The following is a 461,373-nucleotide window of genomic DNA, read 5'->3' as shown; positions in this document are numbered from 1 at the left end:
GCTGGCTCGCTGAGCTGGCGCCGGTGGCGATCGCCAACGGCACCACGCCGAGGATAAACGCCAGGGACGTCATGATGATCGGCCGCAGACGCAGGCGTGCAGCCTTGAGCGTGGCATCGACCAGGTCTTCGCCCTGGTCATACAAATCCTTGGCGAACTCGATGATCAGGATCGCGTTTTTCGCCGACAGGCCAATGATGGTAATCAGGCCGACCTTGAAGAACACATCGTTGGGCATCCCGCGCAAGCTCACGGCCAATACCGCGCCGAGCACGCCGAGGGGCACCACCAGCAGCACCGAGGTCGGAATCGACCAGCTCTCATACAACGCCGCCAGGCACAGGAACACGATCAGCAGCGACAAGCCGAGCAACAGCGGTGCCAGGGAGCCGGACAACCGTTCCTGCAACGACAGGCCGGTCCATTCCTGGCCGAGGCCCGCAGGCAACTGGCTGACCAGGCGCTGAATTTCTTCCATCGCCTCGCCCGTACTGTGGCCCGGCGCCGATTCACCGGAAATCGCGATGGCCGGGTAACCGTTGTAGCGGGTCAACTGAGCGGGGCCCTGGATCCAGCGCGCTTCGACAAAGGCCGACAGCGGCACCATCTTCCCGGCGTTGTTGCGCACATGGATCTTCATCAGGTCGGCCACCTGGCTGCGCTGATCACCTTCGGCCTGCACCACCACCCGCTGCATGCGGCCCTGGTTGGGGAAGTCGTTGATATAGGCCGAGCCGATGGCCGAGGACAGCACATTGCCGATGTCGGCAAAGGAAATGCCCAGGGCGTTGGCCTGCTTGCGATCCACCTCAAGCTGCACTTGCGGCGCTTCGGCCAGGGCGCTTTCACGCACGTTGGCCAGGATCGGGCTTTTCTCGGCAGCGGCCAGCAGTTCGGTACGGGCCTCCATCAATGCGGCATGGCCCACGCCACCACGGTCTTGCAGGCGGAACTCGAAACCACTGGAGGTGCCCAGGCCATCTACCGGCGGCGGCAGAATCGCATAGGCAATCGCATCCTTCAGTTCGGTAAAGGCCGCGTTGGCACGGTCTGCAATGGCGGCGGCGGAATCCTTGCTGCTGCGTTCCGACCAATCCTTGAGCGTGGTAAATGCCAGCGCCGCGTTCTGCCCCGAGCCGGAGAAGCTGAAGCCCATGATCATCGTGGTATCGCCCACACCCGGCTCGCCGGCGTTATGCGCCTCGATCTGCTCGGCCACCTGCACCGTGCGGTTCTTGCTCGCACCCGGCGGCAGCTGGATGTCGGTGATGGTGTAGCCCTGGTCTTCCACCGGCAGGAACGAGGAGGGCAGGCGGCTGAACAGCACCCCCAGGCCCACCACCAACACCAGATAGATCAGCAGGTAACGCCCGCTGCGCTTGAGGGCATAGGCCACCCAGCCTTCATAGCGGTCGGTGAACTGCTCGAAGCGCCGGTTGAACCAGCCGAAAAAGCCGCCTTTCTCATGGTGCTCGCCCTTGGCAATCGGCTTGAGCAAGGTCGCGCACAGGGCCGGGGTCAAGGTCAGGGCGAGGAATGCCGAGAACAGGATCGAGGTGGCCATCGACAACGAGAACTGCTGATAGATCACGCCCACCGAACCCGGCATGAACGCCATCGGCAGGAACACTGCCACCAGCACCAGCGTGATGCCGACAATCGCCCCGGTAATCTGGCCCATGGCCTTGCGCGTAGCCTCTTTGGGCGAAAGGCCCTCGGTGACCATGATCCGCTCGACGTTCTCTACCACCACAATCGCATCGTCCACCAGGATGCCGATGGCCAACACCATGCCGAACATGGTCAGCACGTTGATCGAGAAGCCCAGCAACAGCATGGTGGCGAAAGTACCCATCAAGGCGATCGGCACCACCAGCGTCGGGATCAGCGTGTAGCGGATGTTTTGCAGGAACAGGAACATCACCGCAAACACCAGCAGCATCGCCTCGCCCAGGGTGTACACCACCTTGGTGATCGAGACCTTCACGAACGGCGAAGTGTCGTACGGGATCTTGTACTCGACGTTGGCCGGGAAGTAGCGCGCCAGTTCGTCCATCTTCGCCCGCACCAGGGTCGCGGTGCTCAAGGCGTTGGCGCCCGGCGACAGCTGCACGCTGACCGCAGTGGACGGCTTGCCGTTCAGGCGGGTGGAGAACTGGTATTCCTGGCTGCCGATTTCCACCCGCGCCACGTCACCGACGCGCACGGTGGAACCGTCCGGGTTGGCCTTGAGCACGATGTCGGCAAATTCGGCCGGGGTCGACAGCTGGCCTTTCACCAGGATCGACGCAGTGATTTCCTGGGTCTTGGTACCCGGCAAATCACCGATGCTGCCCGCTGATACCTGGGCATTCTGCGCCGATATGGCCGCGTTGACGTCGGCCGGGGTCAGGTTGAAGCCGATCAGCTTCTGCGGGTCGATCCAGATCCGCATTGCGCGTTCGGCGCCATACAGCTGGGCCTTGCCCACACCGTCCAGGCGCTTGAGTTCGTTCATCACGTTGCGCGCCAGGTAATCGCTGAGCGCTACGTCATCGAGCTTGCCGTCGCTGGAGGTCAGGGTGACCAGCAGCAGGAAGCCGGCGGAAACTTTCTCCACCTGCAAGCCTTGCTGCGTCACCGCTTGGGGCAGGCGCGGCTCCACGGCCTTGAGGCGGTTTTGCACGTCAACCTGGGCCATCTCCGGGTCGGTGCCCGGCTGGAAGGTCGCGGTGATGGTGGCCGAACCGAGGCTGCTCTGGGATTCGAAATACAGCAGGTGATCGGCGCCGTTAAGCTCTTGCTCGATCAGGCTGACCACGCTTTCGTCCAGGGTCTGCGCGGAGGCACCTGGGTACACGGCGTAGATCTCGACTTTCGGCGGCGCGACGTTGGGGTACTGCGCGACTGGCAACTGCGGGATGGCGAGGGCGCCGGCCAGCAGGATAAACAAGGCGACCACCCAGGCGAAGATCGGGCGGTCAATAAAGAACTGCGGCATGTTTAACGATCCTTATTGGCCGGATGCCTGGGCGATGGGCGCAGGGCTGTCGTCAACCTGGACTTTCTCGCCAGGGCGGGCGTGTTGCAGGCCTTCGACGACGATACGGTCACCGGCCTTGAGGCCGCTGTTGACCACCCAGCGGTCATTGACCACCGAGCCCAGTTCCACCGGTTGCTGGCTCACGGTTTGCTCGGCGTCCAGCAGCAACACCATCGGAATCCCGGCGCTGTCGCGGGTGATCGCCCGTTGCGGCACGCTGATGCCTTGCTGGTCGACGGCTTGCTCCAGGCGCACGCGGATAAAACTGCCGGGCAGCAGGTCGAGGTCCGGGTTGGGGAATTCGCTGCGCAAGATGATCTGCCCGGTGCCCGGGTCGACGCTGATCTCGGCGAACAGCAACTTGCCCGGCAGCGGGTACAGGCTGCCGTCATCCTGGATCAGCGTGGCCTTGGCCTGGTCCTGGCCGACTTGCTTCAAGTGCCCGGCGCGGAAGGCCCGGCGCAGGTCATTCAGCTCGCGGGTGGATTGGGTCAGGTCGGCGTGGATCGGGTCCAGTTGCTGGATCAGCGCCATCGGCGTGGCTTCGTTCTGGCCCACCAGCGCGCCTTCGGTCACCAGCGCGCGGCCGATGCGTCCGGAAATCGGCGCAGTGACGGTGGCATAGCCCAGGTTCAACTTGGCACGCTGTACGGCGGCCTGGTTGGCGGCGACATCGGCCGCGGTTTGCCGGGCGGCGGCGCGGGCGTTGTCGTATTCCTGACCGCTGATGGCGTTGCCTTCCACCAGTTGGCTGTAGCGCTGCTCTTGCAGGCGGGCCTGGAACGCATTGGCCTCGGCCTTGCGCAGGCTGGCCTGGGCGCTGTCGAGGTCGGCCTTGAACGGCGCCGGGTCAATCCGGAACAGCACATCGCCCTGTTTTACGTCGTGACCTTCCTTGAACACCCGCTGCAACACCACGCCGGCCACCCGGGCGCGCACCTCGGCGATGCGTGGCGCGGCAATGCGCCCGCTCAGCTCGCTGGTGATGGACAGGGGCTTGGCTTCAAGGGTTTCGATCCGCACCTTGGCCATCGGTGCCTCGGCGGCTTCGTCCGCCGACTTGCCACATGCGCTCAGCGCCAGTGTCAGGGCCAACAGGCAAAACGGCGCAAACAGATTCTTCGACATGCTCATATCCCAATATTGACTGGCGCATCCTACGGTCGCCCCCGCCACAGTGCTGTGAAGCTCTGTAGGTGGTGTGTGAAGAAATGTAAGGTGCGGCCCACAGATGCACGCGGGCGTATATCCTTCATAACCGCCGAACCTTACACGATCTTCCTGACACCGAAGATCAAATGTGGGAGCGGGCTTGCTCGCGAAAGCGGTGTTTCAGTTAACGCATACGGCGACTGACACACCGCTTTCGCGAGCAAGCCCGCTCCCACATTGGATTTGCGTACTACTCAGAAATTGTATTATTTGGAAATACCATGCCCAACATTCTTCTGGTGGAAGACGACGCAGCGCTCTCCGAATTAATCGCCAGTTATCTGGAACGCAACGGCTATCACGTCAGCGTGCTCAGCCGTGGCGACCATGTGCGTGAGCGCGCGCGGCTCAATCCGCCGGACCTGGTGATCCTCGACCTGATGCTGCCGGGCCTCGACGGGCTGCAAGTCTGCCGGTTGCTGCGGGCCGACTCGGCCACGCTGCCGATCCTGATGCTCACCGCCCGGGACGACAGCCACGACCAGGTGCTGGGCCTGGAAATGGGCGCCGACGACTACGTCACCAAACCCTGCGAGCCGCGGGTATTGCTCGCCCGTGTACGGACCTTGTTGCGCCGCAGCAGCCTCACCGAACCCCAGGTGGCCAACGACCAGATCCTGATGGGCAACCTGTGCATCGACCTGTCGGAACGCACCGTGACCTGGCGCGACCAGCCGGTTGAGCTGTCCAGCGGTGAATACAACCTGCTGGTGGTGCTGGCCCGGCACGCCGGCGAAGTGCTCAGCCGCGACCAGATCCTGCAACGCCTGCGCGGTATCGAATTCAACGGCACCGACCGCTCGGTGGACGTGGCGATCTCCAAGCTGCGGCGCAAGTTCGACGACCACGCGGGCGAGGCGCGCAAGATCAAGACCGTGTGGGGCAAGGGTTACCTGTTCAGCCGTTCCGAGTGGGAATGCTGAGCCATGTTTCGCGTCCTGATTCGGCTGTACCTGATCACCATCGTTACCTTCGCTGCTGCGATCTACCTGGTGCCCCGAGCGGTGATCCAGCTGTTTGAACACCGATACATGAGCTACAACATCGAGCAGTCCCGGGGGATGCAAAGCCTGATCGTCAAGGAATACCAGCGGGTGCCCATGGAGCAGTGGGCCAATGTCACCGTGCGTCTGTCGGCGGATTTTGCCCCGCTCAAGGTGCAACTGCTGCGCATCCAGGACGCCAGCTACACCCCGGAAGAACAGCGCCTGCTGGAAAAGGACCAGATGGTTGTTCGCCTGGGCGAGTGGGGCTGGGCGGACGACGTCAGCTCGCCGCTGGACGATCAACTGGTGGTCAAGGTCTCGGTCCCGCCGGACCCGCTGGACATGAACCTGTTGTACTGGAGCATGAACGTGCTGATCGGCGCGGCGCTGCTGGCGTGCCTGCTGTTCTGGCTGCGGCCCCACTGGCGCGACCTGGAGCGCCTGAAAAACACCGCCGCGCAATTGGGGCAAGGCAACCTTGCGGCACGCACAAAAATCCCTCCCAGCTCCAACATCGGCAGCCTGGCAGCGGTGTTCGACACCATGGCTAACGACATCGAACAGCTGCTCAATCAACAACGCGATTTGCTCAATGCGGTCTCCCATGAACTGCGTACCCCACTGACGCGCCTGGACTTCGGCCTGGCGCTCGCGCTGTCCGACGACCTCCCTGCGGCCAGCCGCGAGCGGCTGCAAGGGCTGGTGGCGCACATTCGTGAGCTGGACGAACTGGTGCTGGAGCTGCTGTCTTACAGCCGCCTGCAAAACCCGGCACATACACCCGAGCGGGTGGAAGTGGTACTTGACGAGTTCATCGACAGCATCCTGGGCAGCGTCGACGATGAACTGGAAAACCCGGATATCGTGATCGACGTGGTGCTGGATTGCGCGGTGGAACGCTTCACCCTGGACCCGCGCCTGACCGCCCGGGCCCTGCAAAACCTGCTGCGCAACGCCATGCGCTATTGCGAGCGACGGATTCAGGTGGGAGTGAAGGTGTGCCCCAAGGGCTGTGAGATCTGGGTGGACGATGACGGGATTGGTATTCCGGTGGACGAGCGGGAGCGGATCTTCGAGCCGTTCTACCGGCTGGACCGCAGCCGTGACCGCGCCACCGGCGGTTTTGGACTGGGCTTGGCCATCAGCCGCCGGGCGCTGGAGGCCCAAGGCGGAACCCTTACGGCCGAAGCCTCGCCATTGGGCGGCGCCCGGTTCCGGCTCTGGCTACCGAGCTGAAGAACACCACAAAACCATTGTGGGAGCTGGCTTGCCTGCGATAACGGTGGGTCAGCTTGCATCTTTGTTGACTGACACTCCGCCATCGCAGGCAAGCCAGCTCCCACATGTGATCTTCATCGGTCTTCAGTCCCGCTTTTGGCGCATGCACAGCCTTACCCGCCGTCACACACCCTTGTTATAGTTCGGCCCTTATTCCAGCCGCCAGTCAAGGATCACTGCCATGTCCGAATACCAAGCCTTTGTCGTCGAACTCAGCGGCAACGTCGCCCATGTGCAGCTCAACCGCCCGGAAAAGATCAACGCGATGAACGCGGCGTTCTGGACCGAGATCATCGACATCTTCCAATGGGTCGAAGACACCGACGCGGTGCGAGCCGTGGTCATCAGCGGCGCCGGCAAGCATTTCTCCTCCGGCATCGACCTGATGATGCTGGCCTCGGTAGCCAACGAATTCGGCAAGGACGTAGGCCGTAACGCGCGCCTGCTGCGGCGCAAGATCCTCGAACTGCAAGCTTCCTTCAACGCCGTCGACACCTGCCGCAAGCCGGTACTCGCGGCGATCCACGGCTACTGCATCGGCGGCGCCATCGACCTGATCAGCGCCTGTGACATGCGCTACGCCGCCGAAGACGCGCAATTCTCCATCAAGGAAATCGACATCGGCATGGCCGCCGACGTCGGCACCCTGCAACGCCTGCCGCGCATCGTCGGCGACGGCATGCTCCGCGAACTGGCCTACACCGGCCGCCAGTTTGGTGCCGAAGAGGCGCGCAGCATCGGCCTGGTGAATCGCGTGTACAGCGATCACCAGAGCCTGCTGGCCGGCGTGATGGACATCGCCCGGGAAATTGCCGCTAAATCCCCGATCGCGGTCACCGGCACCAAGGCGATGATCAGCTACATGCGTGACCACACGATCAATGACGGCCTGGAATACGTTGCCACCTGGAACTCAGCTATGTTGCAATCCAACGACCTGCGCGTGGCCATCGCGGCCCATATGAGCAAGCAGAAACCCGACTTCGTGGATTGACTGAACATGACCCCAGGCTGGATTACCACAACGCTGCTGGACAACGACGCCCCGGGCGGCTGGGCCGTGGCCCACAGCCGTGAAGGCTTTTTACACGACCAGAACGGCCCGCTGTTTCCCCGGGAATGGCTCAAGCGCCAGGACCTCTCGGTGTTTGCCGAGCATGGCATCGGCCATCTGGACGGCGAGCCGGTGTACCTGCTGGAGCTCAATAGCCCCGCCGATGTACCGGGTTGCGGCTGGCAGGGCCTGCGGGCGTTCATGCTGCAAGGCGACCACACGCTGTACAAAGTCCTCGGCTACGCCGCGCAAATCGGCACCTGGGCCCGTGAACACCGCTTCTGCGGCAGCTGCGGCCAGGCGATGGTGCAGGTGCCACGGGAGCGGGCGATGTTCTGCCAGGCCTGTGACCTGCGCAGCTACCCGCGTATCTCGCCGAGCATGATCGTGCTGGTGACCCGTGGCGACGAGATCCTGCTGGCCCGTTCGCCGCGCTTTGTCACAGGCGTCTACAGCACCCTGGCGGGGTTTGCCGAGCCGGGTGAGTCGGCCGAGGACTGCCTGATTCGCGAAGTGCGTGAAGAAGTGCAGGTGGAGGTCAAGAACATCCAGTACATGGGCAGCCAGTGCTGGCCGTTCCCGCACTCGATGATGCTGGGCTTTCACGCCGAGTACGCCGGCGGCGACATCGTGCCCCAGGCCGACGAAATCGAAGACGCGCAGTGGTTCAACATCCATGAGCTGCCGCCGTTGCCGGCGTCGCGCTCGATTGCGCGCTACCTGATCGACCTCTACCTGGCCCGTCGCTTAGGCCACGCTGAACCAGTGCTGCCAGGCTAGGCGCACCGTCAGCCCGAGCACGACGGTGATGAACACCGGGCGAATGAACTTGGCGCCGCCGCTGATAGCGCTGCGTGCGCCAAAGAACGCGCCGCACATCACCGACACGCCCATGCACAGGCCGACAATCCAGTCTACCGAACCATTGAAAATGAACACTGTCAGCGCCGCCGCGTTGCTGACGAAGTTCATGCTGCGCGCCACGCCACTGGCCTTTACCAGGTCGATGGGGTGCAACAGCATGGTGCTCACGGTCCAGAACGCCCCGGTGCCGGGGCCGGCCACGCCGTCGTAGAAACCCAGGCCGAAGCCTTGGGTGGATTGCCATTTCTTCTTGATCGGCGCGTCGTTATCCAGCGCCGCCTTGGGCGTGCCGCCGAACAGCAAATACAAACCGCAGCCGAACACAATCACCGGGAGCATCTTGTTCAGGGTTTCGGCGGGCAGGTAATGGGCGACGACGGCGCCGGTGAGTGCGCCGATCAGCGTGCCGACGATGGCATGCACCCACTGGCGCGGATGAAACAGCTTGCGCCGGTAGAAGGTAAAGCTGGCGGTGGCTGAGCCGAAGGTGGAGCTGAGTTTGTTGGTGCCCAGCACCAGGTGCGGCGGCATACCGGCAGTCAGCAGGGCAGGCGTGGTGAGCAGGCCGCCACCGCCGGCGATGGCATCGATGAAACCGGCGATAAAGGCAACCACGGCGAGGATTGCCAGGGTGGTGAGGTCAACGCTGAGTTCGAAGGGCATGGGCAAGACTTAGTCGGCAGGGCGCAGCAAGGGCTGCGCGAAAGGCCGGTATCTTACCCATAACCCTGGGGCGAGGCGATCCAAATGTGGGAGCGGGCTTGCTCGCGAATGCGGTGGGTCAGCCACTCTATCCGGTGACTGACACTGCGCATTCGCGAGCAAGCCCGCTCCCACATTTCAAGCGTGCCCGCCTGGCTATTTATGTGTCTGATCGTTCCCACGCTCTGCGTGGGAATGCCGCCTTGGACGCTCCGCGTCCTGGGTGACGCAGAGCGTCACGGGATGCATTCCCACGCGGAGCGTGGGAACGATCCCCTCAGGCGCGACGTTTCTCCAGCCACTCCATGCCGGTGCGCCAGAAGCAAATCCCCAGGAAGTACGCCGACATCAGCAACCACAGGCCCAGCGTCAGGCGATTGGTGTACGGGAAATCGATCACCAGCAGCAGGCTGCACAACAGCCAGATGGTGGTCACTGCGATATTGAGCGGCATGAAGCGCTTGACCCGGAACGGGTGCAGGAACTTCATCGGCGTGACGGTCAACAGCGCCAGCACGATCACCGTCAGCAAGGTGATCCAGGCCGCTGGCTGGATGATGTAGACGCACAGCGCGACCACATTCCAGGCGGCAGGGAAGCCCTGGAAGTAATTGTCCTTGCTCTTCATGTTGACGTTGCAGAAGCAGAACAGCGACGACACGAGAATCACCGACACCGTAAACAACGGGGTGAAGTCCGGCAGGGCGATATAGCGATAGATAAACAGCGCCGGAATAAACACGTACGTCAGGTAATCAATCACCAGGTCCAATACCGAGCCATCGAAGCTTGGCAGTACCGTTTGAACATTCACCCGTCGTGCGAGGGAGCCGTCTACCCCGTCCACGATCAGGGCCAGGCCCAGCCACAAGAGGCAGGCCTTGGGCTGGTTGTCGAGCAATGCCAGGGTGGCCAGGAAAGCCAGTACTACGCCGGTCGCGGTAAAACCGTGGGCGCCCCAGGCCTTGAGACGGGCTACATGCAGGGTCGATATCACAGGGGCGTTCTCCAAAAGGTGAAACAGGGCAGCCGACGGGGTAACACCGTCGAATCTGGCCAGAGTGTGCAGGTATCGACCGGGAAGGGTGGGATAAGGTTCACCACCCGGCGTAATGGTAAGCGTAGCAAGCGTAGGACGTTTCGGCATCAGCCTTGGCGAAACACCAGCGCTTTTAAGCCGCTTTGCGGGTCGATATCGGGAAATTCCGGCGGGTTTTCCAGCCGCTGCTCAAAGCGCAGGCCAGGCGCTTCGCGGGTTACGCCGTCGATCAGGAAGTCTTCACCGAACGCCGGGTCGTTCATGCACGCCAGCACCGTGCCCTGGACCGTGAGCAAATCCGGCAGGCGACGCAGTACGCGTTGGTAGTCCTTGGTCAGCAGGAAACTGCCTTTCTGGAACGAGGGCGGATCGATGATCACCAGGTCGTACGGGCCACTGTTGGTGACCTTGGCCCAGGACTTGAACAGGTCGTGGCCGAGGAAGGTCACCTTGCTCAGGTCATGACCGTTCAGGCGGTGATTGTCGCGACCACGGCTCAGGGCGCCTCGGGCCATGTCCAGGTTCACCACATGCTCGGCGCCGCCTTCGATGGCGGCCACTGAGAAGCCGCAGGTGTAGGCAAACAGGTTCAACACCCGCAGGCCTTGGGCCTGTTCACGCACCCAGTTGCGGCCATAACGCATGTCGAGGAACAGCCCGCTGTTCTGTTTTTTGCCCAGGTCGATGAGGTAGCGCAGGCCGCCTTCGGTGATCGTCAGTTCGTCAACGACCTCGCCCAGCAGCCACTCGGTGGTGCTTTGCGGCAGGTAACGGTGTTGCAGCGCCACGGTGTGAGCGCCGTAGGACGACCAGTCGATCTGCACCAGCATTTGCTTCAACGCTTCAAGCTCCGCGGCGTCAGGCTCCTTGAACAGCGAGACCAGCACCACACCTTGCAGCCAATCCACCGTCAGTTGCTCCAGGCCCGGCCAGCAGCGGCCACGCCCGTGAAACAGGCGCCGGGTCTCGGCGGGGACGGTTTGCAGGGCGGTCAGCAAGTGGGTGTGCAGCGTGGCAAGTGCGTCTGGGTTCATCGGGCAGCGTCGGTCATTGAGCGGGCGGCATTTTAAACACAATTGCGGGGTTTTCGGGGCTTCAAGCACAACGTGCTTTGAATTGGTCGATTGGCAGTGATTTGTGCTCAAAAGGCTGTGAGAGGCTGCGTATAACAGTCAAAAAATCCCCTGGCACCGACATAAACTGGAAAAAAAGCCCGGAGGTGCCCATGAACGGTTTCGCGAACGCAGTGAGTCAGACAGCGATGGACCAGGAAGAACTGGCCGAATGGCGCGATGCCCTGGCCTCCCTGGTGGCCAACGCCGGGCCGGCGCGGGCGCGGGAGATCCTCGACATGCTGGCGGAGGCCGGCGGCGCGCCGCACATCGCCTGGAAACCCCGGCACGGCACGCCCTATATCAACAGCATCGCCGTGGAGCAGCAATCACCGTTCCCCGGCGACCTGGCCACAGAAGAGCGCCTGGCCTCCGTGGTGCGCTGGAACGCCCTGGCCATGGTGGTGCGCGCCAACCAGGCCTATGGCGAACTGGGCGGGCATATCGCCAGCTACGCCAGCGCGGCCGATTTGTTCGAAGTGGGCTTCAACCACTTCTTCCGTGCGCGCAACGACAGTTTCGGCGGCGACCTGGTGTTCTACCAGCCGCACTCCGCCCCGGGCATCTATGCCCGCGCCTTCCTTGAAGGCCGCCTGAGCGAGGCTGACCTGGCCCACTATCGCCAGGAAATCGGCGCCGGCAAGGCAGGCGCCCGTGGTCTGTCCAGCTATCCCCATCCGTGGTTGATGCCGGACTTCTGGCAATTTCCCACCGGGTCCATGGGCATTGGCCCCATCAGCTCGATTTTCCAGGCGCGGTTTATGCGCTACCTGCAGCATCGGGGCTTGCAGGACACCACCGACCGCCACGTATGGGGCGTGTTCGGCGACGGCGAGATGGACGAGCCGGAAAGCATGTCGGCCCTGACCCTGGCTGCCCGTGAAGGCCTGGATAACCTGACCTGGGTGGTCAACTGCAACCTGCAACGGCTCGACGGCCCGGTGCGTGGCAACGGGCGAATTATCGACGAGTTGGAAGCCTTGTTCGCCGGTGCCGGCTGGAACGTGATCAAGCTGGTCTGGGGCTCGGACTGGGATGCCTTGCTGGCCAAGGATGCTGACGGCTCGCTGGTGAGCACCTTGTCGCAGACCGTGGACGGACAGTTCCAGACCTTCGCCGCCAAGGACGGCGCCTACAACCGCGAACATTTCTTCGGCCAAAGCGAGGCGCTGTCCAAACTGGTTGAAGGCCTGAGCGACGAGCAGATCGACCGGCTCAAGCGTGGCGGCCATGACATGGTCAAGATCCACTCCGCCTATCACGCCGCACGCCGGGTCACCTGCAAGCCCACGGTAATCCTGGCCCAGACCAAAAAGGGCTTCGGCATGGGGGAAGCCGGGCAGGGCAAGATGACCACTCACCAGCAGAAGAAGCTCGACCGCGAGGCGTTGATCGCCTTCCGCAATCGCTTCCAGTTGCCGCTGTCGGATGAGCAGACCGAGTCCCTGAGCTTCTACAAACCGGCTGAAGACAGCCTCGAGATGCGCTACCTGCACCAGCGCCGTGCCACCCTCGGTGGGTATGTGCCGAGCCGTGGCCAGCAGGCGCCTGCGGTGAGCGTTCCGCCAGTGTCGGGTTACGCTGCGTTTGCCACCCAGGCGGACGGCAAGGAAATGTCCACCACCATGGCCTTTGTGCGCATGCTCACCAACCTGCTCAAGGACAAGGCCCTCGGCCCGCGTATCGTGCCCATCGTCGCGGACGAAGCGCGTACCTTCGGCATGGCCAACCTGTTCAAGCAGATCGGCATCTATTCCAGTGTCGGCCAGCGCTACGAGCCGGAAGACATCGGCTCGATCCTCAGCTACCGCGAGGCCACCGACGGGCAGATCCTCGAAGAAGGCATCAGCGAAGCCAGCGCCATCAGCTCCTGGGTCGCGGCGGCCACCAGTTATTCGGTGCATGGCCTGCGGATGCTGCCGTTTTACATCTACTACTCGATGTTCGGTTTCCAGCGCGTCGGCGACCTGATCTGGGCCGCGGCCGATCAGCGTGCCCGTGGCTTCCTGCTGGGGGCCACTGCCGGGCGCACCACCCTGGGCGGCGAAGGCTTGCAGCACCAGGACGGCAGCAGCCACCTCACCGCGGCCACCGTGCCCAATTGCCGCGCTTACGACCCGGCGTTCGCTGGCGAATTTGCGGTGATCCTCGACCACGGCATGCGCCAGATGCTGGAGCACGATGTGGACGAGTTCTACTACGTGACCCTGATGAACGAAAACTACCCGCAGCCGAGCCTGCCGGCAGGCGTCGAAGCGGCGATCATCAAAGGCATGTACCGGCTCAGCGGGCAGCCTGATGGCAAGGTTCGCTTGCTCGGCTCGGGCACGCTGGTGCGCGAAGCCCAGGCAGCGGCGCAGTTGCTGGCGGACGATTGGCAGATTGATGCTGAGGTCTTCAGTGTCACCAGCTTCAGCGAACTGGCCCGGGACGCCCGTGAAGTGGAGCGCTGGAACCGCCTGCACCCGCAACAGCCGGCGCGGCGCAGCCACCTGGCGGCCTGTTTGCCCAAGGGCGCACCGGTGGTGGCGGTGTCTGACTATGTAAGGGCGGTGCCGCAGATGATTGGGTCGTACGTGGACTCGGCGTACACCGTGCTGGGGACGGATGGTTTTGGTCGCAGCGATACCCGGGCCGCGTTGCGGGATTTCTTCGAGGTGGACCGCCATCACATGGTGTTGGCTGCGCTGACGGCGTTGGCGGAGCAGGGGAGCCTGGAGCGGGGCGTGTGTCAGCAGGCGATCGAGCGGTACGCATTGCAGACCGATCGCGAAGCCCCCTGGAAACTCTGATCCCCCCCCGTAGCAGCTGTCGAGCCTTAGCGAGGCTGCGTCAGCGGTGTATCAGACACACCGCAAACGCAGCCTCGCCTGAGCTCGACAGCTGCTACGAGCCGAAAGTGGCGATCAACGGCGGCCCAAACGATTCTCGCAGAAACCCCGGCGCGATATACCGTTCGTAATGCGCCTCGGACAACAGAAAAAACTCCCGATCAATCGCATCCCGCAAATCGGTCAAATTCCCCTCGCGAAACTCCGGCAACAGCGCCAACCCATACGCATCCAGCTTCGAAATCACCCGCGCACCCCGGGCAATCAATTGATATGCCCAGCAATACGGCGACTGGTGAGGCACAAAACGGATCTTGCGGTCTTCCAGTTGCTGGCGCAGGCGCTGCGGGTCCAGCACCTGCAGCTTGCTGGTCATCACCTGCACCAGCAGGTGTTCCAGGCGCAGCCACACCGCCTGTTTCTCCTCGGCGTTGTAGCCGTTCCACTGAATCACCTCATGGTGATAACGCTTGCAGCCCCGGCATACCAGGTCTCCGTAAACGGTGGAGCACAGGCCGACGCAGGGTGTCTTGATGGTTTGATTGGGCATAAATAACGACTGCTTTTCTAATCCATGACAAAAGGGGGGATGGTGCTGAACCGTTCGCTCAACCACTGGTGAAACTGGGTGACGGCACGCGAAACCTGCCCTCGGTGGGGGCAGGCGAAGCTCAGGGGGTAAATATCGCCGGGGTGGTCAGCCATCAGCACCATGAGCCGGCCGGCGTGCACATCGGCGCTGATATCCAGCCAGGATTTGTAGGCGATACCTTCACCCGACAGTGCCCAGCGCCGCACCACGTCGGCGTCGTCGCTGAACAGCGGTCCGGCGACTTGCACCGTCTGCGTGCCAAGTTGCCAGCGATCATGCAGGCGACCGTTTTGCAGGTAGGGCAGGCACGTGTGGCGCAGCAGATCGTCAGGCACCAACGGCGTGCCATGGCGCGCCACATAGTCCGGCGACGCAACCAGCACCCGGCGGTTCAATGGCACCAGGGGCAAGGCTATGTAATTGGCGTCCTCGTTAAAGCCGTAGCGGATGGCCACGTCCACCGGGTCGCGAAACAGGTTGCTGACTTGGTCGGAGAGCAAAAAACGCACGCACAACGCAGGGTGCAGGCGCCGAAACTCCGTGAGCCACGGCAGCAGGAGATTGCGCCCCAGGTCCGACGGTGCGGCGATCTGTAGCGTGCCGCGCAGCGGCGCATGCTCACCGCGCAGGTTTTCCCTGCCTTGCTCCAGGTGTTCGAGCACTGACCGAGCGGTGGGCAAGTACTGTTCGCCTTCAGCGCTCAGGCGCAGGCTGCGTGTGGTGCGAGTAAACAGGCGCACCTCCAGCTCCCGCTCCAGGCGCTTGATGGCGGCCGCGACCTGCCCCGGCAGCAAGTCGGCTTCGACCGCCGCAGCGGTAAAGCTGCCCAGGGCGGCGCTACGCAGAAATAGCCCGAGATCATCGATACGGATCATTTTCACTCCAGAAGTGAAAGTGTTGCTGCATTGTGTCGATTTTTCTTTGTAGTGGGAAAGGTAAAGATGCGCGCAACCCCATCACTAATGAGTTGCCATGAAAGCCATCACCTTTACTGAGCACGGTCTGCCCATCGAAGATCCGCGCTCCCTGCAAGACGTGAATATCCCCCAGCCTGTCCCCGGTCGCAGGGATCTGTTGGTGGAAGTCGAGGCGGTTTCGGTCAACCCGGTGGATACCAAAGTCCGCGCCGGCACCTTCGCCCGGGAGCCGAAAGTCCTTGGCTGGGACGCGGCCGGCACAGTGCGTGAGGTCGGCTGCGAGGTGAGCTTGTTCAAGCCCGGCGACAAGGTGTACTACGCCGGGTCGTTGACCCGTGCGGGTAGCTACAGCGAACTGCAGGTGGTTGACGAACGCATCGTTGGGCACAGGCCGCAGTCGTTGAGCGCTGCTCACGCGGCTGCGCTGCCGCTGACCTCGATCACTGCCTGGGAATTGTTGTTTGATCGCTTGGGCGTCAGTGAGCGCGGTGTCGCCGGTGATGCACTGTTGGTGGTCGGCGCTGCGGGCGGGGTGGGTTCGATGTTGGTGCAACTCGCGCGCACATTGACGGATATGACGGTGATCGGCACTGCCTCGCGTCCGGAGAGCGTCGACTGGGTCAAACGTATGGGCGCGCACCATGTGATCGACCACGGCCAGCCGCTGCTGAAGCAATTGCAGGCACTGGGTGTCGGGGAGGTCAGTCATGTGGCGAGCCTCACGCATACCGAGGAATACCTGACGCAATTGATCGAAGTACTGCGCCCGCAGGGTCGCCTGGGGGTGATCGATGATCCGCGCAGCCTTGATGTGATGCCGCTCAAGCTCAAGTCCTTATCCCTGCACTGGGAGCTGATGTTCACTCGCTCGCTGTTCGAAACCCCGGACATGGTCAAGCAACATCATCTGCTCAATCGAATTGCCCAACTGATCGACCAGGGCATCTTGCAAACCACCCTGGGTGCGCATTTCGGCGCTATCAATGCCGCGAATATGCGCAGGGCCCATGCCTTGGTCGAAAGCGGCAAGGCCCGGGGCAAGATCGTCCTCGAGAGTTTCCGATGAAAACACTGACCCTATGGCTGTGCGCGTTATTGATCACCGCATGTTCCAGCCAGCATCCGACACGTTTCCCAACCGGAGCCACCACCATGCAAAAGCCCTTGATCTCCATCGCCGTACTCAAGGCCAAACCCGGCAAGCAACAGGCGCTCAAGGAAGGCTTGTTATCGCTGGTGGAGCCTACGCGGACGGAACCCGGCAACCTTGACTATGTGTTGTTTGAACTGCGGGACGAACCCGGCACGTTCTACATGCGTGAAGCGTTCAAGGACCAGGCGGCACTCGATGCGCATTTTGCGACGCCGTACTTTCAGCGGTTTGCCGCAACGGCGGATGATTTGCTCAGCGAGCCGTTGAAGCTGATATTTCTTGAGCAAGTCTCGAACTGAACATTGCCCATGGGCCGCCGTTCAGCGGTCCATGGGCCATGGATGTCAGTCCCAGCTCAGCGCGCCGCCGGTCTGGTACTCGATCACACGGGTCTCAAAGAAATTCTTCTCTTTCTTCAAGTCCATGATCTCGCTCATCCAAGGGAACGGGTTGGTGGTGCCTGGGTATTCTTCTTTCAAACCGATCTGCGACAGACGACGGTTCGCGATGAACTTGAGGTAGTCCTCCATCATCGCCGCGTTCATGCCCAACACGCCGCGTGGCATGGTGTCACGCGCGTATTCGATCTCCAGCTGAGTCCCTTGCAGGATCATCTGGGTCGCTTCTTCCTTCATCTCGGCATCCCACAAATGCGGGTTTTCGATTTTGATCTGGTTGATCACATCGATGCCGAAGTTCAGGTGCATCGACTCATCCCGCAGGATGTACTGGAACTGCTCGGCCACGCCGGTCATTTTGTTGCGACGGCCCATGGACAGGATCTGGGTGAAGCCGCAGTAGAAGAAGATGCCTTCCAGGACGCAGTAGTACGCGACCAGGTTACGCAGCAGCTCTTTGTCGGTTTCGACGGTGCCGGTTTCGAACTTCGGATCGGAGATCGAACGGGTGTACTTCAAGCCCCAAGCCGCTTTCTTCGCGACCGATGGAATCTCGTGGTACATGTTGAAGATCTCGCCTTCATCCATGGCCAGCGATTCGATGCAGTACTGATAGGCGTGGGTGTGGATCGCTTCTTCGAAGGCCTGGCGCAGGATGTACTGGCGGCACTCCGGGTTGGTGATCAGGCGGTACACGGCCAGTACCAGGTTGTTCGCGACTAACGAATCCGCAGTGGAGAAGAAGCCGAGGTTGCGCATCACGATGCGGCGTTCGTCGTCGGTCAGGCCTTCGGGGTTTTTCCACAGGGCGATGTCGGCGGTCATGTTGACCTCTTGCGGCATCCAGTGGTTGGCGCAGCCGTCGAGGTATTTCTGCCAGGCCCAATCGTACTTGAAAGGCACGAGTTGGTTGAGGTCGGCGCGGCAGTTGATCATGCGCTTTTCGTCTACGGCGACGCGGGCAGCGGAACCTTCCAGCTCGGCTAGGCCTTCGGCGACGTCGAGTTTGTCGAGGGCGGCCTTGGCGCGCACGATGGCAGCGGAGTCGCTGGCGGTCACGTTGCGCGCTTCAAGGGCAGCGGCAGCGCCGGCGCCGTCGAGGCGATCCATGTTGGCTTCGGTGGCGTGGCCGGCGTTGGCGCCTCGGATGACTACGTCGCCAGTGTCTGGTTGATCTGCTTCATCCCAACTCAGCATTGAATTGCTCCTTCCTGGTCCGTTTGACGGCGTGGGCTTCGATTCACCCAGCGTGTTCAAAAATGTGCGTTTTGCAGGCTTCAAGGCATTGAAATACAGCTCACAGTGTGGTCGGTATTCAGCGTTCTTGCACACTATGTAGTGGTTGTCTGTGTTTGTGGGCACACTATATGGGGTGTGATAAGGATGGTCAACGCACAAGATGAAGGGTCTTGAGTGGCTGGCATGACGCGGGTCAGCTATAAAGGCCGGGATCATTGATCCGAATCAGGACCTCAAAGGAATGAACAATCTGCTGATCCGCGCCGCCCGTCTGGAAGACGCCGAGGGCATTTTCCAGGTGCATAAAAACTCCGTCGAAACCCTCTGCAACGCCGACTACGGCCCGGACCAGATCAGCATGTGGCTCGACGGCCGCTCGCCCGAAACCTACCGCGAAGCGATCGTCGCCGGAAACTTCTGGCTGGCTTGCACCGATACGCTTCAGGGCTTCGTGGAAATCGACGGACATGAAGTCAGCAAACTGTTTGTTCGGGGTGACGCCGCCGGGCAGGGGATGGGTGCCCGATTGCTGTTCGAAGCACTGCAACGGATCGAAGCTGCCGGCCATTCCAAGGCGTACCTGGAGGCGACCCTCACCGCCGAGAAATTCTATGCCGCGTTCGGCTTTCGCAAGATTGGCGAGGGTACCTTCAGCCGGGGTAACAGCCCGGTGTCCATCGAGATCATCAAGATGGAGCGATTGTTCCAGGGGGCATGACCAAAACGCACCTCAAGCAACCAAAAGGTCCATGCTTAACCACTCGGTACCTCGCCCGCTCGCGGCCATCGTTGTGAGCGTTAAAAGCAGAGGCAAGATCCAGAGCAAAAACAGATCTGCTTTTCTGTGGGAGCGGGCTTGCTCGCGAAAAGCCTGAGAGCGCCGCGTTCATCCAGAATGCCCGCGTCATCGTTAACGACCTTCGCGAGCAAGCCCGCTCCCACATTTGGACCGTGCCCGCTTTAGCTTTTGATTGTGCTCTTCAACACTCAAGCCGGCCGGTAGGCCGCTGTGCTCTTGCTTTTGATCTTGATCTTGATCTTAGGCGCCTCGTTAACTAAGCCGCCGTTACCTAAATAACGGATATACCCCCATCAACCCAGCCCCAACCGCTCATGCCACTGGGCAATCGATTCCTGCGGATACTCCTCAAACTCCAGATCCCCCAGCCGCACACTCACCTCAACCCAAGGCGCCTTCGACCCCAACATCAAATGCGTATGCTCCGGCGGCACCGGCAACGGCGTATCAATCGCCGAAGCAAACGGATGAATCAACTCCGGCCACTCCGGACTGAACAACCACAACCCCGACCCACACCGCGAACAGAAATGCCGCTCAGCCGTACTCGCATGCGCCCGGCTATCCCCCGGCCCTTTCATCCGCGCGTGATATATCGAAATCAACTTACGCCCCCGCACCTTGAGGCTCTTGGCATCCCCCCCAAGGTTGATCGCATACCCGCCACCCCCTTGGGTCTTGCGGCAAATCGAGCAATAACACCGCTGATAAGGGTAGGGATGAGCACTCTCAAGACTGAACGTAACCGCGCCGCAATGGCAGGAACCGTCGAGTTGCATGGCAAAACTCCTTCTCCCGATGATGTAACAATACTTTGCTAATACTTTAGCCTCAGGCAAGATTCCCCGCTTTGGTTTCAGGGAAGACACCCATGATCGCTTCATTGCAGAGCGCTGCCGCACAAATTCGCCATGCCGTCCGCGCGGCGACTGAAGGGTTGGTGGGGCGTGAACAATTGGCCGAGCTGATTGTGTTGGCCGCCGTCGCCCAGGAACACATCCTCGTCGTCGGTCCTCCCGGCACCGCCAAAAGTGCGGTCGTGCGGCGAGTGGCGCAGTCCATGGGCGGGCGCTATTTCGAGTACCTGCTCGGGCGCTTTACCGAACCCTCGGAACTGTTCGGCGCGGTAGACCTGAAAAAACTCCGGGAAGGCACCGTCGAAACCGACGTCAGCGGCATGCTGCCGGAAGCCGATATCGTGTTTCTCGATGAGGTATTTCTGGGCTCTACGGCGATCCTCAACACCTTGTTGGGCGTACTCAACGAACGCCGCTTCCGCCGTGGCCATACGCAAATTCATTGCCCGTTGCGCGTCTGTGTAGGCGCCGCCAACGGTCTGCCGGACGACGAAGCGCTGGCGGCCTTCGGTGACCGTTTCCTGCTGCACCTGTTTGTCGAGTCGGTGCCAGACAACCAACTGGAAGCCATGCTGGCCGGTGGTTGGCAGTCCGAGCAGCGGCCGGTCCAGCAGTTACTCGGGCTGACTCAACTGGACACCCTCGGCCAGGCGCTGAAAAACGTTGACCTTAGCCTCGTGCGCCCGGCACTCGCCCAGGCGATTCGCCGCCTTCGGGAAGCCGGCATTGCGTTGTCGGACCGGCGCATCGTCAAATCCCAGCGCCTGATCGCGGCGGCGGCCTTGCTCGGTGGCCGGCTTGAGGCCAGCGAAGCGGATGTGTGGCCGTTGCTGTATGTGTTGCCGACCAAAGAAACCCAGCAGCATGGCCGCGAGGTCTTGCGGGACCTGTTCGCCGCTTCCAGCAACAGCCATCTGTTCAGCGCGGTGGAGGAGGCGACCTTGCAGCCGATGTCGCGGCTCAATCGCCTGCTGGAAACGGCTGAAGACTACCTGAACCGCAGCGAACCACCGGCGAGCCCGATGCTGGAAAGCCTGCTGCGAGAGATCGACGCCAACTTCAATAGCCAGACCATGCCTGAGTCGCTGCAGCAGGCGCGGGAGAAACTGACCCATTTGCTGACGCCCGCAGCATGACGGTTGCGGCTCACACCTGGGGCTGGCGCTCACGCCGCTCGCCTGCTGAACCGCGTGCTGCCGTAGCCTGGGGCGAGGCTGCGCGGCGCTTGCATGCGCGGTTGTTGCTGATCCCCGCCGAACAGGCCGCGCGCCTGCAAGCCACCGCCAATGCGCAGGTGTTGGTGGTGTCTGGCGTGGCCGACGATTTGCCGTGGGTCGACGGCGTCGAATATGCCGCTCCCGAGGACGGAGCGCCGGGGTTGTGGTTGCCCACCAGTTGGGAACCGGACGTGCCGGCGGATGTGCTGGGCCAGGCACTCGCCGTGGGTTTCAAACGTGCTCCCTTGTTAGTGTGGCGCAGCCCCCAGGCGGTGATTCCGCTGGACCGCCAATTGCCGCTGACGCCTGAACATTTACAGCGGATTGCCGCTTATTGGGTGGGCCACTGATGCAACTGCCAGACTCGCTGCAACCCTGGAGCCAATGGCTGGAATGGTTTGCCCCGGAGCACTTGCCGCTGTTCGCCGATCTGCTGGGCCGGCTCAATCCACTGCTCGGCCCATTGCGTGGCCGGCAACAAGGCGGTGTGCCGGAACCCGATGGGCTGGGGGATTTGCAACGTCGTGGGCCCTATGAGCGCTTGCTGTCCAGCGAGTGGTTGTTGGCTGAGGAAGTACCCGATGAGTTCCTGCGTCGGGCGGCGGTTGGTGAGCATATGTTCCTGGCGCCGCAGTATCGGGCACGGGAAGCCAATCGGTTGATGGTCGTGCTGTTCGACGCGGGCCCCTTGCAGTTGGGCGCGGCCCGCCTGGTACATCTGGCTTTGCTGATCCTGCTGGCGCGGCGCGCGGCGGAGGCTGGGGCCGAATTGCGCTGGGGTATTCTGCAGCGTGAACCGGCGCTGTATGAGCTGGGCGCTGCGTCGAACCTCAAGCAACTGCTGAACGCCCGGACCTATGAAGTGGTCAGTGAACAGCACGGGCAGGCCTGGCGTGACTGGATGGCCGAACAGCCGCAGACCGTCGGCGAATGCTGGCTTGTCGGCCAGCGCCTGCCTGAGGCTGTACCGGTGTGCTGCACCCACCGGGCCCATGTGCAGCGCAGTCTTGACGGGCAAAGCCTGTTGTTTGAGTTACGGGCCGGGGGAACACGGCAGGTGAAATTACCGACGCCGGATGAGCGCCAAGCCTTGCAACTGCTCAAGGGCCGCTTCGAGGGTGAAGCGACAGAGGCGCCGGTGCTCAACGCGCAGGTGCCTCGGGTGGCCCTGACGTTGCCGCCGGTGATTTCCGGTGCCGGCAACTATGTGGCCTTGCGTCTGTTGGATCAGCCCGGGATGGCAGTGATCAAGCTGCCGTCGCCGAATCAGAAAAAGCCCTTGAGTGTACGCACTCAACTCTGGTCCTCTTATCAGCATGCGCTGGCGGTGACCTTCCTGAGTCGCGAACTCGGCGCGGTGTTGAGCAGCGAGGAGGCCTTGGCTTTCTGGAATATTCCCGGCCTGGCCCCGGTAAAAAAACCAAGTCGTGAGCAACTGCTGCTGCCGCCGGGTACCGCGACGTTTCTGCCAGTCGCCTGGCTGCGCAATCCTAACGCCGAGCGTGTTTACCTGCTCGATAGCCAGGGCCGGCTGGCTTACTGGGAATCGGACCGGGCGAAGGCGGTGGACCGTTCAAAGCCGCGCCAGACCCATGAGCTCGCCACCGGCGTGTTGGGCCTGGCCAAGGTCGATCAATTTACCCTGGCCTATGTCCGTAAAGCCGGCGGGCGATTGTTTGCCCAGTCGGCGGCGGCAGATGAGGCCAGGATTGAGAGTTACGCGTTGAGTGTGGCGGAAGGCGTGAGCCAGGTGCTGTTCGCCGGCAACTCGTTGTGGCGGCATCATTTCGGCGGCTGCGCGCTGCTCACGTCCAAGGGCGGGAATGAAAGCTGGCAGGTGATCACGCCGAAAACTGTGCCGGTCATCAAGGAATACATCGACCTGGCCTCTGGCTGGAAAGCCATCGGCTTGCTGCTGGACGTGGGCAAGGATCAACCGTCACTGCTGCTGGTCAACGCCGGCCAGCGCGCGATCGGCCTTTACAGCAACGGGCAGCAGAAACTGCTTTTCACCACCTCGGATGTTATTTCCCGGTACAGCTTTTGCCCCATGAGTGGTCTGCTTGCGGTCCTCACCAGCTCCCGCGAACTGCTGGTGTATCACGTGGCGTCGGGTGACTTGCGCCTGCAGGTCACATGCGACAAAGAGCCCGAACACACCAAGGAAGGCGGCCATGCTTGAGCGCAATGAGGCGTTGATTCGCCGCCCGGTACTGGCCGGCCACCAACAGATTGAAGGGCTGTGGTTCTCCAGTGAACGCTTCGATGAGTCAGCGCGCGAACGCTTGATTCTCGAACACTGGCAGGTAGGTGCCGGTGCCTACCGGTTTGCCGAGGGTGACTTGTTGCGCTTTTGCACTGCATTGTCAGTGCAATGCGAAACCCTCGCGGGTTGGCCGCTGATTCGCCAGGGTGCTGGTTTGTGTTCGGCGCTGCTGGCCCCGGAAGAATTGCACACCCTGCCGGCGGCGGATGTGTGGCTGGTGCGTGGCAGTCAGGTGCAGGCCTTGCTGTTGCGCGATGCCGAGGGGCTGTCGCCGGGGCAGTGGCTCGATATCAGCGGTTATACGCTGCTCGACACCTACGACTGCAATGCAACCTTGGCCGAGCCGGTGTTCGAGGCGCGGGTCACCGACGTGCGGACCATCATCGGCGGGCCGTTGGGTTCGGTCAGCCCGGAGCGGGAAGGGGTCATGCAGGCCTTGATCGACCGTCAGCGCGCCGCTCCCAAACAACCTGCCGCCAGCGCTTCTGCTCCCGGCAAAAATCCCTGGAAACCCGCGGAGCCTGTCTCGTTTCCCGCCTTGAAACTCGGCGCCACCTTCGCGTTGGTGGGGGCACTGATCTGGATGGCCAGTTATGGCAAGCAACAGGCTTTCTCTCCTTTGCCGCCCCCCGTTCGTGAGGACTTCAGCGGGGTGATCCTGGGCACGCTGGTGGGCGCGATTGTGTTTACCGCGCTGCTGATGGGCTTGAACAAGTTTTTGCGTCGTGGCTCGCCTGGCGTGGCGGCGCCGCCCCCAGCAAAAGCGGCCCAAGGTATCGCACCGCGTGCCACGCCGGTGGGGCACAAACCTGCCGCCTGGCGCCGCTGGTTGACCCGCCTGACCCAGCATTCAAAGCTTTCGGCGTTGTATGGCAAGCGTCAGGCCGCCTATATGCAACGCATGCTGGAGATGTTCGAAGACGGCGACTTTGCCGAGGCCCTGCGCCACGCCATCCCGCTGGGTGGCGAGCAGGGCAGTAGCGAGCAGATGTTCGGCACCCCCGAGCGCCGGCAGGACCTGCGCCTGAGCGAGCAAAGCGGGCCCCGGCGCGCGATGCTGTTCGAGGAGGGCCTGGAGGCCCACTTGCGGCAGATCTACCGCCAGACTTTCACACGACTGGACCGTGAAGGGCGCATCGAGGAAGCGGTGTTTGTGCTGGCGGAATTGCTGAAAGTGCGCCAGGAAGCGCTTGATTACCTGGAAAAACACGGTCGCTATCAGCAGGCCGCCGACCTTGCCCTTGCCTGGGACATGCCCGCTGCCGTGATCGTGCGCTTGCTGTGCCTGGCCGAGCAGTGGGAGCAGGCATTGTCGGTAGCGCGCCGGGATAACGCATTCGGTGAAGCGGTGTTGGCACTCCAGGCCAAGTCGCCTGAAAGCGCCAACCGCTTGCGTCTTGAATGGGCGCAATCGCTGACCGAAAAAGGCCTGTGGCTGCAAGCCGTGGACGTGATCTGGAGTTTGCCTGCCGAGCGTGGGCGAGCGGCGCAATGGCTGCTGAATGCCGAAGCAGCAGGTGGGCGGCTGGCGATTGATGCACTGGTCAAGCGCGCCATCCTGCTGCCTGAGACGCTGCATGCCTACGGGGCCTGGGTCGAGCAATTGCGCAATGACCCGCAGCGCGGCCGTGAACGTGCGGCCCTTGCCCAAGCGCTGTTGGCCCATAAGGCCGAGGCGGGTGCGCTGGCCTGGCTCACAGGGGCGACGGTGCATGCGATCGTGGCAGACCAGCTCAGTGGCGAGGGTGGCTTGACCCACCAGCAGTTGCAGGCGCTGGTGAAAATGAGCAAGGACAAACTGCTCTTGACGGACCTGCCCGGCCAGGCATTGAAGCGTTCTGCCGTCGTTCCCCTGAGCCAGGCGGGCAAGACCCAGGAGTGGTGGGTGCCAGCCCGAGGCAATCGAGGGATCCACGACGCGGTTGCGCTTGAAGATCACCGCTATCTGTTGGCCCTCGGGGAAGCCGGGGCGGTGGTAATTGATGAGTTTGGCAACACGCTGTTCCACTTCGCCGTGCCGGCGCAGGAGATTGTCCTGGCCCACGGCCGGCAGGTGGCGCTGGTGCTGATTCGGCGTAATGACGCCTGGCGGATCAGCAAGTTGGACCTGGTCAATCGTACCGCCACGGACCTTGGGGTGCTGGTGGTGGACGTGTTTGCCAAAGTCTTCGATGGCACCGCCTGGAGTATCGGCCGTGAGAAACAGATGCGGGTGGTGGATGTTGATCGAGGGTTTGCCACCCTATGGCACGTGAGTGATCTGCCTGGCCGGGTCTACCGACTGCAGAGCGATGAGTGCAACGAATACTTATGGCTTTTTTCGGTGCCGGGGGTGGGCATCGAGCGCTGGCATTACCGGTTGCCGGAGCGGCGCCTGATGGGGCGCGAGGTGGTGCCGGCAATCAATCCGGACCACAACCAGTTGCTTTGCGCGGTCAGCATGATCACCGAGTGCTGGATCAAGGACCTGTACGCCGAGGAACTGATTCTGGTGGTCAACGTTGCCGGTAATCACCGGGGCTATCGTTTGCCGGGCGCCTCGGCCGAACTGATCGAGGAATACCCGGTAAGCGCCCATCTGGAGCCCGAGTGGCTGCTGTTCCGTTATGCCCTCGCTGAGAACCAGAGCCGTTGGCATATGATTCACCGCGCCAGCGACCGTCTTTGCGCCACTTGGACGTGGCCGCTCGATGACGCCAATGTGCGTCAACAGGGCGATGACTGGCTGCTGTTCGATGAACAAGGCCGCCTGTCCCATATCAACGTTGCCAATGGCAGCCAGCGCAACATCACCCTTAACTGACCGTCTCCGGCATCAACGTGGCTATCAACGCGCGAATGGTGCCGGGCAACGCCTCCAGCTCCCGCACCAGAATACTGCGCTCGCGTACCGCCCAAACCTCATCCAGTTTCACCGTCACCAACTGCATGGTCCGGCTGTGCCGCACTGCGGCCGATTCAGGAATGATGCCGATCCCGACGCCAGCCTCGACCATCCGGCAGATCGCCTCGAAACTCGACATCTGGATCCGCAACGACAGATGCTTGCCCAACCGCTCCACATGCTCACGCAGGAAACTCAGCAACGTGCTGCCGTCATGCAAGCCGATATGTTGGTAGGCCAGGGTTTGCTCCAGTGTCACCGAAGGCTGGCCCGCCAGCGGATGCCCCACGGGTACCGTCAACACCAGGTGGTCGGTGCTGAAATGCAGCACCTGCAACCCCGATGCTTCCACGGGCCCGGCGATGATGCCCATGTCGCTGGTGCCGTCGAGCACGCCTCGCACGATGTCTCGTGACAGCCGCTCCTGAAGGTCCACGGTGACGCCAGGACGCGCGGAAAGAAAGCCTGCCAGCACTTCCGGGAGAAACTCGGTCACGGCGGTGGTGTTGGCAAAAATGCGGATATGCCCGGCCGAGTCGATGCCGTATTGGGTGAACTCACTCTTCAGGTAATCCACCTGACGCATGATCAACCGCGCATGGTGCAACAGGCGTTCGCCCGCCGGGGTGATCTCCACACCACGGCTGTCGCGGTACAGCAGGCGTGTGTCGAGCTGGCCTTCCAGGGCCTTGATCCGCGCACTGGCGGCGGCCGGCGAGAGGAACGCGCGCTTGGCGCCCTGGGTCAGGCTGGGGGATTCGGCGATATGGATAAACAGGCGTAAGTCAGCCAGATCGAAGTGCATGCAAGGCTCCGGGGCAGCGACGAAGGACCCATGTGGGAGCTGGCTTGCCTGCGATAGCGGTGGGCCAACCAAAGCAGTGTTGACTGACAGGGCGCTATCGCAGGCAAGCCAGCTCCCACATTGATCATCCGGGTTCTTGAGATCTTTTTATGGGCAATGGCGTTCAGCATAGCCGAACGCTGCTTTATTGAAATGCAAATTCTCAGAATGGCCAAGGCCCAGCATGATCCGGCTCAGATTCCCTGCCCGAGGACATGCACCTGATGAGCGCCACAGACTGGATCGGCCGTAGCGAAACAGCCCACGACCACTTGAGCCACAACCTGCTCAAACGCATCGCCGCCACCTTCGGCGAGGCGGTACCCGCAGATGGCGAGGCGGTTCCGCCGTTGTGGCAATGGTGCTTTTTCCAGGACCCGCTGCCCGAATCCGCCCTGGGCGGTGACGGCCACCCAGCCCGTGGTGGGTTCCTGCCACCGGCAGATAACCGCAACCGCATGTGGGCCGGCGGGCGTATCGAGTTTTTCCACGGGTTGCGTGCCGGTGAGTCCGCCACCCGCGTTTCGACCATCACCCAAGTGGAAGAAAAAACCGGCCGCACCGGCTCGCTGCTCTTCGTCACCGTGCGTCACGACTATTCCCAGGGCGGCCGCCTGGCCATCCGCGAGGAACAGGACATCGTCTATCGCGAACCCACGCCGCCCAAGCAGGGCAGTGGTGATGTATTACCCGAAGGCGACTGGCGCGAAGCGGTCGACCCGACGCCAACCTTGCTGTTCCGCTACAGCGCCGTGACCTTCAACGGCCACCGCATTCACTACGACTACCCCTATGTCACCGGCACCGAAGGTTATTCGGGGCTGGTGGTGCACGGTCCGCTGATCGCCACCTTGAGCCTGCGCGCGTTTTGCCGCGCAAATCCTGCGGCCACGTTGCGCCGTTTTTCCTATCGCGGCGTGCGGCCGTTGATTGCCCCGCAACCCTTTGAAGTCGGCGGGCATATCACTGCGCCGGGCGTCGCCGAATTGTGGGCGGGCAACGCTGACGGCGTGGCCCAGCGCGCCGAACTGCATTTCGAATAAACCTCCAAGAACAACAGGCGGAGAGCCGTTAATGAACCCGAATGACAACGAAGAACTGAATGCCATCCGCGAAGGCGTCCGCGCACTGTGCGCCGAATTCGACGCCGCCTACTGGCGCAAGGTCGATGAAGAAAAGGGCTTTCCGCAAGCCTTCGTCAAGGCCTTGACCGACGCCGGCTGGCTGTCGGCAATGATCCCCGAAGCATACGGCGGCTCCGGCCTCGGATTGGCGGAAGCCTCGGTGATCCTGGAAGAAGTGAACCGCTGCGGCGGCAACTCCGGCACCGTCCATGGCCAGATGTACAACATGTTCACCTTGCTGCGCCACGGCAGCGAAGCGCAGAAAAGCTTCTACCTGCCCAAGCTCGCCAGCGGCGAATTGCGCCTGCAATCGATGGCCGTGACCGAGCCCACCACCGGCACTGACACCACCAAGATCAAGACCACCGCCGTCAAACGCGGCGACAAGTACGTGATCAACGGCCAGAAAGTCTGGATCTCGCGGGTGCAGCATTCCGACCTGATGATCCTGCTGGCTCGCACCACGCCGCTGGCGGAGGTGAAGAAAAAATCCGAAGGCATGTCGATCTTCCTGGTGGACCTGCGGGAAGCCATCGGCAACGGCCTGACCGTGCAGCCCATCGCCAACATGGTCAACCACGAGACCAACGAACTGTTCTTCGACAACCTGGAGTTGCCGCTGGACAGCCTGATTGGCGAGGAGGGCAAGGGCTTCCGCTACATCCTCGACGGACTCAACGCCGAACGCACCCTGATTGCCGCCGAGTGTATTGGCGACGGCCGCTGGTTTATCGAGAAAGCCAGCGCCTATGCCCGTGACCGGGTGGTGTTTGGCCGGCCCATCGGGCAGAACCAGGGCGTGCAGTTCCCGATTGCCGAAGCGCATATCGAGATCGAAGCGGCCGACTTGATGCGCTGGCGTGCCTGTGAGGAATACGACAGCGGCGCCAACGCCGGGGCCAGCGCGAACATGGCCAAGTACCTGGCGGCCAAGGCGTCCTGGGAAGCCGCCAACGCCTGCCTGCAAACCCACGGCGGCTTCGGGTTTGCCTGTGAATACGACGTGGAGCGCAAGTTCCGCGAGACCCGTCTGTATCAGGTCGCGCCGATCTCTACCAACCTGATCCTGTCCTACGTGGCCGAGCATTTGCTCGAGCTGCCACGCAGCTTCTGAGGACCCGACCATGAGCCACACCCAAGCGCTGTGCCGCTTCCTCGCGGAGTTGAGTTACGAGCAATTGCCGGACGACGTACTCGCCCGCACCGAAGACCTGTTCCTCGACTGGCTCGCCTCGGCGCTGGCCAGCCAAGGCGCGCATCCGATCCCGCTGTTCGAGCGTTATGCCCGCAGGATGGGCCCGGCCAATGGCCCGGCGCAGATCATCGTTAACGGCGGCAGCAGCAGTGCCTATTTCGCCGCGCTGGTGAACGGCGCGTCGTCGCACCTGGTGGAGCAGGACGACCTGCACAACAGCTCAGTCTTGCACCCGGCGACCGTGGTGTTTCCTGCTGCATTTGCGGCGGCGCAAGACCTCGGAAAGTCCGGTCGCGAACTGCTGCTGGCTTCGGTGGCCGGTTACGAGGCCGGGATTCGCATCGGCGAATTCATGGGCCGTTCCCACTACCGGATCTTCCACACCACGGCCACCGTCGGCACCCTCGCGGCGGCTGTCGCGGTGGGTAAATTGCTCGACTTCAATCATGAGCAATTCATCAATCTGCTGGGCAGTGCCGGCACTCAGGCGGCCGGTCTTTGGGAGTTCCTGCGGGATGCCGCCGACTCCAAGCAACTGCACACCGCCAAGGCGGCCGCCGACGGTTTGTTGGCCGCGTATTTGACGGCGGATGGGCTGACCGGTGCGCGCAATATTCTGGAAGGTGATCAGGGGATGGCGGCGGGCATGTCCACCGATGCAGACCCCAGCAAACTCTCGGATCGCCTCGGCAGCCGCTGGGCGCTGCTGGAAACCTCGTTCAAGTTCCACGCTTCGTGCCGCCACACTCATCCAGCGGCCGATGCGCTGCTGGACCTGATGCAGCGCGAAAGCCTCGGGCATGAGCACATCACCCGCGTGGACACCCACGTTCACCAAGGCGCCATCGACGTATTGGGCCGGGTAACGCGGCCGCAGACCGTGCACCAGGCCAAGTTTTCCATGGGCACCGTGCTGGGGTTGATTGCCGTGCACGGCAAGGCCGGGCTGACCGAGTTTCACGAGCTGGCGCTCAACGACGCAGACGTATCGGCATTTCGCGACAAGGTCAGCATGACCCTCGACGCCGAGGTCGACGGGGCCTATCCGCAGCGCTGGCTGGGCCGGGTGATTGTCACCACGGTCGACGGTCGCGTGCTGCATGGCGCCATCGACGAGCCCAAGGGCGATCCCGGCAACACCCTGAACCGTGCCGAGCTGGCCGACAAATTCCAGCGCTTGACTCAATTCAGCGGCGCCCGCACGCCCGCGCAAACCACCGGGCTGATCGAAAAGGTCTGGGACCTGCGCAACGCCACGTCCCTGGCTCACTGGCTTTAAGGAATCGTCATGACTGCTAATCAACGACCGTTGGACGGCATCACCGTCGTCAGCCTGGAACACGCGATTGCCGCACCGTTCTGCACCCGCCAGTTGGCTGACCTGGGCGCCCGTGTGATCAAGATCGAACGCCCGGGCGCCGGTGACTTTGCCCGAGGCTACGACGAGCGCGTGCGCGGCCTGGCCTCGCATTTCGTATGGACCAACCGCTCCAAGGAAAGCCTGACCCTGGACCTCAAGCACGACGATGCCGGGGATATCCTGGAAACCCTGCTGGCCGACGCCGATGTGCTGGTGCAGAACCTGGCACCGGGCGCTGCGGCGCGCATGGGGCTGTCATTTGAGGCACTGCATGAGCGCTTCCCGCGCCTGATCGTCTGCGACATCTCTGGCTATGGCGAAGGCGGACCTTACGAGAAAAAGAAAGCCTACGACCTGCTGATCCAGAGTGAAGGCGGCTTCCTCTCGGTCACCGGCGGCCCGGGTGAGGACCAGATGGCCAAGGCCGGCTGTTCCATCGCCGATATTTCCGCCGGGATGTACGCCTACAGCGGCATCCTCTCGGCGCTGCTGCTGCGGGGCAAAACCGGGCAGGGCAGTCGCATCGACGTCAGCATGCTGGAAAGCCTGGTGGAGTGGATGGGCTACCCAATGTATTACGCCTTCGACGGCGCGCCCCAGCCACCGCGCGCGGGTGCGGCGCATTCGACGATTTACCCCTACGGTCCGTTTCCCACCGGCGACGGCGGCACGGTGATGCTCGGTTTGCAGAACGAACGGGAGTGGGCGGCGTTTTGCGACAAGGTGCTGCTCACGCCGGAGCTGGCCACCGACGAGCGTTTCTCGGCCAACTTCAAGCGCTCGGAAAACCGCGACGTGCTGCGCCAGATCATCGTCGACCGCTTCGCGCAGATGAGTGCCGAGGGCGTGATTCAGCGCCTGGAAGACGCGCAAATCGCCAGCGCCCGGGTCAACGATATGCAAGGCGTGTGGGACCACCCGCAGCTCAAGGCCCGGGACAGCTGGCGGGAAGTCGACAGCCCGGCGGGCAAGTTGCCGTCGTTGCTGCCACCGGCGCGCAATGCCGCGTTTACCCCGCGCATGGACGCAGTGCCGGGGCTGGGGCAGCACAGCCAGGGAATTCTGGACCAGCTGGGTTACTCCGCTGAAGCCATCGACAGCCTGCGTGCACGCGGCGTTATCTGATAAGGAATTGAGCGATGCCAACTTCTCTTGTGCGCTCTGCGCTGTTCGTACCGGGCAGCCGGCCGGAACGTTTTGCCAAGGCCTTGGCCAGTGGCGCCGATGCGGTGATTGTGGATTTTGAAGACGCGGTGGAAGAGCCGCTCAAGCGCCAGGCCCGGGACAACCTCGGGGTGTTTTTGCAGGCAACGCCGGATGCGCGGGTGTGGGTGCGGATCAATGCGCCGGAGCACCCCGAGCACTTTGCCGATGTGGCGTTCTGTCAGGCCCATGCCGGGGTGGCGGGGGTGTTGCTGCCCAAGGTTGAAAGCGCGGCCCAGGTGGCGGTGGTGGCGGCAACGGGCAAGGCCATCTGGCCGATTATCGAAAATGCGCGGGGCTTGCTGGCGGTGGCGGAAATCGCTCATGCACCGTTGGTGCAGCGCTTGTCATTCGGCGGCCTGGACCTGGCGCTGGACTTGAACCTGAGCAGCGGCTCCCCTGCCGCGCAATTTGCCCTGGACCAGGCCCGCCTTGCCTTGATCGTGCATTCCCGCGCTGCCGGGCTGGTGGCGCCACTGGACGGCGTGCACCCGGCCATCGACGACCCTGAAGGCCTGCGCCGCGCGATTCGGCATGCCTATGAAATGGGCTTTGCCGGCGCCCTGTGTATCCATCCCAGGCAAGTGGCGGTGATTCACCAGGCGTTGGCCCCCAGCGCCGAAGATTTGGCGTGGGCCAAACGGGTGGTGGAAGCCGGTGCCCATGGGGCCGGGGCCTATCAACTGGATGGGCAAATGGTGGATGCACCGGTGCTGCTGCGGGCCCAAAGATTGCTGGCTGCACAACTCTAAAGTGTGGGAGCTGGCTTGCCTGCGATAGCGGTGCTTCAGCCAAGGATGTGTTGCCTGACACGCCGCTATCGCAGGCAAGCCAGCTCCCACATTGGATCTCCGTTGTTTGCGATGTCGGCGTTCGTCCACGCCGAACGCAGGTATCTAAAATTCGAAATTCTCTATACGCGTGACATCAGGCACCTTGCCCTATAACACAACAATAAGAAGGTGATTTTCCATGCTCAAGCTTTCTCGGGCGCTGCTCTGCGCCGCCACCTTGTTTGCTGCGGGCCTGGCCCAGGCGGCCGACCCCATCGTGATCAAGTTTGCCCACGTCGTCGCGGAAAATACCCCTAAAGGCCAGGGCGCGTTGCTGTTCAAGAAGCTCGCTGAAGAACGCCTGCCCGGCCGGGTGAAGGTCGAGGTGTACCCCAACTCCTCGCTGTTCGGCGACGGCAAGGAAATGGAAGCGCTGCTGCTGGGGGACGTGCAGATGCTGGCGCCATCCCTGGCCAAGTTTGAGCAGTACACCAAACAAGTACAGATTTACGACCTGCCATTCCTGTTCAACGACCTGGCGGCGGTCGACCGCTTCCAGGCGGCCCAGGGCAAGGCGCTGCTGACTTCAATGCAAGACAAGAACATTCTCGGCCTGGCCTATTGGCACAACGGCCTCAAGCAGTTGTCGGCGAACAAGGCATTGCGTGAGCCCAAGGATGCCCGTGGCCTGAAGTTCCGCGTGCAGGCCTCCAGCGTGCTGGAAGAGCAGTTCAAGGCGATCCGCGCCAACCCGCGCAAGATGAGCTTCGCCGAGGTGTACCAGGGCTTGCAGACCGGCACCGTCAACGGCACCGAGAACACCTGGTCGAACTATGAAAGCCAGAAGGTCAACGAAGTGCAGAAGTACTTCACCGAGTCCAACCATGGCCTGATCGACTACATGGTGATCACCAACGCCAAGTTCTGGAACGGCCTGCCGCCGGATGTGCGCACCACCCTCGACCAGATCATGGTTGAAGTCACCGTCGAGGTGAACAAGCAGGCCGAAGCGCTGAACCAGTCGGCCAAGCAGAAGATCATCGACGCCAAGACCAGCGAAATCATCGAACTGACGCCCGAGCAACGCCAGCTGTGGCGCGAAGCCATGCGCCCGGTGTGGCAGAAGTTCGAAGGTGAAATCGGTGCCGACCTGATCAAGGCGGCCGACGCGTCGAACCCGTAATTTGGAGAGCACCGAGATCAAATGCGGGAGCGGGCTTGCTCGCGAATGCAGTCTTTCAGCTGATGCATTCGGTGACTGACACACCGCCTTCGCGAGCAAGCCCGCTCCCACAGTTTGATCCGGTTCCCGCCTCCAAGCCTTGCACATACCTATCTCCGCTTCGCGAGGTTTTGCCATGCAAACGCTAAGGCGCGTCTGGGAGCACCTGGAGGAAGGCTTTATCGCCATCCTGCTGGCCGCCATGACCCTGGTGACTTTTGTCTACGTCATGCTCAACAACATCTACACCCTGTTCTTTGCCCTCGCTGATAAGTGGGCGTGGAGCAGCGGTTTCTTCAACGCCCTGGGTGATCACACCATGGGCTGGGCCCAGGACATGACCTGGAGCGTGGCGCTGACCAAGGCCATGTTCGGCTGGCTGATTTTCTTCGGCATTTCCTACGGCGTACGCACCGCCGGCCACCTCGGCGTGGATGCCCTGGTCAAGCTGACCCCGCGCCGTGTGCAGCGCCTGCTGGGCATGCTTGCCTGCCTGTGCTGCCTGGCCTACGCCGGGTTGTTCATGATCGCCAGCTACAAGTGGCTGAGCGCGGTGACGACGGCGCACATCGGCGCCGAAGACCTCGACAAGTTCGGCATCGATGTCGACGACATCGTGGTGATCGTGCCCATCGGTTTTGCCCTGGTGTTCATCCGCTACCTGGAAATCTTCTACCGCATCTTCACCCACCGCCAAACCGGGCTGGGCCTGGCCGACGAAGCCGGTGAAGCCAGCAAGTTGGCTGGCAGCCATGAGGAGCGTCACTGATGGCCGTTCTGTGTCTGTTTTTGCTGCTGTTTGTGTTCATGTTCCTCGGTGTGCCCATCGCGATTTCCCTGGGGTTGTCGGGCGCGGTGTCGATCCTGATGTTCAGCCCGGACTCGGTGAGTTCCCTGGCGATCAAGCTGTTTGAAACCTCGGACGCCTACACCTTCCTGGCGATTCCGTTCTTCCTGTTGTCGGGTGCGTTCATGACCACCGGCGGCGTGGCGCAACGGTTGATCGACTTTGCCAACGCCTGCGTCGGGCATATCCGGGGCGGGCTGGCGATTGCGGCGGTGTTGGCGTGCATGCTGTTTGCCGCGCTGTCGGGCTCATCGCCTGCAACCGTGGCGGCGGTGGGTTCGATTGCTGTGGCAGGCATGGTGCGCTCGGGCTATCCGAAGGAATTCGGCGCCGGGATCATCTGCAACGCCGGTACCCTGGGCATCCTGATTCCGCCATCGATTGTGATGGTGGTGTACTCGGCGGCGACTGAAACCTCGGTGGGCAAGCTGTTTATGGCCGGGGTGATCCCGGGGCTGCTGCTGGGCTTGATGTTGATGGTCGCGATCTACATCGTCGCGCGCATCAAGAAGCTGCCGGCCCAGCCACGGGCGACCTTTCGCGAGTGGCTGACCTGCGCCCGCCGGGCATTCTGGGGCTTGTTGCTATTGGTGATCATCCTTGGCGGCATCTACAGCGGCATGTTCACCCCGACCGAAGCGGCGGCGGTGGCGGCGGTGTACTCGGCGTTTGTCGCGCTGTTTGTCTACAAGGACATGAAGATCAAGGATTGCCCCAAGGTGCTGCTGGAGTCCGGGCGCCTGGCGATCATGCTGATGTTTATCATCGCCAACGCCATGCTCTTCGCCCACGTGCTGACCACAGAGCAAATCCCCCAGGAAATCACCGCGTGGGTGATCTCTGAAGGCCTGACGCCGATTGGCTTTTTGATCATGGTCAACGTGGTGTTGTTGGTGGCGGGCAGCTTTATGGAGCCGTCGGCGATTGTGCTGATCCTGGCGCCGATCTTTTTCCCGATTGCGATGAAGCTGGGGATCGACCCGATTCACCTGGGGATTGTGATGGTGGTCAACATGGAGATTGGCCTGGTGCATCCACCGGTGGGGCTGAACCTGTTTGTGACCTCGGCGGTGACCGGGCTGACCCTGGGGCAGACCATTCGCGCGGCGTTGCCGTGGCTGATGATTTTGCTGGTGTTCCTGATCATGGTGACCTACCTGCCGTTCATCTCCCTGGCCTTGCCGCACTGGTTGGGGATGTAAGCACCTGTGGCTTGCTGTAGGAGCGAGCTTGCTCGCGATGGTCGTCAACGATGACGCGTGCATCCTGAATGAACGCGTCGCCTGACGGTTTTTCGCGAGCAAGCTCGCTCCTACAGGGGAGACGCTATTGGTCCATCGCGCTCAGGATCGCATGGGCCACTTTCACCCGTTCGGCATTCGGGTAGTTTTTGTTCGCCAGGATCACCACCCCCAAGTCTTTACTCGGCACATAAGCCACGTACGCCCCAAAGCCACCGGTCGAGCCGGTCTTGTTCACCAGCGTGTCGGCGTGGGGTGCCTGCGGTGGTGTCAGCCAATTGACCTTGTGGGGCTCCATGGCCATTTGTGTCGAGTTGCCTTCCACCAGGACATCCAGTTTGATCGGGTAGGGGTACATCTCCCAGCCGAGGCCCTGGGTCATGCCATCCACCGTGTAGTAGCCGGTGTGGGTCGCGGCAATCGCCTGTTGCAGCGGCTTTTCCAGCTTCGCCGGGTGCATGTTCACTTCAACGTAGTGAATCAGGTCCGAGGTGCTGGTCTTGATGCCGTAAGCCTCGGCGTCCAGGGCGCCAGGACTGACGCGCACCGGTTTGCCGGCCTTGTCGTAACCCTGGGCGTACAGGTTCATTTGCGCCTTGGGCACGCTGATAAAGGTGTGCTTGAGGCCGAGTTTCGGCAGCACGGTCTGCTCCATCACGCGGTTAAACGGCTGGCCCAGGCTTTGCGCCGCCAGGTGGCCGAACAGGCCGATACTCGGGTTGGAGTAGAGGCGCTGGGTGCCGGGTGCGAAAGCCGGTTTCCAGTGCTGGTAGTAGCTGATCATCTTGCCGGTGGTGTCGGACTCATCGGGGAATTGCAGTGGCAGGCCGCCTGCGGTGTAGGTACCGAGGTTGAGCAGGCTGATGTGGTCAAACGTGTCGCCGCGCAATGCCGGCAGGTATTGGCTGGCCGGGTCTGACAGTTTCAGCTTGCCGTTGGCCAGGGCATAGCCTGCGAGGGTCGCGGTGAAGGTTTTGCTCACCGAGCCGATTTCAAACAGGGTGTTTTCGGTGACGGGCTGCTTGCTCTCCTTGTTGGCAACGCCGTAGTTAAAGTATTGCGCCTTGCCGTTCCGTATCACCGCGACCGACAGCCCCGCGATGTCCTGTTGCTGCATCAGGGGTTCGACGGTACTGTCGACCACCTGGCGAATATCGGTGGCGGCCATGCAGTTGCCGGCGCCGAGCAATAGGGCGAATATCGTGGTGTTGCGCACGGTTGGGAAAATGGATGAATACATGATGACGTGACTTCCATGAAGTGATCGGGTGAATACCGTTGCCTGCGCAGGCGCCGCAAATTTAGGCAGTTTGTGATCCGACGGCAAACGATGATATCTCGCAACAGCCATTAGAAAAATTAGGGTCAAACCATGCTCCGTTCCCATTTGCCTCTCAACGCACTGCGGGCTTTCGAAGCGTCTGCGCGGCATTTGAGTTTTACCCGGGCGGCGATTGAATTGTGCGTCACCCAGGCGGCGGTCAGTCACCAGGTGAAAAGCCTGGAGGCGCAACTCAATGTCACGCTGTTCAAACGCCTGCCTCGAGGCCTGATGCTCACCAGCGAAGGCGAGACCTTGCTGCCGGTACTGCGCGAATCCTTCGACCGGATTGCTCAAACCTTAGGCCAGTTTGAAGCTGGGCATTACCGCGAAGTCTTGACGGTGGGCGCGGTGGGCACCTTTGCGGTGGGCTGGCTGTTGCCGCGGCTTGCGGACTTCCAGGCGCGCTACCCGTTTATCGACTTGCGCCTGTCCACCAACAACAACCGCGTCGATGTGGCTGCAGAAGGGCTGGATTACGCGATTCGGTTTGGTGCCGGCGCGTGGCACGGCACCGAGGCGTGCCAATTGCTGGAGGCGCCGCTGACGGTGTTGTGCGTGCCGCAACTCGCCCGGCAATTGCAGACGCCGGCGGACCTGTTGAAGCACACGTTGCTGCGCTCCTACCGCGCGGATGAGTGGACGCAATGGTTCCAGGCCGCCGGCTTGCCAGCCGATACGCTGGTGCCGCGCAGCATTGTGTTTGATTCATCCCTGGCGATGATGGAAGCCGCGCTGCAAGGGGCGGGCGTGGCCCTGGCACCGGCGATGATGTTCAGCCGGCAGTTGGCGACGGATGTGATTCGCCAGCCGTTCGAGGTGGGCATCACCACCGGCAGTTATTGGCTGACGCGCTTGCAGTCGCGAGCCGAGACACCGGCGATGCTGGCGTTCAAGGCCTGGTTGCGCGAAGTGGCGAGCAGCCGGCGTTAGTCAGGACAGGTCGTGCAGGGATTACCGTTGGGCGCACCCACCCACAGTTCGGAAAACTCCACCTGATAGAAACTGCTGAAACAAATTGAAACATTTGTCGCGGCCCGGCCTCTACCGTATCTCCACGACGAGTACCTCTATGAAAACGCCGCGTCCCTCTTCACGAATGCCCCACCTCACGCAACTGCGCAACCTGAAGATGGCGCGCTCCGCCCATGCATACGTGCGGGGCAGTACGGTTCAGTTTTATGAGTGGCTGCACAGCCAGCGCGGCCGGCGCTTGCCCCACGGGCCGGCGATCTGGATCTGCGGTGACTGCCACGCCGGCAACCTCGGGCCTACGGGCGATACCAAGGGCCGGATCGACATGCATATCCGCGACCTTGACCAGGCGGTGATCGGCAACCCGACCCATGACCTGGTGCGCCTGGCGCTATCCCTGGCCACCGCTGCCCGGGGTTCGGACCTGCCGGGGGTGACCACCGCCCGCATGCTTGAAGAGATGATGGTGGGCTACGCGCAGGCGTTTAAGGACAAGCCCGACGAGGCACCGCCGCGTCCATCCCAGGTCAAGGCCGGGATGCGCAGTGCGGTGGAACGCACCTGGAAGAACCTGGCCCGCGAACGTATCGAAAACACCCGGCCGACGATTCCGATGGGCAAGCATTTCTGGTCGTTGTCGCGGGCGGAAAAGTCGGCCCTTGAAACGTTGTGCGCCTCGGATGAGATCCACCGGCTGGTGACGTCGCTTAAAGGCCGGTCCAACGATGACCAGGTCGAGCTGCTGGATTCCGCTTACTGGGTCAAGGGTTGCAGCTCCCTTGGGTTGTTGCGGTATGCGGTGTTGTTGGGGGTAGGGAACCAGGACGATCAGGAATACTGCCTGCTCGATATCAAGCAAGCGGTGGGTGCTGCGGCACCGCGCGCGGCACGGGCGAAGATGCCCCGGGACAATGGTCGGCGAGTGGTGGAGGGCGCCAGGCACCTGTCACCGGCGTTGGGGGAGCGGATGCTGGCGACGCGGTTTCTGGATCACGGTTTTTTTATCCGCGAGTTGCTGCCCCAGGACATGAAGCTCGAACTGGACGAGTTTAGCGAGATTGATGCGATGCACGCGGCCGGGTACCTGGCGCGAGTGGTCGGCGTGGCGCATGCACGGCAGATGGGCCGGGATACGCGCAAGGACTGGATGGCGGTGTTGCAGGAGAACCGGTCGAAGCAGCTGGATGCGCCGTCGTGGTTGTGGACCAGTGTGGTGCAATTGGTGGGGAACCATGAGGAAGGGTACCTCAACCACTGCCGGCAGTATGCGTTGGAGCACTGATGACGATCCCACTGTAGGAGCGAGCTTGCTCGCGAAAAACCCGAGAGCGCTGCGATAAACCAGATGCGCTGCGTTATCGTTGACGTTCTTCGCGAGCAAGCTCGCTCCTACAATGAGGTTGGCATCAGGCCAGGTATTTTTTGAACCAACCTAAGGTCCGCTCCCACGCCAGATTCGCTGCCGCTTCGTCATACCTCGGCGTCGAATCGTTGTGAAAGCCATGATTGGCGCCCTTGTAGATAAACGCCTCATACGTCGTGCCCGCAGCCTTCAACGCCTTCTCATACGCCGGCCAGCCCTCATTGATCCGTGTATCCAGCTCACCGTAATGCAACATGATCGGCGCCTTGATCCGTGGCACGTCCTTGGCTTCCGGCTGGCGCCCATAAAACGACACTGCCGCACCCAACTCCGGATACGCTACCGCCGCCGCATTGGTCACGCCGCCGCCATAACAGAACCCGGTGATCCCCACCTTGCCGGTGCTTGCATCGTGGTGCATCAACCATTCGATGGCCGCGAAAAAGTCGTTCATCAGCTTCTCTGGATCGACTTTCTGTTGCAGCTCCACACCTTTCTCATCGTTGCCGGGATAGCCGCCCACGGAGGTCAAGCCATCCGGTGCCAGGGCAATAAAACCGGCCTTGGCCAACCGACGGGCGACGTCTTCGATATACGGGTTCAACCCACGGTTCTCATGCACCACCACCACCGCCGGCACCTTGCCGCTGGCCTTGGCCGGGCGCACCAGGTAGCCGCGCACCGTGCCGTTGCCCTTGGGCGACGGGTAGGTGATGTACTCGGCGACGATCTCCGGGTCGGTGAATTTCACCTGTTCAGCCAGGGCGTAGTTGGGGCTCAGGGCGGCGAGCAGGGCCGAGGCCGTCAGCCCGCCAAAGGTGAACAGCGCCGCGCGGTCGAGAAACTCCCGGCGGTTGATCTTGCCGTGGGCGTAGCCGTCGTAAAGCTCCAGCAGTTCAGGGGCGAAATCTTTGGCGGTCAGACGAGTCATCGGTAGCGTCCTCGATTAGCGGTGGGACTGAATGTAGACCAGTATCAGGCTTCCCGGCCATGGGCAGCGGCGGCCAACCGCCCGGTGTCGACCCGCACGAAGACCGAATCGCCAATCGCCGTCAGCACGCCATCGGCGTACACCTCGCACACCACGCGGGTTTTGCGCCCCACGTCACCTTCGACTTTTGCGCGCAAGGTCAGCGGTACGCCCATCGGTGTCGGTTTGATGAATTTGATTCCCAGGTTGCCGGTCACGCAGTCGATACGCGGCAGGCTGCCGGGTTCGCGTTGCTCGGCCCGGTAGTGGTAGGCCATGGCGGTCCAGTTCGAGTGACAGTCCACCAGCATCGCGATCAAGCCGCCATAGACCAGGTCTGGCCAGCCGCAGTATCGGGCGTCGGGCTGGTGCTCGGCGATCACGTGGATGCCGTCGGCGTCCCAGCGGCTTTTGATGTGCAGCCCGTGGGGGTTGCGGCTGCCGCAGCCATAACAGACGCCTTCGGGGGCGGTGGTGTCTTGCAGGGAAAGCGCGGGCATCGTGGCTCCTTGTTGTTTGAGTTCCGTCGAGGCACGAGCCTAATGCCAGGCACGTGAATAAATCCAGCACCTACGCTGTTAGCAGTGCACAGCGTGTTCATTCCCGGTTGAGAATCCCATGAAACCTCGATTGCTAGCGGCCCTCCTTACCCTCGGCACCTTGTCCAACGCGTATGCCGTGGAATACACCGACGTGAATCCGGCGGCCAGCACCCTCAGCTTCACCTATGACCAGATGGGCCAGCAGGTGTACGGCACGTTTGGCAGCTATTCGGCGACCCTGAATTTCGACACGCAAAACCCGGCCGCCGCCAGCACCGTACTGACCATCCAGCTGCCGAGCATCAATGCCGGCAGCGACGACGCCAACACCGAACTGCCCAAGCCCGGCTGGTTCGACATGACGACTTATCCAGTGGGCACCTTCACCTCGACCCACATCACTGACCTGGGCGGCAACCGCTACCTGTTCAGCGGCAACCTGACCCTCAAGGGCCAGACCCGGCCGGTGGAGGTCAAGGTGGCGCTCAAGGAGCAGAGCGGCATTGGCGTGTTCGACGGTGAATTCGTGCTCAAGCGCGACGACTTCAAGATCGGCGCGGGGGAGTGGGCGGACAGCGTGGTGTCCAATGGGATTGTCATCAAGTTCAAGATGGTTGCGCCCGAGCGCTGAGAGCTGAGATTCTGGAGGCTCTGAATAACGGTCGGTAACGTCATGGACGATATTGCTTACAGCGACAGGCAACGCTGGCTGGCCCTGACCCGCATCAACACCCTGTCGGTGCTGTCCCAGATCGTGCAAATCGGCACCATCACGCCGTTGCTGTCGTTGTCCCTGGAGCAGAAGGGCGTGGACCCGGCGAAAATCGGGGTGATTGTCAGTGCCTCGTGGGTCGCGATCCTGCTGCTGTACAAGGTCGTCCCGCGGTTGCTGGGGCACCTGGGGTTGGTCAAGGCCAATCTTCTCAGTGTCGTGCTGACCGTGTTGGGGTTGATCGGCATGACGCTGACCCATTCACTGGTGCTGCTGTTCGCCCTGAACTTTGTGCTGGGTATCGGGTTGATTCTGCGCTGGATCGCCTGTGATACCTGGATCGTCTCCGTGGCCACCGACAGCGAGCGCGGCCGCGCCATTGGCGTGCATGAAACCCTGATGGGCCTGGGGATTGCCGTCGGGCCATTGCTGCTGGTGGTGTTCGGCGTCGACAGTGGGATTCCCTATTACGCTTGCGCCGCCATCGTGCTGCTGTCTGGCGGGCTGGCACTGAGCTTGAAGGCGCATGACTCGCGGCCAAAAACGCCGGTGGAGAAACACCACGGGAAGCTGTTCAGCGTGATCCCGGTGGCGTTGTGCGGTGCGTTTATCGCCGGGTTCTCGGAGACTTCATCGGTGTCCTTCCTCGGCGCCTACAGTCTCTCGGCGGGCTATGTACTGACGGCGGCGACGTTGTTGATTTCGGTCTTCGGCATTGGCGGCACCGTGCTGCAACTGCCTATTGGCTGGATGGCCGACAAAAGCTCCTACAAGACCGGTCAGCTGATCTGTGGTCTGGTGGTGCTGCTGGGCACCCTGGCGATTCCATTCAGCCAAGGGCTACCGTGGCTGTCGACGTTGATCGTCTTTGTATGGGGCGGCGCGATTGGCGGGATGAACACCCTGGCGGTGATCGAGGCAGGGGACCGGGTGGCCGAGCATCAGGTGTCTACCGCCATGACTGCGATTGCGCTGTTCTACACCCTGGGCAGTGTGCTCGGGCCGATTGCCACGGGGGCGACGGTGTCCTATGTCAGCCCCCATGGCTTGATGATCAGTGTCGGGGTGGCTGGCGGGCTGTTTATCGCGCTCTCGATGCTCAGGAGAGCCCCTTAACGGGCGAATTTCCTGGCCCCCGCCACACACGCAATCACCGCAACCGTCACCACCAGCATGCCCAGGCTCACCTGTTCATGCAGCAGTGTGGCGGCCAGTGCCAGGCCGAAAAACGGTTGCAGCAACTGCAATTGCCCGACGGCGGCGATGCCGCCCTGGGCCAGCCCGCGGTACCAGAACACAAACCCGATCAGCATGCTGAACAGCGACACATAGGCCAGGCTCAGCCAGGCCGGCAGGCTGATGTTCGCGAACGAGGCAGGGGTGAGAATCGCCGTCAGAGGCGCCACAATCGGCAGCGAGATCACCAGCGCCCAGCAGATCACCTGCCAGCCACCCAGGGTGCGCGACAGCTTGGCGCCCTCGGCATAACCCAGGCCGCACACCAGTATCGCCAGCAGCATCAGCAAATCCCCGGCGGGCGCGGCGCTCAGGCCCTGGGCAACGGCGTAGCCCACCACCAGCAGGCTGCCCAGGATCGAAAACAGCCAGAACACCGGCTTGGGCCGCTCGCCGCCATGCAATACACCGAACACGGCGGTGGCCAGCGGCAGCAAGCCGACAAACACGATGGAGTGGGCGCTGGTGACGTACTGCAAGGCCAGGGCGGTGAGTAGCGGGAAGCCGATCACCACGCCCAGTGCGACAATCGCCAAGGACAACAACTGGCTACGGGCCGGGCGCTTTTCCTTGAACAACCACAGCAGGCACAGGCCAAGCAGGGCGGCGATGGTGGCGCGGGCGACGGTCAGGAACACCGGATCAAATTCCAGCACCGCCAGGCGTGTGGCGGGCAGCGAGCCGCTGAAGATCACCACGCCGATCAAGCCATTGATCCAGCCGCTGGGGTTGTGTTCCTGGGTGTTGAGGTGCGTGGTGCGTTCCATGGGCGTCGGGCTCGATAAGGATGAGTTGCGTCTCCCGCATCCTATGATTCACCATTGAGACAATCAAAAAATTGTCATGGATACATCGCTATGCCTCGCGCCCGCTACAAGACATTGGTGGACACCTTCGCCCGGGATATCCGCTCCGGCACCCTGGCGGCGGGCACCCGTTTGCCGACCCACCGCCAGTTGGCCGCCAGCCACGGCCTGGCATTGGTCACGGCCAGCCGGGTGTACACCGAGCTTGAAGCCATGGGCCTGGTCAGCGGCGAAACCGGGCGCGGCACCTTTGTGCGGGAAATCGCGTTGTCGCCGGGGCAGGGCATCGGCCAGATCGCGGTGGCGGCGGGCATGATCGACCTCAACTTCAACTACCCGTCGCTGCCGGGCCAGACCGACCTGCTGCGCACGGCGTTGCGTCAGTTGGCGTTGTCCGGCGACCTGTCGGCCCTGCTGCGCTACCAGCCCCACGCCGGCCGGTTGCACGAGCGGGCGGCGGTGGCGCGCCACTTGGCGAGCCGTGGGTTGACGGTGCAGGCCGAGCAGGTATTGATCGTCAGCGGCGCCCAGCATGGGCTGGCGGTGACCATGATGTCGCTGCTCAAGCCCGGCGATGTGGTGGCGGTGGATGCGTTGACCTATTCGGGGTTCAAGGTGCTGGCCGAGACGTTGCACCTGGAAATCGTCGCAATCCCGGTGACCGCGACGGGGCCCGACTTGGCCTTTCTTGAACAACTCTGCGCCCGGCGTCCGGTACGCGCGGTGTACAGCATGCCGACCCTGCATAACCCGTTGGGTTGGGTGATGAGCAGGGAGCAGCGCGAGCACCTGGTGGCGATTGCCCGCCAGCATGATTTGATCCTGATCGAGGACGCGGCCTACGCGTTTTTAGCCGAGGACCCGCCGCCGCCTTTGGCCGAGCTGGCACCGGAACGCACGGTGTATGTGTCGGGGCTTTCCAAGAGCGTTGCCACCGGCCTGCGGGTGGGTTTTGTCGCCGCTGCGCAGCAGTGGATGGCGGCGCTGGAACGTACGGTCATGGCCACCACCTGGAACACCCCGGGGGTGATGACTGCGGTGGCTGCCGCGTGGATCGACGACGGCACGGTGCTGCAGCTTGAAGCGCAAAAACGTAAGGACGCCCAGGCGCGCCAGGCGGTGGCCGATGAGGTGTTGGCGGGGTTGAATGTTATCCGCCATCCGTCTTCGTATTTCTTGTGGTTGCCGTTGCCGGAAGATGCCCGCGCCGATCAGATCACCATGGCGTTGGCACGGGAAAATATCTCGGTGTCCACCGCCGAGCCGTTTGCCGTCTCGGCCCATGTGCCCCATGCCTTGCGAGTGGCGCTGGGGTCGGTGGACCGGGAGGTGCTGCGCGAGGCGTTGGTCAAAGTGCGCTGGGCGGTGGAGGCGTACTAGATCGCGCTTGAGACTACTGTGGCGAGGGAGCTTGCTCCCGCTGGAGTGCGCAGCGCTCCCCAAGATGTTGGGGCCGCTACGCAGCCCAGCGGGAGCAAGCTCCCTCGCCACAGGGGACGCGTCGGTCTGCTGTCAGAATTTGTACGCCTGGCGCCCAATCAGCAGCCATTTGCCTTTCTGCTTCTGCCAGACCTGGAAGTTTTCAATTTCGGTGGGCACCTCGACGCCGCTGTTCACCGCCTGCGCGGAAAAGTGGTTGCGCACCAGGGCGGTGTCGCCATTGAGGGTGATGGTCTGTTTCTGCATTTCCAGGGTCTTGAAACCGCTTCTGCCGGTTTCAATGTCGGCGATAAATTCCTGCTTGTTCTGGACCTTGCCGCTGGAATGGCCGTAGGTGAGGTTGTTCGCGGTGAGGGCCTGCAGTTGCCGGATGTCCTTGTGCAGCATGGCCTGGGTCAGGTGATCGACCGCAACGGCGACATCCTTGTCGGCTGCGGCAGGCGCGGCGGCCGCGTAACCGCTGAACAGGCACAGAAAACCAATCAGAACCTTGACGTTTTGCATGGGTGTTTCCTTGTTGTTGTGGGTACTGGGACGACTCAGGAGCTGCGCTTAAGTCGTCGTACAACCATGCCGTATTTCGTGGTATCAAGGAAAGTGAAATTTATAATCGGCCAATATATATGCGCTATTTGCCGGTCTTAGTCGTCGTATCACTCGTAAAATAACGCTCGGCGCTTCCCGTCGAAATGGCACATGGCTATGCTGTGGCCGGCGACTTCATGGTGTGGATTCGCAACAGCCAGTGAGGACAACAAACATGACACCGGACCAAAAGTACGCGGCGGCCATGGTGCGCCTGGGTTACCAACTCAACGAGTTCAAGATCGGCGGCAACTACACGCCGCTGCTCAGGGATGGCAATCACGTTTACATCAGCGGCCAGATCCCGCGAGTAGGCGACACGATCGTGCTGCCCGGCAAGGTCGGCGAAAGCCTCAGCCTGGCCGATGCACAGATTGCCGCCGGCGTCAGCGCATTGCGTTGCCTGGGCTTGCTCAAGCAGGCACTGGGCTCCCTGGATCAGGTCAAGGCGATCCTCAAGATCAATGTGTACGTGCGCAGCGCGGATGACTTTGACCAGCAAAGCGAAGTGGCCAACGGTGCGTCGGACCTGTTGAACGAGATCCTGGGGGCTGCCGGTTCTCACACGCGCACCTCGGTGGGCGTGCTGCAACTGCCCAAGGGTGCCGCCGTGGAAGTCGACATGATCGCTGTGGCGCAGGGCTGACACCGAGTGATCGCCGACGCTTTTACAGTCCTGATTCACTATGGGATTTATCTGCTGCCAGGGCTGATCCTGTTTGGCCTGTGGTTCGGCCTCACCCCGAAAACAATGCCGGGCGTGCGCATCGTTATTCTGCTGTTGGCGTTCGTGCTGATGCGCGATGCGATGACGCCGCTGGGCATGTGGTCGCTGAGCACTGAGGTGCAGATCCAGTTTACGGCCAACCCCTTCGTGCTGGCTGCGCTCGGCGGCTTGTCCCTTGGGCTGATTGCACTGCTCGCGCGTCTGGCTCCGGAGTTATGGCAACTGACGGTGCTGTTCAAGGGTAATCGCGGTGCAGGCTTGGCAGTGGGGCTGGTGGCCGGCTGTTTGATTGGCTTGCCATTGCGACTGTATCAAGGCATCGAACCGGCGACGATCCCGGCTTACTGGACCTGGCTGATGGGCATGCTGATACTTGCCTACTGCGCCAATGCGCTGGAAGAGGTGTTGTTTCGCGGCTTCTTGCAGGGTTATCTCGAACAGCACGTTACGCCGCTGCGTGCGGCGTGGCTCAGCGGGTTGGCGTTCGCCGCGTGCCATTCATTTCTGGCGTTGAGCGTGACGCAACTGGGCTGGCCAGTGTTGGCCTTTACCCTGATTGAAGGCGTGGCCTGCGGGCTGGTGCGGATGCGCTACGGTGTGGTGGCGGCGACGGCCACCCATGGCACGGCGATCTTGCTGATTGCCGTGCCGATGGTGTGAACCGTCTCAGGCCTGTACATCAACGCCGATTCGGGCCTGGAGCCAGTCTTTGTAGACCGCGATGTTATCGGTCGACTGGTCGCCATTTTTCGCGGTGACAGTCTTGCCGTCCAGGCGCCCGATATCCAGCAGGTACTGAAGACCATTGGCCACATGGGTGGCGTCGCTTTTGCTGAGTGACTGGACATCAGGCAGTGCGACGGCATTGTTTTCATCATCGAAGGTCGCCCAGGAGGGATTGGCCCTGGCGGTGGCAACGGTTTGCGCGGTCGAGCGCACTTGCTCCTGATAGCTGGCTTCCAGCTTGGCCTTGATCTCGGGCGTGGCGTTGGTGACTTCAATCCTCCCGGCCCGCAGGGTGCCGTTTTCCATGGATTGTGTAAAAGCCTTCTGTCCCAGCGCTAACAGACTTGTCGTGCTTCCTATCATGGTGCCGCTCCTTATTGGTAGCAGCAACAGAGCAAAACCCGGGCCATGTGCTGCATGCCTTGTGCGGCGCGGGCTGGGTGGTATTGCCGGGGCAGGGCGCAGGCCAGGAGTTGCCGGGGCTGGCAAAGGGTTGCCACGTCGGCTCGCGCGAGCGCATTTCAGAACGTTGGAAACTAAGTTCAGAATCTCCAGTCTGTAATAGCGTATCGCCACCTCTACAAGGAATTAACATGAAGCTTAAGGTCGTTTTGCTGGGCACGGTTTTGTTGGCTGCGCCGCTTTACCAAGCGGTTGCCGAGACGTGCAGGGCGAACAGTTATGGTGGGTCCGATTGCGAATACGACAATGGCACCTCTTCCAAGAGTCGCGCCAATAGCTACGGTGGGCAAGACACCCAATACAGCGATGGTACTTCCTCCAAGAGCCGCTCCAATAGTTATGGCGGGCAGGATATCCAATACGGCGACGGCACCTCGGCCAAGACCCGTTCCAACAGCTATGGTGGGCAAGACACTCAATACAGCGACGGCACCTCAGCCAAGAGCCGCTCCAATAGCTACGGCGGGCAAGACACCCAATACAGCAACGGCTCCTCCTCCAAGAGCCGCGCCAATAGCTATGGCGGGCAAAATACGACAAATAACTAATGGCCCGCCGCGGCTTTCTACCTCACCAATGACCGCTCATACGCCGCGGTCATCACCTGCCACGTCTGCGCATCCGCCGGAATCAAATGCTCGATGCGCAACGACGTTACCGTGATGTCCTGAGGCATGCCGAAGGTGGTGAAGGTCGACATGAAGTTCAGCTCACCTTCACGGGAGTTGACGCGTGTCAGCACCAGTGGCGGCGGTTCATTGACCAAGGCTTCGGTACTTTGCGGGGCCGGCAGGCTGTCCAGAAGCCTGGCAAGTTCGGGGTTGCCCAACGCCTCGCGCGTCGCCCGTTGCCAGGCGATGGTGCGGATTTCTTCAGCGTTGATCAAATGATCACCCAGGCCGCCAGGCTGTAGCAGGGTGACCAGCAAATTCAGCCCATCAGCCGCCTCCGGTTTGATCCCCACCAGCTCGAACAGCACCTGGGTACTGGCGTTGGCGGCGAGCACTTCCCAGTGGCTGCCCAGCACGATCGCCGGTGCAGGATTGTTCGCGTGGAGCACATGGCTGATTGCCTCGCGAATAGCCTCCATGGAGGGCGAGGAGAGCGGGGTTGCCTCATAACGCGGGGCGAAGCCGGCGGCAAGGAATACGCTGTTGCATTGCTCCAGCGGAACCTCCAGCGCCATCAGCAAATTATGCAAGGTGCCCGGGCTTGGCTTGGCGCGCCCGGTCTCGATGCAGCTCAGGTGGCGTTGGGAAACCCCGGTGATCAGCGCCAGTTCCAGCTGGCTCAATCTGGCGTGCCGACGCAGCACGCGCAGTTGCGTGCCGGCGGTGGTGTCGGGGTTGGCGCGGGGGAAAGGTTGGCTGCTCATGGGTTGACTCTGGCCGTGCGGGTCGGTGGTGTCGATGACCTTTTAGGTCATTGAGAGGGGAACGACGTTATCACTAATGTGCAGCTTCCCGAACCGTTGTCTCCAAGGAGGAGAACATGCGCAGACCCTGGATTGCCCTGGCCGGGCTGTTGGCTTTTGCCCTGTACACATTGATCACGATGCTGATCGCCGATCAATCGCTCATGGCGTTCGGACGTGAATTGATATCGAGGCCGGACACTGCCCAGGTGGTGATTGACTTGTATCTGATGGCGGCCTTGGCGGGCGTATGGATGTACCGGGATGCGCGGGCCAGGGGCAAATCCCTGGCGTCGGTGTTGCCCTACTTACTGGTAACGGCGGTTTTCGTATCCATCGGTCCGCTGCTGTATATCGTGGTCAACGGGTTCCGCGAACCTTCAGGGGGCCGGTGATGGAGGTTTATGCGCTGTGCGTGCTGGTGCTGTTTTTGAAGATGCTGGCGGTCTCCTGTTATCAGGGTTTCTTTCGGCTCAGATTCCGTGCATTCACTAACCACGAGGATGCAGCTTTCTTCCATCGCGATGCGAATCCCCAGGAGTTACCGCAAGTCTCCCGGGCCGAAAAGGCTTGGGCCAATGATCTGGAAAATATTCCGTTGTTCTTCATTTTGGGTGGCCTGTGCCTGGCGATGGAAACGCCAGGCACCGCTACCGCGGGGTAGTTCTGTCTGTTCACCGCTGCCCGTGTGATGCATACGGTGATGTATCTGAGCGGCCGCCAGCCCTGGCGCACCCTCGCTTATGGAGTGGGAGTGCTCTGTTTGTCGGGGCTGGCCGGTCTGCTTGGCGCTGGGCTGATAACAATCAAGGGGTGAGAAAGGCCTGATAGTTGTCCTTGGTGATCTGTTGATAGGGAATGGTCAGCTCCGCCGTGTAGGGCTGCTTCCTGATCATCTTCAGCGCCAGGTCAATCGAGCCGACGGCCTGGCCCTTGTTGTCCTGATAGGCCGTGACTACCAATAGATCTTTTTTGATCGCATCCAGGCCGGCGGGTCCGCCGTCGCTGCCGCCCACCAGGATGTCCTTGCCAGGGTGCATACCGGCCTGGGTAATCGCCATCGCGGCACCGATAGCCATTTCATCGGCATTGGCCGCCACGGCGTCGATTTTCTTGCCCGAGACGATCCAGTTGTTCATCAGGTCCATGGCCTTGCTGCGCTGCCAGTCGGCGCTTTGTTCTTCGACGATATGGATGTTGGGGTAATCCTTCAGTACGTTTTTCACGCCCTGTGTGCGGTTGTGGGTGGCGTTGTTAGAGAGCAAGCCGAGCATGATTGCGAGGTTGCCCTTGCCGTTCATTTTTTCCGCGAGGTAGCGCATCTGAATCTCGCCCGCTTTGATCTCGTCCGAGCCGACATAACCCACCCCGGCCGGTAAGCCGGGGATGTCCGGGCGACGGTTGACGTACACCAGCGGGATACCCGCCTGCTGGGCATTCACAGTCATTTTCTGGGTAGCGGCGGTGTCGACCGCGTTGACGATAATCGCGTCCATGCCTTGGGCAGAAAAGCTCTGCACCTGGTTCAGTTGGCGCACCACATCGCCTTGGGCGTCTTCGAATTGCAGGGTCACGTCGGTGAGGTCCCTGGCGTGGGCCGCCATGTAGTCACGCATCTGGGCGAGGAACACATCGTCCACCTGGGCGATGCTGACGCCGATGCGTGTCTCGGCGAGGGCGAGCGGGGTAACGATGAGGGTCAGGAGCAAGGTCAGCAGCTGTTTTTTCATGGTTTCAGTCCGTTTTTTGTTGTTTTGGAAGATGTTGAAAACATTCCTCAGCCTTGGCGTTTGGCGCGTAGTTGCGCAACGTGTTCGGCAAAGGTCTCGTAGGGCCAGCGTTCGTTCAGTGCCTGCAACATCAGTTGCTGCCCGGTTTGCGGAGCCAGGCCCTGTAAGGGTGGGTCGGTATCCAGATTGGTGGGAAAGGAATAGCCATCGGCGGTGCAGGCGATCACCGCGTGCAGCGCCTCGTCATCCATGACGTTGTCCGCCAGGCGCTCCAACAGGCAAGGGTAGAGCGCCTGCATCATCCGGTCGCGGTCCACAGCCTCCATCGTTTTGCCGAACGCCGAGGAGATTTGCAGCAGGTTGGCCATGCGCTGGCGGTCCGGTGTGCGATTGGTGCCAGCGGCGTGAAACAGGGCCGGGTTGAAGAACAGCAGGTCACCTTTGTTCAGCGGCAATTGCACTGCATGCTGCTGGAAGTACTCGATGAATTCAGTGCGCCTCCAGGCCAGGTAGCCCAGCGGGTATTGCTGGGAAAACGGCAGCAGTTGGGTCGGGCCGGTTTCCAGGGGCATGTCGCTATGGGCCACGGCCCCTTGCAGCGTGAGGTATTGGGACAGCGTGTGCAGGGGCAACGGAAAGCGCTCCACCACGTCGATGGTCTGGAATCCCAGGTGATAATCACGGTGCGGTTGCTGGGCTTGGCCACCGGGGTGCACCACGTTGACCTGGGCCGTGACTTGGTAGCCTGGGCCGAGCCAGGCTTGTGCGATCAACCCCAGCAGTGGGTTGGCGTAATATTCGACAAAGGATGCCGGTGACTGTAGTGCCGCCTTCTGTAATGAGTTCCAGATACGTCCGTTACTGCCGGCCTTGGCGAAGTGGTCGGCGGCCACACCTTGTGCAGCCTCTTGGGCAAAGATCGCTTCGAATACCTGGCTGTGACGGTCCACCACGTCCAAGTCGGCATAGCCCTGACGCACCACCATCACTCCCGGCCCCTGGCTGAACAGGCGATGCAGTTCGTCCAGCACGGCGTGATGATCGCCGTTGCGCAGTGCCTGGGCTTGATAGATCGGGATGTTGCTGCACACTTCGGCGCAGTGCGGGTAGTCCTCGGCAGCCGCCTGCTGGGCACAGATCGAGTGAAAATCTTCCAGTTGCACTGCGTCGGCGCTGACAAAGGCAGGCATCACGCACCCTCCACCAGGCTCAGGGCCTGATCGGGGCGTGGGGTGCCGCCGTCGCCACAGCCGATGACGCCTTGCTCCAGGTCGATCACCGTGCCGGTCATCATTCCCGACTCGCGTGACAATAGAAATGCCACGCTCTGGGCCACCTCTTCAGGTTTGAGCAGGCGGCCGAAGGGCTGCGCGGCTTCGGCGGCCTCCAACCAGCCATCCCCGGCACCGTGGTAGTGCCGCTGGATTTCATCCTCGTGAGGTGTGTCCATCCAGCCGATGTTCAAGCCGTTGACCCGAATCCGGTTGCGCAGGGCGCTGAACGCCACGTTTTTGGTCAGAATCGCGAGAGCGCCCTTGGACGCCGCGTAGGCACTCAAGAACGATTGCCCGCCGTGGCCGGTGACACTCTGGATATTGACCACTGCACCTTCAACCCTCTGGCTGATCATCAGCTTCAAGGCTTCCTGCATCAGGAAAAACGGCGCCCTCACATTGACCGCAAACAGTCGGTCAAACAGTTCGGGGGAGGTGTCGAGAATGGTGCCGCGATCCGACATCCCGGCGCAGTTGATCAGCCCGTGGAGGGTGCCGAAGTGGGCACGGGCCGCCTCGATCACGTCGCGGCAGTCGCCGATCTGTTCCAGGTCCGCCTGGACAAACACCGCGCGGCAATCGAGCGCTGCCAACTGCCGTACTTGCTCCTGGCCCAGGTCCGGGCGGCGTCCGCAGATGATCAGGCCGGCAGCACCGCGCCGCGCGAGGGTATGGGCGACGGCAGCACCCAACCCCTGGGTGCTGCCGGTGACGACAAAGTATTGGCCTTTGAAGGTATGGCTGAGGTCGGTTGAAGGCATCGGGGTCTCCTGGGTTTTTGTTGTTTTGAAGGCCGGGCTCGACGCCGGGCAAAACTGAGACTAGCATTGCGGTCACCTCAATGAGTCTCAAAAAGACCTCAAAAAAACCTCAGGTTCAACGGCATGCTCGAACGCGCTAAACAGTTTTCCATCAAGCAACTGGCCACCCAGGCGGGCGTCAGCAAGGCGACGGTCGATCGCGCCTTGCATGAGCGCGGCAGCGTGCACGCCCAAACCCGACGGCGTATCGAACAGGCTCTGGATGAGCTGGAATCCCAGGAAAAAAATGGCTTGGCAGTAGGCCGGACCTTTCATGTCGATGTGATCATGCACACGCCCAAGCGCTTCAGTGCGGCGGTGCAGGCCGCCATCACCGCCCAACTGGGCAGCCTGGCACCGTTTCGTATCGCCCCGCGGTTTCATTTGTTCGAAGAAATCGAGCCTCAGGCGATGCACGACCAATTGCTGCGCTGCCTCGAGACCGGCAGCCAGGGTGTGGTGCTCAAGGCCGCGGACGAGCCGGCGGTGAATCTGGCGGTCAAGCACCTGGCGGCCGCAGGTATTCCGGTGGTGACCCTGGTCACCGATCTGCCCCACAGCGAGCGCATCGGCTACGTAGGCATGGATAACCGCACCGCCGGACAAACCGCCGCGTACCTTCTGTCCCGCTGGCTGTCACCCCAACCCCAGGAGGTGGCGGTGGTGATTGGCAGTGAATTGTTCCGGGGCGAGGAAGAACGCGAAATGGGTTTTCGCATGTGGCTGCGCGGCCGTGCGACGCACCTGCGGGTACTGGATATCAGCGGTGGGTACGGCGTGTATGACCGAACGTTTGCCCGGGTCACCGATGCGTTGAAGCAGCATCCCGAACTGAAGGCGGTGTACAGCGTCGGCGGTGGCAACCGCGCAATTGTCGACGCCTTCGCGGCTCTGGATCGCCCGTTGGACGTGTTTATTGCTCACGACCTCGACGAAGAGAATCGCCAGCTGTTGGCTGAAGAAAAAGTCGCCGCGATTATCGATCACAACCTGCAGATCGATGCGCGCCATGTGTTCCTGCACATCCTGCAATTTCATCGGCTGTGGAAGGCTGGGCCGATTGCGCCGTCACAGGTACAGATCGTCACACCGTTCAACCTGCCGGACTGAATCTCCAAACCCAATAACAATCCCAGGAGTTCGACCATGCTACGTATCGCTGTCCTTGGTGCAGGGCGCATCGCCAACATTCACGCGGCCAATGTCGCGGCCCATCCTGATGCCACTCTGGTGGTGGTCGCCGACCCCTGGCGGGAGGGCGTCGATGGCTTGGCTGCGCAGCTGGGTTGCGAGGCGGCCTATGACTGCGCAGCAGTGCTAAGTCGGGACGATATCGACGCGGTGGTGATTGGCACACCCACCGACACTCATATCGATTTGCTGCTGGCGGCCGTGTCCCAGGGCAAGGCCGTGCTGTGCGAGAAGCCCATTGACCTGAATTTCGCCAAGGCGCGGGCGGCGGCGCAAGCTGTGGAGCGCGAGGGCGGCAAAGTAATGCTGGGCTTCAACCGCCGCTTCGATCCCGACACGCTGCGCCTGCGCCAGGCCATCGACGCGGGGCAAATTGGTGCTGTGCGGCAGGTGATCATCACCAGCCGTGACCCGGGGTTGGCGCCACGGGATTACCTGGCACATTCCGGCGGCATCCTGCGGGACATGACCATTCATGACTTCGACATGGCGCGGCACCTGCTGGGTGAAGAGCCCATCGAAGTCAGCGCGATAGCCAGCCGGCTGGTAGACCCGAGCCTGGCGCAGATTGACGACTTCGACAGCGTGATGGTGCTACTGCGCACCGCATCCGGGAAACAGTGCCATATCAACTGCTGTCGGGAGGCGGTCTACGGGTATGACCAGCGACTTGAGGTGTCCGGGGCCAATGGGGTGTTGCTCACGGATAACCATCGCCCCAGCACCTTGCGCCATTGGAACCACGAGCACACCGAGGCGTTGGAGCCGTTGCAGCGTTTCTTCCTGGAACGTTATGCGGAGGCCTACCGCAATGAGTTGGGGCAGTTTATCCAGGCGCTGAGCGCGGGGCGCGCGCTGCCCACCAACATGCGCGATGGGCTGTATGCGTTGCACTTGGCTGACTGTGCGCTGGAGTCCATCAAGACTGGGCGAATGGTTGAGGTCAATTACGCTATTTAAAGTGTTGCCGGAGCGGGCATGCTCGCTCCGGCAGTTTGCGCGTTAGATTTTTGCCAATGCCTGCGCCAGATCCGCCCGCAAGTCTTCCACGTCCTCAACCCCCACCGACAACCGCACCAACCCGTCACCAATCCCCAACTGCGCCCGCGTCGCTGCCGGAATGCTCGCATGGGTCATGATCGCCGGGTGCTCGATCAAACTTTCAACGCCCCCCAGGCTTTCAGCCAACGCAAAGATCTTCACGTTTTCCAGGAAGCGTGTCGCACCCGCCAGGTCACTTTTCAGGTCCACCGAGATCATCCCGCCAAACCCGCGCATCTGCCGGCGTGCCAGCTCATGCTGCGGATGCGATGCCAGGCCGGGGTAGTAAACCCGTGCCACCTGCGGCTGTTGCTCCAGCCATGTCGCCAGTTCCAGCGCGTTGCTGCAATGACGCTCCATGCGCAGCGCCAATGTCTTCACGCCGCGCAGGGTCAGGAACGCGTCAAACGGCCCGGCAATCGCACCCACGGAGTTTTGCAGGAAGCCCACGCGTTCGGCCAGTTCAGGATTCTGGCCCACCACGGCAATGCCGCCGATTACATCGGAGTGGCCGTTGAGGTACTTGGTGGTGGAGTGCACCACGATGTCGAAACCCAACTCCAGCGGGCGCTGGATCCATGGACTGGCGAAGGTGTTGTCGGCCACGCAGATTATGCCCCGGGCCTTGCAGATGCGGGAGATGGCGCTGAGGTCGGTCAGGCTCAGCAGCGGGTTGCTCGGGGTTTCGACCCAGACCATCCGCGTGTCGTCCTGCAACGCGGCTTCGAAAGCCGACAGGTCGGTCAGGTCGACGAAGCTGAAACGATGCCCGGCGCTGCGTTGGCGCACTTTGTCGAACAGGCGGAAGGTGCCGCCGTACAAGTCATTGCCGGAGACCACGTGGGAACCGGCGTCGAGCAGTTCCAGCACGGTGGAAATCGCCGCCAGCCCGGAGGCGAACGCGAAGGCCTGGGTGCCGCCTTCCAGGTCGGCCACGCAGCGTTCCAGGGCGAAGCGCGTCGGGTTGTGGGAGCGCCCGTAGTCGAAGCCTTTGTGAACGCCGGGGCTTTCCTGCAGGTAGGTGGAGTTGGCGTAGATCGGCGGCATCAGCGCCCCGGTGGTCGGGTCGGGGGATTGCCCGGCATGGATCACGCGGGTGGCGAAGGCGCTTTTATCGTGCTGGGTCATGCAAGGGATCTCCGTAAGTGATTAAGCAGGTCGACGCGGGTGATCAGGCCGTAAAAGCCCGATGCGTCAGCAATGATTGCCACCAGTCCGCGATCCAGCTCGGCCTGCAATTGCGCAAGGCTGGCGCTGGGCGCAAGGGTGTGAAGGGCGTTGGTCATGGCGCTGGCCACGGTCATGGAAAAGTGCGCGGCGTTCTGATGCAGGCCGAGCAGTACGTCCGACTCGTCGAGCACCCCCACCAGTTTCTGGCCGTCCACCAGCACCGGTAATTGCGACACGTCCGCCAGGCGCATGCGCTGGAAGGCGGTGAGCAGGCTGTCGTCGGGGCCGACGCTGATCACTCGGCCGTCCTCGAAACGGCGGGCGATCAGGTCGCGCAGGTCGCCGTAGTGTTTGTATTGCAGCAGGCCGGCGTCGTTCATCCATTGGTCGTTGTAGACCTTCGACAGGTAGCGCGTACCGGTGTCGCAGACGAAGGTGACGACGCGCTTGGGCTCGGTCTGTTCGCGGCAATAGCGCAGGGCGGCGGCGAGCAGGGTGCCGGTTGAAGAACCGCCGAGAATGCCTTCGGCCCGCAGCAGTTGGCGGGCGTGGTCGAAGCTTTCTTCGTCGCTGATGGAATAGGCGTGGCGCACGCTGGAGAGGTCGGCGATCGAAGGGATGAAGTCTTCGCCGATACCTTCCACGGCCCACGAGCCGGGTTCGGTCATGGTGCCGCTGCGGCTGTACTCAGCCATTACCGAGCCGACCGGATCGGCCAGCACCATGGCCAGGTCGGGTTGCACGCGCTTGAAGAAACGGGTCAGGCCGGTGAGGGTGCCGGCCGAGCCGACGCCGACCACAATGGCATCGAGGTCATGTTGGGTCTGGGCCCAGATTTCCGGCGCAGTGCTGGTCTCGTGGGCCAGGGGATTGGCCGGGTTGTTGAACTGGTCGGCGAAGAACGAATCGGGAATGTCCTTGGCCAGCCGTGCCGCCACGTCCTGGTAATACTCGGGGTGGCCTTTGCCGACGTCGGAGCGGGTGATGTGCACCTCGGCGCCCATGGCTTTGAGGTGCAAGACTTTTTCGGTGGACATCTTGTCCGGCACCACCAACACCACCCGGTAACCTTTGGCGCGACCCACCAGGGCCAGGCCGAGGCCGGTATTGCCGGCGGTGGCTTCGATAATGGTGCCACCGGGGCGCAGGCGGCCGTCGCGTTCGGCGGCGTCGATCATGGCCAGGCCGATGCGGTCCTTGATCGAGCCGCCGGGGTTCTGGGATTCAAGCTTGAGGAACAGCGTGCACGGGCCGGTATCGAAGCGGCTGACCCGCACCAGCGGGGTGTTGCCGATCAGTTCGAGCACAGCGGGGCGGGAAGCGGTGGGCATGTCTTCACCTGACTACGGAAAGGGCGTATGGGATGGACAGCAGTTTTTAAAGCATGGTTTCGAACATAGGCCGGTATCGACCCGCTCGCAACCGCGCGGCCGCCTGAATGTCTTTTTTTGGCGCATTGCTGCTTCATCACGGAGCACGGTTGAGGGCGGCCAATCCGCCGGTTTTCTGCCAGCGCCACGTATTCATTGGCTTGCAGCGGATTGGCCCAGTGCTTGCTAAAAAAATCCAAACTTGGATACAAGATGGAATCCTCAATGCGCAACGAACAACTCGGCTGGACCCTTGGTGAATGGCAGACCGCTTACCGCAGCCAGGCGCTGACCCCCGACATCCTGTTGACCCTGGCGGGCACGTTTCCCGCCGAGGACAACGCCTGGATCAGCCGGGTGCAGCCGCAGCAACTGCGTGACCAGTTGACGCAACTGGCCGAGCGGCTTGCGGCGGTCGGCGGCGATATCGACAAGTTGCCGTTGTATGGCGTGCCGTTTGCCATCAAGGACAACATCGATGCGGCGGGTTGGGAGACCACGGCGGCGTGTCCGGAGTTTGCCTATACGGCCAAGGCGGATGCCTCCGTGGTCGCCCGGTTGCAGGCCGCCGGGGCGATCCTGATGGGTAAGACCAACCTGGATCAGTTCGCCACTGGCCTGGTGGGTACGCGTTCGCCCTACGGCGCGGTGGGTAACAGCTTCAACCCGGACTATGTCAGCGGCGGCTCCAGCTCAGGTTCGGCTTCGGTGGTTGCGCGAGGCCTGGTCGCGTTTTCCCTGGGCACCGACACCGCCGGTTCCGGGCGGGTACCGGCGGGCTTCAACAATATCGTCGGGTTGAAGCCGACCAAGGGGCGGCTATCCAACACCGGGTTGGTACCGGCCTGTCGCACCGTGGACTGTATTTCGGTGTTTGCGCTGACGGTTGAAGATGCCGAGACGGTTGCAGGCGTCGCTGCTGCTTACGACGCCAGCGACGCCTATTCACGTATCAATCCCAACACCGCGCCGGTAGCGGTCGGGGCTACGATCAAACTGGCGGTGCCGGCCAGCCTGGAGTTTTATGGCGACACGCAGAATCAGACGGTGTTTGAACAGGCGCTGCGCAGGTTCCAGTCCCTTGGGGCCGAGATCACAGCGGTGGATTTCAGCCCGTTCCAGCAACTGGCCGAGCAGCTTTATTACGGGTCCTGGGTCGCGGAGCGCACGGTGGCACTGGAAGGCATGCTCGCCAGCAACGCCGAAGCGATCAACCCGGTGGTGCGTGGCATCGTGGAAAACGGCCTCAAGTACAGCGCCTGCGATGCCTATAAAGCCGAATACCTGCGCGCCGAACTGAGCCGCCGCATCAACGACAGTCTGGCCGGTTTCGACGCCTTGCTGGTGCCGACCTCACCGACGATCCGTACCCTGGCAGAAATGGCCGTGGAGCCGGTGCTCTACAACTCGCAGTTTGGCTTCTACACCAACTTCACCAACCTGGCCGACCTCTCGGCGCTGGCCGTGCCTGCCGGGCTGCGCAGCGATGGCCTGCCGTGCGGCATCACCCTGATTGCGCCTGCCTGGCACGACGCCGCCTTGGTGCATCTGGGCAAGCGCTGGCAGGCCGGCCTCGGTTTGCCGCTGGGCGCCACCGAACGCCACCTGCCACAACCGGGACCCGCACGACAGGCTCCGGGCAGCGTGCTGGTAGCGGTGGTGGGCGCGCACCTCACCGGGATGCCATTGAACTTCCAGTTGACCAGCCGCAACGCCGTGCTGGTGGAGCAAACCCTGACGGCGAGCCACTACCGCTTGCATGCGCTGCCTGGCACGGTTCCGCCCAAGCCTGGGCTGGTCAAGGACGATTCGGGCAGTGCGATCATCGTCGAGCTGTGGGACATGCCCATCGCTCGCTTTGGCGAGTTCGTCGCGGAGATTCCCGCGCCGCTGGGCATCGGCAACCTGACCCTGGCGGATGGGCGCAGTGTAAAGGGGTTTATCTGCGAGCCCTGGGCCCTGGCAGGCGCTACCGACATCACCGAATTCGGCGGCTGGCGCGCCTACATGGCGAGCAGGAAATAGCCATGCAGCTCTCGACCATGAGAAAGCCCAACGAACGGCCGGACAGCCTGGCGGAACGGGTTTACCAGCAGTTGAAGGACGACATCTTCGACTTTCGTTTGTTACCGGGTGACCGCTTCAGTGAGGGTGACGTGGCCGAGCGCATGCAGGCCAGCCGCACGCCGGTGCGCCAGGCGCTGTATCGGTTGGAGCGGGAAGGGTACCTGGAGGTGTTTTTCAGGAGTGGCTGGCAGGTGCGGCCGTTCGACTTCAACTATTTCGAAGAGCTTTACGACGTTCGGATCGTGCTGGAGTTGGCCGCCGTCAGCCGCTTGTGTGGCATGGCTGAGCAGGGCCTTGAAGGGCTTGAGGCGATTTGGCGGGTGGACGAAAGTGCCCGGCTGGATGACGCCCAGGTCGTCTCGGCGCTGGATGAGGCGTTTCACTGCGGGCTGGTGCAGGCCACGGGCAACGCGGAAATGGCGCGCATGCATTACGAGGTTACCGAGAAAATTCGCATCATCCGGCGGCTGGATTTCACTCAGCATGCGCGTATTGCAGCGACCTATGAGGAGCACGGAAGCATCCTCGATGCGATCCTGCGACGGCAAAGCGATCAGGCGCAGCAACTGCTCAAGACTCACATTGAGGAGAGCAAGCGGGAGGTGCGCAAGATCACGTTGCATCGGTTGGCGGTGGCGAGAGGATAAGCAGCCCGTGCCCTGTGGTGAGGGAGCAAGCTCCCTCACCACAGGTTATTCCCGCGCGGCTAATACGTGTTGCAACCGGCTTTCCAGCGCCTCACTCGCCTTCAACATCGGCGGCCGCAACTCACTGTCGATCAACCCTTCCATCGCCAGCGCTGCCTTCACCGGCGCCGGATTGGGCTCCACGAACATCGTGTGGATCAACGGCAGCAACCCGAAAAACGTCTCACGAGCCGCCAGCAACTGGTGATCGCGAACCTGCCGATGCAGCGTCACAAAATCCTCGGTCCGCACATGCGCCGACGCGGCAATCGCCCCGGTCGCTCCCAGGCACAGCGCGTTGAATATCTGCACATCCTCGCCACACAACACATCAACCTTCCCGCTGGCCAACAACGCCAGTGTGTTGGCCAGGTTCCCGCCGCAATCCTTGATCGCGACGATTCGTTCATGGGCAACGATGTTCAGCAGCGTCGCCTGTTCGAAGGCAATGCCGGTGCGATAGGGGATGTCATACAGAATGATCGGCACACTGGACGCATCGGCCACGGTGCGGAAGAACGCCTCAAGGCCCGCCTGGGACGGGCGGATGTAGCTCGGCGGCGGCACCAGCAAGCCGGCCACAGGGCGCTTCAGGATTTCGGCCTGGAACTGCAACAGCTCAATCTGGTTATACCCTGCCAGGCCCATCACTACCTGCTGTGGCGGTACGAGTTCCAGGACGGCATCCAGCATCGTCAACTGCTCCTGGCGGCTCAGCGAGGCGGCTTCGCCGGTGGTGGTACAGACCATGATCCCGGCCACGCCTTTTTCCAGCAGATGGCAGACCAGGCGGCGCAAGCCAATGAAGTCGATGGCGCCGTTATGAAACGGTGTTACGACGGGAACCCAGATACCTTGAAACGATGACATGCGCTTTCTCCTGATGGTTGACCGATTTCGTCACCGTCAGAAGGGCAGAGGGAAGTAAGCAAGAGGAGGGGGGCCTTCGCGCTCAATGTCCTGTCAGCTCATCTGACGGGACAGCGCGCCCCGGTCACATGAGCGACTGTTTCTTCGATTTGAGGGCGTGCGCAACGCAACCTTGCGCCTTGGCATTCAAGCCAATGACGGAAAAGTTGAAGGTCGTTGCAGACATTGAGGACACACCCTGAAGAAGACGCTCATCTTTATGGATTATTACAGGGTGTGTCAACTCACAGCGATCAGTCGCGGTTCAACCCGTGGCGTACGAAACGCACCGTTGGGGTTAACGCGGGGAGCGTGCCAGGACGCGAGCGCATTCTTGTCGGTAGCGGTACTACACTGCAAGTCCGAACCTCCACGCTGGAGAACACTCATGCTCAGCAAGAACACGGTGTGCCTTTGGTACGACGGCAGTGCACTGGACGCTGCCAACTTCTACGCCAAGACCTTCCCGGACAGTGCGGTGACCGCAGTCCATCACGCGCCCGGGGATTATCCGGCGGGCAAGCAGGGCGATGTGTTGACCGTGGAATTCACGGTCATGGGCATTCCTTGCCTTGGCCTGAACGGCGGCTCTGGCGTGCAGCACAACGAGGCGTTCTCGTTCCAGGTGGCCACCGATGACCAGGCGGAAACCGATCGCCTGTGGCACGCAATTGTCAGCCATGGCGGCCAGGAAAATGTCTGCGGCTGGTGTCAGGATAAATGGGGCGTGCGGTGGCAGATTACCCCGAGGGTGCTGAGCGCGGCGATCACCCATCCCGACCCTGCAGCGGCCAAGCGGGCGTTTGACGCGATGATGGGAATGACCAAGATCGATGTCGCGGGGATTGAGGCGGCGCTTAAAGGTTGACGCGCCGATTGAGTCAATCAGCGCTCACCGCAGTCCGGTCCACCAGGCGAATACGGTTGCGTCCACCACGCTTGGATTCATAAAGCGCTGCGTCGCCTTGCTCGATCAAGGCGGCAAGGCTCGCGGGCGGTGTGTCGAACAGGCTGGCGCCGATGCTCAATGTCACCGCCTCGGGCGTGGCGAACGCCTGTGAGGCGGCCTGATGAAACTCTTCACGCAGGGCGCTGCCCAGCTCGACAATGCGCGCGTTCGAGGTGTTGTTGAGCAGGATCACGAACTCATCGCCGCCCAACCGCGCCGCCAGCGAATCATCGGGCAACTGCGCGCGGATCATCTCGCTCAGCGCCACCAGCAGCCGGTCGCCTGCGGTATGACCGTACAGGTCGTTGATCAGCTTGAAATTGTCGATGTCGATCAACAGCAGGGCACCTGGCCGGGCCTGCGAGACCTTGCTCAGCAGGCTTGGTGCTCGCACTTCAAGGGCGCGGCGGTTGTACAACGCCGTCAACGGATCGCGGGCGGCCAATCGTGCAATCTGTTCCTCACGGCGATAGCGCTCGGTGCCGGTCATCGACAATGCAATCAGCATGATCGCCATGGCGCCTTCCACCAGCGACACCTGAATAATCTCGCCACGAAACGCCGTCAGGTCGATCAGCGTACCCGGCACGATCGCCACCAGCGACTTGGCCAGATAAAACAGCCCGTGGGCCAGCAGCACATAACGCAGCTGCACCGCCCCCACGCTGAGTGACCGGCCATGGGGCCGCAGCAGGAAACTGGCCCGCAGGGTCGGCAGAGCAACCAGCAGCGAGTTGGCCAGCAGCATGGCCTTGGACCACGACTGTCCTTCCGGCAACAGCAGCATGGCAAACCAGGCCACGAAAATCAGGTACCAGGCGCGAGACAGGCGCACTTGGGTGAACCGCGCGACGCCCAGCAAAAACAGCCAATGAGCGGTGATCAGCAACCCGTTGGCGAACCAGATGCCGATCAACACCAGGCCGCTGGCCCGCAACAGTGCCAGGGTGCTGCCCACGCTGATGATGGCGAAACCTGCGGTCCAGTACAGCAGCGACGGTTCGCGAACATTGCGCCACTCGACCGCCAGGTACAGCGCGGCGGCGCCTGCCAGGGCGATGGTGAGGACCAGTATGGTGATGGGGTCGAGCGCCATGGGCGAGCTGGCCTGCCTGAGTTGCGGTGAGACGGCGATTGTAAGCGTTTTGGCAGGTTTTTCGCAGGACTCAGGCTCTGCGCGCCATCAGCAGCACTGTCGCCGCTGCAGACAACAATCCGGCGCAGCAGCGGTTGAAAATCCGCTTGCCCCGAGGCTGCGCGAACCAGCGGCGCATATGCAAACCCATGTAGGCGTAGGCGCTGATGGCGATCCATTCCAGGGCCAGGAACATCGCCCCCAGCAGGGCGAATTGCGGTGTGATCGGCTGTGCCGGGTCGACGAATTGCGGCAGGAAGGCGGTAAAAATCAGGATCGCCTTGGGATTGCCGGCGGCCACCAGGAACTCCTGTCTTGCCAATGCCCACAAACCGGCCTTGGGCGCTGTCGACTCAGCCTCCGCTTGCGGGTTGGCCCGCCACAGTTGATACGCCAGATAAAACAGATACGCCGCCCCCAGGATCTTGATCCCGTAGAACAGCAATTCGGAAGTTTGCAGCACCACCGCCAGCCCGGCTGACGCAAGGGCGATCATCCCGGCGAAGGCCAGCAAGCGCCCGACGCCCGCCAGGCACGAAGTACGGTAGCCGTAGCGGGTGGAGTTGCTTACGGACAGCAGGTTGTTCGGGCCGGGCGCCATGTTCAGGGCGAAGCAGGCCGGGAGGAAGAGGGTGAGGGTGGCGAGGTCCATGAGGGCTCCGGCGGGCGTTGGCAGGTGAGGCCACGAGGATAAGGGATGTGAGGCGGTTGAACAATTTGCGCTAATGGGTAGAACCGATGGCGCTCTGCCCATGTCTGTGAGTCGCGGATAAATAGATCGTTACCCGTGACGCTCATTCGTTAATATGCCCGGCATGCCAATCGGGTAAAGGAAGTTGGGGTGAAGCACGAAGCGCTTTTCCCGGAATTAAACATGGAGTAGGCAGGGAATGGAATATCCTTCATTTGAAAACAAATCAAAGAAAAGAACCTTGTTGTTGGTGGTGTGTCTGGTATTTGGAGCATGGATTGCTTATATGCTCTGGGCCGCTCGTATTGGAATGCGAACGGTTTTAATGTCATCGATTCCCGAGTGGACGACCTATATAGTCATTGCTTGTCTGATTGGACTCTTTTTTGCTGCAAGGGCTACCTACTATCGTCCGGCTGTAAGAAACCCGAACCGTGTTGGAGAATCTTTTTTTGGTGGTTTTTGCCTGGGTCTGATTTTGTCCTTACACAGTTATGACGTCGTTACGTACCTGTTGCCCGGCGACATTGTTCAGTATGCGTCACCTTACGAGCTGGATACTCCGGGGCCCTACGTTGGAAAGTTCAGTCGTTGTGAGGCGGGTCTGCGGATTAAGGATTTAAAGACTGAGCGCTGGGTTGAGCTTTGTACCACTCAGTCGGAATTTAACGATCAAAGAAAGAAAGGCATGAATGCAGTGTGGGTGACTGCTCATTCAAACAAGATAGGTTCTTATATCGAGGCGTATGAATTTATTTATAAATAAATCATGTTGCCTGGGTGTTTAGGTAGATCCGACCGTGGTGCCAGCGTCGCTGATGAGCTACTGGCACCGCGGAATTTGTGGATCAACGCTTCATGGCATCACACTCGGCACGCAAGTTACTGTCGCCGATATTGGCACAGCTTTGGCCATCGACTTTGGCTTTGCAGTAGGCACGTTGATCGTTGTCACTGATGTTGCTGCAACTTTGACCATCCATTTCCGCCTTGCAACTTGCCCGGAGGTCGTTGTCGCTGATATTGGCGCAGCTTTGGCCATCGACTTTGGCTTTGCAGTAGGCGCGTTGATCGTTGTCACTGATGTTGCTGCAACTTTGACCATCCATTTCCGCCTTGCAACTTGCCCGGAGGTCGTTGTCGCTGATATTGGCGCAGCTTTGGCCGTCGACTTTGGCTTTGCAGTAGGCGCGTTGATCGTTGTCACTGATGTTGTTGCAATCGGCATATGCATAGCCACTCAACATCAATAACATTGCAATGATGACTCTCATCACTCTCTCCCTGTTTTGTCAGGAAATGGCCTGACGCTGACTGATCCAAAATATCTCGCTCTTGTGAAGAGCTATCAAATTGACATCATTCTTTTGATAAGTTCCATGGTGGGAGTAGTACGCCGCAAAAAAAGATGCATTGCCCGAGGATCTTGGTCGTGTAGAACCACATAAAGTTCTAGGCACCCGCGCTCATTTGCCGGAAAGACCGCGCTCCGTAGTCGCGCCGCGTAATCGGCGTCGATCAGTTCGTTGAAAGCCTCGGATGAATAGATCCGCCCCTTTCCTATCAAAGCGCCGCATAGACAAGGGATGAAAGCCGGCCGGGACGGGGATCAATCATCGAATGGCTGCCCGAGGTGGTGGTGACAAAGCCAAAGCTCACTTGCCTTTCGGGATCGGCGAAACTGATCGGGCCGCCAAGCCCGATATGGCCAAAGGTGTTTGGGCCCATCGCATGGGAAGCCGTCGGGTCGCGTTGCTGCTCCAGCATGCAACCCAATCCATAACGCATGGGGCGCATCCATACCCGATCCATGCCATGACTGTGCTCTCGAGTGAACTCACTGAGCAGTTCGGGACCGATAAAGGTTCCCGCCATCAATGCACTGTAGAAACCGGCCAAGCCGTGAGCCGAACCGTGTCCACAGACGGCGGGTTGCCGGTAGGCCCACCAGCGCGGGTCACTGGTTCGTCGGGGCACCATTCCGGGGTTGGTGAAGGCGAGTGTCGCGATATGCGACGGCTCGTTTTTCACCACGGTTCGCAACGCCCGCGAGTAAGGATCACCGACCCGTCCCGTGGCACTGTCGAAACGCGCGATACGATGAAAGTGTTCTTCGTCCACGCCAAGGTGCACGTCCAACTCATGGGGATCCAGAATCTCTTCGTGGATAAACACACAAGGATCTCGCCCGTCCACCCGACGAATCAATTCACCGAGAATCCAGCCAAACGTGGTGGTGCCGTACCCCAGGTCTGTTCCCGCTTCCCACCAAAGCGGCTCGGCTTCCAGGACCCGCAGCATATGTTCCCAGTCATACATCATGGGGTTATGGTCGGGTGCTCGCAGCGCCGGCAGGCCTGCGGTGTGGTTCATCACCTGGCGCAAGGTGACCCGTGCTTTCCCGCTCTGGGCGAATTCAGGCCAGTAACGGGCCACGGGCGCATCCAGCTCCAATTTGCCGTCCTCGACCAACATCAGGACGGCCACCGCGACATAGGGTTTTATAACGCAAAAGGTATTGGCCAGCGTATCGCGGGTCCAAGGCTTCGTGCCTGCCAGATCCGCCATGCCCGCCCAAAGGTCCACAACGGTCTCTGCGCCTACCTGCACGCATAGGCCGGCCCCACGTTCCTGCGGATCATCAAACATGTCCTCGAAGGCCTGCCTGACCGCTTCAAACTGCTTCGCACACATCCCTTGCGCTTTCATACCTCAATGTCCTCGTATTTAAAGTGCGGCCCTTGATACTTGCCGAACACCGATAATGGGCGTGGGGAACTTCACCCACGAGATCGAGTTTGGGAGTGCTCCATGGAGAAGCGGTTCGCTCGCTTGTAGGTGCCGAAGTCATTGAACCTGACACCGGCCTGGGCCATGACTTTATGAGCATAAGGTGCCGTCATCTGGCGCAGATAAAACGGGTCTCTCACCACGAAGTGATGGATGCTGTGGGTGCTGCCAAAGTTAAAACAGAACAACTGGAACGGCCACAGCCACCAAGGGTTCATCACCTGGGTTTGTTGTAATGCGTTACGCGGGGCAACATCGCCGTAATAGTGCATATTTGAGCTTATAAAGAATAGGCAGAACTGCCGTATCATATTGGGCGCTATAAGAATAACTACTGCGCTATTGACGATGCCCATTAATTCCATTGTCGTGGCAGAGCTGTGAGCCTCCATCCCAATCATTGACCCAAACCAGACATACAGGTGGTAGCCGAGGAACACATACCAGCACCCCCAATACAGAAGCCCGAATGGTGTATTGAGTCGAATAATCTTGCCTAACAATTTTACCTTTTGCCGCCATCCCGGGGCAAAAACCGCATTTAGAAAACCAAATACAAATCCGTCCACCAGTTTCAATAATCGCAGTATTCCCCAAGGACTGCCGCTCGTGGTGATCCAGGCCTCGACATCCGAATCAGTTCCAGACTCCTTATGGTGATGAAAGTGCAGATTGCGCCTTAGCCACGGACTGGGCATTCCCGGCCGAGCCAGCCAGCAGAAGAGCATCATGGCATTATGGGCCAGCGGCTGCTTTCTGAAATAAAGGCGATGAATCAGGTCATGTTCGATTTCATGAATAAACGAAGTCAGCAGCGCATTCACCAAAATACACGTCCATGCGGGGATAAAACCCTTTATATAGAGCCCTCCCGTAATGACCATCCCTAGCACGGAAAACGCCATGACACTCGCGCCCAGCGCATCCTGGTGCTGCAGGAGCGGATAACGCTTTCGCAGGTAGTTACCATGATCCGTAATACTCCGGGTTACCTTGTCAATCTTTTGCTGATCGGTAGTTGGGTGATCAATTTCGATGGTGCTTTCCAAGACCTTCATCCATTCATCCTCTGATTGCATCGATAAATACCAGCGCGTCAAGTCGCTCAAGTCAATTGTTGAGGCTATAAAACAGTAGTTGCTCATATTGTTTGCTTGAATTGCACGGGTCATTCAAGAAATACGAAATCGACTTTTTTGCGAAAAGCTTGTTAGAATTCTATGCTTCAAAATGATAAGGCAAGTTCAACTCTTTGCAACTGTGTATTTTGGGTGAATTCAATGTTACAAGTGTCGGTGTAAGGAATTGATGATTTAGTTACAGTTTGTACAAGTATAAAATAACGCTGTACAAGTATTGCCAAGGAGGCACCATGAGATTGCATCGCATCAAATATTTCCGGCGCGCTCTACAAGAGCCCGAGATCGCCGTAGAGAAAATAACAAGCGATGATGTATTTGATGCCGTGTTTTGCGATGAGCCGGCAGACAATGCCGCGAATCCTGCAGGCCTGGAAAGGCTGCTCCGCCACCTGCAGTGCGGGGATACGGTGGTGGTGGACAGCATGGCAGCGCTCACCTCCAGCACGGACCAGTTGTGCACCATCATTCGCCGGCTGATTGAAAAGCAGGTCACGCTGGAGTGTTTGAACGAAAACCTGGTGTTCCGGCATGACTGTCTTGAAGTCGTGGAGTCCATCATTGCGGTAATGGAGCTGATTGCAGAGTTCGAGCGCGCTGCGATGAGGGAAAGACAGGCGGCGGGAATTGCCAGCGCAAAGAATCGTGGGACTTATAGAGGTCGCAAGAAAAAACTGTCTGACAATCAGGTTGTAAACTTAATTGACCGGGCCGGTGCTGGAGAAAGTAAATCCAAGTTGGCGCGTGATTTTGAAATCAGTCGGCAGACGCTCTATCGGTACTTGAGATCTGGATAGGGGGGTTCTTCAGGTCGCACGCGGGAGCGGCTGCCAACAAACCCCTACCGTTGAAAAAATCTTTCCGGACGGCATGGCCCGAAAGCGGAGGAGGTCTTGCCATCAGTGATTTCTTCACTGGCAAGACGTCCCACTATTGCGGCCAACGCAACCCCAGGGTGCATCACACAGATGTACACGCCCTCGACGTTGGGTAGATAACCGATGATGGGGATGTTGTCTGCGGGGATGGGCCTGAGGCCGATACACGCCAACTCCGGCTCAATCGAATCAACGCCATGGAACTCGTGCCGAATGGTGTTGGCCGTGCGTAGCGCGATTGCCATCGGCTGGTTTTCCACGGCATCGCCCAGGTAATCCTCTGCCGCCAGCAACGTACCGTCGGCCGCTTGCCTGACTTCCATTTCCGGGCTGGAGATAAGTGTCTGCACCAGGTTGGATTGCGCGGTATAGCGGATGAAAATGGACGGCGAGGCGTGTATGGGAAGGGGCGCTCCAAGCATGTCTGCCAGCGTCGAGATGCCCGTCCCGGCGGCCATTACCACAACGTCGGCATCGATGATGCCCTTGGCGGTTTCGACGCCCGTCACCCGGCCATTCGCGGTTTTGAAGCCGAGAACCCGGGTCTGTGTGAGTACCTTCGCCCCTAGCGTCTGGGCGCCAGCGACCAAGGTATTGGTGGCGTGCACCGCATCCAGGGCGCCTTCTTCGGCGACATACAGGGCATGTTCAGGAGGGTTTTTCAGGTTGGGCTCAAGGTCGAGAATCTGCGAGCGCGACAACCGGTGCGCCGAAGGCTGCTGCAACGCCCTTGAATTCGCGCCGTAAGACAGGGCGCCTGTCCAACGAATGTTCAGGCCCGGCAGTTGGGTTTCAAGACGGTGATAGTCGTTGATGGCCTCGCCACGCAAGGCGGCGATCGGGTCTGGCCCCCGGTGTGAAGTGGTGATCCAGGCAAATGAAGTGGCCGTCACGCCGGAGGCGACTTCTGCAGCCTCGACCAAGGTCACGCTCGCGCCTTTGACGGCCAGGTGATACGCCAGTGAAGCGCCGACGATGCCTGCGCCAATGACCACGACGCGCTTTTCTCCTTGCTCTTTCATATCCTGCTCCATCTATTCAAGGCAGCCTTCAGATACTGCGGGCAAACCGTCGAGGAATTCGGCGATCTGCTGGCCACCGCGCAAGAGAACCACGGGTACCAACGGACCGGCTGCCAGGCGCACCGCCTCGATACTGGCCCGGTAGCTGCGATCAAACGTCCACACGTACTTCAGGAGTGTCAGGAACGCCCGGTCGAGTTTCTCGATACAGCCTGCGGGAATGTCCGGGCGCGGCTGGATTTTCCGCTGCCGGCATTGCCGAGAATCACGGTGCGTTGCATGAGGGACGTCCTGTCGCGGAAAAGCCCGCAATTGTGCAGGTTTTGCATGACCGGTTAAAGCCATATGCGGTAGGTTGACCACCCAGAGAACGGACCCTGTCGACCAAGGAAGCGCCTTCATATGCCAACCGCCTTTTCCCGAATCAGCGAACGCCTGAACAATCGCCGCTTTGTCGTAGCGGGCAATACTCACGGGCTGTCCGGTACGGGCACCGTGTTTGAATATCACGTCGATGGAAATGCCATCTGGGGCACTTACCAGGGCGGCAGGATTCGCATGGGTAATCAGGTCGGGCGTGCCACAGGCCCCGATACCATCGAGTTGCTGTATCAGTGCCTGACCAGCGAGGGCGAGATTCTTGCCGGCTGGTCTCGGGGTACCGTAGGCGTTGATGACGCCGGGCATACCACTCTGGCCTTCGTGTGGGGTTGGCTGTCAGGCGCGGAGGGCGGCGGGGAGTCCAGCTACGTCGAGCTTGTTGCACAGTCGTGACGGATTACGCCAGCTGGACCCCGGAACAATCGGCGCCGGCTATTGTTTTGCCCTGATCATCAAATCCAGGTTTTGCACGGCAGCACCTGCGGCGCCCTTGCCGAGGTTGTCGAATATCGCCGCCAGCAGGACCTGGCCCGTCTCGTGGTTTTCACACACGATCAGGCGCACATCGTCCGTGCCGTTCAGCGCTTGAGGGTCAAGGTAGGTCAGCTCCTTGGCGGCCTGCATCGACAGCACCTGGACGTGATTCGTATCGCGGTAGTGCTGAGTCAAACAGTCATGCAACCGCGAGCCATCCACACCCGGCGCCAATAACCGAAGTTGCAGAGGGATGGTCAATACGATCCCTTGGCGAAAAGCCCCGTAGGCCGGCACAAAGGTCGGCCTTTCCGTCAGCCCGCTTTGCAGCTGAATCTCCGGCACATGCTTGTGTGCCAGCCCAAGCCCATACACCAGGAAGGCGGGCGCTTGTGAGGCGTCGGCGCCCTCATGTTCCTGCACCCCGGCGCGGCCCTTGCCGGAATAACCCGACACGGCATGAATGGTCGTCGGATAGTCCTTTGGCAGCAATCCGGCCTCAAGCAAGGGGCGCAACAGTCCAATCGCTCCGGTGGGGTAGCAACCGGGATTGCTGACCCGCTGCGCCGTGGCAATGCGTTGCGCCTGTTGCGGGCTCATTTCGGCGAAACCGTAGGTCCAGTCAGGATGAGTACGGTGGGCAGAACTCGCGTCGATCACCCGCACGGCCGGATTCTGGATGCTGGCGACGGCATCGCGTGCGGCGTCGTCGGGCAGGCAGAGAATCGCGATGTCGCAGGCGTTGATCATCTCGGCGCGTTGCTGCGGGTCCTTGCGGTGTTCCGGGCTCAGGGTGATCAGTTGCAGATCGGTGCGGTCGCGCAGGCGCTGATGGATCTGCAACCCGGTGGTGCCTTGGTCGCCGTCGATAAATACAAGAGGGTTTGCCATGGGATGCACTCGCAGTGGAAATCAGGTGTTCCAATCTTCGGCGAGCCGCTAGGATAGGAAAAGTTGAATTTCCAAACGATGAAATTCAGATTTTCTGAATGAGGAATAGCTCATGCGCGAAATCAGCCTGGACCGCCTGCGCACACTGGTGGCGATTGCCGACCTTGGTTCGTTCGCCGAGGCGGCCCGCATGCTGAACCTCGCGCCACCTACGGTCAGCCTGCACATTGCCGATCTTGAGTCGCGAGTGGGCGGCAAGCTGTTATCGCGTACCCGTGGACGGGTTCAGCCTTCGGCGATTGGCGAAACCCTGGTGGAGCGGGCGCGCCGGTTGTTGGCGGATGCGGAACAGGCGCTTGAAGACGTGGAGCGCCAGGTGCTGGGCCTGGCAGGGCGGGTGCGGCTGGGTGCCTCCACCGGGGCCATCGCACAGTTGCTGCCGCAAGCCCTCGAGACCTTGAGCCAACACCACCCAGCCATCGATGTGCAGGTCGCAGTGCTCACCTCGCAGGACACGCTGAAGAAACTTGCCGAAGGCGCACTCGAAATTGGCCTGGTGGCGCTGCCGCAGGCGCCAGTGAAGGGTTTGCGCATCGAGCCCTGGCGGCGGGATCCGGTCATGGCGTTTTTGCCGGCGCGCCGGGAATGCCCGGAGGTGGTGACACCTGCTTGGCTGGCCGCCCAGCCGTTGATTCTGAATGACACCACCACCCGGCTTTCACGTCTGACTTCGGAGTGGTTCGCCAGTGACGGGCATCAGCCCACGCCGCGTATTCAACTCAACTATAACGACGCAATCAAAAGCCTGGTGGCCGCCGGTTATGGCGCTACGTTGTTGCCCCATGAGGCGTCCACGCCTTTGCCTGACAGCCGGATCGTGATGCGCCCAATCCAGCCCTTGCTGTGGCGCCAACTGGGAATTGCCCACCGCGCCGGGGACATCGAGCGGCCAACGCAACACGTGCTGGATGTGTTGTGGGGGTTGAGTGCGGGGTAGCCGCCTATAAGTTGTGTGTTCCGGGCGGGACGGGTAGCCTTGCGCCCCGATGTAACTAGCCATTTCAAGGAAGGAAGCGCGCGTGAAGATTTTTCGAGGAGTGATCGGGTTGGCGGGATTCGGCCTGTTGCTCGGTTGCAGCGTTGCCCAGGCTAAAGACGGTGTCTCCTTTGGCGACGATCCGCTTGGGTGGTCATGCCTGAAGTTCTCCACCTTCACTTTGCTGACTTCGGAACTGACCACACGTCCCGGCAGCTTTCTTTCAGCCAAGAATGACGCATTGGCGTTTGTAGGGTCCGAGGGCCAGATCCGGGGTGCGTATTTCGAGCAGGCGTTGCGGGATTTTCGCGGTGCTGGCGGTAACGCTGATGTCAGCGATGCGCAGTTTGCCGAGGCGGTGGCGGTAATAGAGTAAACACGTTTCAACCCTGAACCTGACCTGCTCATGGAGAGCTTATGGCATTTCGTAACGTCCTCGTTTTTACCCATCTCGCCTTAGCGCTGTTGCTTTCAGGCTGCGCAAACCCTCAGGTTGCTGTCGCACCGGCGGCGCCCTTTGATCTTGAACCCCTGGGCCAGCCGTTGGCGCAGACCGGCGTTCGTACTGCGCTGATCGACCAGATCATCGTCAAGGACCCAGTGGTGATCTCATCGCAAAAGCCGGTTCTCGCGCCTTCTGATAACGATGCGCGCATCGCCAAACTACGCAAAGCAGACGGCGGCGTGCTGCCTGACGGTTACTGGGCACTCTACAAGCAAAACCTTGAAGCGATGCAGTACGACCTCAATCACCAGCATGACGCCGCCCGTATGCAGTACGAGCAGACGTATCGTGACGAATTGAGCCGGGTCGATGACAGCACGCTGCAAGTCATGGCCACGGCGCCCACGACGCTGGATGAGCCGACGCGGCGTCAGTGGAACGCCCGCATGGCCGATAGACAGTCGCAGTACATAAAGACCAGCGAGCAAGCGCTACGCGCCGCTACCGATGCGCATATCAATCGCATGGCCTTGATGGATCGACAATACAACGTGTGCGCACGTAACCCGGAGTGCTGGGATGCGCCGGTTAAGAAGTAATGCGTTGTCCTTGACCATGACGCGCTGAATCATACGATTGGGCTATGAGTGCCTTAGTGACTCTGGAATTTACACAGGTCTGAATCTCCTTGAGATTGGCGGCTTTGGGCCGCCAATCCGCTTAGCGCGGTCGTTTTTTTCAAGGAGTCAGCCATATGCCCCTACCCGAACCGTTCACCCACGCACAGCTCCCCATGACGGTCGACGGTGTGCCGTTGAACATCGCAACGATCCACCGCGCGGGCGGCCTGGCGCCAATCGTGTTCCTGCATGGCTTTGGTTCCACCAAGGAAGACTACGCCGACATCGTCCAGCAACCTGCATTCGACGGTCACCCGTTTGTGGCCTACGACGCCCCCGGTTGCGGTGAAAGCCAGTGCAGCGACCTGTCGAAGATCTCAATCCCGTTCCTGCTGCAAACCGCCAAGCAAGTGCTTGACCACTTCAATATCGAGCGCTTCCATCTGGTAGGCCACTCCATGGGCGGGCTCACCGCTCTGATGCTGGCGCACCAGTTCCCGGGCAGGGTGCTGAGCTTTGTCGATATCGAAGGCAATATCGCGCCGGAAGACTGCTTCCTCAGCCGGCAGATCGTCGACTACCCGGCAGATGATCCCGAGGCGTTCTTCAGCGCTTTTATCGAGCGCACTCGCCAGGCACCGGCCTACGCCAGCGCGCTGTATTCGGCGAGCCTGAGGCACAAGGTGCGCGCCGGTGCGGTGCGGGGGATTTTCCAGTCCATGGTCGAGCTGTCCGATAACGCCGACCTGATGGGCAAGTTTCTCGGCCTGGAGTGCCCGCGCCTGTTCATGTACGGCGAGCAGAATGCACACCTGTCGTACCTGGCGCATATCCAGGCGCAGGGCGTGCGGCTGGCACCGATTGCCCAGTGCGGGCACTTCCCGATGTACTCCAACCCGATCGCGATGTGGCAGCAGATTGCGGACTTTCAGCACAGCTGATCTCAACCACCAACGATCAGAGAAGCCCGAAAGCACAAGACTTACGCCTCGAAACCCGGATAATGGCGGCCATATTTTGCTCGCTATTCTGGTAATCCCGCATGGAAATCAAGGTCAATTTTCTCGACAACCTTCGACTTGAAGCCAAGTTCGACGACTTCACCGTGGTGGCCGACCAGCCTATTCGCTACAAGGGCGATGGCTCGGCCCCGGGTCCGTTCGATTACTTCCTGGCTTCGTCGGCGTTGTGTGCGGCTTACTTTGTGAAGTTGTACTGCGAAACCCGCAACATCCCCACTGACAACATTCGCCTGTCCCAGAACAACATTGTCGATCCGGAAAACCGCTACAACCAGATCTTCAAGATCCAGGTCGAGTTGCCGGCGGACATCTCCGACAAAGACCGCCAGGGCATCCTGCGTTCCATCGACCGCTGCACCGTGAAAAAAGTGGTGCAGGCCGGGCCGGAGTTTGTGATCGAAGAAGTGGAAAACCTGGATGCCGATGCCCAGGCATTGCTGATGCCGAGCGCGGCGTCCGATGCGGGCACCTACATTGCGGGCAAGGACCTGCCACTGGAAACAACCATCGCCAACATGTCGGCCATCCTGGCGGGCCTGGGCATGAAGATTGAAATCGCGTCGTGGCGCAATATCGTGCCCAACGTATGGTCGCTGCATATCCGCGATGCGCACTCGCCGATGTGCTTTACCAACGGCAAGGGCGCGACCAAGGAAGGCGCGCTGGCGTCGGCGTTGGGCGAGTTTATCGAACGGCTGAACTGCAACTTCTTCTACAACGACCAGTTCTGGGGCGAAGACATCGCCAACGCGGCGTTTGTGCATTACCCGGACGAGCGCTGGTTCAAGCCGGGCCGTAAAGACGAACTGCCGCCGGAAATCCTCGACGCGCACTGCCTGCATATCTACAACCGCGACGGTGAGCTGCGTGGCTCGCACCTGTACGACACCAACTCCGGCAACGAAGAGCGCGGCATTGTTTCGCTGCCGTTCGTGCGCCAGTCCGATGGCGAGGTGGTGTATTTCCCGTCCAACCTGATCGAGAACCTGTACCTCAGCAACGGCATGAGTGCCGGTAACACCCTGGCTGAAGCGCAGGTGCAGTGCCTGTCGGAAATCTTCGAGCGCGCGGTAAAACGCGAAATCATCGAAGGCGAATTCGCGCTGCCGGATGTGCCGCAGGAAGTGCTGGCGAAATTCCCGGGCATCCTCGCCGGTATTCAGGGCCTGGAAGCCCAAGGCTTTCCGGTACTGGTGAAGGATGCGTCCCTGGGCGGTGAATTCCCAGTGATGTGCGTAACCTTGATGAACCCGCGCACCGGCGGCGTATTCGCCTCGTTCGGCGCCCACCCAAGCCTGGAAGTGGCGCTGGAACGCAGCCTGACGGAACTGCTGCAAGGCCGCAGCTTCGAAGGCCTGAACGACTTGCCGCAGCCGGCGTTTGAAGGTCACGCAGTGACTGAGCCGAACAACTTTGTCGAGCACTTCATCGACTCCAGCGGCGTGGTGTCGTGGCGCTTCTTCAGCTCCAAGTCGGATTACGAGTTCGTCGAATGGGACTTTTCCGGCCAGGGTGAAAACTCCAACGCCGAAGAGGCTGCAACCTTGTTCGGCATCCTCGAAGGCATGGGCAAGGAAGTCTACATGGCGGTGTACGAGCACATCGGCGCGACCGCCTGCCGCATCCTGGTGCCGGACTATTCGGAGATCTATCCGATCGACGATCTGATCTGGGACAACACCAACAAGGCGCTGTTTTTCCGCGAAGACATCTTGAACCTGCATCGTCTCGATGAGGCTGAATTGAAGGGGCTGGTTGAGCGTCTGGTGGAAAGCGAGCTGGACGACTACACCGACATCACCACCTTGATCGGCATCGAATTCGATGACAATACCGCGTGGGGTCAGCTAACGATTCTGGAATTGAAGCTGCTGATTTACCTGGCCTTGCAGCAGTTTGAAGAGGCTAAGGAACTGGTGGAAATGTTCCAGCAATACAACGACAACACGGTCGAGCGTGGCTTGTTCTACCAGGCCGTGAATGCGGTGCTGGAGATGGAGCTGGACGAAGATCTGGAACTGGCGGATTACGAAGTGAACTTCCGCCGGATGTTTGGCAACGAGCGGATGGATGCGGCGATAGGGTCGGTGAACGGTACTGTGCGGTTCTATGGTTTGACGCCGACGAGCATGAAGCTGGAAGGTTTGGATCGGCACCTGCGGTTGATCGACAGCTACAAGAAGCTGCACGCGGCGCGGGCCAATACGGCCAATTAAAAGCTAACACCCTACCTGTGGTGAGAGGGCTTATTGTGGCGAGGGGGCTTGTCCCCCGTTGGACTGCGTAGCAGTCCCTTTTTTTGGGGGCCGCTGCGCAGCCCAACGGGGGACATGCCCCCTCGCCACACGTTGACCTCAGCGCTTGCTGAACGCCAGCCGGGCCGCGAACAGCACAAAGATCATGCCGGTGGTGCGGTCCATCCACTTGATCACCTGTTCACGCCGCAGCACACCGGCCAGTGGCTGCGTGGCGCCGATCAGTATCAGTGACCAGATCAGGCTGATCACCACATGGATGCTCACCAGCCCGAACGTCCACACCACCATGGAATGCCCCTGGGGAATGAACTGCGGCAGGAAAGACACGTAGAAAATCCCGATCTTGGGGTTGAGCACGTTGCCCATCATGCCCTTCAAAAACCAGTTGGCGCCGGGTTTTCCATCGGTTTCGACGGGTGCCAGCGAGCTGCGCGGACGCAACAGCATGTTCAGGCCCAGCCAGGCCAGGTAAGCCGCGCCGCAGTACTTCAAGACGTTGAAGGCCACCTCGGATACGGCGATCAGTGCACCCAGCCCAAAGGCCACCGCTGCACCCCATAACAAACAGCCGGCGTTGATGCCCAGGGTGGCGCGCAGCGCTTGTTGCTTGCCTTCGACCGTTGCGGTGCGCAGCACCAGGGCCGTGTCCAACCCTGGGGTCAGCGTCAGCAACGTGGCGGCGAAGGTAAAGGCCAGCAGGTTATCGGTGATGGACATGGATAGTTACCTGAAATCAGAAACTCTCAAGACTGGCGTTGATACCGGCCACACGCGCCAGCTCGATGGTTGCCTCGACCTGTTCAGCATCGATGATGAAGCCCTGGAAATCGTCATCTCCCGAGTCCAGATGAACGTAACGCTTGCCGAACCGAGCCAGCCATTGGTCGAAACGACCCAGCACCTCAGCCATTGATGACCTGCCGTCATGCACGTAGACGTAACGTTCTTGCACGCCGCTGGCGCTTGCCAGGTAGGGCGCGAGGTATTCAAAGCTGTCATACCCACGCCAGTCGACGGCCAGCAGCGTCAGGTAGTCGAGTTTCTGTCCGCGGGTGTCTTCAAGCAAACCCAGCGACAGCGCCGTGGCGGCGTCTTGCCCGACGGAGTACTGGCGCAGCACTCGCCGTACCAGCCTGGCGCTTTCCGCTTCCGGCGCACGGGCCAGCAGCGTTTGGGTCAGTGTCTTGAGCGCCTGCTTCTGCTGCGGGAATTCGGGAGGGCGCATCTCTCGCATGATGGCGGCATGGCTGGCGTTGGTTTCCTCGGGCGGTGGCATGGTAAAGCGCCCGCCAAACAGACGATCCCAAATGCCCATGCTGTCCTCCCTGGATACGTTGTGTTCACCGATTGTGGGGCAGGTTACGGTCATGGGCGCGCGGCTGTCGATAGTTAATCAAACGCGTTGTGGCTGTGTGGAAAGGCTCATGACGCACTAAGCCGTCATGCCACGCGATTACGCCCCGACGACTTGGCCCGATACAGCTGCTGATCCGCACGCTTGATCAGCACTGTCGTGTCGCTGTCCGACGCTTCAGCGAGTCCCACGCCAATGCTCACCGTGACTTGCCCAGCCGTTTCGAAATACGCCCCGGCGATGGCCGCGCGAATCTTCTCGGCCACTACGTCCGGGCTGTCCGGCACTTCGATTTCCGGCAACAGCACCGCAAACTCTTCACCGCCGTAACGGGCGACGAAGTCGGTGGCGCGGGTGGCTTGCTGAATCAGCTGCGAGATCTGGCGCAGCACATCATCCCCAACGGAATGCCCGTGGGTATCGTTGACTCGCTTGAAATGATCGACGTCAATCAGCAGCAACGCAAACGCGCGCCCGCTGCGCTGGAACAGGAGGCTGTGATCCGCCAGTTTTTCATCGAAACGCCGACGGTTGTAGACACCGGTCAGGGCGTCATGGCTGGCCAGGTTCAACAGCTCGGCATTGGCCTGGGTGAGGGCGGCAGTGCGTTGGGCGACGGTGGCTTCCAGGGACGCGTTGGTGTCCTGCAGTTCGCGCTCCTTGCCAAGCAGCGATTGGGTCATGCCCTTGATGGAGCGTCCGAGCTGGGCGATCTCCCGCACGAAATGGTCCTGGGGGAAGTAGGCGCCGGGCTGTTGGTCCTGGACCTGCTTGGCCGAGCGCGCCAGCTCCTCGATGGGCCGGCTCAGGTACGACGCCAGGTAATACGCCACGAAGCCGAAAGCCACGGCGGCGATCACGCCCAACAGCAGCAGTTTGTAGAGCAGCACGCGCGCTGGATGCAGGGCGATTTCCAGCGGCTGGCGCATCACGATGTACCACGTCAGGCTGGAATTCGACGGGCTGGGCACAGCCACGGCGCTGGTCACGTAGCCATTATCGACCGACCAGCCGGTGGCATTGGTCAGACGGTCCTGGGGCAGGTGCTGGCCGGCCAGTTGTTCCGGGTAGAGCACCTTGCCGTCGTTGTCGATGATCAGCGCCTCGATATCCGGCGCACTGCCTTTGGCGGCCTCGACAATTTGCGTCACCCAAGACCAATGGGCGTGGGCCCCCAGTACGCCGATCACCTGGCCCCCGGCGTTGCGAATCGGTGCGGCAAAATCGATGAAGCGCCAAGGCTCACCGTTGGACCCCGGCAGCAGCTTGGCAAGCAGGACCGCCTCGTGGGGATCGCCGGTGTAGTTACCCTGCAAACCGGTCTGGAACCAGGGGCGTGCGGTTACGGATTGATTGACCAGTAGCCCGTTCACCGCCTGGCGCACGCGCCCGTCGGTGTCGGCCACACCCATCCATGCGTACTCGGCGCGGGACTGGGTGCGTTGCTCCATGGAGGTCAGGATATCCGGATCGTCCAGGTTGCCCCGACTGAACAGCGGCGCGCGGCTGAGCAGTGACACCTCAAGCTGGCGTTCACGCAGTTGCACCGCCAATAGCGCGGCGGTAGAGCGGGCGGTGCTTAACAATGCATTACCACTGGCGAGTTTCAGTTGCTCAGTGGCGATGTGCCCAACGTAGAACCCTACGCTCACCAGGGTGAGCAGCGACAACCCGGCGAACCAGAGGGTCAGGTGAGTGCGCAGGCTGGCTTTGATCATTGGGGGCAATCTGAAAGGAGTGTGATGACATGGTAGTCATACCATTCGGATAGTTGCCATAGCCTGATGGTTTATAGGTGCCTTGATTTCACGCCTGCTTTCCCATCACGGCCATGCCAGAATATGGCGCTTAGCCACTTAGGGAACTCAAGGATGAAAACGCTGTGTGTTGCTCTGTTGTTGATGGTTGCGTCCGGGCTGGCTCAGGCCCGTGACGTGCAGATAGGCTTCCAGGAAATAGTGATTCCCGACGCGGAACACGGCAGGCCGTTGCAGGTGGCGGTGTGGTACCCGACCCATGCTGCCGGTACGCCGCAACTGATCGCTGACAATCCGGTGTTTGTCGGCGCGCCGGCCTTGAAGGACGCCGCGCCGGCTGCCGGCGAGCACCCGTTGGTGGTGATCTCCCACGGCATCTTCGGCAACTGGATCAACCAGTCGTGGCTCGCCAACGCGTTGGCCGGGCAGGGTTACATCGTCGCTTCGCCCAACCACCCCGGCACCACCAGCAAGGACCGCACCCAACCCGCGGCCTCCGAACTCTGGAAACGTCCACTTGATGTCCATCGGGTGATTGATGCCGTGATCGCACAGCCAAAACGCTTTGGCGCGGTGGCCGACCACAGGATCGCCGTAGTGGGGCACTCACTCGGCGGCTGGACCGCGATGGAAGTTGGCGGCGCCCGCTTTGATCCCCAGCGCTTTACCGAGGACTGCAAGGTGCATTCCGAGATCGCCCCTTGCAAGGCGTACGACCTGATCGAGGTGGGTCGCACGGACCAGGCCAAACAGCTCCTGGCCGAGGACCTGAGTGACCCGCGCGTGGCGGCCATCGTTTCCCTGGACCTAGGCTTCGCCCGCGGCTTCAGCGACGAAAGCCTCGCGGCGCTGAACCGCCCCACACTGGTGATTGCAGCAGGCACACCGTCCCCGGAATTGCCCGCCGCGCTGGAGTCGGCCGACATGGCCAAGCGCTTGCCGCAGGCCACGTCGCGCTACGTGGAAATCAGCGATGCCACGCACTTCAGCTTCCTGCCCCTGTGCAAGCCGGGCGCGGTGGAGCGAATTGAACAGAGCGACCCCGGCGAAGGCTTCATCTGCCTGGATGCCAAGGGCGCTCGTCCCAAGCCGCAGATCCAGCAGCAGATACTCAGCTTGATCAGCGAGTTCCTGCAGCAGTCCCTGCGTTAGCTGTCAGATATCTTCGGACAACACACAGCCTGTGGTGAGGGGGCTTGCCCCCCGTTGGGCTGCGCAGCAGCCCCGGCAATCCGCCAAACGCCACTGCTCTGTCAGAAAACCACCAACCCGTGGCGAGGGAGCTTGCTCCCGCTGGGGTGCGTAGCGCCCCCAAAAACAGGACTGCTACGCAGCCCAACGGGGGACAAGCCCCCTCGCCACCGTCTAGCTAGCCGAATCGTGGGATAGAAAACAAAAACTGATTTCCCACTACATCACTTCCCCACCCGCCCCGGAATCGCCACCCGACTCGTCGCCTTCACCTCCCTTAACGCCAAACTCGACTGAATCGACGCAATCCCCAACTGCCGCCGCAACACGCTCTCCACAAAATCGCTGTACGCATCCAGATCCTCCGCCAACACCTGCAACAGATAATCCGCATCCCCGGTGATCTTGTGGCACGCCTGCACCTGCGGCAGTTCCTTGATCACCGCCTCGAAATCTTCCGGCGTATGGTCGGAATGCACCGCAAACCGCACGTGCACAAACGCCATGATTTCCAGGCCCAGCATCTTGCGATCGAGGTTGGCCTGGTAGTCCTTGATCACACCTTCTTCTTCCAGCCGCTTACGCCGCCGCCAGCACGGCGTGAGGCTAAGGGACAGGCGCTCGCTGAGTTCGGCGTTGGAGATACTCGCGTCTTCCTGCAGCAACGCGAGGATGGCGAGATCGGTGTCGTCAAGTGCGACCTGCTTGGTTTTATTTTTCTTCATGGCGGCTCATCGGGGTAAAAATGCCCGATTACGCTAGCATCGGCGCACATAAAAGCAAAGAAAGCCCACCACAGCCAGAACAAAATAATCACCTGTCTTTCACGGGTGGATGCCTTTCATGTTGACTGTTTTTAGTGATTCTCATCGTTTGCACCATGGCACCGAACTCAAGGATGGCGTGCTCAAGCCGTCCTTCGAACAACCCAGCCGCGCCGACACGGTGCGTGACCGGGTCAAGCACGTGGGCCTGGGCGATATCATCGTCCCGCGCACCTTCGACCGGGCCTGTTACGTCAATGCCCACAGCGAACGCTACGTGGCTTTCCTGGAAACCGCCTGGGCTGAATGGACCGCCATCGGCCGTGCCCATGATGCGTTGCCGCTGGTGTGGCCGGTGCGTGATCTGGCCAACGAACAGGTACCGGAATTCATCGATGGCAAGCTCGGCTTCTTCGCGATGGATGCCGGTTCGCCCATCACCAGCACCACCTGGGAAGCGGTGAAGACCAGCGCCGATATCGCGCTCACCGGCCTGGCGTTGATCGATGAAGGCCACAACAGTGCCTTCGCCCTGTGCCGTCCACCGGGCCACCATGCAGCGCGGGAATACATGGGCGGTTATTGCTACCTGAATAACGCCGCCATCGCAGCGCAGCAGGCGATCACTCAAGGCGCCAAGCGTGTTGCGGTGCTGGACGTGGATTTCCACCACGGCAACGGCACGCAGAACATTTTCTACGACCGCAGCGACGTGATGTTCGTCTCGCTGCATGGCGAACCGTCCGTGTCGTATCCCTACTTTTCGGGCTTCAGTACCGAGCGCGGCGCAGGGGCGGGCGAGGGCTTTAACCTCAACTACCCGCTGGCGAAAAACACCGGTTGGAGCACCTATAGAGATGCGCTGCTCGACGCCTGCATTCAACTGCGAAAGTTCTCGCCGGAAGTGTTGGTGATCTCCCTCGGCGTCGACACGTTCAAGGACGATCCCATCAGCCATTTCCTCCTCGAAAGCCGCGACTTCCTGGGCATCGGCGAGATCATCGCCAGCGTCGGCGTGCCCACCCTGTTTGTGATGGAAGGCGGCTACATGGTCGATGAAATCGGCATCAATGCCGTCAACGTGCTGCATGGTTTCGAGAACAAACACGCCTGATCCCGATGCCATTTCAACAATAAAAAAACCCTGACTTTTTTCTGCCAAAACTCAAAAACATAACAAGAGGTTTTGTGATGAAAACAACCGCGCCCGGGCTTATTGAAAAGCCCGCTTTGCAACGCACCCTCAATAACCGACATATCCAACTGATGGCCATGGGCGGTGCAATTGGCACCGGCCTGTTCATGGGCTCGGGCAAGATCATCGCGCTGTCCGGCACCTCGATCATCCTGATCTACATGATCATCGGGCTGTTTGTGTATTTCGTGATGCGCGCCATGGGCGAGCTGCTGTTATCCAACCTGAACTTCAAGAGCTTCGCCGACTTTGCCGGTGCCTATCTGGGGCCGCGTGCCGCGTTTTTTCTCGGCTGGTCGTATTGGCTGAGCTGGAGCGTAGCGGTGGTGGGGGATGCGGTGGTGGTCGGGGGCTTTTTCCAGTACTGGTTTCCGGATGTGCCGGCCTGGATCCCGGCGATCGCCATGCTGCTGACCCTGTTTGCGCTGAATGTGCTGACGGTACGGCTGTTTGGTGAGGTGGAGTTCTGGTTCGCGATCATCAAGATCATCGCCGTGGTGACCTTGATCAGCGTGAGCGCGGTGCTGATTGCCAGCTCGTTTGTTTCGCCCACTGGCGTCACGGCTTCCCTCAACCATTTGCTGGATAAACAGGCGGCGTTTCCCAATGGCTTGTTCGGGTTCTTTGCCGGGTTTCAGATGGCGATCTTTTCGTTTGCCGGCACTGAGTTGATCGGCACGGCGGCGGCGGAAACCCGCTCGCCGGAGAAGACGTTGCCCAAGGCAATCAACTCGATTCCGCTGCGGATCATCCTGTTTTACGTGCTGGCCCTGGCGTGCATCATTGCCGTGACGTCCTGGCAGCAGGTGTCGCCCAGCAAGAGTCCGTTTGTCGAGTTGTTCCTGGTGGCCGGCTTTCCCGCCGCCGCCGGGATTGTGAATTTTGTGGTGCTGACGTCGGCGGCTTCGTCGGCCAACAGCGGGGTGTTTTCCGCCAGTCGGATGTTGTTTGGTTTGGCGGACCTGGGGGATGCACCGGGAATCTTCCGGCGCCTGTCGAAACACAGCGTGCCGTTTATCAGCCTGGCGTTTACCACCTTCCTGATGCTGCTGGGGTTGTTGCTGCTCTTTATTGTCCCGGAAGTGATGACGGCCTTTACCATCGTCTCCACCGTTTCGGCGATCCTGGTGATTTTTACCTGGTCGACCATCCTGGCGTCCTACATTGCCTATCGTAAAAAACGACCGGAGCTGCACGCAAAATCCCTCTACAAAATGCCCGGTGGCGTACCGATGGCCTGGGTTTCACTTGGGTTCATGGCGTTTGTACTTTGCCTGCTGGCGCTGCGCCCAGACACGCGGCTGGCATTGTGCGTGATGCCTGCCTGGTTTGTATGGCTGGCAGTTGCCTACCAGTTTTCCCATGTTCGCAGCCGACTTCAGCCTGATCAGCGCGCGGCGCTCTAACAGTCGTCATACAATTCACTGGCACTCAAGCCTAAAAAAAGGCCGTCTTCTACGGCCTTTTCATGACGGTTTTTTCATCGCTACATGACAAAGATTTCACATTCTGCGCGATCAGCCCCATGCCACAATCCGCAGCGTTTGCAGGGCCGCAACGGTATTCGCTCGAAGGACAGTAAAAAAATAATGTTCACAGGGGCGCAGTAAATGAAACTCTCTACATTAGCTTTGGCTATCACCGCGGCTGTCCTCGCACAACAGGCCTGTGCAGATGACTTTGGGCTTGGTTCACTCGGCACGGGTAACGGTCATAGCGGCTTCCTCGAAGACAGTCACTCGTCGATCAGTTCGCGCACCATGTACTACAACGCCGACGTTCACGCCGGCACCGCGAACGACCTGCGCGAGGCGGCTCAAGTACTGCGTTTCGACTACAAATCCGGCTACACCCAAGGCACCGTAGGCGTTGGGTTCGACGTGATGGCGTTCGGCGCCTTGCGTCTCGACGGTGGTGACGGCCACGCAGCCGGTAATGGCCTGTCGGGTAACGGCAACAGCTTCTTCCCGGTCAAGAACAACGGCACCGAGCCTGCTGACAGTTTCGGTCGCGCAGCCGGCAACGTTAAATTCCGTATTTCCCAGACTGAATTGCACGTAGGCGGTGGCTTGGCGCCGATCCTGCCGATCCTGGTGTCCAACGATAGCCGTGCCGCACCGCAAACATTCGACGGCGGTATCCTGACCTCCAAGGACATTCCTAACGTCACCTTCACCGGTGGCGAGCTGAACAAGGCTGAAGGCCGTGCATCAAGTAACTCCACTGGCCTGAGCGTCGCCGGTGCCACTCGCGACAGCGACAGCTTCCGTTTCGGCGGCGTTGACTACCAGCCGTTTGGTTCTTCTGACAACGTCATCGCTAAAAACCTGACGTTGCAGTACTACTACGCCGACCTGGAAGACTTCTACAAACAGAACTATTTCGGCCTGGTGCACGTACTGCCGCTGGGCAATGACCAATCGTTCAAAACCGACCTGCGCTATTTCGACAGCACCAGCGACGGCAAAAACGGTTCGGCTGGCTACGCGTTCAACAACAACGGTGGCTACGCCAAACACGCCGGCGAAGTCGACAACAAAACCTACAGTGCTGCCTTCACCTACCAGTTGGGTGGCAGCCAGTTGATGCTTGGCCACATTGGCGTGAGCGATGACGGCGGCTTCGTCTGGGTCAATCAGGGCAGCATCGCCGACCCAACCGCACAAGGCGCGGCGGGCTCCGACTTCTACCTGTTCACCGACGCCGTGGTTGGTCAGTTCTCCCGTGCGGGCGAGCAGGTCAATTTCGGTCAGTACCTGTATGACTTCAGAACCCTGGTGCCGGGCCTGAAAGCTTCCGTTGCTTACCTCAACGGCAGCGACATCAAGTCCAAGGTTGCCGGCGGCAGCGATCAGTCGGAACGCGAAACCGATTTCCGTCTGGATTACGTCGTGCAAGCAGGCCCGCTGAAAGGCTTCGGTACCACCTTCCGTACCGGTAGCTACCACGGTCACAACACCGGCACTGCCGACCAGGATCAAACCCGCCTGATCTTCAACTACACCTACGCGCTGTTTTGATCAGTTGCCGGTAAATGCTCTAAAGGAAGGCCGCCCATTGGGTTAATGCCAGTCAGTTAAGCTGACTGGCATTTTTATTTCTGATCGGATACTTCGGTGATTTCAGGCGAATCGCCCGAGGATATACGCGCTCCTCACGTCGATGCGGCAGCACGTAGTGCGGCGCTGAAGCATGAAGCTCTGCCAAATACTTGGGGATGTTCCCGGAACGGTCGGCGCAGACGCTGTTGATAAACCCCAGAATCGCCCAAGTGCAAGCGGTGAAGCTCATTTCGCACGGATAAATGCCAGGACAGTGGCGACTCATTTCCACCATCTGATAACGCAACAAGTTGTAGCCCAACAATACGCCCCACAACTCTTGTTCGATCATCTCTGGCGTCTTGCTGCGCAGCGTATAACTGCTGTTGAGCAGCGTCTGTTTCATCTCTCGAAACCCTAGTTCGATCTCCCATCGCTGGCTGTACAGATCGACGATTTCGTCGGGCGGGAAGCGCAGCGGATCGCTCATCGAGGTCAGGATCTGACACATCTTGCCCTTTACGGTTTTGCTCAGCAGCCGTGCAGTCAGGCGCTCCGGCAGTCCCGGCCATTGCTTGCGCGCCTGCGGCGAGGTGCTCAGCGAAACCACCGCATCTTGACGCCCCAGACGCTGAATGACTTCGTACTGCGCACCTTTGCGCAGCGGCATCAGCCAATGTCGCTCGGTGCCCGCCTGCTGCCACTGATGCAGTAAACCCAAAGAATAAAAACCGCGATCAAACAGCGTCAACGAGTGATCGGGCGTGGTTTCAATCAGCTTTTCCGTCAGTTTCATTTCGTTGCTGCGATAGCCATCAAAAGCACTGCCGATCAGCAAGTGGCTGGTCAATTCCATTTGGCAAACCATGCGCACCTGAGGAAAGCCCGTATCACCATGCTGATTGCTGGCGGAATCGTAACGCGCGCGGTTTTCGGCAGTATCGGGTGTTCGCCAGACGACGCCGTCGACGCCCAATAAACGCAAACCCGCCCACGTTGGGTGATCGGCCGCCTCATGCCAATTTTTCTGAGTCAGATCGAAGACCTGCCTTACCGCTTCGCTGCCCAATCTCTGACGGACCTGGACTACGGCGCTGGGCGCCACCAGCGGACGCTGGCCCGGCAGCATGATGTTCATGCGACTAACCACATCCCATGCCGACATACGCCGGAAGAACGCCATGGAAATCACGCACCACAGCATCATTTCCAGCGGCAAGCGCCGCTTGCGCAGGGTCGCCACACCGGCCTGTTCAAGCGCCTGTTCGACCAAGGAAGGATCGAGCAAGGCATCCAATCCCTCGATGGCGTTGGGGGTAGAGGCGATGTTGTGGGTCAGTTCCAGTGCTCGAGCGAGACGCATAAAAAAATCCGATGCCAGTACGGCATCGGATTTTGATTTCTTGCGGCCAAAGGTCAAGCGAGAAGGCTTAACTGACTGGCATTAGCCCATTGGGTGGCCTTTTTTTGCAACCCGCGATGCGCTGGCAGCGCCAGCGCCAGATAAAAACACCACCCAACGTAGCAGCTGTCGAGCCCAAGCGAGGCTGCGTTTGCGGTGTGTCAGATACACCGCTGACGCAGCCTCGCTTGGGCTCGACAGCTGCTACGGGGGGGGGCGGTTGCGGCGGCGTTTGTTGTGGGCGCTAAGGCGCCAGTCGGGTAAACACGTAATCGTGGTTCTTGACCAACGCCTGATGGCAGGCAAAGCACGTTTCATGCTGCGCCTGGTCCGCTGGCTTGCCGTTGATGAACCGCCCAAAACCCCAGCCTCCCGTCGCCGCATATTTTTTCGAATCCTTGACCATGAACTGCACGGTGGTGGCCGCGCCGGGAATCGACGCGGTCTTGAACTCGGGCGACTGCACATGTTTCCAGGCCAGCTTCGCCAGCACGGTGCCGTCGGGGAAGGGCAGCGTGCCGTCGCGGTAAGCCTTGAGCGCGATCTTGTTGCCCAGCACCACCCGCAGTTCATTCAGTGGGTCGGCTTCCTGGGCCGGTGCGATCAGCTCCCATTGGCGGTAGCCGTCGGGAATGGTCACGCCGTAGATCGGTGATGGCTCACTGGTGGTAGAGCCGCCAAAGGCGAACCCGGTAGCGGTGGCCACCACGGCGGCGGTTGCAGCGACGAGTGCAGCAAGATGCAGGCGCTTCATCACAAGTGATCCGCATCAATCACAGCCTTGGCAAAGGCTTGCGGGGCTTCCTGCGGCAGGTTGTGGCCGATGCCGCCGCTGATCAACCGGTATTCGTATTTGCCGGTGAAGCGCTTGGCGTAGTCTTCCGCGGCCGGATGCGGTGCGCCGTTGGCGTCGCCTTCCAGGGTGATGGTGGGTACGCCGATGGACGGGGCGGTGGCGAGTTTTTGCTCCAGCGCTGCGTATTTCTTTTCGCCCTGCACCAGCCCGAGGCGCCAGCGGTAGTTGAAGATCGACACGGCGACATGGTCGGGGTTGTCCAGGCCTTTGGCGCTGCGGTCGAAGGTGGCGTCGTCAAACGCCCATTTCGGCGAGGCGATCTGCCAGATCAGCTTGGCGAAGTCGTGGGTGTTTTTTGCATAGCCGGCGGCGCCGCGGTCGGTGGCGAAGTAGAACTGGTACCACCATTGCAGCTCGGCCTTGGGCGGCAGCGGGTTCTTGCCGGCAGCCTGGTTGCCGATCAGGTAGCCGCTGACTGACACCAGCGCTTTGACTCGCTCCGGCCATAGCGCGGCGACGATGTCGGCGGTGCGTGCGCCCCAGTCATAGCCACCGAGCACGGCGTGTTTGATTTTCAGTGCATCCATGAAGTCGATCAGGTCGACCGCGAGTGCGGCGGGCTGGCCGTTGCGCAGGGTCTTTGCCGACAGGAAATGTGTGTCGCCGTAGCCGCGGGCGTAGGGCACCAGTACCCGGTAACCTTGGGCGGCCAGCAGCGGCGCTACTTCGGAGTAGCTGTCAATGTCGTAGGGCCAGCCATGCAGCAGGATCACCACCGGGCCCTCCGCCGGGCCGACTTCGGCGTAGGCCACGTCCAGCAAGCCCGCCTTCACATGCTTCAACGGGCCAAGCGTGGTGTGGGCACTGGCACTGGCAACTGCAGGCGCTTGTGTGTCTTGTGCATTGGCTACGCCGAAGGCACCGAACTGCAACAGCGTAAGGGCCAGCAGCGACGCGCCCATCAGGCGGCGGGGCTTGAAACCGGGTGAGGTGTTCAACTGTGGGTGCATGGTGAGTCTCCAGCGGCGGGTTGTGTGCCTGGCTCACAGTTGAACGCAGTGGTGTATCCGGCCTGTTTCGAGAAAACCATCGGGTTAAACGTTTTGTATCGCAGGGTGGTCTGGACACACTGCGATACATTGTTCAGAGAGGCCGGGTCGCCCTGTACACCAGGCTCGGCGCTTGCCCGGGCACATCGTCCAACTCATCGATGCGTTGCATGCCGATTTTTTCCAGCACGTTGATCGACGCCTGATGCGCCGGGCGCACCACGCCGTAGACCTCTGGCTGATCCAGCTGCACAAAACCAAATTGCAACGCGGCCCTGGCAAGCTCTGTTGCATAACCCTGGCCCCAGGCGCTGACGGCGAAGCGGTAACCCAGGTTGATCCGCTCAACCTCGTTGTAGTGGTACAGCGTAATGCCCCCAAAGCCGATCACGTGTTGCGGCGCCTCTTGGGTCACGATTGCCCATTGGCCAAAGCCATGTTCTGCCCAGTGTTCCAGCCAGCGATCCAGCACGGCTTTTGCTTGATCCAGGTCCGTGAGGGGACCTGCCGGGTTGTAGCGGTTGGTCTCGGGATCGCCATAAATGGCGAATACACTGGCCGCGTCGTCGACCGTTGGGGGCCTTAGCATCAATCGTTGGGTGGTTATCGGTTGTTTAGGCATGGATGGGCTCTGATCCTGGGGGCGAGAGAGAAGGTGTTCACCTATATTTATCCTGCTTTCGGCGCTCTAGCACGCTTGATTCAGTTGTTAGGGGTACTGGCAGGATGCCACAATGGCACTTTGTCGCGGCAGTAAGATCAGGCGGACCCAATGAATGGCCTTGAACGTGGGCAGGACCAGGATTGCTTCATCGAGGAGCAGGTACGAACCGATCGCTTGCACCAGCTGTTTCGCCAATCATTTTCGGCAGTGTTCGGCAGTTATATGGCGGCCGCCATGCTCTGCTGGCTGTGCTGGGAACGTTTCGACCACTCGGTAATGCTGGTCTGGCTGGTGGTGCTGGCGGGCACGTCGCTGCTGCGAGTGTCGATGTTCATGGCCTGGTTTCGCTGCCCCAACAGTGATCGCACCCCCGCACGCTGGGAACGGCGTTACTGGGTGACGCTGATGTTGTCAGCCGGAGTCTGGGGGATCGGTGCATTCGCGCTGATGCCCACCGACGACCGACTCTCCCAGGCCCTGGTGATGTTGTTCACCGTGGGCATGTCGGTCAGCGCCGTCTCGTGTTACTCGGCCTATCGCTACATGACCCTGGTTTCCATGGGCCTGGTCTTGCTGCCATGCACCCTGTGGCTGCTGTTTCAACCCTCCTCGATGCAAGTCGGCATGGCGCTGGCGGTGCTGGTGTTCTCCTCGTTTGTTGGCGGCGCCACGCGCAAGCTGTCGGATGCCCTGGAGAAAGCCTTTCGCCTGACCCGGCAAATGGAACGTGCCCACAATATTTCCACCCGCGCCGCACAAACCGACGAACTCACCGGCCTGATGAACCGCCGGGCGTTCTTCGAGCACGCGCAGTTGCTCTACGAACAGTGTCGGCACAACCAGCAGCCGTTGTGCGCGCTGATGATGGACATGGACCACTTCAAAAACATCAACGACACCTACGGCCACCAGGCCGGGGACCAGGTGCTGCGGCAGATCGGCGGGGTGATCAGCGCGTCGTTTCGCCAGGCCGATGTCTACGGGCGGTTGGGCGGCGAGGAGTTTGCGGTGCTGCTGCCGGATACGTCGCTGGAGACCGGGCGGCACATTGCCGAGCAGTTGATCAAGGCCATCGCGGGGCTGGCCAGCGAGCCGGTCCATGGGTTGACCGCGAGCCTCGGCGTGGCCTGGGCCCGGGCGGTGGACCAGGACCTGCACGGCTTGATGAACACCGCAGACAAGGCGCTGTACCGCGCCAAGGCCCTCGGGCGCAACCAGGTGGCCGTGGCGGAATAGGCCTCAGCCCTTGAGCAATGCCTTGGCCAGTACCTGTGAGATTTGGTCGGCGGAGTAGGGCTTGGGCAGGAACGCCAGGCCTTCGTAGCCGCTTTCTGCCAGTTCCTCGCTGTAGCCCGAGGTCAGCACCACCGGCAAGTCAGGCCTGCGCCGGCGCAATTCCTTGGCCAGCGCCACGCCGGTAATGCCGGGCATCACCACATCGGAAAACACCGCATCGAATCCCTTCACCTCTGCACCGGCCAGCTCCAGGGCCTGTTCGGCATTGGTCGCCCAGGTGGTCTGGTAGCCCAGATCCTGGAGGATCTGATTGGCAAAACGGCCCACTTCCAGGTTGTCTTCCACCACCAGAATATGGCGTTGGGCGCAGTCCGCGATCAGGCCACACCGCTCGGGTGCGCAGCGCTCTAAGCCCTCTTCGGGCACCACTTGCGGCAGGTACAGGGTAAACACCGTGCCTTGGTCGACCTGGCTGGCCACGTCGACGTTACCGCCTGACTGCTTGGCGAAGCCGAACACCTGGGACAGCCCAAGGCCGGTGCCCTTGCCGACTTCCTTGGTGGTGAAAAAGGGTTCGAAGATGCGCTCGAACGTCTCACCGGGAATCCCGCTGCCGGTGTCGGTGAGGGAGATCGCAATAAACGCCTGCCGTGAGCCGGCGTCACCGCGGATGCTCGGCAGTGCCTGCTCGGCATCCAGGCGCAGGGTCAGGGTGCCTTGGCCGCTCATGGCGTCCCGGGCGTTGAGGGCGATATTGATCAGTGCGGTTTCAAACTGGCTGGAGTCGGCGCGGATATAACACGGCTGACCGGGCAGTTCGACTCGCACCTGAATCCGCGCGCCAGTGACCGTCTCGAGCATCTCGCCGATGTTCTTGACCCGCTGGGCCGCATCGAACACTTCCGGGTTGAGCGGCTGGCGGCGGGCGAACGCGAGCAGCTGGCTGGTCAATTTACCTGCTCGCTCCACGGTATCGGTAACGGCGCTCATGTAGCGCTGGCGACGTTCTTCGGACAGGCTCGGCAGGCGCAGGAAGTCCACGGATGAACGAATGATGGTCAGCAGGTTGTTGAAGTCATGGGCCACGCCACCGGTCAACTGGCCGATGGCTTCGAGCTTTTGCGATTGGCGCAATGCGGCTTCGGTCTGGATCAGCAGGGTGGTTCTTTCATTGACGCGCTGCTCCAGGCTCGCATTCAACTCGGTCAATCGCCGGGACAGGACAACGTTAGCGGTGGTTTCGGTGACGGTGTCGAGCATGCCGACAACCTTGCCATGCACGTCACGAATCGGGCTGTAGCAGAAGGTGAAGTACGCCTGCTCCGGCGCGCCGCCGCGTTCGACGATCAATGGGAAGTTTTCGATAAAGGTGGCTTCACCCGCGAAGGCTGCGTCGGCGATTGGGCTGATTTGGGGCCAGGCTTCCTGCCAGATCTGGCTGAAAGGCCGCCCGAGTGCATCAGGCTTGTTGCCAAGAATCGGGATAAACCCGTCGTTGTACAGTGTGATCAGCGAAGGCCCCCAGACGATCGCTTGAGGGAAACTGGAGGCAAGGCATAGCGCGACGGTGGTCTTCAATACGTCTGGCCATTGGTCCAGCGGCCCCAGCGGGGTATTGGCCCAATCGTGATGCCGGACCCGTTCGGCCATTTCGCCGCCGCCTTGCAGCCAGTTTGTCATTCGGTGAACGCCTTCTTTGCCACGGTTTGCTGAGTAGGGATGCCAAGCAACAGACACCCCTGGACCCAGCCAGTTCAGCGGGATTATCCACTAGATGGCACTTTAATGCCTGCGCTGGAGAATGACCCGCCAAACCGCCTTCAGACCACGCTGATCGCAACCTCGATATTGCCGCGAGTGGCCTTGGAATACGGGCACGTCTGATGGGCAAGGTCCACCAGTGCCTGAGCGGCCGAGTGTTCAATACCCGGCAGGCTGACCCGCAGGCGCGCTTGCAGGTAATAGCCGTTTTCCGGGCTGTTCACCAGGTCCACTTCGGCGCTCACCGCAGTGTCGGCCGGCAGGCGGATTTGCAGGGTTTGAGCGGCCTTGCCCATCGCGCCGATAAAGCAGGCAGACCAGCCGGCGCCAAACAGTTGCTCGGGGTTGGTGCCGGCCGCCTTGGAACCCGGGGGCGACAGCTTGATGTCCAGTTGCAGGTCATCGCTGTGGGACGCGCCTTCACGGCCGCCAGTGGTGTGGGTTCTGCCGGTGTAGAGCACGGTGCTGTTCTGGGACATGACGGTTTCCTTGTGAGTGGCCCGGGGTGGGCCGGTGTGCACAGGAAACCGTGTTGGCGTATCCGCAATGTGTCATCGCCAGTGGGGCCGCGTCTCGCAGTGTGTCGCCTCGGCGCAAAGATACGTTGGGATACAAAACGCTACTGCTGCACCCCAAACAACCCCGTCCAGTAGATGCCGGCATCACTTTTCGGGTCCATGGCATAGGCGGCGCCCATTTCGCGGAACTGCGGGTTCATCAGGTTGGCGCAATGCCCGGGACTGGCAAGCCAGCCGTCGACCACCTTGCGCGGGGTGTCCATGCCGGCGGCGATGTTCTCGCCGATCTGCTGGCCGATGTAGCCCGCCAGTTCAGCCCGGTCCCCCGGCGTGCGGCCGTCGTGGTCGAGGTGATCGAAGAAGTTGCCGTTGGCCATGTTGCGGGCGTGGCCGGCGGCGGCGTTGGCGAGTGCCTCGTTCCAGCTCAGCGGCGTGGTGGCGGCAAAGGCCTGGCCGCCACATTGGTGGGGTTGCTGGCGGGCGGCGTTGATGAGGTCGAGGACCTTTTTGCCTTCGGTCTGGCTCTCGCCCAGGCCGCTGGTCAACAGCGGACGGGCCAGCACAATGCGCCAGTCCTGGCCGCTGTTGCTCACCCCGATATCAATGAATTGCGGGTCGAGCACCACCCGGCAAAAACTTTCGCGCACGGCTTTCATCGCGGCTTCGGCGTTCTTGGGCCCCGACAGGCTGATGGCCTGGACGTTGACCATCGGGTACGCCGCCCGCGCCAATGCCTGCTGCAGGTCGCCGACGCTGTTGACCGGCAACACCAGCCGCGTGTCGCTGGCCAGCGGCGGCAACTCCTGGGAACCCTGAGTGCCGCAGCGCTGAACCTGGCTGCGGTATTGATTGATCGAGTCGATCAACAGGCTTTCTTCACCCGCCTGCGCCTGGGCGCTAAACACCAGACTGGCGGCCAGCGTCGTAAGACCCATCATCAATGACAGAACGCGCATGGACGTTTCCCTTGAGCTTGAAAGTGCCCATGATGCGCGATGAAGGGGCATCCATGCACCCGTTGGTCCGAACTTTTTGCCTCAGTTCTTGAATGCCGAGTGTTTACGGCCCTGATCGCACAGGGCGAACACCACCACCAGCAGCGATGAGATGGCGAGGATTATCACAACGCCATCAGTGGAGTGGGTGGCCGACGCCGCGACCATCGACAACGCCCCTAATGGCGCGAGGCCACCTGCGATCGCGGTGCCGATTTCGCGCCCGGTGCCAAAGCCTGAAGAGCGGGTCTGGGTCGGGAACTGCCGGCTCAGGAACGAACCCTGGGGCGCGAACATCATCGGGGCGAGGATGCCGGTGCCCACGCCGATGGCAATGTAGATCATCAGGCTTTCACCGGTGTTGAGCAGCGCGAGGAACGGGTAGGCAAACAGCAGCGACAGCAGGCCACCGAGCATCAGCACGGTCTTGCTGCTCCACTTGTCGCACAGCCAGCCGAAGCACGGCACGGCGACGATGGCGATCAGGCTGGCGATGGTCACCGACAGCGACGTCACGTGCACATCAACGCCCTTGAACTGGGTCAGGTACGCCAGGGAAAAAGTCTTGAAGATGTAGCTCAGGGCGTTGTAGCCAATCGCCACGAAGAACACCACGGCCAAACCCTTGAGGTCGTTCTTGAACAGCGCCTTGAGCGGCGAGGCCTTGGCCTTCGCGGTTTCCTTGCTCAGTTCTTTGAACTCCGGAGTTTCCGGGATGCTGTTGCGCACCCACAGGCCCACACCCACCAGCGCGATGCTGCAAATGAACGGGATCCGCCAGCCGCCGGCCAGCAGGAACTCGTTGCCGTTGATGGTCAGCAGGTACACGGTCAGCGACGACAGCAGCAAACCCAGGTTCAGCCCCAGCGCCGGCCATGCACCCTGGCTGCCGCGCTTGCCTTCCGAGGCGTGCTCGTAGGAAGTGACCGCCGCGCCGGACAATTCGGCCCCGGCGCCCAGGCCCTGGATGATGCGGATAAACACCAGCACGATCGGCGCCCAGATGCCGATGGAGGCGTAGCTGGGGATCAGGCCGATCAGCGTGGTGCACACGCCCATCATGCAGAAGGTCAGCACCAGCACTTGTTTACGCCCGAACTTGTCGCCCAGGTAGCCGAACAGAATGCCGCCGAACGGGCGGGCGATAAAACCGATGGCAAAGGTGGAAAACGCCATCAGCGTGGCGGCTTTCGGGTCGCTGTTATCGAAGAAAATCTTCGAGAACACAATCGCCGCCATGGTGGCGTACAGGTAAAAGTCATACCACTCCAGCATCGAGCCGAAGATCGTCGCGGCCGCGACTTTGCGCAGGCGTTTCTGGGTTTGCTCGGGGGTTTCAACGTCCGGGGTGCGGGCTGTTGCCGTCATTCTGTACTTCCTTATGAGTCATTATATTTATTGTCAAAGTGACGCGTGATGCAGGGTGTCAGTCGGGCTTGAACATGCGGTCGGCGATCATCGCGCCGATGGGAATTGCAGAGGTGGCAGCGGGTGAGGGCGCGTTGCACACGTGGAGCATTCGCGGGGTCTGGGCGAACAGGAAGTCGTGCACCAGGGTGCCGTCGCGCATCACGGCCTGGGCGCGGATGCCGGCTTCATAGGGCAGCAGGTCTTCGATGTTGAGCGAAGGGCAGTACTTGCGGCACTGCTCCAGGTAGCCGGACTTGAACAGCGAGTTCTTCATCTCGACGCTGCCGGAACCGAGGTTCTGCCAGAGGGTTTTCCAGAAGCCCGGGAAGCTCGCGTACTGCGCCACATCGCGCCAGTTCACCGAGAACTTGCGGTAGTTTTCGCGGCCCAGGCCGAGTACGGCATTCGGGCCGACGGTGACGCTGCCGTCGATCATGCGGGTCAGGTGCACGCCGAGGAACGGCAACTCCGGATCAGGAATCGGGTAGATCAGGTGGTTGACGATGTTGTTCTTCGATTCCGGCAGGCGGAAATATTCGCCGCGAAACGGGATGATCTGGTGGTCGATCTTGACCCCGGCCATTACCGCCAGACGGTCCGATTGCAAACCTGCACACACCACCAGGTGCTTGGCCTGCCAGCTTTCGCCACGGGTGTTGACGGTGACTTTGTCAGTGTCCTCGACGATCGAGGTCACGGTGCGCTCCAGGCAGATTTCCCCGCCGGCGCGGCGAATCACCCGGGCCATGGTTTCGCAGACTTCGCGGTAATCGACAATGCCGGTGGCGTCGAGAAACAACCCGCCCAGCCCGACGATATTCGGTTCGCGCTGGCGCAACTGGTCGGCGTCCAGGCGTTCGACCTTCATCCCGTTAAGCTGCGAGCGGGCGTAAAGCGCTTCCATCCGCTGCACCTCCAGCGGGGTCGAGGCCACCAGCAACTTGCCGCACACCTCGAACTTGATCCCGTGCTCAGCGCAGAACTGCTTGGTGGCTTCGGCGCCGCGTTTGCACAAGTCGGCCTTGAGACTGCCCGGCGCGTAGTAGATGCCGGCATGGATCACGCCGCTGTTATGGCCGGTCTGGTGCTTGGCCAGCAGGCTTTCCTTTTCCAGGATTACCAGGGAGGCGTTCGGCTGACGCTTGAGCAACTCCATTGCGGTGGCCAAACCGACGATGCCGCCGCCGATGATGCAAAAGTCATAAATCATTGTTTTAGGTACCTACGCATTTCAGTCTGCTTATCAGGTTGTCAGACTAATGATTTTGTTAAAAAAACAGCGCGCCCGACGGCACGCTTCCAAAGGGTCTGGATCGGTTAATTGATAGCGGGCAGTTCCAGATGCAGGCGCCGTGCTGCGGCGCGCAAGTGGGCTTCGGCACAGGCAGCGGCGCCTTGGGCGTCACCGTCAACGATGGCCTGGTACAGCGCGGTGTGTTCCTGGGTGGCGTCGGCTGAACCACTGACAAAACGGGTGGCAGAGTTTTCCCAGGCGGTCTTGCGCGCACTGGCCAGCTGGCTGCGGAGGAAGTCATGGAAGGCCACGAAATAGTCGTTCTTGCTGGCCTCGGCGATGGCGCGGTGGAATTCCACATCGGCCAGGGCGGCGGCTTCGAAGTCGGCGCGTTTGTCGTGCATTTCCTGCAGGGCGGTCTTCATGCGGTGCAGGTCAGCGGCATCACGGCGCTGGGCGGCAATCGAGGCGGCCTGGGTTTCGATCCACAGGCGTACTTCGAACATCTGCGCCAGGTCCGGACGGCGGCCGTTCTTTTCCGGGAAACGGAACACGGTGCCCGCCGGGGTCTGGGAAATAAATGAGCCCAGGCCACGCCGCGCAGTCAATACGCCGTCGGCCTTGAGCTGGGCAATCGCTTCACGCACCACTGAGCGGCTGACGTTGAGTCGTTCAGCCAGTTGCTGTTCGGTGGGCAGGCGCGCTTCGGGCGCCAGTTGGCCGGAATCGATTTCTGCACGAATGGCGCTGACAACGCGCATAACGAGCGAATCAGGGCGCTGGAGCTCAAGCATGGGAAAACCTTGGTAATCAGGTTGTCAGACAATAGTCGTTACGATTTTACCTTGTCAAGACAGCTGTTAAGCGGAACAGGGCGCGTAGGGCCAGGAAAAGACCTACACCAATCAGTGCCAATGCCACGCCGAACGTGGCTTGCATCCCACTTCCCACGTCGGCGGGAGTGGCCGTGGCGAGGTCACCTGAAACCCGCGCAAAGACCGCACCCAATGCCGAGGCGCCCGCGATCAGCCCCACATTGCGCGACAGGTTGAGCAAGCCGGCGACTACGCCACGGCGGTCTGGCAGTACGTCGCTCATCACCGCGGTGTTGTTGGCGGCCTGAAACTGGGCGTAGCCGAGGGTGAGGATGATCAGCGGGCCGATGTAGCCGGCAATCCCGAGGTTCGGTGGCGTCAGTGCGAGTAACAGGCAGCCGGCCAGCATCGCCAGCAGCCCGGCAATCGTCATCGGGCCGCTGCCGAAACGGTCGGTCAAACGCCCGGCAGGTATGCCCGTCAATGCTGAAACGCAGGGCCCGACTGCCATGGTCAGGCCCATCCAGGCGGGGTCGAGGCCCGCACCGTGGGTCAGGTAGAAGGGCCCGACGACGAGTGTCGCCATCATCACCGCCGACACCAGGGCGCTCATGGCCAGGCCGGCGCTCAGGGTCGACTCCCGTAGCGTCGACAAGAAACTGAACCCGGATTGCGCGGGCTGCTGCCCATCGCGGTCGACGCGCAGATAACGCCGGGCGAGGGCAAAGGTCAGCAACCCCAGCGGCACGGTGATGAAGAACAGCGCGCGCCAGCCAAACCCGGCGATCAACATCCCGCCAAGGCTTGGCCCCAGCGCGGTGCCCATGGCCGACATCGTGCCGAGCAAACCCATGGTGCGGCCGGTACGCTCCTTGGCGACGGTCTCGCCCACCAGCGCCATGGTCATGGCCATCATGATCGCCGCGCCCAGGCCTTGCACGGCACGCGCCGCAATCAACAGCCCAAGGGACGGGGCCACGCCGCACAGGGCCGAGGCCACGGTGAAGAGCAGTAACCCCGCCAGTAGCAAACGGCTGCGTCCCATCAGGTCGCCCAGTCGCCCGACGCTGACGATCACGGCGGTGATTGCCAGCAAGTACGCAAGCACCACCCACTGCGCCGCTTGAAAGGATGCGTCAAACGCCTGCACCAGGCTTGGCAGGCCGACGTTGGCGATGCTGGTGCCCAAAGACGCCAGCAACATGGACAGTGACAGGGCGGCGAGGGCGCCACGGGGTGCAGGTGATTTCATCAAGAGGCTCCAGGGTTTGACCGCTGTCGGAAATCTACGCCGTCACCTAACATGGCGGAAGGCGCAGCATTTGCACTTTATACGTGCGCCAAACGCCCTGTGAGGTTTGCCGTGTCGACACCTGATTTCAATCTGCTGGTCACCCTGGATGTATTGCTCGCCGAAGGCAGCGTCGCCCGTGCCGCTCAACGCTTGCGCCTGAGCCCGTCGGCGATGAGCCGGGCCTTGGCTCGACTGCGGGAAACCACGGGCGATCCGTTACTGGTGCGTGCCGGGCGTGGCCTGGTACCAACGCCGCGGGCGTTGGTGTTGCGCGAACAGGTCAGTCAGTTGGTGCAGGACGCCGAAGCGGTGTTGCGACCCGCTGCGACGCTGGACTTGAGCCAGCTGGTACGCACCTTCACCTTGCGCACCAGCGACGGGTTTGTTGAAAACTTCGGCCCGGCGCTGTTGGCGCGGGTCGCCCGGGAAGCGCCTGGCGTGCTGTTGCGCTTCGTGCACAAGCCGGACAAAGGCAGTACGCCGCTGCGCGACGGCAGCGTCGACCTGGAAACCGGCGTGGTCGACAGCAGCGCCAGCCCTGAAGTGCTGACCCAAGCGCTGTTCCGCGACCGGTTTATCGGCGTGGTGCGCAAAGGGCACCCCCTGAGTCAGGGCGAAGTCACACCGCAACGCTTCGCCGAAGGCCAGCACATCTACGTGTCCCGGCGCGGCCGTGATCAGGGCCAGATCCATCAGGCCCTTGAAGCGCTCGGGCTGACCCGGGACGTGGTGACCATCGTCGCCGGCTTCTCCACCGCCCTGGCACTGGCCCGCAGCACCGACCTGATCGCCAGCGTACCGGAGCGCCATACCGCCAACCTGCACAGCGACCTCTACCGCTTTGCGCTGCCGTTCGCCTTCCCGGACTTCACCGTATCGATGCTCTGGCACCCGCGCCTGGACGCCGACCTGGCCCATCGCTGGCTGCGCGGTTGCCTGCGGGAGGTGTGTGCGCAATGAGCCGAGCCCGGACAGGAAAGCACCGACCCATTGTGGTGAGGGAGCAAGCTCCCTCACCACAATGGGTGTTTCCGGGTCCACGACGGCCCTTCAGCAGGTACAATCCGCCAGGCCTTAAAATGAAACACCAGGAATTCGAATGTTCAGCCTTACCCATTATGAAACCCCATGCCCCGAGCCGATCAATGCGCAGATCCTGCAAATGGTGGTCGACAACCTGACCGACATCAGCATGGTCGCCATCCCGCCGAGCAATCTGCTGTACAACGTCTACCAGTACGCGATCGGCTACGAAGTGCACCTGTACCTCGAAGCGCTGGGCGGCTCCAAGGGCATTGCGGTTGAACTGATCGTCGCGCTGGGCGCGCAGGAGCAGGTGATCGGCTTCCTGCTGTACCTGCCGGTGAAGGACGATCCCGAGGCGTGCGGCGTGGCGTACATGGCGGTGCACGCCAGCCATCGGCGCAAGGGCGTGGCGCGGGCGATGATGCAAGACATGCTGGCCCGCTACCCCCATGCCGAACTGACCTGCGCGGTCGAGAAGGTCCCAGCGTTCGAGTCCATGGGCTTTCAACTGCGCGGCGTGCGCGGTACTCAGGTGCTGATGAACACCCGCGACTACAGCACTGACGGCTTGATGGGGCTGCTGGATGTGGCGTCGATCTACAGCTCGCTGGAGGTGCGGCAGATCCACACCTACCTCCTGCAAAAACACGGCAAGGGGCGATGATCGATGCAGAGAAACAGCGTGATCGACACTTCGACCAGATGACCCACAAGGCCCGAATGTTTGTGCACGCAAGGCTGGGTTAACGCGCTCCTCGACTCACCATCGACTTGATGCTCGCAAACAGTTCCTCCTGTGCCTCCACCGGGCTGATCTCTGCGCTGGCGGCGGCGTGGGACAGCGCTTGCGCTGCGCCCAGCATCCCCCTCAAACCGGCCTGACTTATCACACCGTCCGCGGCAAAGGGGGCGAGGGCATCCCGGCACTTGCCGAGGAAAATCACGTCGTACTCACGCTTGATGCTCTCCAGTTCCGGGCTGCCGGCCAAAGCAGCAATCACCCCCGGAATTTCACGTCCCTGCAGCAACACACAGTCGACATAGCACGAGGCGATGACCCACGCGCGGTCGTCCAGGGTGGGTTCGCTGGCCTCGATTGCGGCGGCAAATACCTGGTTCTGACGGGCGTCGAAATCTTCATACAGCGCGGCCAACAGCCCCGCGCGATCGCCAAAATGGTCATACACCACCGGCTTTGTAACGCCGGCCAACTCAGCCAGATGCCCCAGGGTCAGGGCGTCGGTGCCTTCTTCTCGCACCAGTTGCCAGGCCACGTCGAGCAGCTGGCGCAACCGGTCATCCCGGGACAGGCGGCGGCGAGGGGCAGGGGATTGATCGCTTGACATGCTTATATACCAAAAGTAACTTACCAACGGTAACTTAGCTCAAGCCTACTCAATTTGCCTTCTCATCGCTACCCCGACGGAGTCACTGCCATGCACGCGCTGATCGTTGTTGCTCACCACGACTCACACTCCCTGACCCACAGCCTCGCCAAACAGGCGGCTGCCGGCATAACCGCCGCCGGCCACACCTTTGAAATCGCCGACCTCGCCGCTGAAGGTTTCGACCCGCGTTACAACGCCGCCGACCATAAAGTGCATCGCACCCGCGCCACGCCGCCGGCCGACGTACTGGCCGAACAGGCCCGTCTGGACCGCGCCGACGCCTTGGTGCTGGTGTTCCCGATCTTCTGGTGGTCGATGCCGGCCTTGCTCAAGGGCTGGATCGACCGGGTATTCGTCAACGGTTGGGCGATCGACTACAGCCTTGAGACGAAGGTGGTGAAAAAACTCGGCCACTTGCAGGTGCACTTGCTGGGCGTCGGCGGGGCGGACGAGGGTGTGTTTGAACGCCACGGCTATGCCAACGCCATGCGTACGCAAATCGACCATGGGATCTTTGATTACTGCGGTGCGAAAGTGCTGACCTCCGAGCTGCTGTTGGACTCGGAAAGCGGCGCTGCGGAACAACATCTGGAAACGGCAGCGAAGTTGGGGCGACAACTGTTCGTCACCCTGGAACCCTGCGAAACCGCCTAAACCAGGCTGCTTTGTATGAGCGCTGCCAGCTGTGCTACCGCAGCGCCTGGCGCTGGATGGCTGCAATGCAATTCATAGCCAAGGGACGGCACCGGCGGCAGACCGTCGAGCACACATAGGTGCGCAGGCAAACCGATGCGGGTGCGTAAGGTCACACCCAACCCGGCATCGACCGCCGCCCAGATCCCGCCCACGCTGGGGCTGGTCAAGGCAATGCGCCAGGCAATGCCGGCGCGGTCCAGGGCTTCGGTGGCGGCGCTGCGCAATACGCAGGGTGCCTCGAACATCACCAGCGGCAGCGGCGCGCCCTCGGCGCGCGGTAGTTGAGGTTTGTCCCGGGGCCCGATCCAGTGCATGGGTGTTTGCCCCAGGCGGGTGCGGCAGGACGATGTCTGACCGGTTTCCCAGGTCAGCGCCAGGTCCAGGCTCGCGCTGTCGATCAGGGTCAACAGCTCGGCATTGCGGCCTATCCGCACTTCAAGACTGATCATCGGATAAAGCCTGGCGAAGCGCCGCAGGATGTCGCTGAGCACATGCTCGCCGAAATCCTCCTGCAAACCGAGGCGCAAAGTGCCTGCGGTTTGGGTTTCGTTAAGGCTGCTGAAGACAGTGTCATTGAGGTCCAGCAACCGCCTGGCGTGGCCGAGCAGCGCTTCACCCACCGGCGTCAGCACCAGCCCGCGCCCGGATTTGCTCAGCACCGGCGTGCCGACCTGTTCTTCGAGTTTCTTTAATTGCGCGCTGACGGCTGAGGTCGAACGGCCCAGGCGATCCGCCGCCTTGGCAAAGCTGTTCAGCTCGACGCCGGTGACGAAGGTGCGCAGTACATCAAGGTCGAAGGTGGGGCGGCGCATTGAATGGTCCATTAAAACGGGATGGTGGATGCCATTAAATCTGATATTCGGAATGATCCTGGCTTGCTAGTTTTTGCCCGTCAACTGAATTGTCGGAGCGAGCGTCCATGAGCAACAAATTTACCGAGCTGACCCGCGACGTGCTGTTCGCCGATATCTGGGAGCGCGAGGGCCTGTCGCCCAGGGAGCGCAGCCTGATCACCGTGGCGGCACTGGTGGCGATGTACCGTCTGGAGCAACTACCGTTTCACTTGCAGCGGGCGGTTGGCAATGGCTTGAGCGTCGAGGAACTGGGTGAAGTCATCACTCACCTGGCGTTTTACTCCGGCTGGCCGACAGCGGCGTCGGCGCTGAACCTGTTGGCAGCCATCCATCCTGCGGAGTAACCCCATGCCTTACGCTCGAATCTCCCTGCACCGCGGGAAATCCCCTGAGTATCTGCAAGCGCTTTCACAGGGATTGCATGACGCCCTGGTTGAAAGCTTCAAGATTCCTGACGCGGATCGCTTCCACGTGATCCACCAGCACGAAATTGGCGAGATGATCATCGACCCCAACTATTTGGGCGGCCCGCGCAGCCACGACTATGTACTCATCGCGATCACGGGCGGGAAACCTCGTGATACCGAGACTAAACGGCGGTTTTACCAGGTGTTGGTGGAACGGCTGGAGGCTGCGATTGGGCTGAGCCCTGAGGATGTGATGGTGGTGATTACGACGACGGCGGCGGATGAGTGGTCGTTTGCAGGTGGCAGAGGGAACTGATCAACCCTCGCGAAACAAGTCATGGGCATCCAGCAACCGATACGCAATCTCCGGCCGTTTCTCCATGCCCTTGCGAATCGCTGCCGGAATCGACTGCCGGGTCTTGCGACACAACCCCGGCAAGTCATCGATAACGATCTGAATCCCGCGCATCGTCTTCACTTCCGTATGGCCCGGCGCGACATGCACGCGAATCCCCAGTTGCTGGTGCATCAGCTGTTGCATGCGCTCCAGGTCGGGCAGGCTTTGCAGGTTTTCGAGGCGTTCGAGCAGGCGTTTTTCTTCCTGGCGCGTCAGGTGCAGGATGCGTGCATCGGCGCCGGGAAGGTCGAGCAGTTGCTCACGATTGCAGTCGCAGACGCCGGGTGGGCAGGGTTGGCGAATTGTCATGCAGTCTCCCTCCCGTTACCGGCGCCGGCGGCTTACCAGGTCAGATGGACCCCAAGGCTTTCCAGCTCTTTCCAGTACTCAGGATAGGTCTTGCCGACGCAGTCCGGGTCCTGAATCCTGATCCCCGAGACCTTCAAGCCCGCCAAGGCAAAGCACATCGCGATGCGGTGGTCGGCGTGGGTGTCGATCAGCGCGTTGCAGGTGGTACCCGCCAGGGCCGGATCGCTGGCTACCAGCAAGTCATCACCTTCAATGGTCGCCAGGCCTGGGCGGATTTCATTCAGACCGTCATGCAGTGCCTGCACCCGATCACATTCCTTGACCCGCAGGTTGGCCAGTTCCGTGAAACGTACCGGCGTGTTGTTGAACGCGGCGAGCACGGCGAGGGTGGGGATTGCGTCCTGCATCTGCGAACCGACAACCACCGGTTGCATGTGCGGGAACTGCGCGATCACTGCCTGGGCCTTGGCATCGGGCTGGGTGAAATCCTGCGGGGCGACACCGAGGTCGATGCGGCCACCGGTCAGCACTTCGGCAGCCCACAAATAGGTGGCGGCGGAAGCGTCAGGCTCGATCAGGTAGTCGTGGGCGGTGTAGCCGGTCGGGGCCACGCGCCAGGTGCTTTCATCGACGATGTCTACCTGGGCACCGAAGGCGCGCATGCAGTCCAGGGTCAGGTCGACATAGCCACGGGCGCCAATGTCCTTGCCGGTCAACGCCACTTCAATCGGGGCTTCGCCGCACGCCGCCAGCATCAGCAGCGCCGACACGTACTGGCTCGACAGGCCACCGTCGATCTCGAAACGCTTGGCTTGCACGCGGCCAGTGCCATGGACGGTCACGGGTGGGCAACCGCTAGGGCTGTCGACCTGGATGCCATTCTGGCCGAGGGTCGCCAGCAGCGGGCCGATCGGGCGTTTTTGCATGTAGGCGTCGCCGTCCAGCACCACGGTGCCTTGTACAGTGGCCACGGCAGCGGTGAGAAAGCGCATCGCGGTACCGGCGTTGCCGAGGAACAGCGGCTGCGCCGGCAATTGCAGTTTGCCAACACTGGTGACGACGAACGTAGTGTCATCCGGTTCATCGATCACCACGCCCATCTGCCGCAGGGCCACCGACATGTGGCGGGTGTCATCGCTTTTCAGCGCGCCGCTCAAGCGGCTGGTGCCCTTGGCCAGGGCCGCCAGCAGCAGGGCACGGTTGGTAATGGATTTGGAGCCGGGGGGCGCTACCTTGCCGTTCAGTGGAAAGTTGGGCGGTGTAACGGTCACGGTTTTCTGCGAACTCAAGGTACAAGGCTCCTGCTTCAAGGCGGGTGGCGTTTGGCGGACACGAATAATCGGCCAAACACGCTACCGTTGTCGAGGGTGGATCTACGCCTCAAGCCCCGCCACCGGCTTCCAGCCGGCCAGTGGCGTCAGAAAGTGCAGCTCAAAGCGCCGCTCGCTGAACGCCCATTGCCCTTGCCGGCGCTCGAAACGGTCGTGATAAAGACCGCTGATCTGCACCTGCCCCAGTTCGTTATGGGTGCACAGGCAATCCACCGCAACCCTCGCGCTGGCGGTATCGCCGCTGATGTCGATCAGCGGGTTGGCCATCCAGTGATGCATATGCGGCATGGCTGCCCAGTTGAGGTGGGCGGAAGCAATGATCGCGGCGACGCCGTCATGGCAGCCGAACGCGGCACCGAGGTCCAGCCGTGCGTCGTCGTGCCAGATGCTGCGCAGCAGCGTTTCGTCCCGGGAGTCGAAGGCGTGGGCGTACTCACTGATCAGGCGCTCGAGGGCGAAGCGGGTTTCCAGGTGTTCCACGCGGGTAATTAGGTCGGTCATGATCGGTGCCTTTATTGAGGGAAATCGGTGGAGAGGGACAGCGAGCTCCAGCGTTCGAGATCGGCGTGGACCTGGCACAGCTTTAACTCGACGGCGCTGACCGCATCGCTGCCAGCGACGAAGCGCAAGGGCGGTGCTGCCAGGGCCGCCAATTGCACAACCGCCAGGCCGAGTCGGTACGGGTCGCCGATTTGCCGGTGATTACGAGCCTCGAAGACCGCCAGCGTGCGGGCGCGAAATTCGGCGTAATCCTCAAGTGCCCGGGTGCCGAGCTTGAGCATGCGGCTGTCGAGAAAGTCAGTACGAAACGCCCCTGGCTCCAGCAGCGTCAGGCGGATGCCGAACTCGGCGACTTCCTCGGCCAGGGCTTCGGAAAACCCTTCAATCGCAAACTTCGACGCCGAATACATCGAGGCCCCACGCACGCCCTTGAAGCCGCCATTGGACGACATCATCATCAGGTGCCCGCTGCGCTGGCGGCGCATCACCGGCAGCACCGCGCGCGTGACGTTGAAGGTGCCGAACACGTTGGTGGCGAACTGGCGCTCGATGGCCTCGGGTTCGACTTCCTCGAAAGGCCCGAACTGTCCGTAGCCGGCGTTATTGACCAGCACATCGATGCGTCCGAATCGTGCGATGGCGGCGGCCACCACCGTTTGGGCCTGTTGCTCATCGCGGATGTCCAGCGCGGCGGTCATCACCTGGTCGCTGCTGTAGGTCTGGTCCAGACGGGCCACGTCAAGGTCGGTGGCTACCACCTGGTCGCCGTTAACCAGCGCCGCGCGGGCGATGCCGGCACCCAGGCCGCCAGCGCTGCCGGTAATCATCCAGACGCGGCTCATAGCGGCATCTCGCTGCCGATCCAGTCGAGTATCGAAGCGTGACGCGGCGCCCAACCCAGCTCGGCGCGAGCACGCTTGGCCTTGACCCGGCTATTGGTGCCGAAGGTGTAATGCACGTGCATCGCGTCCCAATGTTGCTCGGCTTCTTCCGCCGGCCATGACTGCACCGCGCCCAGGTTCATGCGCTTGGCCAGCGCGGCGGCCATATCGATAAACGATGCTTCACCGTTCTCCAGAAAATAGAACGCGCCAGCCGGGGCTTTTTCCACGGCCAGCAGGAACAATTGCGCAACGTCATCAATGTGCACGTTGGACCAGCGATTAACCCCACGCCCAACAATACGCATCACTCCGGTTTCCCGGGCGCGGGCCATCAGGAATGGCAGCTGGAAGCTGTGATTGGTCAGGCCATGGCCTACGCCATAGATATTGCTCGGACAGATCACCACGCTGCGGATGCCCAGGTCGGCGGCAGCCATCATGCGCAGGTCGATGTCGTAACGGGCTTGCTTGGGGGCCTCGATGATGAACGGCGTGTCTTCGTCGAAGATGTGTTCGGACAGCGTATTACCCAACGCATCATCACCGATGATGCTGGAGCCGCTGGTGTGGATCAGCAGTTTGCCGGAGCCCCGCAGCGCCTCGATAAACGCGTCGACGGCGCCGGCGTGGTCGCTGTTGGCGGCATCAATCACCGCATCGGCTTGGCGAGCTTCGTCGATCAGTAATTGGCGATCATCCAGGCTGCCAATCACTGGAGTGATGCCCTGGGCTTGCAGGCGTGCGGCTTTCTGCGGGTCCCGCAGCAGGCCGCGCACGCTGTGCCCTTGGGCAATCAAGTGATGGGCGACGCTACCGCCGACGAAACCATTGGCACCGGTAAGGAAAATCTTCATGGGTAAAAGCCTGTGGCTGGGGAACGAGCCACCACCATAGGCGTGAATAATTAGCGGAAAAACAGGCCTCAGTTCTGTTTAGAATGGACTCAAGAGTCCTTAATGGGGGAGCGTATGGAAAGCCTGAACGCCATCGGCGTGTTTGTCGCGGCGGCTGAAGCCCGCAGTTTTGTCGGCGCGGGCAGGGCGCTGGGCATCTCGGCGTCGGCGGTGAGCAAGAGCATTGCCCGGCTGGAGGCAAAGTTTGGTGTGCGGCTGTTCCATCGCAGCACCCGCAGCATCACCCTCACGGCCCAGGGCACGCAGTTTGTCGAGCGCTGCCGGCGGGTGTTGGCGGAGCTGGAAGTGGCGGGTGAAGAGCTGTCGCAAACCCTTGCCGCGCCCCAGGGACCGCTGCGGGTTGGCCTGCCGATGATTGCCCGGCCGTTCCTGAGGATGTTCGGCGAGTTCCAGGCGTTGTACCCGCAGATCCAGCTGGACCTGGATTTCAACGACCGTCTGGCTGACGTGATCGCCGAAGGTTTCGATGCAGTGATCCGCAGCGGTGCGCCGAAGGATTCGGGGTTGTCGGCGCGCCCACTGGGCACCTATCGAATGTTGATCGTCGGCTCCCCGGACTACCTGGCCAGCAACGGCACGCCGCGTTGCCCGGAAGACTTGCACGCACATCGTTGCATCCATTTCCGCTTTCCTGCCTCCGGCAAACTCCAGGCCTGGCAGATGCGCCGCGACGAGCGAGCGCTGGAGCTTGAGCTGCCGCGCTCGATGATCTGCAATTCGGTGGAAGGGCGCATGGAGCTGGCGGTGCAAGGCCAAGGCCTGACTTATGCGGCCGACTTCGTGGTGCGCGAGGCGCTGGCGGCCGGGCATCTGGTGGAGGTGCTTGGGGATTACACCTGGGAGGGTGGCCAGTTCAACCTGCTGTGGCCGTCGGGGCGGCAGGTGCCGCCCAAGCTGCGGGTGTTTATCGAATTTATTGTCGCCAATATGCCGTTGGTACGTGGGACGTCTTAACCCGGCATGCGGCCATTCAAGTCGCCGTAGGTGAACGACTTCAGCTCATGGGTATCGAGCTTCCCGGTTCGCAGGAAACCTTCGGCCAGGCTGTGCATGGCGCCATACAGGAATTCGGCGATGCTCGAGCCGGCCGTGAGGCGGCGTACGCCCAAGGCTTGCAGCGTCTCGGGCGCAGGCAGGCCGGCCCAGGCCAGCACGTTGACCGGCAAGTTGGTCGCCTGGCAGAGCTGACGGATTTCGTGTTCCAGATGGATGCCGGCGGCAAACAGCCCGTCGGCGCCTGCGCCCTGGTACAACGCCGCGCGCTTGAGGAGTTCTTCAAGGCGCTGAGGCTCTGGGGCCAATCCTTTCAAATACACGTCGCTGCGGGCATTGATAAACAGCTTCACGCCACAGCTGTCCGCCACACGACGGGCAACCTCGATCTTGCGCGCCAGCAGTTCAGGGGTGCCGGCACCGTCCTCGATATTGACGCCGATGGCGCCCGCGTCGATTACGGCCTTGATCACCCGGCCCACGTGCTCCGGGTCGTCGGAATAACCGGCCTCGATGTCCACGCTCAGCGGCACGTCAATCACCCGGGCGATGGATTGCACGGTGCTGACCAGCAGCGGCAGCGGCAGCTGATTGCCGTCCTTGTAGCCGTGGGTCCAGGCAACGGCCGCGCTGCTGGTGGCGACGGCCTGGCTGCCCAGTTGCGCCACCAGGCGCGCGCCGCCGGCATCGGCGACGTTGGGCAGGATCAACAGTTGAGCATGGTGCAGGGCGTGGAAGGCGGTAGCGTGGGCGGTCATGGCGGGTCAGTCCTTTGGGTGGGCTTTGCTGTTGAAGGCGCCTGTCATATCAAGAATCGACCCGGCATCGCAATCGTTAAACCACCACTGGTCGACATTTGCCACGCTGATGTCGATTGAGCGCCTGATGGATCGACTACAAGCAGAACAACCCGTCGAATCAGGAGAACGATCATGTCTTACGTAGATGGCTGCGTCATCGCGGTGCCTACCGCAAAACGCGAACAATTCATCCAGCACGCCAAGGCCGCCGCCGTGGTGTTCAAGGAACACGGTGCGCTGAATATCATCGAGTGCTGGGGCGATGACGTGCCCCAGGGGCAGGTGACCTCGTTTCCCATGGCGGTCAAGCTCAAGGAGGATGAAACCGTGGTGTTTTCCTGGATCGTCTGGCCGTCGCGGCAGGTGCGTGACGTCGGGATGAGCAAGGTGATGGAAGACCCGCGCCTGAAGGCGGACGCCAATCCGATGCCGTTTGATGGGCAGCGGATGATCTATGGCGGGTTTGAGATGATCCTCAACACCTGAGGCCAGGCGTTCATGGACGGCCGCTGTAGTCCGATCGCCTGTCGCAGGGTAGGACCGACGATAACTCTGGTGCAAGACCAGTGCGAAAGCTACGCAAAACAAGGACATGACGCGATTTGTCTGACAGAACCGTCGGGTAGACAACCCGGTGGGGTGGGCTAAGTTCAAGGCGCTTCCCATGACGGGAGGTCTTCAATCAAGGAGTGACTGAAATGAACAAACCCCAGACTCAACTCAAGCATGGTCGCGTCGTGACCCCCGCCAGCCGTGGCTCGGTGGCGGTAGAACGCGGACTGCTGGAAAGCTGGCAAGTCAACGAAATGGAAGGCGGCAAGAATTTCCCGGCCCTCAACGCCGGCCCGTTTCCTGCACCTTACGAAACCGACGATCAGAGCGTCACGCCGCCCGCTGACGGGCACATCCTCAGCGGCGGCAAGACTGATGCCCGCGACTGCGTGAACTTCACCGACGAAGAAATGGGCAAAAAGCTCAACACCCCGTTTAACTGGCCGTTATTGAATGTTGAAGCCGGCCAGGTGTTCAAGGTGCAGTGGGCTTACACCGCCGCACACGTAACCCGTGGTTATCGCTGGTTGATCACCAAGGATGGCTGGGACCCCAAGCAGCGCATCAGCCGCGCTCAACTGGAGCCCAAACCGTTCTTCGAGGACTTCTATACCCAGGTGCCGTATTACCAGCACTCGGCTGAACTGAAGGCCAAGGTTGAACATCAGGTGACATTGCCCAAGGGCAAGAAGGGCCGGCATGTGCTGGTGTTGATGTGGATCGTGGCCAACACCGGCAATGCGTTCTATCAGGCGTTTGACGTCGATTTCAACTAACGGCAACTGAACCTGGAGGCAAAACAAAATGTGGCGAGGGAGCTTGCTCCCGCTGGGCTGCGGAGCAGCCCTGAAAATCGGGGGCGCTTCGCACCCCAGCGGGAGCATGCTCCCTCGCCACAGGTGTTGCGTTCAGCGCTGGGCCAACCAGTAGTCGTGCAACGCGCGGGCGGCCGGTTCGATAGCGGCTACCCGTTGCTGATGGGCATCAACATCCAGGTCTGCCGGCAGTTCAAAGTTGTCCTGCTCGGCACACCAGGAAATCTTCTCCAGTTGCCCGGCCTGTTCGGCGGGCAGCTCTGGCCAGTTGCCAATCGCGGCGCCACGGATATAGCCAAAACACCATTCTTCCGCCAGGGTCAGTGGCTGGTCCTGGTGCTCGGTTTCCTCGAAACGTGCCTTGAAACCCTGGGCGTCGGTCGCCAGTTGCGTGGCAATGGCGTTCATATGGCGCACACACAATTCAAGAAACTGCCCGGCTTCTTCCGGGCTTTCCCAATCCGGGTTCTGCCCACCAAAGATACCGGGAAACCATTCGGCAACCTCCACCTGCGCGGGGCTTGAAACCAGTGCGGTGAAGTAGCCGTCGAGTTCCGCCAGGTTCAGCACCGAATGGTCGTCGCCGTACTTGAGCAGGGTTTCGTCGATGAATTCGAAATCGGCGGGGGCGAGGGGTTGGTCGTGCATGGGCATATCCTTTGTGCGTAGAACGCCGCTGATGGGGCGGCTTAAAGCGCGGAGGATGGCGCGTGTCGGGGTTTTAATCCAGCTTCTTCAACGCTTTTCCCACAACACGCACAGCTTGCTCATGCACATCGAACCCGCCACCGCGAGAATGATCGGCACCAGGAAGTCATGGTCGATGCGGGTGAATTCCGCCACCAGCACAATCGCCGTCAACGGCATGCTCATGCTCGATGCCAGGAACGCCGCCGCACCAATGATCGCGAACGCCCCCAACGGTACGCCGGGCCACAGCAAGTTCCACGCGCCACCGAGGATGATCGCGAGCAACGCGCCGTTGGCCAGCGCCGGGGTCAGCAGGCCGCCTTCGGCACCGGCGCGCAGGCTGCTGGCGGTGATCAGCACCTTGACCACCAGCAGCACGGCGGCCAGGGCGATGCTCAGCTCGTTGTCGAAGCCCAACTGCGCCGGGCCTTTGCCGTTGCCGAGGATTTGCGGCAGGAACATCGCCAGGCCACCGATGATCGTAAAGTTGATCAACGACAGCACGGGCAGCCGCCAGCCACGGGCGGCGTTGCTGCGGGCTGCGCCGGTCAGGCGGGTGAATCCGTAGGCGGCGAGACCAAATACCGGGCCGCAGGCCAGCGCCCAGGCGATCAAGCCGGGGCTGAGCACAAAGTGCGGCACCACGTATTGCGCCTCAGCCCCCAGGCCGATCCAGGCCACTGACGCGCCGATGGCCGAGGTGGCCAACGCGATCACCGCCGCCGGCCAACTGAACACGCCCACCAACACTTCGAGCACAAACACCGCGCCCCCCAGCGGCACGTTGTATACCGCCGCCAGCCCGGCACCCGCGCCGCAGGCAACAATCAACCGATGCATGTCCGGCGCCAGGCGCGCCCGCTGTGATAACCAGGTGGCGGCCAATGCGCCGACTTCCCGTGGCGCCACTTCACGGCCCAAGGGCGAGCCGAGGGCCACGGTGATGATTTGCAGCACGGCGTGGGCGAGGGTGGTCTTGGGCGGCATGATCGGCGCCTCGGCCGAGACCGCTTGCTTGATGCTCACCAAGGGGCGGCCATAACGGTAGATCAACCACCAACCCACGCCGGCTACCAGGCCGCAGGTGATCAGCACCAACACCCGGCGTTCGGGCGCGGCGGCGGTGACGCCGAGCAAAAAGGTTTCATGGCTGATCAGGCTGTCGAGGCTGTAGCCGTAGGCCAGGTGCTGAATGCCGTGCAGCAGCAAGGCGAGGAGCATGCCGCCCAGGCCGGCGCCGATGCCGGTAAAGATGACGACAAGGGCAAGAATCAGCAGCGAACGGGTCTTTGAGGGCATGAAGGGTCCAGGGAGCCGGGTTTTCGAGCCTGATTCTATAGCGCAATGGTGACGCCATAGCCCCGAGATGTAATGCAACTGCGCGAACTGGCGTTCCACAACATTGCATTACGTTCAGATTACTTTAACGGCCCTGCCAATTGCCTGAATCGGACCTGTCGGCTTGCCGGTTTTCGATCCGCCGGGATTTTCCAGGGTCAGCTCAAACAGCTGGTTCGGCGCCAGTGGCGGGAGTTTGTCCAGCGGCACCGATAACGTCTGCCCAGGCTTGACCAAGCCCAGCGACACCGGGCCTTGCCAGTCTTCGCCCTTGGTCCAGAACTGCAAGGTCTTGTCCGCCGGTACTTCCATGACGCCCAGGGGGATCAGCTGGATTTCCTGAGTATTACTCGCCTGGATCACCCAGCCCGGCGCCTGGTTTTGCGGGGCGACCAGCACCACCACATAAGCGGTCGGGTTGATGGCAGGCGTGCGGGTGAGTAGCAGCGTCGCCAACACCAGGCTTGCCGCGATGCCGGCACCGGCCAGCCCGCGCCACAAGGCCAGCCGGTTCCACCACGAAACGGGCGAACCGTGAGTGGCCGAATGCCCCAGGCTGCGCTCGATGCGTCGCCATAAATACACCGATGGCGTTGCGGGCGTGGCCTGTTCGGTCAATGGCAACAGGCGCTGCTCCCAGGCGTCCACTGCTGCTCGTAACGCGGTGTCGGTTGCCAGGCGTTGTTCCACCTCGACACGCTGCTCGGTGGGCAAGGTGCCCAGCACGTATTCGCTGGCCAGTTCGTCGATGCTGTTCATGCCATGCACTCACGCAATGCCGCGAGGCTGCGTTTGATCCACGCTTTCACGGTGCCCAGCGGGGTGCCGAGTTTGTGCGCGATTTCGCTGTGGGAATAACCGTCTACGTACGCATGCAGGATGCAATTGCGGCGGGCCGGGTCGAGTTGTTCGAGGCAACTGTAAATCCGCCCCGAGCGCGCCTGATAGTCGAAGGTGTCGGTGGGCGCTGCGCTTTCATGTTCTTCGCTGAGGGGTACTTCGCGGCCACTACTGCGCACAGCATTCAACGCCAGGTGCCGGGTCACGCTGTACACCCAGCCGCGGGCCGAGCCTTTGTGCGGGTCAAAGCTCGCGGCACCCTTCCAGATCTTGATAAAGGCGTCATGCACGATGTCTTCGGCCACCGCCTTGTCGCGCACGATGCGCAAGGCAACCCCCAGCAACCGGGAGCTTTCCTGTTGGTACAGCCCGCGCAAGGCCGGTTGTTCGCCACGGGCGCAAGCCAGCAGGCAGGCTTCATAGTCAAAATCGGCTTCAGGCAAAGACAGGTTTCCAGGTGGATGCCCCGGCGGAGAGCCCGGGGCGCTTTCGCAGCAGCTTAGACGAGTTTGGTCAGTTGGCCGCCCAGAAGATGTAGTCGGCCTGGTACTTCACCACTGCCTGCTGGCCCTTGTTGGCTGCGGTGCATTCGGTGCTCGGTGCTACGCCACCCTTGAGGGCGACCCGTTGAATGTAGGCGACGCCGCTCATTGCACCCTTGCCTTCGGCGGGGTTGGCCTTGACCAATTGATAGGGCAAGTTGCCAGGGCTGGACGGCGCCACCGCCAACTGGGTGCCGGTGACTTTCGAGCCGTCCTTGGCCTGCCAGGTGGCCGGCGGGCCGAAGTAACTTCCGACCTGCTGGCCATTGCGGTCATTAAGCACGGCCTTGGGCCCGACGAAAAACCATTCGGTCTGGCCGGCAGCGTTGGCCTTGTCGCGGCACTCGTAAGTGATTTCGCCGACTCCAGTGGTTTCCATTGCCACCTTGTGACCGTCCGGCACCTTGATGCTGTCGGGTAAACCGGTCTGGGCAAAGGCGGTCGGTGCAGCGGCAAACAGGCAGGTCACGCAGAACAGGGCTTTGGCGTTCATCGGTGTCTCTCCGTAGGGGCAGCAAGGCGCTGCTGCCTGTACTACCCACGGCACGCGAAAACGGATGCAGCGATTAGAAAATAAATCAGCAAGGGCGCACACTGTGGCCCCCGCACTACCAGAGGAGCGATTGGCAATGACCGGTGTTCACACGTCTGCTCAACAGGGTTTCTCTACTCAGGCCGTCACCTACGCCCAAGGCCGACCGGACTATCCACGGCAACTCACGGGCTGGCTGACCGACGCCCTGCAGATCAATCCCCATTCCACCGTCATCGACCTGGGGGCCGGCACCGGCAAGTTCACCCGCTTGCTCAATACCGTGGCGCCGACGTTGATCGCGGTCGAGCCGGTGGAGGCGATGGGCGCGCAGTTGAAGAAATTGCTGCCGCAGGTGCGCCTGCTCTCGGGCACCGCCGAAGCCATCCCCCTGGAAGCGGCCACCGCCGATGCGCTGGTGTGCGCCCAGGCATTCCACTGGTTCTCCACGGAAGCGGCCCTGGCGGAAATTCACCGGGTGCTCAAGCCGGACGGTCGCCTTGGGTTGATCTGGAATGTGCGGGATGAGTCGGTGGACTGGGTTGCAGCGATCACCGAGATCATCACGCCCTACGAGGGTGACACCCCGCGTTTTCACACCGGGCGTTGGCGCGAGGCGTTCACGGGTGAGTATTTTTCGGCGCCCGAAATGACCTGCTTCCCCTACAGCCACGTGGGCAGCCCCCAGGAAGTGATCATGGATCGCTTCCTTTCCGTGAGCTTTATCGCTGCGCTGCCGCCGGCGGAAAAAGCACAGGTGACCGAGCAGTTGCAGGCGCTGATCAGCACGCATCCGGCGTTGCGCGGTCGTGAGACAGTCGCCTTCCCGTATCAGACCCAGGCCTACCGCAGCCAGCGACTGGCAAGAAAGGCATAAAGTCAGAACGTTTTGATATAAGTGGTTATAAGAAAAATCGCTATGCTGCGGCCAGAATTTTATAAGGCCGCAGGTAGTGGTAATGGATGTAGGTAATTTTGGTTTCTCGATTGCTGGCCTGATTGTTGGATTTATCGTGGGTATGACCGGTGTGGGCGGCGGCTCGTTGATGACGCCGATCCTGCTCTGGTTCGGCATCAACCCGGCCACCGCCGTGGGCACCGACCTGTTGTATGCCGCCATCACCAAGTCGGGTGGTGTGCTGGTTCACAGCAAGAATCGCAACATCGACTGGACCATCACCGGCTGGTTGACCCTGGGCAGCGTGCCTGCAGTGTTGCTAACCTTGTGGTTCCTCAAGAGCCTGGACACCGATCCCGCCGCCTTGAACGCGGTCATCAAGCAATCCCTGGGCGTGGTGCTGCTGCTGACGGCCACGGCGATCCTGTTCAAGAACAAGCTGCTGGCGTTCGCCCAGCGGCATGCCGGCGACGACTACAAGATGGCGCCGCGCAACCTCAATGGGCTGACCGTCGTTACCGGCGCGATCCTCGGCACCATGGTGGCCCTGACCTCCATCGGCGCCGGCGCCCTGGGCACCGTGGCGCTGTTTATCCTGTACCCGTTCCTGGCCACCAAGCGCCTGGTGGGCACCGAAATCGCCCACGCCGTGCCGCTGACCCTGGTCGCCGGCCTCGGCCACGCGAGCATGGGCAATATGGACTGGACCCTGCTGGGCTTCCTGCTGCTGGGCTCGCTGCCGGGGATTTATGTCGGCAGCCACATGGCCGGCAAGGTCCCGGACGGGATATTGCGTCCTTGCCTGGCGTTCATGCTGGTGATGATCGGCTTCAAGCTGGCACTTTAACGCGCCGGCCCATTGCCGATCTGCCATACAAACGGCGGCTCGGTGCCGTTGACCACCCAGTCGCCGACAATCCGCGCCTTGTAGATCACCGGGTTGTGGGACGACACCGTGCGTGCATTGCGCCAGTGCCGATCGAGGGCTTTGCCCTGGCGCACATCCGACGCCCCCAGCGCGTTGAACAGTTCAGTGGTGGCGCGCTGGATCAGTTGCGAAACCACTACCTGCGCCGTGGCTGATTCGATTTCAGCGGCGACGTTGGCTTCGCGCTCCACCGCATCATCCCCACCGAACCTTGCCACGTAAGCCCGCTGCGCAGGGACGGTTGCTTTCAGCGCACTGGCTTCGGCGGCATACACCAGCGCCGCGACTTCGCCCACCACTTGCTGAATCTGCGAGTCCTGGCTCACATGGGCCGCATTGCCGTGGCTGTAGATCCGCTTGCGGCTGCGCACCTGATGCGCCACATCCTTGAGGGCTGCGCGGCCGATGCCGGCGAGGGTGGCGAGCAGTACCAACTGGTAGAACGCAGTCTGGTATTTAAAGCGGGTAGCAAAGTCGATGACGTTTTCCGCCTCCACCACCGCATCGGTAAAGCGCGAGGTGCCGCTGCCGGTGGTGCGTTGGCCAAAGCCGTCCCAGTCATCGCTTTGCACCACGCCGGGCTGGCGGGTGCGGGTGGCGGCAATCACGTCGCCGCCGGTGTCGCTGCGTTGGGCATAGACGTCGATCCAGTCGGAAAACAGACTGCCAGTGCTGTAGAACTTCTCACCGTTGAGTTTCCATTTATCGCCGTCGGGGCTGACTTTAGTGACAACATCGCCGATGGCCACGCTGCCGATTTCGGTCCAGGCGCAGCCGACGATGTCGCCGTCGACAAAGCGTTTGAACCAGATGTCACGCGCTGCGCCAGGTGCGGCGTTCAGGCGGTCTTCGGCAAACGCAAAGTGCCCACGCAGGGCCTGGGGCACGTTGGAGTCGGCTTCGGCGAGCTCGATCAGCAGTTCAAACAGCTGAGGCAGGGAGGCGCCACCACCGCCGTATTCCACGGGCACGCGCACCGCGCCAAAGCCGGCTTGCTTGAGCCATTGGATCGGCTCGTAGGGCAGGGCGCGGGTGTGTTCGCGTTCTACGGCACCCTCGGCGATGCGCTGGAAAATCGGCCGGAAGCGTTCGGCCAGGGCGTGATAATCGACGCCGGTGGACAGTGGATTGATCACGTGATGTTCGGTCATGGGGAAGGCTCCTGGGCAGTTGGGCAGTGGAGCTATTGCACGGTCCATGCCGGGCGCCAACGGCCGTGTTTGCGGGCGCGGGGCGAATCCAACTGTTGCTGTGGCAACAGCAAAACGACAAACCAGCGCAATCCATGACACCTTCCCGCAGGTCGTTTTTCGCCCATTTCAGCGCGCCAGGCCCCTTGGTCCGGGCCTCTCACAGTGACTGGCACAGTTGCTGCTCCCTACGCTGTACATGCCAATCCACGAGGTACAGTCCGATGAGTCAGCAAGCCGTTAAATTTGCCTACTGGGTGCCCAACGTCAGCGGGGGGCTGGTGGTCAGCAAGATCGAACAGCGCACCCACTGGGGCATCGATTACAACCGCAAGCTGGCGCAGTTGGCTGAAGAAGCCGGCTTCGAGTACGCCCTGACACAAATTCGTTTCACCGCCGGTTATGGCGCCGAATACCAGCATGAGTCCGTCGCGTTCAGCCACGCGTTGCTGGCGGCCACCACCAAGCTCAAGGTGATCGCGGCAATCCTGCCCGGCCCTTGGCAACCTGCGTTGGCGGCCAAGCAACTGGCAACCATCGACCAGCTCACCAACGGCCGCGTGGCCGTCAACATCGTCAGCGGTTGGTTCAAGGGCGAGTTCCAGGCCATCGGCGAACACTGGCTGGAGCATGACGAGCGTTATCGCCGCTCCGAAGAATTTATCCGCGCCCTGAAAGGCATCTGGACCCAGGACAATTTCACCTTCCGGGGGGATTTCTACCGCTTCGACAATTACAGCCTCAAGCCCAAGCCTCTGGGCGAACCGCACCCGGAAATCTTCCAGGGCGGCAGTTCGCGAGCCGCGCGGGACATGGCCGCTCGGGTGTCGGACTGGTACTTCACCAACGGCAACACCCCGGAAGGCATCAAGGCCCAGTTGGACGATATTCGTGCCAAGGCCGCTGCCAACCACCATTCGGTGAAAGTCGGGGTCAACGCATTTGTGATCGCCCGTGACACCGAGGAAGAAGCCCGCGCCGTGCTCGCGCAAATCATCGAGCAGGCCGACCCGGAAGCCGTCAACGCATTTGGCGACGCGGCGAAACAGGCGGGCAAGGCATCACCGGAAGGCGAGGGCAACTGGGCCAAGTCGACCTTTGAGGATCTGGTGCAATACAACGATGGCTTCAAGACCAACCTGATCGGCACCCCGCAACAGATTGCCGAGCGCATCGTCGCCTTGAAGGCGGTCGGCGTGGACCTGGTACTGGCCGGCTTCCTGCACTTCCAGGAAGAAGTGGAATACTTCGGCAAGCGTGTATTACCGCTGGTGCGCGAACTGGAAGCCAAGGCCGGGATCAAGCAAGTCGCCTGAACACCACCACTGCCGCCCGTAATTTGTTATTGCCGAACCGGCACATTCGCTCGAACTCCCCGTGGCTGACCGGCAGGTGCTGGCAGTCCATGGGCTGGCGATGCTGGCTGTGGTCCACGTCCGGGTCGTGCAGGTAGACGAAGTCCTCGTCGCAGTCGGTGACGATCACCCAATGGGGCGATTTGGAGCGGGTCAGCCGGTAGCTGCTGATCAACACCAGCGGCTGCCCGCCGTCGCGCAGCACCTGGGGTAAATCCAGGGGGCCGCCGAGCACTTGCTCAACGTCGCTCAACGCCAACTCTTCCTCGAAGGCGTCATGCACCAAACGCATGACGTCTTTTTTATGCGCATCACGCACCCCGTCGAGAAACAACGGCCCGCTGACGTTGACCTGCATGCGCACCCGAAAGCCCCGGCGCCACGCGGCAAGTGCCAGGCCTTGGGGGCTGCAACCGCCATGGCCGGCGGTCATGAACACGGTGGTTGCTTCGCGCCAGATCTGCAGTTCTTCGCGGCGCTGGGCCACACGCGCAGGTTCCAGGGCACCCATGGCCATCAGCAGGCTGGCGGCGCCACAGGTGAAGTCGGTGGTCTGCTGGTAATAGGGGACGCTCAAGGCCCGTGCGTCCTGGTGCTGGAGGATGCGTTTTTCCAGGCGCAGTGCCGGGGCGTGGTCTTCGTAGTAGTCGTTGATCAGGGCAAAGCGCCGGTAGCCGTTGCGCTCGTATAGGGCGATGGCGCCGGGGTTGTCGGTGCGCACTTCCAGGCGCAGGTAGGCGCAGTCATGTTCTACGGCGCAGGCTTCGATGCGCGTCAGCAGTTGCTTGCCCAGTCCCAGGCCCCGGGAGGACTCGGCGATGGCGATGGAATACAGCCGCGCCAGGGAGGTGCCCCGGTGGAACAGCACCAGGGCGTAGCCCAGCAATTCGTCATCTTTTTCTGCCACCAGCAGTTGCCCGTGGGCGCGGCTGACCATCCACTGGAAGCTGCGGGTGGAGAGCCGGTCCGTGGTGAAACAGTGCTGTTCCAATGCCACCAATGCAGGCACGTCATCGGGTGTTGCAACGCGAAAGAAAAGAGCCATGTGACCGCCGTAAAAGTTGCGTAACGAAACGGGACTTCTCTAAAAGATCGTGCTTAATAGAAAAGGTCTAGTTCTCTAAAGCGGATCAATCAATATGTCAGCGGTACAAGGTCATTGGCGTGAAGTATCCGAGCAAACAGTGGCGGCGACAATAACTTCCAGCGGTTATTTTTCAAGCCCTCCCAAGAGTGCAAGTCAAGTCGTGATTATTGTCGAACGCAAGGAAGACTGGGCGTCGTACTTTCCCAGCGAAGACATCGTCACCGCCCAGGAATACCTTGAGCAAACCCGGGAAAGCGAGACGGGCAAGCGGGTGCAGGTGATCAACCTGTGCCGCAGCTACAAGTACCTGGGGCATGGTTACTACTGCTCGCTGCTGGCCGAGGCGCGGGGCCACAAGGTGATTCCGTCGGTGCGCACCATCAGCGAACTGACGAAAAAGTCCCTATACGGCCTGGCCCTGGATGACCTGGATAAAACCCTCGACAAAGCCTTGAGTCACCATCTCTACAGCAACACCGAAGGCTTTACCCTGACACTTTATTTTGGCCGAACCAATATTGAACCCTTGCAGGATTTGGCGCGTCAGTTGTTTGAAGCCTTCCCTTGTCCAATCCTGTTAGTTGAGTTTCGCAAGAATAACGGCTGGCACATCGAAGGCATCAAGTCTGGCGTATTGCACAAGTTGCGGGATGACCAGGAAGATCAATTTGCCAATGCGCTGGACAACTTCAGCCGCAAGATCTGGCGTCAACCACGCTCCCGACGGTTGGCCCGCTACGACCTGGCGATCCTGCATGACCCGCAGGAACAATTGCCGCCGTCCAACGCCCGCGCCCTGGACAATTTCGTCCGGGTGGGCAAGGGCCTGGGCATCGATGTGGAGCTGATCGAACGCAAGGACTACGCCCGCCTGGCCGAATACGACGCCTTGCTGATCCGCGAGACCACCAGCGTCGACAACCACACCTACCGCTTCGCCAAAAAGGCCGAGAGCGAAGGGCTGGTGGTGATGGATGACCCGGCGTCGATCCTGCGCTGCACCAACAAGGTCTACCTGACCGACCTGCTGAAAAGCCATCAACTGGGCATGCCCGCCACCGAAATTCTCTACAAGGAGCGACCCGAAGATTTCGAACGGGTGGGCGAGCGCCTTGGCTTCCCGCTGGTGCTGAAGATCCCCGACGGGTGTTTCTCCCGCGGCGTGATCAAGGTCGAAAGCCAGCAAGCGCTGCTGACGGCCACTGCCGAACTGTTCGAGCATTCAGTGTTGCTGCTGGCCCAGGAATTTTTCTACACCGAGTACGACTGGCGTATCGGTGTCCTCAACCGCAAACCGATCTTTGCCTGCCAGTACTTCATGTCCAAGGGCCATTGGCAGATCTACAACCACAAGGCCATCGGCCAGGACATCAACGGCGAGTGCCGCACCCTGGCGGTTCACGAAGCCCCCAAGGCGGTGGTGGAACTCGCGGTGAAAACCGCCAACCTGATCGGCGACGGCCTGTATGGCGTCGACCTCAAGCAATCCGGCGACAAGGTGGTGGTGATCGAGGTCAACGACAACCCCAACATGGACGCCGGCATCGAAGATGCCTACCTGCAAGACGACTTGTATTCCCTGGTACTGGAAGAATTCGTACGACGCCTGGAGTTGAAGCGTCAAGGCCAGGTGTGGTGACGCGCGATGATCCAGCGCTTTGAATTAACCGATGGCAAGTTGTACAACAGCCTGGGGGACGGCGGGGATGTCCTGCTGTTCAGCAATCCCGACCCCCACGAGCGCAAGTACCTGCGCGACTGCTACAAGCTCGACGAACATGCCCTGGCCTCGGCGCTGGACCCGGACGAAGTGTCCCGCATCGAGTTCCACCCCGATAACCTGTTCCTGATCTGGAAGCGCCCGGAGAACTATTCCGGCGGCGGCAACCTGGTGTTTGAAGTGTCGTCCTGCGGCCTGCTGTTTTCCGGGGACCAACTCTTGGTAATCGCCACCGACGACAGCCAGCTCTCCGGGCTGGGTTCACGTCGGCCATTACGTACGCCGCTGGATGTGTTGCTGGACCTGCTGCTCAACAACATTCACCACTACCTGGGCCACCTGAAGGTGATCAAGATGGTCGCCCGGGAGTTGCAGCAGCAGTTCAACGCATCGATGAGCAACCGCCACCTGATGCAGATGTTCAACCTCAGCGAAAGCCTGATCTATTACATCAACGCCCTGCACAGCAACGGCGCGGTGCTGACGCGCCTGCGCAACCATGGGGAAAAGGAGCATTTCAGCGCCGAAACATTGGGTCTGATCGATGACCTGATCATCGAGAACAACCAGTGCTACAAACAGGCGGAAATCTACTCCAACGTGTTCTCCGGGCTGATCGATGCCCGGGGCAACCTGATGAACAACAGCATGAACAACCTGCTGCGCAAGCTGACGTTGATCAACGTGGTGTTCCTGCCGCTGAACCTGATTGCGAGCGTGGGCGGGATGTCGGAATTCAGCATGATGACGGCGGGGACGCCGTGGTGGATTTCGTATCCGTTGTTCATGGCGGCGATGGGGCTGGGAGCGGGGTTGATGGTGTTGGGGTTGAAGCGGATTGCGGGGAGTGGCGACAAGGCAGTATGACCAAAATCCTGAATATCACTGAGGTCTAAATGTGGGAGCGGGCTTGCTCGCGAAAGCAATGGATCAGTCGCTGTAGATGGCGACTGTCACACCGCTTTCGCGAGCAAGCCCGCTCCCACAGGGGATTTGCGCCATTCAGACGTCTGGCTGCAACGTCAACACCTCAAACCCATCCCGCGTCACCGCCACGGTATGTTCCCACTGCGCCGACAGGCTGTTATCCCGCGTCACCACCGTCCAGCCATCCTTCAAGCTGCGCACCTTGGCGCTGCCCTGGTTAAGCATCGGCTCAATGGTAAACACCATGCCTTCGCGCAGTTCCATTCCGGTACCGGGGCGGCCGAAGTGCAGGATCTGCGGCTCTTCGTGCATCTCGCGGCCGATGCCGTGCCCGCAATATTCACGCACCACGCTGTAGCCGTTGCTCTGGGCATGGCTCTGGATGGCGTAGCCGATATCCCCCAGGCGCGCGCCGGGTTTGACCTGGCGGATCCCGGCCCACATGGCCTCAAACGTCATTTCCACCAGGCGCCGGGCCTTGGGGGCGACGTTGCCGATCATGTACATCTTGCTGGAGTCGGCAATGAAACCGCCTTTTTCCAGGGTGATGTCGATATTGACGATGTCGCCATCCTTGAGCACGGCCTTGGCGCTCGGCATGCCATGGCACACCACCTCGTTGATCGAGGTGTTGATGCAGAAGGGGTAGTCGTACTGGCCCAGGCTCGCCGGCCGCGATTGCAGGTCGTTGCGGATGAAAGCTTCGACGGCGCTGTCGATCTCCAGGGTCGACTGGCCGGCGGCGACAAAGCCGTCAAGCATGGTAAACACCTGGGCCAACAGGCGGCCGGATTCGCGCATCACCGCGAGTTGTTCCGCCGTCTTGATCATTGCGCGCGCCCCCGGATCAGGTCGGGCTTGTCCAGCAACAGCTTGTTGATCAGGTCGTTATAGGCCAGGTGCGGATTGAGCTCGGCGAGCAGGCCGATCTTGATCCAGAACTCGGCCTGGGCGTTGATGGAACGGTCCATGGTGGCGCTGGCCAGACGGAGTTGTTCGTGCAATTGGTCGGTGATCTTGACGATGCCCATAAGCTTCACTGTGCAGGGTTTATATACAAAGCGTATACGTTTCGTATGCTCCCCGTAAAGCCTGGCGTTTCGCCATTGACTTGCCCGATGGCGCCGGTTAATTTTGATTCATGACATTTCAAACCTTTCGTTGCCAGCCAAGCATTATTACCGCCATTCCTCATTTGGCGGGATAGCGCACGGCTGCACCCAAACCCGCCCTAGAGGCGGGTTTTGTTTTTCCGTCTCCAGGGCCTTGTAAACACCCAGGAGACATCCATGAGTACCCGCCCGGCGAGCCAGCTCCAAGATTCGGGATTGCTTGAGCACTACGTGAAGAAGATCCTGGCCGCCCCGGTCTACGACCTGGCGGTGCGCACGCCATTGCAGGCAGCGCCGGCGCTTTCGGCGCTTCTGGGTAATCAGATCCTGCTCAAGCGCGAAGACTTGCAACCGACCTTTTCCTTCAAGATCCGTGGCGCCTACAACAAGTTGGTGCAGCTCAGCGCCGAGCAAAAGGCCCGGGCCGTCATCACCGCGTCGGCGGGCAACCATGCCCAGGGCGTGGCATTGGCGGCGCGGGAGTTGGGGATCAAGGCGACGATTGTCATGCCGTGCAGCACCCCGGAGCTGAAAGTGTTGGGCGTGCGCTCCCGAGGCGGCGAGGCGGTGTTGCATGGGGCCAGCTTTCCGTTCGCCCTGGCCCATGCGTTGCAATTGGCCGAGGCCACCGGCAGCACGTTCGTCTCGCCGTTCGACGACCCGGACGTGATTGCCGGGCAGGGCACAGTGGGGATGGAGGTGCTGCGCCAACAGCAGGGCCCGCTGGACGCGATCTTCGTCCCGGTGGGCGGCGGCGGGTTGATCGCCGGTATCGCGGCCTACGTGAAATACCTGCGCCCCGAAGTGCGCATCATCGGCGTCGAGCCCGAAGGCTCCAGTTGCTTGCTGGCAGCCTTGCGCGCCGGGAGCCGGGTGGTGTTGCCGAGTGTCGACAGCTTTGCCGATGGCACGGCCGTGGCCCAGATCGGCGCCTATGGTTTTGAAATCTGTCGGCACCATGTAGATGAGGTGATCACCGTCAGCAATGACGAACTGTGCAGTGCCATCAAGCTGATCTACGACGATACGCGCTCGATCACTGAGCCTTCAGGTGCCCTGGCGGTGGCCGGTATCCGCAAGCATGTGGCGAAGACCGGCATCCAGGGGCAAACGTGGGTGGCGATCAACTCTGGGGCCAATATCAACTTCGATAGTTTGCGGCATGTTGCTGAACGAGTGGCTGCTCAGACAGGTTAAACGTTTAACCTAAAGACTGTTTAATTTAGTTACATTCATCCGTTTGGATACTGGCTGTTAAGGCGTCAAAAAGTTTGTTGCGGGCACTTATAGCGAGCGGTCTTTCAATTTGCATGATGCCAAGGGAGGCTCATTGCAAGACGCATGAACCGACGGCACGTAATTTTGTCAGAAAGCCCCGATTTTCCTGGGGCGCAGGGCAGTGCGCATGGCGGCACGTTAAATGCTTTATAAGATCCTGTTACAACTCTGAATGAGCTACAAGCACGACGGTTCATACCTCAAACGGGAGGGTTGATGGCGGTCTGCCACGTAACTTATATAAGTAATGTCGTCGCTTATGAGGAAAGGATCCAACGCATTTCAAGCGAGCCTAGTACGCTGGGTAAGTAAAGCCGTCTGCCAGGGCTGGTCAGGCGCAAACGGCGAGCGTGTCACCGCGTTCGCCAGCAGTACGAAATATTGATAATAATCGATTGGCAATCTCATAAAAGGAGAGGTCGGCCATGCTTTCGGATCTGGAATTACGCGGCATTATTGAAGGAAGTTTCCTGCCTAAGCGCTGTGAAGTCACCAAGGCGCCAGACGCCTCGCTGACGGTGAAGGTCTATCACGAGATCGACCATGACCGGGTCGACCTGGTGGTCACCGGCATTTGCGCGAACAAGCTCGACAGCAGTCGGGCGATCTGCAACTTGATTACCGAGTTGCGTGAAGACCTCAAGCACACCCACACCCATGCCCCGGCCCTCAAACGAGCCGGTGCGCGTCCTTTCTATTAAACGGACGGTTGAGCTTCAATCAGTGAAGACTTGCGGGCCTGGATCAATGCCAGGCCCGATGCCGTTTGCGTGATCACAGCGCCCATTGGTTCAATTCTGGAAATCACAGGCTTCCGACAGTTTGCGATAGCCCACGTCCTGGACTTTCCCTTGACTGTCCACGAACTTGATATCGGCCTTGATCACCTTGCATTCATTGGTATCGGTTTCGTGCATGGCGAGCACCTTCTGCACATCCATCTTCTCGCCGTAGTGATAAGGCGTGACGACGGGTGCGGTGTCAGCCTGCGCCATCCCCGTTACAGCCGTCAGGGCCAGTGCAGCACCGAGCATTAACGTATGCAGTTTCATGGTGTTTCTCCGCAAGTCGTTCGCAGGCTCAACACCGTGATGAGCCGCGGCCGCCCTGGGCAACGGCTGGAGCCGTGCGAGTGCGGTCGAATCAACTGTCTTCCCGGGGGATTAACCATCGATTAAGTGAGGTTTTACTGACAAAAGCTTCATCTTCAGCGTGGTCGTAACGTCGCGCACATAATCAGGAAAATTCCGATACGGGCCCGGACAACGCGCTTGCTACCGTCGCTCGTGGGTCCATCAATCGGATGGCGTGTGTGAAAGGCGGAGTCGGGTTTGCAAAAGAAAATCGCAGCAGAGTTCCTCGGAACGTTCTGGCTGACCTTCGGTGGCTGCGGCAGCGCGATACTGGCGGCGGCGTTCCCGGAGTTGGGTATTGGCTTTGCCGGTGTGGCCCTGGCTGCTGGCTTGGCGGTGCTGACCATGGCCTACGCGGTGGGCGGCATTTCTGGGGCGCACTTCAACCCGGCGGTGACTATCGGCCTGTGGGTCGGCCGCCGGGTGGCCGGCATCGATGTAGTGCCCTACATCATCGCCCAGGTAGCCGGTGCGATGGTCGCTGCCGCCGTGCTGGCGCTGATCGCCAGCGGTCGTCCGGATTTCGAGATCGGCGCTTTCGCCGCCAATGGCTATGGTCAGTTGAGCCCGGGGCAATACAGCCTGCTGGCGGCATTGGTGGTTGAAGCCGTAGCGACCTTCTTTTTTGTGTTCATCATCATGCGCGTCACCGGGCCTGGTTCGGCAGCGGGTTTTGCGCCCATCGCGATCGGCCTGGCGCTGACCCTCATTCACCTGGTGACCATGCCCGTCACCAATACCTCGGTCAACCCGGCCCGCAGCACGGGGCCGGCGTTGTTTGCCGGGGGGGAATACGTGATGCAATTGTGGCTGTTCTGGGTGGGGCCGACAGTGGGCGCGGTGATCGGCGCCATTGTCGCGCGCGGGGTCACTTGCCCCAGGGAGGCGTGAACCTACCAGCTTACGCGTACCCCCGCGTTACCGCTGAAACCCTCCAGCGTATTGCTGTCCAGCTGGGTGTTGTAGTCCGCCGCCAGGTACACGCTGACGGTGGACGACAGCCTGGCGACAACGCCCACGCCGAGGTCGGCGGTGGATGACTTGTGATTGGTTTTAATCCGGTCCACGTCGTCGTAGGTCACCGTGTCACTGCCACCGAAGGTGCGCCAGGCGTTGGCTCGCACATAGGGCTCAATCGGGGTGTTCTGCACCAGGTAACGCCCCTTCAGGCGTGCGCCCAGGCGGCCGGTCCAGTAGTCCTGGGAGTCGAATGAAACCTTGGAGATGCCGTCGTTCTGGTGGTCCATGTCAATCTGCTGGTTGATCACCTGCACCTGGGGTTCCACTACCCAATGTTCGGAGACGGTAATCGGGTAACCCGCTTCTGCCGAGAGGGCCAGGGCGTGGCCCTTGTTGTCGATCTTCACGTCACGCTCGGACTTGCTGTCACCGTCGAAGCGTGTGCCCATGGCCACCAGGTCCACGTACCAGCCCTTGGGGTCGGTGAGGGTCCAGTAGGCGCCGAAGTTATCGCCATCCAGCTTGACCCGCCCGGAGCGGTTGTCCTGGAAGCCCATTGAAAAGCCCTTGATGTCACCTTGCAGGCGGCTTTGGCCGATAAACAGGCCGAAACGCTGGATCTGCCCGCCACGGGTCTCGGAGGCATAGAGGTCGTGGCCGACCTGATAGCCCTTGATGGAACCGTCGAAACTCGGCGATACCGTGCCCGACCAGCTCTTGTTGAAGTCACTGCCATAGGCACGGCCCCAGCCCGCCGGGACCGGCCCGGTTTCGCTGAGCAGGCTTTGTTCGCCCTGGCGGTCGTGGAAGGTGCCCAGGGCTTGCAGCGTCATCAACTGCGCGGCCGGGACGACCACCGAGTACACCGGGACCTCCAGGCGATACAACGGAATCGGCTCGGCCCCGGCAATGGCAGCAGGCAACACCGGATTGCTCGCTGCCGACTCCGGCGAGGTGGCGGCCGCGACCTGGCTGGGCGGCGGAGCAGGGGGCTCCACCGGTGCGACGGGTTGCGAGGTCGGTGGCTCCACGGGCGGTTCATCCGGTGCTACCACGGGCGGCACTGGCGGGATCGGCGGCACCGGCACCACCACCGGTGGCGTCGGCGGGACAGGTGGAACCACCGGTGGCTGCACGGCGACCACCGACGAACGCAAGTACCAGTTGTTTTCCGTGCCGGCGGTGACACCACCCTTGAACAGCAGATACTCATAAGCCCCGGCGGATACCGAGCCTTTCAGGGCAAACGCATCGGTGCTGCTGGTCGCACCGTTGAGGGCTTGCACCACTTCGATCCCGCTGTTTTGCGTGAGACCGCCCAGGCCGCCGAGATTGCTCACGGTCATTTGTGTATGCCCGCTGATGCTCCCGTCAGACACAACCAGTTTGTCGGTGGCCGAGTTTTCGTCGCCCAGCACGGTTTGCAGCCAAAGCTGCCCATTGTTGCCGACGTAGTTGCCGTACACCGTCAACGTATCGGTGGCGCTGTTGCTGCGGCTGGTCATGTCGATGGTGCCGGCATTATTCAGGGTGGCCAGTGCGCCTGCGGTGTAGGGGCGGATACTGCCTTGCGTCACGCCCAGGGTGCTGCTGCCATCGATGTTGAAGGTGCCGGTATTGCTGGCACTGTCGCCGAGGAAAAAGTCGCCGGCCAGGTCGAAGCGCGAGTTGTTGTTGAGGTTGACCGTTTCCCACCCGATATACCGGGCGGCGGTGCTGGAAGTGGTGTTGTCAAAGGTCAGTTGGTCATTGCCCAGGCCGCCGTCAATCGACGGCGTGCTGCTGAGCAGGGTTTCATTGAGGCCGCTGAGCAGCGCGGTATCGTCGCCGTCGCCCATCAGCACGGCGGATTTGATCTGGCCGCCATTGAGCCAGTTGAGTGTGTCATTGCCGACACTGGCGCGGATCTCGCCACTGATGACGCCGCCACTCACGGTAATGCTGTCGTTGCCGCCACTGGTGCTGATATTGCCACCGATGCTGCCGCCGGAGACGATGATGGTATCGGTACCGAAGGCGGTCACCAGATTACCGAGGATCGACCCGCCGGACAGGTCATAGATGTTGTTGTCGAGCTTCATGTCGACCCGGCCGATGGTGCCACCGGTTTGCCGGGCCACGTCGCCATCCTCAAAGGCACCGACGATGGTGCCACCGGTCATCAGGAATGTGTCGCGGCCATCGCCCTGGGCCAGGGACTGGATCTGCCCGCCGCTCATTACGAAGTCATCGATGCCGTTGCCCTGGGAAACGGCGCCGGTCACGGTCCCCGCGCTGATCTGGAAGCGATCGGCACCGTCGCCCTGGGTGATGCTGCCCACGATGCGCCCGGAGTTCATGTCGACGAAATCCGTGCCGGCGCCGAAGGTGATATTACCGTTGATGGTGCCGGTGCCACCTGCCGGTAGCGTCAGGGTGTTATTGCCGGCAAGGTCGGTCAGGCCTGTGGGGCTGCTGCCGCTGTCGCAGGTGAAGTTGTCGTTGCCGGGGCCCGGGGTGAGCACGCAAGCGGCTTGAACTTGATGAGGCGTCAAATATTGCAGCGAGAGGATGCCGACAACTAAAACGGCGCGAGGGTGAAAAATCCGTTTTGTGTGCATGTGTCTGTCCTGCTTTTATTGTAAAAACTGCACGTGCTTTAGTGTTTAGTCCAGCCTTCGGAACACTGCGCGGTTTTCCGGCGGGCGTTGCGACTAGTTGTTGCGCTAACAGGTGACCCAATGGCCCAAAGTGATGACGTTGCCGTTTTTGTCGTAAACGGTACTAACGTAGTTTTTGTTGCCTGCGCCACACGCGCTGGCACCTTGTTCCTTCACGTGATAGTCAACATTCACGACGGCTTCTTCTTTGCCGCCAAACAATTTAGTTGTTACGGTTTCGAATAATGACCAACCTTTCAGCTGATCCTGAAGAGGTGTTGCCCCGCGCCCACCTCTGCCCGCACCGTATGCGGTGATATTTATCAATAGCAAAACCAACAAACAACCACGAATTGAATTTTTCATGAGGCGCTCCATCAAGGCAATGTCGCTTGAACAGCTATTGCAGTTTGTGTGCCGTCCTTGACGACGCCCACTACATAACCAGCATTCGGCGACATGGCCGTTATGTTGCTTGCCAGGCCGCCATTAATCGCTGGAATGCAGACGACACCTGCGGCATTGGTCCACGTACAACCGACTCTGTGTTGCGAGCCATTGATCAGACTTAACGCAACCACCGTTGAAGTGGAGTTGGCGCGAATAGACATAGCCTCCGGCCACGTCATATTGGCTGGTGGCATGACATCAACCGGAACTTGGATAGGCGTTGGGGTGGGAAACCAAACGGCGTTGCTGACGTTACCGGTACCGTCGGAGCGACTAATCAGGATAAATCCGTTGTTATTGATATTGATTGTGCTACTGGCGGTCCCGACTGAAGTGTTGAGAACCTGGGGCGCACTGGCAGGGGTCGTCCATGAGGCTGCTTTGGTGACGTTGATATCTGAGTTGGGATAGAAACACTGCCCCGCGACATTAAGGCGATCGTTAATGCCGGAGATGACGCAGTAATCAGCACCTGTCGGAAAGGCCAGGTCGGTCATCACATACCCTGTTGTTCCGCGCGTCGCGACTCGAGGAATAACTTCGCCGCCGGGCCCCGGACAGTTAAGCGCGACACTGGGGTAGCCGTTCACAAGTGTCAGATTCACATCAACCGGGCTACATTCATCTTCGTAACGCTGCGCCAGTAAGCCTGCGGGAAAAATAAACTGCGGTGTGCCGCTACCGGCCGCCCATAGTACCGATGTCGCCCGGTCATTTTCGCTGATGCTCCATCCAACCACTCCACCCCGTTCGTTCATCGCCGTAGGGACGGTTCGGACATCCGCTGCGCGAATAGGCAGGGGCAGAATGGTCGCTGGTAATGGATTGAGCACAATTGGCGGGTTGGCTGGTACATCACCTTTCCAGACGACACCGGTGGCGACACTGTCGGCTCGGTTACAGAAGCCCATGATCCAGTTGGCGTTAGAGATGGTGTTGGCTTTACAGCCTTGACCCGCCACGAGTGAAGGCAGTGCGACCTGAGCAGAACCCGCGTTGGCAACCCAGGGAATCAAGTTGGCACCGTTGCCGATTTTGGTGCAGTTACCCACTGCCCGCCCGGAATCGTTGATCCCTAGCGGCATACAGTTGACACCGTCAGGCACCGTCGGGATTTGCGTGTAGGTCGCGGCCTGGCTGGCGCCCGAGATCAGAGCGCCCGAAACCAGGGCGATGGGACATAGAATGGTCTTGATAAGATCGGTCATGTGGATTCCTTCCTTGGCAGAGGGTTTTGACACCTTGGCGTTAGCGCTACTTCCTTGCGCACGAGGCGTAACCGGAGTCTTGACCCGAAAACCACGACCGACAACTGTCAAAGTTGACAGGTTGTGGAGGAAAGGAGAAAGGAGTAAATGAGTTGCCCCCGCAGCGCGCGGGGGCAGGCGGGGCTAGTTCAATTGCTGGCGGTAGGGCAGGTCCGGCCCGGTCTTGCTGCAGGTGAGTGCCGCTGCGCGGATGGCGAAGGTGAGCATGCTGCTGATCTGCTCGCGGGTCAGCTGCTGCAGGCCTTCCACCGAGTCCAGTCGCTGCTCGGTCAGCCAGGCAATCAACGCGGCCTGGAACGTATCGCCAGCCCCTACCGTGTCCGCCATGACGACCTTTGCCGCTGGCGCCGACCAACTGCCGTGCTGGCGGCTGAACACCGTCGCGCCGTCGCCGCCCCGGGTCAGGAACACCAGTTGGCAACGGTGCTGCAACCAGCCTTGCAGAATGCTTTCCGGAGCCTGGCCGGGGTAGAGCAGGTGCAGGTCTTCGTCACTGACCTTGATCAGGTCGGCATGCTTGACCAACTCGGCCACGCGGGCGCGCCACAGCTCGATGTTCGGCTCGGGGTTCAGGCGTACGTTGGGGTCGAGGCTGATCAGGCGCTTGCCAGTTTCCCGGCGCACCAGGGCCAGCAGGGTGTCGGCAATCGGCTGCACCACCAGTGAGAACGAGCCGATGTGCACGCCACGCACTTCGTCACCCAACACGGGCAGATGCTCAAGTTGCAACTGACGGTCGGCGCAGCCTTCACCGCGAAAGCTGTATTGCGGTGAACCGTTGGCGCCCACGGCGACCATTGCCAGGGTGGTCGGCGCAGCGAACTCCACGAGGTAATCCTCGCCCACGCCTTCGTCCTTGAGCACCTGCAACAGGCGTCGGCCCAGATAGTCGTCGGAGATCCCGGCGAAAAAGCCCGCGTCGATTCCCAATCGACGCAAACCTACCGCGACGTTGAACGGCGAGCCGCCGGCAATCGCCTTGTAATTGACCCTGGATGCCCTGCCGCTGGCATCGTCCTCGCTGAAAAAATCAAACAGCGCTTCGCCACATACCAAATACATATTCGTTCGCTCTTAAAGGGATGCCACGTGCTGTTGATAACGCTCATAAGCCTGCTGGTAGGCGCTGACGCTGTCGGCGTGGGGCAGCGTGCGGCTGGCCGCGTCGACGCTGACGCAACGCTGGCACAGCTGCGCCAGGCTCTCACCGGACTGGCACCACGCCGCCTGGATCGCCGCGCCCAGGGCAGCGGCTTCGCTTTGTTCGGTGCAGATCACTTCGGTGTTCATGATATCCGCGACCATCTGCCGCCACACCGGGCTTTTCGAACCGCCGCCAATCAGCCGGATGCTCTGGCTTTGCAGGCCGGTCTGGCGCAACAGGTCGAGGCCGTAGCGCAGGCCGAAGGTGGTGCCTTCGACCACGGCGCGGCACAGGTTGGCGCGGGTCAGGTTGGTCATGGTCAGGCCGTGCAGGCTGCCGGTGGCGTGGGGCAGGGCGGGCACCCGTTCGCCGTTGAGGAACGGCAGCATGCTCACGCCGTCGGCGCCAATCGGCGCCTCGGCCACCAACGCGTTGAAGGCAGCGAGATCGAGGTCGAACAGCTCGCGGATGACCCCGGTGGCGTTGGTCAGGTTCATGGTGCAGATCAACGGCAGCCAGCCGCCGCTGGAGGAGCAGAAGGTCGCGACCGACGCCTGCGGGCTGACGTTGGCCTGATCGGCAAAGGCATACACGGTGCCGGATGAACCCAGGCTCATGGTGATCACGCCGGGGGCGATATTGCCGGTGCCGATGGCACCCATCATGTTGTCGCCGCCGCCGCTGGAGACTTGCGCATTCGGGTTGATGCCCAGGCGTTCGGCGATGGCGGGCAGGAGGGTGCCCACTGGCTGGCTGGCCTCGATCAACTCGGGCAGTGCCGCTTCCAGGCGCCCGTCGGGATCGATGTGGCGCAACAGTGCCAGGTCCCATTCACGGGTGCGCACGTTGAAATAACCGGTGCCGGAGGCATCGCCGTATTCGGCGCAGGCACGGCCGGTGAGCCAATAGTTGAGGTAGTCGTGGGGCAGCAGGATGTGCGCGATGCGCGCGAACACCTCCGGGTGTTGCTCGCGGGTCCACAGCAGTTTGGACACGGTGTAACCCGGCGCGATGGCTACACCGAGGCGTTCCAGGGAGCCGCTTTCACCGCCCAGGTGTTGCAGCAGGCGATCGTTTTCCGGCGCGGTTTCGGTGTCGCACCACAGCTTGGCGGGGCGCAGTACCTGACCCTGGTCGTCGAGCAATACCAGGCCGTGTTGCTGGCCGGAAACGCCGATGGCGAGGATGTCCTGGCCGTCCACCCCGGCCTGTTGCAAGGCGCGCTGAGTGGCTTCGGTAAAGGCGTCGAGCCACTCCTGGGTGTGTTGTTCGCGGCGGCCATTGGCGCCGCTGATCAGCGTATGGCTGGCGGCGCCCAGGCCCAGGACTTTGCCGCTGCTGGCGTCCAGCACGATGGCCTTGGTGCCCTGGGTGCCGCAGTCGATGCCGAGGTAGAGGTTTTGCTGGGTCATGGTAGGTCGCTCAGCCTATTGTTATGGAGAACTCGGTCAATGTGAGAGCGGGCTTGCTCGCGAATACGGTGTGTCAGTTAACGCAAATATTGACTGATCACCGCTTTCGCGAGCAAGCCCGCTCCCACATTTTTGATTCGGTTCCGTCAGTTGAGATTGGCGAGCAGCCGCTCCAGCGTTTTGCTCACACCCACATCCTGCAGGCTTTCGAAACACCGCTCAAACGCTGCCACAAACTCGGGCGAGTTGGGAATAGCCGTACCAAAAATCTCTTCCACCCCCAGCAGCCGTTTGCTGATCAACGCGTCTTCCGTCACCAGCCCCTGGCAAAACTCGGCCCGGGGATCCGGAATGCGGTAGATCACCCCATTTTCATCCACGCCTTTCAAGTACAGCGCCCACGCGGCCACCACCAGTGCGGCACGCTCGGTCTCGCGGCCATCGGCAATCAGGCGATTGATGGTGGGTACGGTGAACTTGGGAAACTTCGACGAACCGTCGGAGCACACGCGCTCCAACTGGTCGGCAATCGCCTGGTTGGAAAAGCGATCCACCAGGGTCTGCTTGTAGTCGGTCAGGTCGATACCGGGCACCGGTGCCAGGTTGGGCGTGACGTCCAGGTCCATGTAGGCGCGCATATAGGCCACGAACAGCGGGTCGTTCATGGTTTCGTGGACGAAGCGGTAGCCCTTCAGGAAACCAAGGTATGTCAGCGCCAGGTGGCTGCCGTTGAGCAGGCCGATCTTCATCTCTTCATACGGCGTCACGTCGTCGGTGAACTGCACGCCTACGGTTTCCCAAGCTGGGCGGCCGTTGACGAACTTGTCCTCCAGTACCCACTGCACAAACGGTTCGCAGACCACCGGCCAGGCGTCGTCAATGCCGTGCTCGTCATGCAGTTGCAGGCGGTGCGCAGTGCTGGTCATCGGCGTGATGCGGTCGACCATGGCATTCGGGAAGCTGACGTTGGCCTTGATCCACTCGTGCAGGTCAGCGTCATGCAACGCGGCGAAGGCCAGCAACGCCTTGCGGGTCACGGCGCCGTTGTGGGGCAGGTTATCGCAGGACATCACGGTAAACGCCGGAACCCCGGCCGCCCGGCGCTGGGTCAAGGCAGCGCAGATAAAACCAAACACGGTTTTTGGTGAGCCCGGGTTGGCCAAGTCGTGCTGGATCTGCGGCAGGTGGGCCATGAACTCGCCGTTGCTGTCGTCGATGCAGTAGCCGCCTTCGGTGATGGTCAGCGAGACAATCCGAATCTGTGGGCTGGCCAGCTTGTCGATCAGCGCCTGGGCACCGTCTTCGGCCAGCAGCATGTCGCTGATGGAGCCGATCACACGCACTTCGGTGTCGTCGGTGTCGCCCAGTTCATACAGGGTAAACAGGTAGTCCTGGCCGGCCAGGTCGTCCCGGGCCTTGCGGTCTTCGGCGCGCAGGCCCACACCGCAGATGCTCCAGTCCAGGCCCACGCCGGTATTCATCAAGGCGTCGGTGTAATACGCCTGGTGCGCACGGTGGAAGCCGCCGACGCCAATGTGCGCGATGCCCTGGCTGGTATTGGCAATCGCATAGGCTGGCAGTTGCACTTCAGGCGCCAGTTGCGTGAGGTTTTGCTTGTTCAGTTTCATCGGGAAATTCTCGCGAAATCAGGCGGCGGCGCGCAGTGGACGGGCCACGGCAACACCGTCAGCGTCGAACAGATGGCATTGGGTCGGGTCCAGGTACAGCTGCAGGGTTTCGCCATACTGGCTGGCCATGTCGCCACGGATCCGCAGGGTCAACGGCTCCTTGCTGGCGGTGATAACGTGGCAGAAAGTGTCGCTGCCCAGGCGCTCACCGACGTCGGCGGTAACGGTCAGGGTGGCCTGGCCAGGGGTGGCGATTTCCAGGTGTTCCGGACGAATGCCCAGGGTCACCGCGCTGCCAACGCTCAAGGTGGCGCTGCTCAGGGGCAGGCTGATGCGGCCGCCAGCGTCCAGTTCGACGTCGCAGCTCTGGGCATCCACGCGGCTGACCTTGCCTTTGAGGAAACCCATTTTCGGCGTGCCCAAAAAGCCTGCGACAAACAGGTTGGCCGGCTGGTGATACAGCTCCAGCGGCGAGCCCACCTGTTCTACGCGGCCGCTGTTCAGTACCACCACCTTGTCGGCCAGGGTCATGGCTTCGACCTGGTCGTGGGTCACGTAGATCATGGTGGCTTGCAGTTCTTTATGCAGGCGCGACAGCTCCAGGCGCATCTGCACCCGCAGGGCGGCATCGAGGTTGGACAGGGGTTCGTCGAACAGGAAGATCTTCGGGTTACGCACAATTGCACGGCCGATGGCGACACGCTGGCGCTGGCCGCCGGACAACTGCTTCGGCTTGCGCTCCAGCAAAGGGCCCAGCTCCAGGATACGTGCTGCTTCGTTGACCTTGCTCTCAACAATCTTCTTGTCGACGCCGGCCAGGTCCAGGGCAAACGACATGTTCTTGCGCACGCTCATGTGCGGGTAAAGGGCGTAGGTCTGGAACACCATCGCCAGGTCGCGCTTGGCCGGGGTGACTTCGGTGATGTCGCGGCCATCCAGTTCGATGGTGCCTTCGGTGACTTCTTCCAGGCCCGCAATCAAGCGCAGCAAAGTGGATTTGCCGCACCCCGACGGGCCGACGAACACCACGAATTCCTTGTCGTTCACTTCAAGGTCGATGCCCTTGATGATGGAGAAACCTTCGAAGCCTTTTTGCAGATTCTTGATTTTCAGGTTGGCCATGATGGGCCTCCGCTTCTGAATATTTTTGAAGGAGCCGTTACTTCACGGCGCCGAAGGACAAACCGCGGACCAGCTGTTTCTGGCTGATCCAGCCAAAGATCAGGATCGGCGCACAGGCCAGGGTCGACACGGCAGACAATTTGGCCCAGAACAAACCTTCGGGGCTGGAGTAGGAGGCGATCAACGCGGTCAATGGCGCGGCATTGGACGAGGTCAGGTTCAGCGACCAGAACGCCTCGTTCCAGCACAGGATCAGCGACAGCAACACCGTGGAAGCCAGGCCGCCCTTGGCGATTGGCAGCAGCACCCGGACCATTTCCTGCCACAGGGTGGCGCCGTCCAGGCGGGCGGCTTCGAGGATGTCCTTGGGGATGTCCTTGAAGTAGGTGTAAACCATCCAGACCACGATTGGCAGGTTGATCAGGGTGTAGATGATGATCAGCGCGATGCGCGTGTCCAGCAGGCCGAAGCTCTTGGCCAGCAGGTAGATCGGCATCAGCACGCCCACCGGTGGCAGCATCTTGGTGGAGAGCATCCACAGCAACGTGCCCTTGGTGCGTTTGGTCTCGTAGAACGCCATGGAGTAGGCGGCCGGTACCGAGATCAGCAGGCACAACGCGGTGGCACTGAAGGAGATCAGCACCGAGTTCCAGGCGTAGCTGAAGTAGTTGCTGCGCTCGTTGATGTGCAGGTAGTTCTCCAGCGTCGGTGTGAAGATGAACTGCGGCGGCGTGGCGAACGCGTCGATTTCGGTCTTGAAGCTGGTCAGCACCATCCAGAAGATCGGGAAGAAAATCAGGATCGCGATGGCCCAGGCCAGGGTGCCGAGCAGCACGCTTTGCAGGCGGCGGGATTGTTGAAGCGTCATGGCGCGGCCCTCAAGGCTTGTCAGTCAGGTTTTTGCCGATCATCCGCACCAGGATGATCGCCGCGATATTGGCAATGACCACGGCAATCAAGCCGCCGGCCGAGGCCATGCCCACGTCGAACTGCACCAGCGCCTGGTTGTAGATCAGGTAGGCGAGGTTGGTCGAGGCGTAGCCGGGGCCGCCGTTGGTGGTGGTGAAGATTTCGGCGAACACCGAGAGCAGGAAGATGGTTTCGATCATCACCACCACGGCAATCGGGCGCGCCAGGTGCGGCAGGGTCAGGTGCCAGAAAATCGCGATGGCGCCGGCACCGTCGAGGCGGGCGGCTTCCTTCTGTTCCTGGTCGAGGGACTGCATGGCGGTCATCAGCAGCAGGATCGCGAAGGGCAGCCACTGCCAGGACACAATGATAATGATCGACAGCAACGGGTAATGGGCCAGCCAGTCCACCGGCTGGGCGCCGAACAGCTTCCACACGTAGGCGAGAATCCCCGACACCGGATGGAAAATCAGGTTCTTCCAGATCAGCGCACCGACGGTGGGCATGATGAAGAACGGTGAAATCAGCAACACCCGCACCAGGCCGCGACCGAAGAACTCGCTGGCTTCCAGCAGGGCGCTGATCAGTACGCCAAACACCACGCTGATCAGCAAGACGCTGCCCACCAGCAACAGGGTGTTGGTGGCGCCGGGCAAGAAGCCCGAGTCGGTGATGAAGTAGGTGAAGTTCTCCAGCCCCACGAACTGGTTTTCGCCGGGGTAGAGCAGGTTGTAGCGAATCAGCGAGAAGTACAGGGTCATGCCCAGCGGCACGATCATCCACAGCAGCAACAAGGCCACCGAGGGGCTGACGAGGAACCAGCCGGGGTTGATCAAGCGGCTTTTACGCGGCTTGTCCGGCGAAGCGGTTTGCACTTGGGCAGTGGTGGTATTCATGGTGATCAGGACCGATTAGAGACAGGTACGCAAAGCCCCTGTAGGAGCGAGGCTTGCTCGCGAAAGTATTCCAGGCGCATCGCTGCGGTGGATGTACCTTTTTCGCGAGCAAGCTCGCTCCTACAGGTGTTGGGGGTTACTTGGGATAACCGGCCCGCTTCATTTCGCGTTCGGTGAAGGTCTGTGCATCCGCCAGGGCTTTTTCGGCAGTGGAGCCACCGGTCAGTGCGCTGGAGAAGAACTTGCCGACCTGGGTACCAATCGCCTGGAACTCAGGAATGGTTACCAACTGGATGCCCACATACGGCACCGGCTTGGCCGACGGGTCTTTCGGGTTCGCAACTTTCAGCGATTCCAGCGTCACCTTGGCGAACGGCGCGGCCTTCATGTATTCGTCGCTGTAGGTCGACGTGCGGGTACCTGGCGGTACATTGGCAATCCCGTCGGTCTTGGCGACCAACTGGCTGTATTCCTTGGAAGTGGCCCAGGTGGTGAAGACCTTGGCGGCGTCCTTGGCTTTGGAGCTGGTTGGAATCCCCAGGGACCAGGAGTACAGCCACGAAGTCCCTTTGTCGGTCTTCTCGTGGGGTGCAAAGGTGAAGCCGACGTGGTCAGCCACTTTGCTTTGGGTCTTGTCGGTCACGAACGAGCCGGCGACGCTGGCGTCGACCCAGATCGCGCACTTGCCGCTGTTGAACAGCGCCAGGTTTTCGTTGAAACCGTTGCTGGAGGCGCCCGGCGGGCCGGATTTCTTCATGTTGTCGACGTAGAAGTTCAGCGCGTCTTTCCACTCGGGCCCGTTGAATTCCGGCTGCCACTTCTCATCGAACCAGCGTGCACCGTAGCCGTTGGCCAGGGTGGTGATCAGCGCCATGTTCTCGCCCCAACCGGCTTTGCCCCGCAGGCACAGGCCGTACTGTTCCTTGTCCTTGTTGGTGAGCTTCTCGGCGAACTCGCCGATCTGCGTCCAGGTGGGGTGCTCAGGCATGGTCAGCCCGGCATCCTTGAACAGGTCGGTGCGGTAATAGGTGATGGAGCTTTCGGCGTAGAACGGCAGGGCGTACAGCGAGCCCTTGACGGAAAGGCCGTCACGCACCGACGGGAAAACATCATCCAGGTCGTAGGAAGCAGGCAGGTCCTTCATCGGTTCCAGCCAGCCTTTGGCGCCCCAGAGTGCTGCTTCGTACATGCCGATGGTCAACACGTCGAACTGTCCGCCCTGGGTGGCGATGTCGGTAGTGAGGCGTTGGCGCAGGACGTTTTCTTCGAGTACCACCCAGTTCAGCTTGATCTCCGGATGCTCGGTCTCGAAGGTTTTCGAGAGCTTCTGCATGCGGATCATGTCGCTGTTGTTGACGGTGGCAATGGTCAGGGTTTGCGCGCCAAGACTGACGGCGCTGAGGGTCATGCAGGTACAGGCAAGCAGAGCTTTAGCTGTGAACTTCATCGCGCACTCCATTTCTGCGCCCAGGGGCTACAGAAGGACAGTTATTGTTGTTGTGTCTTCCACGACGGCTGGAAGAGTGTGCGTTGATTACAGCCTTCAATTGGCGTGCTGACAAATCCTTGGGAGCACTTTTACTGATACTTTTTTGCACTGCACCGCAAAAGCGCTGAAACGATTTACTGCGGACACCGTTACTGTAGGAGCGAGCTTGCTCGCGAAAAAGGTACATCCACCGAAGCGATGCGCCTGGAATACTTTCGCGAGCCAGCTCGCTCCTACAGGGGGGCGTTGAAATGATTAAGCGAGGTTTTGCTCGGTCAGGCGCTGCACGGCCAAACGCCGGTAGTGGGACGGTGTCATGCCCTTGAGCTGCTGGAACCGGCGGTTGAAGTTGGAAATATTGTTGAAGCCCGACTCAAAGCACACATCGGTCACGGCCTTGTCACCATCGGCCAGCAGCTCGCAGGACTTGCTGATACGCAGACGATTGACGAACTCGATGAAGGTGCGCCCGGTGGCTTGTTTGAATACGCGGGAGAAGTAGGTGGGCTTCATTCCCAGGTATTCGGCCACCTCTTCCAGGGACAACTCCCGCGCGTAGTGGGCAAATATGTAGTCCACCGCGCGGTTGGTGCGGTCGATGCTGTGTTCGTCTGCCAGTTGCGGGGTGGTCACGCCGGAGAGCAGTTGGTAATCCTCGCAGGCACTGAGCACCTCCATCAGGATGAAGAAATGCCCCAGACGCGCCATGCCCTGGGCGTCTTCGATGCGCTGCATCAGGGTCATGGCTTGGGCGATGGTCTTCTTGCAACGAAATTCGATGCCGTATTGCGCCCGTTCCAGCAGCGGCGCCAGGGTCTTGAGTTCTGCAAAGATATGGCTGCCGCCGTCGAACAGCTCGTCGGTGAAGTTCACCAGCATGTCGCGCTTGGGCACCACTTCGTCCTCGGCCACCTGGCTGATCCAGTTGTGGGGCAGGTTGGGGCCGGTGAGGAACAGGCTTTCCGGGTAGAAGTTGCCGATGTAGTCGCCGATAAACACCTTGCCGGAGCTGGCAACGATCAGGTGCAGCTCGTATTCCTTGTGAAAATGCCAGCGCACCAACGGGCACGGGAAGCCGTGTTGGCGATAGATGATGGACAGACCGTTGTGATCGTCCATCAGCTCGTAGGAAGGGTCGGTGATTCTCGCTGCTCGGGTCATGCTGCAGTCGCTTTATTGTGGGGGCGCAAAAGGATAATGCCCCCTTGCGCGCCACCTCGCCAGCGTCTGTGTTGAACGGCGGCAGTTTTTCATCGCAATAAAAAAACAGCGCGATAATCGATAACCTACAGGCATCGCGCTGTCTTTTGACAGGGTGTCAGCGAGTCAGGCGCTCAAAGCAGGCTGGCTGTACCCATGTTCATCCGGGGTTTTCGGCAAATTGAACAGCGTGTTCGTCCAGTCGTGATCGAGGGGGCTCATGTTCTCGTTTGCCCCTTCCCGGATCTTCCACTTCAATGCGTCCCATCTTTTCATTGTGGCCTCCAGCTCGGCGGTATATTGCCTGGCGGGGCAGGCTATTTCGGCCCAGGGGTCAACGACCCAGGCTTCATCCCATTGGGCTTGCGAGAAGTCGACGGTACCGCCAGGCAAGATAGACGGGCCGCCCACGACGGTAAACGCGTGAGCGTCGCCCGCCGCCCAGGTATAAGCGCGCCCCCCACTTTCCCTGATGATGTCCTGGGCGAGCAAGCTCATTTCCCCGCAGTTCCCAGCGCCACTTTTCATGGCTTGGGCTCCGAGGTCATGTGCCCGGTGATTGGCGGTTTTACGTAACCATTCAAGGGCCTGGTTCGCTGCATCGGCGCGCTTGATGTCAGAGATTGAGCGTATCAGGTTGCCGGGCCCCAGCCCTGTGGCTTTCATCGCACGGTCTACCGCGTCCTTCGCGTTCACCGCATAAAACCGGTTTTTTTGCTCGACGGTCATACTGGCAAAGTTATCGGGCTTTGGAAGGGCGGAGATCTTGTTAGGCATCATTGAAACATTGGCTTTCCCGAGCGCGCCGCGGGTTTGCAGCTGGAATATCACCTCACGCTGCTGCTCGCGATTCATCGTGGATATCTTTTTTTTCAGCTGATTGATGTCAGCGTCTGAGTAGCCATTTTTCTTCAGTGACTTATACGCGTCGTTCAGTTTTGGCAGCGCGATGAAGTTGGCGTCATTCGGGTGTGCTGAATTGCCTTGGCGTATATAAAACTTCGATCGATATTTCTTTGCCAACGCCAACTCAAATTCTGTAGCGGTGCACTTGATGAATGACACATCCGTTGCCGGTGGTGTAGTGAGCTTCACGTAATAGAACTTAGCGGTATCAGCCTCAATCACCAGGTATTTCGACGGATCACCCGGTTTAGGGCTGGACACCACAATGCCCCTCATCTCGCGTTGATCATTGACGCTGCGGCTTATGCTACCGAGCCTCACTACACGGGTTTCCTCTTCAAGAAACTGATTGGTGGTTCCAAAGGGAAAGCCGAAGCCTGGATCGTCGATTATTTTTCCATCGATATGCATTTTGTATTCGATGGGATGGCTGACGGGCAAAGGCACAAGCTTGGTGCCCATTTCAGTGTCGATCATTTTATATATGCGCCTTTCCCTGACAACGAACCGGTCGCTGTTGAGCAGTTTACGAGGCGAAGGAAAAAGTCGCTCATGTTCCAACGCCTGCAACTCCTGCTGCAGCTCATTGCCGGTACGGGTAACGATCCTGGAGAAACACTCATCATTGGTGCCGCGTCGCACTCTGGCGCCTGGCGCGGATGGCACTGGGCAAACGGCTTCGAAGTTCTCCAGCTCCGCCTCGCGCCCGGTTGACTCCAGATCCGTCAGTTGGCCAGGCTGTTTGGCGTTGTAGCGATAGACTTTCTCGCCGTCCACCACATCAAAGCCGTCGGAGCGCGAGATGATATAGGCATCTTCTGCCAATGATTGCTCGACGACCAACGCCTTGGTGCCGTCAAAGAAGGTTTCACTTTGCAGCGGGAGCGTTGCGGGGACTCGGGTGCCTGGTGCGGTGAAGGGGTCTTCGGGAACGCTACTGGCCCCCACGGAAAACAGGGTGTTGAGTGCGCCATCCAACGCTTTCATGGCGCCGCCACGGCGCTCGGACAAAGTGTCACCCGAGACCGATTTCTCTATGCCAAGGACTGTTTCAGTGAGCGCGGCGGTTGCAGCAGCTCCGGCGGCGAGAAAGCTAGCGGGGGACATTTTCCCCAGCAGCTGCGCCGCCGAAGAGATGTCGTTGAGCCACGCGTCGCGAATCACCTCGCTGTTTGACTTGATCGCCGTGTCTGCGTCAAGGCTCATGCGTTTTTCGGTTGCGTCGGTGATGTGCTTGAACACATCGCCGTGAATACGGATGTTGCCACGATCAATAGTGGTGCCTTCCAGCGAATCCCAGCCGCCTGTCGCCAGATGAGCCAGGGATGCGTCGACACCGTAATAGCTGATGCCGTCTTGCCGGTCGTACAGTGAGAAGTGAGAGGCCAAGGCCTTGCGTTTTTCCGGGTCCTTGGCCTGGTCGACGATCCATTGATCCATTTTTTCCAGAGAGTCGAAGCGCACGAAGTCCGGATCACCACCCGGCACGTAGAGCACCTGCCGGCCGTCACGCCGACCATTGAGGTACAGGTACTGACCGTCGTCCTGGGCGGTAAAACGAACGATGTCGCTGGAGCCATAGCCGTTGATATCCAGAGCGTGGGCACGGACAAGGCCACGGGTCGATGTTGAAGCCTTCAACTGCTCTACGGTTGGAGAGGCATCCGCCGCTGTCGAAATATTCGACGCAGCGGCCATCACCAACTGATAGTCATCGCGAGTGAATTTATGCTCATCCGCAAGCTTTGCCTGCTCCGCCGGGGTTTTCGCTTCATAGGCCTGTAATTGCTGGCGGGCCCGGGCAATAAACTGGCCTTTGAGGACGGTGCGGTAATCGTCACGGTGCTTGCCCCAGAAGTCGTCGAGTTTGGCAGTCAAATGCTTCTGGAGATCGTTATTCCAGCTTTCCTTCATCACGCTCGAAGGGGCGAGTGCAAACTTGTGGTGTTCACCGTAACCCGCGGCATCCGTGTACAGGCCCGACGTCGCATCGAGCATGCCAGGCACCCAGTCAGCCTCACTGAAGTTTTTCAGTAATGCATCCGGTAAACGCAGTGAGCTGAGAATACGGCGGTGATTAAGTTCTTCGGATGTACGGGCCGTGTCAAAACGGTTGTGATAGATCGTGTCGGCATCTACGGTTTTGCCGGTGAGCTTCAGTATGATTGCCTCGGCCAACTTCTTTGCCTCGGCACGTGCGTCTGGTAGTGCTCTGCCGGTGGTGTCGGCAAGGCTTTGAAACAGGGCTCTTTCAGCCGTGGTGCGGGCAAGGCGGTCGTAATAGATAGCCGCTTGCCCTTCATGTTTTCTAAGGGACGGGATCGAATGCTCAGGGGCGGCCAGCACCGAGTCGAATGCACCCCTTTGTTCCAGGTAGTCAGCCCGTTCCCGGGCTTGAGCGACAGTGCTACTGGTGGGCTCATTGTAAAAATTGGCGACGGTACCTAACGGCACGTCAATGAAACGGCTCAAGCGGGGCATCTGCAGCGACTGTTCGGAGCCAGGCGCGATTACTTTGCCTATCGTGAGGATTGGGCCGGCGATATGCGCCCAGCCTGAATCATCTGTCAGCTCAAAGGTTTTCGGTGAGCCGTCGACCATGGCTGTCGCCTGCCCGGTCGAGGGAACAACCTTGAAGGTACCAGGGTCGACGTTTTGCCGGACCAGCCAGCTCTGGACTGCTATATGGTCAAACAAACCACGATAAGCCTCGAGCCACCGTCCCAGCGAGGAATGGCTTGGAACGGTGACCCATTCCTCTGATACACCCTCGGCCGCTCGTCTCAGTGCACGGGAATAGCCGTCCGCCAAGAGCGTTTCTTCGGAAAAAAGCTCGGCACTACTGGTCAGGTATGTCACAAGCGTGTCGAGTTGTTCCCGATTCTCCGGCAATGGCTTGCCCAAGGTTTTCAGGAAGCTTTCGACGTTGGCAGAGGCCCCAGGCTCGGTAGTGTGCAGTTGACTGTAGGTTGAACCGGGATGGATATTTACACGGGAGCTGGCCAATACATGGGGGAGGGTGTTTGGCGTGATACGGCTCGCGTCCAGGCGAGCACAAATCAGCTTCAATTCCCTCCCGAGGTTATCCCGGTCATAAATATCACCGACGATTCGGCGATGAGACGCCAACGCCTGTGGACCGCGGGCTTTCTCCGATTTGAGAACGGATTTGAAACTGTCGTCGTAGAACGCTTTGACCATCGATGTTTTCAGCGCACCGCTCATGACCTCAGGGTAAGACAACGGCGCAGGCAGTCCGCCGCCGATGACCACGGCTTCGGCGATTGCCAGGGTCAGGATCGCGGCATTCGAGAGACTTCCATTGCTGAGGGGAATCTTCACCCATTTTCCGTCGACCAACCCGCTGACGCTTGAGTCGTCGGGATGAAACTGGATGCTGGAGGCTGCAAAGCCGTTGTCTCGGATAAAGTCCCGAAAAGCAGGGCTGTTCAGTGCGCTGCGCAATTGGGTTAACCATTGCCCAAGCGTCGACATAGGAGGCACCTGCATCGATGCGTCGGCCTGCTGATCGGTGGAGTGTGCCAGGGTTTGCACCACCTCGGCGTCGGCGTCGGCCTTGGCGCGGGCGTCGTCAATAACGGCCGCTGTCGTGGCTGGGGGCTGACGATGAGAGGGTTGCGAGGCGGGTCGCTGGAAGCCGTTTTCCAGGGCTGCGCTCTGTTTGAGTACGTCCGGCAGTTCGGTGCCCGGCGCCGGCTGATCGTAGAAACCCCTCACTTGTTCAAGCGTGTTGGTTGAGCGGCGGGTCCGAAGGGTACCGCCATTGTCCGGCGGGAGGATGTATCCGTTGGGTGTAAGGAAACGGGATTCAATACTGCTCATGGAACCACCTTGAAATAAACGACACGTTCTATGCATGCCGGACGACATGACCGACTTGTTGAGCTATGTCGCTTCGCGCTCCGCAGGCGTTCCGGAGAATGCCCGCAGGAGTTTGGCGGAGTATTTCCAGGGTGGTCAGACGTTGCGGTTTTTTGCCTCGATCCACTGCGCCATGTATTGGGTACTTTTGTGCAAGTGGTGGCGCAGCATGCTGCCGGTGAAGTTGTTGCGGCGGTGCTCGGCCAGCTCATTGCGGCACTGTGCCAGGCGGGCCACCAGGGCCGGCCCATGCAGGTCCTGGGCGTACCGACGGGCGAGTAATTGCCGACCGTCTTCCTGGGCCTGGGTCCAGCGCTCCCGGTCCTGATACAACGCAACTGCTTGCGCCGCCAGCGCACTGGCGCTGTGCTCGACCACGCCGGGCCACGGTTCACCCATGGCTTCGGCACCCACTGGCGTGGTGACGCTCGGTGTGCCACAGAGCATCGCGTCGGCCAGCTTGCCCTTGATCCCGGCACCAAACCGCAGCGGCGCGAGGCAGAGGCGCGCGGCGGTCATGACCTGCAATGCGTCTTCGGCCCAGTTCATCACATGGAAGCCTTGGGCCGGGTTGTGCAGGGCAGTGGCCTTGGGTGGCGTGTAGGCGCCATACACGTGGAGTTGAACACCCGGCAGTTGCTGGCGGATCAGCGGCCACACGCTGTTCTTCATCCACAACACCGCATCCCAGTTCGGCGCATGGCGAAAGTTGCCGATGCTCAGGAAGTGCGCCCGGTCTTCAAACGGCGCGAAGTCCACGGTGGGCGGTGTCAGCATCAGCGGGCACCAGTGGAGCAGGGCGGCGGGCACCTTGAAGTGTTCGGTCAGCAACTGGATTTCCACATCGGAGATCATCAGGCTGATGTCGCAGCGGTAGATCGCGGCGATCTCGCGCTTGGCCAGGTCGGTGTCGGCCATGTAAGCGAATTCGGCGGCCAGGTCCTGGCTGAACAAAGGGCTGAAGTCGTCAGCCTCGGGTTGCGTCTTCAGGAAGTCCTTGAGGCGCTGGTGCCGGGCATCCCGCAGGCTTTGCAGGTCCGAGCTTTCCAGCACACGAAGCGCATTCGGGCAGCATTTCTCTACGCGCCAGCCGAACTGTTCTTCCATCATGAAACGGTCGAACAGCACGATGTCCGGAGCAAGTTGCTGAATGAATTCGTCGAAACTGCTGTTATTCAGCTCGATCGCACATTCGCGAACGCCCAGGGCGGGCAAGTCGGCCTTGTGCTCACCCGAGGCGGCGGGGCTGCTGAAGGTAATGTCCCAACCCTGGGCCAGGAAACTCTCGAGAATCTGCATCATGTGCCCGCCGGCTGCCGAGGAGCGGGGCTCTGGCCAGACGTAACCAATGACCAGGACTTTGGTGGCGGGCTGATTCATCGACAACGGATTCCTTGAAGGGCTGGGCAAAACGCGCAATTAAACCACAGCCCTTCAAGTTACAGCGCAGTTAGCGGGAGAAGTTGACCGGCGTTGGCAACGTCACCAGGTTGACGTAGCCATCCCAGAACTTCTTCTGGTCCACGGCAAACACCACCTTGGCCTTCTGCGTGCCCACCGGCGCGCCTTTCTGGTAGCCCAGTGCCCGGCCGTAATCGGCGCCGAAGGTGGCGTCTACATCCACCCACAGTTCGCGGGATTCGGTGACGATCTCGGGGCTGACGAGAAACAGCGCCGGCAGGCTGTCCCAGGTGAAGCTGTGGTAGGCCGGGTCCTTGTCGAACAGCGGCCCGAACTCGTGTTTATACAGGTCGGCAATCGCGCCTTTGTGGGCAATCACCCGCTGGTACACCGAGTTGTCGAAGGTGACTTTCTCACAGACATCGTTGGGGAAAATCACGTGTTCGATGGGCGAGCGCAACACGATCTTCGCGGCCTCCGGGTCGAACCACCAGTTGAACTCCGCCGCCGGTGTGGTATTGCCCGGAATTTCCAGGGCGCCGCCCATGTACACGATGCGCTTGATCAACGGCACGATGTCCGGCGCCGAACGAATCGCCAGGGCAATGTTGGTCAGTGGGCCGACCGCCAGAATCGTCACTTCGTGGGGGTTGGTCCGCACGCTGTCGACGATGAACTGGACGGCGGTTTCCTTGCGCAGTTGGGTGTGAGTGGCCAGCCCGTCCGGCGGTGCTACCAGTTGGGATGCGCTGGTTGGACGCGGGTTCTTGAATGCGCCCGGCCAACCGGAACCGAACAGGGCCTTTTCCGCCGCATAGGTGGTGTAGTCATGCAGCAACGGGTAGGCGGCGCCGGAATAGACGCCGACTGCCTTTTCCACGCCCATGCGCTCCACGGCCTTGAGGGCGTCCACCTGTTCCTGGTCGACCCAAGCGTTGCCGCTGGCCAGGGTCATGCCCAGCAGGTCGATGCGTTTTTGCCCATGCAGCTGGGCGAGCATGATAAAGGCCTGGCCGTCATCGTTTAGCACGTTGAAGTCGGTGTCGAAGATGACCTTTTCTGCGGCCTGCGCCGTACCGGCACACAGGCCGACGGCGACAAGCAGGGCACAGCGCTTGATGAAACCTTGCATGGAGACTCACCCCGGGAATTGTTGTTATTAACGGTTCACCAGTTTCGCCGGCAAGGCGATGACCAGGAAGCTGCTGAGAATCAGGCAACCGGCGAAAAACCATAAGGCGCCTGCGCTGCTGCCGGTGACGTCGATTGCCACGCCCATCAACGAATTGCTCACCAGGCCCGCGATGTTCGCCAGTGAGCAGGCCAGGGCAAAACCGGTGGCCGCTGCGGTGCCTTTGAGAAAGGTCGCCGGCAGGCTGAAAAACACCGGCACCGCACCAATGATCGCCGCCGAGGCAATCGCAAACAGTGCCACCGTGGCGACCACGTTATGGGTGAAGAAGGTGCTGGTGGCCATCGCCGCCGCGCCGATAAAAAACGGCACGATGATGTGCCAGCGGCGTTCGCGGTGTTTGTCGGAGCTGGCGCCGATCAGCAGCATGCCCAGCAGTGCGGCCACGCTGGGCAACGCGGTGAGGATGCCGATGTGGAAGGTATCGGTGATGCCGGCGTTGCGGATGAACGTCGGCATCCAGAAGCCCATGGCGTAGGCGCTGAGCAGGATCGAGAAGTCGATACCGCCGAGCATCCATACCTTGAGGTTGAAGAAACCGTCGCGGAAGCTGTGTTTGCTGTCGGTACCGTCGGCGTCGTCCTTGCGCAACTCGCTTTCCAGCAGGGTCTTTTCTTCCGGCGAGAGCCATTTGGCTTGCTGGAAGGAGTTGGGCAGTGCCCAGAAGGTCCACACACCGAGCAATACGCTGGGCACTGCTTCGATCAGGAACAGCCACTGCCAGCCGCGCAGGCCGGCCATGTTGTCGAAGTGGCCCATGATCCAGCCGGACAGCGGGCCGCCGATCACGCTGGACAGCGGCAGGCCGATCATGAACAGGGCGATGATTCGCCCCCGGCGATGGGTGGGAAACCAGGTGGTCAGGTAATACAGCACGCCCGGCAGGAACCCGGCTTCGGCGGCGCCCAGCAGGAACCGCAGGATGTAGAACTGGGTGGTGGAAGTGACCAGCATGGTGCAGGCCGAAAGCAGGCCCCAGGTGATCATGATGCGGGCGATCCAGATCTTCGCACCGACCTTTTCCAGGATCAGGTTGCTCGGGACTTCGAAGAGGATATAGCCGACAAAAAACAGCCCGGCGCCGAGGCCGAACGCGGTTTCGCTGAAGTGCAGCTGGTCGAGCATCTGCAGTTTGGCAAAGCCGATATTGATGCGGTCCAGGTAGGCTGCCAGGTAGCAGAAACACAGGAACGGAATCAGCTTCCAGGTGATCTTGTGGTAGAGCGTGTTGACCGGATCGGCGACCGTAGTCGCGGGCGCTGCATTCGCAATGGGCATTGGGGTGTCTCCTGGCGGTGACTTATGGTTTTTATACAGCCGCTTTTTTTCAGCACTTCGGAGTGCTGTGAAAGCGACATCCAAAGGCAGTGACAGAAGACTGAGGTGGCCCTGTTGGAGGTGATCAAGTGTGGGAGCGAGCAAGCCCGCTCACACATTCGACTGCATTCCAGCGTGGGCGCTCAGTTTTTTCCGGACCACGCTCTTTGTCGTGGTTCCTGTTGGCGCGTTACTGCTCCCTGAACTTGCTCATCGCCTCCTGCTTGCTGACCACGTCGCCGTACTTGCTGTCGATATCAAACAAGTTCGCTTCATGGGGCGCCGGGTGACGGTCGCCGACGCATTCGCGCACGACGATGGTACGAAAGCCATGTTGCACTGCATCGACGGCGGTGGCGCGGATGCAACCGCTGGTGGAGCAGCCGGCGAGCACCACGGTGTCGATGCCCTGGGCGTGCAGCATCGGGGCCAGGCTGCTGCCGAAAAACGCGCTGGCGTATTGTTTGGTGATGACCACTTCATTGGCCAGGGGCAGGACTTCGGGGCAGAAGGCTGCCATAGGGTTGCCTTCGACCATGTCTTTCATCACCGGAGCCTTTTTGACCCAGATACCGCCATCGGCGAAATGGCCGGGATGGTAGCGGATATTGGTGTGCACCACGCTGATTCCGTGACGCCTGGCGCAGGCCAGCAGCTCGACGCTTTCGGCCACGGCGATGCGCACTTCGGGGGCAAACAGCGGGGCGCCTTCGGTGGTATAGCCCTGCATGAAGTCGATCATCAGCAGGGCGGATTTTTTGCCGAAGCCGATGCGGTTGCCCCAGACGCCCTGGTAGTTGGCGTCGGCGGATTGTTCGCTCATCTTTCAGTCCTCAATCATTACCTGTGGCGAGGGGGCTTGTCCCCCGTTGGAGTGCGAAGCGCTCCCGGCTTTTTTTGGGGCCGCTGCGCAGCCCAACGGGGGACAAGCCCCCTCGCCACAACAAGCCCTTTTGCACAACAAGCCCATTTGCCACAAGGTGTTGTCCATGCAGGTTTAGTAGGCACCGGAGAGCAGGGCACCGGCGCCGGGGACGATGGGTTCCAGGTCCAGGGCCTTGAGCATGGCGTAGGTGGTGGCGATGGCGGCGGTGAGTACCGGCAGGCCGGTTTGCGCTTCGACCTTGGCCACCACCGGCAACGACTGCATTTGCACGCAGGCCGACAGCACGACCACGTCGACGCCTTCCAGGTTCATCCCGGCGACGATGGCCGGCAAATTGGCCGGGTCGTGGCGGGCCACTTCGAGGTTGTCGGGGATTTCCAGGGCGCGCCAGTCCACCACGTCAAAGCCTTCTTCGCGGATGTAGTTCACCACCAGTTCTGTCAGCGGTTTCATGTACGGCGCGACGATGGCGATACGCTTGGCGCCCATCACTTTCAGGCCTTCGATCAAGGCGCCGGCACTGGTGATCACCGGGGCGTTGGCGTCGTTGTCGGCGGTGGCCTTGCGCAGGCGTTGCTCGGAGTTACGGTGGTAACCCAACCCCATGGCCATGATCGCCACCAGGCAGGCGTAGCCCAGCACGTCGACCTTGGCGTCGGACAACTCGATGGCGCAACGGTCGGACTCGCCGTCCATCGCCGCCAGTTCTTCCTTGCGCACTTGCTTCATGCGCATGCGGCTGGAGTGAAAGGTGAAACGTTCCGGGCGGATCGCCTGGCGTGCGTTAAGCATCGCCGGGATCTCGGTCTCCATGGTGGTGTTGGAACTCGGCACGATCTGGCCGATACGATAAGGCTTGAGCATGATGGTCTCCGTTATGCAGTCAGGGGCTGGCCGAGGAAGTCGCCGAAGGCCGCGAAAAAGCCTTCAAGGTCGTCCCAGGGAATCATGTGTCCTGCATTTGGCACATGGGCGACCTGCAGGCTCGGCTGTAGCTGCCGGACTTCCGCGACATCGTCGGGCTGAATAACACCGCCGCGTCCGGCAACAATCAACAGGGCAGGGGCCTGCAGGTGCGGCAGGTCCTGATGGAAGTCGACGGTGTGGAAGTCGTTGAAGGCGCGAACGATGGCCGGCTCGTAGCAGGTGTGCAGCCATTCGGCGCGCAGTTGCAGTTGCTCGTCGGTCCAGGTAGCGCAGAAGGCGCGCATTGCTTCAGCGTCCATGCCCACCAGCGACTGGCGGATCGAATCGACGTACCACGGCAGTTTGCTCGGGTACTCACGGCGGCCGGGGCCGGACATCGGCGGGTCGATCAGCACCACACGGTTAACCCCGCGTGGATGGCGCACCGCGCTGCGCACGGCAAACCGCGCGCCCATGGAGTGGCCTACCAGGTGATAGCTGTCGAGCTTGAGGGCGTCGGCAAAGGCACCAATGTCATCGGCGCAGGTGTCGGCGCTGTAGTCCAGTTCCGGGCCGGTGGACGACAGGCCGCGACCGCGTACGTCCAGCACATAAGTGTCGAAATGCAGGCCCAGGCGATCCGCGACAAAACCCCAGGTAATCGCCGGGCTGGTGATGCCGGGAATCAGGATCAGCGCCGGGCCCTTGCCGCCATAACGCAGGTAATGCTGGCGAATGCCATTGGCCTGGACGTTGCCGCCGTAGAGAAAGCTGCTCACGCGGCCACCCCCGATTTCAGCTGCTGGGCGTAGAGGTCATAGCCGTAGACCCAGTCCGGATCTTCCTGGGTGCGCAGCCAGGTGTTGGCGTTGGACACGGCCTGTACCCGGGACGCGCGTTCCTTGCGGTTGGCTTCATACAGTTCGAAAGCGGTGCGGTAGTCGCCGATGCCGGTTTCTTGCAGGCAACGGGTGAGCATCGCCGCGTCTTCGATGGCCATGCCGGCGCCCTGGGCCATGTGTGGCTTCATTGGGTGGCAGGCGTCCCCCAGCAATACCAGGCGGCCGCGGCTCCACAACGGCAGCGGGTTGCGGTTGCGCAACGGCCATTTGGTCACGCTTTCGGTGGATTCGATCAGGGCCTGGACGGTGGGGTGGTAGCCCTTGAAGGCGTCGAACATCTCTTCGCGACTGCTGTCGACGAAGGCGCCCTGGAAGTCCCATTCCGGGTGCGGCACGCCGGTGACGTAGTAGTACTCGTCGCGCTTGCCGGTGGTGTAGTAGACCATCATGTGCCGGTCCTCGGTCCACCACTTGATGCAGTCTTCGAACTTCAGGTCGTACTTGGCCAACTGATCGCCACGGATCAGCGCACGGTGGGCGACCCAGCCGCTGTACAGCGGTTTTTCCGCGCCCAAGAGTTCTTCGCGAATGCGCGAGTTGATGCCGTCGGCACCGATCACGATGTCGGCGTAGGTCACCTCGCCGTCGGCGAAGGTCAGGCGCACCTGGGTGTCGGTTTCTTCGAGGGTTTCCAGGCGCTTGTTGAAGTGCAGGGTGCCAGGTTTGAGGGTGGACATCTGCAGCGCGTGCAGGTCGCCCCGGTGCACGGTGATGTAGGACGCGCCGTAGCCGGTGAGAGGAATGCGGGACAGGTAGTCGCCGGTTTCACCGTCGCGGCTGAACCAGTGCTCGGGGTGAGAACCCATCAGGTCCAGCTGCTTTTCAATGCCCATGCGCCGGAAGATTTTCATGATGTTGGGGCCCATGTGGATCCCTGCACCCAGACGGGAAAACTCCGGCGCCTGCTCGTAGATGTCCACGTCGAACCCTGCCTGTTGCAGCAGGGTGGCAGCGGCGGCACCGCCAAGGCCGGCGCCGACGATTGCGATTTTTTGTGTGCTTCCCATGGGGCGTGGTCCTCTTTTTCGAATGATGGCCGGCGGCGTCAGTCCGCAAGGTTTTTAAAGTGTATACGCTCATTTTTTCAAATGAAAAGCCCGGGTTTGAAAAATTGTATTTTTGGCCATATCGATCCCCTGTAACCGATTAACGCCATATAACATTGGGTTTGTGTGGATTTGTAACGTTTTGGCCTGGCGCTTGCAGTCCGTCATGAAATCAGTTCTTATCGTGGTTAATTGGCGTATACGCTATAAAAACGCACTAGAGTGAAGCGCACTGCAAGATCTTGGTGCAGCAGCTGAGGAGACAGGAAATGCCGGTAAGTGATTGCGAACTGACCCAGATGTTTGAACACGTGTTGAAGCTGTCCAGGGTCGACCCGACCCAGAGCGTTGCAGTGCTCAAGAGCCATTACTCCGACCCACGCACCGTGCGCGCCGCGATGGATGCGGCGCAGCGCCTGGGGGCCAAGGTGTATGCGGTGGAGTTGCCGTCGTTCAACCATCCCCGGGCGATGGGCAACGACATGACCGCCTACTGCGGCGACACCGCGCTGACCGGTAATATCGCGGCCCAGCGGGCGCTGGAAGCGGCGGACCTGATCGTCGACACCATGATGCTGTTGCACTCGCCGGAGCAGGAACAGATCCTCAAGACCGGCACCCGCATCCTGCTGGCGGTAGAACCCCCGGAAGTACTGGCGCGCATGCTGCCCACCGAGGAAGACAAGGTGCGCGTGCTGGCTGCTGAAGAATTGCTGAAAAAGGCCCGCTCGATCCACGTCAAATCCCGCGCCGGCAGTGATTTCCGCGCAGCGCTGGGGCAATACCCCTCAGTCACCGAATACGGCTTTGCCGACGAACCGGGACGCTGGGATCACTGGCCGAGCGGCTTCCTGTTCTCCTGGCCCAACGAAGAAACCGCCGAAGGCGTGCTGGTGCTGGATATCGGCGACATCCTGCTGCCGTTCAAGACCTACACCCGCGAGAAAATCACCCTGGAGATCGAGAAGGGCTTCATCACCAAAATCCATGGCGGTTTCGAAGCCGAATACCTGCGCGACTACATGAAATACTTCAACGACCCCGAGGTATACGGCATCTCCCATATCGGCTGGGGCCTGCAGCCACGGGCACAATGGACGGCCATGGGCCTGCACGACAAGAACGACGGTATGTGCATGGACGCCCGGGCGTTCTACGGCAACTTCCTGTTCTCCACCGGGCCGAACACCGAAGTCGGCGGCACCCGCAAGACGCCGTGCCACATGGACATCCCGCTGCGCAATTGCGATGTCTACCTTGATGATGAGGCGGTCGTCATCGCCGGCGACGTCGTCGCCCCCAAGGCCTCCCTGGCCCCCTGACACCTCCACCTGTAGGAGCGAGCTTGCTCGCGAAAAACTCAAGGACACCGAGGGAAGCCAGCCCCCCGCGCCATCGTTGACGACCTTCGCGAGCAAGCTCGCTCCTACAGATGTAAGATGCCACCCCATCGACCACCGCCTTCCCGAGCCCGCCGTGCCTGATTCCTACGTTTTCTCCGAGCAAGTCGGCCACCTGTTGCGCAAGGCCTACCAGCGCCACCTGGCGATCTTCCAGCAGAACGTCGGCGACTCCCAGCTCACCGCCGTGCAGTTCGTCACCCTGTGTGCCCTGCGCGATCACGGTGCAAGTTCGCTCACCGAACTGGTCAAGGCCACCGCCGTCGACCAGGCGACCATCCGTGGCATCGTCGAACGCCTCAAGGCCCGCGAACTGATCACCCTCGAACCCGATCCCCAGGACAAACGCAAAGTCGTGGTCAACCTGTCCGACTCCGGCGCCGCCCTGGTGCAGCAAACCGTGCCTTGCGCCGCCACCATCACCGAACTGACCCTGAGCAACCTCAACCCCGCCGAACGCGTCGCCGTACTCTTCCTGCTACGCAAAATGATCGACGACCCCCAACCGTAGCAGCTGTCGAGCCCCAGCGAGGCTGCGTTGCGGGCGACGCGGTCGTGTGCCTGGCTCGATAACGGCGGTGCGGCCGACGCAGCCTCGCTTGGGCTCGACAGCTGCTACGGCGGATATGTTATTTCCACGATGGGCTGGCACCGTTTTTGCTCTGCTTTGATGTAGTAACCACTTCACCATTCAAGTGTGTCGCGAGACCCCAGGTACGCGACGCTTTTTTTTGACTGTTTGATGTAGTGAGCACTTCACCAAACCCAACGGGCGAAGCGAATGATCAGCCAGCACATCACGGTAGCGCTTGAGGTCAACGGCCACACCACCGAAGTCAGCGCAATGGCCGACACCCCGCTGTTGCTGATCCTGCGCAATGATCTGCAACTCAACGGCCCCAAATACGGCTGCGGCCTGGGGGAGTGTGGCGCCTGCACGGTGATCATTGACGGCGTGGTTGCACGCTCCTGCGTCTTCCCTCTGTCGGGCGCCGTGGGCCGCGACATTGTCACCCTCGAAGGCCTCGGCACCCGCGAAACCCCGCACCCGGTGCAGCAGGCCTTCATCGATGAACAGGCCGCCCAGTGCGGCTACTGCCTCAACGGCATGATCATGACCGCCAAGGCCTTGCTCGACCGCAATCCCAACCCCAGCGAAGCCGAGGTGCGCAGCGAGCTGTCGGGCAACCTCTGCCGCTGTGGCACCCATATCGAAATCCTCCGCGCGGTGCTGCGTGCCGCCCGCCAAATGCCTTGAACGTGGATCGATGACCATGACTGACGCAATCCCTTCCCGTGACCAATGGCTGGCCAAGGCCGGCGTCCTGCTGATCATCGACGACGTGCTGCCGCCTTCGGGGCCGGTGGCCAAGGGTGGTACCCCGACGATCAAGCCTAAGGAGCTGGGGCTGTTTATCGCGGTGAACGATGACGGGCTGGTGTACGCCTTCAACGGGCATGTGGACCTGGGCACCGGCATTCGCACGTCCCTGGCGCAGATCGTCGCCGAGGAACTGGACCTGACCATGGAGCAGGTGCGCATGGTGCTGGGCGACACCGAACGGGCGCCGAACCAGGGCGCGACCATCGCCAGCGCAACGTTGCAGATCTCCGCAATCCCGTTGCGCAATGCCGCCGCCGAAGCCCGGCGTTTCCTGCTGATGCGGGCGGCGCAACGTTGGTCGGTCAGTGCGCAAAGCCTCACGGTCGACGCGGGCGTGATTACCGCCGAAGACGGACGCACCACCACCTATGGCGAACTGGTCAGGGGCGAGCATGACGAACTGCGCATCAGCGGCGATGCACCGCTTAAAGCCATCGCCGATTACCGCCTGGTGGGCAAGGGCGCATCCCGGGTGGATATCCCCGGCAAAGCCACTGGCGAGCTGACGTACGTGCACGACATGCGCGTGCCGGACATGCTTCACGGCAGGGTGGTCCGCCCGCCGTACGCGGGGCTGGATTGCGGCGGCTTTGTCGGCAATAGCCTGCTGAACGTAGACGAATCATCCATTGCCCACATCCCGGGGATTGTTGCGGTGGTGGTTATCCGTGATTTTGTTGGTGTGGTCGCCTTGCGCGAAGAGCAGGCCATCAAGGCCGCCCAGGAACTGCGGGTGCACTGGAAACCCTGGAATAACCAACTGCCGGACATGAGCGATGTGGAGCAGGCGATTCGCGACAACCCACGGGTACGCCGAACCGTGCTCGACCAGGGCAACGTCGACGAAGCCCTGGCCGCCGCCAGCCAGCGCATGCCACGCACCTACCTGTGGCCGTACCAAATGCACGGATCCATCGGCCCCTCCTGCGGCGTGGCGGATTATCAGCCCGGGGTCAGCCGGGTCTGGTCCGGCAGCCAGAACCCGCACCTGCTGCGGGCCGACCTGGCCTGGCTGCTGGAATGCGCGGAAGAATCCATCGAGGTGATCCGCATGGAGGCCGCCGGCTGCTACGGGCGCAATTGCGCCGATGACGTGTGCGCCGACGCCTTGCTGCTGTCCCGTGCCGTGGGCAAGCCGGTGCGGGTGCAACTGACCCGCGAACAGGAACACCTGTGGGAGCCCAAGGGCACCGCGCAATTGATGGAGGTCGACGGCGGCCTGAACGCCGACGGCAGCATCGCCGCCTATGACTTTGAAACCAGCTACCCGTCCAACGGCGCGCCCACCCTGGCGCTGCTGCTGACCGGCCGGGTCGAGCCGGTGGCGGCGATGTTCGAAATGGGCGACCGCACCTCGATCCCGCCCTACGACATCGAGCACATGCGCGTCACCATCAACGACATGGCGCCGATCGTGCGCGCTTCGTGGATGCGCGGCGTGTCGGCGTTGCCCAACACCTTCGCCCATGAATCCTATATCGACGAACTGGCGTTCGCCGCCGGGGTCGACCCGGTGGAATACCGCCTGCGTTACCTGAAGGACGAGCGCGCCATCGACCTGGTGAAATCCACCGCCGAGCGGGCCAACTGGGCACCGCGCACCGCGCCAATGCAAACCGCCAACGAAGACCACCTGCTGCGGGGCCGGGGCTTTGCCTACGCGCGCTATATCCACAGCAAGTTCCCCGGTTTCGGCGCAGCGTGGGCGGCCTGGGTGGCGGATGTGGCCATCGACAAGCAGACCGGCGATGTCTCGGTAACCCGGGTGGTGATCGGGCATGACTCGGGGATGATGATCAACCCGGCGGGGGTGCAGCATCAGATCCACGGCAATGTGATCCAGTCCACCAGCCGCGTGCTCAAGGAGCGCGTGACCTTTGAAGAGTCCACCGTGGCGAGCAAGGAGTGGGGCGGTTATCCGATCCTGACCTTCCCTGAAGTGCCGCAGATCGACGTGCTGATGATGCCGCGCCAGGACCAGCCACCGATGGGCGCCGGTGAGTCCGCCTCGGTGCCCAGCGCGGCGGCGATTGCCAACGCGATCTACGACGCCACCGGGATTCGTTTTCGCGAGCTGCCGATTACCCCCGAGCGCGTGCTGGCGGCGCTGAATGCAGGCACCTTGGGCGAGTCGGCGAAGTCGCCGCAGAAGCGCCGCAAATGGTTGTTCGGCTCATTGTTCGCCGCGTTTGGCGCGGTGCTGGGCATGGCCGCCACCGCGTGGCCGTTTCACGGCGAAATCGCCCCGATCACACCGCCCAGCGCCGGCACCTGGTCCAAGGCCACCCTGGAGCGCGGGCGTTTGCTCGCGGCCGTAGGGGATTGCGCGGTGTGCCACACGGCGCCGGGTGGCGCCACCAATGCGGGCGGGCTGGCCATGCACACGCCGTTCGGCACGCTGTACAGCAGCAACATCACCCCGGATGAGAAGACCGGGATTGGCAGCTGGTCCTACCCGGCGTTCGAGCGGGCGATGCGCGACGGCATCGCCCGCGACGGGCGTAACCTGTACCCGGCGTTTCCCTATACCGCGTTTCGCAATATCAACGAGGCGGACATGCAGGCGCTGTACGCCTACCTGATGTCCCAGGCGCCAGTGAGCCAGGCGCCGGTGCCGAATGCGATGAAGTTTCCGTTCAATATCCGGCCGTTGATGGCCGGCTGGAATGCACTGTTTTTGCGCCGAGGGGAAATCAGCGTGCAACCCCAAAGAAGTGAGCAATGGAACCGCGGCGCCTATCTGGTCAACGGATTGGGGCACTGCGCGGCGTGCCATTCGCCGCGCAACCTGATGGGAGCGGAGAAGGGCGGTAAAGCATTCCTCGCGGGCGGCAGTGTGGATGGTTGGGAAGCGCCGGCGTTGAATGGCTTGTCCAAGGCGCCGACGCCGTGGACCGAGGACCAGTTGTTCACCTATCTGAGCACCGGTTATTCCGAGGCCCACGGCGTAGCGACAGGACCGATGGGGCCGGTGGTGAGTGAGCTGGCCAAACTGCCCAAGACCGATATCCGCGCGATGGCGGTGTACCTGGCTTCACTGAATGACAGCGGCGCCGCCGAAGCACAGGTCGTGGCGGCTGTGACAGTGCCCAATGCCAACGGGCGGCGGGTATTCGAAGGCTCGTGCAAAGCCTGCCATGCCGACGGGCAGGGTCCGAAGTTGTTCGGGGTCAGCCCGTCACTGGCGACCAATACCAATGTGCACAGTGATCAACCGGACAATCTGATCAAGGTGATTTTGCAAGGGATCAGCACCCCGGCGACCAAGGATCTGGGTTACATGCCGGGCTTCAAGGACAGCCTGTCGAATACCCAAGTGGCAGAGCTGGCGTCATACCTACGTACCCGCTTCGCGCCCAATGCACCACAGTGGGAAGGCCTGGAGCAAAAGGTCGCTCACCTGCGAGCCAATCCCGGCACTCACTGACAGATTCAAGCCCGATGGAGATCAAATGTGGGAGCTGGCTTGCCTGCGATAGCGGTGCGCCAGTCACTGAATGATTAGCTGACCCACCGCAATCGCAGGCAAGCCAGCTCCCACATTTTGATTCGGTTTCTACTTTACACCACGTAACACCAGATCACTGATAAACCCCAGCCAATCCCGCTGCTGGCGCTTATCCGCCAAATCCTCCCCCAAAAACGAACTCAGCGTGTGCTGGTTGGAGTTATAGAAGTAGCACAACGAAGCAATCATCAAGTACACATGCTTGATGTCCACATCCTCACGAAACAGCCCCTGGGCCTGGCCCGCCTCAATGATCGGCCGCAACACCCCGACCGCCTCCCCGGACAACCGCCGCAGCTCACCCGACTGCTTCGCATGCTTGCCCTGGTGCAGGTTCTCGATACTCAGGATCGCCACAAACTCGGGATGCTTGACGTAGTAATTCCAGATAAACCCCACCAGCGCCTGCAACGCTTGCACCGGTGCAGTCAGGTCGAGCTTGAGTTTGCTTTCGGCCTTGTTGAATTGTTCATAGGTGTGCTCCAGCACACACACAAACAGGTGCTCCTTGCTGCCGAAGTAGTAATACAGCATGCGGTCGTTGGAGTCGGCCTCGCGGGAAATGCTTTCCACACGCCCGCCGGAATAGCCGTCGCGGGTGAAGACCTTGACCGCCGCCTGGAGAATCCGCGCGCGGGTCTGGTCGGCTTGCTGGGCGCGGATACCGGTCTTCTTGATCACCATCGAAAAGCCTCTGCTGCGCAGCGTAAAGGCCCGGAATATAGCATGGGCATTATTCCGTTACCGACAGGCTCTGTCACAAACGCGGCATAACGCTGGGGCTTGGATCGGAAACGTATTACTTTCTAGTTCTTCTAATAAACAGAGTATGCAGGGATGAAATACCAACCGTTTACCCGAACGTTGATTGCCACCGTGTTGGTGCTGACCGTCAGCGGTGTACAGGCGGCCTCCCAGGCCCCGGTGGCTGGCGAAAATGGCATGGTGGTCACGGCCCAGCACCTCGCTACCCATGTGGGCGTGGATGTGCTCAAGGCCGGTGGCAATGCCGTGGATGCGGCAGTGGCGGTGGGTTACGCCCTGGCCGTGGTCTACCCGGCGGCCGGCAACCTGGGCGGCGGCGGCTTCATGACCGTGCAACTGGCTGACGGGCGCAAGACCTTCCTCGACTTCCGCGAAAAAGCCCCGCTGGCGGCGACTGCCGACATGTACCTGGACAAGGACGGCAACGTCGTTCCGGACCTCAGCTCCAAGGGCCACCTGGCCGTCGGCGTACCCGGCACCGTATCGGGCATGGAACTGGCGCTGAGCAAATACGGCACCCTCAAGCGTGCCCAGGTGATCGCCCCGGCGATCAAGCTGGCCGAAGACGGTTTTGCCCTGGAGCAGGGCGATATTGACCTGCTGCACACCGCCACCGACGAATTCAAGAAAGACAAAGACCTGCGCGGCATCTTCCTCCACGGTGGCGAGCCGATGCTGGTGGGCCAGAAGCTGGTGCAGAAAGACCTGGCGAAAACCCTGCGGGAAATCTCCGCCAAGGGCACCGACGGCTTCTACAAAGGCTGGGTAGCCAAGGCGATTGTGGATTCCAGCCAGTCGGGCAAAGGCATCATCACCCAGGTCGACCTGGACAAATACAAGACCCGCGAACTGGCGCCCATCGAGTGCGACTACCGTGGCTACCACGTGGTGTCCGCGCCACCACCGAGCTCTGGCGGCGTGGTGATCTGCGAGATCATGAACATCCTCGAAGGCTACCCGATGGCCGATCTCGGCTATCACTCCGCCCAAGGCTTGCACTACCAGATCGAGGCCATGCGCCACGCCTACGTCGACCGCAACAGCTACCTCGGCGACCCGGACTTCGTGCAGAACCCGGTCGAGCACCTGCTGGACAAGGACTACGCCGCCAAACTGCGCGCCGCCATCGACCCGCAAAAAGCCGGAATCTCCCAGGACATCAAGCCCGGGGTTTCGCCCCACGAAGGCAATAACACCACCCACTACTCCATCGTCGACAAGTGGGGCAACGCGGTCTCGGTCACCTACACCCTCAACGATTGGTTCGGCGCCGGTGTAATGGCGAGCAAGACCGGGGTGATTCTCAACGATGAAATGGACGACTTCACCTCCAAGATCGGTGTGCCGAACATGTATGGCCTGGTCCAGGGCGAAGCCAACGCCATCGCCCCGGGCAAGACGCCGCTGTCGTCCATGAGCCCGACCATCGTCACCAAGGACGGCAAGGCGGTGATGGTAGTGGGGACGCCGGGGGGCAGCCGCATCATCACGGCTACTTTGCTGACCATCCTCAATGTGATCGACTACAAGATGAACATTCAGGAAGCCGTGGACGCCCCGCGTTTCCACCAGCAATGGCTGCCTGAGGCGACCAATATCGAGCGCTTTGCCCTGAGCCCCGACACCCAGAAAATCCTCGAAGGCTGGGGCCACAAGTTTGCCGCCCCGCAGGATGCCAACCACCTGGCGGCGATCCTGGTGGGCGCACCGTCCCTGGACGGCAAGCCGGTGGGCAATAACCGTTTCTATGGGGCCAACGACCCACGGCGCAATACCGGGCTGTCGTTGGGCTACTGAGGTCAATCGCGCCTGAAAACGGAACGACCGAACACCTTCCGGGCTCTACTCCAAGAGCCCTGGAAGGACCCTTCCCATGAAAGCGCTGAAGATCGCGACCTTCAACATCAATGGCATCCGCGCCCGCCTGCCCAATCTGCTGGAATGGCTGGCGCGGGAACAGCCCGACATTGTCTGTCTGCAAGAACTCAAGGCGCCCGACAGCCTGTTTCCCTTCAACGACTTTGACGCCGCCGGCTACGGTGCGTTGTGCCTGGGCCAGGCCTCGTGGAACGGCGTGGCGATTCTGGCCCGCGACGCGCAACCGCTGGAAAGCCGCCGGGGTTTGCCCGGCGATGACGCCGACCATCAAAGCCGCTACCTCGAAGCCGCCGTGCACGGCATTCTGGTGGGCTGCCTGTACTTGCCCAACGGAAACCCCCAGCCGGGGCCGAAATTCGATTACAAGCTGGCGTGGTTCGAACGGCTGATCGACTATGCCAGGCACCTGCAATCCAGTGAACACCCGGTGTTGCTGGCCGGGGACTTCAATGTGGTGCCCACCGACCTCGATATCTACAACCCGCGCTCCTGGCTCAAGGACGCATTGCTGCAACCGCAAACTCGTGAGTGTTATCAGCGCCTGCTGGCGCAGGGCTGGACGGACGCGTTGCGCCATCTGTATCCCGACGAGCAGGTCTATACGTTCTGGGATTATTTCCGCCAGCATTGGCAGAAAAACGCTGGCCTGCGAATTGACCACTTGCTGCTCAATCCGGCGCTCAAACCTTATCTGAAAGGCGCCGGGGTGGATGCGTGGGTGCGCAACGAGCCCCACGCCAGCGACCATGCGCCGACCTGGATCCAGCTCGGCACCCGCAAGGCCCGTTAGAGCCCGCGGATCAGCTCAAGCACCTCGGCCTTTTTCAGCGGGCGCTTCATGCGTTGCGAGAGCAGTGCCATCGCCCGCTGATGTTCACAGGCAACCACTGCTTGCACTTCATCGCCACGGCAGAGCAGGGCAATGAAGTGGTGCTGCTGCAGGTCGCCTTCCACGTGGAGTTGATTCCAGTGACCGGGATGGCCCAGCAGTTCGAAGGTCTTGCCGAAGTGATAGGTCCAGAAGAACGGCACATCGGCAAACGCCTGCTCGGCCCCCAGCATGTTGCGCGCCGCCAGCACCCCGAGTTGCTGCGCCACGCGCCAGTGTTCGATGCGTACGGGCTGGTCGTTCCATGGGAAGGTCACCATGTCGCCGGCCGCCCACAAACCTGGCGCGACACGCAAACTCGCGTCTGCTTTCAACGATTGGTCATCGGCGGTTTCCAGCCCGCGGACGAACCCGGTGGCGGGTGTTACACCGACGCCCATCAGCACCAGGTCTGCGGCCAGTCTATGGCCGTTTTTCAGCACGACCGTCGTCACGTCCCCGTGTCCTTCGAGGCGCGCGGGCTCACTGGCGCTATGGAATATCACGCCATTGGCCTCATGCAATTGGCGCAGTGACGCACCGATGCGCTTGCCCAGTTGGGCCGCCAGAGGAATCTCGTGACGGCCCACGACCTGGACCGTCAACCCGCGCTTGCGTAACGCTGACGCGGCCTCCAGGCCAATAAAGCTGTCGCCGATGACCACCGCGCATTTGCCCGGTTGCGCAGCCTCAACGATGCGCGCCGCATCGTCCCGTGAGCGCAGCACAAAGACGTTATTGAGTACGGCGCCCGGAATATCCAGCGGTTTGGCCTCGCCGCCGGTGGCCAGCAGCGCCGCGTCGTAGTCGAAGCGGCGACCGTCTACGAGTTGGAGGCATTTGGCGTGAGGGTCAAGGTTTTGGACTTCGCCGTGGATCTGGATGTCGCGGTAGCTGGCTTCATCCAGCAACGGCGGGGTTTCGTCGGGCGGCATCTCGCCTGCGATGACGAATTTGCTCAAGGCGGTTCGGTCGTAAGCAGGATGTTGCTCCTGGTCGATCCACAGCAGGCGGCCGCCGAAGCCTTCTCGGCGCAGGGTGGCGACGGCCGCCGAGCCAGCCGCGCCTGCGCCAATCACGATAAAGCAGCGGGAATCATCGGCCTGTGGGGCGGATGAAGAGGGCAGCGCTTTGTCGCCCACACTGACCACGCCATCGTGAATCTCCACCGGGTACTGCGTGAGCTGCACCAATGCGGGCGGCTCGCAGACCTGGCCGTCGTCTACCCGGAAAGCCGCCTTGTGCCACGGGCAAATGATCCTCCCGTCACAGATGACGCCTTGCTCCAAAGGCGCCCCGGCGTGGGGACACTCCGCCTGATACGCCCGCACCTGGTTGCCCGAACGCACCAGCAGGAGCTTGTGGGCGGCGGTTTCAACACGAACGCCACGGTCTTCGGGCAAGTTGATCAAGCGGGCAACAATGCGCATGTTCATAGGCCAATCTCCTTTTAAGGATTGACCTGTGCCCTGGGTGGAGAGCTGCGTTGGCCCGATAACCGGTCTTCAGCCTTGCGCGCTGTGGCTGCGAAAATGCGCCAGGGAGAGGTCGATATCATCATGGGAGAGTTGGGTGGCGGCCGCTTCGGCGCTGTCACGGGCGATCGGCTCTATGCGCTCGAACATCTGCGTTTCATAGGCCTTTACCGCCTCGGAGCATGAGCTGTTTTCGATCAGGTGCCGAGCCAGCTCCGCAGCATCGAGCATCGCCGCATTGACGCCTTCGCCACCAAACGGTGACATCAGGTGTGCGGCATCGCCGATCAGCGTCAGGCCTGGGCGGTGTGCCCAGTGATGCCCGACGGGCAGCGCGTAAATGGCCCGGGACACAAAGCGCTCGTTTGAGGCATGCAGCAGCGCCAGGATGTCCGGGTGCCAGCCTTCGAACTGCGCCAGCAGCGATTGGCGGGTCGCCTGTGGCGAAGACCAGTCCAGCTGCTGCGCCGCCCAGTCAGTGGGGACGCGAAAGATTCCATAGCCGCGCAGATGCGCGTTAGCGTTGCGTTGCACGACCAGCAACCTGGCGTCGCCCGAAACGTCCAGTTTGCCCTGGCCGACGAGCGTGGCCAGGGCCGGGTGGCGGCGGTCGACGTCATCAATCCCGAACTCGATAAACGTCAGCCCGCTGTATTGCGGTTGATAGCGCGACAGCAAGGGGCGCACTTTCGACCAGGCACCGTCGGCGCCGACGACCAGGTCAAACGGGCCGTGGACGGTGTCGCCCTGATGCACGGTCCAGCACGCGTCCCCGGCCTGGCGGATCTCAGTGACGTTGACGTCCCATTTCACGCAATCAGCAGGCAATGAATCCAGGAGGATTTGCCGCAAGGCGGTGCGGTCGACTTCCGGACGGTCGCCTGCGGCCGGACTGGGGTCTTCAAACAGCAGTCGCGCGTGTTTATCCATCAGGCGCGAGCCTTGGTCTTCATAACGGGCGATGGTGTGGAAGGCATCTTCAAGGCCGGCTTTTTTGAGCGCCAGTTGGCCGGATTCAACGTGTAAATCCAGGGTCCCGCCCTGAGGTCGTTCCAGTGGCCCGCGCTCGCGCTCGAACACGCTGGCGGTAAAGCCGTTGATCGTGAGAATCCGTGCCAGGGTCAGCCCGGCGGGGCCGCCTCCGACTATGGCGACGCGTAATGAGCTATTCATGAAAACTGTCCTCGCCGGTCAATCCAATAATTGTTCCACCGCTGAAAACGCTTGGTCCTGGCGTGCTTGCCAATCCCCACGGATGATCCGTAACGGCTGATGATGTTGCTCCAGCCAGTCAAGGCTGGCCTGGAAAAATGCCAGGCGGTCGGCAAACTCCGGCTGGCAGCGCTGGCCGTCAGCAGTCCATTCCACGTCCTCCGGCGACAGCAGCAGGTGCAGGTCGTAGTGGCGGGCGAGCAGTTCGCTGTCGAGCCAGGCCGGGCAGTCGCCAAACAGGGTCTGGCTCCACAGCTTATTGGTCAGCAGGTTGGTATCCAGGATCAGCAACTTCGGCTGCCGGGCGCGGGCGGCATCCTCCCAGGCCAGTTGGCCACGGGCGATGTCGGGGATATCGGCCAGGGTGGTATCGCGCTGGTGGTGGTCGATAAAATGGCGCACGTATTCGCCCACCATCACCCCGCCAAAATGCGCCTGCAACTGCGTGGCCAGCCAGCTTTTACCGCTGGATTCCGGGCCGGCCAATACCACGACTTTCATGCGTGTAGCGCCGGGTCGGCGCGCCATTCGCGCCAGCCTTGCACCGCGATCACGGTGAACAAGGCATAGAGTGCGGCGGTGAGGTACAGGCCTTTATAGAGGAACAGCCCGACAAAGATCACATCCAGGGCAACCCACAATGGCCAGCACTGCACGCGTTTTTGCGCCATCCACATCTGCGCCACCAGGCTGAACCCAGTCAGGGCCGCGTCCAGCCAGGGTTGTGCGGCGTCGGTCCAGTGGGCCATGGCGGCGCCCAGCAACAGGCTGCCCAGGGCACCCACGGCCAGGCCTTGCAGGATCGGTTGCAGGCCCAAGCTGGTGACTTGCCGGCCTTGCTTGACCTCGCCGGCGCGGGTCCACTGCCACCAGCCGTAGAGTTGCAGGCCGGCGTAGATCACTTGCAGGAGCATGTCGGAGTAGAGCTTCACATCGAAGAAGATCCAGGTGTACAGCAGCACCATCACCAGGCCGATGGGCCAGCACCACGGGTTTTGTTTAACCGTCAACCAGACAGCGATCACCCCCAGGGCGGCGGCAAACAGTTCAAGCCCGGACATGGCGGTTCCTTGGGGGAGTCGAAGAGGGCGGTGATTGTAACCAGAGTGGTGGGCGCGGGGGTAGAGCTCACCTGTGGCGAGGGGGCTTGTCCCCCGTTGGGCTGCGCAGCAGCCCTAATAAGGTAAACGCGTTTTTTCAGGAAAACCGAGTGGCAGGGTTTGGGGCCGCTTCGCAGCCCAACGGGGGACAAGCCCCCTCGCCACAGAAGCCACCTTCAGCAGAGATCCGGGTTAGACCTTGAACTGGCGGAGCAGCCCGTCGAGCTGTTCGCTCAGGCCCTTCAAGTGCGCACTCGCGACGCTGGACTGCTGCGCCGCCAGTGCCGTGCTGTGGGACAAACCGGCCGCCTGTGTCACGTTCTGGTTGATGTCTTCCACCACATGCGCCTGCTGCAACGTGGCGCTGGCAATCGAGGCGTTCAAACCATTGAGATTACGCAAAGCCTGCCCAATGGCGGTGAGGCTCGCGCCGGCCTGGCCTGCTTGTTCGATGGTCAGTTGCGACGCCTGGTGGCTGTCGCTGATGACCTTGACCGCCGCTTCCGAATGACCTTGCAGGCGCTCGATCATCGCCTGGATTTCAGCGGTGGATTTTTGCGTACGCTGGGCCAGCAGCCGCACTTCATCGGCCACTACCGCAAAGCCACGGCCTTGCTCCCCGGCGCGGGCCGCTTCGATGGCGGCGTTGAGGGCCAGCAGGTTGGTCTGGTCGGCGATGGAGCGGATCACTTCCAGTACCCCGCCAATCTGCGTGCTTTCAGTCGACAGCGTACGAATCACCTCCACCGCCTGGCTGATGGTGCTGGAGAGCTGGTCGATGCGTTGCAGGCTGCCGTCTATGTTGAGTTGGCCCTGTTCGGCCTGTACCTGGGCATCGCGCATTTCGCTGGCGGCGTGCTCGGCGTTCTTGGCCACGTCCTGCACGCCATAGGTGACTTCGTTGATCGCCGTCGCCACCAGTTCCATTTGCTGCGATTGCTGCTGGCTGCGGTCATGGGCGTCGCTGGCGTTGCTGCCCAGTTCAGTGGATGACTGGCCCAACGCATTGGCGCAGGTCTGCAGCTGGCCGACCACCTGCCGCAACTTGGCGGTAAAGCTGTTGAAGTGCCGGGACAGTTGAGTGACCTCGTCCTGGCCGTGGGTGTCGAGGGTGCGGGTCAGGTCGCTTTCGCCACTGGCGATATTGGCCATCGCGTTCACCGCTTGCTGCAACGGGCGCACGATACTGCGGGCAATCAGCACCACCAGCAGGGCCATGATCACGGCAATCACCAGGCCGACCATTGAGGCTTTCAACACCTGGACCCGGAACTCACCTTGCACGTCATCGACATACACGCCGGAGCCGATGATCCAGCCCCAGGGTTCGAACAGCTGGATATAGGAGGTCTTGGCCACCGGCGCATCGGCCCCGGGCTTGGGCCAGCGGTAATTCACCATCCCGGCGCCCTTGGCCTTGGCCAGGATCACGAACTCGTTGAACACGGCAAAGCCGTCCGGATCGCGGATGGCCGACAGGTTCTGGCCGTCGAGCTTGGGGTTGGCTGCGTGCATGATCATCACGGGCGTGAGGTCATTGATCCAGAAGTAGTCGTCCTTGCCGTAGCGCAGGCCACGTACCGCGCTCAAGGCTTGCTTCTGCGCCGCTTCACGGGTCAGGACGCCGCTGATTTCGAGGCTGTGATAATAAGTCAGAATCCCGCTGGCGGTTTGCACCACACGCTGGGTCTGCTCACTCTTGGCCTGGTACAGGTCGCCATGAATCTGCTTGAGCATAAGCAGGCCGAGGGTTAGCAGCATCAGCACGGCGACGATCAGGATCAGCCAGAGTCGCCGGCTGATAGACATATTGCGCAAACTGTTCATGGTCCTGTCACTCCGTGTTCTTATAATTTTGGGTGCTGCATCGACATTTCCGGCTTGTCTGATAGGCTTTCGGCCCAGAATCAAAAAACCTGAGTCCTGCCCTGATTTTTCACGGAATTTTCGCAGTTCGGCCTTGATTATTTGCGCTGTGCTTGCAGCGCACTCTTCGTTAGTGAACGTCTAAAAAATATGAACGAGGCATGCCGCGGGCATGACCTTTGGGGGAATCGATGGATCTTTGGACCGCCGTACAGGCACTGATACTCGGGGTTGTAGAAGGGCTGACGGAGTTTTTGCCGATCTCCAGTACCGGGCACCAGATTATCGTGGCCGATTTGATCAACTTCGGTGGCGAGCGCTTTGAAGCGTTCAATATCATCATCCAGCTGGGCGCGATCCTGGCGGTGGTGTGGGAGTTTCGACGCAAGATCCTCGACGTGGTAATCGGCTTGCCGACCCAGCGCAACGCCCAGCGCTTCACCGTCAACCTGATGATCGCCGTGTTGCCGGCGGTGGTGCTGGGGGTGATTTTCGCCGACCTGATCAAACACTACCTGTTCAACCCGATCACCGTAGCGGCGGCATTGGTAGTGGGCGGCATCATCATGTTGTGGGCTGAGCGTCGCCAACATGAAGTGCACGCCGAAACCGTCGACGACATCACCTGGAAGGACGCCATCAAGGTCGGCTTCGCTCAGTGCCTGGCGATGATCCCGGGCACCTCGCGCTCCGGTGCCACCATTATTGGCGGCCTGTTGTTCGGCCTGTCGCGCAAGACCGCCACCGAGTTTTCGTTCTTCCTGGCGATGCCGACCATGGTCGGCGCGGCGGTGTATTCGGGCTACAAGTACCGCCACCTGTTCCAGCCCGATGACCTGCCGGTGTTCGCCATCGGGTTTGTCACCTCGTTCATCTTTGCGATGATCGCGGTCAAGGCGCTGCTCAAGTTCATCGCCAGCCACAGCTACGCGGCGTTTGCCTGGTACCGGATCGCCTTCGGCCTGGTGATCCTGGCCACCTGGCAATTCGGCTGGATCGACTGGTCAGCCGTCAAGCCATGAACATCCAGCATCCGCGCTTGAAGGCGCTGGTGTTGGTGCTGTTGTGCGCCGCGCCGCTGTTTGGTTCGGCGTTGCTGGGGTACCGCGGGGTTTCGTTGATCCCGTTGGTGGCCTATGGCGTGGTCAGCGTGGTGGCGTTCCTGTTGTACTGGAGCGACAAGCGCAAGGCCCGTGAAAACAATTGGCGCACCCCGGAAAACGTCCTGCATGCGGTGGAGCTGGCAGGCGGTTGGCCGGGGGCGTTGATTGCCCAGCAGGTGTTCCGCCACAAGACGCGCAAGGTGTCTTATCAGGTGGTGTTCTGGTTGATCGTGTTGCTGCACCAGGTGTTCTGGATTGACCAGTTGTTCCTCGGCGGCACGCTACTCTCGATTTTCTAGCAACAAACCGACCTGTGTGCGCTTGGGCAGCTTGCTCACCACCAATTGGTGGGAACGCTGCAACAGGCCACGCAGTTCTTCAGCGCCCAGCGGGTAGGGCGTTTCCATGATGATCCATTGCGCCCGTGCCAGGTACGGCGCCGGGTGGATGCCCGGGCGGTCTACGTGGCCCAGGAACAGCTCCTTGTCGACCTTGAACGCCAGCGAGTCACCCCGCAGGTTCTGCAAGGCAAACATCTTGTTGCCGGCAATCGAAAACACCCGCACGCCGCCCCATTTGTAATCTTCCCGCGCACCGGGCAAGCCCAGGCAAAACTCGGCGACTTGTTCTTCGGTCAGTCTCATAACAGACGGTCTCCACAGCCTTTGAAGGCGTTATCCAGATGGTCGATCCAGGCCCGCACGGCTGGCAACACGCCGCGCCGATGAGGGTAGACCGCCTGCAACCAGCCACCCGGCAATGACCATTCGGGCAAGAGCTGCACCAACTGGCCGCTGGCCAATTCTTCCTCGCAATACATCATGGGTAGCACGGTAAACCCCAGGCCGGCGAGGGCGCAGGCCTTGCGTACCAGGAAATCGTCGATGCCCAATCGGGCTTCCATGACCAGGTCGTGGCTGTTGCCCTCCGGGCTGAGCATGCGGAAGTGCACCATGCGGTCTGCTTCCAGGGCGCCCAGCACCGGCAATTGCTTGAGGTCTTCCAGGCTGTTGATCTGCCGCTCACGCACAAAGCCGGGGCTGGCGACAATCGCCGTCTGGGCCTGGCGCAGGCGCTTGGTGACGAGCAACGGGTCTTCATCCCCCAGTTCGCGCACGCGCAGGGCCACATCAATGCCTTCGGCCACCAGGTCGACGCGGCGGTTGACCAGGGTCATGTCCAACTGTACCAGCGGGTTGGCGGTGAGAAACTCCGCCACCACGGTCTGCAGAAATTGGTGAGCCAGGCCCACCGGGCTGCTGACCCGCAGCCGGCCACGGGGTTCGCTGGACATGCTGGCCACTGCCTCATCGGCCATTTCCGCTTCCAGCAGCATTGCCTGGCAGTGGCGCAGGTAGCGTTCACCCACGGCAGTCAGGGTCAGTTGGCGGGTGGTGCGTTGCAGCAAACGGGCGCCGAGGCGTTCTTCCAGTTCGGCAATGCGCCGCGACAGCCGTGATTTGGGAATCCCCAGCAGCCGGCCAGCGGCGGCGAAACCGCCGGCTTCCACTACTTTGGCGAAATAGTAGAGGTCATTCAGATCTTGCATGGTCGGCCTATTGTCCTGTGTATGGGACGAACTATCCGCGTCCCGCGCAGGCAAATCCACCCTAAAATGTAGGAGCGCGCTTGCTCGCGAAGAAAACCGGTACGGCGCGTGTATTCAGGATCCCGCGTTATCGTTGACGTTTTTCGCGAGCAAGCTCGCTCCTACAGGAGGAAGCAGGTATTTGACGTGAACCTGCTCCTCGCTGAGCGGTAGAGTTGGCTGGCCAGTGAGGCATCGACGGGTTACCTTTTGGTTTTCCCGGTCAGTGCATTCCAATGAGCCTTGAACATCCGCGTACCCGCCGAATCATCGAGCTGATGGGACAGTTGGCGCCCGTTGAGGGTTACAACCTGACGCCGCTGGATGACGTGCGTTTCCTGCGTTCCAACCGGCCGCTGACGCGAATTCCGGTGCTTTACGACCCGGGCATCGTGATCGTGTGCCAGGGCCGCAAGCGCGGTTACTTGGGTGAAGACATTTATGTCTACGACGCCCAGCACTACCTGGTGGTGTCGCTGCCGGTGCCGTTCACCATGGAAACCGAGGCCAGTGAAGCAGAGCCGATGCTCGCGGTGTATTTGCGCCTGGATTTCAACCTGGCCGCCGAACTGATGCTGGAACTCGACGCGTTGGCGCCGCAGCCCGAAGCCAGGCCCAAGGGTATGTACTCCTCGCCAATGGACGACAAGCTCAGTGAATCGTTGCTGCGCTTTCTGGAAGTGATGAGCGTGCCGGTGGAGGCGCGGGTGCTCGGGCCGACCCTGATGCGGGAAATCTACTACCGCATCATCACCGGGGAGCAGGGCGGTTCAATGCGCGCGGCGCTGAATCGCCAGGGCCAGTTTGGCAAGGTGGCCCGGGCGATTCGCAAGATTCACGCTTGTTATGATCAGCGCCTGGACGTGGAGGAGCTGGCCAAGGAGGCAATGATGAGTGTGCCGAGTTTTCACGCACACTTTCGTACAGTGACTGACACTTCGCCTATGCAGTACCTGAAGTCGACGCGCTTGCACCAGGCGCGATTGTTGATGCTCAGGAGCGATATCAGTGCCGCCACTGCCTGTGCCAAGGTCGGGTACGAGAGCGCCTCGCAGTTCAGTCGTGAGTTCAAGCGGTTTTTCGGTCGCACGCCTCATGAAGAAATTGACTGGATGAAGCGCACCTATGCGCTGCCGGCGCCGACCACTGCGTCTATCTATGTCTCATCGCATTAACGGCACTGTCCTGTAAGTGGGACGAACAATCGCATTTTGCCCGACTAATCGCGGATTGGTTTCATCTGTAGGCTTATTTCCATTCAGTCGCCCTTGGCGATACTTACTTGGAGATGAACCATGAAACTGTTGCATATCGATTCCAGCATCCTCGGCGACAACTCGGTTTCCCGTCAGTTGAGCGCAGGTGTGGTCAAAGCCTGGCAGGCAGCAGAGCCGGGTGTCGAAGTGGTTTATCGTGACTTGGCCGCTGACGCCATCAGTCACTTCTCCGGTGTCACCCTAGGCGCCCTGGGCACTGCCGCCGAATTGCGCGACGCCGTGCAAAAGCACGAAGCTGACTTGAGCGCTTCCACCCTGGCCGAATTCCTGGCAGCAGACGCCGTAGTGCTGGCTGCGCCGATGTACAACTTCACCATCCCGACCCAACTGAAAGCCTGGATCGACCGCATTGCCGTCGCCGGCCAGACGTTCCGTTACACCGAAGCCGGCCCGGAAGGCCTGTGTGGCAGCAAGAAAGTCATCATCGTCTCCACCTCCGGCGGCTTGCATGTGGGCCAGCCGACGGGCGCAGCCCACGAAGACTACTTGACCGTGCTGTTGGGTTTCCTTGGGATCACCGACATCGAGTTCGTCCGTGCCCACGGCCTGGCTTACGGTGACGAGGCCCGTACCAAGGCACTCAGCGACGCCCATGTACTGATCAGCGACCAGTTGTTCGCCGCAGCGTAAGACTTGTGTAAATTTTGCTGTTCCTCGATATCAATCTGATTCGAGGCGCCTAAACTCTGTATTCTGCTCGCCTGAAAAGCGAACGGAGTACGGAGTTTTTTCGTTTACCCGCTGTCACTACTTTGGCCCAGGTTATGCACGCATGGGTAAACCCTGCCCGTCCGAGCGCCTGAACCATGGATATTTCAACAGCTACGCGGGCTTACGCAGCAAAGGTGGACATCCCCATGATGCGTCTTTGTGCAATCCTGGTTCTTTCTCTGCTCGGCGGCCTGATTTCAGTGCAAGCCGCGCCCGCGCCGCACCCTCATTGGAGTGTGGGCTTCCACCGCATGACCTTTCTCGACCCGCTCGACTTGCAGCCGATGAAAGCCGTCGCGTTCTATCCGTCTACGGGCCTTGAACACACCACCCATGTAGGCGCCTATAACATTGCCGCCACTGAAGACTCGAAAATCGCCATCGGCCGCTTTCCGATGTTGATGCTGTCCCACGGTAATACCGGCACACCCCTGGCGCTGCACGACCTGGCCACCTCTCTGGCACGCAAGGGGTTCGTCGTGGTGGCGGTGCTGCACCCCGGCGACAACTACAAGGACCACAGCCGCCTGGGCACCTTGAGCAACCTGTATGGGCGCCCGATCCAGATTTCCGAAGCCATCACCGCCACCCTTGGCGACCCGATGCTGTCGCCGTTCGTCAACGTCGATCAGGTGGGGGTCATCGGTTATTCGGCCGGCGGCGAAACCGCGTTGATCCTCGCCGGCGCCAAGCCGGACCTGGACCGCCTGCGTCGCTACTGCCAACAACGCCCCGAAGATCGCGACGCCTGCACCACCAAGGGCGAACTGATCGTCGACCGTGACGATTTGCAACCCCAGGCCGACCCGCGCATCCACGCGTTGATGTTGATGGCGCCGTTGAGCTTGATGTTTGGCCGTCACACCCTGGCAGACGTGCATGTGCCGGTGCAGCTCTACAGCGGCGACGGTGACAAGCTGGTGGCCGTGGACAAGAACGCCGAGGCCCTGGCGCGCAAGCTGCCGGAGCCGCCGGACTTCAAACTGTTGGCCGGGGCAGGGCACTTTGTGTTCATGGCGCCTTGCGATGAGAGCCAGTTGGCCGCGATGCCCGCCATGTGCACCGATGCCGACGGGGTTGACCGTGAAAGCATCCACCGCGACCTGATTTCCGAGGCCGGGCGGTTTTTCAATCACACCCTCGGGCAATCCACCCGCGCGGGTTTGCAGACGGCTGATCAGTAAGCGCGGCGCTTGAGCATCAACGTCAGGCCCAGGCCGGTGACCGAGAGCAGGGCTGCGCAAAAGAAGATCCACGAATAGCCCAGGTTCAACGCCACGGCGCCCATCACCGGGCCGGCAATCGCCAGCGCCAGGTCAAAAAACACCGCATACGCACTCAACCCGGCGCCCCGGCTGCTGTTGGGCACCTGCTTGATGGCCTCCACGCCCAGCGCCGGGTACACCAGCGACAAGCCAAAGCCGGTCAGCCCGGCGCCGATCAAGGCCACGCCAGTGGACGGTGCCAGCCACAGAAGTGTGAGCCCGAGGGTTTCGATGGTCATGCAGGCAATCGCCGCCGTGAATCCGCCGAAGCGGTTGATGGCGGAGATAAACAGCAGGCGTGACAGGATAAAGCACACGCCAAATACCGTCAGGCACCAGGCGGCGCCGATCCAGCCACGGCTCAGGTAGTAGAGGGTGATAAAGGTGGTGAGAGTGCCGTAGCCGATCGATGCGAGACACAGGCTGGTGCCAAACGGCGCAATACGCCCGAAGACCGCCCAGAAGGGCAGCCGCTCGCCGCGCACCACGGGCACTGAAGGTTTGTTGCGGATCAGCAGCAGGCCCAGGGCGGAAAGCACCGTGAGGGCGATGCCGAGGCTGGTATAGCCGTAATCGGCAACCATCACCACGCCCAGCGGTGCGCCGATTGCAATTGCGCCATAGGAGGCGATGCCGTTCCACGAGATCGAGCGTGCGGTGTGTTCGGCGCCGACTGCGCCCATGCACCAACTGATGGTGCCAACGCCGATCAGGCCCTGCGCCACCCCCAGCAACAGGCGGCTGACAATCAATATGCCGAGACTCAACATGGGCAGGCTGTGCAACAGGGTGGCGATAAACGTCAGCACGCCGCTCAGCAGGATTCCGCTCAAGCCCAGCACGATGGCGCGCTTGGTGCCCACGTTGTCCGACATGCGCCCGGCCATCGGGCGGCTGAGCAGCGTGGCCAGGTATTGCGAGCCGATGGTTATCCCGGCGATTACTGCGCTGAAGCCCAGTTCGCCGTGGACGTAGCCGGGGATCACTGCAATCGGCAGGCCGATGCAGATAAACGCGATAAAGGTGTAGAAGACGATGGAGACGATCTGCAGGGTGATCGACAAGGAGCTGGGGGCGGCGGGCTGTGTGGCAGGCATGGGAACTCGTTCGCGGGCGGGCGGTGAACGCATCATGGCAAGGGCATGGGGTAAAAGGAAGCAGGCTAACTATATTTGGTGTTTTCGAGCGGTCGTGCCTACCGGCTTTGGACCCATGAGTACTCCCTGGCCCAGGACAGCAAAAGTGGGAACGGTGAAATGTGGGAGCTGTCGAGCTTTAGCGAGGAAGCGAAGGCGACGGCACAGTTGGTAAAGAGGTTGCCTGATACACCGCTATCGCAGCCTCGCTGGGGCTCGACGGCTCCTACAGGGGATCGGGGGAAGTCTGGGAGTTGTGGGTTTGATCGCAACTACTCAGGTTGCGCAAATCGAATGTGGGAGCTGTCGAGCTTTAGCGAGGCTGCGAAGGCGGCGGCACAGTTGGTAAAGAGATCGCCTGACACACCGCTATCGCAGCCTCGCTGGGGCTCGACAGCTCCTACAGGGGATCGGGGGAAGTATGGGAGTTGTGTGTTTGATCGCAGCCACTCGGGTTGCGCAAATCGAATGTGGGAGCTGTCGAGCTTTAGCGAGGCTGCGAAGGCGACGGCACAGTTGGTAAAGAGGTTGCCTGACACACCGCCATCGCGGCCTCGCTGGGGCTCGACGGCTCCCACAGGGTTTGGAGGAAGTCTGGGAGTTTTGTGTTTATCGCAGCCACTCGGGTTGCGCAAATCGAATGTGGGAGCTGTCGAGCTTTAGCGAGGCTGCGAAGGCGGCGGCACAGTTGGTAAAGAGGTTGCCTGATACACCGCTATCGCAGCCTCGCCAGGACTCGACAGCTCCCACAGGGGATCGGGGGAAGCCTGGGAGTTGTGGGTTTGATCGCAACTACTTGGGTTGCGCAAATCGAATGGGGAGCTGTCGAGCTTTAGCGAGGCTGCGAAGGCGCAAGCACAGTCGATAAAGAGGTTGCCTGATGCACCGCGATCGCGGCCTCGCTGGGGCTCGACGGCTCCTACAGGGTTCGGGGGAAGTCTGGGAGTTGGGTGTTTGATCCCCAACCGCAAAAAAAAGCCCCATCACACTGGACGGGGCTTTTGCATTTCAAACAACCAGCAGTTCTTAGAAAACCACACCCTGACTACGCAGGTAATCGTCATAAGTACCGCTGAAGTCGATCACACCACTCGGGCTCAGCTCGATGATGCGAGTGGCCAGGGACGACACAAACTCACGGTCATGGCTGACGAAGATCAGCGTGCCCGGATAGTTCTCCAACGCCAGGTTCAACGCCTCGATGGATTCCATGTCCAAGTGGTTGGTCGGTTCGTCCATGATCAGCACGTTCGGCTTTTGCAGGATCAGCTTGCCGAACAGCATGCGGCCTTGCTCACCACCGGAAATCACCTTCACCGACTTCAGGATCTCGTCGTTGGAGAACAGCATGCGGCCCAGGGTGCCGCGAACCACTTGTTCGCCTTCCTTGGTCCAGCGGCCCATCCAGTCGAACAGGTTGGACTCGTCTTCGAAGTCCGAAGCGTGGTCCTGGGCGTAGTAGCCCAGTTCAGCCGCGTCGGTCCACTTGACGGTACCAGCATCCGGGGTCAGTTCGTTGACCAGGGTACGCAGCAGGGTGGTCTTGCCGATTCCGTTCGGGCCGATGATTGCCACGCGCTCGCCGGCTTCAACCTGGAAGCTGAAGTCCTTGAACAGCGTCTTGCCGTCAAAGCCTTTGGCCATGCGATCAACGATGACCGCCTGGCGGTGCAGCTTCTTGGTCTGGTCAAAGCGGATGAACGGGCTGACGCGGCTCGACGGCTTGACTTCGGCCAGCTGGATCTTGTCGATCGCCTTGGCGCGGGAAGTGGCCTGCTTGGCTTTCGAGGCGTTGGCCGAGAAGCGGCTGACGAAGGATTGCAGCTCGGAGATCTGCGCTTTCTTCTTGGCGTTGTCCGACAGCAACTGCTCGCGGGACTGGGTCGCCACGGTCATGTATTCGTCGTAGTTGCCCGGGAACAGGCGCAGCTCGCCGTAGTCCAGGTCGGCCATGTGGGTGCAGACGCTGTTCAGGAAGTGACGGTCGTGAGAGATGATGATCATCAGGCTGTTACGCTGGGTCAGGATGTTTTCCAGCCAGCGGATGGTGTTGATGTCCAGGTGGTTGGTCGGCTCGTCGAGCAGCAACACTTCCGGATCGGAAAACAGCGCCTGGGCCAGCAGTACACGCAGCTTCCAGCCGGGTGACACTTCGCTCATCGGGCCATTGTGCTGCTCGATGCCGATACCCAGGCCCAGCAGCAATTCGCCGGCGCGGGATTCAGCGGTGTAGCCGTCCATCTCGGCGAAGTCGGTTTCCAGCTCGGCCACGGCCATGCCGTCGTCTTCGGTCATTTCCGGCAGCGAGTAGATGCGGTCGCGCTCGGCCTTGACCTTCCACAGCTCTTCGTGACCCATGATCACGGTGTCGAGTACGGTGAATTCTTCGTAGGCGAACTGGTCCTGGCGCAGTTTACCCAGGCGCACGTTCGGCTCCAGCATGACCTGGCCGCCGGACGGGTCGAGGTCACCACCGAGGATTTTCATGAAGGTCGACTTGCCGCAACCATTGGCACCGATCAGGCCATAACGGTTGCCTGCGCCGAACTTGACCGAAACGTTCTCAAATAGCGGCTTGGCGCCGAACTGCATGGTGATGTTAGCTGTGGAGATCAATTACTTTACCTATCAATAGCTTGGAGTGCGCTAATTTGAGCCGGGCCCATTTTGTGGCCCAGGCCAACGGGCATACGTCGGCAGCGACATCAAGGCGTGAGGCCCAGTCGCTGAGCAGAAAAATGGGTGCATGTTGGAATTTGGCGCGCATTGTCGCATATGTCAGGCGGGAGTTGTATGGCGGTGCAAGGATGGATTCGCCTGAGTCTCCGGCATCGCCACCCACAACAACCCCAATGCAACCGCAGCCACACCCGCCAGGGTCAGGAACGCGGCGTTGTAACCCGCCCACTGCACGACAAAACCCGCCAGGCTGCTGCTCAGGGCCGCGCCGAGGCCGAATGCCGTGGACAGCGCCCCCAGGCTGACATTGAAGCGCCCGGTGCCCTGGGTGAGGTCTTTGACTATTACCGGAAACAGCGCGCCAAATACCCCGGCGCCGACCCCGTCAAGCATCTGCACCGCGACCAGCCAATAGGGATCACTGGACAGCGTATACAGCACGCCCCGCAGCGGCAGGATCATGAAACCGGCGAGCAGCAGTGGCTTGCGCCCCCACACATCGGCCTTCACGCCTACCAGCCAGGCCACCGGCACCATCACCAACTGAGCCGCGACGATGCAGGCCGAGGTCAGCGGTGTGGCCATCTGCAGGTTGATCTGGGACAGCTTTTGGCTGACCAGCGGCAACATCGCCGCATTGGCCAGGTGAAACAGTGCGCAGCAGATGGCGAACAGCATTAAGGGCTTGTTTGCCAGAAGCACGGCCATCCCCGACGGCTGTTCGTGTTCGGTGTTGTGGGCAGGGTCGAAACCCCGTGCTACCTCGTGGTCGATGGCCTTGGCTGAAACGCAACTGACTGCGATGACACTGGCCGCTGCCATGACCGCCATCAGATAGAACACCGCCACCGGGCCGAACAGGTAGGCGAACCCGCCGGCGAGCAGGGCAGCCACCGCGTTACCGGCGTGATTGAAGGTTTCGTTGCGGCCGGTACGGCGGGTGAAAGCGCGTGGCCCGGTTATGCCAAGGGAAATCGCCGAGATGGCCGGCGCGAACACCGAGGCCGCCGCTGCACTGGCTGCCTGGGTCAGCGCCACCAGGCTGAAGGAGCTGACGAAGGGCAGGAGCAGGCAACTGGCGGTGACCAACAGGGCGGCGATCACAATCACCGCGCGCTTGCTGCGGGTTCGGTCAATCAACGCGCCGGCCGGCGTCTGGGTGAGCAACGCCGCAATGCCGGCGAGGGTCATGACCACCCCGATGCTGGCAGGGTCCCAGTGGTGCACGGCCAGCAGATAAATCGCCAGGTAAGGCCCCAGTCCGTCTCGCACATCCGCCAGGAAGAAGTTCAGGCTGTCCAGGGACAGTGTGTTGCGCAGGTCAGAGCGAGTGGCCATGGCACGGTCTTCAGGCGAGAGGTGGGTAGCCATAGTGACCTATGCCGTGAGGGGATAGTTTCTGGCGCACCCGTCGTCAAAGCAAAAACATGTACAAAGTGGCGCCATTTGCATCAAAAAATGGCGCTGGCGCAGGTTTTTTCAGGGAATCTTGTTGTTAACAGTTGAACATCCAATAAGCCTGGCTTATTTTCCGTCCGTTCGCCCTACAGTAAAGGCTCTTTACCGGTTCAAGGATGGCGAGGCTTTTGGTGTAGGGCGGACTTCTTTTGTCGCAATGACTAGAACGTTTTGGAGCCGCAATGGACATGCTGTCAGCCCAAGAGGCTATTTCCAGCAACAAGGACGCCTGGAACGAATCCGCCAGGTTGCATAAAAACACCGCCAACTGGAACACCTTGCTTGAGGATGTCGCCAAGCCCGGCTTTTCGCGCCTGGACCCAACGTTGACCGCATTACTGTGCAAGGTCGGTGTCGAGGGCAAGGACGTGGTGCAACTGGGCTGCAACAATGGCCGCGAAAGCCTGTCGCTGTTCGGGCTGGGGGCGCGCACGGTGGTGGGGATCGATCAGTCCGAGGCCTTTTTGCAGCAAGCTCGTGAGTTGGCCGACGCGTCCCCGTACAAGGCGGAATTCATCGAGGCCGACATTCACCATTTGCCCCGTGGATTGGCTGAACGCTTTGATCTCGCCTTGATCACCATCGGCGTGCTGAACTGGATGCCGGACATCGCGTTGTTCATGGCCCGTGTCGCCAGTACCCTGAAGCCCGGCGGCGGCCTGGTGATTTACGAAACCCATCCGTTCCTGGAAGTATTCGACCCGACGGCGCCCAACCCGATGTTGCCGGTCAACTCGTACTTTCAGCGCGAGCCTTTCGTGCAGCAGGAGGCCATCGTCTACGAAGGTGAGACTGAAGGTGTTGCGGCTGCCTCCTATTGGTTTGTACACACCCTGGGAGAAATCGTCAGCGGGGCCATCGCCGCCGGGTTGCAGATCACTCATCTGCAGGAGTTTGCGCACTCCAATCGCGAGAAACTCTACGACCAGTACGAAAACCAGCCTGCGCAATTGCCCATGTGCTATACCCTCACCGCCATCAAACGCCCGGCCTGACTGGCTGCCGGACAGGCAAAAAAAAGCCCGCGAGGACGGCGGGCCAAGGTGTTCACTGGAGTAGGTAGCCTTCACCCTATAGGCCGATAAGTGAAGGCCATGTGAAAACCATGTCGCAAGAACGGATGTACAGCCTCTTCAGCTTCTGCGCACAAAGGTCCGCATGGTTTGCCCCGGGCCAGTACTGAAACGGGTAGGGCGGGGCATGCCTTCATCTGCTGCGATAAACATGAAGTGATCACCTTCCAGCTGGTAACTCGCGAGCAATTGCTTGCCAGCATCTTCACCCATCGAATCAACCCAGGTAATGCTTTTGGGTGCCGTGCTGGCATCGAGGGTAAAGCTGCCTGCCAGTAACACCTCACCGTCGACGGTCACTACCCGGAATTGATCTCCCGCAATCGTGGTGATCGCACCGGGAGCACTGTGCTCATCGGCAGGGTTGGACACGCCGCTGTCTTCGAGCGCCGTTTGTTCCCAGGCGCCTTGAAGCGCCTGAAAATCGTCCTCTGAAACAGATGTCATACAAATTCCTTTTTTGGTTGAAAAATGAACAGTCAATGGGGCAGATTTCCAAAGCCTGACGGATTACCTGAATCGATTTTGTGAGAAATGTCTTGTTTCACATGACTGCGTGCGAATTTTCCTAATAATGTCGGGTGTTTAGCGCTATTTTATGCGCTGTTTCGGACACGGTTCTTTACAAGTTCGTCTACGCTCAGCGCATCGGCAATGACATTCAGGTATCTGAACGAAAACAACCTCCAATTGTGTGGGACTTTTCTGCATTCTCAGTGGTCCGATGACCATCGGTAGATCGTGTGTGTCTTGTGCACAGGGCGTTGTCCCTGTTTTTCAAGTGGTTATTCAGTCTTTCATGAATATGTGCGGCCGTTGACGTCGACTTTTTAAGGTGCTCCAGTTTTGAATAAAACTCCTCGGTTCCAAGCTCATGCGGCGTCGGACGAAATTGATCTGATTGAACTGTGTCACGGTATCTGGCGGCAAAAAAAGTTAGTGCTGGGGTGTACGATTCTGGCGGGCGTCCTGGGGGTAGGCTACGCATTTCTGGCGCCGCGAGAGTATCAAGTCAGTAGCGTGCTGCGTCCCGCCGCGATCAACGAACTCGATGCATTGAACCGTTCCGAAGTCTACAAGCTGCCCCCGGCGGATGCCTTGAACAAGGTGGGGGCGCAACTCGATTCCTACGAAGCTCGCCTGGGGTTCTTCAAGTCCCATGAAGAGCTGTTCAAGGCGTTCAAGAAATCAGGCCAAAGCCTTGAGCAGAGTTTTGAGGAGTTCAACCGAAACTCCATCAACCTGATCCTGCCTGACCCGAAAAAAGCCGATTCCCTGAGCAGCTATATCCGGCTTGAGTTGCAGTACCCCAGAGACATCGACGGGGTGGCAATTCTCAACGGCTTTGTGGACTACGCCATTGATATGGAGCGTGCCCAGGTCGGTGCAGACCTGAAGGTGATCGTCAATAACCGTCTGAACGAACTCAAGGGCAAGATTGACGCGGCACGCTCCAACTACGATACCGATAAGGAATCGAAGATTGCCAAGCTGCTTGAGGCCGACAGGCTCAAGCGAGCCCAATTGGAAGACGAGTTGGGTGCCCTGCGTCTACAAATGAAGATGGAGCGAACGGATCGGTTGGCGGAGCTGGCAGAGGCCATTTCCATCGCCAAGTCGATGGGCATCAAGACGCCGACGACGCCTTCCTCTATGGCGGATGCATCGCGCAGCGGCTCGAATCAAGTCATGCGCACCGAGGTCAATAACCAGAAAATCCCGCTGTACTTCATGGGTACCGAAGCGCTTGAGGCAGAGCGCACGGCCTTGCAGGCGCGAACCAACGACGACTTTACCAACAGCCGCATTGCAGAAATTGGCAAAGAGTTGCAGATGTTGCAGGTCAACCGTGAAGTGGAAGTGCTGAAAAAGCGTGGGAATGAAGACATCTTCTTGCAGGATGTTGAACCATTGCGAGCTGAAGTCGCGCGGTTGAAGGGCCTCAATATTGACATGAGTAACCTGAAACTGGTCACCATTGACCGCCGTGCCCAGGAGCCGCTGAGCCCGATCAAGCCGAAAAAAGGCTTGGTGATCGCGCTGAGTCTGGTTGGAGGATTGGTGCTGGGTGTGTTGATTGCGCTGGGCCGCCATTTTGTCTTGGCGCGACGCGAGTCTGTGCCTTATTCGCCGTTGGATGACCATAGGCTTTCCCAGCGCCCACGCAAGGATGACGAACCGCAAGTTTAACCCCGACAGCCCTCGGGCTTGCCGCCTGGCAAGCCCGCTCCCGCCCCTCGCAGCACACTCAGTGGACACCTTTTCACAATTCTTGATTAACCTTTGGTTACAAAGTGTGGCTAAAATAGCTGCCAATGGCCATGACCGGATTGTCGCCCGGCCCGTCGTGCTGCCTATTTGTGAATTGTGATTTCAGGTGCTGCATCTTCAATCCTCGGCCGTCGTGGGCACGCAGGAGCAGCCTGTTCTCTTCTGACTTGTGACGAATACCTTGAAACTCATCATTGTTGCTCTCTACGTTGCCTCCATTGCCTACGTTCATCTGCGTGGCCGTGTGCGGCACAAGCTGGGCCGCCAGCTCAGTGATCACTCGACCTTCCTGGCTCCGGTGAACTGCTTTCTTTACCTCTTCTCCAAACTGCCCAGCCGACCGTACCTGTCTCCCAGTGACTTTCCCGACCTGAGTCCGCTTCAGGAACACTGGGAAGAAATTCGCCTGGAAGGCCAGAACCTGCTGCGGGCCGGCGAGATCAAGCGTTCCGACCAATACAACGACGTGGGTTTCAACTCGTTCTTCAAGTCGGGCTGGAAGCGTTTCTATTTGAAGTGGTATGGCGACAGCCATCCGTCCGCGATGAAGCTGTGCCCGCGAACCACTGAGCTGGTGCAAAGCATTGGCTCGATCAAGGCGGCGATGTTTGCCGAATTGCCACCGGGCTCCAAGCTGGTACGTCACCGTGACCCGTACGCCGGTTCCTACCGTTACCACCTGGGCCTGGACACGCCCAACTCCCCGGGCTGCTACATCAACGTAGACGGTGAAAACTACTATTGGCGCGACGGCGAACCGGTGATGTTTGACGAGACATTCATCCATTACGCCGAAAACACCACGGAGCAGAACCGGATCATTCTGTTCTGTGATATCGAACGCCCGATGAAGTACCGCTGGGCGGCGGCGTTTAACCGTTGGTTCAGCCGCAACGTAATGGCTGCGGCCGGCTCGCCCAACGATGCCGGGGACAAGACCGGTGGCTTGAACCGTGCCTTTACCCGCCTGTACAAGATTCGCCTGCGGGGCAAAGAGCTGAAAAAGCGCAATCGCACCCGTTACTACCTGGAGAAGTGGGCGATCTTCGCCGGTTTGGCGTTGATCTTCATCCTGATCTGAACCTGGCTGGAGCGCGCATCAGCCTGGCGGATGCGCGCCCAGCTTGTCCCACATCTTCTTGCTGATCTTCTGCCGATTGGCATAGCCCGCCCACGGGTCCTTCTTCAAACCCTGCAAACGCTCGTGCAGGTTGGCGACGGTCCACTGCTGAGCACCGTGCAAACCCTTCAACTCATCACGACTCACGGGTACCGAGACCGGCAGGCCAGGGCGTGCGCGCACCGAGTACGCCGCCACCGTACTGGCGCCGCGGGCGTTACGCAGGTAATCGATAAAGATTTTGCCGATGCGATTTTTCGGGCCTGAGGTCGCGGTAAAACGCTCCGGCAACTGCTGCGTCATAAACTGGGCAATCGCCTTGGCGAAGGCTTTTACCGTTTCCCAGTCGTCCCGGCGCGCCAGCGGCACCACCAGGTGCAGGCCTTTGCCACCGCTGGTCTTGACGAACGCTTCCAGCCCCAACTCATCCAGCACCGACAGGGTCAGTTGCGCCGCTTCGAGCATGCTTTTCCACGGCAGGGCCGGGTCCGGGTCAAGGTCGAGCACAAACAGGTCCGGGGTTTCGATCTTGTCTGCGGTGGCGCCCCAAGTGTGCAACTCGACGGTGCCCATTTGCACCGCGCCGATCAGCGCGGCCGGGCTGTCGATTTCCATCAGCCGCGCATGGCCCGGGTCCAGGGCCTGGTCCAATTGCTGGATATTCGGGATCGCCAGGTGTTCGGAGTGCTTCTGGAAAAACTGTTCGCCCGCAATGCCTTCCGGTGCCCTGAGCAAAGACACAGGACGGTTACGCAAGAAGGGCAGGATCCATTCGCTGATGCCCTCGTAGAACTGCGCCAGTTGCAGTTTCTGTGTACCACTTTGGGTGTCGATGACTCGGTCGGGATGGGTGATCTTGACCCCAGCCACAGCACCGGCCTCCGTTGTTTTTTTGCGCGGCTTTTCCTTCAGCGGCTTTTGCTTCAGCGACTTGGCTGCTCGCGGCTGTTCATGAACAATCTGCTCCACCGGCTTATCGGTACGCAGCCCGACAAAGGCCGCCTGGCGCACCACGCCCTCGCGGGTCCATTCGGCGAATTGCACTTCGCCCACTAATTGAGGTTCGACCCAATGCACGCCACGAGCCTGGGCGCTGGTCAGCGGTTTGGCCAGCGGCGACGCATCGCGCTCCAAGGCTTTCAACTGCTCACTGATCTTCTTTAAGGCGGCCTGATCAAAGCCCGTACCCACACGCCCGGCATACACCAGGCCGGTGTCGTCATTGACCGCCAGCAGCAGGGCACCAAAGCCGCTGCGTGAACCTTGCGGGCGAGTGAAACCGACGATCACAAACTCCTGGCGCAGCCGGCACTTGAGCTTGATCCAGTCCGGGCTGCGTTTGGAGACGTACAGGCTGCCCGCACGTTTACCGATCACACCTTCCAGCGCCAGGTCACAGGCGCTTTCGAAGATATCCCGCTGGTTGGCGGCAAACGACTCGGAAAAGCGCAGCAGCTTGCTCCTGCTGCGAGGCAGTACTTTCTTCAGCGCGGCGCGGCGTGCTTCAACAGCCGTTTCCCGTTGGTCGCGACCATCAAGAAACGGCGCATCAAACAGGTAATAGACAATGTCCAGGCTGCGACCGATATCAAAGGCGTTCTGCAACGCCTGAAAGTCCGGCAACCCATCAGCGTTCAAGCTGACCACCTCGCCGTCGAGCCAACTGTCCTTGAGTTTAAGGGCCTCCAGGGCCTTGACCTGGCGCGGCAGCCGGTCGGTCCAGTCATGACCGTTGCGGGTGAACAGCCGTACTTCACCGTCACGAATACGCGTGAGGATGCGGTAGCCGTCGAATTTGATCTCGTACACCCAGTCGCCGTCCGGTGCACGGTCCACCAGTGTCGCCAATTGCGGGGTGAGCTGATCGGGCAGGGCGGTTGAGGATTTGCGCGTGGTTTTCTTCGCAGCAGCTGGTTTTTTCGGGCGCCCCACCGTTGCATCGCTCAGCACGCTTTTCGGCTCGGCCTGGACCACGTCGTAATCAGCCAACGGGCGCGCCTGTTGATCGTTTTCCTTGATCAACAGCCATTGCTCCTTGTCGCCGCTGCCTTTGAGTCGGGTGCGCACCAGCGTCCAGTCGCCGGCGAGCTTTTCGCCGATCAGGGTGAATTTCAGCTTGCCGGCCGCGTAGGCTTTGCCCGGGTCGTCGTGGGGCTGCCACACGCCGCGATCCCAGACAATCACGTCACCCGCGCCGTACTGGCCGGCGGGAATGCTGCCCTCGAAACTGCCGTAGCCCAATGGATGGTCTTCCACATGCACCGCGAGGCGCTTCTGGCTTGGGTCCAGGCTCGGCCCCTTGGGCACCGCCCAGCTTTTGAGTACGCCATCGAGTTCCAGGCGAAAGTCGTAATGCAGGTTGCGCGCATCGTGCTTTTGAATCACGAAGGTCAAGGCCTGGGCCCGGCTCCTGCCTCGAGGCGCACTGCCTGCAGGTTCGGCGGTTATATCGAAGTCGCGCTTGGCGTTGTATTCACTCAGGGGCTTGGCCATGGCGGTCTACCTCATGAAGCCTTGCGGGTTTTTTTCGCGGCAGGTTTCTTCGCCGGGCTCTTGCCTGCCAGACTGCGCTTGAGCAGTTCCGTCAGGTCGATCACATCGGCTGATTTGCGCTCATCCTCACCCTCGCTGGATTCCACGTCTTCGATCTTGCCGGCCTTGGCCTTCTTCGCCACCAACGCCATGATCTTTTCCTGGAAACTGTCGCGATATTCTTCGGGCTTCCAGTCGGCGCTCATGTCTTCCACCAACCGCTTGGCCATGTCGAGTTCGCCCTTGGCCAGGGTGGGTTTGGTCACGTCACTGCCCAGTTCCAGCTCGTCCAGGCCGCGCACTTCAGCGGGCCAGCGCAGCATTACCAACACCAGTGCCGACTCCAGCGGCATCAGCGCCGCCAGGTGCTGCTTGGTGTGCAGCACCACGTTGGCCAGGGCGACCTTGCGGGTTTTCTTCAGGGTCTCCCGCAGCAGCGCATAGACCTTGCCACCGCGTTTGTCGGGCGCCAGGAAGTAGGGCGTGTCGATGTTCTGCAACGGGATCTGGTCGCTGGCCACAAATGCGATGATTTCGATGGTCTGGGTGGACTTGGGGTGGGCCGAGCGGATTTCGTCTTCGCTGAGGATCACGTAGCGACCTTTCTCGTAGGCCACACCCTTGACGATATTCTCCTTGGTGACTTCCTTGCCGGTGGTCTTGTTGATGCGCTTGTAACCCACCGGGTCCATGCTGCGTTTGTCCAGCCAGTCGAAGTCGACGCCCTGGGAGGACGTGGCCGAGACCAGCGATACAGGGATGTGTACCAAGCCAAAACTGATTGCGCCTTTCCAGATAGCCCTTGGCATGTCGGTTTTCCTGAAGATGTAGGGGTCTTCAGGTGACACGGCGGTTTCGGCAAAAGTTTCCCTGGCCAGCCGGCTGGCACCGGGGTTTTAGACAGATCGTGTTACACCTGATGAGAAACTATTTAGTTACCAAAGCCGAACCCAAGGCGTAGCGTGTTATCGAAAGCACGTATTACTCGCGCCCAGAGAGGCTTTGTCATGAACACCCGTTTGCGTCATCTTGCGGTATTGGCGATGGGCCTGGCCTTGAGTTCGCTGGCACAGGCACAAAACCTGCCCGGCAGCAGCAACAACCCCTACAACGGCCCGATTCACCAAGCCAACCCCAACAGCATGCAGGGCACCCAGCCCAACGCGCCTGCTGCGCGGGGTACCTACATCCCACCGGCGCAGCGGCCACCGACCCTGCAAAACGGCGGCATCGGCAATAGCGTCCAGCGCCGTGACAGCCCACAGACCCCGCCGGCCATCCAGCCCAAAGCTCCCACCCGCGACGCCAATGGCAATCGTGGCGATTGAGTGTGTAAAAACGACAAGGAAACCCACCGTATGTTTCTACGCAAAACCCTCCTGGCGACCTTCTGCGCCGCTGCCTTGCTGCCCCTGACGCTGCCCGTTTCGGCGGCCGACACCCAACAGTTCCCCAGCGAGCAGGGGAGCATCACCGTCACCCCGATTGCCAAGGGCCTGGATCATCCCTGGGCCGTGGCCTTCCTGCCGGACAAACAAGGCTTCCTGGTCACCGAACGTCCCGGCAACCTGCGGTTTGTCAGCCCGGACGGCAAGCTGTCCGCGCCTCTGACGGGCGTGCCTGAAGTATTTGCCAAAGGGCAGGGCGGTTTGCTGGACGTGGTCCTGTCACCGGACTTCCAGGAGGACCGCCTGGTGTACCTGTCCTACGCCGAAGGCGGTGGCAAGAACGGCACGGCCGGCACCGCCGTCGGGCGCGGGCGCTTGAGCGATGACCTGAGTGGCCTGCAGGACTTCAAGGTGATCCTGCGCCAGGAGCCCAAGCTGTCCACGGGCAACCACTTCGGCTCACGGCTGGTGTTTGACCGCGATGGTTACCTGTTCGTGACCCTGGGGGAAAACAACGACCGACCCACCGCCCAGGACCTCGACAAGCTGCAAGGCAAAGTTGTGCGGATCTTCCCGGACGGTCGTATACCCGAAGACAACCCCTTCGTCGGCCAGGAAGGCGTGAGGCCGGAAATCTGGTCCTACGGCCAGCGTAACCCACAGGGTGCGGCATTGAACCCGTGGAGCGGCACACTCTGGGAAAACGAACACGGCCCGCGTGGCGGGGATGAGATCAATATCATTGAACGAGGGAAAAACTACGGCTGGCCACTGGCGACCCACGGCATCAACTATTCCCTGACGCCGATTCCCGAGGCCAAGGGCAAGACCGCCGAAGGCACAGTGCCGCCGCACCATGTCTGGGAGAAATCCCCCGGCGTGAGTGGCATGGCGTTCTACGACGCCGACCGGTTCAAGGCCTGGCAGCACAACGTGTTTATTGGTGCACTGGTGAGCCAGGAGTTGATTCGCTTGCAGTTCGACGGTGACAAGGTTATCCACGAAGAGCGCTTGCTCGGCGGGTTGAAAGCGCGGATCCGCGATGTGCGGCAGGGGCCGGATGGCTACCTGTATGTGCTGACGGATGAAGATAAGGGTGTGTTGTATCGGGTGGGTTTGAACCAGGACTGACAACCGTTCAACTGTAGGAGCGAGCTTGCTCGCGAAAAACCTGAGGACGACGCGGGGGGCCAGGCTCCCCGCGTTATCGTTAACGTCCATCGCGAGCAAGCTCGCTCCTACAGGTTGTTGTTTACAGCCCGAGCTCTGACAACCCCGGATGCTCATCCGGACGCCGCCCCAGCGGCCAGTGGAACTGGCGCTCGCTTTCCTTGATCGGCATGTCGTTGATGCAGGCAAACCGGTTCGCCATCAAGCCGTTCTCATCAAACTCCCAGTTCTCGTTGCCGTAGGAGCGGAACCAGTTGCCGGAGTCGTCATGCCACTCATAGGCATAACGCACCGCAATGCGGTTGCCGGTAAACGCCCACAACTCCTTGATCAACCGATAATCCAGTTCCTTGGCCCATTTGCGGGTCAGGAAGGCTTTGGCTTCTTCGCGGTTGTGGGCGAACTCGGCGCGGTTGCGCCATTGAGTATCCAGGGTATAGGCCAGGGATACCCGTTGCGGGTCCCGGGAATTCCAGCCGTCTTCGGCCAAGCGAACTTTCTCAATCGCCGACTCACGGGTAAACGGCGGCAACGGCGGGCGTATTTCAGCAGTGGATGACATGGGACGGCTCCTTCACAGGTTTAAAAGTCAGGTCAAAGTTGCAATAAAGTGCGCGCCATGGCTTGCGCATTATCGGCAGCGGTGGTGTCGCCCATCACCAGGGCAACGGTAATGGCGCCATCAATCAGGATCAGCAGGTGCGCGGCCTGGCGTTCCGGGTCGGGGGTGCCATGTGCTTGACACAGTTCAAGGGCGTACTCGAACAGTTTCTGTTTATGGGCCTTGGCCAGCAGGCGGACCGGGTCTTGCGGGTCGCCGGTCTCGCCGCTGGTGTTGATGAAGGCGCAGCCGCGAAAGTCCTCGGAGCCGAACCAGGTTTTCAACGCGCTGAACACACCCAGCAGGCGCTCGCCCGTGGTGACGTGGTGTTCAACTTCGTTGCGCAGCCACTGCATCCAGCGCTCGTCGCGGCGTTGCAGGGCGGCAATCACCAGTTCGTCCTTGTTGGCGAAGTAGCGGTAGACGCTCTTTCTGGAGACGCCGGCGGTTTTCACCAGAAGATCCATGCCGGTGGCAGCGATGCCATTTCGGTAGATCAACTTTTCGGTAACGTCGAGGATAATGTCGCGAGTGATATCGTTCATGCAAACTACAGTAGAACGATCGTTCTCCTTGGTCAATTAATTATTTTTAACCCTAGGCGGGAAGACCTGAGCCAGCCCATGGTGTAAGCTCTGGAGTCCTTCGGATTCGACCCATTGCGAGCCCTATGCCGTCGTTATTCAAACGCTCCCTGTTGCCCAAGCTGCGCGGTTTTCCCCTCACGCCCGACGCTATCGAGGTGCTGTCCGGCGCCGCCGAGTACCGCCGTTGCCTGCTGGAGAAAATTTCCCAGGCCACCCAGCGCATCTACATCGTGGCGTTGTACCTGCAGCAGGATGAGGCGGGGCAAGAGATCTACGACGCGTTGCACGCTGCCAAGGCCGCCCGGCCCGGGCTGGATATTGTGGTGGTGGTCGACTCGCTGCGGGCCCAGCGCGGTTTGATCGGTGCCGGCAAGCAACCGGGCAACAGCGCCTGGTACCAGGCCATGACCCAGTCCCACAGCACCGAAGTGCCGGTGTACGGCGTGCCGGTGCAAACCCGCGAACTGTTCGGCGTGCTGCACCTCAAGGGCTTTGTAATCGATGACAGCGTGCTGTACAGCGGCGCCAGCCTGAATAACGTGTACCTGCACAAGTTCGACAAGTACCGCTATGACCGTTATCACCTGATCCACAACAAGGCGCTGGCCGACTCGATGCAGCACCTGGTGGAGCACGGCCTGGTGGCCGCCAAGGCGGTGCATCGCCTGGACCTGCCCAACCCGCCGACCACTCGCAGCCTGCGCAACGACATCGGCGACCTGCGCAGCCGCCTCAAACACGCGGTGTATGACACCTCGGCGGGGCAACTGCCCAACGGCAACCTGACGGTCAGTCCGTTGTTGGGCGTGTGCAAGAACAACCCCCTGAGCCGGGTGATCTGCGAGCTGATTGCCAGCGCCCAGCATCAGCTGACTATCTGTACGCCGTACTTCAACCTGCCGCTGCCGGTGACCCGGGAAATCAACCGCGCCCTGGCGCGCGGGGTGAAGATCGACATCATTGTCGGCGACAAGACCGCCAACGACTTCTACATCCCGCCGAGCGAGCCGTTCAAGGTCATCGCCGCGCTGCCGTACCTCTACGAAATCAGCCTGCGTCGCTTCGCCAAGCGCCACCAGCGCATGATCGACAGCGGCCAGTTGAACCTGCACCTGTGGCGCGACGGCGACAATACCTATCACCTCAAGGGCATGTGGGTCGACCAGCGCTACACCTTGCTGACCGGCAACAACATCAACCCGCGAGCGTTTCGCCTCGACCTGGAAAACGCCTTGCTGATCGATGATCCGAAGGGGGAGTGGGTAGGGCCACGGCGCACCGAGCTTGCCGAGATTTTCCAGCACACCTCGCGTATTGAGCGCTATCAGCAGTTGGAAACCCTGGTGGAGTACCCGGCGGCCGTCGGCAAATTCTTGCGTCGGGTCAGCCGGGTGCGGATCGAGCGGTTGTTGTATCGGATTTTGTAGGGCCCGCGACCTTGCAGGTCAATCCGGAATCGACCTGACAAGAATGTTGTCCAAGTCGTAGCGATGGGGTTCGCTGCCTGCACTTCTTGACCAGAATCTGATCGAGATTGGGTGAGTACCCCCGTGCTCTGTCAGGTATGGCAGGGGCACAGTCAGGCGCGTCCAGCCGGGAGACGGTGGGTGTGGCCCGACCGCTTGCTCTAGATTTCCCGCCAACACGGTGATGTTTGTTTCCGATAGGGTCCGGTATTCAAATATCACCGTGTATTCAATGCCTTTTATGAATGAGTAGGACTTTGAGATACCCATTTCGTGAACCGCATCGGATGCATTGGTGAGGTAGAACTCGTGATCGTTCCCAGGCGTCCGTGGCTCAAGCTTTGCGGTGTCTGGGCGGTCCGGGTGCCAGCCATTCCAGTTTCTGTCAGTAAATGTCGTCAAGTCATTCAGGTCGTCGCTCATGGTGCTTGTCTCCAGAAAAGGTAGGTGGCCTCAGCTAATGCTGTGGCCACGCGCTTTATGAGAGGCTTTTCAGGGGTCGACGTCTACTGTCAGAAATAACAGGTAGCTCAACCTGGGGTGTTACCCGGTTGCCGTGCCGCCGGCCAGCACGCGATCAATAGCAGCAGCGCCGCCGCCACCAGGTAGGGTAGGCGGGGTTCGATCGCGTAGATCAAGGTCCCGGCCAACGGCCCGACCACCACGCCCAGGCCTTGGGCCGCACCCACCGAACCTGCCGTGGCGCCTTGCTCCGACGCATCCACCGCATTCGCCGCCAGCGCCGCGAAAGACGGGAAGATCCAGCCCATGCCGGCCGCGGACACAAAAAAGCACAGCCACAGGATCCAGGCCGTATCAGCGAACATACTGCCGGCAAATCCCAGGGCTGACACCACCGCACCGATGCGAATCATCCGCAGCGGCGGCCACTCCAGTTTGCGCACTACCAGTTGCGAACAGATCAACGCCAGCCCGACCATGGTCAGGGCGATACCGGCGGTTTGTGCCGCATCGGCCGGGTTCATCTTCAAGCGATCCAACGCGAAAAAACCCACGGTTATCTGCGCGATCGACACACACAGCATCGCGACAAACGCCACCACCAGCGGTCGACGCAGGCGTGGGTCCGAGAGGTTGACCGGCTTGGGCGGCTGCTTGAGGTGCAACTCCTGGCGCGGCAATTTGGCCAGCAGCAACAAGAATCCCAACAGCGGTAACACCGCCATCGCATAAAACGGCAGGCTCAGGCTGTGACGCGCCAACAGCGCAGCAATCGCCGGGCCCAGCACCAGGCCGCAGGCGTTGGCGGCGCCCAGGGAAGCCATGGCCTTGGCGCGGTGCTCAGGCTCAATGTTGTCGGCCACCAGCGCATAGCCGCCCACCGGTATCGCAGCGTAGAACACGCCGATCAGGCCACGCCCCAGAATCAGCCCGATAAACGCCAACATGGCCGACGGCAACAGTTGCAGGGACGCATCGATAAACACGCACAGCGCCCAGTAGGCCAGGGTGAAACCACCGGTGCCCAGCAGCAGCACACGGCGCCGGCCCAGTCGGTCACTGGCCTGGCCCCATGGACGCGCCAGAAGCATCCAGATCACCCCGGACACGGTGACCGCCGCACCTGCCTGCCAGGTGGCCAGGCCAAGCACCCGAGCGATCGGGCCAATCAGCGAGACAAATGCCATCATCGCCATGGTGCAGGCCATGTTGGCCAACAGCAGCGGCCTCAGGTTGAATGGGCGGTCAGTGTGCAAAGTCGCGAGTGCAGCGTCTTGGGAGCTGTTCATCGGTTATCCAAGGGCAGGAGAAAAGGGCAGTCGTGCATCCACCATCACCAGCGGGCGGCCATGCACCTGTTCCAGGCGGCCACTCACACCATAGACGTTTTTCAGCAACGCCTGATTGATCACCACTTGCGGTGGCCCGGCAGCGGCCAACTGACCGTTGTGCAACACCACCACCTGATCACTGAAACCCAGGGCGAGGTTGATGTCGTGCACCACCACCAGGGTGATCAGGTTGCGTTCGCGGGTGGCCTGGGTGATGGCTTCCACCACTTGGCACTGGTGATACAGGTCCAGGGCGCTGGTGGGTTCGTCCAGCAGCAACACCCGAGGCTGGCGCACCAGGGCCTGGGCCAGGCCCACCAGTTGGCGCTGGCCACCGGAAAGTGCATCGATCGGGCGGTCGGCGAGGGCGGTCAGATCGAGGTCGGCGAGGATTTTTTCCACGCCCTTGAGCACCGTCGGGCTCGGCCGCCCAGGCGCAAAACCCGCGCCGCGATGGCCGGCCATGGCCGCACTCAGTACCGCTTCGAAGGCGCACAGGCGCGTACGCTCCGGCAGGCTCTGAGGCAGGTACACCACTTGTTGCGCGCGCTCGACTTGCGGCAGGCGATTGAGATCGACACCCTCCAGCCAGATCTGGCCGTGCGCCTTGTGCAGCCCGGCGATGCCACGCAACAAGGTCGACTTGCCGGCAGCGTTGGGGCCGATCAGCGCGGTGATGGTGCCGGGCAGTAACGCCGGCAGATGAATGTCCTGCAGCACGCTGCGACTGCCGTAGTGCATGCTCAATGCTTGTGTGCTTAATCCGGTCACAGAGCACCTCGGCGGTTACGCATCACAATCGCCATGAAAAACGGAATTCCCACCAGTGCGGTGACAATCCCCACCGGAATCAACACGCCGGGCATCAGCGCCTTGCTGGCAATCGACGCCATCGACAGGATCAAGCCACCGCTGAGCACGCTCGCTGGCAGGAACAAGCGGTGATCTTCACCCACCAACAGCCGCGCGATATGCGGAGCAATCAGCCCGATAAAACCGATGGTGCCGACAAACGAAACCGCCAGCGCCGACAGCAGGCTGATGCGCAGCAACGACAGCACCCGCAGGCGGCCGACATCAATCCCGAAACTGCGGGCGCGTTCCTCGCCCAGGGTCAGGGCAGTCAACGCCCAACTCTGACGCAGGGAAAACGGTAGGCACAACAACAACGCGGCAGCGAGGATCGCGAGCTTTTCCCAGGACGCCCGGGCCAGGCTGCCCAGGGTCCAGAACACCAGTTGCTGAAGGCTGTCCTGGCTCGCCACAAACTGCAGCAATGCCACCAGCGCATTGAACGCAAACACCAGGGCAATCCCGAACAGCACCAGGCTCTCCACCCCAAACCCACGCCAGCGTGCCAACAGATACAGCAATGCCACCGATGCCAGTGCGAACAGAAAGGCGTTGGCCGAAATCAGGTACTGCGCCGGCACGCCAGGAATGCCCAGCCCGAGCACAATGGCCAGGGCTGCACCGAAGGCGGCGGCGGCGGAAACGCCGAGGGTGAACGGGCTGGCCAGCGGGTTATCCAGCACCGTCTGCATTTCGGCGCCGGCCAGGGCCAGTGCCGCGCCCACCAGTACCGCCATCAACGCGTAGGGCAGGCGCACATTCCATACGATCACCGCCTCCACCCGCGGCATCGAAGCCGGGTCCCACAGCACTTGCAACAGGCGCGTCAGGCTCATGCCGGAAGGCCCGGTGGTGATGTCCACCGCCAGGGAAACCACCAATGCCAACGCCAGTGCCGACAACAGCAATACCCGTCGTCCATGGCGGTGGCGATAGCGCTCACCTGCGCCATCGGCGCTCGCACAGGCTTGCACCTGCGTCACGGCACAAGGCTCGTGGTGAATACGCCGCTGGCGGGAATCGGCATAAAGCGCCGGTACAGTTCAGCTCGGGTCTGTTCCGGATCCAGGTCGGCGAACAACTCAGGATGCAGCCACTTGGCCAGGGCCTGCACCGCAATCAGGTGTTCCGGCGAGTCATAGAAGATATGCCAGAGGCCATGCACATTGCCTTCGCGTACCGCCCGCAGTTCATTCAGCGGCGCGCGCTGAGACACTTGCTTGAGGCTGTCGTTGGCCTGCTGCGGCGTGGCCGAATAGCCGAGGGTCACACCGCCCTGGCCGTGGCCGAACACGCCGGTGGCGACGTACACATCCGGGTCGCTGGACAGAATGTATTCGACGTTCAATGTGCCGATCGGGCCGGGAATGCGCCCGTCGGCGATGTTCTGGCCACCCGCGAGCTTGATCATTTCCCCGAAGTTGCCGGTGCCCGGCGAACCACAGCAATCCTGCAGGCCGGCGAGCATGTCGATGAAGATCTTCGGCCGTTTTACCGTCCCGGCCTTGGCCAGGGTATCGGTGACCTTGGCCAGCGAGGCCTGGTAAAACGCGATGTAGTCCTCGGCTTGTTGATTACGGTCCAGGGCCTTGCCCAGCAGGCGCATGCTCGGCACCGTGTTGCTCAGCGGATGGTCGCTGAAGTCGACGAATATCACCGCCACGCCGGCCGCTTCCAGCTGCTTGACCGCCTCGCTGTCGGGGCTCGGGCCATGGCCGCCGCTCAAGGCCATGATCGCCAGGTCCGGGTGTACCGCCAGGGCCTTTTCCACACTGAAGGTCTCGGCGGAGGTGCCGCCTACCAACGGTACGTTGTCGGCTTCGGGAAAGTGCTTCTGGAACGCGGCGTAACCCTGCACGTCCAGGCCGCGAAAATCCCCTTGCCAGCCGGCGATGCGGGTAAACGGGTTCTTGCCTTCAAGGAGCGACAGCGAGTAGATCATCCGGCCTTCACCCAGCAGGATATGCGAGACCTTGTCCGGTACGTCGACCTTGCGGCCCGCCAGGTCGGTGACGGTGTGGGCGCAGGCCAGGCCGCTCATCAACAGGCCAAGACCGAGCAGCAGGCTGCGTTGCAACAACAGAGGGTGTTTCATGAAAGGTTTCCTTGAACAGTTGGGCGCACGTGGCGGACGCGTTTGCGCCACCACAACAACAGCCCGGTGAGATAGAGCAGCGGCAATGCCAGGCCGCAGAGAAAGGCCAGGGCCGCGCCGGGCAACCCGAGCAACAGGTGGCCGTGGGCGGCGGAGAACAGCGGTTTGATCGCGGCGGGGTTGGCGAAGAACCAGTCGGGCCGGGCCAGCCAGGCGCCGCTGCCGGCAATCACCGCCAACGGCAGGCACAGCCAGGCAGCTGCGACGTTGTGCCATTCCCGCAGGCGGCGCAGGCCCTGGCTGCCCGGGCGCAAGCTGGCGGCTTTCCACCAGCTGCGCCGCCCCGGCCACCACAGGTACAGGCCGCTGCCCACAGAGCCCAGCAGCACCAGGCCACAGGCAAACAGAGCTATGGCGCCAATGGGTGGCGGCAACAGCAGTGCCCGGTGCAGCGCCACCAGCTTCGCCAGCCACAGGTCATCGAACACAAAAAATGCCCGTGGCTCGGCACTGTAGGGATCGATCATCGCAATGCCGATGCCGGGCCGATCCTTCAGGGCACCGAAGACGATCGCGTTGTCCGATTCCAGGAAACCCTGGCGCGGTTTTGCGGCGCCAAAGACTTTCTGGAATTGCGGGTAGGCACCCAGTGCCGCGCTGATCCACTGCGCGTCATCCAGCAGTGCGCCGTGTTCAACCGGAGCCAGGTCCAAGGCCTGGCTGCCGACCTCCCAGCGCAGGATCGGCCCCTTGAGTTCCAGCAGCGCACCGCTCAAGCCAATCAGCGCCAGCAGCAGGCCGACGCTCAGCGCCAGCCATCGATGCACACGAAGCCACCAGCCACGCATGGCAGTTACCAGCGATAGCGCAGGCTGGCGATGACACTGCGGTCATACCCGGCACTGCAGCTGGAGAGGGAGCAGCCTTCGTAATAGTGCTTGTCGGTCAGGTTGGTGGCATTCACCGCCAGGCGCAGGCCCTTGGCCGCCGGGATCAGCTTGTCGAAATCGTAGTGCACCGCCGCGTCGAGCAAGGTGTAGGAGGGCACGCTCAAGGTGTTGGCGGCATCGGCTTCGGTGGAGCCGATATAGCGCACGCCGACGCCAAATCCCAAGCCGGTCAGCGGGCCAAACGGCAGGGTGTAGTCAGCCCACAACGACGCCATTTTTTCCGGGGTGTCGGTGGGGCGGTTGCCTTTTTCCAGCGGGTTGTTGCTCTTGCTGACTTCGGCGTCGTTGTAGGTCAGGGTTGCCAGCAGGTCCAGGCCCTTTGCGAGGCTGGCCTTGCCTTCCAGCTCCACGCCGCGCACGTTGACCTCACCGGTCTGCACGCTGTTCAGCGGGTTGCTCGGGTCGGTGGTCTTGACGTTCTGCTGGGTCAGGTCGAACAGCGACAGGGTGATGTAGCTGTCGATGCCGGGCGGCTGGTACTTGATGCCGACTTCCGACTGTTTGGCGGTGCTCGGTTTGAAGCTGGTGCCGTAGAAATCAGTGCCGAGCACCGGGTCGAACGAGGTGGCGTAGCTGATGTACGGCGACAGGCCGTTGTCGGCCAGGTAAACCAGACCTGCACGGTAGGTGAACTTGTTGTCGTCCTGCTTCCGCCCGGTGTCGGTCAGGCGGTTGTCGGTGCGCGCACTCGAATGATCCTGGCGACCGCCGACGGTCAGTACCCAACGGTCGTTGAAGGTCATCTGCTGCTGGGCGTAGAGCCCGGTCTGGTCGGCGCGCTGCAAGGTGCTGGCGAACGGGGTGTTCGGCGCGAACACACCCCCGTGCACCGGGTTGTAGATGTCGATCGACGATGCCGCGCCGCCGTTGAGGTAATAGTCTTCACGGGTGCGCCGGTAATCGATCCCCAGCAGCGACACCATCTGCACCTCGCCAAGGTTCCAGCGGGCCTGGGCATTGTTGTCCAGGGAGTACACGTCGCCGACGATGCGGAAGCGGTAGGCCGCCCGGTTCAACGTGCGCAGGTCCGGCGCCAGGGACATGCCGCTGGCGGTGTTGGTCAGCAGGTTGACGTGGCCATAACGTGCGCTGGAATTCAGGCTCCACACATCGTTGATCCGGTGCTCCAACAGGTAGCCCAGTGAGTATTGCGTGCGGCCATTGTCCAGCCCCGGCTCGTCGAGAAAGACGTTGTGTTTGACCTTGCCATTCGGGTTCGGCTTGAGCGTGCCCACCGTCGGCAGGAACACCCGGGGCGCGCCGAATTCATCCTCAGAGTAATCGGCCAGTACGGTCAGGCTGGTGTCGTCGTTCGGCCGCCAGGTAAACGACGGCGCGATGAAGGTTTTGTCGTCCTTGATGTGATCGAACTGGGTGCCGCTGCTGCGCTCCAGGCCCACCAGCCGATAGAGGAATTGCCCCTGGTCATCCAGTGGCCCGCTGAAGTCAAACTGGCCCTGGGCGCGGTCGAAACTGCCGCCCTGGAGCTGCACTTCATGGAACGGCTGGTCCAGTGGCCGCTTGCTGATCTGGTTGACCACACCGCCCGGTGCGTTCTGGCCGAACAACACCGAGGCCGGGCCCTTGAGCACGTCGATGCGTTCCAGGCCATAGGCTTCGGCTTTTGGCCAGGCCTGGGTGGTGGTGCCACGTAAGCCGTCGCGCAACATGCCCGTGCTGGTCACGTCAAAGCCGCGAATCGAGAGGTAGTCGAAGCGCTGGCTGGCGGCGGTGGTGTTGGCCTGCACGCCGGCGGTGTAGCGCAACGCTTCGCTCACCGATTGCACTTGCTGCGCGTCCATCTGGTCGCGGGTCACTACGGAGATCGACTGGGGGATTTCATTGAGGGCGGTGTCGGTCTTGGTCCCGCTGAGGCTACGCTTGGCCACGTAGCCGGCCTGTTGTCCGGTGGGGCTGTCGGCCTGGGTCCCGGTGACCACGCTGCTGTCGAGCACCAGGGCGTGATCGGTGTCCGCCTCGGCAGCCTGCACAAGGTTCATCTGGGTCAGCGACAGGCCCAGGGCAACGCCATGGATCAGGGTTGCCAAGGGCTTGCGATGGGCTTTCAAGAGCGGAACAGCGGTATCGACTGGCAAACCTGGGGTGTCTCGGTACAGAACGCGGGTGCCCATGCTTCACTCCATGATGAGGTATTCAATGCGAATGCAAACGTATCTCATCCAGGTGGTGTAACGCAGGGCTATTGCTTTGGGTCGAGCGACCATTTCTTTCGTTTGCGGGGCGGGGCAGGAACTTTCGCAAAACCCTCAGCGCAACGCCTTGGGCGAAACACCGAAACGCTTGCGAAACGCCGTGGAGAAATGCGCCGGGCTGTAACCCACGCGGTACGCGGCGCTGGACACATTGGTCTCACCGCTGGCGAGCAGGCGATAGGCTTCGGCCAGGCGCTGTTCCTGCAAGTACACATAGACACTGGTGCCGAATACCTGACGAAAGCCCGCCGTCAATTTGCGCGGGTTGAGGCCGACTGCGCGAGACAGCTCGGCCAATGACGGCGAAGCCTGCAACGAACCGAGCAACAGGTCGCGGGCGGCATGTATGCGTTCGATGTCCGCTGAGTTGCAATGGGCGTCCTGCACCGGGCGCGACTCGGTTTGCGCGAGAATGCCTTCCACCCCCAGTGCTGTCAGCTCCAGGGCCTTGCCGCCCAGATAGAAGGAGCGGGCAGGGCCCTGCAACGGGCAGGTGAAAATCTGTTGGGCAAGGGCGAGCAACGGTTTGCTTGCGGGCTGGCAGAACATCATCGGCCCGCCGCCGCGTTTATCCAGCAGGCGCTCAGGCTCAAGGCCAACACTGCGGATCGATGGGAAATCCAACTGCACGGTGGTGTAACGCACCGGCACACCACTGGCGAACAGGTGATCGCCACAATGTTCACCCTGGTTGGCCACGGCGCACAGGGTCGGCCCGCGAATCTCCACTTCCTGCTGGCCTTCGACCCGGCAATTGAGCTGGCCGCTGAGCACCAGGATGATCTTCAAACCTTGCCACAGCGGCTCTTGCATCCACATCTGGCTGTCCATCAACACAGTCCCGGCGGACAGGGTGATTTCCGGCACGACGGTGGCGGCACCCGTGTTCAAAGTGTTGGGAAAATTGAGGGTGAAATCCCTTTGGGTCGGTAGCGGCGCAGCGTGTGGGCTGAGCATGGCGGACTCCCTGTGAACCGGAAAAGAGGGGCATACGCTAGCAGGAAATTTCTTACTTGTAATTAAGAATGATTATCCTTTAGCCGAAAGCCCGGACCACGCCTCATCGCTGCAGGCCGCAGAAACTCACGCTGTAGCGCAATCAAAAGAAAAAGCCGCGCAAACGAATGTCCTGCCGGTTGCCGTGCTGCGGCTTTTGCCTATTAATAATCACTCTCATTTCCGCAGCCCTTGGCGACTCATGGATGAACCGCTCAATGACCCATTCTCCCTAGCCCTTTTTCACCCTTGCCCCGCAGGCCTTTTGTTCACGGCATCGGCCCCTTATTGCCGAAAAAAACTCTGGAGACCCCATGACTATCATTGACGACTGCCCCGATTGGCCCGAAGCGTTTGCCCAATGTTACCGCGACGCAGGCTATTGGCGCGACGAGACCTTTGGCGACCTGCTGCGCAACGCCGCCCGCACCTTTGGCGAGCGTGAAGCGATCACCGATGGAACGCTGCGGGTGAGCTATCGCCAACTGGATCAACGGGTCGATCAACTGGCCGGCGGGTTCTCCCGGCTGGGGTGGGTGGCAGGGGACAACGTGGTGGTGCAACTGCCGAACTGCGTGGGTTTTGTCGAAGTGTGCTTCGCCCTGTATCGCCTCGGCGTACGGCCAATCTTTGCGTTACCGGCCCATCGTCATCTGGAAATCGGCCGCTTCTGCGAGTTTGCCCAGGCCAGGGCATACCTCTGCGCTGACGTCACGGCAGGTTTTGATTATCGGGGCATGGCCCGTGGCTTGAAGGCAGCCCATGGCGACCTTGCGTGGGTGATCGTGGCCGGTGAGGCTGAAGAATTCATCGCGCTCGAAGACCTTTATCTGGACGACCCGCAGCCGACCTTTTCTGCGCCGCCCGCGGATGCCGTCGCGTGTTTCCAGTTGTCCGGTGGCTCCACCGGCGTGCCGAAACTGATCCCGCGTCGCCACAATGAATACCTCTACAACGTGCGGACCAGCGCCGAACGTTGCGGCCTGACCGACGCCACGGTGTATCTCGCCGCGCTGCCCATGGCCCATAACTTTCCCATGTGCTGCCCGGGGTTCATGGGCACCTTGCTGATGGGCGGCCGCGTGGTGTTGAGCGCCTCGCCAAGCGCCGAAACCTGCTTCGCCCTGATCGAGCATGAACGCGTGACCCATACCGCGCTGGTGCCGCCACTGGTGCTGGTCTGGCTGGATGCCGCCCAGGCGCGCGGGCAGGGCCTGCCAGGCTTGCAACTGCTGCAAGTCGGCGGCGCCAAACTGAGCTTCGAGGCTGCCCGCCGCGTGGAACCCACCCTCGGCTGCCGCTTGCAGCAAGTGTTCGGCATGGCCGAGGGGCTGATTTGCTATACCGACCCCAACGACCCGCCGCAACGAGTCCTGCATACCCAGGGCAAACCCATGTCCCTGGCCGACGAAATCCGGGTGGTGGACGACAACGAACAGGACGTGCCGCAGGGCCAGGTCGGCCAGTTGCTGACCCGTGGTCCGTACACGATTCGCGGTTACTACCGCCACCCTGCGCACAACGCCCAGGCGTTTACCGCCGACGGTTTCTACCGCACCGGCGACCGGGTAATGCTCACCGACGACGGCTACCTGATGGTCGAAGGTCGCGACAAGGACGTGATCAACCGCGGCGGCGAAAAAATTGCCGCCGAAGAAGTTGAAAACCTCCTGCTCAGCCATCCTGCCGTCGCCGATGTGGCCTTGGTGGCGATGCCGGACGCCTACCTCGGCGAACGCACCTGCGCCTTCGTGATTCCCCGTGGCACGGCACCGCGCCCGCCGGAACTGCTGCGCCATCTGCGTGAGCAAGGGTTGGCGGCCTTCAAGCTGCCGGACCGCTTCGAATTTATCCCCGGTTTCCCGCAAACCGGCGTGGGCAAGGTCAGCCGCAAGCACCTGCGGGAGGCTATCCAGCAGCTGTATTTCGGGGCAAAACAACCTGAGGGAAGCGCCGCCCGTGGCTGATCAAGACTCACTGCGTGAACTGCTCGCGCCTGTACGTGGCCGGTTGATCGGCGCCATGCTGCTGCAAGCCCTGGCGACCCTGATCGGCCTGCTGCCGTTGATCGCGGTGGCGGAGCTGGCGCCGTTGTTGCTGGACGCAAAACTCGATCTGCACGATGGGTTCTGGTGGTTGTTGGCCGGTGCGGGCGCTTTGCTGTTGCGCATGCTCGGGCTGGCTGCCGCCTTGCAGATGACCCACCTGGCCGACAGCGACCTGCAACGCCAGGTTCGCCAACGGCTGGCCGCGCATTTTGCGCGGGTTCCGCTGGCTTGGTTCAGCGCCCGTGGTGGGCAAAAAGTCGACCGTGTTTTGCTCGACGACGTAGGTGCGCTGCATCAACTGGTGGCGCACTTGCCAAACAACCTCGCCGCCGCATTGGTGGCGCCCCTGGCGTGCCTGTTGTACCTGCTGACGGTGAGTGTGCCGATGACCGTTGTGGTGCTGCTGCCTCCAGCGCTGGCGCTGTGGCGCCTGCGGGCGTTGCGCTCCCAGGCTTATCGGGATGACCAGAAGGCACTGGGCGCCGCGCTGGGCAACCTGTCCCTGGCCACCCAGCAGTTTGTGCAGAGCATCGCCATGGTCAAGTCATTCGGCCGGGCCGATCGGGTGCAGTCAAAGTTCTTCGGTGCGGTGGAACGTTTCGCCAGTTTCTTTGCCTGCTGGGCCCAACGCTGGGCCGGGCTTGGGGCGAGTGTCGAGGTGCTGCTTTCGCCGTTGCTGGTGCTGGCCCTGGTGCTGTTGGGCGGTGCGTCGCTGGTGGCTGGCGGTTGGCTGATGCCGGTGCAACTGCTGCCGTTCCTGCTGCTGGGGCCGGCCCTGGCAGCGCCGGTTGCGGCCATAGGGCATGGCGCGGATGCACTGGTGCAGGGCCGCATGGCCGCCAGCCGTATCGCCACCGTGCTCAACAGCGCGACGTTGCCGCAACCTCGCGAATCCCGCGAGCCCAAGGGCCGCCAGGTGAGCTTTGAAGGCGTGGACTTTCGCTACCCCGACGGCACGCAGGTGCTGCATGACATTGACCTGGATCTACCGCCCGGCACGCTGACCGCATTGGTGGGCGACTCGGGCGCCGGCAAATCCACCCTGGCCACTTTGCTTGCGCGCTTTGCCGACGTGAGTGCCGGCGCGATCCGTATCGGTGGTATCGACCTGCGGGACATGCACAGCGCCACCTTGTATCGCCAGGTCGCCTTTGTGTTCCAGGATGTGCGCCTGCTGCGCACCAGCGTCCTCGACAACCTGCGCCTGGCGCGCCCCGACGCCACGCAAATCGAGGTGGAAGCCGCCGCCCGGGCTGCGCAGATTCACCAGCGCATCCTCGCGCTGCCCCAGGGGTATCACACCGTCCTCGGAGCCGGCGTGCAACTGTCCGGCGGTGAAGTGCAACGCCTGGGCATTGCCCGGGCGATGCTCAGTGAAGCGCCGATCCTGATTCTCGATGAAGCCACCGCCGCCAGTGATCCTGAATCCGAAGCCGCGATCCAGCAGGCGCTGTCTCGCCTGGCCCGTGGCCGCACGGTGCTGGTAATCGCCCACCGCTTGAGCAGCATCCAGGACGCCGACCAGATCGTCGTGCTGCAAGGCGGGCGGATTGTCGAGCGCGGTACGCATCACGGCTTGCTGGACCAGCAGGGCACTTACGCCGGGCTGTGGGCCGCTGAGCAGTTTTCGGCGGCCGCACTGAAGAGGGCACGGGCATGATTCGCGCGCTGTTACGCAGCCTGCAACCCCGTGAAGCCGGCTTGTTGCGGCGTGCGCTGATGGCGATGGCGTTGAGTGCGTTGGCCCAGGGCGCAGCGTTGGCGTTGTTGCCGATAGCCTTTGCCCAGTGGTTCGGCAACACCACGCCCTGGGCCTGGGCCATCGGTTTCACCGGCATGGCCTTGTTATGCCTCTGGCTGCGCCGGTATGCCCAGCTGGCGGGCTATCGCGCCGGTGCCGAAGCAGCCCAGGCGTTGAACCGACGCATTGGTGACAAGCTGGTGCAACTGCCGCTGGAATGGTTTGTGGAGCGGCGCAGCGCTGAACTGAATCGCCTGGTGACTCACACCGTGCTGCAAATCATGAGCACCCCGGCGCACCTTTTGCAGCCAATGGCCAATGCGCTGTTGACGCCTTTGACACTCCTGCTGGCGCTGTTTTTCTACGACCGCTCCATGGCGTTGGCGGCACTGGCCGCGTTGCCGTTGCTGGTGCTGGTGTACCACTGGGGCGTGCGCTGGGGCGGGCAAGCTGAAGCACTGAGCGAAGCCGCAGCCAATGAAGCGGCGGCCCGGGTGATGGAGTTTCTGCGCCAGCAACCGTTGCTGCGCTCCAGCGGGCGCACCGAGCAAGGCTTCGACCTGCTCACCGAGGCCCTGGCCCAGCAGCAACAGGCACAGCGTCACGCCCATTGGCGCACTTTTCCCGCCGCGCTGGGTTTGGCGGTGGTGTTGCAGGCCGGCTACAGCGCCATCCTGTTATGCGGCCTGTATGCCGTGTTGGGTGGCACCCTCGATGCGGCGAAGTTCCTGGCGCTGGCGATTCTCGCCACCTGCCTGGTGGAGCCAATGGGCGCGCTGGTCAACCTCGGTACCACGTTGCGCCAGACCCGCCACGCCTTGAATCGCCTGCGCCACCTGCTGCAGATGCCGGGGTTGCCTGAACCTCTCGAACCCCAACCTGCCCTGGGTTACGACGTGCAAGTGCGGGACGTAGGACTGGTCCGCCAGGGCCAGGCGATCTTGCAAGGCATCGACTTCACGTTGCAGGAGCGTTCGCTGAACCTGGTGGTGGGGGCGTCCGGCTCCGGCAAGTCCAGCCTGTTGCGCCTGCTGGCGCGCTTCAGCGATGTAAGCAGTGGCGCGATTCACCTCGGCGGTGTCGACCTGCGGCAACTGTCGGCCCTGGCCCGAGATACCCAGGTCGCCTTGATGTTCCAGGACAGCCCGCCGTTACCGGGCAGCCTGTTGGACAACCTGCTGCTGGGCCGGCCCGACGCCAGCGAAGAGCAATGGCAGCACGCCGCCCGCGCCACCGGCCTCGACCGCCTCGCCGAACGCCTGCCCCAGGGCTGGCACACCGTGCTGGGCGAGCAGGGCGTCAGCCTGTCCGGTGGCGAGCGCCAATGCCTGGCGTTGTCGCGGGTGTTACTCAAGGACGCGTCGCTGATCCTGCTGGACGAGCCGACCGCCGCCCTCGATGCCATCAGCGAGGCGCGGGTCAATCGCACCCTGTTGCAACTGGCCCGCCGGCACACGGTGGTGCTGGTCACCCACAAACCGACCTTGGCGCCCCATGCCGACCAGATTCTGCTGCTCGACCACGGCCAGTTGGCCCAGGTCGGCCGCCATGACGCGTTGATGGCCACGCCCGGCCGTTACCGCGAGTTGTTCCACGAGCGCGAAGCGATCAATCGCTGGCGCTTGCGCCCAGACCCTATCGTTCCCCAAAGGACCGTCCCCCATGACCGATAACCCATCACTGGCATGCGTTCATCCTGCACCCGGCGGCCTCGCACACAGCCCCGAGGCGCTGTGCGCCGGTGTCGCGCAGTTGCTCGACTATGCCCCCCAGGACCTGGAGCCCGATGCCTCGCTGATCGAGCAGGGCCTGGACTCGGTGAGCATGATGCGCCTGCCGGCCTTGCTCGCCCGCGAAGGTGTGCAGGTGAGCTTTGCCGAACTGATTGAGCAGCCGACCCTTGAAGCCTGGTGGTTGCTGATCGACCGCCGTCGCGGGCAGGCGACGCACCTAAAGCCCGTCGCCACCGACAACGATTTCGCCCTCACACCGTTGCAGCAGGCTTACTGGTTTGGCCGCGACCCGGCCATGCCGCTGGGGGGCGTTGGCTGTCACCTGTATCAGGAACTGGACGGGTATCAGGTCGACGCCCAACGCCTGGAAAGCGCGGTGATGCGCCTGACTCAACGCCATCCCATGCTGCGCGCCTGTTTCCCGAACGCCACTTGCCAGCGCGTGCTGCCGACCAGCCCGTGGCCTGGGTTGACCGTGCATGAACGGCCGGATGAGTTGGCCTTGCGTGAGTGCCTGGCCCACCGCTGCCTGGATGTGCGCCAAGGCGAGGTGTTTGATGTGCAACTCAGCCGCTTGCCCGACGGCCGCAGCCGGGTGCACCTGAACATCGATTTGCTGGTGGCGGACGTCCTGAGTATCAGCGTACTGCTGCGGGATCTGGCGCTGATCTACAGCGGGCAAGAGGCGCAGCTGCCACGTCTGGAATGGGATTTTGCCCACTACCTCGGCGCCACCCGAACCAGCGATGCCGGCGCGCGGGACTACTGGCTGCAACGCCTGGATGACCTGCCCGACGGCCCGCAACTACCCTTGGCACAAGAGCCGCAATCCCTCGGCCCGCCGCGTTTTCGTCGCCTGGCGATGCGCCTCGGCCGCGCGCAGTTGCGAGCCCTGGAAGACCAGGCCCGCCAACACGGCCTGACCCTGGCCAGCGTGCTGTGCTGCGCCTATACCCAAGTGCTGGGCCGCTGGAGCGCCAGCCAGCATTTCCTGTTGAACGTGCCGCTGTTCAACCGCCAGGAGCTGCACCCCTGCGTCCCGCATCTGCTGGCGGATTTTTCCAACCTGGTGCTGCTGGAGATCGACCAGCGCCAGGCGGGTTCTTTCGCGCAGCAGGCGCAAGCCCTGCAACGCCAACTGCACCGCGACATCGCCCACAGCGCCTGGCCCGGTGTGGAAGTGCTGCGTGAGTTGTCCCGCACCCGGCAAGGCGGCGCCCCCGTAGTGTTTGCCTGCAACCTTGGCGAAGCGTTTGTCGACGCCACTTGCCGGCAGCACCTGGGCGAACCGGGCTGGGCCTTGTCGCAAACGCCCCAAGTGTGGCTTGACCACCAGAGCTATCCGCTGCCCGATGGCCTGTTGCTCAACTGGGACGGGGTAGATGCGCTGTTCCCCGAAGGTTTGCTGGACGAAATGTTCACCGCCTATGGCGACCTGCTGGCGTGGCTGTGTACCGGTGACTGGCGCCAACCCGCGCCGCTGCCGTTGCCCCAAGGTCAGCAAGAGGTCCGTGCAGTAGTCAACCACACGCCCTGGGCCTATGACAAAGGCTTGCTGCACGATGGCTTTTTCCAACAGGCGCAGGTGCATCCGCAGCGGGTGGCACTGATCACCGAGGACGCTGAGTTGAGTTACGCCGAGCTGGCGGCCCAGGCCCTGCAAGTGGCAGGTGCCCTGCGCCAGTGGGGGATTGAACCGGGTGATACGGTGGCGATCACCTTGCCCAAAGGCCAGGCGCAAATCGTTGCGGTGCTCGGCATATTGGCAGCGGGCGCGGTGTATGTGCCGGTGGGTATCGAACAGCCGGCAGCCCGTCGCGACATGATCTATCAACGCGCCGGAGCCAAAGTGGTGATCACCGATACGGCCCACCGTGATCGCGGTGTATGGCTGGCGGACTTGCAAGTGGTGGACCTGGCCCAGGCGCGTTCGGCCACGGCCCTGAAACAACCGATCGAGGTGGCGCCGGACGCACTGGCCTATGTGATTTTTACCTCCGGCACTACCGGCGAACCCAAGGGCGTCGAGGTTTCCCATCAGGCGGCGTTGAACACCGTCGCCGCGATCAACCGGCGTTATCAGGTGGGCGCGGATGACCGTGTGCTCGGGGTTTCCGCCCTCGATTTCGACCTGTCGGTGTACGACCTGTTTGGCCTGCTGAGTGTCGGTGGCGCCGTGGTGCTGCCAGCGGATGCGCGGCGCAAGGAGCCGTCCGAATGGTTGCGGCTGATCCGCCAGCAGCGCGTGACCCTGTGGAACTCGGTACCGGCGTTGCTCGACATGCTGACCCTCAAGGCCCGCGAGCCGAATGCCCTGAGCGGATTACGCCTGGCGATGGTCTCGGGTGACTGGGTCGGGCTGGACCTGCCACGCCGCCTGCGATTGGCAGCCGGCGAAAGCGCCCGGTTCGCCGCTCTCGGCGGCGCCACTGAAGCGGCCATCTGGTCCAACGTCCAGGACGTCGACGAAGTGCCGGCTCACTGGCGCTCGATTCCCTACGGCAAACCCCTGGATAACCAAAGCTTTCGAGTCGTCGACAGCCAGGGCCGCGATTGCCCGGACTGGGTGGCGGGGGAGTTGTGGATCGGCGGCGCCGGGGTTGCCCAGGGCTATCGTGGCCTGACGCATCTCAGCGCCCAACGCTTCGTCGAGCACGCCGGGCAACGCTGGTACCGCACCGGCGATCAGGGCCGTTATTGGCCCGACGGCAGCCTCGAATTTCTCGGGCGTATGGACCAGCAGGTCAAGGTCCGTGGTTTCCGCATCGAACTCAGTGAGATCGACGTGGCCCTGGAACGCCATCCGGCGGTCAGTCGTGCCGTCACCCTGGTGTTGCCCGGGGCCAACCCGCAGTTGGCAGCAACCCTGATGGGCGACGCGCTGCCGGATACCGAAGCCATGCGCCAGTGGCTCTGCCAATGGTTGCCGGAACACATGTTGCCGGACCACTGGCTGAACCTCACCGAACTGCCCCTGAGCGCCAACGGCAAGGTCGACCGCGCCGCACTGCTGTGGCTGGTGCAGGAGCAACGCCAGGGCGCCAGACCCGAGCATGAAGACGCGCCTCAAGGCGAAGCCGAACAACTGTTGGCCGGGCTCTGGCGCGAATTGCTCGACATTCCGCTGGTGGGACGCAACCAGGGCTTTTTCGCCCTCGGCGGCAACAGTCTGTTGGCCGCTCGCCTGATCGAACGTATCGCCCGACAGTTCGACGTCGAACTGTCGCTGAAGGACTTTTTCAACGCGGCCACCGTCGCCCGCCAGGCCCAATGGCTTGTCGCCCGACGAGAACAGGACCACGTCAACCGGAACGCAATGGTGGAGGGTGCGCTATGACACTGCAGCAACTGCAACAGGACCTCGAAGCACTGGGTGTGGAACTCTGGGAAGAGCAGGGCCGCCTGCGCTACCGGGCGCCCGCCGGGGTGATGGATGAAGGCCGCCTGCAACAATTGCGCGAACACAAGGACGCGTTGTTGCAGCAATTGATGGAACCGGTGATGCCCACCGTCTCGGCCGACCTGGCTGCCCGCAGCGAACCGTTTCCGCTGACCGACGTGCAGGCCGCTTACCTGATGGGCCGCACCCAGGCATTCAGCTACGGCGGGGTGGCGTGCCACGGTTACCTGGAATTTGAACTCAGGGAACTGGACCCGGCGCGCCTGGAGCAGGCATGGAACCATCTGATTGCGCGTCACGACATGCTGCGGGCGGTGGTGCTGGAAGACGGCTACCAACAAATCCTGCCCCAGGTGCCGCATTACGTGATCGCCCGGCATGACCTTCGCGAAGACGGTGGCCGTGCACTGGCCGCTCTGCGCGAACGCATGGAAATTCGCCAGGCCTCGCCCCAGCAGTGGCCGCTGATCGAGTTGTGCGTCAGCCAGGGCCGTGAACATGCGCGCCTGCATCTCTCAGTGGATCTGCTGGTGTGCGACTACCAGAGCGTGCGCATGCTGTTGGCCGAGTTGCAGCAGGTCTATCGTGGCGAAGCCTTGCCGTCGGCGGCGCCCATCAGTTTTCGCGACTACGTATTGGGCGAGCGCCGGTTGCGGGAACAGCCGCGTTACCAGCGTGACCGCCAGTATTGGTGGGCGCGGGTCGACAGCCTGCCCGGTGCTCCTGAATTGCCCATGCAGGGCGCTCCCAGCGGACCGCGTTTCGAGCGCCGCGCGCTGAACCTGGAGGCCCGGGATTTCAACGCCCTGCGCCTGAATGCAGCGGCGGCCGGCGTAGGTGTGTCGGCGGCGATTCTTTCCTGCTATGCCGAAACCCTCGGGCGCTGGAGCCGCAAGGGGCATTTCTGCTTGAGCCTGACCTTGCTCAATCGCCTGTCGCTGCACCCGCAGGTCGATCGGCTGGTGGGGGATTTCAGCTCGGTGGAATTGCTGGAAGTCCAGACCCTGCAAGGCGGCAGCTTTGGTGAACGCAGCCAGCAGTTGCAGGAGCGACTGTGGCAAGACATGGACCACCGCCTGTGTTCCGGCATTGAAGTACTGCGCGAACTGGCGCGGCGCAAAGGCCGTGATGCGGCCTTGATGCCCTATGCCTTCACCAGCACCCTGGGCGCCGGTGGCGAAAGTGGCGGTGGGGCATTTATGCCCGGCGCAGAACTGGTGCACGGCATCAGCCAGACCCCGCAAGTGTTGATTGATTGCCAGGTCAGCGAGCGCGACAACGGCCTGTTCATCAATTGGGACATTCGTCAGGGCGTGTTCAATGAGGCCATGCTGGAAGCGATGTTCGACACCTTCGAGCGCCTGCTCAAGCGCTTGGCGCGGGAGCCTTCGGCCTGGACCCTGGACGATTGCCTTGAACTGCCGGCACCCCAGCGACTGGTGCGGGAGTTGATCAACCAGACGGCGCAGCCGATTCCCCCAGGCTTGCTGCATGAACCGTTCTTTCGCCAGGCCCGGGCGCAACCCCAACGTGTCGCCCTGATCCAGGGCGCGCGACAGCTCACTTACGCGCAACTCGCCGCCCGTGCCGAGGCGATTGCCGAGCAGTTACTGGATGGCGGTTGTCAGCCCGGCGAGCGGGTCGCGGTGTGCATGGAAAAAGGCATCGACCAGGTGGTCGGTGTGCTGGGGATCTTGCGGGCCGGCGCGGCGTACCTGCCGCTGGACACTAATCAGCCGATGGCGCGGCGCGCGTTGATTCTTGAGAACGCCGAGGTCAGCCGGGTGCTCAGCCAGTCGTGGTTGAGCGAGGACCTGGCCTGGCCCGCCCAGGTGACCCAGTGCATACCCGTTGATCAGGCCGCAGCCAGTGCCGGACGTGAACTGCCGGCGCCGCAGGTGACACCGCAACAACTTGCCTACGTGATCTACACCTCCGGCTCCACCGGGATTCCGAAGGGTGTGATGATCAGTCACCAGGCGGCTCTCAACACGGTGGTGGATATCAATCAGCGCTTCGCCATCGGCGCCGAAGACCGGGTACTCGCCTTGGCCAGCCTGGGCTTCGACCTTTCGGTGTACGACATCTTCGGCCTGCTGGCCGTAGGTGGCGCCCTGGTGTTGCCCGACGCCGGACGCCGCGCCGACCCGTCCCACTGGGCCGAGTGCGCCCGCGAGCACGGTGTGACCCTGTGGAACTCGGTGCCCGCGCAGTTGCAGATGCTTGCCCATTACTTGCAAGCCGTGCCTGCGGCAGCACCGCACAGCCTGCGCCTGGCCTTGCTGTCCGGCGACTGGATCCCACTGAACCTGCCCGCCGAAATCGCTGCGTTGTTGCCTGAACTGCAACTGATCAGCCTGGGCGGCGCCACAGAAGCGGCGATCTGGTCGATTGCCTATCCAATCACCGAGGTGGACGCACAATGGCGCAGCATTCCCTACGGCGCGCCGCTGGCCAATCAACGCTTCATGGTGCTCGACGAACAAGGCCGCGATCGCCCGCAAGGCGTTGCCGGTGAGCTGTTCATCGCCGGCACGGGGTTGGCCAAGGGGTACCTGGGGGACGCGGAGAAAACCGCTGAGCGTTTTATCGAGCATGCCCACAGCGGCGAGCGGCTGTACCGCACCGGCGACCTGGGGCGCTACCTCGAAAGCGGGTTGATCGAGTTCCTTGGCCGTGAGGATTTCCAGGTCAAGGTTCGCGGACATCGCATCGAGTTGGCGGAAGTCGAAAGTGCCTTGCTCAGTCATCCTCATGTCGAATCGGCCGTGGTGGTCGCTGCGGGCGAGGGCGCGTTCGAGCGGCGTTTGCAGGCCTGCGTGCGCGGGACTTTGCGTGATACTCCACTGCCTTGGCCCGCCCGGTTGGCACCCAACGCCTTGGCGGCGGCCAACGGCGTGAAAGGTCAACTGACGGAAGCGCTGATTACGCAGATGTCCGATTGCGTCGAGCGTGCCGCGTTGCTCTCCATGGGCCTGGCCCTGCAACGCCCGGGGCTGTTTGATCAACCGGGCGTCGAGCACGACCTGGCCCAGATCATGAGCCTGTGCGAAGTGGCGCCACGCAACGAACGGTTGATCCGCCGCTGGCTGCAAGCGCTGCATCGCGAACAACTGGTAGACCGCCACCCAGGCACCGGCGCCTATTCGTCACTGCGGGTCTCGGGTGCTGAATACCGTCAGCTGTGGCAGCGCATCGAGGCGCTGGAACCGAGTGTGGGCTGGGGCGGTGAAGTGTTGCGCTACCTGCGGGAAAGCCAGGAGCAATTGCCTGCCCTGATGAGCGACCGGCTCGACCCGTTGCACTTGCTGTTTCCCGAAGGTCGTACCGACACCGCCGAAGGCGCCTATCGCAAGAACCTGATCAGCCAGTACCTGAACCAGGCGGTGTGTGCGGCGGTGCAGGAAATCGCCGCACTGCAACCGGCGGGCCGGCGTCTGCAGTTGCTGGAAATCGGCGCAGGCGTAGGCGGCACCAGTGCCGACCTGATTCCGGCCCTGGACGGCTTGGCGGTGGACTACCAGTTCACCGACCTGTCGCAGTTTTTCCTCAACGAAGCGCGGGAGCATTTCGTCGAATTTCCGTGGGTCAGCTACGGGCTGTTTGACCTGAACCTCGACCACTGGGCCCAAGGCATCGCCGCCAACTCCCTGGATGTGATTCTGTGTGCCAACGTGCTGCACAACTCGCGGCACGCCAGCCAGGTGCTCGCCCGGCTGCGGGAAATGCTCGCCCCCGGCGGCTGGCTGATCTTTATCGAAGCCACCCGCGACACCTACCAGATCATGGCGTCCATGGAGTTCAAGGAAGGCCTGACCGCGTTCGAGGATTTCCGCGCCGAGCAGGACACCACGTTCATCCGCCGCGAGCAGTGGCAGCAACTGTTGCAGGAAGCCGGCGCGCAGACGCCGCTGTGCATGCCGGCAGCTGACGATGCGATGTCACAGATCGGCCAGCACCTGTTCATCACGCGCTTCAAGACCGAGCGCCAGACCCTTGAGCCGGAGGCGTTGCGCGCGCATCTGGGCCAGCGCCTGCCGGATTACATGGTGCCCACCGAGTGGCGGGTACTGGATGAAATGCCGCTGACGGCCAACGGCAAAGTCGACCGCCAGGCGTTGGCCAACCTCGGCATGGCCCAGGCCACGCAACAGGCCAACAGCGGGGCTGCACCGCTGGATGCGCTGGAGCGCAGTATCGCCGAGGTCTGGCAAACCCTGTTGCGGGTGCCCAGTGTGGGCCGTGAACAGGGCTTCTTTGAGTTGGGCGGTGATTCATTGCTGGTGGCGCAGGTGGTTGGTCGCCTGCGGGAAATCCTGCCCCAGGCCCGAAACGTGCCCTGGGGTGATTTGCTGCGCCAGTTGATCAACCAGCCCACCGTTGCGGCCCTGGCGGATTACTTGCGGGGGCAGGGCAGCGAGAGCCTGTCGCCGCTGGTGCGGATTCGTGAGGAGGTGCAAGGCCCGGCGCGGATCTTTGTCCATGACGGCAGCGGCACCCTGGCACCGTATCGTGCGCTGTTTGCTGCACTCGGGGAAGAAGCGCCACTGGAGGGGCTGGTGCTCAATGATGTACCGGGTTATCTGGCTCTGGCACCGGCCACGGCGATTCGTGAACTGGCCGAGCGCTATGCCGACACCTTGCACGCCGAAGGCCGGCGCCAGGTGAGCATCGTCGGTTATTGCCTCGGCGGGTTGCTGGCGACGGAGCTGGCGTCATGCCTCGCGGCGAGGGATATCGAGGTGCTGCAACTGACAGTGATCAGCAGCTACCGCGTGCCGTTCATGATCGAGGATGACCTGCTGGCGGAGTACGTGTTCGCCCGCGTGATGCAAGCCGACCCGCACACCCTGGGTTACCCGGTGGATGAACAGGCAATGGAGCGGGCGATTGCGAAGGTGCTGCGCCAAACCCCGGGCCGCGTGCCCCAAGGTACATTGCTGGCGCTGCGAGATGAGCCCGACTGCGCCACGGCCCTGGCCTGCCTGCGGGCCCTGGCATCCAAGTCGGCAGATGAGCGCTTGCAGGCCATTGCAGACGCGATGCGCCACGCCGGCTCGCAGCTGAGCGACCTGGACTGGCTGCGCGAGCAACTGCAGGTGCTGCGCCACAGCCTGGCCGCCGTCGCCTTGCATCAGGCCACGCCTTACGACGGTGACATGGTGTTTATCCGCCAGTGCGGTGAAGTCCAGGTACTGCCCGGCATGCACCGCGACATGAGCCAATACTGGCAAGCCCTGTGCCTTGGCGAATTGCAGGTGGTGGACGTGCCGGGCGACCACTTCAGCTGCATGCAGAGCCCCCAGGTCGAGGCCGTGGCCCGCGCGTTCGAACGGCTGGCGCAGGTGGCGGCGTGAGAGTCGGGATTGTAGGCGGCTATGGGCATGTCGGTCGGCAGGTTGCGCGGGTGCTGGTCGGTCATTGCCGCTTGCGCCTGGGCGGTCGCGACCCTGGGCAAGGGCAGCGTTTTAACGACGGCGAGTTGAACGGGCAGGCCGAGATCCGTGAAGTGGACCTGTGGGACGCCCAAAGCCTGGCGGCGTTTTGCAGCGGCTGCGACCTGCTGATCAATTGCGCGGGCCCCAGCTACCAGGTGCTCGACCGGGTGGCGCTGGCAGCGTTGGCCAGTGGCGCCGATTACATCGATGTCGGCGGCGATGATCCGCTGCATCAGCTGCTGCCCGCTCAGTTGCCGCCGGGTCGTCGTGTGGTGTTATCAGCCGGCATGTTGCCCGGGCTGTCGGGGTTGTTTCCCAAGGTGCTTGCGGCGTCGTTCGAGCGCGTCGATGCCGTGCGTTGCTATGCCGTCGGACTTGGGCGGCTGTCGACAACGGCGGCCGAGGACTTCCTATTGAGCCTCGGCAACGGCTATGGCCAGGCCTCGATGGGCTGGTGCGATGGCCGTGCAATCAAGTCCGCCGTACTCGTCGATGAACACTTCGAGCGGCCCTGGCTGGTGGGCGGTCCCGTAACGGCCTACCCGTATCTCACCACTGAGCAACAGCGCTTGTTTACTGACTTGCGGGTGCGCGAAGCCCAGGCCTACAACCTGTTTGACGGCGGCCACCTGCGGGCCGCGCTCGGGCGCATTCAGGGCTCGCCACCGGCTCTGCGGCACACTGCAGAGAACATTGCCGCCCTGGTACAGGCCAGTGCGCTGGACCTGGCAGGGCGCACGCCTTACCAGTTGCTCGCAGTCGAAATGGCAGGCCTGCAACACGGCGAACCGCAGCAGGCCACCGCCTGGTTGCGTGCCGCCGACGGCTCGGCGTTGACCGGCACAGTGGCGGCAATCTGCGCCCTGCAACTGGCCAAACTGCCCGAAGGCACGCACTACGCTGCCCAGGTGATGGACGCCGATGACTGCTTGCGCCAGGTGCTGCGCTGGTTGCCGCAGACCCGGATCCACGTCACCACTGAACTGGAGGAGGGCGTGTTATGAAGAAAATCGCCAGCCCATGGCTGCGGCGTTACCCGCAGCATCAAACGCCGCGCTGCCGATTGGTCTGCCTGCCCCACGCCGGCGGCAGCGCGGGATTTTTCAGCGGTTGGCAGGCACTGTTGCCGGCCGACATCGAACTGGTCAGCGTGCAATACCCTGGCCGCGAAGAGCGGCTGAGTGAAACCTGGCCCGGCAGCCTGGAATGGATGGCGGGTACGATTACCCGGGCGCTGTGGGACCTGTCCGACCGGCCGCTGGTGCTGTTCGGCCACAGCATGGGTGCGGCGCTGGCCTATGAGGTGACGCGGCGCCTGAACCGTCAGGGCAAGGACTTGCAGCGGCTGATTGTTTCCGCCCATCCGGCGCCCCACCGGCAACGCCACAGCCAATTGCACCAGGGCCCGGATGCCGGTCTGCTGGCGGATGTGCGGCGCCTGTCGGGCGGTGCGCCATCACCCCTGGATGAGCCCGAGATGCAGGCACTTTACCTGCCCGCGTTGCGCAACGATTACCGCCTGATCGAAAACTACTGCGGCGATATCAGCGAGCTGCTGGACGTGCCCGTGAGCGTATGCCTGGGCAGCACCGACCGCGAAGTCGATCGGGAGGAAGCCCATGCCTGGTCGGAAGTGACGCGCCAGGTCACCGACTTTCGAACTTTCAACGGCGGGCATTTTTACCTGCGCGACAGCCAGGCCGACCTGATCGAGCACCTGGAACTGTTGCTGGGCAGCCCCGCCGAACCGGCCTGGCAGTGCTGGCCGTCGACCCCATGACCGGAGAATCCTATGAAAACACCTGAACAGTGCAGCGGGCTGGAAGACGTCCGCCTGGGTATCGACACGTTGGACGAACAGATCATCCGCGCCCTCGGCCAGCGGTTGGCCTATGTGAAAGCTGCGGCGCAGTTCAAGCCTGACGAAGCCAGCATCGCCGCCCCCGAGCGGGTGGCCGCCATGCTGCCCCATCGCCGCCGCTGGGCCGAGCGCGAAGGGCTGGACCCGATGTTCGTGGTCCCGCTGTTTGCGCAGATCATCCAATGGAATATCGACCAGCAAGTGCGCCACTGGCGCCAGCAGCATCAAGGAGCGGAGCATGAGTGAACGTCTGCCGGGATTGCTTCAGGCGCTGACCGAGGGCGAACGCCTGGCGCGCGAGAAGGGCGGCGCAGTGCTGGTGGTCTTCAGCCTGGCCTCGGAGCGCCTGGACCCGCTGCGGTTATTTGCCGCCAACCGCCAGGTACTCGGGCAAAGCCTGTTCTGGTCAAGTGACCGGGGCGCACTGGCCATGGCCGGCTTTGGTTGTACCGAGGAAATCAGCCCCGGGGCCGATGACCGCTTCAACGCCAGTGCCCTGGCGTGGCAGGCGTTGCTCAGCCAGGCCCATCAGGTGGGGCCGCGTCAGCCGTTGCTGTGTGGCGGCTTTGCGTTTGACCCGAAGGGCCCACGCTCGCTCAAATGGCAGTCATTCGCCGCCACCTCCCTGGTGCTGCCGCGCATCCTGCTGCTGCGGGAAGCCGAGCAACACCATGTGATCTTCAGTCAGTGGCTGGAGCCCGGGGCGGACGTGGTGCGTTGCGACCAAAGCCTGGAAACCCAGTGGACATTGCTTCTGTCCCGCTACGCCAGTGCGCCACGCCAGGAGATTCCCCTCGGCACACCGAGCGACGAAAACATCATCAGCGCGCAGCAATGGCAAGACACCGTGGCGACGGCCGTGCAGCGCATCAACGCCGGCGACCTGCGCAAGGTGGTGCTGGCCCGCGAAGTGCGGTTGACCACCTCACGGACGATCCCCTGTGGCCCGCTGCTGGAAAACCTCAAGGCGGCCTATCCCCAGGCGTACCTGTTTGCGTTCAGCCGGGGTGACAGCTGCTTTCTCGGCGCAACTCCGGAGCGGCTGGTGCGGGTGACTCGTGGCACGCTGAACACGGTGGCGTTGGCCGGTACTTGCCCGCGTGGTCGTCACGAGCAGCAAGATGCCGAACTCGGCCAGGCCTTGATGGACAGCCCCAAGGACCGCCACGAACACGCCCTGGTGGTGCAAACGCTGCGCGAAGCATTGCAGCCCTATTGCGCGATGCTCGACATTGCCAGCCAGCCGCAGTTGCACCGGCTGGCCAACGTGCAGCACCTGTTGACGCCGGTGATGGGCCGCTTGCATCCCCAGGTGCAATTGCTGCAACTGGTGCAGGCCCTGCACCCGACGCCGGCGGTGGGTGGCTTGCCGCGACGTGAGGCGATGGCCTATATCCGAGAGCACGAGCAGCTCGACCGTGGCTGGTACGCAGCGCCAGTGGGCTGGATGAATGCGCAGGGTGATGGTGAATTTGCCGTGGCGTTGCGCTCGGCGTTGATCAGGGGCTGTGAGGCACACCTGTTCGCCGGCTGCGGCATTGTCGCCGAGTCGGATCCCGGGAGTGAGTACGAGGAAACGTGCTTGAAGCTGCGGACGATCCGCGATGCCTTGCGGCCTTCGGACGGAGTGCAGGTGGCGTCAGCCTGAGGAAGGCTCTCGCCCGGCAGGCCGGGCGAGAGCATGCAGCGTCTGGATCAGTTCAAGCCAAGCTTGCCACGCAGCGTGGACAGGTCTTCCGCCAAGGTATTGACCGGGCCAACCAGGGCTTTACGGTCCGCTTCCTTGACCTTGTCGTAGGTCTCGAAACCGCCATCCTTGGTTTTGTACTTGGCCAGGATCTTGTCCACGGTGGCGAAGTTCTTGTCGACTTTGGCGACGAAGGCCTTGTCTTGCTTCTCGATCTGCGGACGGAACAGGTCGACGATTTTCTTCGCGCCGTCGATGTTGCCCTGGAAGTCATACAGGTCGGTATGGCTGTAGCGATCTTCTTCGCCGGAGATCTTGGTCGCGGCCACTTCTTCAAGCAGGGCAGCAGCACCACCCACGACTTTTTCCGGCGGGAAGGTCAGGCCGTCCACGCGGGTTTTCAGGTCCAGTACGTCGCTGTTGAGCTTGTCCGCCAGGGCGTCCAGGCCTTTGGTGGTGTTCTCGGAGAACAGGCTGTACTCGATGCGGTGGAAGCCGGTGAAGTCTTCGGCTTTCACGCCTTTTTCATGGTCGTCCACACGGGAGTCGATGGAGGCGTCGAGGTCGCTGAACAGCTCGGCGATCGGTTCGATGGACTCATAGTGAACGCGGGTTGGCGCGTACAGCTTCTTGGCGGTGGCCAGGTCGCCTTTTTTCACGGCGTCGGTGAACGCCTGTGTCTGGGTGACCAGTTCGCCGATCTCTTCGGTGACGTAGATCTTGTAGTCCGACACCGGCCCTACCAGGTCCAGCGGCGCGGTGGCGGCGAAGGCGGCCAGCGGCGAAAGGCTCATTAACAACGACAATGCGAGAGACGACTTCTTCATGGGACGATTTCCGCTCTGGGGTTTGTTTTAGGTATTGGCAGTGGTTTGAGGATGTGTCGCATCAAGCAGCGTGCGCCCGATGAAATCCTGGGCCCCGGTGACGCCTGGCAAGGTGAAGAAATAACCGCCGCCGACCGGCTTCAGGTATTCCTCCAGGGGCTCGCCGTTGAGCCGGGTTTGTACGCTGATAAAGCCTTTCTCCAGGTCAGCCTGGTAGCAGATGAACAACAGCCCCATGTCCAGCTGACCGTTTTTGTTGACGCCGTTGGAGTAGTTGAACGGCCGGCGCAGGATCAGGTTGGCCTGGGTCTGTGCTGTACGTGGGTTGGCCAGGCGGATGTGAGCATCGAGCTTGGTCAACTTGCCTTCCGGGTCCTTGCTGTAGTCCGGGACCTGGGTTTCTTTCTGGCCATCCATGGGCGCGCCACTGGTCTTGATCCGGCCAATGATGCTTTCTTGCTCTTGCAGGGGCGTGCGGTCCCAGCGCTCGACGAAGTTGCGGATGATCCGCACCGCCTGGTAGCTGCCATTGACGGCCCAGGCCGGTTCGTCGCTGCCCGGCTGTACCCACACAATCTGGTCCATCGCCTTGTTGTCGTTGGAGTTCGGGTTGGCCGAGCCGTCGCGAAAACCCAGGAAGTTGCGCGCGCTCTGTGCCGGCTCGCCAGGGCGGGCAGGGGCCTGGGGCGGTACGCTGCCTTCCTGCTTCCAGCGCACCAGCAGCAGGTCCGGCAGGTTTTTCACGATGTCGCGCAGGGCGTGGATATTGGTGTCCGGGGTGTTGGAGCTGAACTGCAGGCTCAGGTCGCCGTGGCACTGCGCCGGTTCCAGCGCATCGTTGGGAAAACCGACCATGCGGATCAGGCGCTTGGGCTTGGCTGCGGCCAGGCCGAAGCGTTCGTCGAACAGCGACTCGCCCACCGACACGGTGATGGTCAGGTTGTCCGGGGTCACCACCGGGCCGAGGATGCCGGAGTCGGTGGGGGGCAGTTTCGGGTCGACTTGCACCACGGTGCCGCCGGTCATCAGGAACGCGATGCGCTCGTTCAAGGTGCGGAACAGCCGTTCCAGGTCCTCGCGGTCGCTGGCCAATACGTCGAATGCCACGAGCATGCCGCAGGCCGGGCGCGGGGTGACGATGCCGGTCTGGTGCTTGCCGTGGTAGTCGTGGTGGTCCTGGGTCTTTTCACTGCTTGGGGCGGTGGTGACTTGTGCGGCAGCGTTGGCGGCCATTGCCGGGCAGCTCAGGCTGCTGCCAGCAATTGCGGCGCCGGTAGCGGCCATGCCCAGCAATACACGACGACGCTGGGATGAAAACTGTTCTGAATCACTCATGTCTACGGTCGTCTTCACTTCAGGCCGGAAAGGCCAAGGGCGGGGTCGATTCCATCGAGTGCAACGGCCAGAGCCTTGGCCTTGTCGGCGATCTGCTTGCGCTGATCGGCGGTAACGCGGTCATACGAGGTGTAGCGGCCATCGACTTTCAAACCGTTGAGTTCGGCGTCGAGGGCGCTGATCGCGCTGTCGATGCCGGGCAGCAATTGCGCGGCAGATTTGGTCAGCAGCGGGCGCATCAGGTCCACCACTTTGCGGGCGGCGTCGAGGTTGGCGGCGAAGCCGTTGAGGTCGGTATGGCTGTAGCGTTCTTCCTCACCGCTGGCGGCGCGTACGTCGGCCAGGCTGTTGAGGTTGCGCACCACGATGCTCACCAGTTGCTCCGGCGGCAGCGACTGGGCCAGCAGCTGTTGCTTGAGGCTGGTGACGTCGGTGACCAGGCGCTGGGCAATCGGCGCCAGGCCGTCGAGATTGCGTTGCTGGAACAGGCCGTATTCGAGACGGTGGAAGCCGCTGAAGGCCGGGTCCTGCTCGCGCTTTTCAAAGTAGTCGGCGCGGGCGTTGATCGCGTTGTCCAGTTCGGCCAGGCGTTGCGAGGCCGGGGCCAGACGCTGGTAGGCCTCGCGGGCCGGTACGTAAAGTGCCTGGGCCTGGGCGAGGTCGCCGGCTTCGATGGCCTGGTCAAGTGCGGTAACGGCCTTGACCAGCGCGCCGCCCTGACTGCTCAGGTACACGCGGAACTCCGACAGCGGGCCGATAAACGCCACCATCGACGGCTTGGCCTTGGCTTGAGCGTCCGACTCGGCAGTCGGTGTCACCTTCAAGGTGCCACGCGGGTTGCTCAGCAGGCCGCAGGTGATCTGGTAGTCGCCGGGCAGCAGGTTGGCGTTGATCACCTGGCTCAGGCCCGGGGCAATGTTTTCGCGCTCTTCGACCACCAGCACGCCGTCGAGGATTTCCCATTCCACGGCACGGTCCGAGCGGTTGATGATGCGGAAGCTGGCGTGTCCCGCCGGCACCGTCAGCGCATTCGGCTCGCAGCTGTGGGCGTGGATCGTCACCGCGATTTCATTGTGGTTGGCCTGGCGCTTGGAGGCGGCCAGTTGCGAGGCGTAGTAGAACAGGCCACCAGCGGCGATCATCACGACCACCGAGCCGCCCACCGCCCAGCGCAAGGCGCGGGAGGGCGGAGCCGGTTGAGGGGTTTGGTTGGACAAGAGGCGGTCCTTACTGGCTGGAAACGGAAGAAGTTGTGCGGGTAGCCGGCTTGTTCGGCGGCACGGGCAGGAAGAACATCACCAGCGCCACCACCAGGTAAATCAGGTAGGCGCCGAGGGTGCTGACGGTCGGGGCGTCCTGATAGCCGAACATGCCGGCCAGCACCGAGCCCAGCGGGCCATCCATCGGCAGCGTCGCGCTGAAATCGAACAACACGGTTTGCAGGTGGTTCCACACCCCGGCTTCGTGCAGGGCTTGTACCGAGTTGGCGAGGATGCCGGCGGCAACCACCAGGATGAACAGACCGGTCCAGCGAAAGAACGCGCCGAGGTTCAGGCGCATGCTGCCGGTGTAGATCAGGAAGCCGACGATGATCGCCAGGATCAGGCCGAGCAGGGCGCCAATCGGCGCACCCGGGCCTTCGCTTTGCTGGAACACGGCCAGCAGGAAGAACACGGTTTCCAGGCCTTCACGGGCCACGGCGAAAAACACCATGGCGATCAGCGCGGTGACCTGGTGTTTGGAACCGGCGAGGGCGTGATCAAGGGATTCATGCAGGGAATGCTTGATGGAGCGCGCCACCTTGCGCATCCAGAACACCATGGAGCTGAGAATGCCCACAGCCACCAGGCCGACGATGCCTTCGAACAGTTCCTGTTGTTTCTGCGGGAATTCGGCACTCACCAGTTCCAGGCCACCGCCGACCAGCAGCGCCAGGGCTGCAGCCAGAAATACGCCGATCCACACTGCGGGCATGTACTGGCCACGGCCAGTCTGCTTGAGGTAGCTGGCAATAATGCCAACGATCAAGGCGGCTTCTATGCCTTCGCGCAGCATGATTAGAAATGGAACAAGCATTCGGCACCGCATCGTCATTAGATAGGATGCTAAGTTGTAACATAATGATACTCATTGCTAAACAAGAAATGTTGACCTTTACTGAACCTTGACTGAACGGTGGTGGCAAACCGCAACCGCCACTAGAATGCGCGGCATCGTCCCAGCCACCGGATTGCGCCATTCCCCATGTCGGAAAAAGACACCATCTCCATTCAACTGGTCCGCGAAGCCCTGTTGCAGAGCTGCGCGCCGGGTGCGGCGACCGATGAAGTGTTGAGCAAAGTCGGGATCAGTCCCGCGCTGCTGGAACAGCCAAACGCACGTGTTCCTGCAACGGCTTATGCGCGTCTTTGGCGCCTGCTGGCACGGCGCATGGACGATGAATTCTTTGGCATGGACCCGCGCAAGCTCAAATCCGGCAGCCTGGAATTCCTGTGCCGGGCCTCTATGGCACAACCGACCCTGGCCACCGCGCTGGAAACCGGCCTGGGCTTCCTGTCGCTGATGCTCGAGCGCATGCCGGCGCAACTGGTGCACCAGCAGAGCCTGGCGGAAATCGTATTGTTGGAGCCGGAGCCCGAACCCAAACGGGCCTTCACCTATTTTGCCTACTGGATGATCGTTCACGGTGTTGCCTGTTGGCTGGCGGGGCGACGCATTCCGATCCTGGCCATTGAGCTGCGCTGCTCGCAGCCGGACTTCTGCGACGACTACCAAGTGATGTTCTCCGACAACCTGCGCTTCGACCGGCCGCGCACCCGGATGATTTTCTCCGCCGACTGCCTCGACCTGCCAATCAAACGCAGCCCGGAAGAACTCAAGCGCTTCCTGGCCCATGCGCCCGCCAACATCCTGGTCAAATATCGCGACCCCGACAGCCTCGCCACCCGCATCAAGACCGATCTTCGGCAAATGCCTGCCGACACCTGGCCCGAAACCGAAGGCCTGGCCGCGTCCCTGTGCATCTCGGCCTCGACCCTGCGCCGGCGCCTGGCGGAAGAAGGGCAGACCTACCAGGGCCTCAAGGACAGCGTGCGCAAGGAGTTGGCGATTGTGTGGCTGGCCGATTCCGACATCAGCTTTACCGAGATCGCCACCCGCCTGGGGTTTGCCGACGCCAGCTCGTTCTACAAGGCGTTTCGCAAGTGGTCGGGCTCCAACCCCGGGCACTATCGCAGCCTGATACTGAACGAAGCGCTGAGCCAATAGGGCACTGACAAGGGCCCGCCAACGTTCGATTGCCTATCCACGGTTTTAATGACCTGGGTCACTTTCCTGTGCCTCGGTGCGTGTGATATTCGGCGCCACCGCTCCATCGTTCGTTTCCTGACGCAGCCTGATCGGCATTTTTCGCCATCAACGTCTACGCCATTTCCCTCATTCAAGAGCAGGATTTCATGGCACTTCACAGAACCGTAGAGACCCAGGACCAAGCCATCGAAGACGTCTATTCGAGTGGCTCCGCCCAGCACAAACTGCCCAAATATCGCCTCCCGGACCACTCGACCACACCGTCCGCCGCCTACAACCTGGTGCGCGACGAGCTGCTGCTGGACGGCAATTCCCGGCAAAACCTGGCGACCTTCTGCACCACCTGGGTCGAGCCCGAAGTGCAGCAATTGATGGCCGACGCCCTCGACAAGAACATGATCGACAAGGACGAGTACCCGCAGACGGCCGAGATTGAAAACCGTTGCGTACACATCATTGCCGACCTGTGGCACGCGCCGAAGTCCTGGCAAACCGTGGGCTGTTCCACCACCGGTTCAAGCGAAGCGGCGATGCTCGGCGGCCTGGCCCTGAAGTGGAGCTGGAAAAAGCGCCGGGAAGCAGCGGGGTTGCCCACCGACAAACCGAATTTCGTGTGCGGCCCGGTGCAGATCTGCTGGAAAAAATTCGCCCGCTACTTCGATGTGGAAATCCGCGAAGTGCCGTTGCGCGGCGACGCCTTGGGCCTGCGCCCGGCCGATCTGCGGGAATATTGCGATGAGAACACCATTGGCGTGGTAGCGACTCTGGGCGTGACCTTCACCGGAATCTACGAACCGGTCGCCGCCCTGGCGGCCGAGCTGGACTCGATGCAACGCGATCTCGGCCTGGATATTCCGATCCATGTGGATGCGGCGAGCGGCGGGTTTATCGCCCCGTTCATCCAGCAAGAGCTGCAATGGGACTTTGTGATAGAGCGCGTCAAATCCATCAATGCTTCCGGCCACAAGTACGGCCTGGCGCCGCTGGGTGTGGGCTGGGCGATCTGGCGCTCCACCGAAGACCTGCCGGAAGAGCTGATCTTCTACGTCGACTACCTGGGCGGCAACATGTCGACCTTTGCCCTGAACTTCAGCCGGCCCGGCGGTGAAATCATCGCCCAGTACTACAACTTCCTGCGGCTCGGTCGTGACGGCTACACCCGTATTCAACAAGCGTGCTCCGATACGGCGCAGTGGCTGGCATCGGAAATCACCAAGTTCGCACCACTGGAACTGGTGTACGACGGCAAGGACGGGCTGCCGGCGGTCTGCTACAAGCTCAAGGACGGCGTCGATCATGGCTTCAGCCTCTACGACCTGTCGGAGCGTGTGCGCATGCGCGGCTGGCAGATCGCGTCTTACCCGTTGCCGTCTGATCGCCAGAACATCGTGGTACAGCGCATCCTGGTGCGGCATGGCGTGAGTCGTGACCTGGTGGCGTTACTGCTGGAAGACCTGCGCAAAGCCATCGCCTACCTGCAGAAAAACCCGGTAGAGCATTCCGACGCGGGCCCCAGCTTCAGCCATGGCGCCATCGCCGACCCGGTCATCCCGGCCGACACCCCGAACCTCGACTGAGCGCACTGAAAAAACCACCGGGCCTTGAGCCCGGTGCCTTTAGCGTTGCATCGCCAGGTACGAATCATCGTGACTGCCTTCTTTACTTTCCTGCACGACAACCCTTACATCCTGCTGTTCCTGGTGGTTGGCCTGTCTGTCTGGGTCGGGCGCGGCACCATCAAGGGCTACGGCCTGGGCGCGGTGGCCGGGGCCATTGTGATCGGCTGTGCGATTGCGACCTGGGCGTCGTATTACGGCGTGCATTTCGAACTCGATAATTTCACCAAGAGCCTGTTTTATTACCTGTTCATGTACGGCGTCGGGCTGCGGGTCGGGCCTTCGTTCATCAACAGCCTCAAGGGCGATGGCCTGAAGTTCACCTTCCTGGCGATTCTGTCCTCGTTCCTGGGGCTGGGCATTGTGGTGCTCGGCGTGCGGCTACTGTCTCTGCCGGTAGGGGCGGCAGGCGGGATACTCGCCGGTTCGCAAACCATGTCGGCGGCCATTGGTTCCGCCGAACAGGCCATCACCTCGGGCGTGGTGCCACTGCCGCCGGGCACCACAGCGGCAGCGGCGACTGCGATGATCGCGCTGTCCTACGGCATCACCTATATCTGGGGCACAGTCGGGATCATATTGATCTGCAAATACCTCCCGCGCTGGTGGGGTGTGGATGCGCGCAAGGCCGCGAAAGAGTTTGAGGTGGAGCACGGTGTGCCGAACGTCGACGATGCCGGGCTCAGCGGGTACCGGCCGTTTGACCTGCGGGCCTATCGCCTGGTGAACCCGGAGCTGGTCGGGCAGAGCATCGCGCAGTTTCGCCAGCGCTTTGCGTTGTACCAGATCGAGAACGTCGAGCGTGGTGAAGAGTTGCTGGGGGCTGATCCGACGCTGGTGTTGCAGATGGGCGATGTGATTGCCCTGGGTGGCAGCCTGGATGCACTGACCGACCACATGGGCCTGATCGGGCCGGAGGTGCCGGATGCCCGGGCCCTGAATATACCGCTGGATGAAGCGGTGATTCTGGTGACCCACAAGAACGCCGTGGGCAGGGCGCTCAAGGAATTCAGCCAGTCACCGATTGCCGGACAAGTGCAGTTGGTGGGGATTGAACGGGGCGGCGCGCCGATTCCGGTTGGCCTGGAAACCCGCCTGCAACGCCTGGATGTGATGCACCTGGTCGGCCTGCGCAGCGCCATCGACAAGGCCACGGCGTTGTTGGGCAAAGCGGGGCGGCCGAGTACGGCGACCGATTTGCTCACGCTCTCGTTGGGCATGGTGCTGGGGTTGCTGATCGGCCTGATTCAAGTGCCGGCGTTCGGGGCGGCGGTGGGTTTGGGGAATGCGGGCGGGTTGCTGGTGTCGGGGATTATCGTCTCGTCGCTGGTGTCGCGGGTGCGGTTCTTTGGCAATACACCGAATGCGGCGCGCAACATTCTCGAGGACATGGGGCTGATTTTCTTTGTCGCGATTGTCGGGGTGAATGCCGGGGCCAATCTGGTTTCGCAGATTAGCGCGATCATTGCGTTGAAGATCTTTTTGCTTGGGTTCGTGGCTTGTACGATTCCACCGTTTATTGTTTGGGCTGTGGGATTTCATGTGTTCAAGATCAACCCGGCGATTCTCATGGGCGGTGTTGCGGGGGCGCGGAGTCACTCGGGGCCGGCGCGGGAGGCGGCCAAGGAGATCGACAGCACCGTGCCGTGGATCGGGTTTCCTGTGGCGTATGCGGTGTCGGGGATTTTGCTCACGGTGTTTGGGTACTTTGCCATGGTCCTGGCGCGGTAGCTGTATTGGGTACATATCCGTTGTTGCGGTAACGGCGGCTTATGGTTCCGCTCTTACAGCGGGTCACTTTTGGCAAACGCCCCAAAAGTAACCAAAAGGTCTTTGCCCCACCACTCGGTGCCTCGCCTAGGCTCGGCATGCCCGCACTCCGGCCCGCTTCCGCGGGCCGCCGCGACGGGCCATCCATGGCCCGGCGCGGCTAAATCGGCTTCCCTGCCGATTTACCCGCTCCACCGTGCCTACTTGCGGCCATCGTGGTTAACGGGGCCCGCAGATCAAAATCAAAAGCAGATCAAAAGCAGAGCACAGCGGCCTCCCGGCCGGCTTGAGTGTTAAAAGCCAGATCAAAAGCCAGAGCGAAAACAGAGCTGCTTTTCTGTGGGAGCGGGCTTGCTCGCGAAAAACCTGAGAGCGCCGCGTTCATCCAGAATGCCCGCGTCATCGTTAACGACCTTCGCGAGCAAGCCCGCTCCCACATTTTTTGGACCGTGCCCGCTTTAGCTTTTGATTTTGCTCACTCCGGCATTGCCCCGCGGGCCGCCGCTCCGCACTGCCTGCGTTCGGCCTCGGGCTGAATGGGGCAGTCAGATCAAAATCAAAAGCAAGAGCACAGCGGCCTCCCGGCCGGCTTGAGTGTTAAAAGCAAAGCAAAGACCAGAGCGAAAACAGAGCTGCTTTTCTGTGGGAGCTGGCTTGCCTGCGATGCAGACAACTCGGTCTTCCAGATACACCGAGGCGATGCTATCGCAGGCAAGCCAGCTCCCACATTTGAACCGTGCCCGCTTTAGCTTTTGATTTTGCTTTTAACACTCAAGCCGGCCGGGAGGCCGCTGTGCTTTTGCTTTTGATCTTGATCTTAGGCGCCCCGTTAAACCACGCTGGCCGAACGCAGGCTTTGGAGCGTGGGTAACCTGGCAGGACGCCAGGTTAGCCGTCCTGGGCCAGGGATGGCCCATGACGGCGGCCCACGGTCCAAAGCCGGAGTGAGGGCACTCCGAGCCTAGGCGAGGAGCCGAGTGGTGGGGCAAGAGCGTTTTGCTTACTTTTGCGCTCTTCAAAAGTGAGCCGCTGTAAGAGCGGAACCAATAGCAGCCCTGACCGAAATAACGGATATGTACACACCACAAACGAGCAAAAAAAAGCCCCGCGACCGAATGACGGCACGGGGCTAAAAATTGGCTGGATGCGACCAACCAAAGGAGCTCTTTAAATCACATCACTTGGCACTGGCAATGGTGGTACTCGGCTGCCACCCACCCCCCAACGCCTTGTAAATCGCGACAATCCCACGATACAGATCCACCTCGGCCTGAGCCTGCGAATCCTCGGCAGCCAAACGCTCACGCTGCGCGTCCAGCAACACCAGGAAATCCACCGTCCCTTCGCGGTAGCGAATCTCCGCCAGATCCGCAGCAGCCCGGCTCGACTCACTCTGACGAATCAGCGAAACCAACCGCTGTTGCCGCTTACCGTAATCACTGAAGGCATTCTCCGATTCTTCCAGCGCCAGCAACACCTGCTGCTCATAGCTCGCCAGAGCACCATCCGCCTCGGCATCCGCACCACGCAACCGCGCTCGCACACTGCCCAGGTCAAACGCCGCCCAGGTAATGCTCGGACCCAGCGACCACGCATTCGCCGCCGCCGACCCAATCTGCGAACCCCGCCCAGCGGTAAACCCGAGGAACCCACTGAGGCTCACCCGCGGAAACAGATCAGCCTTGGCCACCCCAATCCGCGCCGTGGCCGCTGCCAACTTACGCTCGGCACTGAGAATGTCCGGACGACGTTGCAACAGTTGCCCCGGATCACCAATCGGCAACGCCTTGGCAATCGCCGGCAAATCTTTCGGGCTCAAACCCACGCTCAACTTGTCCGGACGCTCACCGAGCAGGGTAGCGATACGATTACGCTCGCGAACTTCCTCGGCCTGCAGTTGCGGCACACTGGCTTCTACAGCCGCCAGCCGCGCATCGGCCCGCACCACATCGAGCTGATCGCCCACACCGGCATCCCGCAGGCTGACCGTGATGCCGCGCGAATCCTCCTGGTTCTTCAGGTTAGCCACCGCGATTTTCTCGCGCAGTTGCGCGCCTCGCAGTTGACCGTAAGCGTCCACCAGCTCGGCAATCATCGTGACTTGCAGTTGATACAGGTCGGCCTCGGCAACCTGTTGGTCAGCGTCGCTGGCCTCGAGGTTGCGGCGGATGCGCCCGAACAAGTCGACTTCCCAGGCCATGTCCAGGCCCAGGTCATAACGCTCACTGTTGACGCGTTTGGTGGTCTGGCCCGGAATCTGGCCTTTGCCCACGTCGCTGCTGGCGCGGCTGGTGATCACCGGCATCACGTCGTTGGCGGCGTCGTCACGAATCGCCCGGGCCGCCCGCAGGCGGGCAAATGCCACCCGCAGGTCACGGTTACCGTTCAGGGACTGAGTCACCAACTGGTTAAGGGTCGGGTCCTCGAACTGTTGCCACCAGATGCCTTCGAACTTCGCGTGGTCGTACTGCTTGGCGTCGGCGGCGGCCGTTACGTTGGCCGCCTCCAGTGGCTGGGTTTTATAGTCCGGGCCCACGGCACAGGCGCTCAGCGCCAGTACCAGCAAGCTCGGCAAAAATACTTTCACGCTCATTGCTGTGTCTCCAGCTTCAAGGCCTTGGCCGCTTTGCGCGCTTCACCGCGTTCAACAAACCGGCGGATCAGTACATAGAACACTGGCGTCAGCAGCAGACCGAAGAAGGTCACGCCGATCATCCCGGAGAACACCGCCACACCCATGGCATGACGCATCTCGGCACCGGCACCACTGGACAACACCAGAGGCACCACACCCATGATGAAGGCGAACGAGGTCATCAGGATCGGCCGCAGACGCAGACGGCAGGCTTCCAGTACCGCAGCGAGCGGGTCGAGGCCTTCCTGCTGTTTATCCTTGGCGAACTCGACGATCAGAATCGCGTTCTTACAGGCCAGGCCCACCAGTACGATCAGGCCGATCTGGGTAAAGATGTTGTTGTCGCCGCTGGAGATAATCACCCCGGTGATGGCCGACAGCAGGGTCATCGGTACGATCAGGATCACCGCCAGTGGCAGGCTCCAGCTTTCGTATTGGGCGGCCAGTACCAGGAACGCCAGCAGTACGCAGAGCGGGAACACGAACAGCGCAGTGTTGCCCGAGAGGATTTGCTGATAGGTCAGGTCGGTCCACTCGTAGGTCATGCCGTTGGGCAGTTCGTCTTTCAACAGTTTCTCGATCGCCACCTGGGCCTGGCCGGAGCTGTAGCCCGGTGCGGCGTTGCCGTTGATCTCGGCCGTGATGAAGCCGTTGTAGTGCATCACGCGGTCCGGGCCCGAGGTGTCGCTGACCTTGATGAAGGTCGCCAGCGGGATCATCTCGCCTTTGTTGTTGCGCACTTTCAGCTGGCCGATCTGGTCTTCATCCTGGCGGAACTGTTGCTCAGCCTGCACGTTGACCTGATAGGTGCGCCCGAAGCGGTTGAAGTCGTTGGCATACAGCGAACCCAGGTAGATCTGCAGGGTGTCGAAAATGTCACTGATCGCCACGCCGTGGGTCTTGGCCTTTTCGCGGTCGATGGCCGCATCGACCTGGGGCACGTTGACCGTGTAGCTGGTGAACAGGCCGAACAGCTCAGGCACGCCACGGCTCTTGGTAATGATGTTCTGCACTTCTTTGTACAGCTCGTCGTAACCCAGGTTGCCACGGTCTTCGACCTGCAGGCGGAACCCGCCAATCGTACCCAGGCCCTGTACCGGCGGCGGTGGGAAGATCGCCATGTAGGCTTCCTGGATGCTGCTGTACTTGCCGTTCAGTGCACCGGCAATCGCACCGGCAGACAGGCTCGGGTCTTTACGCTCATCGAACGGCTTCAAGGTCACGAACACGATGCCGTTGTTCGGGCTGTTGGTAAAACCGTTGATCGACAAGCCGGGGAAGGCGATCGCGCTTTCCACGCCGGGCTGTTTCATCGCAATGTCGGACATGCGTTTGATCACGTCTTCGGTGCGGTCCAGGCTCGCGGCGTCCGGCAACTGGGCGAAGGCCACCAGGTATTGCTTGTCCTGGGCCGGTACGAAACCGGTCGGCGTGTGGGCAAAGCCCAACCAGGTCAGGACCATCAGGCCGGCGTACAGGAACAGCGCGATGCCGCTGCCGCGAATCACCCGGCGCACCGTGCCGACGTAACCATGGCTGGCCTTCTCGAAGAAACGGTTGAACGGCTTGAACAGCCAACCGCCCAGCATCTTGTCGAGGAACCTGGAGAAGCCGTCTTTCGGAGCGTTGTGGCCTTTAAGTAGTACCGCTGCCAGGGCGGGCGACAGGGTCAGCGAGTTGAACGCCGAAATCACCGTCGAGATCGCAATGGTCAAGGCAAACTGCTTATAGAACTGCCCGGTCAAGCCGCTGATAAAGGCCGCTGGAATGAACACTGCACACAGTACCAACGCGGTCGCGATGATCGGGCCGGTCACTTCGCTCATGGCCTTTTCGGTGGCCGGGAACGGTTCCAGTCCAAGCTCGATGTTCCGCTCGACGTTCTCCACCACCACGATGGCGTCGTCCACCACGATACCAATCGCCAACACCAGTCCGAACAGCGACAGCGCATTGAGCGAGAAGCCAAACAGGTGCATCACCGCAAAGGTACCGATCAACGAAACCGGCACTGCCACCAGCGGAATGATCGACGCGCGCCAGGTCTGCAGGAACAGGATCACCACCAGCACCACCAGGATCAGTGCTTCGAACAAGGTGTGAACCACGGCCTCGATGGAACCGCGTACGAACACGGTCGGGTCATAGGCAATTCGGTAATCCATGCCTTCCGGGAAGCTCTTTTTCAGCTCCGCCATTTCGGCGCGCACTTCATTGGAGATGTCGATGGCGTTGGAGCCAGGGCGCTGGAAGATCGGGATCGCCACGGCCGGCTGGTTGTCGATCAACGAGCGCAGGGCATATTGGCTGGACCCCAGCTCAACCCGTGCGATGTCCTTCAGACGCGTGATTTCGCCGTTGTCACCGGCACGAATGACGATGTTTTCGAACTCTTCCTCAGTGACCAGACGGCCTTGGGTATTCACCGACAGTTGGAAACTGGTGTCAGTCGGCGCAGGCTGCGCCCCCAGTGCACCGGCCGCTACCTGGCGGTTCTGTTCGCGAATGGCCGTTACCACATCAGTGGCGGTCAGGTTGCGCGAGGCGGTCTTGTTCGGATCGAGCCACACCCGCAGGGAGTAGTCGCCCATGCCGAACAGCTGCACATCACCCACGCCACCCAGCCGTGCCAGCTCATCCTTGATATTCAGGATCGCGTAGTTGGACAGGTACAGCATGTTGTAGCGCTGATCGGGGGAGGTGATGTGCACCACCATGGTCAGGTCGGGAGAGGCCTTGTCCACGGTAATACCGATGCGTGTCACTTCCTCAGGCAGTTTGGGCTGAGTCCGGGTGACCCGGTTCTGCACCTGTACCTGCGCGTTATCCAGGTCGGTGCCCAGGGCGAAGGTGATGGTCAGGGTCAGCTTGCCGTCGGCGGTCGACTGCGAGGACATGTACAGCATGTTCTCGACGCCGGTGATGGCTTGCTCCAGAGGCGCGGCCACGGTTTCACCGATGACCTTGGGGTTGGCGCCCGGGAAGTTGGCACGGACCACGACGGTCGGCGGCACCACTTCCGGGTATTCACTGATCGGCAGCTGGAACAGTGAAATCGCGCCGGCGATCAGGATCAACAGCGACAGCACCGCTGCGAAGATCGGCCGCGAAATGAAGAACTTGGAAAAATTCATCTTGAGTCGTATCCCTTAACCGCGTGGAGTCGCGACACTGGCTAGCTTGGGCGCGGCTTTATCCGGCGCCACTTGCTCCAGGTTGCTGGCTTCAAGCGCTTGTCGTTGTTGTGCCAAGGCGGCGAGGGTTTCCTTGCTGGCCATCGGGATGGTTTCCGGAGCAACCGGCGATCCCGGGCGAACGCGTTGCAGGCCCTTGACGATAATCGTGTCGTCCTTGGTCAGGCCGCTGCGCACGATGCGCAAGCCTTCGATCTTCGGCCCCAGTTCCACGGCGCGATAGGCAGGCTTGTCACCGTCCATCACCAGTACGAACTTCTTGCCCAGGTCGGTGCCCACGGCTTCGTCGCTGATCAGCACGGCGGAGTAGGTGCCGCTGCCCACCAGCTTCAGGCGGGCATACAGGCCAGGGGTGTATTCGCCCTTGCTGTTATCGAACACGGCGCGACCGCGAATGGTGCCGGTGGCCGGGTTGACCTGGTTGTCGACGAAGTTCATCTGGCCCAGGTGCGGGTTGCCGGTTTCATTGGACAGGCCCAGGTACACCGGGGTCGTAGCGCCACGGCGACCCTGGCGCGCGAGTTCGGTGTACTTGAGGTACACGCGCTCATCGGCGTCGAAGTAGGCGTAGACCTTGTCGGTGGAGACCACGCTGGTCAGCGCGGTGACATCGGCGGTCACCAGGTTGCCGGCGGTGATCTCGGCACGGCTGACACGGCCGCTGATGGGTGAAGTCACGCGGGTGAAACTCAGGTTCAACTTGGCCAGGTCCAACTGCGCCTGGATCCCGGCGACGGCGGCGCGGGCTTCCTGGGCGGCGGTGGTGCGCGAGTCGGCCAGTTCGGCGGAGATCGCATTGCTCTGGCGCAGGCGTTCGCCGCGTTGGGCTTCGTTATCGCTGCGGGTAGCGGCGGCCTTGGTTTGTGCGAGTTGTGCTTCGAGGCGGCGCACTTCAGCCTGGAATGGGCGTGGGTCGATCTGGAACAGCAGGTCGCCTTTCTTGACCAGCGCACCTTCGGTGAAGGCTACCTGATCGATCTGGCCCGACACGCGCGGACGGATCTGCACGGTTTCCGGCGCTTCGAGGCGGCCGGTAAATTCGTCCCACTCGTTGACCGGTTGTTCCAGCACCTTGGCCACGCTGACGTGGCTGGGTGGCATGGCGGCCGCTTGTTCCGGCGCCTTGCCGCAGGCGCTCATCACCATCACGGCCAAAATGGCCAAGGGATAGCGCAAATGTTTGAGAGACTGTTCCATGAGGTGCATCCGCCAATGTATTTAAGATGGGCGGATCATGCTCGGCATGGGTGCTATCTCACGAATCGAATGAAACAAAGGTAACTATCATTCGGAATGATATAAGCGTAAAGCGAGCCCTCTAGCATGCAGGTTTAGTTAGGGAGCTATCAATGCGGTTGATGACAAAGGACTGTTGCGCAAGATGCAAGGAACAGCACGCCCTATAAAGTGTCGGGCGTGCTGGCTATTCAAAGGTGCAGAGCGCCGGGTTGGTTGCCGTGCATTCGTTGCCTGCCCATGCGCTGCCGACCGGCTTGGCGTTGACCGGGTTTTTCAGGGTCATGCTCACCGGTTCATGGTTCTGATCCAGGTAGTGGCATGCCACCGACGACTGACCCTGGCTGCTTTGGATCACCGCCTTTTCAAAGTGGACCTGGTGCAGGTCCTTCTGCTCTGTCATCGGGTTTTGCCCGGTCCATTGCCGACCGTCCGGGCCGGACGCGGTGTAGGCAACCACTTCGCCGGTCGGCGTCTTTTTGTACGTATCTTTAAGGGCATGGGTGGGCGGGCAGGCGGCAGTGCCAGCGTAGGCGTTGCCAACCAACGCCATCAGGGTCACCACGATGGCTGAGGTTTTCTTCAGCGGCCTATTCATCACGCGTGCTCCTGGTCTGGAGAGACAGTGATGTAAAGACTAGCCCAAACAGGTAACGCCGGTCGGTGCTAAATCCACACGTCGTTGATCGCCGTGCGCTCACCCCCTTCGGCGCCGGTGTTCAACACACCGCAGGGCTCGATCAACAGCAGCTTCACCTCACCCAATGCGTGCGGCTTGTGCTCCACGCCTTTGGGCACCACGTACATTTCCCCTTGGCCTATGGTCACGGCGCCGTCGCGGAAGTCGATGCGCAGGGTGCCTTCCAGGACGATAAAGGTTTCATCGGTGTCGGCATGGTCGTGCCAGATAAAGTCACCTTCAATCTTCACCACCTTGAACTGGTAGTCGTTCATCTGCGCGACGACCTTGGGCGCCCATTGCTCGCTGAACAGGGCATATTTCTGGGCGAAGTTGATCGAAGTGTAATTCGTCGACGCTTGGGTAGCAGGCATTGTAGGTTCCAGGGTTTCAGGACGTTGGAGCCTTAAGGTAGGCCCAACGGTCCGCCGGATATTGAATGATCGTGTAGCGCGAGACGGTCCTGGGGGCGTGCAACTGTTGGCTGTGCAACAGCAGTCGGACAGTTGTGGTTTGCTCGAGACAGCACGACATCGCCTATTGTTTTTATCCGATTGATTTTATTGAAAATAATTTATGGCATGGGCTCTGCAATGCACAGGTGAACCCTTTCACCCGTCGCTCAGCGGAGCCCTGTATGCCTTGCACTTTTTTCTCGCGTTCCCGTTTCATCTGGCTTGGCGCAGCGCTGTTGCTGGGCCACGCCGCCCTGTCCCAGGCCGCCGAGGGCGATGACGCGGTGCCGTCCCTGGCCGGCAAGCGCATTGCCGTGAGCATGACCGGCACCAGTCACTATTTCGATATCAAGGCCTTCCAGGCCCAGGTCGACGAGATCAAGCGCCTCGGCGGCACGCCGATCACCCTCGACGCCGGGCGCAATGACAAGAACCTGGTGACCCAACTGCAAACCGTGGTCACCCAGAAACCCGATGCGGTGATCCAGACCCTCGGCACCCTCAGCGTGATCGACCCGTGGCTCAAGCGCATCAGCAAGGCCGGCATCCCGCTGTTCACCATCGACGCGCCTTCGCAGTACAGCCTCAACAACACCACCTCGGATAACGTCGCCACCGGCAAGGCCCTGGCCGATCAACTGATCAAGGACGCTGGCGGCAAGGGCAAAATCCTGGTGTTCAATGGCTTCTACGGCGTGCCGGTGTGCGCGATTCGCTATGACCAGTTGAAGCTGGCACTCAAGGATCATCCGCAACTGGAAATCATCGAGCCGGAGCTGCGGGATGTGATCCCCAACACCGTGCAGGATGCGTATTCCCAAGTGTCCGCGTTGCTCAACAAGTACCCGGCCGGCAGTGTCTCGGCGATCTGGGCGGCGTGGGACATTCCGCAACTGGGGGCGAGCAAGGCGTTGATCGATGCCAAGCGCACCGAGATCAAGACTTATGGTGTGGACGGCACGCCTGAAGTGCTGGAGCTGCTGGGCCAGGCCAATTCGCCGGTGGGCGCGGTAGTCGCCCAGCAACCGGCGCTGATCGGCAAGACCGCGGTGCAGAACGTGGCCCGCTACCTGGCCGGGCAGCGCGACCTGCCCAAGGAAACTCACGTCGCGACGTTGCTGACCACGGCTGCCAACCTGGCGCAGGTCCAGCAACTGCGGGGTGATTGATGGCCGCGTTGCACTTGCAGCACCTGCACAAACGTTTCGGCGCCACCCTGGCGCTGGATGATGCCAGCCTGAAGGTCGAGCGCGGCACCATTCACGGCCTGGTGGGTGAGAACGGTGCCGGCAAGTCGACCTTGATCAAGGTCCTGGCGGGCATCCACAAGGCGGACTCGGGGCAGGTGAGCATTGACGGCCAGGCGTACTCCGCACTGTCGCCACGCCAGGTGGACGCGTTGGGCGTGCAGTTCATCCATCAGGAGCGGCTGTTGCCGGCGAGTTTTACCGTGGGTGAAGCGCTGTTCTTCGGGCATGAATTACGCCGGGGTCCGTTTGTGGATCGGCGCCGGCAGCAGCGTGAGGCCGAGCGCTTGCTGGCGGAATATTTTGAGCTGCAACTGCCCGCCGACGCGTTGGTAGGCGAGCTGAACAGCGCCGAGCGCCAGGTGCTGCAAATCACCCGGGCCTTGATTCGCCAGCCGAAGATCCTGGTGTTCGACGAGCCCAGCGTGGCGTTGGTCAAGCGTGAGGTCGACCAACTGCTGCGGATCGTCAAACGCCTGCGGGACCAGGGTTTATCAATCCTCTACATCTCCCATTACCTGCAGGAAATCGACAGCCTGTGCGATGAGGTGACGGTGTTGCGCAATGGTCGTGATGTGGCGGTGGTAGAGCCACGGCATACCTCCAGCGCGCAGATTGCGCGGCTGATGGTCAACCGTGAGGTGCAGGACATGTACCCCAAGGCTCAGGTCGAACTGGGTGAGCCGTTGCTGCAAGTGCGCTCGCTGAGCCTGGCCCGGCGCTACCGGGAGATCGACCTGGAGCTGCGCCGAGGCGAAATCGTCGGCCTGACCGGGCTGGTCGGGTCGGGCGCCAAAGACTTGCTAAAGACCCTGTTTGGCGTAGCGCGTGCCGACAGCGGCAGCATCCACCTGGAAGGCCGTTTGTTGCGCCTGCGTTCACCCGGTGACGCCATCGCCCAAGGGATTGCCCTGGTGCCGGAAGAGCGCCGCAGCCAGGGGATTTCGCCGCTGCTCTCAGTGCTGGAAAACCTCACGCTGGCCGGGCTGGCGCGGTTCAGCCGTTGGGGTCTGCTGAACAGGCGCCAGGAACAGGCGGAAAGCCTGCGGCTGATCGACGAACTGGCGATCAAGGCGCCAGGTCCTCAGGCCGCGGTCAGCCAACTCAGCGGGGGCAACCAGCAAAAGGTTGCCTTGGGCAAATGGCTGAGTCGACGCTCGGCGGTGTATCTGTTGGATGAGCCGTGCGTGGGGGTGGATGTGGGCGCCAAAGTCGAGATTTATCGCCTGATCGGGCGCCTGGTGGAAGAGGGGGCTGCGGTGCTGGTGCTGTCTTCGGACTTGCCCGAGCTGCTGGGAATCTGCGACCGCATCCTGGTATTGCATCGAGGCGAGATTGCCGGTGAGTTCCTGGCCGGTGAGGCGGACAGTGATCAATTGCTGGCGTGTGCCACGGGTGCTGTGCCGCCCACGGTATCCGTGCCGGTGCATCGGGAGGTGGCGCATGTCCCTGCTTGAAACCACTGCGCCGGGCTTGTCCCAACGGTTGTGGGTGCTGGTGTTGCGGCGGGGTTCGGTGGGTGTGTTCCTGGCGATCCTGCTGGGGTTTGCCGTGGCCGCGCCAAACTTTCTGTCGGTGGGCAATATCGCCAATGTGTTCAGCCAGTCGGCCATCCTGGGGGTGCTTGCCTTCGGCCTGACTTGCGTGATTATCGGCGGCGGTTCCAATGTCGTCGCCGGCGGGCTGGACCTGTCGCTGGCGGCCAATCTGGGGTTGTGCGCTGCGGTGTTCAGCCGACTCAATAATGCCGGTCTCGACCTTTGGGCCAGCCTGCTGCTGACCTTGGGCTGCGGCCTGGCGGTCGGCCTGCTCAATGGCCTGGCCGTGGTGGTACTGCGTTTGCCGCCGTTGCTCGCGACCCTGGCAAGCATGAATGTACTGGCCGGCCTGGAGCTGGTCCTGACCGAAAACACCGTGGTTTCCACCGACTCACCGTTGCTCGACCTGCTCAGCGGCGGGACCTGGCTGGCCGTGCCGGCACTCGCCTGGGTGTTGCTGGTGACGGCCTTCGTGCTGACCCTGTTGATCCAGCACACGGCGTATGGCCTGCGCCTGCATGCCGTTGGGGAATACCCGCACGCCGCTGAGGCTGCGGGCATTCGAGTGCCTGCGTATGTGCTTTCCAGCTACCTATTGTCGGGGTTGTGCGCTGCCGTGGCGGCTTTGTGTTCAGCGGCATTTTTCAGCGGCAGCACCACCGGCTCCGGCGACATGCTGCTATCGGTGGTGGCGATTGCCTTTCTCGGCGTGGTGTTTTCCCGGCGGCTGGTGGCAAGCATCCCCGGCACCTTGCTCGCGACCTTGTTGATCGGTTTTCTGATCAACGGGTTTCAACTGCTCAACCTGTCGAGCTTCTGGGTCAACGGTGTGCAGGGCGTGCTGATTTTGCTGGTGGTCGCGGCTTCCAGTGCATTGAACCGGGGAGAGCCTTCATGAGTCAGGTATCGACGCTGCAAGCGCGTGGTGGCGGGTGGCGTTCACTGTTACCCCTGACGTTGCCGCTGGTGTTCGTGGCCATTGTCGTGGTGTTCGCCTGGCAGGCCCCCGGGTTCCTCAGTGGCGGTAATCTCAAAAGCCTGGTGCTGAACAACTTCGTGCTGCTGGCGATTGTCGCCATCGGCATGACCTACGCGGTGGCGGCAGGTGGCATCGACCTGTCGGTGGGCACCGCGCTGGATTTTGCCAGTTTCAGCTTTGTAGTGTTACTGAACGCCGGACACGGGTTGGGGGTGGCGATTGCTGGCGCGTTGGCCGCCGGGTTGCTGGTAGGACTGTTCAATGCTGGCTTGATCGCAGGTCTGCGGATCAGCCCGTTCCTGGCCACCCTTGGCACCCTGTTTATCGGCACCAGTGCCCAGCAGTTGCTCTCGGACGGCGGCCAGCCGATCTACATCGCCCAGGGTTTCAAGCCGGAATTGGCGAGTTTCAGCCCGTTGGGCGTGCCGTTGCCGTTGTTGATCGTGCTGGTATTGGCGGTGGTCTACGGCCTGTTGCTGGCCCGTGGACGCCTGGGGCGCGAATTGCTGGCCCAGGGCACCCAGCCGCTGCTGGCGTATTACTCGGGGTTGTCGGTGCGGCGCATCGTCACCACCACGGTGCTGGCGGCGGCGCTGGCATGCGGGGTGGCGGGGATTCTGCTCAGTTCGACGGTGAGCGCTTATGTGCCGCTGTCGGGCAACGCGTTCCTGCTGAATGCGATTGGCGCGGTATTTATCGGCACCACGTTGAATCGCCAGGGCCGGGCGAATATTCCGGGCACGCTGCTGGGTGTGCTGTTCATCAACGTCATCGCCAATGGCTTGCTGTTGATCGGCTGGAATTTCTACTGGCAGCAGGTGGCCACCGGCGTGCTGATTTTTGTGGTGCTGGCCTTCAGTTTTATCAGCCGCAGGATCGCCCAGAACACCTGAGGCACGGCGCCCCAGGGTTCAATCCGGCCGTTACTTTTCCCAGTCAGCCTTGGGAATCAACAGACCATGGTTGCCGTTATAGGCGGCGCGCTCTGGCTGTTTCCAGCCTTCCAGCAGCGCGTCATCGAGGCGGTAGATCTCGACGCCCAAGGGACGGCAGACCTTCAACGGGTCTTCCGCATCCGGGCCCCACATCGGCAGCGACAGGTCGCCACCGGGGCAGGTAGAGAGGGCACACAGCAGGTCGATTTCCGCAAAGAACTCCAGGTAGTCGCCCTGTTTGGCCGGGCAGGCTTTCATGAAGTACATGTCGTCGTGATTCAGGCCGGTGCACTGGAAGATGTTCAGCACGTCGTGCACGTCGAACTCGGTCAGGCCGTGGGGCAGTACCGCGCGAGTGAGGTTGGAGTGGCAGTGGTGGTGGAAATCTTCGCCGGTGAGCATCTTGTTCACGTAAGGGTCGCAGCGCGTGCCGAGCAAATCGTGCAGGCGCCCGCCGTGTTCGTCGATGCCATAGTCGGCCAGGCTGTCGTCGGTGATGGTGACCATCGGCCGCAAAAACGGCAGGTTCGACCACAGGCGGTCGTATGTAGTGACGTGAGCGCCTTGCAGCTGGCGCGTACGCGATGCCCACATGCGTTCGCGGGGGTCGTTGGCACTCCACACGTTGAAGTCGCCGACCTGCGGGCCCACCGGCGTGGTCACGCGGAACACATGGCCGGCCGGTACTTTCCAGGCGCGGCCGGTGCGGATCGGCACTTCGAATTGTTCGATCAGGGTGCGGCCATCCCGGGACTCGCGCACGCGGTCATAGAAAGCTTTGTCGACCTGCAAGGCAGCGCCTTTGCTGACTTGGTAGGCCGCTGGGTAGTCCTTGTACATGGTGGGTCCTCGCTTCAGGGTTTTGGAAGGCTGCTCAGGATGTCCAGCAGCAGCGATTCGGAGTCATTGAGGTAGCTGGCCAGGGCTTCCCCGGCGGCTTGTTTGTGGCCGTCAACCAGCAAGTCGTGAATCTGCCGGTCGCGCTCCAGCCAGGGCTTCTGGAAGGTTTCCTCGCTGGGCGCGTTGGAAAACACCAGGCGCATCTGCGCTGCAATATGGGTAAAGAATTCGTCCAGCAACGGGCTGCGCATCAGCCCGACAATATGTTGGTGAAAGCGCAGGCTGTGGGTGCCGAAGGCTTGCCAGTTCTCGCGGTCCTGGGCCAGTTGCGCGGCCTCGATGGACTCGAGCATCAGGTCGGACTGGTATTCGCGCAGCGGCTTGCTGGCGGCGATGGCTTGCAGCTCCAGGGTGCGTCGCACCTTGAAGAGGTCACGCACTTCCTCCACCCCCAGGCGGCGCACGATCACGCCCTTGTTGCGCACGTAACTGGTCAGGCCTTCGCGGCCCAGGTGGTGCAAGGCTTCACGCACCGTGTTGCGCGAGGCGTTGTAGGCATTGACCAGCTCGCTCTCCACCAGCGGCATGCCGGGCAGCAGGCGGCCGCCGATGATGTCTTCACGCAGCTCGATGGCAACCTGGTCGGCCAGCGACAGGCTGGGTTCCTTGGCTTGACTCACGTTGGGGCTCCTTGGGCTCACGCCAGTTGGACGTCTTTGAGGAACTTGGTCATGCGTTCGCTGCGTTGTTCGAGCATTTCACGCGGCGGGGCGTCCTGGATAATCTCGCCGCCCTCCATGAACACCACGCGATCGGAGAGCTTGAACGCGAAGTTCATTTCATGGGTCACGATGACCATGGTCATACCTTCGCGAGCCAGCTCTTCGATCACCGCGAGCACGTCGCCCACGAGCTCGGGGTCCAGGGCTGAGGTGGGTTCATCAAACAGCATCACCGACGGCCGCATCGCCAGGGCCCGCGCAATTGCCACACGCTGCTGTTGTCCGCCGGACAATTGATGCGGGTACTTGCCAGCGTGCTCCAGCATGCCCACCTTGCGCAGCAGGGCCAAGCTCAACAGGCGAAGTTCTTCGGCACCACCATGGGCATGGTAGACGGGCGCCAGCATCACGTTCTCAAGGGCGGTTTTGTGGGGGAACAGGTTGAACCCCTGGAACACCATGCCTACATGGACGATACCGCGCATATGCACCTTGTGACCCAGCGCACCCTGGGGTTCCTGAGTGCCACGCAGGAACGGCTGGCCTTGCAGGGTGATTTCGCCACGGTCCAGGCTTTCGAGGCCGTTCATGGTGCGAATCAGCGTGGTCTTGCCCGAGCCCGACGGGCCGATGATCGACACCACCTCGCCCCAGCGCACATTCAGTTCAACGCCCTTGAGCACTTCCAGTTCGCCATAGGCCTTGCGCACTGCGCGGGCCTGCAACGCAAACTCGCCGGGCTCGGCCTGGCCGGACGCACGACGCGTCGCCACCTGGTCGAGTTCAGCGGGCGCGATGGCCTTGGGTTTGCGGCGGGTCACGTCCAAGTGGTTTTCAAGCACCCGCAGCAGCCAGCTGAACACCGTCACGATGAACACGTAATAGAACGCCACGGCCAGCATGGTCTCCATCACCAGGAAGTTCTGGGTGTAGAGCTGTTGGCCCACCAGCAGGATTTCCGAGAGCGAAATCACCGACACCAGCGAGGTCAGCTTGACGATGGTGATGTATTCGTTGGCCAGTGTCGGCAATGCCACCCGCAGCGCCTGGGGCACCACGATCAGGCGCTGAACGCCGCGATAACCCACGCCCAACGCCTTGCCGGCTTCGCGCTGCCCCTTGACCACCGCCAGCAAGCCGCCCCGATGAATCTCGGCGATGTAGGCCGCTTCACTCAACACCAGGGCGATCAGGCCCGCGGAGTAGGGGTTGGACAGCACCACGCTGGTGGACGGAAACACCTGGGGCAGGTTGTAGACAAAGATCAACAGAACCAGTAACGGCAGGCTGCGGAAGAACCAGATGTAGACGCCGGCCGAGTCCCGCAGCCAGCGGCGTTCCGACTGCCGCGCAAGTGCCAGGAAAAACCCCAGCACAATGCCCAGCAGCCAGGTTTCCAGGCTCAGTTCGACCACAGTGCCGACGGCGCGCCAGAAATCGCCGTTCCACAACAGGCCCAGGGTGTAGTGCCAATCGAATTGCATAAAGGTGCTCCGCGTTTCAGTTACCCAGTGCCGCAGTGATTTCGGCGGTGTTCGGCTCGGCCAGGTTGTAGCGCGCAAGCAGCTTGCCGTAGCTGCCGTCCTGCTTGATCTGGTTCAGGGCACCGGTCAGTTCCTGGAGCAGTGCCGGGTTTTCTTTACGCACGGCCAGGCCGACCACCACCGGGTAGATCAATTCGTTGGAGCTGATCACGGTTTTGCCCTGGAGCTTTTCGACGGTGATCTTGGCGACCGCCGCGTCTTCCATCTGCACGTCCACTGCCTGGGCCAGCAAGGCCTGGGCCGTTTCCGGGGACGTCGGAAACTCTCGGGACTCGATCGCCGGCTTGCCCGCAGGGAGGCAGTAGTCTGTCGAAACCCTGTTCAGCTTCGGCACCCACGACGCGCCCTTGATCGAGCCCACGCGCTTGCCGCACAGGTCTTCCGGGCGCAGGGGTTTGAAGTCGCCGGCGCTGAGCACCATCAGCGAGGAACCGGTCTTCAGGTAGCTGAGGAAGTCCACCTGTTTGGCGCGCTCGGGCGTCACATACAGCGCCGAGGCCACCACGTCGAAACGCTGCGCGTTGACGCCAAGGATCAGGTTGGCGAAACGGGTGTCGAGAAAACGCGGTTTCAGCCCCAGTTGCTTGCCCATCAATTGCATGAACTCCGGGTCGAAACCGGCCGGGGTCTTTTGCTCAAGATAGGTGTAAGGCGGGTAGGTGAGGTCCGAGCCGATCGACAGCTCGCCTTGTTTGAGGGTGCCCTTGATCTCGGCAGCCGACAGTAGCGGCGTCACGCACGCCAGGGTGATCGCTAGCCCCAATGTGCGCAGGGTGTTCTTGCCCGTCAGACCTTTTTGCATGTTTGTCGCCTCGGTTGCTGGATTCAGGGAGTAGTCATGATTGTTCAACAATCCTGTATTAGTGGGTAAGCGTTTATCGTGCCAAGTAGATTGGTTACGGGTTTTTTGATGAGTTTTGATGGGAGGCGAGGGCTTTTTTTGTAGGTGCGCACACCAATTCGGGGCGATTCGTTACCAGGCGCTACGTTGTGGGGCGGGAATATTGCGGGGCATCACGCGCGCACTTATTGATAAAGTGCCGCTACGAAACCCTGAGTGAACAGCAATGACGTCGATCTCCCAACGCCGCTCAACCTTGATTGCCTTGTTGGTCGCCGTCACCTTTTTCATGGAAAACCTGGACGCCACGGTGATCGCTACGGCGTTGCCGGACATCGCCAAAACCTTCGGGGTGGGGGCGGTGGACGTGAACATCGGCATGAGCGCCTACATGCTCGCCGTTGCGGTGTTTATACCCATCAGCGGCTGGCTGGCCGACCGCTTTGGGTCGCGGCGGGTATTCGGTTCGGCGATTGTGCTGTTCAGTGTGTCGTCGTTGCTGTGCGGGTGGAGTGACAGCCTGCAAACCTTCGTCGCAGCGCGCGTGTTGCAGGGCATCAGTGGGGCGATGATGGTGCCGGTGGGACGCCTGGCAGTGCTGCGCTCGACCGAGAAGAAAGACCTGGTGCGGGCGATTTCATTTATCACCTGGCCCGGCTTGGTGGCGCCGATACTCGGGCCGCCGGTGGGCGGGTTTATCGTTACCCATGCGTCCTGGCCGTGGATTTTCTACCTCAACCTGCCACTGGGCCTGCTGGCATTGATCGCCACACTGGTGTTGATTCCCAAGCGTGACGAGGTCACTGCCCGCACCTTCGACTTCAGCGGTTTCCTGCTGGTGGGCGTCGCCAGCGCGGCGCTGTTGTACGGTGTCGAACTGCTCGGACAAAGCCGTGGCAGCTTGTTGCAGGGCCTGTTGCTCAGCGGCGCAGGCGTGATGCTCGGTGCCTTTGCCTGGCGCCATATGCGCCGGCATGCCCAGCCGTTACTGGCGTTGGGTGTGGTGAGCGTGCGCACCTTCAGTGTGTGCCTGTGTGGCGGGTCGATTTTTCGGGTGGCCATCAGCACCTTGCCGTTCCTGCTGCCGTTGATGTTTCAACTGGCGTTCGGTCTCTCGGCCTTCGATGCCGGGTTGCTGGTGCTCGCGGTATTTGCCGGCAACCTGGCGATGAAGCCGTTCACCACCTGGGTGATGCAGCGTTGGGGTTTTCGCCCGGTGCTGATGATCAACGGCATTCTGAGCGTACTGGCGATTGCCGCCTGTGCACTGCTGGACGAGCGCATGAGCTGGGCACTGATCCTGTTCATTCTGTTCGTGGGCGGCCTGTCACGCTCCATGCAGTTCACGTTGTTCAACACCCTGGGGTTCGCCGATATACCCAAGGCGCAGATGAGTGATGCTTCAACCTTGTTCAGTATGTTTTTCCAGCTGAGCATGGCCATGGGCGTGGCGATTGGCGCGCTGTTGTTACGTTTTGCCATGAATTTTCACGGCAATACCGGGCAGGCCGCCACCGCCGATTTCCAGCTGACGTTTCTGTTGGTCGCGGTGATTGCCAGCGTGGCGCTGCTGGATAACCTGCGGCTGCCGCCCCAGGCCGGGGAGTCGGTGCTGCAACGCAAATGAACCCACGATACCTTGGGGGTATGAAGCAACACCTATTGAATATTGGACGGTTCAAGTCCCCCGCATCACTCTGCGGTGACCTACACACGCAGGGCCCATAACAATAAAAGGCGCAACCATGACCGTGCTATTGAGTGAGCGCAGCCAGATTTTCGATCGTGCAGATGCCTATGCCGTGTCCGACTACGTCAACCAGCACGTAGGCAGCCACTGCATCCGCCTGCCACCCAAGGGCCGCCCGCAGGCGAGCATCAGTCACCGGACCTTCTCCAGCCTGGACCTGTGCCGCATCAGCTACGGTGCGCCGGTGCGGGTGACGTCGGTGGCGCTGGAAACCATCTACCACCTGCAAATCCTGCTGCACGGCCACTGCCGCTCGAACTCCCGTGGCGAAGAGCAGGTGCTGGGCCCGGGGGAAGTGCTGCTGATCAACCCGGATGACCCGGTGGACCTGACCTATTCCGCCGACTGCGAAAAATTCATCGTCAAAGTCCCGGTGCGCCTGCTGGAAAACGCCTGCCTTGAACAGCACTGGACGTTGCCGCAGCCGGGCATCCGTTTCGCGGCGCCGCGCCATGCACTCACTGAAATGGGCGGGTTCCTGCAACTGCTGGGGCTGATCTGTCATGAGGCCGAAAACGCCGCCGAACCGGAAGTGCAGGGCCTGTACGAGCGCATCGTGGCCAATAAGTTATTGGCGCTGCTGGCCAGTAACGTCCTGCGGGTGATCCCGCGGCCTGATCAAGGCGGTGGCTTTGAAGCGGTGCGCCAGTTTATCGAAGAGCACCTGACGGACGACATCAGCGTCGAACAACTGATGGCCATCGCCAGGGTCAGCGAGCGGTCGCTGTATACCCTGTTTGAACGCCAGGTCGGCCTGTCGCCCCGGGACTACATGCGCCAACGCAAACTGGAGCGGGTGCACACCATGCTGCAACTGGCCACGGCGCGCAGCGTCACCGAGGTGGCGCTGGATCACGGGTTTGTGCACCTGGGGCGTTTCTCCGAGGCCTATCGCAAACGCTTTGGCGAGTTGCCCTCGCAGACGTGGAAGCGCCGGCTTGCGCCAGGCGGATAGCGAATTGCAGTCAGCGGATATTGAGGGGTAGGGCAAGCACATAAGGTGGGGGCGCCTGATACAAGAACAACCGAGGGCCTACCCCATGATCAGCACATTCGACCGACTCGCCCGACAATTGCGCGACTCCGTCCAGGAAGATCCCGCCACCGGGGTGTTCCGCTGCCGCCGCGACATCTTCACCGACCCCGACCTGTTTGCCCTGGAGATGAAGCACATTTTCGAAGGCGGTTGGGTCTACCTGGCGCATGAAAGCCAGGTGCCAGAAATCAACGACTACTTCACCACCTGGATCGGCCGCCAACCCGTGGTCATCACCCGCGACAAGCAAGGCTCGCTACATGGCCTGGTCAACGCCTGCGCCCACCGTGGCGCCATGCTCTGCCGCCGTAAACAAGGCAACAAAGGCTCGTTTACCTGCCCGTTCCACGGCTGGACCTTCAGCAACGCCGGCAAGCTGCTCAAAGTGAAGGATGCCAAGACCGGCGCCTACCCCGACAGCTTCGACTGTGACGGCTCCCACGACCTCAAGCGCCTTGGCCGTTTCGAAAATTATCGCGGCTTCCTGTTCGGCAGCCTCAGCGAGACGGCGCCGGAACTCAGCGACTACCTGGGGGAAACCCGAGTGATCATCGACCAGATGGTCGACCAGGCACCGCTGGGGCTGGAAGTGCTGCGGGGCAGTTCGTCGTATGTGTATGACGGCAACTGGAAGCTGCAGATCGAGAACGGCGCCGACGGTTATCACGTCAGCTCCGTGCACTGGAACTACTCGGCGACCATGGGCCGCCGTAACTACGAAGCCGAAGGCACGCGCACCGTCGATGCCAATGGCTGGTCGAAAAGCCTGGGCGGCGTCTATGCCTTCGAGCATGGGCATATCCTGCTGTGGACGCGCCTGCTCAACCCTGAAGTGCGCCCGGTGCATGCTCACCGTGAAGCGCTGGCCGAGCGCCTGGGCCAGGAGCGTGCAGACTTTATCGTCGATCAAACCCGCAACCTGTGCCTCTACCCGAATGTGTACCTGATGGACCAGTTTTCCACGCAGATCCGCGTAGTGCGGCCGATTGCCGTCGACAAGACCGAGGTCACGATCTACTGCATGGCGCCCAAGGGCGAAAGCGCCGAGGAACGCACCACGCGTATCCGCCAGTACGAAGACTTCTTCAACGTCAGCGGCATGGGTACGCCGGACGACCTCGAAGAGTTCCGCGCCTGCCAGACCGGCTACCAGGGCGCGACCACCTTGTGGAATGACCTCAGCCGCGGCGCGAAACAATGGGTGGAAGGCGCCGACGACAACGCCCGGGCCATGGGCATGAACCCGCAGCTCAGTGGCGTCAAAACCGAGGACGAAGGGCTGTTCGTGCGCCAGCACGCCCATTGGGCCCAGAGCCTGCAACAGGCGATCGAGCGCGAGCAGCAAGGCCTGATCGCCACGGACAAGGAGGTGCTGTCATGAGTGCTTCCCGCGACCGCCTGCTGGATTTTCTGTACCGCGAAGCGCGCCTGCTGGATGACCGCCAGTGGGATGAGTGGCTCGAATGCTATTCACCCAAGGTCGAGTACTGGATGCCGGCCTGGGACGACCACGACACCCTGACCGAAGACCCCCAGAGCGAAATCTCGCTGATCTATTACCCAAGCCGTGACGGCCTGGAAGACCGCGTGTTCCGGATCAAGACCGAGCGCTCCAGCGCCAGCACCCCGGAGCCGCGCACCGCGCACCTGATCACCAACCTCGAAGTGCTGGCCGATGACGGGCAACACGTGGAACTGCGTTTCAACTGGCAAACCCTCAGCCATCGCTACAAGACCACGGATACGTACTTCGGCACCTCGTTCTATCGCCTGGACATCCGCGCCGATCAGCCGCTGATCACGCGCAAGAAGGTGGTGCTGAAAAACGACTACATCCATCAGGTCATCGATATCTACCACATCTGAGGACACGCCCATGACGTACTCCATTGCCCTGAACTTCGAGGACGGGGTGACCCGTTTTATCGACTGCAAGGTGGGTGAAAAGGTCCTCGATGCGGCCTTTCGCCAACGTATCAACCTGCCCATGGACTGCTCGGACGGTGTGTGTGGCACCTGCAAATGCCGCTGTGAAACCGGCGTCTATGACTTGGGCGACGACTATATCGAAGACGCTCTGAGCGAAGATGAAGCCGGCGAGCGCCAGGTGTTGACCTGCCAGATGGTGCCGCAATCCGACTGCGTGATTGCCGTGCCGGTGCCGTCCGGTGCGTGCAAGACCGGCACTGCGCAGTTTGCCGCAACGGTGGCGAGCATTACCCGGCATGCCGACGCCGCCCTGGAGGTGAGTTTCGAGCTGGACCAGGCGCCGGTATTCCTGCCGGGCCAATACGTGAATATCGGCGTGCCGGACAGCGGGCAGACCCGCTCGTATTCCTTCAGCAGCAAACCCGGCGACAAACACGCCAGCTTCCTGATCAAGCATGTGCCTGGCGGGCTGATGAGCGGCTGGCTGGAGCGCGCCCGGCCGGGCGATGCCGTACCGATGTCCGGGCCACTGGGCAGTTTCTACCTGCGTGAAGTGGTGCGGCCGTTGTTGTTGCTGGCGGGCGGCACCGGATTGGCGCCGTTCCTGTCGATGCTCGAAGTGCTGGCCGAACGCGGGGAAACCCGGCCGGTCCGGCTGATCTACGGCGTGACGCGGGATCAGGACCTGGTGATGGTCGAGGTGCTGGCAGCCTTCGCCAAACGCCTGCCCAATTTCAGTTTTGTCACCTGCGTGGCTGACCCTCAGACCGCACACCCACAGCAGGGCTATGTCACCCAACACATGGCCGCTGACGTGCTGAACGACGGCGACGTGGATGTGTACTTGTGCGGGCCGCCGCCGATGGTCGACGCGGTACGCCAGCACTTCAAGAACCAGGGTGTAACCCCCGCCAGCTTCCATTACGAGAAGTTCACGCCCAACGCCATCGTCACCGGCGACGCCGCCTGAGGAAAGCCCCATGAACCCACGTTTCAACAACAAGGTCGCGCTGGTGACCGGCGCCGCCCAGGGCATCGGCCGGCGTGTCGCCGAGCGTTTGCTGGAAGAGGGCGCCTGGCTGGTGGCGGTCGACCGCTCGGAGCTCGTGCATGAGTTGCAGCATGAGCGGGCGCTGGTCCTCACTGCCGACCTTGAACAGCACGCCGAATGCGCGCGCGTGATGGCCGCCGCCAAGGCGCGATTCGGGCGTATCGACGTTCTGGTCAATAACGTCGGAGGGACCATCTGGGCCAAGCCCTTCGAGCACTACGCCGAGAACGAAATCGAAGCCGAGGTGCGCCGCTCGCTGTTCCCGACCCTGTGGTGCTGCCATTGCGTGCTGCCCTACATGCTGGAGCAGGGCAGCGGCGCCATCGTCAATGTCTCGTCTGTTGCCACCCGTGGGGTGAACCGCGTGCCGTATGGCGCCGCCAAGGGCGGCGTCAACGCCCTGACCGCGTGCCTGGCCCTGGAGACTGCCGGCAGCGGAATCCGCGTCAACGCCACCGCGCCGGGCGGCACCGAGGCGCCGCCGCGCCGGATCCCGCGCAACAGCCAGCCCCAGAGTGATCAGGAGCGCGTCTGGTACCAACAGATCGTTGACCAAACCCTCGACAGCAGCCCGATGAAGCGCTACGGAAGCATTGACGAACAAGCCGGCGCGATTCTGTTTCTCGCCTCCTATGAGGCTTCTTACATCACGGGCGTCACCTTGCCGGTAGGAGGCGGCGACCTGGGCTGACCCATCGCTGTACCTGCAGACACTGACTCACAACAACAATAAAGAGAGCATTGCCATGCGTACTCATGACGTTAATTCGATTATCGACAACGCCCGTTTCAACCGTTTCCACTGGTTGGTAGTCAGCCTGTGTGCCTTGCTGTTGGTCTTTGACGGGTATGACTTGTTTATCTATGGCGTGGTCTTGCCATCGATCATGAAGGAATGGGGGCTGACGCCCTTACAGGCCGGCGCGCTGGGCAGTTACGCGCTGTTTGGCATGATGTTCGGGGCGCTGATCTTCGGTAGCCTGGCGGACAAGTTTGGTCGCCGCAAAGGCATCGCCATCTGCTTTGCATTGTTCAGCGTCGCCACCGTGATTAACGGTTTTGCCAGCAGCCCGACTGAATTTGGTATCTGCCGGTTTATCGCCGGGCTTGGCTGCGGCGGGCTGATGCCCAACGCGGCCGCGCTGATTACTGAATACGCGCCGAAGAAAATGCGCAGCATCCTGATGGCAGTGATGTTTGGCGGTTATTCGCTGGGCGGCATGCTCTCGGCCGGGGTCGGGATTTTCATGTTGCCGCTTTTCGGTTGGCCGTCCATGTTTTTCGCGGCGGCCATCCCGCTGCTGCTCATGCCATTGATTGTGTATTGGCTGCCCGAATCCATCGGGTTCCTTATCCGTCAGGGCCGGCAGGAGCAGGCGCGTGCGCTGCTCAAGCGCCTGTCGCCGCACATTTCGATCAACCCGGAAGATGAACTGCACATCAGCACCGGAAAAGGCAAAGGTGCCTCCGTGCTGGAGTTGTTCCGCCATGGCCTGGGCTTGAGGACGGCGGCGATCTGGGTCGCGTTTTTCTGCTGCCTGTTGATGGTTTACGCCTTGAGTTCCTGGCTGCCCAAGCTGATGGCGGGCGCCGGTTACAGCCTGGGATCGAGCCTGTCCTTCCTGCTGGCGCTGAACTTTGGTGGCATTGCCGGGGCGCTCGTCGGCGGTTGGCTGTGTGACCGGCTTAACCTGGTGAAGGTGGTGATCGGCTTCTTCATCGCCGCGCTGATTTCCATCAGCCTGCTGGGGATCAATAGCCCGATGCCGGTCTTGTACCTGCTGATCTTTTTTGCGGGCGCCACCACCATCGGCACACAGATCCTGCTGTACGCCGGCGCCGCACAACTCTATGGCTTGAACATTCGGGCCACTGGCCTTGGCTGGGCCTCCGGTATTGGCCGCACAGGCGCCATCGTAGGCCCGCTGTTGGGCGGCGCACTGATGGGCATTGAGTTGCCCCTGCATCTGAACTTCATGGCCTTTGCCATTCCTGGGGCTATCGCGGTGCTGGCGATGACGGGATACGCCCTGAATGAACGTCGAGGCCGGCCAGGGGTGGTCGCCGCCCCGGCGCAATAACTGTCGATAACAATAACTAAGAGCAACGACATGAATACACAACGTATCTGGCTGTCCCTGTTGGGCATGCCCCTTGCGGCGACGGCGGCTGAGGGCGGTTTTTTCGCAGACTCCACCGCCACCTTGCAGGCCCGCAATTACTATTTCAGCCGCGACTTTTCGGACATCGTGGGCGCCAACAAGCAATCAAAGGCGCAGGAGTGGGGCCAGGGTTTTATCCTGACCTACAAATCCGGCTATACCCCGGGGCCCGTGGGTTTCGGTTTGGATGCACTGGGCACCCTGGGCCTCAAGCTCGACAGCAGCCCGGACCGGACCAATACCGGCTTGCTGCCGGTCAAGGGCGATGGCAGTGCCCCGGACGACTACAGCCGTTTGGGCCTGACCTTCAAGGCGAAACTCTCCAAAACCGAATTGAAGGTTGGCGAACTGCAACCCAACCTGCCGGTATTGGCCTTCAGCGACATTCGCCTGTTGCCGCCCAGCTACCAGGGCGTGAGTGTCAGCTCCGGCGAAATCGCCGGCCTGACCCTACAGGCCGGGCATTTGACCACCACCAGCCTGCGCAACGAAGCCGGCGACGAGAAGATGATCGCCATGCTCGGCCATGTGCCGCAACGCGGCGCAGAAAGTGATGGGTTCAACTACGTCGGCGGCGACTACGCCTTCAACACCAACCGTACCAGCGTCAGCTACTGGCATGGCCAACTCAAGGACATCTACCGCCAGGACTTTGTCGGCCTCAAACACAGCCAGCTGATGGGCGACTGGATACTCGGCGCCAACCTCGGCTACTACGATGCCCGGGAAGACGGCGACAAACTGCTCGGCAAGATCGACAACCAGGCGTTTTTCTCGCTGCTGTCGGCCAAGCATGGCGGCCATATCTTCTACGTCGGCTATCAAGCCATGTATGGCGACAGTGCGTTCCCACGGGTGTTCGCCAACATCTCGCCACTGGGCAACGAGGTGCCCACCTACGAGTTCGCCTACACCGACGAACGCTCCTGGCAAGCGCGGTACGACTACGACTTCGCGGCGCTGGGCATTCCGGGGCTGACCACCACCGTGCGCTACATCACCGGCAACAACGTGACCACCGGCGCCGGTTACGAAGGCAAGGACCGCGAGCGCGACCTGGATATCGGCTATGTGGTGCAAAGCGGCACGCTGAGCGGCCTGGGCATCCGGGTGCGTAACGTCATGGCCCGCTCAAACTACCGCAGCGATATCGACGAGAACCGGCTGATCCTCAGTTACACCTGGAAGCTGCTTTAAACCCCGCCCTGGCACGTACCCATGACCTGGTAGTTGACGGTGTGGCTGACGCCCTGGCTGTCGAGATAAACCATCGTCGCCGGTTCTACCTGGCAACTGCCGGGCACGGGTGTGAGTGAAATAACGCGCTGGATATCCGGCGCGTCATTGCTGCCAGCCGCCAGGGCGCCGGTGGCGCTGAAGAGCAGGATCAAGCTGAGCCATTTGATAGTCATGATGAGTCCCTCTGTGAGTAGGGTTCATTTTAGTGATTGCCACAGCGGGATAAAGACAGGAGCAGGTGAATGACTCGTACGTATCAGGTAGCAATCGAGGGGCCATACTGATGGATCTGCTCAATGGCATGCAGGTGTTCGCCCGGGTTGTCGACACAGGCAGCTTTGCTGCGGCGGCTGAGGCCTTGGACATGTCCGGCGCCCACGTGTCGCGGTTGATCGCCGAGCTGGAAAAAAACCTTGAGACCCGCCTGTTGCAACGCACCACCCGACGCCTGAGCCTTACCGATTCGGGCGAGCGGTTCCTGCTGCGCTGTCGCGACATTCTTGAGGACGTGAGGGAAGCTACCGCGGAGGCCAGCGGCGCACACCTCAACCCGCGCGGGCGGTTGCGGCTGCATTGTATGAGTGGGCTTGGCGTGCTGATCACCCCGTTGATTGCCCGCTACAGCGAGCAATACCCGGACGTGTCCATCGAGCTGACCCTGTCCCAGCACAACCCGGACCCGCTGGAAGAGGGCCACGACGTGGTGATCTCCATCGCCCATTCGTTGCCGGATTCAGCGCTGGTGAGCCAGACGGTGGGGCAGTTGTTCAGCGTCCTGTGTGCGGCGCCGAGGTATCTGGCCAGATATGGTGTGCCCGAGAGTCCGCAGCAATTGATGCAGCACCGACGTTTGCACCTTCAGGATTTCCAGGAGGATGCCTGGGTGTTCAAAGGTAAAGAGGGCGAGATTGCGATTGCGCCGGGAGACACCTTCAGGACCAACGTGGCGGATGCGATGGTCAAGGCGACACAAGAAGGCATGGGCATCAGTCTGTTGCCGTTTTTCAGTGCAAGCACAGCACTACGCGACGGTTCGCTGGTGCGGCTGTTACCCGAATATCGGCTTAGAGAGCGCAGCATTTTCGCGGTGTATCCGTCGAGGCGTTTTCTGGATGCCAAGGTGCGCACATGGGTCGCGTTTTTGCAGGATCAATTGCCGGTGTTGCTGACGGAGCAGGTTAACGTGATTGAGGCGTCCCGAGGCTAGCGCGTTGCAGTACGACGGATATAACGCGCCGGCGACGAGCCCAGCGTCTTGCGAAACATGCTGATGAACGAACTGACCGACTCATACCCCAGCGCCTCGGCGGTCCGTTGCACCGATTCGCCCTCGGCCAGGCTCTGCAAGGCCACGATGATTTGCCATTGCTTGCGCCATTGGCCAAATGTCAGGCCGGTCTCACTCTTGACCAGCCGCGCCAGTGACCGCTCGCTCATGGCGACCTGACGTGCCCACTGGGCCATGGTGCAACGGTTTGCCGGATCCTGGGCCAGCCCGCGGGCGATGAAACGCAACTGCGGGGTGGCGGGAAGCGGCAGGTACAGCTGTTCCGAGGGCGCCAGCTCCAGTTGTTCAAGCAGCACGCTCGCCACGCGTGCATCGGCAGACGCTGGCGGATAGTTCTGCGCCTGAGCACTCAGGTGCAGGATCAACTCCAGGACCAGTGGCGAAAGCACCAGCGTGCAGCACTTATCCGGTAAAGCCGCTGCGCCGGGCTCCACAAATAGATAGCCGATCTTGCCGTTGGCCGTTACCCGGTTGCTGTGGGCGATGCCGCCCGGAATCCACACGCCGAAGCCCGACGGCACCATCCACACGCCATCCTCGACGGTGCACACGATACCGCCGTGATACGCCACCACCAATTGGCCTTTGCGGTGGCTGTGCACGGGGAATTCGGTGTCGTTGCGCTGGCTGCCGAGCATCAACGCGACGGCGGGCTGATCGAAACTGTCCAGTTCGAATTGATCAACGCCCTGGAGCTTCATCTCGCCCATGCTGCACGCCTTGATTGTCTGAATTTGATTATATCTTGGCAGCATACTCAATATCGGCACGACCTTGCAGTCCCTACCATCGTCACCAAGGCGATCAAGGTGATGGCCGACTGCGAGATTCAACCGATGCTCAGTGAAATCACGATTGCCCACCTCTACATTCCTCCGTTCTTGCTCTACGTGGAAGTTGCAGCCCTGGTCTACGGGCTGCTGGAGCGGGCCCTGCGGCGCTGGCTGGATTGGGCCTGGCATCCGAGCCTGGCGCGCTTCTTTGTGTCGCTGATCGTGCTTTCGATCCTTGTGCTGAAGGTATGAGGGGGAGCGCGATGACCATCAACCACATCCTCAAGACCCTCGTAACCTTCGTGTTGGGCCTGACGGCGCTGCTGTTCTGTACGCAGTTGTGGCGCGCCTATGAACTGGCGCCCTGGACGCGGGACGGGCGTGTCAGCGCGCAAGTCATCCGTATTGCCCCCGAGGTGTCCGGCCAGGTCGAACAACTCATGGCGGGGGACAACCAGTGGGTAGCCAAGGGCGCATTGCTGTACCAGATCGACCGCAGCGCCTACCTGTTGGCCCAGCAACAGCGCACGGCCGAGCTTGCCGAGGCGCGCAGTGTGTTCGAGCAGCGCACTGCCCAGCTCAAGCGCCGCAACCAGCTCGGCGATGCTATCGCGCGGGAGGAGACCGACAATGCCGCCCGGGACCTGGCGGTGGCCAAGGCGCGTCTGGATGCGGCCCGGAGCCAGCTGGCCCATGCGCGGCTGGATCTGGACCGTACGACGATTCGTTCGCCGGTCGACGGCTATGTGACCCAGTTGCGACTTCAGCCAGGTGACTACGCCACTGCGGGCGAGACCAATATCTTTGTGGTCGATAGCCATAGCTTCTGGGTCACCGGTTACTTCGAAGAGACCAAGCTGGCCGGCGTTCGGGTGGGGGCTAGGGCGTCCATCAAGCTGATGGGTTTTTCGCCGCTGCTCGAAGGGCATGTGGCGAGTATTGGCCGAGGCATCGCCGACGGTAACGAGCTGCGCAGTAACAGTGGCTTGCCTCAAGTGGCGCCAACGTTCAGCTGGATACGCCTGGCTCAGCGCGTGCCCGTGAGAGTTGAACTGGACAAGGTGCCGTCCGATGTGGAACTGGCAGCGGGGATGACCGCCAGCATCGAGGTGGCCGAGGAGGGCACGGCGCCGCGCTGGAGGCTTGTGCAGTGGCTCCAGGAGTTTATGTGATGGCCCGCGCGTTGCGAATGCTGGTGGCACTGCCGGGGGCATGGTCACCCGCGACATCGGGCTATGTGCTGCGCAGCCTTGCGGCCGCCACATTGGCTTTGTGGCTGGGGTTCCTGTTGCACCTGGAGTCGCCGTTCTCGGCGGCGTCGACAGTGTTGTTGCTGATTCATCCGCTCCAGGGTGCGGTGGTCGGCAAGGGTTTCAATCGGGCGCTGGGCACCCTGGTGGGGTTGGCCGTCGCGTTGGTGCTGATCAGCCTGTTCGCCCAGAAAATGCTGCTGTTTATCCTCGGGATCGGGGTGTGGCTCGGCCTCTGTGTCGGTGCCATGACTGTGCTTCGGCACTACCAGGCCACGGCGGCGGTGGTTGCCGGGTACACCGTCTGCCTGGCTCTGGGCCCCGCGATTGTTGCCCCGCAGCAAGGTTTCGAACATATCGTCGGACGGGGCACGGCCGTTGTACTGGGGGTGTTGAGCCTGAGCCTGGTGGCTACGTTATTCAGCCGCAAGACCGTCGAGCGCACACTGAACACGGCACTTCGCGATGTATCATCCCGCACCCTGCGGCTGCTGGCCGCGCGGTTTGACGGTGGGCCGGTTATTGCACCGGGCCCGTTGGCCATCGATATCAGCAAGGTGGACGACCTTCTCGGGATCGGCCGGGGCGAGTCGGTTTTGATTCGCTCCAGGCTCGCGACCCTGCAGGCGGGGCTTGCGTATCTGCATGCCGTGGTACTGGACGAGAGGGTGTTGCCTTCCCACGCTCGACTCGGCGCCCAGCTGCAACAGCTGGCTGAGGCAATGCCCGAATTTTCCGTGGCGGCGAATCGTGTCCGGGAGCTGCAACGCAGCCTGGAAAGCAGCGCGAGTCGGCAGCGCCTGGATGAACCACTGGTGGAACTGTCCGGCGCCTTGTGGTGTTTTGCCTGCCTTGAGCACGCGTCCCAACCGCCAGCCCGCGCCGTGGGGTTTCACCGACACTACGGCGCCGCACTGCGTAACGGTGTGCGAGCGTTGCTGGCCACGCTGGCGACCGGTGCTATCTGGTACCTCACAGGCTGGGACCAAGGGCCAACCCTACTGGCTGTACTGGGCCCGTTCTGCACCTTGCTGGCCACCAGCCCTGCGCCGGAGCAAGGCATTGCGAGCCTTGCCAGGGGAACCTTCTACGGAGTCCTGGCGGCAGCGGGGTGCAAGTTCCTGCTGATGCCCTCCATCAGCGGCTTCGGGTTACTCACGGTGGTGCTGATTGCGTTCTGGGCGCTCGGGATTCACGCCACGACCCGGCCGCGCCATGCGCTGCAAGGCATCGCCTACCTGATCACCTTCAACACCCTGGTCGGTACCGGCGGGACCGCTCAATACGACTTCACTGACTTCGCCAATCAGGCCCTTGCCTGGATGGTGACGCTTGCTATCTGCCTGTTGGCCTTCCAGCTAATGCCAGGAAAATCCGCCAGCCACGCTCACGTCCTGAGAAAGGCGTTGCACAAGGACACGCAGCGGTTACTGCGTCATGGGCCGTGTATCGACCTGCTGAAGTGGCAGGTAACCCAACAGCATCGGATGGTTGCCCTGCAGGCGTTATCGGGCCCCTATGAGGCCGGCTCCGTATCGCTGCAACTGGGCCGGCAGTGGATGTGGCTGCACCGCAAAACCCTCGATCTTGAACCTGAATCATCGATCGCCAACTGCGTACGAACCGGCGATCGGCGCATCTCCAGGTATGCCGCCCATTCATCGATCAGCGCGGCCCAGGCGCGGCGAACGTCAAGGTCATTGATGCGGCTGGGCGCCCGTGATCTGGCTGCTGGCTACCAGGATTTAGCGGGGCTGCTCGACAGGTACACACAGGTTTCAGCTGACACAACGAAGGTGAGATGAAATGAAGCAACTCCTTGTCTGGACGCTTTTCGGGATGATCGTGTCTGCGCCAGTAACGGCGCAGGCATCGGATGGGGCTGAAGCGTTGGCACGCTGGCAGCAGCAATTCAAACAAGAGCAAAAACAGCTCGCGGAGCGCCGGGCCCGCGAGCAGCATCCGGGGCCGAAGGGATCGCCAACGGTGAAGGGAGATAGGAATAGGCAAAGCTCCTAGATTTACCGGCATAGGTCGACAGTGATTACCTGACTACCATGGGTGTACATCCACCGAGAGCGATTTTTCATGAGTATTCAAAAAACACTGTTCATCACCGGCATCAGCAGCGGCTTTGGCAAAGCGCTGGCAGCAGAGGCGTTGGCTGCCGGCCACCGAGTCATCGGGACCGTACGCAATGAGACGGCCCTGCAGGCGTTCGAAGCGTTGTCGGCGGAGCGCGCCCATGGGGTAATACTGGATGTCACGGACTTTGAGCGGATCGACAGCGTCGTCGCCGAGGTGGAGACCCGCTTCGGCCCGGTGGACGTCCTGGTGAACAATGCGGGTTACGGCCATGAGGGGATTTTCGAAGAGTCGCCGCTGGAGGACATGCGCCGTCAATTCGACGTCAACGTGTTCGGCGCCGTTGCCGTGACCAAGGCCTTCGTGCCGTACTTCCGCCAGCGCCGCCGTGGGCACATCATCAACATCACCTCCATGGGCGGCACGATTACCATGCCGGGTATTGCCTACTACTGTGGGAGCAAGTTTGCGCTGGAAGGCATCTCCGACACCCTGAGCAAAGAACTCAAGCCCTTCAACATCTTTGTCACGGCCGTGGCACCGGGTTCGTTTCGCACCGATTGGGCCGGGCGGTCCATGCAGCGCACACCACGCAGTATCGCCGACTACGATGCGAGCTTTGATCCGGTGCGCCAGGCGCGGGAAGAGAAAAGCGGCCACCAATTGGGCGACCCACAAAAAGCCGCGCAGGCGATGTTGACGCTGATTGCCAGCGACCACCCACCGGCGCATTTGCTGCTGGGCAGTGATGCGCTGGGTTATGTGCGGGAAAAACTGCGGCAATCCCTGCGGGATATCGATCAGTGGGAGGCGCTGACACGTTCTACGGATGGTTAAACAGTGAATCAGAGACTGTCCGGATCCCCGAAAAACATTTTGACTGGGCTCTAGCACGGTAGTCGCAGCCTGAAAAAAACGAATTATGCCCCCAGTTATGCCCCCAGTTGCGCGTAGTGTTCGAGCGATCGCGAATGGCGATTTCTGGCACGGACTTGGGTGGCTTTGGCTGGTATTCAGTGCGCCTCCGTATACTGGATTAGCAACCCGTATCTGGCAAACCCTTGCTCGTCCGGAAGAGGATATGGGTAATGAGTCGATATCCTTAAATGGTGTTGTTGGGTCTTTCTCTCTGCACCTATCCTGAAATTGACTCCAGAGATGCTCGTGCTCTGCGTGATGTTGCCAGGGCTCTGGATGCTAGGGACGTTGATCCGCATGTCCATCGGCAGTTGCAGCGTAATGCGAGGCGCCTAGGCACGGAAAACGCCTACGAAGCGGTTGTTCAGCATTGAAAGCGGTGGGCAAAATTGAACATCGTGTTTCTTGTCGTGGATCTCGATATTCCGGTCGGGGCCAGAGCATCGTGCTTCAATTGGCCGCCGAATCGGCTGGCAGCGGGGGAGGGGCTCAGGTTGCGATGTAGAGGGGGCGCCTACCTTTGCTGTTCATGGCCGGTTAAACTGTTGTGCCCGGTCGGTGATCAGTCGTTCGGCAAGTGCAACTGCACTTCCATGGCGTCATGAAGGAGTCGGACGACCTCGATCAGGGCGTCATTTGCCACACGATAGAACACGATATGGCGTGGGCTTTTGACCCTCCCATGGGGGTGTTTGACCTGCTTGCGTGAATAGGTGAGGTGATAGCTGCGAAGGCCCGGTGCAAGCTCATCACGGTCGTGGCTGCCAATGCAATAAGGAGTGCTGGCAAGAGCTTGCAACGCCGTGAGTATCAGCGCCTGGTAGCGCGGCCGTGCTTGATCGCCGAACTGCGTCTGGGAGAGCCTGAGGATGTCGACAATGTCGGCGCGCGCCGCGTTGGAAATCCGATACTGCGGCATGCTCAGTGTTTCTCGCTCGCGAGAGTGGTGGCCTCCAGGCTCAAGCCCTCTAGGTAAAGCTCCAGATGCCCTTCGTTCAATTGAGTAAAGCGCCCGTGTTCAAGATCCATGATGCCGATCGAGGTCGCCAGACGCAGCGCCTCAATTTTGGCAGTGTCTTCGGCGACGCGCTGCTCCAGTAAACGCAAACCTTCTCGCATCACTTCGCTGGCATTTTGATAACGGCCGGACTGGACCAGGTCTTGGATAACCTGTTCTTGGTGAGGGGTGAGCACAACGTTTCGCGTCGCCATCATTAGCTCCAACTCTGGGCAAACATATTGTTTCGATCGTTGGCATATTATGCCATTTTACATAAACTCAGGGAGTTTGGGATTTGTATCTGACGAACTGTAAAGTGTGGGGTCATCCTTTGCGCCGAACAGATGGCCCGGACTGTATGCGCACAAAGTCCAAGCAAGGCTGTCGCATGCGGGACGTCGTGGACAGCTTAATTAGTGTGGGCCTCGGGCCTTCAGTTTTGCCAAGCCTTGTTTGATGTGTCCGGCGTTCTCTCCAATCGTTTGTAGCGCGCCGCGGATATTGTCGCCTGTGTCCGTCGTACCCTTGCGCTCAATCCACAACGTCAACTCCATCACCGCCGCCTCTAAGGCGAACTGGTTTTGGTACAGACGCTCAAGGACATCAGGCAGTGAATATTCAGTGGGTATTGTTTCGACTCCAATGAAGGAGCCGAAAGCGTAGCAGCGGGGGAGGCGGATGTCCCGAGCCACCCGTGAGTTAAGTGAATGAAACGGTTTAGAGTGAGGGTCAGCATTCGCCAAAAACTGCCGTTGCGACAGGCAGCAGACGGCCAAAAGCTGACGTCACCCAAGCCGCTTCCGCTAACGTAGGACGGTCAGCCTGGGTGTGCAAGGTGACATCGGCAGACGCTTACCGAGGTACTTCAGCATCATGTAGATGTCCTCATTTTCGGTGGCGATCACCAGCAACCCCAGCGAATCGAAGCCGTGCGTTATGCGCGGGCCACGTCCGCACTGGAAGGCATTCGACCTACTGAACTTCTGCTCAAGCTGCAGACCCTATTCCTTGGAGGCGAGATCACGATCGAGGAGTCCAACGCTGAGGCGCGACGGCACTACGGTTTGCCCGTTCTGCCTGAGCCCCTGTCACGCCGTGGTGCATTACGAAGTTGATAATCTAGTGCCATACTCAAGGAACGGCGTTCGATGTATGTTTCTTTTAAAACAAATATTGGGAAGGGAAAAGTTATGAGTAGCGAAAATCCGAAAATTGAAGTTGTGGGGCCTAAAGGGACATATCAAATTTGCCTCAAGTCGGGTGCAACTGTTGTGCTAGATGGAGTTGAGCTGTGTACATATGCGCCTATCCCAAATCCTCCAGTTCCAGTAGAACCGCAGTATTTTTTCTTCCAGAAAGAGGGGGTGCGTGTCAGCTTTACGGCACATTTTGTGGGTAAAAATACACACGGAGAGAAGCCGCTGGATGATGTTATTGACGCGATTTTCCGTCTGAAATGATCTGAATGGTTCCCCGGCGCTTATCGCTGAGCAAGCGCAATGCCTTCGGCTTCTGTCCCGGCGCCCTGGAGGCACTCGACGTCGAAATAGAGGAAACGATCGACTTCCTACTCAATCATAGCTCTCGCCCAGGAACGGCGTTCGACGTATTTTCCTGGTCACGCCACACGCGGAACGCGTCCAGCAAATCGCCTTCCGGCCAGCGACCTTTCTCGACCCGCTCAGTAAGGCTGAATCGCCCCTAATTTCGTAGACACGCCGAGTGACCGCTTCTGGCCGATAGCTGCCGTCCACAAATGACTGCTTTCGGCCATAGGGAGTATGACGGGACTCCAGTAGAGCGGTCTGTAGGGCACGGACGAAATCGCTAGGGTGCGGCGTCGTCTTGGCATCGCCCACGCCGTAGCCACGGGTGAACAATCAGGCTTGAAAATCGCAGCGTTCGATGTGGCCACCTGCGGTGTCGTGAACGTCCGTAAAAGGGCGGATTTCCAAAAGTCGAGACAGCGAAGTCAGCCAGACGGCAACAATGTGATCCTGCTTTTTTTGTTAGATCTGAGTCTGTTTTTAACGGGGCGACGCTCTATAGACTGTATATCCGACGCACAAGTGGACAGTGATCGGCCCGCTACTGTTTCTGGCTCTCTGAAGACCGGACGAATCGAGAGTCTTCAGGAATCACCATGAATCCTCGTCCAAGTTTTCAGAGCAAGACCTTCCACCAATCGCAACGTGACATTCTCGGCATGATTGCGACCGATCAGCATCTGGGCGATGTACTCTGCGCCATCTGCCAGATGCTCGACACACAGACTCCCGAAACCTACTGCTCTATCTTGCTGGCGGATGCCGAGGGCAAACACTTGCTTAACGGCGCGGCACCCGGCCTGCCGACCGAGTACAGCGAGGCGATAGATGGCATGGCCATTGGTCCGCAGGAAGGGACCTGCGGCACCGCGGCGTTCCGGCGCGAGCTTGTGGTCACTGAAGACATCGCCCGGGACCCGAACTGGGACCGTTTCCGCAGCTTGGCGCTGGGGCATAACCTGCATTCCTGCTGGTCTGTCCCCTTGCTCTCCCATCAAGGAACGGTGTTGGGGACATTTGCCCTGTACCAAAAGAGCATCCATGCGCCGGACGAGGCGCAGATTCAACAACTGGTTTTTGCCGCGCAACTGGCCGTCATTGCGATCCGTCATGAGCGTGACGGTCGGCGATTGGAGGAGAGCGAACAACGTTTTCGTTCATTGTTCACCTATAACCCCAACCCGGTGTTCGCCCTCGATCTGGCCGGCAACATCCAGAGCGTCAATCCTGCAGGCCTGAAGCTGAAACCGCACACGGCCGTCAATTTCATTGGTCATCACTTTTCCCATCTGGTTCTCGATGAGGATCTGCAACGGGTTAGTCAGCATTTTTGCGCAGCCCGTGCCGGAGCGCCTCAGCGCTTCGAGGCACAGCTTCGCGACGAAAGTGAGCAACTGTTGACCATGGATATCTCCAACCTGCCCATCATGGTCAACGGAGAAATCGTCGGAGTATTCGGCATTGCCCGGGATATCAGCGCGCAGAAACATTTCGAACGCGAATTGAGCTTCAACGCCAGCCATGACCGGCTTACCGGTTTGCTTAACCGTGTTTCGCTTGAAGAGCGACTGGTTCTGGATTGCCACATCAGTCGTCGGCGTAATCGGCGGCTCGCGGTGATGTGCATTGATCTGGATGGATTCAAATCCATCAACGATTCGATCGGGCATTTCTTTGGCGATCAGGTGCTGATCGAAGTGGCGCAACGTATGACCCAGCAAGTTCGTCCCGGTGACACCATCGTGCGCATGGGCGGTGACGAATTCATTGTGCTCCTGCCTGACCTGCTGCGTGACGAGGACGTTGTACCCGTAGCCGAGCGCCTGATGGCGAGCATTGCCAGACCCTACTGCATCCAGGGTATTGACCTGCATGTGAGTGCAAGCGTCGGCATCACCCTGAGCGATGGTTACATCGAGCAGCCGATGCAACTGATTCAGCAGGCGGACATGGCCATGTACAAAGCCAAGCAGGAAGGGCGCAACAACTTTCAGTGGTACACCAGCGACCTCAATCAACGTTTTTGCGAGCACGCGAGCCTGCGCAATGACTTGCAAAAGGCTATCGAAACTCAATCCTTCCAGCTGCATTATCAACCGCAGATAGACGCACGCACGGGGCAGGTGGTCGGGATCGAAGCCTTGCTGCGCTGGGAGCATCCGGAAAAGGGATTTATCTCACCAGCGGTGTTTGTAACAGTGGCTGAAGACAGTGGTCAGATCATCCCGCTGAGCCTTTGGGTACTCGATACGGCCTGCGCGCAGTTGCGTCAACTGGGCGAGCAGGGCATCACAGGCATCTCGATGGCCGTGAATATTTCGCCGATGCATTTCCAGCGTGGGCAGTTCGTCGAGTGTATACAGGCAGTGCTAAACAGGTACGAACTTAGCGCCGGGCAGTTGGAACTGGAGATTACCGAGTCGCTCCTGTTGCATAACGTTGAGCAGGCGATCGACACGTTGCACCAGCTCAAGGCTCTAGGTGTACGCATTGCGCTCGATGATTTCGGCACCGGTTATTCCAGCCTCAGCTACCTCAAGCGCTTACCCATCGACAAAATCAAGATTGACCGTTCTTTCATCCGGGATATCGCTACCGACCATCACGATGCCGCGATCACCCAAGGCATTATTTCCATGGCCCATCACCTCAGCCTGACGGTGGTCGCCGAAGGTGTGGAAACCAAGTCTCAAGTGGACTTTCTCAAGGGCGGTCGCTGCGATGTTTTTCAGGGGTATTACTTTGCTAAACCGATGCCCTATGCTGACCTCGAAGCCTTCCTAAGCCTTCGCGCGTCCCGGTCCCTGACGCCCGATCTTGTCTATTCCGAAGTTTGAAAAGGCGAATCTTCAGATTCGAACGAGTCCGGTTGCCCTGAACCACACTTCAGTTGCCACTTCGGTCCTGGAGCGTTCCTGTTGAGCGCTTCAGATCTTTTGCCGGGTCCAGAAGCGTTTGGGAAACTGAGCGCTTTAGACCCAAGGTCTGCTCAACACGCCTGGCCGTGGACGCATTAAGCGCGTGACTGTTGTTGGCACTGGAGGGTACCGAAAATTCGTTCAGTTACTACGGTAAGCGTCATCAACGACTATAGTCATTGGTGAGCCAGAGCGAATCCGACCATTCCCCTGCCAACCTGGCCTAATCCAATTCCGCGATTACACGGCGGATCTTCTTGTGTTCCTTGATGCGGAACGTAAACGTTTCGCTGCCGAAATTACTCAGGCTCAGGCTGAGATCTAGGCAGCGTTGTCTTTTTTTTCCCCTTGATGGTGGATGGAGTTATCCCGCCGGGCACGTCGTATCCCACTGAGCACGTCCCAACCACCCATCTATCAAGGTTCAAGCAATGAATACTTCAGAGTTAGATGATGCACAAAAAACCAATGGCGACCTGGTTCAGGGTCCGCTGCCGGCCGGCACTGTCGCGCCCGACTTCACTCTTCACGCAACCCCTGATCAACAGTTGTCGCTGCGTGAGCTAAAGGGAAATCCCGTGATACTGGCGTTTTATCCCGCTGACTGGACTTCGGTGTGTGGTGACCAACTGACCTTGTACAACCAGTTGTCACCCACCTTCAGAGAATATGGTGCGGTGCTATTGGGTATCTCGGTTGACAGCGCCTGGTGTCATCAGGCCTTTGCCAAAGATCGAAATTTCCACTTCAGCCTGCTGGCCGATTTCGAGCCCAAAGGGGCGGTGGCACGACAGTATGGAGCGTACGAGTCCCAGCTCGGAGTTTGTAAGAGGGCACTGTTCGTGATTGACAAGGAGGGGGTGGTCGCCTGGAGCTACGTCTCACCAATGGCAATCAACCCTGGGGCGGACGGCATTCTGGATGCGCTGGATGCTCTGGTGAATTCGCCACAAAGCACGCCAACCAAAAATTAACAGGTGATTACATGGCCACTCTCAAAGTCCCGGTAAGTGCCAACGACCATCGCCAGGGAAGTGCGCATGCCAAGGTCACCTTGGTGGAATTTGGCGACTATGAATGTCCCTATTGCGGTGAAGCTTACTGGATGGTCAAGAATCTGCAACAGCATTTTCGCGATGACTTGCTGTTTGTGTTCCGTAACTTCCCTCTGACCACCGCTCACCCCCATGCATTGGGTGCAGCGGTCACCGCTGAGTATGCCGGGAGTCGAGGATTCTTCTGGGAGGCCCACGACGAATTGTACGAAAATCAGGAACGATTGGGCCTGCCGCTGTATCGCGCCATCGTTCTCAAACACGGCCTTCCCAAGGAGGAATTCGATCTTGCAATGCAAGAGGATACTTACATTCCCAAAATACAAGCCGATTTCAATGGCGGTGTACGCAGCGGCGTGAATGGCACCCCAGCGTTTTACATTGACGGGCTTCGCTATGACGGAGTTCCAGAGTTCATCGGGATGAGTCAGATGATTGAGCTTTTGTTAGTGCGTGGACGAAATCGCTAGAGAGCCAAATCGGCTTGGCATCACCCACATCGGAGCCGAGGAAAAACCAACGTTAGCTTCCTTTACATTAAAGAAGTGGATACGGAGCCGGCAACTAATGAAATCTTTGAAGTATTATGAAGAAAATCGACACGCCACATGGTTGGAGTTGTTTTTTGACCTGACTTTCGTTGTTACGATAGGCCAGGTTACGCACACTCTCGGACATGTTCATGACGGCCACTTTGAACATAAGCAATTATGGACATTCTTACTGCTTTTTGTACCGTTGTGGTGGATCTGGTCCAGTCACACGATTTACTCTAACAGGTTCGATACAGACAGTAATCTTCACCGTTTGGCAACATTATTCATAATGCTCCTGCTCATTGTGCTATCGGCACGGATTGGGGAAGACCTGGAAGTGAACTACCCGCTTATTATTGCCTGCTATTTTGGTATACGAGCGATCATCAGTGTTATGTACATTTCATCCATTAGTAAACTCGATTCTCGCGGCGAACTTTCCTCAAGGCTTGGTTTTGCCCTATTAGTTAGCGCAGTTATTAGTCTTTCATCCGTTATTTTTGACCCGCCCTTGCGTTACCTTGTTGCTTATATTGGGATTGTTCTTGATATTCTGTTTCCTGTATTTTTCTGGACTAAACTAAAACCGTTGCCAGCGCACACGGAACACTTGGTTGAGCGCATAGGCCTACTCACCCTAATCTTATTGGGGGAGTCAATTATTAGCCTTTCCGGAGGCCTGTCTAACATTCAATGGGGTTATTATAATGTGATGGCGGCCATCACCGGATTTATCATGATTTGCAGTATCTGGTGGATCTATTTTGATAGTTTTTACTTATTGAACAAACATCAAAGCAGTATGAGTGGGCACGCCTTAATCTACTCGCACCTTTTTCTTTTTATGGGGCTGGCACTTCTGGCAAATTTGATCAGGCATGCGATCCTGAACGACATTGCGATACGCGATTTTCAGATTATGTCGATCACCGGCATGGCCTTGTTTTTCCTAGGTAAGCAATATGGCTATTTTATAGCCGTGAGTAGAATAAGGAAATACATACTACAAAACACGTTGATAGTGTTTTCTTTGGGCGGGTTAGTCGTATTTTTACCCCGCATCGAGTACATATTGGTCGGCCTGACAGCAACCATGATCTCTTATGTTTTTCTAAATTTCAGATATCGTTGAATCATTATTTCAGACCAGAGGGTGGGACCAAGTGAGCAAGTGGCTGACTTGCGGTTACATGCTGCCCACTACGTCGTTCTCACTGCTCGTGCGCTACTCGCCGCTACCCTTGGTCTATTTGGGTTTGTAATCCTGGTATCGTCGACCATAGTTAAGAGTCTCGGATACCCCTCTTAGCTGTCGCGATCTGATAGCGCCAGCCGCATCGTAACAACAGGAGCCACATAATGGTCAAAGTAGCGTTGTTCGTTCGCCTGGAAGCAAAACCTGGGAAAGAAAAGGATGTAGAAAGCTTTCTTTTGGGCGGCCTTCCGTTAGTGGAGGAGGAGCCAGCCACTACAGCCTGGTTTGGAATCCGCTTGGGGCCGTCCACCTTTGGCATCTTTGACGCATTCCCGGATGAAGCGGGCCGGCAGGCTCATCTTTCGGGCAAGGTCGCGGCGGCGCTTATGGCAAACGCTGCCGAGCTGTTTGCCGAACCGCCATCAATCGAGAAGGTTGACGTCCTTGCGGCCAAGCTGCCCGGTTAAGCAAATCCAACAGGAAGTTCCATTCAGTTCGGGGAGGCTCACGATGTCTTGTATGAAAATCAGGATCGCCTGGGCCTGCTGCTGTCCCGGGCGGTGATCAATTAAAACACTTGTATTGAAGATAAATGTCATGGCTAAAGTGCCGTGTCCAGGATTCATGCCATGCTTGCGCGCTCGGTAGAAGTGAAAGGATACGCGCGCAAATCGTGTCCATGGACGGCGTGGAGGCCGCACAGAATCTGCAAGGCAATGTGCTCATCACGGGTTTAGGCTGGGTAGGGTAGATTGTTTGCCGGGCACCGGTCGCTCATGCCGCGAAGATCTCCATCATTGATATAGAACCGGAGGTCATCCGCGCCGTGACACCTTATGGTTTCGTCAAGTGAGCATTCGTCGGCGTAGCAGTGACCGATGTTCAATGAGCTGCCTGACGCGGCTGCACTCCGAACTGCGCAACGATGTGCGTACCCAATTCCTCAATAACTTCCACCGCAGGGCGCTTGCCGTATTTGAGATTGAGAATGACGTGGTCCACGCCGATTTCCTCAAGCGACTCCAGCAAAAATCGTAGATGGTAACGTCCAAGTCTGAACCCCAAATGGATACGTGTGGGTGGCGTTGACGGATTCTCATCGAGATCGATGTACAGCGACTGAGTAAAGGGCTTATACACAGAGCCACATTGTTTCGTGACCTCCAGTCGCCAATCTTCCACGACCAGCCGCTGCATGTTCGGAATGCGTGGATAGTTGATCCATCCGTTGCTCTCACGCGCGATCCAATCCAGTGACTGGCGACTGTTGCCGGTCACGAGCATTGGAATGAATTGGGTGGTAGGTTTCGGAATCAGGTCTGCGCCTTGCATTTCACCAGTGCTCCAGTGGATGGGCTCAAAACTGGTGCTGTGGGCGCGGCGAATCACTTCGTAGTGTTCTCGAAAGATCTCTCCACGCCTTTCGGGATCGACGCCAAACGCCGAAAACTCCACTGGCCGATCTCCCGAAGCAACCCCCAGAATCAAGCGACCAGTGCTCAACTGATCGACGCTGGCTGACGCCTTGGCCGTGTGCAGGGGATGGTGCAGCGGGATGGCGATGGAGGCGGTGCCAAGTGCAATCTCCGAGGTATGGGCGGCCATATAACCCAGGTAAACCCAGGGGTCGAAGACTTGGCCGACATCGCCGAAGCCAGGGTCGCGAAGCGGCACGTCGCGAAACCAGAGCGCGCAGAAGCCCAGCGCCTCGGCTTTTTTAGCCAGTGTGACCTGGTTGAGCATGCTCGGAGTGTCCCCGTCGAACGCCTCCATGGGAAAGAATAATCCAAGGCTCAAATGCCCCTGAGTGAAGGTTCGGCTGAACCCTCGATGCTGCTGGTAAGGAATCGTGCTCGGCCGATACATACGGATTGACCTCATGACAGAACGTGAACAGCGCCCCCGTTTCCAGAGGTGCTGCGGCATCGGTCGCTTTTGAACGGCAGGTGGGGGTACTGGGTCTGGCTTTTACCCGTTGCGCCGTACTGCTGGTTGTGTGGACCGGACTCAGGGGGCAGTTGCTGGCGATAGGCGCGGGTTGGTCCGGGTAGGTGTTAAGCGGACGGTCAAAGGAAGTCAGATCTCTCGGCTCTATACCACCAGATGGGCAAGGCGTTCGAGGAATCATTCTATAAGCGTAGGCGGTTTTGCAGCTCTCCGCCATATTCTTACAATCGAGCCGCTGACGGGCGAAAGTCGCGTATCGAAGGCAGTTATCGGTCGTTTCCTGCCATTCCAGAACGGCCGCTATTGGCCGAGAGCTGTCAGTCATAACTGCTCCATGTTGACAGAGCTTCCAAAAAACATTTTGACTAGGCTCTAGGACGATATTTTCAGGCAGAAAAATATCAAATATGCCCCCAATTTTGCCCCCAGTTGCATGCGATGCACTCGCAATTGCGAGTGCACGCCCTGGCGGTGATGCTACGTGGGGCTTGATGGCTTTCGGTGGCGCAGCCCTTTTGAAATTGGCTGGTTCGCCCGCCTTACACATGCTCACTGGCTGCGAGTCTGCCGGTATCTACTGATGCATCTCCGTCACGGACATGGTGAACACCAACTTGGATCTGCCAGCGTTGGAATAGGAATGAGGTACATCGGTTTTCGCCACTGCCGAACTCCCCGCAGGGATGACCAACTCTGTTTCCCCTACCACGCATTTCAGCGTGCCTTTCTCCACATGAAACAGTTCAAGCGTGCCCTGAGGATGCCCCTGTGAAGCGAAAGATTCGCCTGGATGCATTTCCCAACGCCACAGCTCGATCATATTAGGGCCGGACGTTCCCGCCAGGAGGCGCGCCGTTCCTCCCAGGTCACCGGTCCAGAGCGTGGGGATGTCTTGGCTGTCGATGATATGGGCGGATGGGGCTTCGGTCACATTGACGATGTCTGCAACAGACAGTCCAAGCGCGGCGGCGATTTTGCAAAGGATGCCGATACTGGGGTTCGCCGTACATTTCTCTATTTCGACAACCATTCCTTTGCTCACGCCAGCACGGCGGGAAAGTTCATCCAGCGTGATCTTCTGTGTTTTGCGTGCCTGTTTAAGTGTGCGCGCAACGGCCAGGCTGACGGCATGAGCATCAGCGCCAGGGGTAGTCGACAGGCTGGTATTGGTGGTCATTGATGAAGGTCATGAGAAAAATGTGCTGGGATTCTCGGCCTTTATAAGTAGCTCCGTCAATCGGCTCAGCCGTTATAGTAGATGATAATGGTCATTATATTGACTTTATTGGTCGTCGCTGACTAGCATGAAATGACATTTAGGTTCCTGGAGGTTTTTGATGCTGTCCGTACTGCCGTTAATCGATCAAGCCGTTGCCGAGCTGGCGCCGGAGTTCAGGGCCCTGAGTATCGTGGTGGAAGCTGCACCACTGGCTCATCCTGAGGTGGCCCAGGCTGCGCTGGACCGTGCTTGCAAGGCTGTGCAGGAAGGTGGGCCAAGCTGGGGAGAAGGCCATCTGGCTGCATGGGCTGAGACCTTTCGAAAGTTTGGGGCCAAGCCGCAGCGCACACCTTGTTCAGCTGAAGCGCTGCGTAAACGAGTTTTACGTGACGGCAGCTTGCCTAGCCTGGATCCCATCGTCGATCTCTACAACGCAATCAGCATTGAGTACGCCATCCCGGTTGGCGGGGAAAACATTGAAGCCTATGTGGGCTCCCCACGGCTCGTAGTCGCTGATGGCACTGAGGCTTTTGACACAATGAAAGAGGGGGCTGCTGCCTTCGAGTATCCGGATGCCGGCGAGGTTGTCTGGCGCGATGACAAAGGCGTGACCTGCCGTCGCTGGAATTGGCGGCAAGGTGTCAGGACCCGTCTCGGTGCTGACGCGAGGAGCATGTGGTTCATTCTGGAGAGTCTGCCGGCGATGCCGCTTGAAGCCCTGACGGAAGCGGGGGACAAACTCATCGAAGGGTTGCAGCAAATGATGCCAGGCGTCCAGATCGAAAGCTCACTGATTGGTCCTGGGGCCAAATAGTCCATAGACCACTGCAAGGAGTGATGACGATGTTTACCGGTCTTAGTGCATTTCCTCTGACCCCTATGGATGAGCAGGGTGTGGACGAAAATGCTTTTACTTGTCTTGTGCAGCAATTGGTGGCAGCTAAAGTAGATTCCATCGGGGCTCTAGGATCCACCGGAAGCTATGCGTATCTTTCTCGAGCCGAACGTTCTCGAGTTGCTCAGTTGGCAGTAGAGGCCGCGGAGGACGTGCCTGTGATGGTGAGCATCGGCGCGCTGCGTACACGCGACGTTTTGCTGCTGGCTGAGGATGCGCAAGCCGTGGGGGTCAAAGCCTTGCTGCTGCCACCCGTGTCATATCAAAAACTGACTCAGGACGATGTGTTCTCGATGTACGAAATGGTTTCGGCCAACGTCTCAATCCCGCTATGTGTCTATGACAATCCTGGTACCACTCATTTCGAATTTACCGATGAGTTACACGGGCGTATTGCAGAGCTACCCAATGTCAGCTCAATCAAAATCCCTGGCGTCCCCGAGGCGCCACATCTGGCCAGGGAGCGTGTGGAGCGCCTGCGGAAATTGATTCCGAGTCACGTGACTATTGGAATAAGCGGCGATGCGTTTGCCGCTGTTGGAATGAATGCCGGCTGCGATGCCTGGTATTCGGTCATGGGCGGTTTGTTCCCCAATACGGCGCTCGCCATCACACGAGCAGCATTGTCAGGTGACGCCTTTGAGGCTATGCGCCTCTCCGAATCCTTGAAGCCGCTTTGGGCATTGTTCAGCCAATTTGGCGGTAGCTTTCGCGTGATAGCCACTGCAGCGGAGCTACGCGGCATTACTCACTCTCCGAGCGTGCCTTTGCCGCTTAGAACCATCGAAGGGGAAGGACGCAAGCAAATTGCAGCGGTGATAGACGCGCTCGAATTGAGCTGAGCACTGCGGTGAACACTCTGCCTCATCATGGTTGAGGAGGCAGAAATCCAACTGCCTACAGTTTCAAAAACGTTGTGAAATGATCTTGGTGTCCCTCCAGGATTTCCCTGGGTAGGATCGTGCTAACACTTCCTCGATGCTGCAGGCCATGAGAAAGCACATGAGCAAGGATTTGTTCTTTGGTCATGTTGCCGGGTTTGCCATCCTTGAAAATAAATTCCACCGGTTCAGACAGCTCCTTTGCAGTGACTGATTTCGTGTAATCGACAAACCATTGATTTGCCGTTGTGAAAGCCTCTTCCAACTGACGAATGTCTTGCCGCTGCTCAGTGACGACGTCGTCAAATTCCTCCGGTTTTCCCTGCAGTCTGGCGATGAATAGTTGGTCCACAATATTGATGTGCCTGAGCCAATAACAGGCCTTCTCCATTTCCACAGGAAACGACTGCGAAATGGGCGCTTTCAAGCACCTGAATAACACATCCTCAGACCATGCCTTGTACTGATAAAGCGAGTGCAGCAGATTCTTGGCACACATGGTGTTCTCCCATTTCTAAGCATTGTCGGCCCTCGCACATCCCATGGGCTTGGACAAAAGGGGGGGGCGTGTAACGGGAACGGAATACCGTTAGCGAGATATGATAGTCGATATATTGACTTTTATGGTCATTGGTATGAAGCTGGATCAAAGGCGATTAACGCTACCGCATTGAATTCCGGAGAAGCCCCAGCTTGCAGGTGGCTGGCTCGGAAATGGCTTGAGGGTGTCTTGGATCATGAAATACGTCAGCACACGGACCCCTGGTAGAACGTACGAATTCAGCGAGGTGCTGATGGGGGCGTACGCGCCTGACGGTGGCTTGTACGTGCCGCACAAGGTTCCCCGCTTCAAAAAGGAGGAGCTCTCAAAGCTCGAATGGTTGCCCTTCCATGAATTGGCTCGCTACGTAATCGAGCCCTTTCTGGGGGGATGGATTGAGCAGGATCTGTTGTCTCGGATACTTGAGGAGATTTTTGATTGTTTTAAAAGCAACGCAGTGACACCGCTGTACCAGACCGCAAGTAACGAGTGGATACTCGAATTGTTTCATGGGCCGTCAGGCGTCTACCAAGACGTTGGCCTTCAGTTGATGTCTCGCTTTATCGATCATGATTTACTCAGGTCTGGTAAGAAGGCGCTGATTATAGGTTGTACAGGTGGAGATACTGGCGCCGCAGCAATAAAAGCATTTTCGGGAATGAAGGGCGTTACGTTGTTGGTATTGCATCCTTCCATGGGGTTAACGGCGGAGGATCGCATACGCTTACTGAGTACGCACGAAGATAATGTTGTGAATGTTGCGGTCGACGGAGACTATTCTGATTGTCATCGTTTGTGTGAGCAGTTCCTGAAACAAAGTAACAATGCACGGCAGCATCTTATTTCGTTCAACTCAGTGCATTGGGTTCGCGTACTTGCGCACCTCTCCTTCTATTTCTATTCTGCTCTTCAGCTCGGTGCGCCTAAAAGAGAGATTGCTTTCAGTGTCCCGACTGGAAATTTTGGCGCCCTGTACGCTGGTTATATTGCCAAGCAAATGGGACTGCCGATTCGACAGCTTATCGTTGCCACGAATGCTAACGCCGGACTGCATAACTTTCTCCAATCAAATCTGTACAGTCGAAATGAAATTCGTGCTACCAAAATTCCCACTATGAATGTTTCATTAGCCTCTAATTTTGAGCGCCTACAGTGGAGCATTTTAAATCGATGCGGAGAAAAAGTAGCTCGTAATATGCAGTTGCTAGAAGGCGAGGGAACTATTCAGTTAGCGCAGGATGAATGGTTGGAGGCACGCAAACTGTTTGACTCACTGGCTGTGGACGATGCAGACGCATTCAGTTGTATTCATGAGGTCTTTGCAGAGAGTGGATATCTGGTCAGTCCCAATACCGCCATCGGCTTGCGCGCTGCACGTGTAAGCAGACGCAGCTTGATGATCCCCATGATTTGCCTGGCAACCACACATCCGTCGAAAGTTGGCACTGCAACCCAAAAGTCAGAGATTGTTGGCCACCTAAATACAATTGGTGTTCCTGTAGTTGCTGAACAAGACTGTACTTCAATTCCCAACGACGTCAGGTCGCTGATCTCACTGGTCAGGGCATTATCAAAAGACACGGAGTCTCACTCGTTATAAGTCCGGAGCCAGAGATGAAACGTGTTTTAGATAAAGTTGATGAAAAGATTTTGGAGGAGCTAACTCGCAATGCACGGTTGGCCCACAACGATATTGCCCTAAAAGTCAATTTGTCCAGGAACGCAGTCAGGCTGCGGATTGAGAGATTGGAGCGAGATGGGTATGTCCGAGGCTACACAATTATTAAAGGTATGCCTTCAGCTGATGCAGGACCCATTAATGCATTAATCTTCGTTTATCGTAAGGATCGTATGCGAGATTCAGAAGTTGTTCGCTCCGTTGGTGCAATGCCTGAAGTTATTTCCTGCAATGTGATGAGTGGCGACCTCGATATTGTACTGACGGTTCAGGCGATGAATGCAGATCGTATCCACAGGGTATGGAGTGAGATCTCGACGCTGCCGGGAGTCCTGAATACCGTAACGTCTTTTGTTCTGTCGAGCACAAAATAGCAAGTTGCGCTGTTGTACGAGCATTTTGCTCGCAACAACGTTCTGTTTGCCATATTCGAAAAGTTAAGTTGGCGGCTTACTATCTCAGCACCACAACATAACAATGAGAACCCTGTCGTGACTGAATACAAAATTGCGTTGCTTGGATTTGGTGGCGTTAACCGCGCGCTGACCCAGCTTATTGCCGATAAGAATTCGCGTTGGGCCGATGAATTAGGTTTTACCTTGAAGATTGTCGGTGTCAGTGACCTTTACCTCGGTTCGATCATTAACAAAGACGGCCTGGACGCTCGTGAATTGGCAGCAGTGCCTGCTGCTAAAGGCAGTTTCAGGACCCTGGCCGGCGGGACTGCTGAGCCGGCAAACGAAACCGTTATCCGCTTCTCTGGCGCCGATATTGTCGCTGAGGCAACGTTCACCAATCCTGTGGATGGTGAACCGGCTACGACCTTCTGCCGCTGGGCTCTGGAAAAGGGCGTCAGTGTCGTGACCACCAACAAAGGGCCCGTGGCGCTGCATGCACAAAGCTTGAAGACGCTGGCCGATAGCACCGGCGCCCGCTTTGAATTTGAAGGTTCTGTCATGAGCGGGACCCCGGTTATCCGTTTGGCCAAGGAGTCACTGGCAGGCTCGGAAATCACCGGCTTCAAGGGGATTCTCAACGGTACTTCAAACTTTGTCCTCTCCAGCATGGAGACGGGGTTGGACTTCTCCAGTGCTGTCGCAAAAGCGCAGGAATTGGGGTATGCCGAAGCTGACCCAACAGCGGATGTAGAAGGGCACGATGTGCGCTTGAAGGTTGTCATCCTCGCCAATGAACTGCTAGGCGCAAAACTCAAACCAAGCGACGTCCTGTGCAAAGGGATTTCTGAAATCACGGCCAAGGATATTGCCGAGGCGACGAAAGCAAATGCCCGCTGGAAGCTGATTGGCAGCGCAGAGAAACGGAGCGATGGTTCGATTTCAGCATCAGTGAGTCCGAAGCTCTTGCCGGCGAGCGACGCGCTCTCAGCCGTGAGCGGAGCCACCAACGCAATTACCTTCAACACGGCCATTCTCGGTCCCGTCACTGTAGTGGGTGCGGGGGCAGGTCGTTTTGAAACCGCATTTGCCTTGCTCGCCGACATCGTAAGCATCCACAACCACAAAACCACGTCAGGTAAGTAATCATGAATAGCTTGAGTCTCTCGCTCGCTGCTGATTATAAGGCCATTACGGTGCTCAGCCCGTTTGACGGCAGCAAAGTGGGTGAAGTGGCAGACATACCCGCATCATCCGCTACCACGATAGTTGACACCGCCATTTTAGGTGCCTTGATTGCCAAGGATCTGCCGCGCCATGAGCGTGCGCGTATCTTGGAAAAGGCCGCAAGCTCAGTCGAGCGTGACAAGGACTCCTTTGCCAAACTGATCGTCGCGGAGTCAGGAAAAACGCTGAAGCAGGCGCGAAAGGAGGTGTTGCGATGCGTCAATACCTTGAAGTTGTCTGCCGAAGAAGCCAAGCGCAATGCCGGTGAAGTCATTCCTTTTGACGCCTATGTCGGGTCTGAATCCCGTCAGGGCTGGTTCACCCGTGAACCGTTGGGCGTCATCGTTGCCATCACCCCTTACAACGACCCGCTTAACCTGGTCGCGCATAAATTGGGGCCTGCCATTGCAGGAGGAAATGCAGTTGTTCTCAAGCCGTCTGAGCTCACACCGCTATCAGCGATCAAGCTGGTGGAGTGCTTGATCGACGCGGGTCTGCCTCCGGTTGTTGTCACCGTCGCAACAGGCGGCGCCGCCCTGGGCAAGGCTCTTGTGGCCCACCGTGCGGTGCGCATGGTGTCTTTCACCGGCGGCTTTGTCACGGGTGAGCAGATCGCTCGTACAGCTGGCCTCAAGAAGCTAGCGATGGACCTTGGCGGTAATGCGCCGGTCATCGTGATGGCTGATTGTGATTTGGATGAAACCGTTGATTCATGCGTGTCGGGGGCTTTCTGGGCGGCCGGACAAAACTGCATCGGTACCCAACGGATCCTCATTGAGGCCTCACTCTATGAAGCCTTCAAAACGCGCTTTGTTGAACAGACCTCTAAGTTGATCGTCGGCAACCCTGCTGATGAGCAGACGGACGTAGGGCCGATGATTACCGAGGCGTCAGCCAAGCGTACCGAGGAAGTGGTCAATGACGCCATTGCCAAAGGCGCCACGTTGTTGTTTGGCAACACACGCAACGGCTCGCTCTATTCGCCTACCGTGCTGGAAGGCGTCGACCGCCAATGCAAGTTGTGGTGCGAAGAAGTGTTCAGCCCGGTGGTCATCCTCCAGAGCGTCGCCTCCCTGGATGAAGCGTTAGCGCTGGCTAACGAGCCTGAATACAGCCTGCATGCTGGGATCTTCACCAGCAATCTGAAGGTTGCAATGACCGCCGCTAAACGACTGGAGGCGGGCGGGGTGATGATCAACGACTCTTCCGACTACCGCTTTGATGCAATGCCTTTCGGCGGTTTCAAGTACGGGAGCATGGGCCGCGAGGGCGTACGTTTTGCTTACGAAGATATGACGCAGCCCAAGGTCATTTGCATCAACGGTGTGAGTGGAAGCTAAACAATTCGCTCAACTCAAGAATGAATTACACAACAATAACGAGGAATCGACATGCGCCCCGATAAGCACAACCTTTCGACATTATCTGCAGCGACACTTGCTGTTCATGGCGGCAATGTCGCGGATGTCACCAGTGGCGCCGTCCGTACGCCATTGGTTATGGCGAACTCCTATCTCTTGCCGGAAGACCCCGCGACCATGGACTGGTCGAGTCCGGATGGGCTCGTGTACACACGCAATCAAGGTCACAACCAGGTCTGCCTTGAGAAAAAACTCGCGGCCCTTGAAGGGTGTGAAGATGCGGTGGTATTCGCGACCGGTGTCGCGGCGTTGCACTCAGTGTTTTTTTCATTCCTGAAAAGTGGCGACCATGTCATTGTCAGTGACATCACCTACCAGGCGGTCTGGCGGCTTTTCGCCGAACTCCTGCCTGAGCGTTACGGCATTGAAGCCACCTTCGTGGATGTCGGTGACCTCGAATCGGTGCGTAATGCCATTCGGCCCAATACCAAACTGATCCACACTGAAACGATCGCCAACCCCACCACGAAAGTTGCAGACATTGCCGCATTGGCTGAAATTGCACACGCCCATGGCGCGCTGATCTCTGTAGATGCCACGTTCACGCCCCCTCCATTTTTCCGTGCAAGTCAACACGGCGTCGACTTTGTCATTCACTCATTGACCAAGTACATCAATGGTCATGGTGATGCCATGGGTGGGGTGGTGATCGGCTCCAACCAGTTGATCAACAAGATCAAGAACGATGCCTTGGTTGACCTCGGTGCGACCATTTCTCCGTTCAATGCATGGATGATAATGCGCGGATCGGTCACGTTGCCTCTGCGTTTAAAGCAATTGCTGAACTCGGCCGAGAAGTTGGCTCACTTTCTGGACAACGACGATCGGATTGCCTACGTCTACTACCCCGGTTTGTCCTCCCATCCACAGCACGAGTTGGCGCGCCGGCAATTTGCGGGCAAGGGCTATGGTGCAGTGATGGCGTTTGCCGTAGAGGGTGATCCTGATGCCCAGAACCGCTTTGTATCGAACCTGCGCATCATCACGTCGGCCGTTTCATTAGGGCACGACGAATCACTGATCGTGCACGTAGGTGCAGAGGGTCGAGGTGGCTTTGACAAGTACCCCGAAGAGTTCCGCCAGTACGGTCATTTGCGCTTTTCAGTCGGATTGGAAGACCCAGATGACTTGATCAAGGATATTGCGTTCGCGCTGGACGCAACATTCAAGTGATTGAGTTGAAAACATCACGAAACTAGGGTTTGGTCAACCCGTCTTTACCCCCGTCCTCGCGGGGGTCTTTTTAATAACGTTGACGTTTTAATTGCGTCTGGCGCGAACAGTCTATGCGTTTTTTATCGTTTAGGAGTTGCTCATGGCTTGGGTGAGTTTGATCATTGCAGGAGTATTTGAAGTGGTGTGGGCTTTTTCGATGAAGCAATCTGAAGGGTTTACGCGATTAGTGCCCACGGTCATTACATTTGTAACCGTGATTGCCAGTTTTGCGCTGTTGTCCTTCTCGATGAAGAGCTTGCCGCTGGGTACGGCATACACCATCTGGACGGGGATCGGCGCTGTGGGAGCTTTTGCTGCAGGTATTTTCTTCATGGGTGAACCCGCCACGCTGTTGCGTATCGTGGCCGCCGTATTGATTGTCAGTGGACTGTTAATGATGAAATTGGTGTCTGCTTGAAAGGCGAGCATTTTGCTCGTGATAACGTTCAATTTGCCATATTCGTAAAGTCGCCGTACTCAGGTAACGTTCAAGTCCAGACGCAGGTCTCGCTAAATAATAACGAGCGTCATGGTTAATGCTGTCGGATGTTTACTGCCCTTAATCCAACTACAATATCTAGGGATGTAATTATGATTTCGCTAAAGAAGCTATGTTTAGTAATGGGCTTGGCGTTGTGCACAAGTGCAGTGTCTGCCAAAGAATACTCCACCTTGCGTTTCGGCGTAGATGCCAATTACGCGCCGTTTGAGTCCAAGGCCGCCGATGGCAGCCTCAAGGGATTTGATATTGACTTGGGCAACGCGATTTGCGTCAAGCTTTCAGTCAAATGCATCTGGGTGGAAAGCGATTTTGATGGCCTGATTCCAGGCCTCAGGGCCGGCAAGTTCGACGGTATCCTGTCATCCATGACCGTGACGGCCACTCGTGAAAAAGCCATTGATTTTTCAAGCGAGCTTTTCTCCGGATTCACGTCCTATGTGTTCAAGAAGGGGTCGGACCTGAGCACGGATGTGGCATCACTCAAAGGCAAAACGGTTGGCTATTTTCAAGGCAGTATCCAGGAAGCTTACGCCAAGGCCGTGCTGGACAAAGCCGGGATAAAAATCCAGTCCTATCAGAACCAGGATCAGGTGTATTACGACCTGGTAGCGGGGCGGCTGGATGCATCCCTTCAGGATGCGCTTCAAGCCCAACTGGGTTTTATCAACTCCCCCCAGGGCGCTGACTACGAAATGAGCCCGTCGGTCGAGAGCCCTTATCTTCCCTCCAAAACAGCCATCGGCATCGCCAAGGGCAATACAGAGCTCAAGGCCTTGCTGGATAAAGCGATCCAGGCTCTTCACGACGATGGCACCTATGATTCGATCCAGAAGCAGCATTTTGGCGATCTGAATCTTTACAGCGGCAAATAACCACCCGGCGCTCGTCCGCTGGATGGGCGTTTTCGCTATAGGTTGTTGATCATGTTTGAACCATTATTAGGCGCATTGGGGCTCTCTGCATTCAGCTTGCAAGGCTTCGGCCCGCTGCTGCTCGAAGGCACCTGGATGACCGTCAAGCTGTCCCTGTGCTCTCTTTTGCTTAGCGTATTGCTCGGGTTGATGGGCGCCAGCGCTAAACTGTCCAGTCTCAAGCTGCTGCGTATGCCCGCGCAGCTCTACACCACACTGATTCGTGGGGTGCCGGATCTGGTGCTGATGCTGTTGATTTTCTACAGTCTGCAAACCTGGCTGACGGTCATCACAGTGGCATTGGGCTGGCAGTACATCGAAATCAATCCCTTCGTCGCAGGAATCATCACCCTTGGTTTTATCTACGGCGCCTATTTCACCGAAACTTTCCGCGGCGCCATGCTGGCCGTACCCCGTGGACAGGTCGAAGCCGCTACTGCCTATGGGTTAAGTCGCGCCCAGCGTTTTCGCTTTGTGATATTCCCGCAAATGATGCGGTTTGCCCTCCCGGGGCTGGGTAATAACTGGATGGTAATTCTTAAAGCCACCGCATTGGTGTCGATCATCGGCCTGGCTGATTTGGTAAAGGCTGCCCAGGACGCAGGAAAAAGTACCTATCAATTGTTCTTTTTCCTGGTACTGGCTGCACTGACCTATCTGATCATCACCAGCATCTCCAACTTCGTCCTGCGCTGTCTGGAAAAACACTACGCCGCGGGTTTACGGGAGGCAGTGCGATGATCGAACTACTGCAGGAGTACTGGAGGTCATTCGTCTACAGCGATGGCCAGCAAATCACTGGTCTGGCCATGACACTATGGTTGCTCAGCGCATCGCTTTTCATCGGCTTTATCGTATCTATTCCATTGTCCATCGCACGCGTGTCCCCCAGGTTTTACGTGCGCTGGCCAGTGCAGTTTTATACCTACCTGTTCAGGGGGACACCGCTCTACATCCAACTGCTGATCTGCTACACCGGAATCTACAGCCTCGCCGCAATACGCGCTCAGCCTGTGTTGGACGCATTCTTTCGCGATGCAATGAACTGCACCATTCTTGCCTTCGCTCTGAACACGTGCGCTTACACCACCGAGATATTTGCCGGGGCCATTCGCAACATCGCTCATGGCGAAGTCGAGGCGGCAAAAGCGTATGGCCTCTCGGGATGGAAACTCTATGCGTTTGTGATCATGCCGTCAGCCTTGCGTCGCTCGCTGCCGTATTACAGCAACGAAGTGATCTTGATGCTGCACTCAACCACGGTGGCATTCACCGCCACGGTGCCGGACATTCTCAAAGTTGCCCGTGACGCGAACTCAGCGACCTTTTTAACCTTTCAATCGTTTGGGATTGCGGCACTGATTTACCTGGCGGTCACCTTTGCGTTGGTCGGAGTGTTCCGAATTGCCGAACGTCATTGGCTGGCCTTTTTAGGGCCGACTCACTGAGCCCTGTATCTGACAGGGCCGCTCCCAACCCGCTTAGAGGATGATTGCGAACATGTACAAATTGACGGTTGACGGACTACATAAGAGTTACGGTACCCATGAAGTACTCAAGGGTGTTTCCCTGCAGGCCAAAACGGGCGATGTCATTAGCCTGATCGGCGCGAGCGGTTCGGGAAAGAGTACGTTCCTGCGCTGTATCAATTTTCTCGAAACACCCAACGACGGTGCCATGAGTTTGGATGGCAAACCAATTTGCATGGTTAAAAATCATGCTGGATTACGTGTGGCGGATGACCGCGAGCTGCAACGACTGCGTACCCGCTTGGCCATGGTCTTCCAGCATTTCAACCTGTGGGGACACATGACCGTGTTGGAAAACATCACCATTGCCCCGCGTCGGGTGCTAGGCATCAGCAAAAAAGACGCAGAAGACCGTGCGCGGCGATACTTGGATAAAGTCGGCTTGCCTGCCCGTGTTGCCGATCAGTTCCCTGCATTTCTTTCCGGTGGTCAACAGCAGCGGGTAGCGATCGCCCGCGCCCTCGCCATGGAGCCCGAAGTCATGCTGTTCGACGAACCCACCTCGGCGCTTGACCCTGAGGTGGTGGGCGAGGTGCTCAAAGTCATCCAGGGGCTTGCTGAAGAGGGGCGCACCATGATCATGGTGACCCATGAAATGGGGTTTGCACGCAAAGTGTCGAACCAACTGCTGTTCCTTCATCAAGGACTGGTTGAAGAGCAGGGCGGACCTGAAATTCTGGATAACCCCAGAAGCGAGCGCCTGCAGCAGTTTCTGTCCAACGGGCTTAAGTGAAATGCTTTGGCTATGACCAGCGGAACAAAGAACCACGCGGCCCATGAGGGTTTGGGACGCATCGACGCGGCCATCGTCGACGTATTGCGCCGCAATGGGCGCATCACCTATAAAAAAACTCGCCTCACTGGTGCACTTGAGCGAGAGCCCTTGTCAGCAACGCGTTCGCAAGCTGGAGAGGCTGGGCGTCATCCGCGGTTACGGGGCATTTATTGACGAGCGCAAGCTATTACCCGGTTTATCACTGGTGGTTCTAGTGACACTGGATGAGGGCAGGAGATGCAGCACGCAAAAGGTATTTGAGGCGCTTGTCAGTGCTTGCCCGCAAGTCATTGAGTGTCACTTGGTGAGTGGTGCGCTTGATTACTGCCTCCGAATACGCTGCCGGGATATGGAGCATTTCCGATCAATCACTGAATCATGGCTGGAGAGCACTGAACTGCACCTCGAGAAACTGGTGGCCTATCCACAGCTGGCCGTCATCAAGCCTTCATCGACGCACCTTGGTATCGAATAACAATTACAACACTTCACGCCTAGAGATAAACCATGATGATTGCGAACCTGAAGTTCAGTCATAAGGTATTGCTTGCAGCATCATTCGTTGTTGTCGCAGCGTTTTCGCTTTTTACGCTTTACAACGACTCGATTCAGCGCAAAACCATTCGCTCGAACCTTGAAAACCACCTAGAGGAAATGAGCAAGATCACGGCTGCAAGCGTTCAGTTCTGGCTCTCTGGGCGGGTACTTCTAATAGATCATGTTGCCCAGGAGGTTGCCAATGATCCCGCGTCGCAAAACATCACGCGGCTGCTGGAGCAGAGGTCGTTGCTATCGACGTTTACCTTCACTTATCTAGGCAGTCGTAACGGTAGTTTCGTCATCCGGCCAAAGGACGATCTACCTGCTGATTACGATCCTCGCACCCGGCCTTGGTATACCGACGCAATGGCTGCAGGAGGGACAACGCTGACTGAGCCTTACCTCGATGTGACGACAGGGCAACTGATGATGACCATTGCAACGCCGGTCAGTCAGGACGGCCAGCCGCTTGGAGTGGTAGGCGGGGATCTTACACTGGAGACGCTGGCGACCATTGTCAGCTCGCTCGACCTAGGTGGAATTGGCTATGCCTTTCTGGTCAACGCAGATGGCAGGGTGTTGGTTCATCCAGAAAAAGAACGGGTGATGAAGCAATTGAGCGATATTTACCCCCTGAACACGCCATCACTTAGCTCCCATATCAGCGAGACGGAGCAGGACGGAAAACCTCAAATTTTGATGTTCTCGCCGATCAAGGGACTGCCTTCGGTGAACTGGTATATCGGTTTGTCCATCGACAAAAGCAAAGCTTATGCGGCACTTGATGACTTTCGCACTTCCGCCATTTTGTCGATGGTTATTGCCGTTGCGACCACGCTGCTTTTGCTGGGCTTGCTTATTCGCGTACTGATGCGGCCCCTGAGGTTGATAGGTACAACCATGCGGGATATCGCCCAGGGAGAGGGCGACCTTACCCGCCGCTTGAGTGCGCATTCGAAAGATGAGTTCGGAGAACTGGCCGCAGACTTCAACCTTTTCGTGGAACGTATTCAGCACTCAATACGTGAAGTGTCTTCTGCTACCGAGCATGTCAATGAAGTGGCCAGGCGTGTAACGCAGACCTCTAGTGCGTCAATGTCGAACTCGGACGACCAGGCCAATCGCACCAACAGTATTGCGGCCGCGATTAACGAACTCGGCGCGGCGGCCCAGGAAATCGCGCGTAACGCGGGTGACGCTTCCCTTCAGGCGTCGGATGCCCGGTGCCAGGCTGAAGATGGCCGCGAGGTGGTGACCCAAACGATAAATGCCATGGGCGCGCTCTCTGGGAAAATCCGCACGTCATGCAGCAACATAGAGGCGCTGAATGGTAAGACCGAAAATATCGGTCGAATTCTTGAAGTCATCAAGGGCATTTCCGAACAGACCAACCTGCTGGCACTCAATGCCGCGATCGAGGCCGCGCGGGCGGGTGAAGCCGGGCGTGGGTTTGCTGTTGTAGCTGACGAAGTTCGCAGCCTGGCTTACCGCACGCAGACGTCAGCCCAAGAGATCCATACAATGATTGCAGAGCTTCAGATGGGCGCACGTGAGGCGGTACTCACCATGAACGAAAGCGAGCGCTACAGTAAGGACGGCGTGATTATCGCCAACCAGGCCGGTGAGCGGCTGGGCAGCGTCAGTCAGCGCATCGGCGAGATTGACGGAATCAACCAGTCGGTGGCGACAGCAACTGAAGAGCAAACTTCGGTCATCGGTTCACTGAACATCGACATCACCGAGATCAAAAACCTCAACCAGGAAGGGGTGGAAAACCTGCAGGCCACACTGCTTGCTTGTGACGATCTTGAACGACAAGCCACACGACTCAAGCAGCTGGTGGATGGCTTTCGAACTTAGGCCATCCCTACAAGAGCAGGCATTGAATCACGCGCGCGAGAACAGCAGCTTAAAACCTGCTGCGCCAAAGACCAACGCAAGGGTGCCTTCAATCCATCGGCGCGCCCTGCGATAACCCCGAATCATCGGTGCCGTGGAGAAAACGATCGCATAACCGCAGAAAATAGAAATGCTCAACACGGCACAGCCAGCCAGGATGATCATAACTGTTACAGGTGTCGCTTGTGGTCCCAGGCCGAGCGTCATCGTGGCGATCCAACCCAGTAATGCCTTTGGGTTGGTCAGGTGCATAAGCAAGCCCCGCCGGTAGAGGCCAAAACCCGAGATAGGCGGTGCTGCGCCCAGCGCTTTCTCAATTTTCTCGTCAGGTGTCAGGGCAGAACGTCCCGCTTTCAGGGCTAGGAACAGCAAGTATGCTCCGCCGACGATCTTGAGCACGAAGAGTGCCTCTGCGAACTGAAGCAGAATGGCCGAGACGCCTGTGGCGGCCATCGATCCCCAAAAAAAAGAACCACTGATCACTCCGGCTGCAAGCATCAGCGCAGGTTTTCTGCCTTGGTGCATGGCAACGCCCATGATCCGCATATTGCTGGGCCCCGGGCTTGCCGCTCCAACAATGTAGGCGGTAAAAACGAGTAGAAGGTGGTGGAAATCAAATGACATCAGTCGACCCTCGAGCTGCTTGTAATAGCTCGCAGCTTAAGTGTTCATAAGCTATTCGTCATTGGGTTCTTTAGCTGAATTTTCTGGCTTATTTGATTCTCATCTCGTGGGACTGGATCGCGCTCAATGGGATGTTTTCCATCGCCAACTTCCTGTAGTCCTACGCCGAGTTTGCCCCTGCCAATCCTGTCATCAGCGTGTGATTTTTCGAGATTTGGGCTGCTAGACCTTAGACTGGGGGCATCCTTTTCGAACCAACCAAAGCATGCCCTCAGATATGCCCCCAATGTAGCAATGCACTGGAGGTGGATGGATCTCCATGGTCCTTGAAAAGGCAGAAGTGATCGGATAAACAGCCCGCCATCCGGCCCCTAGAGACTCTCAGGGTCGCCAAAAAACATCTGAATCCGCGACCGCAACCACCGTTCCCCCGGATCATTGTCCTGAGACCCACGCCACGCCATGTGCAACTCAAACGTACGCACAGGCAACGGCGGCTCTTCAGCCCGTAAGCCACCCGCTGAAGTCAACGCTTCAGCGGCATAGTCCGGCACGGTCGCGACAATATCGGTCCCCGCCAGCAACGTCCCCAATCCATTGAACTGCGGCACAGCCAGCACCACGTGGCGCTTGCGGCCCAGTTTCTCCAGCTCTTCATCCAGAAACCCGCTCAAATCCCCGGCAAACGACACCAGGGCATGGGGCCGCGCACAGAAGTCATCCAGGCTCATGGAGCCCGGCATGCTGTCGGCCCGCAGCAGCATCGGCTTGCTGCGGCGCAGGACCTTGCGCTTGGCGTTGGCCGGCAAGTCGGTGGTGTAGCTCACGCCGATGGAGATTTCCCCGGAGGCCAGCAGGCCGGGCATCAGGATGTAGTTGACGCGGCGCACCACCAGCACGATGCCGGGGGCTTCGGCCCGCAGGCGCTTGAGCAGCAGTGGCAGCAGGGCGAATTCGACGTCGTCCGACAGGCCGATGCGGAATACGGCGGTGCTGGTGGCCGGGTCGAACTCCGATGCGCGGCTGACGGCGGTGGAAATCGAGTCCAGGGCCGGGGAGAGCAGGGCGAAGATTTCTACCGCACGGGCCGAAGGCTCCATGCTGCGCCCGGTACGCACGAACAACGGGTCGTCGAACAGGCCGCGCAGGCGCGATAACGCCGCGCTGATGGCCGGTTGGCCAAGGAACAATTTCTCGGCAGCGCGGGTCACACTGCGCTCATGCATCAAGGTTTCGAATACGATCAACAGGTTGAGGTCGACACGACGCAGGTCGTTACGGTTCATCTTGTGTCCCAGGCGGCGTCAGTAAACTTGACGGGAGCGGTCATATAAGAACAATGACCGGCATGAATCTTACGGGGAAAGGCTGGTACTCTGCACCGGCTAATTCAGTTTTCCTACATGGCTTGGTGCGTTTTCCGTGTGTGCGGAATCAATGACAGACATGTCGACTATTAATGGCGACCGGTGGCCTTGCTCCGAAAGCCCAGATAGAGTTCATGGCAATAGAGGTTACTTTGACGAGGTTTGCGATGTCCCGCACGATCCGTTTTCACAAGTTTGGTCCGGCCGAGGTGCTCAAATGCGAAGAGCATGTAGCCGCTAAGCCCGCATCGGGCGAAGTGCAGGTGCGCGTCGAAGCGATTGGCATCAGCTGGTATGACATTCTGTGGCGCCAGAACCTGGCGTCGTCCCATGCCCGTCTGCCATCAGGCCTGGGCCATGAAATGGCCGGTGTGGTGGTGGCCGTAGGCGAGGGCGTCGACGACCTGGCGGTGGGTGACAAGGTCGCCAGCTTCCCGGCCGAGAGCCCGAATGATTACCCGGTGTATGGCGAACAAATCGTCCTGCCCCGTTCGGCCTTGACCCGTTACCCGAACGTCTTGAGCCCGATTGAAGCCAGCGTGCACTACACGCCGCTGCTGATTGCCTACTTTGCGTACATGGACCTGGCGCGGGTCAAACCCGGGCAGTTCGCCCTGGTGACGGACGCCAGCCACTGTGCCGGCCCATCGTTTGTGCAGCTGGGCAAAGCCCTGGGTGTGCGGGTGATTGCCGCGACCAAGACCAGTGATGAGCGCGAATACCTGCTGTCCCTCGGGGCAGAAAAGGTCATCGTCACCGAAGAGCAGGACCTGTTGATGCAAATCAACAAGTTCACCGACAACCGCGGCGTTGACGTGGTGTTCGATGGCTTGGGTGGCCCGCAGATGTCGCTGCTGGGCGATGTGCTGGCGCCCCGTGGCAGCCTGGTGCTGTACGGCCTGCAAGGTGGCAACCAGACGCCATTCCCGGCTTGCGCGGCGTTCCAGAAGAATATTCAGTTCTTTGTGCACTGCATCGGCAACTTCACCGGCAAACCGGAACTGGGCATCATCCAGGACCAGGTGGCCTTGCAGCGAGCCCTGCGTGACATCAACCAACTGACCGCCGACAAGGTGCTGGTACCGCTGAAGACCACGGTGTTTCCGTTCAGCCAGTTCGTTGAAGCGCACCGTTATATGGACGAATGCCCGTGCCGTGAACGTGTGGCCTTGCAGGTAGAAGCTGTTTGATCTGTGGGAATATTCTCAAGCGAGTATTCCTGCCCCCGGGCGCATGGGGCAAATGCGCCATTTAGCAGGGCTTAAGCTGCTTACCGCTTGAATCGGGACTTCAACGTTTCAACCCGATAAATTACCCGCCTGCCCCCTGGCGCCGCCCTGAATTCCAGTGCGGCGTTGTCGTGTCTGGACATTCGACACCTCACGGTTGCTCCCATCTGAACTGGTTTTATCGGCCGTTCTGTATCTGTTAATCACGTCGCAAGTGCTGATAATTGCCCGGTCACTTTCATCTCAAGGATTGAGCAATGATTGAATATCTGAAATTACTCCGTGCGTCCGTTAAATCCAATAATGCGCTATATGCCCGACCAGGCGAAAAACTTATATTAAAGTTGGTCATGTCGGAAGATTCTTTAATTTGTAAGTTAGGGCAGAGTAGGAAGTTGTCAGAATATTCCTAGGAGCGCCCGTTTTAGCTCGGAACTCCGAAGCGTGCCGCTTGTACTGGGCTGGAAGCCCTGAAGCGCACGTTTGCAGGTATGGCCCGGTGCTAATCTTCATTGAAGTCACAGGTTGCAACGCCCCTACAGAAACAACAGGTCAGGCACGTCCCGGTAACGGTTGCCCGAAACTGATATTTCAACTCAGGTAGTAGAACTATGAGCGCTATTCACGAACAAGCCATGAACTATGTCTATCAACAAGTATTGCAACGCTTGGTAGGGCATTTCTCACGAACAGAGCGCACCTCGCTTCAATTATTAATTCAACGCATCGTGGTGGCGGCAGGTGGCATGGAGCGGATCGGTGATTACAAGGTGCTGCTGGCTCACGGTACAGGTGCCGGCACCAGCTACGCCTTGACCTTGCTGCGGGCGGCACAACTGACACTCGCGGGCCGGGCGCCGCGGACCTTTCAATTGCGCGTCGCCACCTTGCGCCATGCCGGCATGACGCAATCGGCGCTGGATACGTTGCATCGCGGCTACAGCGCGCTGTTTATGCATGACGATTCGCGTGTCGAACTGCTGATGGTGGAAAACCACGAAGTGTTGCCGTTCAACCACCTGCGGCCGGTCTCCGGCACCGCGCGCGATACCAGCCGGCGCAACATGCTGATGGTGGGGCACCTGACCTCGGGCGACCTGCGCCAGACCCTGTGCAACGATGCCTATCTGGCCCTTGGCGACTTTTACCAGCGCGTGACCACGTGGAATGGTGGCGTGCATGCATTGGTCAGTGGTGATTCCGCGCGCAAGCAACGCGAATACCTGGCGTGGTTGAAAAAGGCCGCGCTGGCGGCCGGCGTAGAGATCCCGGCCCGCCAGCCCCTGATGCTCAGCGGGCTGTTTGCGCGCATGGACGAGTGGAGCCACGCTTATTACTGCGACGTCTACGGCGAGCACTACGATGCTGTTGATACGTCCGAAAAGGATAACCACCGTCACATGGCCTATATCTGCATTGCGGACCTGATGGAAGCGGTCGAGTACCCATCCGGCCCGTTGTTGCGGCAGTTCCTGGACTATAAACCCGACGAGTTTGGCTTTCATTTCAGCCACGCGACCTACGCAAACCCGATGCTGATGGCGCATTTACGGGGCTTGCAGGCCGAGTGCCTGAGGGAACTGAATTACGAGGAGGGCGCCTCGGGCTTTGTGCAGCAGGCCACGCCGTTCATGCGCCGCAAGCAGATTCCCGAGCATTTGATTGCCCAAGCCGCCACCCCGGATGGCCGCGACTTGTCGGCCAGCTTTGCCCAGGCGCTGTTTGGGCTGGATGAAAGCCAGCTGAACTGCCTGATGTTTTCGCCGTTTATCCGGCACGGCGAGCGCCTCGAAAGCTTTTTGCGTCAGTGCCACCCCGGCATGCTGGTGGCACTTCCCGAGCTGCACAAGGCGCTGCAAGGCAAACCGGTGGCCGAGATGCTGGTGCAATGGGTTATCGATATCAGCGGGCTGCCGATCAACCTGCTGCAGCACCTCTATCGCAAACGGCCGGCCACTGCGGTTCCGTGCGCGGCCGCAGCCCCGCAGCAAGGCGCGCCTGCCATGGCAACCGGGCGTTAACGGGGTGACGGCGGGTGAGCTGCTATGAACCTCAGGGACGACAGGCAGACCGACTTCGCCTACCAGGCGGTGTATCGCTACATGATCAACCTCATCAACGAGGTTGGCACCGATGCCCGGGTAAAGTTGCCATCATTGCGGCAATTGTCGGAGCGCCTGAACGTGTCGATCTCGACCATTCAATACGCTTACTCGCTGCTGGAGAAGGAAGGCCGGGTGTATTCGGTGGCCAAGTCGGGCTACTACGCCTGGCCGGTGTTGAATAAACCGCCAGGCAGCAGTGGTGGAGACCTGCTGGAGCGCCTATACGCCGGTGCTCGGCGCCCGGGAATGCGGGTGCTCAGCGCCGACGAGCCGGCACTTGGAGCGTCTTTGGACGGTGCACTGTTGCTGCTGGAGCGCGAATTGTTACGTCACTACCCGCGTCATCTGCAGCCATGGTCGCAGCCGTGCGGCGTCTGGGAGCTGCGCGCAGCGCTCGCGGCGCGCTATACCTCGTCGCCGACTCGTTGCTGGCAGGCGGATGAGGTGTACATCGGTGCCGATCTGCGCGGGGTGCTGGAGATCCTGATTGAGGTGCTGGGGCTCAAGGGCGCGGCGGTCATCGTGGAATCGCCCTGTGACTGGTTGATCCTGCGCTTGTTGCAGGGCGCGGGCGTGAAGGTCCTGGAACTGCCGTTCACGGCCGACGGCGGGCTGAACCTGGAGCTGCTCGAGCAAATGCTCGGCAATGAGCCGGTTCAACTGGCGCTGCTCTCCTCGGGCGTCAGCCTGCCGTCCGGCATCGTCCTGCCCACCCATGACCGCCTGCAGTTGGTACGGTTGCTGAACCGGCATGACTGCTGGTTGTTAGAAAATGACAGCCATGGCGAGTTGGGCTTTGAGCAGCCGACCACCGCCTTGCGTGACCTGGCCAACCCCGAGCGGCTGATGGTGTTTTCCACCTTCGAAAAAATGCTCGGGCCCGAAGCGCCGTTTGGCTATTTGTTGTCCCGCCACTTGAGCAGCGAGCTGCAGCGCCAGTTCCTGCTGCGCGAATTCCGGCTGTCCTCCATCCGCCAGCGGGCGATTGCGCGGCTCTATCTCAGCGGGCGGATCGACCAGCATCTGCGGGAGTTGCGACCGCAACTCAACGAGCAGGCCCGGCTGATGAGCCAGCGCCTGGATGAGCATCTGGGGGATCAAGTGAGCTACCGAATGCCTGCCGCCGGCGCCACCTTCTGGTTGCGCTCAACGGCGGTGGTGGACATGCGCCAGGTGTTCCAGCGCCTGCTCACCCGGCAGGTGGTGATAGCGCCGGGAGAGCTGTTCAGCATCAGCGGCCTGCACCGCCAGCACCTGCGGCTGAGTCATACCTTCGACGGGGCGCATAGCCTGGAAAACGCCCTGGATGAGCTGGCCCAGGCGTTGAGGCAGGCACAGACCGGCGCCGAATGAAATTTCACTGAATGTTGTAGGATTTATAACGTCGCGGAGCAGTCCAAGTCTCAGTAAACTGCACTTTTTTCCGAATCCTTCTCTTTCAGAGGTTTATGCATGACTCTCAGTCCTTTTGCGGGCAAGCCGGCACCAGCTCAACTGCTGGTAGACATCCCGCGACTGGTAACGGCCTATTACACCGGCCAGCCTGATGCAGCGATCTCCACCCAGCGCGTCGCCTTTGGTACCTCCGGGCACCGCGGCAGCTCGTTCGACCTGAGCTTCAATGAATGGCACGTGCTTGCCATCAGCCAGGCCATTTGCCTGTACCGTGAGGCCCAAGGTATCAACGGCCCGCTGTTTGTCGGCCTGGACACCCACGCACTGTCGACGCCTGCCGGCGCCAGCGCCCTGGAAGTGCTGGCGGCCAATGGCGTGCACGTGATGCTGGCCGAGGGCGACGAGTACACGCCGACACCGGCGATTTCCCACGCCATTATTTGCTACAACCGCGGCCGCACCAGCGGCCTGGCCGACGGCATCGTGATCACGCCGTCCCACAACCCGCCACAAAGCGGCGGCTACAAGTACAACCCGCCGAATGGCGGCCCGGCCGATACCCACATCACCAAGTGGATCGAAGCCAAGGCCAACGAACTGCTGGCCAACAAACTGGCCGGGGTCAAGCGCATTACCCACGCCCAGGCGCTGAAGGCCGACACCACTCATCGTCACGACTACCTGAATACCTACGTGGCGGACCTGGTCAACGTCATCGACTTTGATGCGATCCGCGGCTCAGGCCTGCGCCTGGGCGTTGATCCGCTGGGCGGAGCAGGGGTGCGCTACTGGTCGGCCATTGCCGAGCACCACCGCCTGAACCTGGACGTGGTGAACACCGAAGTCGACGCCACGTTCCGCTTCATGAGCGTCGACTGGGACGGCCAGATTCGCATGGACCCGTCCTCCAGCTACGCCATGCAAGGCTTGATCGGCCTCAAGGACCGCTTCGACGTGGCCTTCGCCTGCGACCCGGATCACGACCGCCATGGCATCGTGACGCCATCCGGTGGCCTGCTGGCGCCGAACAACTACCTCGCCGTGTCCATCGATTACCTGTTCCAGAACCGCCCTGAATGGCGTGCGGATGCAGCCGTGGGCAAGACCGTGGTCAGCAGCGGCCTGATCGACCGGGTGGCCAAGCGCATCGGCCGTCGCCTGTACGAAGTGCCGGTGGGCTTCAAGTGGTTTGCGGACGGGCTGTTCGAGGGTTCCCTGGGGTTCGGTGGCGAAGAAAGCGCCGGCGCGTCGTTCCTGCGCAAGGACGGCAGCGTCTGGAGCACCGACAAGGACGGTTTGATCCCGGCGTTGCTGGCAGCCGAAATGACGGCGCGCAAGGGCCAGGACCCGAGCCAGATCTACCGTGGGCTGACTGATGCGTTGGGCGAACCGTTCGCGATTCGTGTGGATGCCAAGGCCACCCCGGCGCAGAAGGCCCTGCTGGGCAAGCTGTCGCCGGACCAGGTGACGTCCACGCAGTTGGCGGGGGAAAGTATCCAGCAGATCCTCAGCCATGCGCCGGGTAACGACCAGGCGATTGGCGGGCTGAAAGTCATGACCGAAAACGGCTGGTTTGCCGCACGGCCATCGGGGACTGAGGACATCTACAAGATCTACGCCGAGAGCTTTATTGGCGAGGATCACCTCAAGCAGCTGGTGGAAGAGGCGCAGGTGTTGGTGGATGGGGCGATCTCGGCTGGCTAGAGCCGTAACTACTGTAGGAGCGAGCTTGCTCGCGAAGGACTTTAACGATGACGCGGGCTTTCTGAAAACAGGCGGCGCTCTTTAGTTTTTCGCGAGCAAGCTCGCTCCTACAGGGGTGTTTAGCGTCAGGCGAGGTCGACCAACACGATCTCGCTGTCTTCAACCGCCGTCACCCGCAATACCTGCTCATCCTCAACCGCCACACCGTCTCGAGCGTGTGCACGCAAGCCGTTGACTTCAATCACGCCGGTCGCCGGCACCAGGTACGCCCGGCGCCCGCTGTCCAGCCGATACTCGGCACTTTCACCCGCTTTCAAATTGGCCGCTACCAGCCGTGCATCCGCACGAATGCGCAGGCTTTCGCTGTCTCCAGCCTTGCCACTGGCCAGGGTCACAAAACCTTCGCGGTCACCCTTCGGAAACGGCTTGGCGCCCCACGACGGCGGCAAACCGGCCTCGTTGGGAATAATCCAGATCTGGAAAATCTTGGTCGGCGTGGCTTCCAGATTGTATTCGCTGTGGGCAATCCCGGTGCCGGCGCTCATCACCTGGACATCCCCAGCCTCGGTGCGGCCCTTGTTGCCCAGGTTGTCGGCATGGCTGATGGCGCCTTCACGCACATAGGTGATGATTTCCATGTCCCGGTGTGCGTGTTGCGGGAAGCCGGTGCCCGGTGCAATGAGATCATCGTTCCATACCCGCAGGTTGCCCCAGTGCATGCGCTTGGGGTCGTGGTACTCGGCGAAGGAAAAATGGTGGTGAGCGTCCAGCCAACCGTGATTGGCGCCGCCCAGGGTGTTGAAAGGTCGAAGTTCAAGCATGATCGTCTCCTGTGGATGGGAGCCATGATCCGCCAGCGCCAGATCGATAAAAAGCGTAAAAAATGCCGGATTCCTATCGAATGCTTCGATGCCGATCCTAAGAGCCTATCTTCACTTCATCGCCTAACTGCATGAGCGCAAAGCAATTGGCTGGAACTGTGGGGCATTTGCGGCGACCATAGGGCTCTTGTCCGAGTTAACGCATTGCAGGAGTCCGCGTGCCGCAACACACCCCCGATCTGCCTCCCGAACTGCGGCCACTGGCCGAAATGCCCCTGTTGAAACGGCTCGCCGCCCGATTGTTCGGTCACGGCCTGACGCGCCTGCGCGCCCAGCACCGTTTTTCCTGGTTGCATGGCCAGGCCGACGGCTTTCGCAGCGGTCACACGGCCGGCGTGGAGTATGGCTATAAGGAAGGCAAGGCGGATGGCATCGAAGAAGGCCGCCAGGTCCTGCTGATCCGTGACTTCCGGCCGGATGAACACACCGCACCGGGTGTGGACGACAGCCTGTTCGACGACTGGCGCCTGCCGCTGACCGCCGAGCTGAAGAAACGCATCAAGGCCGATGTGGCGCGCCTGCTGCCCGCCCATGCCCAGCCTAGCGCGGCCCAGTGGAAGATGATCTTCAGCGACACGCCGTCCACCTCGGTGATTGCCGGTGCCGGCGCGGGTAAATCCACCTCGCTGGTGCTGCGTATCCTGCTGCTGACCCATTACCTGGGCTTTGAGCTGAGCTCAATGACAGTCGTGACCTTCACCCGTGAGTCGCGCAAGGACTTCATCAACAAGCTCATGGAAATTCTCGCCTTGTGGGGCCAACCCCTTGGTATGAAAGAGGCGCAAGCCGTAGTGCGCACCTTTCACTCGCGCATTCTGCCGATGGTGCGCAGCCTGCCGGGCCTTGAACGGCTGCAGGCGTTTGAGAACCTCAACGCGCGCACCGAAGCGGGCTTTGATGAGGCTGACAGTAACCCCTTCGAATTGCGCATCAACGACGCCCAGCGCCAGCAACTGAATGCCTGCTACCACCAGTTGCATGGCCGTCATGCGCGCTTCCGCGAGCTGATCGCCCCGTTGGCGCGCCATGCCCTGCAACTCAAGGAGCTGGAGCGGGATCATCCGGATGTGCAGAAACGCGTGGCGGTGACCGAACTGGCGGCCAAGCGCGATGAAGAACTCTGTGATGTGATCGAAGACCTGTGGTTTCGCGCCGGCGCCTGGCCGATCAAGGGCATTGAACCCAACCGCCAGACCTTCGATATCAATGGTGCGCAGTTTCACTGCCATGGCTACATTGCCGAGTTGGATGCCTGGGTAATGCTGGGCTTTGACCCTAGGGAAAATGCCCAGCTCAGTCGTCCTGGCTCCAAGCTGTCCGTGCGCGCAGAGTGGGCGGTAAAGCGCACCCTGTTTCAAGCTTTTTGTCGTAAGCCACTGATATGGTTGGATAACTATGAGTCATCCAAGCGTCTTCTGAGCAGCCTGGCCGGCGATGCAACAGCGGGCCCGGGCTTCGATTACAAGGTCAAGGGCGAGCTGGCTTCGGCGCCGCTGCTGGACAGCTTTGTCGCCGCCGCCGGGTTTATCGAGAACCTCGGGCTGGACGTGCCCACCGCCGTGGGCAAGATGAGCTTCGCCAAGGACGACCCGGACCGTTTTTACTTCGAGGCCCTGAGCATTTTCTGGAAAGCCCTGGAAGACCACTTGTTGGATCAATCGCCACCGGTCATGACCTATAACCGGATGTTCTCGCTGTTTGGCGAAAACACCCCGGAAAACCTCAAGCTCCTCAGCGACGGCCTGCTGCGGCCGATGTCGCACCTGATGATCGACGAGTTCCAGGACGTGTCGCCGCAGATCGTCTCGTGGATCCGTGCCAGCCTGCGGGAAATTCGCAGCCGAGGCCCGGCCATGCACGTAGGCCGTGGCGCCCAGCGTTCTTCGCTGTTGTGCGTGGGGGATGACTGGCAATCGATCTATGGCTGGCGCGGCAGCTCGCCCAAGTACTTCATGGAGTTCAACAAGGAATTCCCGTCGCCCACCACCACACGGGTGATGCTGGGCGAGAACTACCGCAGCCATCAGCACGTGATCGATGCTGCCGAGCATATCGTGCGTGCTGCTCCGGCCATCAGCGGCAAGAAAGCCAAGGCCAGTGGAACCCCGAAGGCATTGGTGCCGGTCAGCGTGCGTGATCGTGACGATGCGGCGCTGGGCCAGCAACTGCTGGCGCACTATCAAAGGGGTGATTCGATATTAATGCTGTATCGAAAAAGCAGCGATAAGTCATTGATTCATGAGCATATTCAGGCTGTAGTTAATCTGGATTCTAGCTTGCCGTATGGCGATCGCCGTCTGAAGCAACTGACCTATCACAGCGCCAAGGGCCTGCAAGCGGATGCGGTATTCCTGCTGGGCGACTGCCAACACTTGACCAGTTCGCCTTACAAGAACCAGGTCTACCGCATGGCGGGCCTGGGCAAGGGTGGCGATACCGAAGCTTACGACAGCGCGCAGAAAGACGAAGTGCTGCGCCTGGCGTATGTGGGGATCACCCGGGCAGTGAGCCATTGCTACTGGTATGTCGAGGCGCAGGATGGCCAAGGGGTGAATGTGCCGAAGGCTTCGGACCGGGTTGCCGGGGACAAACCGTTTTTTGATGACCAGCGCATCAGCAAATCATAAGGGGTGACGTTGAATCCTGTGGCGAGGGAGCTTGCTCCCGTCGGGCTGCGTAGCAGCCCCAAAATCCTGGGAGCGCTGCGCACTCCAGCGGGAGCAAGCTCCCTCGCCACACCAGATCAAGCCCGCAGCGACAGCGGCGGCACAAACGACTCCAGCTCATCCTCTACGGCCTCGATGATCCGCTCCACATCAGCGGCATTCATCACCGTGGCACAAGGAATGCCGGCAATCGCAATCAGGGTTTCTCCGCTGGCGCGGTCGAACAGGCGGGCGATCATGCTGCCGGGAGCATCCATGCTCGCCTCAAAGCCCAGTGGATGAAAATGCCAGCGCATCAACTGGCAGGCGTTGGGAAATGTCACTTTGTTCATCTTGCCCACCTTGTTCATTGAGCGCTTCCTTTAGCTCGCTGCAGGGGCGCCATGACCGTCACTGGTCCTGGCCGTCGTGAGCTTTAAAAATAGCATTCGTTCGCATCCGACAGGGGAGTTTTTTCGCCCCGTTCGGCGGTTGTTTTAAGGAAGTTTGATGTGGGTCATGTACTACATGGGAATGGGCGAAAGGCCATTAGTCATCACTGTCAAATGGCCATTGAACCCGCCCGCAAAGTTGGGCAAGCTCGCAGGCTGACCCAGCCTTAGAGCGCTCCATGCCCGACTTCATCCCGGATGATTCCCAGCAGACCCAAGCCACTGGTGAGTTGGTGCTGCGTCACCATCTGTGCTGGAAACATCGGGACCTGGACGGCGTGATGTCGTACTACCACCCGGACATCCAGTACCACGATTTCTTCCAGAACCGCGTAGTGGGCGCAGACGATCTGCGCGAGTACCTGCAAGCCAGCATGCCCCGTGGAGCGGATGAAGCGATCGAGCACACCGACCGTATCCGCGCCGACGGCGACACAGCCTTCATCCAGTACCGCATCACCCTGCGCGGCGGCCAGGGCCTGGTGTCATTTCGCACCAGCGAAGCCATCACCGTACGTGACGGCCTGATCTGGCGGGTCAACGAATACGCCTCGCTGGTGCACGAAGCATCTGCCAGCCGCAGCGAGACCACGCGCCCCACCGTCAGCCGCCTGGGCCTGTCGCCCCAGCAACTGAGTTACATGGCCAAGGACCTGCAGCAGTACTTCGAGCGCCAGCAACCCTATCTGGACCCCGAGCTGGACCTGCAACGGGTGGCGAAGGAGTGCGGGTACAGCCGCAACCAGATCTCCTACCTGCTGAACCAAGTGCTGGGCCAAAGCTTTTACCGCTACGTCAACCAGGCGCGCCTCCAGCATTTGCTGGCCGCACTGGACAAGGCCACGCCGCCGATCCGCATCGACGAACTGGCGTTTGCCGCGGGCTTCAATTCGACATCGGCCTTCTACAGCTGCTTCCGCCAGCACACCGGTCAGTCGCCCAAGGCCTACGTCAAACAAATTTCTCTGCGTGCACGCGCGCAAGACAGCCCCTGAGGCCAGGCTCTAGGATCACTGCCATCGAAGTGTGGTGGTGGAGCTTGGCATGCCTGCATGGCGCAATATCAGTTTATGGATGGACCAGCTGGACGAGCCGCTGGTGGCGCGTGCGTCCCTGGAGCACGACCTGGACGTCAACGTGGCCATTATCGGCGCCGGTTACACCGGGCTCTGGACCGCGTATTACCTGAAGCGCCAGGCGCCCGAGTTGAAAATCGCGATCATCGAGGCACAAACCGCCGGGTTCGGTGCCTCGGGCCGTAACGGCGGTTGGCTGATGGGTAACCTGCTGGGGGAAGACCGCCTGCTGGCCGGCTTGTCTCCCGAACAGCGCCGGGCCTCGTTCGACCTGCTGCACGCCATTCCCGATGAAGTTGCGCAAGTGATCCAGCACGAAGGTATCGACTGCGACTACCGCAAGGGCGGCGTGCTGTATTGCGCCGCGCGCTATCCCGAACAGGAAGCCACCCTGCGGGCCTACCTGGCCAAGCTCCACGCTCAGGGCCTGACCGACGACGATTACCGTTGGCTCGGCCCGCAGCAACTGGCCGAGCAAATCCGCATCGCCAAACCCTATGGCGGCATCTATGCCCCCCACGTTGCCACGATTCACCCGGCCAAGCTGGTGCGTGGCCTGGCGCGGGTGGTGGAGCAGATGGGCGTCACGATCTACGAAAACAGCCCCGTCACCCATTGGCAGTCCGGCAGCCTGCGCACCGCTAACGCCTCAGTGCGCGCGTCATGGGTGGTGCCGGCGGTGGAAGGGTATGCCACCACATTGGCGCCTTTGGGCCGCTATCAGTTGCCAGTACAAAGCCTGATTGTCGCCACCGAACCATTACCCGCCAGCACCTGGGACGAAATCGGCCTGAACCGTGGCCAGGCCTTCGGCGAAAGCAGCCGCCAGGTCACCTACGGCCAGCGCTCGGCGGACAACCGCCTGGTGTTCGGTGCCCGTGGTGGTTATCAGTTTGCCGGCAAGCTACGGCACAACTTCGACCTCACCGACAGCGAAGTCGAACTGCGCCGCTACCTGTTCGGTGAACTGTTCCCGCAGCTCAAGAAAGTCCGCGTCACCCACGCCTGGGGCGGCAACCTCGGCATGTCCCGGCGCTTCAAGCCGCACATGCTGTGCGATCACGCGGCGGGCATCGCCCTGGCCGGTGGTTATGGCGGCGAGGGCGTCGGGGCCAGCAACCTGGGCGGCCGCACGTTGGCAGACTTGATCCTGGGGCTCGACACGCCGCTGGTCACGCAGCCATGGGTGATCCAGCCGGGCCGGCTGGACGGGCTCAAGGCCTGGGAACCGGAACCCTGCCGCTGGCTGGGCTACAACGCGATCATTCGCAGTTTTGTCCATGAGGACCAGGTGTTGGCCAACCCCAACACCGCGCCCTGGCGCCGCAAACTGGCCAGCGGGGTTGCCGGGTTCATGGAAGGTTTCATGCACTAAGTCGTTTCAATCACCACAGGTATGAACATGAGCATTACCCAGTTCAAAGACACACTCAGCGCCCATTTGCCGGACTCTTCCCCCGTCGCCGTGCCACTGGGCACACCGGTGGCGGTGGCCTCGACCTTGAGCGTGGAACGTAGCGACGGCGTCGAAACCGGCATTTGGGAATGCACGCCCGGGCGCTGGCGCCGGCAGATCAAAGCCCAGGAGTTCTGCCACTTTATCCAGGGCCGCTGCACCTTCACCCCCGACAACGGGGAGATGCTCCACATAGAAGCCGGTGACGCACTGATGTTGCCGGCCAACAGCACCGGTATCTGGGACATCCAGGAAACCGTGCGCAAGACCTATGTACTGATCCTCTGATTCTTTGATCTTTGATCGCCTGCCATAAAAACAGCCCTAAAACCGCCAGGAAATCGAACCATGAGACCCATTGCCCTGTTGCCGCTGGTATTCGTCGCCACCCTCAGCCAAGCCGCCGAGACGGTGAAGATCTACAACTGGTCGGACTACATCGCCCCCGACACCACCAAGAATTTCCAGAAAGAAACCGGGATCGGCTTCACCTACGACGTGTACGACAGCAACGAAACCCTCGACGGCAAGTTGATGACCGGCAAATCCGGCTACGACGTGGTGTTCCCCTCCAACCACTTCATGGCCCGGCAGATCCAGGGCGGGGCGCTGAAGAAGCTCGACAAGAGCCAGTTGCCCAACTGGAAGAACCTCAACCCGGTGCTGCTCAAGGCCCTGGAAAACAACGACCCGGGCAATGCCCACGGCTTCCCTTACCTGTGGGGCAGCACTGGCATCGGCTACAACATCGACAAGGTCAAGGCGGTACTCGGCGACAACGCCCCGGTAGATTCGTGGGACCTGATCTTCAAACCCGAGAACATGCAGAAACTGCAGAAATGCGGCGTGGCCATCCTCGACAACGGCCCGGAACTGCTGCCCGCGGCCCTCAACTACCTGGGCCTGCCGCACCACAGCAAGAAGGCTGAAGACTACAAAAAGGCCGAGGACCTGCTGATGAAAGTACGGCCGTACGTGGCGTACTTCCACTCCTCGAAATACACCGCCGACCTGGCCAACGGTGATATCTGCGTGGCCGTGGGCTTCTCCGGCGACATCCTCCAGGCCGAAAGCCGCGCCAAGGAAGCCAAGAACGGCGTGAACATCGGCTACAACATTCCCAAGGAGGGCGCCGCCATCTGGTTCGACATGGTCGCCATGCCCGCCGACGCCCCGGATGAAAAAGCCGGCTATGCATTCATGAACTACCTGCTGCGCCCCGAAGTGATGGCCAGCATCACCAACTACGTGCACTACGCCAACGGCAACGCTGCGGCCGACAGCCTGGTAGACCCGGCGATCAAGAGCGACACCAAGGTGTACCCAAGCCCGGAAATGATGGGCAAGTTGTTCGCACTGGAAGCAATGCCACTGAACATCGACCGGATTCGTACGCGGGTGTGGAACACCATTCGTACCGGGCGTTGATCCTTCAGAGATGATTTCGCGATAAAACATTGCTTTTTAGACTGTCATTTATGACAGGTTAAATGTTGTGACATTGATGCTATTGATATGGCTCGAACCCAATCTAGGAGAGAGCCATGTCTACCCATGAGCCAAAAGCATTTGAAAGAACGACTCCGCAGAACGAAGCCAGTGGAGAAGTCAAAGGCAAAATTACCAGCGGCGTTGACTCACATGATTTCAAGGCAAAGTTTCTTTATCTTGATCGCCAGCCCGGCTCGGTGCGCTTTTTCGGTGTAGATAACGAGTTTGCGGATCCAACCCCGGGAGATCCCTTCAACAGGGAGGGCATCGAAGTCAGATTGATAAAGCCCAATGCCCAAAAGACCGAATACAAAATTGGCGACGGAGATGTCTACGCCAGTTATGCCGGGCCTAGTGGAGAAGAAATTCCGACCCAAAGCGGCACAGTCACCTATCACCAAAATGATAGCGATAACAGCATTAACGGTCGTATTCAGTTAACGCTATCGGGGCAAACCACAGTCGACCTGATTTACTGGTTGAACACTCAAGCGTGATTGAGACCCGGCGGGGCCGGCCCGCCGCGTCGCTCACATGCCCTTGCTTATGGATTCTCCAGCGTGCCGGGCGTTGATTGGCAATATTTGGTCGCTCATCCATGACTGCTTTCAGGTGCTGCTCCTTCTAAATTCCTCGCCTCCTAATGTTGATTTGGAGGCAAGGAATGCCTGTATCCAACAAGTCTGGACGATTGCGGATTGGAAGGGCCTCAGAGGTTGGCAGGGTGTACCTGTTGACCGCTGTGGTCGACCGGCGTGTGCCGATCTTCGGTGATTGGCGGCTCGGGCGGTTGCTCGTAAAGGAATTTCGGCAGGCACATGAAGATCAATGGGCGAACTCACTCGCGTTTGTGGTGATGCCGGATCATCTTCACTGGCTGGTTCAACTGCGTGACAAGTCGTTGGCCGAGTTGATGTGCCGGATAAAATCCCGTAGCAGCTTGACGGTCAATCGTGCGCTTGGGCGCAGGGGCCGGCTTTGGCAGAAGGGGTATCACGACAGGGGTGTTCGGCGTGAGGAGGATCTGAAGGACTTTGCCCGTTACGTGGTGTGTAACCCGGTTCGTGCGGGGTTGGTGAGGCGGGTGCATGATTATCCACTTTGGGATGTTTGGTGGCTTTGAGGGCCTCACGCAGCCTCGCTAGGGCTCGACAGCTGCTACGACGAGAGGCGGGCGCTTGGCTCTCTCACCCCGTAGCAGCTGTCGAGCCTTAGCGAGGCTGCGTAGCCACACCGCGGAATTAAGGATTCTCCAAGTCATGCCCCAACGACTGGATAAACAACGAAAACAACTCCGGCTGCGACGAGATATCCAGCTTGGCATACAGGTGCCGACGATGAACCTTGACCGTATCCGGCGAGATATTCAGCCGTTCGGCCATGGCTTTTGACGAAAACCCACGCAACACCAACCGCGCAATTTCCAACTCCCGCTCCGACAACACCCCACAGCCAAAATGACTCAGCGCATCCCGGATCTGGCTGGCCATCTCGGCAGGCGCGGCCACGCGCTGGGTGCTCTGCTGCCAATGCTGCTGCATCAACGGCAACACCCAGGCCGCCAGCGTGGTCATCAACCCGGTTTCCTCGCCGGTAAACAACCGCTGCATCCCCAACGACAGCGACAACGTCCCCGCACCCGGCAATTGCAGGATGAATTGCACCTCGTCCTCCAGCACGTTGTCGTGGAAGTAATTGAGGAAGTACTCACTCTGGCGAAAATGATCCGGCGCGACTTCTTCAAGGCGGTACACGCCACTGGCATACCCCTCGCGACATGCCTGGAAAAACGGGTCCAGCAAGTACAAACCATTGAGGTAAACCAGCATCGACGCCGGCTTGCTGCTCGGTTGCGCGTCGTACTCCTCCAGCGCCTGGGGCGGGCCGTCGGTGGGGTAGAAGATCGCCAGGGCATTGTCGAAGGGCACGCATTGGTGCAACAACAGCACTAGTTGTTTCCAGAAACGTCCGGTGCCGATCTGTGCGACGGTACGGCCCAGGCCTGCGTGCATGCCGACCTCCCTGAACAGGCTCATGTGCAGCTCCACGCAAAGGATTCAGGCCGCAAGGGTTCGGCTTTTGCCGGTTGCCGTCAAGGGGAGTACTCCAATAGGGGAATTGGCCGCCTTACCCGCAGCGTTTAAGTTGGCCGTCAGTCAGTGGGGAACATACCCCGCGCCGCTTCACCTTTTCGTTTCTGCCTCAAACCAAGAACAATCAAGAGGATAACGATATGAGTGCTCCTTCCACGCCCGACGGCGTGCTGAAACCCACCCTGAGTGTGTTCGACGTGGTGGCTATTACCGTCTCGGCGGTGACCCCGGCCAGTTCCGTGTTCGTGATTGCGCCCTTTGCCATCCAGCAGGCCGGCAGCGGGGTGTTCCTGGCTTTTGTGATGGCCGCCTTGCTCGCGCTGATGTTCGCCTTTTGCTACGCCGAACTCGGCCGCGCCCACAACAGTGCCGGCGGTGAGTACGTGTACGCCAAGCGGGTGTTCGGCGGCATGGCCGGTTACGCGACGTTCCTCACGGTATTGGTGATGTTGCTGTTTATCCCGCCGGTGCTGGCCACCGGCGCGGCGACGTACCTGAATAACGCCCTCGGCACAAAATTCGATTCGCAAACCGTGGCCCTGGTGATTGTGGTGTGCAGCTACGCCCTGGGCATCCTGAATATCAAGCTGAATGCCTGGATCACCGGCACCTGCCTGCTGCTGGAAGTGGCGGCGTTGCTGGTGATCGTGTTTATCGGCTTCGGCAACCCGGTGCAGCCGGTCAGCGTGTTGCTGCAACCGCAAATCGTCGAAAACGGCGTGCTGCACCTGGCGCCCTGGGCGCTGGTGATCGGTGCGGTAGGCATTGGCCTGTTCTCCTTCAATGGCTATGGCCCGGCGGTGTTGCTGGCCGAAGACATGAAGTGCGGCGGCAAGGGCGTGCACAAGGCGGTGTTGTGGTCCCTGGGCCTGGTGGTGGTCATCGAACTGGTGCCCATCACCGCGTTGTTGATCGGTGCGCCATCCCTTAGCGCGATGATCAGCAGCCCCGACCCGATCGGCTACCTGCTGACCAGCCACGGCAATGAAACATTGTCGCGGCTGGTGAGCGCCGGGATTTTCCTGTCAGTGTTCAATGCGATTGTCGCCATCGTGATTCAGATCGGTCGGGTGGTGTTCAGCAGCGGCCGCGATGCACTGTGGACGCCGACCATCAATAAACTCTTTACCCGCATTCACCCGCGCTGGGATTCACCGTGGTTGGCTACGCTGTTCCTGGCGATCCCTTCGGCATTGCTCAGCTTCAGCTCGAACCTGGCGGACCTGACGTCCTTCAGCGTGCTGCTGATCATGCTGGTGTACCTGATCGTGGCGTTGAGCGCGTTAATGAGCCGGGTGTTGCTGCGTGACCGCGAGCATCCGTACCGCATGCCGTTGTGGCCAGTGCCGGCCTTGCTGGCGGTACTCGGCGCCGGTTACCTGTTGGTGACCCTGGCGATGGCCGCTTCGGTCCGGGACATCATGATTATCATCGGCCTGCTGGCATTGTCGGTGATCCTGTATTGCATCAGTGGCCGGTTGAGTCCGGCGTTTCAGAAACTGTAAGGAGTGGTTATGCGCGCACGTCAATTGGGCATCACGTTGGGACTGGGTACGCCCGGTGAGTTGAATGCCATCACCGACGTTCCAGGGGTTCGGGTCGGCCACTGCACGATCAAGACCCGCATCGACGGCAAACAGGTACGCACCGGCGTCACCGCAATCCAGCCCCGGGCCGGTGCCGCGCGGTATCAGCCATGTTTTGCCGGCTACCACGTGCTCAACGGCAATGGCGACGCCACCGGGCTTGAGTGGATCGCCGAGTCGGGCCTGCTGACCACGCCACTGGCGATCACCAACACCCACAGCATCGGGATTGTGCGCGACACCCTGATCGCCCTGGAGCGTGAAAGCCTGGCAGACCCGGCGGTGTACTGGTGCATGCCGGTGGTGATGGAAACCTACGACGGGTTGCTCAACGACATCTGGGGCCAGCACGTCGGCCCGGAGCATGTGCGCGAGGCGCTGGCCAGCGCCGAGGCCGGGCCGGTGGCGGAGGGCGCCGTGGGCGGCGGCACCGGGATGATCTGCCATGAGTTCAAGGGCGGGATCGGCACGGCCTCGCGGCGCCTGTCGGCGGAGCAGGGTGGCTGGACCGTCGGTGTGCTGGTACAGGCCAACCATGGCAAGCGCCAGGAATTGCGGGTGGACGGTTACCCGGTAGGTCGGCAACTGATGGACATCCCGTCACCCTTTGCCGATCGCGGCACCCCCGGCATGGGCTCCATTGTGGTGATCATCGCCACCGATGCGCCATTGTTGCCCCATCAATGCCAGCGCCTGGCACAGCGCGCGTCCATTGGCATTGCGCGCACGGGCGGTGGCACCGAGGACTCCAGCGGGGACCTGTTCCTCGCATTCGCCACCGGCAATCAGGATCTGCCGGTGGCCGACTACGGGCGCAAGGGCCTGCCCCTTAGCACGTCGCTGCAAATGGTCAATAACGACCACATTTCGCCATTGTTCAGCGCGGCGGCGGAAGCGGTCGAGGAAGCGATCATTAATGCGATAGTGGCCGGGGAGGACATGCTCACCGACGACGGGATACGCGTGCCGGGGTTGGATTCGCAAACGCTCCTGCAGGCATTACGTCAAACAGGCTGGCGCGAGCAATAAATAAACTAAGTCTTGTCCCGGTAATACGGGACAAGCACTTAAATAGTGGCCATTCAATATTAACAATGACACGGTGACACTTTCTTAGTGCACCTCAAGCAATACTTTGGATCCATTTTCCATGAAATGCCTTTAGGAGTATTTAATATTTAAATAGCTGGATTTTTATAAGGCGCTATTTGCCAATGTTTGCAGGTTTTGTTCGTCGGCCCAACTTTTTCCTTGGATAAAAACCGCTGGACGAATGATTTCAGGTTGTGTCAGTTTTCTTTCGCCTTCAAAAGGGGCGAGTGATCGGACTTACTCGCCAAAGTGAGTCCGGTCGGACAAAAACTGTTCCACTTGCAAACAAGGAAGTACGTTTATGTCAAAAGTAAAAGACAAAGCTATTGTGTCGGCGGCTCAAGCAAGTACCGCCTATACGCAAATCGATAGCTTTAGCCATCAATACGACCGTGGCGGCAACCTCACGGTCAATGGCAAACCCTCGTTCACCGTTGACCAGGCCGCCGACCACCTGCTGCGTGAGAACGCCGCGTACCGGGACGTGGATGGCAACGGCAAGATCGATCTCACCTACACCTTCCTGACCTCGGCTTCCAACGCGACCATGAACAAGCATGGGATCACCGGGTTCAGCCAGTTCAACACCCAGCAGAAAGCACAGGCTGTACTGGCCATGCAATCCTGGGCTGATGTGGCCAATGTCACCTTCACCGAGAAAGCCTCGGGCGGTGACTTCCACATGACCTTCGGCAACTACAGCGGCGGCCAGGACGGCGCGGCGGCCTTTGCCTACCTGCCAGGCACCAACGCCAAGTACAACGAAAGCGGGCTTGACGGCACTTCCTGGTACCTGACCAACAACAGCTACACGCCGAACAAGACGCCGGACCTGAACAACTATGGCCGGCAGACCCTGACCCACGAAATCGGCCACACCCTGGGCCTGGACCACCCTGGCGACTACAACGCCGGGACCGGCAACCCTTCGTACAAAGACGCGGACTATGGACAGGACACGCGTGGCTACAGCGTCATGAGTTACTGGAGCGAGAGCAACACCAACCAGAACTTCAGCAAAGGCGGGGTAGAGGCTTACTCCTCCGGCCCGCTGATCGACGACATCGCCGCGATCCAGAAGCTCTACGGCGCCAACTACAACACCCGCGCCGGCGACACCACCTACGGGTTCAACTCCAACACCGGGCGTGATTTCCTCAGCGCCACTTCATCGGCCGACAAGCTGGTGTTCTCGGTGTGGGACGGTGGCGGCAACGACACCCTGGACTTCTCCGGCTTTACCCAGAACCAGAAGATCAACCTCAATGAGACCTCGTTCTCCGACGTTGGCGGCCTGGTGGGTAACGTTTCCATCGCCAAGGGCGTGACCGTAGAGAACGCCATCGGCGGTTCGGGCAACGACCTGTTGATCGGTAACGCTGCAGCCAACGTCCTCAAGGGCGGTGCCGGCAACGACATCATCTACGGCGGCGGCGGTGCAGACCAGCTGTGGGGCGGTTCAGGCAACGACACCTTTGTGTTCGGCACCAGCTCGGACTCCAAGCCAGGTGCGGCCGACAAGATCTTCGACTTCACCTCGGGTTCGGACAAGATCGACCTCACCGGCATTACCAAAGGTGCAGGCCTGACCTTCGTCAACGCGTTTACCGGTCACGCCGGCGACGCGGTGCTGTCCTACGCTTCGGGTACCAACCTGGGCACATTGGCAGTGGACTTCTCCGGTCACGGCGTGGCGGATTTCCTCGTCACCACCGTTGGCCAGGCAGCGGTCAGCGACATCGTGGCTTGATTCAGGTGTAAAGGAGGGTGGCGCACACGCGCCGCCCTCTGCCCTTGCATCCACCCCTTGAACGGGCGAAGGTGATGACGCTATTTCGCAGTACAGTTGCCTGGTGTGTCCAGGCGTTGCTTATGTCGGCAGGAGCCACAGCAATGGCAAGCAGTCTGGTTTTACCCACGTCCGCGCAATTGGCCGGGCATTGGACGCTGCACCAGCAAGAGCAGGTGTGTGCGCTGGATCTGATTGAACACGCCAACGCCCTGGGGGGCGATGTGGAGTGCGTGGGACAATGGCTGGGTGAAGCCCCCGTTAGTTGGACGCCAACTCCCGACGGTATTTGGTTGATGAATGCCGAAGGCACCGGCATTACCCATTTGAATCGCCAGAAAGAAGGCGAATATGAAGGCCGCGTAAAATCTGGCGCGGTATTGATATTACAACGTGCACCCTAATAGTTCGTTATAACGATATAACCCGATTTTAATGTTTGCCCGCCTCTTAATGGGGCGCCTGGCAAACTATTGCGCGTCATTCGGCTCAGGGAAGATCAGGCAACATGGCGAAGACCACTCCCGTTGCACCACTGTTCAAGGCACTCGGCGACTACAAAAGTATTCTGATCAGTATTGGCTGCTTCACGGCATTGATTAACGTATTGATGCTGGTGCCGTCGATTTATATGTTGCAAGTCTACGACCGCGTGCTGTCCTCACAGAACGAAACCACCCTGGTGATGTTGACGCTGATGGTGGTGGGGTTCTTCGCCTTTATCGGCGTGCTTGAGGTGATCCGCAGCTTTATCGTGATTCGCATCGGCAGCCAGTTGGAGCGCCGCTTCAACCTGCGGGTGTACAAGGCCGCCTTCGAGCGCAACCTGCAGCGGGGCGAAGGCCATGGCGGGCAATCCCTGGGGGATTTGACCCACATCCGCCAATTCATCACCGGGCCGGCGCTGTTCGCGTTTTTCGATGCGCCGTGGTTTCCGATCTACCTGTTTGTGATCTTCCTGTTCAACGTCTGGCTGGGTGTCTTGGCCAGCGCCGGTGCGGTGCTGCTGATTGCCCTGGCGTGCCTCAACGAATACCTGACCAAAAAGCCCCTGGGTGAAGCCAGCGGGTTTTCCCAGCAATCCACCCAGTTGGCCACCAGCCACCTGCACAACGCCGAAACCATCCAGGCGATGGGCATGCTCGGCGCTTTGCGCAAGCGCTGGTTCAAGGTGCATTCGCAGTTTCTGGGCTTGCAGAACAAGGCCAGCGACACCGGTTCGATCATCAGTTCCCTGAGCAAATCCCTGCGCCTGTGCCTGCAATCGTTGGTGCTCGGCCTGGGGGCGTTGCTGGTGATCAAGGGCGACATGACCGCAGGGATGATGATCGCCGGTTCGATCCTGATGGGCCGGGTGTTGAGCCCCATCGACCAGTTGATCGCCGTGTGGAAGCAATGGAGTTCGGCCAAGCTGGCTTATCAGCGCCTGGACAGCCTGATGCGCGAATTTCCGCCCCAGGGCGAGCAGATGGCCTTGCCGGCGCCCCAGGGCAATGTGAGTTTCGAGCAGGTCAGCGCGGGCCCGCCGGGGCGACGTGTGCCGACCCTGCATCAGGTCACCTTTAACCTGACGGCCGGTGAAGTGCTCGGCGTGCTGGGTGCTTCCGGCTCCGGCAAATCGACGTTGGCCCGCGTACTGGTAGGCGTGTGGCCAACCCTGGCGGGCACCGTGCGCCTGGACGGGGCCGATATCCATCGCTGGGACCGCGACGACCTCGGCCCGCATATTGGCTACCTGCCTCAGGACATCGAACTGTTCAGCGGCAGCATTGCCGACAACATCGCACGCTTTCGCGAGGCCGACCCGGGGCTGGTGGTGCAGGCAGCCCAACAAGCGGGCGTGCACGAATTGATCCTGCGTTTGCCCCACGGCTACGACACCGTGCTCGGTGACGAGGGCAGCGGCCTGTCCGGGGGCCAGAAACAACGGGTGGCCCTGGCCCGTGCGCTGTACGGCGGGCCGCGCCTGATCGTACTCGATGAGCCCAACTCCAACCTCGACACCGTGGGCGAAGCCGCCCTGGCCAGCGCGATCATGCAGATGAAGGCCCAGGGCAGCACGGTGGTGCTGGTGACTCACCGTTCCTCGGCGTTGGCCCAGGCCGACAAGCTGCTGGTGCTGAACGAAGGCCGCTTGCAGGCGTTTGGTCCGAGCCAGGACGTGCTGCGGGCACTGTCCGGCCAGCAGGAAGCACCGCGAGAAAAGGCCGGGGTCAGTTTCAGCCGTCAGTATCAAGCCGGAAGGAATCCAGGCGCATGAGCAGCGACAACAGCATTCAAATCAACCGCGATTACGAACAGACTCACCCCGAACACGACGCGCGCTTCTTTGCCCGCATGGGCTGGCTGCTGACGGTGGTCGGCGCCGGTGGGTTTTTCCTGTGGGCCAGCCTGGCACCGCTGGACCAGGGGATTCCGGTGCAAGGCACGGTGGTGGTGTCGGGCAAGCGCAAGGCGGTACAAACCCTCAGCCCCGGCGTGGTCAGCCGGATCCTGGTGCGGGAAGGCGAGGCGGTGAAGCAGGGCCAACCCCTGTTCCGCCTCGACCAGACGCAGAACCAGGCCGACGTGCACTCCCTGCAAGCCCAATACCGCATGGCCTGGGCCAGCGTGGCGCGGTGGCAGAGCGAGCGTGATAACCAGTCGACCATCACTTTCCCGGCGGAGCTGAGCACCAACCCTGATCAAGCCCTGGCATTGGTCCTCGAAGGCCAGCGCCAACTGTTCAGCAGCCGCCGCGAAGCCTTTGCCCGGGAACAGGCCGGGATTCGCGCGAGTATCGAAGGTGCCACCGCACAGCTGAACGGCATGCGCCGCGCCCGCAGCGACCTGACCGCCCAGGCGCAATCCCTGCGTGACCAACTGAACAACCTGCAACCCCTGGCCGACAACGGCTACATCCCGCGCAACCGGCTGATGGAGTACCAGCGCCAACTGTCCCAGGTGCAACAGGACCTGGCGCAGAACACTGGCGAAAGCGGGCGGGTGGAGCAGGGCATCCTCGAATCGCGCCTCAAGTTGCAGCAGCACAGCGAGGAATATCAGAAGGAAGTCCGCAGCCAACTGGCCGACGCGCAACTGCGCAGCCTGACCCTGGAGCAGCAACTTACTTCCGCCGGTTTCGACCTGCAGCACAGCGAAATCAATGCGCCTGCCGATGGCATCGCGGTCAACCTGGGCGTGCACACCGAAGGCGCTGTGGTGCGTGCCGGTGAAACCCTGTTGGAAATCGTGCCCCAGGACACCCGCCTGGAAGTGGAAGGGCGCTTGCCGGTGCACCTGGTGGACAAGGTCGGCGCCCACTTGCCGGTAGACATCCTCTTCACCGCCTTCAACCAAAGCCGCACACCGCGGGTGCCGGGGGAAGTGAGCCTGATCTCCGCCGACCAAATGCTCGACGAAAAAACCGGCATGCCGTACTACGTGTTGCGCACGGTCGTCAGCAGCAACGCCCTGGAAAAACTCCATGGCCTGGTGATCAAGCCGGGGATGCCCGCCGAGATGTTCATCCGCACCGGCGAACGCTCCTTGCTCAATTACCTGTTCAAGCCGCTGCTGGACCGCGCCGGCTCGGCGTTGACCGAGGAATGAGCATGAAGCCGATGTTCATCGCCTTGTTACTCGCCTGCAGCAGCGCCCAGGCCGCCATGGGCCCGTTCGATGTTTACGAACAGGCTCTTCGCAATGACCCGGTATTTCTCGGCGCCATCAAGGAGCGCGACGCCGGCTTGGAGAACCGCACCATCGGCCGCGCCGGCCTGCTGCCTAAACTGTCGTACAACTACAACAAGGGCCGCAACAACTCCCAGGCCACCTTGCCCGACGGGCGCGGCGGTAATTATCACGATGACCGCAACTACAACAGCTACGGCTCCACCTTCACCCTGCAACAGCCGCTGTTCGACTACGAAGCCTATGCCAACTACCGCAAGGGCGTGGCCCAGGCGCTGTTTGCCGACGAGAGTTTTCGCGACAAAAGCCAGGCGTTGCTGGTGCGGGTGCTGACCTATTACACCCAGGCGTTGTTTGCCCAGGACCAGATCGACATTGCTCGCGCCAAGAAAAAGGCCTACGAGCAGCAGTTCCAGCAGAACCAGCATCTGTTCCAGCAGGGCGAAGGCACCCGCACCGACATTCTGGAAGCGGAATCGCGCTATGAGCTGGCCACTGCCGAGGAAATCCAGGCGCTGGATGAACAGGACGCCTCGCTGCGAGAACTGGGAGCGCTGATCGGTGTGCAGAGCGTCAACATCAATGACCTGGCGCCGCTGAACCCGGGATTTGCCGCCTTCACCCTGACCCCGGCCAACTACGACACCTGGCACGAACTGGCGCTGACCAACAACCCCAGCCTGGCCTCGCAACGCCAGTCCGTAGAAGTGGCGCGTTATGAAGTGGAGCGCAACCGCTCGGGGCACCTGCCACGCATCACGGCCTATGCCAGCTCGCGCCAGCAGGAGTCCGACAGCGGCAACACCTACAACCAACGCTATGACACCAACACCATCGGCATCGAAGTCAGCATGCCGTTGTATGCCGGTGGTGGCGTCTCGGCATCCACCCGCCAGGCCAGCCGCGCCATGGAGCAGGCCGAGTACGAACTGGAAGGCAAGACCCGCGAAACCCTGATCGAACTGCGGCGCCAGTTCAGCGCTTGTCTGTCGGGGGTAAGCAAGCTGCGGGCGTATCAAAAGGCGCTGACTTCGGCTGAAGCGCTGGTGGTCTCCACCAAGCAAAGCATCCTCGGTGGCGAGCGGGTCAACCTCGATGCGCTGAACGCCGAGCAGCAGCTGTACAGCACCCGCCGCGACCTGGCCCAGGCGCGGTACGACTACCTGATGGCCTGGACCAAATTGCATTACTACGCGGGCAACTTGCGCGACACCGACCTGGCCAAGGTGGACGAGGCGTTTGGCCCTATGAGCCGCTGATGCCTGGACGAGTAGCACTTGGTGCAAGGGAGCTTTGGTGGGGAGGGAGCTTGTTTTGGCAAGGGAGTTTTCTGTGGCAAGGGAGCTTGTTGTGGCGAGGGAGCTTGCTCCCGCTGGAGTGCGCAGCGCTCCCAAGATTTTTGGGGCCGCTACGCAGCCCAGCGGGAGCAAGCTCCCTCGCCACAGCAAGCTCCCTGGCCATACAAGCTCCCTGGCCACAGGAGGCGCCCTCGCCACAGGTATTTCAACAATAAGAAAAAAGGACTCTTCATGATCACTGATTCACCTCGCTTCAAACCCTTCACCGCAGGCTCCTTGCTGCTGCTGTCCGTGGCAGCCCACGGGCAGTACCTCGAAACCGGCAAAGCGGGCGATCCCGCCAGTTGGCGCTCCGCTGAGTTCCAGAGTGACTGGGGCCTGGACCGGATGAAAGCCAACGAGGCCTACGCGAGTGGCATCACCGGCAGTGGCGTGAAGATCGGCGCCCTCGACTCGGGTTTCGACCCCAACCATCCCGAAGCCTCCAAGGACCGCTATCACGCGGTCACCGCCAGCGGCACCTACGTCGATGGCAGCCCGTTCAGCACCACCGGCGCGCTCAACCCCAACAACGACTCCCACGGCACCCACGTCACCGGCACCATGGGTGCGGCCCGTGATGGCGTGGGCATGCACGGCGTGGCGTACAACGCGCAGATCTACGTCGGCAACACCAACGCCAATGACAGCTTCCTGTTTGGTCCCACCCCGGACCCCAAGTACTTCAAGGCGGTGTACAGCGCCCTGGTGGATTCCGGCGTGCGCGCGATCAACAACAGCTGGGGCAGCCAGCCCAAGGACGTCAGCTATCAGACCCTGGGCGACCTGCACGCGGCCTATGCCCAGCACTACAACCGGAACACCTGGCTGGATGCTGCTGCGGATGTGGCCAAGGCCGGGGTGATCAACGTGTTCAGTGCCGGGAACAGCGGCTACGCCAACGCCAGCGTGCGTTCGGCCTTGCCGTATTTCCAGCCGGAACTGGAGGGCCACTGGCTGGCGGTGTCGGGCCTGGACAAGGCGAATAACCAGAAATACAACCAGTGCGGCATCGCCAAGTACTGGTGTATTTCCACTCCCGGGGCGTTGATCAACAGCACCATTCCCGACGGCGGCTACGGCGTAAAGTCCGGCACCTCAATGTCGGCGCCCCATGCCACGGGCGCACTGGCGCTGGTGATGGAACGCTACCCGTACCTGAACAACGAACAGGCCTTGCAGGTGCTGTTGACCACGGCCACTCAGCTCAATGGCGCGGTCACCGATGCACCGACCACCCAGGTCGGCTGGGGCGTGCCGGACCTTGGCCGGGCGATGCACGGGCCCGGGCAATTGCTTGGGCCGATGAATGTCACGTTGGCGGCCGGGCAGGGCGATGTGTGGAGCAATGCGATCTCCGACAAGGCGCTGATCCAGCGTCAGGCCGAAGACAGCGCCGAAACCCTGGCCTGGCAGCAAACCCTGCGCGACAAGGGCTGGGAGAACGGCGTGGGCGCCGGCGCGAGTCAGCAGGACCAGACGGACTATGCCGTTGGCACCGCCCGGGCGGCAGCCGCGGCCCAGCGTCTCTACGAAGGCAGCCTGACTAAGTCCGGCGCGGGCAGCCTGGTGCTGAGCGGGGATAACACCTACCGTGGCCCGACCACCGTGAATGGCGGTCGGTTGGCGGTGAATGGTTCACTGACGTCGGCAGTGACGGTCAATGACAGCGGCACACTGGGTGGCTCCGGCCGTATCGCGGCGTTGCAGGTGAACAACGGCGGCACCGTGGCGCCGGGCAATTCCGTGGGTACCTTGCAGGTAGCCGGGGACGTGAACCTCGCCGCCGGTTCCACCTATGCGGTCGAACTCACCCCCACCAGCAGCGACCAGATTGTCGCCACCGGCAAGGCAATCCTCGGCGGCGGCACGGTGACCCTGGCCCTGGAAAACAGCCCGACCCTGCTCAGCCAGCAACAGGCCGAGAGCCTGCTGGGGCGTCAGTACAACATCCTCCAGGCGGCGGGCGGGATTCAGGGGCAGTTCGGTGCGGTGTTGCCCAACTACCTGTTCCTCGGCGGCACCCTCGACTATGCCGCCAACGGCGTGCAGCTGGACATTGCCCGCAGTGATGCGAGTTTCGCCAGTGTCGGCGCCACCCGTAACCAGCGTTCGGTGGCGGCGGCTGCCGAGCAACTGGGCGCGGGCAATCCGGTGTACGAAAGCATCCTGCGTTCGGACTCCGTGGCCGCCGCGCAACAAGGCTTCCAGCAACTGTCGGGGGAAATCTATCCGGCCATCGACACGATGCTGATCAACGATAGTCGCCAACTACGTGATGCCGTCGGCGAGCGCCTGCGCCATACGCCGGTCGCGGGTGAAAGCAATGTGTGGGTCAAGGCGCTCGGCAGCTGGGGCAAGACCGACAGCCGCAGCGAAACGGCGGGCTACACCACCTCGCTGGGCGGCATGCTGGCGGGTGTCGACGGCGCCCTGGACGAGCAGACCCGCGCTGGTCTGGTGGCCGGTTACAGCGACAGCTCACTGAACATGGGCAGCGGCACTCACTCCTCGGCGTCTATCGACAGCTACCACCTCGGCGCCTATGCCGGGCATGAGCTGGGCAACTGGCGCCTGAGCGTCGGCGGCGCCTACAGCTGGCATCGCGGCGACGTGAAACGTGACTTGCAGTACGGCGAAGTCAGCGGCAAGCAGAAGACCAAACTGGATGCGCGCAGCGCCCAGGTATTTACCGAGGCGGCCTACCGTTTGAGCCTGCAATCGATGGCGCTGGAGCCGTTCGCCAACCTGGCTTACGTGCACCTGGACAGTGAACGCTTTCACGAGAAAGGCGACGCCGCTGCACTTGAGCGTGGCAGTGACAGCCGCGATGCAGTGCTGAGCACCCTGGGCCTGCGGGCGGCAAAAACGTTCCCTCTCAATGACCGCCAGCAACTGGACGTTTCCGGCTCGTTGGGCTGGCAGCACAGCCTGAGTGCCGTTGAATCCGAAGAGCACCTGGCGTTTGTCGCCGGTGGGCCGTCGTTCGCGGTGCAAAGCTCGCCGTTGATGCGCGACGCGGCACTGGTGGGTGTACAGGCCAGCCTGGCGTTGAGCAAAAGCACACGGGTCAACCTCGACTACACGGGCCAGTTGGCTGGCCGGGAAAAAGTGCAGGGCGTGGGGTTGAGCCTGAACTGGCAGTTCTGAGCAAGATCCTGAGGCCGAAGGAGGTCAACTGTGGGAGCGGGCTTGCTCGCGAATGCGGTGGCTCAGTTACAGGTGCGTCGACTGACACACCGCATTCGCGAGCAAGCCCGCTCCCACATGGGGTCGGCGGCGCCTGGGAGAAACGTGATTTATACAAGTGCAATAAAATCTAAGGAAGGTCACCGTGAAAAAAACAAAACGAGGGTTTCAATCCGCCATCCCAACAGGCCCGGGCTACCCGCTCAAGGCCTTGAGCTGCGTGCCATATGGCGCGTTGCTGTGTTGCCTGGCCAGCCTGGGTACCGCCCAGGCCGCACCCTACGTGGAAAGCGGAAAACTGGGGGATGCTGCCAGCTGGCGCAGCAATGAATTCAAGGCCGACTGGGGCCTGGGCGCCGTGCATGCAGACGCCGCTTACGCCGCCGGCTACACTGGCAAGGGCGTGAAGCTGGGGATCTTCGACCAGCCGGTGTATGCCCAGCATCCGGAATTCGCCAGCCCCGGCAAAGTGGTCACGATCGTGACCGAAGGCATTCGCCAATACACCGACCCGTACATCCCGGTGAAGGCCGGGGACGCGTTCCGCTACGACGGCACACCCTCCCTGGGCTCCAACGGCAAACTCGGCAATCACGGCACCCACGTAGGCGGGATTGCCGCCGGTAACCGCGACGGCGGGCCGATGCATGGCGTGGCGTTCGACGCGCAGATCATCAGTGCCGAAAACGGTGACCCGGGCCCCGAAGACGGGATCATCCTGGGCAACGACGGCGCGGTCTACAAAGCCGGTTGGGATGCCTTGGTGGCCAGCGGTGCACGCATCATCAACAACAGCTGGGGCATCGGTATCGGTGACCAGTACGCCAAGGGCGGGCGCGATCCGGCGTTCCCCAACTTCACGGTCAATGAAGCCCAGGCCCAGTTCAATAACATCCGGCCGATCCTTGGCACCATCGCCGGCGGCGCTTATCAAGGCGCCATCGATGCGGCCCGCAGCGGCGTGCTGACGATCTTTGCCGCCGGCAACGACTACAACCGCAATAACCCGGACGCGATCTCGGGCCTCGCGTACTTCGTACCGGAGATCGCGCCCAACTGGTTGTCGGTGGCGGCGTTGCAACAGAACCCCGACACCGCCAGTTCCGATCCGTACGTGATCAGCACCTTTTCTTCACGTTGCGGTTATGCCGCCAGCTTCTGCGTCGCGGCGCCCGGCACCAAGATCTACAGCTCGGTGATCAACGGCACCACCCTGGAAAACCTGACCACCGACTACGCCAACTTCAACGGCACCTCCATGGCCGCGCCCCATGTGGCCGGCAGCGCGGCGGTGCTGATGGAGCGCTTTCCGTACATGAGTGGCGACCAGATTTCCACGCTGCTGAAAACCACCGCGACCGACCTCGGCGCACCGGGCATCGACTCGCTGTACGGCTGGGGCATGATCAACCTGGGCAAGGCCATCAACGGCCCGGGGATGTTTGTGACGGCTGAGGATATCCCGGCCGAGTTTCGTATCGACGGTGCCTACGGCTCCGGTCAATTCGTCGCGGACCTGCCAGGGATTGGCGCCGTGGTGGATGCCGGCAAACCGACCCAGCGCCTGTGCACCGACGTGCATTGTGGGCTGGATGTGTGGAGCAACAACATCTCCGGGCATGGCGGCCTGACCAAGCAGGGCATTGGTGCGCTGGTGCTGACCGGCACCAACACCTACAGCGGCCCGACCCTGGTCAACCAAGGGTTGCTGGCGATCAATGGTTCGATCACTTCCGACGTCACCGTCAGCAACAGCGGTGTCGTGGGCGGTTCAGGGCGCATTGGTTCGCTGACGGCGAACAACGGCGGTACCGTGGCGCCGGGTAACTCCATCGGCACGCTGAACGTGGCCGGCGATGTGAGCTTTGCGGCGGGCTCCACTTACGCGGTGGAACTGTCGGAAACCAGCAGTGACCGCATCGTCGCCGGTGGCAAGGCCACCCTCAGCGGCGGCACGGTGACCCTGGCCCTGGAAAACAGCCCGACCCTGCTGACCCAGACCCAGGCCGAAAGCCTGATCGGTCGCCAATACAACATCCTGCAGGCCGCAGGCGGGATCACCGGCAGCTTCGGTTCGGTACTGCCCAACTACCTGTTTATCGGCGGCACCTTGAACTACGCCGCCAACGGCGTGCAACTGGATGTGGGGCGCAACGCCAACACCTTTGCCAGTGTGGCCGCCACCCCGAACCAACGTTCGGTGGCAGCTGCCGCCGAGCAATTGGGCGCGGGCAACGCGGTCTATGAAAGCCTGTTACAGGCGCCGAATGCGGCCTCGGCCCAAGGTGCGTTCCAGCAGCTGTCCGGGGAAATCTACCCGGCGCTGGAAACCGCATTGGTCAATGACAACCGCTACCTGCGCGAGGCTGTGGGCGAGCGTTTGCAGCAAGGGGCAATGGGCGCATCGAGCCAGACCGTCGACAGCCGTGGCAACGTCTGGGTCAAGGCGTTGGGCGCCTGGGGCAAGACCAACGGCGGCAGCGATACGGCGGGCTACACCACTTCCATCGGCGGCATGCTGGCGGGTGTGGACGGCGCGCTGGATGACGACACCCGTGTGGGCCTGGTAGCGGGCTACAGCGACACGTCGCTGAACATGGGCAGCGACACCCATTCCCGGGCGTCGGTAGACAGCTATCACTTGGGTGCGTACGCCGGGCATGAAATCGGTGCCTTGCGTTTGAGCGGCGGGGCGACCTACAGCTGGCACCGCGCCGATGTGAAACGCGAGCTGCAATACGGCGAAGTCGCCGGCAAACAGAAAGCCAAGGTGGATGCCCGCAGCACCCAGGTGTTTACCGAAGCGGCCTATCGCTTGAACCTGCAACCCTTGGCCCTGGAACCGTTCGCCAACCTGGCGTATGTGCATCTGGATGCCGATGGGTTTACCGAGAAGGGTGATGCGGCGGCCTTGAAGGGCCGGGATGACAGCCGCGATGTGGTGTTGAGTACCCTGGGTGCTCGAGCGCTGAAAACCCTGAATATCAACGACCATCAGCAACTGGAGCTTTCCGGCACCCTGGGCTGGCAGCACAACCTGAGCAGCGTCGATTCCGAGCGGCACCTGGCGTTTGCGTCGGGCGGCCCGTCGTTCTCGGTGGAGAGTTCGTCGATGGTGCGTGATGCGGCATTGGTGGGCGCGCGGGTCAGCCTCGCGCTGAGCAAGGATGCGAAGGTGAACCTGGATTACAACGGCCTGCTGGCCAGCAAAGAGAAAGTCCATGGGGTGGGTTTGAGCCTGGACTGGGCTTTCTAAACACCACCGTTGGAAATGTGGGAGCGGGCTTGCTCGCGAAGGCGGTGGATCAGTTAACCCATCCACCGACTGGCACACCGCTTTCGCGAGCAAGCCCGCTCCCACATTGATCCGGTTCCAATCGTCCATTTGTGCAGATTTGGCTTTCTCGACAATTCCAACAAAAGAGAGGCAATACCATGGGTGTTTTCGACTATAAAAACCTCGGGACCGAGGGCTCCAAAGCGTTGTTCGCCGATGCCATGGCGATCACGCTGTACTCCTATCACAACCTGGACAACGGCTTTGCCGTGGGTTATCAGCACAACGGTTTTGGCCTGGGGCTGCCCGCCACCCTGGTGGGGGCGCTGCTGGGCAGCACCGATTCACAGGGGGTGATTCCGGGAATTCCCTGGAACCCGGACTCGGAAAAAGCCGCCCTCGAGGCGGTCAACAAGGCCGGCTGGACGCCCATCAGCGCCAGTACCCTGGGCTATGGCGGCAAGGTGGATGCCCGAGGCACGTTCTTCGGTGAAAAGGCCGGCTACACCACCGCGCAGGTGGAGGTGCTGGGCAAGTACGATGGCGCCGGCAAACTGCTGGAAATCGGTATTGGTTTTCGCGGGACTTCGGGGCCTCGGGAAACCCTGATCACCGACTCCATTGGCGATCTGGTCAGTGATTTGCTGGCAGCGCTGGGGCCCAAGGATTATGCAAAAAACTACGCCGGCGAAGCGTTTGGCACCTTGCTCAAGGATGTCGCGGCGTATGCCGGCAGTCATGGGTTGACGGGCAAGGACGTGGTGGTCAGTGGCCATAGCCTGGGCGGCCTGGCGGTCAACAGCATGGCTGACCTGAGCGGCAATAAGTGGTCGGGGTTCTACAACGACTCCAACTATGTGGCGTATGCCTCGCCAACCCAGAGCAGCGGCGACAAGGTGTTGAACATCGGTTATGAGAATGACCCGGTGTTTCGCGCGCTGGACGGGTCGTCGTTCAACTTCTCGTCACTGGGCGTGCATGACAAGCCTCATGAGTCGACGACGGACAATATCGTCAACTTCAACGACCACTACGCGTCGACGCTGTGGAATGTCCTGCCGTTTTCCATCGTCAATGTGCCCACCTGGCTTTCTCATTTGCCCACGGCCTATGGCGATGGCTTGACCCGGGTCCTGGACTCGAAATTCTACGACCTGACCAGCCGGGACTCGACGATTATCGTGGCCAACCTGTCGGACCCGGCACGGGCCAATACCTGGGTGCAGGACCTCAACCGCAACGCCGAGCCCCACAAGGGCAGCACGTTCATCATCGGCAGCGACGGTAATGACCTGATCCAGGGCGGCAAGGGTGTGGACTTTATTGAAGGCGGCAAGGGCAATGACACGATCCGCGACAACAGCGGGCATAACACCTTCCTGTTCGGCGGGCAGTTTGGGCAGGACCGGGTGATCGGTTACCAGTCCACCGACAAGCTGGTGTTCAGGGACGTGGAGGGCAGTGCGGACTGGCGTGACCATGCCAAAGTGGTGGGGGGCGACACGGTGCTGAGTTTTGGCGCGGATTCGGTGACGCTGGTGGGCGTTGGGCTCGCCGGGGTTTGGGGCGATGGAATTTCCATCAGCTGAGTAGCGCTGCTTCTGTGGGAGCTGTCGATCGTTCCCACGCTCTGCGTGGGAACGCCGCCCCGGACGCTCTGCGTCCAACTGCCAACCCACGGTTTACGTCTTGCGCAATGGTGACGCGGAGCGTCACGGGATGCATTCCCACGTAGAACGTGGGAACGATCGGCGATCGGGAGCCAACGGGCTCCCACTTTTTATTTCTCCTTCATCACGGTCGCGACGTCATCGGCCTTGATGCGAATATGCTTGCCGGCAATGTCGGTGAATTCGTAGAAACCATCGGCCGTTTTCGCGTTGGGCACGTCCCTGGTCAAATATTGGGTGCCGTTCTGCAAGGTCACCACGGTCTGTGTGGAGCAACCGGCCAATACCAGCAACGTGAACATACCCACTGCCAGACCCAAATTCTTCATGCTCATAACCCTTACCTTGATCCTTCGAAAACCCCGCGCCTGGGCGGTCGGGGGAAACCTATTTTATGTGGCTGACAGCCATCTGATCATTATTACGCAAAAAGTTGCGTGTGCCTTTGATCTATTACTGATTGCAACAGCCGGCCAGGGACGGCACTCTGTATGCATAACCAGTATTTGATCCCGTGCCTGACATGTCCAATCCCCTTGAAGACCCGCTCTATTACCTGCATAACTTCCGCCAGGTGCTCGATTGGCTGGGGCAGCGTTATGCCGATTTACTGGCCCCGGACGAAGAGCATTTCATTCAGCAATTTGACAGCTTGCCGCAATCGTCCCAGGCCTTGTTGGTGCGCATGGTGATGCGCAAGGGCGTACATTTCCGGGCAGGCAAGCTCAATTATGTCGAAATCGGCGCGGTGCGCGAGGCGGTGATGCCGTTGCTGGAGCAGGGTTGGGTGACGGATCAGTGCCTGTTGTCGTTTGGCGAGCTGTTTGGCCTGTTGCAGAAAGCGGAAATCCTGGCGGCGTTCAAACCCTGGATCGAGCAACCCAGGGCCAAAAAGGCAGATTGGCTGGCGTCGCTGTCAACGCAGTTTTGTGAACCGCGTCACTTCCAGCACTGGTGCCCGGACTTGGCCGATCAGCTTTACAGCCTCACCGTGATGGACCTGTGCGACCGCCTGCGGCTGATGTTCTTCGGCAATCTCTATCAGGACTGGTCGGAATTCGTGCTGGCGGACCTGGGGATTTTTACTTACGAAAAGGTCGAGTTCGGCGCCGAATCCCGTGGTTTGCGCAGCCGTGACGACGTGCACGGTTTTCTGTTCCTGCACCAGTGCCAACAGGCTTTTGAAGCGGGCGAGGCACTGGATGACGTGCTGGCACAAATCGCCACCCTGCACACCGACAACCCCTGGCTGGAAAAACGCCGGGCCAAGCTGTTGTTTCAAGTGGGCCAGTACTGCGAGCGCAGTGCCGAGCTGGCTTCGGCCGAGGCGATATACCGGGGCTGCACCTATCCCGGTGCTCGGGCTCGGCTGATCCGGGTGCTGGAGCGTCAGGAGGATTTCGCCCAGGCGATGCGGCTGGCCCGTGAGGCGCAGCAGGCCCCGGAAAGCCCTGCCGAGCAGCAGCACCTGTTGCGTGTGATCCCCAGGCTGCGGCGCAAACTCGGCGAGCCGGCAATGCCCAAGGTAAAACCCCGGGCTATCGTGCGCCTGGACCTCGAGCTGCCGGCCCCGGACCCGCTGATGTCGGTGGAGTATTGCGTGCAGGCCCACTTGAGCGACCACGGTGCGCCGGTGCATTACGTCGAGAACACCCTGATCAATTCGTTGTTTGGACTGCTGTGCTGGCCGGCGATTTTTGCGCCGTTGCCGGGGTCGTTTTTCCACCCGTTCCAGCGCGGTCCCGTGGACCTGCACAGTGAAGACTTCCATCAGCGCCGCGCCGAGCTGTTTGCCGAGTGCCTGGGCCAACTGGACGATGAGCGCTACAAGCACAGCATTCGCCAGCGTTACGTGGACAAATGGGGCATTCAGTCGCCTTTCGTGTTCTGGAACGTGCTCAGCGAAGAACTGCTCGACCAGGCCCTCGATTGCCTGCCCGCCGCACACCTGCGCCATTGGTTCGAGCGCCTGCTGCTGGATATCCGCGCCAACCGCGCCGGCATGCCCGACCTGATCCAGTTCTGGCCCGAAGAAAAAACCTACCGCATGATCGAAGTCAAAGGCCCCGGCGATCGCTTGCAAGACAACCAGCTGCGCTGGCTGGAGTTCTGCGGCGAACACCAGATGCCCGTGACTGTCTGTTATGTGCGCTGGGCGGAGCAGGCGGCTTGAGCTACAGCGTCGCGGTGCGTGCGTTGTGTGAATTCACCGCCAAGGTCGGCGACCTCGACCTGCGTTTTACCCCGTCTCCCAGCGCCCAGGAAGGGATTGTCGGCCACCGCACGGTGGCTTCGCGGCGCAGCGCCCACTACCAGAATGAAGTCGCGCTGGAAGGTGAATACCAGCAGTTGAAAGTCCGGGGCAGGGCGGATGGCTACGACCCGGACCGCAACCAGCTGGAAGAGGTGAAAACCTATCGCGGTGACCTCGACAAGCAGCCGGCCAACCACCGGCAACTGCACTGGGCCCAGGTCAAGGTCTACGGCTGGTTGATGTGCCAGAAGCTCGGGTTGTCGGAGATTGTGCTGGCGCTGGTGTACTTCGACATTGTTGGCGAGCACGAAACGCTGCTTAGCCAACGCTTTCAGGCGACTGAGCTGCAGGAGTTCTTCAACCGGCAGTGCGCACTGTTCCTCGGCTGGGCCGAACAGGAAATGCACCAGCGCGAAGCGCGCAACGCCGCAGCAACGGCCCTGGGCTTTCCTCATGCAGCGTTTCGCCCCGGCCAGCGTTCCCTCGCGGAAACCGTCTACAAGGCCGTCAGCACCGGCCGCTGTCTGATGGCCCAGGCGCCCACCGGTATCGGCAAGACCGTCGGAACCATTTTCCCGATGCTCAAGGCCCTGGCGCCCCAGCAACTGGACAAGGTGTTCTTCCTCACGGCCAAGACCCCGGGCCGAAAATTGGCGCTGGATGCCGCGCAAGTGCTGTACGACAGCAGCCCGGATTTGCCGCTGCGGGTGCTGGAACTGGTGGCGCGGGACAAGGCCTGCGAGCATCTCGACAAAGCCTGTCACGGCGACTCGTGCCCACTGGCCAAGGGCTTTTACGACCGCTTGCCGGCTGCCCGTGAAGCCGCATCCCGCGTGCGCCTGCTGGACCAGCGCAACCTGCGGGAAGTTGCCCTGGCCCATGACGTCTGCCCCTATTACCTGAGCCAGGAAATGGCGCGCTGGACCGACGTGGTGGTCGCCGACTACAACTATTACTTTGATTTTGGCGCCATGTTGTTCGGCCTGGCTCAACTCAACCAGTGGCGAGTTGCGGTGCTGGTGGACGAGGCCCATAACCTGGTGGAGCGCGGCCGTTCGATGTACAGCGCGGCCCTCGACCAGTACACCCTCAAGACCCTGCGGGAGATCGCGCCCGAGCCGCTGAAAAAGTCCCTGCAACGCCTGAATCGTGAGTGGAATGCTCTGCACAAGGAACAAGTCGCGCCGTATCAGGCGTACGCGCAAAAGCCCGACAAACTGCTGCTCGCCCTGAGCCTGTGCACCAGCGCCATGGGCGAGTACTTCAACGACCATCCCGAAGCACTCAATGGTGAGCTGCAGGCGTTCTATTTCGAGGCCTTGCAGTTTGCCAAGGTCGCCGAGCTGTTCAACGAGCACTTCATCTTCGACATCAGCAAGCGCGAACTCAGCGGCAAACGCAGCGCATCGAACCTGTGCCTGCGCAACGTGGTGCCTGCCGAATTCATTCGGCCCCGGCTGACGGCGGCCCGCAGCAGCGTGCTGTTTTCCGCGACCTTGAGCCCACGGCATTACTACGCGGACTTGCTGGGGATGCCGCCGGACACGGCCTGGGTCGATGTGGAATCGCCGTTCAAAGCCGAGCAGTTGCAGGTGCATATTGTCGACCGGATCTCCACCCGGTTTGTGCATCGACAGGCGTCCCTGGAGCCCATCGTCGAGCTGATCGCAGCGCAGTTTGCGCAGCAGCCGGGCAACTACCTGGCGTTCTTCAGCAGCTTCGATTATCTGCAGCAAGTGGCGCAATTGCTCGCCGAGCGACACCCGCAGATCCCGCTGTGGCGGCAGTCACGGGGCATGGCCGAGGCCGAACGCCAGGGGTTTCTCGACCAGTTCACCCAGCACAGCCAGGGCATCGGTTTTGCCGTGCTGGGCGGCGCCTTCGGCGAAGGCATCGACCTGCCGGGAACCCGGCTGATCGGCGCGTTTATCGCCACCCTGGGCCTGGCGCAACTGAACCCGGTGAACGAGCAACTCAAACTGCGGATGGGCGCGATTTTCGGTGCCGGCTACGACTACACCTATTTGTACCCAGGCATTCAGAAAGTGGTGCAGGCGGCGGGCAGGGTAATCCGCAGCCAGCAGGACCGGGGCGTGGTGATGCTGATCGATGACCGCTTTGGTGAAGCGCGGGTGCGACAGCTATTGCCGCGCTGGTGGTCGATCACTGCGGCGGATACACCGCATCCCGTAACTGGTGGGTGAACAGACCGGACATGCCTTCGTAGGCCGTATTGGTCAGTGCAACCACCGTGAGCTTTTGCAGCGGGTCGACAAACCAGCTGTGACCGTAGGCGCCGCCCCACTCAAAGGTGCCCCGGGATTGCGGTGTGCCCGTCAGCGCGGGGTCATTCAGCACGGCCCAGCCATAACCGAAGCCCCAACCCGGGTCCTGGGTTTGCACCTTGGCGCCGACGTGATCGGTGACCATCAACTGCACGCTGTGTGCAGACAGTATCGGTGCGCCGCCCTGGCGAATGGTTTCCAGGAACCGCGCAATATCACCTGCCGTACCGGCCATGCCGGCGCCGCCGGAAGGGTAGGCATGCGGGTCGAGAATTCGCCGCATATCAAACAGCGCAGTGCTGTTGCCCGAGGTGATGGTGGCCTTGTCGACCATGCGCAGCGGCTGCGGCGATCCATCCTGATAGGCGGCGGACAGGCGTTTTATATCTGTAACCGAAAACTCGGTATCGGTTAGTCCCAGCGGTCCGGTGACTGACTCGCGCACCAATACCGGCAGGCTCTGGCCCGACGCCTTTTCCAGTACCGCACCCAGCACATCGGTGGCCATCGAGTATTGCCAGCCCTTGCCCGGCGGGTAACTCAGGGGCACGCTGGCGATGCGCTTCAGGTTCTCGTCAAAGCTGATCTCGGGCTCGCCCAAACCATCGGAAACCCCGGCGGTGCGGTAGGGGCCGCGGGTACTTTCCAGAAATCCATAGCTCAGGCCAGCCGTGTGGTTAAGTAACTGGCTGACGGTGATCACTGGGGTGGTGCCATCCGCCAGCTTGGGATTGAAGTCGGGAAGCCAGCGGCTGACCGGATCGTCCAGGCCCAAGCGACCTTGTTCCACCAGGTGCATCGCGGCGGCGGAGGCCAGCGGTTTGGTGACCGATGCCAGACGAAAGATCGTGTCCTCTGTCATCGGGCGCCCGGCTTCGCGGTCCGCCAACCCAGCTGCACGGTGATACACCAGCTGCCCGTCCCGCAGCACCAGCACCACGGTGCCCACCAGGCGATTGTCGGCAATGGCGCTGTCGACCACTGCATCTACCCGCTTGGCGAGCAGCGGGTCCGGGCTGTCGGCGCAGGCGAGGGTGGCGCAAAGGGCGGCGGCAAGGGGCACGAGGTAGCTGGCAGGAGGCTGCATGGTTCAGGTCGCTCATTGGCAGTGCATGAGTGCCAAATATGAACGCCAGGGGCCCGGACTACAACGTGACATTGCACAACTGCTGACTCTCAGGATCCCGCGCGGGAACGATCACCCGCCACTCCAGAGGCGAGCGTTACGCCAACCTGAAACGTATTTCACCGATTTCATAGTCATTGCCCATCGAGGAGTCCTCATGGCTATCGATGAACAGAGTGATGGAGGAACCCGAAGGACGCACAGTATTCCCAAGAGTTCGCCAGGTATTCATATTGCTAATCCGGGTTGCATTCACCACCTGACCTTGTGAAGAGCGCAGACCGATGAATGGAAGGTTGAAACGCCCGTCAAATCTCCTTACCTGGATGCTGAATATGTAGTCAGCGCCCGGTCGGAGATTGCCAAACGACTGACTGAAAATGACACCGCTCTTGAAGTTGACCCCGTAGGTGTAGTTATAAAACGTCGTATAGCTACCCCAGTTATGAAACCGCCGGTCGCGCATATCACTGAGCGCTGGGCCGAAAGCCCAGCCGTTCTGGTTGCTGTTGTGGAAGTTGGTGATGTGGTCGAACCCGGGGCGAATCAGCAACACCCGAATCAGCAAAGCGCCGGGGGACATTCGCCCGGGCCAGGTCGTATCTGATCCTCACGGATCGATTCAGGTTTTCACTGACAAACCGCTTCTGAATTGGAATCTGCAGTGGCTTTCCTGCCTGGGCTGCACTGACGGTAACCACGGCGGACGTGTCCGACACATCACCGTCCCAGATCAAGGTGATGACGTCGTCCTGCAAGGTGTCGGTCACCGGCAGCGTGACCGTCACCTGGGCGCCAACATCATCAGGGTTCAGATAATCTCCCGAGGTTCCGCTGACGGTCACAGCGGGCAATGTTCTGGTCGGTTCTCCCACCTGAAGTTGCATTCGCAGCGACTGACGATGGGGCGTGCGATCAATACGTTCGTAATACACCTCGACGGGCAAGGTATTAAAGCGTCGGACCTCCGAGTTCGGAACCGTAAAGCTCAATTGGCGGTTATCAGGGATAGCCTCCAGAAAAATCTCTTCAGAAAAGTTGACCCCATGGGCGACCCAAACGACGCGAATTCGAGTGCCCGGTGTCCAACCGTCCTGCGCACGAAATCTCATCGTGGCAACCGAGGTCGAGGCGATCTGTCCGTTAGGTGCCTGGTCGATGGTCGGGGCCGGCCAGTCCAGCAGTTGCCCGATAACCCGTACACGCACTTTTCGTGACGGGTACCAGGTATCGGTCACGATCTTGTACACCTCGTAATACATGATTGCGATACCGCCCGTGATGGCCCTGAGCAGCTCATTCTCGACTTCGAAGTGCATAATGTAATTTGTCTTATCGACGAATCTACTTTCGGTATGAAAGAAGGGCACGTTTTCTATGTCGCGGCCCTGCCACTGCAACCTGACCGTGTCACCTTTTTCAAAGAATTGCTCATCGGTCCACAGTTCAATCAATTGCGCCGCTCCGCCGAGCTCCTCCATGTCAATGACCTCCCCTGGCTGCTTAAGCCAGGGCCCTCGCGGCCGGTAGACCCCAAGGTTGACGTTGACCCGACTGATTTCAGACCAGTTGGCGTCGGTATTGGGTGCGGGGTAGTTGCCGCCCATGTCGATGATTTGCATCGCCACCGGCAGCGCCTCTTCGTAGTCGTCATGCCTGATCACGTCTGCGTAGACGACGACCTCAAAGGAGCGCATTACCTCCTTTTCTGAAATGACGTAAGGGACTATTTGGGAACCCCAGGCAATCAAACAGGTGTCACCCGCCGCCATGTTTTCGTAGGGCTCCACCCTGAGCGCTACACCTTGCTTGGCTCTTCTCTCATCCACATGGCTACCGGCGGCCAGGTCTTCGGGCAAGGAAAAAACCAGCCCCTGATTGCCTGGGGTATCCTGGTCCGGGTCCGGGTCTCCAGGGCGGTCACGCTTGACGCGTAGCCTTAGAGGTTCGGTTTTAGAGGCGTTGCCGCTGGGGCGCCGAATGATGCAGTAGACTTCGGCCCAATCCGCCAGGATCTGTTCTTTAGGGGCTATGAGTTCGAAATACCGGTTTGCCTGGTTCTCAGGTTGGACGACGATATAGTCCACGGGCAGTACGGGATCGCTCCAGTAAAGGTAGATCTGGGTGTTTAACGGCAGCACCGCCGGAGGCACCAGTGTCACCACCAGGTCGTGTTCGACATGCCGCAGGCCGATGCCGCCGTGGTAGTCGCCAAAGCCTTTGAGCGGTGGGTACAGGTCATCGATAAATACCGGACCAATCATGTCGTATTCTTCGTCATCGAGCGGGTGCTCAGAATCTACTTGCGGTGCATGAGACATTGGGGGACCTCCACCGTCTAACGGGTTGCTGATGGTTTAATGGCTAAGTATTAACAGCGGTAGGGTTAGCGCTGGGTACCCACGGTTGCGTTACCCCACCATTTCCCATACCTGCAGCTTCGAATAACGGGGGAGCTGTCCGTCTCGATCGAGGCTGTAATACACCTTCACGATTTCGCCCATTTGAAGATCGTCCACTGATATCGGGATGCGCAGCGCCTGGCCGGCGGTGTCTGCGTCCAGTGTGGTGGGCACGGTGGTTCTCGACTGGCTGGAGATCCATTGCAAGGTCAGGGTGTCGCCGGGTGCGGTCTCGGTGAACGGCACGAAGACCGTCACCTGGTGTTCGCCTTGCGCACGCTCGACCTGTGCCTGGGGTAGACGACCGAGGGGTTCGCCTACCTGCAATTTCAGGCGAAGGGACTCATGAACAGGCAAGGGGTCAATGCGTTCGTAATACAGTTCGGTGAGCTGGTTAGCCAGCGTTTTGACTTGCGCTCCGTCCACCGTCAACACGATGGTGCGATCTTCCGGAATCTCGTCCAGCGTGTGTTCCTGGGTGTAGATCGTTGTATCTGCCTCCCATACCAGGCGCACCTGCATCGGTGCCTCCCAGCCCGGGGGCGCAGTGAACACGACGGTGGCCTTGGCGATGTCCGGGTCCAGACGGCCCCCGTCAGCCTCCAGAACCCGAGGTGCCGACCATGGACTGGTTGCGCCGCGCGCATTGATCCGGGTGGTTCTCGATGGCACTTCCTGCTCAAGAAAGGGCGGCTCGATCTGTACGGCGTCGAGGTCGACATTAACCCACGTTATGGGTGACCAATTAGTGTCCGAGTCAGGGTCCATATTCACTGCGGGGAAGTTGCCGACGGCATCCACTACCTGTAGCGCTACAGCGGTAAACGGACTGCTGCCTGCGTCCAAGACGACCTGCGTGGGCACTCTGATTACAAAACGTCTGCCCACCTCCGACGCCATCACCACACGAGAAAAACGCTGAGAACCCCAGACGATATTGCAGGTATCGAACTCCGCCATGTTGAGGTAGGGCTGGATATCAAGATCGATTCCCTCCACTGCCCTGCCACGATTCACCACCTCACCCGCCTGCAAGTCGGGAGGCATGAAAAATACAAAACCCTGATGGCCCGGAATACCCGTGTTTGGGTCGCGCTCACCGGGGCGATCCAGTTTGATCCGCACCTTCAAGCGATTTGACTCCACCAGGCCTTCTCGAGGTTCCTGAACGGTGCAATACGGATAGGCCCAGGTCGGCAGAACGTTGTGTTTGTCCATCCTGAGGGCAATTCTCGAGGCGTTCTGGTTCCCGCTGTCTATCACGGCGTAATCGGCCGGGACCGGGCTGTCCCAATAGAGAAATATCTCGGTGGCGAGCGCGTACCTGCGCTCAGGATAAAGCGTCGGCCGCACATCATGCTCCACATGCCGAATGCCCAGGCCGCCGCTGGATTGGGTGGCGGCTTGATCCTCCTTGATCGGTGGCGTCAGGTTATGGATGACAAGTTCGGGTTTATCCTCGGCACTTGGGCCGCCAGGTTTTTTTGGGGCACGAGACATGGTGAAACCTCCAGGCAAAAGGGGCCGCAATCAATTCGGCAGGCTTTCATCGCCAACGGTGTTCCGGCGTGCAATCCGCACCGTCGTCACGCCTGAGTAACGCTGCGGTGTCCCACCCAGGTTGACCAGCCAATAGACTTTTACGATGTGATTGAGGTTATCCAGCACAAATTTTGCCGGCACCCTGACCCGCGCCTCGCCTGGAGTATTGGCACGCACAAGCATTTCGATGCGGTTGCCCGGGCCGAACCAGTGCAAACGGATATCCCGGCCAAGCGGCGGGTTGGGAATGGTGATCCAGACACCGTCCGGCACCTGATCCGGGTCCAGTCGGTGATTGATGACTCTTTCGACCACGGGGGCCGCCATGGGCGCCCAGCGCTCGCCCACCAGCAGGTTTTTACGCGCCGACTGACCCAACAGCCGAGGGGTGGCGCGGTTATCGGTGGCTTCGTAGTACATCACCGAAGGGCGCCCTTCAAAGCGCCTGGCTTGTGCGCCGGGCACATGGAACTCAAGCACGTTGTGCTCAGGATGTTCGCCGGCACTGCGGCTGAAGCGATACTCCACGGCGTTCTCCGGGTCGGGTACCAGCCAGACCAGAGTGATCAGGTCCGTGGGTTTCCATCTTTCCTGATAAGGCACGTAGGCGTAACCATCCAGGGGCATGGGTTGCAGATGGGCGAAGGGTTTCACCTCATTCATGTAGGGTGCGGGCCATTGCGCGACCGCGCCGTGAATCGTGACGTAGTCGGCAATGGAGTGAAAGGTCATGTCTTCGATGAATTTGTGGAGGGCGTATTGCACCTTGGCGTGGCCCTGAACCAGTTTCGCCACCAGCTCATGGCTTACCGAGAATTCAAATAATTTGTTGCTTTGATCCACCTGTCTTTTCTCGCTATGGCTGACGAGATTTCCGTGGACATCAGTGCCCTGGAAGAAAAACTCCAGTGTGTCGTCACGCGAGAAGTAGTTGGGATCGGCATAAACATTCGCCGTAATCGATTTCCCCTCAAGTTTCGCCAGATCAATCACCCGTGTTTGCGGATCGGCCTCATTGATATACGCCGGATACAGGAAGTCGTCCCGGGCAAACACCCTCACTTCACTGGCTGCCGACCAGGGTGCAGCAGGATCAGAATAGTTTCCGGTGTGCCCGCGCACCTGAAACTGCACGTTCAGCCGATCACTATCACCCGCGGCGATGATTGTGTCGTAGGGCACCACCAGGATGAAGGAGCGCTGCAGGTCTTTTTCATCGACCGAATGGATGACTTGCTGATCACCCCAGCACAGCAACAAGCGGTCCCCGACAGCGATGAACGGGTAGGGCAGCACTTCGACTTCGATACCCTCGCGGGCCCGCCTGTTGCTGACGCCGTTAACCAGCACGTCGGCAGGCAGTTTAAAGACCAACCCCTGGTGCCCCGGCTTCGTAACGTCGGGGTCGGGCCCGCCGGGCATGTTCAGGTCAACCCGCAGGCGCAGGGTCTGGGTGGACTCGCCGGTGAGGTTGTTCCGGCAGACCAGTGGGTCAATCAACTGCGGCCTGATACTGGCCGCCGGCAGCAGCAGCGGCAGCCGTGCCTGTTGCAGGTCGCCGGGTTGGACAAAGGTATGAGCCACCGGTATCAGCGGGTCGTTGCTGAACAATTCAAGCAAGTCACCGTTGGCCATCCGTGAGGACGTGTTCACGTAAACCACTTGGGGCGTCTGGATATTTCTGAGACCCAGGCTACCGTCAATGCCCACGTCGCCGGCATTGGCGGGAAGCATCCCTGGTACTTCGAGGCTGCCCAATACAGCAGTGGGTTGAGGTAGGTCAGTAATGACTGTGGACATCGCAGTGACTCCTTTCTGGATGCCCCCCGTCGGGGAGGCGAGGCTATGTATGTAGTAGGTTAATAGGGCCCGATGTTTGGTCGTCGACTATGTTCTCAAGTGGGGTACAAGCGTTAGAGGGATTGGAATAGGATGTTGTCGATTTCATAATCGTTACCGTCAGGGGAGGATTGGTGGCTATGGATGTAGAGGACAACCGAAGAGCTATTCGCTGTGAAGACTCCGCCTATTGGTACCCAGGCGTTGAACGTAGAAAGTGTAACTGGATTGGTAAGTACAGCCTGTGAAGTGCTGAGCGAAAGTACGGGTATAAAATCACGAGCATTGACCCTTCGCGCAGTCAAACTGAACTCATATTGACGCCCCACTACCAGATTGTTAAATCTTTTACTTAAAATAATGCCGGCCTTGTTTCCTGATCGAAACGTATCATTGAATAAAACAGTATTTGTGCCGTAAATCCTAAACGCGACGTCTCTAATGTCGCTAAGTGCGGGCCCCCGCGCCCAGCCATTTAAGTTGCTCCCGGTAAAGGTTGTAAGGTCATATTGACCCCTTCGAATTAATAATACATAGATTCTCGAAAAGCGCCGGGGAACATCAGCTCTTTCCAAGTCGTATAAGATCCGCACAGATTTATCCAGGTTGTTATCAACATACCTACGCTCGATGGGGATTGTAAGTTGTTTACCTGCTTGATCCCTGCTGAGTGTGATTTCAACTGATGTATCCAGGACGTCACCGTCCCAAGTAAGTGTGACGATGTCACCCTCAAGGCTATCCGTGAGTGGGATAGTTACTGTCACGTGGGTGCCAATGTCTGCGGGATCGAGATGGTTGCTGAACGTCTTTTCAACGATCACGGCGGGCAAAGTTCTTGCCGGCGCTCCCACCTGAAGTTGCATTCGCAGCGACTGACGATGGGGCGTGCGATCAATACGTTCGTAATACACCTCGACGGGCAAGGTATTAAAGCGTCGGACCTGCGAGTTCGGAACCGTAAAGCTCAATTGGCGGTTATCAGGGATAGCCTCCAGAAAAATCTCTTCAGAAAAGTTGACCCCATGGGCGACCCAAACGACGCGAATTCGAGTGCCCGGTATCCAACCGTCCTGCGCACGAAATCTCATCGTGGCAACCGAGGTCAAGGCGATCTGTCCGTTAGGAGCCTCGTCGATGGTCGGGGCCGGCCAGTCCAGCAGTTGCCCGATAACCCGTACACGCACTTTTCGTGACGGGTACCAGGTATCGGTCACGATCTTGTACACCTCGTAATACATGATCGCGATACCGCCCGTGATGGCCCTGAGCAGCTCATTCTCGACTTCGAAGTGCATAATGTAATTTGTCTTATCGACGAATCTACTTTCGGTATGAAAGAAGGGCACGTTTTCTATGTCGCGGCCCTGCCACTGCAACCTGACCGTGTCACCTATTTCAAAGAATTGCTCATCGGTCCACAGTTCAATCAATTGCGCTGCTCCGCCGAGCTCCTCCATGTCAATGACCTCCCCTGGCTGCTTAAGCCAGGGCCCTCGCGACCGGTAGACCCCAAGGTTGACGTTGACCCGACTGATTTCAGACCAGTTGGCGTCGGTATTGGGTGCGGGGTAGTTGCCGCCCATGTCGATGATTTGCATCGCCACCGGCAGCGCCTCTTCGTAGTCGTCATGCCTGATCACGCCTGCGGTGACGACGACGTCAAAGGAGCGCATTACCTCCTTTTCTGAAATGACGTAAGGGACTATTTGGGAACCCCAGGCAATCAAACAGGTGTCACCCGCCGCCATGTTTTCATAGGGCTCCACCCTGAGCGCTACACCTTGCTTGGCTCTTCTCTCATCTACATGACTACCGGAGGCCAGGTCTTCGGGCAAGGAAAAAACCAGCCCCTGATTGCCTGGGGTATCCTGGTCCGGGTCCGTGTCTCCAGGGCGGTCACGCTTGACGCGCAGCCTTAGAGGTTCGGTTTTAGAGGCGTTGCCGCTGGGGCGCCGAATGATGCAGTAGACTTCGGCCCAATCCGCCAGGATCTGTTCTTTAGGGGCTATGAGTTCGAAATACCGGTTTGCCTGGTTCTCAGGTTGGATGACGATATAGTCCACGGGCAGTACGGGATCGCTCCAGTAAAGGTAGATCTGGGTGTTTAACGGCAGCACCGCCGGAGGCACCAGTTTCACCACCAGGTCGTGTACGACATGCCGCAGGCCGATGCCGCCGTGGTAGTCGCCGAAGCCTTTGAGCGGTGGGTACAGGTCATCGATAAATACCGGACCAATCATGTCGTATTCTTCGTCATCGAGCGGGTGCTCAGAATCTACTTCCGGTAAACGAGTCATTGAGAGACCTCCACCGTCGAACGGGTGCTGCCAAGGGTCAAAAAGCCAGGTTCAAACTTCTGCGGCCGGTGGGCCAACCTGGACTACCTGGCGTTCGGATTCGTTTATGTCCGCCGTGGCGTTCAGATACTGTTCCGGCTCATAGACGTAATAGAGCTCAGGGGTAAGGCGGTTGAACTTCAAGAGTTCGCTGTAGGGAATCAGGCGCCTGATCGGTATGCCTTCCGGCACATTGCCGACGGTAAACCGGTCGGTATACAAGGTCACCTGATTACTACCCGGCAACACGTGACGCAGGATCAGCTCGATTTTGTCTGTAGGGTTGCGCCATGCGTACCACGGGATCTCCACGGCACCGCCATCCCTGGGAATGGGGTTGAGCACATGGTTGGTGTGGTTTACGAAGAACGGGGCCCGTAGCCGCACAATCGCATCCACCACCTGGGCGGTCGCAAACTTCGAATACCGCGTAGGCACGCCGGTCTTGAGCAGCAGGTAGCTGATTTCCATTCTGCCGCCAGCACAGGCGCGTACCTTTTCATTGGGTATGAAGAAGTCTTCCGCTCTGCCGGCAAACTGAATGGTGATGTATTTTTCCTCCAATACGACGCCCCCCAGCTTCGGATAACCACGGTAGGTCACGTGGTAGGTATGACCCGCAGGGCCGTCGTAAGGGGGCAGATAGAGCCGTATATGCAGGGGCTGACCATCCAGCCGCTCAAGGTCGATAAAACCTGCAACATCCTGGGTATTGAAAATAGGTGCAGCCAGGGTGTTGCGATCAAGGTCTATCAGTACCGGTATGTTCCGCGAACGCGGCGTGGAAACATTCCCGACCAAGTCAGCCACGCTAAAACTCACCAACCGGTTGATGCCGTTACCGGCCTCGACAATACCGTCACGGCTGATTGTGATCACTGTCTGTTTGCCGACACCCGAAACCTGCTGACGCGGCGCATTGTAGTTGCCGAACTTCAGCGCGATCAGGTCTCCGCTATCCATGTTCGGATAGGGATCGACGGTGACCGTCACCAGCCTGGATTGAACCTCTCTGATTTCGAGGTAGTTAGGCTTGAAGTTGAGTTCGGAGTGGCCTGGGAAAATTTGATTATCGTCGGCGCCTGCCGGTTGGGTTCTTTTGATTCGTATGTTCAATGGATTGGAGGTGTCGGAGTCCGGGCCGCCTTCATAGTGCACCACGTAGCCTAGCGTCACGCCCCCTTCGGGCAGGCTGCTGTCGGGAATGGCAAAAGCGAAGCTGCTGTCCGCATCTTCTCCCGGCATCAACGTTTTTTCCGCCAGGATGTTCAAGCCTGGCATCGAAACAACCTGGATTTTATCGTTGGGCTTCGCCGACCAGTTTTTGTACACGATCACGGTCAGGCCATGGGTCAGTAGCCGTAGGGGGATCCCGCCAGCATAGTTGGCAAACCCCGGTGACATGCCAGGGATGAACAGTTGATCCAGAAACTTGGGTTTAGCCACGGATGTCTTGGCTTTTTTGGTCGGCATGGCGTTCTCCGGTCAGGCAGTGGGTACGCGTTACAGGAATCACTACTGAGCTTTTGGGTTATCTAATACCGGTCGTGCATAGCTTGGCTACTGTCAGAATTAACAGGTTCAGACGGATGGTCTTAACCGATTTGCACGCGCTGGCGCACCGACTCGTTCAAGTCCAGGGAGCGAGCCCTGACCTGCGCGGACTCATACACGTAATAAAGCTCCGGGCTGAAACCCTCGAATCGTTCAAGGTCCTTGCGGTAGATCAAGCGCCTGATGGGCGCGCCATCGGCCCACGATGTGCCCACTACACGCGGCTCGCTAAATACAATGGTTTCGTTGAGCGACTTCACGTACCGCAGGATCACGGTGATGCCGTCTGTGGGCTTGCACCATGGGTACCAGGGGATACTCACGATCGCCGAATCGGGAATGGGCGCCACGACGTGCCCTGGGTAGCGTTCAAAAAACGCAGCCGCCAGGCGCACCACCGATCCCCTCACGCGGGCGAAGGTTTTTTGCGACACCAGGTCTGACGGTTCCGTGCGCTTGCGCAGGACGAAGCTTGTTTCAATCTTGCCCCCGGCGGCGGCGCGCACCACGCTGTAGGGCACCGGGTGATTGACGGGCACCCCGGCCCTGACGATTTCTTCAAACCCCCGGTAGGTGACCACGCCGCCCAATGGTGGGTAAGCGCGGAACGTGATGTCATACAGGTCTCCCGGCTTGCCGACCTGGGCAGTGGTGTACAGCTCGAGTTGCAGGCTCTCGCCGTTGAGCCGGTCCGGGTCGATGTAGCCCAGCGGGTCATCGGTGATGATGGCCGGGCCATCGGGTTTTGCGCCGGCCAGGTCGACAACCACCTCCAGATACCTTGAGCTTTGTACGGACGGGTTGCCGACCAGGTCGACCGGATAAAAGTTGACCAGCAAGCCATAGCTGTCACCCGCCTCGACAATCTGCCCATGGCTGATGGAAATGTGGGTCTGCTGCCCGACGCCCTCGACCGGCTGCAAAATGGTCAAGCCTCCCCACTGGAAGTGGATGACGTCTTGCGCATGCATGTTCGGGTAAGGCTCGATGATCGCGATAACGCCCCGGGCAGCTTCGGGTGGGTAGATTTGCAGGGCTGACAGGCTGAATGAGAGCGCTGGGTGTCCTTCTTCCGGCAGGTGACCGATGTCTGGGCCGCCGGGTAAATCGGTTTTGATCAGCACATTCAGGGGCAAGGAAAGCTCACCAGGAAGTCCGCCGGCGCGATGCAATACATAGCCCAGTTTGATCTCGCCGTCGGGCAGTTCTTTTTGCGGCAGGCTAAAGAAAAAATGCGCGTGCAACTCATCCCCAGGCTCCAGTTGTTTGACGGCCATGGCCCGGATGTTGAAGGGGTCTATTTGTTCGCCAACGGTGACCATGTCTCCTGGCTGGGCAGCCCAGGTATTGTTGACCTGTGCCGTCAGCCCGGAGGCAAACAACCACTCGGGTATCCCGCCGTCATAGCCCGGAACGTTCTGGGTCATGCCGGGAATAACCAACGGTTCAAGGACTGCGGGCATGGGCGACGGGTTGGGCGATGCAGGGACGCTTTGGCTGGGCACGGTCAATCTCCTGTTCGGGCGACGGCGCACCTTGAGCGAAAACCGGGGCGCCTTTGGAGCTATCAAATACCCCTGAAATGCACTTGGCTACTGTCAGAATTCACAGGTGGCGATTAGCCGCCTGTGAATTCTGACAGTAGCCATGGCTTTTTTTTGGGTGCCTGATTGGTGCTAATGGCCGCCCAAATGTGGGGGGATACGAGTTCGATCAGGAGCTTCGTCATGTCTAAACCAGCGCTGCCTAACGATCTGCTGCCACCGGTAATAATCCCCAACCTGCAACCGCCGATAGAGGGCGATATCGAGAAGGCCGATGGCGGCATAGGCTTGCGGCATCTCGAACACTCACTGGTGGTGTGGGTCGCGCGGCCTGAGAACAGCCCGGTGGGCACCTTGTTTGAGCTGTACTGGGGCACGTCTTTCTGGCCCGTGGCGAGCAACTTCATTCGCCACGGGGACGAATGGCTTAGCCATATCCCGCTCATTGTGCCGGCGTACAGTGTGGGTGAGTACTGGGCCGACCCTGTATATGCCGTCGTCGTCCGTAACGGCACGGAGCGCAAGACCCAACCTTTGCGTTTGCGTATCAACCGGCATCGACCGGGTGGACGTGATCCTGATTACGACGAGACCGGGCATCAGAACCTGGTGTTCGAGCTGGCGCCGGACGTGTTGCTGGACGGGGTGAATGATGAGCGGGCCCTCCGGGGGGTCGAGGTGACATTCCGGTATTGGGAGAACATGGCCGCTTACGACCTCATCATTTTCGTCTGGGGCTCTCAAAGAATCGAACGCCGAGTGCAGCCTCACGAGGTGAAGACCGACATCCGCATGACCGTTGATTTCCCAACCATCGCCGATGCAGGCAACGGTGAGGCTATTCCCGTGGCATTCCAGGTCATGGGGCCGACCGGCAACTTCCCGGATGAATGGTCACCCTGGTCGGCGACGAGCTGGGTGGACGTGCACCTGAATACCGAGCGCCTTGAAGCGCCCTGGGTGACATTCCCGGTGACGGATCGCGATATCGACCTGGCACAGCTGGACGGCAGGCCGGTAAGAATCGGCGTGCGCATCAGCGCAGCAGACGCTCGCACCTATTCCCTTGTCACCCTGGTATGGGCCGGAAGAGACGGGGCAGGGGCTGCAGTTCCGGGAATCCAGAGCAAAGCCCTGTCAGGGGCTGGCTCCTATGAGTTTACGATCGACCATGAACTGATTGCCGCCAATGCCCAAGGCCGCGCGGTTGTGTACTACCGGCTGCAAGGTGCCGGGCAGGACGACAAGCCTTCCTACAACCGCCACCTGCGGGTTATCGGCGAAGTCAGCCGATGGTTGCCGCCGACGATTGATCAACAGACCGGCGACTTCCTGTTGCCCGACCTGGTGAACGCCACCGTCAGGTTTGCGACCCGCGCCAGTTGGTCAGGCGGTGGGCAGGTTGAAGTGGTCTGGATAACCTGCCATTCCGACGACGCCATCGAGTACCGCACAGAGCCCCAGGCACCGCCGGCCGCAGGGCACATGACCTTTTCGGTGCCCGGCACTCAGCTCATGCGTTTTGATGGATACCTTGTGGAGGTGTACTACGTCTTCACCCGACCGGGGGAGCTTCCTCAGGAGTCCGAGCGGTTGACCGTGCAAGTGGGCGAACCGGTGCGTGACATGGCCGCCCCCACGATAGAAAACGCATTCAACGGCCAGTTGTCCCCCGACGATATCGGCGATTACATCAAGGTGACGGCACCCTTCACCGACACTGAACGCGCTGATTGGATCACGCTCTTCTGGATGGGGCCGTTGGCGAGTACCAGTGTCAAGGTTCAAGTCGGCCTGGACGGGCAGTTCACCGAGCACCTCATTGCCCGCGACTTCGCGATGCCCAACCTGGACCAGCGGGTGAGGGCTTTTTTCAGTCTGGAGCGCAGCGGGCAAAAGACCCGGTTTTCCCATGTCACCCTGGTGCAGATCTTTCGCGGTTTGGGCGAGTTGCCTGCGCCTAAATTGCTGGGAGCCGCCATCACCCGATCGGACAGTGCAACCCTGGCGCCACTGGACGTGCAGGAGGGCACGCAACTGGTTGTGCGCTACGTCGGCATGCGTGCCAGCGACACTGTCCAGGTGACCATGAAAGGCACTGCCGGTGCCGGTTCACCGGTGATCCCCAGCCGGCCGGGCAACGACACTGGCGGGGTGCTTGAGTTCGACATTCACCGGGCAGCGATTGCGGCCAACATTGGCAACAGGGACAAGATCGTCACGTTTGACTACAGCGTAACCCGAGGCGGTGAAACCCGAGCGTCGCAGCCATTGACGGTTGCCGTGACGCCCATTCCAACCAACAGATTGCCCATCCCCTTGATCAACAGGCTACCCACCGGCTCTGCCTTGGTCGTACCGGATTTCAACCAGGCGACGCGTTGGAGCATCGGCGCCTATCCCTTCCAGACGCCCAACGGGCAGCGTATCTGGTTGACCTACGTTGGGACGAATACCAGCAATCAGGAAGTCATCCATGAGCCATGGTCAGGGGCCGTGAATGGTCATGCCGCGGGTTATGAGTACGACCCGCGCCACACATGGTTCAGCTCGCTCAAACAAGGCTCTGTATTACGCGTTGAAGTGCGCATCGGCTTTGACAAAACCAGTACCGATAAGGCACAGGCGGTGCTGTTTCCAGTGGCGACTTACGTGGTCAATTCGAAGTTTGTCGATTTGACCACGTTCAATGATTACCAGATGAATGGCTGGCGCACGCTGGATGAAAACCACCCAGGGGGAATTGTCGCGCATTCGGGTCGCACGGTTTATCGGCCTGAGGTGAATCCGGCTTCACCGGTTACAACCTTTCTGTTCAAGGATTATTTTGCGTTGGCCGCCGGCAGGTATCGGCTGACGGTTGTTTGCCGCGGGGAAGGGGAAGGAGATTGGAGGGGGAGCGTGTGGTTTCATATGAATGACTGGCGTTTTGGCAATCATAATATGAATAAAGGTTCCATATGGATCGCTCACAATTACGAACTTCCCATTACCGAGTCTCCAATACGGCTCGCCATTGTAATCACGCCAATACATCCATCCTTCGCCCTGCCTATCGATGACATCAAACTGGAAAAAATATGAAGCGCGAGTGACTCGGGTGCCGCGTCAGATTGCTACTGCTTCAGTCGCTTCGTAGACCGAAACCGCCTGTCGCCACCTGTGAATTCTGACAGTAGGCAAGCACTGCGTTTGGGTATTTGATTGGAGCTAGCTCGTGCGTCCCTACTGAGGAACCTCGCAATGCCCATGCATCGCCCATCCGCCAACCTCCGGCCTCCCGTTGACATCCCATTGCTTCAGCCGCCCATCCCCGACGATGTCGAAGCCGCCGATGGCGGCATCGGCCTGCGGCATATCGAACACCCGCTGCTGGTGCATATGGCGCGCCCGGAAAACACACCGCCCGGCACAGCGTTCGAGCTGTACTGGGGCGACCCGCAGTGGCCGGTCGCGCGCAACTTTATCCGCGACGACGATGAGGCCCTGACGCGCATCCCGTTCATCGTGCCGGAGGACCACATCCTCGAGTCGTGGGCCGATCCGGTGTATGCCAAAGTCATCCGCAAGGGCGGCGATGGTGACGAAACCGCGCGCCTGCGGCTACGGGTCAACCTGCAGCGCCCCGGCGGGCGTGATTCCGATGACGAGACGCCGGGGCATCAGCGGTTGGTGTACGAACTGCCTCTGGATGTGCTGATCGATGGCGTCGACGACGCGCGCGCGGAGCCGGGCGTCGAGATCGTGTTTCGGCATTGGGAAAACATGGCGCCTTATGACCTGCTGATTCTGGTTTGGGGCTCCGAGCGAATCGAACACCGGGTCCAGCCTGACGAGGTGAACACCGACATCCGCCTCACCGTCGACTACGCAACCATCGGCGCCGCCGGCAATGGCGAAGCGATTCCCGTGGGGTTTCAGGTGGTGGGTCCGACCGGGAATTATCCGGATGAGTGGGCGCGTTGGTCGGCGATAACCTGGGTGGACGTGTACCTCGATACCGAGCGTACAGAGGCCCCTTGGCTGACGTTCCCCGAGACCGAGCGGGATATCGAGTTGGAGCAATTGGGCGGGCAGGGAGTAAGAGTGGGGGCGCGTGTCAGCAGTGCGGATGCCCGTGCGTATTCAGTCGTTACGCTGGTGTGGGCGGGTACCGACAATGAGGGCGTTGCTGTGCCGCATCTGGAGAGTCAAAACCTGTCAGGTGGCAAGGCCTATTACTTCACTATCGACCATGCCCTGGTGGCTGCGCTGGCCAAGGGGACGGCATACATTTATTACCTGCTCCAGGGCGAGGGATTGCCTGACAAACGCTCATACAACCGTCACCTGAGGATTCTGGGTGACGTCGTCAAATGGCTGGCGCCCACCATTGATGAGGCACCCGCCGGCTACCTGGACCCGAATCTGCCCGAAGCTACCGTGCGCTTCCCTTTTCAGGAAAGCTGGCCAGGCGATGCGTTGCTCGAAGTGGTGTTTGTGGCGGGTCGTGCCGAGGGCGCGATTGTGGACCGCATAGGGCGCAAGGTTGATGACATTCCGCCGACCACGGGGGGCTATATGCTTTTCACCGTCGGTACCGCCGACCTGAAGCGCATTGAGGGATACGCCACTGAGGTGTTCTACGCCCTTACCAAGCGAAACATGGCACCTGACGAGACATCTCAGGACTCCTTGCGCCTGAAAGTACAAGTGGGTGAGCCAGCGCGGGAGCTGCCCGAACCGATTGTCCAACAGGCGCCCGACGGAGTGTTGAACCCGGATGACATTACCGATTACGCGAAGGTCATTGCCCCGTTTACCGGCACATTGCGGGGTGACTGGATCAACATGCACTGGATCGGGCCCAACACCCACACCGCCGTTATGGTTCAAGTGGGCGAAAATGGAACCACCACAGAACACGACATTCTGATCGACTACATCACGTCCAACCTGGACCAGGAAGTGATGGTGTTTTATACCCTGGCGCGAGGCGAACAACCTTTGCGCCACTCCTTTCTCACGCGCGTCACCATATCCCGCGATTCGCTTGAACTGCCTCCGGCCATATAGCACGGGGCACTTATCACCGGCCCTGACTCCGCGACATTGAAGCCATTGAATGCGATAAACGGGACCGATAAACGGGACGATAAACGGGACAGATTTATTTACCCACAACGAGGAGCCTAACGATGACCACGCCCCGTATACCCGCCAACCTCCTGCCTCCCGTTGACATCCCATTGCTTCAGCCGCCCATCCCCGATGATGTCGAAGCCGCCGATGGCGGCATCGGCCTGCGGCATATCGAACACCCGCTGCTGGTGCATATGGCGCGCCCGGAAAACACACCGCCCGGCACAGCGTTCGAGCTGTACTGGGGCGACCCGCAGTGGCCGGTCGCGGGCAACTTTATCCGTGACGACGATGAGGACCTCACGCGCATCCCGTTCATCGTACCGGTGGACCACATCCTCGAGTCGTGGGCCGATCCGGTGTATGCCAAAGTCATCCGCAGCAGCGGCAATAACGACGAAACCGAACGCCTGCGGCTACGGGTCAACCTGCAGCGCCCCGGCGGGCGTGATTCCGATGACGAGACGCCGGGGCATCAGCGGTTGGTGTACGAACTGCCTCTGGATGTGCTGATCGATGGCGTCGACGACGCGCGCGCGGAGCCGGGCGTCGAGATCGTGTTTCGGCATTGGGAAAACATGGCGCCTTATGACCTGCTGATTCTGGTTTGGGGCTCCGAGCGAATCGAACACCGGGTCCAGCCTGACGAGGTGAACACCGACATCCGCCTCACCGTCGACTACGCAACCATCGGCGACGCCGGCAATGGCGAAGCGATTCCCGTGGGCTTTCAGGTAGAGGGAGCGACCGGCAATTATCCGGATGAATGGGCGCGTTGGTCGCCGATAACCTGGGTGGACGTGTACCTCGATACCGAGCGTCCAGAGGCCCCTTGGCTGACGTTCCCCGAGACTGAGCGGGATATCGAGTTGGAGCAATTGGGTGGGCAGGGAGTAAGAGTGGGGGCACATGTCAGCAGCGCGGACGCCCGTGCGTATTCAGTCGTTACGCTGGTGTGGGCGGGTACTGACAATGAGGGCGTTGCAGTGCCGCATCTGGAGAGTCAGAACCTGTCAGGTGGCAAGGCCTATTACTTCACGATCGAGCATGCCCTGGTGGCTGCGCTGGCCAAGGGGACGGCGTACATCTATTACTTGCTGCAGGGCGATGGGTTGCCCGACAAACGTTCATACAACCGCCACCTGAGGATCCTCGGTGACGTAGTCAGGTGGCCGGCGCCGCGCATTGATCAACTGATCGGTGATTACCTTGAGCCCGACCTGCCTGAGGCCACGGTGCGCTTTCCCGCCCAAGCCAGTTGGCCTGACGGCGCATTTCTGGACGTAATGGTGGTTGCGGAGGGGGTAGGGAGCCCCATTGTGCGCAGGATAGGCGCGCCGGTCGGCAACATCCCGACCACCCCCGAAGGCGAGAAGCTCGTGATGGTCCCCAACAGCATACTCAAGCATTTCAATGGTTACCCCACAGAGGTGTATTACGTTCTATCCCGCCAGGATGCACTGCCTCAGGAGTCCTTGCGCCTGAAAGTGCATGTGGGCGAACCCGTACGAGAGCTGCCGGAACCCATTGTCGAAAAGGCGCACGACGGGGTTTTGAACCCGGATGATATTACGGAGTATGCCTGGGTGATTGCTCCGTTTACTGGCACATTGCAGGGTGACTGGATCACTTTGCATTGGGTAGGTCCTGCCGCCAGAACCAGTGTCAGGGTTCAAGTGGGCGTAGACGGTGCCACCACTGAGCACGACATTTTGATCGACTACATCACGCCCAATCTGGACGAACAGGTCAGGATCTTTTACACCTTGGAACGTAGCCAGCAACGGCCCCGTTATTCCCATATCGCCACCGTGGAAATTCGCCAGGGCCTGGGCGAGTTGCCACCGCCGGAGCTGACTGGGGCAACTATCACCAGCCCCGGTACTGCCAGACTTGCACCACTGGACGTACAGACCGGCACGACGTTGGTGGTGAGCTATGTCGGCATGCGCGACGGTGATTCGATTCAAGTGACCATGCAAGGTACTGCCGGTGCTGGTTCTCCGGTGATTCCAAGCAAGCCGGGTGATCAGGCCACCAAGCGCGTCGAGTTTGATATTTCCAAGGCGGCAATTGCTGCGAACATTGGCAGTTCCGGCACCCTAGTCAGGCTCACTTATACGGTGACGCGCGACGGGCAAACCGAGCCGGCGACGCCCCTGACGGTGACAGTAACGCCGCTTCCCGTGGGCAGCTTGCCGAGGCCGCTGATCAATAACATTGCCACGGGTGGTTTACTGGACATAACCGGCTTTGGTGCGTCCACCTTGTGGAGTATCGCGGCCTATCCCTTTCAATATTCCAATGGGCAAATTAAATGGCTGACCTACAAAGGAACCGACAACAATAATCAGATTGTGGAGTATGTGCCTTGGTCGGGGGCGAACAATGGCCATGCGGGAGCGTATAGCTACAACCCTAATCACAACTGGTTTCGGACACTTAAATCCGGGACGGCATTGACCATTGAAGTGCGTATTGCCTTCGACAGAGTGAACGAAAAACCTCAGGCTGTAATTCTTCAGACGACGACGTACACGGTTAAAACTACGCCACCACCTTTGTTCAGCGAAGCCGGCGTAGTGATGAATGCACAAGTTATGCTTATCGAGGGCTATTTAGATCGTCACCCGGTTAAATTGCCAGCAGGATATAGGTTTACTCGCGCAGCAGCGGGGGGGACTCCTCCGTACACTTATCGTTCCAGCAATGAGAACGTTGCGACGGTTAATAGTCTTGGCGAGGTGACTAAGCGATTTAATGGTTCTTCCGTCATCACTGTCACTGATGGTACCGGCCGATTTTCAAGCTATACTGTTACAGTAACAGGAACAACGCGACTGCTCATTGTGAGTAGCAGGACTAAGCATGCAGCAAATGAAATTATTTATGGGCGGAAGGCAGTATATATAAATCGTGGATCTTTCCCGTATATCCGAGACTCTTGGGGGGCGAACTTTCCATTGTCGATGGATGCATGGGTTTGGTCGGATGACCATAACAGTGGTACCGAACTATGGCTGATTTACCATATAGGGTCTGGTGCCTCTACTTGGGCCAATGGAAGTACATCCTCGCATCCGTCAATTGGATATTTATTATCTTGAGTATACTGGCACTAAAGGAAGAATGAAAAAGAGCCGGTCTTACTTGGTTTGTAAGCCCGGCTTTTTCGAACTTCTTTTCGGTGAGCCCCCCCTAGGCTGGCTCACCAACGAAAACCTAAACGTCGCTCCACGCCCAGCCACCTCCACCAACCGAATCTCACACCCATGCAACTGCAATATCCGATGTACAATCCTCAAGCCCAACCCCCCATCCCGTCGTGCACCGCCAATGGTAAACGCCCGCAGGAATAACCCTTCACGCAGTTCGGCATCAATCCCCGGCCCACTGTCACTGACGGTCACTTCAACCCGATCCCCCTTGGGCGCAAGTGTGACCTGGATATCCCCGTTCACCGGCGTATGCCGCAGCGCGTTGTCCAGCAGGTTGGTCAGCACCCGCTCAATCAACCCAAGATCCGCAAACACCGTCGGTACCTGCGGCGGCAGGCTGGCGCTCAAGGTGATGCCGCGCGCCTCGGCGGTCAGTTCGAATTTCTGGAAGATGTCCTGCACCAAATCCGGCAGGGAAAAGCCCTCGATCACCGGCTGTACAAAACCATGTTCCAACCGCACCAGTTCCAGCAGCGATTGCGCCAGGCCGCCGACCTTGCGGCTCTGGTCCAGTGCAATACCCAGGTAACGCCGACGGTCTTCGGGGCTCAGGCTGGCGTCTTTCAGCGACAGGGTTTCCAGGTAGCCATGCAGCGAGGCCAGCGGGGTGCGCAGGTCGTGGGAGATGTTGGCGACCATCTCGCGACGTTCCTGGTCCTGGTGGGTGAGGGCGCGCCATTGTTCGCCCAGGCGGTTTTCCATCTGGTTGAAGGCCTGGTCGAGCACGGCGATTTCGTCCTGGCTCGACGGGGCAGTGGCCACGGTCTGCTCGACTTTCGGCGCGCCGTTGATATCGAACTGGCCGACCTTCTCGGTCAGCAGGCGCAGGGGGCGGGTGATCCAGGCGAAGGCGGTCAAGCCGGCCAGCAGACACAGGAGCGCTACCAGGGCGATGGACCACAGCGCGATATTCAGGGCCACGCTGGTGGCGTCCTGTGCGTCGAACAGGTCATGGGCCTCGCCCAGCAGCACCACGTACAGGTAGCCGGTTTGCTGGCCATTGACCTTGAGCGGCGCGGCGCTGAAAACCTTGAGCTCATCGACGCTGCGCGGGTCATCGCCCACGATCGGCAACCGGGCGCCGCTGAGGAATCGGCGAACCGGCTCCAGGTTCACCTGGTCACGGCGCAGGTGCCCGCTGGGCGCGGCATTGCCCACCACCCGGCCATTGATGTCCAGCAGGTACACCTCGACACTCGGGTTCACCAGCATCAACTGGCTGAACAGGTTGCGCACCGCGTCGGGCTTGAGGCCGTCGGCGTCCATCAATTGGGTGTCGCGGGCGATGTGTGCGGCGAGGTCGCGGGACAGGCCTTGCACCACCTCCAGTTCGTGCATGTGGTTGGAGCGCACTTGCAACCACGCCGAAGTGCCGCTGCAAACCAGCAGCAGCAACGCAAACACCAGCGACAAGCGCTGCGTGAGGGTCAGTTTCATGATGCTTGCTCGGCAAACTTGTAGCCACGGCCCCACACCGTGAGGATGCGCGCCGGGTTGGCCGGGTCGGTCTCGACCTTGGCCCGCAGGCGGTTGATATGGGTGTTGACCGTGTGCTCGTAGCCTTCGTGGCTGTAGCCCCACACGGCGTTGAGCAGGTCCATGCGCGAGAACACTTTGCCCGGCTGGCGTGCGAAGAAATACAGCAGGTCGAACTCCCGTGGCGTGAGGTCCAGGCGCTGGCTTTGCAGGGTGGCTTCGCGGGTCAGCGGGTTGATGAACAACTGGCCGAGGTCGAGGCTGCCGGCGTCCATCTTGAGGTTGCGGGCCATGGCATCTACCCGGCGCAGCAAGGCTTTGACCCGTGCCACCAGCTCGGGCATCGAGAACGGTTTGGACAGGTAGTCGTCGGCCCCCAGCTCCAGGCCGAGGATGCGGTGCAATTCACTGGAGCGGGCGCTGGTGATGATGATCGGCGTGTAGCGCGTCATGGCACGGGCGCGGCGGCAGATTTCCAGGCCGTCGACGCCGGGCAGCATCAGGTCGAGGATCAACGCATCCCAGCCGCCTTGTTCCAGCAGTTGCACGGCCTCGTTACCGTCGGCGCTGTGCACCACCTCGAACTGCTCGTCCCGCAGATGCAGGCAGATCAAATCGGCAATGTGCGCATCGTCCTCGACCACCAGGACACGTTTGGGCTGATCCATTGTCAAAACCTTTTCTCGTGATTCGCGCATTGTGCGGGTTTTGCAACAGTGTAGTTATCACGAATTGTTTAACTCTGCGTGAGGATTCCGCGACCAGACCGGGCCTAACCTTCAATCATCGCAATGGTAAAAATTGTGGCGAGGGGGCTTGTCCCCCGTTGGGCTGCGTAGCGGCCCCAAAAAAAACGGGAGCGCTGCGCACTCCAACGGGGGACAAGCCCCCTCGCCACAGGGTTATTTGCCGGCCATATAGCGTTGGAACTTAGGAGAAGGTTATGTATACGCGTCGACAAATGCTGCTGGCCGGTGGCGGCCTCGGGCTTGCGGTAATCGCCGGTGGCCTGCTGCAAAAAATCAACGCCGGTCCCGCCCTGATCGCCGAAGCCGAAGCCGCCGAACACTTCGACGTCAGCCACACCGACGCCGAATGGCGCAGCCTGCTGACCGCCGAGCAATACGCGATCCTGCGGGAGCAGGGCACCGAACGCCCTTACAGCAGCGCCCTCAACAGCGAGCATCGCAACGGCATTTTCGCCTGCGCCGGTTGTGCATTGCCGCTGTATGCCTCAACCACCAAATTTGAAAGCCACACCGGCTGGCCGAGTTTCTGGCAACCCCTGGAAAACGCCGTGGCCAGCCACGTCGACACTTCCTTCGGTGTGGAACGCAAGGAAATCCATTGCCGGCGCTGCGGCGGTCATCAGGGCCATGTGTTCGATGACGGCCCGGCTCCCACCGGCCTGCGCTATTGCATGAACGGCGCAGCCATGACGTTCACCGCGGCTTAATTCAATGTCTTCGTATAAGGGAATACCCCATGTGGCTTTTGGTTCTCGCGTATCTGGGCGGCGTGCTGACGATTGTCAGCCCGTGCATCCTGCCGGTTCTGCCTTTTGTCTTCGCTCGCACCGGGCAGCCGTTTTTGCGCAGTGGCTTGCCGCTGCTGCTGGGGATGGCGATGACGTTCGCCCTGGTCGCCTCGCTCGCGGCGGTGGGCGGCGGTTGGGTGGTGCAAGTCAATCAGTACGGTCGCTGGCTCGCGTTGCTGTTTGTTGCGCTATTCGGGCTGACCTTGCTGCTGCCCAGTCTGTCGGAACGCCTGACCCGGCCACTGGTGGCGGCGGGCAGTCGCCTGTCGGAAGCCGCCGGGGCCGATTCGCGGCCGCGGCCGGGCGCTTCGTTTCTGATCGGCGTGGCCACCGGGCTGCTGTGGGCGCCGTGCGCCGGGCCCATTCTGGGGTTGGTGCTGACGGGCGCCGCGCTGCAAGGCGCCAGTATCGGCACTACCTTGCTCTTGCTGGCCTACGCGGCAGGCGCTGCCACCTCCCTGGCCTTGGCGCTGCTGGTCGGCGGTAAAGTCTTTGGCTTCATGAAGCGCTCCCTGGGCGCGGGTGAATGGCTGCGCCGTGGCCTGGGTGCGCTGATGCTGGCGGGTGTGGCGGCAATTGCCCTGGGCCTGGACACCGGCATCCTCGCGCGCTTGTCGACGGCGTCAACGGGTGGCCTGGAGCAAAGCCTGGTGGAAAAACTCAGCGCCAAGCCTGAACAGAAGAGCGGGGCGATGATGGCCGGCGGCGCGATGATGGCTGCCAACCACAGCGACACGCTGCCGGTGGAAGGCCAGTTGCCGGCGCTGGACGGCGCCGTGCAATGGCTCAATTCCGAGCCACTGACCGCCGAGGCATTGAAGGGCAAAGTGGTGCTGGTGGATTTCTGGACCTACTCCTGCATCAACTGCCTGCGCACCTTGCCGTACGTCAAGGCCTGGGCCGAGAAGTACCGCGACCAGGGCCTGGTGGTGATCGGTGTGCACGCCCCGGAATTCGCCTTCGAGCGCGACGTGAACAACGTCACCAAGGCCATGAAGGACCTGGGCATTACCTACCCGGTGGCCATCGACAACAACTACAAGATCTGGCGCGCGTTCAATAACCAGTACTGGCCGGCGCACTACTTTGCCGATGCCAAGGGCCAGATTCGCTACCACCATTTTGGCGAGGGTGATTACGCCGAGTCCGAGCGGGTTATCCAGCAACTGCTGCGTGAAGCGGGGGCTACCAAGGTCGCAGGCGGTTTGATCGAAGCTGACGCCAAGGGCATCCAGGCCGCACCGGACATGAACGAAGTGCAGTCGCCGGAAACCTACCTGGGCTTCCAGCGTGCCGAGCATTTTGTCTCCACGGGCACGTTGACTACCGACAAGGTCGCCCACTACCCGGCAGCCGGCAATCTCGCGCTGAATAACTGGACCCTGGAAGGTCAGTGGAATGTCGGCGGCCAGCAAGCCACCCTCGCGGCGGCCCACGGCAAGATCGTCTACCGCTTCCATGCCCGTGACCTGCACCTGGTGCTGGGGCCGGGCGCCGACGGCAAGCCGGTGCGCTTCAACGTGACGATTGACGGCCAGGCACCGGGGGATGCCCACGGCACCGACGTTGCGCCGGATGGCAGTGGCACGGTGACCGAACAGCGCTTGTACCAGCTTGTTCGCCAGCCGGATGCCATCAAGGACCGTACGTTCAGCATCGAGTTTCTTGACCCACACGTGGCGGCTTACGCCTTCACCTTCGGCTAACCCGGCGACGTAACGCTTGAACTGAAAACCCAATCAATGTGGGAGCTGGCTTGCCTGCGATAGCGATGTTGAATTCACCACCGCCATCGCAGGCAAGCCAGCTCCCACAGTTGACCGCGTTTATTCTGATGTTTCGGAGTGACTGAGATGAAACTGTTTAAGTACTTACCAGCCCTCGCGTTCGCCGCCTTTGTCGGCCATAGCTCGGCGTTCTCTTTCGGCCCATCGGACGACGCGGTGGTGATTGCGCCACCGGCCATGGATCTGCCCGCAGACTCCAACAACCTGCAAACCGCCGTGTTCGCCGGCGGCTGCTTCTGGGGTGTGCAGGGCGTGTTCCAGCACGTACAAGGGGTGAAAAATGCGGTCTCCGGCTATGACGGCGGCGCGGCCAGCACCGCCCAATACGACAGCGTCAGCGGCGGCGATACCGGCCATGCCGAATCCGTCGCTGTGACCTACGACCCGAGCAAGGTCAGCTACGGCAAGCTGCTGCAGATCTACTTCTCGGTGGCGCACAACCCCACGGAGCTCAACCGTCAGGGCCCGGACAGCGGCACGCAGTACCGTTCCGCGATCTTTGCCCAGAATGCCGAACAGCAAAAAGTCGCCCAGGCCTACATCGCCCAACTCGACGCCGCCAAGGCTTTCGACAAGCCAATCGTGACCACCATCGAAATGGGCAAGGCCTTCTACCCGGCCGAGTCCTACCATCAGGACTTCCTGACGGAAAACCCGTCCTATCCCTACATCGTGATCAACGACCTGCCCAAAGTGGCACAGCTGAAAAAACTGTTCCCCGACCAATACCGCGCAGAACCGGTGCTGGTAAAAAACCAGTAGGAGCGAGCTTGCTCGCGAAAAACCTGAGGGCGCCGCGCTCGTCCAGTCAACAAGCGTTATCGTTAACGACCTTCGCGAGCAAGCTCGCTCCTACACTTTGGGCAGGTAGGGCGCCAGGCGCCGGCCCATTTCCTCACCCAGGGCTTGCAGCCCGCTCATGGGGCGGATCATCACTTCAAACTCGATGATCTGCCCTTGTTCGTTAAAGCGTATCAAGTCGATGCCCTTGAGCTGTTTGCCACCCACCCGCGCGCTGAACTCCAGCACCACGCTTTGGCCGTCGGCGGTGGCCAGCTCACGGTGATAGGTGAAGTCTTCAAAGACCTTGAACACGGTGTTGAGGATCATCGACACCACAGGCGCGCCGAGGTAGGGCGTGTGGGCCATGGGCGAGCGGAAGACTGCGTCGGGGGCCAGCAATTCGGGGAGTGCCTTGAGGTCACCGGCAACGAGCATGGCGTGCCAGCGTTTGAGGCTGTGGGCGGCCTGGGGAGATAGGTTCAGTTGTTCGGACATGGTGGGCACCTGTTCTTATGATGGGCGGGGCGTTGCACCCCACCAACATAAGAGCGGCACCAGGGCCGGATCAATGATCCGAAATGACAGTTATATGATTGAGCCGCACATCACATCAGACGACTTCAAGGTACGAGCTATGAATCGCCCGCGCCAACTCGCGCACGGTGTCGATAAACTCTGTCAGCCGGCTGTGCAGACCATCCTCCAGGATCTCATCAATCCCGGTATACCGCAGCCGCGCTTCAAATTCCGCCGCCAAACGCTGGGCCGTACGCCCATAACTCCCCGGCAAATCCGCCAGGATATGGCTCAACTCTTCAATACACGCATGCAGGGAGCGCGGTACATCGCTGCGTAACAGCAGCAACTCCGACACCGACCGCGCGTTCAACGCATTCGGGTACAGCTCGGTATACGCCTCGAACGACGACAACGCCCGCAGCAGCGCACTCCATTGGTAATACCCGCGTGCCGAGAGGTCGCTGACCTCTTCGGACTCTTCGCCAAACATCTCGTACCGCGCATCCAGCAGGCGCAACGTGTTATCCGCCCGCTCGACAAAGGTGCCGAGCCGGATAAACCGATATGCGTCATTGCGCATGATCGTCCCGGAGGTCGCTCCACGGAACAGGTGCGAACGCTGCTTCACCCAGTCGCAAAAGTGGCTGATGCCATGGCGCGCCAGGCCGCCGGCGGCGATGCTGCGCATTTCCAGCCAGGTGGCGTTGAGGTTTTCCCACATGTCGGCGGTGATTCGCCCGCGTACGGCGTGGGCATTACCCCGCGCAGCGCGCAGGCAGTTGTAGATGCTGGCCGGGTTTTCTTCGTCGAGGGCGAAGAAGTGCAACATGCGCTCGGCATCCAGCTGCTTGTGGCGTTCCAGGTAACTGTCCAGGGTGCCGCTGCTGAGCAGCGACATGGCCAGCTCGTCGAGCCCGTCACTGCGCCCGGCCTGGGGCATCAACGACAGCGAATAACTGACTTCGAGCATGCGGGCCAGGTTCTCGGCACGCTCCAGGTAACGGGACATCCAATACAGATCTGCGGCGGTTCTACTCAGCATATTCAGCCCTCCACCACCCAGGTGTCCTTGGTTCCGCCGCCTTGCGACGAGTTGACGATCAATGAGCCTTCGCGCAGTGCCACGCGGGTCAAGCCACCGGGCACCAGGCGGGTTTCCTTGCCCGAGAGCACGAAGGGCCGCAGGTCGATATGTCGCGGCGCGATGCCGTTTTCGACAAAGGTCGGGCAGGTGGACAGGCTCAGGGTCGGTTGGGCGATGTAGGCGTGAGGACGGGCCTTGATGCGTTGCCGGAAGTCCTCGATTTCAGCTGCGCTGGAAGCGGGGCCCACCAGCATGCCGTAGCCGCCGGAACCCTGGGTTTCCTTGACCACCAGCTCCGGCAGGTGAGCCAGCACGTGGGACAGTTCATCGGGCTTGCGGCACTGGAAGGTCGGCACGTTTTGCAGGATCGGATCTTCATCCAGGTAGAACCGGATCATTTCCGGCACATAGGGGTAGATCGACTTGTCATCCGCCACGCCGGTGCCGATGGCATTCGCCAGCACCACATTGCCCGCGCAGTAGGCCGCGACCAGGCCAGGCACGCCGAGCATCGAGTCGGGGTTGAAGGCTTGCGGGTCGAGGAACGCGTCGTCGATACGCCGGTAGATCACATCAACGGCCTTCGGGCCATCGGTGGTGCGCATGAATACCTTGAGGTCGTGCACGAACAGGTCGGCGCCTTCCACCAGTTCCACGCCCATTTCCCGGGCCAGGAACGCATGTTCAAAAAACGCGCTGTTAAAGCGGCCCGGCGTCAGCACCACCACGTTGGGGTTGTCCAGGCGGCTGGCACTTTTCAGGGTCTTGAGCAGCAGGTTGGGGTAGTGGTCTACCGGGGCGATGCGTTGTTTGGCGAACACCTCGGGGAACAGGCGCATCATCATCTTGCGGTCTTCGAGCATGTAGCTCACGCCGCTGGGAGTGCGCAGGTTGTCTTCGAGCACGTAGTAGGTACCGTCGCCGTCGCGTACGAGGTCGACCCCGGAGATGTGCGAGTAGATATCGCGGTGCAGGTCGAGGCCAACCATGGCCTTCTGGTAACCCTCGTTGCCGAGGACTTGCTCGGCGGGAATGATCCCGGCCTTGATGATGCGCTGGTCGTGATAGATGTCGGCGAGGAACATGTTCAGCGCATTCACCCGCTGGATACAGCCGCGTTCGATGACGCTCCACTCACTGGCAGGGATGCTGCGGGGAATGATGTCGAAAGGGATCAGTCGCTCGGTGTCTTGCTCGTCGCCATACAGAGTGAAGGTGATTCCGGCACGGTGAAACAGCAGGTCGGCTTCACGGCGGCGCTGGGCCAGCAGTTCCGGCGGCGTATTGGCCAGCCAGCGGGAGAATTCCTGATAGTGCGCACGGCAAACGCCTTGTGCGTCATTCATTTCATCAAAGAAAGATCGAGCCATTCCAGTACCTTGTCAGTGCCCGGGGAAATGCTGATGGGTGGCACTGCCGCTTTAGAAAACGCATTTTTTTATGAGCCCGTGGCTGATGGTGCCAGCAGGCCTGGTCCTTACTTTCTTTTGGGGTGGGCTCTGGGTCGAGAGGTAACGCTTGCTCCTGTATCCGGGCAGATGAATGGATAAAGCAATGCCTGTGCCGAAACCTCTGTATGAGCGAGCTTGCTCGCGAAAAACCTGAGAACACCCCGTTCAGTCAGGATGCCAGCGGTATCGTTGACGCCCTTCGCGGGCAAGCTCGCTCCTACAGGGGGCGGGGCGTGCTCCAAATTGGCGCATTAACAAACTTGAACTTCGCGCCGGCCTGATTCTTCTAAAGGGTCTCAGTCCAGCACGGAGCACGGATGTGCCCAGAATCATTTCACCCGACACCCCGGAATCGAGCCTGACCGACCACAGCGAACACAACGCGAAGATTTTCGGTTCGCCCAAGGACCGTCTCGATTTCTACCGGCGCGAGATCCAGTACGAAACCAGCATCCTGGCCAACCGTACCGACGCCTACCTTACGGCGCAGTCATTCCTGGTGATCGCCTTCGTTTCCGGCATGGGCAACCTCAATCCGGAATGGGGCAAGCTGTTCACCCTGGTGGTGCCGGTGTTCCTCGCGCTGCTGGGCATCCTCAGTTCCCTGAACGCCTGGCCGGGTATTCGGGCGGCCTACGACATCATTGATCACTGGCACTACAAGCAGAGCGAACTGCTGCGCAGCGAGCCGGTGATGGGCATGGCCTATGATGAGTCGCCGCTGTTTTCCGAGATGGAGTCGTCCCACAAGGGTTATCGCAAGTCGCTGTTGTTCTCGATGCGCGCGCCGTGGCTGTTCATGGTGTTCTGGGTAATCCTGGGGGCCTATGCGTTCTATATCCAGGTGGACAATCCCGGCTCATAAGCAATTGGAACTTCACCCACCCGCACAGGACCTTACCTTTACGCAGTCTGCGTTTTCCAACAGAGGTGAGCCATGAGCACAGACAACGACCCGCAAACCAGCAACCGTAACGATCCTGCCATCGATGGTGGCGAACCGGCGCCAGGCACCGCGGCCGACGCGCCGAAAGACCCGAAGCCTGCCAGCGACCCAAAGGCCAAGGAAAACGACTACAGTCCTGACTTCAAGCCCGAGCGCGAGCCCAAGCCTGAAACCGATGCCGATATCGATACCCAAGGCGGTTAGAGGAGACGGTCATGTCAGTTGAAATAGACGAAGACGATGAACTCAATGACCCGGGCAATGAAGACCCGGGTTCATTGATGGATGATGCCGAAGTTCCGCTTAACGACCTGGATGATGCCGCTGACGTCGGCAATATCGAAAACCAGGAGTAGACGTCATTGTTGTGCCTGTGCACGTCGTTCATACCACACCAGCATCGGCTGCGTGCTGAGACCATGAACGACGATGCTCAGGGCAATGACTGACAGCGTCAGGTTCACTGCCACCGCGCTGCTGGTGCCCACCAGCCCATGATTGATGGCATAGAACAGGTAGTAGATGCTGCCGATCCCGCGAATCCCGAACCAGCCCACCAATCCGCGCTGATGGCCATTGAGCAAGGTGCCCCAGGGTATCGACAGCACGCTGAGGGGGCGGATCACGCAAAACAGCAATGCGCCCACCGCCAGTGCCCGCCAGTCCCAATGGCTGACCAGCACCACCCCCAGCAGGGTCACCAGAAACACTTCCATCGAACGCTCCACCAGGCCGCCAAAGGCGAGCATGTCACCCATCATCACCCCGGCGGCGATCTGCGAGTCTTGGAGTTGCCCGACGTCCCCATGCAACGCATGCTCCGGCTCCACTTCCATGTGGCCTACCACGGGTTGGGCGAGATGCTCGGCGGGAGTTTGTGAGTTGCCGGTGGACTTGAACTCGGCTTGGCGCAGCCCAAGGCCGGCGGCGAATACCGACAAAAAGCCGTAGCCGCCGATGGCTTCAGCCACCACGTAGGCCAGGGCGATCAGGGCCAGCGTCAGGTAATCATTGGGTGACAGGGTGCTGTCGGCATTGGTAATGCGCATTTTCAGGGTGATACGACCGATGCCCCGGCCCATCCAGTACCCCACAAGCAGCCCGGCAGGTACGGCCCAGAGCAGGTTTTTCAGGACCCAGCCGCCCAGCCAGTCACCGTCGAAGCCGCCGTGCTGCATGAAGATCAGTGCAAAGATCACGAACGGGAAGGCCGTGCCGTCGTTCAGTCCGGCCTCGCCCGAGAGGCCGAAACGCAGCGAGTCATAGTCCTGAGCGTTATTCACCTGGACCAGGCCCGCGAGCACTGGGTCGGTGGGCGCCAGAATCGCCCCCACCAACAGCGAAACGCCCCACGACAACCCCAGCAGCCAATGCAGCACCAGGCATGTGCCGAGGATGGTCAAGAGCATCACAGGCCCGGCCATCCCAAACGCAATGCGCCAGGTTCGGTGCTTGAGGGGCAGGCGCAATTTCAGCCCGCTGACAAACAGCGAAAACAGCACGGCGACTTCCGTCAGGTGTTCCATCCAACTGGCTGAGGCCTTTATGTCCAGGTGCAGCAGGTCCATGCCCAGCGGGCCGATGCAGATACCCAGCAGCAGGCAGACAGCCGAGGTGGTGACGGGCATCCAGCGCAGATAGGAGGAGGTGAGGGCGAGGATGAGCAATACCGCGCCGAGTACGGCCATCCATAAAATAAAAGTCATCGAGCGTGTACCAGGCCGTGGTCTATCCCGGTTTGAGGACCACGGCCAGGCACAGGTTCAATGTGATTCCAGCCACGGCGAGCCGGTGGTTTTCAGACGGATCATGTCGATCAGTTGCCGCAACCCCGGCTGCGACTGCCGGCGGCTCGGGTAGTACATGCACAGCGGCGCGCCGATGCAGGTCCAGTCGGGCAACACCTGCACCAGACGGCCGTCTGCCAGCTCCGACAGCACGCGATTTTCCAGGCAATAGGCGATGCCCACGCCTTGCAGCGCTGCGTCGACGATGGTCTGGGTGTCAGCCGCACTGAAGTGGCCAGGCACGTCGAGGCGTTGCTGGCGGGCGCCGTTGCCCAGTTCCCACTTGTAGGTGGTCTTGTCGCCCAGGTACATGCGCACACAGGAGTGCGCGAGCAAGTCCTTGGGTACCGACGGCGTTCCGGCCTGCTTGAGATACGCGGGGGAAGCGACCATGATCCAGCGCAGCTCGCCCGTCAGCGGCACGGCCACCATGTCCTGGGGCACCGTGGCGCCATAGCGGATACCCGCGTCGTAGCCTTCGGCGACGATGTCGAGCATGCGGTCATCAATCATCACGTCCAGGCGCAATTGCGGGTAAGCGCGGGTGAAATCACCCAGGATGGGCGAGACAAGCAACACGGCCGCATCCCGTGGCACGTTCAGGCGCAGCCGGCCGATCGGCGCCTCGCGGTACAGTTCAAGGGTATCGAGGCCGTCCTGAATCGTCGCAAAGCCGGCACTGAGTTTTTCCGCGAGCACAACGCCCGCATCGGTGGGCTCCACGGCACGACTGGTGCGGTAGAGCAACTTGACCCCCAGGCGGGTTTCCAGGTTGCGCATGGTGTGGCTCAAGGCCGAAGTGGTGACGCCCAGTTCATGAGCGGCATGCCGGAAACTGCGGCGACGGATGATCGCCATGAACACATTCAGGTCGGCCAATTCGGAACGGTTGAACGCAGCCATATCAAGCACCTTTTGTGGGGTTTGGGTTGCACGCGCCGTTGAGCCCGATTCAACCTCGGATGATCTAGAGTAATCGTTTTTTTACTGATTGTTTCTGGCGGAGGCTTTTTTCATGAGTATCGAAACCATCAAGATCCCGGGCATCGACAAGGCCGTTTCGCGGATTGCCCTGGGCACCTGGTCCATGGGCGGCTCGATGTGGGGCGGTGCCGACAATGAGGTCTCGATCAAGACCATTCGCCACGCGCTGGACAGCGGCATCAACTTTATCGACAGTGCGCCGGTGTACGGCCTTGGGCTGTCTGAAGAACTCATCGGCCGCGCCCTGCACGGTGTGCGCCACAACGCCGTGATCGCCACCAAGGCCGGGCTGCAATGGGACGATGGCACCGTGCGCCGCAACGCCACGGCCCAGCGCATCCGCAAGGAAGTCGAAGACTCGCTGCTGCGCCTGGAAACCGACTACATCGACCTCTACCAGATTCACTGGCCTGACCCGTTGGTGGCCCAGGAAGAGACCGCCTGCGAGCTGGAAAAACTGCGCCGTGAGGGCAAGATCCTCGCCGTGGGTGTGAGCAACTATTCGCCCGCGCAAATGGATGACTTCCGTCAGTACACCCACCTGGACACGGTGCAGCCACCCTACAACCTGTTCGAGCGGGCGATCGACAGCGACATCCTGCCGTACGCCAAGCAAAACGCCCTGGTGGTGTTGGCCTACGGTTCGCTGTGCCGGGGCCTGCTGACCGGCAGCATGCACGCCGCCACGCGCTTTACCGGGGATGATGTGCGCAAGCTCGACCCGAAATTCAAGGCGCCGCGCTTTGAGCAATACCTGGCGGCGGTGGCGGCATTGGACGTGTATGCCCGCGAATGCCACGGCAAGTCAGTGCTGGCCCTGGCATTACGCTGGGTGCTGGACCAGGGCCCGACGATTGCGCTGTGGGGCGCCCGGCGCCCGGAGCAACTGAAAGGCATCGAGGACGCATTCGGCTGGCAACTGAGCGCCGACGACCTGCAACATATCGACCGTATTCTCGCCAGCACGATAAAAGATCCGGTAGGGCCGGAATTCATGGCCCCTGCCCAGCGTTAACCTTTGCGACAGGGATGTCTGCGGTTGCAAAACAACAGAAGACATCCCTTTGGCGTTGAGGTTTTTGGCATGAAGCGCGGTACCGTATTCAAGACTGTCGGTGGTTTGTTGTGTGTGGTGGCATTGGCGGGCGCCTGGAAGTGGCGGGGCAATCCCGATGCGCTGTGGCAGATCGTCAGCCGCCAATGCGTGCCTGATCAGAACCAGCACCACAATCCCAGCCCGTGCCTGAAGGTCGATCCGGACAAGGGCTATGCACTGCTCAAGGACCTCAACGGCCCGTATCAGGACTTGCTGATTCCCACCGATAAAGTCACCGGCATCGAAGACATCGCGCTGACCCGAAACCTGCTGCCGCATTACTTTGCCCAGGCCTGGAAAAACCACGATGTTCTCTCCGCCGGCCTGCAAACGCCGATTGCCGACCGCTTTGTGTCGCTGGCGATCAACTCGCGTTATGGCCGCTCGCAAAACCAGTTGCACATCCATATCGCCTGCCTGCGGCCCGACGTGTTCAACGCCCTTAACGAACGCGCCGCGACCCTCAACGAGCAATGGCAAACCCTTCCGGTAAAACTGCTGGGGCACACCTATAGCGCCCGCACCATGTCGGCAGCGGACTTCGACCTGCGCGACCCGCTGGCGATCTTGAATGAGTACGCGCAGGCCCAGGGCGACGCCATGGCCGGCTACAGCTTGCTGCTGACACCGGGTGCGAACGGCAACTTCGTGCTGTTGACTACGCGGTTGACGCTCGAGGAATGGAACCTGGCGTCTGCCGAAGAGCTGCAAGACCACCAGTGCAACCTGATGGGCAAACCACCACAACGACCTGTTTTAGCTGTTAACGACATCCGGTGAAATTTGCCGTTGAACGAGTGTTCAGTTTCAATTATGTTGGCTGCACCCCCTGCCTGGTAACAGGCGGGCTTGCGCTTTTTCTGATTGAACGAGAGGCACTGGCATGCGGTTTTCACCCTTTGTTGAGCGAATTGCAGGGCAGGGCGTAGCCGCCTGGGACATTCACCACGCCGCCTTCCAGGCCAGCAGCAAAGGCGAAGACATCATCATCCTGAGTGTGGGCGATCCGGATTTCGCCACACCCTCGTTCATCACCGACGCCGCCGTCGGCGCCCTGCGCCAGGGCGACACCCACTACACCGAAATCCCCGGCCGCCCGGCACTGCGCGACGCCATCGCCGCCCGCTACAGCAAATCCTTGGATCGTCCGCTGAACGCTGAAAACGTCATCACTGTGGCCGGTGCGCAGAACGCCTTGTTCGTCACTTCGCTGTGCCTGTTACAGGCCGGTGATGAAGTGATTGTCCTCGACCCGATGTACGTCACCTATGAAGCCACGCTCAAGGCCAGCGGCGCGACGCTGGTGCGAGTGCCGTGTTCGGCCGACTCGGGTTTTCGCCTTGATCCGGTGTTACTCGCTGCCGCGATCACGCCCCGAACCCGGGCGATTTTCTTTTCCAACCCCAACAATCCCACCGGCGTGGTGCTCAACCCCCAGGAGCTGCAAGCGATTGCCGACCTGGCGATCGAGCATGAACTGTGGGTGGTGGTAGACGAGGTCTACGAAAGCCTGGTGTTCGATGGCGAGTACCACAGCCTTGCCGCGTTGCCGGGCATGGCCGAGCGCTGCATCGTGATCGGCAGTCTGTCGAAATCCCACGCGATGACCGGCTGGCGCATCGGCTGGATCATGGCTGAACCTGCCATGGTGGCCCACGCTGAAACCCTGGTGTTGAGCATGCTCTACGGCTTGCCAGGGTTTGTGATGGAAGCCGCGACGGCTGCTGTGCTGGCCCACGATGAAGTCACTCAGGGCATGCGTGAAACTTACCGTCGCCGCCGTGACCTGGTGGTGGCGGGCCTCAGCGGTTGCCCGGGCATCCACGTACGCGCTCCGCAAGCCGGCATGTTCGTGCTGGTGGATGTGCGGGACACCGGCCTCAGCTCCCTGGATTTCGCCTGGCGCCTGTTTCGCGAAGCGGGGGTTTCCGTGCTGGATGCGGCGGCGTTCGGCGAGCCGGCCCAGGGCTTTGTGCGGCTGTCGTTCACCCTGGGTGAAACCCGGCTGGCGGAAGCCTGTGAACGCATCAGCCGCTTCGTTGCCAAGCTGTCCCGTGAACCACGAATAGAACCTGCGGCGAAAATCATCAGCGTGCAGCCGGTTGCGGCGAAGAAGATGATCGAGGTGCTCGACCTGCACAAACGCTTCGGCAACATCGAAGTGCTCAAGGGCATCTCCCTGACGGCCCACGAAGGCGAAGTGATCTCGCTGATCGGCGCCAGCGGCTCGGGCAAAAGCACCTTGCTGCGCTGCATCAACATGCTCGAAGTGCCGGACCAGGGCAGCATTCACGTCGACGGTGAAAGCATCAAGCTCAACTACGGCCGGCCCGGCGCACCGCTGGTGGCCGACGCCAAACAGCTGGTGCGGATTCGCTCGACACTCGGCATGGTGTTCCAGAATTTCAACCTGTGGCCCCATCGCACGGTCCTGGAAAACCTGATCGAAGCGCCGATCCAGGTGCTGCGCGAAAGCCGCGCCGAAGCCATCGAACGCGCCGAAGCCTTGCTCGACCGGGTTGGCCTGGCCGCCAAGCGCAACGAATACCCGGCGTTCCTCTCCGGCGGCCAGCAGCAACGGGTGGCTATCGCCCGCGCCTTGGCCATGCGCCCCAAAGTCATGCTGTTCGACGAACCCACTTCGGCCCTCGACCCGGAACTGGTGGGCGAAGTGCTGCGGGTGATTCGCTCCCTGGCGGAAGAGGGCCGCACCATGATCCTGGTGACCCATGAAATGGCGTTCGCCCGGGACGTGTCATCCAAAGTCGCGTTTTTGCATCAAGGTCTGATCGAGGAAAGCGGCTCGCCGGACTCAGTGTTTATCGACCCACGCAGTGAACGTTGCCGGCAGTTCGTCAACGCGCATCAAACTCGCTAACTCCAAAATAAGACGGGGCAAGATCATGAAATCCAAACGATTGGCAAAGTGGTTGAGCAGTGCTGTGTTGATGCTGGCGGCAGGTACGGCGTTGGCGGCGGAGAAACCCATTGTGTTCGCGGTAGCGGCGGAACCCTACCCACCGTTCACGGTGAAGGGCGGCAATGGTGAATGGTCCGGCTTTGAGGTGGACCTGATCCACAAGCTCTGCGGACTGATGAAGGCAGAGTGTCAGATCAAGGAAGTGGCGTGGGACGGGATTATTCCGTCGTTGCTGGCGAAGAAAATCGACGTGATTTTCTCCTCGATGTCGGTCACCGAAGAGCGCGAAAAACAGATCGCTTTCAGCCGCGCCTACTACGACTCGCTGCTGGGCATCGCTGGCCCCAAGGGCACCACCGTCGAGGTCACGCCGGCGGGTTTGAAGGGCAAGATCATCGGCGTGCAGATCTCCACCGTCAGCGCCAACTACCTGAAGAAGTACTACGAGAACATTGCTGACCTGAAGTACTACGACACCCAGGAATCGGCCAACGCCGACCTGATTGCCGGGCGCACCGATCTGATGATGGCCGACGGTGTCGCCATCGCCATGATGGTCAAGACCCCTGAGGCCCAGGGCCTGGCGGAAATCGCCGAAGTGCCTTACGACCCGATCATCGGCCGCGGCGTGGGGGCTGGCCTGCGCAAGGAAGACACCGAACTCAAGGCTCGCCTGGACAAAGCCATTGGTGAGTTGCTGGTGAGCAAGGACTACGCTGACCTGTCCCAGAGCGTGTTTGGGGTATCGGTCAGCCCGTGCAAACGGGCCGACACGCCTGCCTATGTGAGCAAAGTCTGCGACAGCCCCTACACAAACTAACCCGGTAGAAAGGGAGGGCCTGTGGCGAGGGAGCTTGCTCCCGCTGGGGTGCGAAGCGCCCCCAAAAAATGGGCCTGCTGCGCAGTCCAGCGGGAGCAAGCTCCCTCGCCACAGCAAGCTCCCTCACCACAGGTTCACTGCGTGTCATCGAAATAGGGAGCCGCGATGTTCGATCTACTCAACTTCAGCGAGCAAGGCTGGGGCAATGCTCTGCTCAAAGGGCTATGGATGACCCTGCAGATTTCCGCCGGTTCGTTTGCGGTGGGGCTGTTGATCGGCCTGGTGGTGGCCTGTGCCAAACTCAGTGCACCGCGCCCGATAGCCCTGCTGATGCGCGGCTACACCACGGTCTTTCGCGCAGTGCCCGAGTTGCTGCTGATCCTGCTGCTGTATTACGCAGGCTCCATGGGCCTCAACGCGCTGATGCTGTGGCTGGGGTTTGCGCAGTTCAACATCAGCGGCCCGCTGGTAGCGGTCCTGGTACTCGGGCTGGTGCAAGGTGCGTACGCCTCGGAGATTTTCCGCGCGGCGATCCTCGCGATTCCCCACGGCCAGATCGAAGCGGCGCGGGCCTTTGGCTTGAGCGGCGTTGGCCTGTTCCGTCGGGTGACCCTGCCGATCATGGCCCCGTATGCCCTGGCCGGGATGTCCAACCTGTGGATCAACCTGATCAAGGACAGCGCGCTGATCAGCGTGGTGGGTACCAACGAACTGCTGTACACCGCCAAACAGGCGGCGGGCTCGACCCGGCATTACCTGTTGTTTTACCTCACGGCCGCCGCCTTGTATTACCTGGTGACATTGGCCTCCAACTACCTCTCCGGGCGCCTGGAACGACGTATTCGTCGCTGGATGCCGGTTGTCGAGTGAGCCGCACATGCCTGAGTGGATAAGTTATTACGCAGGACTGATCGCCAAAGGTTTGCAGACGACCCTGTCGTTGCTGGTGATTTCGGCAGTGCTCGGCTTCGCGTTGGCGGTGCTGGTAGCCCTGGCGCGGCTGTCCCGGCGCAAGTGGCTGGCCCGCTGTGCGCTGGGGTACACCAGTGTGCTGCGGGGCACGCCGTTGCTGATCCAGATCTATATCTTCTACTACGGCCTGGGCAGCCTGTTTGCCCAGTTCCCGATGATTCGCGGGAGTTTCCTCTGGCCGTTCCTGCGGGACGGTTACTGGTACATCGTGTTTGCCCTGGTGTTGTCAGTGGGCGCGTACGTCGGTGAAGTGATTCGCGGCGGCCTGCTGGCGGTGCCCAAGGGTGAGATGGAAGCCGCCTCGGCGTTTGGCATGACGCCGCGCCAGGCCCTCTTGCGGGTGCGCTTGCCACGGGCCATGCGCCTGCTGTTGCCCACCCTGGCGGGGGAGACGGTGATGTTGCTCAAGTCCACCGCACTGGCTTCAACCATCGCCGTGGTCGACCTGCTCGGCGCCGCCAACGTGGTGCGCGCCCAGACGTTGCAGATCTACCAGCCGCTGCTGTTGGTGGCCGGGGTCTACCTGTGCCTGACCTTTTTGATTGAAGCCCTGTATGCCGTCGCCGAGCGGCGGGGCACACCGTTGCGCAGGTCTGCCGGATGAAAACCGATCGCTCGTTGCAAGGGATTGCCCTGTGCTCGCTGGCCTATGCGTTCCTGGCGTTGCAGGACGCCGGGATCAAATGGCTGGTGGCCGACTATTCAGTGTTCACCATCCTGTTCTGGCGCAGCCTGGTGGTGGTCGCCGCGTGCGTGATCGCCGGGCGCCTGGGTTTGCTCAAACGCGCCTGGAACTCGGTCAGCCGCAAGCTGCTGATCATCCGCGGCCTGCTGTCACTGCTGGCCTGGCTGCTGTACTACACCGCCGCCAAGGACCTGACCCTGGCGGAGATGACCACCCTGTATTTTTCCGCGCCGATCATGGTCACGCTGCTGGCGGCGCTGATCCTCAAGGAACGCGCCAGTCGCGGCCAGTGGATTTCGCTGATCATCGGCTTTTTCGGTGTGGTGATCGCCTGTCGCCCCAGCAGCATGGTCGACCCGCTGCCAATCGGCCTGACATTGGCCGCCGCACTGTGCTGGGCATTTACCTATATCCAGTTGCGCCAGGTGGACGACAGCACCTCGGTGCTGGAGCAAATGCTGATCACCAATGTGGTGTTTGTGATCTGCATGGCGGTGACGCTGCCCTGGACCCACACACCGTCGCCGACCCCGGCGTGGCTGGGCATGCTCGGCGCCGGGCTGGTGGGCGGGATTGGCCAGTTCCTGCTGTTTGCGAGTTTCCGCCGGGCCACGGCGACGCTGCTGGCGCCGTTTGAGTACACCGGGTTGATCTGGGCCTTCCTGTTGTCGAGCCTGATCTGGGGCACCTTGATGGACATGTCGCTGATTTTCGGCGCCGCGCTGATCGCCGTCAGCGGCACCCTGGCCATGCTCAGCGCCCGGCACCCCGTGTCACCAGACGTGGTCGGCGCCGAATGCTCCGTGACGCAGCCCCTGTATCCAGCAGCGGCAGATGTGCAGCCCGTTGCCGGGGCTGAAGGTGCCGGGGTTGAGGCACCACTCAAGCCAGAGTCCGTCGAGCATCGCCGATAAACCGATGGCGGCCAGGCGCGTGTCGTGGATCACGAAGCCTTCGCTTTGGGCCAGGTCATCAAGCAATTGACGGATCAGTTCAAGGTAGGCGCGGTAGCTTTTTTCATGGGAGTCATTCACGTGCTGGGAGTGGCGGATCAGGCTCCAGAACACCACCCAGACGCCCAAGAGTTTCGGGTCCATGACCCGCGAGGAAAACGAGCCGGCGAGGAATGCATCCAGCCGCGCTGCTGGACCCTCGGCCTGGTCGACTTCCTGCCAGAGGGCGGTGGTCAGTTCGCTGGCGAGTTTGTGGTAGGTCTCGGCGATCAATGCATCGATGCTGCCGAAATGGTGATTGAGCAATCCCACCGAAACCCCGGCTTCAGCGGCGATGCGCCGCACGGAAATGCCGGCATGCCCGTCCCGGGCGAGGCTGGTGAGGGTGGCGGCAATCAGCAGGTCGCGACGGTCTTCGGTCACAGGCACATCCCAGATGGTTGAACGTGTGTTCAATATATACCTGCAGAACCAACAAGAGGAGGGCAACGGCATGGCAAAAGACCTTTCGTGGCAAGTCCCCGGCGATTCCGGGAACACCCTGCACATCGGCGCCTGGCGCTTCGAGGGTGACGGCAGCGGGCCTCGGGTGCACCTGCAAGCCGGGGTGCATGCCGATGAAATCGCCGGGATGCTGGTGTTGCATCAACTGCTGCCGCGTTTGCAGGCGTGTCAGGACCGGGGGCAGCTCAAGGGCTCGGTGACGGTGGTGCCTCAGGCTAATCCGTTTGGCATTGGGCAGTTTCGCCAGGGGCGGTTGTTGGGGCGGTTTCATGAGGCCACCGGGCAGAACTTTAATCGGGCGTTTGATCATTCGTTGGCCATGGAGCGGCCGGCGAGCAACTTGGCGCAATGGCAGAAAAGTCTGGTGCAGTTGGCGGCTGATGCGGAGTTGGTGCTGGATCTGCACACCGATGATGAGGCGCTGCCTTATTTGTATATCCATCGCAGCTTTTGGCCCGAGGGCCAGGTGTTGGCGGCGGCGTTGCAGGTGGATGTGGTGATTGTCTGGGATGAGGGCGGTGATGGGTCGTTTGAAGAGACGATCATTGATCACGGGAAGCCGCGGTTGGCGGCGACGATTGAATTGCGTGGGCAGGCGGATGTGAGTGATGCCTTGGCCGGGCGGGATGGTGACGGGATCTGGGCTTGGCTTTGTGCCAGTGGGGTGATTGATGAGGCGCCGGTGATTGCCGAGTGGCGGGGGCAGGTGGTGGATATGGGGTGTATGGAGACCATTCTGGCGCCGTGTGCCGGGGTGTTGGTGTTTGAAAAAGGGTTGGGTGAGCAGGTGGAAGAGGGTGAGCGGTTTGCGCGGATTATTCGGCGGCCTGGGGATTCGGCGTCTGAAGTTGTGCTGCATGCGGCGCAAACCGGGCGGATGGTGACGGGGCATCGGGAGCGGTTGGTGGCACAGGGGTCGGTGGTGGCCAAGTTTACCGGGACGCGGTTGTCTGAGGGGTACAGCGGGGGGGTGTTGGATCCTTAGGCGGGAGTACATATCCGTTATTTGGGTAACGGCTGGTATTGGTTCCGCTCTTACAGCGGCTCACTTTTGAAGAGCGCAAAAGTAAGCAAAACGCTCTTGCCCCACCACTCGGCTCCTCGCCTAGGCTCGGAGTGCCCTCACTCCGGCTTTGGACCGTGGGCCGCCGTCATGGGCCATCCTTGGCCCAGGACGGCTAACCCGGCGTCCTGCCGGGTTACCCACGCTCCAAAGCCTGCGTTCGGCCAGCGTGGTTTAACGGGGCGCCTAAGATCAAGATCAAAAGCAGATCAAGAGCACAGCGGCCTACCGGCCGGCTTGAGTGTTGAAGAGCAAAATCAAAAGCTAAAGCGGGCACGGTCAAAAATGTGGGAGCGGGCTTGCTCGCGAAGGTCGTTAACGATGACGCGGGCATTCTGGATGAACGCGGCGCCCTCAGGTTTTTCGCGAGCAAGCCCGCTCCCACAGAAAAGCAGCTTTGTTTTCGCTCTGGTTTTTGCTTTTGCTTTTAACACTCAAGCCGGCCGGTAGGCCGCTGTGCTTTTGCTTTTGATCTTGATCTGACTGCCCCAATAAGCCCGAGGCCGAACGCAGGTATTGCGGAGCGGGTAAACCGGCAGGACGCCGGTTTAGCCGCGCCGGGCCATGGATGGCCCGTCGCGGCGGCCCGCTTCGCGGTGCCGGAGTGAGGGAACACCGAGCCTAGGCGAGGTGCCGACAGGCGGGGCAGAGCGTTTTGGTTACTTTGCCGCTTTTGTGTACGGACCGGACACATGGTGGACACATGTGCGGGGACATGGTTGACACATTATGGACCATAGTCTGGCTTGCTCACGTCGATTGTTCGTAGGAAGTGATGGCAAAAGTAGACGTCAAAAAGCCCATCACTTTCAGGATTAGGACGTATGGCGAGATGATGCCCAGCCAGACCCTTAGCGATGCTGAAATAGCGTTTCTGAAAGCGGAATCGGCTGTGATAAGCCTTGGCCAATACGTCGTCCGGTCCGTATTCAAACTCCGATAACTGCTGTGGGTAAGCCCATGGGCTAGCTCGATACCGGTCCATCGGCACCTTGTAGTCCAACGCTTGATGAGGCCGTTGCAAGTTATAAACCTCACGCCATTGATCAAACGCTGTTTGAGCTTCCTTGATCGTGGAAAACTGACGCCCATCAAGCACTTCGGCCTTGAGTGACCGATGGAAACGCTCAATCTTTCCATTGGTTTGGGGGTGGTAAGGGCGGCTGAAGCTGATCCGAATTCCTAAGCGAATCAACCAGATACTCAGCTCTGTGATTTCGCCAGGATTGCGTGGCGAGCCCCAGGGCGGGCCGTTATCGACGTTGATGCGAGCCGGTAATCCGAAGCGCTGGAACACTTCGATCATTTTCTCTTTCACCGTGGTCCCACGCTCGTTATCACAGGCCTGAATCGCCAGGTTGAATCGCGAGTGGTCGTCCAGCAGGGTCAGGGGATGGCATCGGCCTTGTTGCGTCGGGAAATGCCCTTTGAAGTCCATCTGCCAAAGATCGTTAGGCGCATCGTGTTCAAATCTCAACTTTGCCGCTTGTTCCTTCTGAGCAGGCTGAATTAGCCCGTGTCGGTGCAGAACATTAGTAACGGTGCTGGGAGCGATTTGTTTTTTCAAAATGCTGCTGATCGTGCGCCCACCCCACGCTGGATGCTCTTGCCTGAGCGCTATGACCGCCGTCTCTAGAGTGGTGTTGGTCAGCTTGGGGCTGGTGACAGGTTTGCGGGACTTCTCTTGCAGCCCCGACCGGCCTTGCGTCTCGTAGCGATCGAGCCACTTGTACGCCGTTTGGGGGCTGATACCGAATCGTCGACACAGTTCTCGTTTATTACTGCCGGGTTGCCGCGCCAAGGCGACAAACTCTTCTTTCAGGCTCATGGCATCTCTCGTGTTCCAGGGCATGATGGTTTTCCGGCAAAGTTAGCTCGCCGAAAAGTGTCCACCATGTCCCCGCACACCCGTCAACCATGTGTCCGGTCCGTACACGCTTTTGCAAAGTGACTCGCTGTAAGAGCGAAACCATAGGCAGCCGTTACCTAAATAACGGATATACCCCAAAAACCCCGCCAATGTTCAATCTAGAACCACTGCATGTTCAGCATCATCCAGCAGCCCAACGCCCGCAGCCTCGACTACAGCAAGACCACCAAGCAGGTCAGTCATTCCTCGGAGCAAATGCGCCTGACAGTAGGGGGCAGACCAGCGCAAAAACCGTGCAGGTCAATGCCAACAAGTTGCAGAAGCAGGTGGCGCTGTTCGACGTCAGTGGGGCTGCGGCCTGACCAGGCCGCGTTTTTCCAGCAGCAGGCGCTCCAGTTCCTTCATCGGCAGCGGCCGGCTGAACAGATACCCCTGGATCTGATCGCAGCCGGCTTCCCGCAGAAACTCCAGCTGTGCCTGGGTTTCCACGCCTTCGGCAACCACTCGCAGCTTGAGGCTGTGGGCCAGTTCGATGATGGTGCGGGTGATCGCCGCGTCCTGGGGGTTGCTGGTGACTTCGCGGATAAACGCGATGTCGATTTTCAGCGTATCAATCGGGAACCGCCGCAGGTAAGCCAGGCTGGAATAGCCGGTGCCGAAGTCGTCAATGGAGATCTTCACCCCCATCGCCCGCAGCCGTTGCAAGCTGTCGATGGTGTGTTGGGTGTTCTCCATCAACGAGCCTTCGGTCAGTTCAACCTCCAGCCAATGCGCCTCAACGCCGGCATTGGCAAGTGATTGGGCGATATCGGCAATCAGGTCGCCCTCGATCAATTGATGCCCCGAAACGTTGACCGACACTTCCACCGCACCCACCGCGCTGGATTGCCACGTCGCGATCTGGCGGCACACGTCGTCGATCACCCAACGCCCGAGCGTCACGATCAACCCCAGGCTCTCCAGGATCGGGATAAACACCGCCGGAGACACCGCACCGTACTCGGGCCGATCCCAACGCAACAAGGCTTCAAGCCCGCACACCTGACCGCTGTCCAGCTCGATCTTGGGTTGGTAATGCAGCACGAACTCTTCGCGCTCGACGGCCAGGTGCAAGGCTTTTTCCAGCTCCAGGCGCGCCAGGTCATGCACATTCAACCGGGACGTTTCACGCTGGTGATGTTGCAGTTGCTGCTCCAACAACAGGCTATGGTTTTTCAACTGATCGCCGTGGGCCTTGAGCCGTAGCAGGTTGCGTACCCGCAGCCACAACTCGACCCGCTCCACCGGTTTGCTGATGAATTCTTCAGCACCGGTTTCCAGGCCACTGAGCCGCGCGCTGGATTCGCTCAGGGCCGAGAGCATGATGATCGGAATGTTCGCCGTGGCCTGGTTGCCCTTGAGCTGGTTGGCCACTTCGTAACCGTCCATGCCCGACATCATGATGTCCAGCAGGATCAAGTCCGGCGGCCGTTGCGCCACCATCTGCAAGGCTTCTTCACCACTGGCGGCACTCACGGTCTGGTAACCCTCGTGACGCAGCAGGGTTTCCAGCAGCTTGCGCACCTGGATTTCATCATCGACGATCAAGAGCGTTGCGGGTTGGCTGGCCATGGAGAGGACTCAAGTCGGAGGCGTAATGTTTTTTTGCAGCAGCGTATCGATTACCTGGTACAGCTCTTTGTAGCGCAGGGGCTTGATGATGTAGGCATCGCAGCCGGCCCGCAGGGTCTTGTCGCGGTCTTCCTTCATGGCCATGGCGGTCAGGGCGATCACCGGGATGTGGGCGGTGTGAGGGTCCTGCTTGAGCAATGAGGTGGCCGCCAGGCCGTCCATGCCGGGCAACTGGATATCCATCAGGATCAGCGCCGGTTGTTTTTCCCGGGCCAGGGTCAACCCGGTCTCGGCATCGGCCGCCCACAACACGCTGTGGCCGGCGTTTACCAGCAGCAGGCGGGCAAGGCGCATGTTGGCCTCGTTGTCTTCGACGATCAGGATTTCGGCCATGGGGCCTCCGCATTCGCGGCGCGGTGCAGTGGTAGCCACACCACAAATCGCGCGCCGGCACCTTCGCGGCTGGCCACGGCGACACTGCCGCCGTGCAGATCAGTCAGCTGCTTGACCATCGCCAGGCCCAGGCCCGTGCCTTCGAATTTGCGCGCCAGGCTACTGTCGATCTGGCTGAAAGCCTTGAACAGCTTGCTCATGTCGTGCCGGGCGATACCGATGCCGGTGTCGCTGACGCTGAATTCCAGGAACTGTTGGTGCTCGCTGGGTTGCAGGGCAAAACCATAGGTGGGCCAGTCGCCGGGAACCTGCCCGACTTGTGCACGACTCACCTCGCGAACCGACAGGGTCACAGAGCCGCCGTGCTCGCTGAACTTCACCGCATTGGCCAGCAGGTTGTAGATGATCTGCTTGGTCTTGCGCAGGTCGAGTTCCAGGGTGCCGAAGTCGTCTTGGCTTTCGAGCTTCAACTGGATGCGTTGCAGCGCGGCCTTTTCCCGCACGATCAGCAGGCTGTTGGCCAACAAACCCGCCAGCTCCACGGCTTCCAGTTCCAGGTCCATCATCCCGGCCTCGACCTTGGACAGGTCGAGGATGTCGTTGATCAGCGACAGCAAGTGCTGGCCACTGGTGAAGATGTCACCGATGTATTCACGCTGGATATCGCTCATGTCGCCCACCAGGCCGTCCTTTAGCGCCTCGGAAAAACCGATCACGGCATTCAGCGGCGTGCGCAATTCGTGGGACATGGTGGCGAGGAATTCTGACTTCATGTGGCTGGCGTGTTCCAGCTCCAGGTTCTTCTCTTCGAGGGCACGCTCAAAGCCTTTGCGTTGCGCCTCTTCCTGCTTGCGTGCGGTGTTGTCGGTGCCGATCAGCAGGTAGCCGATGATCGCGTCGTTGCGGTTGCGCAGGGCGGTGACCGAGACCATTGCCGACAGGCGACTGTTGTCCTTGCGGATATAGGTCAGCTCGTAGATGTCCTCGATGCCCCGGGAGGCCTTGAACACCAGGGCTTCGAAGCCGGGTGTGATCGGCGTGTCCAGTTCCAGGCTGAGGGCAGCGGCGCGGGTGATCAGCTCGGCGGGGTCGGAAATGTCGGCCGGTGTGACGCGGTTCAGCACATCGGCGGCGGCATAGCCGAGCATGCGTTCAGCCCCGACGTTGAAGATCTGGATCACGCCTTTTTCGTCGGTGGCGATGCTGGAGAAGTAGGCGCTGTTGAAGATCGCGTCTTGCAGCGCGCCGGTCTTGAGCAGGGCTTTCTGGCGTTTGAATTCGACGATTTTCTCGGCCCGGGATTGCGGCTCCATCGGGCTGTCGACTGAAGAGTTGTCCATCATGAAGTGTTCCGTGAGCTTGAGGCCTGACGCTGCCCAAACGCAGCGCCGCAGAGCATGCTCACAGAAGATCGCGCAGGCGCGATGAGGAGGAGATGATGTCTTTGGACGATAGCAGATAAACAGCAAACCAAAGGGTTTTCGGTGGCCAAAAGCAGCGACTTTTTCGAAAAACCACCCAACTGGATAGATTCCGATGAAAAAGGCGCGATTTTATGTGCGCTTAACCGGTCCAGATCACCTGATGAACATTTATTCATCAGGTGAAACGTTTAATCAAGCGATAAACGGCTAACGCAAGCGCTTGCGTAAGCAAATATATCTGATTAGAGTCGGCACCAATCGGCAAACGCCCGAACACAAAAATAATAAAACCAGGAGCTCAGTCATGAGCCTTGAACCCTTGCTTGAAATGCAGGGCATCAGCAAGACCTTCAACGGTCTGCGGGTGCTCAAGAACGTCAGCCTGAAGGTCTATCCCGGTGAAATCCACGCCTTGATGGGTGAGAACGGCGCCGGCAAATCGACCTTGATGAAAATCCTCTCCGGCGCTTACCAGGCCGACGACGGCGGCACCATCCGCATCGATGGCCAGCCCGTCGCCAGTTACAACCCAGCCTCCGCCAAAGCCCTTGGCATTGCCGTGATCTACCAGGAACTGAGCCTGTGCCCGAACCTCACCGTGGCCGAGAACATCTACCTGGGCCGTGAACTGCGCCGTGGCTGGACCATCGACCGCAAGGGCATGGAAGCCGGGGTGGCTGAAGTGCTGGCAAGGCTCGGCGCGGAGTTCCTGCCCACCACCCGCGTCGCCAGCCTGTCTATCGCCGAGCGTCAGCTGGTAGAAATCGCCCGGGCGCTGCATGCCCACGCGAAAATCCTGGTGATGGACGAGCCCACCACGCCGCTGTCCTCTCGCGAGACCGACCGCCTGTTTGCGCTGATCAAACAGCTGCGTAGCCAAGGTCTGGCGATCATCTACATCAGCCACCGCATGGCCGAAATCTACGAACTGTCGGATCGGGTCTCGGTGCTGCGGGACGGCGAGTACGTCGGCGAACTGGCGCGGGACGTGCTGTCGGCCGAGGTGCTGGTGAAGATGATGGTGGGCCGCGACCTTTCCGGTTTCTACAAGAAGGAACATGCCGCCTACGACCCCGGCCAGGTGGTGATGCGCGTGCGTGACATGGCCGACGGCAAGCGCGTGCGCCACTGCAGCTTCGACCTGCACGCCGGTGAAGTGCTGGGCATTGCCGGCTTGGTAGGCGCAGGTCGTACCGAGTTGGCGCGGCTGATTTTTGCGGCCGATCCACGTACTTCCGGCACCCTGGAAGTGGTCGGCAAAAGCGTGACCCAACTGCGCAACCCGGCGGATGCGATTCGCGCCGGCGTGGTGTACCTCACCGAAGACCGCAAGGCCCAAGGTCTGTTTCTCGACATGAGCGTGGCCGACAACATCAACGTCTGTGCGTGTGTGCCGGATGCCCATGCCGGTGGCGTGCTCGACCGTGGCCACGCCGCACAACGCTCACGCGATGCAATCAAGTCCCTGTCGATCCGCGTGGCGTCGGGCAAGGTCAATGTCGGCAGCTTGTCTGGTGGCAATCAACAGAAGGTGCTGCTGGCCCGGTTGCTGGAGGTCAAGCCTCATGTGCTGATCCTCGACGAACCCACCCGTGGCGTGGACATCGGCTCCAAATCCGAGATCTACCGCATCATCAACCAACTGGCCAAGGCCGGCGTGGGCATCGTGGTGATCTCCAGCGAGCTGCCGGAAATCATCGGCACCTGCGACCGCGTGCTGATCATGCGCGAAGGGCAATTGGTGGCCGAAGTCGGCGGGGCATCGGGCCTGGATATTTCCCAGGAGGCGATTATCGACCTCGCCACCGGCAGCGAGCAGGTGGCCGCCCATGGCTAATTCAAACACGAGCGGGAGCAACACCATGACTGTGGCAACGATCGGCAAGGCTGAGCGTATTCGGGAACTGATGCGCACGGTGGGCATGCTGCCGGTGCTGGTGCTGCTGTTGGTGGGCTTTGCCCTGGCCAGCGAAAACTTCATGACGGTGCAGAACCTGTCGATCATCACCCAGCAGGCGTCGGTCAACGTGGTGCTGGCGGCGGGCATGACCTTTGTGATCCTCACGGCGGGCATCGACCTGTCGGTAGGTGCGATTCTCGCGGCTTCGGCTGTGGTCGCACTGCAAGCCTCGATGTCGCCGCAATTCGGCATGTTCGGGATTGCCGCCGGGGTCGGCTTCGGCCTGTTGCTGGGCCTGGTCAACGGCGGCCTGATCGCCTTCATGCGCCTGCCGCCGTTTATCGTCACCCTCGGCGCGCTGACGGCCATGCGCGGTTTGGCACGCCTGTTGGCCGACGACAAAACCGTATTCAACCCCGACCTGCCATTTGCGTTTATCGGCAACGACTCAGTGCTGGGCGTGCCCTGGCTGGTGATCATCGCCGTGGCCGTCATCGCATTGTCGTGGTTCATCCTGCGGCGCACGGTGATGGGGGTGCAGATCTACTCCGTGGGCGGCAACCCGGAAGCGGCGCGGCTGTCGGGGATCAAGGTGTGGAAAGTCCTGCTGTTCGTCTATGCCATGTCCGGTGCGTTGGCCGGCCTCGGCGCGGTGATGAGCGCGTCACGCCTGTTCGCCGCCAATGGCCTGCAACTGGGGCAATCCTATGAGCTGGATGCGATTGCCGCGGTGATTCTCGGCGGCACCAGTTTTACCGGCGGCGTCGGCACCATCGGCGGCACGCTGATTGGTGCGCTGATCATCGCGGTATTGACCAACGGCCTGGTGCTGCTGGGCGTCTCGGATATCTGGCAGTACATCATCAAGGGCATCGTGATCATTGGCGCCGTCGCGCTGGATCGTTATCGCCAGTCCGGTGCGCGGACCTGATTTCACTCAAACAACAATCACAAGAGAGTCATCATGAACTTCAAACGCATGTTTCCTGTTGTCGCCTCCCTGGGCGTTGCCGTGTTGATGTCCCAAGCCGTAGAAGCCCGTGAACTGAAAGCCATCGGCATCAGCATGGGTTCCCTGGGCAACCCGTATTTCGTGACGTTGGCCGACGGTGCTACGGCCCGGGCCAAGGAGCTGAACCCGGCGGTGAAAGTCACCTCGGTGTCGGCCGACTATGACCTGAGCAAGCAGTTCTCACAGATCGACAACTTCATCTCGTCCAAGGTCGACCTGATCCTGCTCAACGCCGTCGACCCGTCGGCCATGGCCTCGGCGATCAAGAAAGCCCGTGACGCCGGGATCGTGGTGGTGGCGGTGGACGTCGATGCGAAGGGCGTGAATGCCACGGTGCAGACCGACAACGTCGAAGCCGGCAAGCTGGCCTGCCAGTTCATCGTCGACAAGCTGTCGGGCAAGGGCAACGTGATTATCCAGAATGGCCCGCAGGTCACTGCCGTGACTGATCGCGTCAAAGGCTGTAAAGCCGCGCTGGCCAGTGCGCCGGATATCAAGGTGCTGTCTGATGACCAGGACGGCAAAGGCTCCCGCGAAGGCGGCCTGAACGTGATGCAGGGCTACCTGACGCGCTTCCAGAAAATCGACGGCCTGTTCGCGATCAACGACCCGCAAGCCATCGGCAGCGACCTGGCGGCCAAGCAGCTGAAACGCAGCGGCATCATCATCACCTCCGTGGACGGCGCGCCGGATATCGAGAATGCCCTGAAGACCGACACCCTGATCCAGGCTTCCGCCAGCCAGGACCCATGGGCCATGGCCCAGACGGCCGTCAACGTCGGCAATGACATTCTCAATGACAAACAACCTGCCGAAGCGGTTACCCTGCTGGCGCCAAAACTGATCACCCGCGACAACGTCGGTTCCTACAGCGGTTGGTCCAGCAAACATTAAAAGCGCGCAGGAGTGAGCACCGTGGCAACCATGGAGGATGTGGCAAGAATTGCAGGGGTGTCGACGTCGACGGTTTCCCACGTCTTGAACGGCACCCGCAAGGTCAGCCCGGACACGGTGCAAGCGGTGCAGAGCGCGATCCGGCAGTTGGGCTACATCCCCAACACGCTGGCGCGCTCCCTGGCCCGGTCCACCACCAATACCATTGGCGTGGCGATCTCGGCGCTGTCCAACCATTACTTCAGTGAAACGGTGCACGCGATTGAAACCGAGTGCGCCAAACACGGCTACATGATGCTGTTTGTCGATACCCACGACGATCCGGAGCAGGAGTTGCGGGTGGTCACGACGCTGCACCATCGGCGGGTGGACGGCATTCTGTTGGCGCCGTCTACCGGTTCCCTGGCCCTGGAGTACTTGCAGGCCAATGAAGTACCCGCCGTACTGGTGGACCGGATGATGAGCGACCGTTTCGATCAGGTCGGGGTGGAAAATACCCTGTCTACCCAGGCTTTGGTGGCGCACTTGATCGAGCATGGCCACCGGCGCATCGGCTTCATTTCCGGGCGGGCGGGGCTGGGCACTTCCAGTGAGCGCGTGGCCGGGTATCAAGCCGCGTTGCTTGCGGCGGGGTTACCGTTGGATCCGCAGTTGCTGGTCAATGGTGGGTCGAGCAGCGAGCCTGCACGGCAAGCGACGGCGCAGTTATTGGCCTTGGACACACCGCCCACGGCGATCATGGCGGGCAACAACCTGATGACCCTCGGCGCAATGCATGCCTTGCGCGATGCACATATCGATGTGCCCGGGCAAATGGCTTTGGTGGGTTTCGATGATTTTGAATGGGCGGACTTCTTTGTGCCGCGCCTGACCCTGATCGCGCAGCCGGTTCAGGAACTGGGCGCCCGTGCGGTCAACCTGCTGCTTGAGCGCATGGCGTCGCCCAAGCGTAAAACACACAGTGTGCGGCTCGCGCCCACCCTGAAGATTCGTAATTCATGCGGCTGCCCCTGATATGAACAACCCGGTTTCCCTTGGTATTGATCTCGGCACTTCGGAACTCAAGGCGATCCTGATGGACGAGCAAGGCCGCGTCCTCGCTCATGCGGGGGCGCGGCTGACGGTCTCGCGCCCGCACACGGGCTGGTCCGAGCAGGCGCCTGAGGACTGGTGGCAAGCGTGCCTGAAGGCCCTGGATCAACTGCGCACTGATCAGCCGGATGCCTATGGCCGTGTCGGCTGCATCGGTTTGTCCGGGCAGATGCACGGGGCGGTATTGCTGGGGCAAGACGACCAGGTGTTGTACCCGGCGATTCTCTGGGATGACTCCCGTGCCATGGCCCAGGCTGAAGCGTTGGGCCGTGAGTTTGCCGACGTCACCGGTAGCTTGCCAATGGCCGGTCTCACGGCGCCCAAGCTGCTGTGGTTGCAGGAGCATGAGCCGACGGTATTCAGCGCCATTGATTGCGTGCTGTCGCCCAAGGACTATCTGCGTTTGCGCTTGAGTGGTGAGCGCGTGAGTGATGTGTCTGATGGTGCGGGGACGCTGTGGCTGGATGTGGCCAACCGTAGATGGTTTGAACCGATGCTGCAGGCCACGGGTTTGCGGTTGTCGCAGATGCCACGGCTGGTGGAAGGTGGTGCGGCCAGCGCTTGTTTGAATGCGGCGGCGGCGGGGCGACTGGGCTTGGCTGAGGGCCTGGTGATTGCTGGCGGTGGCGGGGACAACCCGGTGGCGGCGGTGGGCATTGGGGCGGTGAATGCGGGGGATGCGTTTATCACGTTGGGGACGAGTGCGGCCATCGTGGCGATTACTGATCACTCGGCGGGGAATCCGGCGAGTGCGGTGCATAGTTTTTGTCATGCGTTGCCTGGGCGTTGGTACACCATGGGGGCGATGTTGGCCGGGGCCAGTTGCTTGCGGTGGGTGACGCGGTTGACGGGGGCGGTTGATGAGCAGGCGTTGCTGGATCGGGTGCAGGCCGAGTGGCCGATCGGGCAGGGCGTGCCGGTTTCCAATCCGTTGTTTTTGCCGTATTTGGCGGGGGAGCGTACGCCCCATAACGACCCGTTGTTGCGGGGTGGGTTTATGAACCTGGGGCATGATTGCACGCCGGCTATGTTGGGGTATGCGGTGATGGAGGGGGTTGGGTTCGGGTTGTTGGATGCGCTGAATGCGGTGCAGTCGGCCGGGGCCTCGGTGGGGGCTTGTGCGTTGGTGGGGGGCGGGGCGCGCAGTGAGTATTGGGCGCAGTTGCTGGCCAATATTCTTGGGCGGGAGATTTATACGTTGCAGGGCAGTGAGTTGGGGGCGTGTATTGGGGCGGCGAAGTTGGGGTTTGTGGCGATTGGGCGGGGTGGGGCGCTGTTGCAGGCGGGGATGCCGGTGAAGGCCCGGTTTTTTCCGGATGGTGCTCAAGCGGGTGTGTTGCAGGCACGTTATCGGAAGTTTCGGGGGTTGTTGGGGGCGGCTAAGGCTTTGCACGATTAGTGAAGTTTCTGGGTGTATATCCGTTATTTGGGTAACGGCTGATATGGGTTCCGCTCTTACAGCGGCTCACTTTTGAACAGCGCAAAAGTAAGCAAAACGCTCTTGCCCCACCACTCGGCACCTCGCCTGGGCTCGGTGTGCCCTCACTCCGGCTTTGGACCGTGGGCCGCCGTCATGGGCCATCCCTGGCCCAGGACGGCTAACCTGGCGTCCTGCCAGGTTACCCACGCTCCAAAGCCTGCGTTCGGCCAGCGTGGTTTAACGGGGCGCCTAAGATCAAGATCAAAAGCAGATCAAGAGCACAGCGGCCTACCGGCCGGCTTGAGTGTTAAAAGCAAAATCAAAATCTAAAGCGGGCACGGTCAAATGTGGGAGCTGGCTTGCCTGCGATGGCATCACTCCGGTTTGTCTGGAAAACCCAGTTGTCTGCGCTCTACTTAGCAGCCTGGGTCAATAACCAGTCGCGGAACACCTGTACTTTTGCCAGCTCGCTACACTCTGGCCTGTAGACCACGTAGTAGGCGAGGGCCACGGCGCTTTTGACCTCGCCAAACGGGCGGGTCAGACGCCTGGATGCCAGGTCGTCGCGCACCATGACGCTGCGGCCTAACGCGATGCCTTGTCCTTCGATCGCGGCCTGTACCACGGCTGCCGAGTTGTTGATGCGCAAGCCGTGGCTGGCATCTGTTCCCGTTTGTCCCATGGCGTCCAGCCAGGTTCGCCAGCTCGGGAAGCTGGGGTCGCCGGCCATCGAAAGGTCGTGAATCAGCGTGCACTGTGCGAGCGTTTCCAGGCTGAGCTTGCCGTCCGCCAGCGCTGGATAGTTCGGGGAGCAGACGGGGAAAAGGTCTTCATCCATCAACTTGATCGCCGCTAATCCAGGCCAATGACCGGCGCCATAACGCACGCCGATGTCGATACGCTCGGTGAGAAAATCCAGGGTCTTGAGGTTGGTGTTCAGCAGTACGTCGATTTCCGGATGCAGCTGCTGAAAACGCTCCAGTCTGGGGAGCAACCATTTGCCGGCGAACGCCGGGCTGACCGTCACGGTCAGGTCGGTACTCTGTGACGCTTCCTTGAGACGTGCCAATCCCACTCGCAACCGATCAAAACCCTCGCGAATATCCGGCAACGCAGAACGGGCCGCGTCCGTCAGCAACAGTCGGGCATTACCGCTGCTGGCGCGGGTGAATAACGGCAGCCCCAGCCACGATTCCAGGCTGCGCACTTGTTGGCCGACGGCGGCGGAGGTGACGTTCAGCTCTTCAGCCGCCGCAGTGAAGCTTTGATGCCTGGCCGCTGCTTCGAAAGCGCGCAAGGCATTGAGGTATCCAAGTGGGTTCATCTAAAGAAATTCTTTAATGGTGACGAATGAGATCTGGTTGGTTGGCCTGATGCTGAATCGCAAGAATAGCAGGCAATCCAGCGATACAAGCTACAGACGCTGGCAAACCATACGCTCAGGGGTTATTCGTCATGCAAAGGTTTTCTTCCAAAGTTGTGATCGTCACCGGGGGCGGTTCGGGGATCGGTAAAGAAGTCGCACGCCGTTTTGTGGAGGAGGGTGCCAATGTGGTGATCGGTGGTCGTGATCCCGCGAAGTTGCAGCGTGTTGCCGAAGAAATCGATCCGAGCGGCACTTCGATTCGTGTGTTGGCTGGCGACATTGCCAACCCGGCGACTGCCCAGGCGCTGGTCGACGAAGCGGTAAGGGCTTTCGGTGGCGTGGATATCCTGGTGAACAACGCCGGGGTGTTCCGTCCCAAACCGTTCCTTGAAGTGGATGCCAACGAATACGACTGGTTTCTCGACACCATCCTCAAGGGCAAATTCTTCATGGCCCAGGCGGCGGCGAAAGCCATGTTGCAGCGTGGCGGTGGTGTGATTGTGCAGACCGGTTCCCTGTGGGCGATCCAGGCCATTGGCGCTACACCGTCGGCTGCGTACTCGGCGGCGAACGCCGGGGTGCATGCGCTGACCCGCAACCTGGCGATTGAACTGGCGTCGTCCAACATCCGCATCAACACCGTGGCCCCGGCCGTGGTGGAAACTCCGGTGTATGGGACGTTCATGGACGAAAACCAGGTCAAGGAAGTGCTGCCGACCTTTAACGCTTTTCACCCGCTGGGACGCAATGGCCAACCGGCGGATATCGCCCAGGCCATCCTGTTCCTGGCGTCCAGTGAGGCATCCTGGATTACCGGGACTGTGTTGCCGGTCGATGGGGGTGTGACTGCCGGGCGTAACTGATCGAAAATTCAGCCTTGCTCTGAACTGCAGCCAGGGCTCTTGTGGCGAGGGGGCTTGTCCCCCGTTGGGCTGCGAAGCAGCCCCAAAAAAGCGGGAGCGCTTCGCACTCCAACGGGGGACAAGCCCCCTCGCCACAGAGACCATTCAGACGTTGGCAGCCAGTTCCCGCAGCACCTTGAGCAATGTAGTCTCACCCTTGACCACGTCCGCCTGCTCAAAGCAGATCCAACCCTCGTTAAACCCATCAATCATGCGCATGCGCGGCATTGGATTCTGCGCGCCTTGCTCACGAAACATCGGCTCCCACGCATCGCGAGGCACCACCTGTGCTGTCACACCACGACCAAGCACTTCGGTCAACGTGCGAGCGATGTCGTTCGGGCTGACCCATTGGCCTTCCAGCTCAACTACCCGACGCCCGCTCCAGTGTTGCTGTAACAATTGCGCAGCGAGGCGCCCGACGTCGGCGGTGGCGATCATCGGTACGGTCTTATCCAGCGGTTGCAGGAAGCTGTGGATCACTCCGTGTTCGCGGGCGGTGGCTACGTCGTAGGCGGCGTTTTCCATGAACCAGCCCGGGCGCAGGAAGGTCACTGGCACGTTCAACGCGCTTAGCGCCTGTTCCATCAAGGTGCGTTGGGTCAGCAGGTTCAGGTGTTCGGCCTGGGCGCCAATGGTCGACAGGCACACCACTTTTTGCGGTGCCGCCGCCTCGATGGCTTGGGCGACGGCGGCAATCACCTTGCGCGCCTCGGGGAAGCCGGGCTCCGGGTCGAAATCCGAAGGCGGCAGGATGAACACGCCGGTGGCGCCCTTGAACGCTTTGGTGAGGGCAGCGGCGTCGTCCATATTGGCGATGGCCACCTCGCAACCGAGGGCGGCCCACTCGGCGCCTTTGCTGGCATCGCGAATGACTGCGCGTACGGGTTGACGATCGTTGAGCAGAAAGCGCGCCAGGGCGCCGCCGACTTTGCCTGTGATTCCGGTGATGACATACATGGTGTTTACGCCTGTCGTTCCAATGGGTGGATCAAGCATAAACACCGCACCGTATTGCCAGAATAGCGATCCCGTCACTGCATCAGTGACTCAAAATCACGAATCTGCCAACGGCGGCAACCGGCGTTTTACCGGGGTTTTCTTGACGATGGCGGTGTTGGTTTCAGCGTACGCGTTGAGCTTATCCAGCAGTGTGTCGAGTTGGTCCATGGTGCGCACATGCAGGCGTGCGATGAAGCAGTCATCGCCGGTCACCTTGTCGCATTCGGTGAACTCCGGGATCGCCTGGATCTGGCGCTCCACCTCCTGCAGTTTCCCGGGCAGCGGGCGAATGCGCACGATGGCCTGGAGCAAATAGCCGAAATGCTTGGGGTCGATGTCCACGGTGTAGTTCTTCAAGACGCCGCGCTCTTCCAGGCGCCGCAGCCGTTCGCCGACGCTGGGGGAGGAGAGGCCGGTGATGCCCGCCAAGGCCTTGAGGGACAGGCGCGAGTCGTCCATCAGCGCGGCGATCAGTTGCTGGTCAATGCTGTCAATCATGGTCGCTCCGAAAGCGATTGCTCAGGTTTGCCTAATAAGAATAGGCGAAATGCGAGGTTCGCCTTATTTAGAATCTAGAGTCGCTACCGACCAGATTGCCATAATTGAGCCTCACTTGAGGAGCTCAATCATGGACAAATCCATACGTCGCGGTTCATGGGAAATGGTCGCCGCCATGCTCATCTCCGGCACCATCGGCTGGTTCGTGCTGGTGTCGGGTGTGCCGGTGGTCGAAGTGGTGTTCTGGCGCTGCGTGATCGGCGCGCTGACGTTGTTGGTGGTGTGCGGGCTGCTGGGTTATCTGCGCCTGGACTTGCTGAACTACACCAAGCTCGGGCTGGCGATGCTCAGCGGCGTGGCGATTGTGGGCAATTGGTTGCTGCTGTTCGAGTCCTACGCCAGGGCTTCAATCTCCATCAGCACGGCGGTGTATAACGTCCAGCCGTTTATGTTGGTGATGCTGGCGGCGGTGTTCCTGGGGGAGAAAATCACCGTGCAAAAGCTTGCTTGGTTGAGCGTGGCTTTCGTTGGAATGCTGGCGATTGTCACCGCCCATGGCAGTCAGCAAAACACCGGGGATGACTATTTGATGGGTGTGGCGTTGGCCCTGGGCGCGGCATTTCTGTATGCGATTGCGGCGCTGATCATCAAGCGCTTGAAGGAAGTGCAGCCGCATTTAATGGCGTTGATCCAGGTGACCACGGGCGCCTTGCTGCTGGCACCGCTGATGCAGTGGCACAGCCTGTCTGCCTCGATGGACGTTTGGGCGGCATTGCTGACCCTGGGCGTGGTGCATACCGGCTTGATGTACGTGTTGCTGTATGGCGCGATCCAGAAGTTGCCGACGGCAATCACTGGCGCGCTGTCGTTTATCTACCCGATTGCGGCAATCTTTGTCGACTGGATTGCCTTTGGGCATCGCCTGGGCTGGTTGCAATGGCTGGGCGTGGCGGCGATTTTGCTCGCGGCGGCGGGGTTGCAGCGGGGTTGGTGGTGGCGCTCGAAAACAGCGGCGAGCGTCACGCCGTAGCATGACGCTCACCGGCGACTCAGTGTGCGCCGCGCGGGATGGTCTTGAGCAGGTCATCCGGGCTGATATAACCCACCACGCTGCCCGGTTGCGGCAGGCCGAGGATGTGGCCCTTGATCTTGCCGATCACGTGCATCTCGCAAGGCTTGCAGTCGAACTTCAGCGTCAGCACTTCGTCGCCGTGGATCAACTGCATCGGCGCGACCTTGGTCTTCACCCCCGTCACACCCTTGGCCTGTTTGGGGCACAGGTTGAACGAGAAACGCAGGCAGTGCTTGGTGATCATCACCGGCACTTCGCCGGTTTCTTCGTGGGCTTCGTACGCCGCATCGATCAATTGCACGCCATGGCGGTGATAGAAGTCGCGGGCCTTCTGGTTGTAGACGTTGGCCAGGAACGACAGGTGCGATTCCGGGTACACCGGCGGCGGCGTGGTTTCCGCCTTGCGGCCGCCCCGTGGGTGAGCCTGGATACGCGCCTCGGTCAGCGCCTCGATCACTTCACGGCGCAAGGCCTTGAGCTGCGAGTTCGGGATGAAGAACGCCTGCGGCGCATCCAGCTCGATCGCGGTGGCGTGGTACTGGGTGGTGCCCAGTTGACCCAGCAGGTCGCGCAGGGTTTCCAGCGCCTGTTCCGGCTTGTTGGCCACGCCAAACGGGCCGGGCAGGGCAACGCTGGCGCTGATGCCTTCTTCGCTGGTGACGGTCAGTTCCAGGCGGTCTTCCTGCAGGCGAGCCGCCCACGACACGCCGATACGGCGCTCGGCGGAAGTCTTGAGCAGCGCCTGTTGCCAGTTATGGTCCAGGTTACGGTTCAGCGGATGATTCGGGCGCAATTGATGCAGGCCGGCCGGCATCTCGTTGGGCTCGACGCGGTAACGGTAGCGCTTCTCGCCGTCTTCTTCGAACTCACCTTTTGGCTCGGCGATGTTAGCGCGGAAACCCACCACTTCACGCTTGATCAGCACATTGAGGCCGTCGCCGTTGGACAGCGGCTCATGGGTGACCACTTGCAAGTCACGCTTGCCGGCTTTCTCCACCACACCCACCGGCAGGCCGGTAAAGGTGGGGGTGTCGAAGGCGCCGATGTCGACCTTGCGGTCGGTGACGAAGTAGTCGGTGCTGCCACGGTGGAAGGTCTTTTCCGGGTCCGGCAGGAAGAAATGCGCGGTGCGGCCGCTGGAGGCGCGAGCCAGGTCCGGGCGGTCTTCGAGAATCTCATCGAGGCGCTGACGGTAATAGGCGGTGATGTTCTTCACATAGCCCATGTCCTTGTAGCGGCCTTCAATCTTGAACGAACGCACGCCGGCATCCACCAGGGCGCGCAGGTTGGCGCTCTGGTTGTTGTCTTTCATCGACAACAGGTGCTTTTCAAAGGCAACCACACGGCCCTGGTCATCTTTCAAGGTGTAGGGCAGGCGGCAGGCCTGGGAGCAATCGCCACGGTTGGCGCTGCGGCCATTCTGGGCGTGGGAGATGTTGCACTGGCCGGAGAAGGCCACGCACAAGGCGCCGTGGATGAAGAACTCGATGGCGGCATCGGTTTCATCGGCAATCGCCCGGATTTCCTGCAGGTTCAGCTCACGGGCCAATACCAACTGCGAAAAACCGGCCTGGTCGAGAAATTTGGCCCGGCCCAGGGTGCGGATGTCGGTCTGGGTGCTGGCGTGCAGTTCGATGGGCGGGATATCCAGCTCCATCACCCCCAGGTCCTGGACGATCAGCGCGTCGACGCCGGCATCGTAAAGCTCGTGGATCAGCTTGCGCGCCGGCTCCAGCTCGTTGTCGTGCAGGATCGTGTTGATGGTGGTGAACACTCGCGCATGGTAGCGCCGGGCGAACTCCACCAACTGCGCGATATCGCTCACGTCGTTGCAGGCGTTATGGCGCGCGCCGAAACTCGGGCCGCCGATGTACACGGCGTCGGCGCCATGCAGGATGGCCTCGCGGGCGATGGCAACATCGCGGGCAGGGCTGAGCAATTCCAGGTGATGCTTGGGCAAGGACATAGTTTTTTTAGTCAGGCTTGTCACGGAGGCGGGCATTGTAGCTGCGAAATGCGCTATCGACATCTATCAAGCCCTACGCGTGCTCCCAAACTGGAATGCACTCAACGGTGGGAGCCGGGCTTGCCCGCGATGCAGACACCGCGGTGTATCAGTGACACCGAGGCGATCCCATCGCAGCCTCGCTGGGGCTCGACAGCTCCCACATTTGATCATCGTTGGTTGATATAGAGCGTTTGGCTCAGCCCTTGGCGGCCATCGCCGTGACTTCCACCCGCATGCCTTCGACAGCCAGCGCCGCCACGCCCACTGCTGCGCGCACAGGCCAAGGCTTGGCGAAGTAGCGCTTGTAGACTTCATTGAACGCGGCGCGGTCGGCCATGTCGGTCAGGTAAATGGTCAAGTGCATGACCCGGTCAATCGAGCTACCGGCGCGTTCCAGGGCAACCTTGAGGGCTTGCAGGGTGCATTCGCTTTGCAGGGTGATGTCGCCCAGCTCCAGGCTACCGTCGGCGCGGGTGGGGATTTGCGTGGAGACGAGGATGCCGTTGAAGCCGATGACGTCTGAGGAGATGGAGTCGGGGTCGAGGTCGGGGGTGAAGGCGAGGTCGTGGTTGGCCATTTAAATCTCTTTTGGGTAAGGAGTGTAGAATCCCGCACAATCTTCGCTTCAGGATCGGATGGGGTCAATGGAAGGAAAGCAGCAAGCCATGGATGTGCTCAGCGGTTGGCGGGCGTTTGTCGACGCAACAGGATTAGCCAAGAGCCGAGTCAAAGGCCTGGATATTTCCCAGGAACAACAGATCAGGTTTTCCCGAGATACCGTACAGGAAGACATCGCCGGTTTTAGCTTCTCTCTCTCCGAGCAGCAGTCGAAAGATCTGAAACAACGGTTTCTGAAACAGAACGAGCAAGGGCAAGACCAGGCCGAACCACTCCAACTGGGCTTTCCTCTGTTGCGCGTCGTTGAGGGAAAAAACACCTTTTTTGTACCGCTCTTCCGCTACACATTGCCGGACAGTTGGCACACACAGCCTCAACTTGAGTTATGCGTGCCAGTGAAGCAAGGTGCCGACGTCGCGCCGGACATTGCGGCGTTTCGCGAGTATCTGGATGTCGACATCGAAGAGTTGGGCGCCGAACGCCACATGATGAGCATCGCGGCAGCCTGCATGGGCGAGCAGCGCGACGACTTCATTGGCTTGTTCAAGCTGTTTTTGCCTTGGGTCATCCAGCGCCTGAGGGACTTGGGCGCCAAGGGTGTTTCTCTGGAACACCCGATGACTGCCCTTGTGTGCCCGCAAGTCAATACAGACTACAACGCCAACGAACAACTCAAGGACTACAAGGTTCTGCTCGAAAGGGCAGATCTGTCTGCGTCGCCCCTGTTGCAACAGTATATTGAGAACCGCTCAGCCAACATTGGCACCACTCCTGCTGCCTTTTCGCGCTTTCCTTACGGACTGTTTGAGCACAAGTACCCTCTGGGTCGTGGCCAAATGGCAACACTGGCCCAGGTCTCCAGCGGCGCCTCCCTGCTGGCGGTGCAAGGCGCGCCAGGGACGGGGAAAACCACGCTTTTCAAGTCGCTGATTGCCAGCCAGATCGTGGAACGAGCCCTGGCTTGCATCGCTGGGAATGATCACAACCTCGGGCTGGTGGTGACCTCCACGGCGAAAAAAGCCGTCGAGAACGTCATTGATGACCTGCGCAAGGACGCCTGCCTCAAAGACGTCAAATGGTTGTACTTCCTTGGAGGTGACAAAGCGCAAGTCGCGACGCAAGTCGAGCGCGTAAACGCCTTGTTGGTACAACTGGATGAGCAATCCTACGAGAAGGACAAGCAGCTTCAGCTTGCCACGCAGATCGCCAAAACCAAGCAGTTGATCGACCACGGGTTTTCTCGGTTTAGCCATTTGCAGCACGCACTTAACCAGGCGCAGGCAGCATTTGCGGGGCTGCCGCCCGAGGCCTTCATTGAACGCCTGGAAGCCCTCACACGCGATGTACTCGACACTGGCCTGACACTTGAGTTACTCCGCGAGCAGGAACAACTGACGGACATCAACGTTCTGGCGCAACGCTGCTCCGCCGCGCAAGGCACCCTGTCTGCCGAGAGGGAAGTGCATGCCCGGGCGCAGAAGCGGCTGGCACGCAGCTTTGGCCATTTGATCGACGCGCCTTTCCCCGAGGCCGACTATCAAGCCTGGGTCGAGAGCGAGTTAAGTGGAACGCTTGAACATCACTTCGCCGACTACCCGACAGGCGTGTTCGCGCCATTGTTGGGCTGGCTGTTCAAAGCCAGGTACGTTCGTGCTCACGAACACCTGAAAAAGACCTGCGCCGCGGACTTTTCCGCCTACAAATTGGCTGACCTTGATCACACGCGACTGGCAGAACTGGCAAGAAATCGCCGGGAGCTGTTCAAGGCATCCGATATCCCGGAAGTGTTGAAAACCTTGACCGCAGGCGCGCCGGGGACAGAGCGCGAAAAAGCGCTGGTACAACTTGCCAGGAAAATCGAGGAGCTGAGCGCAGGCATCAATGCCTGGAAGCGGTTCAAGTCGGCACGGGACATCCTGCACACCGAGTTTCCTGAGGGCGACTGGATTGAGGTGTTACGAACTCGCTTTATCGTGCAGCAACGGACGCTGTTCGAAAGCGCCATTGATTATCTGTGGCAGGCGCTATTACGTAAAAAAACAGCGTTGGCTGAAGTGCTGCCTCTGTGGTGCAACCTGCTCAACGGCCAGCAGGACGCAGGGTTCTACAAATGGAAAGACAAGCTGGATGAGTTCTATTGCCTCATAACCCTCGCCTATCCGGTCATGGCCTCGACACTGGCGTCCGTGCAGAAACTGGCGGGTTATAAGCTGAACCATTTGAACGGGTTTACCCCCTATCAGCTCAGCCTGGTGGATGAGGCGGGAATGATCTCTGCTGAGTCCCTCGTACCGCTGTTGGCTCGCAGCCGAAGGGCCATCGTGGTAGGCGACCCTTTGCAGATCGAACCGATTCGAACCCTGGGCCACGCCATGGCGCGAAAGCTCAAGGATCAGTACTTCGCTGATAACGGCCTGTACGAGGCAGTCTCACCCATGCTGGTCACTGCTTATCACCGTGCTGCGGGGACGCTGACGGGCGCCATTAACGACACTGGCAACGGTATGGTTCTTGAGGAGCACCGGCGCTGCCAGCCCGCCATCGCCCAGCTGTTCATGGAGATCGCCGGCTACACCGGGGTGCAAGTGTGCACCGGCAGCCCCGAGCCGCGCATCCAGGAGGCCTGCGATAACATGGGTGGGTTCAACCTGATGTTTTACGGCGTACAGGGTCGCAAAGACCGAATGCCCAATACCAATCAGGATGAAGTTGAAGCCATTGGTTTATTGCTGGATAAGCTGGAGACCGCCGGCTACGACCTGACCGAGGACATTGGCATCATCACGCCTTACTCTAACCAGAAGCAGCTACTTATCAAGGCTTACGGTGAGCGACTCAACCATCGTCAAGCGCTCAAGATTGGTTCTGTGCATCAATTCCAGGGCGTCGGTTTTGAGGTGATTATTTACTCGCCGGTCATTTTTCAACGGTCGGACTCCGACAAGTTCCAGAATGACAAACCCAACCTGTTGAATGTGGCCGTGTCGCGGGCAAAGCAGCAGTTCATTGTGGTCGGCAATCAGCAACGGCTGCTGACAGCAGGTAAGTCCCTGGCCAAACTTGCCAAGAGTTGCTCCGCGTCATTTTTCGTCAGCATGGAACACCAGAGCCCATCGTTCGCCAGTGTTACATCCAATGGCATAAAGCACTATTTCGACTGCGATCACATTGACGCATTTGAAACACTCCTCTCACAAAGCCAGCGTTCATTCACCGCCGTTGTGCCATGGATCCGTCAGGGTACGAACCAGAATCATCCTCCACTCAATCTGCTTCGTGCAGCGAAAGAACGCGGCATTGCGGTCACGATTTACTATGGCTATTACCGGGAAGGAGACACCAATGCCGATAATAGCGACCCAGGACTCATCATCGCCTACCGTAGGGCGCTGGGCACTGAGCGCGTCATCCGTCTCCCGGAAGGTACTCATGAAAAGATCCTGTTGGTAGATGACCAGGTCGCCACAGTGGGCAGTTGGAATTGGCTCTCTCATAGCTATTATCAAATTTGCCAGGCGCCTGCGAGCAGGCGGTTGGCATTGCGTAGGGAAACCAGCGTTGAACTTCGCGACCCGCAGTTGATTGAGCAGTTGAAGGCTCGTATTGGTCACGGCCATTAGTTTTTCCCGAGAACCGTACTCTGTCCGGTAGTTATATAGGGGCCAACCCAAGTTAAAGAACCAGTGAAGGGTTGGTTAAATAAAATTCACTAGGCTCTAGCGCACACTGCTGTAGTTTTGAAACTGTCTTAGCCGCTCTGCTTCGACAACATCCTTTGGTTTGCCGCCGCAGTCTCTGCGGCGGTTTTTTTATGGGCGCTGATGTATATCTATTTAACTGATTTATAAAGTGGCACTTTGATAGTTGCCCGAATAAAACTATCGGTGCGCGGAGACGGGCTCGTGCCTGCCCCATTTCGCATAACTGCTGTGCAGCATAAGGGATTAATCCACCACCGCCGAATGCCTATAGTCCTCTCACCGCCGCAACGCCCACGGGCCGTTGCGAAATCCAGCCGTAGATTGAGGTGATCATAATGAATAGCGAATTCAAGCCTGATGTGACCGATACCCAACCCCTGCACCTGCTCGACGCCGAGTACTTCGAATACAGCAAGGCCGCCAACCCCATCAGCGCCAACCTGATCACTCGCATTCCCTACCACAGCTTTCCGGCCTCGCTGTATGACAGCGGCCCGTCCCGGGTGGTCCCGCTGGACCTCAGTGATGCACTGGGCTGCGAAGGCCCGGCGACCGGGCCGGGGCTGTGTGCGAACTTCATTCGCCTGAACGCAGGCGACACGCTTAACCTGCAACCCAACGCCACTTCACAGGTGTTTTATGTCATCGCGGGGCAGGGCAGTGTGGTCCAGGGCGAGCACCGCATCGACTGGACCAAAGGCTGCTTCATCGCGCTGCCAGGCCTGCAGCCAGCGCAGTTCAGTGCTTCTGAGGATGCGCGCCTGTACTACGTCCACGATGAGCCGCTGTTGCGCTACCTGGGCGTGACCCGCAGTGCTGATCGCTTCGTGCCGACGCTGTATCCCGCAGAACTGGCCAACGCAAAGCTGCGCGAAGCCGCCGATGATCCCCGCGCCCAGGATCGCAGCCGTATCAGCATCCTGCTGGGCAATCGCAACTTCCCGCAGACTCGAACCGTGACCCATGTGCTGTGGGCGATGTACGGCATCCTGCCGGCCGGGTCGATTCAAAAGCCTCACCGGCACCAATCGATTGCGCTGGATTTCATCATCGATTGCCCGAAGGGTTGCTACTCGCTGGTGGGCACCGAGCTGGACGCCGATGGCCAAATCCGCAATCCGGTGCGGGTCGACTGGTCGCCGGGCCTGGCGTTCGTCACACCCCCAGGCTACTGGCATGCCCACTTCAATGAGTCCGACACGGAAGCTTTCCTGATTCCGATCCAGGACGCCGGGCTGCAAACCTATCTGCGTTCGCTGGATATCCGCTTCAGTTGAGACGTTTCCAGTGCGGTGTTTCGCCTAGCTGCTCGACGATAAAGTCGATGAAGCACCGCACTTTGGAAGACACGATGCGCTTGGGCGGATAGACGAACCACACCGCCGGTTCGCGGCCGGCGATCCGGACAGTCCACTCCGGCAACCACACCACCAGCTCGCCGGCTTCAACAGCCTTGGCCACCAGCCAGTCGGGCAGCAAGGCAAATCCCAGGCCTTGTTGCGCGGCGATCAGCTGTGCGTCGAGGTCGTTGATGCGGATAGCGTCTTTATGCACCAGCGGCGACACCTCATGCCCGTTGGCAAACGCGATATCCGCCGCGATATCTCTCCCCAGAATCACCGGCAGCGCCGCCAGTTCCGAAGGAACGGACGGCGCCGGATATTCCCGGCAAAACCCCGGGCTGGCCACCAGCCGGTAGCGCTCATCGCAGATTTTGCGCGCCTTCAAGGTGGAATCCGCCAGGGTTCCAATACGAATCGCCAGGTCCGCGCCGGCATGAATCAGGTTGACGTGGCTGTCGTCCAGCACCAGTTCCAGCTTGATCTGCGGGTAGCGGGCCAGGAAGGCATTCAAGGTGGGAAGGATATGGTGACGGGCAAAGGCAGGCGGCAGGTTGAGCTTGAGCACGCCCCGTGGGTGCTCGTTCAGTGCGGAGGTGGCGGCCTTGGCTTGTTCGAGTTCATCCAGTACCCGGCGTGCGTGCATCAGAAACATCTGGCCACCTTCAGTCAGGTGCAGCGTGCGGGTAGAGCGGTTGAACAGGGCGATGCCGAGGTCCTGTTCAAGGTCCTTCACGTAGCGGGAAACCGTGGACGCCTTGATGCCAAGCCGGTCGGCGGCGCGGGAGAAGTTATTGCCCTCGGCGGCTTCGACAAAGGCGGTTAACGCAGCGAAGTAATCCAAGGGCGGCCTCGATCTTGACGGTGGGTTGCCGTGCGCTACAGCGGCGTCAGCACATTCATTACGGTGTCCAGCGCGACCCGGGTATCGTCCAGTTGCACCAGGGAGGCATGCCGCGCGCCGAGGGCGTCACGGTTCTTGATCGCCGTGAGGATCGCCTTGTGCCGAGGCAGGCTGAGGCCCTGGATGTCGGGGCGACGGTTGGTGATGTTGATGGACTCGCGAAGTGGCAGCGACAGCATGTTGCACATGTAGGCCAGCAAGTCGTTGCGGGTCGCATCGGCAATTGCGCGGTGGAAGTCCAGGTCGGCCTGTAACAGCGCGTCGTGGGTATTGGCGGTTTCCATGCCGAGGTAGGCTTTTTCGATGGTGGCAATGTCGGCGTCGGTCGCGGTGGTCGCAGCCATGGCGGCGATTTCCGGCTCGAGGATCCGACGTACACCGGCCAGGGTGTTGAAAAACTCGCTGTGGGGCGTCGACTGCATCAGCCAGGACAGCACGTCCGGGTCCAGCAAGTGCCACTGCACCCGAGGGCGCACCACAGCGCCGACCTTGGGCTTGGAAATCACCAGGCCCTTGGCGCTCAGCACCCGAGTCGCCTCGCGCAATACCGAGCGGCTGACCTTGTACTCCTCGCATAAGGTCGCCTCCATGGGCAATCGTTCTTCCGGCTTGAAGCGTCCGGAAACGATGTGCATGCCCAAGTCCTGAACGATTTGGGCGTGCATGCTCTTGCGCGGCTTGGTCGGCTGCTGATCCATAACAGGGAGGCTACTCTGGCGAAATAGGCGGCATCATAGCACTGCTCCCGTCCCAATTAGTGGGAATGACGCGGCACTTCAGCGCCACGGCAGCCCACCAGGAAGTCGAAATCGCAGCCCTGGTCGGCCTGCAGTACGTGGTCGATGTACAACTGACGGTAGCCCCCGACAATCAGCTGTTGGGGCGGCGCAAGGTCGGCCATGCGCGCGGCCAGTTCGGCGTCCGGGATATCCAGGTGCAGGCGGCCATTGGCGCAATCAAGCTCGATCCAGTCGCCTTCCTTGACCGTGGCCAATGGGCCGCCGGCCGCTGCTTCCGGTGCCACGTGCAGCACCACGGTGCCGTAGGCCGTACCGCTCATGCGTGCATCGGAAATCCGCACCATGTCGGTCACTCCCTGGGCCAGCAGTTTGGCGGGCAAGCCCATGTTGCCGACTTCCGCCATGCCCGGATAACCCTTGGGCCCGCAGTTTTTCATCACCAGGATCGAGTTGGCATCCACGTCCAGCTCCGGGTCGTTGATGCGTTCCTTGTACATGTCGAAGTTCTCGAACACCACGGCGCGCCCGCGATGCTGCATCAGCTCGGGGCTGGCGGCCGAAGGCTTGAGCACCGCACCCAGTGGCGCGAGGTTGCCCCGCAGCACACAAATGCCACCGTCGGCGCGGATCGGGTTGTCGAGGGTACGGATCACTTCGTCCTGGCCGTAGATCGGCGCTTCCCGGGTGTTTTCCCCCAGGGACTTGCCGTTGACGGTCAGGGCGTTCGGATGCGGGATCAGGTTGGCTTCACCGAGGCGGCGCAGCACCGCCGGCAGGCCGCCGGCGTAGTAGAACTCTTCCATCAGGAAGCGCCCGGACGGCTGCAGGTCGACGATGGTCGGCATGCCACGGCCCATGCGGGTCCAGTCGTCCAGGTCGAGCTCGACGCCGATACGCCCGGCGATGGCTTTCAGGTGAATCACCGCGTTGGTCGAGCCGCCAATGGCGGCGTTGACGCGGATCGCGTTTTCGAAGGCCTCCTTGGTCAGGATCTTCGACAGCTTCAAGTCTTCACGCACCATCTCTACCGCACGCATGCCCGACATGTGCGCCAGTACATAGCGGCGCGCATCCACCGCCGGAATCGCCGCGTTGTGGGGCAGGGAAGTGCCGAGTGCTTCGGCCATGCAGGCCATGGTCGAGGCGGTGCCCATGGTGTTACAGGTGCCTGCCGAGCGGGACATGCCGCCTTCGGCCGCGAGGAAATCGTCGAGGGTAATGGTACCCGCCTTGACCTGTTCGCTGAGCTGCCACACCACGGTACCCGAGCCGATGTCCTGGCCCTTGTGCTTGCCGTTGAGCATCGGCCCGCCGGTGACGACGATCGCTGGCACGTCGCAACTGGCAGCGCCCATCAGCAGCGCCGGGGTGGTTTTGTCACAACCGGTCAACAGCACCACGCCGTCGATGGGGTTGCCGCGAATGGCTTCCTCCACGTCCATGCTGGCCAGGTTGCGGGTGAGCATGGCGGTGGGGCGCAGGTTCGATTCGCCGTTGGAGAACACCGGAAACTCCACGGGAAAGCCGCCCGCTTCAATCACCCCACGCTTCACATGCTCGGCAATCTGGCGGAAGTGCGCGTTGCAGGGCGTCAGTTCCGACCAGGTGTTGCAGATCCCGATGATCGGTTTGCCATGGAACTGATGATCGGCAATCCCCTGATTTTTCATCCAGCTGCGGTACATGAAGCCGTTTTTATCGGCGGTACCAAACCAGCTGGCGGAGCGCAGGACGGGCTTTTTCTCGGACATGGTCGACTCTCTTATTGTAAGACTATATTGATCTAATCCTGGCCTAACATAGGCGTAAATTCGACGCTTTGGAAGTGTTGTTGATTAAATAGTAATACTATATAGTCCGATTCAACGAGGCCTGGCCCTGGCGGATTTCCGCGAGAGGCGACCCGCAATGCTCTATAAAAATAACAATCGGAGACTGCTCACATGAGCCAGGAACTGCGGCTGATACGTCGCATCACGCTGAAACTGATTCCCTTCCTGATCTTGCTGTACCTGATTGCCTACGTGGATCGCTCGGCCGTGGGCTTCGCCAAATTGCACATGGGCGCGGATGTCGGCATCGGCGATGCGGCGTATGGCCTGGGGGCTGGGCTGTTCTTTATTGGTTACTTCCTTCTGGAAATCCCCAGCAACCTGATGCTCGACCGTTTCGGCGCGCGGCGCTGGTTCGCGCGGATCATGGTCACCTGGGGAGCCATCACCATCGGCATGGCATTCGTCCAGGGCCCCCACAGTTTCTATGTGATGCGCTTTCTGCTGGGCGCCGCCGAAGCCGGGTTCTTCCCGGGTGTCCTCTACTACATCACCCAATGGTTCCCGGTGCGCCACCGCGGCAAGATCCTCGGGTTGTTCATCCTGTCCCAGCCCATCGCCATGATGATCACCGGCCCCGTGGCGGGCGGCTTGCTCGGCATGGACGGGATGCTCGGCCTGCACGGCTGGCAGTGGTTGTTCATCGTCATCGGCACCCCGGCGATCCTGCTGACCTGGCCGGTGCTGCGTTATCTGCCGGACGGCCCGCAACAGGTCAAATGGATGGACCAGGCCGAGAAGGACTGGCTCACCGGCGAGCTGGCCAAAGACCTGCAAGCCTATGGTCAGACCCGGCACGGCAACCCGCTGCATGCCCTGAAGGACAAACGCGTGTTGCTGCTGGCGCTGTTCTACCTGCCGGTGACCTTGAGCATTTATGGCCTGGGCCTGTGGCTGCCGACCCTGATCAAGCAGTTCGGCGGCAGCGACTTGACCACCGGCTTCGTGTCGGCAGTGCCGTACATCTTCGGGATCATCGGTCTGCTGATTGTGCCCCGCAGTTCCGACCGCCTGAATGATCGCTACGGCCACCTCGCGGTGCTTTACGTGCTGGGGGCCATCGGCCTGTTCTTCAGCGCGTGGCTGACGGTGCCGCTGTGGCAACTGGCAGCGCTGTGCCTGGTGGCGTTCGCGCTGTTCTCGTGCACGGCGGTGTTCTGGACCTTGCCGGGACGGTTCTTTGCCGGCGCAAGTGCGGCGGCGGGCATCGCCTTGATCAACTCGGTGGGCAACCTCGGCGGCTACATCGGGCCGTTCGTGATCGGCGCCCTCAAGGAGTACACCGGCAACCTCGCGTCGGGCTTGTACTTCCTGGCGTGCGTGATGCTGTTCGGGGTGGTGCTGACGGGTGTCGTCTATCGGCTGCTGGAGCGCAAGCACGTACTGCCGCCGGACCAGTTCGCCGCCAGCGCCCGTGGCGCCACCCGTACTTAATTGGCAATCAGGAGAAGACTCATGGGTTTAGTGCAGTTTGAATTGAGCAGCGGCGAACGCCGGGTGGGCGTGGTCGAGGGCGGGCAGGTGCGCGAGGTGCGCGCCGCACGCATGGTACATGACCTGGCACTTGCCGCCATCGAGGCCGGCGTCACCTTGCAACAGCAAATAGATCACCTCGGCCTGGGCGAGAGCCACGACTACGCCGAACTGCTGGCCGGGCACAGGATCCTGCCCCCGCTGGATCATCCGGACCCGGCGCACACGCTGGTCAGCGGTACCGGCTTGACCCACCTGGGCAGTGCGGCGGCGCGGGACAAGATGCACCAGAACGCCAGTGACGAAAGCGCGATGACCGACAGCATGCGCATCTTCAAATGGGGCGTGGAGGGCGGTAAACCGGCTTCTGGCCAGGCCGGTGTGCAACCGGAGTGGTTCTACAAAGGCGACGGCAGCATCGTGGTGCGCCCGGGCCAGCCTTTCCCGTGGCCGGCGTTTGCCGAAGACGCCGGCGAAGAGCCGGAAATTGCCGGACTGTACGTCATTGGTCACGACAGCAAGCCGTATCGCCTGGGCTACGCGGTGGGCAACGAGTTTTCCGACCACGTGATGGAGCGCAAGAATTACCTGTACCTGGCCCACTCCAAACTGCGCAGTTGCAGCTATGGCCCCGAGTTGCGCCTGGGTGAACTGCCCCAGCACCTGGCGGGCACCAGCCGCATCCTGCGCAACGGCGAGGTGCTGTGGCAGCACGAATTCCTCAGTGGCGAAGCCAACATGTGCCACAGCCTCGAGAACCTTGAATACCACCATTTCAAATACACCCAGTTCCTGCGCCCAGGTGACGTGCATATCCACTTTTTCGGCACCGCAACCTTGTCGTTTGCCGACGGCATTCGTACCCAGCCAGGCGATGTGTTTGAAATCAGCCAGGCCGAGTTCGGCGCGCCCTTGATCAACGGCATTGCCGTGGCCAATGGCGGCGCCGCACCTGGCGACATAGGCACCCTTTGAAGGAGACAGGCATGACCCGGATTTACGGCCACAACTATATCGGCGGCCAGCGCAGCGCCACCGGCAGCGTCACGCTGCACAGCGTCGACGCCACTACCGGCGAAGCGTTGCCCTATGATTTCTACCAGGCGACGGCGCAGGAAGTCGACGCGGCAGCCAACGCTGCAGCGGCGGCTTACCCGGCCTATCGCAGCCTGAGCGCGCAGCATCGTGCGTCGTTCCTGGAGGCGATAGCCGATGAACTGGACGTCCTTGGCGATGACTTTATCGCCTTGGTCTGCCGCGAAACGGCGTTACCCGCCGGGCGTATCCAGGGCGAACGCGGCCGTACCAGCGGCCAGATGCGGCTGTTCGCCAAGGTGCTGCGGCGCGGTGATTTCTACGGGGCGCGGATCGATCTGGAGCTGCCGGATCGCCAGCCTTTGCCACGCCCGGATTTGCGCCAGTACCGCATCGGTCTCGGGCCGGTCGCGGTGTTTGGGGCGAGTAATTTTCCCTTGGCCTTTTCCACTGCCGGTGGCGACACCGCCGCCGCGCTGGCGGCCGGCTGCCCGGTGGTGTTCAAGGCCCACAGCGGCCACATGGCCACTGCCGAGCGGGTCGCCGATGCGATCATGCGCGCGGCGCAGAGCACCGGCATGCCCGACGGCGTGTTCAACATGATCTTCGGCGGCGGGGTGGGTGAAGCACTGGTCAAGCACCCGGCGATCCGCGCCGTGGGTTTCACCGGCTCGCTCAAGGGTGGCCGGGCCCTGTGTGATATGGCGGCGGCACGTCCGCAACCGATCCCGGTGTTCGCCGAGATGTCCAGCATCAACCCGGTGATCGTCTTGCCCCAAGCCCTGCAAACCCGGGCAGACAGCATCGCCCGCGACCTGGTCGCCTCGGTGGTGCAAGGCTGCGGCCAGTTCTGCACGAACCCGGGCCTGGTGATCGGGATTGCCTCGCCAGCATTCACAGGCTTCACCCAACAGGTCGCCCAACTGATCGGCGACCAGCCGGCGCAAACCATGCTCAATGCCGGCACATTGAGCAGCTACGGCAAAGGCCTGCACACGCTGCTGGCCCATCCCGGCATCGAGCACCTGGCGGGCCAGGCGCAGGCCGGCAATCAGGCGCAGCCACAGCTGTTCAAAGCGGATGCCGGCCTGCTGATCAACGGCGATGAAGTGCTGCAGGCAGAAGTGTTCGGCCCCACCACCGTGTTCGTGGAAGTCGCCGATCAGGCGCAATTGAGTGCCGCGTTGCACGGCCTGCATGGCCAACTGACGGCGACGATCATTGGCGAGCCGGCAGATTTCACCCAGTTTGGTGAGTTGACGCCGCTGCTGGAACAAAAGGTCGGCCGCATCCTGCTCAACGGTTATCCCACCGGCGTCGAGGTGTGTGACGCGATGGTCCACGGCGGGCCTTATCCGGCGACTTCCGATGCCCGTGGCACCTCGGTGGGCACTCTGGCAATCGAGCGTTTCCTGCGACCGGTGTGCTTTCAGAACTACCCTGATAGCCTGCTCCCCGACGCGCTGAAGAATGCCAACCCGCTGCGCATTCAGCGTCTGGTAGATGGGCAGCCGTCGCGCGACGCGCTGTAACCGTACCACCTGAAAACAACAAGAAAGCAGGAGGTTTCATGTCGTGGAATGCCGTCACACCGCACCGCGCTCGGCTCGGCGAAGGCCCGTTCTGGGACGAGCAGGGCCAGGCGCTGTATTGGGTGGATATCATCGGCCAGCAGGCGTTACGCCTGAAAGACGGGCAACTGCACACCTGGCAACTGCCTGAGCCCGCCTCGGCCTTTATCCCGTGCGCCAGCGGTGATGCGCTGGTGACCCTGAGCAGTGGCGTGTATCGCCTCGACCTCGATTCGGCGGCGAGGGATCCACGCCTGACCTTGCTCTGCGTCGCCGACCCGCAACCGGGCAACCGTGCCAACGAAGCCCGTTGCGATGCCCAGGGCCGGCTGTGGCTGGGCACCATGCAGAACAACATCGGCGAGCACGGTGAAGACTTGCCGGTGCTGCGGCGTTCCGGCGGCCTGTTCCGGGTCGATGCCGACGGGCAGGTCACGCCGTTGCTGCAAGGCTTGGGCATTCCCAACACCTTGCTCTGGAACGACGCCGCCACCCATGTGCATTTCGGCGACAGCCTGGACGGCACGCTCTATCAATATCCGATTAATGAACAGGGCCAGCTCGCACCCGCTCAGGTCTGGTTCGGGCCTCACTCCCGGGGTGGCCCGGACGGCTCGGCCATGGACGCCGAAGGCTATATCTGGAATGCCCGCTGGGACGGCAGCTGCCTGCTGCGGCTGACGCCGGACGGCGAAGTTGACCGGGTGATCGAATTGCCAGTCAGCCGTCCCACCAGTTGCGTGTTCGCAGGCCCCGACCTCAAGACCTTGTACATCACCAGTGCCGCCAGCCCGCTGAATCAACCGCTGGACGGCGCGGTCCTGGCGATCGAGGTCGATGTCCCGGGGAAAACCTGTCACCGCTTTGCAGGATAACCAACAGGCTTTACCGCTGTTTAACGCATTCAAATACAACAACAAGGAGTCACCCTATGAATCGTCGTCGTGGTATCCGTTCCCTGTGCTGCGCCGCTGTGGCAGTGTCGGCCGTCAGCCTGAGCAGCCTGTTACTGGCGGCCGAGCCGGTGAAAATCGGCTTTCTGGTCAAGCAGGCCGAAGAGCCGTGGTTCCAGACCGAATGGGCCTTCGCCGAAAAAGCCGGCAAGGACAAGGGCTTTCAAGTGATCAAGATCGCCGTGCCCGACGGCGAGAAAACCCTTTCGGCCATCGACAGCCTCGCGGCCAACGGCGCCAAGGGCTTTGTGATTTGCCCGCCGGACGTGTCCCTCGGCCCGGCCATCATGGCCAAGGCCAAAGCCAATGGCTTGAAAGTGATCGCCGTGGATGACCGCTTTGTGGATGCCAAAGGCAACTTCATGGAGGACGTGCCTTACCTGGGCATGGCCGCCTTCGAAGTGGGCGAGAAGCAGGGCAGCGCCATGGCCACTGAAGCGAAAAAGCGCGGTTGGGACTGGAAAGACACCTATGCGGTGATCAACACCTACAACGAACTCGACACCGGCAAAAAACGCACCGACGGCTCGGTCAAATCCCTGAAGGCTGCGGGTATTCCGGACGATCACATTCTGTTCGCCGCCCTCAAGACCCTCGACGTACCCGGCAGCATGGACGCCACCAACTCGGCACTGGTGAAACTGCCCAGCGGCGCGAAAAACCTGATCATCGGCGGCATGAACGACAACACCGTGCTCGGCGGCGTGCGCGCCACCGAAAGCGCCGGCTTTGCCGCCGCCAACGTCATCGGTATCGGCATCAACGGCACCGACGCCATCGGCGAGCTGAAGAAAGCCAACAGCGGCTTCTTCGGCTCCATGCTGCCCAGCCCGCACATCGAGGGTTACAACACCGCAAGCATGATGTTCGAGTGGGTCACCACCGGCAAGGAACCACCGAAGTACACCGCGATGGATGAGGTGACGCTGATCACCCGCGAGAACTTCAAGCAGGAGCTGGAAAAGATCGGTCTGTGGAACTGAAGACCGCTGACGTTTCCCGGCGGCCCTGCTGACAGGGCCGCCTGACCTGTGTGACGAGGTGGTTATGCACGCGCAACAGAAACACCCCCCCAGCACCGGTGCCAGCCTGTGCTTCAACGATATCGGCAAGACGTTTCCCGGGGTCAAGGCGCTGGATGGCATCAGCTTCAGCGCCCACCCGGGGCAGGTTCACGCCTTGATGGGCGAGAACGGCGCGGGTAAATCCACGCTGCTGAAAATCCTCGGCGGCGCCTATGTGCCAAGCAGCGGCAGCGTGCAGATCGGCGCGCACACCATGGCCTTCAAATGCGCGGCGGACAGCATCGCCAGCGGTGTCGCGGTGATCCACCAGGAGTTGCACCTGGTGCCGGAAATGAGCGTCGCCGAAAACCTGTTCCTCGGGCACCTGCCGGCCAGCTTTGGTTTGATCAATCGCAGCGCGTTGCGCCAGCAGGCATTGGCGTGCCTCAAGGGCCTGGCGGATGAAATCGACCCCCAGGAGAAAGTCGGTCGCCTGTCCCTGGGCCAGCGCCAGTTGGTGGAAATCGCCAAGGCGCTGTCCCGTGGCGCCCATGTGATTGCGTTCGACGAACCCACCAGCAGCCTGTCAGCGCGGGAAATTGACCGCCTGATGGCAATCATCGGTCGTCTGCGGGACGAGGGCAAAGTGGTGCTGTACGTGTCCCATCGCATGGAAGAGGTGTTCCGCATCTGCAACGCGGTGACGGTGTTCAAGGACGGCCGCTACGTGCGCACGTTCGAGGACATGAGCAGCTTGACCCACGATCAACTGGTGACCTGCATGGTCGGTCGCGACATTCAGGACATCTACGACTACCGGCCCCGCGAGCGGGGTGCGGTGGCGCTCAAGGTCAATGGCTTGCTGGGCCCCGGCTTGCGCGAACCGGTGAGTTTCGAAGCCCATCAGGGCGAGATTCTCGGCCTGTTCGGGTTGGTGGGCGCCGGGCGTACCGAGTTGCTGCGGCTGCTGGGAGGCCTTGAACGCAGCAGTGCCGGCAGCCTCGATTTGTGCGGCGATGCGTTGCGCCTGCGGTCACCCCGTGACGCCATCGACGCCGGTATTTTGCTGTGCCCCGAGGACCGCAAGAAGGAGGGCATCGTGCCGCTGTCCAGCGTCGCCGAGAACATCAATATCAGCGCGCGCGGTGCCCATTCGCGCTTTGGCTGGTTGTTGCGCAGTGGATGGGAGAAAGACAACGCCGCCACGCAGATCAAGGCGCTGAAGGTCAAGACGCCCACGGCAGCGCAGAAGATCATGTACCTGTCCGGCGGCAATCAGCAAAAGGCGATTCTCGGGCGGTGGCTGTCGATGCCGATGAAAGTCCTGCTGCTGGACGAGCCCACCCGGGGCATCGATATCGGCGCCAAGGCCGAGATTTACCAGATCATCCATGACCTGGCGGCTCGCGGCATTGCGGTGATTGTGGTGTCCAGCGACCTGATGGAGGTGATGGGCATTTCCGATCGCATCCTGGTGCTGTGTGAAGGCGCGATGCGCGGCGAGATGAGCCGCGAACACGCCAATGAATCCAACCTGCTGCAAATGGCCCTGCCGCGCCAACGCGCCGCGAGCCAGGGGAACTGACGAGGTGACTATGACAAGCCAAAACACTGCTGTGCCCACGGCGCGCAAACCGCTGGACCTGCGCAGCCTGCTCGACAACTGGGCGATGCTGATGGCGGCGGTGGGGATCTTCGTGCTCTGCACCTTGCTGATCGACAACTTCCTGTCGCCGCTCAATATGCGCGGCCTGGGCCTGGCGATCTCCACCACCGGGATTGCCGCATGCACCATGCTGTATTGCCTGGCGTCTGGGCATTTCGACCTGTCGGTGGGCTCGGTGATTGCCTGTGCCGGGGTCGTGGCGGCGATTGTGATGCGCGACACCGACAGCGTTTTGCTCGGCATCGGTGCCGCACTGCTGATGGGCCTGGTGGTGGGGTTGATCAACGGGATTGTGATCGCCAAGCTGCGGGTGAATGCACTGATCACCACGCTGGCGACCATGCAGATCGTGCGCGGCCTGGCCTATATCTTTGCCAATGGCAAGGCGGTGGGCGTCTCCCAGGACGGGTTCTTCGTCTTCGGCAACGGCCAGTTGTTCGGGGTGCCGGTGCCGATCCTGATCACCATCGTGTGCTTCCTGTTTTTCGGCTGGCTGCTCAACTACACCACCTACGGGCGCAACACCATGGCCATCGGCGGCAACCCGGAAGCCGCGTTGCTGGCGGGGGTGAACGTTGATCGCACCAAGATCATCATCTTTGCCGTGCACGGAGTGATCGGCGCCTTGGCCGGGGTGATCCTTGCTTCGCGCATGACCTCCGGGCAGCCGATGATTGGCCAGGGTTTCGAGTTGACGGTGATTTCTGCCTGCGTGCTGGGCGGGGTGTCGTTGAGCGGCGGGGTCGGCATGATTCGCCACGTGATTGCCGGGGTGCTGATTCTGGCGATCATCGAGAACGCGATGAACCTGAAGAACATCGACACCTTCTACCAGTATGTGATCCGCGGCTCGATCCTGCTGCTGGCGGTGGTGATCGACCGCATGAAACAACGCTGATCCCTGCGCAAGCGCTGATCGTTCCCACGCAGCGCGTGGGAACGATCAAGCGGGTTCAATCGGCGGAGAATTTCAGCACGGTGTTTTGGGTGTAGGTCTGGCCGGGATCGAGGCGGGTTGACGGGAAGTTCGGCTGGTTGGGGCCGTCGGGATAATGCTGGGTTTCGAGGGTGAACGCGCTCCAGTGGGCGTAAGGTTTGCCGCCCTTGCCCTTGATCGAGCCGTCGAGGAAGTTGCTGGTATAGAACTGTACGCCGGGCTCGCTGGTATAGAGCTGCAAGCGCCGCCCGGACTGCGGGTCGTGAACCTCGGCAGCCACTTTGCCGACATCACCCTGGGTATCCAGCACCCAGTTGAAGTCAAAGCCGCCTTGTTTCGGTTCGGCGAATTTCAGCTGGGGATGATCATCCTTGATGTGCTGGCCGATGGCGGTGGGCTTGAGAAAGTCCATCGGTGTACCGGCCACCGGGGCCAGTTCGCCGGTGGGAATCAAGGTGCTGTTGACCGGGGTGTAATGGCTGGCGTGCAAGGTGGCCAGCTGTTTGAGCACGTCACCGTTACCGGCGCCGGCGAGGTTGAAGTAACTGTGGTTGGTGAGGTTCAGCACGGTGGGTTTGTCAGTGGTGGCCTTGTAGTCGATGTGCAGCTCGTTTTTGTCGTTGAGGCTATAAGTGACATCGACTTTCAGGTTGCCGGGAAAGCCCATCTCGCCGTCCTTCGACAGGTAGCTCAGGGTGACGCCCACCGAGTCCTTTTGCTTGACTGGCTGGGCTTTCCACACCTGCTTGTCGAAGCCCTGCGCACCACCATGCAGGGAGTTGGGGCCGTCGTTGAGGGGCACTTGATAGCGTTTGCCGTCCAGCTCGAAAGCGCCCTTGGCCAGGCGATTGCCAAAACGCCCGATGGTCGCACCAAAGAACGCGGTGCCGGCCTGATAGCCCTGGACGTTGTCGAAGCCCAGCACTACATCGGCGAACTGGCCGTGTTTGTCCGGTACCTTAAGCGACTGCAACACAGCGCCGTAGGTGATCACCGTGGCTTGTACGCCATGGCTGTTGCGCAACACGTACTGCTCGACGGCGGTGCCGTCATTGGTTTTGCCGAAGGGTTTGTGTTCGCTGGACAGGCCAGCCGCCTGAGCGCCGACGCTGGCTATTGCCAACGAAAGGCCGAGGCCGGTAAGCAGGAATCGGGATTGCCGCATGACTGAGCTACCTTTTATTGTTGTTGATTAAATAGTTCGACTATTTATTGTATTTCGATCAGATGCAGTGCTGATATATAGACAAAATCGCAAAATTTGCAATATAAAATAAGACTAAATACAGCGGAGTGACCGTCACATGAACACTGAACAACAGGCTGGCGCACAGGCGATGTACCCGGACCTGCGAGATAAAACCGTGCTGATTTCCGGCGGCGCTTCCGGGATTGGCGAATCCATGGTGCGCGCCTTCGCACGCCAGGGTGCCAAGGTTGCGTTCGTGGACCGGGCGCAAGGGCAGGGCGACCGCTTGGCGGCCATCCTGTCGGCCGAGGGGCATGCCGTCGAATTCGCCCATTGCGATATCACCGACGAGATCGCTTACAAAGCCGCGATAGCGTGCCTGGCGCAAAGCCTGGGGCCGATCGACGTGCTGGTGAACAATGCCGCCAACGACGTTCGGCACACCCTGGATGAAATCGATTCAGAGCGGTTCGACCAACTGATTTCGGTCAACCTGAAGCACGCATTTTTTGCGGCCCGAGCCGTGGTGCCGATGATGAAGGCCGCCGGCGGTGGGTCGATCATCAACCTGGGCTCCATTGGCTGGATGATGGCTTCCAGCGGCTACCCGGTCTACGCCGCCAGCAAAGCCGCTGCCCACGGCATGACCCGGGCCCTGGCGCGGGAGCTGGGCCCGAGCCGGATCCGGGTCAATACACTGGTGCCAGGCTGGGTGATGACCGAAAAACAACTGGCGATGTGGGTGGATGATGCGGCCCGGGAACTGATCGCCCGCAGCCAGTGCCTGCCGGGCAGTGTGCAGCCGGAACATATCGCCAATATGGCGCTGTTTCTCGCCTCTGATGTGTCGGCGATGTGCACCGCCCAGAACTTCATTGTGGACGGTGGTTGGGTCTAGACCGGGAAGGGCAACCATCTCGGATGCAACGAATCGTCGCCCGGGGCCTCATACAGTAACGAACGGTGGTGCATATGCAGCCACCGCAACCGACTACTTCATGGGTGCAGGTGATTGATTTATGACGGACGCCGATAAGAAACATGTGGCCTGGCTGGTAGAACAATCGATGCTGCAGGCCGCAAAGCAGCGCGCCAAACTCTATTCGGGGCAAGGCAGATTGTGGCAACAGCCGTATGCCCATACCCGGCCCCGTGATGCTTCAGCCCTGTCGTCGGTGTGGTTCACCGCATACCCGGCCTCCATCATCACCCGTGAAAACGGCAGCGTACTGGAAGCCCTGGGCGATGAGACGTTATGGCACGCGCTGTCAAAAATCGGCATCCAGGGCATTCACAACGGCCCATTGAAGCGCTCGGGGGGTCTTTCGGGCACCGAGCACACCCCCACGATTGACGGCAATTTTGACCGCATCAGCTTCGACATCGACCCGCAACTGGGCACCGAGGCCCAATTGCAATCCCTGGCCCGCATGGCCGCCGCGCACAACGCGGTGATCATCGACGACGTGATCCCGTCCCACACCGGCAAAGGCGCGGACTTCCGCCTGGCCGAGATGGCCTACGAAGACTACCCCGGGCTCTACCACATGGTGGAAATCCGCGAGGAAGACTGGCCATTGCTCCCCGAGGTTGCCGAGGGCCGAGACGCCCAGAACCTCAGCCCGCTGCAGGTCGACGTGCTCAGGGACAAGCACTACATCGTCGGCCAGTTGCAACGGGTGATCTTCTTCGAGCCCGGCGTCAAGGAAACCGACTGGAGCGCGACCGATGTGGTGATCGGCGTGGATGGCAAACCCCGGCGCTGGGTCTACCTGCACTACTTCAAGGAAGGCCAACCGTCGCTGAACTGGCTGGACCCGACCTTCGCCGCGCAGCAGATGATCATCGGCGACGCCCTGCATGCCATCGACGTGATGGGCGCGAAGATCCTGCGCCTGGACGCCAACGGCTTCCTCGGCGTGGAGCGCAAACTCGAAGGCAACGCCTGGTCTGAAAGCCATCCGCTGTCCATCACCGGCAACCAGATCCTCGGCGGTGCGATTCGCAAGGCAGGCGGTTTCAGCTTCCAGGAACTGAACCTGACGGTGGACGACATCGCCGCCATGTCCCACGGCGGCGCCGACCTGTCCTACGACTTCATCACCCGGCCGGCATACCAGCACGCGTTATTGATGGGGGATACCGAGTTCCTGCGCCTGATGCTGCGGGAGATGCACACCCTGGGCATTGATCCCGGCTCGCTGATCCATGCCTTGCAGAACCATGACGAACTGACCCTGGAACTGGTGCACTTCTGGACCCTGCACGCTCATGACAGCTACCTGTATCAGGGCCAGACCTTTCCCGGCGGCATCCTGCGCGAGCACATCCGCGAGCAGATGTACGAACGCCTGGCCGGCGAACACGCCCCCTATAACCTGAAGTTCGTGACCAATGGGGTGTCCTGCACCACCGCCAGCATCATCACGGCGGCATTGGGCATTCGCGACCTTGAAGCGATTACCCCGGCGGATATCCAGCAGATCCGCCAGATTCACCTGCTGCTGGTGATGTACAACGCCATGCAACCGGGAGTGTTTGCGCTGTCGGGCTGGGACCTGGTGGGTGCACTGCCGTTACCCGCGGAGGAGGTCGCTCACTTGATGCTCGATGGCGACACACGCTGGATCCATCGCGGTGCCTATGACCTGGTGGACCTGAATCCGGAGGCGGAGCAATCCGCCGGGCAGATGCCGCGTCCGAAGACCTTGTATGGCAGCCTGATCAGCCAATTGGCCGACCCGGATTCGTTTGCCTCGCAGTTGCAAAGAATCCTCGCCGTGCGCCGTGCCTACGACATCGCCGCCAGCCGCCAAATCCTGGTGCCGGACGTGCAGCACCCGGGGCTTCTGATCATGGTGCACGAACTGCCGGCGGGCAAAGGTACCCAGATCACCGCGCTGAACTTCGGCTCCACACCGATTACGGAGACCCTGCACCTGCCCAATATTGCGCCGGGCCCGGTGGTGGACATCATCAATGAGCGGGTGGAGGGCGATCTGACGCCCGAGGGGGATTTCACCATCACCCTGGATGCGTACGAAGGGTTGGCGCTGCGGGTGGTGATCTGACCCACTGACCCACTGACCCACTGACCCACTGACCCACTGATCCACTGATCCGCTGAACCACTGATCCACTGATCCACTGACCCACCGATCCACTGTAGGAGCGAGCTTGCTCGCGAAGAACCTGAGGGCGCCGCGTTCATTCTGAATGCCCGCGTCATCGTTAACGTCCTTCGCGAGCAAGCTCGCTCCTACACGGGGACTGGTTGCTTCGCCTCCTGATGGTGCGTGGAACCTATGAACATATACATCGCCGGCACCATGAACAGTGTCAGCACGGTTCCGATCGACAACCCGGCAAAGATCACCAGCCCCATGTCATGCCGTCCCGCCGCCCCGGCGCCGGAGGCCCACACCAGCGGCACCACGCCCAGCACCATCGCGGCAGTGGTCATCAGGATGGGGCGCAGACGCACGCCAGCCGCTTCTTCTATCGCCTCACGCTTGCTGTGACCGGCACGCTGCAGCTCGTTGGCAAACTGCACGATCAGAATCCCGTGCTTGGTGATCAACCCCAGCAACGTCACCAGCCCCACCTGGGTGTACACGTTGATCGAGGCGAACCCCATGGTGATAAACGCCAGCGCGCCGAAGAGTGCAGGGGGCACCGAGAACAGGATCACTATCGGGTCGCGGAAGCTCTCGAACTGGAACGCCAGGGCCAGGTAGACGATCAGGATCGAGAACATCAACAAGCCGAAGAACCCGCCGGACTCCTGCATGAACTGGCGGGATTCACCGGAGAAGTCCGAGGTGTAGCCCGACGGCGCAATGTTGGTCAGGATGGTGTTCAGTTTCGCCAGCAGTTCGCCCTGGGCCACGCCGCTGACGCCCGACAGGGTCGCCGAGTTGAGTTGCTGGAAGTGGTTGATCGACTCCGGCTGGGTCGTGGTTTCGATATGCGCCACCGTGCGCGCCTGGATCATGCTGCCGGATGGCGTGCGAATGTAGTAATCGAGAATCTGGTCCGGGTTGAGCCGGTCAACCTGCAACACCTGGGGAATGACTTTGTAAGAGCGCCCGGCCGTGGAGAAGTAGTTCACGTAGTTGCCCCCCAGAGCGGCGGACAACGCCGCACCGACGTCGGCCTGGGTCATGCCCAGTGCGGCAATTTTTTCCCGGTCCACCACCAGCTTGGCTTGTGGCTTGTCGAGTTTCAGGTCCATGTCGGAGAAATAGAACAGCTGTTGTTTCTGCGCCTCGGCCACCACGGCCTGGGCGACTTCATTGAGGTTTTCCACCGAGTCGGTGGTGGTGATCACAAACTGCACCGGCAAGCCCTGGGCGCCCGGCAGTGACGGCAATGGGAAGGCCGCGATGGTCGCACCTGGCACCTGGTTCCATTTTTGCTGCAGGTCCAGGATCAGTTGGGCCTGGGAGCGTGTGCGGTCGCCCCAGTTTTTGAGCAGCACACCGCCCAGGCCCTGGTTGAGGATCGGCAGCCCGGTCAGCTGGAACATCTGCGCGTATTCAGGCTCTTTGTTGGCGATCTGGAAGGCCTGGTCGGCAATCCGTTCCATCTGCTGCGGCGAGGCGGTCGGCGGGCCTTTGATCTGCATGAACACCAGCCCCTGGTCCTCGGTGGGCGACAGTTCGCTTTTAGCGGTCATGCCACTGGCGGCCACCAGCAGGAACAGCACAAAGCCAAACGTCACCAGCACCGGCCACACGTTCAGGCCACCTGAGAGCACGCGGTGGTAACGGCCGCGCAACCCGTCAAAGTACTGATCGAGCTTGCGGGCGAAACGACCTTCTTCCTGCCCGGACTTGAACAGCCGGGAAGTCATCATCGGCGAGAGCGTCAACGCCACCACCGCCGACACGGTCACCGCGCCCGCCAGCGAGAAACAGAACTCCTTGAACAGTGCGCCGGTAAGGCCGCTGCGCAGCCCGATGGGCACGTACGCGGCAATCAACACCACCGTCATCGCGAGGATCGGCCCACCCAGTTCCCGCGCTGCAACCAGCGAAGCCTCCAGTACGCCTTTGCCTTCTTCCTTGATGTGCCGGTCGACGTTTTCCACCACGATAATCGCGTCGTCCACCACCAGGCCGATGGCCAATACCAGTGCAAGCAGGGTCAGCAGGTTAATCGAGTACCCCAGCAGGTACATGATGAAGAAGGTCCCCACCAGCGACAGCGGGATCGCCACCAACGGCACGATTACCGCGCGGAATGAGCCGAGGAACAGGTAGATCACCACCGACACAATGATCATCGCCTCGACAAGGGTCTTCACCACCTCATAAATCGAGGTATTGATGAACTCCGTCGAGTCGTACACGATCTCGCCGCGTACCCCGGTGGGCAACTGGGATTGCAGCTCGGGGAAGGCCTCGCGCACGCTGTCGGCGACCGTCAGGATGTTGGCATTGGGTGCCGTCTTGATACCGATGAACACCGAACGCTTGCCGGAAAACGCCACGCTGCTGTCGTAGCTTTCAGCACCGAGGGTGACGGTGGCCACGTCCTCCAGGTACACCAGGGCATCGCCTTTCTGCTTGACCACCAGCCGCTTGAATTCATCCACCGTGTGCAAGTCGGTCCCGGCCGTCAGGTCGACCGTCACCGTTTGCCCGCGGGTGGAGCCGACCGCAGAGAGGTAGTTGTTGTTGGCCAGGGCGGTGGACACGTCCTGGGCTGTCACGTTATGCGCCGCCAGTTTGGTCGGGTCCATCCAGGCGCGCAGGGCGAACTGGCGCCCGCCGAGGATTTCGGCGGTTTGCACGCCCTGGATCGAATCGAGCTTGGGCTTGACCACTCGCACCAGGTAATCGGTGATGTTGTTGGTGGGCAGGGTGTCGCTGTAGAAACCCAGGTACATGGCGTCTGTGGTTTGCCCGACTGCCACTGTCAGCACCGGCTCCTGGGACTGCGCCGGCAGTTGGTTCTTGACCGAGTTGACCTGGGTATTGATCTCGGTCAGTGCCTTGCTGGCCTCATAGTTCAGCCGCAGCGTGGCGGTAATCGTAGAAACGCCGGTGATGCTGGTTGACGACAAATAGTCAATGCCCTGGGCCTGGGCGATGGCTGATTCAAGCGGCTGGGTGATAAAGCCGGCCACCGTGGACGCGTCCGCGCCGTAGTAAGCGGTGGTGATGGTGACCACCGTATTTTCGGTGCGTGGCCATTGGTTCACCGGCAATTCGAAGATCGAGCGCAGCCCCAGGATCAGGATGAACAGCGAAACCACAATCGCCCAGACCGGCCGCTGAATAAAGGTATCGGTAAGCTTCATGGGACACCTTTAGTGTTCTTGGGGAGTCGGCGCAGGATCGTTCAGCGGCGCGGCGCTGTTGTCGACCTTCACCGGCGAGCCATTCTTGAGCTTCATCTGGCCGCTGGTGATCAGCAGATCGCCTTCCTTCACGCCCGACAGAATCGCCACCTGATCACCCCGGGTTGGCCCGGTCTTGATGAAGGTCTGTTGCGCCGTGAGGGTTTCCTCACCCTTGTCGTTCTTGCTCGATGTGGCGATGAACACCGTGGTGCCGTAAGGGTTGTAGGTGACGGATGTCTGCGGCACGGTGAGGTAGCGCTGCGTGGCACCGGAGGTGACAACGGCACGGGCAAACATACCGGGCACCAGGTTTTTCTTGGGGTTGTCGACGGTGGCTTCCACCGTGACGTTACGTGTGGTGGAGTCGAACTGGGTGTCGATGGTGCTGATCTTGCCGGTGAAGGTTTGATTCGACAGGCCGTCGGCCGTCACGGAAACCCCTTGGCCGATGGCGATGGCCTCCATTTGAGTCTGGGGTACCGTGAAATCGATGTAGATCGGATCGAAGGTTTGCAGCGTGGCGATCTTGTCGCCGGGGTTGAGGTATTGGCCGGGATTGACGCTGGTGATCCCGATGCGCCCGGCAAAGGGTGCACGAATGGTCTTTTTCGCCACCAGCGCGCGCTGTTGTTCGGCGGCGGCGAGTTTGGCTTTCAGGTCCGCAGTGTCTGTGTCGACTTGTGCCTGGGAGATGGCGTTGACCGCCAGTTGCGCCTTGTCACGCTTGAGGACGATCACCGCCAGATCAGCCGTAGCCTCCAGGGAATGCAGTTGCGCGATGTCCGAGTCGGCATTCAACTGCACCAGCAGCGCTTGCGCCGCCACCTCTTGCCCCGGCGTAAAGCCGATGGTGCGCACGATGCCGCCCACTTCAGTGGTCACATCCACCCCTCGGACCGCTTTCATTGAGCCCACGGCGGTGACATTCGGTTGCCAGTCACTGAACGGCACCTTCATGGCCGTGACCACGGAGGCGGGCAAAGGCGCTTTTGACTGAGTGATGAGCGCCGAAATCTGCACGAACTTCACCCCGGCAATGATCGCCACAATCACCAGCACCACCACGATCATGATGAGCATCGGCCGCCACAGTCGACGCTTGCGCGGTGCGCCGGGTTCGGGTGGCAGGGGAGAAGCGGTAATGACATCAGCCATGGGTGTTCTCGCTGTTTCAAGAGTTCAGTTCAGTTGAACCGTGCCGAATCGGCAGGCGCTGTCTTGTTCTTGGCCGGCATGATCTCGTTCCACGACGGCAGGCCGAAGCGATCAGGCCGGCCCTTGGTCGCAGGGTCCACATCGGTTCGGTTCCACCAGCCGCCACCCAATGCCTGGAAGAGCGCAGTGGTATCGCTGTAACGGGAGGCCTGCGCCTTGACGCGGGCCAGCACGGTGTTCTGGTAGGTTTGCTGGGCCGTGAGCAGGTTGATGTAGGCCACGGCGCCGAGCTTGAACTGCGCCTGCACCAGGTCCAGGTTGGCTTGGGCAGAGCGCTCGGCCACCACCTGCTGGTTGAGCGCATCGGCGTCGGCTTCCAGCGCCCGCAGCGCGTTGGCCACATCCTGGAATGCGCCGATCACCGTGCCACGGTAGCGGGCTGCCGACTCGTCATAGGCCGCCACGGCGGCGCGTTTGCGATGCTCCAGTGCGCCGGCATCAAAGATCGGCTGAGTGATCGACCCGGCCAGGCTCCAGACGCCACTGCCCGCCGAAAACAGCTTGGTCCCGCTGGCCACCGTCGAACCCACGGAGCCGGTAATGCTGAACTGGGGCAACTGATTGGCCACGGCCACGCCAATGTTGGCACTGGCCTGATGCAGTTGCGCCTGGGCAGAACGCACATCCGGCCGCTGGCCGACGATCGCCGAAGGCAGGCTGAGGGGCAGTTCTTCCGGCAAGTGCAAGGAGGCCAGGTTGAAGCGCTCGTCCCGGTCCTGATTGGGAAACCGCCCGAGGTAGGCCATCAACTGGTTGCGGGTTTGCGCCAACTGCTTTTGCAGCGGCGGCAAGCTGGCACGGGTTTGCGCCAGTGCGGTCTGCTGCGTGAGCACGTCGGTGTCGCCGATGGCCCCCAGCCGTCGCTGCGCCTGCAGGAGATCGAGCTGGCCGCTCTGGATCCGGATGATCTCCTCGGTGGCGGCGACTTGATCGCGTATCGACGCCAGGCTAATTGCCGTATTGACCACATTGGAGGTCAAGGTGAGGTACGTCGCCTCGAGCTGGAAGCGTTCGTACTCGGCCTGGGCCGAGGTGGATTCGATTTGCCGACGGGTGCCGCCGAATACGTCCGGGGCATAGGACACACTCAGCGACGCTGAACTTACCGTGAGAATCGGCGATTCCGGGATGCCCGAGGTGACGCCCGAGATTTTCTCGCGGGCTTTTTGCACATTGCCGCTGACGGAAGGGAACAGCGACGCCTGGTCGGCATACACCAGCTCATTGGCCTGGCGCAACGCGGCCTGAGCGGCGGTGACATCCGGGTTGGCACGCAAGGCTTCTTCCACCAGGGCATTCAGGGCCGGTGAGCGGAACAGCGTCCACCATTGCCCGGGAATATCCATCCCCGCGATCAGCCGCTGCGCCGCGCCACCGGTGTCGATGTCGGCCTTGGCCGTGGAGATGAGCTTTTCCCGCGAGTAATCGGCGTTCGCCGGCACATCGGGCCGCGCAAAATCCGGCCCGACGGTGCAGCCGGCGAGGGCGATGCACAGCAGACTCAGTGGAGCCAGAAGGTGTGTTTGTCGAAAAAGGGCGTGGAGGTGCGCCACTGGTTGCGGTGCCGATGCAAGCTGCCGAGGCTGCTCTTTCATATTTACTCTGATTAATCAGTTGGTTAACTGCTTTATTTGTTGAGCAATGAGTGCAGGTGCATCGGGCCGGGCCCGCCGAAAAATGGCCCAAGAGCAGCCGAATTCAAATCAGTGTAGGTGGTGCCGTCGGGGACGCAATGTCAGTTTCCTCGGCGCCTTACAAAAAATGCGTTATGCGCATTAATATTGAATTAGGTTATGCGTTATAAGTATTTTACAGGCATGGGTTAGCACTCCATCGTAGACAGCCCTACGAACACTGCCGAGACCGCACGCGCGGATCGACTTGAAATGCCTGAGAGGGCATCTGGAGACGAACGTGCGTTACCTGACAAAACTGGCGGCCGGGATGGCCGCTCTGCTGTGCCTGACCGCGAACGCGCAAACCCTGGTGGTGGGTGACCAAAGCTATAACGCCCAGGCGGTGATGGAAGCGGCGGGGGTGCTGGATGATCTGCCCTATACCCTCGAATGGAAGCAATTCACCGCCGGCTCACCGGTGGCCGAAGCCCTCAACACCAACAGCCTCGACATCGGCTTGCTCGGTGATGCGCCCGTGCTGTTCCTCGGCGCGCTGGGTGCGCCGATCAAGGTGATTGCAGTCAGTCAGCAAAACCTCGAGGGCGTGGCCATCCTGGTGAAAAAGGATTCTTCGATCCACAGCCTTGCCGACCTGAAAGGCAAGCGCGCTGCTATCTGGAAAGGCTCCTGGAGCCAGCAACTGCTGCTGACCGCGCTGGATAAAGCCGGCGTGCCAAAAGACTCCCTGGAGTTGCGCTACCTCAGCGCGCTCGATGCCTCCCATGCCCTGGAAGGCGGTTCAGTTGACGTCATCGCCACGTGGGAACCCTACGTCACCCAACAGGAACGCCAAGGTGCGCGCGTGCTGGCCACCGCTGAAGGGCTGATCCCGGCCCAGAGCTTCATCGCCGCCAGCACCCGGGCCGTCGACGGCAAACGTGCGCAAATCAGCGATTTTCTCCAACGCCTGAAAAAAGCCCGCGACTGGACGCGCCAAAGCCCGGCCAATACCGACGCTTATGCCGACGCCTGGGCCAAACGCACCCGGGCTGATGCGGATATCGCCCGTGCCTGGTTTGCCCGGGCGCGCACGACGGTCGAACCACTGACGGCCCAATCGCCTGTAGAGGCGCAAAAGACCGTGGACTTTTTCGCAAGCCAAGGCCTGGTCAAGTCGTACCCGGCAGCCAGGCTGTTCGACGATTCCTTCGCGGCATCGTTGCAGCCAGCCGTTGCCAGAACCCAGCCCTGAATGCTCCAAGGAACGCCTCAGACATGACTAAAAGACAGCTGAAACTTGGTGCCCTGACCATGGGCTGCGGCGGGCCCGGCCGCCACAATCTATGGCTCGATCCTCAACTGCCCGCCGATGCCAGCGTCAACGTCGACTGGTACATCGACATCGCGCGCCAGGCCGAGGCGGCCTTGTTCGACTTGATGTTTATCGTCGACAGCCAGTTCATCACCCCGGGTTCGCCATCCCACTACCTGAACCGGCTGGAGCCGCTGACACTGTTATCAGCACTGGCCGTAAGCACCCGGCACCTGGGCCTGGTCGGCACGCTGACCACCTCTTACAACTCGCCCTATAACGTTGCGCGGCGCCTGGCCTCACTCGACCTGATCAGCAAAGGCCGCGCCGGCTGGAACGTGGTCACCAGTGGCGACGCCGGTACCGCCGGCAACTACAGCCGCGACGAGCATTATGACTACGACACCCGCTATGGCCGCGCGGCCGAACACGTCCAGGTGGTGCAGGGACTGTGGAACTCCTATGAGGAAGAGGCCTTCGTGCGTGACCGCGCCACCGGCCAATTTCTCGACCCGAGCAAACTCCACAGCCTGAATCACAAGGGCGAGCACTTTTCGGTGGTCGGACCGCTGAATATCCAGCGCTCACCCCAAGGCCAACCGGTGATCTTCCAGGCCGGCGATTCGGAGCAAGGCCGTGACCTCGGCGCCGCCACCGCCGATGTGATCTTCACCCACGCGGCCAGCATCGAGCAGGGCCAGGCGTTCTACCGGGATATCAAGGGCAGGGCGCTGCAACATGGCCGCGATCCGGAGCAATTGCTGGTGATGCCCGGTGCCGAGATTTATGTGGGCGACACTGATGAGCATGCCCGTGAAATCGAGCAGCACTACCACCAGGCCGACCACAGTTTTGAACTGGCGCTGAAGGAGTTCGGGCGCAATTTCGGCTGGCATGATTTCAGCCAGTACGACCTGGACGCTCCGTTTCCGCAGGAAAGCCTGGAGGCTGCACGCAGCAGCTTCTTCACGGCGGCCAAGCGCATTGCTGACCAGGCACGGGACAAAGGCTTTACGTTGCGCCAGGCGGTGGAGTTTGGGCGCCAGTTGCGCCCGGGGGCGTTTGTCGGGTCGGCAGAGACCGTCGCGGGGAAAATGGCTGACTGGTTTGAAGCCCGCGCGGTGGATGGTTTCAACATCTACATCGGCCATCCGCAGCAGTTCAACCGATTCACCCAGGAGGTCATTCCGTTGTTGCAGGCGCGTGGCGTGTATCGCACGGCGTATGAAGGAACGACGTTGCGGGAAAGCCTGGGGTTGCAGATTCCGCGCTTTGCTCGCAACGGCGGCGTTTGACTCAAAAAAGGGCGTTCAGATGAATAAACTGGTTGGCAGCGGATTTTTTTAGACATACTGAGGGTTCAAGCCACTCATTTGTCCCGAGACTTTCCTGATGCCATCCCAACCCGCACAAGGGTCGTTCAATCAGGACGACCGCTATCGACTGCTCGTCGACGCAGTGGTCGACTACGCCATTTACATGCTGGATACGAACGGGTTGATTCGTAGCTGGAACTCGGGGGCGAAGAAGATCAAGCAGTACGAACAGAGTGAAGTACTGGGCAGGCATTTTTCGCTGTTTTACACCCCGGAAGATCTGGCCTCGGACTTGCCCGGCCGAGCGCTCAAAAGCGCCGAACAGTCAGGCCGCTTCGAGGGCGAAGGCTGGCGCATCAGGAAAGATGGCACGCGTCTCTGGGCGCTGGTCATTATCGACCCGATACGCGCCGACGATGGCACGCTGATTGGCTTCGCCAAAGTCACACGGGACCTGACCGAGCGCAAGGCTGCGGAGCAGGCCCTGCGTCAGAGCGAACAGCAATTCAGCCTGCTGGTACAAGGCGTCACCGACTACGCGCTCTATATGCTCGATCCCAACGGCGTGATCACCACCTGGAACGCCGGTGCCCAGCGCATCAAGGGATATGAACCGGCAGAAGTCATCGGCAAGCATTACTCGCTGTTTTTCCAGCGTGAGGATGCAGACAACAAGGTCCCGCAGCGCGCCCTTGAAACGGTTATCCGTGAAGGTCGGTATGAAGGGCAGGGTTGGCGCCTGCGCAAAGACGGCACGGGGTTCCTGGCCCATGTCGTTATCGACCCGATAAAGAATGAGCAGGGCGAGCTCGTGGGTTTCGCGAAAATCACCCGGGACGTTACCGAGAGCGTTCAGGCTCAACAGGAGATCAAGGAAACCCGGGAGGCATTGTTCCAGGCCCAGAAAATGGAGTCTCTGGGGCAGCTCACCGGCGGTATCGCCCATGACTTCAACAACCTCCTCATGGTGATTCTGGGAAGCCTCGAACTCGCCAAGAAGCGTGTCCCTCAGGACTCCAGAACCTACTCATTACTGAATAATGCCATCTCCGGCGCCCAGCGCGGTGCGACGCTGACTCAGCGGATGCTGGCCTTTGCCCGCCGCCAGGAGCTTGATCCGCAACCAGTGGATGTGGGTGACCTGATCAGAAACATGTCAGACCTGCTGTCGCGCATGTTAGGCGCAGGCATCAGCGTCGATACACAGTTCCCACTGATCCTGCGGCCGGTATTGGTCGACATGAGCCAACTGGAAATGGCCGTCATGAACCTGGTGATCAACGCCCGGGACGCCATGGAAGGCCGGGGCAGGATTCTGATTTCGGCGAGGGAGGATTCGTTTCCCGGCAGGCCGGATGACTCGGAAAGGCTGATTTGCATCGCTGTCACCGACACCGGCCCCGGAATGAATGACGCGACCTTGCAACGGGCCATGGAGCCGTTCTTCACCACCAAGGGCGCGGGAAAAGGCACGGGGCTCGGCCTTTCGATGGTCCATGGCCTGGCAGCCCAGTCACAGGGCCACTTTGTGCTGAAGAGCAAGGAAGGAGAGGGCACAACCGCAGAGCTTTGGTTACCGGTGGCGGTGATGGATACCACGCAGTCCGCGGCGGTGGCATCCACTGCAAACACCCCCGATGCCCCCCATCAGCAAAACCTCGAGATTCTGCTGGTAGACGACGACCCGCTGGTGCTGATCAGCACGGGAGCCATGCTTGAAGACCTGGGCCATCATGTTGTGGCGGCGGCAGACGGGCACGCTGCGTTGGCGTTCCTGGCGCAAGGCACGCGCTTTGATTTGGTCATTACGGACATGGCAATGCCGGATATGACGGGCATTGAGTTGGCCGCCAACATCGAGGCGCTGTACCCCGAGCTTCCCATCATTCTTTCGTCTGGATTTGCAGAGATATCCCTGGACCTCAAAACCACATTGACGCGCTTGCCCAAGCCGTTTGATCAATCGGCATTGGCGAAAGTGATCGCCGAAACCCTGCGCACCCGGATCGAAAAACCGTGTTGAGCCAAGCGGCTGACCGTCCACTCTTTGTTTCCATGGACGGGCCCAAGGGCACCGGCAAAACCACGCTGCTGGAAGCCGTTACCAAAGCACTGAGGGCGGACAACAAAAAGGTGATCCGGCTGTGCGAGAGAAAAAGCGATCCCTACCGAAGTGAAACAATGGTCCTGGTTAACCAACTCGCCAGAACGCCCAGCCGCGAGTTGGAGTGGGAGGTGTGTAAGCGCTTCGCCGATAGCCGTGCCTGGATTTCCCGGCACGTGCTGACTCAACAGCCTGCTGGCAGCATTGTCTTGATTGACCGCTGGTACCCGTCGGATGCCGCGTTTCGCCGTGGCGTCCCGCTGGCAGACATCCTGCAATTGAACGTTGATCGAAACGTGCAAGTGCCGGACCTGCATGTCGGGGTGGTCACCGACCCTGATATTTCATGGGCAAGGGCCGCTGCACGCCGGCGCGGGCTGAGCAGCACCGTGATCCACAGGCTGGAAGAACACATCGCCTGTACCCAGGCGTTCGAGCGAGCGGTTGCGGATCACGGCTGGGTGTTGTGCCGTAATGAAGGAACCATTGACGGCGCGACACAGCAGGTCATTTCCGAGATTTATAACGTCCTTGAATCATCCCGGTGTGACTGACCCCGCCTGCTCTTGATAGCCTTTGCGCAGTTTCTCCGCGATCAGCTTTTGCGCTTCGCGCACTGCGCGCTCGGGGCTGTCGAGGGACTTGATCAAGGTCTGACCCTTGGTGCCGATGCGACCGAAGTTCACCACCACGTCCGCCTCCGTGACGCCGATACGCCAGAACTTGTTGGAGTTGCCTTCACCAAAGGTGAACTCACGCATCGGGGTCTGTGCTTGCGGGGTAGACGGAGCCTCGACCTCAACGGTTTTCGGCTCCACTGGCTGTTCAGGTTCTGGCAGCGCGGGCGCCTCTTCACCCCGTAGCAGCGCTTCAATCTGATTCAGCACCTCTTCCGGGGCCCGCAGCCAGTCATGGCTGAGCACGTCGATAATCTTCCAGCCGAAGCTGCGCAGCACGGTCGGGCGGAAGATATAACGCTCACGCACGTCAGTCGCGGCCGCCGTATCGCCGTCCAGCAGCACGCCCAGGCTGAAGTGTTCACCGCTGGCGTCACTGATCGCCAGGTCGCATCGGAACTGCGAACGCCCGACGTATTCCTGCACCGTATGCCCGCGTTTACGCAACGCGGCGGCGAGGGCGCTGCGCAGGCTGTCCTTGGGCAGGCTGACGGCAAAGGATTGCTTGGCGCCTGGATTGAGGTTGGCAAGGATGCCCTGGGATCGCGGTGCGTCGCCGTTGGCGCTGGCCTGGGCGAACTGCAGGAACCCGCGCAGTGCCGCGGCACCGTCGTTGTGGGTGTTGGTGATGGCATCCGCTTCGATGCTGGAGACGATCGCCATGCGCTTGCGCGCACGGCTGAAGATCACGTTCAGGCGTTTTTCCCCGCCGCGCTGGTTGATCGGGCCGAAGTTCATCAGCATCTTGCCGTTCGGTCCTGGCGCGTAGCAGATGCTCAGGATGATCACGTCGCGTTCATCCCCCTGGACGTTCTCCAGGTTCTTGACGAACAGCCCATTGAACTGCCCGGCGTCTTCACGCACATACTCTTGCTCAAGGCGCGTGGCAAAGGCCGAGTCACTGGCGGCCAGGTCCTCCAGGGCCTGCTCGATGGCGCCTTGCTGGGCTTCGGAGAAGGCCACGATGCCCAGGCTCAGGCCGGTCTCGCGTTGTAGCAGTTCACGCACCAGGTTGGCGATGTAGCGTGCTTCGGCCAGGTTGCTGCGACTCAGGTAGACGCCATCACTCATCTGCAGAAAGCTGATCGGGCTGTCGAGCAGCGTATCGGCGCCCTGAATCACCGCCTGGGCATCCATGGAGTCCAGCGCCGCCTGGGCCGGGGCCGGGCGCTCGATACGCCGGTCGGGAATGGTGATCAACCGGCCTTCATAGAACGCCGCGTTGGAGAAGCTGATCAACGCTTCATGGCGGCTGCGGTAGTGCCAGGCCAACAGGGTTGCCGGCAAATTACGCGCGGCCTGGCTCAGCAGGCTGTCGGCGTCGAGGTTGATTGCGATCTGCTCGCCGTCCTCCATGGCAATCAGTTCGTTATCGTCCTGTTCGCCGGCGCTGGAGAAGAAGTTGGTTGGCGGCAATTGCATCTCGTCACCCACCACGATCACCTGCTGCGCACGACTCAAGGCCGGCACGGCTTCTTCGCTGGGGATCTGGCTGGCTTCGTCGAAAATCACCACGTCGAACAGGTCCGGGGTCAGCGGCAGCGTGTCGGACACCGACAGCGGGCTCATCAGCCAGATAGGCTTGAGGTCGTTGATCACGCGGCCACTGTCACCACTCGCCATTTCACGGATGGAGCGATAACGCATGGTCTTGCCCAGCTCGTGTTCCAGTTCACGGCGGCCCTTGGCATAGGCTTTCTTGAACTCACGGGCCTGGGCGTCCAGCTGAGTCACCGACATCGCCGATTGCTTCACGTGTTCCAGGAAACGCTGGTGCAGCGTGGCGCTGAGCACATGGGCGTTGTGTTTGAGCAGGCTGCTTTCAGCCTGGCTGACCTGCCGCGCGGCCAGGCTCAAGGCCGGGCCATCGAAGCGTGCCAGTTGCGGGTTGGCACGATACAGGCGGGTCAGGTTTTCCTGGGCAATCAACCCATCCAGCGCCTTTTGCGCCAAGGCGTGCTGTTGCACGGCCAACAGGCAAACGGGGTCGGCCTGGTGCAGCTCATTGAGCAGGGGCAGGGTGTCGGGCAGTTCCTCGAGTTCTTCACGCAGGTCGCGCAGGTATTCGGCCAACTCGCCCAGGCTCGGCGCCGGTTCAAACACGCAGTGCTGCGCAACCAGCTCGGCCAGGCGTGCAACCGGCTGGCGCAGGCTGGCTTCCTGGCGTACGCCCGGCAGGGCGTTCGGGTTACCGCGCATGCCTTCGACCCACTGGCGCAATAACGGTGATGTGCTCAGTTGCTGGAGCAGGGCTTGCAGGTTTTGCACGAACTGGTCGATGTCCTGGATGCCGTAGTGACTTTGCAGGCGCTGTTGCTCGGCCTGCAACTCGGCGGTGGCGCGGTGTTCGCTGGCCAGGTTATCGAGCACGCTGCGGTAGCTGGGGCGCACCGCGTGCTGGCTGAAGTCGTAGCGCCGTTGCAACTCGCCGCGCAGCCGCCACCAGGCCGGTTGCAGCCAACGCAGCAACGAGCCTTCAAGGCGCTGCACCAGATCCAGTGCGGCCTGGGTGTCCTGGGGCGCGAGTTTGTCGCGCCAATGGCGGGTGGTTTCAGCGGCGTTGTGTTGTTGCACGGTCAGCGTTTGCAAAGCGGCTTGTTCGGCCTGCAACGCCTGGGAACCGGGTGAGCCCGGTTCCAACAGGTCGAGGTGCGATGCCAGGTTGGCGCCGGTCAGTTGTTCGGCTGCCTGGGTCAGCACCCGCGCATCCGCCAGGCGGGTGTCACTGGACAGCAGGCTGGAGGATGACTCCAGAAACGGCTCGACGCTGTCCATCAGCCCACCGGCTTCATCCAGGAACGCCTTGAGCTGGCCATAGGCATGTTCGTGGGTAATGAGGCTTGAGGCCAGATGGCTGAAAGGGTGACGCGCAAAACTGTCGAGGCCGAAGCGCTCATTGATCGCCTGATACAGGCGGCCAGTCAGTTCGCTTTGCGCCTGCCAGTGACGCCATTCGGGCAAGCGTTCCAGGACTTCGGGCGGCAGCTTGGCAGCCACGGCCGGCAGGTCGATCAGATCCCGCACCAGCTCGCGCACGGAGCAGGCCAGCGTTTCCGGTACCTCGGTCATGGCCTGTTCAAAGCGCTCGATCAGACCCAGCTGCTGGCCCAGGGTGGCCAGTGTGGCGCTGCGTCGGGCTTGCAACTGCGACGACTGGGCATCGCCGGCTATCCAGCGCTCATAGCATTCGCGCAGGTTGCCTACGAAGGCCTTCTTGTCGGTCTGGGAGTCGTGAATCAGGCAGCACAACTCACCCAGCTCACTCTGTTGCAGGCGATGGAACACCACATCCAGTGCCGCGCGTTTTTCGCATACGAACAGCACCCGCAGGCCGCGCCCGGCATAGTCCGCGATCAGGTTGGTGATGGTCTGGGACTTGCCGGTACCCGGCGGCCCCTGAATGATGAAATTGCGCCCGGTGCGGGCCAGGCTGACGGCGGCATTCTGCGTCGCATCGCCGGCCACCACGTTCCATTGTTCCGGCAGCGGGATCGGGTCCGGGGCCTGGACTTCCACCTCCCGCGGCTCAATGGAGAACATCCGGTCAAACGCTTCGTTCTGCGCCGGCTCGTCGATCAACTGCGCGTAATCGCGCACCAGCGACATTTTGCGATAGTTGAAGTTGGCCAGGGTGACCTGGGTCAGGTCGATGTCCCAGGCGTAGCGATGCCCCTGATTCTCGGGCAAAGCGTAGGTGCTGTTTTCAGTGCTGCGGGCGACCATTTGTGGATGATGGTCGCGCAGCGAAGGTTTGCCACCGACCGCCATGCGCAGCGGCAATACGCTGGGCAGGACTTTTTGCTGGAACAGTTGCAGGCCCAACGGGCGGTAGTCTTCGCGGTCGTAGCTGAAATCCGGCTTTACCAACGGCATGGCCGAGCGCTGACGGGCGCGGCGCCGCTGGAAGTGCTGCAGGTGCTGCACCGCCTTCTGGTGGATCAGTTCGATTTGCGGTTTGCTTTGCAGGCGTAACTCCACGCCGGGCTCGGTGAGTTTGATCTGGCGGGCAATATCCGCGTGGATTTCTTCAAGCGAGGTTTTTTGCAGGTCGACGGTTTCCGGCAACTGGATATCGTAGAGCTGGCGCAACTGATGACGCAGTACCGGGTTGAATTCGGCCTCGGTCTCATCGCACTGCAACATGAACTGGTCGCGCACACCTTTTTTGCGGCTCAGCTCCACGGGCAGCCACAGCAGCGGGGTGACGATGCGTTCTTCCGGCGTGTCCTTGAGGTTGTGCCAGCGCATGAACGCGACTACCAGACGCAGGTTGCTGAAGCCGAATTCGGCACGGTCGCGGCGGGTTTCCTGAATGATGCGCTCCAGGGACGCCTGCAGCCAGGTCTGGTCTTCAAACCGCAGCCACTGCTGCAGGCCAACCGGCTTGCCGCTCAACACCTGCTCGGAGAAACCACCGAAGGTAGGCTGCCAGGTGCACAGCGATTCAGGTCGGATGCTTTCGATCCGCATCACCAGCGGCACGCTGGCCACGGTCAGGTTGACGTTGGCCTGGGTCGGCCGGAAGTGCAGCAGGCGATTGCGCCGCGACAGGTCAAACAACCGGTTGCGCAGGTGCTCCAGCACCACCGTGCGCCGCGACGCCGGGCCTTCGGCCTGGGCCAGCACACGCTCCACATCCAGGCTGGCCGGCTGCTCGCGCCAGGACTCCAGGCGCCGGGCCAGGGAACTGACATCGGTGGCGCGCTCATGCCGGTTGAGTTCGGTCATCTCGACAATCAGGTTGGCCAGCACCGGGTTGAGCCGGCTGTTGAGCTGGAACAGGTTGCGCCGGTGCCGGGCAAACGTCTTTACGTCATTGATATCGGCAAAATCCAGCCCGCAGGCCAGGCACGCGAGCAACTGCCCGAGCTGGAAAATATCGGTGATTTCGTCGTGATGCCCGAGACGATGCTCCCAGCTGTGCAAGTCCGTGAGGAACACCGGGCGGTCGATGGCCTGGTGCGGGTCTTCCTGCACATGCAGGTCGGTAATGGCCACGCCACTTTCGGAATCCCGGGTCAGGCGCACGGTGCCGACGATATTCAGCGCCGACTCCGGATTGGGCTGCACCTGCTTGATCGCCTCCAGCGCCAGGCGCGGCGGCACGCCCTCGATGTTGCGCAGTTGCAGGGTGCGCTCTGGCCCCAGCATCACGTTGAGGTAGCTGAGCTGGGCAACACGCCCTTGCTCATGCAGTTGCGCCACCTGACGCAGCAGCGGCAACGCCAGGAACACCACATCGTCGATGGGCACGGCAGCGCCATCGTGGCTTTGCAGCAATTGAGTGAAGGTGACGGGTTGGGTTATTGGGTCCATGTGTCGACCTCCGCTTTGAGCGCGCGAACGATCGGGTCGAGCTCACGTTTGGGTAATTTGATATCGCGCTTGAGCACGTTGATAAAGTCGTCGGCGCTGCCGAGCTTCTTCGCGGTGCGCGCGGCATGCAGCAACGCGTCTTCGCGCAGGTCGCGGTCCACCAGGCTCAGGTCGAGCATGATGAAGTGCAGGTATTCGTGGATGCTCGCGTCGATACGTTCGGCATTCAACGTGCCAAGGTCCAGGGGCGTTTCAGTGTCCTTCCAGTCGGGAAAGAACCCCCGCACCTGATTGAGCACAGCGTCTGACTGCAACACCGACGCACTGATAAAGCTGGCGATAAAACTGCGGGTGAGGGCGGTCAGCTCCACCTGGTCGGTCACATCCAGGCGACTGAGCGACAACGGCCCACGCAACCGGCGGTGCAGCCAGGCGTCCGTCTCTGGAAGCTGCTGCCACCAGCTGTCTACAGCCTGGGAACGCAGGAACGCCTCCGGGTGCGATACGCCCTGGGACAGCTGCGCATCCTTGCCATCCAGTTCACGGGCCTGCTGCAAATAGCTGGCCGCATCGACACTGACAATCCCGGTGTGAATCTTCACCAGCGAGGTAATGGACGCTTCTGGCCCACGGGCCACCAGCGCGGCACCGCGGTCGGCGTAGATTTCTGTGTGCAGGCTATATAACCGCGCGGTCTGTTCCAGGCTGGGTGGCGTGTACACGTCAGCCATCGCATGATTGAGGATCCGGTCGGCGGTGAGAAAGTCACCGTCGTGCTCCGACCACAGACGGTAATGGGCCAGCTCATGCCCCAGCAACGCCAGCAACTCCTGGGCGTCGAGCCGTTCAAGGATCGGCCCGTAGAACACCACATGCACTTCGCCAGCCAGGTAATACAGGCTCGCATTCATCGCGCCATCGCCGGCCTGGTAAAGCGTGGCAGGGGCCTGGATCTGCAAGCACTGCAACGCCGCCTCGCAAGCCTGATAGGCCTGCGGATGAGTCTCGGGGCTGAGGCGGTAAGTGTCTCGCAGCAATTGCGCGCGTACATCCTGGGCATGCTCCTGCTGAACCCCGAGGGACGAGGCCCAACTCCACACCGCAGGTTCACTGGCTTTCAGGTAATCGACTACCTGCTGGTGGTAAGGCAGTGGCGTCAGGCTGCTGATGTCCAGCGCGGAGGTACTCATCGTTCAAACGTCCTTGAGGATACGGCTCCATAAGCTGCGCCTGGGCTGGCATCCCGGTATCAGTGGTCGGCAATAAACGCGGAGCATACCTAGGGGAGGGGGAAATTACTTGTGAAAACTACACATCCCGCGTGCGCCGGGAGTGTTCAGGCCATTCCGCCAGACACCTTTGTGCACCCGTGCAAAAAAAGATTGAATAATCACATCTATTGTTATTTAAATAACACCACAAGAGCGTCACGGCCTCCCTGGCCGTGCTCGCAACAAGATGGGATGACCCTGTGCATGACAATTGAAGAGCGTTTGATGGAACAGGCAAAGCGGGCCGCCGAGAGCACGTACTCGCCTTACTCCCATTTCCCGGTCGGCGCGGCGTTGCTGACCGCCGACGGCGAGGTGGTACAGGGTTGCAACGTGGAGAACATCTCTTACGGGCTGACCAACTGTGCCGAGCGCAGTGCCTTGTTCAGCGCCATCAGCCAGGGCCATGCGCCGGGCAGTTTCAAGGCGATGGCGGTTTATGCACCTAACGTTTCACTGATAAGCCCTTGCGGTGCCTGCCGCCAGGTGATGCTGGAGTTGATGGCCAAGGATGCGGTGGTGATTTGCCAGGGCAGTGACCCTGCCGCCACGCGCACCTGGACCCTGGCGCAATTGCTGCCGGGCGCCTTCGACGCTTTCTAATCCTGGGCAGGCCTTCGGGCCTGCGTCCGCTTGGTCCATTGTTGAGACGCCTGCATGATCAGTCTTGTCGGAATAGCGACCCTTATTCTCATTGCCATTGCTTTATCCCATCAGCGCCGCTCTATCAACTGGCGCACCGTCTCGGTAGCGTTTTTGATCCAGGTGTTGATCGGTGCTTTTGCGCTGTACGTGCCTTGGGGCCAGACGGTGCTGGCTTCGCTATCGGGGGCGGTGGCCTCGCTGCAGCTCTACGCGAACAAAGGCATCGAGTTTCTGTTTGGCGGCCTGAGTTCGCCGCACATGTTTGAAGTGTTCGGCAGCGGTGGGTTTGTATTCGCGATCCGGGTATTGCCGATGATCGTGTTCTTCGGCAGCTTTATCTCGGTGCTGTATTACATCGGCGTGATGGGCTGGATCATCCGGTTGGTGGGCGGTGCGCTGCGCCTGTTGCTGGGCACCAGCCGCATCGAGTCGATGGTGGTGACGTCGGCGATTTTCATTGGTCAGTCGGAAGTGCCGCTGGTGGTACGGCCCTTCATTGCCAAGCTGACGCGCTCTGAGTTATTCGCGGTGATGGTCGGCGGTTTCGCGGCCGTGGCCGGCTCGGTACTGTTGGGTTACGCCGGGCTGGGGGTGGAGCTCAAGTACCTGATCGCGGCGTGTTTCATGTCAGCGCCCGGTGCGCTGTTGATGGCGAAGCTGATGGAGCCGGAAACCGAATCAGCCCGCACCGAACAGGTGATCGAGGAACTGGGGCAGGCAGAGAATCGCCCCACCAATATCATCGATGCCGCCGCCGAAGGGGCCCAGGTTGGCTTGCGCCTGGCACTGTCAGTCGGCGCCATGCTGCTGGCGTTTATCGCGCTGATCGCCCTGTTCAACGGGCTACTGGGCTGGGCCGGCAATTGGTTTGGCTACCCGCAGTTGACCCTGCAACTGGTGCTCGGGCATGTGCTGGCGCCCATCGCTTTTCTGCTCGGGGTGCCGTGGCACGAGGCGGTCATGGCCGGCGGTTTTATCGGTGAAAAACTGGTCCTCAACGAGTTCGTCGCCTATGCCGACCTGGCCAACTACCTGACCCCGGCCAAAGCCGCCGAGGCCGGTGTGCCGCTGTTGTCGGTCCACACCCAAGTGATCGTCACGTTCGCCCTGTGCGGCTTTGCCAATCTGTCCTCGATTGCCATTCAGCTGGGCGGCCTGACGGGTATCGCCCCGCAACGCCGCCAAGAACTGGCGCGGCTGGGCTTGCGGGCCATGATCGGCGGCACGCTTTCCAATCTGATGAGCGCGGCGATTGTCGGCTTTTTCATCTCACTGTAAGGAGCACAGTATGTGGTTGCCACAAGAAGTGATTCGCCGTAAACGCGACGGGCACGCCCTGGCCGCGATGGACATTCAACGGTTTGTCACCGGGATTGCCGACGGCAGTCTCAGCGATGGGCAGGTGGCGGCATTTGCCATGGCGGTGTTCATCAAGGGCATGGACGTGACCGAGCGTATTGCCTTGACCGAGGCGATGCGTGACTCCGGCCAAGTATTGAGTTGGGATCTGCCGGGGCCGGTCGTGGACAAGCATTCCACCGGAGGCGTCGGCGACATGATCAGCTTGCTGCTGGCGCCCTTGCTGGCGGCCTGCGGCTGTTACGTGCCGATGATTTCCGGGCGTGGCCTGGGGCACACCGGCGGCACCCTGGACAAGCTTGAGAGCATCCCAGGTTACGACTGCCAACCCAGCCCTGAACGGTTGCGCACGGTGGTAGCCGAGGTCGGTTGCGCCATCATCGGCCAGACGGCCAACCTTGCCCCTGCGGACAAGCGCTTGTACGTGATCCGCGATGTGACCGGGTCGGTCGAGTCGATTGATCTGATCACCGCATCGATCCTCGGCAAGAAACTCGCCGCCGGCCTCGACGTATTGATCATGGATGTGAAGACCGGCAACGGTGCATTTATGGCCGAGCCCGAACAGGCGCGCGAGCTGGCCGCCAGCATCGTAGCCGTGGCCAACGGTGCCGGGGTCAACACCCGCGCCCTGATCACCGACATGAACCAACCCCTGGCCCGCAGTGCCGGCAATGCCCTGGAGGTTGCCGAAGCGGTAGCACTGCTCAAGGGCGAGGTGCGCAGTGAACGCCTGTGGGCGGTGACCTTGGCCCTGGCTACCGAGGTACTGACGATGGCCGGCCTGGCGAGGGATGAGGCTCAGGCCCGTGATCAATTGCTTCAGGCCTGGCAGAGCGGGGCAGCCTTGCAGCGCTTCGAGCAAATGGTCAGTGCCCTGGGTGGCCCGCAGGGCTTTGCCCACAACCCCGATGCGCATTTACCCAAGGCCGCCGTGTCGGTACCGGTATGGGCCGAGGAGGCGGGCTTCGTCAGCGAGATCGACACCCGGGCGGTGGGCTTGGCGGTGGTGGCATTGGGCGGCGGGCGCAGTCATCCAGACGACGTGCTGGACCTGTCGGTCGGCTTCAGCGAGTTGGCCTTTGTCGGTGAACAGGTGAGCGCGCAAAGGCCCTTGGGCTGGGTACACGCGCGCAATACAGAGCAGGCCGAACAGGGGGCATCCGCCTTGCGCGCAGCCTATCGATTAGGCGGTGAACGTCTGGCCGAACGCAATTTGATCCAGGAAAGACTATGAGCAAGGCCATCGTGTTGGTGCTGGATTCGTTGGGCATCGGTGCCAGTGCCGACGCCGCCCTTTTTGGCGACTCGGGCGCCGACACCTTGCGCCACATCGCCGAGGCGTGCGCCCGTGGCGAAGCTGATGGGCCGCTACGCCGAGGGCCGTTGTCCCTGCCGAACCTGGGACGCTTGGGATTGGGGGCTGCAGCGGCGGCCAGTGGCAACGGACCGTTGCCGGGCAACTGGGGCGACGCTGCACCGAGCGGTGCCTTCGGCCACGCACGGGAGCAATCGTCTGGCAAAGACACACCGTCCGGGCATTGGGAAATGATGGGCGTGCCGGTGTTGTTCGACTGGGGTTATTTCGAAAAGCCGGTCAACTCCTTCCCGCCACAGTTGCTGGCCGACCTGATTGAACGGGCAGGCTTGCCGGGCATCCTGGGCAACTGCCATGCCTCGGGTACCACGGTGCTGGACGAGTTGGGTGAGGCACACATCCGCAGCAAGCAGCCGATTTGCTACACCTCCGCCGACAGCGTGATGCAGATCGCCGCCCATGAAAGCCATTTCGGGCTTGAGGCGTTGTACCGGGTGTGTGAAATCGCGCGCACCCTGTGCGATGAATACACCGTTGGCAGGGTCATTGCCCGACCGTTCACCGGAGAACACGCGGGTGAGTTTCGCCGCACCGGCAATCGCCGCGACTACACCGTGCCACCGCCATCGGCGACATTGCTTGATCATCTCTGCGACGCGGGCGGCACCGTTCATGCGGTGGGCAAGATCGGCGACATTTTCGCGCACCGAGGCATCAGTCGCTTGTACAAGGCCGACGGCAACGACGCGCTGTTCGATGCCACGCTCAAGGCTTACAGGGAAGCGCCAGACAACAGCCTGGTGTTTTCCAACTTCGTCGACTTCGACATGCTCTACGGCCACCGCCGGGACCTGGCCGGGTATGCGACCGCGCTGGAAGCGTTCGACCGCAGGTTGCCGGAGTTATTGGCGTTGATGGACCCGCAGACTTTGCTGGTCATCAGCGCCGACCACGGTTGTGATCCTTCTCGCCCGGGCAGCGATCACACCCGCGAGCATGTGCCTGTATTGGCTTATGGTGCGGGCGTGGCGGCGGGGTGGTTGGGGGAGCGTGAAAGCTTTGCTGATATTGGCCAGACGGTGGCGGCGCATTTGGGGTTGGGGTCGTTGGAGTGGGGGAGCTCGTTTCTGCTGGACCAGGCTATCGATCGATAGCAGCCCATGCTGTTGGTTTAGCAACGCGGTGACAGCTGGACAATCGCGAAGCTTTTTTGAGGACTGGCTATTGCCCCGCCTGGGCGGCCTGATGCCGACCTAACGCCCCCGGGGTAACAATTGGGGGTTATCGCCAGCGGACAGTCCCCAACCTAGACTCGTAGCACGTTCTTCACTCGACTATTGAGAGTTAAAACATGCGCTTACGAGACCTTGGCATCGCAATCGGTACAGGCACACCCGGGGTGTTCAACGGCATCACGGATGTGCCCGGTGTACGGGTGGGGCATCACACGCTCAATGCTGAAAGCCGCGATGGCTCGATACACACCGGTGTGACCATTATCGAGCCGCGGCCGATTGCAGCCCATTTGGCTCCGTGTTTTGCCGGCGTTCACGTACTGAACGGCAACGGTGACGCCACCGGCCTTGAATGGATTCGCGAAGCGGGTTTGCTGACCACGCCGATTGCCTACACCAACACTCACAGCGTCGGCGTGGTTCGCGATGCGCTGGTGGCTGCTGAGCGCGACATGGGTAAGCAACACACGTACTGGTGCATGCCGGTGGTGCTGGAAACCTACGACGGCATCCTCAGCGATATCTGGGACCAACACGTCAGCGCCGAACATGTCCAGGCCGCCCTGGCCGATGCCCGTACCGGGCCGGTGCAGGAAGGTTGTGTCGGCGGCGGCACCGGGATGATCTGCCATGAGTTCAAAGGTGGCATTGGCAGCTCATCGCGGGTCCTGAGCAGCGAGGAGGGGGGTTGGACCGTCGGTGCATTGGTGCAGGCCAACTATGGTGCGCGCGGTGCATTGCGTGTCGCGGGTTACCCCGTGGGCAGCGTATTGAAAGACATACCTTCGCCCTACGATGGCCCGGTGAATGTCGGCGTGCCCGGCATGGGTTCCATCGTGATCACGATCGCTACCGATGCACCATTGCTGCCTCATCAGTGCACGCGCCTGGCCCAGCGAGCGAGCATCGGATTGGCAAGGGTCGGCGGCGGCACGGAAGACGACAGCGGGGATATCTTCATCGCGTTTTCGGTAGGCAACAGCGGCCTGCCGGTTGCCAATCTGGGGCATCCGGGCCCCGCGACGACGCCATTGAAAATGGTCAACAACGACTACATGACGGCCTTGTTCGTGGCCGCAGCGGATGCTGTGGAGGAGGCGATCCTCAACGCGATGTTGGCCGCCGACGACGTGCAAGGTCGCGGCAGAAAAGCCCTGGCACTCAAGCCTGACCAGTTGTTGGCGGCGATGGCGAAAGTCGGTTGGGCACCTCAGCCTTGAAGGCCTAGTCCTGAGCCTGGAGAAACAACAGGAATAGCTCGGACTGGGACTTGATCCCCAGCTTGTTGTACAGGTGCCGGCGGTGCACCTTCACGGTTTCGGCCGAGATCGCCAGCTTGCGCGCGATCTCTTTGTTCGAGCAGCCACTGAGCATCAATTGGGCAACCTCTGCTTCGCGGACCGACAGCGCGGAGCTGATTTGCGGCGTGGGTGACTGCAGACGCTCCTGCCAGTCCGCTGCCGGTTCCGGTGTGCTCCTGAGTTCCTGTTCAAACACACAACGCTGGCGCATCAACCCGGCCACCCACGGCTGGATCAGCCTCAATAAGGCGATTTGCTCCTGGCTGAAGCGGCAGTGGCTACCCAGTGACAGGCTCAGGGTCCGCTCAAGGTCCAGTTGCACGTTTATATGAATCTCGTCAGCCACCACGTTCAGGCGAAAGTAGCGTTGGTAATAATCGGTCTGCTCGAAACATTCCGGGGCGACATCATCCAGTGGGAACAGCCCGCTTTTCGGCGATTCCCGATTGGCCAGGTAAAAGGGATCGAGCAGGTAGAGCCCTTTGAGGTAGTCCTGGAACAGCGAATCGCTGCTGCCATCTTCATCCTGGGATTCAGCGAGAACCTGAGGCCTGCCGTTGCTGAAGATCAGCACCACCCAGGTGTCCATCCGCACATATCTGCCGAGCAAACGCGCCATTGATCGCCAGAAGTGCGGGCGGTCCAGGGTCTCGATCAACCGGCCGACCGAGTCATGCCAAGCCACGTCCTGCAACGTCAGATTCATCTCACTACCCATTCGGGGGTACCCCATCGAAGTGATTTTTTGCCAGGTGGGTACAGCCCATACTCGTTTCAGGCCTGCGTACACACGGTGTCAGCACGGCCTCAACTATACGCAAGGATCAGCCATGAACATTGAACTCATGCAGTTAGCCGGTCGCGATGGCGATACCGCCTATAACCTGAGGCGTACCTTGGAAGCCATCGCCCACTGCGACGCGGACACCGACCTGTTGGTGTTTCCTGAAACCCATTTGATGGGCTTCGTCGCCGGTGTTCAGCTGGCAACGGTTGCAGAAACCCTCGAAGGCCCGACGCTGCAAGCCGTGCAACAGGCAGTACGCGAACGGGGTGTTTCGGTGGTCATCGGCCTGGTCGAGAATGATGCGGGTGTCTTCTACAACACTTCCGTATTGATCACGCCTGATGGGCTTTCATTGGCTTACCGCAAGACGCACCTGTGGCCCTCGGAGCGGGGCGACATCACGCCCGGTGACCGCTTCGGCACGGTGCTTTTCAACGGTGTGCGTATCGGCATTCTGATTTGCTACGACATCGAACTGCCGGAAACCGCACGCGCACTCGCCCAACTGGGCGCCGAGCTGATCATTATCACCAACGGCAACATGGACCCTTACGGCCCGGTGCATCGCACCGCGATCATGGCCCGAGCCCAGGAAAACCAAGTGTTCAGCGTGATGGTCAATCGCGTGGGGCAGGGCGATGACGGCCTGGTGTTTACTGGCGGCAGCGCTGTGGTCGATCCGTTCGGCCGTGTGCTATTCGAGGCCGGGCGCGAGGAAACACGGCAAATGATCAGCCTTGACCTGACCCAAGTCCAAGCCGCCCGCACGGATTATCACTACCTCAACGACCGCCGCCTGACGCTCCCCGGTGACACCATGGAACACGCCGACGGGCGCCGTGAATGGCTGATTCGCTGATCTCGTTTTACCCCCCTCATAACAATAATCGGGAGTTCTCATGATCGTCATTCGATGCATGCAATGGAGTCTGGCTGCGGTCTTCAGCAGCATGGTGCTTTGCGCTCAAGCCGCAGAACCGAAAGTCAATATCTACAACTGGTACGACTTTATTGCCCCGGACACGCTGAAGAACTTCCAGGCGCAGACCGGCACCCAGGCCGCGTATGACGTGTTCGATAACAGCGAGGTCATGCAGAGCAAGCTCATGGCCGGGCGCAGTGGTTATGACGTGGTGGTGGCCACCGGCGACCTGCTGCCGAACCTGATCAAGGCCGGTGTGCTCAAGGAACTGGATCGCGCGCAACTGAGCAATCTGTCTCACCTGGATCCGGATATTCTGGCGAAGGTGCAAACCAACGACCCGGGTAATCGCTACGCCGTGCCTTACCTGTGGGGCACCACGGGAATTGGCTATGACGTCGATAAAGTCCGGGCGATCCTGGGCAGCGACGCACCGGTCAACTCCTGGGATTTGATTTTCAAGGAAGAAAACCTCGCCAAACTGGGCGAGTGCGGCGTGGCCATGCTGGATGCGCCAGGCGAGATCATCCCCATCGCCTTGCATTACCTGGGCTTGCCCTATAACAGCCAGAATCCTGATGACTATTTAAAAGCCCAGGCGTTGCTGCTGAAGCTGCGCCCGCATATTCGCTACTTCGATTCCTCACGGTTTATCACGGACTTGGCCAACGGCAATATCTGCGCCGTAGTGGGATGGGCCGGCGGCGTAATGGACGCCAGGAAAGCTGCCGACGCCGCCGGCAATGGCAGGAACATTCAGTACAGCATCCCCAAGGAAGGCGCGCCGGTCTGGGTCGAAAGCCTGGTGCTGCTCAGCGATGCGCCGAACCCTCAGCAAGGGCTTGCATTCATCGACTATATGCTGCGCCCGGAAGTGATTGCGCAGTCCTCCAATTATCTCAGTTACGCCAACGCCAACAAGGATGCCCGGAGCCTGGTTGATGAAAAGGTCAGGGACAATCCCGGTGTCTATCCTTCGAAAGCGGTGCTGGATACGCTGTTTCCTTTGGAGCCGTTGCCACTGAAGATGGAGCGGGTGCGTACGCGGATCTGGAGTAAAGTCAAAAGTGGTACTTGAGGCGACGGCAAGGTGAAGTGAAGTGGGTACGCAGGGACACGGCGGTTGAAGAAAAACCTGGGAGCATCTGGCCCAGGTTTTGTACGCGGCGTACTTGTGACTATGACACATCATTTAACATAATATACATTATGCGTAATCATATGATTCATTATCAGGGGCAGTGCCAACCAGATTTCAGCCAGCGCACCACGCTCCTCATCGGCCAAACCCACCCCATCTCGATTTGGCCGATGACCCTGAATCACACCTGAGCGAAACCACCATCCACAAACATCTCGCTGCCTGTCATGAAGCTGCTTTCATCCGACGCAAGGAACAATGCCGCATTCGCCACTTCATCTGGCAAACCCATACGACCCAACGGCACACGTGTCACCATCGAATCGACAATCGCATCCTTCTGGCCGGTTCCCGAAAGCGCTCGGTCCAAACCAGGCGTTGTCGTTGGCCCAGGTGAAAGCACGTTGACCCGAATACCCGTGCCTTGCAGATCCAACGCCCAGCTTCTGGCAAAGTTTCGCAGTGCACCTTTCGAGGCGCTGTACACGCTGAACGCTGCGGTGCCCATCGAAGCGGTCGTCGAACCTGTCAGCACAATCGAACCGCCGGCGCTCATCAATGGCAACGCGTTTTGAACCGTGAATAGCGTGCCTTTCACGTTCACGCCAAACGTGCGATCAAATGATTCCTCGGTGATCGATCCGATGGGTTCCAGATCTCCCAGGCCAGCATTGGCAAACAACACATCAATGTGGCCTTTGTTGGTTTTGATCTGCGCGAATACCCGCTCCAGATCCTGCAGATTTGAAATGTCGCCCTGGATTGCAACGGCGTCATGCCCGATCAGGACCAACGCTTTGTCCAGTTCCTCCTGGCGACGTCCGACGATAACGACCTGTGCACCTTCGGCCGCAAAACGTATGGCGCTGGCCAAGCCAATCCCGCTGTTGCCACCGGTGACGACTGCGATTTTTCCATTGAGCCTGTTCATGAGTGTTTCCCAGAAATATTGAGGCTCAAGCGTAGATCCGCGCTATTGTTTTGAATAGTATGCACCTTTTGGTAAGTACCCAGCCTGAGGGCACACACATGTCGAATAGCACCTTTAATTGCGGGCTCGACGCCGCCCTGGCGGTGATTGGCGGGAAATGGAAACCTTTGGTCCTGTTCCACCTGGCCCATGAAGTTCACCGTTATGGCGAACTGCGGCGTGCAGTTGGCGGCGTGACGGATAAGGTGCTGATCCAGCAGTTGAAGGAGCTGGAACGCGATGAAATCATCAATCGCATCGACTTCAAGGAAATCCCGCCGAAGGTCGAATACTCCCTGACCCCATTCGGGCGCTCCCTGGCCAAGGCCTTGGGGCCTCTTTGCCAATGGGGCACCGAGCATATGCTGGCGGTTGAACGCATCAGCGAACGCCGAACACGCGCCCTCGCCCAGCCTTAAGCTCACGAAATACTTAACTCGACTAAATGGATATTTAGTTGAGTTAAATCAATAGGTTACGCGATTATGTCCTGACCAGGGGTTATCGGCGACACCCAGCCCCTCATAACTATGTAGTGAGTCTGTAAACACCGGCTTGTATGCACCAAGGGTGATCACTAAGCTGGCCGCTCTTTTTTACCGCCGTCCGGAATCACCATGTCTCGAAGTATCGCCCACCTCGCCCTGCTGCTGGGGTTGATCACCGCCGTCGGCCCGTTTGCCATCGACATCTACCTGCCGGCTTTGCCAACGCTGGGTGCCAGCCTGCATGCCTCGCCCGCTGCGGTGCAGATGAGCCTGACGGTGTTTTTCATGATCATCGGTGTGTGCCAGCTGTTCTACGGCCCGATCAGCGATGTGTTCGGGCGCAAACCGCCGATCTATGCCGGCCTGGTGATTTTTATCGTGGGCAGCATTGGTTGCGCCCTCGCCCCCTCCATCGAAGCGCTGATCGGCTTCCGGGCGTTGCAGGCCTTTGGCGCCTGTGCCGGGATGGTGATTCCCCGGGCAATTGTCCGTGACTTGTACACCGGCCATGAAGCCGCACGCTTGATGGCGTTGTTGATGCTGGTGGTGAGTATTTCACCGATCCTCGCGCCACTGGCGGGCAGCCTGATCATCGCGGTGTGGAGCTGGCGCGAAGTGTTTCTGGTGCTGGGTGTGGCCGCAGTGCTGTGCCTGATCATGACCGCCGTGCAACTGCCGGAAACCCACCCCGCCGAACGCCGCCTCGGCAAGACCCTGGGCAATGCGTTCGGCAGCTACGGCGCGTTGCTGCGCGATCCGGTGTTTACCGGGTTGTCGGTGGTGGGCGGCTTTGGCCTGGCGACGTTTTTCGTGTTCATCGGCAGCGCGCCGTTCGTGTACATCGAGTACTACGGGCTCACGCCGACGCAATTCAGCCTGTGCTTTGCCCTCAACGCAGCGTCGTTTTTTGCCCTTAGCCAACTGACGGCGCGCTTGAGTGCCCGCTTCGGTTTGGCCCCTCTGATTCGTTGGTCGGTGGCCGGCGTGGCGACCGTCATGACCTTGCTCGCCCTTACCACACTGTGGGGCAACAGCCTGCCATTGATGATGGCGCTGCTGTTTATCGGCTTTGGTTTCCTCGGCCTGCTATTGCCGGCGGCCGGCGTGTTGTCCCTGGAAGATCACGGCGCCGTCGCCGGTTCCGCATCGGCATTGTTGGGCGCGATCCAGATGATCACCGCGGCCGTGGCCATGTCCCTGGCCGGCCTGTTCGCCGACCACACACCGGCGCCGATGTTGATCGGCATCGCACTCAGCGCTGTGGCGGCGATGCTCACCGTGTGGTGGACGCTGCGTCGCCTGCCGGCGCACCTGCAGCCTCAGCCGCGTACCTGAGCAGTGGAAATGGGGGCCTCAGCCTGAAGCCCCATGCCCGCCAAATAGGCCCACGGGTAAATCCCCCGCTGATGCCCATCGCTGAAGATCAACTGCACGCCATACCCCTGGGGATGTACTTCCAGTACCCGAACACGGTCTGAAACCAGTGGCAGCATGCCTCTCAACCGAAAGGCCCTGCACTGTGAACACGGGCATTCACGGCGCAGACGGGCATGGTCGATCCATTGCACGCCTTCATGCCATTCCAGCCTCAAGCGTCCTTCATCATCGCGTCCAATGCTTTTCGGTGCGCTGTTCATTGCAGTTGCACCAAGGCAATGCGGACCGCCTTGCGCACTTCCGGGTCGCCATCGTCGGCGGCATCACGCAACGGACCCAGGGCTTGGCGATCACCCAATTCGCCCAGTGCCAGAGCGGCTTCCTTACGCAGATTGCTGATGCTATGGCCCAAGGTCAGGACCAGCCCGTGCAACGCCGGGGCATAGCGCAAGCGACCCAGGCTGCGGGTGGCGCGCAGGCGGACTTGCCAGTAGTCATCGGCCAGCGCCTTGAGCAAGGCGTCGCCTGCACTGGCACTGCCGACTTTGCCCAGGGTAGTCGCCGCCTCCTCCCGCACTTGCCAAGTGACGTCCTGCAACGCTTCAAACAGCGCGGGTAGCACCCGCTCATCACTGGCAAGACCCAGGGCGCCGGTGGCGGCGCGCCGGACTTCGGTGTCCGGGTCGCTGCTGGCTAATATCGCCAAGGCCTCCAGTGCCGGCAGGTGCTTTAGCCAGCCGAGCACGCCGACCGCTTCGCGGCGTACGCCAGCATCGGCATCCTTCAGCGCTAACAGTGCCGACGGCGCCGCAGCTTCAAGGCGCAACTCGCGCAAGGCACGAAATATCGCCGTGCGCACACTGACGTCGGCGTGGGTGGTCCAGGGCAATAGCAGTCGGCCCGCCTGTGTTGTCTTGAGCACGCTCAAGCTCTGGGCGGCTGCGTCACGCACCGATAACTCGGTGTCGGTCAGCGCCTGGCACAGCGCCTCGACCACTTCGTCTTCCTCCCAGGCTTCCAGCAGGCTGGCGGCCTGGGCGCGCACATCGGTGGCCGGGTCGTGGCGCAGGCTGTCCACCAGCCATACCAGTCCGTCGGGGTCTTCCAGGTCTGCCAGATCAATCAGGGCGATCCGGCGCATGCCGGCATCCGGCGCTTGCAGCCGGGGGCGCAGGGCTTCGATGTCGGGGTTTTCGGTTTCATAGGTCATATGGCAAATCGCGGTCTTGGGTGATCGTTGGGGAGCCCGAGTGGGTTCAGCCGTGGCAACTGGCGCCCGTCTTCGTGGTGCAACAGCTCAAGGCAATGGCGCTTGAGGTGGGTAAATTCCGGCGAGGTCATCAATTCGGTGCTGCGCGGCCTCGGGAAGGTCAGCAGGAAGTCTTCGATGATGCGCCCGGGCCGTGGGCTCATGACCAGGATGCGGTCGGCCAGGAACAACGCTTCGTCGATGTCATGGGTGACAAACACCACGGTGGTGCGGATACGCGTCCAGATGTCCAGCAGCAACGCCTGCATCTTCATGCGGGTCAAGGCATCCAGCGCGCCGAAGGGTTCGTCCATCAGCAGCAGGCCGGGGCGATTGATCAACACCCGGGCGATTTCCACCCGCTGTTGCATACCGCCAGACAGCTGGTTGGGCCAGCGCTCGGCAAAATCTTCCAGGCCCACCAGTTGAAGAATGTCATCGGCGGCAGCAAGACGCTCGGCCTTGCCCACGCCGCGCATCTTCAGGCCGAAGGCGACGTTTTCGCGCACCGAGCGCCATGGGAACAGTGTGTGTTGCTGAAACACCATGCCGCGCTGCTGGGACGGCCCGGCAACCGACTCGCCGTCCATTTCCAGGGTGCCCTGGCTCGGCGTGAGGTGCCCGGCCAGCGCGCCGAGCAAGGTCGACTTGCCACACCCGGACGGCCCGAGGATGCACACAAACTGGCCCGGCTCGATCCTGCAATCCAACGCTTTCACCGCCTCGAATGCCTGCTGCTTTTCGCCCAATACAATAGACAAGCCGCGAATCTCGACACGCCCTTCAAGTTGACTCATCAGGCTTTACCTCGTGGTCGATGCCAGGGGGTGAACAGTGCACCGAGGCGCTTGACCAACAGGCTGCTGCCCATGCCCAGCACCCCGATCAACAGCATGCCGACGACAATGTCGGCATAGTTCTGGATGGTGTAGGACTCCCAGGTGTAATAGCCGATGCCGTATTGGCCGGAGATCATTTCCGCCGTCACCAGGCAGAACCAGGAAGTGCCCATGCCGATGGCCAGGCCGGTGATGATGCTCGGCGCCGCGCCTGGCAGGATCACTTCCAGCAGGATCGCCCGGCGCCCTGCCCCCAGGCTGCGCGCCGAAGCGATCAGCCGTGGGTCGACGCCCTCCACGCCATGCACGGTGTTGAGCAGCACCGGAAACAGCGCGCCGGTGAAGGTAATGAAGATCATCGACAGCTCCGACGACGGGAACATCAGGATCGCCAGCGGAATCCAGGCCACCGCCGGGATAGGCCGAATCACCTCCAATGGCGGCAACAGCAGGTCTTCCGCCCACTTCCAGCGGCCAATCGCAATGCCCAGGCCGATGCCCACCACTGCGGCCGCCAGGTAGCCTTCAAACACCCGGGTCAAACTCGCACTCAGGTGCCTGGCGAGCTTGCCCGAGTCCGCCAGCCCAAGGGCGGCCTGCACCACGGAGCCCGGCGTGGGCACATTGGCAAAGGTCACCAGCCACAGGTTCCAGTGCTGGCTGGCCGCCAACTGCCAGAACAGCAGGCACAACAGCAATGAAGCGGCCTTGGGTAGCCAGCGCCATGGGGTGCTTGTCATGAACACGCTCCCTCAGCGACCGGCAACGGCCTGCGCGCCGGCGTCGGTAAAGTTGAACACCTTGCCGCCCTGAGCCTGGGCGAACTGCTGCGCCTGCCCCTTGAGCAGGAACGCGCTGAGTTGGCCTTGCTGATTGCTCGCAAACCACGCCTGGCTGGCCAACAGCTTGATGCCGCTGTCCTGGGCCTGGGCATAGACCGCGCGCACCGCTTTGCCTTGTTTGTTCAGGCTGTCCAGGGCGGTAAACGCCGCCTCGGCCGATGCGTAATCGCGCACTTTGGGCTCACCCTTGACCCAGATTTGCGCCACATGCTTCCAGTCGCTGATCGGTTTCCCGGTCAGGGCATCGTTGGCCTTCAGCGGGGATTGGGTGTAATTGCCCAATTGCGCCTCATAGTCCAGGCCAGATGCCTTGAACGCGGCACGGATGTACTGGTCATCGATAAAGGTATTGAGGTCCAGCCCACGGTCGGCCTTTTTCAGCAGCTTGAGGGTGTCGATCGCGGTGCCCACGGCCTGGCGGTATTCGGGTTTCCAGCTCAGGTCGCGCGTCTGCACGCCCAGTGGGCCATGGAACAGATAGTTGACCTCGGCTTCGACGCCGGTGACTTTTTCGATCAGCTCGCTGTACTTCTCCGGTTCTGCGGCCAGCAACTGATTGGCCTCGATACTTGCGCGCAGGTAGGCGATGGCCACTTCCGGGTACTGCTTGGCATAACGCTGGTCCACCAGCGCGCCGTGGAACGTCGGGGTGTCGGATTGCGAGCCGTCGTAGATTTTGCGGGCGAAACCCCGGTTGGGGAACAGTTCGCCAAACGGCACAAAGTCGGCATGGGCGTCGATCTTGTTGGCCTGCAACGCCGAGCCCGCCACTTCGGGCGCCTGGGCAATGATGTTGACGTCCTTGAGCGGGTCCCACCCCTGGGCCGCAACAGCGCGCAGCAACATGCCATGGGCCGTCGAGGCGAATGGCACGGAGATGGTCTTGCCTTTCAGGTCGGCCAGGGACTGGGCGCTGGAAGCGATCGGCACCACGATGCCGTTGCCGCTGCCCTTGATGTTGCCCGACAACACGCTGATAAACAGGCTGTGCTTGCCCGCCGCCTCGAACGCCACGCCATTGAAGGCGCCGGGGAAGTCGGCCATCGCGCCAAAGTCCAGTTTCCCGGCGACCATTTCATTGGTCAGCGGCGCGCCACTGGTGAAGTTTTTCCACTGCACGTCGTAGGTAGCGTCCTTGTACTTGCCGTCGTGTGGCAGGTACTTGTCCAACAGCCCCAGCTCGCGGATCAGCAAGCCGCCCGCCGCACAGTTGATGGTGGTGTCCTGGGTGCCGATGGCTACCCGGATCGTTTGGGCCTGAGCCGACAGGCTCAAGGAAGCCAGCACCAGGCCGGCCAAGGTTGCGCGCGATAACATTGGGTAATTCCCCTCGAATCATGGTTGAAAGAGTCGTCTCCGCCACGGTCTGGCGTGGTGGGAAACGAGGGGGTGTCACTCGGATGGCGTCCGGGGTTGGCGGATGGCGTTTGCGGCAGATCTCAGCGCAGCAGGTACGGGATCTCGACCTTGACTGCGCCGGTGGGGCAATCTTTTTCACAGGGCATGCAGTACCAGCATTCATCGAACGCCATATACGCTTTCTGCGTTGCCGGATTGATCGCCAACAGGTCCATCGGGCACACGTCGACGCAGACCGTGCAGCCTTTTTCGGCGATGCACTTGTCTTCATCCACCGTCACCGGGGCGTTGGAGCGGAAGAATATTTCCTGGGGCTGATAGGCCATTTCACGGTGTCCTTGGCGCTTTTGCGCTCTCTGGCTGTAGCGGTGCAACGCAGGTTCAGGCAGCCGCGTGGGCGCCGACCCGCAGGCGGTCGTAGGCCTGCAGCTCTTCGGCATCCAACGGAATTACATACGGCTCGACGGGTTTCTTGAAGCTGACCATCTGCCCGTCGTCGCCCTTTTTCAGGTGGCAATGGCAGAACCAGTCGGCGTCGTTGCGTTGCGGGTGGTCGACCCGGTAGTGGTACAGGCCCCAGCGGCTTTCGGCGCGGTACAGCGAGGCGCGGGCGGCCATTTCGGCGCAATCGCGAATCACGCTGGTTTCCATCGCGCGCATCAATTCATGGGGGTTGTGTGCCTTCATCAGGTCCAGGTCGCGCTCGATATCGGCAAAGCGTTGCAAGCCGATCTCCATCTTGCGGGTGACCTTGGGCGGTTGCAGGTAATCGTTGACGAAACGCCGCAGCTTGTACTCGACCTGGGCTGGCGGCAGGCCGGTTTCGCGGTCCAGCGGCGCGTAGACCCGCGCCTGCTCGGTGGCTACTTGCTGGGCATCCACCGCGCTGAATTCGCGCCCGGCCACAAAGCTTGCAGCGTTGGTACCGGCGAACCAGCCATAAGTGAACGCACCGAGCATGTAGTTGTGGGGCACGGCCGCCATGTCGCCCGCCGAATACAGGCCCTTGACCGACGTCTCGGCGCGCTCGTTGACCCACACGCCCGACGCCGAATGCCCGCTGCAAAAGCCGATCTCGGAGATATGCATCTCGACCATCTGGCTGCGGTAGTCGGTGCCCCGGTTGGCGTGAAACTGGCCCCGGCTGGGACGCTCGTTGCTGTGCAGGATCTGTTCGATGTTCTGAATGGTTTCCTCGGCCAGGTGATCGAGCTTGAGAAACACCGGACCGTTGCCGCTTTCGAGCTCCTGGTGGAACTCCCACATCATTTGCCCGCTCCAGTAGTCGCATTCGATAAAGCGTTCACCCTTGTTGTTGGCGGTGTAGCCACCCAAGGGCCCGGTGACATAAGCGCAGGCCGGACCGTTGTAGTCCTTGATCAGCGGGTTGATCTGGAAGCACTCCAGGTTCGCCAGCTCGGCGCCAGCGTGGTAGGCCATGGCGTAGCCGTCGCCGGCGTTGGTGGGGTTTTCATAGGTGCCCATCAGGTAACCCGACGACGGCAAGCCCAGGCGGCCGGCGGCGCCGCAGCACAGGATGACCGCCTTGGCCTTGATCACCTGGAAGTCGGCCGTACGGCAGTCAAACCCCATCACGCCGTTCACTGCGCCTTCGCTGTCGGTCAGCAAACGGGTGCAGACCAGCCGGTTGGTGATGTTGACTCGCGCCCGCTTGAGCTGGCGATACAGCACTTTCTTGATGTCGTGCCCTTCAGGCATCGGCAGCACGTAAGCGCCCATGTGATGGACTTTTTTCACCGCATAATCGCCGGTTTCGTCTTTCTCGAACTTCACGCCCCAGCGGTCCAACTGCTCGATGGTTTCAAAGCTGTGGGTCGCGTAGGCATACACCGCCGCCTGGTTGACGATGCCGTCGTTGGCGATCGTGATTTCCTTGGTGTACTGCTCCGGCGTGGAGTGGCCTGGAATAATCGCGTTGTTCAGCCCATCCATGCCCATGCTGATGGCGCCGCTGCGCTTGACGTTGGCCTTGTCGATCAACAGAACGCGTAAATCGCGGTTGGCCTCCTTGGCCTTGATCGCTGCCATGGGGCCAGCGGTGCCGCCGCCGATCACCACGATGTCGTATTCCAGTTCCAGGGTTTTGCGGCTCACGGGCGGCTACCTCGCTGACGGTCGATGCGCAGGCGGTACTGAAACGCATCGCCGCGGTAATACAGGTGTTCAAAGTCCACCGGCTGGCCGTCGGCGGTGTGGGTCAGGCGCTCGATGCGCATGATCGGCGAACCCGCCTCCACGTTCAGCGCCTGGGTCAGTTCGCTGTCGGCGAGCACCGCGTCAATCGCCACATCGGCGTGACCCAGTTGCAGGCCGCAGTCGTTCTCCAGGATCAGAAAGATGTCGCGGGTCACCAGGTCGGCGTTTTCCAGGCGTTCACCCAGGGCCTGGCTGAGGTAGGTGATTTCCAGCGACACCGGCTCGCGGTTGATCAGCCGTACGCGCTTGATCTGCGTGACAGTGGTGCCCTCCTCCACGCCCAGGCGCTCGGCCACCAACTTGTCAGCGGGCACAAAGCGGTAGCTGCGCAGACGGTTGATCACTTCATAGCCTCGCTCGGTCATGGACTCGCCCAACCCTTGCAGGGTGCTGACGTTCTGATAAGCCTTGGGCTTGGAAACGAAGGTGCCTTTGCCGTGGATCTTGTAGATCAGGCCTTCCTTTTGCAGATCACCCAGGGCCTGACGCACGGTGATGCGGCTGACTTTGAAACGCGATCCCAGCTCGCTTTCGGAAGGCATCTGGGTATTCGGCGCGTATTCACCATCAAGGATGCGGCTGCGCAGCAAATCCCGCAGTTGGGCATGCAGCGGAACGCTGGACAGAGGAGATAAGGCGACGGTTGATTCGTTCATCAGGACCACTTGTCATAACGAGTTATGACGTGATCATAAGGAGTCTTATGAAAGGCGCGGAAATACCGTTTTGGAATAAGGTTATGGACAGGAGAATCACGCTGCACCTAGGAAGTAGGTGCAGCGGACCAGCCAAATTTATAGAGCAGCGTCGATACCTGATGAAAAATCAGAAGTTGTAACTGACTCGGGTATAGAGGATCCGCCCAAACGGGTCGGCGTACTTGGGGTCGTACCCGCTCTGGAACGCGTAGGTCTGGTTGCTGAACGGCGGCGCGCGGTCGAACAGGTTCTTCGCGCCCAGGGTCACAGCCAGGGACTTGCTCCAGTTGTAGGTACCCGCCAGGTCCCAGACGTTGTAGGAGCCTACGGAATCATGGGTTTCCGGGTCCGAGTCGTGATACCCACTGGTGTAGCGGTTGGTCAGGCTGACGCCCAGCGGCCCGCGGGCCCAGGTGCCGGTCAGGCTGTGGCGCCAGCGTGCAACGGCGCCAGCGGTGGAGAATTCGCCGCCCCGAAAATCACCGAGTTTGTCGATGTAGTCGCCCTTGAGCTCCTGTTGGTATTTGTATTCGTTGACGTAGGTGCCTTGCAGGCCGATCCCGAAGTCACCGATGGCGGTGCTCGGGAAGCGGTAATCGAAACTCACATCCACACCGTTGGTCTTGGTTTCCCCGAGGTTGGCAAGGCCGGTAACGATGTGATCGATGGAGCCGTCAGCCTTGCGAATCAGGCGGTCGCCGTAGGCATCCGGGTCGTCGAATACCGAGGACTCAGGGAATTCGGCGATCTGGTTGGCGATGGTGATCCACCAGAAATCCAGGCCGGCACTCAGGCGCTCGATGGGTTGAAACACGAAGCCAAAGGTCACGTTACGTGCGGTTTCCGGGCTCAAGCTGCCGTTGCCGCCCGTTTGCCGGCGGAACTGCTGGGCGCAGTCGCGGTTGCCGATCCCGCCATTGGCCGGTGTACCGCCCGGGCACAGGCGCGGGTCGTTGTAGTTGGCCACGGTGTAGCTGGTGTAGGTCGGGTTGTACAACTCATACAGCGACGGCGCACGGAACCCTTCGCTGTAGGCGCCGCGAACCACCAGTTCTTTGAATGGCTGAAAACGGAACGAATATTTCGGGTTGGTGGTGCTGCCAAAGTCGCTGTATTTGTCATGACGCACCGCCGCGGACAGTTCCAGGCTGTCGAGCACCGGCACATTGACCTCGGCGTACTCGGCCGAGACGCTGCGATTGCCACGCACCGCGCCATTGGGGTCTACGCCGAGGCTCTGCACGGTCTCGGCGAATTGGGCGAAGTCCTGGTGAAAATCTTCCTTGCGGTACTCGCCACCCAGCGCCAGGCCTGTGGGACCTGCGCCAAACCAGTCGCCGATTTCACGGCTGACGCGACCGTCGATGGATTTGACCCGGCCAACGGCGGTGGCGTAATCGCCGTCGACGCGGCTGGAGGCGAGCAACGCCCTGCCCGCTTCACTCTGCGGCCCGAACGGGTTGATCACGCCGTTGGCGATACCCTGGCTGATGGTCTGGTCGTTCACATAACCGTCCAGAATGGTTTGCACCACTTTGTTCTGGTTGTAGGACGCACCGACGTTGTAGTCCCAGTTCGCCACGGTGCCTTCGAAGCTCAGCAGCAGGCGCTGACTGGTGTTGTCATCTTCGTGCTTGCGCGCCCCGGCGTCGGTTTCGCGCCAGTTCACATCCACCGGTTGTGTCGGATCCAGAGCGAAACCGGTGGGCCCCGGGGTGATGCCGTTGCCCGGATAGAACGCCGTACCCGGATTGACCTGGGCGCCCATCAGGGTGCCCGGGCCTATCTGCGTGCGGTTTTCGTTGCGCGCCCAGAAGTACTCAAGGCTCACGGTGTGGTCATCGGCCAGCTTGCCGGTGGCTTTGGCAAAGGCCGAGGTTTTTTCGGTTTCCGGCACCAGGTCCAGGTAACTCCACAGGCTTTGGCGGCAGATGCCATTGCGCGACAGCAACCCGGGGGAATTGCAGCCGGAGCCGGCCAGCGGGTTGGTCGCGTTGCTGCCCTGGCTCCAGTTCGCCGGGGCGGCAGTGCCCGAGGTGAAATCCAGGCCGCGACCGGGCTGGTAGTTGTAGGTGTAGTCGCGGTCCTTGGCGGCCAGGCGCGTCTGCTTGTCGTAGCTGACCACGCCAAATACGTTGAAGCGGTCGTCTTCCAGGTCGCCAAACCCATAACTGCCGCTGAAGTTATGGCTGTCACCACCGCCGGAGCGGGTCGGCGAATCGTAATTGGTCGAGAGCTGGCCCCCGGTCAGGCTGGTCTTGGTGATGAAGTTGATCACCCCACCGATCGCGTCGGTGCCGTACAGCGCCGACGCACCATCGCGCAGCACTTCCACACGGTCGATGGCGGCGAACGGGATGGTATTCAAGTCCACCCCGGAGCCGTTGGTGGTGTTGACGGCGTTGTTGCTCAGGCGCCGGCCGTTGAGCAGCACCAGGGTTTTGTTCGCGCCAATCCCGCGCAAGTCTGCAAACGCTGCACCGCCGCTGCTGGAACCCACCGAACGCCCGGAGCCAACGGAAGATTGGTTCGCCGAGATGCGGCTAATCAACTCCTCGGTAGTGCTTACACCCTGCTCGCGCAATTGCTCGACCCGCAGGATGGTCACCGGCACGGCCGTTTCCGCGTCCACCCGACGAATCGCCGAGCCGGTCACCGTGACTTTTTCCAGACGGTAGTCAGTACTTTTCTCCGCAGCCGGGACAGCATTGGTGGAGGTCACGGGCGCTGCGTGCACCGTCAGCCCCTGCTCGCTATCGCTGACCTGCAGGCCGCTGCCCTGCAACGCCTTGTCCACCGCTTGCAGGCTGCCCAAGTCTCCGCGAATGGGGGCGCTGCGCTTGCCCTGAACCAACTGCTGATTGAACGAAATCATCACGCCGGTCTGCCGGGAGATATCCAGCAGCACCGAATCGAGCGGGCCGCCGGCGATGTCAAAGCTGAACACCTGGCTGGCCGCTTCCTGGGCCATTACGCAGGTACTGCAGACACCCATCGCCAACGCCGCCGCCAGCGTCAGTCGAGGTAATTGTTGTTTGAATAAGAACATCGAGAATCTCCCTGTTGAATGTGTCTACAGGGGATGAGCAGCGGCAGACGCGTTTTTATAGGCCGGTGTTTAGGCGAAGATGCTATGAGTTTATAACCGGTTTAACGGGCCTCGATGCTCACCCAATAGGCGCTGTGATACGTCACGCGAATCGGCAACGAGTTCTGCAGCAACTGCAGGGTGCGGTCCGTATCGTCCAGCGGATAAATGCCGCTCAGGCGCAACTGCGCAACGTCAGGGCTGAGGCGCAGGATCCCGCGACGATAGCTGCGCAGGTTGTCGATCACTTCGCTTAACGCCCGGTCATGCACTTCAAGGCGTCCCTGGCTCCAGCCCGCTTCGTCGCCCTTGAACGGTCCGAGGCCGAAGGTGTGCTGTTCATCAAACCGAATGCTCTGCCCCGCCTCCACAAGTTGGCGCGCGCCTTCCCGGGTGACCACTTCGACCCGCGAATGCAGCATCACCAGACGGGTGGATGCTTCGTCGTGCTGCACCAGGAATCGGGTACCCAGCGCGCGAATCTGGCCATGTCGGGTTTGCACCACGAAGGGCCGCGCCGGGTCCTTGGCCACCTCCACCAGCAACTCCCCATCCCGTAACTCCAGCACACGCTGGTGTGCGTCGAAACGCGCAATCGCCCGGCTCTGTGCGTTCAACGTCAGCAAGCTGCCGTCATCCAGCGTGAAGTGTTTACGCTCCCCAGTGCCGGTGGACAGCTCGCCGGTATCGCCCGACCAGCCTTGGCGACGCCCGAGAAACAGCGCTGCCAACGCGACGATACCCAGGCTGCCAGCGACAAAACGTCGACGGCTGGACGGTGCTTTCAGGCTATGCAACAGGCGCTCGCTGGGCACTCCGTGTAATGCATGATTGCGCAACAGCCCCATGCCACTGCTCATTTGATCTATCACCTGGCGGTGACGAATGTCAGCCGCGCACCACGCCTCGAAGGCCTGCCGCTCCTGAGTGCTGGCGTGCTCCGATTGCAGCAGGGCCATCCACCGCGCGGCCTCCTCCACCACGGCCTCTTCCGCGCGCAAAAGGCTCATGGTTGGGCCATCGCCAGGTAACAGCGCTTGAAGGCATCGGCCATGTATTGCTGCACACGGCTGGTGGAAACCTGCAAGCGCTCGCCGATCTGGCTGTAGGTCAGGCCGTCCAGTTGATGGTAAAGAAACGCGGCCTTGGCTTTGGCAGACAGTCCGTCCAGCAGGCGATCCACGGCCAGCAAGGCCTCGATGACCAACGCCCGCTCTTCGGGTGACGGGTGCACCGGCACGGGCGCATGGGCCAGGCTTTCAAGGTAGGCACGTTCCAGGTCCTGCCGACGCCAGCCCTCGTAGACCAGGCGCCGGGCGATGGTGGTCAACAGCGCCCGAGGTTCGCGAATAGCGGCGGGGTCCGGTAGCGACAACACCCGCAGGAAGGTTTCCGAGGCAATGTCCTGTGCGCTGTGATGACACCCCAAGGTTCGCCTGACTGAACTGCACAACCACTGGTAATCCTTTTGGAACATCTGCCCAATCAATGGGTAACCGAGGGCCTGACTGACACCCATGCCTTGCTCCCTTACGAGACCTATCGCCCGTCTCAATAATCATCCGCCAACACCCCCTGAGTCGGGGCCTGGAATAAAGGCAGCGACTGTGCCGCAGAGGTATCGGGCTATGGAAGTAATAAAAAATCAGCTGTAGCTCTCAAATGAATATAAGCCCCTGCGCACATCGATTTGGCTGATGTCTGCTATTGGCCCGCAGGCGTTCATCCCCCCGGCAGGCGCTTTGTAGAATGGGCCCTACAGTCAAGCCACCACCTTCGTGGTGCCGGAGGTTCTCATGCGTTATTTGCTTATTGCCGTGCTGGGCCTGTTCAGCACACTGGCCATCGCCCAGGGCGAAGCCACGGCGCCCAGTGTGAGTGCCAGCGCACCCGCCAGCGAGGCGTACGACTACTCTCAGGACCTGGATATCGCCAAGGTGGTGCGGGTCAGTACCGAATCATCCACCGAGTGCGGTCCGGTCAAAGGCCACATGGTCTACATCGACAGCCACGGCGTGCGCCATGAGCTGGACTACACGCGCCTGGGCGATGCCTGCCAGCACGGTTGATCGCAAACCATTCGTCGGGCCTTGCGGGAATCGATTACAACTATTGCCGCGCGCAAAATTACTAATCCATAGAACCCGTTGTGATCTATGGAGATTGAGATGACTGACTACCCACGCCCACCTTTCGCCAGCCAGGCCCAATCCGTTCCCGGTTCGCAGAAGAAGATGGACCCCTACCCTGACTGCGGTGAAAAGAGCTACACCGGCTCCGGCCGCCTGGCCAACAAGATCGCCCTGATCACCGGCGCCGACAGCGGCATCGGCCGCGCCGTGGCGATTGCCTTTGCCCGTGAAGGTGCCGACGTAGCCATCGCCTACCTGGATGAACACGAGGACGCGAGGGAAACCGCGCGCTGGGTGGAAGAAGCCGGCCGCCAGTGCCTGCTGTTGCCAGGAGACCTCGCGCAAAAGGCCACCTGCCAGGCCATTGTCGACCAGACCGTCGAGCAGTTCGGGCGTATCGATGTGCTGGTGAATAACGCAGCGTTTCAAATGACCCATGAGACCCTGGAAGAGATTCCCGACGAAGAATGGGTCAAGACCTTCGATATCAACATCACCGCGATGTTTCGCATCTGCAAGGCGGCCCTGCCACATATGAAGGCCGGCGCGTCGATCATCAATACCAGTTCGGTGAACTCCGATATGCCCAAGCCCACGTTGCTGGCGTATGCCGCCACCAAGGGCGCGATTGCCAACTTTACCGGCGGCCTGGCGCAACTCTTGGGCAGCAAGGGCATCCGGGTGAACAGCGTGGCCCCGGGGCCGATCTGGACGCCGTTGATTGTCTCGACCATGCCCGATGAGGACGTGAACAGCTTTGGCAGCGAGACGCCACTGGGCCGCCCGGGGCAGCCGGTGGAGGTGGCACCGATCTATGTGCTGCTGGCCTCGGATGAGGCGAGTTACATCTCCGGATCGCGCTATGCCGTGACCGGTGGCAAACCGATTCTCTAAGGCAGGACGCCAATCCAATGTGGGAGCGGGCTTGCTCGCGAAAGCGGAGTGTCAGGCACTACATGAATGACTGATCCCCTGCCTTCGCGAGCAAGCCCGCTTCCACAATTGGTACTCGGTTAACCTGGAGATCGTGTCGGATCAGCTTTGCGCGGGTACGTGCGCTCCTCCTGAATCCGCCCGTCCATGCTGTGAATCCTCAGCGACGCCGTTTTGTCGCTGAGAAACTCCTTCGCCAACTCAACGATCGCCTCTTTGGTTTCCGCCGTTTTCGACGGCCGCGCCGAGCCCTGCTTGGTCAGTGCCCAACCCGTGCCGGTCTTGTTGATGTTGTAGGTATCCATGGTCTGCTCCCTTGACTGAATGAACACGGCACGCGGCAAAATCCGCGCCCTACTTATTGCGAGCGCGGGTGCCGGGCAGAGTTCAAGGCAGTTGGCGGATCAGGTTACAGGCGGGCCTTCAGTCATTACGATGTGGATCAATAACCGCTCGCCGTCGTCATCACGCCGCCCACAATCGCAATCCCCGAACTGCTGCCCAGACGTGTTGCCCCGGCATTGATCATCTTGATCGCCGTCTCATAATCGCGCACGCCACCGGACGCCTTGACCCCAACCCCTGCACCCACGGTTTTGCGCATCAGTGCCACGTCTTCGACCGTTGCGCCGCTGCGGCTGAACCCCGTGGACGTCTTGACGAACGCCACGCCCAGATCCCGGCAGATCTCGCACGCCTGGACTTTCTGTTCGTCGTCGAGCAGGCAGGTTTCCAGGATCACTTTCAACGGCACGGCGCCGCAGGCCTTGTGGACCAGTGCAATGTCATCGCGCACCGCGTCCAGCAGCCCTTCCTTCAACCAACCGATATTGAGCACCATATCGATCTCCCCTGCCCCGGCGGCAATTGCCCGTTGGGCTTCAAATGCCTTGGTGTCACTCAGGCCGGCACCCAGCGGGAAGCCCACCACCGCACAAATCACCACGCTATCGTCGGTCAGGCACGACGCCGCATAAGGGACCTGGCCTGAATTCACGCACACCGAATAAAAGCCATGTTCCTGGGCTTCTCCACACAAGGTGCGGATTTGCTCACGGGAGGCATCGGGAGCCAGCAAGGTGTGATCGATATACTTCGCCAATGCTGCAGGTTGAAGAGTGTTCATTTAACGAGTCCTTGCCTGTATGTTGCCAATGTTCGTGTACCGCTTGTCACAGCGCTCACATAAAATACGTTACAATACTCACACTTAATGTTACTTATTTAACACAAACAATCAAGCCCTGGAATACCCGTGGACAGTAGAAAAGCCGAGCGACTCAAGCTTATCCAACAAGCCTTGCAGGACCAGAACGCCATTCACCTGAGGGAAATGGCGGCGCTGCTGGACGTGTCCGAGATGACCCTGCGCCGGGACCTGAGCCACTTCACCGATCACTTGCGCCTGCTCGGTGGCCATATCACCCGGGTCAGCAGCGAGGCCAGCGAGTACCGGGTTGCCGACCAGGACACCCGCCACGTCGAGGAAAAGCGCCGCATCGGCAAACTCGCCGCCCGGTTGATACAACCCGGTGACACGGTATTTTTTGACTGCGGCACCACCTCGCCCTTTGTCATTGATTTCATCCCGGATGAGCTGGAGTTCACCGCGGTGTGCAGCTCGTTGAACGTGCTGCTCAGGCTGCAGAACAAGCCCAACTGCCACATCGTGTTATGCGGCGGTACCTTTCACCGCAAGAACCAGGTGTTTGAAAGCAGTGCCGAAAGCAGCATTCTCGACAGCGTGCGCCTGACGTGGGCCTTCGTCACCGCCGCAGGCGTCAGCCAGGAATTCGGTGTGACCTGCTTCAACTTCAACGAAGTCGAGGTCAAGCAAAAGGTCCTGCGCCAGGCCCAGCAACGGGTGCTGCTCGCCGACTTCAGCAAGTTCGACACGGTGCGCACCGCACACTTCGCGACCCTGGGGGACTTTCAGTACGTGGTCAGCGACAAGAAAATCCCCCGCGCCTACAAGGACGCCATTCAGGCCAGCGGCGCGCAATTGCTGGTTTAACCCAACAACCTCTGCCGCTCCTGCGCATTCAAGTAGCCGGTGGTCACGCTGAACGAAGCGCTGGCCCCGGCTGCCAGCTGACGCACGTGCCCTTTGGCTTTCTCGGCGTTATAGCCTTCGGGCTCGCAGGTTGACGGGAGCACGAAGGCCGCCACTTGCTGATCCGGCGTGTGCAGAATCCAGCGTGCAGCGTGCTCGAACTGTTCGGGACGGTAACGGGTGTAGAACGCCGCGCCATCGCGATGCTCCAGCAGAAAGTGCGCGTGGCCCGTAGCGTCGGTACCCACGTCGTCGAAGAAAAATACAATCTCAGGGTCGTACAACGCCGGCTGATCGAGGCAGGCCAACTGCGCTGGATGCTCGGCCAACTGCGCCATGTAGGCGCTCCAGTCGGGTGTTGGCTTGACGTGGTCCGGCACGCTGGTACGCAGGCGCAGGCGCTGCATGCCCAGCGGCTCCACGAACCGCCCGCCGGGCACATAGGCGTAGTTCATGTGGGCCATGTACATCAGGTCCATGGGCTTGCCGGCCAAGTTGGTCACGTCCATGTCGATGTCGAACACGGCCGAATCGGCGCGCAGTGTCACGCTGGGGCACGCCCGGTAACGATCACCGAACCCCTTGGCGTATTGGTACGAGCCGCCCAGGCGCACAAAGCCCTCGCCTATTTCCAGCCACGCCGTGTCCATGGGCGCGCAGGGCATTTCACCGTGCAAGGCATGGGTATCATCCGGCGCCGGGCAACCGTTGCGCAGCAGGCCGCTGTGGAACATGAAGCAGCCGTAGGTATCGATGATCGTTGGGCTGGGACGGGGCTGTTCAAACAGGTTGCTCATGGTCAGGTCGCGACCGTCGAACAGTGCCGACCAGATCATCTGCCCCTGATAAGGCAGAACCACCAGTCGCCCACGACTGTTCTCCAGGCTCACCGCCAGCACGCCGGACGGGTACGTCCAGGCGCTGACCTTGAAATCCCCAGACTGCAACAGGATCTTTTCCTGCTCGCCAAACACCGCGCGATACAGCGGCATATGCGTATTCATGAGGCCACCGCGGCTGCCGAACCCAGCGGGACGATGTCTGACTGGCGCAGGCATTTGACCGCATAGATCACGATCACGATAAAGCACAGCAACGGCACGCTGTAGGCCAACTGCATGTTGCCCCCGCTGGCGTCGGACAACAGGCCCTGGAAGATCGGAATCACCCCGCCGCCGACAATGCTCATTACCAGCAAGGAACCGCCAACGCCGGTGTCTTCACCCAGGCCATCGATGGTCAAGCCGTAGATGGTCGGCCAGCAAGGGCCGAGGAAAATGCTCACGCCCACCGCTGCGTACACCGCCGAGATGTTCGGCACCAGAATGGTGTAGGCCAGCAGCACGATGCACAGCACGCCGTACATCGCCAGGACCTTGGCCGGGTGCAGTCGGCGCATCAGCAAGTTGGCGATCATCTTGCCGACAAAGTAGGCGGCAAACGTGGTGAGCAGAAACCATGAAGCACTGCGTTCATTCATGCCGCCCATTTGCATGGCCAGGCGGATGGTGAAGCTCCACACCCCCACCTGGGCGCCCACATACAGAAACTGCGCGAGTACGCCAAAGGTAAAGCGCGGGTTACGCCACAGCCGCCCCAGGCTTTGACGCAGGCTACCGGGCTTGCTGTTGGCCGGCTTATTGCCCTTGCAGGCCGGGAACCTGGTAATGGCGATCAGGATAAACATCAGCACCAGCACCGCAATCATCCACTTGTAGGGCAACAAGGTGGACTGAATCATCTGCAACTGTTGCACCGCCGCCTCGGAGACGCTCATCTGCTGCAGTTGTTGGGTGGTGGCGTCGGTGTCCTTGAACATCACGAAGCTGCCCACATACACCCCGGCCATGGCGCCGAACGGGTGAAAGGTCTGGGAGATGTTCAAGCGCCGGGTCCCGGTTTCCCGTGGGCCCATCAGCGTCGAGTAGGTGTTGCACGCTGTCTCCAGGAACGACAGGCCGGCGGCAATCACGAACAGCGCCAGCAGAAACATCCCGTACTTGGCCGTGGACGCGGCCGGAAAAAACAACAGGCAGCCGAACATGTACAGCAGCAGGCCGATCAGGATCGTGGTCTTGTAACTGAACCGACGAACCACCATTGCCGCCGGAATCGCAACAAAGAAGTAGCCAAGGTAAAACGCCGACTGCACGAAGGCGGTCTGGAAATCACTGAGCAAAAACGCCTTCTTGAAGTGGGCGATCAGCACGTCATTCATGCTCGCCGCAGCCGCCCACAAGGCAAAGATGCTGCACAGCAGGATAAAGGCGAACCAGGGCGTGCGGTTCAGGTAGAAACCATCGGGCGTCTGTTGCAGCGCAGGTTTGTTCATTATTGTTCTCCGGGCTGGGTAGAGGGTGTTAGCGCTGTTGCTGGAAGCGGGCGAATGCTTCGCTGTCGGGATAAGAGGTCTGGGTGCCCAGCGCCGTCACCGAGCACGCCGAATACGCCACCGCCTGCTCCATGGCATGACGGATATGGCCGTCGCGGCTCCAGTGCCGAACGAAGCAACCGATAAAGGCGTCACCGGCGCCGGTGGTGTCACGGGCGTCGACCCGCTGACCCGGCACCTCGAATTCGCCCTCCTCGCCCACGTACAAAGCACCGTGTTCACCGAGGGTGACGATCACGTGGCGAATGCCGCTGGCGACGAGGGTGCGTGCAGCGATGCGGGCCGAGTCCGGCGAATCCACGACGTGGCCGGTAATCAACGCCAGTTCCGATTCGTTGGGGATCAGGAAATCCAGCTGCGCCAAGTGCTCAGCGCTCAACCCGGCCAACGCCGGCGCCGGGTTGAGCAGCACGGCGATGCCGTGGCGGTGAGCGAATTCGATGGCGTAGTAGACCGTCGGCAGATTGATCTCCAGTTGCAGCACGATCAGCGTGCACTCACGCAGGTCGGCGGCCGCCGCGTCGATATCCGCCGGCAGCAAATGCGCATTGGCGCCCTTGACGATCAAAATGCTGTTGTGGGAGTCGGCCCGCACGAAAATCGGCGCCACGCCGCTGGACACGCCGGGCACCCGCTGTACGTAACGGGTGTCGATACCAAAACGCTGGAAGTTGGCCAGTGTGTTGTCGGCAAACATGTCGTCGCCGACTTTGCTGAGCATCAACACATCTGCCCCAAGCTTGGCTGCCGCCACCGCCTGGTTGGCCCCTTTGCCGCCGCAACCCAGGGCAAAGCCCGGCGCTTCCAGGGTTTCGCCCTGGACCGGCATGCGGTCGATATAGGTAATCAAATCCACCATATTGCTGCCGATGACTGCGATCTTGCCCATTGCTATTCCACCTTGTTACGGCACGACCAGGCAGGTCGTGGCGCTCTTGTTTTGTTATTTAAATAACATTAGGTGTGAATATTCAATCTTTTTTTGCAATGGCCGATCAATGAACCCTGCGCAGTGGGCAATGCAGTTCAGTCAGGGATGTGAGGCGGCGACACGTTTGCGTGGCACGCCCCTTCTTCACAAAGGTCTGTGCAGCGTCGCCTGGGCTACAGGCTGAAGCGATCCACGGACTGCGATAACCTGCCGGCCAAGCCGGCCAGTTCGTCGGTGGTTGAGGCGGTTTCACCGATGATGCGACTGTTGTTTTCCGACATTCCCGCAATCATCTCCACCTGGTGGGAGATCTCGTTGCTGGCCAGGCTCTGTTCACCGATGGTGCGCGAGATGTCATTCACCAACTCGGTCGTCTTCAGGGTGGCCTGCAGGATGTCGCGGATCGCTCGCTCCACCTCTGCAGTGACCGCCATGCCTTTATCCACCTGGGTGACGCCCTCCTCCATGCTCGTCACCGCTTCCCGGGTGCTCTGCTGGATTCGCCCGACCATGCTGGCAATTTCCTGGGTCGAGGCACTGGTACGGCCCGCCAGGCTGCGCACTTCATCGGCGACCACCGCAAAACCACGCCCCTGTTCGCCGGCGCGAGCGGCCTCAATCGCGGCGTTCAGGGCCAACAGGTTGGTCTGGTCAGCGATCCCCTTGATCACCTGGATAATGCTGTAGATCGCCTCGGACTCCTTGTCCAGTGTACGAATCACTTGGGCCGATTGCTGCGCTGAGCGGGCAATGCCATCCATGTCTTTCACCACTTGGTGGATCACTTGACCACCGTCCTTGGCCAGGGCTTCAGCCTGATTGGCCATATCCAGGGCGCGCCCGGCGTGCCGGGTGATTTCTTCAATACTGGCAGTCATTTCACTGGCCGCTGCCGCCATGGTGCTGGCCGCCGTGCTTTGCTGCTGACTGCTGCCAGCGACTTCATGGCAGCCGTGGCTCAAGCGTTCACTCATGCTATTGACGCCATGGGCGTTGCTGCGCACCACTTCGATCATTGCGCGTAAATCTCGTTGCATGGTGGCGAGGCTGCGAATCAATGAACTGGCTTCGTCCTTGCGACGGGGTTCCACGATCGGCTCGCTCAAGTTGCCACGGGCGATACTTGCCGCGATACGGCTGGCGGTGTGCAGCGGCCCCATGATGCTCAGCATGACCCAGCGGCCCTGAGCCAAAAGCAGCAGGAGGGCTGCAACCAGCACCGCAATCAGGGTGAGATTGGCGGTACTGATGGTCTGCCGCGTACTCACACCAGCTTGTTCGGTATTGTTCTCGATCAGCTCGCTCAAGGTTGCCATTTGATCTTCCAAACGACTGAACGCGGCGTTGAAGCTGTCCAGTTCCTTACGAGCGGCGTCGGGGTTGTCCAACGCCAGGGCGACGATGCGTTCGCCGGCGCTTATATAGGTGTCCAGGCTGGGTTTGATTTTTTCCAGACTGGCTCTGAGCGTGTCGTCCAGCGGCAGCTTGAGGTTGTCCCCCAGTACCTGCCGGAAGTGCTCGGCATGTTCCTTCAGCGAACTGGTCACTTCGGCCTTGGTGCTGGTGCTTTTGTCCAGACCCACCAGCATGGCCGACAACACGTCGGCACGCAGTGCATCGTGCATCATGTCGGCCTCCATATGGTTGCGCAGCACCGTCATGCTCACTTCATTGTTCTGTACAGCCTCACCCATTCGCGTATTTCCCAGATAACCGGCAAGGCTCATGACCAAAGCGGTGAGCAATCCGGTGGCAATCAACAGCATCAAGCGTAATTTAATCGTCATGCCTGCATCCCCTGAACCGCCGGCTGGGGCCCCAACCGTTCGAGCGTCACTAGTAGCGTTATCGGCACGGTTTGCGGGTTAATGAGCCTGAGTTGGCACCGAATTAAGCCAGCTGCAGGAGCGCCTACAAGTCGAAGCGATCCACCGCCCGCCGCCGTTCATTGTCGTCACGCACGTCATAGTTGGCGGTGGTCTGGATATTGGTGTGGTGCGCCAGCTTCTGGGCAATGGACAGGTCGTACTCTTCAATCACCCGGGTGATGAACGAGCGCCGGAAATCATGGGGCATGATCTTCACGCCGACTTGCTCGCCGCGCTGGCGGGCGATGTAGTAAATCGCGT

Annotated in this window: 387 protein-coding genes and 8 pseudogenes (2 of these 395 cut by a window edge); 208 read left to right on the top strand and 187 right to left on the bottom strand. The window is 60.8% G+C overall.

Features of this window, described 5'->3' with window-relative positions:
- Together ACUN0G_RS30855 and ACUN0G_RS30850 are read right to left on the bottom strand one after the other, a co-directional pair.
- A protein-coding gene (locus ACUN0G_RS30855; protein WP_445575237.1) for an efflux RND transporter permease subunit crosses the window boundary here: on the bottom strand, positions 1 to 2,980 show its 5' portion. It extends 119 nt beyond the left edge of the window; only the first 2,980 of its 3,099 coding nucleotides appear in the window; the start codon lies at positions 2,978 to 2,980; its stop codon lies beyond the left edge, outside the window.
- Positions 2,981 to 2,992: 12 nt separating this feature from the next.
- A complete protein-coding gene (locus tag ACUN0G_RS30850) occupies positions 2,993 to 4,150 on the bottom strand; it encodes an efflux RND transporter periplasmic adaptor subunit (RefSeq protein WP_445575236.1) in 1,158 nt (385 codons plus the stop codon).
- 305 nt (positions 4,151 to 4,455) lie between these two features.
- On the opposite strand from ACUN0G_RS30850, the gene ACUN0G_RS30845 reads away from it, so the two are divergent.
- From ACUN0G_RS30845 to nudC, 4 genes are all read left to right on the top strand, one after another.
- Positions 4,456 to 5,157 (top strand): response regulator transcription factor, encoded by a 702-nt coding sequence (locus ACUN0G_RS30845; protein ID WP_003214048.1) that lies wholly within the window; start codon positions 4,456 to 4,458, stop codon positions 5,155 to 5,157.
- A 3-nt stretch (positions 5,158 to 5,160) separates the two neighbouring features.
- The gene (locus tag ACUN0G_RS30840) at positions 5,161 to 6,456 is read left to right on the top strand and encodes an ATP-binding protein (protein WP_445575235.1); all 1,296 of its coding nucleotides are present in this window, start codon (positions 5,161 to 5,163) and stop codon (positions 6,454 to 6,456) included.
- A 223-nt stretch (positions 6,457 to 6,679) separates the two neighbouring features.
- On the top strand, positions 6,680 to 7,492 hold the full coding sequence (locus ACUN0G_RS30835) for a crotonase/enoyl-CoA hydratase family protein (RefSeq protein ID WP_093209382.1): 813 nt from the start codon (positions 6,680 to 6,682) through the stop codon (positions 7,490 to 7,492).
- A gap of 6 nt (positions 7,493 to 7,498) precedes the next feature.
- The gene (nudC, locus tag ACUN0G_RS30830) at positions 7,499 to 8,332 is read left to right on the top strand and encodes an NAD(+) diphosphatase (RefSeq protein WP_445575234.1); all 834 of its coding nucleotides are present in this window, start codon (positions 7,499 to 7,501) and stop codon (positions 8,330 to 8,332) included.
- On the opposite strand, the gene ACUN0G_RS30825 is transcribed toward nudC, so the two are convergent.
- The 3 genes from ACUN0G_RS30825 to ACUN0G_RS30815 all read right to left on the bottom strand — a co-directional run bounded on the left by ACUN0G_RS30825 (position 8,300) and on the right by ACUN0G_RS30815 (position 11,191).
- Positions 8,300 to 9,079 (bottom strand): TSUP family transporter, encoded by a 780-nt coding sequence (locus ACUN0G_RS30825; protein WP_169388171.1) that lies wholly within the window; start codon positions 9,077 to 9,079, stop codon positions 8,300 to 8,302. The genes nudC and ACUN0G_RS30825 overlap by 33 nt on opposite strands.
- 316 nt (positions 9,080 to 9,395) lie before the next feature.
- Positions 9,396 to 10,115, bottom strand: a complete 720-nt coding sequence (gene pcsA / locus ACUN0G_RS30820; protein WP_445575233.1) for a phosphatidylcholine synthase — start codon at positions 10,113 to 10,115, stop codon at positions 9,396 to 9,398.
- Positions 10,116 to 10,264: 149 nt separating this feature from the next.
- Entirely contained in the window at positions 10,265 to 11,191 is a 927-nt protein-coding gene (locus ACUN0G_RS30815) for a class I SAM-dependent methyltransferase (RefSeq protein WP_445575232.1), read from the bottom strand.
- A gap of 191 nt (positions 11,192 to 11,382) precedes the next feature.
- On the opposite strand from ACUN0G_RS30815, the gene mdeB reads away from it, so the two are divergent.
- The gene (mdeB, locus tag ACUN0G_RS30810) at positions 11,383 to 14,061 is read left to right on the top strand and encodes an alpha-ketoglutarate dehydrogenase (protein WP_445575231.1); all 2,679 of its coding nucleotides are present in this window, start codon (positions 11,383 to 11,385) and stop codon (positions 14,059 to 14,061) included.
- A 94-nt stretch (positions 14,062 to 14,155) separates the two neighbouring features.
- Here the strand turns inward: mdeB and ACUN0G_RS30805 are convergent, their stop codons facing one another.
- Both ACUN0G_RS30805 and ACUN0G_RS30800 read right to left on the bottom strand, forming a co-directional pair.
- Positions 14,156 to 14,650, bottom strand: a complete 495-nt coding sequence (locus tag ACUN0G_RS30805) for a DUF1289 domain-containing protein (RefSeq protein ID WP_258345337.1) — start codon at positions 14,648 to 14,650, stop codon at positions 14,156 to 14,158.
- 17 nt (positions 14,651 to 14,667) lie between these two features.
- Positions 14,668 to 15,567, bottom strand: coding sequence for a LysR substrate-binding domain-containing protein (locus ACUN0G_RS30800; protein ID WP_445575230.1), 900 nt, complete (start codon positions 15,565 to 15,567; stop codon positions 14,668 to 14,670).
- 97 nt (positions 15,568 to 15,664) lie between these two features.
- Between ACUN0G_RS30800 and ACUN0G_RS30795 the strand changes: the two genes are divergently transcribed.
- Together ACUN0G_RS30795 and ACUN0G_RS30790 are read left to right on the top strand one after the other, a co-directional pair.
- Positions 15,665 to 16,675 (top strand): zinc-binding alcohol dehydrogenase family protein, encoded by a 1,011-nt coding sequence (locus tag ACUN0G_RS30795; protein ID WP_445575229.1) that lies wholly within the window; start codon positions 15,665 to 15,667, stop codon positions 16,673 to 16,675.
- Between the two features lie 86 nt (positions 16,676 to 16,761).
- Complete coding sequence (locus tag ACUN0G_RS30790; protein WP_258345344.1) at positions 16,762 to 17,061, top strand: putative quinol monooxygenase; 300 nt, start codon at positions 16,762 to 16,764, stop codon at positions 17,059 to 17,061.
- Positions 17,062 to 17,106: 45 nt separating this feature from the next.
- Here ACUN0G_RS30790 and ACUN0G_RS30785 read toward each other — a convergent pair whose 3' ends face one another.
- Entirely contained in the window at positions 17,107 to 18,357 is a 1,251-nt protein-coding gene (locus tag ACUN0G_RS30785) for a ribonucleotide-diphosphate reductase subunit beta (protein WP_445575228.1), read from the bottom strand.
- Between the two features lie 283 nt (positions 18,358 to 18,640).
- On the opposite strand from ACUN0G_RS30785, the gene ACUN0G_RS30780 reads away from it, so the two are divergent.
- Complete coding sequence (locus ACUN0G_RS30780) at positions 18,641 to 19,117, top strand: GNAT family N-acetyltransferase (RefSeq protein WP_445575227.1); 477 nt, start codon at positions 18,641 to 18,643, stop codon at positions 19,115 to 19,117.
- 374 nt (positions 19,118 to 19,491) lie between these two features.
- On the opposite strand, the gene ACUN0G_RS30775 is transcribed toward ACUN0G_RS30780, so the two are convergent.
- Complete coding sequence (locus ACUN0G_RS30775; RefSeq protein WP_445575226.1) at positions 19,492 to 19,977, bottom strand: GFA family protein; 486 nt, start codon at positions 19,975 to 19,977, stop codon at positions 19,492 to 19,494.
- A gap of 92 nt (positions 19,978 to 20,069) precedes the next feature.
- On the opposite strand from ACUN0G_RS30775, the gene ACUN0G_RS30770 reads away from it, so the two are divergent.
- From ACUN0G_RS30770 to ACUN0G_RS30755, 4 genes are read left to right on the top strand one after another with little or no spacing between them, the layout of a single operon-like run.
- Positions 20,070 to 21,191 (top strand): AAA family ATPase, encoded by a 1,122-nt coding sequence (locus tag ACUN0G_RS30770; RefSeq protein ID WP_445575225.1) that lies wholly within the window; start codon positions 20,070 to 20,072, stop codon positions 21,189 to 21,191.
- A complete protein-coding gene (locus ACUN0G_RS30765) occupies positions 21,188 to 21,622 on the top strand; it encodes a bpX5 domain-containing protein (protein ID WP_445575224.1) in 435 nt (144 codons plus the stop codon). The genes ACUN0G_RS30770 and ACUN0G_RS30765 overlap by 4 nt, the downstream gene beginning before the upstream one ends.
- Positions 21,622 to 23,454, top strand: a complete 1,833-nt coding sequence (locus ACUN0G_RS30760) for a hypothetical protein (RefSeq protein WP_445575223.1) — start codon at positions 21,622 to 21,624, stop codon at positions 23,452 to 23,454. Before ACUN0G_RS30765 ends, ACUN0G_RS30760 begins: the two co-directional genes overlap by 1 nt.
- Positions 23,447 to 26,341, top strand: a complete 2,895-nt coding sequence (locus ACUN0G_RS30755) for a bpX6 domain-containing protein (RefSeq protein WP_445575222.1) — start codon at positions 23,447 to 23,449, stop codon at positions 26,339 to 26,341. The genes ACUN0G_RS30760 and ACUN0G_RS30755 overlap by 8 nt, the downstream gene beginning before the upstream one ends.
- Here the strand turns inward: ACUN0G_RS30755 and ACUN0G_RS30750 are convergent.
- Entirely contained in the window at positions 26,334 to 27,227 is an 894-nt protein-coding gene (locus ACUN0G_RS30750; RefSeq protein WP_445575221.1) for a LysR family transcriptional regulator, read from the bottom strand. The genes ACUN0G_RS30755 and ACUN0G_RS30750 overlap by 8 nt on opposite strands.
- A gap of 263 nt (positions 27,228 to 27,490) precedes the next feature.
- On the opposite strand from ACUN0G_RS30750, the gene ACUN0G_RS30745 reads away from it, so the two are divergent.
- The 8 genes from ACUN0G_RS30745 to dctM all read left to right on the top strand — a co-directional run bounded on the left by ACUN0G_RS30745 (position 27,491) and on the right by dctM (position 36,192).
- Positions 27,491 to 28,309, top strand: coding sequence for an FAS1-like dehydratase domain-containing protein (locus ACUN0G_RS30745; protein ID WP_445575220.1), 819 nt, complete (start codon positions 27,491 to 27,493; stop codon positions 28,307 to 28,309).
- Between the two features lie 31 nt (positions 28,310 to 28,340).
- Positions 28,341 to 29,504 carry an acyl-CoA dehydrogenase family protein gene (locus ACUN0G_RS30740; RefSeq protein ID WP_178965869.1) on the top strand — a complete coding sequence of 388 codons (1,164 nt, stop codon included), beginning with the start codon at positions 28,341 to 28,343 and terminating at the stop codon, positions 29,502 to 29,504.
- 10 nt (positions 29,505 to 29,514) lie between these two features.
- A complete protein-coding gene (locus ACUN0G_RS30735) occupies positions 29,515 to 30,864 on the top strand; it encodes an MmgE/PrpD family protein (protein WP_445575219.1) in 1,350 nt (449 codons plus the stop codon).
- A gap of 9 nt (positions 30,865 to 30,873) precedes the next feature.
- On the top strand, positions 30,874 to 32,070 hold the full coding sequence (locus tag ACUN0G_RS30730) for a CaiB/BaiF CoA transferase family protein (RefSeq protein WP_445575218.1): 1,197 nt from the start codon (positions 30,874 to 30,876) through the stop codon (positions 32,068 to 32,070).
- A 14-nt stretch (positions 32,071 to 32,084) separates the two neighbouring features.
- Positions 32,085 to 32,900, top strand: a complete 816-nt coding sequence (locus ACUN0G_RS30725) for an HpcH/HpaI aldolase/citrate lyase family protein (RefSeq protein ID WP_445575217.1) — start codon at positions 32,085 to 32,087, stop codon at positions 32,898 to 32,900.
- Positions 32,901 to 33,120: 220 nt separating this feature from the next.
- The gene (gene dctP / locus ACUN0G_RS30720) at positions 33,121 to 34,104 is read left to right on the top strand and encodes a C4-dicarboxylate TRAP substrate-binding protein DctP (protein ID WP_445575216.1); all 984 of its coding nucleotides are present in this window, start codon (positions 33,121 to 33,123) and stop codon (positions 34,102 to 34,104) included.
- Positions 34,105 to 34,279: 175 nt separating this feature from the next.
- Complete coding sequence (locus ACUN0G_RS30715) at positions 34,280 to 34,912, top strand: TRAP transporter small permease (RefSeq protein WP_258345358.1); 633 nt, start codon at positions 34,280 to 34,282, stop codon at positions 34,910 to 34,912.
- Positions 34,912 to 36,192, top strand: a complete 1,281-nt coding sequence (gene dctM, locus ACUN0G_RS30710) for a C4-dicarboxylate TRAP transporter large permease protein DctM (RefSeq protein WP_010169752.1) — start codon at positions 34,912 to 34,914, stop codon at positions 36,190 to 36,192. Before ACUN0G_RS30715 ends, dctM begins: the two co-directional genes overlap by 1 nt.
- Positions 36,193 to 36,316: 124 nt before the next feature.
- Here the strand turns inward: dctM and ampC are convergent, their stop codons facing one another.
- The gene (gene ampC, locus ACUN0G_RS30705; RefSeq protein ID WP_445575215.1) at positions 36,317 to 37,471 is read right to left on the bottom strand and encodes a class C beta-lactamase; all 1,155 of its coding nucleotides are present in this window, start codon (positions 37,469 to 37,471) and stop codon (positions 36,317 to 36,319) included.
- A gap of 132 nt (positions 37,472 to 37,603) precedes the next feature.
- On the opposite strand from ampC, the gene ACUN0G_RS30700 reads away from it, so the two are divergent.
- Entirely contained in the window at positions 37,604 to 38,485 is an 882-nt protein-coding gene (locus ACUN0G_RS30700) for a LysR family transcriptional regulator (RefSeq protein WP_421524842.1), read from the top strand.
- A 139-nt stretch (positions 38,486 to 38,624) separates the two neighbouring features.
- Positions 38,625 to 39,809 (top strand): DUF2252 domain-containing protein, encoded by a 1,185-nt coding sequence (locus ACUN0G_RS30695; RefSeq protein ID WP_445575214.1) that lies wholly within the window; start codon positions 38,625 to 38,627, stop codon positions 39,807 to 39,809.
- Positions 39,810 to 39,933: 124 nt separating this feature from the next.
- Here ACUN0G_RS30695 and yghX read toward each other — a convergent pair whose 3' ends face one another.
- Together yghX and ACUN0G_RS30685 are read right to left on the bottom strand one after the other, a co-directional pair.
- Positions 39,934 to 40,821, bottom strand: coding sequence for a YghX family hydrolase (gene yghX, locus ACUN0G_RS30690; RefSeq protein WP_445575213.1), 888 nt, complete (start codon positions 40,819 to 40,821; stop codon positions 39,934 to 39,936).
- 44 nt (positions 40,822 to 40,865) lie between these two features.
- Entirely contained in the window at positions 40,866 to 41,360 is a 495-nt protein-coding gene (locus tag ACUN0G_RS30685) for a PaaI family thioesterase (RefSeq protein WP_445575212.1), read from the bottom strand.
- A 118-nt stretch (positions 41,361 to 41,478) separates the two neighbouring features.
- On the opposite strand from ACUN0G_RS30685, the gene ACUN0G_RS30680 reads away from it, so the two are divergent.
- Positions 41,479 to 42,033 (top strand): YceI family protein, encoded by a 555-nt coding sequence (locus ACUN0G_RS30680; protein WP_445575211.1) that lies wholly within the window; start codon positions 41,479 to 41,481, stop codon positions 42,031 to 42,033.
- Between the two features lie 42 nt (positions 42,034 to 42,075).
- Positions 42,076 to 43,230, top strand: a complete 1,155-nt coding sequence (locus tag ACUN0G_RS30675; RefSeq protein WP_445575210.1) for an MFS transporter — start codon at positions 42,076 to 42,078, stop codon at positions 43,228 to 43,230.
- Here the strand turns inward: ACUN0G_RS30675 and ACUN0G_RS30670 are convergent.
- The gene (locus tag ACUN0G_RS30670) at positions 43,227 to 44,117 is read right to left on the bottom strand and encodes a DMT family transporter (RefSeq protein WP_445575209.1); all 891 of its coding nucleotides are present in this window, start codon (positions 44,115 to 44,117) and stop codon (positions 43,227 to 43,229) included. The two genes, ACUN0G_RS30675 and ACUN0G_RS30670, sit on opposite strands and share 4 nt — an antisense overlap.
- 90 nt (positions 44,118 to 44,207) lie before the next feature.
- Here ACUN0G_RS30670 and ACUN0G_RS30665 point away from each other — a divergent pair, with 90 nt between their 5' ends.
- Complete coding sequence (locus ACUN0G_RS30665; protein ID WP_445575208.1) at positions 44,208 to 45,536, top strand: aminotransferase-like domain-containing protein; 1,329 nt, start codon at positions 44,208 to 44,210, stop codon at positions 45,534 to 45,536.
- Between the two features lie 132 nt (positions 45,537 to 45,668).
- Here the strand turns inward: ACUN0G_RS30665 and ACUN0G_RS30660 are convergent, their stop codons facing one another.
- Complete coding sequence (locus ACUN0G_RS30660) at positions 45,669 to 46,100, bottom strand: nuclear transport factor 2 family protein (RefSeq protein WP_445575207.1); 432 nt, start codon at positions 46,098 to 46,100, stop codon at positions 45,669 to 45,671.
- A 256-nt stretch (positions 46,101 to 46,356) separates the two neighbouring features.
- Between ACUN0G_RS30660 and ACUN0G_RS30655 the strand changes: the two genes are divergently transcribed.
- Together ACUN0G_RS30655 and ACUN0G_RS30650 are read left to right on the top strand one after the other, a co-directional pair.
- Positions 46,357 to 46,827, top strand: a complete 471-nt coding sequence (locus ACUN0G_RS30655) for a RidA family protein (RefSeq protein WP_017475185.1) — start codon at positions 46,357 to 46,359, stop codon at positions 46,825 to 46,827.
- 6 nt (positions 46,828 to 46,833) lie between these two features.
- Positions 46,834 to 47,568, top strand: coding sequence for a CPBP family glutamic-type intramembrane protease (locus ACUN0G_RS30650; protein ID WP_421524836.1), 735 nt, complete (start codon positions 46,834 to 46,836; stop codon positions 47,566 to 47,568).
- Between the two features lie 6 nt (positions 47,569 to 47,574).
- Here ACUN0G_RS30650 and ACUN0G_RS30645 read toward each other — a convergent pair whose 3' ends face one another.
- Positions 47,575 to 47,940, bottom strand: coding sequence for a hypothetical protein (locus ACUN0G_RS30645; protein ID WP_445575206.1), 366 nt, complete (start codon positions 47,938 to 47,940; stop codon positions 47,575 to 47,577).
- 287 nt (positions 47,941 to 48,227) lie between these two features.
- Between ACUN0G_RS30645 and ACUN0G_RS30640 the strand changes: the two genes are divergently transcribed.
- Positions 48,228 to 48,644, top strand: coding sequence for a hypothetical protein (locus ACUN0G_RS30640; protein ID WP_003215097.1), 417 nt, complete (start codon positions 48,228 to 48,230; stop codon positions 48,642 to 48,644).
- Positions 48,645 to 48,661: 17 nt separating this feature from the next.
- Here ACUN0G_RS30640 and ACUN0G_RS30635 read toward each other — a convergent pair whose 3' ends face one another.
- Entirely contained in the window at positions 48,662 to 49,471 is an 810-nt protein-coding gene (locus ACUN0G_RS30635; protein WP_026077691.1) for a helix-turn-helix domain-containing protein, read from the bottom strand.
- A 116-nt stretch (positions 49,472 to 49,587) separates the two neighbouring features.
- Between ACUN0G_RS30635 and ACUN0G_RS30630 the strand changes: the two genes are divergently transcribed.
- Together ACUN0G_RS30630 and ACUN0G_RS30625 are read left to right on the top strand one after the other, a co-directional pair.
- Positions 49,588 to 49,905: a DUF2834 domain-containing protein gene (locus tag ACUN0G_RS30630; protein ID WP_421524833.1), complete on the top strand. Its 318-nt coding sequence runs from the start codon at positions 49,588 to 49,590 to the stop codon at positions 49,903 to 49,905.
- Positions 49,905 to 50,327 (top strand): annotated as a pseudogene (locus ACUN0G_RS30625) (MAPEG family protein). The gene ACUN0G_RS30630 and the pseudogene ACUN0G_RS30625 overlap by 1 nt, the downstream one beginning before the upstream one ends.
- On the opposite strand, the gene ACUN0G_RS30620 reads toward ACUN0G_RS30625, so the two are convergent.
- Genes ACUN0G_RS30620 through ACUN0G_RS30610 form a run of 3 tightly spaced genes read right to left on the bottom strand, consistent with a single transcriptional unit; the run spans position 50,317 to position 53,275 of the window.
- The gene (locus ACUN0G_RS30620) at positions 50,317 to 51,240 is read right to left on the bottom strand and encodes a sugar ABC transporter substrate-binding protein (protein WP_008436286.1); all 924 of its coding nucleotides are present in this window, start codon (positions 51,238 to 51,240) and stop codon (positions 50,317 to 50,319) included. The pseudogene ACUN0G_RS30625 and the gene ACUN0G_RS30620 sit on opposite strands and share 11 nt — an antisense overlap.
- Before the next feature lie 47 nt (positions 51,241 to 51,287).
- On the bottom strand, positions 51,288 to 52,430 hold the full coding sequence (locus ACUN0G_RS30615) for a phytanoyl-CoA dioxygenase family protein (RefSeq protein ID WP_445575205.1): 1,143 nt from the start codon (positions 52,428 to 52,430) through the stop codon (positions 51,288 to 51,290).
- Entirely contained in the window at positions 52,430 to 53,275 is an 846-nt protein-coding gene (locus ACUN0G_RS30610) for an SDR family oxidoreductase (protein ID WP_445575204.1), read from the bottom strand. Before ACUN0G_RS30610 ends, ACUN0G_RS30615 begins: the two co-directional genes overlap by 1 nt.
- A gap of 123 nt (positions 53,276 to 53,398) precedes the next feature.
- Here ACUN0G_RS30610 and ACUN0G_RS30605 point away from each other — a divergent pair, with 123 nt between their 5' ends.
- Together ACUN0G_RS30605 and iolG are read left to right on the top strand one after the other, a co-directional pair.
- Positions 53,399 to 54,424: a LacI family DNA-binding transcriptional regulator gene (locus ACUN0G_RS30605; RefSeq protein ID WP_445575203.1), complete on the top strand. Its 1,026-nt coding sequence runs from the start codon at positions 53,399 to 53,401 to the stop codon at positions 54,422 to 54,424.
- 36 nt (positions 54,425 to 54,460) lie between these two features.
- Positions 54,461 to 55,465 carry an inositol 2-dehydrogenase gene (gene iolG / locus ACUN0G_RS30600; protein ID WP_177035573.1) on the top strand — a complete coding sequence of 335 codons (1,005 nt, stop codon included), beginning with the start codon at positions 54,461 to 54,463 and terminating at the stop codon, positions 55,463 to 55,465.
- 42 nt (positions 55,466 to 55,507) lie between these two features.
- On the opposite strand, the gene ACUN0G_RS30595 is transcribed toward iolG, so the two are convergent.
- Positions 55,508 to 56,674 (bottom strand): cystathionine gamma-synthase, encoded by a 1,167-nt coding sequence (locus ACUN0G_RS30595; RefSeq protein WP_063029674.1) that lies wholly within the window; start codon positions 56,672 to 56,674, stop codon positions 55,508 to 55,510.
- Complete coding sequence (locus ACUN0G_RS30590; RefSeq protein WP_258345381.1) at positions 56,671 to 58,047, bottom strand: cystathionine beta-synthase; 1,377 nt, start codon at positions 58,045 to 58,047, stop codon at positions 56,671 to 56,673. Before ACUN0G_RS30590 ends, ACUN0G_RS30595 begins: the two co-directional genes overlap by 4 nt.
- A 264-nt stretch (positions 58,048 to 58,311) precedes the next feature.
- Here ACUN0G_RS30590 and atzF point away from each other — a divergent pair, with 264 nt between their 5' ends.
- A complete protein-coding gene (atzF, locus tag ACUN0G_RS30585) occupies positions 58,312 to 60,111 on the top strand; it encodes an allophanate hydrolase (RefSeq protein WP_445575202.1) in 1,800 nt (599 codons plus the stop codon).
- Between the two features lie 2 nt (positions 60,112 to 60,113).
- Positions 60,114 to 60,800 carry a GntR family transcriptional regulator gene (locus tag ACUN0G_RS30580; protein ID WP_445575201.1) on the top strand — a complete coding sequence of 229 codons (687 nt, stop codon included), beginning with the start codon at positions 60,114 to 60,116 and terminating at the stop codon, positions 60,798 to 60,800.
- Positions 60,801 to 60,845: 45 nt separating this feature from the next.
- Here the strand turns inward: ACUN0G_RS30580 and dapA are convergent, their stop codons facing one another.
- Positions 60,846 to 61,709, bottom strand: coding sequence for a 4-hydroxy-tetrahydrodipicolinate synthase (gene dapA, locus ACUN0G_RS30575; RefSeq protein ID WP_445575200.1), 864 nt, complete (start codon positions 61,707 to 61,709; stop codon positions 60,846 to 60,848).
- A gap of 427 nt (positions 61,710 to 62,136) precedes the next feature.
- Between dapA and ACUN0G_RS30570 the strand changes: the two genes are divergently transcribed.
- Positions 62,137 to 62,616, top strand: a complete 480-nt coding sequence (locus ACUN0G_RS30570) for a VOC family protein (RefSeq protein WP_167664720.1) — start codon at positions 62,137 to 62,139, stop codon at positions 62,614 to 62,616.
- Positions 62,617 to 62,629: 13 nt separating this feature from the next.
- On the opposite strand, the gene ACUN0G_RS30565 is transcribed toward ACUN0G_RS30570, so the two are convergent.
- Together ACUN0G_RS30565 and ACUN0G_RS30560 are read right to left on the bottom strand one after the other, a co-directional pair.
- On the bottom strand, positions 62,630 to 63,793 hold the full coding sequence (locus tag ACUN0G_RS30565) for a GGDEF domain-containing protein (protein ID WP_258345387.1): 1,164 nt from the start codon (positions 63,791 to 63,793) through the stop codon (positions 62,630 to 62,632).
- A gap of 70 nt (positions 63,794 to 63,863) precedes the next feature.
- On the bottom strand, positions 63,864 to 64,484 hold the full coding sequence (locus tag ACUN0G_RS30560; protein WP_258345388.1) for a LysE family translocator: 621 nt from the start codon (positions 64,482 to 64,484) through the stop codon (positions 63,864 to 63,866).
- 238 nt (positions 64,485 to 64,722) lie between these two features.
- Here ACUN0G_RS30560 and ACUN0G_RS30555 point away from each other — a divergent pair, with 238 nt between their 5' ends.
- Positions 64,723 to 65,289 (top strand): hypothetical protein, encoded by a 567-nt coding sequence (locus ACUN0G_RS30555; RefSeq protein WP_445575199.1) that lies wholly within the window; start codon positions 64,723 to 64,725, stop codon positions 65,287 to 65,289.
- A gap of 52 nt (positions 65,290 to 65,341) precedes the next feature.
- Complete coding sequence (locus ACUN0G_RS30550; protein WP_421524824.1) at positions 65,342 to 65,776, top strand: hypothetical protein; 435 nt, start codon at positions 65,342 to 65,344, stop codon at positions 65,774 to 65,776.
- A gap of 310 nt (positions 65,777 to 66,086) precedes the next feature.
- Here the strand turns inward: ACUN0G_RS30550 and ACUN0G_RS30545 are convergent, their stop codons facing one another.
- Entirely contained in the window at positions 66,087 to 67,232 is a 1,146-nt protein-coding gene (locus tag ACUN0G_RS30545; RefSeq protein WP_445575198.1) for a serine hydrolase domain-containing protein, read from the bottom strand.
- Between the two features lie 71 nt (positions 67,233 to 67,303).
- Positions 67,304 to 68,371 carry a fatty acid desaturase gene (locus ACUN0G_RS30540; protein ID WP_445575616.1) on the bottom strand — a complete coding sequence of 356 codons (1,068 nt, stop codon included), beginning with the start codon at positions 68,369 to 68,371 and terminating at the stop codon, positions 67,304 to 67,306.
- A 314-nt stretch (positions 68,372 to 68,685) separates the two neighbouring features.
- Here ACUN0G_RS30540 and ACUN0G_RS30535 point away from each other — a divergent pair, with 314 nt between their 5' ends.
- Complete coding sequence (locus ACUN0G_RS30535; RefSeq protein WP_445575197.1) at positions 68,686 to 69,249, top strand: recombinase family protein; 564 nt, start codon at positions 68,686 to 68,688, stop codon at positions 69,247 to 69,249.
- Positions 69,250 to 69,293: 44 nt separating this feature from the next.
- On the opposite strand, the gene ACUN0G_RS30530 is transcribed toward ACUN0G_RS30535, so the two are convergent.
- Both ACUN0G_RS30530 and ACUN0G_RS30525 read right to left on the bottom strand, forming a co-directional pair.
- Positions 69,294 to 70,352 carry an NAD(P)/FAD-dependent oxidoreductase gene (locus ACUN0G_RS30530; protein ID WP_445575196.1) on the bottom strand — a complete coding sequence of 353 codons (1,059 nt, stop codon included), beginning with the start codon at positions 70,350 to 70,352 and terminating at the stop codon, positions 69,294 to 69,296.
- Positions 70,353 to 70,364: 12 nt separating this feature from the next.
- Positions 70,365 to 70,589, bottom strand: a pseudogene (locus ACUN0G_RS30525) (AAA family ATPase); the annotation flags it as partial.
- A gap of 165 nt (positions 70,590 to 70,754) precedes the next feature.
- Here ACUN0G_RS30525 and ACUN0G_RS30520 point away from each other — a divergent pair.
- On the top strand, positions 70,755 to 71,126 hold the full coding sequence (locus ACUN0G_RS30520) for a hypothetical protein (RefSeq protein ID WP_258345394.1): 372 nt from the start codon (positions 70,755 to 70,757) through the stop codon (positions 71,124 to 71,126).
- Positions 71,127 to 71,165: 39 nt separating this feature from the next.
- Here ACUN0G_RS30520 and argC read toward each other — a convergent pair whose 3' ends face one another.
- Positions 71,166 to 72,098, bottom strand: coding sequence for an N-acetyl-gamma-glutamyl-phosphate reductase (argC, locus tag ACUN0G_RS30515; protein ID WP_445575195.1), 933 nt, complete (start codon positions 72,096 to 72,098; stop codon positions 71,166 to 71,168).
- A 112-nt stretch (positions 72,099 to 72,210) separates the two neighbouring features.
- On the opposite strand from argC, the gene ACUN0G_RS30510 reads away from it, so the two are divergent.
- The 5 genes from ACUN0G_RS30510 to ACUN0G_RS30490 all read left to right on the top strand — a co-directional run bounded on the left by ACUN0G_RS30510 (position 72,211) and on the right by ACUN0G_RS30490 (position 77,437).
- The gene (locus ACUN0G_RS30510) at positions 72,211 to 73,095 is read left to right on the top strand and encodes a LysR family transcriptional regulator (protein WP_201141964.1); all 885 of its coding nucleotides are present in this window, start codon (positions 72,211 to 72,213) and stop codon (positions 73,093 to 73,095) included.
- A gap of 82 nt (positions 73,096 to 73,177) precedes the next feature.
- Positions 73,178 to 73,510: a DUF2388 domain-containing protein gene (locus ACUN0G_RS30505; protein WP_421552883.1), complete on the top strand. Its 333-nt coding sequence runs from the start codon at positions 73,178 to 73,180 to the stop codon at positions 73,508 to 73,510.
- A 41-nt stretch (positions 73,511 to 73,551) separates the two neighbouring features.
- Positions 73,552 to 74,178: a hypothetical protein gene (locus ACUN0G_RS30500; protein WP_445575194.1), complete on the top strand. Its 627-nt coding sequence runs from the start codon at positions 73,552 to 73,554 to the stop codon at positions 74,176 to 74,178.
- A gap of 155 nt (positions 74,179 to 74,333) precedes the next feature.
- Positions 74,334 to 75,140, top strand: a complete 807-nt coding sequence (locus ACUN0G_RS30495) for an alpha/beta fold hydrolase (RefSeq protein WP_318302621.1) — start codon at positions 74,334 to 74,336, stop codon at positions 75,138 to 75,140.
- 101 nt (positions 75,141 to 75,241) lie between these two features.
- On the top strand, positions 75,242 to 77,437 hold the full coding sequence (locus tag ACUN0G_RS30490; RefSeq protein WP_445575193.1) for an OsmC domain/YcaO domain-containing protein: 2,196 nt from the start codon (positions 75,242 to 75,244) through the stop codon (positions 77,435 to 77,437).
- A 138-nt stretch (positions 77,438 to 77,575) separates the two neighbouring features.
- Here the strand turns inward: ACUN0G_RS30490 and ACUN0G_RS30485 are convergent, their stop codons facing one another.
- The 3 genes from ACUN0G_RS30485 to ACUN0G_RS30475 all read right to left on the bottom strand — a co-directional run bounded on the left by ACUN0G_RS30485 (position 77,576) and on the right by ACUN0G_RS30475 (position 80,551).
- The gene (locus tag ACUN0G_RS30485) at positions 77,576 to 78,196 is read right to left on the bottom strand and encodes a LysE family translocator (protein WP_445575192.1); all 621 of its coding nucleotides are present in this window, start codon (positions 78,194 to 78,196) and stop codon (positions 77,576 to 77,578) included.
- A 16-nt stretch (positions 78,197 to 78,212) separates the two neighbouring features.
- Entirely contained in the window at positions 78,213 to 78,794 is a 582-nt protein-coding gene (locus ACUN0G_RS30480; protein ID WP_445575191.1) for a DUF6630 family protein, read from the bottom strand.
- A gap of 125 nt (positions 78,795 to 78,919) precedes the next feature.
- Entirely contained in the window at positions 78,920 to 80,551 is a 1,632-nt protein-coding gene (locus tag ACUN0G_RS30475) for a sensor domain-containing diguanylate cyclase (protein ID WP_445575190.1), read from the bottom strand.
- Positions 80,552 to 80,704: 153 nt separating this feature from the next.
- Between ACUN0G_RS30475 and ACUN0G_RS30470 the strand changes: the two genes are divergently transcribed.
- Complete coding sequence (locus ACUN0G_RS30470; RefSeq protein WP_445575189.1) at positions 80,705 to 81,742, top strand: alpha/beta hydrolase family protein; 1,038 nt, start codon at positions 80,705 to 80,707, stop codon at positions 81,740 to 81,742.
- 263 nt (positions 81,743 to 82,005) lie between these two features.
- Here ACUN0G_RS30470 and ACUN0G_RS30465 read toward each other — a convergent pair whose 3' ends face one another.
- Complete coding sequence (locus ACUN0G_RS30465; protein ID WP_017475545.1) at positions 82,006 to 82,506, bottom strand: Lrp/AsnC family transcriptional regulator; 501 nt, start codon at positions 82,504 to 82,506, stop codon at positions 82,006 to 82,008.
- Between the two features lie 118 nt (positions 82,507 to 82,624).
- Between ACUN0G_RS30465 and ACUN0G_RS30460 the strand changes: the two genes are divergently transcribed.
- The 3 genes from ACUN0G_RS30460 (at position 82,625) to ACUN0G_RS30450 (ending at position 86,760) form a co-directional block, all read left to right on the top strand.
- The gene (locus ACUN0G_RS30460; RefSeq protein WP_445575188.1) at positions 82,625 to 83,659 is read left to right on the top strand and encodes a histone deacetylase family protein; all 1,035 of its coding nucleotides are present in this window, start codon (positions 82,625 to 82,627) and stop codon (positions 83,657 to 83,659) included.
- A gap of 77 nt (positions 83,660 to 83,736) precedes the next feature.
- On the top strand, positions 83,737 to 85,146 hold the full coding sequence (locus ACUN0G_RS30455; RefSeq protein ID WP_445575187.1) for an amino acid permease: 1,410 nt from the start codon (positions 83,737 to 83,739) through the stop codon (positions 85,144 to 85,146).
- 204 nt (positions 85,147 to 85,350) lie between these two features.
- On the top strand, positions 85,351 to 86,760 hold the full coding sequence (locus ACUN0G_RS30450) for an OprD family porin (RefSeq protein ID WP_258345421.1): 1,410 nt from the start codon (positions 85,351 to 85,353) through the stop codon (positions 86,758 to 86,760).
- 52 nt (positions 86,761 to 86,812) lie between these two features.
- On the opposite strand, the gene ACUN0G_RS30445 is transcribed toward ACUN0G_RS30450, so the two are convergent.
- From ACUN0G_RS30445 to ACUN0G_RS30430, 4 genes are all read right to left on the bottom strand, one after another.
- On the bottom strand, positions 86,813 to 88,144 hold the full coding sequence (locus tag ACUN0G_RS30445) for an IS4 family transposase (RefSeq protein ID WP_445575615.1): 1,332 nt from the start codon (positions 88,142 to 88,144) through the stop codon (positions 86,813 to 86,815).
- Between the two features lie 283 nt (positions 88,145 to 88,427).
- Entirely contained in the window at positions 88,428 to 88,937 is a 510-nt protein-coding gene (locus ACUN0G_RS30440) for a cytochrome P460 family protein (RefSeq protein WP_258345422.1), read from the bottom strand.
- Positions 88,937 to 89,989, bottom strand: a complete 1,053-nt coding sequence (locus tag ACUN0G_RS30435; RefSeq protein WP_258345423.1) for an alpha/beta fold hydrolase — start codon at positions 89,987 to 89,989, stop codon at positions 88,937 to 88,939. The genes ACUN0G_RS30440 and ACUN0G_RS30435 overlap by 1 nt, the downstream gene beginning before the upstream one ends.
- 133 nt (positions 89,990 to 90,122) lie before the next feature.
- Positions 90,123 to 90,650 carry a GNAT family N-acetyltransferase gene (locus ACUN0G_RS30430; RefSeq protein WP_445575186.1) on the bottom strand — a complete coding sequence of 176 codons (528 nt, stop codon included), beginning with the start codon at positions 90,648 to 90,650 and terminating at the stop codon, positions 90,123 to 90,125.
- A gap of 150 nt (positions 90,651 to 90,800) precedes the next feature.
- On the opposite strand from ACUN0G_RS30430, the gene ACUN0G_RS30425 reads away from it, so the two are divergent.
- On the top strand, positions 90,801 to 91,928 hold the full coding sequence (locus tag ACUN0G_RS30425) for a GGDEF domain-containing protein (protein WP_421552894.1): 1,128 nt from the start codon (positions 90,801 to 90,803) through the stop codon (positions 91,926 to 91,928).
- A 3-nt stretch (positions 91,929 to 91,931) separates the two neighbouring features.
- Here the strand turns inward: ACUN0G_RS30425 and ACUN0G_RS30420 are convergent, their stop codons facing one another.
- The 7 genes from ACUN0G_RS30420 to ACUN0G_RS30390 form a co-directional block, all read right to left on the bottom strand.
- Positions 91,932 to 93,608 carry an ATP-binding protein gene (locus ACUN0G_RS30420; protein ID WP_445575185.1) on the bottom strand — a complete coding sequence of 559 codons (1,677 nt, stop codon included), beginning with the start codon at positions 93,606 to 93,608 and terminating at the stop codon, positions 91,932 to 91,934.
- A gap of 140 nt (positions 93,609 to 93,748) precedes the next feature.
- On the bottom strand, positions 93,749 to 94,168 hold the full coding sequence (locus tag ACUN0G_RS30415) for an organic hydroperoxide resistance protein (RefSeq protein ID WP_445575184.1): 420 nt from the start codon (positions 94,166 to 94,168) through the stop codon (positions 93,749 to 93,751).
- A gap of 140 nt (positions 94,169 to 94,308) precedes the next feature.
- The gene (locus ACUN0G_RS30410) at positions 94,309 to 95,163 is read right to left on the bottom strand and encodes a CAP domain-containing protein (RefSeq protein WP_258345430.1); all 855 of its coding nucleotides are present in this window, start codon (positions 95,161 to 95,163) and stop codon (positions 94,309 to 94,311) included.
- Positions 95,164 to 95,244: 81 nt separating this feature from the next.
- Entirely contained in the window at positions 95,245 to 96,570 is a 1,326-nt protein-coding gene (locus ACUN0G_RS30405; protein ID WP_330565599.1) for an MFS transporter, read from the bottom strand.
- Between the two features lie 58 nt (positions 96,571 to 96,628).
- Complete coding sequence (gene lhgO / locus ACUN0G_RS30400; RefSeq protein WP_445575183.1) at positions 96,629 to 97,822, bottom strand: L-2-hydroxyglutarate oxidase; 1,194 nt, start codon at positions 97,820 to 97,822, stop codon at positions 96,629 to 96,631.
- A 107-nt stretch (positions 97,823 to 97,929) separates the two neighbouring features.
- Positions 97,930 to 98,640 carry a FadR/GntR family transcriptional regulator gene (locus ACUN0G_RS30395; RefSeq protein ID WP_445575182.1) on the bottom strand — a complete coding sequence of 237 codons (711 nt, stop codon included), beginning with the start codon at positions 98,638 to 98,640 and terminating at the stop codon, positions 97,930 to 97,932.
- A 46-nt stretch (positions 98,641 to 98,686) separates the two neighbouring features.
- Entirely contained in the window at positions 98,687 to 99,913 is a 1,227-nt protein-coding gene (locus ACUN0G_RS30390; protein WP_445575181.1) for an MFS transporter, read from the bottom strand.
- Positions 99,914 to 100,024: 111 nt separating this feature from the next.
- Between ACUN0G_RS30390 and ACUN0G_RS30385 the strand changes: the two genes are divergently transcribed.
- The gene (locus tag ACUN0G_RS30385) at positions 100,025 to 100,915 is read left to right on the top strand and encodes a LysR family transcriptional regulator (RefSeq protein WP_445575180.1); all 891 of its coding nucleotides are present in this window, start codon (positions 100,025 to 100,027) and stop codon (positions 100,913 to 100,915) included.
- A gap of 139 nt (positions 100,916 to 101,054) precedes the next feature.
- Positions 101,055 to 101,728 (top strand): annotated as a pseudogene (locus ACUN0G_RS30380) (GNAT family N-acetyltransferase).
- Here ACUN0G_RS30380 and ACUN0G_RS30375 read toward each other — a convergent pair.
- A complete protein-coding gene (locus ACUN0G_RS30375; protein WP_445575179.1) occupies positions 101,725 to 102,327 on the bottom strand; it encodes a TetR/AcrR family transcriptional regulator in 603 nt (200 codons plus the stop codon). The pseudogene ACUN0G_RS30380 and the gene ACUN0G_RS30375 sit on opposite strands and share 4 nt — an antisense overlap.
- Positions 102,328 to 102,417: 90 nt before the next feature.
- Here ACUN0G_RS30375 and ACUN0G_RS30370 point away from each other — a divergent pair, with 90 nt between their 5' ends.
- A complete protein-coding gene (locus tag ACUN0G_RS30370) occupies positions 102,418 to 103,023 on the top strand; it encodes an NAD(P)H-dependent oxidoreductase (protein WP_445575178.1) in 606 nt (201 codons plus the stop codon).
- On the opposite strand, the gene ACUN0G_RS30365 is transcribed toward ACUN0G_RS30370, so the two are convergent.
- Complete coding sequence (locus ACUN0G_RS30365) at positions 103,020 to 103,877, bottom strand: LysR substrate-binding domain-containing protein (protein WP_445575177.1); 858 nt, start codon at positions 103,875 to 103,877, stop codon at positions 103,020 to 103,022. The genes ACUN0G_RS30370 and ACUN0G_RS30365 overlap by 4 nt on opposite strands.
- Positions 103,878 to 103,984: 107 nt before the next feature.
- Between ACUN0G_RS30365 and ACUN0G_RS30360 the strand changes: the two genes are divergently transcribed.
- Together ACUN0G_RS30360 and ACUN0G_RS30355 are read left to right on the top strand one after the other, a co-directional pair.
- A complete protein-coding gene (locus ACUN0G_RS30360) occupies positions 103,985 to 104,263 on the top strand; it encodes a carboxymuconolactone decarboxylase family protein (RefSeq protein WP_008436391.1) in 279 nt (92 codons plus the stop codon).
- A 4-nt stretch (positions 104,264 to 104,267) separates the two neighbouring features.
- The gene (locus ACUN0G_RS30355) at positions 104,268 to 104,642 is read left to right on the top strand and encodes a tautomerase family protein (RefSeq protein WP_008436392.1); all 375 of its coding nucleotides are present in this window, start codon (positions 104,268 to 104,270) and stop codon (positions 104,640 to 104,642) included.
- On the opposite strand, the gene ACUN0G_RS30350 is transcribed toward ACUN0G_RS30355, so the two are convergent.
- The 5 genes from ACUN0G_RS30350 to ACUN0G_RS30330 form a co-directional block, all read right to left on the bottom strand.
- On the bottom strand, positions 104,643 to 105,032 hold the full coding sequence (locus tag ACUN0G_RS30350) for a hypothetical protein (RefSeq protein WP_017475570.1): 390 nt from the start codon (positions 105,030 to 105,032) through the stop codon (positions 104,643 to 104,645).
- A 32-nt stretch (positions 105,033 to 105,064) separates the two neighbouring features.
- A complete protein-coding gene (aroA, locus tag ACUN0G_RS30345) occupies positions 105,065 to 106,321 on the bottom strand; it encodes a 3-phosphoshikimate 1-carboxyvinyltransferase (RefSeq protein WP_445575176.1) in 1,257 nt (418 codons plus the stop codon).
- An 84-nt stretch (positions 106,322 to 106,405) separates the two neighbouring features.
- Positions 106,406 to 106,864: a nuclear transport factor 2 family protein gene (locus tag ACUN0G_RS30340; RefSeq protein ID WP_445575175.1), complete on the bottom strand. Its 459-nt coding sequence runs from the start codon at positions 106,862 to 106,864 to the stop codon at positions 106,406 to 106,408.
- Positions 106,865 to 106,875: 11 nt separating this feature from the next.
- On the bottom strand, positions 106,876 to 107,706 hold the full coding sequence (locus ACUN0G_RS30335) for an SDR family NAD(P)-dependent oxidoreductase (protein WP_445575174.1): 831 nt from the start codon (positions 107,704 to 107,706) through the stop codon (positions 106,876 to 106,878).
- A complete protein-coding gene (locus ACUN0G_RS30330) occupies positions 107,703 to 108,602 on the bottom strand; it encodes an NAD-dependent epimerase/dehydratase family protein (RefSeq protein ID WP_093209587.1) in 900 nt (299 codons plus the stop codon). Before ACUN0G_RS30330 ends, ACUN0G_RS30335 begins: the two co-directional genes overlap by 4 nt.
- Before the next feature lie 114 nt (positions 108,603 to 108,716).
- Between ACUN0G_RS30330 and ACUN0G_RS30325 the strand changes: the two genes are divergently transcribed.
- Positions 108,717 to 109,616, top strand: coding sequence for a LysR family transcriptional regulator (locus ACUN0G_RS30325; RefSeq protein ID WP_445575173.1), 900 nt, complete (start codon positions 108,717 to 108,719; stop codon positions 109,614 to 109,616).
- Here ACUN0G_RS30325 and ACUN0G_RS30320 read toward each other — a convergent pair.
- Entirely contained in the window at positions 109,613 to 110,413 is an 801-nt protein-coding gene (locus ACUN0G_RS30320) for an isocitrate lyase/PEP mutase family protein (RefSeq protein ID WP_445575172.1), read from the bottom strand. The two genes, ACUN0G_RS30325 and ACUN0G_RS30320, sit on opposite strands and share 4 nt — an antisense overlap.
- Before the next feature lie 174 nt (positions 110,414 to 110,587).
- On the opposite strand from ACUN0G_RS30320, the gene ACUN0G_RS30315 reads away from it, so the two are divergent.
- Together ACUN0G_RS30315 and ACUN0G_RS30310 are read left to right on the top strand one after the other, a co-directional pair.
- Positions 110,588 to 110,941 (top strand): DUF1428 domain-containing protein, encoded by a 354-nt coding sequence (locus ACUN0G_RS30315; RefSeq protein ID WP_445575171.1) that lies wholly within the window; start codon positions 110,588 to 110,590, stop codon positions 110,939 to 110,941.
- Between the two features lie 212 nt (positions 110,942 to 111,153).
- Positions 111,154 to 111,783, top strand: a complete 630-nt coding sequence (locus tag ACUN0G_RS30310) for a lytic polysaccharide monooxygenase auxiliary activity family 9 protein (protein WP_421525704.1) — start codon at positions 111,154 to 111,156, stop codon at positions 111,781 to 111,783.
- Positions 111,784 to 111,915: 132 nt separating this feature from the next.
- Here ACUN0G_RS30310 and ACUN0G_RS30305 read toward each other — a convergent pair whose 3' ends face one another.
- From ACUN0G_RS30305 to ACUN0G_RS30285, 5 genes are all read right to left on the bottom strand, one after another.
- Positions 111,916 to 112,470 carry a UPF0149 family protein gene (locus tag ACUN0G_RS30305; protein ID WP_063029794.1) on the bottom strand — a complete coding sequence of 185 codons (555 nt, stop codon included), beginning with the start codon at positions 112,468 to 112,470 and terminating at the stop codon, positions 111,916 to 111,918.
- A gap of 87 nt (positions 112,471 to 112,557) precedes the next feature.
- Positions 112,558 to 113,811, bottom strand: coding sequence for a chloride channel protein (locus ACUN0G_RS30300; protein ID WP_421525702.1), 1,254 nt, complete (start codon positions 113,809 to 113,811; stop codon positions 112,558 to 112,560).
- 114 nt (positions 113,812 to 113,925) lie between these two features.
- Positions 113,926 to 114,609: an anti-sigma factor gene (locus ACUN0G_RS30295; RefSeq protein ID WP_445575170.1), complete on the bottom strand. Its 684-nt coding sequence runs from the start codon at positions 114,607 to 114,609 to the stop codon at positions 113,926 to 113,928.
- Positions 114,606 to 115,133: a sigma-70 family RNA polymerase sigma factor gene (locus ACUN0G_RS30290; RefSeq protein ID WP_421552911.1), complete on the bottom strand. Its 528-nt coding sequence runs from the start codon at positions 115,131 to 115,133 to the stop codon at positions 114,606 to 114,608. The genes ACUN0G_RS30295 and ACUN0G_RS30290 overlap by 4 nt, the downstream gene beginning before the upstream one ends.
- A gap of 70 nt (positions 115,134 to 115,203) precedes the next feature.
- Positions 115,204 to 115,725: a DUF3455 domain-containing protein gene (locus tag ACUN0G_RS30285; RefSeq protein WP_226475917.1), complete on the bottom strand. Its 522-nt coding sequence runs from the start codon at positions 115,723 to 115,725 to the stop codon at positions 115,204 to 115,206.
- 136 nt (positions 115,726 to 115,861) lie between these two features.
- Here ACUN0G_RS30285 and ACUN0G_RS30280 point away from each other — a divergent pair, with 136 nt between their 5' ends.
- Positions 115,862 to 116,641: a methyltransferase domain-containing protein gene (locus ACUN0G_RS30280; RefSeq protein ID WP_445575169.1), complete on the top strand. Its 780-nt coding sequence runs from the start codon at positions 115,862 to 115,864 to the stop codon at positions 116,639 to 116,641.
- A gap of 82 nt (positions 116,642 to 116,723) precedes the next feature.
- A complete protein-coding gene (locus ACUN0G_RS30275) occupies positions 116,724 to 117,509 on the top strand; it encodes a sulfite exporter TauE/SafE family protein (RefSeq protein WP_063029803.1) in 786 nt (261 codons plus the stop codon).
- Here the strand turns inward: ACUN0G_RS30275 and ACUN0G_RS30270 are convergent.
- Entirely contained in the window at positions 117,506 to 118,741 is a 1,236-nt protein-coding gene (locus ACUN0G_RS30270) for an acyl-CoA dehydrogenase family protein (RefSeq protein ID WP_445575168.1), read from the bottom strand. The two genes, ACUN0G_RS30275 and ACUN0G_RS30270, sit on opposite strands and share 4 nt — an antisense overlap.
- Before the next feature lie 263 nt (positions 118,742 to 119,004).
- Between ACUN0G_RS30270 and sfnG the strand changes: the two genes are divergently transcribed.
- Positions 119,005 to 120,096, top strand: coding sequence for a dimethylsulfone monooxygenase SfnG (gene sfnG / locus ACUN0G_RS30265; protein ID WP_445575167.1), 1,092 nt, complete (start codon positions 119,005 to 119,007; stop codon positions 120,094 to 120,096).
- On the opposite strand, the gene ACUN0G_RS30260 is transcribed toward sfnG, so the two are convergent.
- Positions 120,080 to 121,180 carry a peptidase C39 family protein gene (locus ACUN0G_RS30260; RefSeq protein WP_421552915.1) on the bottom strand — a complete coding sequence of 367 codons (1,101 nt, stop codon included), beginning with the start codon at positions 121,178 to 121,180 and terminating at the stop codon, positions 120,080 to 120,082. The genes sfnG and ACUN0G_RS30260 overlap by 17 nt on opposite strands.
- 94 nt (positions 121,181 to 121,274) lie before the next feature.
- Here ACUN0G_RS30260 and ACUN0G_RS30255 point away from each other — a divergent pair, with 94 nt between their 5' ends.
- Complete coding sequence (locus ACUN0G_RS30255; protein WP_218173306.1) at positions 121,275 to 122,861, top strand: RimK family protein; 1,587 nt, start codon at positions 121,275 to 121,277, stop codon at positions 122,859 to 122,861.
- A 6-nt stretch (positions 122,862 to 122,867) separates the two neighbouring features.
- Positions 122,868 to 123,809 carry a magnesium transporter CorA family protein gene (locus tag ACUN0G_RS30250; RefSeq protein ID WP_258345459.1) on the top strand — a complete coding sequence of 314 codons (942 nt, stop codon included), beginning with the start codon at positions 122,868 to 122,870 and terminating at the stop codon, positions 123,807 to 123,809.
- 135 nt (positions 123,810 to 123,944) lie between these two features.
- Here ACUN0G_RS30250 and map read toward each other — a convergent pair whose 3' ends face one another.
- Positions 123,945 to 124,700 (bottom strand): type I methionyl aminopeptidase, encoded by a 756-nt coding sequence (gene map, locus ACUN0G_RS30245; protein WP_307518886.1) that lies wholly within the window; start codon positions 124,698 to 124,700, stop codon positions 123,945 to 123,947.
- A complete protein-coding gene (locus tag ACUN0G_RS30240; RefSeq protein ID WP_017475587.1) occupies positions 124,697 to 124,900 on the bottom strand; it encodes a ParD-like family protein in 204 nt (67 codons plus the stop codon). Before ACUN0G_RS30240 ends, map begins: the two co-directional genes overlap by 4 nt.
- 258 nt (positions 124,901 to 125,158) lie before the next feature.
- Between ACUN0G_RS30240 and ilvA the strand changes: the two genes are divergently transcribed.
- Positions 125,159 to 126,178, top strand: a complete 1,020-nt coding sequence (gene ilvA / locus ACUN0G_RS30235; protein ID WP_445575166.1) for a threonine ammonia-lyase, biosynthetic — start codon at positions 125,159 to 125,161, stop codon at positions 126,176 to 126,178.
- Positions 126,179 to 126,684: 506 nt separating this feature from the next.
- Positions 126,685 to 126,960, top strand: a complete 276-nt coding sequence (locus tag ACUN0G_RS30230) for a DUF1652 domain-containing protein (RefSeq protein ID WP_063029815.1) — start codon at positions 126,685 to 126,687, stop codon at positions 126,958 to 126,960.
- Positions 126,961 to 127,050: 90 nt separating this feature from the next.
- Here the strand turns inward: ACUN0G_RS30230 and ACUN0G_RS30225 are convergent, their stop codons facing one another.
- Entirely contained in the window at positions 127,051 to 127,311 is a 261-nt protein-coding gene (locus tag ACUN0G_RS30225) for a DUF2790 domain-containing protein (protein ID WP_445575165.1), read from the bottom strand.
- 279 nt (positions 127,312 to 127,590) lie between these two features.
- On the opposite strand from ACUN0G_RS30225, the gene aqpZ reads away from it, so the two are divergent.
- Positions 127,591 to 128,283: an aquaporin Z gene (aqpZ, locus tag ACUN0G_RS30220; protein ID WP_445575164.1), complete on the top strand. Its 693-nt coding sequence runs from the start codon at positions 127,591 to 127,593 to the stop codon at positions 128,281 to 128,283.
- A gap of 2 nt (positions 128,284 to 128,285) precedes the next feature.
- Here the strand turns inward: aqpZ and ACUN0G_RS30215 are convergent, their stop codons facing one another.
- The 19 genes from ACUN0G_RS30215 to ACUN0G_RS30125 all read right to left on the bottom strand — a co-directional run bounded on the left by ACUN0G_RS30215 (position 128,286) and on the right by ACUN0G_RS30125 (position 154,908).
- Positions 128,286 to 130,952, bottom strand: coding sequence for an autotransporter family protein (locus ACUN0G_RS30215; protein ID WP_445575163.1), 2,667 nt, complete (start codon positions 130,950 to 130,952; stop codon positions 128,286 to 128,288).
- A gap of 105 nt (positions 130,953 to 131,057) precedes the next feature.
- A complete protein-coding gene (locus ACUN0G_RS30210; RefSeq protein ID WP_445575162.1) occupies positions 131,058 to 131,357 on the bottom strand; it encodes a hypothetical protein in 300 nt (99 codons plus the stop codon).
- Positions 131,358 to 131,368: 11 nt separating this feature from the next.
- Complete coding sequence (locus ACUN0G_RS30205) at positions 131,369 to 132,649, bottom strand: hypothetical protein (protein WP_445575161.1); 1,281 nt, start codon at positions 132,647 to 132,649, stop codon at positions 131,369 to 131,371.
- 183 nt (positions 132,650 to 132,832) lie between these two features.
- Positions 132,833 to 133,771: a carbohydrate kinase family protein gene (locus ACUN0G_RS30200; RefSeq protein WP_445575160.1), complete on the bottom strand. Its 939-nt coding sequence runs from the start codon at positions 133,769 to 133,771 to the stop codon at positions 132,833 to 132,835.
- A 12-nt stretch (positions 133,772 to 133,783) separates the two neighbouring features.
- Positions 133,784 to 135,265, bottom strand: a complete 1,482-nt coding sequence (gene xylB, locus ACUN0G_RS30195; protein WP_445575159.1) for a xylulokinase — start codon at positions 135,263 to 135,265, stop codon at positions 133,784 to 133,786.
- Positions 135,266 to 135,411: 146 nt separating this feature from the next.
- Positions 135,412 to 136,893 carry a mannitol dehydrogenase family protein gene (locus tag ACUN0G_RS30190; RefSeq protein ID WP_445575158.1) on the bottom strand — a complete coding sequence of 494 codons (1,482 nt, stop codon included), beginning with the start codon at positions 136,891 to 136,893 and terminating at the stop codon, positions 135,412 to 135,414.
- 18 nt (positions 136,894 to 136,911) lie between these two features.
- Positions 136,912 to 138,015, bottom strand: coding sequence for an ABC transporter ATP-binding protein (locus ACUN0G_RS30185; protein ID WP_258345484.1), 1,104 nt, complete (start codon positions 138,013 to 138,015; stop codon positions 136,912 to 136,914).
- Between the two features lie 37 nt (positions 138,016 to 138,052).
- Complete coding sequence (locus ACUN0G_RS30180; RefSeq protein ID WP_003215312.1) at positions 138,053 to 138,883, bottom strand: carbohydrate ABC transporter permease; 831 nt, start codon at positions 138,881 to 138,883, stop codon at positions 138,053 to 138,055.
- Positions 138,884 to 138,893: 10 nt separating this feature from the next.
- The gene (locus tag ACUN0G_RS30175; protein ID WP_017475596.1) at positions 138,894 to 139,820 is read right to left on the bottom strand and encodes a carbohydrate ABC transporter permease; all 927 of its coding nucleotides are present in this window, start codon (positions 139,818 to 139,820) and stop codon (positions 138,894 to 138,896) included.
- Positions 139,821 to 139,956: 136 nt separating this feature from the next.
- Positions 139,957 to 141,267, bottom strand: coding sequence for an ABC transporter substrate-binding protein (locus ACUN0G_RS30170; RefSeq protein WP_258345490.1), 1,311 nt, complete (start codon positions 141,265 to 141,267; stop codon positions 139,957 to 139,959).
- Positions 141,268 to 141,564: 297 nt separating this feature from the next.
- Positions 141,565 to 142,470, bottom strand: coding sequence for an AraC family transcriptional regulator (locus ACUN0G_RS30165; RefSeq protein WP_063029835.1), 906 nt, complete (start codon positions 142,468 to 142,470; stop codon positions 141,565 to 141,567).
- Positions 142,471 to 142,635: 165 nt separating this feature from the next.
- On the bottom strand, positions 142,636 to 147,258 hold the full coding sequence (locus ACUN0G_RS30160) for a dermonecrotic toxin domain-containing protein (protein ID WP_445575157.1): 4,623 nt from the start codon (positions 147,256 to 147,258) through the stop codon (positions 142,636 to 142,638).
- 135 nt (positions 147,259 to 147,393) lie between these two features.
- Complete coding sequence (locus ACUN0G_RS30155; RefSeq protein WP_445575156.1) at positions 147,394 to 148,677, bottom strand: glycosyltransferase; 1,284 nt, start codon at positions 148,675 to 148,677, stop codon at positions 147,394 to 147,396.
- 70 nt (positions 148,678 to 148,747) lie between these two features.
- Positions 148,748 to 149,830 carry a nucleoside hydrolase gene (locus ACUN0G_RS30150; protein WP_445575155.1) on the bottom strand — a complete coding sequence of 361 codons (1,083 nt, stop codon included), beginning with the start codon at positions 149,828 to 149,830 and terminating at the stop codon, positions 148,748 to 148,750.
- A gap of 27 nt (positions 149,831 to 149,857) precedes the next feature.
- The gene (locus ACUN0G_RS30145; protein ID WP_445575154.1) at positions 149,858 to 151,168 is read right to left on the bottom strand and encodes an MFS transporter; all 1,311 of its coding nucleotides are present in this window, start codon (positions 151,166 to 151,168) and stop codon (positions 149,858 to 149,860) included.
- A 229-nt stretch (positions 151,169 to 151,397) separates the two neighbouring features.
- Positions 151,398 to 152,030 (bottom strand): N-carbamoylsarcosine amidohydrolase, encoded by a 633-nt coding sequence (locus ACUN0G_RS30140; protein ID WP_445575153.1) that lies wholly within the window; start codon positions 152,028 to 152,030, stop codon positions 151,398 to 151,400.
- 174 nt (positions 152,031 to 152,204) lie between these two features.
- Positions 152,205 to 152,957: a maleate cis-trans isomerase family protein gene (locus tag ACUN0G_RS30135; protein ID WP_421553178.1), complete on the bottom strand. Its 753-nt coding sequence runs from the start codon at positions 152,955 to 152,957 to the stop codon at positions 152,205 to 152,207.
- A gap of 11 nt (positions 152,958 to 152,968) precedes the next feature.
- Complete coding sequence (locus ACUN0G_RS30130; RefSeq protein ID WP_445575152.1) at positions 152,969 to 153,778, bottom strand: alpha/beta fold hydrolase; 810 nt, start codon at positions 153,776 to 153,778, stop codon at positions 152,969 to 152,971.
- Entirely contained in the window at positions 153,775 to 154,908 is a 1,134-nt protein-coding gene (locus ACUN0G_RS30125; protein ID WP_003215332.1) for an FAD-dependent monooxygenase, read from the bottom strand. The genes ACUN0G_RS30130 and ACUN0G_RS30125 overlap by 4 nt, the downstream gene beginning before the upstream one ends.
- A 308-nt stretch (positions 154,909 to 155,216) precedes the next feature.
- On the opposite strand from ACUN0G_RS30125, the gene ACUN0G_RS30120 reads away from it, so the two are divergent.
- From ACUN0G_RS30120 to ACUN0G_RS30105, 4 genes are all read left to right on the top strand, one after another.
- Entirely contained in the window at positions 155,217 to 156,269 is a 1,053-nt protein-coding gene (locus ACUN0G_RS30120) for a 2,5-dihydroxypyridine 5,6-dioxygenase (RefSeq protein WP_421524579.1), read from the top strand.
- A gap of 154 nt (positions 156,270 to 156,423) precedes the next feature.
- Positions 156,424 to 156,858, top strand: coding sequence for a MarR family winged helix-turn-helix transcriptional regulator (locus ACUN0G_RS30115; RefSeq protein WP_258345501.1), 435 nt, complete (start codon positions 156,424 to 156,426; stop codon positions 156,856 to 156,858).
- A 270-nt stretch (positions 156,859 to 157,128) separates the two neighbouring features.
- A complete protein-coding gene (locus tag ACUN0G_RS30110) occupies positions 157,129 to 157,605 on the top strand; it encodes a (2Fe-2S)-binding protein (protein ID WP_445575151.1) in 477 nt (158 codons plus the stop codon).
- A gap of 16 nt (positions 157,606 to 157,621) precedes the next feature.
- On the top strand, positions 157,622 to 161,158 hold the full coding sequence (locus ACUN0G_RS30105) for a molybdopterin cofactor-binding domain-containing protein (protein WP_445575150.1): 3,537 nt from the start codon (positions 157,622 to 157,624) through the stop codon (positions 161,156 to 161,158).
- 129 nt (positions 161,159 to 161,287) lie between these two features.
- On the opposite strand, the gene ACUN0G_RS30100 is transcribed toward ACUN0G_RS30105, so the two are convergent.
- Complete coding sequence (locus ACUN0G_RS30100) at positions 161,288 to 161,923, bottom strand: TetR/AcrR family transcriptional regulator (protein ID WP_421524576.1); 636 nt, start codon at positions 161,921 to 161,923, stop codon at positions 161,288 to 161,290.
- Positions 161,924 to 162,076: 153 nt separating this feature from the next.
- On the opposite strand from ACUN0G_RS30100, the gene ggt reads away from it, so the two are divergent.
- Together ggt and xth are read left to right on the top strand one after the other, a co-directional pair.
- Positions 162,077 to 163,801: a gamma-glutamyltransferase gene (gene ggt / locus ACUN0G_RS30095; protein ID WP_445575149.1), complete on the top strand. Its 1,725-nt coding sequence runs from the start codon at positions 162,077 to 162,079 to the stop codon at positions 163,799 to 163,801.
- Positions 163,802 to 163,877: 76 nt separating this feature from the next.
- Positions 163,878 to 164,672, top strand: a complete 795-nt coding sequence (gene xth / locus ACUN0G_RS30090; RefSeq protein ID WP_445575148.1) for an exodeoxyribonuclease III — start codon at positions 163,878 to 163,880, stop codon at positions 164,670 to 164,672.
- On the opposite strand, the gene ACUN0G_RS30085 is transcribed toward xth, so the two are convergent.
- The 5 genes from ACUN0G_RS30085 to ACUN0G_RS30065 form a co-directional block, all read right to left on the bottom strand.
- Entirely contained in the window at positions 164,669 to 166,186 is a 1,518-nt protein-coding gene (locus ACUN0G_RS30085; protein ID WP_445575147.1) for an FAD-dependent oxidoreductase, read from the bottom strand. The two genes, xth and ACUN0G_RS30085, sit on opposite strands and share 4 nt — an antisense overlap.
- A 69-nt stretch (positions 166,187 to 166,255) precedes the next feature.
- Positions 166,256 to 167,398 carry an FAD-dependent oxidoreductase gene (locus ACUN0G_RS30080; RefSeq protein WP_445575146.1) on the bottom strand — a complete coding sequence of 381 codons (1,143 nt, stop codon included), beginning with the start codon at positions 167,396 to 167,398 and terminating at the stop codon, positions 166,256 to 166,258.
- 18 nt (positions 167,399 to 167,416) lie between these two features.
- Complete coding sequence (locus ACUN0G_RS30075; RefSeq protein ID WP_258348482.1) at positions 167,417 to 167,938, bottom strand: AAA family ATPase; 522 nt, start codon at positions 167,936 to 167,938, stop codon at positions 167,417 to 167,419.
- Entirely contained in the window at positions 167,935 to 168,498 is a 564-nt protein-coding gene (gene pnuC, locus ACUN0G_RS30070) for a nicotinamide riboside transporter PnuC (protein WP_076013592.1), read from the bottom strand. The genes ACUN0G_RS30075 and pnuC overlap by 4 nt, the downstream gene beginning before the upstream one ends.
- Positions 168,499 to 168,729: 231 nt before the next feature.
- Positions 168,730 to 170,364: a methyl-accepting chemotaxis protein gene (locus ACUN0G_RS30065; protein WP_445575145.1), complete on the bottom strand. Its 1,635-nt coding sequence runs from the start codon at positions 170,362 to 170,364 to the stop codon at positions 168,730 to 168,732.
- 230 nt (positions 170,365 to 170,594) lie between these two features.
- Here ACUN0G_RS30065 and ACUN0G_RS30060 point away from each other — a divergent pair, with 230 nt between their 5' ends.
- Both ACUN0G_RS30060 and ACUN0G_RS30055 read left to right on the top strand, forming a co-directional pair.
- On the top strand, positions 170,595 to 171,425 hold the full coding sequence (locus tag ACUN0G_RS30060) for an undecaprenyl-diphosphate phosphatase (RefSeq protein WP_421524571.1): 831 nt from the start codon (positions 170,595 to 170,597) through the stop codon (positions 171,423 to 171,425).
- Positions 171,422 to 171,805 (top strand): DUF1294 domain-containing protein, encoded by a 384-nt coding sequence (locus ACUN0G_RS30055; RefSeq protein WP_445575144.1) that lies wholly within the window; start codon positions 171,422 to 171,424, stop codon positions 171,803 to 171,805. Before ACUN0G_RS30060 ends, ACUN0G_RS30055 begins: the two co-directional genes overlap by 4 nt.
- Here ACUN0G_RS30055 and ACUN0G_RS30050 read toward each other — a convergent pair.
- Entirely contained in the window at positions 171,788 to 172,150 is a 363-nt protein-coding gene (locus ACUN0G_RS30050; protein ID WP_445575143.1) for an MmcQ/YjbR family DNA-binding protein, read from the bottom strand. The genes ACUN0G_RS30055 and ACUN0G_RS30050 overlap by 18 nt on opposite strands.
- Positions 172,147 to 173,055 carry a LysR substrate-binding domain-containing protein gene (locus ACUN0G_RS30045; RefSeq protein ID WP_258345522.1) on the bottom strand — a complete coding sequence of 303 codons (909 nt, stop codon included), beginning with the start codon at positions 173,053 to 173,055 and terminating at the stop codon, positions 172,147 to 172,149. Before ACUN0G_RS30045 ends, ACUN0G_RS30050 begins: the two co-directional genes overlap by 4 nt.
- A 275-nt stretch (positions 173,056 to 173,330) precedes the next feature.
- Between ACUN0G_RS30045 and ACUN0G_RS30040 the strand changes: the two genes are divergently transcribed.
- The 3 genes from ACUN0G_RS30040 to ACUN0G_RS30030 all read left to right on the top strand — a co-directional run bounded on the left by ACUN0G_RS30040 (position 173,331) and on the right by ACUN0G_RS30030 (position 176,266).
- Entirely contained in the window at positions 173,331 to 174,269 is a 939-nt protein-coding gene (locus ACUN0G_RS30040) for an AraC family transcriptional regulator N-terminal domain-containing protein (RefSeq protein ID WP_445575142.1), read from the top strand.
- 120 nt (positions 174,270 to 174,389) lie between these two features.
- Positions 174,390 to 175,001 carry an FMN-dependent NADH-azoreductase gene (locus tag ACUN0G_RS30035; protein ID WP_445575141.1) on the top strand — a complete coding sequence of 204 codons (612 nt, stop codon included), beginning with the start codon at positions 174,390 to 174,392 and terminating at the stop codon, positions 174,999 to 175,001.
- Between the two features lie 227 nt (positions 175,002 to 175,228).
- On the top strand, positions 175,229 to 176,266 hold the full coding sequence (locus tag ACUN0G_RS30030) for an alpha/beta hydrolase family protein (RefSeq protein WP_445575140.1): 1,038 nt from the start codon (positions 175,229 to 175,231) through the stop codon (positions 176,264 to 176,266).
- Here ACUN0G_RS30030 and ACUN0G_RS30025 read toward each other — a convergent pair.
- From ACUN0G_RS30025 to ACUN0G_RS30015, 3 genes are all read right to left on the bottom strand, one after another.
- Positions 176,260 to 177,444 carry an MFS transporter gene (locus tag ACUN0G_RS30025; protein ID WP_445575139.1) on the bottom strand — a complete coding sequence of 395 codons (1,185 nt, stop codon included), beginning with the start codon at positions 177,442 to 177,444 and terminating at the stop codon, positions 176,260 to 176,262. The genes ACUN0G_RS30030 and ACUN0G_RS30025 overlap by 7 nt on opposite strands.
- A 1,065-nt stretch (positions 177,445 to 178,509) precedes the next feature.
- Positions 178,510 to 180,099 (bottom strand): ABC-F family ATPase, encoded by a 1,590-nt coding sequence (locus ACUN0G_RS30020; protein WP_008436174.1) that lies wholly within the window; start codon positions 180,097 to 180,099, stop codon positions 178,510 to 178,512.
- A gap of 162 nt (positions 180,100 to 180,261) precedes the next feature.
- Positions 180,262 to 181,500: an MFS transporter gene (locus ACUN0G_RS30015; protein WP_445575138.1), complete on the bottom strand. Its 1,239-nt coding sequence runs from the start codon at positions 181,498 to 181,500 to the stop codon at positions 180,262 to 180,264.
- A 302-nt stretch (positions 181,501 to 181,802) separates the two neighbouring features.
- Between ACUN0G_RS30015 and ACUN0G_RS30010 the strand changes: the two genes are divergently transcribed.
- Complete coding sequence (locus ACUN0G_RS30010) at positions 181,803 to 182,615, top strand: class I SAM-dependent methyltransferase (protein ID WP_445575137.1); 813 nt, start codon at positions 181,803 to 181,805, stop codon at positions 182,613 to 182,615.
- Positions 182,616 to 182,753: 138 nt separating this feature from the next.
- Here the strand turns inward: ACUN0G_RS30010 and ACUN0G_RS30005 are convergent, their stop codons facing one another.
- Positions 182,754 to 183,140: a TIGR03067 domain-containing protein gene (locus ACUN0G_RS30005; RefSeq protein ID WP_258345627.1), complete on the bottom strand. Its 387-nt coding sequence runs from the start codon at positions 183,138 to 183,140 to the stop codon at positions 182,754 to 182,756.
- Positions 183,141 to 183,539: 399 nt separating this feature from the next.
- Between ACUN0G_RS30005 and ACUN0G_RS30000 the strand changes: the two genes are divergently transcribed.
- Together ACUN0G_RS30000 and lpxO are read left to right on the top strand one after the other, a co-directional pair.
- A complete protein-coding gene (locus tag ACUN0G_RS30000) occupies positions 183,540 to 184,883 on the top strand; it encodes a Wzz/FepE/Etk N-terminal domain-containing protein (protein WP_445575136.1) in 1,344 nt (447 codons plus the stop codon).
- Between the two features lie 262 nt (positions 184,884 to 185,145).
- Positions 185,146 to 186,045, top strand: coding sequence for a lipid A hydroxylase LpxO (gene lpxO, locus ACUN0G_RS29995; protein WP_076013577.1), 900 nt, complete (start codon positions 185,146 to 185,148; stop codon positions 186,043 to 186,045).
- Positions 186,046 to 186,063: 18 nt separating this feature from the next.
- On the opposite strand, the gene ligD is transcribed toward lpxO, so the two are convergent.
- Both ligD and ku read right to left on the bottom strand, forming a co-directional pair.
- Complete coding sequence (gene ligD / locus ACUN0G_RS29990; RefSeq protein WP_445575135.1) at positions 186,064 to 188,577, bottom strand: DNA ligase D; 2,514 nt, start codon at positions 188,575 to 188,577, stop codon at positions 186,064 to 186,066.
- An 11-nt stretch (positions 188,578 to 188,588) separates the two neighbouring features.
- The gene (ku, locus tag ACUN0G_RS29985) at positions 188,589 to 189,425 is read right to left on the bottom strand and encodes a non-homologous end joining protein Ku (protein ID WP_421524562.1); all 837 of its coding nucleotides are present in this window, start codon (positions 189,423 to 189,425) and stop codon (positions 188,589 to 188,591) included.
- A 198-nt stretch (positions 189,426 to 189,623) separates the two neighbouring features.
- Here ku and ACUN0G_RS29980 point away from each other — a divergent pair, with 198 nt between their 5' ends.
- Both ACUN0G_RS29980 and ACUN0G_RS29975 read left to right on the top strand, forming a co-directional pair.
- Positions 189,624 to 189,944, top strand: coding sequence for a hypothetical protein (locus ACUN0G_RS29980; RefSeq protein WP_445575134.1), 321 nt, complete (start codon positions 189,624 to 189,626; stop codon positions 189,942 to 189,944).
- Positions 189,945 to 189,974: 30 nt separating this feature from the next.
- The gene (locus ACUN0G_RS29975) at positions 189,975 to 191,135 is read left to right on the top strand and encodes a PQQ-dependent sugar dehydrogenase (protein ID WP_445575133.1); all 1,161 of its coding nucleotides are present in this window, start codon (positions 189,975 to 189,977) and stop codon (positions 191,133 to 191,135) included.
- A 121-nt stretch (positions 191,136 to 191,256) separates the two neighbouring features.
- Here the strand turns inward: ACUN0G_RS29975 and ACUN0G_RS29970 are convergent, their stop codons facing one another.
- Both ACUN0G_RS29970 and ACUN0G_RS29965 read right to left on the bottom strand, forming a co-directional pair.
- Positions 191,257 to 191,736, bottom strand: coding sequence for a nuclear transport factor 2 family protein (locus tag ACUN0G_RS29970; RefSeq protein ID WP_258345645.1), 480 nt, complete (start codon positions 191,734 to 191,736; stop codon positions 191,257 to 191,259).
- Between the two features lie 32 nt (positions 191,737 to 191,768).
- Entirely contained in the window at positions 191,769 to 192,320 is a 552-nt protein-coding gene (locus ACUN0G_RS29965; protein ID WP_445575132.1) for a TetR/AcrR family transcriptional regulator, read from the bottom strand.
- 125 nt (positions 192,321 to 192,445) lie between these two features.
- Between ACUN0G_RS29965 and pssA the strand changes: the two genes are divergently transcribed.
- Positions 192,446 to 193,789, top strand: a complete 1,344-nt coding sequence (pssA, locus tag ACUN0G_RS29960; RefSeq protein ID WP_102604991.1) for a CDP-diacylglycerol--serine O-phosphatidyltransferase — start codon at positions 192,446 to 192,448, stop codon at positions 193,787 to 193,789.
- A gap of 18 nt (positions 193,790 to 193,807) precedes the next feature.
- Here pssA and ACUN0G_RS29955 read toward each other — a convergent pair whose 3' ends face one another.
- The 8 genes from ACUN0G_RS29955 to ACUN0G_RS29920 all read right to left on the bottom strand — a co-directional run bounded on the left by ACUN0G_RS29955 (position 193,808) and on the right by ACUN0G_RS29920 (position 202,688).
- Positions 193,808 to 194,251, bottom strand: coding sequence for a hypothetical protein (locus tag ACUN0G_RS29955; RefSeq protein ID WP_445575131.1), 444 nt, complete (start codon positions 194,249 to 194,251; stop codon positions 193,808 to 193,810).
- A 107-nt stretch (positions 194,252 to 194,358) separates the two neighbouring features.
- Entirely contained in the window at positions 194,359 to 195,579 is a 1,221-nt protein-coding gene (locus ACUN0G_RS29950; RefSeq protein ID WP_003218442.1) for an MFS transporter, read from the bottom strand.
- Between the two features lie 3 nt (positions 195,580 to 195,582).
- Positions 195,583 to 196,362 (bottom strand): ABC transporter ATP-binding protein, encoded by a 780-nt coding sequence (locus ACUN0G_RS29945; RefSeq protein WP_003218440.1) that lies wholly within the window; start codon positions 196,360 to 196,362, stop codon positions 195,583 to 195,585.
- Positions 196,363 to 196,388: 26 nt separating this feature from the next.
- Positions 196,389 to 197,456 (bottom strand): FecCD family ABC transporter permease, encoded by a 1,068-nt coding sequence (locus ACUN0G_RS29940; protein WP_375378906.1) that lies wholly within the window; start codon positions 197,454 to 197,456, stop codon positions 196,389 to 196,391.
- Entirely contained in the window at positions 197,453 to 198,568 is a 1,116-nt protein-coding gene (locus ACUN0G_RS29935) for an ABC transporter substrate-binding protein (RefSeq protein ID WP_445575130.1), read from the bottom strand. The genes ACUN0G_RS29940 and ACUN0G_RS29935 overlap by 4 nt, the downstream gene beginning before the upstream one ends.
- Positions 198,565 to 199,416, bottom strand: coding sequence for a PepSY-associated TM helix domain-containing protein (locus tag ACUN0G_RS29930; RefSeq protein WP_445575129.1), 852 nt, complete (start codon positions 199,414 to 199,416; stop codon positions 198,565 to 198,567). Before ACUN0G_RS29930 ends, ACUN0G_RS29935 begins: the two co-directional genes overlap by 4 nt.
- A gap of 5 nt (positions 199,417 to 199,421) precedes the next feature.
- Complete coding sequence (locus ACUN0G_RS29925) at positions 199,422 to 201,650, bottom strand: TonB-dependent siderophore receptor (protein WP_445575128.1); 2,229 nt, start codon at positions 201,648 to 201,650, stop codon at positions 199,422 to 199,424.
- A gap of 135 nt (positions 201,651 to 201,785) precedes the next feature.
- On the bottom strand, positions 201,786 to 202,688 hold the full coding sequence (locus ACUN0G_RS29920) for an AraC family transcriptional regulator (RefSeq protein ID WP_003218429.1): 903 nt from the start codon (positions 202,686 to 202,688) through the stop codon (positions 201,786 to 201,788).
- A gap of 353 nt (positions 202,689 to 203,041) precedes the next feature.
- Between ACUN0G_RS29920 and ACUN0G_RS29915 the strand changes: the two genes are divergently transcribed.
- From ACUN0G_RS29915 to ACUN0G_RS29875, 9 genes are read left to right on the top strand one after another with little or no spacing between them, the layout of a single operon-like run.
- Entirely contained in the window at positions 203,042 to 204,694 is a 1,653-nt protein-coding gene (locus tag ACUN0G_RS29915) for a (2,3-dihydroxybenzoyl)adenylate synthase (RefSeq protein WP_445575127.1), read from the top strand.
- Positions 204,687 to 206,435 carry an ABC transporter ATP-binding protein gene (locus ACUN0G_RS29910; RefSeq protein WP_445575126.1) on the top strand — a complete coding sequence of 583 codons (1,749 nt, stop codon included), beginning with the start codon at positions 204,687 to 204,689 and terminating at the stop codon, positions 206,433 to 206,435. Before ACUN0G_RS29915 ends, ACUN0G_RS29910 begins: the two co-directional genes overlap by 8 nt.
- Complete coding sequence (locus ACUN0G_RS29905) at positions 206,432 to 208,189, top strand: ABC transporter ATP-binding protein (RefSeq protein WP_445575125.1); 1,758 nt, start codon at positions 206,432 to 206,434, stop codon at positions 208,187 to 208,189. The genes ACUN0G_RS29910 and ACUN0G_RS29905 overlap by 4 nt, the downstream gene beginning before the upstream one ends.
- Complete coding sequence (locus ACUN0G_RS29900; RefSeq protein WP_445575124.1) at positions 208,179 to 211,586, top strand: non-ribosomal peptide synthetase; 3,408 nt, start codon at positions 208,179 to 208,181, stop codon at positions 211,584 to 211,586. Before ACUN0G_RS29905 ends, ACUN0G_RS29900 begins: the two co-directional genes overlap by 11 nt.
- A complete protein-coding gene (locus ACUN0G_RS29895; protein ID WP_445575123.1) occupies positions 211,583 to 217,006 on the top strand; it encodes an amino acid adenylation domain-containing protein in 5,424 nt (1,807 codons plus the stop codon). Before ACUN0G_RS29900 ends, ACUN0G_RS29895 begins: the two co-directional genes overlap by 4 nt.
- Complete coding sequence (locus ACUN0G_RS29890; RefSeq protein ID WP_421553202.1) at positions 217,003 to 218,091, top strand: saccharopine dehydrogenase NADP-binding domain-containing protein; 1,089 nt, start codon at positions 217,003 to 217,005, stop codon at positions 218,089 to 218,091. The genes ACUN0G_RS29895 and ACUN0G_RS29890 overlap by 4 nt, the downstream gene beginning before the upstream one ends.
- Positions 218,088 to 218,867, top strand: coding sequence for a thioesterase II family protein (locus ACUN0G_RS29885; protein ID WP_421524546.1), 780 nt, complete (start codon positions 218,088 to 218,090; stop codon positions 218,865 to 218,867). The genes ACUN0G_RS29890 and ACUN0G_RS29885 overlap by 4 nt, the downstream gene beginning before the upstream one ends.
- A 12-nt stretch (positions 218,868 to 218,879) precedes the next feature.
- Complete coding sequence (locus ACUN0G_RS29880) at positions 218,880 to 219,194, top strand: isochorismate lyase (RefSeq protein WP_003218417.1); 315 nt, start codon at positions 218,880 to 218,882, stop codon at positions 219,192 to 219,194.
- Entirely contained in the window at positions 219,187 to 220,596 is a 1,410-nt protein-coding gene (locus tag ACUN0G_RS29875; protein ID WP_421553203.1) for an isochorismate synthase, read from the top strand. The genes ACUN0G_RS29880 and ACUN0G_RS29875 overlap by 8 nt, the downstream gene beginning before the upstream one ends.
- Before the next feature lie 47 nt (positions 220,597 to 220,643).
- Here ACUN0G_RS29875 and efeO (ACUN0G_RS29870) read toward each other — a convergent pair whose 3' ends face one another.
- From efeO (ACUN0G_RS29870) to efeU, 4 genes are read right to left on the bottom strand one after another with little or no spacing between them, the layout of a single operon-like run.
- The gene (gene efeO / locus ACUN0G_RS29870; RefSeq protein ID WP_003218415.1) at positions 220,644 to 221,462 is read right to left on the bottom strand and encodes an iron uptake system protein EfeO; all 819 of its coding nucleotides are present in this window, start codon (positions 221,460 to 221,462) and stop codon (positions 220,644 to 220,646) included.
- A 27-nt stretch (positions 221,463 to 221,489) separates the two neighbouring features.
- On the bottom strand, positions 221,490 to 222,797 hold the full coding sequence (gene efeB / locus ACUN0G_RS29865; protein WP_167664239.1) for an iron uptake transporter deferrochelatase/peroxidase subunit: 1,308 nt from the start codon (positions 222,795 to 222,797) through the stop codon (positions 221,490 to 221,492).
- Between the two features lie 14 nt (positions 222,798 to 222,811).
- Positions 222,812 to 224,014, bottom strand: a complete 1,203-nt coding sequence (efeO, locus tag ACUN0G_RS29860; RefSeq protein WP_445575122.1) for an iron uptake system protein EfeO — start codon at positions 224,012 to 224,014, stop codon at positions 222,812 to 222,814.
- A 10-nt stretch (positions 224,015 to 224,024) separates the two neighbouring features.
- Positions 224,025 to 224,873 carry an iron uptake transporter permease EfeU gene (gene efeU, locus ACUN0G_RS29855; RefSeq protein WP_445575121.1) on the bottom strand — a complete coding sequence of 283 codons (849 nt, stop codon included), beginning with the start codon at positions 224,871 to 224,873 and terminating at the stop codon, positions 224,025 to 224,027.
- Positions 224,874 to 225,041: 168 nt separating this feature from the next.
- On the opposite strand from efeU, the gene ACUN0G_RS29850 reads away from it, so the two are divergent.
- The 3 genes from ACUN0G_RS29850 to ACUN0G_RS29840 all read left to right on the top strand — a co-directional run bounded on the left by ACUN0G_RS29850 (position 225,042) and on the right by ACUN0G_RS29840 (position 229,453).
- Complete coding sequence (locus tag ACUN0G_RS29850; protein WP_330208401.1) at positions 225,042 to 226,064, top strand: AraC family transcriptional regulator; 1,023 nt, start codon at positions 225,042 to 225,044, stop codon at positions 226,062 to 226,064.
- A 188-nt stretch (positions 226,065 to 226,252) separates the two neighbouring features.
- Positions 226,253 to 227,683, top strand: a complete 1,431-nt coding sequence (locus ACUN0G_RS29845; RefSeq protein WP_421524541.1) for a glutamate decarboxylase — start codon at positions 226,253 to 226,255, stop codon at positions 227,681 to 227,683.
- A 69-nt stretch (positions 227,684 to 227,752) separates the two neighbouring features.
- On the top strand, positions 227,753 to 229,453 hold the full coding sequence (locus tag ACUN0G_RS29840) for an aspartate:alanine exchanger family transporter (RefSeq protein ID WP_445575120.1): 1,701 nt from the start codon (positions 227,753 to 227,755) through the stop codon (positions 229,451 to 229,453).
- 1,216 nt (positions 229,454 to 230,669) lie between these two features.
- Here ACUN0G_RS29840 and ACUN0G_RS29835 read toward each other — a convergent pair.
- The 5 genes from ACUN0G_RS29835 to ACUN0G_RS29815 form a co-directional block, all read right to left on the bottom strand.
- Positions 230,670 to 232,085, bottom strand: coding sequence for an efflux transporter outer membrane subunit (locus tag ACUN0G_RS29835; RefSeq protein WP_445575119.1), 1,416 nt, complete (start codon positions 232,083 to 232,085; stop codon positions 230,670 to 230,672).
- On the bottom strand, positions 232,082 to 235,261 hold the full coding sequence (locus ACUN0G_RS29830) for an efflux RND transporter permease subunit (RefSeq protein ID WP_445575118.1): 3,180 nt from the start codon (positions 235,259 to 235,261) through the stop codon (positions 232,082 to 232,084). The genes ACUN0G_RS29835 and ACUN0G_RS29830 overlap by 4 nt, the downstream gene beginning before the upstream one ends.
- 15 nt (positions 235,262 to 235,276) lie before the next feature.
- Complete coding sequence (gene mexE, locus ACUN0G_RS29825) at positions 235,277 to 236,518, bottom strand: multidrug efflux RND transporter periplasmic adaptor subunit MexE (RefSeq protein WP_445575117.1); 1,242 nt, start codon at positions 236,516 to 236,518, stop codon at positions 235,277 to 235,279.
- Between the two features lie 226 nt (positions 236,519 to 236,744).
- Entirely contained in the window at positions 236,745 to 237,155 is a 411-nt protein-coding gene (locus ACUN0G_RS29820) for a hypothetical protein (RefSeq protein ID WP_445575116.1), read from the bottom strand.
- 68 nt (positions 237,156 to 237,223) lie between these two features.
- Positions 237,224 to 237,610 (bottom strand): cupin domain-containing protein, encoded by a 387-nt coding sequence (locus ACUN0G_RS29815; RefSeq protein WP_258345679.1) that lies wholly within the window; start codon positions 237,608 to 237,610, stop codon positions 237,224 to 237,226.
- A gap of 263 nt (positions 237,611 to 237,873) precedes the next feature.
- Between ACUN0G_RS29815 and ACUN0G_RS29810 the strand changes: the two genes are divergently transcribed.
- Genes ACUN0G_RS29810 through ACUN0G_RS29795 form a run of 4 tightly spaced genes read left to right on the top strand, consistent with a single transcriptional unit; the run spans position 237,874 to position 242,348 of the window.
- A complete protein-coding gene (locus tag ACUN0G_RS29810; RefSeq protein ID WP_017479686.1) occupies positions 237,874 to 238,860 on the top strand; it encodes a sugar ABC transporter substrate-binding protein in 987 nt (328 codons plus the stop codon).
- Positions 238,860 to 240,395, top strand: a complete 1,536-nt coding sequence (locus ACUN0G_RS29805) for a sugar ABC transporter ATP-binding protein (RefSeq protein WP_258345680.1) — start codon at positions 238,860 to 238,862, stop codon at positions 240,393 to 240,395. The genes ACUN0G_RS29810 and ACUN0G_RS29805 overlap by 1 nt, the downstream gene beginning before the upstream one ends.
- Positions 240,382 to 241,374, top strand: a complete 993-nt coding sequence (locus ACUN0G_RS29800) for an ABC transporter permease (RefSeq protein WP_445575115.1) — start codon at positions 240,382 to 240,384, stop codon at positions 241,372 to 241,374. Before ACUN0G_RS29805 ends, ACUN0G_RS29800 begins: the two co-directional genes overlap by 14 nt.
- Entirely contained in the window at positions 241,371 to 242,348 is a 978-nt protein-coding gene (locus ACUN0G_RS29795; protein WP_258345683.1) for an ABC transporter permease, read from the top strand. The genes ACUN0G_RS29800 and ACUN0G_RS29795 overlap by 4 nt, the downstream gene beginning before the upstream one ends.
- Before the next feature lie 30 nt (positions 242,349 to 242,378).
- Here ACUN0G_RS29795 and ACUN0G_RS29790 read toward each other — a convergent pair whose 3' ends face one another.
- Genes ACUN0G_RS29790 through ACUN0G_RS29775 form a run of 4 tightly spaced genes read right to left on the bottom strand, consistent with a single transcriptional unit; the run spans position 242,379 to position 246,298 of the window.
- Entirely contained in the window at positions 242,379 to 243,230 is an 852-nt protein-coding gene (locus ACUN0G_RS29790; protein ID WP_177084923.1) for an urea carboxylase-associated family protein, read from the bottom strand.
- A 14-nt stretch (positions 243,231 to 243,244) separates the two neighbouring features.
- Positions 243,245 to 243,910: a GntR family transcriptional regulator gene (locus tag ACUN0G_RS29785; protein WP_445575114.1), complete on the bottom strand. Its 666-nt coding sequence runs from the start codon at positions 243,908 to 243,910 to the stop codon at positions 243,245 to 243,247.
- Positions 243,911 to 243,927: 17 nt separating this feature from the next.
- Complete coding sequence (locus ACUN0G_RS29780) at positions 243,928 to 245,436, bottom strand: amino acid ABC transporter permease/ATP-binding protein (protein ID WP_421524318.1); 1,509 nt, start codon at positions 245,434 to 245,436, stop codon at positions 243,928 to 243,930.
- 16 nt (positions 245,437 to 245,452) lie between these two features.
- Positions 245,453 to 246,298, bottom strand: coding sequence for an ABC transporter substrate-binding protein (locus ACUN0G_RS29775; protein WP_445575113.1), 846 nt, complete (start codon positions 246,296 to 246,298; stop codon positions 245,453 to 245,455).
- 265 nt (positions 246,299 to 246,563) lie between these two features.
- Here ACUN0G_RS29775 and ACUN0G_RS29770 point away from each other — a divergent pair, with 265 nt between their 5' ends.
- From ACUN0G_RS29770 to ACUN0G_RS29735, 8 genes are all read left to right on the top strand, one after another.
- Positions 246,564 to 247,964, top strand: a complete 1,401-nt coding sequence (locus ACUN0G_RS29770) for a DHA2 family efflux MFS transporter permease subunit (protein WP_445575112.1) — start codon at positions 246,564 to 246,566, stop codon at positions 247,962 to 247,964.
- Positions 247,965 to 248,082: 118 nt separating this feature from the next.
- Positions 248,083 to 249,042, top strand: a complete 960-nt coding sequence (locus ACUN0G_RS29765) for an AraC family transcriptional regulator (protein ID WP_076013553.1) — start codon at positions 248,083 to 248,085, stop codon at positions 249,040 to 249,042.
- An 85-nt stretch (positions 249,043 to 249,127) separates the two neighbouring features.
- Positions 249,128 to 250,504: a Rieske 2Fe-2S domain-containing protein gene (locus ACUN0G_RS29760; protein ID WP_445575111.1), complete on the top strand. Its 1,377-nt coding sequence runs from the start codon at positions 249,128 to 249,130 to the stop codon at positions 250,502 to 250,504.
- Positions 250,501 to 250,989, top strand: coding sequence for a benzoate 1,2-dioxygenase small subunit (benB, locus tag ACUN0G_RS29755; RefSeq protein ID WP_421524323.1), 489 nt, complete (start codon positions 250,501 to 250,503; stop codon positions 250,987 to 250,989). The genes ACUN0G_RS29760 and benB overlap by 4 nt, the downstream gene beginning before the upstream one ends.
- 10 nt (positions 250,990 to 250,999) lie before the next feature.
- Positions 251,000 to 252,022 (top strand): benzoate 1,2-dioxygenase electron transfer component BenC, encoded by a 1,023-nt coding sequence (gene benC, locus ACUN0G_RS29750; protein ID WP_445575110.1) that lies wholly within the window; start codon positions 251,000 to 251,002, stop codon positions 252,020 to 252,022.
- Between the two features lie 10 nt (positions 252,023 to 252,032).
- A complete protein-coding gene (locus ACUN0G_RS29745) occupies positions 252,033 to 252,794 on the top strand; it encodes a 1,6-dihydroxycyclohexa-2,4-diene-1-carboxylate dehydrogenase (protein WP_445575109.1) in 762 nt (253 codons plus the stop codon).
- A gap of 55 nt (positions 252,795 to 252,849) precedes the next feature.
- Complete coding sequence (locus tag ACUN0G_RS29740) at positions 252,850 to 254,184, top strand: MFS transporter (protein ID WP_421524325.1); 1,335 nt, start codon at positions 252,850 to 252,852, stop codon at positions 254,182 to 254,184.
- Between the two features lie 30 nt (positions 254,185 to 254,214).
- Positions 254,215 to 255,462 carry an OprD family porin gene (locus ACUN0G_RS29735; RefSeq protein WP_445575108.1) on the top strand — a complete coding sequence of 416 codons (1,248 nt, stop codon included), beginning with the start codon at positions 254,215 to 254,217 and terminating at the stop codon, positions 255,460 to 255,462.
- Here the strand turns inward: ACUN0G_RS29735 and ACUN0G_RS29730 are convergent.
- Entirely contained in the window at positions 255,459 to 255,677 is a 219-nt protein-coding gene (locus tag ACUN0G_RS29730; protein ID WP_445575107.1) for a DUF2790 domain-containing protein, read from the bottom strand. The two genes, ACUN0G_RS29735 and ACUN0G_RS29730, sit on opposite strands and share 4 nt — an antisense overlap.
- A gap of 110 nt (positions 255,678 to 255,787) precedes the next feature.
- On the opposite strand from ACUN0G_RS29730, the gene ACUN0G_RS29725 reads away from it, so the two are divergent.
- Positions 255,788 to 256,711 carry a LysR family transcriptional regulator gene (locus ACUN0G_RS29725; RefSeq protein ID WP_445575106.1) on the top strand — a complete coding sequence of 308 codons (924 nt, stop codon included), beginning with the start codon at positions 255,788 to 255,790 and terminating at the stop codon, positions 256,709 to 256,711.
- Here ACUN0G_RS29725 and ACUN0G_RS29720 read toward each other — a convergent pair.
- Positions 256,708 to 257,502, bottom strand: coding sequence for an AraC family transcriptional regulator (locus ACUN0G_RS29720; RefSeq protein WP_445575105.1), 795 nt, complete (start codon positions 257,500 to 257,502; stop codon positions 256,708 to 256,710). The genes ACUN0G_RS29725 and ACUN0G_RS29720 overlap by 4 nt on opposite strands.
- Before the next feature lie 126 nt (positions 257,503 to 257,628).
- Between ACUN0G_RS29720 and ACUN0G_RS29715 the strand changes: the two genes are divergently transcribed.
- The 5 genes from ACUN0G_RS29715 (at position 257,629) to ACUN0G_RS29695 (ending at position 261,737) form a co-directional block, all read left to right on the top strand.
- The gene (locus ACUN0G_RS29715) at positions 257,629 to 257,817 is read left to right on the top strand and encodes a DUF1656 domain-containing protein (RefSeq protein ID WP_445575614.1); all 189 of its coding nucleotides are present in this window, start codon (positions 257,629 to 257,631) and stop codon (positions 257,815 to 257,817) included.
- A gap of 11 nt (positions 257,818 to 257,828) precedes the next feature.
- Entirely contained in the window at positions 257,829 to 258,737 is a 909-nt protein-coding gene (locus tag ACUN0G_RS29710) for an efflux RND transporter periplasmic adaptor subunit (RefSeq protein WP_445575104.1), read from the top strand.
- Positions 258,737 to 260,620, top strand: coding sequence for an FUSC family protein (locus tag ACUN0G_RS29705; RefSeq protein WP_445575103.1), 1,884 nt, complete (start codon positions 258,737 to 258,739; stop codon positions 260,618 to 260,620). The genes ACUN0G_RS29710 and ACUN0G_RS29705 overlap by 1 nt, the downstream gene beginning before the upstream one ends.
- 1 nt (position 260,621) lies before the next feature.
- On the top strand, positions 260,622 to 260,834 hold the full coding sequence (locus ACUN0G_RS29700) for a hypothetical protein (RefSeq protein ID WP_445575102.1): 213 nt from the start codon (positions 260,622 to 260,624) through the stop codon (positions 260,832 to 260,834).
- Between the two features lie 69 nt (positions 260,835 to 260,903).
- The gene (locus tag ACUN0G_RS29695) at positions 260,904 to 261,737 is read left to right on the top strand and encodes an oxidoreductase (RefSeq protein ID WP_445575101.1); all 834 of its coding nucleotides are present in this window, start codon (positions 260,904 to 260,906) and stop codon (positions 261,735 to 261,737) included.
- A 643-nt stretch (positions 261,738 to 262,380) separates the two neighbouring features.
- Here ACUN0G_RS29695 and ACUN0G_RS29690 read toward each other — a convergent pair.
- From ACUN0G_RS29690 to ACUN0G_RS29680, 3 genes are all read right to left on the bottom strand, one after another.
- Positions 262,381 to 262,737, bottom strand: a complete 357-nt coding sequence (locus ACUN0G_RS29690) for a type II toxin-antitoxin system RelE/ParE family toxin (RefSeq protein ID WP_445575100.1) — start codon at positions 262,735 to 262,737, stop codon at positions 262,381 to 262,383.
- 2 nt (positions 262,738 to 262,739) lie between these two features.
- Positions 262,740 to 263,030 (bottom strand): type II toxin-antitoxin system ParD family antitoxin, encoded by a 291-nt coding sequence (locus tag ACUN0G_RS29685; protein ID WP_046036276.1) that lies wholly within the window; start codon positions 263,028 to 263,030, stop codon positions 262,740 to 262,742.
- A 201-nt stretch (positions 263,031 to 263,231) separates the two neighbouring features.
- Complete coding sequence (locus ACUN0G_RS29680) at positions 263,232 to 263,447, bottom strand: hypothetical protein (RefSeq protein ID WP_046036385.1); 216 nt, start codon at positions 263,445 to 263,447, stop codon at positions 263,232 to 263,234.
- 519 nt (positions 263,448 to 263,966) lie between these two features.
- On the opposite strand from ACUN0G_RS29680, the gene ACUN0G_RS29675 reads away from it, so the two are divergent.
- The 7 genes and pseudogenes from ACUN0G_RS29675 to ACUN0G_RS29645 all read left to right on the top strand — a co-directional run.
- Positions 263,967 to 264,278, top strand: a complete 312-nt coding sequence (locus ACUN0G_RS29675; RefSeq protein ID WP_126570205.1) for a hypothetical protein — start codon at positions 263,967 to 263,969, stop codon at positions 264,276 to 264,278.
- Positions 264,279 to 264,961: 683 nt separating this feature from the next.
- Positions 264,962 to 267,202 carry a putative bifunctional diguanylate cyclase/phosphodiesterase gene (locus ACUN0G_RS29670; RefSeq protein WP_126570206.1) on the top strand — a complete coding sequence of 747 codons (2,241 nt, stop codon included), beginning with the start codon at positions 264,962 to 264,964 and terminating at the stop codon, positions 267,200 to 267,202.
- A gap of 512 nt (positions 267,203 to 267,714) precedes the next feature.
- Positions 267,715 to 268,257, top strand: a complete 543-nt coding sequence (locus tag ACUN0G_RS29665) for a redoxin domain-containing protein (protein ID WP_046036279.1) — start codon at positions 267,715 to 267,717, stop codon at positions 268,255 to 268,257.
- An 11-nt stretch (positions 268,258 to 268,268) separates the two neighbouring features.
- Positions 268,269 to 268,808 carry a DsbA family protein gene (locus tag ACUN0G_RS29660; protein ID WP_046036280.1) on the top strand — a complete coding sequence of 180 codons (540 nt, stop codon included), beginning with the start codon at positions 268,269 to 268,271 and terminating at the stop codon, positions 268,806 to 268,808.
- Positions 268,809 to 268,905: 97 nt separating this feature from the next.
- Complete coding sequence (locus ACUN0G_RS29655) at positions 268,906 to 270,006, top strand: low temperature requirement protein A (protein WP_115487450.1); 1,101 nt, start codon at positions 268,906 to 268,908, stop codon at positions 270,004 to 270,006.
- A gap of 227 nt (positions 270,007 to 270,233) precedes the next feature.
- On the top strand, positions 270,234 to 270,536 hold the full coding sequence (locus ACUN0G_RS29650; RefSeq protein WP_023047152.1) for a putative quinol monooxygenase: 303 nt from the start codon (positions 270,234 to 270,236) through the stop codon (positions 270,534 to 270,536).
- Positions 270,537 to 270,730: 194 nt separating this feature from the next.
- Positions 270,731 to 270,913, top strand: a pseudogene (locus tag ACUN0G_RS29645) (monovalent cation:proton antiporter-2 (CPA2) family protein); the annotation flags it as partial.
- 38 nt (positions 270,914 to 270,951) lie between these two features.
- Here ACUN0G_RS29645 and ACUN0G_RS29640 read toward each other — a convergent pair.
- Positions 270,952 to 271,935 (bottom strand): LLM class oxidoreductase, encoded by a 984-nt coding sequence (locus tag ACUN0G_RS29640; RefSeq protein ID WP_078047889.1) that lies wholly within the window; start codon positions 271,933 to 271,935, stop codon positions 270,952 to 270,954.
- 655 nt (positions 271,936 to 272,590) lie between these two features.
- On the bottom strand, positions 272,591 to 273,193 hold the full coding sequence (locus ACUN0G_RS29635; protein WP_027616434.1) for an XRE family transcriptional regulator: 603 nt from the start codon (positions 273,191 to 273,193) through the stop codon (positions 272,591 to 272,593).
- Positions 273,194 to 273,353: 160 nt separating this feature from the next.
- Between ACUN0G_RS29635 and ACUN0G_RS29630 the strand changes: the two genes are divergently transcribed.
- Together ACUN0G_RS29630 and ACUN0G_RS29625 are read left to right on the top strand one after the other, a co-directional pair.
- Complete coding sequence (locus ACUN0G_RS29630) at positions 273,354 to 274,049, top strand: B3/B4 domain-containing protein (protein WP_027616435.1); 696 nt, start codon at positions 273,354 to 273,356, stop codon at positions 274,047 to 274,049.
- A 29-nt stretch (positions 274,050 to 274,078) separates the two neighbouring features.
- Positions 274,079 to 274,972: a dihydrodipicolinate synthase family protein gene (locus ACUN0G_RS29625; protein WP_027616436.1), complete on the top strand. Its 894-nt coding sequence runs from the start codon at positions 274,079 to 274,081 to the stop codon at positions 274,970 to 274,972.
- 55 nt (positions 274,973 to 275,027) lie between these two features.
- Here the strand turns inward: ACUN0G_RS29625 and ACUN0G_RS29620 are convergent, their stop codons facing one another.
- A complete protein-coding gene (locus ACUN0G_RS29620) occupies positions 275,028 to 275,510 on the bottom strand; it encodes a DinB family protein (protein WP_286835588.1) in 483 nt (160 codons plus the stop codon).
- A 238-nt stretch (positions 275,511 to 275,748) separates the two neighbouring features.
- On the opposite strand from ACUN0G_RS29620, the gene thrC reads away from it, so the two are divergent.
- From thrC to ACUN0G_RS29555, 13 genes and pseudogenes are all read left to right on the top strand, one after another.
- The gene (thrC, locus tag ACUN0G_RS29615; RefSeq protein ID WP_445575099.1) at positions 275,749 to 277,152 is read left to right on the top strand and encodes a threonine synthase; all 1,404 of its coding nucleotides are present in this window, start codon (positions 275,749 to 275,751) and stop codon (positions 277,150 to 277,152) included.
- 14 nt (positions 277,153 to 277,166) lie between these two features.
- On the top strand, positions 277,167 to 277,604 hold the full coding sequence (locus tag ACUN0G_RS29610) for an Lrp/AsnC family transcriptional regulator (protein ID WP_027606629.1): 438 nt from the start codon (positions 277,167 to 277,169) through the stop codon (positions 277,602 to 277,604).
- 117 nt (positions 277,605 to 277,721) lie between these two features.
- On the top strand, positions 277,722 to 278,771 hold the full coding sequence (locus ACUN0G_RS29605) for a homoserine dehydrogenase (protein WP_041021436.1): 1,050 nt from the start codon (positions 277,722 to 277,724) through the stop codon (positions 278,769 to 278,771).
- 2 nt (positions 278,772 to 278,773) lie between these two features.
- On the top strand, positions 278,774 to 280,192 hold the full coding sequence (locus tag ACUN0G_RS29600; protein ID WP_445575098.1) for an aldehyde dehydrogenase family protein: 1,419 nt from the start codon (positions 278,774 to 278,776) through the stop codon (positions 280,190 to 280,192).
- A gap of 51 nt (positions 280,193 to 280,243) precedes the next feature.
- Entirely contained in the window at positions 280,244 to 281,446 is a 1,203-nt protein-coding gene (locus tag ACUN0G_RS29595) for a trans-sulfuration enzyme family protein (protein WP_027616441.1), read from the top strand.
- 142 nt (positions 281,447 to 281,588) lie between these two features.
- Positions 281,589 to 281,906 carry a DMT family transporter gene (locus ACUN0G_RS29590; protein WP_027616442.1) on the top strand — a complete coding sequence of 106 codons (318 nt, stop codon included), beginning with the start codon at positions 281,589 to 281,591 and terminating at the stop codon, positions 281,904 to 281,906.
- Between the two features lie 173 nt (positions 281,907 to 282,079).
- Positions 282,080 to 282,862, top strand: coding sequence for a transporter substrate-binding domain-containing protein (locus tag ACUN0G_RS29585; protein WP_445575097.1), 783 nt, complete (start codon positions 282,080 to 282,082; stop codon positions 282,860 to 282,862).
- Positions 282,863 to 282,913: 51 nt separating this feature from the next.
- The gene (locus ACUN0G_RS29580) at positions 282,914 to 283,642 is read left to right on the top strand and encodes an ABC transporter permease (protein ID WP_445575096.1); all 729 of its coding nucleotides are present in this window, start codon (positions 282,914 to 282,916) and stop codon (positions 283,640 to 283,642) included.
- The gene (locus tag ACUN0G_RS29575) at positions 283,639 to 284,349 is read left to right on the top strand and encodes an ABC transporter permease (RefSeq protein WP_027616445.1); all 711 of its coding nucleotides are present in this window, start codon (positions 283,639 to 283,641) and stop codon (positions 284,347 to 284,349) included. The genes ACUN0G_RS29580 and ACUN0G_RS29575 overlap by 4 nt, the downstream gene beginning before the upstream one ends.
- Positions 284,350 to 284,401: 52 nt before the next feature.
- The gene (locus ACUN0G_RS29570) at positions 284,402 to 285,163 is read left to right on the top strand and encodes an ABC transporter ATP-binding protein (protein ID WP_027616446.1); all 762 of its coding nucleotides are present in this window, start codon (positions 284,402 to 284,404) and stop codon (positions 285,161 to 285,163) included.
- Between the two features lie 12 nt (positions 285,164 to 285,175).
- A pseudogene (locus ACUN0G_RS29565) lies at positions 285,176 to 285,680 on the top strand (Lrp/AsnC family transcriptional regulator).
- A gap of 32 nt (positions 285,681 to 285,712) precedes the next feature.
- Positions 285,713 to 286,747, top strand: a pseudogene (locus tag ACUN0G_RS29560) (cache domain-containing protein); the annotation flags it as partial.
- 93 nt (positions 286,748 to 286,840) lie between these two features.
- The gene (locus tag ACUN0G_RS29555; protein WP_373682479.1) at positions 286,841 to 287,605 is read left to right on the top strand and encodes a methyl-accepting chemotaxis protein; all 765 of its coding nucleotides are present in this window, start codon (positions 286,841 to 286,843) and stop codon (positions 287,603 to 287,605) included.
- A gap of 27 nt (positions 287,606 to 287,632) precedes the next feature.
- Here the strand turns inward: ACUN0G_RS29555 and ACUN0G_RS29550 are convergent, their stop codons facing one another.
- Both ACUN0G_RS29550 and ACUN0G_RS29545 read right to left on the bottom strand, forming a co-directional pair.
- The gene (locus tag ACUN0G_RS29550) at positions 287,633 to 288,268 is read right to left on the bottom strand and encodes a LysE family translocator (protein WP_027616449.1); all 636 of its coding nucleotides are present in this window, start codon (positions 288,266 to 288,268) and stop codon (positions 287,633 to 287,635) included.
- A gap of 371 nt (positions 288,269 to 288,639) precedes the next feature.
- On the bottom strand, positions 288,640 to 289,554 hold the full coding sequence (locus ACUN0G_RS29545; protein ID WP_008433801.1) for a LysR family transcriptional regulator: 915 nt from the start codon (positions 289,552 to 289,554) through the stop codon (positions 288,640 to 288,642).
- A 248-nt stretch (positions 289,555 to 289,802) separates the two neighbouring features.
- Between ACUN0G_RS29545 and ACUN0G_RS29540 the strand changes: the two genes are divergently transcribed.
- The 4 genes from ACUN0G_RS29540 (at position 289,803) to pgm (ending at position 296,068) form a co-directional block, all read left to right on the top strand.
- Complete coding sequence (locus tag ACUN0G_RS29540; protein ID WP_445575095.1) at positions 289,803 to 290,825, top strand: zinc-dependent alcohol dehydrogenase family protein; 1,023 nt, start codon at positions 289,803 to 289,805, stop codon at positions 290,823 to 290,825.
- 650 nt (positions 290,826 to 291,475) lie between these two features.
- Complete coding sequence (locus tag ACUN0G_RS29535) at positions 291,476 to 292,885, top strand: hypothetical protein (RefSeq protein WP_445575094.1); 1,410 nt, start codon at positions 291,476 to 291,478, stop codon at positions 292,883 to 292,885.
- 24 nt (positions 292,886 to 292,909) lie between these two features.
- Positions 292,910 to 294,322, top strand: a complete 1,413-nt coding sequence (locus ACUN0G_RS29530) for an aminotransferase-like domain-containing protein (RefSeq protein WP_421524331.1) — start codon at positions 292,910 to 292,912, stop codon at positions 294,320 to 294,322.
- 99 nt (positions 294,323 to 294,421) lie between these two features.
- Positions 294,422 to 296,068, top strand: a complete 1,647-nt coding sequence (pgm, locus tag ACUN0G_RS29525) for a phosphoglucomutase (alpha-D-glucose-1,6-bisphosphate-dependent) (RefSeq protein ID WP_445575093.1) — start codon at positions 294,422 to 294,424, stop codon at positions 296,066 to 296,068.
- A 125-nt stretch (positions 296,069 to 296,193) separates the two neighbouring features.
- On the opposite strand, the gene ACUN0G_RS29520 is transcribed toward pgm, so the two are convergent.
- Positions 296,194 to 296,889, bottom strand: a complete 696-nt coding sequence (locus ACUN0G_RS29520; protein WP_177025334.1) for a pirin family protein — start codon at positions 296,887 to 296,889, stop codon at positions 296,194 to 296,196.
- 218 nt (positions 296,890 to 297,107) lie between these two features.
- On the opposite strand from ACUN0G_RS29520, the gene ACUN0G_RS29515 reads away from it, so the two are divergent.
- The gene (locus ACUN0G_RS29515; protein WP_445575092.1) at positions 297,108 to 299,576 is read left to right on the top strand and encodes a UvrD-helicase domain-containing protein; all 2,469 of its coding nucleotides are present in this window, start codon (positions 297,108 to 297,110) and stop codon (positions 299,574 to 299,576) included.
- A 116-nt stretch (positions 299,577 to 299,692) separates the two neighbouring features.
- Here the strand turns inward: ACUN0G_RS29515 and ACUN0G_RS29510 are convergent, their stop codons facing one another.
- Positions 299,693 to 299,965 carry a DUF1652 domain-containing protein gene (locus ACUN0G_RS29510; RefSeq protein WP_076013522.1) on the bottom strand — a complete coding sequence of 91 codons (273 nt, stop codon included), beginning with the start codon at positions 299,963 to 299,965 and terminating at the stop codon, positions 299,693 to 299,695.
- A 260-nt stretch (positions 299,966 to 300,225) separates the two neighbouring features.
- Between ACUN0G_RS29510 and ACUN0G_RS29505 the strand changes: the two genes are divergently transcribed.
- The 6 genes from ACUN0G_RS29505 (at position 300,226) to ACUN0G_RS29480 (ending at position 305,192) form a co-directional block, all read left to right on the top strand.
- Complete coding sequence (locus tag ACUN0G_RS29505) at positions 300,226 to 301,041, top strand: helix-turn-helix domain-containing protein (RefSeq protein ID WP_445575091.1); 816 nt, start codon at positions 300,226 to 300,228, stop codon at positions 301,039 to 301,041.
- A 49-nt stretch (positions 301,042 to 301,090) separates the two neighbouring features.
- A complete protein-coding gene (locus ACUN0G_RS29500) occupies positions 301,091 to 302,497 on the top strand; it encodes an NAD(P)/FAD-dependent oxidoreductase (RefSeq protein WP_445575090.1) in 1,407 nt (468 codons plus the stop codon).
- 27 nt (positions 302,498 to 302,524) lie between these two features.
- Positions 302,525 to 302,866: a cupin domain-containing protein gene (locus ACUN0G_RS29495; protein WP_003217122.1), complete on the top strand. Its 342-nt coding sequence runs from the start codon at positions 302,525 to 302,527 to the stop codon at positions 302,864 to 302,866.
- A gap of 60 nt (positions 302,867 to 302,926) precedes the next feature.
- Positions 302,927 to 304,006: a polyamine ABC transporter substrate-binding protein gene (locus ACUN0G_RS29490; protein WP_010169417.1), complete on the top strand. Its 1,080-nt coding sequence runs from the start codon at positions 302,927 to 302,929 to the stop codon at positions 304,004 to 304,006.
- Positions 304,007 to 304,122: 116 nt separating this feature from the next.
- Positions 304,123 to 304,566, top strand: coding sequence for a hypothetical protein (locus tag ACUN0G_RS29485; RefSeq protein WP_445575089.1), 444 nt, complete (start codon positions 304,123 to 304,125; stop codon positions 304,564 to 304,566).
- A 167-nt stretch (positions 304,567 to 304,733) separates the two neighbouring features.
- Positions 304,734 to 305,192: an REP-associated tyrosine transposase gene (locus tag ACUN0G_RS29480; RefSeq protein WP_445575088.1), complete on the top strand. Its 459-nt coding sequence runs from the start codon at positions 304,734 to 304,736 to the stop codon at positions 305,190 to 305,192.
- 118 nt (positions 305,193 to 305,310) lie between these two features.
- Here ACUN0G_RS29480 and ACUN0G_RS29475 read toward each other — a convergent pair whose 3' ends face one another.
- Positions 305,311 to 306,105, bottom strand: coding sequence for a helix-turn-helix transcriptional regulator (locus tag ACUN0G_RS29475; protein ID WP_063030352.1), 795 nt, complete (start codon positions 306,103 to 306,105; stop codon positions 305,311 to 305,313).
- Between the two features lie 197 nt (positions 306,106 to 306,302).
- On the opposite strand from ACUN0G_RS29475, the gene ACUN0G_RS29470 reads away from it, so the two are divergent.
- The 10 genes from ACUN0G_RS29470 to ACUN0G_RS29425 all read left to right on the top strand — a co-directional run bounded on the left by ACUN0G_RS29470 (position 306,303) and on the right by ACUN0G_RS29425 (position 323,693).
- The gene (locus tag ACUN0G_RS29470) at positions 306,303 to 307,667 is read left to right on the top strand and encodes an APC family permease (RefSeq protein WP_017479714.1); all 1,365 of its coding nucleotides are present in this window, start codon (positions 306,303 to 306,305) and stop codon (positions 307,665 to 307,667) included.
- Positions 307,668 to 307,676: 9 nt separating this feature from the next.
- The gene (locus ACUN0G_RS29465) at positions 307,677 to 308,777 is read left to right on the top strand and encodes a DmpA family aminopeptidase (protein ID WP_445575087.1); all 1,101 of its coding nucleotides are present in this window, start codon (positions 307,677 to 307,679) and stop codon (positions 308,775 to 308,777) included.
- Positions 308,778 to 309,141: 364 nt separating this feature from the next.
- Positions 309,142 to 310,590, top strand: coding sequence for a serralysin family metalloprotease (locus ACUN0G_RS29460; protein ID WP_445575086.1), 1,449 nt, complete (start codon positions 309,142 to 309,144; stop codon positions 310,588 to 310,590).
- 74 nt (positions 310,591 to 310,664) lie between these two features.
- Entirely contained in the window at positions 310,665 to 311,033 is a 369-nt protein-coding gene (locus ACUN0G_RS29455; RefSeq protein WP_445575085.1) for an AprI/Inh family metalloprotease inhibitor, read from the top strand.
- 104 nt (positions 311,034 to 311,137) lie between these two features.
- The gene (locus tag ACUN0G_RS29450) at positions 311,138 to 312,889 is read left to right on the top strand and encodes a type I secretion system permease/ATPase (protein ID WP_445575084.1); all 1,752 of its coding nucleotides are present in this window, start codon (positions 311,138 to 311,140) and stop codon (positions 312,887 to 312,889) included.
- Positions 312,886 to 314,220: an HlyD family type I secretion periplasmic adaptor subunit gene (locus ACUN0G_RS29445; protein ID WP_201142044.1), complete on the top strand. Its 1,335-nt coding sequence runs from the start codon at positions 312,886 to 312,888 to the stop codon at positions 314,218 to 314,220. The genes ACUN0G_RS29450 and ACUN0G_RS29445 overlap by 4 nt, the downstream gene beginning before the upstream one ends.
- Before the next feature lie 2 nt (positions 314,221 to 314,222).
- Positions 314,223 to 315,560, top strand: coding sequence for a TolC family outer membrane protein (locus ACUN0G_RS29440; protein WP_445575083.1), 1,338 nt, complete (start codon positions 314,223 to 314,225; stop codon positions 315,558 to 315,560).
- Between the two features lie 270 nt (positions 315,561 to 315,830).
- Entirely contained in the window at positions 315,831 to 318,788 is a 2,958-nt protein-coding gene (gene eprS, locus ACUN0G_RS29435; RefSeq protein ID WP_445575082.1) for an autotransporter serine peptidase EprS, read from the top strand.
- A gap of 217 nt (positions 318,789 to 319,005) precedes the next feature.
- Positions 319,006 to 322,083, top strand: coding sequence for an autotransporter domain-containing protein (locus ACUN0G_RS29430; RefSeq protein ID WP_445575613.1), 3,078 nt, complete (start codon positions 319,006 to 319,008; stop codon positions 322,081 to 322,083).
- Positions 322,084 to 322,262: 179 nt separating this feature from the next.
- Positions 322,263 to 323,693: a polyurethane esterase gene (locus tag ACUN0G_RS29425; protein ID WP_445575081.1), complete on the top strand. Its 1,431-nt coding sequence runs from the start codon at positions 322,263 to 322,265 to the stop codon at positions 323,691 to 323,693.
- A 191-nt stretch (positions 323,694 to 323,884) separates the two neighbouring features.
- On the opposite strand, the gene ACUN0G_RS29420 is transcribed toward ACUN0G_RS29425, so the two are convergent.
- A complete protein-coding gene (locus tag ACUN0G_RS29420) occupies positions 323,885 to 324,109 on the bottom strand; it encodes a YgdI/YgdR family lipoprotein (RefSeq protein WP_258346026.1) in 225 nt (74 codons plus the stop codon).
- 188 nt (positions 324,110 to 324,297) lie between these two features.
- On the opposite strand from ACUN0G_RS29420, the gene ACUN0G_RS29415 reads away from it, so the two are divergent.
- Both ACUN0G_RS29415 and ACUN0G_RS29410 read left to right on the top strand, forming a co-directional pair.
- Complete coding sequence (locus ACUN0G_RS29415; RefSeq protein WP_445575080.1) at positions 324,298 to 325,947, top strand: VRR-NUC domain-containing protein; 1,650 nt, start codon at positions 324,298 to 324,300, stop codon at positions 325,945 to 325,947.
- On the top strand, positions 325,944 to 328,232 hold the full coding sequence (locus ACUN0G_RS29410; RefSeq protein WP_445575079.1) for an ATP-dependent DNA helicase: 2,289 nt from the start codon (positions 325,944 to 325,946) through the stop codon (positions 328,230 to 328,232). The genes ACUN0G_RS29415 and ACUN0G_RS29410 overlap by 4 nt, the downstream gene beginning before the upstream one ends.
- Here ACUN0G_RS29410 and ACUN0G_RS29405 read toward each other — a convergent pair.
- From ACUN0G_RS29405 to ACUN0G_RS29375, 7 genes are all read right to left on the bottom strand, one after another.
- Complete coding sequence (locus ACUN0G_RS29405; RefSeq protein WP_445575078.1) at positions 328,192 to 329,400, bottom strand: serine hydrolase domain-containing protein; 1,209 nt, start codon at positions 329,398 to 329,400, stop codon at positions 328,192 to 328,194. The genes ACUN0G_RS29410 and ACUN0G_RS29405 overlap by 41 nt on opposite strands.
- 506 nt (positions 329,401 to 329,906) lie before the next feature.
- Positions 329,907 to 331,760, bottom strand: a complete 1,854-nt coding sequence (locus ACUN0G_RS29400; protein WP_445575077.1) for a hypothetical protein — start codon at positions 331,758 to 331,760, stop codon at positions 329,907 to 329,909.
- A gap of 90 nt (positions 331,761 to 331,850) precedes the next feature.
- Complete coding sequence (locus ACUN0G_RS29395; protein ID WP_445575076.1) at positions 331,851 to 333,341, bottom strand: hypothetical protein; 1,491 nt, start codon at positions 333,339 to 333,341, stop codon at positions 331,851 to 331,853.
- A gap of 30 nt (positions 333,342 to 333,371) precedes the next feature.
- Positions 333,372 to 335,183 carry a hypothetical protein gene (locus ACUN0G_RS29390; protein ID WP_445575075.1) on the bottom strand — a complete coding sequence of 604 codons (1,812 nt, stop codon included), beginning with the start codon at positions 335,181 to 335,183 and terminating at the stop codon, positions 333,372 to 333,374.
- A gap of 113 nt (positions 335,184 to 335,296) precedes the next feature.
- Positions 335,297 to 337,522, bottom strand: coding sequence for a hypothetical protein (locus ACUN0G_RS29385; RefSeq protein WP_445575074.1), 2,226 nt, complete (start codon positions 337,520 to 337,522; stop codon positions 335,297 to 335,299).
- Positions 337,523 to 337,573: 51 nt separating this feature from the next.
- Complete coding sequence (locus ACUN0G_RS29380; protein WP_445575073.1) at positions 337,574 to 339,034, bottom strand: hypothetical protein; 1,461 nt, start codon at positions 339,032 to 339,034, stop codon at positions 337,574 to 337,576.
- A 122-nt stretch (positions 339,035 to 339,156) separates the two neighbouring features.
- The gene (locus ACUN0G_RS29375; RefSeq protein WP_445575072.1) at positions 339,157 to 340,620 is read right to left on the bottom strand and encodes a hypothetical protein; all 1,464 of its coding nucleotides are present in this window, start codon (positions 340,618 to 340,620) and stop codon (positions 339,157 to 339,159) included.
- A gap of 222 nt (positions 340,621 to 340,842) precedes the next feature.
- Here ACUN0G_RS29375 and ACUN0G_RS29370 point away from each other — a divergent pair, with 222 nt between their 5' ends.
- The 3 genes from ACUN0G_RS29370 (at position 340,843) to ACUN0G_RS29360 (ending at position 348,887) form a co-directional block, all read left to right on the top strand.
- Positions 340,843 to 343,743 carry a hypothetical protein gene (locus tag ACUN0G_RS29370; protein ID WP_445575071.1) on the top strand — a complete coding sequence of 967 codons (2,901 nt, stop codon included), beginning with the start codon at positions 340,843 to 340,845 and terminating at the stop codon, positions 343,741 to 343,743.
- A 210-nt stretch (positions 343,744 to 343,953) separates the two neighbouring features.
- Positions 343,954 to 345,714, top strand: a complete 1,761-nt coding sequence (locus ACUN0G_RS29365; RefSeq protein WP_445575070.1) for a hypothetical protein — start codon at positions 343,954 to 343,956, stop codon at positions 345,712 to 345,714.
- Between the two features lie 122 nt (positions 345,715 to 345,836).
- On the top strand, positions 345,837 to 348,887 hold the full coding sequence (locus ACUN0G_RS29360; protein WP_445575069.1) for an Ig-like domain-containing protein: 3,051 nt from the start codon (positions 345,837 to 345,839) through the stop codon (positions 348,885 to 348,887).
- A 39-nt stretch (positions 348,888 to 348,926) separates the two neighbouring features.
- On the opposite strand, the gene ACUN0G_RS29355 is transcribed toward ACUN0G_RS29360, so the two are convergent.
- Both ACUN0G_RS29355 and ACUN0G_RS29350 read right to left on the bottom strand, forming a co-directional pair.
- Complete coding sequence (locus tag ACUN0G_RS29355; RefSeq protein ID WP_445575068.1) at positions 348,927 to 350,435, bottom strand: ATP-binding protein; 1,509 nt, start codon at positions 350,433 to 350,435, stop codon at positions 348,927 to 348,929.
- Positions 350,432 to 351,142, bottom strand: a complete 711-nt coding sequence (locus tag ACUN0G_RS29350; RefSeq protein WP_017479736.1) for a response regulator transcription factor — start codon at positions 351,140 to 351,142, stop codon at positions 350,432 to 350,434. Before ACUN0G_RS29350 ends, ACUN0G_RS29355 begins: the two co-directional genes overlap by 4 nt.
- Positions 351,143 to 351,417: 275 nt before the next feature.
- On the opposite strand from ACUN0G_RS29350, the gene msrB reads away from it, so the two are divergent.
- From msrB to msrA, 3 genes are all read left to right on the top strand, one after another.
- On the top strand, positions 351,418 to 351,930 hold the full coding sequence (gene msrB, locus ACUN0G_RS29345) for a peptide-methionine (R)-S-oxide reductase MsrB (RefSeq protein ID WP_445575067.1): 513 nt from the start codon (positions 351,418 to 351,420) through the stop codon (positions 351,928 to 351,930).
- A 29-nt stretch (positions 351,931 to 351,959) separates the two neighbouring features.
- Positions 351,960 to 353,717: a cytochrome c biogenesis protein DipZ gene (locus tag ACUN0G_RS29340; RefSeq protein ID WP_445575066.1), complete on the top strand. Its 1,758-nt coding sequence runs from the start codon at positions 351,960 to 351,962 to the stop codon at positions 353,715 to 353,717.
- 147 nt (positions 353,718 to 353,864) lie between these two features.
- Positions 353,865 to 354,560, top strand: a complete 696-nt coding sequence (gene msrA, locus ACUN0G_RS29335; protein WP_421552959.1) for a peptide-methionine (S)-S-oxide reductase MsrA — start codon at positions 353,865 to 353,867, stop codon at positions 354,558 to 354,560.
- A 90-nt stretch (positions 354,561 to 354,650) separates the two neighbouring features.
- On the opposite strand, the gene ACUN0G_RS29330 is transcribed toward msrA, so the two are convergent.
- The 3 genes from ACUN0G_RS29330 to ACUN0G_RS29320 all read right to left on the bottom strand — a co-directional run bounded on the left by ACUN0G_RS29330 (position 354,651) and on the right by ACUN0G_RS29320 (position 357,554).
- On the bottom strand, positions 354,651 to 355,076 hold the full coding sequence (locus tag ACUN0G_RS29330) for a nuclear transport factor 2 family protein (protein WP_445575065.1): 426 nt from the start codon (positions 355,074 to 355,076) through the stop codon (positions 354,651 to 354,653).
- Positions 355,077 to 355,191: 115 nt separating this feature from the next.
- Positions 355,192 to 356,142: an alpha-E domain-containing protein gene (locus ACUN0G_RS29325; protein ID WP_012724311.1), complete on the bottom strand. Its 951-nt coding sequence runs from the start codon at positions 356,140 to 356,142 to the stop codon at positions 355,192 to 355,194.
- A 2-nt stretch (positions 356,143 to 356,144) separates the two neighbouring features.
- Complete coding sequence (locus ACUN0G_RS29320; RefSeq protein ID WP_445575064.1) at positions 356,145 to 357,554, bottom strand: circularly permuted type 2 ATP-grasp protein; 1,410 nt, start codon at positions 357,552 to 357,554, stop codon at positions 356,145 to 356,147.
- Positions 357,555 to 357,954: 400 nt separating this feature from the next.
- On the opposite strand from ACUN0G_RS29320, the gene ACUN0G_RS29315 reads away from it, so the two are divergent.
- The 3 genes from ACUN0G_RS29315 (at position 357,955) to ACUN0G_RS29305 (ending at position 358,937) form a co-directional block, all read left to right on the top strand.
- Positions 357,955 to 358,500, top strand: coding sequence for a hypothetical protein (locus ACUN0G_RS29315; RefSeq protein ID WP_063030302.1), 546 nt, complete (start codon positions 357,955 to 357,957; stop codon positions 358,498 to 358,500).
- A 72-nt stretch (positions 358,501 to 358,572) separates the two neighbouring features.
- Positions 358,573 to 358,785, top strand: coding sequence for a hypothetical protein (locus ACUN0G_RS29310; RefSeq protein WP_076013493.1), 213 nt, complete (start codon positions 358,573 to 358,575; stop codon positions 358,783 to 358,785).
- An 11-nt stretch (positions 358,786 to 358,796) separates the two neighbouring features.
- On the top strand, positions 358,797 to 358,937 hold the full coding sequence (locus ACUN0G_RS29305; RefSeq protein ID WP_167410157.1) for a hypothetical protein: 141 nt from the start codon (positions 358,797 to 358,799) through the stop codon (positions 358,935 to 358,937).
- 3 nt (positions 358,938 to 358,940) lie between these two features.
- Here ACUN0G_RS29305 and ACUN0G_RS29300 read toward each other — a convergent pair whose 3' ends face one another.
- Positions 358,941 to 360,287, bottom strand: coding sequence for a cation:proton antiporter (locus ACUN0G_RS29300; protein ID WP_445575063.1), 1,347 nt, complete (start codon positions 360,285 to 360,287; stop codon positions 358,941 to 358,943).
- A 57-nt stretch (positions 360,288 to 360,344) separates the two neighbouring features.
- A complete protein-coding gene (locus tag ACUN0G_RS29295; RefSeq protein ID WP_445575062.1) occupies positions 360,345 to 361,271 on the bottom strand; it encodes a LysR family transcriptional regulator in 927 nt (308 codons plus the stop codon).
- Positions 361,272 to 361,383: 112 nt separating this feature from the next.
- Between ACUN0G_RS29295 and ACUN0G_RS29290 the strand changes: the two genes are divergently transcribed.
- The 7 genes from ACUN0G_RS29290 to ACUN0G_RS29260 all read left to right on the top strand — a co-directional run bounded on the left by ACUN0G_RS29290 (position 361,384) and on the right by ACUN0G_RS29260 (position 368,759).
- Positions 361,384 to 362,367 (top strand): aldo/keto reductase, encoded by a 984-nt coding sequence (locus ACUN0G_RS29290; RefSeq protein ID WP_258346055.1) that lies wholly within the window; start codon positions 361,384 to 361,386, stop codon positions 362,365 to 362,367.
- Positions 362,368 to 362,436: 69 nt separating this feature from the next.
- Entirely contained in the window at positions 362,437 to 363,228 is a 792-nt protein-coding gene (locus tag ACUN0G_RS29285) for a CDP-diacylglycerol diphosphatase (RefSeq protein WP_445575061.1), read from the top strand.
- 103 nt (positions 363,229 to 363,331) lie between these two features.
- Positions 363,332 to 365,326, top strand: coding sequence for an aminotransferase class I/II-fold pyridoxal phosphate-dependent enzyme (locus ACUN0G_RS29280; RefSeq protein ID WP_445575060.1), 1,995 nt, complete (start codon positions 363,332 to 363,334; stop codon positions 365,324 to 365,326).
- Positions 365,327 to 365,351: 25 nt separating this feature from the next.
- Positions 365,352 to 366,188 carry a transporter substrate-binding domain-containing protein gene (locus ACUN0G_RS29275; protein ID WP_063030288.1) on the top strand — a complete coding sequence of 279 codons (837 nt, stop codon included), beginning with the start codon at positions 365,352 to 365,354 and terminating at the stop codon, positions 366,186 to 366,188.
- Between the two features lie 165 nt (positions 366,189 to 366,353).
- Positions 366,354 to 367,058 (top strand): ABC transporter permease, encoded by a 705-nt coding sequence (locus ACUN0G_RS29270; RefSeq protein WP_258346057.1) that lies wholly within the window; start codon positions 366,354 to 366,356, stop codon positions 367,056 to 367,058.
- 7 nt (positions 367,059 to 367,065) lie between these two features.
- Positions 367,066 to 367,764: an ABC transporter permease gene (locus ACUN0G_RS29265; RefSeq protein ID WP_063030284.1), complete on the top strand. Its 699-nt coding sequence runs from the start codon at positions 367,066 to 367,068 to the stop codon at positions 367,762 to 367,764.
- Positions 367,761 to 368,759: a DMT family transporter gene (locus ACUN0G_RS29260; RefSeq protein ID WP_445575059.1), complete on the top strand. Its 999-nt coding sequence runs from the start codon at positions 367,761 to 367,763 to the stop codon at positions 368,757 to 368,759. The genes ACUN0G_RS29265 and ACUN0G_RS29260 overlap by 4 nt, the downstream gene beginning before the upstream one ends.
- Here ACUN0G_RS29260 and ACUN0G_RS29255 read toward each other — a convergent pair.
- A pseudogene (locus ACUN0G_RS29255) lies at positions 368,715 to 369,293 on the bottom strand (TetR family transcriptional regulator C-terminal domain-containing protein); the annotation flags it as partial. The gene ACUN0G_RS29260 and the pseudogene ACUN0G_RS29255 sit on opposite strands and share 45 nt — an antisense overlap.
- On the opposite strand from ACUN0G_RS29255, the gene ACUN0G_RS29250 reads away from it, so the two are divergent.
- The gene (locus ACUN0G_RS29250; protein WP_258346059.1) at positions 369,292 to 370,287 is read left to right on the top strand and encodes a succinylglutamate desuccinylase/aspartoacylase domain-containing protein; all 996 of its coding nucleotides are present in this window, start codon (positions 369,292 to 369,294) and stop codon (positions 370,285 to 370,287) included. The pseudogene ACUN0G_RS29255 and the gene ACUN0G_RS29250 overlap by 2 nt on opposite strands.
- An 805-nt stretch (positions 370,288 to 371,092) precedes the next feature.
- On the opposite strand, the gene ACUN0G_RS29245 is transcribed toward ACUN0G_RS29250, so the two are convergent.
- The 4 genes from ACUN0G_RS29245 to ACUN0G_RS29230 form a co-directional block, all read right to left on the bottom strand.
- Positions 371,093 to 372,217, bottom strand: a complete 1,125-nt coding sequence (locus ACUN0G_RS29245) for an IS481 family transposase (protein ID WP_445573294.1) — start codon at positions 372,215 to 372,217, stop codon at positions 371,093 to 371,095.
- Positions 372,218 to 372,577: 360 nt separating this feature from the next.
- Entirely contained in the window at positions 372,578 to 373,846 is a 1,269-nt protein-coding gene (locus tag ACUN0G_RS29240) for a GGDEF/EAL domain-containing response regulator (protein ID WP_445575058.1), read from the bottom strand.
- A 9-nt stretch (positions 373,847 to 373,855) separates the two neighbouring features.
- A complete protein-coding gene (locus tag ACUN0G_RS29235) occupies positions 373,856 to 374,239 on the bottom strand; it encodes a response regulator (RefSeq protein WP_003209702.1) in 384 nt (127 codons plus the stop codon).
- Positions 374,224 to 375,579 (bottom strand): sensor histidine kinase, encoded by a 1,356-nt coding sequence (locus tag ACUN0G_RS29230; RefSeq protein WP_445575612.1) that lies wholly within the window; start codon positions 375,577 to 375,579, stop codon positions 374,224 to 374,226. Before ACUN0G_RS29230 ends, ACUN0G_RS29235 begins: the two co-directional genes overlap by 16 nt.
- A gap of 388 nt (positions 375,580 to 375,967) precedes the next feature.
- On the opposite strand from ACUN0G_RS29230, the gene ACUN0G_RS29225 reads away from it, so the two are divergent.
- The 5 genes from ACUN0G_RS29225 to xylB (ACUN0G_RS29205) are packed head-to-tail and all read left to right on the top strand — an operon-like array spanning position 375,968 to position 381,960.
- Positions 375,968 to 377,500, top strand: coding sequence for a sugar ABC transporter ATP-binding protein (locus tag ACUN0G_RS29225; protein ID WP_421552705.1), 1,533 nt, complete (start codon positions 375,968 to 375,970; stop codon positions 377,498 to 377,500).
- 25 nt (positions 377,501 to 377,525) lie between these two features.
- Entirely contained in the window at positions 377,526 to 378,494 is a 969-nt protein-coding gene (locus ACUN0G_RS29220) for an ABC transporter permease subunit (RefSeq protein WP_003209708.1), read from the top strand.
- A 33-nt stretch (positions 378,495 to 378,527) separates the two neighbouring features.
- Entirely contained in the window at positions 378,528 to 379,469 is a 942-nt protein-coding gene (locus tag ACUN0G_RS29215) for an ABC transporter substrate-binding protein (RefSeq protein WP_063030274.1), read from the top strand.
- Positions 379,470 to 379,490: 21 nt separating this feature from the next.
- Positions 379,491 to 380,483: a LacI family DNA-binding transcriptional regulator gene (locus ACUN0G_RS29210; RefSeq protein ID WP_445575057.1), complete on the top strand. Its 993-nt coding sequence runs from the start codon at positions 379,491 to 379,493 to the stop codon at positions 380,481 to 380,483.
- 1 nt (position 380,484) lies between these two features.
- Positions 380,485 to 381,960, top strand: a complete 1,476-nt coding sequence (xylB, locus tag ACUN0G_RS29205; protein WP_445575056.1) for a xylulokinase — start codon at positions 380,485 to 380,487, stop codon at positions 381,958 to 381,960.
- A 433-nt stretch (positions 381,961 to 382,393) separates the two neighbouring features.
- Here the strand turns inward: xylB (ACUN0G_RS29205) and gcvA are convergent, their stop codons facing one another.
- Positions 382,394 to 383,305, bottom strand: a complete 912-nt coding sequence (gene gcvA / locus ACUN0G_RS29200) for a transcriptional regulator GcvA (RefSeq protein WP_445575055.1) — start codon at positions 383,303 to 383,305, stop codon at positions 382,394 to 382,396.
- A gap of 131 nt (positions 383,306 to 383,436) precedes the next feature.
- Here gcvA and ACUN0G_RS29195 point away from each other — a divergent pair, with 131 nt between their 5' ends.
- Entirely contained in the window at positions 383,437 to 384,210 is a 774-nt protein-coding gene (locus ACUN0G_RS29195; protein WP_445575054.1) for an SDR family NAD(P)-dependent oxidoreductase, read from the top strand.
- Between the two features lie 144 nt (positions 384,211 to 384,354).
- Here ACUN0G_RS29195 and ACUN0G_RS29190 read toward each other — a convergent pair whose 3' ends face one another.
- Both ACUN0G_RS29190 and ACUN0G_RS29185 read right to left on the bottom strand, forming a co-directional pair.
- Complete coding sequence (locus ACUN0G_RS29190) at positions 384,355 to 385,209, bottom strand: NmrA family NAD(P)-binding protein (protein ID WP_445575053.1); 855 nt, start codon at positions 385,207 to 385,209, stop codon at positions 384,355 to 384,357.
- Positions 385,210 to 385,305: 96 nt separating this feature from the next.
- On the bottom strand, positions 385,306 to 385,749 hold the full coding sequence (locus tag ACUN0G_RS29185) for an Lrp/AsnC family transcriptional regulator (RefSeq protein WP_258346069.1): 444 nt from the start codon (positions 385,747 to 385,749) through the stop codon (positions 385,306 to 385,308).
- Between the two features lie 130 nt (positions 385,750 to 385,879).
- Between ACUN0G_RS29185 and ACUN0G_RS29180 the strand changes: the two genes are divergently transcribed.
- Positions 385,880 to 386,779, top strand: coding sequence for a DMT family transporter (locus tag ACUN0G_RS29180; RefSeq protein WP_445575052.1), 900 nt, complete (start codon positions 385,880 to 385,882; stop codon positions 386,777 to 386,779).
- 19 nt (positions 386,780 to 386,798) lie between these two features.
- Here the strand turns inward: ACUN0G_RS29180 and ACUN0G_RS29175 are convergent, their stop codons facing one another.
- On the bottom strand, positions 386,799 to 388,787 hold the full coding sequence (locus tag ACUN0G_RS29175) for a peptidase U32 family protein (RefSeq protein WP_003217801.1): 1,989 nt from the start codon (positions 388,785 to 388,787) through the stop codon (positions 386,799 to 386,801).
- Positions 388,788 to 389,025: 238 nt separating this feature from the next.
- On the bottom strand, positions 389,026 to 389,406 hold the full coding sequence (locus tag ACUN0G_RS29170) for a RidA family protein (RefSeq protein ID WP_003217799.1): 381 nt from the start codon (positions 389,404 to 389,406) through the stop codon (positions 389,026 to 389,028).
- Between the two features lie 67 nt (positions 389,407 to 389,473).
- On the opposite strand from ACUN0G_RS29170, the gene ACUN0G_RS29165 reads away from it, so the two are divergent.
- Both ACUN0G_RS29165 and ACUN0G_RS29160 read left to right on the top strand, forming a co-directional pair.
- On the top strand, positions 389,474 to 393,067 hold the full coding sequence (locus ACUN0G_RS29165) for an AAA domain-containing protein (RefSeq protein ID WP_445575051.1): 3,594 nt from the start codon (positions 389,474 to 389,476) through the stop codon (positions 393,065 to 393,067).
- Positions 393,068 to 393,483: 416 nt separating this feature from the next.
- Positions 393,484 to 394,425 (top strand): cupin, encoded by a 942-nt coding sequence (locus ACUN0G_RS29160; RefSeq protein WP_445575050.1) that lies wholly within the window; start codon positions 393,484 to 393,486, stop codon positions 394,423 to 394,425.
- Here ACUN0G_RS29160 and ACUN0G_RS29155 read toward each other — a convergent pair.
- From ACUN0G_RS29155 to ACUN0G_RS29145, 3 genes are read right to left on the bottom strand one after another with little or no spacing between them, the layout of a single operon-like run.
- Positions 394,418 to 395,332, bottom strand: a complete 915-nt coding sequence (locus ACUN0G_RS29155) for a LysR family transcriptional regulator (protein WP_445575049.1) — start codon at positions 395,330 to 395,332, stop codon at positions 394,418 to 394,420. The genes ACUN0G_RS29160 and ACUN0G_RS29155 overlap by 8 nt on opposite strands.
- 35 nt (positions 395,333 to 395,367) lie before the next feature.
- Complete coding sequence (locus tag ACUN0G_RS29150; protein ID WP_258346076.1) at positions 395,368 to 396,090, bottom strand: FadR/GntR family transcriptional regulator; 723 nt, start codon at positions 396,088 to 396,090, stop codon at positions 395,368 to 395,370.
- 56 nt (positions 396,091 to 396,146) lie between these two features.
- Complete coding sequence (locus ACUN0G_RS29145; protein ID WP_017480274.1) at positions 396,147 to 397,883, bottom strand: IlvD/Edd family dehydratase; 1,737 nt, start codon at positions 397,881 to 397,883, stop codon at positions 396,147 to 396,149.
- Positions 397,884 to 398,075: 192 nt separating this feature from the next.
- Here ACUN0G_RS29145 and ACUN0G_RS29140 point away from each other — a divergent pair, with 192 nt between their 5' ends.
- The 7 genes from ACUN0G_RS29140 to araH all read left to right on the top strand — a co-directional run bounded on the left by ACUN0G_RS29140 (position 398,076) and on the right by araH (position 406,564).
- Positions 398,076 to 399,398 carry an MFS transporter gene (locus tag ACUN0G_RS29140; RefSeq protein WP_421552692.1) on the top strand — a complete coding sequence of 441 codons (1,323 nt, stop codon included), beginning with the start codon at positions 398,076 to 398,078 and terminating at the stop codon, positions 399,396 to 399,398.
- Positions 399,399 to 399,419: 21 nt separating this feature from the next.
- A complete protein-coding gene (gene araD1, locus ACUN0G_RS29135) occupies positions 399,420 to 400,412 on the top strand; it encodes an AraD1 family protein (RefSeq protein ID WP_445575048.1) in 993 nt (330 codons plus the stop codon).
- 11 nt (positions 400,413 to 400,423) lie between these two features.
- Complete coding sequence (locus tag ACUN0G_RS29130; protein ID WP_445575047.1) at positions 400,424 to 402,004, top strand: aldehyde dehydrogenase (NADP(+)); 1,581 nt, start codon at positions 400,424 to 400,426, stop codon at positions 402,002 to 402,004.
- A 38-nt stretch (positions 402,005 to 402,042) separates the two neighbouring features.
- Complete coding sequence (locus tag ACUN0G_RS29125) at positions 402,043 to 402,918, top strand: SMP-30/gluconolactonase/LRE family protein (protein ID WP_445575046.1); 876 nt, start codon at positions 402,043 to 402,045, stop codon at positions 402,916 to 402,918.
- 56 nt (positions 402,919 to 402,974) lie between these two features.
- The gene (locus ACUN0G_RS29120; protein WP_445575045.1) at positions 402,975 to 403,979 is read left to right on the top strand and encodes a substrate-binding domain-containing protein; all 1,005 of its coding nucleotides are present in this window, start codon (positions 402,975 to 402,977) and stop codon (positions 403,977 to 403,979) included.
- A gap of 64 nt (positions 403,980 to 404,043) precedes the next feature.
- Complete coding sequence (araG, locus tag ACUN0G_RS29115; protein ID WP_445575044.1) at positions 404,044 to 405,585, top strand: L-arabinose ABC transporter ATP-binding protein AraG; 1,542 nt, start codon at positions 404,044 to 404,046, stop codon at positions 405,583 to 405,585.
- A 10-nt stretch (positions 405,586 to 405,595) separates the two neighbouring features.
- A complete protein-coding gene (gene araH, locus ACUN0G_RS29110) occupies positions 405,596 to 406,564 on the top strand; it encodes an L-arabinose ABC transporter permease AraH (protein ID WP_258346086.1) in 969 nt (322 codons plus the stop codon).
- Positions 406,565 to 406,619: 55 nt separating this feature from the next.
- On the opposite strand, the gene ACUN0G_RS29105 is transcribed toward araH, so the two are convergent.
- Positions 406,620 to 407,768 carry an aldose epimerase family protein gene (locus ACUN0G_RS29105; RefSeq protein ID WP_421524390.1) on the bottom strand — a complete coding sequence of 383 codons (1,149 nt, stop codon included), beginning with the start codon at positions 407,766 to 407,768 and terminating at the stop codon, positions 406,620 to 406,622.
- Positions 407,769 to 407,907: 139 nt separating this feature from the next.
- Here ACUN0G_RS29105 and ACUN0G_RS29100 point away from each other — a divergent pair, with 139 nt between their 5' ends.
- Together ACUN0G_RS29100 and treS are read left to right on the top strand one after the other, a co-directional pair.
- The gene (locus ACUN0G_RS29100) at positions 407,908 to 408,690 is read left to right on the top strand and encodes an SDR family NAD(P)-dependent oxidoreductase (protein ID WP_258346090.1); all 783 of its coding nucleotides are present in this window, start codon (positions 407,908 to 407,910) and stop codon (positions 408,688 to 408,690) included.
- Positions 408,691 to 408,811: 121 nt separating this feature from the next.
- Positions 408,812 to 410,863, top strand: a complete 2,052-nt coding sequence (gene treS, locus ACUN0G_RS29095; RefSeq protein ID WP_445575043.1) for a maltose alpha-D-glucosyltransferase — start codon at positions 408,812 to 408,814, stop codon at positions 410,861 to 410,863.
- Between the two features lie 188 nt (positions 410,864 to 411,051).
- On the opposite strand, the gene ACUN0G_RS29090 is transcribed toward treS, so the two are convergent.
- From ACUN0G_RS29090 to ACUN0G_RS29080, 3 genes are read right to left on the bottom strand one after another with little or no spacing between them, the layout of a single operon-like run.
- Positions 411,052 to 414,099 (bottom strand): efflux RND transporter permease subunit, encoded by a 3,048-nt coding sequence (locus ACUN0G_RS29090; protein ID WP_421524392.1) that lies wholly within the window; start codon positions 414,097 to 414,099, stop codon positions 411,052 to 411,054.
- Positions 414,100 to 414,108: 9 nt separating this feature from the next.
- Entirely contained in the window at positions 414,109 to 415,296 is a 1,188-nt protein-coding gene (locus tag ACUN0G_RS29085) for an efflux RND transporter periplasmic adaptor subunit (protein ID WP_445575042.1), read from the bottom strand.
- Positions 415,297 to 415,325: 29 nt separating this feature from the next.
- Positions 415,326 to 416,951, bottom strand: coding sequence for an efflux transporter outer membrane subunit (locus tag ACUN0G_RS29080; RefSeq protein ID WP_445575041.1), 1,626 nt, complete (start codon positions 416,949 to 416,951; stop codon positions 415,326 to 415,328).
- A gap of 319 nt (positions 416,952 to 417,270) precedes the next feature.
- Here ACUN0G_RS29080 and ACUN0G_RS29075 point away from each other — a divergent pair, with 319 nt between their 5' ends.
- The 4 genes from ACUN0G_RS29075 (at position 417,271) to ACUN0G_RS29060 (ending at position 422,258) form a co-directional block, all read left to right on the top strand.
- Positions 417,271 to 418,224 (top strand): ABC transporter substrate-binding protein, encoded by a 954-nt coding sequence (locus ACUN0G_RS29075; RefSeq protein ID WP_258346099.1) that lies wholly within the window; start codon positions 417,271 to 417,273, stop codon positions 418,222 to 418,224.
- A gap of 23 nt (positions 418,225 to 418,247) precedes the next feature.
- A complete protein-coding gene (locus tag ACUN0G_RS29070; RefSeq protein WP_258346100.1) occupies positions 418,248 to 419,579 on the top strand; it encodes an LLM class flavin-dependent oxidoreductase in 1,332 nt (443 codons plus the stop codon).
- Positions 419,580 to 419,676: 97 nt separating this feature from the next.
- Positions 419,677 to 421,623 carry a PAS domain S-box protein gene (locus tag ACUN0G_RS29065; protein WP_445575040.1) on the top strand — a complete coding sequence of 649 codons (1,947 nt, stop codon included), beginning with the start codon at positions 419,677 to 419,679 and terminating at the stop codon, positions 421,621 to 421,623.
- A gap of 32 nt (positions 421,624 to 421,655) precedes the next feature.
- Complete coding sequence (locus tag ACUN0G_RS29060; protein WP_421524433.1) at positions 421,656 to 422,258, top strand: dTMP kinase; 603 nt, start codon at positions 421,656 to 421,658, stop codon at positions 422,256 to 422,258.
- Here ACUN0G_RS29060 and ACUN0G_RS29055 read toward each other — a convergent pair.
- Together ACUN0G_RS29055 and ACUN0G_RS29050 are read right to left on the bottom strand one after the other, a co-directional pair.
- Positions 422,241 to 427,697 (bottom strand): WGR domain-containing protein, encoded by a 5,457-nt coding sequence (locus tag ACUN0G_RS29055; protein ID WP_445575039.1) that lies wholly within the window; start codon positions 427,695 to 427,697, stop codon positions 422,241 to 422,243. The genes ACUN0G_RS29060 and ACUN0G_RS29055 overlap by 18 nt on opposite strands.
- Positions 427,685 to 428,887, bottom strand: a complete 1,203-nt coding sequence (locus ACUN0G_RS29050) for a M48 family metalloprotease (RefSeq protein ID WP_445575038.1) — start codon at positions 428,885 to 428,887, stop codon at positions 427,685 to 427,687. The genes ACUN0G_RS29055 and ACUN0G_RS29050 overlap by 13 nt, the downstream gene beginning before the upstream one ends.
- Before the next feature lie 273 nt (positions 428,888 to 429,160).
- Between ACUN0G_RS29050 and ACUN0G_RS29045 the strand changes: the two genes are divergently transcribed.
- From ACUN0G_RS29045 to ACUN0G_RS29025, 5 genes are all read left to right on the top strand, one after another.
- Positions 429,161 to 429,571 carry a cytidine deaminase gene (locus ACUN0G_RS29045; RefSeq protein ID WP_017480293.1) on the top strand — a complete coding sequence of 137 codons (411 nt, stop codon included), beginning with the start codon at positions 429,161 to 429,163 and terminating at the stop codon, positions 429,569 to 429,571.
- 54 nt (positions 429,572 to 429,625) lie between these two features.
- Positions 429,626 to 430,891: a NupC/NupG family nucleoside CNT transporter gene (locus ACUN0G_RS29040; RefSeq protein ID WP_017480294.1), complete on the top strand. Its 1,266-nt coding sequence runs from the start codon at positions 429,626 to 429,628 to the stop codon at positions 430,889 to 430,891.
- A 10-nt stretch (positions 430,892 to 430,901) separates the two neighbouring features.
- Positions 430,902 to 432,209 (top strand): thymidine phosphorylase, encoded by a 1,308-nt coding sequence (gene deoA, locus ACUN0G_RS29035; protein ID WP_445575037.1) that lies wholly within the window; start codon positions 430,902 to 430,904, stop codon positions 432,207 to 432,209.
- Positions 432,206 to 433,444, top strand: a complete 1,239-nt coding sequence (locus ACUN0G_RS29030) for a phosphopentomutase (protein ID WP_445575036.1) — start codon at positions 432,206 to 432,208, stop codon at positions 433,442 to 433,444. The genes deoA and ACUN0G_RS29030 overlap by 4 nt, the downstream gene beginning before the upstream one ends.
- A 197-nt stretch (positions 433,445 to 433,641) precedes the next feature.
- The gene (locus ACUN0G_RS29025) at positions 433,642 to 434,745 is read left to right on the top strand and encodes a DmpA family aminopeptidase (protein ID WP_445575035.1); all 1,104 of its coding nucleotides are present in this window, start codon (positions 433,642 to 433,644) and stop codon (positions 434,743 to 434,745) included.
- Between the two features lie 4 nt (positions 434,746 to 434,749).
- Here ACUN0G_RS29025 and ACUN0G_RS29020 read toward each other — a convergent pair whose 3' ends face one another.
- Complete coding sequence (locus ACUN0G_RS29020) at positions 434,750 to 435,532, bottom strand: response regulator transcription factor (protein ID WP_445575034.1); 783 nt, start codon at positions 435,530 to 435,532, stop codon at positions 434,750 to 434,752.
- Positions 435,533 to 435,656: 124 nt separating this feature from the next.
- Between ACUN0G_RS29020 and ACUN0G_RS29015 the strand changes: the two genes are divergently transcribed.
- Entirely contained in the window at positions 435,657 to 436,472 is an 816-nt protein-coding gene (locus ACUN0G_RS29015) for a carbon-nitrogen hydrolase family protein (RefSeq protein WP_445575033.1), read from the top strand.
- A 40-nt stretch (positions 436,473 to 436,512) separates the two neighbouring features.
- On the top strand, positions 436,513 to 437,613 hold the full coding sequence (locus ACUN0G_RS29010; RefSeq protein ID WP_445575032.1) for a polyamine ABC transporter substrate-binding protein: 1,101 nt from the start codon (positions 436,513 to 436,515) through the stop codon (positions 437,611 to 437,613).
- 244 nt (positions 437,614 to 437,857) lie between these two features.
- On the opposite strand, the gene ACUN0G_RS29005 is transcribed toward ACUN0G_RS29010, so the two are convergent.
- On the bottom strand, positions 437,858 to 438,607 hold the full coding sequence (locus ACUN0G_RS29005; protein ID WP_445575031.1) for an SDR family NAD(P)-dependent oxidoreductase: 750 nt from the start codon (positions 438,605 to 438,607) through the stop codon (positions 437,858 to 437,860).
- A gap of 98 nt (positions 438,608 to 438,705) precedes the next feature.
- On the opposite strand from ACUN0G_RS29005, the gene ACUN0G_RS29000 reads away from it, so the two are divergent.
- A complete protein-coding gene (locus tag ACUN0G_RS29000; RefSeq protein ID WP_445575030.1) occupies positions 438,706 to 439,065 on the top strand; it encodes a winged helix-turn-helix transcriptional regulator in 360 nt (119 codons plus the stop codon).
- Positions 439,066 to 439,263: 198 nt separating this feature from the next.
- Positions 439,264 to 440,469: a multidrug effflux MFS transporter gene (locus tag ACUN0G_RS28995; RefSeq protein WP_445575029.1), complete on the top strand. Its 1,206-nt coding sequence runs from the start codon at positions 439,264 to 439,266 to the stop codon at positions 440,467 to 440,469.
- On the opposite strand, the gene ACUN0G_RS28990 is transcribed toward ACUN0G_RS28995, so the two are convergent.
- From ACUN0G_RS28990 to ACUN0G_RS28940, 11 genes are all read right to left on the bottom strand, one after another.
- A complete protein-coding gene (locus ACUN0G_RS28990; protein WP_445575028.1) occupies positions 440,454 to 440,771 on the bottom strand; it encodes a DUF971 domain-containing protein in 318 nt (105 codons plus the stop codon). The two genes, ACUN0G_RS28995 and ACUN0G_RS28990, sit on opposite strands and share 16 nt — an antisense overlap.
- Complete coding sequence (locus tag ACUN0G_RS28985; RefSeq protein WP_445575027.1) at positions 440,768 to 441,721, bottom strand: HEAT repeat domain-containing protein; 954 nt, start codon at positions 441,719 to 441,721, stop codon at positions 440,768 to 440,770. Before ACUN0G_RS28985 ends, ACUN0G_RS28990 begins: the two co-directional genes overlap by 4 nt.
- A complete protein-coding gene (locus ACUN0G_RS28980; RefSeq protein ID WP_445575026.1) occupies positions 441,718 to 442,557 on the bottom strand; it encodes an ABC transporter ATP-binding protein in 840 nt (279 codons plus the stop codon). Before ACUN0G_RS28980 ends, ACUN0G_RS28985 begins: the two co-directional genes overlap by 4 nt.
- Positions 442,557 to 443,339: an ABC transporter permease gene (locus ACUN0G_RS28975; RefSeq protein WP_330565730.1), complete on the bottom strand. Its 783-nt coding sequence runs from the start codon at positions 443,337 to 443,339 to the stop codon at positions 442,557 to 442,559. The genes ACUN0G_RS28980 and ACUN0G_RS28975 overlap by 1 nt, the downstream gene beginning before the upstream one ends.
- A 12-nt stretch (positions 443,340 to 443,351) precedes the next feature.
- Complete coding sequence (locus ACUN0G_RS28970) at positions 443,352 to 444,758, bottom strand: ABC transporter substrate-binding protein (RefSeq protein ID WP_445575025.1); 1,407 nt, start codon at positions 444,756 to 444,758, stop codon at positions 443,352 to 443,354.
- 122 nt (positions 444,759 to 444,880) lie between these two features.
- The gene (locus ACUN0G_RS28965; protein ID WP_003217650.1) at positions 444,881 to 445,126 is read right to left on the bottom strand and encodes a 4Fe-4S dicluster domain-containing protein; all 246 of its coding nucleotides are present in this window, start codon (positions 445,124 to 445,126) and stop codon (positions 444,881 to 444,883) included.
- A 55-nt stretch (positions 445,127 to 445,181) separates the two neighbouring features.
- Positions 445,182 to 446,915, bottom strand: coding sequence for a fumarate reductase/succinate dehydrogenase flavoprotein subunit (locus ACUN0G_RS28960; RefSeq protein ID WP_445575024.1), 1,734 nt, complete (start codon positions 446,913 to 446,915; stop codon positions 445,182 to 445,184).
- Positions 446,912 to 447,673, bottom strand: a complete 762-nt coding sequence (locus tag ACUN0G_RS28955; protein WP_421524414.1) for a GntR family transcriptional regulator — start codon at positions 447,671 to 447,673, stop codon at positions 446,912 to 446,914. Before ACUN0G_RS28955 ends, ACUN0G_RS28960 begins: the two co-directional genes overlap by 4 nt.
- Before the next feature lie 169 nt (positions 447,674 to 447,842).
- Positions 447,843 to 450,764 carry a TonB-dependent receptor gene (locus ACUN0G_RS28950; RefSeq protein WP_445575023.1) on the bottom strand — a complete coding sequence of 974 codons (2,922 nt, stop codon included), beginning with the start codon at positions 450,762 to 450,764 and terminating at the stop codon, positions 447,843 to 447,845.
- A 101-nt stretch (positions 450,765 to 450,865) separates the two neighbouring features.
- Positions 450,866 to 451,813: a FecR domain-containing protein gene (locus ACUN0G_RS28945; protein WP_445575022.1), complete on the bottom strand. Its 948-nt coding sequence runs from the start codon at positions 451,811 to 451,813 to the stop codon at positions 450,866 to 450,868.
- Positions 451,810 to 452,322, bottom strand: coding sequence for a sigma-70 family RNA polymerase sigma factor (locus tag ACUN0G_RS28940; protein ID WP_421524417.1), 513 nt, complete (start codon positions 452,320 to 452,322; stop codon positions 451,810 to 451,812). The genes ACUN0G_RS28945 and ACUN0G_RS28940 overlap by 4 nt, the downstream gene beginning before the upstream one ends.
- A gap of 277 nt (positions 452,323 to 452,599) precedes the next feature.
- Between ACUN0G_RS28940 and ACUN0G_RS28935 the strand changes: the two genes are divergently transcribed.
- Entirely contained in the window at positions 452,600 to 452,872 is a 273-nt protein-coding gene (locus ACUN0G_RS28935; protein WP_445575021.1) for a DUF2790 domain-containing protein, read from the top strand.
- A gap of 99 nt (positions 452,873 to 452,971) precedes the next feature.
- Positions 452,972 to 453,829: an SDR family oxidoreductase gene (locus ACUN0G_RS28930; protein WP_421552663.1), complete on the top strand. Its 858-nt coding sequence runs from the start codon at positions 452,972 to 452,974 to the stop codon at positions 453,827 to 453,829.
- 119 nt (positions 453,830 to 453,948) lie between these two features.
- Here the strand turns inward: ACUN0G_RS28930 and ACUN0G_RS28925 are convergent, their stop codons facing one another.
- Entirely contained in the window at positions 453,949 to 454,173 is a 225-nt protein-coding gene (locus tag ACUN0G_RS28925) for a DUF2188 domain-containing protein (protein ID WP_003217639.1), read from the bottom strand.
- Positions 454,174 to 454,310: 137 nt separating this feature from the next.
- Complete coding sequence (gene deoC / locus ACUN0G_RS28920) at positions 454,311 to 454,994, bottom strand: deoxyribose-phosphate aldolase (RefSeq protein ID WP_445575020.1); 684 nt, start codon at positions 454,992 to 454,994, stop codon at positions 454,311 to 454,313.
- Between the two features lie 129 nt (positions 454,995 to 455,123).
- Here deoC and deoR point away from each other — a divergent pair, with 129 nt between their 5' ends.
- On the top strand, positions 455,124 to 455,882 hold the full coding sequence (deoR, locus tag ACUN0G_RS28915) for a DNA-binding transcriptional repressor DeoR (protein WP_177069775.1): 759 nt from the start codon (positions 455,124 to 455,126) through the stop codon (positions 455,880 to 455,882).
- Here the strand turns inward: deoR and ACUN0G_RS28910 are convergent.
- The 6 genes and pseudogenes from ACUN0G_RS28910 to ACUN0G_RS28885 form a co-directional block, all read right to left on the bottom strand.
- The gene (locus tag ACUN0G_RS28910; RefSeq protein ID WP_445575019.1) at positions 455,879 to 456,925 is read right to left on the bottom strand and encodes an aldose 1-epimerase family protein; all 1,047 of its coding nucleotides are present in this window, start codon (positions 456,923 to 456,925) and stop codon (positions 455,879 to 455,881) included. The genes deoR and ACUN0G_RS28910 overlap by 4 nt on opposite strands.
- On the bottom strand, positions 456,922 to 458,253 hold the full coding sequence (gene fucP / locus ACUN0G_RS28905; RefSeq protein ID WP_445575018.1) for an L-fucose:H+ symporter permease: 1,332 nt from the start codon (positions 458,251 to 458,253) through the stop codon (positions 456,922 to 456,924). The genes ACUN0G_RS28910 and fucP overlap by 4 nt, the downstream gene beginning before the upstream one ends.
- A gap of 28 nt (positions 458,254 to 458,281) precedes the next feature.
- Positions 458,282 to 459,202, bottom strand: a complete 921-nt coding sequence (rbsK, locus tag ACUN0G_RS28900; protein WP_445575017.1) for a ribokinase — start codon at positions 459,200 to 459,202, stop codon at positions 458,282 to 458,284.
- Between the two features lie 215 nt (positions 459,203 to 459,417).
- Positions 459,418 to 460,143 (bottom strand): methyl-accepting chemotaxis protein, encoded by a 726-nt coding sequence (locus ACUN0G_RS28895; protein WP_421526523.1) that lies wholly within the window; start codon positions 460,141 to 460,143, stop codon positions 459,418 to 459,420.
- Between the two features lie 132 nt (positions 460,144 to 460,275).
- Positions 460,276 to 461,031 (bottom strand): annotated as a pseudogene (locus tag ACUN0G_RS28890) (MCP four helix bundle domain-containing protein); the annotation flags it as partial.
- Positions 461,032 to 461,155: 124 nt separating this feature from the next.
- Positions 461,156 to 461,373, bottom strand: partial view of a site-specific integrase gene (locus tag ACUN0G_RS28885; protein ID WP_421524423.1) — the end only. 697 nt of this gene lie beyond the right edge of the window; 218 of the gene's 915 nt are visible here — the last part of the coding sequence; its start codon lies beyond the right edge, outside the window — the gene reads right to left on this strand; it ends in the stop codon at positions 461,156 to 461,158.

It is taken from the genome of Pseudomonas sp. 32A, assembly GCF_052682255.1.
Note: the sequence above shows the minus strand (reverse complement) of the source record. Positions and strands in the feature narration are given on the sequence as shown.

Bases quoted from the DNA above. Each gene is read 5' to 3' on its own strand.
- ACUN0G_RS29570 (WP_027616446.1), top strand. From the start codon at position 284,402: ATGTACAAATTGACGGTTGACGGACTACATAAGAGTTACGGTACCCAT.
- ACUN0G_RS30065 (WP_445575145.1), bottom strand. From the start codon at position 170,364: ATGAACAGTTTGCGCAATATGTCTATCAGCCGGCGACTCTGGCTGATC.
- ACUN0G_RS30695 (WP_445575214.1), top strand. From the start codon at position 38,625: ATGAAAACGCCGCGTCCCTCTTCACGAATGCCCCACCTCACGCAACTG.
- ACUN0G_RS29550 (WP_027616449.1), bottom strand. From the start codon at position 288,268: ATGTCATTTGATTTCCACCACCTTCTACTCGTTTTTACCGCCTACATT.
- ACUN0G_RS30745 (WP_445575220.1), top strand. From the start codon at position 27,491: ATGAGCGCCACAGACTGGATCGGCCGTAGCGAAACAGCCCACGACCAC.
- ACUN0G_RS28940 (WP_421524417.1), bottom strand. From the start codon at position 452,322: ATGGGTGTCAGTCAGGCCCTCGGTTACCCATTGATTGGGCAGATGTTC.
- ACUN0G_RS30060 (WP_421524571.1), top strand. From the start codon at position 170,595: ATGGATCTTTGGACCGCCGTACAGGCACTGATACTCGGGGTTGTAGAA.
- ACUN0G_RS29650 (WP_023047152.1), top strand. From the start codon at position 270,234: ATGGTCAAAGTAGCGTTGTTCGTTCGCCTGGAAGCAAAACCTGGGAAA.
- treS (WP_445575043.1), top strand. From the start codon at position 408,812: ATGACGGACGCCGATAAGAAACATGTGGCCTGGCTGGTAGAACAATCG.
- ACUN0G_RS30480 (WP_445575191.1), bottom strand. From the start codon at position 78,794: ATGGGCATTTGGGATCGTCTGTTTGGCGGGCGCTTTACCATGCCACCG.
- ACUN0G_RS30145 (WP_445575154.1), bottom strand. From the start codon at position 151,168: ATGCCCATTGCGAATGCAGCGCCCGCGACTACGGTCGCCGATCCGGTC.
- ACUN0G_RS29760 (WP_445575111.1), top strand. From the start codon at position 249,128: ATGATCAGCACATTCGACCGACTCGCCCGACAATTGCGCGACTCCGTC.
- ACUN0G_RS28950 (WP_445575023.1), bottom strand. From the start codon at position 450,764: ATGTTCTTATTCAAACAACAATTACCTCGACTGACGCTGGCGGCGGCG.
- ACUN0G_RS29085 (WP_445575042.1), bottom strand. From the start codon at position 415,296: ATGGCTGATGTCATTACCGCTTCTCCCCTGCCACCCGAACCCGGCGCA.
- ACUN0G_RS30500 (WP_445575194.1), top strand. From the start codon at position 73,552: ATGGCATTTCGTAACGTCCTCGTTTTTACCCATCTCGCCTTAGCGCTG.
- ACUN0G_RS30655 (WP_017475185.1), top strand. From the start codon at position 46,357: ATGACACCGGACCAAAAGTACGCGGCGGCCATGGTGCGCCTGGGTTAC.
- ACUN0G_RS29850 (WP_330208401.1), top strand. From the start codon at position 225,042: ATGTCGGAAAAAGACACCATCTCCATTCAACTGGTCCGCGAAGCCCTG.
- ACUN0G_RS29240 (WP_445575058.1), bottom strand. From the start codon at position 373,846: ATGGCCAGCCAACCCGCAACGCTCTTGATCGTCGATGATGAAATCCAG.
- ACUN0G_RS28965 (WP_003217650.1), bottom strand. From the start codon at position 445,126: ATGGCCTATCAGCCCCAGGAAATATTCTTCCGCTCCAACGCCCCGGTG.
- ACUN0G_RS29145 (WP_017480274.1), bottom strand. From the start codon at position 397,883: ATGTCCGAGAAAAAGCCCGTCCTGCGCTCCGCCAGCTGGTTTGGTACC.
- ACUN0G_RS30010 (WP_445575137.1), top strand. From the start codon at position 181,803: ATGGACATGCTGTCAGCCCAAGAGGCTATTTCCAGCAACAAGGACGCC.
- ACUN0G_RS30410 (WP_258345430.1), bottom strand. From the start codon at position 95,163: ATGCGCGTTCTGTCATTGATGATGGGTCTTACGACGCTGGCCGCCAGT.
- ACUN0G_RS30040 (WP_445575142.1), top strand. From the start codon at position 173,331: ATGAGCCTTGAACATCCGCGTACCCGCCGAATCATCGAGCTGATGGGA.
- ACUN0G_RS30645 (WP_445575206.1), bottom strand. From the start codon at position 47,940: ATGGAAAACGGCACCCTGCGGGCCGGGAGGATTGAAGTCACCAACGCC.
- xth (WP_445575148.1), top strand. From the start codon at position 163,878: ATGAAAGCGCTGAAGATCGCGACCTTCAACATCAATGGCATCCGCGCC.
- ACUN0G_RS30815 (WP_445575232.1), bottom strand. From the start codon at position 11,191: ATGAACCCAGACGCACTTGCCACGCTGCACACCCACTTGCTGACCGCC.
- deoA (WP_445575037.1), top strand. From the start codon at position 430,902: ATGTGGTTGCCACAAGAAGTGATTCGCCGTAAACGCGACGGGCACGCC.
- ACUN0G_RS30580 (WP_445575201.1), top strand. From the start codon at position 60,114: ATGCAGCTCTCGACCATGAGAAAGCCCAACGAACGGCCGGACAGCCTG.
- ACUN0G_RS29665 (WP_046036279.1), top strand. From the start codon at position 267,715: ATGAATACTTCAGAGTTAGATGATGCACAAAAAACCAATGGCGACCTG.
- ACUN0G_RS29310 (WP_076013493.1), top strand. From the start codon at position 358,573: ATGAGCACAGACAACGACCCGCAAACCAGCAACCGTAACGATCCTGCC.
- ACUN0G_RS28970 (WP_445575025.1), bottom strand. From the start codon at position 444,758: ATGTTATCGCGCGCAACCTTGGCCGGCCTGGTGCTGGCTTCCTTGAGC.
- ACUN0G_RS30640 (WP_003215097.1), top strand. From the start codon at position 48,228: ATGAAGCTTAAGGTCGTTTTGCTGGGCACGGTTTTGTTGGCTGCGCCG.
- ACUN0G_RS30190 (WP_445575158.1), bottom strand. From the start codon at position 136,893: ATGAAACTGAACAAGCAAAACCTCACGCAACTGGCGCCTGAAGTGCAA.
- ACUN0G_RS29875 (WP_421553203.1), top strand. From the start codon at position 219,187: ATGAGTGAACGTCTGCCGGGATTGCTTCAGGCGCTGACCGAGGGCGAA.
- ACUN0G_RS29385 (WP_445575074.1), bottom strand. From the start codon at position 337,522: ATGACTCGTTTACCGGAAGTAGATTCTGAGCACCCGCTCGATGACGAA.
- ACUN0G_RS30570 (WP_167664720.1), top strand. From the start codon at position 62,137: ATGCTCAGCAAGAACACGGTGTGCCTTTGGTACGACGGCAGTGCACTG.
- ACUN0G_RS30740 (WP_178965869.1), top strand. From the start codon at position 28,341: ATGAACCCGAATGACAACGAAGAACTGAATGCCATCCGCGAAGGCGTC.
- ACUN0G_RS29475 (WP_063030352.1), bottom strand. From the start codon at position 306,105: ATGAGCCTGTTCAGGGAGGTCGGCATGCACGCAGGCCTGGGCCGTACC.
- ACUN0G_RS29460 (WP_445575086.1), top strand. From the start codon at position 309,142: ATGTCAAAAGTAAAAGACAAAGCTATTGTGTCGGCGGCTCAAGCAAGT.
- ACUN0G_RS29280 (WP_445575060.1), top strand. From the start codon at position 363,332: ATGCGGTTTTCACCCTTTGTTGAGCGAATTGCAGGGCAGGGCGTAGCC.
- ACUN0G_RS30465 (WP_017475545.1), bottom strand. From the start codon at position 82,506: ATGAAGAAAAATAAAACCAAGCAGGTCGCACTTGACGACACCGATCTC.
- ACUN0G_RS28925 (WP_003217639.1), bottom strand. From the start codon at position 454,173: ATGGATACCTACAACATCAACAAGACCGGCACGGGTTGGGCACTGACC.
- efeU (WP_445575121.1), bottom strand. From the start codon at position 224,873: ATGCTTGTTCCATTTCTAATCATGCTGCGCGAAGGCATAGAAGCCGCC.
- ACUN0G_RS29020 (WP_445575034.1), bottom strand. From the start codon at position 435,532: ATGAATCTGACGTTGCAGGACGTGGCTTGGCATGACTCGGTCGGCCGG.
- ACUN0G_RS30630 (WP_421524833.1), top strand. From the start codon at position 49,588: ATGCGCAGACCCTGGATTGCCCTGGCCGGGCTGTTGGCTTTTGCCCTG.
- ACUN0G_RS30555 (WP_445575199.1), top strand. From the start codon at position 64,723: ATGGAATATCCTTCATTTGAAAACAAATCAAAGAAAAGAACCTTGTTG.
- ACUN0G_RS30540 (WP_445575616.1), bottom strand. From the start codon at position 68,371: ATGAAGGTCTTGGAAAGCACCATCGAAATTGATCACCCAACTACCGAT.
- ACUN0G_RS30730 (WP_445575218.1), top strand. From the start codon at position 30,874: ATGACTGCTAATCAACGACCGTTGGACGGCATCACCGTCGTCAGCCTG.
- ACUN0G_RS29425 (WP_445575081.1), top strand. From the start codon at position 322,263: ATGGGTGTTTTCGACTATAAAAACCTCGGGACCGAGGGCTCCAAAGCG.
- ACUN0G_RS29540 (WP_445575095.1), top strand. From the start codon at position 289,803: ATGTCCCGCACGATCCGTTTTCACAAGTTTGGTCCGGCCGAGGTGCTC.
- ACUN0G_RS29455 (WP_445575085.1), top strand. From the start codon at position 310,665: ATGACGCTATTTCGCAGTACAGTTGCCTGGTGTGTCCAGGCGTTGCTT.
- ACUN0G_RS29270 (WP_258346057.1), top strand. From the start codon at position 366,354: ATGTTCGATCTACTCAACTTCAGCGAGCAAGGCTGGGGCAATGCTCTG.
- ACUN0G_RS30255 (WP_218173306.1), top strand. From the start codon at position 121,275: ATGTCAGCGGTACAAGGTCATTGGCGTGAAGTATCCGAGCAAACAGTG.
- ACUN0G_RS30715 (WP_258345358.1), top strand. From the start codon at position 34,280: ATGCAAACGCTAAGGCGCGTCTGGGAGCACCTGGAGGAAGGCTTTATC.
- ACUN0G_RS29000 (WP_445575030.1), top strand. From the start codon at position 438,706: ATGTCGAATAGCACCTTTAATTGCGGGCTCGACGCCGCCCTGGCGGTG.
- ACUN0G_RS30180 (WP_003215312.1), bottom strand. From the start codon at position 138,883: ATGACGCTTCAACAATCCCGCCGCCTGCAAAGCGTGCTGCTCGGCACC.
- ACUN0G_RS29780 (WP_421524318.1), bottom strand. From the start codon at position 245,436: ATGCAATTCGATTGGCACTACACCCTGGGCCTGTTGTGGAACGGCGAT.
- ACUN0G_RS29600 (WP_445575098.1), top strand. From the start codon at position 278,774: ATGAATAGCTTGAGTCTCTCGCTCGCTGCTGATTATAAGGCCATTACG.
- ACUN0G_RS29260 (WP_445575059.1), top strand. From the start codon at position 367,761: ATGAAAACCGATCGCTCGTTGCAAGGGATTGCCCTGTGCTCGCTGGCC.
- ACUN0G_RS30085 (WP_445575147.1), bottom strand. From the start codon at position 166,186: ATGAACATGCGCATTGTTGCCCGCTTGATCAACTTGCCCGAAGACCGT.
- ACUN0G_RS29690 (WP_445575100.1), bottom strand. From the start codon at position 262,737: ATGCCGCAGTATCGGATTTCCAACGCGGCGCGCGCCGACATTGTCGAC.
- ACUN0G_RS29895 (WP_445575123.1), top strand. From the start codon at position 211,583: ATGACACTGCAGCAACTGCAACAGGACCTCGAAGCACTGGGTGTGGAA.
- ACUN0G_RS30780 (WP_445575227.1), top strand. From the start codon at position 18,641: ATGAACAATCTGCTGATCCGCGCCGCCCGTCTGGAAGACGCCGAGGGC.
- ACUN0G_RS29790 (WP_177084923.1), bottom strand. From the start codon at position 243,230: ATGTACAAGGACTACCCAGCGGCCTACCAAGTCAGCAAAGGCGCTGCC.
- ACUN0G_RS30605 (WP_445575203.1), top strand. From the start codon at position 53,399: ATGCTCGAACGCGCTAAACAGTTTTCCATCAAGCAACTGGCCACCCAG.
- ACUN0G_RS30135 (WP_421553178.1), bottom strand. From the start codon at position 152,957: ATGCTCAAGCCTTATCGTATCGGCCAGATCGTGCCGAGTTCCAACACC.
- ACUN0G_RS30105 (WP_445575150.1), top strand. From the start codon at position 157,622: ATGACTGACGCAATCCCTTCCCGTGACCAATGGCTGGCCAAGGCCGGC.
- ACUN0G_RS30365 (WP_445575177.1), bottom strand. From the start codon at position 103,877: ATGCGCCGCCCCACCTTCGACCTTGATGTACTGCGCACCTTCGTCACC.
- ACUN0G_RS29445 (WP_201142044.1), top strand. From the start codon at position 312,886: ATGAGCAGCGACAACAGCATTCAAATCAACCGCGATTACGAACAGACT.
- ACUN0G_RS30280 (WP_445575169.1), top strand. From the start codon at position 115,862: ATGACCGGTGTTCACACGTCTGCTCAACAGGGTTTCTCTACTCAGGCC.
- ACUN0G_RS30175 (WP_017475596.1), bottom strand. From the start codon at position 139,820: ATGAATACCACCACTGCCCAAGTGCAAACCGCTTCGCCGGACAAGCCG.
- ACUN0G_RS30435 (WP_258345423.1), bottom strand. From the start codon at position 89,989: ATGCACCCACAGTTGAACACCTCACCCGGTTTCAAGCCCCGCCGCCTG.
- ACUN0G_RS29725 (WP_445575106.1), top strand. From the start codon at position 255,788: ATGGATCTGCTCAATGGCATGCAGGTGTTCGCCCGGGTTGTCGACACA.
- ACUN0G_RS28930 (WP_421552663.1), top strand. From the start codon at position 452,972: ATGACTGACTACCCACGCCCACCTTTCGCCAGCCAGGCCCAATCCGTT.
- ACUN0G_RS29090 (WP_421524392.1), bottom strand. From the start codon at position 414,099: ATGAAGCTTACCGATACCTTTATTCAGCGGCCGGTCTGGGCGATTGTG.
- ACUN0G_RS30510 (WP_201141964.1), top strand. From the start codon at position 72,211: ATGCGCGAAATCAGCCTGGACCGCCTGCGCACACTGGTGGCGATTGCC.
- ACUN0G_RS29800 (WP_445575115.1), top strand. From the start codon at position 240,382: ATGTCCCTGCTTGAAACCACTGCGCCGGGCTTGTCCCAACGGTTGTGG.
- ACUN0G_RS29125 (WP_445575046.1), top strand. From the start codon at position 402,043: ATGTCGTGGAATGCCGTCACACCGCACCGCGCTCGGCTCGGCGAAGGC.
- ACUN0G_RS29970 (WP_258345645.1), bottom strand. From the start codon at position 191,736: ATGTCATCCACTGCTGAAATACGCCCGCCGTTGCCGCCGTTTACCCGT.
- ACUN0G_RS30550 (WP_421524824.1), top strand. From the start codon at position 65,342: ATGAGCTACTGGCACCGCGGAATTTGTGGATCAACGCTTCATGGCATC.
- ACUN0G_RS29265 (WP_063030284.1), top strand. From the start codon at position 367,066: ATGCCTGAGTGGATAAGTTATTACGCAGGACTGATCGCCAAAGGTTTG.
- ACUN0G_RS29930 (WP_445575129.1), bottom strand. From the start codon at position 199,416: ATGCGTGGCTGGTGGCTTCGTGTGCATCGATGGCTGGCGCTGAGCGTC.
- ACUN0G_RS29685 (WP_046036276.1), bottom strand. From the start codon at position 263,030: ATGGCGACGCGAAACGTTGTGCTCACCCCTCACCAAGAACAGGTTATC.
- ACUN0G_RS30535 (WP_445575197.1), top strand. From the start codon at position 68,686: ATGAGATTGCATCGCATCAAATATTTCCGGCGCGCTCTACAAGAGCCC.
- ACUN0G_RS30545 (WP_445575198.1), bottom strand. From the start codon at position 67,232: ATGAAAGCGCAAGGGATGTGTGCGAAGCAGTTTGAAGCGGTCAGGCAG.
- ACUN0G_RS29505 (WP_445575091.1), top strand. From the start codon at position 300,226: ATGCCCGACTTCATCCCGGATGATTCCCAGCAGACCCAAGCCACTGGT.
- ku (WP_421524562.1), bottom strand. From the start codon at position 189,425: ATGCCAAGGGCTATCTGGAAAGGCGCAATCAGTTTTGGCTTGGTACAC.
- ACUN0G_RS29675 (WP_126570205.1), top strand. From the start codon at position 263,967: ATGTATGTTTCTTTTAAAACAAATATTGGGAAGGGAAAAGTTATGAGT.
- ACUN0G_RS29060 (WP_421524433.1), top strand. From the start codon at position 421,656: ATGGACGGGCCCAAGGGCACCGGCAAAACCACGCTGCTGGAAGCCGTT.
- ACUN0G_RS29005 (WP_445575031.1), bottom strand. From the start codon at position 438,607: ATGAACAGGCTCAATGGAAAAATCGCAGTCGTCACCGGTGGCAACAGC.
- ACUN0G_RS29165 (WP_445575051.1), top strand. From the start codon at position 389,474: ATGGAAGGAAAGCAGCAAGCCATGGATGTGCTCAGCGGTTGGCGGGCG.
- yghX (WP_445575213.1), bottom strand. From the start codon at position 40,821: ATGACTCGTCTGACCGCCAAAGATTTCGCCCCTGAACTGCTGGAGCTT.
- ACUN0G_RS29770 (WP_445575112.1), top strand. From the start codon at position 246,564: ATGACGTCGATCTCCCAACGCCGCTCAACCTTGATTGCCTTGTTGGTC.
- ACUN0G_RS30160 (WP_445575157.1), bottom strand. From the start codon at position 147,258: ATGAGCAGTATTGAATCCCGTTTCCTTACACCCAACGGATACATCCTC.
- ACUN0G_RS28995 (WP_445575029.1), top strand. From the start codon at position 439,264: ATGTCTCGAAGTATCGCCCACCTCGCCCTGCTGCTGGGGTTGATCACC.
- ACUN0G_RS30165 (WP_063029835.1), bottom strand. From the start codon at position 142,470: ATGACCCGAGCAGCGAGAATCACCGACCCTTCCTACGAGCTGATGGAC.
- ACUN0G_RS29815 (WP_258345679.1), bottom strand. From the start codon at position 237,610: ATGCCTGCTACCCAAGCGTCGACGAATTACACTTCGATCAACTTCGCC.
- ACUN0G_RS30125 (WP_003215332.1), bottom strand. From the start codon at position 154,908: ATGGGAAGCACACAAAAAATCGCAATCGTCGGCGCCGGCCTTGGCGGT.
- ACUN0G_RS30530 (WP_445575196.1), bottom strand. From the start codon at position 70,352: ATGAAAGAGCAAGGAGAAAAGCGCGTCGTGGTCATTGGCGCAGGCATC.
- ACUN0G_RS29740 (WP_421524325.1), top strand. From the start codon at position 252,850: ATGCGTACTCATGACGTTAATTCGATTATCGACAACGCCCGTTTCAAC.
- ACUN0G_RS29050 (WP_445575038.1), bottom strand. From the start codon at position 428,887: ATGAGTACCTCCGCGCTGGACATCAGCAGCCTGACGCCACTGCCTTAC.
- ACUN0G_RS30230 (WP_063029815.1), top strand. From the start codon at position 126,685: ATGCTTTCGGATCTGGAATTACGCGGCATTATTGAAGGAAGTTTCCTG.
- ACUN0G_RS30680 (WP_445575211.1), top strand. From the start codon at position 41,479: ATGAAACCTCGATTGCTAGCGGCCCTCCTTACCCTCGGCACCTTGTCC.
- ACUN0G_RS29480 (WP_445575088.1), top strand. From the start codon at position 304,734: ATGCCTGTATCCAACAAGTCTGGACGATTGCGGATTGGAAGGGCCTCA.
- ACUN0G_RS30490 (WP_445575193.1), top strand. From the start codon at position 75,242: ATGGAAATCAAGGTCAATTTTCTCGACAACCTTCGACTTGAAGCCAAG.
- ACUN0G_RS29070 (WP_258346100.1), top strand. From the start codon at position 418,248: ATGACTAAAAGACAGCTGAAACTTGGTGCCCTGACCATGGGCTGCGGC.
- ACUN0G_RS29535 (WP_445575094.1), top strand. From the start codon at position 291,476: ATGAGCGCTATTCACGAACAAGCCATGAACTATGTCTATCAACAAGTA.
- ACUN0G_RS29775 (WP_445575113.1), bottom strand. From the start codon at position 246,298: ATGCAAAAAGGTCTGACGGGCAAGAACACCCTGCGCACATTGGGGCTA.
- benB (WP_421524323.1), top strand. From the start codon at position 250,501: ATGAGTGCTTCCCGCGACCGCCTGCTGGATTTTCTGTACCGCGAAGCG.
- ACUN0G_RS30200 (WP_445575160.1), bottom strand. From the start codon at position 133,771: ATGTATTTGGTATGTGGCGAAGCGCTGTTTGATTTTTTCAGCGAGGAC.
- ACUN0G_RS29945 (WP_003218440.1), bottom strand. From the start codon at position 196,362: ATGCACTACGGCAGTCGCAGCGTGCTGCAGGACATTCATCTGCCGGCG.
- ACUN0G_RS29720 (WP_445575105.1), bottom strand. From the start codon at position 257,502: ATGGGCGAGATGAAGCTCCAGGGCGTTGATCAATTCGAACTGGACAGT.
- mexE (WP_445575117.1), bottom strand. From the start codon at position 236,518: ATGGAACAGTCTCTCAAACATTTGCGCTATCCCTTGGCCATTTTGGCC.
- ACUN0G_RS30260 (WP_421552915.1), bottom strand. From the start codon at position 121,180: ATGGCTCTTTTCTTTCGCGTTGCAACACCCGATGACGTGCCTGCATTG.
- ACUN0G_RS29640 (WP_078047889.1), bottom strand. From the start codon at position 271,935: ATGTATCGGCCGAGCACGATTCCTTACCAGCAGCATCGAGGGTTCAGC.
- ACUN0G_RS29150 (WP_258346076.1), bottom strand. From the start codon at position 396,090: ATGGATCAGCAGCCGACCAAGCCGCGCAAGAGCATGCACGCCCAAATC.
- ACUN0G_RS29765 (WP_076013553.1), top strand. From the start codon at position 248,083: ATGACCGTGCTATTGAGTGAGCGCAGCCAGATTTTCGATCGTGCAGAT.
- ACUN0G_RS30590 (WP_258345381.1), bottom strand. From the start codon at position 58,047: ATGCCCACCGCTTCCCGCCCCGCTGTGCTCGAACTGATCGGCAACACC.
- ACUN0G_RS30670 (WP_445575209.1), bottom strand. From the start codon at position 44,117: ATGGAACGCACCACGCACCTCAACACCCAGGAACACAACCCCAGCGGC.
- ACUN0G_RS29495 (WP_003217122.1), top strand. From the start codon at position 302,525: ATGAGCATTACCCAGTTCAAAGACACACTCAGCGCCCATTTGCCGGAC.
- dctM (WP_010169752.1), top strand. From the start codon at position 34,912: ATGGCCGTTCTGTGTCTGTTTTTGCTGCTGTTTGTGTTCATGTTCCTC.
- ACUN0G_RS30825 (WP_169388171.1), bottom strand. From the start codon at position 9,079: ATGCCCTTCGAACTCAGCGTTGACCTCACCACCCTGGCAATCCTCGCC.
- thrC (WP_445575099.1), top strand. From the start codon at position 275,749: ATGAAATACGTCAGCACACGGACCCCTGGTAGAACGTACGAATTCAGC.
- ACUN0G_RS29625 (WP_027616436.1), top strand. From the start codon at position 274,079: ATGTTTACCGGTCTTAGTGCATTTCCTCTGACCCCTATGGATGAGCAG.
- ACUN0G_RS29975 (WP_445575133.1), top strand. From the start codon at position 189,975: ATGTTTCTACGCAAAACCCTCCTGGCGACCTTCTGCGCCGCTGCCTTG.
- dctP (WP_445575216.1), top strand. From the start codon at position 33,121: ATGCTCAAGCTTTCTCGGGCGCTGCTCTGCGCCGCCACCTTGTTTGCT.
- ACUN0G_RS30700 (WP_421524842.1), top strand. From the start codon at position 37,604: ATGCTCCGTTCCCATTTGCCTCTCAACGCACTGCGGGCTTTCGAAGCG.
- ACUN0G_RS30675 (WP_445575210.1), top strand. From the start codon at position 42,076: ATGGACGATATTGCTTACAGCGACAGGCAACGCTGGCTGGCCCTGACC.
- ACUN0G_RS28895 (WP_421526523.1), bottom strand. From the start codon at position 460,143: ATGGCGGCAGCGGCCAGTGAAATGACTGCCAGTATTGAAGAAATCACC.
- ACUN0G_RS29295 (WP_445575062.1), bottom strand. From the start codon at position 361,271: ATGGCTGCGTTCAACCGTTCCGAATTGGCCGACCTGAATGTGTTCATG.
- ACUN0G_RS29465 (WP_445575087.1), top strand. From the start codon at position 307,677: ATGCGCGCACGTCAATTGGGCATCACGTTGGGACTGGGTACGCCCGGT.
- ACUN0G_RS30325 (WP_445575173.1), top strand. From the start codon at position 108,717: ATGGAAAGCCTGAACGCCATCGGCGTGTTTGTCGCGGCGGCTGAAGCC.
- ACUN0G_RS29450 (WP_445575084.1), top strand. From the start codon at position 311,138: ATGGCGAAGACCACTCCCGTTGCACCACTGTTCAAGGCACTCGGCGAC.
- ACUN0G_RS29300 (WP_445575063.1), bottom strand. From the start codon at position 360,287: ATGACTTTTATTTTATGGATGGCCGTACTCGGCGCGGTATTGCTCATC.
- ACUN0G_RS29590 (WP_027616442.1), top strand. From the start codon at position 281,589: ATGGCTTGGGTGAGTTTGATCATTGCAGGAGTATTTGAAGTGGTGTGG.
- ACUN0G_RS30450 (WP_258345421.1), top strand. From the start codon at position 85,351: ATGAAACTCTCTACATTAGCTTTGGCTATCACCGCGGCTGTCCTCGCA.
- ACUN0G_RS29245 (WP_445573294.1), bottom strand. From the start codon at position 372,217: ATGCCCTGGAACACGAGAGATGCCATGAGCCTGAAAGAAGAGTTTGTC.
- ACUN0G_RS30805 (WP_258345337.1), bottom strand. From the start codon at position 14,650: ATGCCCAATCAAACCATCAAGACACCCTGCGTCGGCCTGTGCTCCACC.
- ACUN0G_RS30850 (WP_445575236.1), bottom strand. From the start codon at position 4,150: ATGTCGAAGAATCTGTTTGCGCCGTTTTGCCTGTTGGCCCTGACACTG.
- ACUN0G_RS30335 (WP_445575174.1), bottom strand. From the start codon at position 107,706: ATGAGCCGCGTCTGGATGATTACCGGCAGCGCTGGCGGCCTGGGTGCC.
- ACUN0G_RS29105 (WP_421524390.1), bottom strand. From the start codon at position 407,768: ATGCGGCAATCCCGATTCCTGCTTACCGGCCTCGGCCTTTCGTTGGCA.
- ACUN0G_RS29045 (WP_017480293.1), top strand. From the start codon at position 429,161: ATGACCCTGTGCATGACAATTGAAGAGCGTTTGATGGAACAGGCAAAG.
- ACUN0G_RS29955 (WP_445575131.1), bottom strand. From the start codon at position 194,251: ATGAGCGACGACCTGAATGACTTGACGACATTTACTGACAGAAACTGG.
- ACUN0G_RS29500 (WP_445575090.1), top strand. From the start codon at position 301,091: ATGCCTGCATGGCGCAATATCAGTTTATGGATGGACCAGCTGGACGAG.
- ACUN0G_RS29055 (WP_445575039.1), bottom strand. From the start codon at position 427,697: ATGGACCCAATAACCCAACCCGTCACCTTCACTCAATTGCTGCAAAGC.
- nudC (WP_445575234.1), top strand. From the start codon at position 7,499: ATGACCCCAGGCTGGATTACCACAACGCTGCTGGACAACGACGCCCCG.
- ACUN0G_RS30110 (WP_445575151.1), top strand. From the start codon at position 157,129: ATGATCAGCCAGCACATCACGGTAGCGCTTGAGGTCAACGGCCACACC.
- ACUN0G_RS29920 (WP_003218429.1), bottom strand. From the start codon at position 202,688: ATGCTCAGCCCACACGCTGCGCCGCTACCGACCCAAAGGGATTTCACC.
- ACUN0G_RS29580 (WP_445575096.1), top strand. From the start codon at position 282,914: ATGTTTGAACCATTATTAGGCGCATTGGGGCTCTCTGCATTCAGCTTG.
- ACUN0G_RS30610 (WP_445575204.1), bottom strand. From the start codon at position 53,275: ATGCCTTCAACCGACCTCAGCCATACCTTCAAAGGCCAATACTTTGTC.
- ACUN0G_RS30120 (WP_421524579.1), top strand. From the start codon at position 155,217: ATGCCGGTAAGTGATTGCGAACTGACCCAGATGTTTGAACACGTGTTG.
- ACUN0G_RS30035 (WP_445575141.1), top strand. From the start codon at position 174,390: ATGAAACTGTTGCATATCGATTCCAGCATCCTCGGCGACAACTCGGTT.
- ACUN0G_RS29025 (WP_445575035.1), top strand. From the start codon at position 433,642: ATGCGCTTACGAGACCTTGGCATCGCAATCGGTACAGGCACACCCGGG.
- ACUN0G_RS30470 (WP_445575189.1), top strand. From the start codon at position 80,705: ATGAAAACGCTGTGTGTTGCTCTGTTGTTGATGGTTGCGTCCGGGCTG.
- ACUN0G_RS30785 (WP_445575228.1), bottom strand. From the start codon at position 18,357: ATGCTGAGTTGGGATGAAGCAGATCAACCAGACACTGGCGACGTAGTC.
- ilvA (WP_445575166.1), top strand. From the start codon at position 125,159: ATGAGTACCCGCCCGGCGAGCCAGCTCCAAGATTCGGGATTGCTTGAG.
- ACUN0G_RS30215 (WP_445575163.1), bottom strand. From the start codon at position 130,952: ATGCACACAAAACGGATTTTTCACCCTCGCGCCGTTTTAGTTGTCGGC.
- ACUN0G_RS30560 (WP_258345388.1), bottom strand. From the start codon at position 64,484: ATGGACCTCGCCACCCTCACCCTCTTCCTCCCGGCCTGCTTCGCCCTG.
- ACUN0G_RS30370 (WP_445575178.1), top strand. From the start codon at position 102,418: ATGCACGCGCTGATCGTTGTTGCTCACCACGACTCACACTCCCTGACC.
- ACUN0G_RS28935 (WP_445575021.1), top strand. From the start codon at position 452,600: ATGCGTTATTTGCTTATTGCCGTGCTGGGCCTGTTCAGCACACTGGCC.
- ACUN0G_RS30305 (WP_063029794.1), bottom strand. From the start codon at position 112,470: ATGCACGACCAACCCCTCGCCCCCGCCGATTTCGAATTCATCGACGAA.
- ACUN0G_RS30760 (WP_445575223.1), top strand. From the start codon at position 21,622: ATGCAACTGCCAGACTCGCTGCAACCCTGGAGCCAATGGCTGGAATGG.
- ACUN0G_RS30440 (WP_258345422.1), bottom strand. From the start codon at position 88,937: ATGAAGCGCCTGCATCTTGCTGCACTCGTCGCTGCAACCGCCGCCGTG.
- ACUN0G_RS30595 (WP_063029674.1), bottom strand. From the start codon at position 56,674: ATGACCCAGCACGATAAAAGCGCCTTCGCCACCCGCGTGATCCATGCC.
- dapA (WP_445575200.1), bottom strand. From the start codon at position 61,709: ATGTCATCGTTTCAAGGTATCTGGGTTCCCGTCGTAACACCGTTTCAT.
- ACUN0G_RS30835 (WP_093209382.1), top strand. From the start codon at position 6,680: ATGTCCGAATACCAAGCCTTTGTCGTCGAACTCAGCGGCAACGTCGCC.
- efeB (WP_167664239.1), bottom strand. From the start codon at position 222,797: ATGAGTGATTCAGAACAGTTTTCATCCCAGCGTCGTCGTGTATTGCTG.
- ACUN0G_RS30340 (WP_445575175.1), bottom strand. From the start codon at position 106,864: ATGACCGACCTAATTACCCGCGTGGAACACCTGGAAACCCGCTTCGCC.
- efeO (WP_003218415.1), bottom strand. From the start codon at position 221,462: ATGAAGAAGTCGTCTCTCGCATTGTCGTTGTTAATGAGCCTTTCGCCG.
- ACUN0G_RS28910 (WP_445575019.1), bottom strand. From the start codon at position 456,925: ATGAATACGCATATGCCGCTGTATCGCGCGGTGTTTGGCGAGCAGGAA.
- ACUN0G_RS30840 (WP_445575235.1), top strand. From the start codon at position 5,161: ATGTTTCGCGTCCTGATTCGGCTGTACCTGATCACCATCGTTACCTTC.
- ACUN0G_RS29170 (WP_003217799.1), bottom strand. From the start codon at position 389,406: ATGGCCAACCACGACCTCGCCTTCACCCCCGACCTCGACCCCGACTCC.
- ACUN0G_RS30320 (WP_445575172.1), bottom strand. From the start codon at position 110,413: ATGACCGCCCACGCTACCGCCTTCCACGCCCTGCACCATGCTCAACTG.
- ACUN0G_RS29190 (WP_445575053.1), bottom strand. From the start codon at position 385,209: ATGTATGTCATCACCGGAATCACAGGCAAAGTCGGCGGCGCCCTGGCG.
- ACUN0G_RS30350 (WP_017475570.1), bottom strand. From the start codon at position 105,032: ATGACAATTCGCCAACCCTGCCCACCCGGCGTCTGCGACTGCAATCGT.
- ACUN0G_RS29670 (WP_126570206.1), top strand. From the start codon at position 264,962: ATGAATCCTCGTCCAAGTTTTCAGAGCAAGACCTTCCACCAATCGCAA.
- ACUN0G_RS29520 (WP_177025334.1), bottom strand. From the start codon at position 296,889: ATGCTTGAACTTCGACCTTTCAACACCCTGGGCGGCGCCAATCACGGT.
- araH (WP_258346086.1), top strand. From the start codon at position 405,596: ATGACAAGCCAAAACACTGCTGTGCCCACGGCGCGCAAACCGCTGGAC.
- ACUN0G_RS29290 (WP_258346055.1), top strand. From the start codon at position 361,384: ATGAGTATCGAAACCATCAAGATCCCGGGCATCGACAAGGCCGTTTCG.
- ACUN0G_RS29610 (WP_027606629.1), top strand. From the start codon at position 277,167: ATGAAACGTGTTTTAGATAAAGTTGATGAAAAGATTTTGGAGGAGCTA.
- ACUN0G_RS28945 (WP_445575022.1), bottom strand. From the start codon at position 451,813: ATGAGCCTTTTGCGCGCGGAAGAGGCCGTGGTGGAGGAGGCCGCGCGG.
- pgm (WP_445575093.1), top strand. From the start codon at position 294,422: ATGACTCTCAGTCCTTTTGCGGGCAAGCCGGCACCAGCTCAACTGCTG.
- ACUN0G_RS28980 (WP_445575026.1), bottom strand. From the start codon at position 442,557: ATGAGTCAACTTGAAGGGCGTGTCGAGATTCGCGGCTTGTCTATTGTA.
- ACUN0G_RS29965 (WP_445575132.1), bottom strand. From the start codon at position 192,320: ATGAACGATATCACTCGCGACATTATCCTCGACGTTACCGAAAAGTTG.
- ACUN0G_RS29330 (WP_445575065.1), bottom strand. From the start codon at position 355,076: ATGTCCGAACAACTGAACCTATCTCCCCAGGCCGCCCACAGCCTCAAA.
- ACUN0G_RS29575 (WP_027616445.1), top strand. From the start codon at position 283,639: ATGATCGAACTACTGCAGGAGTACTGGAGGTCATTCGTCTACAGCGAT.
- ACUN0G_RS29630 (WP_027616435.1), top strand. From the start codon at position 273,354: ATGCTGTCCGTACTGCCGTTAATCGATCAAGCCGTTGCCGAGCTGGCG.
- ACUN0G_RS29745 (WP_445575109.1), top strand. From the start codon at position 252,033: ATGAACCCACGTTTCAACAACAAGGTCGCGCTGGTGACCGGCGCCGCC.
- ACUN0G_RS30300 (WP_421525702.1), bottom strand. From the start codon at position 113,811: ATGCCCTCAAAGACCCGTTCGCTGCTGATTCTTGCCCTTGTCGTCATC.
- ACUN0G_RS29065 (WP_445575040.1), top strand. From the start codon at position 419,677: ATGCCATCCCAACCCGCACAAGGGTCGTTCAATCAGGACGACCGCTAT.
- ACUN0G_RS28955 (WP_421524414.1), bottom strand. From the start codon at position 447,673: ATGAACGAATCAACCGTCGCCTTATCTCCTCTGTCCAGCGTTCCGCTG.
- ACUN0G_RS29390 (WP_445575075.1), bottom strand. From the start codon at position 335,183: ATGTCCACAGTCATTACTGACCTACCTCAACCCACTGCTGTATTGGGC.
- ACUN0G_RS29545 (WP_008433801.1), bottom strand. From the start codon at position 289,554: ATGAACCGTAACGACCTGCGTCGTGTCGACCTCAACCTGTTGATCGTA.
- ACUN0G_RS30225 (WP_445575165.1), bottom strand. From the start codon at position 127,311: ATGAAACTGCATACGTTAATGCTCGGTGCTGCACTGGCCCTGACGGCT.
- ACUN0G_RS30355 (WP_008436392.1), top strand. From the start codon at position 104,268: ATGCCTTACGCTCGAATCTCCCTGCACCGCGGGAAATCCCCTGAGTAT.
- ACUN0G_RS29185 (WP_258346069.1), bottom strand. From the start codon at position 385,749: ATGATTGACAGCATTGACCAGCAACTGATCGCCGCGCTGATGGACGAC.
- deoC (WP_445575020.1), bottom strand. From the start codon at position 454,994: ATGAACACTCTTCAACCTGCAGCATTGGCGAAGTATATCGATCACACC.
- ACUN0G_RS30460 (WP_445575188.1), top strand. From the start codon at position 82,625: ATGTTGACTGTTTTTAGTGATTCTCATCGTTTGCACCATGGCACCGAA.
- ACUN0G_RS30660 (WP_445575207.1), bottom strand. From the start codon at position 46,100: ATGCAAAACGTCAAGGTTCTGATTGGTTTTCTGTGCCTGTTCAGCGGT.
- ACUN0G_RS30800 (WP_445575230.1), bottom strand. From the start codon at position 15,567: ATGATCCGTATCGATGATCTCGGGCTATTTCTGCGTAGCGCCGCCCTG.
- rbsK (WP_445575017.1), bottom strand. From the start codon at position 459,202: ATGGGCAAGATCGCAGTCATCGGCAGCAATATGGTGGATTTGATTACC.
- ACUN0G_RS29250 (WP_258346059.1), top strand. From the start codon at position 369,292: ATGGCAAAAGACCTTTCGTGGCAAGTCCCCGGCGATTCCGGGAACACC.
- pssA (WP_102604991.1), top strand. From the start codon at position 192,446: ATGCCGTCGTTATTCAAACGCTCCCTGTTGCCCAAGCTGCGCGGTTTT.
- ACUN0G_RS29180 (WP_445575052.1), top strand. From the start codon at position 385,880: ATGGACAAATCCATACGTCGCGGTTCATGGGAAATGGTCGCCGCCATG.
- ACUN0G_RS30005 (WP_258345627.1), bottom strand. From the start codon at position 183,140: ATGACATCTGTTTCAGAGGACGATTTTCAGGCGCTTCAAGGCGCCTGG.
- ACUN0G_RS29420 (WP_258346026.1), bottom strand. From the start codon at position 324,109: ATGAGCATGAAGAATTTGGGTCTGGCAGTGGGTATGTTCACGTTGCTG.
- ACUN0G_RS29175 (WP_003217801.1), bottom strand. From the start codon at position 388,787: ATGTCCTTGCCCAAGCATCACCTGGAATTGCTCAGCCCTGCCCGCGAT.
- ACUN0G_RS30685 (WP_445575212.1), bottom strand. From the start codon at position 41,360: ATGCCCGCGCTTTCCCTGCAAGACACCACCGCCCCCGAAGGCGTCTGT.
- ACUN0G_RS30390 (WP_445575181.1), bottom strand. From the start codon at position 99,913: ATGAAATCACCTGCACCCCGTGGCGCCCTCGCCGCCCTGTCACTGTCC.
- ACUN0G_RS29810 (WP_017479686.1), top strand. From the start codon at position 237,874: ATGCCTTGCACTTTTTTCTCGCGTTCCCGTTTCATCTGGCTTGGCGCA.
- ACUN0G_RS30485 (WP_445575192.1), bottom strand. From the start codon at position 78,196: ATGTCCATCACCGATAACCTGCTGGCCTTTACCTTCGCCGCCACGTTG.
- ACUN0G_RS29700 (WP_445575102.1), top strand. From the start codon at position 260,622: ATGAAGCAACTCCTTGTCTGGACGCTTTTCGGGATGATCGTGTCTGCG.
- ACUN0G_RS29620 (WP_286835588.1), bottom strand. From the start codon at position 275,510: ATGTGTGCCAAGAATCTGCTGCACTCGCTTTATCAGTACAAGGCATGG.
- ACUN0G_RS29405 (WP_445575078.1), bottom strand. From the start codon at position 329,400: ATGCAGCCTCCTGCCAGCTACCTCGTGCCCCTTGCCGCCGCCCTTTGC.
- ACUN0G_RS29325 (WP_012724311.1), bottom strand. From the start codon at position 356,142: ATGCTGAGTAGAACCGCCGCAGATCTGTATTGGATGTCCCGTTACCTG.
- ACUN0G_RS29320 (WP_445575064.1), bottom strand. From the start codon at position 357,554: ATGGCTCGATCTTTCTTTGATGAAATGAATGACGCACAAGGCGTTTGC.
- ACUN0G_RS30415 (WP_445575184.1), bottom strand. From the start codon at position 94,168: ATGTCCCAGAACAGCACCGTGCTCTACACCGGCAGAACCCACACCACT.
- ACUN0G_RS30080 (WP_445575146.1), bottom strand. From the start codon at position 167,398: ATGAATAGCTCATTACGCGTCGCCATAGTCGGAGGCGGCCCCGCCGGG.
- ACUN0G_RS30755 (WP_445575222.1), top strand. From the start codon at position 23,447: ATGCTTGAGCGCAATGAGGCGTTGATTCGCCGCCCGGTACTGGCCGGC.
- gcvA (WP_445575055.1), bottom strand. From the start codon at position 383,305: ATGAACCCACTTGGATACCTCAATGCCTTGCGCGCTTTCGAAGCAGCG.
- ACUN0G_RS29715 (WP_445575614.1), top strand. From the start codon at position 257,629: ATGCTCAGTGAAATCACGATTGCCCACCTCTACATTCCTCCGTTCTTG.
- msrA (WP_421552959.1), top strand. From the start codon at position 353,865: ATGAAACTGTTTAAGTACTTACCAGCCCTCGCGTTCGCCGCCTTTGTC.
- ampC (WP_445575215.1), bottom strand. From the start codon at position 37,471: ATGTATTCATCCATTTTCCCAACCGTGCGCAACACCACGATATTCGCC.
- ACUN0G_RS29195 (WP_445575054.1), top strand. From the start codon at position 383,437: ATGCAAAGGTTTTCTTCCAAAGTTGTGATCGTCACCGGGGGCGGTTCG.
- iolG (WP_177035573.1), top strand. From the start codon at position 54,461: ATGCTACGTATCGCTGTCCTTGGTGCAGGGCGCATCGCCAACATTCAC.
- ACUN0G_RS29660 (WP_046036280.1), top strand. From the start codon at position 268,269: ATGGCCACTCTCAAAGTCCCGGTAAGTGCCAACGACCATCGCCAGGGA.
- ACUN0G_RS30240 (WP_017475587.1), bottom strand. From the start codon at position 124,900: ATGGGCATCGTCAAGATCACCGACCAATTGCACGAACAACTCCGTCTG.
- ACUN0G_RS29340 (WP_445575066.1), top strand. From the start codon at position 351,960: ATGTGGCTTTTGGTTCTCGCGTATCTGGGCGGCGTGCTGACGATTGTC.
- ACUN0G_RS29030 (WP_445575036.1), top strand. From the start codon at position 432,206: ATGAGCAAGGCCATCGTGTTGGTGCTGGATTCGTTGGGCATCGGTGCC.
- ACUN0G_RS29705 (WP_445575103.1), top strand. From the start codon at position 258,737: ATGGCCCGCGCGTTGCGAATGCTGGTGGCACTGCCGGGGGCATGGTCA.
- ACUN0G_RS30170 (WP_258345490.1), bottom strand. From the start codon at position 141,267: ATGAAGTTCACAGCTAAAGCTCTGCTTGCCTGTACCTGCATGACCCTC.
- atzF (WP_445575202.1), top strand. From the start codon at position 58,312: ATGCGCAACGAACAACTCGGCTGGACCCTTGGTGAATGGCAGACCGCT.
- ACUN0G_RS30185 (WP_258345484.1), bottom strand. From the start codon at position 138,015: ATGGCCAACCTGAAAATCAAGAATCTGCAAAAAGGCTTCGAAGGTTTC.
- ACUN0G_RS30765 (WP_445575224.1), top strand. From the start codon at position 21,188: ATGACGGTTGCGGCTCACACCTGGGGCTGGCGCTCACGCCGCTCGCCT.
- ligD (WP_445575135.1), bottom strand. From the start codon at position 188,577: ATGGCCAAGCCCCTGAGTGAATACAACGCCAAGCGCGACTTCGATATA.
- ACUN0G_RS29470 (WP_017479714.1), top strand. From the start codon at position 306,303: ATGAGTGCTCCTTCCACGCCCGACGGCGTGCTGAAACCCACCCTGAGT.
- ACUN0G_RS30075 (WP_258348482.1), bottom strand. From the start codon at position 167,938: ATGAAAGTCGTGGTATTGGCCGGCCCGGAATCCAGCGGTAAAAGCTGG.
- ACUN0G_RS30330 (WP_093209587.1), bottom strand. From the start codon at position 108,602: ATGAAGATTTTCCTTACCGGTGCCAATGGTTTCGTCGGCGGTAGCGTC.
- ACUN0G_RS30845 (WP_003214048.1), top strand. From the start codon at position 4,456: ATGCCCAACATTCTTCTGGTGGAAGACGACGCAGCGCTCTCCGAATTA.
- ACUN0G_RS29415 (WP_445575080.1), top strand. From the start codon at position 324,298: ATGTCCAATCCCCTTGAAGACCCGCTCTATTACCTGCATAACTTCCGC.
- ACUN0G_RS29915 (WP_445575127.1), top strand. From the start codon at position 203,042: ATGACTATCATTGACGACTGCCCCGATTGGCCCGAAGCGTTTGCCCAA.
- ACUN0G_RS29710 (WP_445575104.1), top strand. From the start codon at position 257,829: ATGACCATCAACCACATCCTCAAGACCCTCGTAACCTTCGTGTTGGGC.
- ACUN0G_RS30425 (WP_421552894.1), top strand. From the start codon at position 90,801: ATGAATGGCCTTGAACGTGGGCAGGACCAGGATTGCTTCATCGAGGAG.
- ACUN0G_RS30270 (WP_445575168.1), bottom strand. From the start codon at position 118,741: ATGACCGAACATCACGTGATCAATCCACTGTCCACCGGCGTCGATTAT.
- ACUN0G_RS30360 (WP_008436391.1), top strand. From the start codon at position 103,985: ATGAGCAACAAATTTACCGAGCTGACCCGCGACGTGCTGTTCGCCGAT.
- ACUN0G_RS29015 (WP_445575033.1), top strand. From the start codon at position 435,657: ATGAACATTGAACTCATGCAGTTAGCCGGTCGCGATGGCGATACCGCC.
- map (WP_307518886.1), bottom strand. From the start codon at position 124,700: ATGATCAAGACGGCGGAACAACTCGCGGTGATGCGCGAATCCGGCCGC.
- ACUN0G_RS30275 (WP_063029803.1), top strand. From the start codon at position 116,724: ATGGATGTAGGTAATTTTGGTTTCTCGATTGCTGGCCTGATTGTTGGA.
- ACUN0G_RS29655 (WP_115487450.1), top strand. From the start codon at position 268,906: ATGAAATCTTTGAAGTATTATGAAGAAAATCGACACGCCACATGGTTG.
- araG (WP_445575044.1), top strand. From the start codon at position 404,044: ATGCACGCGCAACAGAAACACCCCCCCAGCACCGGTGCCAGCCTGTGC.
- ACUN0G_RS30050 (WP_445575143.1), bottom strand. From the start codon at position 172,150: ATGAGACTGACCGAAGAACAAGTCGCCGAGTTTTGCCTGGGCTTGCCC.
- ACUN0G_RS29900 (WP_445575124.1), top strand. From the start codon at position 208,179: ATGACCGATAACCCATCACTGGCATGCGTTCATCCTGCACCCGGCGGC.
- ACUN0G_RS29400 (WP_445575077.1), bottom strand. From the start codon at position 331,760: ATGTCTCATGCACCGCAAGTAGATTCTGAGCACCCGCTCGATGACGAA.
- ACUN0G_RS29160 (WP_445575050.1), top strand. From the start codon at position 393,484: ATGAATAGCGAATTCAAGCCTGATGTGACCGATACCCAACCCCTGCAC.
- ACUN0G_RS29980 (WP_445575134.1), top strand. From the start codon at position 189,624: ATGAACACCCGTTTGCGTCATCTTGCGGTATTGGCGATGGGCCTGGCC.
- ACUN0G_RS29820 (WP_445575116.1), bottom strand. From the start codon at position 237,155: ATGAATAGGCCGCTGAAGAAAACCTCAGCCATCGTGGTGACCCTGATG.
- ACUN0G_RS30150 (WP_445575155.1), bottom strand. From the start codon at position 149,830: ATGCAAGGTTTCATCAAGCGCTGTGCCCTGCTTGTCGCCGTCGGCCTG.
- ACUN0G_RS30725 (WP_445575217.1), top strand. From the start codon at position 32,085: ATGCCAACTTCTCTTGTGCGCTCTGCGCTGTTCGTACCGGGCAGCCGG.
- msrB (WP_445575067.1), top strand. From the start codon at position 351,418: ATGTATACGCGTCGACAAATGCTGCTGGCCGGTGGCGGCCTCGGGCTT.
- araD1 (WP_445575048.1), top strand. From the start codon at position 399,420: ATGGGTTTAGTGCAGTTTGAATTGAGCAGCGGCGAACGCCGGGTGGGC.
- ACUN0G_RS29735 (WP_445575108.1), top strand. From the start codon at position 254,215: ATGAATACACAACGTATCTGGCTGTCCCTGTTGGGCATGCCCCTTGCG.
- ACUN0G_RS29635 (WP_027616434.1), bottom strand. From the start codon at position 273,193: ATGACCACCAATACCAGCCTGTCGACTACCCCTGGCGCTGATGCTCAT.
- ACUN0G_RS29885 (WP_421524546.1), top strand. From the start codon at position 218,088: ATGAAGAAAATCGCCAGCCCATGGCTGCGGCGTTACCCGCAGCATCAA.
- ACUN0G_RS29230 (WP_445575612.1), bottom strand. From the start codon at position 375,579: ATGGACAACTCTTCAGTCGACAGCCCGATGGAGCCGCAATCCCGGGCC.
- ACUN0G_RS30790 (WP_258345344.1), top strand. From the start codon at position 16,762: ATGCAAAAGCCCTTGATCTCCATCGCCGTACTCAAGGCCAAACCCGGC.
- ACUN0G_RS29395 (WP_445575076.1), bottom strand. From the start codon at position 333,341: ATGTCTCGTGCCCCAAAAAAACCTGGCGGCCCAAGTGCCGAGGATAAA.
- ACUN0G_RS29485 (WP_445575089.1), top strand. From the start codon at position 304,123: ATGTCTACCCATGAGCCAAAAGCATTTGAAAGAACGACTCCGCAGAAC.
- ACUN0G_RS30315 (WP_445575171.1), top strand. From the start codon at position 110,588: ATGTCTTACGTAGATGGCTGCGTCATCGCGGTGCCTACCGCAAAACGC.
- ACUN0G_RS29355 (WP_445575068.1), bottom strand. From the start codon at position 350,435: ATGAAACTGACCCTCACGCAGCGCTTGTCGCTGGTGTTTGCGTTGCTG.
- sfnG (WP_445575167.1), top strand. From the start codon at position 119,005: ATGAGTCAGCAAGCCGTTAAATTTGCCTACTGGGTGCCCAACGTCAGC.
- ACUN0G_RS30405 (WP_330565599.1), bottom strand. From the start codon at position 96,570: ATGACGGCAACAGCCCGCACCCCGGACGTTGAAACCCCCGAGCAAACC.
- ACUN0G_RS29835 (WP_445575119.1), bottom strand. From the start codon at position 232,085: ATGAGCGTGAAAGTATTTTTGCCGAGCTTGCTGGTACTGGCGCTGAGC.
- ACUN0G_RS30395 (WP_445575182.1), bottom strand. From the start codon at position 98,640: ATGCTTGAGCTCCAGCGCCCTGATTCGCTCGTTATGCGCGTTGTCAGC.
- argC (WP_445575195.1), bottom strand. From the start codon at position 72,098: ATGGCAAACCCTCTTGTATTTATCGACGGCGACCAAGGCACCACCGGG.
- ACUN0G_RS29140 (WP_421552692.1), top strand. From the start codon at position 398,076: ATGAGCCAGGAACTGCGGCTGATACGTCGCATCACGCTGAAACTGATT.
- ACUN0G_RS30520 (WP_258345394.1), top strand. From the start codon at position 70,755: ATGCCAACCGCCTTTTCCCGAATCAGCGAACGCCTGAACAATCGCCGC.
- ACUN0G_RS30250 (WP_258345459.1), top strand. From the start codon at position 122,868: ATGATCCAGCGCTTTGAATTAACCGATGGCAAGTTGTACAACAGCCTG.
- ACUN0G_RS30210 (WP_445575162.1), bottom strand. From the start codon at position 131,357: ATGAAAAATTCAATTCGTGGTTGTTTGTTGGTTTTGCTATTGATAAAT.
- ACUN0G_RS29555 (WP_373682479.1), top strand. From the start codon at position 286,841: ATGTCGAACTCGGACGACCAGGCCAATCGCACCAACAGTATTGCGGCC.
- ACUN0G_RS30055 (WP_445575144.1), top strand. From the start codon at position 171,422: ATGAACATCCAGCATCCGCGCTTGAAGGCGCTGGTGTTGGTGCTGTTG.
- pnuC (WP_076013592.1), bottom strand. From the start codon at position 168,498: ATGTCCGGGCTTGAACTGTTTGCCGCCGCCCTGGGGGTGATCGCTGTC.
- ACUN0G_RS30310 (WP_421525704.1), top strand. From the start codon at position 111,154: ATGAACAAACCCCAGACTCAACTCAAGCATGGTCGCGTCGTGACCCCC.
- ACUN0G_RS30635 (WP_026077691.1), bottom strand. From the start codon at position 49,471: ATGAGCAGCCAACCTTTCCCCCGCGCCAACCCCGACACCACCGCCGGC.
- ACUN0G_RS30045 (WP_258345522.1), bottom strand. From the start codon at position 173,055: ATGCAAGATCTGAATGACCTCTACTATTTCGCCAAAGTAGTGGAAGCC.
- ACUN0G_RS30140 (WP_445575153.1), bottom strand. From the start codon at position 152,030: ATGAGCGAACAATCCGCCGACGCCAACTACCAGGGCGTCTGGGGCAAC.
- ACUN0G_RS30475 (WP_445575190.1), bottom strand. From the start codon at position 80,551: ATGATCAAAGCCAGCCTGCGCACTCACCTGACCCTCTGGTTCGCCGGG.
- ACUN0G_RS29040 (WP_017480294.1), top strand. From the start codon at position 429,626: ATGATCAGTCTTGTCGGAATAGCGACCCTTATTCTCATTGCCATTGCT.
- xylB (WP_445575159.1), bottom strand. From the start codon at position 135,265: ATGACCCAGCAAAACCTCTACCTCGGCATCGACTGCGGCACCCAGGGC.
- ACUN0G_RS30295 (WP_445575170.1), bottom strand. From the start codon at position 114,609: ATGAACAGCATCGACGAACTGGCCAGCGAATACGTGCTGGGCACCTTG.
- ACUN0G_RS29530 (WP_421524331.1), top strand. From the start codon at position 292,910: ATGAACCTCAGGGACGACAGGCAGACCGACTTCGCCTACCAGGCGGTG.
- ACUN0G_RS29730 (WP_445575107.1), bottom strand. From the start codon at position 255,677: ATGACTATCAAATGGCTCAGCTTGATCCTGCTCTTCAGCGCCACCGGC.
- ACUN0G_RS29220 (WP_003209708.1), top strand. From the start codon at position 377,526: ATGACTGTGGCAACGATCGGCAAGGCTGAGCGTATTCGGGAACTGATG.
- ACUN0G_RS29585 (WP_445575097.1), top strand. From the start codon at position 282,080: ATGATTTCGCTAAAGAAGCTATGTTTAGTAATGGGCTTGGCGTTGTGC.
- ACUN0G_RS29225 (WP_421552705.1), top strand. From the start codon at position 375,968: ATGAGCCTTGAACCCTTGCTTGAAATGCAGGGCATCAGCAAGACCTTC.
- xylB (WP_445575056.1), top strand. From the start codon at position 380,485: ATGAACAACCCGGTTTCCCTTGGTATTGATCTCGGCACTTCGGAACTC.
- ACUN0G_RS29935 (WP_445575130.1), bottom strand. From the start codon at position 198,568: ATGAAACACCCTCTGTTGTTGCAACGCAGCCTGCTGCTCGGTCTTGGC.
- lhgO (WP_445575183.1), bottom strand. From the start codon at position 97,822: ATGATTTATGACTTTTGCATCATCGGCGGCGGCATCGTCGGTTTGGCC.
- ACUN0G_RS30770 (WP_445575225.1), top strand. From the start codon at position 20,070: ATGATCGCTTCATTGCAGAGCGCTGCCGCACAAATTCGCCATGCCGTC.
- ACUN0G_RS29275 (WP_063030288.1), top strand. From the start codon at position 365,352: ATGAAATCCAAACGATTGGCAAAGTGGTTGAGCAGTGCTGTGTTGATG.
- ACUN0G_RS28985 (WP_445575027.1), bottom strand. From the start codon at position 441,721: ATGACCTATGAAACCGAAAACCCCGACATCGAAGCCCTGCGCCCCCGG.
- ACUN0G_RS30205 (WP_445575161.1), bottom strand. From the start codon at position 132,649: ATGACCGATCTTATCAAGACCATTCTATGTCCCATCGCCCTGGTTTCG.
- ACUN0G_RS29595 (WP_027616441.1), top strand. From the start codon at position 280,244: ATGCGCCCCGATAAGCACAACCTTTCGACATTATCTGCAGCGACACTT.
- ACUN0G_RS29305 (WP_167410157.1), top strand. From the start codon at position 358,797: ATGTCAGTTGAAATAGACGAAGACGATGAACTCAATGACCCGGGCAAT.
- ACUN0G_RS29805 (WP_258345680.1), top strand. From the start codon at position 238,860: ATGGCCGCGTTGCACTTGCAGCACCTGCACAAACGTTTCGGCGCCACC.
- ACUN0G_RS29360 (WP_445575069.1), top strand. From the start codon at position 345,837: ATGACCACGCCCCGTATACCCGCCAACCTCCTGCCTCCCGTTGACATC.
- ACUN0G_RS30445 (WP_445575615.1), bottom strand. From the start codon at position 88,144: ATGCGTCTCGCTCGAGCACTGGAACTGACCCACAACATCGCCTCTACC.
- ACUN0G_RS30495 (WP_318302621.1), top strand. From the start codon at position 74,334: ATGCCCCTACCCGAACCGTTCACCCACGCACAGCTCCCCATGACGGTC.
- ggt (WP_445575149.1), top strand. From the start codon at position 162,077: ATGAAATACCAACCGTTTACCCGAACGTTGATTGCCACCGTGTTGGTG.
- ACUN0G_RS30455 (WP_445575187.1), top strand. From the start codon at position 83,737: ATGAAAACAACCGCGCCCGGGCTTATTGAAAAGCCCGCTTTGCAACGC.
- ACUN0G_RS29830 (WP_445575118.1), bottom strand. From the start codon at position 235,261: ATGAATTTTTCCAAGTTCTTCATTTCGCGGCCGATCTTCGCAGCGGTG.
- ACUN0G_RS29370 (WP_445575071.1), top strand. From the start codon at position 340,843: ATGTCTAAACCAGCGCTGCCTAACGATCTGCTGCCACCGGTAATAATC.
- ACUN0G_RS30420 (WP_445575185.1), bottom strand. From the start codon at position 93,608: ATGACAAACTGGCTGCAAGGCGGCGGCGAAATGGCCGAACGGGTCCGG.
- ACUN0G_RS29950 (WP_003218442.1), bottom strand. From the start codon at position 195,579: ATGAACAGCTCCCAAGACGCTGCACTCGCGACTTTGCACACTGACCGC.
- ACUN0G_RS30375 (WP_445575179.1), bottom strand. From the start codon at position 102,327: ATGTCAAGCGATCAATCCCCTGCCCCTCGCCGCCGCCTGTCCCGGGAT.
- ACUN0G_RS29695 (WP_445575101.1), top strand. From the start codon at position 260,904: ATGAGTATTCAAAAAACACTGTTCATCACCGGCATCAGCAGCGGCTTT.
- ACUN0G_RS29440 (WP_445575083.1), top strand. From the start codon at position 314,223: ATGAAGCCGATGTTCATCGCCTTGTTACTCGCCTGCAGCAGCGCCCAG.
- ACUN0G_RS30565 (WP_258345387.1), bottom strand. From the start codon at position 63,793: ATGGCGCTCGACCCCATCACCATACTGGTCCTCACCATCGCCCTGGCA.
- ACUN0G_RS29010 (WP_445575032.1), top strand. From the start codon at position 436,513: ATGATCGTCATTCGATGCATGCAATGGAGTCTGGCTGCGGTCTTCAGC.
- eprS (WP_445575082.1), top strand. From the start codon at position 315,831: ATGATCACTGATTCACCTCGCTTCAAACCCTTCACCGCAGGCTCCTTG.
- ACUN0G_RS29215 (WP_063030274.1), top strand. From the start codon at position 378,528: ATGAACTTCAAACGCATGTTTCCTGTTGTCGCCTCCCTGGGCGTTGCC.
- ACUN0G_RS29350 (WP_017479736.1), bottom strand. From the start codon at position 351,142: ATGGATCAGCCCAAACGTGTCCTGGTGGTCGAGGACGATGCGCACATT.
- ACUN0G_RS30750 (WP_445575221.1), bottom strand. From the start codon at position 27,227: ATGCACTTCGATCTGGCTGACTTACGCCTGTTTATCCATATCGCCGAA.
- ACUN0G_RS30155 (WP_445575156.1), bottom strand. From the start codon at position 148,677: ATGAATCAGCCCGCCACCAAAGTCCTGGTCATTGGTTACGTCTGGCCA.
- ACUN0G_RS29795 (WP_258345683.1), top strand. From the start codon at position 241,371: ATGAGTCAGGTATCGACGCTGCAAGCGCGTGGTGGCGGGTGGCGTTCA.
- ACUN0G_RS28975 (WP_330565730.1), bottom strand. From the start codon at position 443,339: ATGACAAGCACCCCATGGCGCTGGCTACCCAAGGCCGCTTCATTGCTG.
- ACUN0G_RS30430 (WP_445575186.1), bottom strand. From the start codon at position 90,650: ATGCCTAAACAACCGATAACCACCCAACGATTGATGCTAAGGCCCCCA.
- ACUN0G_RS29510 (WP_076013522.1), bottom strand. From the start codon at position 299,965: ATGAACAAGGTGGGCAAGATGAACAAAGTGACATTTCCCAACGCCTGC.
- ACUN0G_RS29100 (WP_258346090.1), top strand. From the start codon at position 407,908: ATGAACACTGAACAACAGGCTGGCGCACAGGCGATGTACCCGGACCTG.
- ACUN0G_RS29905 (WP_445575125.1), top strand. From the start codon at position 206,432: ATGATTCGCGCGCTGTTACGCAGCCTGCAACCCCGTGAAGCCGGCTTG.
- ACUN0G_RS29285 (WP_445575061.1), top strand. From the start codon at position 362,437: ATGAAGCGCGGTACCGTATTCAAGACTGTCGGTGGTTTGTTGTGTGTG.
- ACUN0G_RS30665 (WP_445575208.1), top strand. From the start codon at position 44,208: ATGCCTCGCGCCCGCTACAAGACATTGGTGGACACCTTCGCCCGGGAT.
- ACUN0G_RS29235 (WP_003209702.1), bottom strand. From the start codon at position 374,239: ATGGCCGAAATCCTGATCGTCGAAGACAACGAGGCCAACATGCGCCTT.
- ACUN0G_RS30015 (WP_445575138.1), bottom strand. From the start codon at position 181,500: ATGGCCACTCGCTCTGACCTGCGCAACACACTGTCCCTGGACAGCCTG.
- ACUN0G_RS30030 (WP_445575140.1), top strand. From the start codon at position 175,229: ATGATGCGTCTTTGTGCAATCCTGGTTCTTTCTCTGCTCGGCGGCCTG.
- ACUN0G_RS30615 (WP_445575205.1), bottom strand. From the start codon at position 52,430: ATGCCTGCCTTTGTCAGCGCCGACGCAGTGCAACTGGAAGATTTTCAC.
- ACUN0G_RS30735 (WP_445575219.1), top strand. From the start codon at position 29,515: ATGAGCCACACCCAAGCGCTGTGCCGCTTCCTCGCGGAGTTGAGTTAC.
- ACUN0G_RS29120 (WP_445575045.1), top strand. From the start codon at position 402,975: ATGAATCGTCGTCGTGGTATCCGTTCCCTGTGCTGCGCCGCTGTGGCA.
- ACUN0G_RS30620 (WP_008436286.1), bottom strand. From the start codon at position 51,240: ATGAAAAAACAGCTGCTGACCTTGCTCCTGACCCTCATCGTTACCCCG.
- ACUN0G_RS30795 (WP_445575229.1), top strand. From the start codon at position 15,665: ATGAAAGCCATCACCTTTACTGAGCACGGTCTGCCCATCGAAGATCCG.
- fucP (WP_445575018.1), bottom strand. From the start codon at position 458,253: ATGAACAAACCTGCGCTGCAACAGACGCCCGATGGTTTCTACCTGAAC.
- ACUN0G_RS30775 (WP_445575226.1), bottom strand. From the start codon at position 19,977: ATGCAACTCGACGGTTCCTGCCATTGCGGCGCGGTTACGTTCAGTCTT.
- mdeB (WP_445575231.1), top strand. From the start codon at position 11,383: ATGAACGGTTTCGCGAACGCAGTGAGTCAGACAGCGATGGACCAGGAA.
- ACUN0G_RS29880 (WP_003218417.1), top strand. From the start codon at position 218,880: ATGAAAACACCTGAACAGTGCAGCGGGCTGGAAGACGTCCGCCTGGGT.
- ACUN0G_RS29130 (WP_445575047.1), top strand. From the start codon at position 400,424: ATGACCCGGATTTACGGCCACAACTATATCGGCGGCCAGCGCAGCGCC.
- ACUN0G_RS29490 (WP_010169417.1), top strand. From the start codon at position 302,927: ATGAGACCCATTGCCCTGTTGCCGCTGGTATTCGTCGCCACCCTCAGC.
- ACUN0G_RS28990 (WP_445575028.1), bottom strand. From the start codon at position 440,771: ATGAACAGCGCACCGAAAAGCATTGGACGCGATGATGAAGGACGCTTG.
- ACUN0G_RS30100 (WP_421524576.1), bottom strand. From the start codon at position 161,923: ATGGTGATCAAGAAGACCGGTATCCGCGCCCAGCAAGCCGACCAGACC.
- benC (WP_445575110.1), top strand. From the start codon at position 251,000: ATGACGTACTCCATTGCCCTGAACTTCGAGGACGGGGTGACCCGTTTT.
- ACUN0G_RS30285 (WP_226475917.1), bottom strand. From the start codon at position 115,725: ATGAACGCCAAAGCCCTGTTCTGCGTGACCTGCCTGTTTGCCGCTGCA.
- ACUN0G_RS30025 (WP_445575139.1), bottom strand. From the start codon at position 177,444: ATGCCTGCCACACAGCCCGCCGCCCCCAGCTCCTTGTCGATCACCCTG.
- ACUN0G_RS29080 (WP_445575041.1), bottom strand. From the start codon at position 416,951: ATGAAAGAGCAGCCTCGGCAGCTTGCATCGGCACCGCAACCAGTGGCG.
- ACUN0G_RS29380 (WP_445575073.1), bottom strand. From the start codon at position 339,034: ATGCCGACCAAAAAAGCCAAGACATCCGTGGCTAAACCCAAGTTTCTG.
- ACUN0G_RS29925 (WP_445575128.1), bottom strand. From the start codon at position 201,650: ATGGGCACCCGCGTTCTGTACCGAGACACCCCAGGTTTGCCAGTCGAT.
- ACUN0G_RS29845 (WP_421524541.1), top strand. From the start codon at position 226,253: ATGGCACTTCACAGAACCGTAGAGACCCAGGACCAAGCCATCGAAGAC.